Source organism: Mucilaginibacter sp. OK098 (assembly GCF_900142915.1).
In the GTDB taxonomy this organism is placed as follows: domain Bacteria; phylum Bacteroidota; class Bacteroidia; order Sphingobacteriales; family Sphingobacteriaceae; genus Mucilaginibacter.
On the sequence record NZ_FRCM01000005.1, the window covers coordinates 1 to 461,373 of the forward strand.

The 461,373-nt window shown below is 41.0% G+C and carries 383 protein-coding genes, 2 tRNA genes, 3 rRNA genes and 1 riboswitch (1 of these 389 only partly in view); of the genes, 206 read left to right on the forward strand and 182 right to left on the reverse strand.

Annotated features, from left to right (window positions below; genetic code table 11):
- Positions 1-595 precede the first annotated feature (595 nt).
- From BUE31_RS16745 to BUE31_RS16770, 7 genes are all read left to right on the forward strand, one after another.
- Positions 596-2,117: ribosomal RNA gene (locus BUE31_RS16745) — 16S ribosomal RNA — on the forward strand.
- A gap of 319 nt (positions 2,118-2,436) precedes the next feature.
- Positions 2,437-2,511 (forward strand) — tRNA-Ile (locus BUE31_RS16750).
- 128 nt (positions 2,512-2,639) lie between these two features.
- Positions 2,640-2,713 (forward strand) — tRNA-Ala (locus BUE31_RS16755).
- A gap of 258 nt (positions 2,714-2,971) precedes the next feature.
- Positions 2,972-5,852: ribosomal RNA gene (locus BUE31_RS16760) — 23S ribosomal RNA — on the forward strand.
- Positions 5,853-6,140: 288 nt separating this feature from the next.
- Positions 6,141-6,252: ribosomal RNA gene (gene rrf / locus BUE31_RS16765) — 5S ribosomal RNA — on the forward strand.
- The 16S, 23S and 5S rRNA genes sit together here with 2 tRNA genes alongside, the layout of an rRNA operon.
- A 190-nt stretch (positions 6,253-6,442) precedes the next feature.
- A complete protein-coding gene (locus BUE31_RS30740; RefSeq protein ID WP_143167163.1) occupies positions 6,443-6,619 on the forward strand; it encodes a lmo0937 family membrane protein in 177 nt (58 codons plus the stop codon).
- Positions 6,620-6,795: 176 nt separating this feature from the next.
- Positions 6,796-7,161, forward strand: a complete 366-nt coding sequence (locus BUE31_RS16770; protein ID WP_073404997.1) for a transmembrane 220 family protein — start codon at positions 6,796-6,798, stop codon at positions 7,159-7,161.
- 80 nt (positions 7,162-7,241) lie between these two features.
- On the opposite strand, the gene BUE31_RS16775 is transcribed toward BUE31_RS16770, so the two are convergent.
- The 5 genes from BUE31_RS16775 to BUE31_RS16795 form a co-directional block, all read right to left on the reverse strand.
- Complete coding sequence (locus BUE31_RS16775) at positions 7,242-7,625, reverse strand: hypothetical protein (RefSeq protein ID WP_073404998.1); 384 nt, start codon at positions 7,623-7,625, stop codon at positions 7,242-7,244.
- Between the two features lie 207 nt (positions 7,626-7,832).
- Complete coding sequence (locus tag BUE31_RS16780) at positions 7,833-9,395, reverse strand: hypothetical protein (protein ID WP_073404999.1); 1,563 nt, start codon at positions 9,393-9,395, stop codon at positions 7,833-7,835.
- On the reverse strand, positions 9,392-11,230 hold the full coding sequence (locus BUE31_RS16785; RefSeq protein ID WP_073405000.1) for a glycosyltransferase: 1,839 nt from the start codon (positions 11,228-11,230) through the stop codon (positions 9,392-9,394). Before BUE31_RS16785 ends, BUE31_RS16780 begins: the two co-directional genes overlap by 4 nt.
- A gap of 103 nt (positions 11,231-11,333) precedes the next feature.
- Positions 11,334-13,415, reverse strand: a complete 2,082-nt coding sequence (locus BUE31_RS16790) for a cellulose biosynthesis cyclic di-GMP-binding regulatory protein BcsB (protein WP_073405001.1) — start codon at positions 13,413-13,415, stop codon at positions 11,334-11,336.
- A 13-nt stretch (positions 13,416-13,428) separates the two neighbouring features.
- Complete coding sequence (locus BUE31_RS16795; protein WP_073405002.1) at positions 13,429-14,775, reverse strand: sensor histidine kinase; 1,347 nt, start codon at positions 14,773-14,775, stop codon at positions 13,429-13,431.
- Between the two features lie 156 nt (positions 14,776-14,931).
- On the opposite strand from BUE31_RS16795, the gene BUE31_RS16800 reads away from it, so the two are divergent.
- Positions 14,932-16,017, forward strand: coding sequence for a glycoside hydrolase family 5 protein (locus BUE31_RS16800; protein ID WP_159440707.1), 1,086 nt, complete (start codon positions 14,932-14,934; stop codon positions 16,015-16,017).
- 49 nt (positions 16,018-16,066) lie between these two features.
- Positions 16,067-17,047 carry an acyl-ACP desaturase gene (locus BUE31_RS16805; protein WP_073405004.1) on the forward strand — a complete coding sequence of 327 codons (981 nt, stop codon included), beginning with the start codon at positions 16,067-16,069 and terminating at the stop codon, positions 17,045-17,047.
- Between the two features lie 70 nt (positions 17,048-17,117).
- Here the strand turns inward: BUE31_RS16805 and BUE31_RS16810 are convergent, their stop codons facing one another.
- Both BUE31_RS16810 and BUE31_RS16815 read right to left on the reverse strand, forming a co-directional pair.
- A complete protein-coding gene (locus tag BUE31_RS16810) occupies positions 17,118-18,734 on the reverse strand; it encodes a mechanosensitive ion channel family protein (RefSeq protein WP_073405005.1) in 1,617 nt (538 codons plus the stop codon).
- Positions 18,735-18,763: 29 nt separating this feature from the next.
- A complete protein-coding gene (locus tag BUE31_RS16815) occupies positions 18,764-19,090 on the reverse strand; it encodes a hypothetical protein (RefSeq protein ID WP_073405006.1) in 327 nt (108 codons plus the stop codon).
- A 145-nt stretch (positions 19,091-19,235) separates the two neighbouring features.
- On the opposite strand from BUE31_RS16815, the gene BUE31_RS16820 reads away from it, so the two are divergent.
- The gene (locus BUE31_RS16820; protein WP_073405007.1) at positions 19,236-20,258 is read left to right on the forward strand and encodes an aldo/keto reductase; all 1,023 of its coding nucleotides are present in this window, start codon (positions 19,236-19,238) and stop codon (positions 20,256-20,258) included.
- A 548-nt stretch (positions 20,259-20,806) separates the two neighbouring features.
- Here BUE31_RS16820 and BUE31_RS16825 read toward each other — a convergent pair.
- Together BUE31_RS16825 and BUE31_RS16830 are read right to left on the reverse strand one after the other, a co-directional pair.
- Positions 20,807-23,347 (reverse strand): ATP-dependent Clp protease ATP-binding subunit, encoded by a 2,541-nt coding sequence (locus tag BUE31_RS16825; protein ID WP_073405008.1) that lies wholly within the window; start codon positions 23,345-23,347, stop codon positions 20,807-20,809.
- A gap of 426 nt (positions 23,348-23,773) precedes the next feature.
- On the reverse strand, positions 23,774-24,052 hold the full coding sequence (locus BUE31_RS16830; RefSeq protein ID WP_073405009.1) for a hypothetical protein: 279 nt from the start codon (positions 24,050-24,052) through the stop codon (positions 23,774-23,776).
- A 366-nt stretch (positions 24,053-24,418) separates the two neighbouring features.
- Here BUE31_RS16830 and ettA point away from each other — a divergent pair, with 366 nt between their 5' ends.
- Together ettA and tnpA are read left to right on the forward strand one after the other, a co-directional pair.
- On the forward strand, positions 24,419-26,101 hold the full coding sequence (gene ettA, locus BUE31_RS16835; RefSeq protein WP_073405010.1) for an energy-dependent translational throttle protein EttA: 1,683 nt from the start codon (positions 24,419-24,421) through the stop codon (positions 26,099-26,101).
- 124 nt (positions 26,102-26,225) lie between these two features.
- On the forward strand, positions 26,226-26,687 hold the full coding sequence (tnpA, locus tag BUE31_RS16840) for an IS200/IS605 family transposase (protein WP_073405011.1): 462 nt from the start codon (positions 26,226-26,228) through the stop codon (positions 26,685-26,687).
- 723 nt (positions 26,688-27,410) lie between these two features.
- Here tnpA and BUE31_RS16845 read toward each other — a convergent pair.
- Positions 27,411-29,459, reverse strand: coding sequence for a M13 family metallopeptidase (locus BUE31_RS16845; protein ID WP_073405012.1), 2,049 nt, complete (start codon positions 29,457-29,459; stop codon positions 27,411-27,413).
- A gap of 338 nt (positions 29,460-29,797) precedes the next feature.
- On the opposite strand from BUE31_RS16845, the gene BUE31_RS16850 reads away from it, so the two are divergent.
- The 5 genes from BUE31_RS16850 (at position 29,798) to BUE31_RS16870 (ending at position 32,879) form a co-directional block, all read left to right on the forward strand.
- Positions 29,798-30,271: a ribonuclease H-like YkuK family protein gene (locus BUE31_RS16850; protein WP_073405013.1), complete on the forward strand. Its 474-nt coding sequence runs from the start codon at positions 29,798-29,800 to the stop codon at positions 30,269-30,271.
- Between the two features lie 167 nt (positions 30,272-30,438).
- Complete coding sequence (locus BUE31_RS16855) at positions 30,439-31,278, forward strand: sulfurtransferase (protein ID WP_073405014.1); 840 nt, start codon at positions 30,439-30,441, stop codon at positions 31,276-31,278.
- A gap of 99 nt (positions 31,279-31,377) precedes the next feature.
- Positions 31,378-31,848, forward strand: a complete 471-nt coding sequence (locus BUE31_RS16860) for a GNAT family N-acetyltransferase (RefSeq protein WP_073405015.1) — start codon at positions 31,378-31,380, stop codon at positions 31,846-31,848.
- 25 nt (positions 31,849-31,873) lie between these two features.
- Positions 31,874-32,389, forward strand: coding sequence for a TlpA family protein disulfide reductase (locus BUE31_RS16865; RefSeq protein WP_073405533.1), 516 nt, complete (start codon positions 31,874-31,876; stop codon positions 32,387-32,389).
- Between the two features lie 19 nt (positions 32,390-32,408).
- Positions 32,409-32,879 carry an SRPBCC family protein gene (locus BUE31_RS16870; RefSeq protein ID WP_073405016.1) on the forward strand — a complete coding sequence of 157 codons (471 nt, stop codon included), beginning with the start codon at positions 32,409-32,411 and terminating at the stop codon, positions 32,877-32,879.
- Between the two features lie 83 nt (positions 32,880-32,962).
- Here the strand turns inward: BUE31_RS16870 and BUE31_RS16875 are convergent, their stop codons facing one another.
- The 9 genes from BUE31_RS16875 to BUE31_RS16915 all read right to left on the reverse strand — a co-directional run bounded on the left by BUE31_RS16875 (position 32,963) and on the right by BUE31_RS16915 (position 41,849).
- A complete protein-coding gene (locus BUE31_RS16875; RefSeq protein ID WP_073405017.1) occupies positions 32,963-33,823 on the reverse strand; it encodes a hypothetical protein in 861 nt (286 codons plus the stop codon).
- Between the two features lie 15 nt (positions 33,824-33,838).
- Complete coding sequence (locus BUE31_RS16880; protein WP_073405018.1) at positions 33,839-35,152, reverse strand: acetylxylan esterase; 1,314 nt, start codon at positions 35,150-35,152, stop codon at positions 33,839-33,841.
- Between the two features lie 244 nt (positions 35,153-35,396).
- Positions 35,397-36,728 carry an acetylxylan esterase gene (locus BUE31_RS16885; RefSeq protein ID WP_073405019.1) on the reverse strand — a complete coding sequence of 444 codons (1,332 nt, stop codon included), beginning with the start codon at positions 36,726-36,728 and terminating at the stop codon, positions 35,397-35,399.
- A gap of 2 nt (positions 36,729-36,730) precedes the next feature.
- Complete coding sequence (locus tag BUE31_RS16890; RefSeq protein ID WP_073405020.1) at positions 36,731-37,573, reverse strand: hypothetical protein; 843 nt, start codon at positions 37,571-37,573, stop codon at positions 36,731-36,733.
- Positions 37,574-37,604: 31 nt separating this feature from the next.
- Positions 37,605-38,825 carry an acyltransferase family protein gene (locus BUE31_RS16895; RefSeq protein WP_073405021.1) on the reverse strand — a complete coding sequence of 407 codons (1,221 nt, stop codon included), beginning with the start codon at positions 38,823-38,825 and terminating at the stop codon, positions 37,605-37,607.
- Between the two features lie 210 nt (positions 38,826-39,035).
- The gene (locus tag BUE31_RS16900) at positions 39,036-39,674 is read right to left on the reverse strand and encodes a response regulator transcription factor (protein WP_073405022.1); all 639 of its coding nucleotides are present in this window, start codon (positions 39,672-39,674) and stop codon (positions 39,036-39,038) included.
- Between the two features lies 1 nt (position 39,675).
- Positions 39,676-40,467, reverse strand: coding sequence for a sensor histidine kinase (locus BUE31_RS16905; protein WP_073405023.1), 792 nt, complete (start codon positions 40,465-40,467; stop codon positions 39,676-39,678).
- Entirely contained in the window at positions 40,428-41,078 is a 651-nt protein-coding gene (locus BUE31_RS16910) for a hypothetical protein (protein WP_073405024.1), read from the reverse strand. Before BUE31_RS16910 ends, BUE31_RS16905 begins: the two co-directional genes overlap by 40 nt.
- A gap of 153 nt (positions 41,079-41,231) precedes the next feature.
- Positions 41,232-41,849: a hypothetical protein gene (locus BUE31_RS16915; RefSeq protein WP_073405025.1), complete on the reverse strand. Its 618-nt coding sequence runs from the start codon at positions 41,847-41,849 to the stop codon at positions 41,232-41,234.
- Between the two features lie 203 nt (positions 41,850-42,052).
- Between BUE31_RS16915 and BUE31_RS16920 the strand changes: the two genes are divergently transcribed.
- The 4 genes from BUE31_RS16920 (at position 42,053) to BUE31_RS16935 (ending at position 44,796) form a co-directional block, all read left to right on the forward strand.
- Positions 42,053-42,523, forward strand: coding sequence for a hypothetical protein (locus BUE31_RS16920; RefSeq protein WP_073405026.1), 471 nt, complete (start codon positions 42,053-42,055; stop codon positions 42,521-42,523).
- 30 nt (positions 42,524-42,553) lie between these two features.
- Entirely contained in the window at positions 42,554-43,009 is a 456-nt protein-coding gene (locus tag BUE31_RS16925; protein WP_073405027.1) for a CHAP domain-containing protein, read from the forward strand.
- An 84-nt stretch (positions 43,010-43,093) separates the two neighbouring features.
- The gene (locus BUE31_RS16930) at positions 43,094-43,378 is read left to right on the forward strand and encodes a hypothetical protein (protein ID WP_073405028.1); all 285 of its coding nucleotides are present in this window, start codon (positions 43,094-43,096) and stop codon (positions 43,376-43,378) included.
- Between the two features lie 11 nt (positions 43,379-43,389).
- Positions 43,390-44,796 (forward strand): hypothetical protein, encoded by a 1,407-nt coding sequence (locus BUE31_RS16935; protein WP_073405029.1) that lies wholly within the window; start codon positions 43,390-43,392, stop codon positions 44,794-44,796.
- 100 nt (positions 44,797-44,896) lie between these two features.
- Here the strand turns inward: BUE31_RS16935 and BUE31_RS16940 are convergent, their stop codons facing one another.
- Positions 44,897-46,816 carry a beta-N-acetylhexosaminidase gene (locus BUE31_RS16940; protein WP_073405030.1) on the reverse strand — a complete coding sequence of 640 codons (1,920 nt, stop codon included), beginning with the start codon at positions 46,814-46,816 and terminating at the stop codon, positions 44,897-44,899.
- Positions 46,817-47,047: 231 nt separating this feature from the next.
- Here BUE31_RS16940 and BUE31_RS16945 point away from each other — a divergent pair, with 231 nt between their 5' ends.
- From BUE31_RS16945 to BUE31_RS16955, 3 genes are all read left to right on the forward strand, one after another.
- Positions 47,048-48,616: a carboxylesterase/lipase family protein gene (locus BUE31_RS16945; protein ID WP_073405031.1), complete on the forward strand. Its 1,569-nt coding sequence runs from the start codon at positions 47,048-47,050 to the stop codon at positions 48,614-48,616.
- A 225-nt stretch (positions 48,617-48,841) separates the two neighbouring features.
- Positions 48,842-50,236: a Gfo/Idh/MocA family protein gene (locus tag BUE31_RS16950; RefSeq protein WP_073405032.1), complete on the forward strand. Its 1,395-nt coding sequence runs from the start codon at positions 48,842-48,844 to the stop codon at positions 50,234-50,236.
- A gap of 422 nt (positions 50,237-50,658) precedes the next feature.
- The gene (locus tag BUE31_RS16955; RefSeq protein ID WP_143167164.1) at positions 50,659-54,396 is read left to right on the forward strand and encodes a S8 family serine peptidase; all 3,738 of its coding nucleotides are present in this window, start codon (positions 50,659-50,661) and stop codon (positions 54,394-54,396) included.
- A 94-nt stretch (positions 54,397-54,490) separates the two neighbouring features.
- Here BUE31_RS16955 and BUE31_RS16960 read toward each other — a convergent pair whose 3' ends face one another.
- Positions 54,491-54,985, reverse strand: coding sequence for a hypothetical protein (locus BUE31_RS16960; RefSeq protein WP_073405034.1), 495 nt, complete (start codon positions 54,983-54,985; stop codon positions 54,491-54,493).
- 309 nt (positions 54,986-55,294) lie between these two features.
- On the opposite strand from BUE31_RS16960, the gene ggt reads away from it, so the two are divergent.
- The 3 genes from ggt (at position 55,295) to BUE31_RS16975 (ending at position 59,718) form a co-directional block, all read left to right on the forward strand.
- Positions 55,295-57,004 (forward strand): gamma-glutamyltransferase, encoded by a 1,710-nt coding sequence (ggt, locus tag BUE31_RS16965; RefSeq protein ID WP_073405035.1) that lies wholly within the window; start codon positions 55,295-55,297, stop codon positions 57,002-57,004.
- A gap of 108 nt (positions 57,005-57,112) precedes the next feature.
- Positions 57,113-57,550, forward strand: coding sequence for a MarR family winged helix-turn-helix transcriptional regulator (locus BUE31_RS16970; protein WP_410504007.1), 438 nt, complete (start codon positions 57,113-57,115; stop codon positions 57,548-57,550).
- A gap of 11 nt (positions 57,551-57,561) precedes the next feature.
- A complete protein-coding gene (locus BUE31_RS16975; RefSeq protein WP_083620051.1) occupies positions 57,562-59,718 on the forward strand; it encodes a glycoside hydrolase family 31 protein in 2,157 nt (718 codons plus the stop codon).
- On the opposite strand, the gene BUE31_RS16980 is transcribed toward BUE31_RS16975, so the two are convergent.
- Genes BUE31_RS16980 through BUE31_RS16990 form a run of 3 tightly spaced genes read right to left on the reverse strand, consistent with a single transcriptional unit; the run spans position 59,713 to position 62,523 of the window.
- On the reverse strand, positions 59,713-60,675 hold the full coding sequence (locus tag BUE31_RS16980) for a hypothetical protein (protein ID WP_073405037.1): 963 nt from the start codon (positions 60,673-60,675) through the stop codon (positions 59,713-59,715). The two genes, BUE31_RS16975 and BUE31_RS16980, sit on opposite strands and share 6 nt — an antisense overlap.
- Before the next feature lie 44 nt (positions 60,676-60,719).
- A complete protein-coding gene (locus BUE31_RS16985) occupies positions 60,720-61,517 on the reverse strand; it encodes a hypothetical protein (protein ID WP_073405038.1) in 798 nt (265 codons plus the stop codon).
- A gap of 10 nt (positions 61,518-61,527) precedes the next feature.
- Positions 61,528-62,523: a hypothetical protein gene (locus tag BUE31_RS16990; RefSeq protein WP_073405039.1), complete on the reverse strand. Its 996-nt coding sequence runs from the start codon at positions 62,521-62,523 to the stop codon at positions 61,528-61,530.
- Between the two features lie 404 nt (positions 62,524-62,927).
- Between BUE31_RS16990 and BUE31_RS16995 the strand changes: the two genes are divergently transcribed.
- Together BUE31_RS16995 and BUE31_RS17000 are read left to right on the forward strand one after the other, a co-directional pair.
- A complete protein-coding gene (locus BUE31_RS16995; protein WP_159440708.1) occupies positions 62,928-63,365 on the forward strand; it encodes an FKBP-type peptidyl-prolyl cis-trans isomerase in 438 nt (145 codons plus the stop codon).
- A gap of 73 nt (positions 63,366-63,438) precedes the next feature.
- The gene (locus tag BUE31_RS17000) at positions 63,439-64,380 is read left to right on the forward strand and encodes an FKBP-type peptidyl-prolyl cis-trans isomerase (RefSeq protein WP_073405041.1); all 942 of its coding nucleotides are present in this window, start codon (positions 63,439-63,441) and stop codon (positions 64,378-64,380) included.
- Here the strand turns inward: BUE31_RS17000 and BUE31_RS17005 are convergent, their stop codons facing one another.
- From BUE31_RS17005 to BUE31_RS17040, 8 genes are all read right to left on the reverse strand, one after another.
- Complete coding sequence (locus BUE31_RS17005; protein WP_073405042.1) at positions 64,381-65,694, reverse strand: cryptochrome/photolyase family protein; 1,314 nt, start codon at positions 65,692-65,694, stop codon at positions 64,381-64,383.
- Positions 65,687-66,595 (reverse strand): TIGR01777 family oxidoreductase, encoded by a 909-nt coding sequence (locus BUE31_RS17010; RefSeq protein ID WP_073405043.1) that lies wholly within the window; start codon positions 66,593-66,595, stop codon positions 65,687-65,689. Before BUE31_RS17010 ends, BUE31_RS17005 begins: the two co-directional genes overlap by 8 nt.
- A gap of 103 nt (positions 66,596-66,698) precedes the next feature.
- Positions 66,699-67,010 carry a Dabb family protein gene (locus tag BUE31_RS17015; protein ID WP_073405044.1) on the reverse strand — a complete coding sequence of 104 codons (312 nt, stop codon included), beginning with the start codon at positions 67,008-67,010 and terminating at the stop codon, positions 66,699-66,701.
- A gap of 84 nt (positions 67,011-67,094) precedes the next feature.
- The gene (locus tag BUE31_RS17020) at positions 67,095-68,423 is read right to left on the reverse strand and encodes an ABC1 kinase family protein (protein ID WP_073405045.1); all 1,329 of its coding nucleotides are present in this window, start codon (positions 68,421-68,423) and stop codon (positions 67,095-67,097) included.
- Positions 68,416-69,198: an HAD family hydrolase gene (locus BUE31_RS17025; protein ID WP_083620054.1), complete on the reverse strand. Its 783-nt coding sequence runs from the start codon at positions 69,196-69,198 to the stop codon at positions 68,416-68,418. The genes BUE31_RS17020 and BUE31_RS17025 overlap by 8 nt, the downstream gene beginning before the upstream one ends.
- Positions 69,185-69,847: a TetR family transcriptional regulator C-terminal domain-containing protein gene (locus BUE31_RS17030; protein ID WP_073405046.1), complete on the reverse strand. Its 663-nt coding sequence runs from the start codon at positions 69,845-69,847 to the stop codon at positions 69,185-69,187. The genes BUE31_RS17025 and BUE31_RS17030 overlap by 14 nt, the downstream gene beginning before the upstream one ends.
- Positions 69,848-70,030: 183 nt before the next feature.
- Entirely contained in the window at positions 70,031-70,495 is a 465-nt protein-coding gene (locus BUE31_RS17035) for an RES family NAD+ phosphorylase (RefSeq protein ID WP_073405047.1), read from the reverse strand.
- A 6-nt stretch (positions 70,496-70,501) separates the two neighbouring features.
- Positions 70,502-70,966 (reverse strand): type II RES/Xre toxin-antitoxin system antitoxin, encoded by a 465-nt coding sequence (locus tag BUE31_RS17040; RefSeq protein WP_073405048.1) that lies wholly within the window; start codon positions 70,964-70,966, stop codon positions 70,502-70,504.
- A gap of 243 nt (positions 70,967-71,209) precedes the next feature.
- Here BUE31_RS17040 and BUE31_RS17045 point away from each other — a divergent pair, with 243 nt between their 5' ends.
- The 5 genes from BUE31_RS17045 to BUE31_RS17065 all read left to right on the forward strand — a co-directional run bounded on the left by BUE31_RS17045 (position 71,210) and on the right by BUE31_RS17065 (position 80,251).
- Positions 71,210-72,523, forward strand: coding sequence for a DASH family cryptochrome (locus BUE31_RS17045; protein WP_073405049.1), 1,314 nt, complete (start codon positions 71,210-71,212; stop codon positions 72,521-72,523).
- 285 nt (positions 72,524-72,808) lie between these two features.
- On the forward strand, positions 72,809-75,616 hold the full coding sequence (locus BUE31_RS17050; RefSeq protein WP_073405050.1) for a 2-oxoglutarate dehydrogenase E1 component: 2,808 nt from the start codon (positions 72,809-72,811) through the stop codon (positions 75,614-75,616).
- A gap of 92 nt (positions 75,617-75,708) precedes the next feature.
- Positions 75,709-77,313, forward strand: coding sequence for a 2-oxoglutarate dehydrogenase complex dihydrolipoyllysine-residue succinyltransferase (gene odhB / locus BUE31_RS17055; RefSeq protein WP_073405051.1), 1,605 nt, complete (start codon positions 75,709-75,711; stop codon positions 77,311-77,313).
- A gap of 183 nt (positions 77,314-77,496) precedes the next feature.
- A complete protein-coding gene (locus BUE31_RS17060) occupies positions 77,497-79,215 on the forward strand; it encodes an ArnT family glycosyltransferase (RefSeq protein ID WP_073405052.1) in 1,719 nt (572 codons plus the stop codon).
- A 10-nt stretch (positions 79,216-79,225) separates the two neighbouring features.
- Complete coding sequence (locus tag BUE31_RS17065; RefSeq protein WP_073405053.1) at positions 79,226-80,251, forward strand: hypothetical protein; 1,026 nt, start codon at positions 79,226-79,228, stop codon at positions 80,249-80,251.
- Between the two features lie 67 nt (positions 80,252-80,318).
- On the opposite strand, the gene BUE31_RS17070 is transcribed toward BUE31_RS17065, so the two are convergent.
- From BUE31_RS17070 to BUE31_RS17085, 4 genes are all read right to left on the reverse strand, one after another.
- Positions 80,319-81,779 carry an apolipoprotein N-acyltransferase gene (locus BUE31_RS17070; protein WP_073405054.1) on the reverse strand — a complete coding sequence of 487 codons (1,461 nt, stop codon included), beginning with the start codon at positions 81,777-81,779 and terminating at the stop codon, positions 80,319-80,321.
- A gap of 225 nt (positions 81,780-82,004) precedes the next feature.
- Entirely contained in the window at positions 82,005-82,958 is a 954-nt protein-coding gene (locus BUE31_RS17075; RefSeq protein WP_073405055.1) for a tRNA modification radical SAM protein MnmL/YtqA, read from the reverse strand.
- Positions 82,959-83,119: 161 nt separating this feature from the next.
- Positions 83,120-83,362 (reverse strand): type II toxin-antitoxin system HicA family toxin, encoded by a 243-nt coding sequence (locus BUE31_RS17080; RefSeq protein WP_073405056.1) that lies wholly within the window; start codon positions 83,360-83,362, stop codon positions 83,120-83,122.
- Positions 83,359-83,568, reverse strand: coding sequence for a 2-oxoisovalerate dehydrogenase (locus BUE31_RS17085; RefSeq protein WP_073405057.1), 210 nt, complete (start codon positions 83,566-83,568; stop codon positions 83,359-83,361). The genes BUE31_RS17080 and BUE31_RS17085 overlap by 4 nt, the downstream gene beginning before the upstream one ends.
- A gap of 242 nt (positions 83,569-83,810) precedes the next feature.
- Between BUE31_RS17085 and BUE31_RS17090 the strand changes: the two genes are divergently transcribed.
- From BUE31_RS17090 to BUE31_RS17105, 4 genes are all read left to right on the forward strand, one after another.
- On the forward strand, positions 83,811-84,296 hold the full coding sequence (locus BUE31_RS17090) for a VOC family protein (RefSeq protein ID WP_234997851.1): 486 nt from the start codon (positions 83,811-83,813) through the stop codon (positions 84,294-84,296).
- Between the two features lie 169 nt (positions 84,297-84,465).
- Positions 84,466-87,888, forward strand: coding sequence for a methylmalonyl-CoA mutase family protein (locus tag BUE31_RS17095; RefSeq protein ID WP_073405058.1), 3,423 nt, complete (start codon positions 84,466-84,468; stop codon positions 87,886-87,888).
- A gap of 74 nt (positions 87,889-87,962) precedes the next feature.
- Complete coding sequence (locus BUE31_RS17100) at positions 87,963-88,547, forward strand: zeta toxin family protein (protein WP_073405059.1); 585 nt, start codon at positions 87,963-87,965, stop codon at positions 88,545-88,547.
- On the forward strand, positions 88,531-88,713 hold the full coding sequence (locus BUE31_RS17105; RefSeq protein WP_073405060.1) for a hypothetical protein: 183 nt from the start codon (positions 88,531-88,533) through the stop codon (positions 88,711-88,713). Before BUE31_RS17100 ends, BUE31_RS17105 begins: the two co-directional genes overlap by 17 nt.
- Positions 88,714-88,768: 55 nt before the next feature.
- On the opposite strand, the gene BUE31_RS17110 is transcribed toward BUE31_RS17105, so the two are convergent.
- Complete coding sequence (locus tag BUE31_RS17110) at positions 88,769-90,544, reverse strand: DUF885 domain-containing protein (RefSeq protein WP_083620056.1); 1,776 nt, start codon at positions 90,542-90,544, stop codon at positions 88,769-88,771.
- Between the two features lie 156 nt (positions 90,545-90,700).
- On the opposite strand from BUE31_RS17110, the gene BUE31_RS17115 reads away from it, so the two are divergent.
- On the forward strand, positions 90,701-91,510 hold the full coding sequence (locus BUE31_RS17115) for a M15 family metallopeptidase (RefSeq protein ID WP_073405061.1): 810 nt from the start codon (positions 90,701-90,703) through the stop codon (positions 91,508-91,510).
- A 3-nt stretch (positions 91,511-91,513) separates the two neighbouring features.
- On the forward strand, positions 91,514-92,269 hold the full coding sequence (locus BUE31_RS17120; RefSeq protein WP_073405062.1) for a DUF4846 domain-containing protein: 756 nt from the start codon (positions 91,514-91,516) through the stop codon (positions 92,267-92,269).
- A gap of 98 nt (positions 92,270-92,367) precedes the next feature.
- Here the strand turns inward: BUE31_RS17120 and BUE31_RS17125 are convergent, their stop codons facing one another.
- The 3 genes from BUE31_RS17125 to BUE31_RS17135 form a co-directional block, all read right to left on the reverse strand.
- Positions 92,368-92,943, reverse strand: coding sequence for a thioredoxin family protein (locus tag BUE31_RS17125; RefSeq protein WP_073405063.1), 576 nt, complete (start codon positions 92,941-92,943; stop codon positions 92,368-92,370).
- An 86-nt stretch (positions 92,944-93,029) separates the two neighbouring features.
- The gene (locus BUE31_RS17130) at positions 93,030-93,746 is read right to left on the reverse strand and encodes a hypothetical protein (RefSeq protein WP_073405064.1); all 717 of its coding nucleotides are present in this window, start codon (positions 93,744-93,746) and stop codon (positions 93,030-93,032) included.
- Between the two features lie 3 nt (positions 93,747-93,749).
- Complete coding sequence (locus BUE31_RS17135) at positions 93,750-94,037, reverse strand: hypothetical protein (RefSeq protein WP_073405065.1); 288 nt, start codon at positions 94,035-94,037, stop codon at positions 93,750-93,752.
- 200 nt (positions 94,038-94,237) lie between these two features.
- Between BUE31_RS17135 and mraZ the strand changes: the two genes are divergently transcribed.
- From mraZ to BUE31_RS17220, 17 genes are all read left to right on the forward strand, one after another.
- Entirely contained in the window at positions 94,238-94,702 is a 465-nt protein-coding gene (mraZ, locus tag BUE31_RS17140) for a division/cell wall cluster transcriptional repressor MraZ (protein ID WP_073405066.1), read from the forward strand.
- Positions 94,699-95,601, forward strand: a complete 903-nt coding sequence (gene rsmH, locus BUE31_RS17145; protein WP_073405067.1) for a 16S rRNA (cytosine(1402)-N(4))-methyltransferase RsmH — start codon at positions 94,699-94,701, stop codon at positions 95,599-95,601. The genes mraZ and rsmH overlap by 4 nt, the downstream gene beginning before the upstream one ends.
- The gene (locus BUE31_RS17150; RefSeq protein ID WP_073405068.1) at positions 95,598-96,011 is read left to right on the forward strand and encodes an FtsL-like putative cell division protein; all 414 of its coding nucleotides are present in this window, start codon (positions 95,598-95,600) and stop codon (positions 96,009-96,011) included. Before rsmH ends, BUE31_RS17150 begins: the two co-directional genes overlap by 4 nt.
- A complete protein-coding gene (locus tag BUE31_RS17155; protein ID WP_073405069.1) occupies positions 96,001-98,115 on the forward strand; it encodes a penicillin-binding protein in 2,115 nt (704 codons plus the stop codon). Before BUE31_RS17150 ends, BUE31_RS17155 begins: the two co-directional genes overlap by 11 nt.
- Entirely contained in the window at positions 98,112-99,572 is a 1,461-nt protein-coding gene (locus BUE31_RS17160) for a UDP-N-acetylmuramoyl-L-alanyl-D-glutamate--2,6-diaminopimelate ligase (protein WP_073405070.1), read from the forward strand. The genes BUE31_RS17155 and BUE31_RS17160 overlap by 4 nt, the downstream gene beginning before the upstream one ends.
- 100 nt (positions 99,573-99,672) lie before the next feature.
- Positions 99,673-100,017 (forward strand): four helix bundle protein, encoded by a 345-nt coding sequence (locus tag BUE31_RS17165; protein WP_073405071.1) that lies wholly within the window; start codon positions 99,673-99,675, stop codon positions 100,015-100,017.
- 281 nt (positions 100,018-100,298) lie between these two features.
- Positions 100,299-101,540: a phospho-N-acetylmuramoyl-pentapeptide-transferase gene (gene mraY, locus BUE31_RS17170; RefSeq protein WP_073405072.1), complete on the forward strand. Its 1,242-nt coding sequence runs from the start codon at positions 100,299-100,301 to the stop codon at positions 101,538-101,540.
- 124 nt (positions 101,541-101,664) lie between these two features.
- Positions 101,665-103,008, forward strand: a complete 1,344-nt coding sequence (murD, locus tag BUE31_RS17175; protein WP_073405073.1) for a UDP-N-acetylmuramoyl-L-alanine--D-glutamate ligase — start codon at positions 101,665-101,667, stop codon at positions 103,006-103,008.
- A 118-nt stretch (positions 103,009-103,126) separates the two neighbouring features.
- Positions 103,127-104,281, forward strand: coding sequence for an FtsW/RodA/SpoVE family cell cycle protein (locus BUE31_RS17180; RefSeq protein ID WP_073405074.1), 1,155 nt, complete (start codon positions 103,127-103,129; stop codon positions 104,279-104,281).
- 146 nt (positions 104,282-104,427) lie between these two features.
- Entirely contained in the window at positions 104,428-105,531 is a 1,104-nt protein-coding gene (gene murG / locus BUE31_RS17185) for an undecaprenyldiphospho-muramoylpentapeptide beta-N-acetylglucosaminyltransferase (protein WP_073405075.1), read from the forward strand.
- 56 nt (positions 105,532-105,587) lie between these two features.
- Positions 105,588-106,943 (forward strand): UDP-N-acetylmuramate--L-alanine ligase, encoded by a 1,356-nt coding sequence (gene murC, locus BUE31_RS17190; protein ID WP_073405538.1) that lies wholly within the window; start codon positions 105,588-105,590, stop codon positions 106,941-106,943.
- Positions 106,936-107,796, forward strand: a complete 861-nt coding sequence (locus BUE31_RS17195) for a cell division protein FtsQ/DivIB (protein ID WP_073405076.1) — start codon at positions 106,936-106,938, stop codon at positions 107,794-107,796. The genes murC and BUE31_RS17195 overlap by 8 nt, the downstream gene beginning before the upstream one ends.
- A 1-nt stretch (position 107,797) precedes the next feature.
- The gene (ftsA, locus tag BUE31_RS17200) at positions 107,798-109,144 is read left to right on the forward strand and encodes a cell division protein FtsA (RefSeq protein ID WP_073405077.1); all 1,347 of its coding nucleotides are present in this window, start codon (positions 107,798-107,800) and stop codon (positions 109,142-109,144) included.
- 159 nt (positions 109,145-109,303) lie between these two features.
- Complete coding sequence (ftsZ, locus tag BUE31_RS17205) at positions 109,304-110,914, forward strand: cell division protein FtsZ (protein ID WP_073405078.1); 1,611 nt, start codon at positions 109,304-109,306, stop codon at positions 110,912-110,914.
- A gap of 325 nt (positions 110,915-111,239) precedes the next feature.
- Entirely contained in the window at positions 111,240-112,484 is a 1,245-nt protein-coding gene (locus BUE31_RS17210) for an aminotransferase class I/II-fold pyridoxal phosphate-dependent enzyme (protein ID WP_073405079.1), read from the forward strand.
- 279 nt (positions 112,485-112,763) lie between these two features.
- On the forward strand, positions 112,764-114,179 hold the full coding sequence (locus tag BUE31_RS17215) for a glycoside hydrolase family 125 protein (protein ID WP_073405080.1): 1,416 nt from the start codon (positions 112,764-112,766) through the stop codon (positions 114,177-114,179).
- A 338-nt stretch (positions 114,180-114,517) separates the two neighbouring features.
- Positions 114,518-114,694, forward strand: a complete 177-nt coding sequence (locus tag BUE31_RS17220) for a histone H1 (RefSeq protein ID WP_073405081.1) — start codon at positions 114,518-114,520, stop codon at positions 114,692-114,694.
- Between the two features lie 114 nt (positions 114,695-114,808).
- On the opposite strand, the gene dapA is transcribed toward BUE31_RS17220, so the two are convergent.
- The 4 genes from dapA to ligA all read right to left on the reverse strand — a co-directional run bounded on the left by dapA (position 114,809) and on the right by ligA (position 121,969).
- Positions 114,809-115,690 carry a 4-hydroxy-tetrahydrodipicolinate synthase gene (gene dapA, locus BUE31_RS17225; protein WP_073405082.1) on the reverse strand — a complete coding sequence of 294 codons (882 nt, stop codon included), beginning with the start codon at positions 115,688-115,690 and terminating at the stop codon, positions 114,809-114,811.
- Positions 115,691-115,801: 111 nt separating this feature from the next.
- Complete coding sequence (chrA, locus tag BUE31_RS17230; RefSeq protein WP_073405083.1) at positions 115,802-116,923, reverse strand: chromate efflux transporter; 1,122 nt, start codon at positions 116,921-116,923, stop codon at positions 115,802-115,804.
- A gap of 150 nt (positions 116,924-117,073) precedes the next feature.
- Positions 117,074-119,527, reverse strand: coding sequence for a DUF5686 and carboxypeptidase regulatory-like domain-containing protein (locus BUE31_RS17235; RefSeq protein WP_073405084.1), 2,454 nt, complete (start codon positions 119,525-119,527; stop codon positions 117,074-117,076).
- A gap of 426 nt (positions 119,528-119,953) precedes the next feature.
- The gene (ligA, locus tag BUE31_RS17240; RefSeq protein ID WP_073405085.1) at positions 119,954-121,969 is read right to left on the reverse strand and encodes an NAD-dependent DNA ligase LigA; all 2,016 of its coding nucleotides are present in this window, start codon (positions 121,967-121,969) and stop codon (positions 119,954-119,956) included.
- A 139-nt stretch (positions 121,970-122,108) separates the two neighbouring features.
- Here ligA and BUE31_RS17245 point away from each other — a divergent pair, with 139 nt between their 5' ends.
- On the forward strand, positions 122,109-122,414 hold the full coding sequence (locus tag BUE31_RS17245) for a YXWGXW repeat-containing protein (RefSeq protein ID WP_073405086.1): 306 nt from the start codon (positions 122,109-122,111) through the stop codon (positions 122,412-122,414).
- Positions 122,415-122,558: 144 nt separating this feature from the next.
- Here BUE31_RS17245 and BUE31_RS17250 read toward each other — a convergent pair whose 3' ends face one another.
- Together BUE31_RS17250 and BUE31_RS17255 are read right to left on the reverse strand one after the other, a co-directional pair.
- Positions 122,559-123,479: a DUF6263 family protein gene (locus BUE31_RS17250; RefSeq protein ID WP_073405087.1), complete on the reverse strand. Its 921-nt coding sequence runs from the start codon at positions 123,477-123,479 to the stop codon at positions 122,559-122,561.
- A gap of 869 nt (positions 123,480-124,348) precedes the next feature.
- Positions 124,349-126,133 carry a DUF885 domain-containing protein gene (locus BUE31_RS17255; protein WP_234997852.1) on the reverse strand — a complete coding sequence of 595 codons (1,785 nt, stop codon included), beginning with the start codon at positions 126,131-126,133 and terminating at the stop codon, positions 124,349-124,351.
- A 22-nt stretch (positions 126,134-126,155) separates the two neighbouring features.
- Here BUE31_RS17255 and BUE31_RS17260 point away from each other — a divergent pair, with 22 nt between their 5' ends.
- On the forward strand, positions 126,156-126,785 hold the full coding sequence (locus tag BUE31_RS17260; RefSeq protein WP_234997853.1) for a DinB family protein: 630 nt from the start codon (positions 126,156-126,158) through the stop codon (positions 126,783-126,785).
- Positions 126,786-126,823: 38 nt separating this feature from the next.
- Here BUE31_RS17260 and BUE31_RS17265 read toward each other — a convergent pair whose 3' ends face one another.
- Positions 126,824-128,113, reverse strand: coding sequence for a serine aminopeptidase domain-containing protein (locus tag BUE31_RS17265; protein WP_083620059.1), 1,290 nt, complete (start codon positions 128,111-128,113; stop codon positions 126,824-126,826).
- 695 nt (positions 128,114-128,808) lie between these two features.
- On the opposite strand from BUE31_RS17265, the gene BUE31_RS17275 reads away from it, so the two are divergent.
- Positions 128,809-129,186, forward strand: coding sequence for a hypothetical protein (locus BUE31_RS17275; protein WP_073405089.1), 378 nt, complete (start codon positions 128,809-128,811; stop codon positions 129,184-129,186).
- A gap of 64 nt (positions 129,187-129,250) precedes the next feature.
- On the opposite strand, the gene BUE31_RS17280 is transcribed toward BUE31_RS17275, so the two are convergent.
- Together BUE31_RS17280 and BUE31_RS17285 are read right to left on the reverse strand one after the other, a co-directional pair.
- Positions 129,251-129,634: a DUF3037 domain-containing protein gene (locus tag BUE31_RS17280; RefSeq protein WP_073405090.1), complete on the reverse strand. Its 384-nt coding sequence runs from the start codon at positions 129,632-129,634 to the stop codon at positions 129,251-129,253.
- Positions 129,612-130,409: a HipA family kinase gene (locus BUE31_RS17285; RefSeq protein WP_073405091.1), complete on the reverse strand. Its 798-nt coding sequence runs from the start codon at positions 130,407-130,409 to the stop codon at positions 129,612-129,614. Before BUE31_RS17285 ends, BUE31_RS17280 begins: the two co-directional genes overlap by 23 nt.
- A gap of 359 nt (positions 130,410-130,768) precedes the next feature.
- On the opposite strand from BUE31_RS17285, the gene BUE31_RS17290 reads away from it, so the two are divergent.
- Positions 130,769-133,216 (forward strand): TonB-dependent receptor domain-containing protein, encoded by a 2,448-nt coding sequence (locus tag BUE31_RS17290; RefSeq protein WP_073405092.1) that lies wholly within the window; start codon positions 130,769-130,771, stop codon positions 133,214-133,216.
- Positions 133,217-133,235: 19 nt separating this feature from the next.
- On the opposite strand, the gene BUE31_RS17295 is transcribed toward BUE31_RS17290, so the two are convergent.
- Positions 133,236-133,616, reverse strand: coding sequence for a DUF1634 domain-containing protein (locus BUE31_RS17295; RefSeq protein ID WP_073405093.1), 381 nt, complete (start codon positions 133,614-133,616; stop codon positions 133,236-133,238).
- Between the two features lie 115 nt (positions 133,617-133,731).
- The gene (locus BUE31_RS17300; protein WP_073405094.1) at positions 133,732-134,568 is read right to left on the reverse strand and encodes a sulfite exporter TauE/SafE family protein; all 837 of its coding nucleotides are present in this window, start codon (positions 134,566-134,568) and stop codon (positions 133,732-133,734) included.
- 554 nt (positions 134,569-135,122) lie between these two features.
- Between BUE31_RS17300 and BUE31_RS17305 the strand changes: the two genes are divergently transcribed.
- The 3 genes from BUE31_RS17305 (at position 135,123) to BUE31_RS17315 (ending at position 139,903) form a co-directional block, all read left to right on the forward strand.
- The gene (locus BUE31_RS17305; protein WP_073405095.1) at positions 135,123-136,961 is read left to right on the forward strand and encodes a UbiD family decarboxylase; all 1,839 of its coding nucleotides are present in this window, start codon (positions 135,123-135,125) and stop codon (positions 136,959-136,961) included.
- A 206-nt stretch (positions 136,962-137,167) separates the two neighbouring features.
- Positions 137,168-139,129, forward strand: a complete 1,962-nt coding sequence (locus BUE31_RS17310; protein ID WP_073405096.1) for a gliding motility-associated C-terminal domain-containing protein — start codon at positions 137,168-137,170, stop codon at positions 139,127-139,129.
- Between the two features lie 72 nt (positions 139,130-139,201).
- Complete coding sequence (locus BUE31_RS17315) at positions 139,202-139,903, forward strand: hypothetical protein (protein WP_073405097.1); 702 nt, start codon at positions 139,202-139,204, stop codon at positions 139,901-139,903.
- Between the two features lie 124 nt (positions 139,904-140,027).
- On the opposite strand, the gene dacB is transcribed toward BUE31_RS17315, so the two are convergent.
- Both dacB and BUE31_RS17325 read right to left on the reverse strand, forming a co-directional pair.
- Positions 140,028-141,446 carry a D-alanyl-D-alanine carboxypeptidase/D-alanyl-D-alanine endopeptidase gene (gene dacB, locus BUE31_RS17320; protein WP_073405098.1) on the reverse strand — a complete coding sequence of 473 codons (1,419 nt, stop codon included), beginning with the start codon at positions 141,444-141,446 and terminating at the stop codon, positions 140,028-140,030.
- Positions 141,418-142,866: an APC family permease gene (locus BUE31_RS17325; protein ID WP_073405099.1), complete on the reverse strand. Its 1,449-nt coding sequence runs from the start codon at positions 142,864-142,866 to the stop codon at positions 141,418-141,420. Before BUE31_RS17325 ends, dacB begins: the two co-directional genes overlap by 29 nt.
- A gap of 145 nt (positions 142,867-143,011) precedes the next feature.
- On the opposite strand from BUE31_RS17325, the gene BUE31_RS17330 reads away from it, so the two are divergent.
- Both BUE31_RS17330 and BUE31_RS17340 read left to right on the forward strand, forming a co-directional pair.
- Positions 143,012-145,240 carry a sodium-translocating pyrophosphatase gene (locus BUE31_RS17330; protein ID WP_073405100.1) on the forward strand — a complete coding sequence of 743 codons (2,229 nt, stop codon included), beginning with the start codon at positions 143,012-143,014 and terminating at the stop codon, positions 145,238-145,240.
- 474 nt (positions 145,241-145,714) lie between these two features.
- Positions 145,715-145,939 carry a hypothetical protein gene (locus tag BUE31_RS17340; RefSeq protein WP_073405102.1) on the forward strand — a complete coding sequence of 75 codons (225 nt, stop codon included), beginning with the start codon at positions 145,715-145,717 and terminating at the stop codon, positions 145,937-145,939.
- Positions 145,940-146,003: 64 nt separating this feature from the next.
- Here the strand turns inward: BUE31_RS17340 and BUE31_RS31695 are convergent, their stop codons facing one another.
- Complete coding sequence (locus BUE31_RS31695) at positions 146,004-146,261, reverse strand: type II toxin-antitoxin system RelE family toxin (protein WP_073405103.1); 258 nt, start codon at positions 146,259-146,261, stop codon at positions 146,004-146,006.
- Between the two features lie 2 nt (positions 146,262-146,263).
- Positions 146,264-146,458: a hypothetical protein gene (locus BUE31_RS17350; protein WP_073405104.1), complete on the reverse strand. Its 195-nt coding sequence runs from the start codon at positions 146,456-146,458 to the stop codon at positions 146,264-146,266.
- A 254-nt stretch (positions 146,459-146,712) separates the two neighbouring features.
- On the opposite strand from BUE31_RS17350, the gene BUE31_RS17355 reads away from it, so the two are divergent.
- The 3 genes from BUE31_RS17355 to BUE31_RS17365 all read left to right on the forward strand — a co-directional run bounded on the left by BUE31_RS17355 (position 146,713) and on the right by BUE31_RS17365 (position 150,125).
- Positions 146,713-148,236, forward strand: coding sequence for an amino acid permease (locus BUE31_RS17355; RefSeq protein ID WP_073405105.1), 1,524 nt, complete (start codon positions 146,713-146,715; stop codon positions 148,234-148,236).
- Between the two features lie 143 nt (positions 148,237-148,379).
- The gene (locus BUE31_RS17360) at positions 148,380-149,543 is read left to right on the forward strand and encodes an MFS transporter (RefSeq protein ID WP_073405106.1); all 1,164 of its coding nucleotides are present in this window, start codon (positions 148,380-148,382) and stop codon (positions 149,541-149,543) included.
- A 12-nt stretch (positions 149,544-149,555) separates the two neighbouring features.
- Positions 149,556-150,125 carry a MarC family protein gene (locus BUE31_RS17365; protein WP_073405107.1) on the forward strand — a complete coding sequence of 190 codons (570 nt, stop codon included), beginning with the start codon at positions 149,556-149,558 and terminating at the stop codon, positions 150,123-150,125.
- A gap of 29 nt (positions 150,126-150,154) precedes the next feature.
- Here BUE31_RS17365 and BUE31_RS17370 read toward each other — a convergent pair whose 3' ends face one another.
- The 4 genes from BUE31_RS17370 to guaA form a co-directional block, all read right to left on the reverse strand.
- Positions 150,155-152,590, reverse strand: a complete 2,436-nt coding sequence (locus BUE31_RS17370; protein WP_073405108.1) for an AsmA family protein — start codon at positions 152,588-152,590, stop codon at positions 150,155-150,157.
- Positions 152,591-152,674: 84 nt separating this feature from the next.
- Positions 152,675-153,838 (reverse strand): RsmB/NOP family class I SAM-dependent RNA methyltransferase, encoded by a 1,164-nt coding sequence (locus tag BUE31_RS17375; RefSeq protein WP_073405109.1) that lies wholly within the window; start codon positions 153,836-153,838, stop codon positions 152,675-152,677.
- Positions 153,835-155,082: an ABC transporter substrate-binding protein gene (locus BUE31_RS17380; RefSeq protein WP_073405110.1), complete on the reverse strand. Its 1,248-nt coding sequence runs from the start codon at positions 155,080-155,082 to the stop codon at positions 153,835-153,837. Before BUE31_RS17380 ends, BUE31_RS17375 begins: the two co-directional genes overlap by 4 nt.
- Complete coding sequence (guaA, locus tag BUE31_RS17385; RefSeq protein ID WP_073405111.1) at positions 155,039-156,568, reverse strand: glutamine-hydrolyzing GMP synthase; 1,530 nt, start codon at positions 156,566-156,568, stop codon at positions 155,039-155,041. The genes BUE31_RS17380 and guaA overlap by 44 nt, the downstream gene beginning before the upstream one ends.
- Before the next feature lie 112 nt (positions 156,569-156,680).
- Between guaA and BUE31_RS17390 the strand changes: the two genes are divergently transcribed.
- The 5 genes from BUE31_RS17390 (at position 156,681) to BUE31_RS17410 (ending at position 159,962) form a co-directional block, all read left to right on the forward strand.
- The gene (locus BUE31_RS17390; RefSeq protein WP_073405112.1) at positions 156,681-157,436 is read left to right on the forward strand and encodes a nucleotidyltransferase domain-containing protein; all 756 of its coding nucleotides are present in this window, start codon (positions 156,681-156,683) and stop codon (positions 157,434-157,436) included.
- Positions 157,433-158,497 carry a DNA polymerase beta superfamily protein gene (locus BUE31_RS17395; protein WP_073405113.1) on the forward strand — a complete coding sequence of 355 codons (1,065 nt, stop codon included), beginning with the start codon at positions 157,433-157,435 and terminating at the stop codon, positions 158,495-158,497. Before BUE31_RS17390 ends, BUE31_RS17395 begins: the two co-directional genes overlap by 4 nt.
- Before the next feature lie 23 nt (positions 158,498-158,520).
- Positions 158,521-158,916 (forward strand): helix-turn-helix domain-containing protein, encoded by a 396-nt coding sequence (locus tag BUE31_RS17400; RefSeq protein WP_073405114.1) that lies wholly within the window; start codon positions 158,521-158,523, stop codon positions 158,914-158,916.
- A gap of 81 nt (positions 158,917-158,997) precedes the next feature.
- Positions 158,998-159,381: a VOC family protein gene (locus BUE31_RS17405; RefSeq protein WP_073405115.1), complete on the forward strand. Its 384-nt coding sequence runs from the start codon at positions 158,998-159,000 to the stop codon at positions 159,379-159,381.
- A gap of 44 nt (positions 159,382-159,425) precedes the next feature.
- Positions 159,426-159,962, forward strand: a complete 537-nt coding sequence (locus BUE31_RS17410; RefSeq protein ID WP_073405116.1) for a GNAT family N-acetyltransferase — start codon at positions 159,426-159,428, stop codon at positions 159,960-159,962.
- Positions 159,963-160,004: 42 nt separating this feature from the next.
- On the opposite strand, the gene BUE31_RS17415 is transcribed toward BUE31_RS17410, so the two are convergent.
- On the reverse strand, positions 160,005-160,190 hold the full coding sequence (locus tag BUE31_RS17415; RefSeq protein WP_073405117.1) for a hypothetical protein: 186 nt from the start codon (positions 160,188-160,190) through the stop codon (positions 160,005-160,007).
- A 142-nt stretch (positions 160,191-160,332) separates the two neighbouring features.
- Positions 160,333-160,947: a porin family protein gene (locus tag BUE31_RS17420; RefSeq protein WP_073405118.1), complete on the reverse strand. Its 615-nt coding sequence runs from the start codon at positions 160,945-160,947 to the stop codon at positions 160,333-160,335.
- A 175-nt stretch (positions 160,948-161,122) separates the two neighbouring features.
- On the opposite strand from BUE31_RS17420, the gene BUE31_RS17425 reads away from it, so the two are divergent.
- Positions 161,123-161,716, forward strand: a complete 594-nt coding sequence (locus BUE31_RS17425) for a tetratricopeptide repeat protein (RefSeq protein ID WP_073405119.1) — start codon at positions 161,123-161,125, stop codon at positions 161,714-161,716.
- Between the two features lie 134 nt (positions 161,717-161,850).
- On the opposite strand, the gene BUE31_RS17430 is transcribed toward BUE31_RS17425, so the two are convergent.
- Positions 161,851-162,960, reverse strand: coding sequence for an AI-2E family transporter (locus tag BUE31_RS17430; protein ID WP_073405120.1), 1,110 nt, complete (start codon positions 162,958-162,960; stop codon positions 161,851-161,853).
- A gap of 201 nt (positions 162,961-163,161) precedes the next feature.
- Here BUE31_RS17430 and BUE31_RS31330 point away from each other — a divergent pair, with 201 nt between their 5' ends.
- Positions 163,162-163,335, forward strand: a complete 174-nt coding sequence (locus tag BUE31_RS31330; protein ID WP_200801945.1) for a DUF6496 domain-containing protein — start codon at positions 163,162-163,164, stop codon at positions 163,333-163,335.
- A gap of 140 nt (positions 163,336-163,475) precedes the next feature.
- Here BUE31_RS31330 and BUE31_RS17435 read toward each other — a convergent pair whose 3' ends face one another.
- The 9 genes from BUE31_RS17435 to BUE31_RS17475 form a co-directional block, all read right to left on the reverse strand.
- Positions 163,476-164,453: a Gfo/Idh/MocA family protein gene (locus tag BUE31_RS17435; RefSeq protein ID WP_073405121.1), complete on the reverse strand. Its 978-nt coding sequence runs from the start codon at positions 164,451-164,453 to the stop codon at positions 163,476-163,478.
- A gap of 101 nt (positions 164,454-164,554) precedes the next feature.
- Positions 164,555-165,544, reverse strand: coding sequence for an L-glyceraldehyde 3-phosphate reductase (gene mgrA / locus BUE31_RS17440; protein WP_073405122.1), 990 nt, complete (start codon positions 165,542-165,544; stop codon positions 164,555-164,557).
- Positions 165,545-165,737: 193 nt separating this feature from the next.
- A complete protein-coding gene (locus tag BUE31_RS17445; RefSeq protein WP_073405123.1) occupies positions 165,738-167,054 on the reverse strand; it encodes a bifunctional folylpolyglutamate synthase/dihydrofolate synthase in 1,317 nt (438 codons plus the stop codon).
- 128 nt (positions 167,055-167,182) lie between these two features.
- Positions 167,183-167,989, reverse strand: coding sequence for a hypothetical protein (locus BUE31_RS17450; RefSeq protein WP_073405124.1), 807 nt, complete (start codon positions 167,987-167,989; stop codon positions 167,183-167,185).
- A gap of 85 nt (positions 167,990-168,074) precedes the next feature.
- Entirely contained in the window at positions 168,075-168,473 is a 399-nt protein-coding gene (locus BUE31_RS17455; protein ID WP_073405125.1) for an ExbD/TolR family protein, read from the reverse strand.
- Positions 168,470-169,183 (reverse strand): MotA/TolQ/ExbB proton channel family protein, encoded by a 714-nt coding sequence (locus tag BUE31_RS17460; RefSeq protein WP_073405126.1) that lies wholly within the window; start codon positions 169,181-169,183, stop codon positions 168,470-168,472. The genes BUE31_RS17455 and BUE31_RS17460 overlap by 4 nt, the downstream gene beginning before the upstream one ends.
- Before the next feature lie 3 nt (positions 169,184-169,186).
- Complete coding sequence (locus tag BUE31_RS17465) at positions 169,187-170,248, reverse strand: HU domain-containing protein (protein WP_073405127.1); 1,062 nt, start codon at positions 170,246-170,248, stop codon at positions 169,187-169,189.
- Between the two features lie 40 nt (positions 170,249-170,288).
- Positions 170,289-172,124, reverse strand: a complete 1,836-nt coding sequence (locus BUE31_RS17470) for a porin family protein (RefSeq protein WP_083620064.1) — start codon at positions 172,122-172,124, stop codon at positions 170,289-170,291.
- Positions 172,125-172,138: 14 nt separating this feature from the next.
- Positions 172,139-175,243, reverse strand: coding sequence for a tetratricopeptide repeat protein (locus BUE31_RS17475; RefSeq protein WP_073405128.1), 3,105 nt, complete (start codon positions 175,241-175,243; stop codon positions 172,139-172,141).
- 262 nt (positions 175,244-175,505) lie between these two features.
- On the opposite strand from BUE31_RS17475, the gene BUE31_RS17480 reads away from it, so the two are divergent.
- The gene (locus tag BUE31_RS17480; RefSeq protein WP_073405129.1) at positions 175,506-176,600 is read left to right on the forward strand and encodes a DUF922 domain-containing protein; all 1,095 of its coding nucleotides are present in this window, start codon (positions 175,506-175,508) and stop codon (positions 176,598-176,600) included.
- Between the two features lie 174 nt (positions 176,601-176,774).
- Here the strand turns inward: BUE31_RS17480 and BUE31_RS17485 are convergent, their stop codons facing one another.
- The 5 genes from BUE31_RS17485 to BUE31_RS17505 all read right to left on the reverse strand — a co-directional run bounded on the left by BUE31_RS17485 (position 176,775) and on the right by BUE31_RS17505 (position 181,208).
- Complete coding sequence (locus tag BUE31_RS17485; protein WP_073405130.1) at positions 176,775-177,137, reverse strand: response regulator; 363 nt, start codon at positions 177,135-177,137, stop codon at positions 176,775-176,777.
- Between the two features lie 986 nt (positions 177,138-178,123).
- Positions 178,124-178,480 carry a response regulator gene (locus tag BUE31_RS17490; RefSeq protein WP_073405131.1) on the reverse strand — a complete coding sequence of 119 codons (357 nt, stop codon included), beginning with the start codon at positions 178,478-178,480 and terminating at the stop codon, positions 178,124-178,126.
- A gap of 135 nt (positions 178,481-178,615) precedes the next feature.
- The gene (locus BUE31_RS17495; RefSeq protein ID WP_073405132.1) at positions 178,616-179,833 is read right to left on the reverse strand and encodes a BamA/TamA family outer membrane protein; all 1,218 of its coding nucleotides are present in this window, start codon (positions 179,831-179,833) and stop codon (positions 178,616-178,618) included.
- Positions 179,834-179,945: 112 nt separating this feature from the next.
- Entirely contained in the window at positions 179,946-180,272 is a 327-nt protein-coding gene (locus BUE31_RS30565; RefSeq protein WP_083620067.1) for a YMGG-like glycine zipper-containing protein, read from the reverse strand.
- 126 nt (positions 180,273-180,398) lie between these two features.
- Positions 180,399-181,208, reverse strand: a complete 810-nt coding sequence (locus tag BUE31_RS17505) for an alpha/beta fold hydrolase (protein ID WP_073405133.1) — start codon at positions 181,206-181,208, stop codon at positions 180,399-180,401.
- Between the two features lie 124 nt (positions 181,209-181,332).
- Between BUE31_RS17505 and BUE31_RS17510 the strand changes: the two genes are divergently transcribed.
- Positions 181,333-182,463 (forward strand): acyltransferase family protein, encoded by a 1,131-nt coding sequence (locus BUE31_RS17510; RefSeq protein WP_073405134.1) that lies wholly within the window; start codon positions 181,333-181,335, stop codon positions 182,461-182,463.
- Between the two features lie 4 nt (positions 182,464-182,467).
- Complete coding sequence (locus tag BUE31_RS17515) at positions 182,468-182,815, forward strand: MmcQ/YjbR family DNA-binding protein (protein ID WP_073405136.1); 348 nt, start codon at positions 182,468-182,470, stop codon at positions 182,813-182,815.
- A gap of 59 nt (positions 182,816-182,874) precedes the next feature.
- Here the strand turns inward: BUE31_RS17515 and BUE31_RS17520 are convergent, their stop codons facing one another.
- On the reverse strand, positions 182,875-183,783 hold the full coding sequence (locus BUE31_RS17520) for a serine hydrolase (RefSeq protein ID WP_073405137.1): 909 nt from the start codon (positions 183,781-183,783) through the stop codon (positions 182,875-182,877).
- Positions 183,784-184,047: 264 nt separating this feature from the next.
- On the opposite strand from BUE31_RS17520, the gene BUE31_RS17525 reads away from it, so the two are divergent.
- The 3 genes from BUE31_RS17525 to BUE31_RS17535 all read left to right on the forward strand — a co-directional run bounded on the left by BUE31_RS17525 (position 184,048) and on the right by BUE31_RS17535 (position 191,541).
- Positions 184,048-186,477 (forward strand): ABC transporter permease, encoded by a 2,430-nt coding sequence (locus BUE31_RS17525; RefSeq protein WP_073405139.1) that lies wholly within the window; start codon positions 184,048-184,050, stop codon positions 186,475-186,477.
- A gap of 104 nt (positions 186,478-186,581) precedes the next feature.
- Positions 186,582-189,011 carry an ABC transporter permease gene (locus BUE31_RS17530; RefSeq protein WP_073405140.1) on the forward strand — a complete coding sequence of 810 codons (2,430 nt, stop codon included), beginning with the start codon at positions 186,582-186,584 and terminating at the stop codon, positions 189,009-189,011.
- Between the two features lie 166 nt (positions 189,012-189,177).
- Positions 189,178-191,541: an ABC transporter permease gene (locus BUE31_RS17535; RefSeq protein WP_073405141.1), complete on the forward strand. Its 2,364-nt coding sequence runs from the start codon at positions 189,178-189,180 to the stop codon at positions 191,539-191,541.
- Positions 191,542-191,674: 133 nt separating this feature from the next.
- Here BUE31_RS17535 and BUE31_RS31335 read toward each other — a convergent pair whose 3' ends face one another.
- Positions 191,675-192,460, reverse strand: a complete 786-nt coding sequence (locus BUE31_RS31335) for a hypothetical protein (RefSeq protein WP_073405142.1) — start codon at positions 192,458-192,460, stop codon at positions 191,675-191,677.
- 120 nt (positions 192,461-192,580) lie between these two features.
- Positions 192,581-193,357 (reverse strand): hypothetical protein, encoded by a 777-nt coding sequence (locus BUE31_RS17545; RefSeq protein ID WP_143167166.1) that lies wholly within the window; start codon positions 193,355-193,357, stop codon positions 192,581-192,583.
- Positions 193,358-193,580: 223 nt separating this feature from the next.
- On the opposite strand from BUE31_RS17545, the gene BUE31_RS17550 reads away from it, so the two are divergent.
- The 4 genes from BUE31_RS17550 to BUE31_RS17565 all read left to right on the forward strand — a co-directional run bounded on the left by BUE31_RS17550 (position 193,581) and on the right by BUE31_RS17565 (position 198,536).
- Complete coding sequence (locus tag BUE31_RS17550) at positions 193,581-194,351, forward strand: Type 1 glutamine amidotransferase-like domain-containing protein (RefSeq protein WP_200801946.1); 771 nt, start codon at positions 193,581-193,583, stop codon at positions 194,349-194,351.
- 132 nt (positions 194,352-194,483) lie between these two features.
- Positions 194,484-195,659 (forward strand): tetraacyldisaccharide 4'-kinase, encoded by a 1,176-nt coding sequence (locus BUE31_RS31115; protein ID WP_073405144.1) that lies wholly within the window; start codon positions 194,484-194,486, stop codon positions 195,657-195,659.
- On the forward strand, positions 195,622-196,437 hold the full coding sequence (locus tag BUE31_RS17560) for a purine-nucleoside phosphorylase (RefSeq protein WP_073405146.1): 816 nt from the start codon (positions 195,622-195,624) through the stop codon (positions 196,435-196,437). The genes BUE31_RS31115 and BUE31_RS17560 overlap by 38 nt, the downstream gene beginning before the upstream one ends.
- The gene (locus tag BUE31_RS17565) at positions 196,437-198,536 is read left to right on the forward strand and encodes a putative porin (RefSeq protein ID WP_073405147.1); all 2,100 of its coding nucleotides are present in this window, start codon (positions 196,437-196,439) and stop codon (positions 198,534-198,536) included. The genes BUE31_RS17560 and BUE31_RS17565 overlap by 1 nt, the downstream gene beginning before the upstream one ends.
- A 138-nt stretch (positions 198,537-198,674) precedes the next feature.
- Here the strand turns inward: BUE31_RS17565 and BUE31_RS17570 are convergent, their stop codons facing one another.
- On the reverse strand, positions 198,675-199,856 hold the full coding sequence (locus BUE31_RS17570; RefSeq protein WP_073405543.1) for an asparagine synthetase B: 1,182 nt from the start codon (positions 199,854-199,856) through the stop codon (positions 198,675-198,677).
- A gap of 236 nt (positions 199,857-200,092) precedes the next feature.
- Here BUE31_RS17570 and BUE31_RS17575 point away from each other — a divergent pair, with 236 nt between their 5' ends.
- The 3 genes from BUE31_RS17575 to BUE31_RS17585 all read left to right on the forward strand — a co-directional run bounded on the left by BUE31_RS17575 (position 200,093) and on the right by BUE31_RS17585 (position 201,589).
- On the forward strand, positions 200,093-200,416 hold the full coding sequence (locus tag BUE31_RS17575; protein WP_073405148.1) for an EF-Tu C-terminal domain-related protein: 324 nt from the start codon (positions 200,093-200,095) through the stop codon (positions 200,414-200,416).
- Positions 200,417-200,517: 101 nt separating this feature from the next.
- On the forward strand, positions 200,518-200,955 hold the full coding sequence (locus BUE31_RS17580; protein WP_073405149.1) for a peptidylprolyl isomerase: 438 nt from the start codon (positions 200,518-200,520) through the stop codon (positions 200,953-200,955).
- Positions 200,956-201,067: 112 nt separating this feature from the next.
- Positions 201,068-201,589, forward strand: a complete 522-nt coding sequence (locus BUE31_RS17585; protein ID WP_073405150.1) for a DUF5606 family protein — start codon at positions 201,068-201,070, stop codon at positions 201,587-201,589.
- Positions 201,590-201,660: 71 nt separating this feature from the next.
- Here the strand turns inward: BUE31_RS17585 and BUE31_RS17590 are convergent, their stop codons facing one another.
- The 4 genes from BUE31_RS17590 to rlmH form a co-directional block, all read right to left on the reverse strand.
- Positions 201,661-201,945 (reverse strand): hypothetical protein, encoded by a 285-nt coding sequence (locus BUE31_RS17590; RefSeq protein WP_073405151.1) that lies wholly within the window; start codon positions 201,943-201,945, stop codon positions 201,661-201,663.
- A 42-nt stretch (positions 201,946-201,987) separates the two neighbouring features.
- Positions 201,988-202,908, reverse strand: coding sequence for a cation diffusion facilitator family transporter (locus tag BUE31_RS17595; protein WP_073405152.1), 921 nt, complete (start codon positions 202,906-202,908; stop codon positions 201,988-201,990).
- Positions 202,909-203,007: 99 nt separating this feature from the next.
- Positions 203,008-203,934, reverse strand: a complete 927-nt coding sequence (locus BUE31_RS17600; RefSeq protein ID WP_073405153.1) for an aspartyl/asparaginyl beta-hydroxylase domain-containing protein — start codon at positions 203,932-203,934, stop codon at positions 203,008-203,010.
- Between the two features lie 116 nt (positions 203,935-204,050).
- A complete protein-coding gene (gene rlmH, locus BUE31_RS17605) occupies positions 204,051-204,524 on the reverse strand; it encodes a 23S rRNA (pseudouridine(1915)-N(3))-methyltransferase RlmH (RefSeq protein ID WP_073405154.1) in 474 nt (157 codons plus the stop codon).
- A 167-nt stretch (positions 204,525-204,691) separates the two neighbouring features.
- On the opposite strand from rlmH, the gene BUE31_RS17610 reads away from it, so the two are divergent.
- The gene (locus tag BUE31_RS17610; protein ID WP_073405155.1) at positions 204,692-206,500 is read left to right on the forward strand and encodes a MutS-related protein; all 1,809 of its coding nucleotides are present in this window, start codon (positions 204,692-204,694) and stop codon (positions 206,498-206,500) included.
- 454 nt (positions 206,501-206,954) lie between these two features.
- Here BUE31_RS17610 and BUE31_RS17615 read toward each other — a convergent pair whose 3' ends face one another.
- The 3 genes from BUE31_RS17615 to BUE31_RS17635 all read right to left on the reverse strand — a co-directional run bounded on the left by BUE31_RS17615 (position 206,955) and on the right by BUE31_RS17635 (position 213,952).
- Complete coding sequence (locus BUE31_RS17615; RefSeq protein ID WP_073405156.1) at positions 206,955-209,444, reverse strand: TonB-dependent receptor; 2,490 nt, start codon at positions 209,442-209,444, stop codon at positions 206,955-206,957.
- 350 nt (positions 209,445-209,794) lie between these two features.
- Complete coding sequence (locus BUE31_RS30570) at positions 209,795-213,178, reverse strand: leucine--tRNA ligase (RefSeq protein WP_083620070.1); 3,384 nt, start codon at positions 213,176-213,178, stop codon at positions 209,795-209,797.
- A gap of 324 nt (positions 213,179-213,502) precedes the next feature.
- Complete coding sequence (locus BUE31_RS17635; RefSeq protein WP_073405157.1) at positions 213,503-213,952, reverse strand: protein tyrosine phosphatase family protein; 450 nt, start codon at positions 213,950-213,952, stop codon at positions 213,503-213,505.
- Positions 213,953-214,242: 290 nt separating this feature from the next.
- On the opposite strand from BUE31_RS17635, the gene BUE31_RS17640 reads away from it, so the two are divergent.
- From BUE31_RS17640 to dctA, 5 genes are all read left to right on the forward strand, one after another.
- Entirely contained in the window at positions 214,243-215,025 is a 783-nt protein-coding gene (locus tag BUE31_RS17640; protein ID WP_143167167.1) for a hypothetical protein, read from the forward strand.
- A 297-nt stretch (positions 215,026-215,322) separates the two neighbouring features.
- The gene (locus BUE31_RS17650) at positions 215,323-216,099 is read left to right on the forward strand and encodes a hypothetical protein (protein WP_143167168.1); all 777 of its coding nucleotides are present in this window, start codon (positions 215,323-215,325) and stop codon (positions 216,097-216,099) included.
- A 444-nt stretch (positions 216,100-216,543) separates the two neighbouring features.
- Entirely contained in the window at positions 216,544-217,350 is an 807-nt protein-coding gene (locus BUE31_RS17655) for a hypothetical protein (RefSeq protein ID WP_073405161.1), read from the forward strand.
- 168 nt (positions 217,351-217,518) lie between these two features.
- Positions 217,519-218,304 carry a hypothetical protein gene (locus BUE31_RS17660; protein ID WP_073405162.1) on the forward strand — a complete coding sequence of 262 codons (786 nt, stop codon included), beginning with the start codon at positions 217,519-217,521 and terminating at the stop codon, positions 218,302-218,304.
- Positions 218,305-218,698: 394 nt separating this feature from the next.
- Positions 218,699-219,925, forward strand: coding sequence for a C4-dicarboxylate transporter DctA (gene dctA / locus BUE31_RS17665; RefSeq protein WP_073405163.1), 1,227 nt, complete (start codon positions 218,699-218,701; stop codon positions 219,923-219,925).
- Positions 219,926-220,008: 83 nt separating this feature from the next.
- Here dctA and BUE31_RS17670 read toward each other — a convergent pair whose 3' ends face one another.
- Complete coding sequence (locus BUE31_RS17670; protein ID WP_073405164.1) at positions 220,009-221,013, reverse strand: hypothetical protein; 1,005 nt, start codon at positions 221,011-221,013, stop codon at positions 220,009-220,011.
- A gap of 202 nt (positions 221,014-221,215) precedes the next feature.
- Here BUE31_RS17670 and sucD point away from each other — a divergent pair, with 202 nt between their 5' ends.
- From sucD to BUE31_RS17700, 6 genes are all read left to right on the forward strand, one after another.
- Entirely contained in the window at positions 221,216-222,094 is an 879-nt protein-coding gene (gene sucD, locus BUE31_RS17675; protein ID WP_073405165.1) for a succinate--CoA ligase subunit alpha, read from the forward strand.
- 410 nt (positions 222,095-222,504) lie between these two features.
- Positions 222,505-222,870, forward strand: coding sequence for a methionine-R-sulfoxide reductase (locus tag BUE31_RS17680; protein ID WP_073405166.1), 366 nt, complete (start codon positions 222,505-222,507; stop codon positions 222,868-222,870).
- 444 nt (positions 222,871-223,314) lie between these two features.
- A complete protein-coding gene (locus tag BUE31_RS17685) occupies positions 223,315-224,286 on the forward strand; it encodes a ribonucleoside-diphosphate reductase small subunit (protein WP_073405167.1) in 972 nt (323 codons plus the stop codon).
- A gap of 170 nt (positions 224,287-224,456) precedes the next feature.
- On the forward strand, positions 224,457-226,829 hold the full coding sequence (locus BUE31_RS17690) for a ribonucleoside-diphosphate reductase subunit alpha (RefSeq protein WP_073405168.1): 2,373 nt from the start codon (positions 224,457-224,459) through the stop codon (positions 226,827-226,829).
- Positions 226,830-226,943: 114 nt separating this feature from the next.
- Positions 226,944-227,153 carry a cysteine-rich CWC family protein gene (locus tag BUE31_RS17695; protein WP_073405169.1) on the forward strand — a complete coding sequence of 70 codons (210 nt, stop codon included), beginning with the start codon at positions 226,944-226,946 and terminating at the stop codon, positions 227,151-227,153.
- A gap of 375 nt (positions 227,154-227,528) precedes the next feature.
- On the forward strand, positions 227,529-227,936 hold the full coding sequence (locus BUE31_RS17700) for a hypothetical protein (protein WP_073405170.1): 408 nt from the start codon (positions 227,529-227,531) through the stop codon (positions 227,934-227,936).
- Positions 227,937-228,062: 126 nt separating this feature from the next.
- Here the strand turns inward: BUE31_RS17700 and BUE31_RS17705 are convergent, their stop codons facing one another.
- The 4 genes from BUE31_RS17705 to BUE31_RS17720 all read right to left on the reverse strand — a co-directional run bounded on the left by BUE31_RS17705 (position 228,063) and on the right by BUE31_RS17720 (position 232,335).
- Positions 228,063-228,449: an acyl-CoA thioesterase gene (locus tag BUE31_RS17705; RefSeq protein ID WP_073405544.1), complete on the reverse strand. Its 387-nt coding sequence runs from the start codon at positions 228,447-228,449 to the stop codon at positions 228,063-228,065.
- Between the two features lie 50 nt (positions 228,450-228,499).
- Positions 228,500-230,806 (reverse strand): 5-methyltetrahydropteroyltriglutamate--homocysteine S-methyltransferase, encoded by a 2,307-nt coding sequence (gene metE, locus BUE31_RS17710; protein ID WP_073405545.1) that lies wholly within the window; start codon positions 230,804-230,806, stop codon positions 228,500-228,502.
- Positions 230,807-230,968: 162 nt separating this feature from the next.
- A riboswitch (cobalamin riboswitch) is annotated at positions 230,969-231,170 on the reverse strand.
- A gap of 68 nt (positions 231,171-231,238) precedes the next feature.
- The gene (locus tag BUE31_RS17715; RefSeq protein WP_073405171.1) at positions 231,239-231,862 is read right to left on the reverse strand and encodes a hypothetical protein; all 624 of its coding nucleotides are present in this window, start codon (positions 231,860-231,862) and stop codon (positions 231,239-231,241) included.
- A gap of 95 nt (positions 231,863-231,957) precedes the next feature.
- Positions 231,958-232,335 (reverse strand): VOC family protein, encoded by a 378-nt coding sequence (locus tag BUE31_RS17720; RefSeq protein ID WP_073405172.1) that lies wholly within the window; start codon positions 232,333-232,335, stop codon positions 231,958-231,960.
- A gap of 240 nt (positions 232,336-232,575) precedes the next feature.
- Here BUE31_RS17720 and fabG point away from each other — a divergent pair, with 240 nt between their 5' ends.
- The 3 genes from fabG to BUE31_RS17735 all read left to right on the forward strand — a co-directional run bounded on the left by fabG (position 232,576) and on the right by BUE31_RS17735 (position 236,198).
- Entirely contained in the window at positions 232,576-233,319 is a 744-nt protein-coding gene (fabG, locus tag BUE31_RS17725; RefSeq protein WP_073405173.1) for a 3-oxoacyl-[acyl-carrier-protein] reductase, read from the forward strand.
- A 108-nt stretch (positions 233,320-233,427) separates the two neighbouring features.
- Entirely contained in the window at positions 233,428-235,593 is a 2,166-nt protein-coding gene (locus BUE31_RS17730) for a hypothetical protein (RefSeq protein ID WP_073405174.1), read from the forward strand.
- Positions 235,593-236,198: a trimeric intracellular cation channel family protein gene (locus tag BUE31_RS17735; RefSeq protein WP_073405175.1), complete on the forward strand. Its 606-nt coding sequence runs from the start codon at positions 235,593-235,595 to the stop codon at positions 236,196-236,198. The genes BUE31_RS17730 and BUE31_RS17735 overlap by 1 nt, the downstream gene beginning before the upstream one ends.
- A 151-nt stretch (positions 236,199-236,349) precedes the next feature.
- Here BUE31_RS17735 and BUE31_RS17740 read toward each other — a convergent pair whose 3' ends face one another.
- The 3 genes from BUE31_RS17740 to lspA all read right to left on the reverse strand — a co-directional run bounded on the left by BUE31_RS17740 (position 236,350) and on the right by lspA (position 238,899).
- On the reverse strand, positions 236,350-236,694 hold the full coding sequence (locus BUE31_RS17740) for an FtsB family cell division protein (RefSeq protein WP_234997855.1): 345 nt from the start codon (positions 236,692-236,694) through the stop codon (positions 236,350-236,352).
- A gap of 166 nt (positions 236,695-236,860) precedes the next feature.
- Positions 236,861-238,198 (reverse strand): DEAD/DEAH box helicase, encoded by a 1,338-nt coding sequence (locus tag BUE31_RS17745; RefSeq protein WP_073405177.1) that lies wholly within the window; start codon positions 238,196-238,198, stop codon positions 236,861-236,863.
- 185 nt (positions 238,199-238,383) lie between these two features.
- A complete protein-coding gene (gene lspA / locus BUE31_RS17750) occupies positions 238,384-238,899 on the reverse strand; it encodes a signal peptidase II (RefSeq protein WP_073405178.1) in 516 nt (171 codons plus the stop codon).
- Positions 238,900-239,157: 258 nt separating this feature from the next.
- On the opposite strand from lspA, the gene BUE31_RS17755 reads away from it, so the two are divergent.
- A complete protein-coding gene (locus tag BUE31_RS17755; RefSeq protein WP_073405179.1) occupies positions 239,158-241,308 on the forward strand; it encodes a S9 family peptidase in 2,151 nt (716 codons plus the stop codon).
- 81 nt (positions 241,309-241,389) lie between these two features.
- On the opposite strand, the gene BUE31_RS17760 is transcribed toward BUE31_RS17755, so the two are convergent.
- From BUE31_RS17760 to BUE31_RS17780, 5 genes are all read right to left on the reverse strand, one after another.
- Positions 241,390-241,932 (reverse strand): YbhB/YbcL family Raf kinase inhibitor-like protein, encoded by a 543-nt coding sequence (locus BUE31_RS17760; protein ID WP_073405180.1) that lies wholly within the window; start codon positions 241,930-241,932, stop codon positions 241,390-241,392.
- 85 nt (positions 241,933-242,017) lie between these two features.
- Positions 242,018-242,875: a helix-turn-helix domain-containing protein gene (locus BUE31_RS17765; RefSeq protein WP_073405181.1), complete on the reverse strand. Its 858-nt coding sequence runs from the start codon at positions 242,873-242,875 to the stop codon at positions 242,018-242,020.
- A gap of 161 nt (positions 242,876-243,036) precedes the next feature.
- The gene (gene eno, locus BUE31_RS17770) at positions 243,037-244,332 is read right to left on the reverse strand and encodes a phosphopyruvate hydratase (RefSeq protein WP_073405182.1); all 1,296 of its coding nucleotides are present in this window, start codon (positions 244,330-244,332) and stop codon (positions 243,037-243,039) included.
- Positions 244,333-244,672: 340 nt separating this feature from the next.
- The gene (locus tag BUE31_RS17775) at positions 244,673-245,764 is read right to left on the reverse strand and encodes an ABC transporter permease (RefSeq protein ID WP_073405183.1); all 1,092 of its coding nucleotides are present in this window, start codon (positions 245,762-245,764) and stop codon (positions 244,673-244,675) included.
- A gap of 95 nt (positions 245,765-245,859) precedes the next feature.
- A complete protein-coding gene (locus BUE31_RS17780) occupies positions 245,860-246,624 on the reverse strand; it encodes an ABC transporter ATP-binding protein (RefSeq protein ID WP_073405184.1) in 765 nt (254 codons plus the stop codon).
- A gap of 419 nt (positions 246,625-247,043) precedes the next feature.
- On the opposite strand from BUE31_RS17780, the gene BUE31_RS17785 reads away from it, so the two are divergent.
- On the forward strand, positions 247,044-247,592 hold the full coding sequence (locus BUE31_RS17785) for a hypothetical protein (protein WP_073405185.1): 549 nt from the start codon (positions 247,044-247,046) through the stop codon (positions 247,590-247,592).
- A 117-nt stretch (positions 247,593-247,709) separates the two neighbouring features.
- Here the strand turns inward: BUE31_RS17785 and BUE31_RS17790 are convergent, their stop codons facing one another.
- From BUE31_RS17790 to carA, 3 genes are all read right to left on the reverse strand, one after another.
- Entirely contained in the window at positions 247,710-248,033 is a 324-nt protein-coding gene (locus BUE31_RS17790; RefSeq protein ID WP_073405186.1) for a DUF6686 family protein, read from the reverse strand.
- Between the two features lie 130 nt (positions 248,034-248,163).
- Positions 248,164-249,084, reverse strand: coding sequence for a DUF6607 family protein (locus BUE31_RS17795; RefSeq protein WP_073405187.1), 921 nt, complete (start codon positions 249,082-249,084; stop codon positions 248,164-248,166).
- A gap of 210 nt (positions 249,085-249,294) precedes the next feature.
- Positions 249,295-250,395: a glutamine-hydrolyzing carbamoyl-phosphate synthase small subunit gene (gene carA / locus BUE31_RS17800; RefSeq protein WP_073405188.1), complete on the reverse strand. Its 1,101-nt coding sequence runs from the start codon at positions 250,393-250,395 to the stop codon at positions 249,295-249,297.
- 296 nt (positions 250,396-250,691) lie between these two features.
- Here carA and panB point away from each other — a divergent pair, with 296 nt between their 5' ends.
- The 4 genes from panB to BUE31_RS17820 all read left to right on the forward strand — a co-directional run bounded on the left by panB (position 250,692) and on the right by BUE31_RS17820 (position 253,438).
- Entirely contained in the window at positions 250,692-251,507 is an 816-nt protein-coding gene (gene panB, locus BUE31_RS17805; protein WP_073405189.1) for a 3-methyl-2-oxobutanoate hydroxymethyltransferase, read from the forward strand.
- 104 nt (positions 251,508-251,611) lie between these two features.
- The gene (locus BUE31_RS17810; protein WP_073405190.1) at positions 251,612-252,337 is read left to right on the forward strand and encodes an RluA family pseudouridine synthase; all 726 of its coding nucleotides are present in this window, start codon (positions 251,612-251,614) and stop codon (positions 252,335-252,337) included.
- A 66-nt stretch (positions 252,338-252,403) separates the two neighbouring features.
- Positions 252,404-252,988, forward strand: coding sequence for a Crp/Fnr family transcriptional regulator (locus BUE31_RS17815; RefSeq protein WP_073405191.1), 585 nt, complete (start codon positions 252,404-252,406; stop codon positions 252,986-252,988).
- 78 nt (positions 252,989-253,066) lie between these two features.
- Positions 253,067-253,438, forward strand: coding sequence for a DoxX family protein (locus BUE31_RS17820; RefSeq protein WP_073405192.1), 372 nt, complete (start codon positions 253,067-253,069; stop codon positions 253,436-253,438).
- Positions 253,439-253,593: 155 nt separating this feature from the next.
- Here the strand turns inward: BUE31_RS17820 and BUE31_RS17825 are convergent, their stop codons facing one another.
- A complete protein-coding gene (locus tag BUE31_RS17825) occupies positions 253,594-254,556 on the reverse strand; it encodes a TolB family protein (RefSeq protein WP_073405193.1) in 963 nt (320 codons plus the stop codon).
- A 122-nt stretch (positions 254,557-254,678) separates the two neighbouring features.
- The gene (gene yiaK, locus BUE31_RS17830) at positions 254,679-255,668 is read right to left on the reverse strand and encodes a 3-dehydro-L-gulonate 2-dehydrogenase (RefSeq protein WP_073405194.1); all 990 of its coding nucleotides are present in this window, start codon (positions 255,666-255,668) and stop codon (positions 254,679-254,681) included.
- Positions 255,669-255,886: 218 nt separating this feature from the next.
- Between yiaK and BUE31_RS17835 the strand changes: the two genes are divergently transcribed.
- Complete coding sequence (locus BUE31_RS17835; RefSeq protein WP_073405195.1) at positions 255,887-256,381, forward strand: hypothetical protein; 495 nt, start codon at positions 255,887-255,889, stop codon at positions 256,379-256,381.
- A 213-nt stretch (positions 256,382-256,594) separates the two neighbouring features.
- Positions 256,595-257,173 (forward strand): phosphoribosylglycinamide formyltransferase, encoded by a 579-nt coding sequence (purN, locus tag BUE31_RS17840; protein WP_073405196.1) that lies wholly within the window; start codon positions 256,595-256,597, stop codon positions 257,171-257,173.
- A 79-nt stretch (positions 257,174-257,252) separates the two neighbouring features.
- Here the strand turns inward: purN and BUE31_RS17845 are convergent, their stop codons facing one another.
- The 3 genes from BUE31_RS17845 to BUE31_RS17855 all read right to left on the reverse strand — a co-directional run bounded on the left by BUE31_RS17845 (position 257,253) and on the right by BUE31_RS17855 (position 259,081).
- Complete coding sequence (locus BUE31_RS17845; protein WP_073405197.1) at positions 257,253-258,086, reverse strand: class I SAM-dependent methyltransferase; 834 nt, start codon at positions 258,084-258,086, stop codon at positions 257,253-257,255.
- A gap of 1 nt (position 258,087) precedes the next feature.
- A complete protein-coding gene (locus BUE31_RS17850; RefSeq protein WP_073405198.1) occupies positions 258,088-258,456 on the reverse strand; it encodes a glyoxalase superfamily protein in 369 nt (122 codons plus the stop codon).
- A gap of 76 nt (positions 258,457-258,532) precedes the next feature.
- Positions 258,533-259,081, reverse strand: coding sequence for a Crp/Fnr family transcriptional regulator (locus tag BUE31_RS17855; RefSeq protein WP_073405199.1), 549 nt, complete (start codon positions 259,079-259,081; stop codon positions 258,533-258,535).
- Between the two features lie 195 nt (positions 259,082-259,276).
- On the opposite strand from BUE31_RS17855, the gene purH reads away from it, so the two are divergent.
- From purH to rodA, 7 genes are all read left to right on the forward strand, one after another.
- Positions 259,277-260,803: a bifunctional phosphoribosylaminoimidazolecarboxamide formyltransferase/IMP cyclohydrolase gene (gene purH / locus BUE31_RS17860; RefSeq protein ID WP_073405200.1), complete on the forward strand. Its 1,527-nt coding sequence runs from the start codon at positions 259,277-259,279 to the stop codon at positions 260,801-260,803.
- 171 nt (positions 260,804-260,974) lie between these two features.
- Entirely contained in the window at positions 260,975-261,997 is a 1,023-nt protein-coding gene (locus BUE31_RS17865; RefSeq protein ID WP_073405201.1) for a rod shape-determining protein, read from the forward strand.
- Between the two features lie 93 nt (positions 261,998-262,090).
- Positions 262,091-262,462: a four helix bundle protein gene (locus BUE31_RS17870; protein ID WP_073405202.1), complete on the forward strand. Its 372-nt coding sequence runs from the start codon at positions 262,091-262,093 to the stop codon at positions 262,460-262,462.
- Positions 262,463-262,506: 44 nt separating this feature from the next.
- Positions 262,507-263,340 carry a rod shape-determining protein MreC gene (mreC, locus tag BUE31_RS17875; protein ID WP_073405203.1) on the forward strand — a complete coding sequence of 278 codons (834 nt, stop codon included), beginning with the start codon at positions 262,507-262,509 and terminating at the stop codon, positions 263,338-263,340.
- Positions 263,333-263,851, forward strand: coding sequence for a rod shape-determining protein MreD (locus BUE31_RS17880; RefSeq protein ID WP_073405204.1), 519 nt, complete (start codon positions 263,333-263,335; stop codon positions 263,849-263,851). The genes mreC and BUE31_RS17880 overlap by 8 nt, the downstream gene beginning before the upstream one ends.
- Entirely contained in the window at positions 263,848-265,854 is a 2,007-nt protein-coding gene (gene mrdA, locus BUE31_RS17885; RefSeq protein ID WP_073405205.1) for a penicillin-binding protein 2, read from the forward strand. The genes BUE31_RS17880 and mrdA overlap by 4 nt, the downstream gene beginning before the upstream one ends.
- Positions 265,847-267,109 (forward strand): rod shape-determining protein RodA, encoded by a 1,263-nt coding sequence (rodA, locus tag BUE31_RS17890; RefSeq protein WP_073405546.1) that lies wholly within the window; start codon positions 265,847-265,849, stop codon positions 267,107-267,109. Before mrdA ends, rodA begins: the two co-directional genes overlap by 8 nt.
- A gap of 55 nt (positions 267,110-267,164) precedes the next feature.
- Here rodA and BUE31_RS17895 read toward each other — a convergent pair whose 3' ends face one another.
- Positions 267,165-268,223, reverse strand: a complete 1,059-nt coding sequence (locus BUE31_RS17895) for a hypothetical protein (RefSeq protein ID WP_073405206.1) — start codon at positions 268,221-268,223, stop codon at positions 267,165-267,167.
- Between the two features lie 185 nt (positions 268,224-268,408).
- On the opposite strand from BUE31_RS17895, the gene BUE31_RS17900 reads away from it, so the two are divergent.
- The 4 genes from BUE31_RS17900 (at position 268,409) to BUE31_RS31700 (ending at position 272,224) form a co-directional block, all read left to right on the forward strand.
- Positions 268,409-268,990 carry a thymidine kinase gene (locus BUE31_RS17900; RefSeq protein ID WP_073405207.1) on the forward strand — a complete coding sequence of 194 codons (582 nt, stop codon included), beginning with the start codon at positions 268,409-268,411 and terminating at the stop codon, positions 268,988-268,990.
- 160 nt (positions 268,991-269,150) lie between these two features.
- Positions 269,151-269,519: a response regulator gene (locus BUE31_RS17905; protein WP_073405208.1), complete on the forward strand. Its 369-nt coding sequence runs from the start codon at positions 269,151-269,153 to the stop codon at positions 269,517-269,519.
- A gap of 242 nt (positions 269,520-269,761) precedes the next feature.
- Positions 269,762-271,678 (forward strand): alpha-amylase family glycosyl hydrolase, encoded by a 1,917-nt coding sequence (locus BUE31_RS17910; RefSeq protein ID WP_083620072.1) that lies wholly within the window; start codon positions 269,762-269,764, stop codon positions 271,676-271,678.
- A gap of 183 nt (positions 271,679-271,861) precedes the next feature.
- Positions 271,862-272,224: an endonuclease domain-containing protein gene (locus tag BUE31_RS31700; protein WP_073405209.1), complete on the forward strand. Its 363-nt coding sequence runs from the start codon at positions 271,862-271,864 to the stop codon at positions 272,222-272,224.
- A 106-nt stretch (positions 272,225-272,330) separates the two neighbouring features.
- Here BUE31_RS31700 and BUE31_RS30750 read toward each other — a convergent pair whose 3' ends face one another.
- On the reverse strand, positions 272,331-272,510 hold the full coding sequence (locus tag BUE31_RS30750) for a hypothetical protein (RefSeq protein WP_143167170.1): 180 nt from the start codon (positions 272,508-272,510) through the stop codon (positions 272,331-272,333).
- Positions 272,511-272,750: 240 nt separating this feature from the next.
- Between BUE31_RS30750 and BUE31_RS17920 the strand changes: the two genes are divergently transcribed.
- Both BUE31_RS17920 and BUE31_RS17925 read left to right on the forward strand, forming a co-directional pair.
- On the forward strand, positions 272,751-274,559 hold the full coding sequence (locus tag BUE31_RS17920) for a DUF885 family protein (RefSeq protein WP_073405210.1): 1,809 nt from the start codon (positions 272,751-272,753) through the stop codon (positions 274,557-274,559).
- A 303-nt stretch (positions 274,560-274,862) separates the two neighbouring features.
- Positions 274,863-275,729 (forward strand): glycoside hydrolase family 16 protein, encoded by an 867-nt coding sequence (locus tag BUE31_RS17925; protein ID WP_073405211.1) that lies wholly within the window; start codon positions 274,863-274,865, stop codon positions 275,727-275,729.
- Positions 275,730-276,094: 365 nt separating this feature from the next.
- On the opposite strand, the gene BUE31_RS17930 is transcribed toward BUE31_RS17925, so the two are convergent.
- Positions 276,095-276,760, reverse strand: coding sequence for a Pr6Pr family membrane protein (locus BUE31_RS17930; protein WP_073405212.1), 666 nt, complete (start codon positions 276,758-276,760; stop codon positions 276,095-276,097).
- Positions 276,761-276,913: 153 nt separating this feature from the next.
- Between BUE31_RS17930 and BUE31_RS17935 the strand changes: the two genes are divergently transcribed.
- The 8 genes from BUE31_RS17935 to BUE31_RS17970 all read left to right on the forward strand — a co-directional run bounded on the left by BUE31_RS17935 (position 276,914) and on the right by BUE31_RS17970 (position 288,210).
- Positions 276,914-280,492, forward strand: a complete 3,579-nt coding sequence (locus BUE31_RS17935) for an NHL domain-containing protein (protein WP_073405213.1) — start codon at positions 276,914-276,916, stop codon at positions 280,490-280,492.
- A 120-nt stretch (positions 280,493-280,612) separates the two neighbouring features.
- The gene (locus BUE31_RS17940) at positions 280,613-280,846 is read left to right on the forward strand and encodes a hypothetical protein (protein ID WP_073405214.1); all 234 of its coding nucleotides are present in this window, start codon (positions 280,613-280,615) and stop codon (positions 280,844-280,846) included.
- A 106-nt stretch (positions 280,847-280,952) separates the two neighbouring features.
- Positions 280,953-281,447, forward strand: coding sequence for a VOC family protein (locus BUE31_RS17945; RefSeq protein ID WP_083620075.1), 495 nt, complete (start codon positions 280,953-280,955; stop codon positions 281,445-281,447).
- A gap of 27 nt (positions 281,448-281,474) precedes the next feature.
- The gene (locus BUE31_RS17950) at positions 281,475-283,307 is read left to right on the forward strand and encodes an ATP-binding protein (RefSeq protein ID WP_073405215.1); all 1,833 of its coding nucleotides are present in this window, start codon (positions 281,475-281,477) and stop codon (positions 283,305-283,307) included.
- Between the two features lie 182 nt (positions 283,308-283,489).
- Positions 283,490-284,377, forward strand: coding sequence for an AraC family transcriptional regulator (locus tag BUE31_RS17955; RefSeq protein WP_073405216.1), 888 nt, complete (start codon positions 283,490-283,492; stop codon positions 284,375-284,377).
- Positions 284,370-284,774: a DUF983 domain-containing protein gene (locus BUE31_RS17960; protein WP_083620077.1), complete on the forward strand. Its 405-nt coding sequence runs from the start codon at positions 284,370-284,372 to the stop codon at positions 284,772-284,774. The genes BUE31_RS17955 and BUE31_RS17960 overlap by 8 nt, the downstream gene beginning before the upstream one ends.
- 272 nt (positions 284,775-285,046) lie before the next feature.
- Entirely contained in the window at positions 285,047-285,376 is a 330-nt protein-coding gene (locus BUE31_RS17965; RefSeq protein WP_073405217.1) for a hypothetical protein, read from the forward strand.
- Between the two features lie 437 nt (positions 285,377-285,813).
- Positions 285,814-288,210, forward strand: a complete 2,397-nt coding sequence (locus BUE31_RS17970; protein ID WP_073405218.1) for a glycoside hydrolase family 127 protein — start codon at positions 285,814-285,816, stop codon at positions 288,208-288,210.
- Positions 288,211-288,424: 214 nt separating this feature from the next.
- On the opposite strand, the gene BUE31_RS17975 is transcribed toward BUE31_RS17970, so the two are convergent.
- Together BUE31_RS17975 and BUE31_RS17980 are read right to left on the reverse strand one after the other, a co-directional pair.
- Positions 288,425-289,423: a DUF6371 domain-containing protein gene (locus BUE31_RS17975; protein ID WP_073405219.1), complete on the reverse strand. Its 999-nt coding sequence runs from the start codon at positions 289,421-289,423 to the stop codon at positions 288,425-288,427.
- Positions 289,424-289,537: 114 nt separating this feature from the next.
- A complete protein-coding gene (locus BUE31_RS17980) occupies positions 289,538-290,611 on the reverse strand; it encodes an AAA family ATPase (protein ID WP_073405220.1) in 1,074 nt (357 codons plus the stop codon).
- A gap of 309 nt (positions 290,612-290,920) precedes the next feature.
- On the opposite strand from BUE31_RS17980, the gene BUE31_RS17985 reads away from it, so the two are divergent.
- The 4 genes from BUE31_RS17985 (at position 290,921) to BUE31_RS17995 (ending at position 293,855) form a co-directional block, all read left to right on the forward strand.
- A complete protein-coding gene (locus tag BUE31_RS17985) occupies positions 290,921-291,970 on the forward strand; it encodes a DUF262 domain-containing protein (protein WP_073405221.1) in 1,050 nt (349 codons plus the stop codon).
- Complete coding sequence (locus BUE31_RS17990; RefSeq protein ID WP_073405222.1) at positions 291,970-292,593, forward strand: hypothetical protein; 624 nt, start codon at positions 291,970-291,972, stop codon at positions 292,591-292,593. Before BUE31_RS17985 ends, BUE31_RS17990 begins: the two co-directional genes overlap by 1 nt.
- The gene (locus BUE31_RS31580) at positions 292,586-292,720 is read left to right on the forward strand and encodes a hypothetical protein (protein ID WP_255376671.1); all 135 of its coding nucleotides are present in this window, start codon (positions 292,586-292,588) and stop codon (positions 292,718-292,720) included. The genes BUE31_RS17990 and BUE31_RS31580 overlap by 8 nt, the downstream gene beginning before the upstream one ends.
- Positions 292,721-293,159: 439 nt before the next feature.
- A complete protein-coding gene (locus BUE31_RS17995) occupies positions 293,160-293,855 on the forward strand; it encodes a hypothetical protein (protein ID WP_073405223.1) in 696 nt (231 codons plus the stop codon).
- Between the two features lie 324 nt (positions 293,856-294,179).
- On the opposite strand, the gene BUE31_RS18000 is transcribed toward BUE31_RS17995, so the two are convergent.
- The gene (locus tag BUE31_RS18000; RefSeq protein ID WP_073405224.1) at positions 294,180-294,554 is read right to left on the reverse strand and encodes a chorismate mutase; all 375 of its coding nucleotides are present in this window, start codon (positions 294,552-294,554) and stop codon (positions 294,180-294,182) included.
- Between the two features lie 463 nt (positions 294,555-295,017).
- Between BUE31_RS18000 and BUE31_RS18010 the strand changes: the two genes are divergently transcribed.
- The 4 genes from BUE31_RS18010 to BUE31_RS31120 all read left to right on the forward strand — a co-directional run bounded on the left by BUE31_RS18010 (position 295,018) and on the right by BUE31_RS31120 (position 298,506).
- On the forward strand, positions 295,018-295,422 hold the full coding sequence (locus BUE31_RS18010) for a BlaI/MecI/CopY family transcriptional regulator (RefSeq protein WP_073405226.1): 405 nt from the start codon (positions 295,018-295,020) through the stop codon (positions 295,420-295,422).
- A gap of 6 nt (positions 295,423-295,428) precedes the next feature.
- Positions 295,429-297,039, forward strand: a complete 1,611-nt coding sequence (locus tag BUE31_RS18015) for a M56 family metallopeptidase (RefSeq protein WP_073405227.1) — start codon at positions 295,429-295,431, stop codon at positions 297,037-297,039.
- A 205-nt stretch (positions 297,040-297,244) separates the two neighbouring features.
- Complete coding sequence (locus tag BUE31_RS18020; RefSeq protein ID WP_073405228.1) at positions 297,245-298,123, forward strand: hypothetical protein; 879 nt, start codon at positions 297,245-297,247, stop codon at positions 298,121-298,123.
- Between the two features lie 230 nt (positions 298,124-298,353).
- On the forward strand, positions 298,354-298,506 hold the full coding sequence (locus BUE31_RS31120; RefSeq protein ID WP_159440710.1) for a hypothetical protein: 153 nt from the start codon (positions 298,354-298,356) through the stop codon (positions 298,504-298,506).
- 605 nt (positions 298,507-299,111) lie between these two features.
- Here BUE31_RS31120 and BUE31_RS18025 read toward each other — a convergent pair.
- Positions 299,112-300,950 carry an ABC transporter ATP-binding protein gene (locus BUE31_RS18025; protein ID WP_073405229.1) on the reverse strand — a complete coding sequence of 613 codons (1,839 nt, stop codon included), beginning with the start codon at positions 300,948-300,950 and terminating at the stop codon, positions 299,112-299,114.
- A gap of 160 nt (positions 300,951-301,110) precedes the next feature.
- Here BUE31_RS18025 and BUE31_RS18030 point away from each other — a divergent pair, with 160 nt between their 5' ends.
- The 5 genes from BUE31_RS18030 (at position 301,111) to BUE31_RS18050 (ending at position 305,239) form a co-directional block, all read left to right on the forward strand.
- A complete protein-coding gene (locus BUE31_RS18030) occupies positions 301,111-301,428 on the forward strand; it encodes a DUF3784 domain-containing protein (RefSeq protein WP_073405230.1) in 318 nt (105 codons plus the stop codon).
- A 168-nt stretch (positions 301,429-301,596) separates the two neighbouring features.
- A complete protein-coding gene (locus BUE31_RS18035; RefSeq protein ID WP_073405231.1) occupies positions 301,597-302,241 on the forward strand; it encodes an HAD family hydrolase in 645 nt (214 codons plus the stop codon).
- A 220-nt stretch (positions 302,242-302,461) separates the two neighbouring features.
- The gene (locus BUE31_RS18040; protein ID WP_073405232.1) at positions 302,462-303,559 is read left to right on the forward strand and encodes a Gfo/Idh/MocA family protein; all 1,098 of its coding nucleotides are present in this window, start codon (positions 302,462-302,464) and stop codon (positions 303,557-303,559) included.
- Between the two features lie 170 nt (positions 303,560-303,729).
- Positions 303,730-305,016 carry a DUF2851 family protein gene (locus tag BUE31_RS18045; RefSeq protein ID WP_073405233.1) on the forward strand — a complete coding sequence of 429 codons (1,287 nt, stop codon included), beginning with the start codon at positions 303,730-303,732 and terminating at the stop codon, positions 305,014-305,016.
- Position 305,017: 1 nt separating this feature from the next.
- A complete protein-coding gene (locus BUE31_RS18050; protein ID WP_073405234.1) occupies positions 305,018-305,239 on the forward strand; it encodes a PspC domain-containing protein in 222 nt (73 codons plus the stop codon).
- Between the two features lie 65 nt (positions 305,240-305,304).
- On the opposite strand, the gene BUE31_RS18055 is transcribed toward BUE31_RS18050, so the two are convergent.
- From BUE31_RS18055 to BUE31_RS18095, 9 genes are all read right to left on the reverse strand, one after another.
- Complete coding sequence (locus BUE31_RS18055; RefSeq protein ID WP_073405235.1) at positions 305,305-305,712, reverse strand: putative toxin-antitoxin system toxin component, PIN family; 408 nt, start codon at positions 305,710-305,712, stop codon at positions 305,305-305,307.
- A gap of 3 nt (positions 305,713-305,715) precedes the next feature.
- Entirely contained in the window at positions 305,716-305,928 is a 213-nt protein-coding gene (locus BUE31_RS18060; RefSeq protein ID WP_073405236.1) for a hypothetical protein, read from the reverse strand.
- Positions 305,929-306,088: 160 nt separating this feature from the next.
- On the reverse strand, positions 306,089-306,448 hold the full coding sequence (locus tag BUE31_RS18065) for a DUF1493 family protein (protein WP_073405237.1): 360 nt from the start codon (positions 306,446-306,448) through the stop codon (positions 306,089-306,091).
- 584 nt (positions 306,449-307,032) lie between these two features.
- Complete coding sequence (locus BUE31_RS18070) at positions 307,033-307,542, reverse strand: GNAT family N-acetyltransferase (protein ID WP_073405238.1); 510 nt, start codon at positions 307,540-307,542, stop codon at positions 307,033-307,035.
- A gap of 199 nt (positions 307,543-307,741) precedes the next feature.
- On the reverse strand, positions 307,742-309,241 hold the full coding sequence (locus BUE31_RS18075; protein ID WP_073405239.1) for a tyrosinase family protein: 1,500 nt from the start codon (positions 309,239-309,241) through the stop codon (positions 307,742-307,744).
- Between the two features lie 159 nt (positions 309,242-309,400).
- A complete protein-coding gene (locus BUE31_RS18080) occupies positions 309,401-310,234 on the reverse strand; it encodes an HvfC/BufC N-terminal domain-containing protein (RefSeq protein WP_073405240.1) in 834 nt (277 codons plus the stop codon).
- A gap of 135 nt (positions 310,235-310,369) precedes the next feature.
- Positions 310,370-311,314: an MNIO family bufferin maturase gene (locus BUE31_RS18085; RefSeq protein ID WP_073405241.1), complete on the reverse strand. Its 945-nt coding sequence runs from the start codon at positions 311,312-311,314 to the stop codon at positions 310,370-310,372.
- Positions 311,315-311,395: 81 nt separating this feature from the next.
- Positions 311,396-311,986 (reverse strand): hypothetical protein, encoded by a 591-nt coding sequence (locus tag BUE31_RS18090; protein WP_073405242.1) that lies wholly within the window; start codon positions 311,984-311,986, stop codon positions 311,396-311,398.
- 51 nt (positions 311,987-312,037) lie between these two features.
- Entirely contained in the window at positions 312,038-313,408 is a 1,371-nt protein-coding gene (locus tag BUE31_RS18095) for a ferritin-like domain-containing protein (protein WP_073405243.1), read from the reverse strand.
- Positions 313,409-313,662: 254 nt separating this feature from the next.
- Between BUE31_RS18095 and BUE31_RS18100 the strand changes: the two genes are divergently transcribed.
- A complete protein-coding gene (locus BUE31_RS18100; RefSeq protein WP_073405244.1) occupies positions 313,663-314,556 on the forward strand; it encodes a DUF3078 domain-containing protein in 894 nt (297 codons plus the stop codon).
- A 133-nt stretch (positions 314,557-314,689) separates the two neighbouring features.
- On the opposite strand, the gene BUE31_RS18105 is transcribed toward BUE31_RS18100, so the two are convergent.
- Both BUE31_RS18105 and BUE31_RS18110 read right to left on the reverse strand, forming a co-directional pair.
- The gene (locus tag BUE31_RS18105) at positions 314,690-316,372 is read right to left on the reverse strand and encodes a MutS-related protein (protein WP_073405245.1); all 1,683 of its coding nucleotides are present in this window, start codon (positions 316,370-316,372) and stop codon (positions 314,690-314,692) included.
- Positions 316,373-316,628: 256 nt separating this feature from the next.
- The gene (locus tag BUE31_RS18110) at positions 316,629-317,399 is read right to left on the reverse strand and encodes an enoyl-CoA hydratase/isomerase family protein (protein WP_073405246.1); all 771 of its coding nucleotides are present in this window, start codon (positions 317,397-317,399) and stop codon (positions 316,629-316,631) included.
- Positions 317,400-317,501: 102 nt separating this feature from the next.
- On the opposite strand from BUE31_RS18110, the gene BUE31_RS18115 reads away from it, so the two are divergent.
- Complete coding sequence (locus BUE31_RS18115; RefSeq protein ID WP_073405247.1) at positions 317,502-318,134, forward strand: LysE family translocator; 633 nt, start codon at positions 317,502-317,504, stop codon at positions 318,132-318,134.
- A gap of 8 nt (positions 318,135-318,142) precedes the next feature.
- On the forward strand, positions 318,143-318,451 hold the full coding sequence (locus tag BUE31_RS18120; protein ID WP_073405248.1) for an MmcQ/YjbR family DNA-binding protein: 309 nt from the start codon (positions 318,143-318,145) through the stop codon (positions 318,449-318,451).
- A 143-nt stretch (positions 318,452-318,594) separates the two neighbouring features.
- On the opposite strand, the gene BUE31_RS18125 is transcribed toward BUE31_RS18120, so the two are convergent.
- Genes BUE31_RS18125 through BUE31_RS18135 form a run of 3 tightly spaced genes read right to left on the reverse strand, consistent with a single transcriptional unit; the run spans position 318,595 to position 321,603 of the window.
- Positions 318,595-319,290 carry a LytR/AlgR family response regulator transcription factor gene (locus BUE31_RS18125; protein ID WP_073405249.1) on the reverse strand — a complete coding sequence of 232 codons (696 nt, stop codon included), beginning with the start codon at positions 319,288-319,290 and terminating at the stop codon, positions 318,595-318,597.
- Positions 319,283-320,329 (reverse strand): sensor histidine kinase, encoded by a 1,047-nt coding sequence (locus BUE31_RS18130; RefSeq protein ID WP_073405250.1) that lies wholly within the window; start codon positions 320,327-320,329, stop codon positions 319,283-319,285. The genes BUE31_RS18125 and BUE31_RS18130 overlap by 8 nt, the downstream gene beginning before the upstream one ends.
- 56 nt (positions 320,330-320,385) lie before the next feature.
- Positions 320,386-321,603 carry an acyltransferase family protein gene (locus BUE31_RS18135; protein WP_073405251.1) on the reverse strand — a complete coding sequence of 406 codons (1,218 nt, stop codon included), beginning with the start codon at positions 321,601-321,603 and terminating at the stop codon, positions 320,386-320,388.
- A gap of 432 nt (positions 321,604-322,035) precedes the next feature.
- Here BUE31_RS18135 and BUE31_RS18140 point away from each other — a divergent pair, with 432 nt between their 5' ends.
- Both BUE31_RS18140 and BUE31_RS18145 read left to right on the forward strand, forming a co-directional pair.
- The gene (locus BUE31_RS18140; protein WP_073405252.1) at positions 322,036-323,031 is read left to right on the forward strand and encodes a serine hydrolase domain-containing protein; all 996 of its coding nucleotides are present in this window, start codon (positions 322,036-322,038) and stop codon (positions 323,029-323,031) included.
- On the forward strand, positions 323,031-323,687 hold the full coding sequence (locus BUE31_RS18145; RefSeq protein ID WP_073405253.1) for a DUF2306 domain-containing protein: 657 nt from the start codon (positions 323,031-323,033) through the stop codon (positions 323,685-323,687). Before BUE31_RS18140 ends, BUE31_RS18145 begins: the two co-directional genes overlap by 1 nt.
- Before the next feature lie 167 nt (positions 323,688-323,854).
- On the opposite strand, the gene BUE31_RS18150 is transcribed toward BUE31_RS18145, so the two are convergent.
- Together BUE31_RS18150 and BUE31_RS18155 are read right to left on the reverse strand one after the other, a co-directional pair.
- Positions 323,855-324,130, reverse strand: a complete 276-nt coding sequence (locus BUE31_RS18150; protein ID WP_073405254.1) for a chaperone modulator CbpM — start codon at positions 324,128-324,130, stop codon at positions 323,855-323,857.
- Positions 324,131-324,190: 60 nt separating this feature from the next.
- Positions 324,191-325,111 carry a DnaJ C-terminal domain-containing protein gene (locus tag BUE31_RS18155; RefSeq protein ID WP_073405255.1) on the reverse strand — a complete coding sequence of 307 codons (921 nt, stop codon included), beginning with the start codon at positions 325,109-325,111 and terminating at the stop codon, positions 324,191-324,193.
- Positions 325,112-325,239: 128 nt separating this feature from the next.
- Between BUE31_RS18155 and BUE31_RS18160 the strand changes: the two genes are divergently transcribed.
- The gene (locus tag BUE31_RS18160; RefSeq protein ID WP_073405256.1) at positions 325,240-325,575 is read left to right on the forward strand and encodes a cupin domain-containing protein; all 336 of its coding nucleotides are present in this window, start codon (positions 325,240-325,242) and stop codon (positions 325,573-325,575) included.
- A 29-nt stretch (positions 325,576-325,604) separates the two neighbouring features.
- The gene (locus BUE31_RS18165) at positions 325,605-326,261 is read left to right on the forward strand and encodes a CPBP family intramembrane glutamic endopeptidase (RefSeq protein WP_073405257.1); all 657 of its coding nucleotides are present in this window, start codon (positions 325,605-325,607) and stop codon (positions 326,259-326,261) included.
- A gap of 107 nt (positions 326,262-326,368) precedes the next feature.
- On the opposite strand, the gene BUE31_RS18170 is transcribed toward BUE31_RS18165, so the two are convergent.
- Entirely contained in the window at positions 326,369-327,661 is a 1,293-nt protein-coding gene (locus BUE31_RS18170; RefSeq protein WP_073405258.1) for an NRAMP family divalent metal transporter, read from the reverse strand.
- 131 nt (positions 327,662-327,792) lie between these two features.
- Between BUE31_RS18170 and BUE31_RS18175 the strand changes: the two genes are divergently transcribed.
- Complete coding sequence (locus BUE31_RS18175) at positions 327,793-329,277, forward strand: ATP-binding protein (protein WP_073405259.1); 1,485 nt, start codon at positions 327,793-327,795, stop codon at positions 329,275-329,277.
- Between the two features lie 43 nt (positions 329,278-329,320).
- Here BUE31_RS18175 and BUE31_RS18180 read toward each other — a convergent pair whose 3' ends face one another.
- The 6 genes from BUE31_RS18180 to BUE31_RS18205 all read right to left on the reverse strand — a co-directional run bounded on the left by BUE31_RS18180 (position 329,321) and on the right by BUE31_RS18205 (position 336,047).
- Positions 329,321-329,818, reverse strand: a complete 498-nt coding sequence (locus BUE31_RS18180; RefSeq protein ID WP_073405260.1) for a DinB family protein — start codon at positions 329,816-329,818, stop codon at positions 329,321-329,323.
- Between the two features lie 243 nt (positions 329,819-330,061).
- Positions 330,062-330,694: an HAD family hydrolase gene (locus tag BUE31_RS18185; RefSeq protein ID WP_073405261.1), complete on the reverse strand. Its 633-nt coding sequence runs from the start codon at positions 330,692-330,694 to the stop codon at positions 330,062-330,064.
- A 12-nt stretch (positions 330,695-330,706) separates the two neighbouring features.
- A complete protein-coding gene (locus BUE31_RS18190; RefSeq protein WP_073405262.1) occupies positions 330,707-331,168 on the reverse strand; it encodes a GNAT family N-acetyltransferase in 462 nt (153 codons plus the stop codon).
- 15 nt (positions 331,169-331,183) lie between these two features.
- The gene (locus BUE31_RS18195) at positions 331,184-331,534 is read right to left on the reverse strand and encodes a DUF1801 domain-containing protein (protein ID WP_073405263.1); all 351 of its coding nucleotides are present in this window, start codon (positions 331,532-331,534) and stop codon (positions 331,184-331,186) included.
- A gap of 1 nt (position 331,535) precedes the next feature.
- Positions 331,536-332,750 (reverse strand): ROK family transcriptional regulator, encoded by a 1,215-nt coding sequence (locus BUE31_RS18200; RefSeq protein ID WP_073405264.1) that lies wholly within the window; start codon positions 332,748-332,750, stop codon positions 331,536-331,538.
- Positions 332,751-333,647: 897 nt separating this feature from the next.
- Positions 333,648-336,047 (reverse strand): glycoside hydrolase family 3 N-terminal domain-containing protein, encoded by a 2,400-nt coding sequence (locus BUE31_RS18205; RefSeq protein ID WP_073405265.1) that lies wholly within the window; start codon positions 336,045-336,047, stop codon positions 333,648-333,650.
- A gap of 237 nt (positions 336,048-336,284) precedes the next feature.
- Here BUE31_RS18205 and BUE31_RS18210 point away from each other — a divergent pair, with 237 nt between their 5' ends.
- On the forward strand, positions 336,285-336,737 hold the full coding sequence (locus BUE31_RS18210) for a DUF2147 domain-containing protein (protein ID WP_073405266.1): 453 nt from the start codon (positions 336,285-336,287) through the stop codon (positions 336,735-336,737).
- A gap of 68 nt (positions 336,738-336,805) precedes the next feature.
- Here the strand turns inward: BUE31_RS18210 and BUE31_RS18215 are convergent, their stop codons facing one another.
- Entirely contained in the window at positions 336,806-337,774 is a 969-nt protein-coding gene (locus BUE31_RS18215) for a GlxA family transcriptional regulator (protein ID WP_073405267.1), read from the reverse strand.
- Positions 337,775-337,896: 122 nt separating this feature from the next.
- On the opposite strand from BUE31_RS18215, the gene BUE31_RS18220 reads away from it, so the two are divergent.
- Both BUE31_RS18220 and BUE31_RS18225 read left to right on the forward strand, forming a co-directional pair.
- Positions 337,897-338,679 carry an alpha/beta fold hydrolase gene (locus BUE31_RS18220; protein ID WP_073405268.1) on the forward strand — a complete coding sequence of 261 codons (783 nt, stop codon included), beginning with the start codon at positions 337,897-337,899 and terminating at the stop codon, positions 338,677-338,679.
- 14 nt (positions 338,680-338,693) lie between these two features.
- Positions 338,694-339,155 carry an SRPBCC domain-containing protein gene (locus BUE31_RS18225; protein ID WP_073405269.1) on the forward strand — a complete coding sequence of 154 codons (462 nt, stop codon included), beginning with the start codon at positions 338,694-338,696 and terminating at the stop codon, positions 339,153-339,155.
- A 94-nt stretch (positions 339,156-339,249) separates the two neighbouring features.
- Here BUE31_RS18225 and BUE31_RS18230 read toward each other — a convergent pair whose 3' ends face one another.
- Positions 339,250-339,825, reverse strand: coding sequence for a YceI family protein (locus BUE31_RS18230; RefSeq protein ID WP_073405550.1), 576 nt, complete (start codon positions 339,823-339,825; stop codon positions 339,250-339,252).
- A gap of 408 nt (positions 339,826-340,233) precedes the next feature.
- Here BUE31_RS18230 and BUE31_RS18235 point away from each other — a divergent pair, with 408 nt between their 5' ends.
- Positions 340,234-340,497, forward strand: a complete 264-nt coding sequence (locus BUE31_RS18235; RefSeq protein WP_073405270.1) for a hypothetical protein — start codon at positions 340,234-340,236, stop codon at positions 340,495-340,497.
- 175 nt (positions 340,498-340,672) lie between these two features.
- Here the strand turns inward: BUE31_RS18235 and BUE31_RS18240 are convergent, their stop codons facing one another.
- The gene (locus tag BUE31_RS18240; RefSeq protein ID WP_073405271.1) at positions 340,673-341,488 is read right to left on the reverse strand and encodes an alpha/beta fold hydrolase; all 816 of its coding nucleotides are present in this window, start codon (positions 341,486-341,488) and stop codon (positions 340,673-340,675) included.
- Positions 341,485-342,117, reverse strand: a complete 633-nt coding sequence (locus BUE31_RS18245) for a hypothetical protein (RefSeq protein WP_234997856.1) — start codon at positions 342,115-342,117, stop codon at positions 341,485-341,487. Before BUE31_RS18245 ends, BUE31_RS18240 begins: the two co-directional genes overlap by 4 nt.
- Before the next feature lie 138 nt (positions 342,118-342,255).
- Here BUE31_RS18245 and BUE31_RS18250 point away from each other — a divergent pair, with 138 nt between their 5' ends.
- Positions 342,256-342,687, forward strand: a complete 432-nt coding sequence (locus BUE31_RS18250) for a putative quinol monooxygenase (RefSeq protein ID WP_073405273.1) — start codon at positions 342,256-342,258, stop codon at positions 342,685-342,687.
- Positions 342,688-342,825: 138 nt separating this feature from the next.
- Complete coding sequence (locus BUE31_RS18255; RefSeq protein ID WP_073405274.1) at positions 342,826-344,121, forward strand: MFS transporter; 1,296 nt, start codon at positions 342,826-342,828, stop codon at positions 344,119-344,121.
- 101 nt (positions 344,122-344,222) lie between these two features.
- Here the strand turns inward: BUE31_RS18255 and BUE31_RS18260 are convergent, their stop codons facing one another.
- Positions 344,223-344,894: a basic secretory protein-like protein gene (locus BUE31_RS18260; protein ID WP_073405275.1), complete on the reverse strand. Its 672-nt coding sequence runs from the start codon at positions 344,892-344,894 to the stop codon at positions 344,223-344,225.
- A 161-nt stretch (positions 344,895-345,055) separates the two neighbouring features.
- Between BUE31_RS18260 and BUE31_RS18265 the strand changes: the two genes are divergently transcribed.
- The 4 genes from BUE31_RS18265 (at position 345,056) to BUE31_RS18280 (ending at position 348,700) form a co-directional block, all read left to right on the forward strand.
- Positions 345,056-346,120: a M20 family metallo-hydrolase gene (locus tag BUE31_RS18265; RefSeq protein WP_073405276.1), complete on the forward strand. Its 1,065-nt coding sequence runs from the start codon at positions 345,056-345,058 to the stop codon at positions 346,118-346,120.
- Between the two features lie 212 nt (positions 346,121-346,332).
- Positions 346,333-347,667 (forward strand): argininosuccinate lyase, encoded by a 1,335-nt coding sequence (gene argH / locus BUE31_RS18270; RefSeq protein WP_073405277.1) that lies wholly within the window; start codon positions 346,333-346,335, stop codon positions 347,665-347,667.
- 58 nt (positions 347,668-347,725) lie between these two features.
- Positions 347,726-347,923 carry a YwbE family protein gene (locus BUE31_RS18275; RefSeq protein WP_073405278.1) on the forward strand — a complete coding sequence of 66 codons (198 nt, stop codon included), beginning with the start codon at positions 347,726-347,728 and terminating at the stop codon, positions 347,921-347,923.
- A gap of 84 nt (positions 347,924-348,007) precedes the next feature.
- Positions 348,008-348,700 carry a DUF1345 domain-containing protein gene (locus BUE31_RS18280; protein WP_073405279.1) on the forward strand — a complete coding sequence of 231 codons (693 nt, stop codon included), beginning with the start codon at positions 348,008-348,010 and terminating at the stop codon, positions 348,698-348,700.
- Between the two features lie 82 nt (positions 348,701-348,782).
- On the opposite strand, the gene BUE31_RS18285 is transcribed toward BUE31_RS18280, so the two are convergent.
- The 3 genes from BUE31_RS18285 to BUE31_RS18295 form a co-directional block, all read right to left on the reverse strand.
- Entirely contained in the window at positions 348,783-349,706 is a 924-nt protein-coding gene (locus BUE31_RS18285) for a DUF72 domain-containing protein (RefSeq protein ID WP_073405280.1), read from the reverse strand.
- A gap of 93 nt (positions 349,707-349,799) precedes the next feature.
- Positions 349,800-350,519 (reverse strand): hypothetical protein, encoded by a 720-nt coding sequence (locus tag BUE31_RS18290; RefSeq protein ID WP_073405281.1) that lies wholly within the window; start codon positions 350,517-350,519, stop codon positions 349,800-349,802.
- A gap of 137 nt (positions 350,520-350,656) precedes the next feature.
- On the reverse strand, positions 350,657-352,279 hold the full coding sequence (locus BUE31_RS18295) for an amidase (protein ID WP_073405282.1): 1,623 nt from the start codon (positions 352,277-352,279) through the stop codon (positions 350,657-350,659).
- 282 nt (positions 352,280-352,561) lie between these two features.
- Between BUE31_RS18295 and BUE31_RS18300 the strand changes: the two genes are divergently transcribed.
- The 10 genes from BUE31_RS18300 to BUE31_RS18345 all read left to right on the forward strand — a co-directional run bounded on the left by BUE31_RS18300 (position 352,562) and on the right by BUE31_RS18345 (position 366,632).
- A complete protein-coding gene (locus BUE31_RS18300) occupies positions 352,562-352,837 on the forward strand; it encodes an autorepressor SdpR family transcription factor (protein WP_073405283.1) in 276 nt (91 codons plus the stop codon).
- Positions 352,834-353,496 (forward strand): SdpI family protein, encoded by a 663-nt coding sequence (locus BUE31_RS18305; protein WP_073405284.1) that lies wholly within the window; start codon positions 352,834-352,836, stop codon positions 353,494-353,496. The genes BUE31_RS18300 and BUE31_RS18305 overlap by 4 nt, the downstream gene beginning before the upstream one ends.
- The gene (locus tag BUE31_RS18310; protein ID WP_073405285.1) at positions 353,496-354,929 is read left to right on the forward strand and encodes an alpha/beta hydrolase family protein; all 1,434 of its coding nucleotides are present in this window, start codon (positions 353,496-353,498) and stop codon (positions 354,927-354,929) included. Before BUE31_RS18305 ends, BUE31_RS18310 begins: the two co-directional genes overlap by 1 nt.
- 133 nt (positions 354,930-355,062) lie before the next feature.
- Positions 355,063-355,953 carry a class A beta-lactamase, subclass A2 gene (bla, locus tag BUE31_RS18315; RefSeq protein ID WP_073405286.1) on the forward strand — a complete coding sequence of 297 codons (891 nt, stop codon included), beginning with the start codon at positions 355,063-355,065 and terminating at the stop codon, positions 355,951-355,953.
- A 200-nt stretch (positions 355,954-356,153) separates the two neighbouring features.
- Positions 356,154-357,125, forward strand: a complete 972-nt coding sequence (locus BUE31_RS18320; protein WP_083620083.1) for a glycoside hydrolase family 5 protein — start codon at positions 356,154-356,156, stop codon at positions 357,123-357,125.
- A gap of 154 nt (positions 357,126-357,279) precedes the next feature.
- Positions 357,280-359,124: a CocE/NonD family hydrolase gene (locus tag BUE31_RS18325; protein WP_073405288.1), complete on the forward strand. Its 1,845-nt coding sequence runs from the start codon at positions 357,280-357,282 to the stop codon at positions 359,122-359,124.
- A 68-nt stretch (positions 359,125-359,192) separates the two neighbouring features.
- Complete coding sequence (locus BUE31_RS18330; RefSeq protein ID WP_073405289.1) at positions 359,193-361,073, forward strand: CocE/NonD family hydrolase; 1,881 nt, start codon at positions 359,193-359,195, stop codon at positions 361,071-361,073.
- Between the two features lie 410 nt (positions 361,074-361,483).
- Positions 361,484-362,740 (forward strand): IS110 family RNA-guided transposase, encoded by a 1,257-nt coding sequence (locus tag BUE31_RS18335; RefSeq protein ID WP_143167171.1) that lies wholly within the window; start codon positions 361,484-361,486, stop codon positions 362,738-362,740.
- A 293-nt stretch (positions 362,741-363,033) separates the two neighbouring features.
- The gene (locus tag BUE31_RS18340) at positions 363,034-365,469 is read left to right on the forward strand and encodes a TonB-dependent receptor (RefSeq protein ID WP_073405290.1); all 2,436 of its coding nucleotides are present in this window, start codon (positions 363,034-363,036) and stop codon (positions 365,467-365,469) included.
- A gap of 2 nt (positions 365,470-365,471) precedes the next feature.
- The gene (locus tag BUE31_RS18345) at positions 365,472-366,632 is read left to right on the forward strand and encodes a PepSY-associated TM helix domain-containing protein (protein WP_073405291.1); all 1,161 of its coding nucleotides are present in this window, start codon (positions 365,472-365,474) and stop codon (positions 366,630-366,632) included.
- A gap of 86 nt (positions 366,633-366,718) precedes the next feature.
- Here BUE31_RS18345 and BUE31_RS18350 read toward each other — a convergent pair whose 3' ends face one another.
- Complete coding sequence (locus tag BUE31_RS18350) at positions 366,719-368,233, reverse strand: GDSL-type esterase/lipase family protein (protein ID WP_073405292.1); 1,515 nt, start codon at positions 368,231-368,233, stop codon at positions 366,719-366,721.
- A gap of 236 nt (positions 368,234-368,469) precedes the next feature.
- Between BUE31_RS18350 and BUE31_RS18355 the strand changes: the two genes are divergently transcribed.
- Positions 368,470-368,892, forward strand: coding sequence for a hypothetical protein (locus BUE31_RS18355; RefSeq protein ID WP_234997857.1), 423 nt, complete (start codon positions 368,470-368,472; stop codon positions 368,890-368,892).
- 3 nt (positions 368,893-368,895) lie between these two features.
- On the opposite strand, the gene BUE31_RS18360 is transcribed toward BUE31_RS18355, so the two are convergent.
- On the reverse strand, positions 368,896-369,657 hold the full coding sequence (locus tag BUE31_RS18360; RefSeq protein ID WP_073405294.1) for an MBL fold metallo-hydrolase: 762 nt from the start codon (positions 369,655-369,657) through the stop codon (positions 368,896-368,898).
- Complete coding sequence (locus BUE31_RS18365) at positions 369,654-369,926, reverse strand: hypothetical protein (protein ID WP_073405295.1); 273 nt, start codon at positions 369,924-369,926, stop codon at positions 369,654-369,656. Before BUE31_RS18365 ends, BUE31_RS18360 begins: the two co-directional genes overlap by 4 nt.
- Positions 369,927-370,110: 184 nt before the next feature.
- On the opposite strand from BUE31_RS18365, the gene BUE31_RS18370 reads away from it, so the two are divergent.
- Together BUE31_RS18370 and BUE31_RS18375 are read left to right on the forward strand one after the other, a co-directional pair.
- Positions 370,111-371,247 carry an acyltransferase family protein gene (locus BUE31_RS18370; RefSeq protein WP_073405296.1) on the forward strand — a complete coding sequence of 379 codons (1,137 nt, stop codon included), beginning with the start codon at positions 370,111-370,113 and terminating at the stop codon, positions 371,245-371,247.
- A 196-nt stretch (positions 371,248-371,443) separates the two neighbouring features.
- Entirely contained in the window at positions 371,444-372,508 is a 1,065-nt protein-coding gene (locus BUE31_RS18375) for a polysaccharide deacetylase family protein (RefSeq protein WP_073405551.1), read from the forward strand.
- Between the two features lie 156 nt (positions 372,509-372,664).
- Here BUE31_RS18375 and BUE31_RS18380 read toward each other — a convergent pair whose 3' ends face one another.
- Positions 372,665-373,345: an outer membrane lipoprotein periplasmic chaperone LolA1 gene (locus tag BUE31_RS18380; RefSeq protein WP_073405297.1), complete on the reverse strand. Its 681-nt coding sequence runs from the start codon at positions 373,343-373,345 to the stop codon at positions 372,665-372,667.
- A gap of 137 nt (positions 373,346-373,482) precedes the next feature.
- Positions 373,483-376,050 carry an FtsK/SpoIIIE family DNA translocase gene (locus tag BUE31_RS18385; protein WP_073405298.1) on the reverse strand — a complete coding sequence of 856 codons (2,568 nt, stop codon included), beginning with the start codon at positions 376,048-376,050 and terminating at the stop codon, positions 373,483-373,485.
- Between the two features lie 335 nt (positions 376,051-376,385).
- On the opposite strand from BUE31_RS18385, the gene BUE31_RS18390 reads away from it, so the two are divergent.
- From BUE31_RS18390 to BUE31_RS18400, 3 genes are all read left to right on the forward strand, one after another.
- Positions 376,386-377,696 carry an MBOAT family O-acyltransferase gene (locus BUE31_RS18390; protein ID WP_234997858.1) on the forward strand — a complete coding sequence of 437 codons (1,311 nt, stop codon included), beginning with the start codon at positions 376,386-376,388 and terminating at the stop codon, positions 377,694-377,696.
- The gene (locus tag BUE31_RS18395; RefSeq protein ID WP_073405300.1) at positions 377,696-378,667 is read left to right on the forward strand and encodes a DUF1574 family protein; all 972 of its coding nucleotides are present in this window, start codon (positions 377,696-377,698) and stop codon (positions 378,665-378,667) included. The genes BUE31_RS18390 and BUE31_RS18395 overlap by 1 nt, the downstream gene beginning before the upstream one ends.
- A gap of 200 nt (positions 378,668-378,867) precedes the next feature.
- Positions 378,868-379,515, forward strand: coding sequence for an ankyrin repeat domain-containing protein (locus BUE31_RS18400; RefSeq protein ID WP_073405301.1), 648 nt, complete (start codon positions 378,868-378,870; stop codon positions 379,513-379,515).
- Between the two features lie 661 nt (positions 379,516-380,176).
- On the opposite strand, the gene BUE31_RS18405 is transcribed toward BUE31_RS18400, so the two are convergent.
- Positions 380,177-380,872, reverse strand: coding sequence for an outer membrane beta-barrel protein (locus tag BUE31_RS18405; protein ID WP_073405302.1), 696 nt, complete (start codon positions 380,870-380,872; stop codon positions 380,177-380,179).
- A gap of 258 nt (positions 380,873-381,130) precedes the next feature.
- Here BUE31_RS18405 and BUE31_RS18410 point away from each other — a divergent pair, with 258 nt between their 5' ends.
- On the forward strand, positions 381,131-382,978 hold the full coding sequence (locus tag BUE31_RS18410; protein ID WP_073405552.1) for a M1 family metallopeptidase: 1,848 nt from the start codon (positions 381,131-381,133) through the stop codon (positions 382,976-382,978).
- Positions 382,979-383,005: 27 nt separating this feature from the next.
- Here BUE31_RS18410 and BUE31_RS18415 read toward each other — a convergent pair whose 3' ends face one another.
- The 5 genes from BUE31_RS18415 to BUE31_RS18435 are packed head-to-tail and all read right to left on the reverse strand — an operon-like array spanning position 383,006 to position 387,614.
- Positions 383,006-383,191 carry a hypothetical protein gene (locus tag BUE31_RS18415; RefSeq protein ID WP_073405303.1) on the reverse strand — a complete coding sequence of 62 codons (186 nt, stop codon included), beginning with the start codon at positions 383,189-383,191 and terminating at the stop codon, positions 383,006-383,008.
- A gap of 31 nt (positions 383,192-383,222) precedes the next feature.
- Positions 383,223-384,053 (reverse strand): aminotransferase class IV, encoded by an 831-nt coding sequence (locus BUE31_RS18420; protein WP_073405304.1) that lies wholly within the window; start codon positions 384,051-384,053, stop codon positions 383,223-383,225.
- A 12-nt stretch (positions 384,054-384,065) separates the two neighbouring features.
- Positions 384,066-385,238: a D-alanine--D-alanine ligase family protein gene (locus tag BUE31_RS18425; protein ID WP_073405305.1), complete on the reverse strand. Its 1,173-nt coding sequence runs from the start codon at positions 385,236-385,238 to the stop codon at positions 384,066-384,068.
- 22 nt (positions 385,239-385,260) lie between these two features.
- Complete coding sequence (locus tag BUE31_RS18430; protein WP_083620086.1) at positions 385,261-386,838, reverse strand: UDP-N-acetylmuramoyl-tripeptide--D-alanyl-D-alanine ligase; 1,578 nt, start codon at positions 386,836-386,838, stop codon at positions 385,261-385,263.
- A complete protein-coding gene (locus tag BUE31_RS18435; RefSeq protein ID WP_073405306.1) occupies positions 386,838-387,614 on the reverse strand; it encodes an alpha/beta fold hydrolase in 777 nt (258 codons plus the stop codon). Before BUE31_RS18435 ends, BUE31_RS18430 begins: the two co-directional genes overlap by 1 nt.
- Positions 387,615-387,761: 147 nt before the next feature.
- Between BUE31_RS18435 and BUE31_RS18440 the strand changes: the two genes are divergently transcribed.
- Positions 387,762-388,115 (forward strand): nuclear transport factor 2 family protein, encoded by a 354-nt coding sequence (locus BUE31_RS18440; RefSeq protein WP_073405307.1) that lies wholly within the window; start codon positions 387,762-387,764, stop codon positions 388,113-388,115.
- A 3-nt stretch (positions 388,116-388,118) separates the two neighbouring features.
- On the opposite strand, the gene BUE31_RS18445 is transcribed toward BUE31_RS18440, so the two are convergent.
- Positions 388,119-389,603: a MocR-like pyridoxine biosynthesis transcription factor PdxR gene (locus tag BUE31_RS18445; protein ID WP_073405308.1), complete on the reverse strand. Its 1,485-nt coding sequence runs from the start codon at positions 389,601-389,603 to the stop codon at positions 388,119-388,121.
- An 82-nt stretch (positions 389,604-389,685) separates the two neighbouring features.
- Here BUE31_RS18445 and BUE31_RS18450 point away from each other — a divergent pair, with 82 nt between their 5' ends.
- Entirely contained in the window at positions 389,686-390,135 is a 450-nt protein-coding gene (locus tag BUE31_RS18450; RefSeq protein ID WP_073405309.1) for a DoxX family protein, read from the forward strand.
- A gap of 4 nt (positions 390,136-390,139) precedes the next feature.
- Positions 390,140-391,147: an EamA family transporter gene (locus BUE31_RS18455; RefSeq protein ID WP_073405310.1), complete on the forward strand. Its 1,008-nt coding sequence runs from the start codon at positions 390,140-390,142 to the stop codon at positions 391,145-391,147.
- Between the two features lie 66 nt (positions 391,148-391,213).
- On the opposite strand, the gene BUE31_RS18460 is transcribed toward BUE31_RS18455, so the two are convergent.
- From BUE31_RS18460 to BUE31_RS18480, 5 genes are all read right to left on the reverse strand, one after another.
- Complete coding sequence (locus BUE31_RS18460; RefSeq protein WP_073405311.1) at positions 391,214-391,708, reverse strand: hypothetical protein; 495 nt, start codon at positions 391,706-391,708, stop codon at positions 391,214-391,216.
- A 125-nt stretch (positions 391,709-391,833) separates the two neighbouring features.
- A complete protein-coding gene (gene araA / locus BUE31_RS18465; RefSeq protein ID WP_073405312.1) occupies positions 391,834-393,324 on the reverse strand; it encodes an L-arabinose isomerase in 1,491 nt (496 codons plus the stop codon).
- Positions 393,325-393,387: 63 nt separating this feature from the next.
- The gene (locus BUE31_RS18470; RefSeq protein ID WP_073405313.1) at positions 393,388-394,089 is read right to left on the reverse strand and encodes an L-ribulose-5-phosphate 4-epimerase; all 702 of its coding nucleotides are present in this window, start codon (positions 394,087-394,089) and stop codon (positions 393,388-393,390) included.
- A 58-nt stretch (positions 394,090-394,147) separates the two neighbouring features.
- Complete coding sequence (locus tag BUE31_RS18475; protein WP_073405314.1) at positions 394,148-395,812, reverse strand: ribulokinase; 1,665 nt, start codon at positions 395,810-395,812, stop codon at positions 394,148-394,150.
- Positions 395,813-395,912: 100 nt separating this feature from the next.
- Positions 395,913-396,620, reverse strand: a complete 708-nt coding sequence (locus BUE31_RS18480) for an NUDIX hydrolase (protein WP_073405315.1) — start codon at positions 396,618-396,620, stop codon at positions 395,913-395,915.
- Positions 396,621-396,900: 280 nt separating this feature from the next.
- On the opposite strand from BUE31_RS18480, the gene BUE31_RS18485 reads away from it, so the two are divergent.
- On the forward strand, positions 396,901-398,463 hold the full coding sequence (locus BUE31_RS18485) for a GH39 family glycosyl hydrolase (RefSeq protein ID WP_200801949.1): 1,563 nt from the start codon (positions 396,901-396,903) through the stop codon (positions 398,461-398,463).
- A gap of 15 nt (positions 398,464-398,478) precedes the next feature.
- Here the strand turns inward: BUE31_RS18485 and BUE31_RS18490 are convergent, their stop codons facing one another.
- Complete coding sequence (locus tag BUE31_RS18490) at positions 398,479-399,612, reverse strand: glycerate kinase (protein ID WP_073405316.1); 1,134 nt, start codon at positions 399,610-399,612, stop codon at positions 398,479-398,481.
- Positions 399,613-399,616: 4 nt separating this feature from the next.
- Complete coding sequence (locus BUE31_RS18495) at positions 399,617-400,945, reverse strand: GntP family permease (protein ID WP_073405317.1); 1,329 nt, start codon at positions 400,943-400,945, stop codon at positions 399,617-399,619.
- 228 nt (positions 400,946-401,173) lie between these two features.
- Here BUE31_RS18495 and BUE31_RS18500 point away from each other — a divergent pair, with 228 nt between their 5' ends.
- From BUE31_RS18500 to BUE31_RS18545, 10 genes are all read left to right on the forward strand, one after another.
- Entirely contained in the window at positions 401,174-405,334 is a 4,161-nt protein-coding gene (locus BUE31_RS18500; RefSeq protein WP_083620091.1) for a hybrid sensor histidine kinase/response regulator transcription factor, read from the forward strand.
- A gap of 425 nt (positions 405,335-405,759) precedes the next feature.
- Entirely contained in the window at positions 405,760-409,101 is a 3,342-nt protein-coding gene (locus tag BUE31_RS18505) for a SusC/RagA family TonB-linked outer membrane protein (protein ID WP_083620094.1), read from the forward strand.
- 10 nt (positions 409,102-409,111) lie between these two features.
- The gene (locus tag BUE31_RS18510; protein WP_073405318.1) at positions 409,112-410,974 is read left to right on the forward strand and encodes a RagB/SusD family nutrient uptake outer membrane protein; all 1,863 of its coding nucleotides are present in this window, start codon (positions 409,112-409,114) and stop codon (positions 410,972-410,974) included.
- A 95-nt stretch (positions 410,975-411,069) separates the two neighbouring features.
- Entirely contained in the window at positions 411,070-414,405 is a 3,336-nt protein-coding gene (locus tag BUE31_RS18515; protein WP_200801950.1) for a VCBS repeat-containing protein, read from the forward strand.
- Positions 414,406-414,414: 9 nt separating this feature from the next.
- Positions 414,415-415,749, forward strand: coding sequence for a vanadium-dependent haloperoxidase (locus BUE31_RS18520; protein ID WP_073405319.1), 1,335 nt, complete (start codon positions 414,415-414,417; stop codon positions 415,747-415,749).
- 98 nt (positions 415,750-415,847) lie between these two features.
- Positions 415,848-419,030, forward strand: coding sequence for a glycoside hydrolase family 2 TIM barrel-domain containing protein (locus BUE31_RS18525; protein WP_073405320.1), 3,183 nt, complete (start codon positions 415,848-415,850; stop codon positions 419,028-419,030).
- A gap of 108 nt (positions 419,031-419,138) precedes the next feature.
- On the forward strand, positions 419,139-420,023 hold the full coding sequence (locus BUE31_RS18530; RefSeq protein ID WP_073405321.1) for an alpha/beta hydrolase: 885 nt from the start codon (positions 419,139-419,141) through the stop codon (positions 420,021-420,023).
- 24 nt (positions 420,024-420,047) lie between these two features.
- Complete coding sequence (locus BUE31_RS18535) at positions 420,048-421,844, forward strand: glycoside hydrolase family 2 protein (protein ID WP_073405322.1); 1,797 nt, start codon at positions 420,048-420,050, stop codon at positions 421,842-421,844.
- A gap of 100 nt (positions 421,845-421,944) precedes the next feature.
- Positions 421,945-424,776 (forward strand): sugar-binding domain-containing protein, encoded by a 2,832-nt coding sequence (locus BUE31_RS18540; protein ID WP_073405323.1) that lies wholly within the window; start codon positions 421,945-421,947, stop codon positions 424,774-424,776.
- Positions 424,777-424,954: 178 nt separating this feature from the next.
- Positions 424,955-425,680, forward strand: a complete 726-nt coding sequence (locus BUE31_RS18545; RefSeq protein ID WP_073405324.1) for a hypothetical protein — start codon at positions 424,955-424,957, stop codon at positions 425,678-425,680.
- 52 nt (positions 425,681-425,732) lie between these two features.
- Here BUE31_RS18545 and BUE31_RS18550 read toward each other — a convergent pair whose 3' ends face one another.
- The 5 genes from BUE31_RS18550 to BUE31_RS18570 form a co-directional block, all read right to left on the reverse strand.
- Positions 425,733-426,578, reverse strand: coding sequence for a 3-keto-disaccharide hydrolase (locus BUE31_RS18550; protein ID WP_073405325.1), 846 nt, complete (start codon positions 426,576-426,578; stop codon positions 425,733-425,735).
- A 676-nt stretch (positions 426,579-427,254) separates the two neighbouring features.
- Positions 427,255-427,887, reverse strand: coding sequence for a hypothetical protein (locus BUE31_RS18555; protein WP_234997859.1), 633 nt, complete (start codon positions 427,885-427,887; stop codon positions 427,255-427,257).
- 164 nt (positions 427,888-428,051) lie between these two features.
- Positions 428,052-428,561, reverse strand: a complete 510-nt coding sequence (locus BUE31_RS18560) for a hypothetical protein (protein WP_200801951.1) — start codon at positions 428,559-428,561, stop codon at positions 428,052-428,054.
- 41 nt (positions 428,562-428,602) lie between these two features.
- Entirely contained in the window at positions 428,603-429,232 is a 630-nt protein-coding gene (locus BUE31_RS18565; protein WP_234997860.1) for a hypothetical protein, read from the reverse strand.
- Between the two features lie 50 nt (positions 429,233-429,282).
- Positions 429,283-429,876, reverse strand: a complete 594-nt coding sequence (locus tag BUE31_RS18570; protein WP_073405560.1) for a hypothetical protein — start codon at positions 429,874-429,876, stop codon at positions 429,283-429,285.
- A gap of 142 nt (positions 429,877-430,018) precedes the next feature.
- Between BUE31_RS18570 and BUE31_RS18575 the strand changes: the two genes are divergently transcribed.
- On the forward strand, positions 430,019-431,503 hold the full coding sequence (locus BUE31_RS18575) for a MocR-like pyridoxine biosynthesis transcription factor PdxR (RefSeq protein ID WP_073405326.1): 1,485 nt from the start codon (positions 430,019-430,021) through the stop codon (positions 431,501-431,503).
- 247 nt (positions 431,504-431,750) lie between these two features.
- Positions 431,751-433,031, forward strand: a complete 1,281-nt coding sequence (locus BUE31_RS18580; RefSeq protein WP_234997861.1) for a BamA/TamA family outer membrane protein — start codon at positions 431,751-431,753, stop codon at positions 433,029-433,031.
- A 65-nt stretch (positions 433,032-433,096) separates the two neighbouring features.
- Here the strand turns inward: BUE31_RS18580 and BUE31_RS18585 are convergent, their stop codons facing one another.
- From BUE31_RS18585 to BUE31_RS18600, 3 genes are all read right to left on the reverse strand, one after another.
- Complete coding sequence (locus tag BUE31_RS18585) at positions 433,097-433,681, reverse strand: RNA polymerase sigma factor (protein ID WP_073405328.1); 585 nt, start codon at positions 433,679-433,681, stop codon at positions 433,097-433,099.
- Positions 433,682-434,079: 398 nt separating this feature from the next.
- The gene (locus BUE31_RS18595) at positions 434,080-434,412 is read right to left on the reverse strand and encodes a hypothetical protein (protein ID WP_073405330.1); all 333 of its coding nucleotides are present in this window, start codon (positions 434,410-434,412) and stop codon (positions 434,080-434,082) included.
- Positions 434,402-434,671, reverse strand: a complete 270-nt coding sequence (locus BUE31_RS18600; RefSeq protein ID WP_143167172.1) for a hypothetical protein — start codon at positions 434,669-434,671, stop codon at positions 434,402-434,404. The genes BUE31_RS18595 and BUE31_RS18600 overlap by 11 nt, the downstream gene beginning before the upstream one ends.
- Positions 434,672-434,865: 194 nt before the next feature.
- On the opposite strand from BUE31_RS18600, the gene BUE31_RS18605 reads away from it, so the two are divergent.
- From BUE31_RS18605 to BUE31_RS18630, 6 genes are all read left to right on the forward strand, one after another.
- The gene (locus tag BUE31_RS18605) at positions 434,866-436,011 is read left to right on the forward strand and encodes a FecR family protein (RefSeq protein WP_073405332.1); all 1,146 of its coding nucleotides are present in this window, start codon (positions 434,866-434,868) and stop codon (positions 436,009-436,011) included.
- Between the two features lie 194 nt (positions 436,012-436,205).
- Positions 436,206-439,517: a SusC/RagA family TonB-linked outer membrane protein gene (locus BUE31_RS18610; protein WP_073405561.1), complete on the forward strand. Its 3,312-nt coding sequence runs from the start codon at positions 436,206-436,208 to the stop codon at positions 439,515-439,517.
- A 23-nt stretch (positions 439,518-439,540) separates the two neighbouring features.
- Positions 439,541-441,145: a SusD/RagB family nutrient-binding outer membrane lipoprotein gene (locus BUE31_RS18615; RefSeq protein WP_073405333.1), complete on the forward strand. Its 1,605-nt coding sequence runs from the start codon at positions 439,541-439,543 to the stop codon at positions 441,143-441,145.
- A 505-nt stretch (positions 441,146-441,650) separates the two neighbouring features.
- Positions 441,651-442,952: an EndoS/ChiA family endoglycosidase gene (locus tag BUE31_RS18620; RefSeq protein WP_143167173.1), complete on the forward strand. Its 1,302-nt coding sequence runs from the start codon at positions 441,651-441,653 to the stop codon at positions 442,950-442,952.
- 161 nt (positions 442,953-443,113) lie between these two features.
- On the forward strand, positions 443,114-444,070 hold the full coding sequence (locus tag BUE31_RS18625) for an endo-beta-N-acetylglucosaminidase H (protein WP_073405335.1): 957 nt from the start codon (positions 443,114-443,116) through the stop codon (positions 444,068-444,070).
- Positions 444,071-444,428: 358 nt separating this feature from the next.
- Positions 444,429-445,232 (forward strand): tetratricopeptide repeat protein, encoded by an 804-nt coding sequence (locus tag BUE31_RS18630; protein ID WP_234997872.1) that lies wholly within the window; start codon positions 444,429-444,431, stop codon positions 445,230-445,232.
- A gap of 197 nt (positions 445,233-445,429) precedes the next feature.
- On the opposite strand, the gene BUE31_RS18635 is transcribed toward BUE31_RS18630, so the two are convergent.
- Positions 445,430-446,557 (reverse strand): acyltransferase family protein, encoded by a 1,128-nt coding sequence (locus tag BUE31_RS18635; protein ID WP_073405337.1) that lies wholly within the window; start codon positions 446,555-446,557, stop codon positions 445,430-445,432.
- 205 nt (positions 446,558-446,762) lie between these two features.
- Between BUE31_RS18635 and BUE31_RS18640 the strand changes: the two genes are divergently transcribed.
- From BUE31_RS18640 to BUE31_RS18650, 3 genes are read left to right on the forward strand one after another with little or no spacing between them, the layout of a single operon-like run.
- Complete coding sequence (locus BUE31_RS18640) at positions 446,763-447,089, forward strand: ArsR/SmtB family transcription factor (RefSeq protein WP_073405338.1); 327 nt, start codon at positions 446,763-446,765, stop codon at positions 447,087-447,089.
- On the forward strand, positions 447,086-447,562 hold the full coding sequence (locus tag BUE31_RS18645) for an SRPBCC family protein (RefSeq protein WP_073405339.1): 477 nt from the start codon (positions 447,086-447,088) through the stop codon (positions 447,560-447,562). The genes BUE31_RS18640 and BUE31_RS18645 overlap by 4 nt, the downstream gene beginning before the upstream one ends.
- A 50-nt stretch (positions 447,563-447,612) precedes the next feature.
- Positions 447,613-448,515 carry an alpha/beta fold hydrolase gene (locus BUE31_RS18650; protein WP_073405562.1) on the forward strand — a complete coding sequence of 301 codons (903 nt, stop codon included), beginning with the start codon at positions 447,613-447,615 and terminating at the stop codon, positions 448,513-448,515.
- Positions 448,516-448,684: 169 nt separating this feature from the next.
- On the opposite strand, the gene BUE31_RS18655 is transcribed toward BUE31_RS18650, so the two are convergent.
- The 8 genes from BUE31_RS18655 to BUE31_RS18695 form a co-directional block, all read right to left on the reverse strand.
- Positions 448,685-449,329, reverse strand: coding sequence for an NADAR family protein (locus BUE31_RS18655; RefSeq protein WP_073405340.1), 645 nt, complete (start codon positions 449,327-449,329; stop codon positions 448,685-448,687).
- Between the two features lie 102 nt (positions 449,330-449,431).
- Positions 449,432-449,836 carry a hypothetical protein gene (locus BUE31_RS18660; RefSeq protein ID WP_073405341.1) on the reverse strand — a complete coding sequence of 135 codons (405 nt, stop codon included), beginning with the start codon at positions 449,834-449,836 and terminating at the stop codon, positions 449,432-449,434.
- Between the two features lie 83 nt (positions 449,837-449,919).
- A complete protein-coding gene (locus tag BUE31_RS18665; RefSeq protein WP_143167174.1) occupies positions 449,920-450,240 on the reverse strand; it encodes a hypothetical protein in 321 nt (106 codons plus the stop codon).
- A gap of 17 nt (positions 450,241-450,257) precedes the next feature.
- On the reverse strand, positions 450,258-454,823 hold the full coding sequence (locus tag BUE31_RS18670; protein WP_083620097.1) for a DUF6443 domain-containing protein: 4,566 nt from the start codon (positions 454,821-454,823) through the stop codon (positions 450,258-450,260).
- Positions 454,824-454,862: 39 nt separating this feature from the next.
- Positions 454,863-457,904, reverse strand: coding sequence for an RHS repeat domain-containing protein (locus tag BUE31_RS18675; protein WP_143167175.1), 3,042 nt, complete (start codon positions 457,902-457,904; stop codon positions 454,863-454,865).
- Positions 457,905-458,561: 657 nt separating this feature from the next.
- Positions 458,562-459,089 (reverse strand): DinB family protein, encoded by a 528-nt coding sequence (locus BUE31_RS18685; protein WP_073405346.1) that lies wholly within the window; start codon positions 459,087-459,089, stop codon positions 458,562-458,564.
- 113 nt (positions 459,090-459,202) lie between these two features.
- Positions 459,203-460,924, reverse strand: a complete 1,722-nt coding sequence (locus BUE31_RS18690; protein WP_073405347.1) for an amidohydrolase family protein — start codon at positions 460,922-460,924, stop codon at positions 459,203-459,205.
- Positions 460,925-461,108: 184 nt separating this feature from the next.
- Positions 461,109-461,373: the 3' portion of a DinB family protein gene (locus BUE31_RS18695; protein WP_073405348.1), read on the reverse strand. It continues 251 nt past the right edge of the window; 265 of the gene's 516 nt are visible here — the last part of the coding sequence; the start codon falls outside the window, past its right edge — the gene reads right to left on this strand; the stop codon is at positions 461,109-461,111.

Sequence of the window (461,373 nt, forward strand, 5' to 3'; positions counted from 1 at the left end):
GCTAAAAAATAAGTTAAAAAAAGGCTTGACAGGAAGAAAAAAAAGTCACATCTTTGCAGCCCGCAAACGAGGGAGATAAAAGAGAGGGGAAGCGGGGAAAAGAGGCAAACAAAAAATAAAAAAAATAAAGTTTGCAAGTTTAAAAAAGGTTCATACCTTTGCAGTCCCAAAAGAAAGGGGCGAAAAAACGAAAGGAAGCCGGAAACGGAAGAGCGTCGGAAGCTGAGAAAAGAGGGGAGCGATTCCGGAAAAGAAAGCTAAAAAAAAGGAAAGAAATTTCCGAAACAAAAAGGGAGAAGGAAGCGATTTCCGGATCAATAAAAAATGAAAGTTAGACGGCGTAACAACCAGAAAAACATATAGCCTGACTGAGACAGAAAGGCGTAAAAGTTCTTATAAGATACTGGATAATCATGTAGCGTAACGGTAGATCACTGTTACGAAACAAAGAGAGAAAAGGGATACTGTATAAAGATACAACAGTGAACGGATCGGAATAGAAGAGAGAAGCGATTCAAACGACGAACTCCACCGGGCACGAAATTTTACAGATTCTATTATTAATAATAGGGTCAGTGAACAAACAAAACATTTTACAATGGAGAGTTTGATCCTGGCTCAGGATGAACGCTAGCGGCAGGCCTAATACATGCAAGTCGGACGGGATTGGAGAGCTTGCTTTCCATGAGAGTGGCGCACGGGTGCGTAACACGTATGTAACCTACCCTTATCAGGGGGATAGCCTCTCGAAAGAGAGATTAAGCCCGCATAATATGAAGACACAGCATTGTGATTTCATCAAATATTTATAGGATAAGGATGGGCATGCGGAACATTAGCTAGTTGGTAAGGTAATGGCTTACCAAGGCTACGATGTTTAGGGGATCTGAGAGGATGACCCCCCACACTGGTACTGAGACACGGACCAGACTCCTACGGGAGGCAGCAGTAAGGAATATTGGTCAATGGGCGCAAGCCTGAACCAGCCATGCCGCGTGCAGGAAGACGGCCCTACGGGTTGTAAACTGCTTTTGTACCGGAATAAACCACAGTTCGTGAATTGTGCTGAATGTACGGTAAGAATAAGGATCGGCTAACTCCGTGCCAGCAGCCGCGGTAATACGGAGGATCCAAGCGTTATCCGGATTTATTGGGTTTAAAGGGTGCGTAGGCGGCCTGTTAAGTCAGGGGTGAAAGACGGTAGCTCAACTATCGCAGTGCCCTTGATACTGATGGGCTTGAATGTACTAGAGGTAGGCGGAATGTGACAAGTAGCGGTGAAATGCATAGATATGTCACAGAACACCAATTGCGAAGGCAGCTTACTATGGTATGATTGACGCTGAGGCACGAAAGCGTGGGGATCAAACAGGATTAGATACCCTGGTAGTCCACGCCCTAAACGATGAATACTCGATGTTAGCGATATACAGTTAGCGTCAAAGCGAAAGCGTTAAGTATTCCACCTGGGGAGTACGCCCGCAAGGGTGAAACTCAAAGGAATTGACGGGGGCCCGCACAAGCGGAGGAGCATGTGGTTTAATTCGATGATACGCGAGGAACCTTACCCGGGCTTGAAAGTTAGTGAATGATACAGAGACGTATCAGTCCTTCGGGACACGAAACTAGGTGCTGCATGGCTGTCGTCAGCTCGTGCCGTGAGGTGTTGGGTTAAGTCCCGCAACGAGCGCAACCCCTATGTTTAGTTGCCAGCACGTTAAGGTGGGGACTCTAAACAGACTGCCTATGCAAATAGAGAGGAAGGAGGGGACGACGTCAAGTCATCATGGCCCTTACGTCCGGGGCTACACACGTGCTACAATGGGCAGTACAGAGGGCAGCTACCTGGCAACAGGATGCCAATCTCAAAAAGCTGTTCACAGTTCGGATCGGGGTCTGCAACTCGACCCCGTGAAGTTGGATTCGCTAGTAATCGCAGATCAGCAATGCTGCGGTGAATACGTTCCCGGGCCTTGTACACACCGCCCGTCAAGCCATGGAAGCTGGAAGTGCCTGAAGTGCGTAACCGCAAGGAGCGTCCTAGGGTAAAGTCGGTAACTGGGGCTAAGTCGTAACAAGGTAGCCGTACCGGAAGGTGTGGCTGGAATACCTCCTTTCTGGAGCAGTATCCACAAATCTCTCTCTTATAAGCGTAATAGCGAAAGCTGTTTAGCTACATGACCAGGTTCTTATATATTAGTTGATTAGGTTGATTAAGTTGAATGGTTGATTGGGTTGAGAAACTAAATCAATCGCTAATTCACTACATCAGTCCTTCACTAATTAAAACGAAACAAAAGGAAAACCCAAAAGATGAAGCCATTAGTAAGGTGACAGTCAAGTGGGCGGCGAGATTGTAAGAAATTACGGTTTACGATTTACGAGAAAACGATTGTTAAATCCGAAATCGAAAATCTGAAATCCGAAATAACAAACAGTCCTGTAGCTCAGCTTGGTTAGAGCACTACACTGATAATGTAGGGGTCAGCAGTTCAAATCTGCTCGGGACTACGGCGCAGCAAAGCTGCGAGGCGTTAGGGAAATAGAGATCAGAGGTTAGAGATCAGCGATTAGGAGGAAACAACTAATCACTAGTTAACTAATCACTAATTAACTAGTCACTAATTAACTCATCCAAAGGGGGATTAGCTCAGCTGGCTAGAGCACCTGCCTTGCACGCAGGGGGTCAACGGTTCGAATCCGTTATTCTCCACGAACCCACCATTTGCCTACCAAGGCATGGATAATGAAAAAGGCGATCCGCAATGGAAGACCGGGGTAAAAGTTCTTTGACATATTGGAAGAAGTAAATTAAAAGAGAAAACAACAGAAGAGGACTGTTGAGGCTTCAAAAGTTTACAAAGATTAAAGGTAAAGAGGTAGCAATACTAATGAACCAATGAACGAGTGAGCTAATGAACGCAACAAGAATCAAAAAAGCATACATACCGAGCAAAAGGCGGTATAGTAGAAGAAAGTAAGAAAGGGTACACGGGGGATGCCTTGGCTCTCAGAGGCGATGAAGGACGTGATAAGCTGCGATAAGCTGCGGGGATCAGCAAATATGAATTGATCCGCAGATTTCCGAATGGGGAAACCTAACTATTTGAAGAATAGTTGCATAAATGCGCGAACCTGCTGAACTGAAACATCTAAGTAAGCAGAGGAAGAGAAAACAACAGTGATTTCCTGAGTAGTGGCGAGCGAAAGGGAAGAAGCCCAAACCGGCTATGTTACGGCATAACCGGGGTTATAGGACCACAACATGAACATTAAATAAAACCGGAACGGGGTGGGAAACCCGGCCATAGAGCATGAGAGCTGCGTACGGGTAATAGATAATGGAATAGTGGTATCCTGAGTACCGCGAGGTCGGAGACGCCTTGTGGGAATTTGCCGGCACCATCCGGTAAGGCTAAATACTCCTGAGAGACCGATAGTGAACCAGTACCGTGAGGGAAAGGTGAAAAGAACCCCGAACAGGGGAGTGAAATAGAACCTGAAACCGTGTACTTACAAGCGGTCGGAGCGGACTTGATCCGTGACGGCGTGCCTTTTGCATAATGAGCCTACGAGTTACTCTTTCCTGGCAAGGTTAAGTGTTTAAGACACGGATCCGAAGCGAAAGCGAGTCTGAATAGGGCGTATAGTCAGGGGAGGTAGACGCGAAACCTTGTGATCTACCCATGGACAGGTTGAAGGTGCCGTAACAGGTACTGGAGGACCGAACCGATAAACGTTGAAAAGTTTCCGGATGATCTGTGGGTAGGGGTGAAAGGCTAATCAAACTGGGAAATAGCTCGTACTCCCCGAAATGTTTTTAGGAACAGCCTGGCGGTTGAGTTATTAAGAGGTAGAGCTACTAATTGGGTGCGGGGGAGTCAAATCCTACCAAATCCAGATAAACTCCGAATGCTTAATAATATACGCTGGAGTGAGGCTCTGGGTGCTAAGGTCCAGGGCCGAGAGGGAAAGAACCCAGACCATCAGCTAAGGTCCCTAAATTACCACTAAGTTGAACTAACGAGGTCCGATTGCACAGACAGCTAGGATGTTGGCTTGGAAGCAGCCATTCATTTAAAGAGTGCGTAACAGCTCACTAGTCGAGCGATCGGGCATGGATAATAAACGGGCATCAAGTGGTATACCGAAGCTATGGATTATGCAGCAATGTATACTGGTAGGGGAGCATTCTAAATTCCGGTGAAGCAGGAAGGTAACTGACTGTGGAGGGCTTAGAAAAGCAAATGTAGGCATAAGTAACGATAAGGCGGGAGAGAAACCCGCCCACCGAAAGACTAAGGTTTCCTGATCAACGCTAATCGGATCAGGGTTAGTCGGGGCCTAAGGTGAAGCCGAAGGGCGTAGCCGATGGACAACTGGTTAATATTCCAGTACTTTTTATAACTGCGATGCGGTGACGGAGTAGTGACACTGACGCGAACTGACGGAATAGTTCGTTAAAGGCCGTAGGTATATGGACTGTAGTAAAGTACGCAGACCATGCTGAAAGCTGATAGTACGCAGAACCTTCGGGGGATGTGATAGTTCAGGTAATCAGACTTCCAAGAAAACCCGCTAAGCTTCAGGTTATAAAAACCCGTACCGTAAACCGACACAGGTAGTCGAGGAGAGAATCCTAAGGTGCTCGAGTGAATCATGGCTAAGGAACTCGGCAAAATGGCCCTGTAACTTCGGGAGAAGGGGCGCTGGTAGCAATATCAGCCGCAGTGAAAAGGCCCAGGCGACTGTTTAACAAAAACACATGGCTATGCAAAATCGAAAGATGACGTATATGGCCTGACACCTGCCCGGTGCCGGAAGGTTAAGAGGGGATGTTAGGGTTAAACCGAAGCATTGAATCGAAGCCCCGGTAAACGGCGGCCGTAACTATAACGGTCCTAAGGTAGCGAAATTCCTTGTCGGGTAAGTTCCGACCTGCACGAATGGTGTAACGATCTGGGCGCTGTCTCAGCCATGAGCTCGGTGAAATTGTGGTATCGGTGAAGACGCCGGTTACCCGCAACGGGACGGAAAGACCCCATGCACCTTCACTACAACTTAACATTGAAATCGGCTACAGGATGTGTAGGATAGGTGGGAGACTGTGATCATGCTTCGCTAGGAGTATGTTAGTCAACGTTGAAATACCACCCTTTCTGTATCTGGTGTCTAACTCCGTAATGCGGAGGACATTGTTTGGCGGGTAGTTTGACTGGGGTGGTCGCCTCCAAAAAGGTAACGGAGGCTTTCAAAGGTAAGCTCAATACGCTTGGTAACCGTATGAGGAGTGCAATAGCATAAGCTTGCTTGACTGTGAGGCAGACAAGCCGAGCAGGGTCGAAAGACGGATATAGTGATCCGGTGGTTCTGCATGGAAGGGCCATCGCTCAAAGGATAAAAGGTACGCTGGGGATAACAGGCTGATCTCCCCCAAGAGCTCATATCGACGGGGAGGTTTGGCACCTCGATGTCGGCTCGTCACATCCTGGGGCTGGAGAAGGTCCCAAGGGTTGAGCTGTTCGCTCATTAAAGTGGCACGCGAGCTGGGTTCAGAACGTCGCGAGACAGTTCGGTCCCTATCTGTTGTGGGCGCAGGAAGTTTGAGTGGGGCTGACCTTAGTACGAGAGGACCGGGTTGGACGAACCACTGGTGAATCTGTTATGGCGCCAGCTGTATTGCAGAGTAGCTACGTTCGGAATAGATAAGCGCTGAAAGCATCTAAGTGCGAAACTAGCCACAAGATGAGACTTCCATTGAGGGTCGTAGCAGACTACTACGTTGATAGGTTACAGGTATAAAGGTGGTGACATCATAGCCAAGTAATACTAATCGCCCGAAGCTTTCTCATAGCAGGTAATTATGGTTCATTAGTCACTGGTTCATTAGTTCATTGGTAGCAATACCGGTAAACGAAGAATAAGTACTAATGAACCGAACACTAAAACTGTTGTTTTCTCAATTTATTTGCTTCTTTCAATTATGTTTAAGTTTGTGGTCATTAGTCACTTGTCATTAGTCATTGGACTAAGCAAGCAGACAATAAGATCAGGAACAAAAAAAAGATATTAAGTTAGCGGTTATAGCCATCAGTCAAATCAAATGACTAATGACACAATGACCAATGACTAAAAGAAATTCAGGTGCCTATATCGGCGGTGTCCACCTCTTCCCATTCCGAACAGAGAAGTTAAGCCCGCCAGAGCCGATGGTACTGCAGTAAAATGTGGGAGAGTAGGTCGGTGCCAAATCTTATCAAGTCCCTTTCATCTAACGATGAAGGGGTTTCTTGTTTTATAACCTTTTTACTTTGCCCCCGAAACAGCCTCTCTCACCCCGGGCTTTACACAACTTTCAACTAATCTCTAATCTCCGGTCTCTTATATCTAACCTTTAATCTCAATATATGAAACAATTGCAACTGCCTGAGGTTCAATTATAATGAGAAGTTTAATTTATATTATAGTAGTTATCCTGGTGATCAGCTGGCTACTCGGGGGCTTTGCCTTTCATGTTGGTGGAGATGCTATTCATATAATAGTTGTAATAGCAGTTATCCTATTATTATTAAATGTGTTTAACGGTGGCGGCAGATCAGAAAGAGGCCGCTGGTATTAACATAAAATACTGCATGCAGTAATAGCCTTGGTTCATCAGTACCAGGGCTTTTTGTGTTTTTGGAGGCTTGATAATTGGTGAATCATAGTTTATATATTGCCTGGCTTTTCATCAGGGTAGAGATAAATTGAACACTTTTCAACAAATTCTTTAAATTGGCATCCAATATTTTCATCATGATCCTAATCATATTAAACATCCTTTTCTGCATCGCCTTCCTGGCGTTTGCTTATGTAAACCTGAATGATATTGATGCACCTTTGTGGGTAACTATTTACATGGTTGCGGCAATTTGCTGTGGCTTGGCGGTCTTTAAAATGTATTATCCAACGGTTTATCTTATCGCTATTGCCTTTTACCTTATATATGCTGTAATTTTATTTTTTGCTAAAGATGGCGTAAGCGATTGGATAATGAAATATAAAAGGCCAAGCATTGTAGAAACCATGCAGGCAGAAAAGCCTTATATTGAGAAAACACGGGAGTTTTTTGGATTATTGATCATCACCGGTGCTTTGGCAATTGATTATTTTGCCCGGTAAACGGGTGAATCATCTATAAACAAAAAGATTTGTCAACTTTTAAAATTGACAAATCTAATCCTGGTATAGGGTCTACTAAATTATCCCTGTTCAGCATCTCTCTGAGCCTGCTTTTGTTTATGCTTTTCTTTTCGCATCTTTTCCCAGGCAGCAAATTTCTGGTTCTGGCTATCATTTAAAACTGCGATTACCTGCTTCTTTGCTTCCAGCTTAATGCTTTTTGCGCTTAGCTGATTAGCTTTTTTGTTACTCGAAGGATTACTTTTCAAGCTATCCATACGCGTAACCTCCGTAAGAAATACAGTATGTACCTGTGTAGCCTGATCCTGGCTCAGGTTAAGGCGTTTTTGTAATGCCTTTGTTAGGTGTGCTGCACGTTGTTCCGGTGACTTTTTAGTGATTTGTGCACCTGCCATTAAACTTAATCCGGTTATAAAGGATACTAATAAAATTAACTTTTTCATATTGGGGTTTTTAATAAATAACTGGGAGTATGACTGAAAAGCTTCTATTAGGTTTAATTGTAGAGATTAGAGACGAGAGATTAGGTGAGAGCTGGAAAAGTTTGGGAGAGATTATAAAAATCAAAGTCCTGTTGCCAGGATAGCAACAGGACTTTGATTTTTGGATTTTTCAACCTAATCTAACTTAGTCCACTAATCAACCAGGCATCATTCAAAAACCTTGTATAAGATCCAGTTATTAGTTTCATATACTCTCTTGAGCTTTAAGGCACTGTTAGCCTTTTTTACAACCGGAACATACTTGTTATTTAATTGTGTAAAGCCAGTAACTTCATTTTTTTCGGTTGCCAGTAATATATAATCGTCGTACTTATCGGGTGCTTCTATAGCACTTAAAAATGCGCCCTGGTAAGGCAACGTTAGTTTATGAATGTTATTTGAAAAAGCAACAATCGGGAATGCAATGGCATCGTCAACCAAAACGTGGGTATCTTCAGGCAGATTATTTATATATTTTGCCAGCTCGCGGTTTTCATCCTGGTGGGTATCGGCAGCGCGGTTAAATAAAACTGTAATAAAGTTTTGCTCCTCAGTTATCGATGAGTTTTTAAGGAAAATATAGCCGGTATAAAGTTGTATCAGTGTTAAAACGCCAACAATGGTTTTTAACAGTGTTTGATTTTTAATGATTTGCGCCTTATAAAAAATACACAGTAAGGCCAGTACAAGGAATATAAGGTAATATTCATGCACCAAAAATACCTTCTCGTATTTTATATGTAAAAACTCAATAAAAGCAAAAGGCGTTAAGAGCGTTAAAATTTGATAGGTGCTGTTTTTAAATAAATAAATGGCCACCAGCATAAGCGGACAAAAAAGTAAAACCCTTGCTGATATTAATATGGATGTTTCAGGGATCTGGTAAACCGTACTGGTTGATAGTTGGTCAAAGCTAAGTTTATCTGCCAGCACCGTCCAGGTTGCGTAGGGGCTTTCACTAAAGTAATTTAAATCCTGGGCATGCGTTAAGTTCAGCAACTTGTAGCATACAATACATGCAAGTGGTAAAACAAATAGGATGATATAAAGGGCGAAAGTTTTATTGATCAGCTTACGGCGCAACGATGGATTATTAAAGCTGATAAACAGCCTGAAAATAGATTCCTGCTCACCCAGGTTTAAACTTTTTATAGTGATCGATAATACAAGCGGGATAAAGAATAAAGTAAGCCAGATGAACTTGTAATCGCAAAATATAAGCAATACAAGGCTGATACTGGCAATAGATACGTGGAATGTAGTGTTTGACCGGTAAAACTTTAGCAGGTTAAAAAAGAACATGAAAAAGAAAACCAGCACTAATGCTATTGACTTTCCGGAGCATGCCGTATATAAGATGCCTGGATGGAATAGAAAAATAACTAATAATACAAGCAGGTAAAAATCATCTTTAGCCCTTTTTAACAATGCGCCGCCTATCATAAAGAATAATATGGCAGTGCATATGGCCGAGGCTATTATAGGAGCAATTGCCGCTGTTGCTGACGAAAAAGAAAAGAGAAAGGATGTATAAAAAGGGATAATAGGAGCGGTTAAGCCCATTACCTTTAACCTGTTACCTGAACCGTTGAGCACGATCTTGGTTTTCTCAATATAAAACATTGCCTCCTGGCTAAAATAACCTAAATGGTTTAAATAAATACCACATACCAGGTAGTAAATCGCCAGTAATATGGTGATAAGTAACAGATATTTAGATTGATTTCTCATTTAACAACGTTTGTTGGACTGTTAACTTTACTAAGTCCGTGTTCTGTTTTTTCCCAGTAAAAAGGCTTAACAATTAATTGGTATAAACCTTTAAAGGCCGCAATGGAATGCATTAGCCAATAAACCGGGTTTGCAATTGAAAAAAGGATAAGCTCATAAAAGCGCCTCTTAAATACGGCCATCATGTTAATGTAGATCATTAATATGTTACCCACCATCAGGTTAAATATCGACATAAACAAAATCCAGTCGGGAAATAATGTTCTGATGGTTGAAAGGTCAAATACAACGTAGCTTATAAATATAGCAAGCAAAAACGGATACACCAGGAAGGTAAGCGGGGTTGCGCCGATAAAAAAGTTAAACCCTAAAAAGCCTTTCCATCCTAACTTTTTCCATAACGCAACCGGGTTCCGCATGTGCACCAGGTAGGTTTGCATATAGCCTTTTATCCACCTTGAACGCTGGCGGATCCAGTTAATAGGCTCATTATTTGCCTCTTCATAGGTAGTAGAGTTTACTACAGCTATTTTATAGCCCTTAGCATAAGCTCTTAAACCCAAATCGGCATCCTCAGTAACATTAAACGGATCCCAGGCGCCTAACTCAATCAGGCTATCCAGCTTAAAGTGATTACTTGTACCACCTAGTGGAATGGGAATATCCAGGGTATCCAATCCGGGAAGCATGTAATCAAACCAGTATGAATACTCCAGCGTGAACATCCTTGTAAGGAAATTCTCATTGCGGTTAAAGTAATTTAATGCGCTTTGGATACATATATAATTTGAAGGCAGTTTGCCAAACATCGATACAACTTTTTTTAGCTGATCGGTATCAGGAATATCTTCGGCATCATAAATAGTTAAATATTTGCCACGTGCAAAATGAAGCCCGTAGTTACATGCCTTTGGTTTTGTTTTAGGCATGTGGAACGGCACCACAACCACCTCAAATATGGCAGGGAAATCAAGGTTCCTAACCGCGTTTAAGGTTTTATCATCATCCTCTTCAATCAGCAATTTGATGTCAAGCTTTTCGCGGGGGTAATCAAGTGCCTGTAAATTCCAGATCAGCTTTTTAATCAGCTTATCTTCTTTATATACGGGCAGCAGGATAGTATAGATAGGCAGATCATCCTCAACAATTTCGCGCAGATCCTCCCGCGTTACCGCCTGGTGTAATTCAAATCGCGAACCCATCAACGCCAAAAAAAGCTTAAATAATATAGCGACCAGGAAAAACGAGCTGATAAGGATGTTGATAATGATTGAAGTATTTTTGAAACTAACAACCAGCCCGATAGTTACGAGACCCAGCAAGATGAATAGGAATGCCAGCTGACCTGTGGAAAATGTAATAAAGGCAGAACTGTTCGGGTCGCGGTTTAAAAGCTCAAATACTGCAGACTTTACATATTTATCGCCAATAAGCTTATGGCTTAGCCAGGTAATATCCAGGTCGGATGCCAGGATTATTTCGGGTTCGCAATCATAAGTAAACCTGATAAAATCAATAAAAAGCTGGTTCGAAGGATCCGCCATTACGGTTATAACCCTGCCATTTTCAATACGTAAAGGCAGCGCTACATGCTGATCAGAAAACTTTAATTCTATTTTGCTTAATACCTCTGCGTCAAAAGAAAGCTCCCTTATAGGCTGAAATACATAACCTGCATTTGTTAAAGAGCGGTCGTAGTTTTTGCGGGAGATATAGCCATAGTTGAGGGCTATTTTAATAAATGACTGGCCGGTTTGGGCTGATAAATTATTAATCTTTTCCCGATCTTGCTGAGATATAAAACCATCATTAACCAAAAGTTCAGGAATTGACATATTATTTAGTTTCAGTAAAATGTTAAAACAATTTATTAAGTAACCTTATCTGTTGTTACAGGCTAAGGTTACTCATATAATCAATCGATGTGACTAACAAAAATTAGTCGTTATATAATTCCTGTGACCTTTGAACTCTTGAACGAACAAATAGGAACGATAGCAGAATTAATACTAATATACCAAGCAATATATACAGGTTGTAATTTTCCCAGAACTTGGTTATAGCACTCTTTGTATCAACATACTCAAGGTTTTCGCTTGTTTTATTAATGTTAAACAGGTATTTATTTGAGTTAACATCAGTTACGCAAACGTTGCTTGATAGCGTTGAAAGCTGCTCAGTGATTGATCTTGAGGCAGCCAAGAATGCATCAGAAATATGCGAACCGGTTGCTGTAAGCACCAGGGTAGCATTGTTGCTTCGCCCATAAAATATTTGAGCAAGCCCGTTTGAAGTTGTATCAGATAAAGAATATACAACCTTATTGTTATCAGTATTGTACAACCTGAAGTTTTGATTAAACTTAATAGGCGCATCAGGGAACTGATTTAATAAAGGATCTTCCTTATTTAAAAGGGCAATAATATTGTATTTTTTCAGATCGCCGGCCGGTATATCGCTTGAGTATGAAAACTCAGGGAAGTTATTAGCATTGATGTTGTTATTTAACTCGTAAATAATTTCGCCAATTGCACCTGCTGCATATTTAGCATAATCCTTTGATACAACTATACGTGTTGTACCGGTGTTAAATGCTTCAGGATATTGATAAAAGCTCAGATCGTTTGAGATGAACGGGTTTTTTGATTCAAGATATGATTTGTCAACATCAACCTCTCCAAAGAAATTGATAAAGCTGTTCTTACACAAACCATTGGTAGGGAAAAACCTGAACTCAGATTCCAGCGTGTTATATTTATGGTGTTGGTAGCGGTTAATAGTTACCGAAGTATTCAATTTACCTGAGGCATCAAGCTTTTCGCTGCTGATCAGCAACCCGTTAAGGTAGATGTTGAAATAGCCTCTGTCGCCAGGGCTTAAGCCGCTGTAATTACCAATAAACCTGATCTCAACTTCTTTAGGTGTAAAGTTAAAATCGCTGTTTTTAAAGGTAAAGGCGCTTTTTAATGACCCAATGCCTGAAAGGAAATCGCTTGTTCCGCCAATTTGTTTCAGTGATAACTTTGAACGGTTCTCATCTACATTTTTAAAGTATGAATTTTGAGCCTGGTCAATTAAAAGGTAATCGCCAAAGGTTGAATTTAAAATATTGATATTACCTAAGGCAGTAATAGCTTTTTCATAACCTGCATCATCACCACCGCTTACAAACAATATTTCGGAAGGTACAGATTCTGTTGAAACAGATTTGTGCGCTACCATAACACCTCTTTCGCTAACCATCTGGGTTACGGTGTCAGTTGCGGTTGACATTGATTTGGCCAGGTAAAAGATCCCCTCGTTTGATTGAGGCGATACCTTTATTAGCGAGCGTTTATCTTCAGGTAATATTGATAAGCTACCTACTTGTATATAGTTCTTTATGCTATCAGGCACTTGCCCTGCTTCAAAGACCATTATTTTTTTATTTGAAGTTTTTTTAAGCCTTGCATATGCCCATGCTACTGCCTTCAAATCGTGCAGGCTTGGTTCGGCGGGATAAACAATAGCTCTCTTTGAATCAAAGCAATTGCTTATGTTAACATCGTTTAACCCGGTTTTGTTATTTCTAACCAATGATAAGTAGGAATAGTCCTTTACCTTAAGCCACATGGCAGGGTTGTCAAGATCCTTACAAATGTCATCGCTAATTGTCAGCAATGTTTTAATCTGGATCTTCAGGAACTTATCCGTCGAAAGATCTTCCCGGCTCAGGTTAAGCGAAATCTTTTGTATGGAATCTTTTGCAAGACGTGCGCTATAAACGGGCCTGTCATTGATAATTATATTTATAAAAGAGTGATCTTTTAATAAAGCCTGCGACGGCTCAAAATATAATACCAGTTTGCTTCCGTTCATTTCCACCAAAGGCGAAATCTTAACGTAAAAAGAACTTGCGCCACTCATGCCATAAATGGCGTCATCATTATGTCCTAATGATTTGAAGGACACAACACTCTGGGCCAATGATGCCTTACTTAAAAGAAATACAAGGGCTAATAAGGTTAAAAATTTGTTCATTGGTTTGTCAATATTAATTTATTACGTAAAATTCAACTTTAAAATAATTTCCATGATCATCGCTGCGATACGATAGATCACCACCCATTTCCTGGGTCATCAATTTTGCTATAGAAAGGCCTAATCCAAGGCGGCTTTCAGTATGTTCTGATGCTTCGCTTAAAGCATTTAATTTGTTAAACATCACTGCCAGTTCATCCTGGCCAATTGGAATACCTTCGTCTATTACTTCAAAAACAAATTTCTGGCGTTGTAAGCTGGTTACAACCCTGATGTTATTATTTGTTTGGGAAAATTTTATAGAATTTGACAATAAGTTTTGAAATACCTGGCCAACAAAAACACGATCGAGGTTTACATTTATCGGCGATTTCTGGATATTATCAACCAAATGAATGTTTTTCATCTGCGCTGTTTCTATTAAACCTTTAAATATATGCTGAACCTCTGCGTTGATATCAAAAACTTCCAGTTTAAACCTCATCTCAGGCGACTCGATCTCTTTCACATCCATTAGTTTATTTAACAGGTATTGCATTTTTTCAGATGCTTCTGAAATATAACCTGTAAGTTCAACCTGGTCTGAGCTTAACCGATAACTCTCATCTTTCAGCATATTGTTACTCATAATGATAGAACCCGTAAGGTTTTTAAGATCATGACCTGCTATATTTATAAAGTTATTTTTTTGATTGTCAAGCTTGCGAAGCTGCTCATACTGCGCATCAATGATATTATTTTTTTCAGCGATATCGTGATTTTGCTCCTTAAGCTGCTCGTTTGATTTCCCGATCAATAATTGCGAACGCACATCGCGCTCTATTATCTTATAGCGTGCACCCGGAACAAAACATGAAATTAATGCAATTACAAAGAAAAATTGCCCGCCGTTATTAATAACAAGATCTAAAGTGTAATTACTGAACAGGGTAAAGAATATGGCAAGCAATACCATTGCAAGTAGCGCCTGTATAACAGAGTTAATAGGCTCCCAAAATACCATCAGGTTAAAGAAAAGGAAGATGGCGCCGTAAAGTAAATAATAAACATTTAGTTGTTGAATATCAACTATATTGCATAATAAGGCCGAAGTAACAGATATTAATAATAGTGATATATGTAATAATAATCTATAATTATAGTTCTTACGTTGAAATAAACTGTACAGGGCCAGTATAACAAGGTCGGTAATAATACGAACAATGAAGAACTGAAGCCATATACTATTAGCAAAGATAAAATCAACGATGCTGAACAGAGGGTAAATAAATAATATCATCCATATGATATTATTTGTCTGATACCAGGCCTTCCTTGATATTTCTTTTAAAAGTTCTTCTTTTGTTAATTGAACAAACATTCTTAGTTTTCTTAAATTATGATAAGATTCTTGTTATCTATAAATTTAATTCATATAAAGTAAATCAAAATATTTAGATCGTTAGTAAACATGTTTTGCACATATAAACATATTGTACCCATTCATGCCAACTTTATAAAAAACATATTTATACTTATGTTAATTATAGCTGTGTCAGCCAATATAGCAAAAAGCAATCCAACCACTCCAATTTCCCGGTTAATAGCCTTTAAACGGGCAAAAAGCCTGGATAATGGCATTAGTATATCATGGTATGAACAAACCTGGAACAAGGATATTTTAGCTAAAAACCCCTTGAAAACCACTGATTTCGAACTTTTAAAACAACTTGGCTTTAAAAGTCTCAGGCTCCCTATTGCTTTTGCATATTTTGAATCTGAGCATATTCCGGTTGAGCAATTATTTACCCACATTGATAATTTTGTTAAGCAGTGCAGCCAATACGGGTTTAAGGTAATAATAGATTATCACAATGGTAATTTTAATGATACTAACTATAATGCCGAAACGCCAAAGCTTATTGACCTGTGGACAAAGCTGGCAAAAAGGTACATTCATGTTAGCCATGATAATCTTTTTTTTGAGCTTTACAACGAGCCTCCCCATATGGATCCTCAAATTTGGAAGGATGCTGCGTACAATATTGTTAATGCTATAAGGAAAATTGATAAAGAACGGACATTAATTATAGGTGCCTCAAATTATAACAGCATCTATGAATTGAGCCGATTTGTACGGCTTGCCGATGAAAATGTTGTGTATACATTCCATTTTTATGAACCTTTTTTGTTTACTCACCAGGGTGCAGCGTGGATTGGCGACCAGGAATCAACCATTGGGGTGCCATTTCCATACAATGCGGAAAAGTTTCCTGAACTAAATTTAAAGGCAAAAAACACTGATGGGGAGAAAAATTATAATAAATATAAGCTGGATGGTAATGAACAATCTGTTAAGGATAAATTGCGGATAGTAAAAAACTGGTCTGACAAATATTATGTGCCCATACTTTGCGGCGAATATGGCGTTTATAACAAATATGCCGATGTTGAAAGCAGGTGCCGGTATGTAAAAACGGTACGCCAGGCATTAAAAGCCTTAAAGATACCAGGTATGATGTGGGATTATAATGGTAATTTTTCCATTTTTACCGGCGAGCCATCAATTGATAACCTACCCGGTTGCATGAAGGATGCTATTAGCTATAACCCGCAAAAATGATAAGCTTATTATGGTTATAAATAGCTAACTTTGCGCTATAATATTTATTATGAGATTTTTTGAAGAAAAGCGACGCGAAGTGATGAAGCACATCGAAAAATTCATGCTTGAAAAAAAGGATGAATATTTGAAGCCCGTCGATACCATCTGGCAACCATCTGATTTTTTGCCCGATTCCTCGCGCGATACTTTTTTCAGTGAAATTAAAGAGCTACAAGAAAGCGCCCAGGGTTTATCATATGATTTGATAGCTGTGCTGGTTGGTGATACTATTACCGAAGAAGCTTTGCCAACTTATGAATCATGGTTAACCATGGTTGAGGGCGTATCGCGCAATGAGGATGGTGGCTGGATGCAATGGACCAGGCATTGGACCGGCGAAGAAAACCGTCATGGCGATCTGCTTAATAAATATCTATATCTTTCCGGCCGTGTAAATATGCGGATGATGGAGGTATCAACCCAATATTTAATCTCCGATGGTTTTGATATCGGTACCGGACACGATCCTTACCGTAACTTTATATACACCTCTTTCCAGGAATTAGCTACTAATGTTTCGCACCGCCGTGTTGCCTCGCAGGCAAAAAAAGACGGTGATACCTTACTATCAAAAATGTGTGGTGTTATAGCCAGTGACGAAGCCCGCCATGCTAAAGCATACAAATATTTTATTGAAAAGATCTTTGAAGTTGACCCTAACGAAGCCATGGTTGCTTTTGAGGACATGATGCGGAAAAAGATAGTAATGCCGGCTCACTTTTTACGTGAGGTTGGTTTAAAAATAGGCCAAACCTTTGGACATTTTACCGATGCGGCACAACGCCTGGGTGTTTACACCGCTATTGACTACGTTGACATTTTAAAAGAACTGATAGAAGACTGGCATATTGAAAGCATGGTTGACCTGAACGAGACCGGCGAGAAAGCCCGCGATTATATCATGAACCTGCCCAACCGTTTATTGCGGGTTGCCGACAGGATGAAAAATCCGGGACTTGAATATAAGTTCAGCTGGATAAACGGGTAGATTGAGGTTAAAGGCGAAAGGTAAAAGCTGAAAGGTAGCTGCATTTTTATATCGGCACTAATGGGGTTGCTTATTCCTCCTTTTCTACTTTGAAACCTGGCTTTTGATAATCTTTTGGTTTATAATCATCGGGGATCTGGATGGTGTTTCCGTCTCGTAATGCGGTGTAATGCGGTGACATGATCTCCACGCCGGCCTCGTTAAACTTATCTTGTATATTTTGATGAAGGTTTGAGTATATAACTGCCATTTTATGCGATAACGAGGTATATGCATTTACCTGGTAAGTAACGTTAAAATCATTCAGATCAGTTTGTAAAACAAAAGGCTTGGGCTCGGCTAGTATCCCATCGGTAGCCAGGGCAGCATCAATCATCAAACCATGTATAATATGCCACGGAGCATCATACCCTATAGTTATGCTGGTATGCAATATCAATCCCAAATTCTTTGATGATGTGGTGTAATTAACCACAGCCCCACCCAATATTGTAGAATTTGGAACAGTTATATCTTCATTTTTTATGGTGCGGATGCGGGTTATCAATAAGTTTTTCTCTACTACATCGCCCGTAATTTCCCCAACCTTTACCCGGTCGCCAATTTTAAATGGTCGCATATAAGTAAGTACTAACCCCGCAACCATATTTGAAATGGCCGAAGATGAACCAAAAGAAAAAAGCACGCCCAAAAAAACGGTTACTCCCTGGAAGATCTTTGAATCTGAACCTGGCAAATAGGGGAAGATCACCACGAACATAAAGGCATAAAGTAAAACCCTTATGATGTTATAAGTGGGTATTGCCCATTCCGGGTAAAAGCCTTTGATAGTAAATGACCCATTTGCAATTTCATCGGCAATAAATTTTATCAGCTTAACAATATAACGGGTCACCAAAAAAATAACTGCTATAGTTAATAAATTGGGGATATAATGAAAAATGCTCAGCAGTATAGCCTTTACCGGGTTTATTACATAACCAAGCAGCTCAGTGGCAATAGGCTTTGTCCACGGGAAAATCAAAAATGCTACAGGCAACGCCAGGTATATCAGCAGTATTATAACCAGTAAGCGTAAAACACGCATTGCGCTTGTGATGAATGGCAAAACCTTGTTTGCATAGCCTACCGGGGCGCCCTGCTCGCCTAATTTGGCTATCCTGCTTTCCCATGCTTTCAACAGTTTTGCGTTTAACCACCTGAATGCCTTTTTAACCAGCCATATCAGCAGCAGCAATGCAAATAAAACGGCAATAGCTTCAAGTATGCTGATTATAACATCTTTAACACTGTTGTTTTTAAATACGTTGCCCAGTCGTTTTTTTAAAATATTAAGATAATTTGCAGCAAGCTGAGGCCTGTCCAGCTCAGAGAATTTAGCGTCAGCACTATTAACAGCCATTATTAATTGCGATTTATAGCTGATTATGGATATTACCGAATCGCTTTTTAATACCAGCGAATCCGGATTAAAATCAAACCGCGATATAATATCGCTTAGGCGCTTGCTTACAATTTGGGCCCGCTCTTTAGGCTGAAATAAGCCCTGGCCGGTGTAAAATTTAAAAAGGGTATCCTGGTTCACAATTACAGGTTCGCCTGAATTGAGAGCAGGTTTTTGCGCTTTTGCAATAAATACCGAAAGCAATAAAAATAAAATAAGGTAAGGATGGCGTAGCATAGGCATGTTTTTCTGTTTAAAGCTACTAAAAAATGTTATCCTTCTAAAACCAGCGTTATTTTGCCATCTTTTGCCAGTTCTTCAAAAAGTGCGTTTAATATTGATTCGAGGGTAAGGGAATTTACATCATCAACATAATGCTCTGAACGGGTTATAAGCAGTCCCGTCCCTTTTATTTCAATGCGGAACAAAAAGCCTTCATAAATTTCAGGCTCCGAAATTTCGACTGCACCATCTTTATTTTCAATTATAAAGCTGATATCGCTTTGTTTTTGCTGTTGGAACAACGGATTTAACTTTTGCTGCAGTAATGTTAGCAGTTGATCTGTTGTAATGGTTTTATGGAGATCTAAGATTTTCATAGGAGATGTGTTACTTAAATAATTACAAGCACCGGCTAATATTGTTTCGATATTGTAATATCAGCTTATAATTCTCCGGCTTTTTGCTTTAAGCCTTCTGCTTTCCGATCAAATACCGGATATTTACTTATCAAACATCAACTTTATGAAATATAAATTATTGGGCCGGTCAGGCCTTAAAGTTTCGGAATTATGCCTGGGCACCATGGGTTTTGGCACTGAAGGCGGCTGGGGCGCGGATAAGGAAACAAGTTTTGCTATTATGGATGCTTTTGCCGAAGCCGGCGGCAATTTTTTAGATACTGCCAATGTTTATAAGCTGGGAACCAGTGAAAAAATAATAGGCGAATACATCAGCAACCACGACCGCGATTACTTTGTATTGGCCACCAAATATTCCTTAAAGGATAATTTAACCAACCCTAATGCATCAGGCAATAACCGCAAAAATATGATGCGGAGTGTTGAGGAAAGCCTTAAGCGATTAAAAACTGATTTTATTGATGTGCTTTACCTGCATATTTGGGATGATATAACCCCAATTGATGAGGTATTACGGGCAATGGATGATTTAATTAAACAGGGTAAAGTAAATTATGCCGCTATAAGCGATACGCCTGCATGGGTTGTTGCCAAAGGCAATACCCTTGCCCAGCTGATGGGTTGGAGCCAGTTTGTAGCCCTGCAGGTTGAATACAGCCTGCTTGCCCGTACACCCGAACGTGAGCTGATCCCTATGGCTAAACATTTCGGCATTACTGTTACCCCCTGGGCGCCATTGGGCGGCGGGGCTTTAACGGGCAAATACCTTAGAGGCGAGGATGGCAGAATAAAGGCAGAAAGCGTACGCCGGAATGACAGGAGCACCGATATTACAAAGGCTGTAGTTGCCATTGCAGATGAACTGGGCATCTCGGCTAGTAACGTTGCTTTAAAGTGGACCACTCAGCAAGGCTTTTCATCTATCCCTATTGTAGGTGCAACAAAAATAAGCCAGCTTGAAGATAACCTTAAAACTGTTGACGCTGAATTAAGCAAAGCCCACTTGCAAAAGCTGGATGAAGTAAGCGCTATCCAATTGGGTTTCCCCGGCGATTTTTTCAGGGAAGAGGCAGTTAAGACAAATACCTTCGGTGGATTTTACGATAAGGTAGAAAAGCGTGTTTAATTAAAAAGTGCCTTATTTACCCGAAAACCCTTGTTTTAGAGCCTGAGCTTTTAAACAAGGGTTTTTTTGTCCGGGTGATAAGGTTTAGGGACTTCATAAAATTAATACTAAAACAGCCATAAGCAACACCGTATTTTCACCCAATTTTATTGGGTGTTTTCCGCAAAGTTTTTGCGTATAATCCGCAATCGTTAACTGTTAATATAGTTTTGTTGAGCAGTAATTAATTATTGATCAATAAGTACTTCAGAGCTATAAGGAATAAATTCTATGGATTTCGTATAAAACTAAAAATGCCCGTTATGTTTTAGCATAACGGGCACGTTTTAAAGTATCAGGAATTTATTTATTTCTGCTCTTCTTCCTGTTTCCGCAGGGTCTCTCAGAGAGGACCCTGCGTTGTGTTTGCAGAAACTTACGATATAGGAGAATGCCGTATACCTAGCAAGCGGCACAGGGTCCCTTTCAGGAGACCCTGCGGGGACAAAACATAAAAAGCCCTGTTGATCTCTCGTTCAACAGGGCTTTAAGTATTCATAAAGTTTTATTTACTTCTGCTCTTCTTCCTCAGGCTTTTTGTTTTCACCTTCGGCTTTGCGGGCTACTATTTTAATTTCACCGGATTCTTTGTCATAATCTATTTCCATGGTGTCGCCTTCGGCCAACTCACCTTTTAAGATCTCTTCGGCAATCGGGTCTTCCAGGTATTTCTGGATGGCACGTTTTAACGGGCGTGCACCAAATTGTGCATCATATCCTTTGTCGGCAATAAACTCTTTAGCGCCTAGGGTAAGCTCAATTTTGTAACCCAAAATGTTAACCCTGTTAAACAGGAAGCCTAATTCAATATCAATGATCTTGAAGATCTCGTCTTTACCTAATGAGTTAAATACAATTACATCATCAATACGGTTCAGAAACTCGGGAGCAAAGGCACGTTTAAGCGCGTTTTCAATTACCCCTCTTGAATGTGAATCGGCCTGGACGGTTTTGGCACTGGTAGTAAAACCAACACCTTGTCCAAAATCCTTCAACTGGCGTGCGCCAATGTTCGAAGTCATGATAATAATGGTGTTCCTGAAATCAACCTTACGACCTAATGAGTCGGTTAGCTGGCCTTCATCAAGCACTTGTAACAGTATATTAAATACATCAGGGTGTGCTTTTTCAATTTCATCAAGCAATACCACTGCGTAAGGCTTGCGGCGTACCTTTTCGGTAAGCTGTCCGCCTTCTTCATAACCCACATAGCCCGGAGGCGCTCCAACCAAACGCGATACGGCGAATTTCTCCATGTATTCGCTCATGTCAATCTGGATCAGTGCATCCTCGGTATCAAACATAAAACGGGCGAGCTCTTTGGCAAGCTCTGTTTTACCAACACCGGTAGGGCCCAGGAATATAAACGAGCCTATTGGTTTTTTAGGGTCTTTTAACCCAGCACGGGTACGTTGTATAGCACGGGTTAACTTTTTAATAGCATCTTCCTGGCCAATAATTTTACTGGCAACGGTATCGGCCATATTCAACAGCTTAAGGCTGTCGGCCTGTCCAACACGCTGAACCGGGATTCCGGTCATCATAGATACTACTTCGGCAACATTATCTTCGGTAACTGTATAACGTTTTGATTTTGTTTCAGCTTCCCAAATGGCCTTAGCCTGCTCCAATTCTTCAAGCAAATGCTTTTCAGTATCGCGCAGCTTGGCAGCTTCTTCGTATTTCTGACTGCGTACAACCTTGTTTTTCTCAACCTTTATCAGCTCGATCTTTTGCTCAATATCCAGAATGTTTTGCGGCACATGGATATTGGTTAAGTGAACGCGCGATCCTGATTCATCCAAAGCATCAATAGCCTTGTCCGGTAAAAAACGATCGGTTATATACCTGGTAGTTAAATTCACACAGGCGTTTATAGCTTCAGGTGTATAAGTAACGCCATGGTGCTCTTCGTATTTTTCTTTGATCCTGTTCAGAATCTCGATGGTTTCATCAGGAGTAGCCGGTTCAACCATTACCTTTTGGAAACGGCGATCCAGAGCGCCATCTTTTTCAATGTACTGGCGGTATTCATCTAAAGTTGTTGCGCCAATGCACTGGATCTCGCCACGTGCCAAAGCCGGTTTAAACATATTTGATGCATCAAGCGAGCCTGATGCGCCACCTGCGCCAACTATGGTATGGATCTCATCGATAAATAAAATAACGTCGGGCGATTTTTCCAGCTCGTTCATTACCGCTTTCATGCGTTCTTCAAACTGGCCGCGGTATTTTGTACCGGCAACAAGCGAAGCAAGATCTAAAGTAACTACGCGTTTGTTAAACAAAACACGCGATACTTTGCGCTGCACAATGCGTAATGCCAAACCTTCGGCAATGGCTGATTTACCAACACCGGGTTCACCAATTAATATTGGGTTATTCTTTTTACGGCGCGAAAGGATCTGCGATACCCTTTCAATTTCTTTTTCGCGGCCTACAATCGGGTCCAGCTTGCCATCTTCGGCAGCTTTGGTTAAATCGCGGCCAAAGTTGTCAAGTACAGGCGTCTTTGATTTAATGTCTGATACTTTTTTAGGCTGACTGAATGACTCTTCTTCTTTAAAATCGTCATCCCCTCCGGTTGGTGATCCGGGCATCTCGTCGGTTACATCGTTTTTATGCGATTCTACCTCGCTTTTAAAAATTTCGTAATTCACGTTAAACTGCATTAAAATTTGTGATGCGATATTGTCCTCATCGCGAAGTATGGAAAGCAGTAAATGCTCGGTTCCTATTACATCGCTTTTAAAAATTTTAGCTTCCAGGTAGGTGATCTTTAATACTTTTTCTGCCTGTTTGGTTAACGGGATACTGCCAATATGTACGTTTGTTCCAATAGTCCCTTTCACAGCATCCTCAACAGAACGCCTTAATTTAGCTGTATCAACAGTTAATTCCTTTAATAATTTAATTGCAACACCATCCCCATCCCTTATCAATCCCAGCAAAAGGTGCTCCGTACCAATATAATCATGCCCCAGGCGCAAGGCCTCTTCTCTGCTATATTGTATAACGTCTTTAACCCGTGGCGAAAATTTAGCTTCCATATATATCCTTCCGATTTATGAACGTCCTAATGTATTAAATTGTTTCAATAATCAGTCCGTGTTGTTTTACACATATCAACAATATTATTGCCAAGTTTTTAAGTTATACCTAAAGCAGACACTACTGTGATAATCCATTTACAAAACTTAAATTTTGTTTAGCAATTTTATAAATAAAACACACAACCACAATAGATTTTATAAAAAAAACGTGGATTTATATGTTTTTGATATAATTATGATGAAATAGTTTAATAATATATACGCTTGTCACCCCAATAAGGTGACAGTGGCAGTAAAATAAAGTAATTATATGACATTAAGGCATGGGGGGTAGAGATTAGAGACCGGAGATTAGAGATTAGGAAAAGTTAGTGGTTGATTAGGTGAGTGGTTGATTAGGTTTGATTGGTTTGATTGGTTCGGTTAGAAAGGTCTTATCGTTACACTTTCATGCAATAAAATGGCAACGGGGTTGCCGCCAATGCTATCGGCCCGGATGCCGGTTATTTTCTCCGGCGAGTTTGCGAATGCGTCGCCATTTTTAATTATTATGGTTGATTTTTTTAAAACAACGGTATCTGTGTTATTTTGAGCAGCCTCTTTTGTGGAATTTTTTCCTGAATTGGGACGACACGATATGATGATACCTGGCGCGGGGATAACACCAACAACGGCAGAAATCTTCAGAGTAGCTATTGACAACAATGGCAAAAAATCGGAACACGCTGATTATAAATTAATTACATCGAAGTATTCAAAAATGTAAATTTTGTATCCATTGATTATCAATTACTTACATTTTTAAGTAAAATCAAATATTTGATAATCAGCATGTTTCACAGCGTTCCACGCCGCTCCGCGGAAAAATGGAACGCTTTGCCGGCTGGATTATTGACCAGGCTGTTTGCTCAAAGTCAAGCTTCCATATTTGGTTTACACGGTAGCAGTCAACTTAATCAACAATAAATAACCTATTCAACTTAATCAAGTTTTACTAATTTAGCCACTTGATTACCGTGATTAACTAATCACTAAATCACCCATTTACTAAATCACCAATTAAAAGATATGGCAGACGAGAAGATAATTTTTTCGATGGCAGGTGTAAGCAAAGTTTACCCGCCGCAAAAAACAGTATTAAAAAACATTTACCTGTCGTTTTTCTATGGCGCCAAAATAGGGGTTATCGGTTTAAACGGCTCTGGTAAATCGTCCCTGTTAAAAATTATAGCCGGGATAGATAAAACAAATATTGGCGAAGTGGTTTTTTCGCCGGGATATACCGTAGGCTACCTGAGCCAGGAACCTGAGCTTGACCCAAATAAAACGGTAAAAGAAGTAGTTGAAGAAGGAGTAGCTGAAACCACCGCCTTATTAAAGGAATACGAAGACATCAACGAGAAATTCGGACTGGAAGAGTATTATGGCGATGCCGATAAAATGGATAAGCTGATGAGCCGCCAGGGCGAGCTGCAGGATAAAATTGATGCGGTGAATGCATGGGAGCTTGATGTTAAGCTGGAACGTGCAATGGATGCACTGCGCTGTCCTGATCCGGATGCTAAAATTTCCGTTTTATCAGGTGGTGAACGCCGCCGCGTGGCTTTGTGCCGCCTGTTATTGCAGGAGCCGGATGTGTTATTGCTTGATGAGCCTACCAATCACCTGGATGCGGAATCGATAGACTGGCTGGAGCAGCATTTAAAACAATACAAAGGAACCGTTATAGCCGTAACCCACGACCGCTACTTTTTGGATAACGTGGCCGGATGGATCCTGGAATTGGACAGGGGAGAGGGAATCCCGTGGAAAGGAAATTATTCTTCATGGCTTGATCAGAAGGCTAAACGCCTTGCACAGGAAGATAAAACGGAAAGCAAACGCCAGAAAGCTTTGGAACGCGAATTGGAATGGGTGCGAATGGGACCGAAAGGCCGCCATACCAAATCAAAAGCGCGTTTATCAAACTATGACAAATTAGCATCGGAAGAGACAAAAGACAGGGAAGAAAAACTGGAATTGTTTATTCCGCCGGGCCCGCGTTTGGGGAATATAGTGATTGAGGCCAATGGAGTAAGTAAATCATACGGAGATAAATTATTATTTGATAACCTGAGCTTTTCTTTGCCTCCCGCCGGTATAGTGGGGATTATTGGCCCCAATGGCGCCGGTAAAACTACGCTGTTCCGCCTGATAACAGGGCAGGATCAGCCGGATGCAGGTACCTTCCGAGTTGGTGAAACCGTTGCCCTTGGCTATGTAGATCAGTTGCACGATGATCTTGACCCTAATAAATCTGTTTGGGAAAATGTAACCGGTGGGCTGGAAACTATTATGGTGGGTAACCGCCCGCTTAACTCGCGTGCTTATGTGTCGCGCTTTAACTTTAACGGAGCTGATCAGCAGAAAAAAGTAGGTGTTTTATCAGGTGGCGAGCGGAATCGTGTGCACCTTTCTATCACCCTGAAAAAAGGCTCGAATGTTTTATTGCTGGATGAGCCTACCAATGATATTGACGTAAATACTTTACGTGCATTAGAAGAGGCACTTGAAAACTTTGGCGGCTGCGCAGTAGTGATCAGTCACGATAGGTGGTTTTTAGACAGGATCTGTACGCACATCCTTGCTTTTGAAGGCAACAGCCAGGTCTACTTTTTTGAAGGGAATTATTCTGATTATGAAGAGAACCGCAAGAAACGTTTGGGTGATGTTGCGCCGAAAAGGATCAAGTATAAGAAGCTGACAGTGTAAGTTGACCTTACAGATTTACGAAGTTTTTAAAACTTCGTAAATCTTTGTAAATGCCACTCATATCCGGGTGGCTTTTTGTTTTTATAGATCATGGTATTATATTGCATCAACCTAACATATAATCATGGCAAATACCTATACCCAAATTCATATTCAATGTGTAATGGCGGTAAAATACCGGAATTCCCTTATACAACCACATTGGAAAGATCAGCTCCAAAAATACATTACCGGCATCACGCAAAATTATGGGCATAAAATGCTGGCCATAAATAATATGCCAGATCATTTGCATATGTTCTTCGGATTCAGGCCGAATCAGTCTCTTTCGGATTTAATGCGGATTGTAAAGAGCGAATCAACAAAATGGATCAATGATAAGCAATTTACTCCGGCCATTTTCAACTGGCAGGAGGGGTATGGTGCATTTTCTTATTCGCGTTCACAGGTAACGAAGGTTACCGAATATGTGTTGAACCAGGAAGAGCATCATCGTAAAAAAACATTTTTAGAGGAATACCAACAATTTTTAGAGCAGTTTGAGGTGGAATATGATGAACGTTATATTTTTAAATTGCCAGAGTAGAGGCGTGATGACTGAGCATTTTGTATAGGTTTCGCACCTACGGAGCGCAAAAAACTCATTCTTTTTTTTCTACCAATATTGGGCTCCTAAAGGAGCCGCTAGTATTGGCTATGATTTGAGAATGAAATTGGATAGTTAAGCGTATTTAACTTACTTAGAGACGCCATAGGAGCCGCTTGCATTGACTATAATTTGAGAATGAAATTGGATAGTTAAGCGTATTTAACTTGCTTAGAGACACCATAGGAGCCGCTTGCATTGGCTATAATTTGAGAATGAAATTGGATAGCTAAGCCTATTTAAACTTGCTTAGAGACACCATAGGTGTCAAATATTGGTAGAAAAACGTAGCGAAAAAGATAGTTCGTGCCGTAGGTACGAAACCTATGCGTTATGCATTTTGGTATTAAAATATCAAACAATTGCGTTTAGGCATATCGTACAGGTGTTGCCCCCACAGAAAAAAATATTTCGCTATTTTTTTCTACCAATATTGGGCTCCTAAAGGAGCTGCTTGCATGGTGGCAATTTAAGAAATGAATAATTAACAATTCCGCTCTTCAACCATCTTATGGCCCCAGTGGGGCCTAATATTGGTAGAAAACAATGAAAAGATTCTTCGTACCATAGGTACGATACCTATACGCTATGCACAACGAGAATATTATCAAACAAAAAATGCCACCCGAAAAACCGGATGGCATTTTTATCAATTAAAATATCTTACCAAACCTTCACCCTATCCTTTTCATCCCTGTACATTTTATCACCCGGCTTAATACCGAATGCGTTATAAAATGCCGGCATGTTTGATAACGGTCCATTTACCCTGTACATTTCGGGTGAGTGCGGATCAAGACTTATTCGCATCCGCATGGTTTCATCCCTGCTTTTAACCCGCCATACCTGGGCATATGAAAGGAAAAAACGCTGATCGGGCGTAAAGCCATCAATCTTTTTATCGCTTTTGCCTTCTGGGGTGTTTTTAAATGCCTGATAAGCAATTGCAAGGCCGCCAATATCCGCAAGGTTTTCGCCCTGTGTCAGGCTGCCATTAACATGCAGGTTGTTTAAAACGGTAAACTGGTTATACTGGTCAATCATTACCTGCGCTTTACTTTTAAATTTGGCGGCGTCTTCTTTGGTCCACCAGTCTTTAAGGTTGCCATCCTTATCGTACTGTCTGCCCTGATCATCAAAGCCGTGGGTCATTTCGTGACCTATAACTGCACCTATAGCGCCGTAGTTAACAGCATCATCTGCATCCTTATCAAAAAACGGGAACTGCAAGATCCCGGCCGGGAATACAATTTCATTAAAGCTTGGGTTATAATAGGCATTTACGGTTGGCGGTGTCATTCCCCATCTTGTTTTATCAACGGGTTTGCCAATTTTATCCATCATCTCCTTATAGTCATGCTTGTATATCGATTGCATATTACTATAGTAAGCGTCCTTGCTGATCTCCACATCGTCATACTTTTTCCACTTATCCGGGTAACCAATTTTTTTGGTAAAAGCCGCTAGTTTTTCAAGGGCATGTTTTTTGGTTTCAGCGCTCATCCAGTCTAGTTTTTCTATCCTGTCTTTATAAACTGCTATCAGGTTATTTACCAAAGCTAGCATGCGCGATTTAGCATCCGGTGTAAAATATTTCTCAACATAAAGCTGCCCCAACAATTCACCAAGGCCACCATCAACATTATCGGTAATAGTTTTCCAACGATCCCTTGGTTGTTTTTGCCCATTAAGGATTCTACCATTAAAGTCGAAATTGGCAGCCCTGAAACTTTTGCTCAGGTAAGTTGAAGCGTTATCTAATGCAGTAAAGGTCAATTTATCTTTCCAAACTTCAATGGGCTGAGTTTTAAGCAAGCTGTCCAAAGCTTTTAAATAAGCAGGCTGCCCTACTAACACTGTATCAGCCTTTAAGCCTAAATGGCTAAATAATTCTTTCAGGTCGATATCAAGTACTTGTTTTTGCAGATCGGTTACAGTGAATTTGTTATAGTTTCTAACCGGGTCGCGCAGTTCGGTAGGGGTAAGGTGTGATTTGGCAATTTGTGTTTCCAGCTGTAATATTGCCGCTGCCTTTTTACTTGCTGTTGCCGCATCAGTACCCGTTAAAGTGAATAATTTGGTAATGTATTTTAAATATTCGGCCCTTATTTTAACTGTTGCTGAGTCTGTATTAAAATAATAGTCCCTGTTTGGCAAATTCAGACCGGCCTGGTCAAAATGGGCAATGTTTTGAGTACTTATCCTGTCATCAGAGGATACATAGAAGCCCAGCAGAAATCCACTTCCGTCCTTGTAACCATCTGCTGCCAGGTATAGCAGGTCTTTATAGTTTTTAACGGCATTTATTTTTGCCAGCAAAGGTTTAACCGGCTCATAACCTAATTTTTCAATGGCAACGGTGTCCATCCCGCTGGTATAAAGATCAGCTACTTTTTGCCCGGGGCTGCCTTTAGCATTGTCTTGTTTGGCAGCATCTTCTAAAATTGAATGAAGATTTTTTTCATTATCATCACCTAAAGTATAAAAAGAACCCCAGCCGGTTTCAGATGGCGGGATCTGTGTTTTTTTCATCCAGGTGCCACTGGCATATAAAAAGAAATTGTCGCCCGGCTTTGCGGTAGTGTCCATTCCTGTTTTATCAAAAAACACGGTGCGTTTTGGTACATCTGACGAAGCGTCTTTTTGATGCTGTTTACAACCCACCGCAATAACTGCCGGTACGGCAAACAAAAGGTATTTTACAAATTTCATTGGTTTAGTTTTGTTATTTTATCAATAAATGTATCAGTAAATATTTAATTTTTATAATAATGATAATGTAAATGGCCTGTAGCTATGAAATTATTATTTCAGCGAATGCATTTTGATTGCATTTATTTCACTTTGTTACACTATCCCCATAAAAGAATTATTTTTTTGACTTGCTGTATCGATTTTCAGTTACAGGCACGTTAAAAAACGCAACCTGTTAATATTCAGCTAAATGTTAACAAATAAATCACATTGTATTGACGTTTATATGGAACGTTATCACTTATTTTTATAGACCGTAAAAAGGTCAGCTAAAATTTAACCCTAAAAATAAATTTATGACCTGGAGAAAATTTAGCGGCGAGATCATTAATTCGCCCATTTTAGAAGAAGTAGAAAAGGCCATTGAACGGGAAGCTGCCCTTGGCAACAAGCTGAAAGTTTGTATCGGTACCGATTCGCAGGTAAAAGGAGCTGTCACTGATTTTGCAACTGTAATTGTTTTTTTGCGTGAGCAGAGGGGAGGATTTATGTTTATCCACCAGGAACGCACCTCGCAAAAAATGAGCATTAAGGAAAGAATGCTTTCTGAAGTGCAGAAATCAATTGATATTGCCTACAAGCTTTGCGACCTGCTGGACCTGTATGATGTTGACCTGGAAGTGCATGCCGACATTAATACCAACCCAATGTTTAAATCAAACCAGGCTTTGCACGAGGCTATGGGCTACATTTTAAGCATGGGCTTTGTATTTAAAGCCAAGCCCGAAGCATTTGCCAGTTCATACTGCGCAAATAAAATGGTTCAGTAAAATTGCGGAAAAGAGTTGCGGTGTATCTATATTTGATATTTATATGGAAGAAGAGCCAGGAACCAAGAAGTCAAGAATCAAGAGAGGAAGGTGAATAAGCCGATTTTCTTCTTAACTCTTGACTTCCTGATTCTTGCTTCTAAATTCTGCTAACTAAATATCAAGCTATGTCGCCACTAATTGAAATCAACGATCCGGCTTTTGCCGGCGCTAATACTATTCTTATCGATTCCCGCGGAGGGCAGGACTCCTATCAGCGTTACCTCGCCGGGCATTTAAAAAATGCCATATATGCTGATCTGGACAAACATTTAGCGGCTAAAGTTACTGACGCCTCAATAGGGGGGAGACATCCATTGCCTGCTGTTAAAGACTTTGCTAAACTATTGGGCGAATGGGGCATTACATCCGAAAGCCGTGTTATTATTTATGACGATAAGTCGGGTGCGTTTAGTGCTGCCAGGCTATGGTGGATGCTAAGATCATTGGGCCATATGCAGGTACAGGTATTAAATGGCGGATTACAGGCTGCTAATAGAGCCGGCGTGGTTTTAAGCACTGAAGCTTATACACCAAATTCTGTAAAACCCTACCACACACATGGCGATTATGCCGGAACGGTTGATATTGAGGAAGCTGGTACAGCTGCACAGGATAAAAGCAGAATAGTAATTGATGTACGTGAAACGCCGCGTTATCTTGGCCAAACAGAGCCGATAGATCTTATTGCAGGCCATATCCCGGGTGCGGCAAACCTGCCTTATATTTTAAACCTTGATGCAGAGGGCAAATACCTGCCTGCTGAAATTTTACGGAGCATGTATATAGATGCTATTGGTGATGTAAAGCATGATGATGTAATTGTGCATTGCGGTTCGGGTGTAACTGCTTGCCATACACTTTTGGGCATGGCTTATGCCGGGATTACTGAGCCCAAACTGTATGTTGGCTCATGGAGTGAGTGGTCAAGAAGGGACTTGCCAATGGCTACAAGCGAGAGGTATTAATTAAATTAGTGAATTGCTGAATTAGTGATTTAGTGAATATTGGAATTATTCGCTTATCAAATCACTAATTCGCTAATTCACTCCTTCACTAATTAAAACATGGAACAAATTACAACAAGGAAGGCACGGTTAAGTGACCTAAATATATTATTGAGCTTTGAGCAGGCTATTATTGCAGCAGAACGCCCTTTTGATCTGACATTAAAAGAAGGCGAAATTCACTACTACGATATTGCAGAAATGATTGCCGCACCAAATGTGGAGGTTATTGTAGCAGAAATAAATGGTGAGTTAATAGGTTCTGCATACGCACGGATAGCAGACTCGAAGATCTACCTGAAACATCCTAAACACGCCTATTTGGGTTTTATGTATGTGAAACCGGAACATAGGGGAAAGGGTATAAATAATAGAATTATTGAGGTGCTTAAGCAATGGGTTATTTCCCGGGGCGTAACCGAAATGCGACTGGAAGTTTATAATGAAAATTTGTCCGCAATTAAAGCTTACGAAAAAGCCGGTTTTACCCCAAATTTGCTCGAAATGCGGATAGGGCTTGATAAATTATAAATCTTTTTTAAATTGTATGCATCATATGAAAAAGCTGTTTCCTGTTCTCATTCTTTTTTTGGCCCCGATTTTTTGCATGGCCCAGACTGTTCCCGACTCAACTACCCTTAATAAGACCGGCGACAAAGCGCCTGGTTTTGAATTTAGTCTTTCAAAAGATAAAAAAGGCAATTTAAGTGACTATCATGGCAAAATCGTGATGATCAATTTCTTTGCCACATGGTGTCCGCCCTGCCGCGAGGAGCTACCGAGGGTACAAAAAGAGATTTGGGAAAAATATAAGGAAAACCCGAAATTTGCGCTGTTTGCTTTCGACCGTGAGGAGGGATGGGATAAAACGCTCCCTTTTAAAGAGCAAAATAATTATACATTTCTAATGATGCCGGATGAAGGCCGTAAGATCTTTAAACTATATGCAACACAGTATATCCCGCGTAATGTGCTGATTGATGAAGATGGTAAGATTATTTACCAGTCTGTGGGTTATAGTGAAGAAGACTTTAAAAAACTGCTTGATCTATTAGCTGAAAAGTTAAAATAGATTGTTCATACATTGACTTGTGAAAACATACCTGGTAAAAACAGAACAAGCCATCCCGATCAGCTTAGCGGAAGCCTGGGATTTCTTCTCATCGCCATTAAACCTGGCCAAAATAACGCCGAAGGAAATGAGCATCGTTGTAACTTCCAATCAAACAACTGAAACAAAAATATATCCTGGTATGATCATTACTTATAAGATCTCGCCTTTGTTAGGTATAAAAATGAACTGGATGACCGAGATAACCCATGTAAAGGAAGGTGAATATTTTGCAGACGAACAGCGTTTTGGTCCTTACGCCTTATGGCACCATCAGCATCATTTTAAAGCTATCAAGGGTGGAGTGTTAATGAACGATATTTTAAATTATGCTATACCCTATGGTTTTATAGGCCAGCTAAGTAACGCTCTTTTTGTAAGGAAAGAAATTAAAGAGATCTTTGAATATAGAGAGAAAGCAATCAGGGAGATGTTCGGGGAGTTAGGTTAAAGCTGAAAGGTAAAAGGCGAAAGGTAAATGGTTTTTGAAGCTACCTTTCAGCTTTAACCTTTTACCTTTCGCCTCTCGTCAAACTACCTATAATCCAGCCTGTAAATAAAGGCAAGGGATACTGAAGTACCTATACCTGTGTTACGGCCAGTTAAGAAGCGGCCACCGCTTAAAAACAATGAAGTTTCCCGGGTAAATGAATGGCCGAAACCTATTGAAGCCTGCAGGAATGAAAAGTCTTTATTTGTTTCGGGGATTACCGAGAATCTTTTATCATTACTTTGTGAATAGATCCCGCTTACCGTTGCGGATACCTGGTTTTCATAATCACTATCAAGTGAAAGTCCGAATGTGGCGTTATACCTGTTTTGAATAGGGCCGTTTGTGCCAAAATACTGGCGTACTCCATCGGCAGCATTAAAGTAAGTACTTAAACTTCCCAATTTGCCGGTTCCTGAAAATGCAAGCTTTAGTTCCGCACCTTCCTGGCCATAACCTAAGCTGGCATTATTTGAATATAAGGGTGTAATTGCTGTGCCCTGGATAGAAAAATAGTAAATAAAATCAATATTGGCCAGGTAATATCTTAAGCCTGTTTCCATATCGGCAAGGCCCGAGCTGTTGGTACTTGTCGGAGCCGTATTTTGAGTATACATGTTATATACATACGGAACAGATGCTACGGCGGCAAAGCGCCTGCTAATGCCATATTCTGCATATAAAGTAACGCCTACAGATGAGAAACGTCCGTTATTAGCAAAGTTCTTTTTTGCCCCGGTTGAGTCCCACTGAGAGTTAGCAAAAAAGTAACTGACAGAAGGAGCAATTAATAAACGGCCCGGTCTTACAGGGAAACCACCATCGGCATAGCTTACACTATAAGTGGTTGTAAAAAATATTAATGTTGATAATAAAAGTCTTGTAAAAGTTTTCAAAAGGCTCATGATAAATGGTTAATGTTAAAACAATGCAAAAGTATCCCGCATCCAGCGCCCTTCATATACCACGTACTTCTTACCAATCTCGTGCGCCAAATCCCTGAATATGATCAGGTGTTTATCTGACGGGATAACATTGTAAAGCGTCTGTACCGTATTTGGAGGTGCAATATTGTCAACCATGCCCATGCCGACTAATGTGCGGCATTTTATACCCGATGCAAAATTTTTAGCATCAAAGTAGTCCATATTATTTAACACCTTATCAAAAGTTAATCCCGGCCTTGTATTAACATATTTGCGTATATCAATAAAAGGCCAGTCAACCTCGTCAACCAAATTGCGTACATCACTAAGTATAGGATTCGCAGCTGAACAAAAGCTTATACGTTTATCAACGCTAGAAGTTGCAACGGCAAGAAAACCACCCAAACTACCCCCAACAGCAATAATATTATCATGCCTTAGCTCGGGCCGGGTGAAAATAAAATCAACAGCACGTACGCAATCCATAATAGCGCCCCGTAAAACATATTTGTTTTTATCCTCAATGCCCAGCGTAATGTATGTTTCCTTTCGCACATTAATAACATCACGGCTGTTTCCCTGGCCGCGGATGTTTAATGACAGTAAGGCAATATCAGGATCGAGGCCATACAGGGGTTTTAAATCAACCTGGTAGCCCGGCAACGCCAGCATCACCACAAATTTCTTGTTCTTGTTTTTTGTTATAGGCTCTGTTAACCACCCGCGGATAGTTAAACCACCTATAGATTTCATCTCAACTAAAAACACCCTGCGGTTATCTTTGCTTGAGTCGGGCATTTCTGTAACCTTATATTCAGGTTTCACCTTACCAAGTTCTGCCTTTGCGTTATTCCAAAATGTTTCAAAATCGGCAGGTTTACCATATTGCGAACGGATCTCCTCAGGCTTTATACCAAAGGCTTTACGGGTAGTATCGTCATAATCAGTTGTGTTGATCATGAAATTTATTTTGTAGAAACCTGCTTTTAATCCGGCTATTTCAAAGTCATAGCTTGCCGAACCCTTGCTGCCGAGTTTTACACGCACAGAATCGGACTTCATTAATTTACCTGCTTCGGTAGTCACTACGTATTTAAGCCTGCCTGCCTGTGGGTTTTTATAAGTGCTTTTAACATCAAACGTATATGATGCAGTTGAACTGAAGACCCCGTCTTTACTGTTGGTGGTTACAACGGTATTTACAGAGCCGTCACTTTCTTCATTTTGTGCAAATACCTGCTGAGCTCCCGCCATAATGAGCAGGGTGAAAGCTATTGCCAGGAATTGATTTGTAAATCTTACCATCATATTAACTCATAAATTTAGCAGGGGCGTTTTAAGTCCCGTCTAACTGTTTTAAAATCAGTATAACCCGATTTTAACTTTTTGCCTGCCTTGTAAGGCTATTACCGTGCCGAAATTCCCCATCCCCGTTTTCCTGTAGCTAATATAGTTATTATACAGCTTTTTAGATTAAAAACGCCTCTTTCGGCTGTTGATTGTTCATGTATTAGTTAAATAAGTGGGTAAACAATTCAACAGTTATCCCTGCCTATGGTATCCTGAATTTTTCGCGGAGCCACAGGTTTTGAAACATAAAATAATTAAAATTTACCTCATGTGTGGAGTTTGGTACACACACAAATTCCTTATTGGTGCTGCTGATATGGTTGTACAGGGCCATGCTGCAACGCGGCGGGCAAAACTGATCAAGCAAGCCTATTCCCATCAGCACAGGGCACTTTACCATCTGTGCAAAATTTTGCGGATCGTAATAATCCCATGTGCTGTAAAACTTATCCCATGTAAAACCGGCATGCTGGCTTTGATATTTCCTGAACACTTTAAACGGAAAAACCTGCCTCTCGTAAGATTCCGAGATTGAATAATTATCATGAATATCGGCATACAGCGGCACTTGTATAGTTAATAATTTTACCCTTTTATCAAGTGCTGCGGTTATTAATGCTAATGAACCACCCTGGCTACCGCCTTCAACAAAAATTTTGCTGGTATCGATACCCAGGTTAGGGTGTGAATATAAAAAGTCGAGCCCACGCAGACAATCCATATATACACCCCGGTAAATGTATTTATCTTTATTCTCAATATTCACTACCGAATAATTATCGGTACCAATATTTATTATATCCTGGCTGTTGCCGTTACCGCGTACATTAAGATCAAATGCAATAAAGTCATCATTATCCATATTGGGCTTAAGTGTAACCACGTAGCCTGGTACACGGTAATGCACCGGGAAATTTTTCCCATCCCGCGGAATAACCAGCCAGCCACGGATCACCAGGTTACCGTATGAGTGCATCTCAACCGCATAAACTTTCTTTTCGTCGGTCGACAGATCTTTGCGTTCGAGCACCCTATAGCTTGGAACCACCTTGGCTAATTGTTCGCGGCTTTGTTTCCAAAAGGCATCAAAATCTGCCGGTTTATATAATTGCGAAGTGATTTGTTCGGGGTTTACCCCAAAAACACGTCTAACGGTATCATCATAATCGGGCAGGTTCACCATAAAATTTATCCGGTAAAAACCGGTGCTTCTTGGCGGAACCTTTATTATCAGCTCTTTATCAGCTTTCCCTTTAATACTTAAAGGAAAAGAACTAAGAGCTATCTTTTTCCCTTCATCGGTAGTGATAAGATAGGAGATTGTTCCTTTCTGAAACTCGTTGGTATTATTACGGATCTGTAGTTTGTATTTAACCTCTTCGTAATCTTTAAAAAGGGCATTTTTATTTTGAGGAACAGCTTTCAATACTATATCGCCGGTTTCTTCAGTTTCTTCTTCCTGTGCTGCAACTTTTAATGAAAATGCAGATAGCATGATGAACGATAGAATAATTAAATAGCTGATCCTTTTCATAATTATAATTTAATAACCGCTAAAACCGAACTACCGTAACCCACACCCGTATTTACACCAAAGGGTACATAAAAACCACCCACAAACATGGAGAACTTGCGCGTAAAGGTATGCCCAAAGTTTAACTGGGGTTTAAAAAATGAATAATCGTGTGCTGCAAAAATGTTACTATTAAAAGTCTTATTGGAGCTAAACGACCTGAAAAGCAATATATCAAGACTTAACTGGTTGTGCTTTGTTATTGGGTAACCTACGGTTCCTGTAAAGCTTATTTGGTCGGGGCCCTGTGAGTCATAATATTTTCGGTAAGCAAACTCAGCATTAAAATATCCCTTGCTGGCAACGTCCTTAGGCAGGTTACCGCAATACATCAGCTTAACTTCGGTACCATAGTTTCCCAAGCCAAGTGGCGAAATTCCGTTACTGCTTTTATACAGAGGCACTATGCCTGATACACCAATAGAAAGAAACCGGATGTAATTAAAGTTTACCAGGTTATAACTAAGGCCAACGGTCATATCGCCAAGGCCCGCGTCAATTAATGTATTGCCGGGGGCGATTACATTTTGCTGATATAAGTAGGGGATGATTGCTATAAAATCAAGCCGGCGGGATATTCCATAGCCTATATAAAGGTTTGCCGAGTATGAGGTAAAACCTGTGCCGGGCGCTCCCTTAATTACATTGTCTTTATCGTCAAACCTATCCTTTTGGTGATAATATGAAAACGTAGGGACAATAACATTGCGGTATTTGCCAATGGGAAAGCCTGCAAATGTTTTTAATGGGGGCATTAAAACAAAAAACAAACAAGTGAAAAGGAAAAACGTAATTATTTTTTTCATTAGATCTTAAATCCGTTTGCCAAATACATCCTTAATCTTCAATCCCTTTTGGGCGTGGTTTATACTTTATTAAAAAGTCTGATTTACGGATGTAATGATTTAGCGGCTCCTCAATTAGTTTAAATAAACATATAGAAACGGCGTTTAATACGATAAAAATGATCAGAAGGTTTAAACTATCGTACTGAAAGGGCGAAATCCAGTCTTTTTGCCATTTATCATAAAGGGTAAAAATGTAATCGTTAAGATGATTGATATTATTACGCAGGATATTGTACATCCAGCCTAAATGGATCAAATAGAAGATGTACGAGCTTTTGCCAAGCAACTCCACAAAGGGAGTAGCCAGCAGCTTTTTAAAGATGGTTTCTTCCGTTAGGATGCCATAAAAGAAAAAAGCAACCATTACACATAAAAAGTAATTATTGGTGATGATGCCTATTGGCGTTTCCATGCCTGCTATCCATGGAGCAATGGGTTGTTGAAGCGCCATTACAAATACGCAAACAAATATCAGCACAAAGCCGCCATAGGTAAAGCTGATCTTATTGGTGCGGGTAAAGCCATTTTTTAGCACATATCGCGCCAGCTGCACGCCTACAAAAAACTCAAAGCACCTGCCGAAGAATGTAAATACCAGCACGAAAGTAAAATTGCCAAAAAAGCCGTGCCAGTTTATATCCCTGAAAATAAACACCATTACTATAGCAAACAGCGTAATAATTACCGGCTGAATATAAAATTTGTTATATTTTTTGGCGATGAAAAAGATGATCGGCGCCGAAAAGTAAAAACATTCCTCCACCGTTAAGCTCCAGCCCTGCGCTATGCCGCTATCCCAATACTGGTAAAAAAAACCGCGCACAAAGGTTATGTTCATTATCATTAACCCGATAGGGTTTGATGAGCCTTTGGTAATGGCTTGATCCTTGGTAATAAAGTAATAAACAAAAGCTGCCACGGTTAACAAAAAATACATGGGATAAATACGGGCCACCCTGTTTTTTAAATATTGCTTAAACCAATCAGTAGTTAAATGGAAGCTGTGGTAATAGCGGAAAGTGATCAGGAAGCCTGATAAAACAAAGAAAATACTTACTCCAATGTGGAATTCGCCCAAAAAGCGCTGGATAATATGTGGGAAACCGCCATCAAAAACGTCGGCAAAGTGGGAGATAAACACCAGGTACGCTGCCATTGCGCGTACGCCTGTTAATGCCGGGATATAATTTTGTAATGACTTTTGTGACAAACCGCTTTAAATGTTGTTGATTTTTCTAAGATACCTCTATTTTGAGGCGTATACGCAAAAAGTTAATCTAAGGGTGTGGAAAAGTTTAATTTGGTGATGAATTTTATGTAGAGGCGCAATACTTTGCGGCTCTTAATTATATATTAAAATGGCATTTCGCTTTTATTTGCATATGGGAGACGCAAAGTATTGCGTCTCTACAAACATCATTTAAAATTTGAATATTTCATTTTGGATAGCGTACAGAACAAGGCCTGTACGGGTTTTTAAGTTTAGTTTCAGGAAAAGTGACTCGCGGTAATTATCAACCGTTCGGGGGCTTACAAACAGCTGTTCAGCAATTTCTTTATAAGTTAGCTCAGAGCAGCAGAGCCTTAAAAATTCAAATTCTTTTTTCGAAAAATCAGGCGCCCCATCGTCAGCAACCTTACGGATCAGCTTGCCAGAAACCATTTCGTTTATAAAGGAGCCTTTTTCATTTATTGTTTTTATTGCTTCTAAAAGTTCTCTTGGTTTTGATTCTTTTAACACATAGCCACTTGCCCCGCTTTTTATCATGCGGATAACCGCTTTATCATCCTCAAACATGCTGAGTGCTAAAACCTTTATTTGCGGGTATTTTTCTTTAACCCATTTTGTGGCGAGGTAGCCATCCATTACAGGCATATTAATATCCATTAAAATTACCTGTGGCAAAGGGTGTTTTGCCAGCATGTGTTGCATTTGCTCGCCATTCCCAGCCTCAAAAACAACCTTTAATTCGTCAAATTCGCCCATAAGCGATGCCACGCCATTCCTGAACAGGGTATGGTCATCAACTATGGCTATTAATATTTTTTCTGTTTGCATATTATGGATATGGTATAAAAACAGTTATCGTAGTACCTTCATCCGGATTTGATAGAACGGTTGCTTCACCTCCTATAATCCCGGCTCTTTTTTGAATATTCTGCAGGCCCATGCCGCATTGTTCTGTAGGTAAATTCTCTGAATCAAAGCCTATTCCGTTATCACTAACCTGGAGCTGCAACACGGCTTCCTCGTAATCTAATTTTATACTTATCTCTTTGGCCTTTGCATGTTTAATAATATTATTCAAAATCTCCTGAAGGATACGGAACAGGATCAGATCTTTATCAGGACTGTTAACCGCAGGCATTTCGCCGTCATTAGTATAACTCACCTTGTACTGCCCTGATTTTTCGATCCAGTTTATTTCATGACCAATAGCCTCCGATAAGCCCATAACGATCAATTGATCACCCTGTAACAATTTCCCAAGCAACCGCATCTCTTTAATAGACCTGACCGTTAGATCAATTGCCGCATCAATCTTCTGTCTCGCCTTTGGCGCATTATCCAGTTCAATTGAATTAAGCGTTAACGAGGTAAGGCTCAACAACTGGCCAATATTATCATGCAGATCAGCGCCAATTGTTTGCATGGTTTGTTCCTGCACCTCGAGCTGGGTTTTGGTTATTTCCGCATCGAAGGTTAATTGCATGAGGGCTTTTTCTTCTATGTGGCGCTTTTTGCGGTGGTTGTAGACAATAACAAGCAAAATAAATCCCAAAGCCACTATCAAAAAAATAGTGATCGTTATTATAACTGCAGTAAAGAAGTCTTTTTGTTGTACAGACATATAATTGATGCTACCCAAAAACTATAAAAAATCAAATTAATAATATCGTTAAGTAAATAACTTAGCGGCACCTGTATAGTAATCATTAGTTTATCCAGTTGATCAGCATAAATTACAAGTCCGATGCTTGTTGTGTAAAAAAGAAAATAGCCTGAAATAAAAAGAAAAGCAGGGTCTGTTAATAAATTCACATATTCTTCTTTGTGAAAAAGAGTGAAATAGTAATAAATGCATAAACATATAATAATAACTGAACCTAAAAGGCCGGCAATTTTGAAAAACTCTGAATTATTCCCCTTCAAGATCCAGCTAAGCAGGTAGGCCGAAAAGAAAAGACCCAGACAAAGCTGCATAATGATTTTTTCTCTTTTTAAAAAAACAACTTTTGACACAATCCAAATTCCAAATGTAAATTCAATAGGCATATCTAAATTATAGAGCCAATTATTGTCGGATTTATATACATAACGACAAACACTCTCTAACGCAACAACAGAAAATAAGTAAAGCTTAACAGTAATTCCAAATGTTGAATCAGAACTTTTTAAATATAGAAGTGCAGAAATAAAACAAACCCATTCTGCATATAAGTAATATGGGAAGATAAGCATCAGGTTTAAATATCCTGATGAAGATAAACATCCGAATGATATTTAGCAAGCAAATTAAATATATCTATATTTCCTGTTTTTAGTTTGAAATTAGTAGCGTAATGGACCAGTTTTTCTGGTCCATTACGCTACAATGACCGGTGGTTGATGATATTAAGGCAAAATATCTTCCTGAAAGTAATCATCAGGATCTTTTACGCCCACACAATTAGGGGGACAAATAGAACCGCGGTCTAGCCCTTCGCCGGCGCCTAAAATTGTGACAGAAGTACCCGGCTTTAATTGATCTTTCCATGTTTTTGAAGCAACATCAAGTTGCGTGTTACAAATAATAGCCGTGTCCATCCCTAAATAAGGATTGGGAATTATAGCACTCGGCGGGCAAGTTAATAAGTCCACATGGTTTCCCAGGTATATTTTAAACCCGAAAAATTGTAAGCCATTCATCTGAGCATCAATTGTTTTTGTAGAATCAATAACCTCATTATCAATAAAAAGCTGGATAACTTCCTTAAGGCTAAAATGAATAAATTTTAGACAGTTGGGGTCCGTATTGTGATTTGCCCGATATTTTTGAGCCATTGCTTTAATGGTGTCCCGGTTTACTATCAAACCGTTAATGAAATCAGAGGGTGCAGGCTGCGCTAATACATCTAATGCTTCGGCGGACGTTAGATGGGAAGTTCTTTTTTTATTAGTAGATCCTAATAAAGAACCATTGCTCGATTCAACATCTGCGAATTGAGAATCAGGGGTTAGTTTAACTGGCATAGTTTTAAGATTTAAGTTATGATAAATTTAATAAATTAATTTGTTATTTAATAATCCAAAAGTCTATACTAACTATCACACCCACAACGTATTCCAACCCTTTTTAATACCGTAAAATCACCCTGTTAAAAAAGGCCTTTTTACGGTAATGCCTTTTTGTTTTCCTGCTGAGATTTGGAGTATCATAACTAAATCTTAAAATCATGAAAAAGGAATGCTTATTAATTATTGCGGCTTTCGTTAGCCCATTCAGTCTGCTTGCTGCGCCAGCGCCCACAGCGGCTCACCCTGACAACACTGAAACATGGATCTCTTTTCTGCCTGTTATCTTCTTTCTCTTAATTTTAATTGTTACCGCAATTAAGCTAAGAAAGGTAGATGACCAATCATCAGGTTTACTGGCAGAAAAGGATAAACAGGCGGTGCAAGTGGCGGGAGCAAATACTGACAATCCATCCCCTCCGCAAAGTACAAGCCGCTTAATCGCCCTTCTCACAGGGCTTGTTGCCCTTGTAATCGGCGTTTGCCTTACTACTTTTTTTATGTACCGCTATTTCACCGATTCCGCAAAACCTGTCGACCTCTCAAATCTCACAACAGTTATCTATGGCCTGGGCATAGGCGTATTGCCTTACGGGTTTAATAAAGCCTCTGCTGCTATAAAATCACAATAGAGTTCATTAATTATTAAAAAAATAAAAATTATGTCACGCCAAACAATAATTAATGTCGCTGCCGCCGAGGTCGGGACAAAGGAATACCCTGCGGAGTCAAACTGCACAAAGTACGGCGAATGGTTCGGCCTCAATGGAGCCAAGTGGTGCGCCATATTTGTTAGCTGGGTGTATGCAAAAGCGCTACACCCACTCGGGTATATCGATATGCCCAAAGGGTATGCCGGCTGCCAGGCAGGGTACGAACACTGGAAAAAACTGGATCTTTTGACGGATACTCCGCAAATGGGAGATATAGTGTTGTACGATTGGGATAACGACGACCATTGCGACCATACCGGCATCTTCTTCCAATGGACTGTAGAAGGCCAAACCTTTGAAAGCTACGAAGGAAATACTTCTGTCGGGAATAACAGTAATGGCGGCGAAGTGATGCTGCGGACTAGGAACATGGGTTCGGTAAAAGCTTTTGCTTCGGTGTTATAAAAGCAACAGTCATATCTTAAATAACCATACCGGTATAGCCGAAAACGGATTTAGAGTAGGTAAAAACAACTAAACTTTATAAAAATGGGACAAGTATCATTTCAAACAGCCATGTCCGGGGGACGTGGCGATCTTCAAATCACTTTTGACAATGCACCTAATGTGTTGTTGACGTTCAATGAAAAAACTATAAATCCACAGATTGTAACGTTACCGTATGGGGTTAATAATTACACCGTCACTGGAAATGCGGCGCCAGGGGGAAACATTCATCTGATAATAAGAGGCGATGTATTACCAATTACCGCACAGGATTTTGGACCAGGACTCATTTTATCACAATCATTTCCTGCATTTGTAACCGTCTAATTTGAATCATCATGAAAAAAATCATTTATCTATGCAGTATCACGTTACTGTTGAATAATACCTTCCTTTTGGCGCAAAGCCAAACTTTCAATCTTGTGAGCGCTGAAGCGGATATAAATAAAGGTAAGACAGGAAACAAAGAAGATCTTTTAACCAAATACTTGCAAATAGCTGCAAATAATCTTACCAGCAATAACAAGAACCTTACATTAAAGCTAAATTGGTTTGCTTTAAACAATATGGATTCAGCAAAAAAGTATGATGATGCAAATTACCTTAGATCAAGATGGCAGCGTAATGGACAATTCATTTTTGCAGGCGGAATGGATAAAGACAGTAAATTCAATTCAATACAAGCGGGATTTAATTATAATTTATTAAATTTAAGAGATACTACAGAATTTCATTATTTTAATTATTATGGAAAAGCATTAAAAGAAATTGGAATAATAAAAGGCAAGGAAATGAAAAATTTCATTTCCCCGATTACAGCTAGTCTAAAAGTTCAATTGGATAAAATCATTAAAGATCAATATCAAAAAAAAGAAAATGATCAGTTGAAAGCTGAAATTTATTCTGCCATAAAAAGCTTTCCTAACCATCCTACAATTGACGAGTTGATTAAAGTAGCCCAGAAGAACTTAAATACCTGTATAGCAGAATCAGATGCTATGGGCATTTCGAATTTATCCGCCAACTTATCTGATTTTACAGCTAATTTGATGTTGGATAAGGCACTCAATATGTATACACTTTCATTTGGCAAGCAGTCTATTGCATTTGATTTCTTTGTGGATGCCGAACTTATCAAAAAAATAGTAACGGCGATTGATACAGACATACAAAACGATCAATTACTGCAAAACGAATATAAAGCAGTCAGTCTTACTGATGCGGATAAAAAAATCCAGAAACAATATCGAGATTTAGTGGACTATGTTACTCGTCAACCTATTCTTACTTTTGGCTATAATTATACATACGGAACCGGTTCCGTTAAGCCTAGCCATGTACTTGGCCTTCAGGGTTTATGGGGACTGAATAAAATCGGCTCAAAAAAAACTAATGAGTTGTCAATTTCATTAAGCGACACCATTACCAATATTCAATCGGCGCAAATCACTTCGGTTAACAGAAATATTGGAGCATTTCAGGCAGGGATTAATACGGTGCTCCTTATGAACAACAAAATCTCTTTAATGGAATTAAATATGGCTGTTGAAAATGATCTGTTATTCACAAAAGCTTTGGCTGGAGAAAGTAAAAATAAATTTTCCTTTAATTCTACTTTCCGTGTAAGATTACCTAATTCCCCGTGGCTAAAGTTTACTGTAAAGTATGACGTTAAAAAGGCTAATTTTTTAGGCTTTCTTGATTTTACTTATAATATTGACAGCACAAATTCACCGAAAAGTTAGAAATGGACTATCTTTAAAATTCAAAAGTCCTGAACATTTGGTTTAAAGGGGATCTCCCATTAACTAAATATTCAGGACTAATCTCCCTCAGTCACTAAACCTATTGCTGCCCACCCTTCCCCAATCTTCTCTTCAACTCTGCCACCGGCATAGTAATCATCCGTCCAACCGGCTCCTTCCCACGGTAAGTAATCACCCTTAATTGAGTAGCATCTTTTGGTACTTCAATAGCGCTGGTATATTTTGGATAAAACCTGTCGGGATAAGAATTGTCAAAGCTATAATAGATATCCAGGTCGGGGATCTCGTTGGTAAACTCAACGGTTAATTTATTATCCGCGGTCATTTTTGGCTTAAAGTCGGGATCATAAACGCTTGGCGCATATTTTACTTCAGCTTCGTTAAAACGGGCGAAATGCTTTTCAACCTTTGGGTAAAAGGTGTTCCAGTCCTTCTTTGCCTTTGGCGACCACACAGATTCAGCTATAGCAAAGCCGCGTGGCCAGGTCATATACTCCACCTGCCTGAAGTTGAATACCTGCTCTGTCCATAAATTTGCTTGTCCGCCCAGTATTAATTTAGAATCAGCACTATCTGGCACAGGCTCAAACTCGTACGATTTATTTAAACGCAGGGTAGCATATACATGCGGTTCCATCACACGGTCGCTTTGCATATAGTCAAGATAAGCAAATGTAGTTGGACTCATCACCACCTCATGGCCAAGCTTTGAAGCAGTAATACCGCCCTGGATGCCGCGCCAGCTCATTACTGCCGCTTTAGGACCCAGACCGCCTTCAATTATCTCGTCCCAGCCCATAAATTTTTTGCCTTTCGATTCTACAATTTTTTCCAAACGCTTCTCAAAATAGCTTTGCACCTCTTCCATGGTCTTCAAATTTTCTTTTTGCATCAGCGCTTTAACCTCAGCGCTTTGTTCCCAGAAACTTTTAGCACACTCATCGCCTCCCAAATGGATATAACCAAACGGGAAAAGCTGGGCAACCTCTGTCATTACCTTATCTAAAAATTCGTATGTTTTTTCGCTTGCCGGGTTAAGGGTATTATCAACCAAAGCTTTAATTCCGCCTGCGCCAAAATCCATCATATGCTCGCCTGAGCGCACCTGGTATTTATCAGCACCGGGTGTGGCTGATAGTTCAGGGTAAGCTACCACAGCAGCAAGGCTGTGCCCTGGTACATCTACTTCTGGTAAAATATTCAGGAAATGATCTTTACCATATTGTACCAGTTCCCTTATGTCGTCCTGTGTATAAAAACCACCATAAGTACGGGGCTCATCAGGAGTAGGAGCGCTAAAGTTGCCAAATTCTCCAACTTTTTTAACGTTATAAGCGCCAACAGTAGTTAAACGCGGAAGACTTTTGATTTCGATGCGCCAGCCTTCATCATCAGTTAGGTGCATATGCAAAAGGTTAAACTTATAGCGCACCATCTGGTCAATATATTGCTTAACCTCTTCTTTCGTAAAGAAGTGCCTTGATACATCAAACATCAAACCTCTCCAGGCAAACCTTGGGTAGTCGGTAATATCAACACATGGGGCTGTCCATTTTATATGGTGCACTTCGGCACTTTCAATTTCTTTAGGGAATAGCTGCATCAGGGTTTGTACCCCATAAAATAGACCTGCAGGCTCATTGGCTCTTATAACTATACCTTTAGCGCCCACCCATAGCAGGTAACCTTCTTTATCCAAAACAGTATCAGCCTTTGTATTTAGCAACAGCTTAATGGTGGCGGGTGTTGCAAATTTGCTTTTTACAGTAACAAATGCACCTGTTGCACCGCTAAGTTTCTTTCTTAAGTAATCGGTTACAGGTGTCATCTCTTTACTTAAGGATGCCTGGATGGTTATATTTTTTGGTAAAATAAATTGACCCGGTTTTGTAATAGTTTTTACCGGTTCGGGGATAATTGCCAGCGTACTTTTGGTAGTTTGGCTAAACGATAAAAAAGAAACAAAACAACAGCAGAATGCTAAGGATAGTTTTTTCATGTTTAATAAAGGGTTTACTGGAAGGGATATCTGCCTGCAAATTATACTTTTTAAATAATATTAAAAAGAATTAGTTGGAATTAGTTAATTAAGTTGATTGAGTTAGATTGGGTTGACTAAGTTGAATTGTGCTTGATATGAAAAAAAACTAACTTAATCAACCACTCACTCAATCAACCTAATCAACTAAATAGTATATTGCGTCAACAAGACACATTATAAACCATTTTCATGAAAAAGCTTTACTCTTTGGCCGTCCTCGTCCTATTGGCGGGTGTGTCCGTTTTACTTTATTCTTTTAGTTTTAAAAATAATGATGCCGGGTTAACAGGTATTATTAATGTTGATGGAGGTATGATAACCGGTGTTAAAAGCATAACCGGTAATGTAGTATCGTTCAAGGGGGTTCCATTTGCTGCGCCGCCTGTTGGCCAATTGCGCTGGAAAGCACCACATCCCGTTGAACACTGGGCCGGCGTAAAAAAATGTGATGCTTTTGGTCCGAGCCCTATGCAGGCAAAACCGGTTCCTTTTGGTGTTTATACCAGGGAGTTTTTAATCCCCGAACAGCCAATAAGCGAGGATTGCCTGTACCTTAATGTTTGGGCAAAAAATAGCGCTGCGCCTAAAAAGCCCGTTTTTGTATGGATCTATGGTGGTGGTTTTGCCAGCGGTGGTGCAGCGGTACCAATTTATGATGGCGAAGCCATGGCAAAAAAAGGGATAATATTTGTGTCGATAAATTACAGGGTTGGTGTTTTTGGTTTCCTGGCTCATCCCGAATTGACCAAAGAATCGCCGGATAAAGCTTCGGGTAATTATGCCTTGCTTGATCAGATAGCGGCATTAAAATGGATTAAAAGGAATATTGCAAATTTTGGCGGCAATCCTGGCAATGTAACTATTGGAGGGCAATCGGCAGGGTCAATGAGTGTTAATTGTTTGGTGGCAGCGCCTGTCGCAAAGGGCTTGTTTAATAAGGCAATTGCCGAAAGTGGCTCTATGATCGTATCAAACCCAATGATAAAATCACTTACGCTTAAGGATGCTGAACAACAGGGTATAAAGCTTGCCTCGGTTACACATGCAAATAATATTGATGAGCTAAGGAAAGTCCTGGCGGCAGACTTAATGAAAATCCCCGGTGGATATTCGCCAATTGTTGACGGTTACGTTTTACCTGAACCCGTTTCGCAGATTTTTGCCGAAGGAAAAGAGAATAATATCCCCCTGCTTACCGGTTGGAATGCAGATGAGGGCTTTGTGTTTAGCTTTAAAAAGAAAGAGGCTTTTCAACAGGAGGCAAAAGAAAAATATGGAAAAGATGCCGGTGAATTTTTAAAATATTTTCCGGCAAACACAGATGAGGAAGCGGCACATTCCCAAACAAAACTAAGCCGGGACATGATATTTGCTATCTCCGGTTATAAGTGGGCCGGATTGCAAGCCCAAAGGGCTAAAGCGCCTGTTTACGTATATTATTTTCAGCATAAGCTGCCTGCTACCCCTGATTTTGAAAAGTACGGCGCTTTCCATACAGGCGAGGTGGCTTATGCAACGGATAATTTAAAGTTCCTTAACCGCCCATGGAAACCGGCGGATAAGATATTAGCCAGCCAGATGTCGGCCTATTGGGTTAATTTTATTACCAATGGAGATCCTAACGGTAAAAATCTGCCAACCTGGCCAAAATATAATAAAAACATGAGTAAGGTTATTGTATTTGATAATATTGCCTTACAGAGAAGATTACCTGACAAGGAGGAATTGGAGTTTATGTTATCGAAGGTAGAGAAGTGAGGTGTAGTTGAGTAAGTTGATTGGGTTGGATTAAGTTGATTAGGTTATTGCAAGGGTGCCCCAATTTAAAATCAGCTGTTCGGCTTCCTGGCTAAATAAAACTCAATCAACTTAATCCAACTCAATAAACTAATTCCCTATATTGCATTAATCAATTATAAGCCGTTTTTGCCCCTTTAAAGCCGGAAAATCATTAGCCAATTATTACCCTTAACCTAAAAAATTATGTCGTCTGACCGCAGAAAATTTATTAAACAATTGGGCAGCACCATTGTGCTTACCTCTGCTTCGCTTTCAGGTTTTGCAGCTGTGGAAGATCATGAAAGAAGGATTTTACAAGCCGAAAAACGATACAGTTCAAATGATAGGATCAGGATTGCCACCATTGGAATGGGAATAATGGGCTTTAATGACACAAAGGCTGCCCTTACCTGCCCCGGCGTTGAGCTGGTTGCCGTGTGCGATCTGTACCAGGGGAGGCTGCAACGTGCTAAAGAAGTATATGGCGCAAATATATTTACTACCGTTGATTACCACGAGATCCTTGATCGCAAAGACGTAGATGCCGTAATTATTGCAACCAGCGATAACTGGCACAGTACTATTGCTATTGCTGCAATGAAAAAGGGCAAAGCAGTTTATAGTGAAAAACCTATGGTGCATTATTTAGGCGAGGGGCTTAATGAAATAAAAGCCCAGCAGGAAACTAAAGCAGTTTTCCAGGTTGGGAGCCAGCGTGTAAGTAGTATTGCATTTCAAAAAGCAAAAGAGTTATACCAGGCTGGCGCCATAGGCCAGATAAATTCGATAGAAGCTTCGTTTAACAGGCAAAATGCCCTCGGTGCATGGCAATATACTATTCCGCTTGATGCTGGTCCGCAAACTGTTGACTGGAGCAGGTTCCAGGCTAACGATAAAACAAAACTGCCTTATGAAAGTAACAGGTTTTTCAGGTGGCGTAATTACCGCGAATATGGCACAGGCGTAGCAGGCGACCTCTTTGTGCACCTGTTAACGGGGATCCATTTCATAACTAACTCCAAAGGCCCTGATAAGATCTATGCCATTGGTGGTACCTATTATTGGAAAGACGGAAGAAATGTACCCGATGTTATGACCGCTGTTATTGAGTATCCCGCAACTAAAGAGCATCCCGCTTTTCAGGCAAACCTGAGGGTGAATTTTATAAGTGGCGAGGGCGAGCGGTCATCTACCAAGATCATTGGGTCTGAAGGAGTGATCAATCTTGATGATGACCAGGGTTTTACCATTCATAAAAGTAAAATGCCTTTAGCCCCCGGTATAGGTGGCTGGGATTCGCTGGATACTTTTCCTGAGGCTATGCAAAAAACCTTGCTGAGTAACTATAACGCAAAATATTCAACAGCCGACCAGCAGGCAGTCAGCATTCCGGGAGTAAGCTATCATTCGCCCGATGGATATAATTCATCCAACGATCACTTTGCCAACTTTATGGACGCCATCCGTACAGGTAAACCGGTAGTTGAAGATGCCATATTTGGTTTCAGAGCAGCAGCACCGGCGTTAGCTTGTAATGAAAGCTACTTCAATAACAAGGTGATCCATTGGGATGCAGAGAATATGAAGGTGGTTAGTTAGGGAGAAATTAGTGATTAGAACAGATAGCTACAATCATCGGCCTTTAATAACTAAAGCATTATTTAAAATCAAAAATCAATAATTTATCAAATCGCCATAACTTTAGCAATAACAATGCTAAGCAGGAATTTAATACCAATATATTGTAGAATAAATGAAAGCGATTGCCAATAGTTATTTATTTTTCTTTTTAGTAGCAGTGATTGAGTAATAGTTATTAAAATATTGCGTAATGGTTCCCCTGGAAGGAATCCTTCAAAAGATAAAAGAAAAAAATTCCACAAAGTGCTATTCTAAACTTCCCGATTTGGGAATATTGAGGTTAAGGACATTCGGCTGAAAACAAATTTTATATTGTGTTTTAAATACAGCAAGTAGTTTTACCTGTATATTTAGTGCTTAAACAGGTATCCAAAAAATATATGAATAAATTATACGCAGCAGTTATTTTTTCTTTTTTCTTGCTGTGCTTCGCCGATAAAACCTTTGGTCAGCAAATCCCTGTTAATGATGTTAAGAAAAAGGAACTGACCGACCTGTCTGCCCGTTCAAACAATACATTTTTAATAAACCATAATAATGCATTAGCACTTGCAAAAAAAAATGAGTGGACAGTAAAAAGGAAAACAAAAAAAGGTGGCCTCATTTCTTTGCAGGGGGTTAACAGCCTGGGGTTTCCAATTTATCTTAAAACTGACAATAATACTACTGCTGCTGCAACAACCGGTACCAATACCGTGCAGCCTGGTGGTTCGCTAGGTTTAAACTTATCCGGATCAAGCACCGCCATTAATAATAAGTTAGCTATCTGGGATGGTGGTTCGGTTTATAAAGCCCACCAGGAATTTGCCGGCAAAACCATTACCCTGCATGATTCAACAGGAGTAATTGATCACGCTACCCATGTATCTGGTACCATGATAGCAAAAGGTGTTTATGCTCCTGCCAAAGGTATGGCTTTCAATGCTACTACTTTACAGTCGTATGATTTTGATAATGATGTAGCAGAAATGAGTGCGGCAGCATCAGGATTGCTGCTATCAAACCACTCATACGGCGATGCGGCAGGGTGGTATTTTAATGATTCGGAAAATCATTGGGAGTGGTATGGGTTACCGGGTGACAGCGTTGATTATAATTTTGGCTTTTATGGCAGCCGTACGCAGGATTGGGATAAAATAGCCTATAATGCACCTTACTATTTAATAGTGGAGTCGGCAGGAAATAGCCGTGCGGATACCGGCCCGGCTGTTGGTGAAGATTATTATGGTTATGCAAGCATAACTAATCAAACCCTGGTTGATAAAGGCAAAAGGCCTGTTGGCATAAGCAGTAATGATGGATATGATATTATTGCTACAACCGGTAATGCTAAAAATATTTTAACTGTAGGCGCTGTAAATCCATTGCCAAACGGCCCCGCCACCAGCAATGGTATAAGCATAGCCTATTTTAGCGGCTATGGCCCAACAGATGACGGCCGGATCAAACCGGATATAGTAGGCGATGGCGTTGATGTGTTATCAACAGGCAGCGGCAGTAAAACCTCTTATATTACGCTATCGGGAACTTCTATGTCTGCACCCAATGTAACAGGGTCATTATACTTATTGCAGGAATACTATACGGAAAAAAACAACGGTAAATTTATGCGTGCGGCTACACTTAAAGGGCTGGCCTGTCATACCGCTTTTGATGCCGGCAATGTGGGCCCCGACTATATTTACGGATGGGGACTGCTGGATATGCGCAGGGCTGCACAAGCCATAACAGATAATAATGGCAAAAGCCTGATAAAAGAAGCTTCATTACAACAAGCGCAAAAACAAACTTATAATGTTATAGCATCCGGCAATGGGCCTTTGGCTGTAACTATTTCATGGACGGACCCGGCAGGCGCTGCTACCAAAGACGGAACAATAAACAGCCGTACACCAAAATTGGTAAACGACCTTGACATTAGGGTAAGTGATGGTACCACAACTTTTAACCCGTGGGTATTAGACCCGTTGAATCCATCAGTAGCAGCAAAAACAGGCGATAATATTTTAGATAATATTGAACAGGTTTATATACCTGGTGCTGTTGCTGGTAAAACTTACACTATAACAGTATCAAATAAAGGCACCTTACTGGCCGGGGCACAGGATTATTCGCTCATAGCAACAGGGGTAGGCGGCAGCACCTATTGCGCATCAAACCCGGTATCAAATGCCGACTCGCGCGTTAATAACGTAACATTGGCAAATCTTAACTACACGGCACCAGCAGGCTGCAGCAGCTATTCAGACCATACCAACCTTACCATGCAGTTGGAGCAGGGAAAAACATACCCTTTAAGCATTACTTTAGGCACCTGTGGCGCAAACTTTAACAAAGCAGCTAAAGTTTACATAGATTGGAACGGTAATGGTGTTTTTGATGCCAATGAACTGGTGGCAACGTCGGGCATTATTAATGCAACAGGTACATATACAAGCAACATAAGCGTACCCGCAACAGTAGTGCCGGGTAATTTTAGCATAATGCGTGTGGTACTTACTGAAACCACCGATACATCGGTAATAAAACCCTGCGGTACTTATGCCAAAGGCGAAACACAGGATTACCGGGTGCAGTTTTTGCAAACAGGTATTGATGCAGGGGTAATTGCTATTGTTAGTCCTGATGCTACAGGCTCGTGCTCGGCTGCTACACAAATTACGGTGAGGCTTAAAAACTTTGGCGGGCTGGCCATAAGCAATATCCCGGTTGTTGTTACTATTACAGCGCCCGATAATTCAATTACTACTTTAAATCAAACTTATACCGGCACGCTGCAGCCCCTGGAGCAGGAAGATTTTATACTGAACACTTCATTTAATGCGATTGCCGGATCAACCTATAAAATTGTAGCCGCCAGCAACCTGGCTAATGATCCGGTTAGCGCCAACAACCAAACATCTGAAACGGTAACTATCAGCTTGCCACCAGTGGCAGCAGATCTTGTTGCTTATTATTGCGAAGATAGCAAACAGTACCAGGTATCCGGCTCGGGAGATGGCGAGTTGCTATGGTATCAAAACAATACAGATGCTATTCCTGTTGCCTATGGTTCTCCGGCAACAATTTCTCAAGCACCCATAAACAATACGTATTATGCAGGGCTTAATGATTTTACGGGAAGTATTGGCCCTATCACAAAAAATGTATTTACAGGTGGTGGGTATAACCAGTTTTCACCATATGTTAGTGTAACTACAAAAATCCCTGTAATTATTGAAAGCGCCCGCCTGTACATAGGTAACTCAGGTAAAATAACTTTTAATGTTGCAGATGCAAGTGGTCGTACCGTATCAAGCAGTACCATTAATGCAGTTGCCACACGCACTACACCGTTGCCGGGTAATCAGCCCGATGATGCTAATGACCAGGGCGCAGTTTATAACCTTAACTTATTGTTGCCTGCTGCCGGAGATTATACCATTAATATATCATATGATAACACGGCAACCATATACCGTAACAACACAGGTGTAACCGGCTATCCGTTTACAATAGGGAATATATTCAGTATTACCGGTAATAACGCCACATCAGGGACTGATACGGCTGCTTATAAAAGCTACTATTATTATTTTTACGATGTTAAGGTAAAAAGCGCCGGATGCCCGTCAACGGTAAGGCAGGCGGTAATGGTTTCCAAGCCTGTAATAACCCAAAACGGCACTGTTTTAAGTTCAAGTGTTGCAGCAAATAATCAATGGTATTTAAACGGGAAAGCTATTGCGGGGGCAACCAATGCAACATACACGCCGGCACAAAGCGGTAACTACCAGGTTGGGCTTATATTAGATGGCGGCTGTATTGCATTGTCTGATAATTATGTTTACATCATAACAACCAACAATGCAGGGAGTAAAACCGATATAGGTTTGGTAGTATTCCCGGTACCGGCAAGCAGCCAGTTAAATATTCTTTTTGCGGCTAAAAACAGCGATAACGTCACAATTTCACTTATAAACGCCGCCGGACAAATAGTTTATAACACTAAACAAACAATTGCAGCAGGCAATTTCAGCACCATAGCTGATGTTACAAGGCTGCCACCCGGAAGCTATATTTTAAAGATCCAGCTGGGGCAAAAGGCGTATAATACGAAGGTTATTATTTTGAGGTAGGGGGAGTCGGAAAGTCAGTAAAGTCCGGAAGTCCGAAAGAAGCAATGGTTATTAGTTCTTTCTTTCGGACTTTTCCGACTTCCGGACTTTCGGACTAAAATGTGTACTTTATCCCCAGCCCCGGGGCAATATCAAAAAATGGACCTGTTGCCAGCTCAGCCCGTGGATTAAGATCAAGGCTAACGGCAATTGGCGATTGCGGGATCACATACTCCAGGCCTAAAACACCATCAACACCAAGCAAAATGTGGCTATGGTTATAGTATTCGTCATCGCCATTAAACCTGCGGTAAAGACCACTTCCAATGGCGCCAATATGCGCGCCGGCGCCATAGTAAAATTTTAGTTCCTTAACACCAAAAGCTACCTGGTGCACTTCATATAAACCGGTAAACACCACGCCATGTGATCTGAACCCTATCAATCCTTCCAGGGCTATGTCATCAGTGGTGAAATATTTACCGGAGATGCCGTTTTCATAACCACCGAATTTCAGGCCGGCGGCGGTTTTATAATCCTGTGCGTTTGAGCGCTTGCTGATGAGTAAAAATGATGCTAAAATAAATAAGCAGCTAAGTAGTTTTTTCATTCGATAAAATGGTTATTCAAGGTTAATGAAGTTATTATCTAATAATATTTTCATATATGTAAAAGCAAATAAACGGCAGATTTAATATTTTATTGGTGTTTTGCCAGTGTGATCAGCATCATAAGCTAACAACCGGCTGACTTTCAAGGGGAAAAAAATAGGTTGATTGGGTGAGTGGTTGATTGGGTTAAACGAGGGAAACTCAATCAACTTAGTCAACTCAATCAGCCATTCAACTTTTAATTAAACCCGCATCTTCATTTTTTAAATCTAAATATGATAAATTAGTCCGATTAATTCTTTTGATACATGAACTACCTATTCGGCATAAAAAAAACAACTTTACTGTTACTTACAATTACTTTTTTCCAGCATGCGTTTGCACAGAACCAACCTGCAAAAAATATTGATGGGCTATACCGTAACGGGATGGTGGTTTGTGCCACCCCTAATGCTGCAAAGGTTGGGCTGGAGATCTTAAAAAAAGGCGGCAATGCAGTTGATGCGGCTGTTGCGGTTCAATTTGCACTTGCGGTAACCTACCCCGAAGCAGGTAACATAGGCGGTGGTGGTTTTATGGTTTACCGAAATGCCGAAGGGGAAAGCAATACGCTTGATTTTAGAGAGAAAGCCCCGGCAGCAGCCAGCGCCAATATGTACCTTGACAGTGCAGGGAATGTAATCCCCGATATGAGCCTTGTAACTCACCAGGCATCCGGTGTGCCCGGCTCGGTTGATGGTATGGTTGAGGCGCACAAAAAATACGGAAGACTAAAATGGGAAGAACTGGTACAGCCCGCAATTGACCTTGCGCATAACGGGTTTGCAATAAGCAAAAAACTTGCCGGTTCCCTTAACTGGGGCAGCGCCCAATTTAAAAAGCTTAATCCGGGGAAAACCTATTTGTTAAAAGCTGCCGAATGGAAAGAAGGCGACCTGCTGGTTCAGGAAGATCTTGCAAAAACACTCACATTGATTCGCGATAAGGGGCGGGATGGTTTTTATGCCGGTAAAGTTGCTGATGAAATTGCTGAGGAAATGAAAAACGGCAAAGGCCTTATATCAAAAGCCGATCTTAAAAATTATCATTCCATTTGGCGTAAAGCGCTTACCGGGATGTATAAAGAATATAAAATTATTACCATGCCGCCACCATCAAGCGGAGGAATAGCATTGTTGCAATTGCTGCATTCGGTTGAAAACTATCCTTTACACAGGTGGGGCTATAATAAGGATTCAACCGTACAATTAATTGTTGAAGCTGAGCGCAGGGTATATGCTGATCGTTCAAAATACCTGGGAGATCCTGATTTTTATAAGGTGCCTGTAGACAGCTTGCTGAAACCTGCTTATATTGATAGCCGCATGAAAAGTTTTAACTGGAATGCTGCTACGCCAAGCAGCGCTATTCAGCCGGGGGCATTTGCAGGGTATGAAAGTGATCAAACTACGCATTATTCTATTGTTGATGGCCAGGGTAACTCCGTTGCTATAACTACGACGCTAAACGGATCATTCGGGTCAAAGATCTTTGTTGGTGGTGCAGGCTTTTTGCTGAATAATGAGATGGACGATTTTAGCGCCAAGCCTGGTGTGCCAAATATGTTCGGGCTTGTTGGCGGTAAGGCAAACAGCATCCAGCCCGGTAAAAGGATGCTGTCGTCAATGACGCCTACTATTATTGAACGGGATGGTAGGTTGTTGATGGTTGTTGGAACACCGGGCGGATCAACTATTATAACATCCGTATTTCAAACTATTTTAAATGTAATTGAGTTTGACCAGGGTATGCAGCAAGCGGTAGATTCCAAACGTTTCCATCACCAATGGCTGCCTGACCAGGTGAATATAGAAAAAGATGCATTTGATAGTGCCACTATAGAGAAATTACAGCAAAAAGGCTATAAAATAATAACCGGCGGAGTTGGCGGCAGGGTTGACGCAATTTTAATAACAAAAGATGGCTACTACTATGGCGGCGCCGACCCGAGAGGAGATGACAGTAAGATGGGTTATTAGTTCATAGCTGATGGTTCATAGTTCATAGTAAAAAGTGCAAATTGCAGCTACCATGAACTATGAACCATGAACTATGAACCAACTATGAACTAAAATATGAACCAAAACATAAAACACCAGGAAACTATCGACTATTTTTTGAAGATAGTTTGGCAAACTGTTGCTAACCGGTATAACCAGTTGGTTGCTGAATTTGGCATAACGCAATCAATTGGATATTTGCTTATAAATATTGACGAGAAGGAAGGCACCACCGTCTCGCAGGTGGCAGCTTTGCTTGGATTAAAGTCTACCAGTTTGTCGAGGATGTTGCGCCAGCTGGAAAAATCAGGGTTGATCTACAGGGAATCAAACGAGGGCGACAAGCGTTCGGTTAAAATTTATCTGACAGAACTGGGCAGGGAAAAACGCCACCAGGCCCGTGTAATAGGAAAAAAATTTAACAATTACCTTAATGACAACATTAGTGAAAGCGACAGGGAATACCTGGTGAAGATGTTAAAAAAAGTAAACCAGCTTACGCTGAATTTTAAGCCGGAGGAGTAATCATTTTAATAATGAAAAAAAATATCCTTTCAGGCCTTTTCTATTCTGTTTTAATGTTATTGTGTTTTTGTACCGCTTATGGGCAGCGGCAATTAGTAATTAATGAGCCAGCACCCGGTGTAAAAAAGATCAGCACTGGTAAATTGGATCAGTTTACTCCTTACGGATTTTGTGATGAAGCGCCAATGAAAGCTGCAATGCAGCAACTGCCTGGTGCAAAGCTTCCTTTTAATATTAATGACATAAAAATAAGAATCACAAACAGGGGTGTGCTGGTTGAGATCCCTTTAGCAGATACCGAACAGCTGTACGGATTTGGCTTGCAAATAGGCTCTTTTAACCAGCGTGGTTTGCGTAAAAAGCCCATCGTGAATGATAACCCGTTAAATGATGTGGGTTATACCCATGCGCCCATGCCTTTTTATGTTTCAAATAAAGGTTATGGCATCCTGGTTAACACAGCAAGATATACCACGTTTTATTGTGGTACTACAGAAAAGTTAAATAATAAACAAAAAATCGTTAATCAGAATAAAAATGGAAACTCTGTTGCCGAGTTGTATAAAAATGATGACAAACCGGGCAGCAACGTAGCTGTAGATGTACCAGGCGCGGAAGGGATAGAAGTGTATATTTTTGAGGGCCCTGAGCTGCTTAATGTTTTACAACGTTATAACTTATTCTCAGGCGGAGGGGCATTGCCTGCCATTTGGGGACTTGGTGTTAAATACCGGGTTAAAGCTGATTTTAGCCAGCAGCAAGTAATGCAAATGGCGTCGTACTTTAGAACTAACAACATTCCCGTTGATGTGCTTGGACTTGAGCCTAAATGGCAAACAGCGGCTTATTCCTGTTCATATGTGTGGAACAAAGAGTTATTTCCTTCACCGGCCTTATTGATTGACAGCATGAAAAGCCATGGTTTTCATCTCAATTTATGGGAGCATGCTTTTGTATCACCTAAATCGCCTTTATATGAGCCGCTAAAAAACAAAGCAGGCGATTATTTGGTATGGAATGGCCTGGTACCTGATTTTGCAGACCCGGCCGCATCAAAAATATTTGGTGATTACCATAAAGAAACTTTTATTAAACAAGGGATCTCCGGTTTTAAAATGGATGAGTGCGACAATTCTAATTTAACTACTGGCAATTCTACCTGGAGCTTTCCTGAATATAGTTTTTTCCCATCTGGCATAAATGGCGAACAAATGCACCAGGTTTTTGGAATTGTTTATCAAAAGGCCATTTACAAGATCTATAAGGAACTCAACACCCGTACTTTTTTGGATGTAAGGGCATCCAATGCTTTTGCTTCCTCATATCCGGCAGCTTTATACAGCGATACTTATAATCATGATGAGTATATCCGCATGATTGTTAATTCAGGATTTTCAGGACTGATCTGGTCTCCTGAAGTAAGGGAATCAAATTCTGTTAACGACCTGATGCGCCGTAGTCAGACTGCGGTACTATCTGCGCAAACCTTGTACAATTCATGGTACTTGCAAAATCCGCCATGGCTGCAAATAAACAGGGAGAAAAATAACAGGAACGAACTAATGCCTGATGCCAAACAAGTGGAAGCAAACGTGCGCACTTTGCTTAACTTCAGGATGAGCCTGGTGCCTTATCTTTACAATGCCTTTGCCGATTATCATTTTAAAGGGATTCCTCCATTCAGGGCGCTGGTAGTTGATTATCCACGGGATAAAAATACCTATAACATATCTGATGAATATCTTATAGGCCAGGGAATTCTTGCCGCCCCATTAACTGAAAAGGCCGATGAAAGAAAAGTTTATCTGCCTGCCGGGATCTGGTATAATTTTAATACAAATCAAAAATATGAGGGCGGAAAGGAATATATCATAAAAACCAGTGTAACAGAATTGCCCATTTTTATTAAAGCAGGTACTATTTTACCACTGGCCCAGCCTGTTGAATATATTGCGCCTGATACCCGGTTTCAAATCACTTGTATGGTATATGGAGCCAATCCTGTAAATACCACACTTTTTGAAGATGATGGCACCACTTTCAATTACCAAAAAGGCAATTTCAATACAGTAAATTTATCATGCACCAACAAAAAGGGTAATGTTAAACGGACTGGAAATTTTAAACACTCAAGGTACCAGATAATTGACTGGAAGTTTGTTTTATAATTTTTTATTGGCGTTTTTTATTAGTAATTGTACCTGTTGTTTTAGCGCTGTAATTTCTTCCTGTTGTGATTTATTGGACAAATGCTCTTCTTTCATCTCTTTATCTTTTTCAATCAAATACAAAGTCAGTTCTTCCACTTTTTTCATCAACAATTGATTCATTTCGCCAAGGTTAAGGCCATCTTTAGTGATCTGTTGCGCTGATGGTATTCCGGGCAAGTGCTGGTTTTGATCGATATAGGTTTTTACTTCGGATAAAGGTTTTAACGAATAATCCTTTTTAAAGACATAATCCGGCCAATTAGTAAGATCTACATTTACTTGTTTTGAATGGATGTTTCCATTTACTGCGAACTGGTATCCATGGGTGTCTGATGTGCCAATTCCTAAAACACCAGTGACATATACTCCTGCAGCTACATGGGTTTCTATCATAGTTGGATTAAAGTTCTGGATATTACTGAGCACACTCTGATTCACAGGCAGCCCATTCACCAGATAAGAAACACATTTCATATTTTCGCCTGTAGAAGATGTTGCACCACTAAACTTAAATCCCCAATTATGATATGCAACCGAATAAGGAATATCAACTGCCAGGTACATATTTCCATTATATAAACATGTTTTTAAACTCCATGAAACGTTGTCATCGTAAGAATTAATCGTAGCTGATGTGCTCAGGTATGCGGAAGAAGTATTGATATTGACCACATTAATTCTGTTACCAGCACTTGCGGTACCGCGCATAGCAGTAATTGTTCCTATCGCATAGTTATGATCTATAGGCGTGGCTCCGTTATACATTTGGTGCAATAAAATTAATGAATGGGTATAATCGCCATACCCATTACCTCCTATATCAATAATCTTATAATCGCCGGCAAGGGTAGTTACCTGTGCTTTTGCATTTAAAAATAAAACGAGTATAAAAATGCTTAGTAATATCTTCTTCATAATTAATTTATAGATGGTTGTTAATAGAATGTTTAATGGAAAAGTTATTTTTTATTTATGATTTTGGTTATGGTGCTTAATTGTTGCTTCAGCTGGTTAATTTCGTTCTGTTGATTTTTATTCTGTTTGTTCTCCTCAATCAAATACAAAGTCAGCTCTTCCACTTTTTTCATCAACAATTGATTCATTTCGCCAAGGTTAAGGCCATCTTTAGCGATCTGCTGCGCTGATGGTATTTCAGGCAAGTGTTGGTTTTGATCGATATAGGTTTTTACTTCGGATAAGGGTTTTAACGAATAATCCTTTTTAAAGACATAATCCGGCCAATTAGTAAGATCTACATTTACTTGTTTTGAATGGATGTTTCCATTTACTGCAAGTTGATATCCGTGGGTATCTGATGTGCCTATTCCTACCATGCCAGTGTTCATTATTCGCATGCGTTCTGTTCCCTGGGTTCCGAATACGATGTTTTCCTGCATATCCGGAACGGTTGAATATCCTGATAAATCGATAAAGGTTTTGACGCCTGCAGTAGTGCCACCACCTGCTGAAAGCCGCAAAAAACCATCATCATACAATAAGTTTCCACCTCTGTACCCAGCAATTTCACCTGTAATTCTGGAAGTGCTTATTGCTGGCCGCACCATCGTGTTTGCTGTGGAACCAGGAACCAATATTGCTCCATTTACATCTAATTTCCCGTTTGGCGATGTTGTACCAATACCTACATTATTGCTGATCGTAGTAGGATAAAGATTGCTGCCGGTGAGTGTCCACTGTGCATTGCAGGTAATTGAAAATGCTAAAAACGTGATGGTTGTAATTATGAAGTTTTTCATTTTTATATAGCTATTGTTTTTTATGATTCAGGATATCGAGGCTTTTTATCAATTCATTAATTTGTCTTTGTTGTGATTGATTTGTCTTCTGTTGATCTGTCAACTTTGTATTTTGTTTTATCAACTGTTTATTCTGCTCAATCAAATACAGCGTAAGCTCCTCAACCTTTTTCAATAGCGTAATATTCATTTCACCCAGGTTAATGCCGTTCTTTTCCATTTCGGCAGCGGCAGGTACATCTGGCAGATGGTGGTTCTTATCTGTATAGGTTTTTATTTCTGACAATGTGGGCAATTTATAATCACTCTCAAAAACATAATCGGGCGTGGGAATACTTGTATTAACTAATACTGACGTGGAATGAATAGTACCGTTTACGGTTAATTTTTGATCAGGCGAAGTGGTACCCATACCGATATTACCGTCTGCCCTTACATAAAAAAGAGAATTACCAGATCCTCCAGCAGATGTAGTTCCGCCTCTTACGTCCAATACATAATAAGGCGCGGCAGTCTGTTCCGAAGATACTGAAATGCCATAATACTGACCATGTAATAGCGAAGTTGCGCTACTTGTGTTATTCCGTGCGTTAACTGAAAGTTTATATGCAGGATTAATATCTCCAATACCAACATTCCCACTACCAGAAATAGTCATTTTTACATCCGCAAGAGTAGCATCCCCTTCCCCTGCAGATTGATTCACGGCAAAGTTCAAACTACCGAAGCCATAGGTAGTGCCATAGGGCTCAAATAACATTCCTCCTTTACCACGCCCTTTCAGGCCACCTGCGCCAAGTAATACCCCGGTATAATCACCGTATGCTTCTGCTGTTCCTGAAATTCTTAATATAGTAGTTGATGTATTAGCGGAGTTGTAAACATCAAGTAATGTATTAGGGCTTGTTGTTCCAATACCCACATTACCGCTTGACGGGAAAGTGTTTTGAGAAAAACAATTAAAAAAAGCTGTGGCTATAACTAACGTTAATAGAATTTTTTTCATGTGATTTTGTCTAAGTGTTATTGCGACTAAGTTATATATTCCGCAATAAATACTATATTATAAGATTGATAATAATTTCAACTCAATTGTTGTCGAGGCTGCCCGATCAACTATTCATTCCAACTTACACGTTTCTAACAAAATCACCGTTATTAGTTGCGAAAACCCAACTTAAAACGTATGGTTTTCAATAGCTTTTCACTAATTAATTGTTAAAAAATGTTAAGCTGCTGTTTTTGAATTATAAAAGAATAAATTTGCCGATTGAAACATAGGGTGGCGGTTTGTGTGCATGCCTGTTGGAATAAAGGCAAATAAACTGAATGAATGATAGGATGAACAGGATACTGTTATTTTTTTTGCTTTTGTGTGCTTGTTTTGCGGGATGTAAAAAAACAAACGATGTGCCGGCTCAGATTAGAGCACAGCAGGCGGTTGATGAAAAAATAATAAGCGCTTATTTAAAAAGCAACAGCATCACCGCAACAGTTGTGGATTCGGCAGGGGTTTCAACGGGGATATATTATGTAATTGATACGCCTGGAACAGGGAACGATCTATATACAAGCTCAACGCAAATTACGGTTGGCTATAAAGCAACATTGTTAACCACGGGAAAAGAAATTGTGTCAACTGATGAATATCACCCCTCGTATATACTGGGGCAAACTCTTAGGGGCTGGCAGCTTGGGATTCCGGGCTCGAAGGTAAAAAAGGGTGGTACGGTAACACTGTATTTGCCCTCGCACTACGCTTACGGGCCTTTTGCACAGTCAATACTGGGGTTGCCGGCAAATGCAATACTTATTTTTAATATAACAGTTTATAATATAACCAACTAATATAAAAAAGACCGGCGCATTAAATTTATATGCGATGAGTGCTGTATTGAGCAGCAAAAACAACAGATAACAAATGAAACAAAAAATTTTTACCCTTCTTTTAATTTCTGCTATTGGTTTAGTATCGTGCCGGAAAGATAAAATTGAGCAGAATATTAATCAATATGATGACAGCCAGATCCAGAATTATATAAGCGCAAACGGAATAACAGGGATGCAAAAAGACGCATCACCATTAGACAGTCCGGGTATATACTATAAAATAATTATGCCTGGTGACGTGGCCTCCACTCCTTTGGATTATCCTGATCAGGTATCCTTTGTATTTACACTGCGATCACTTGATGGTAAATATACGGCAATAGACACTATCCAAAACCATCATGAGGATTTCCTGGGCCATTTAACAAATGATGCATTACCTTATGGCTTACAGATAGCTTTAAGAAATATAGTTAAATACAAGGGTGCAAGCGCACGCCTGATCATACCTTCGCACCTGGCTTATGGTGTAAGTGGTTATGGTACTGGCAGCTCGCAAAATGCAAATTCAAAAATAGCCGGCAACCAAAGCCTTGATTATTATGTGCATGTAATTGAGAATTATCCAAAGTACGATAAACAAGTAATTAAGAATAATTTTGATATTTCAACCTATAGCTATGTACAAAATCCTTTGGATTCAACAGATTATTACTATTATAAGATATTAACGCCAGGTAGTGGTACCAGCGTAATTACTTCTGCCAGCTCATTTACAGCAACCTATACAGGATCATTACTTAATGGAACTGTTTTTGACGGTTCTTATAACGGGGCAAATATTTCTCCATCCTTAATTGTTACTTCATTGGTGCCTGGCGTACAGGAGGCGCTGCAAAATAATGTTAGGGTAGGAACTAAAATTTCAATGATTATACCTTCTAGTCGAGGTTATGGTAACACTACATCAGGTAGTATCCCTATTAATAGCGTACTAAGGTTTACATTTTTAATTGTAAGTGTAACGCCATAATTATTTAGACAGGGCTTCTTTAAATGCCCTTAAGCAACGATCACGTGCAAAAGCATGATCAATAATGGGTTTTGGATATTTGCTGAAGTCAGCATATTCCGGAACCCATTTTTTTATGTATTTTAATTCGGGGTCGAATTTTTTAAGTTGCGAATCCGGGTTGAAAATGCGGAAGTAAGGCGCGGCATCAGTACCCGAGCCGGCAGACCATTGCCAGCCGCCAACGTTACTGGCCATTTCATAATCAAGGAGCTTGCGGGCAAAATAGCGCTCGCCCCAGCGCCAGTCTATCAGCAGGTCTTTGCTTAAAAAGCTGGCTACTACCATACGCACCCGGTTGTGCATATAACCTGTTGCATTTAACTCGCGCATGCCGGCATCAACAAACGGGTAGCCCGTTTCACCCTTGCACCAGGCTTCAAATTGTTTTTCGTTATTGTTCCATTTAATCCGGTCATACTCCGGTCTAAAGGCATGATCAGCAGTTTTTGGGAAATGATATAATATCATCACATAAAACTCTCGCCATATCAACTCATTCAACCATGTTTTTTCTTTAAAAGTATTAGCTGTGCGGGCCAGTTCGCGGATGCTTACGGTACCAAATCTTAAATGCAGGCCAATATGCGTTGTGCCTTTAATAGCAGGAAAATCTCTTTTTGCTGTATATTCAGGAATTAGCGATTCGTAACTTATAGTTGGAAATTTCCTGTCGCTTTTTTCAAAGCCTATTTCTTTTAAAGAAGGAAGTGGAAACGCTTTGGTTTTATAAAAGTTTGTAAAATATTTTTTATTGGGATATGTCTTTAAATAGAACGGCGTAAGCTTTTGATACCACTTGCGCATGTAGGGGGTATAAACTGTATAAGGCTTGCCATCGTCCTTAATAACTTCGTCACATTCAAAAATTACCTGGTCCTTATAGGTATTAAAAGAGATCTTATGCTTTTTCAGAAGTTCAGCTATTGCCTCATCACGTAATTTAGCATAGGGTTCATAATCATGATTGGCGTAAACTGCGGTGATATTATGCTCTTTTATCAGCTTATCCCATGCATTTTCCGGCTTATCGTGTAATACCAATAAGCTGCTGCCATGTTGCTGAAGCTCTTTGTCCAGCGCTTCAACTGTTTGGTAAATAAAAGTTACCCGGGCATCATCCTTATCTTCCAGCTGATCAAGGATCTCTTTATCAAAAATAAAGACAGGCAGTACCGGGGGGGCACTTTTTAAGGCGTGATATAAGCCTGCGTTATCATCAAGCCGCAAATCTCTCCTGAACCAAAATATGGATATCGGCTGCTGCTTATCCATAAATTTCTTTTAACGCTGATGTGATATCCGGGTATTGGAATTTATACCCGGCATCTTTAATTTTTTGTGCCGATACTTTTGTGCTGCCTAATACCAGGGTGCTCATTTCGCCAAGTAAAAGCCTTAATAAAAATGCGGGTACATTAGGTACCCACAAAGGTTTATGAAGTTGTTTGGCAATAGCCTGTATAAGCTGTTTATTGGTTACGGGGTTAGGGGCAACCATATTATAAACACCCGTAAAGTTTTCATTTTCTATTGCAAACAAATACATTTCAACAACATCCCGCCAGTGGATCCAGGGAATCCACTGTTTTCCGCTCCCCATTGGGGAGCCAACATAAAGCTTTACAGGTAGCGCCATTTGTTTTAGGGCACCGCCGTTGTTAAGCACAACCCCGGTGCGGAACTTAACTATCCGCAAATTTAATTTTTTGCCTTCATCAACCGCCTTCTCCCATTCAATGCAGCACCTGGCCATAAAATCGCTGTTAGGAGGGCTGTCTTCCGCCAGCAACTCATCGCCTCTATCACTGTAGTAGCCAATTGCAGAAGCTGATATCATAGAATTAACTTTATGCTTTTTTGTGCCGAGCAGCTGATAAATCAGGCCAATGGATTTCGTACGGCTATCTATAATTTCTTTTTTTCGTTCATCGGTCCAGTGTTTATCAGCAATACCGGCTCCTGCCAAATGGATAATTATATCAACGCCATCAATACAATGCTCGTCTATTTCACCTTTATTAACATCCCACAAAAAAGTCTTTACCTGCTGATCGTTACCCGGCTTACGGCTTAAATGACTTACCTGGTAGCCCTTTGCCAGCAATTGCTTAGTTATGGTGATGCCGATAAGTCCGGTGCCGCCGGTTAGGAGGACGCTTTTTTGTTGGTTCATAGTTGATTAGAGTCCATAGTCGATAGTTCAAGGCCCCTTGATAGAAACTTACGAAGTTTTCAAAACTTCGTAAGTTTTAACTTTTTGGACCATCAGCTACTAACTAAATATTTACACTGTCTGACACAACAACTTTACTGCAAAGCGGTTTGGCGTAGTTGTCGGCAAATAATACGTGAGTAGGGTCAACCTGGTAGGCTTCCTGCGCTTCGGCACTGTCAAATAAGATCAGCAGGGATACATCATAGGAGCGGTCTACTACCGAACGAAATGTTTCGGCCGGTACGCCAATATGAATCTCGCGAATATGCGGAATAGGGAGAAGCGTATGTAAGCCATCGAGTAATTTCTGTTTATCGGCTTTATCCTTAAGCCATAAATGTACGTGGTGAACGAAGGTGTTTTTTAGAAGCATGAATATTAGTTTTAATCGCCTAAAAATGGGGATAATGATTTAAAGATTTGTCAACTTTTTAAAAGTTGACAAATTTGACCCAGTTTAAGCAAACTGCTCCACCACATGTGGCTTAAATGTATCTGTCCTAACTTGAGCCTTTAGCTCATGCAATATGTTGTACAGGCCGAAATTGGTGCGGTTTACATAAATAAAGTGCTTTACACCGCGGGCTTGTTTAAACTCGGGCATTTTTGAAACTTTTTCGCCAAAGCCATACAACTCATCAAAAAATGCTGTTTGGCCAAAATCGAAATGATCGGTTATATAGGGTTTGGCAAACAGGCCTATCATTTGGCGATACATGCTGTAATAAAATTCAATTTGCGCCGGGGTATCATTCGGATGGATCATTTCCAGCTGCCGGAATGCTTTGATAGTTTCTTCTTTATTATCCATCAGCCCGGTTGAGGTAAGGGAGAAAAAAGGATAATAAAAATCTTCGGGCATTTCTTTTATACAGCCAAAGTCAATAACACCCAGTTTGTTTTCGCTGGTTATCATAAAATTTCCCGGATGTGGGTCGGCATGTACGGCGCGGAGCTCGTGCTGCTGAAAATTATAAAAATTCCAAAGGGCCTGCCCAATTGTATTGCGTAATTGCTGCGATGGGTTGGTTTGCAAAAACTCGCGCAGGTGCTTGCCTTCCAGCCAATCCATTGTTATGATGCGCTTGCTTGATAACTCGGGGTAATACTTTGGAAAAACGACATTATCAAGACCGGCACAAGCAGTAGAAAACTCAATAGAACGGCGTACTTCAAGCTCATAATCGGTTTCTTCCAATAGGCGTTCTTCAACCTCGCGCATGTAAATATCCAATTCTTTTTCACTCATGCCCAGCATGCGGAAGGCAAAAGGTTTTACCAGCTTAAGGTCGGATGAGATAGAATCACCTACGCCCGGATACTGGATCTTTACCGCCAGCTTTTTGCCATTCAGCTCCGCCTGGTGAACCTGGCCTATTGATGCAGCGTTTGATGACCGGACGTTGAATTTATCGTAGATCTTATCCGGTGTTTTACCAAAATACTTTTTGAATGTTTGTACGATCAGTGGTCCCGAAAGGGGAGGGGCATTATACTGCGATTGCGAGAACTTATCAGTATAAGCTTGCGGCAGCAGGTTTTTATCCATGCTCAGCATTTGCGCCACCTTAAGGGCACTGCCCTTTAATTCGCTTAATGATTCATAAATATCTGAAGCATTATCCTCATTCAACTCTGATTTGTCCATTTCAGGATTGAATAGCTTTTTTGAATAATGCTTTATATAATTACCACCAATTTTAAATCCGGTTTTTACAAATTTGGCCGAGCGTTGTACTTTGCTGGTGGGGATACTGTTTTGCTCTTTTGGCGTATTATCATTCATCTTTATTTTTCTTAAACAAGGCGGCAAGCTTTTGTGCAGTTAGCTCCGAGTAATCATTAATAACCAGGTCAACCGGATATAGATCTTCTGCTTTATGCCCGGTAGTAATCGCGACAACTTTCATGCCTGCACTGTTCGCTGCCTTAATTCCAGCCAGCGAATCTTCAAACACAACACAATTTGACGGTGTCATGTTTAATAGTTCGGCTGCTTTTAAAAAGATCTGCGGGTTTGGTTTGGGCTTGCTCACCATTGACGAATTTACGATCTCGTCAAAATCATTGCGGATAGGGATCTTGTTTAATATAAAATCAATATCCTCAACCGTTGCCGATGTGGCCATGGCCATTTTTATACCATCGTTTTTCAGCTCTGTTAAAAAGGTCTCCAGTCCGTTTATCGCGACTAAATAAGGCGCGTATTCTTTACGGTAAAATTCCTCTTTTTCTTTGAGCAGTTCTTTTAAACCGCTTTCATCACGATCATCGAAAAGACGTTTCAGGGTATCCATAATTGGCACACCGCTTATTTCGGTATAATAAGTTTGTTTGCTTAATTCGCCTTTGCCATATTTTTTAAATAGGGCAACCCATGATTTATAATGATAGGGGGTATTATCTATTAACGTGCCGTCCATATCAAATATGGCGGCGAATGTAGCCAGGCTTTTAGCCCCCTCTAAATCTCCCCCGGTAGAGGAGACTTTAGCTTCGATCGTTTTTATAGCCTTCCCTATCGGGGATGGTTGGGTAAGGGTAGTATTAGTTGCTGCCAAATCCCATTTTTGCTTTAAGACCGCCGTTTTTAGCTAAAAACTTACCATACTCAAAAAGGTTATCTATTGGCGACCGCTGGAAAAGGTCAAAAGTAACATTGATGCCTCTTTCAATGGCTTCATCAGTTTTTTCAAACCCGGTTGAATTATCGTTTATCCAGAAGTTTAATACAAAAACAAGCTGAACCCAAAGGGCGTCTTTGTAACGGTTGCTAAAAAACTTACGTTCCGACAATTCATTCGATTCCAGGCCTTCAACTATCAGGTCATTGCAAAAGCTCTCAAAAATATCCTTAATCCCTGTAAAGGTTTGCGGGGTTGAAAATGATTTCTGTTGTTTCTTAACGCTATAAACTACAAAGCTGCGGCTACTTTTAAGCAATTCAAAAAAGCTGTAGAAAAAAGATAAAGCCTTTTCGCGGGCCGAATACTGGCTCCAAACTTCCTGGGTTTTTATTTCGGCAATGGTTTTTACGGCAAAGCCGGTCCATATATTTTGCTCAATAGCGTTAAATGAACCAAAGAACTGATAAAATTCTTCTTCGGCCATTTTATTCTTTTTGGCGAAAATATAAACTGATTTCGGCTGCTGGCCCTCGGTCAACACAAAATCTATATATGCTTTCTGGATGCTTTCAATAGTAGCCATAGTAGATGTGATTATTTAAATTACGTTATAAAATTATAACATTACTTTTAAGTAAATGTCATACCTATCTATAAATAAACGATTAGATATTTGGGATAGTACAAATGTGTGTTATTACTTACCAGATCAATCTGTTATCTAAAACGATTAGATATTTGGGATAGTACAAATGTGTGTTATTACTTACCGGATCAATCTGTTATCTACAGGGATTGTTTGAACAGACGTAATAATTATTTTATCATGATACCCGGGGAACAATGGATTTAAAAGAAAATTATAGTCAGAAGAATTTATTGCAGAACGGACTTTTATAGCCAGAAATTGTTTGTTAAACATCAATTTATCACCTAGTAGCTTATTTTCAAAATTTTCAGGTAGCTGCCATTTAGCGGAGTATTTGGAATCAGGTAATTGGTAGATCAGTTTATCACTGTTTTTAATTTCTATTGAAGTAATGTATAAATTCGACGGGATATCCGCTTCGTTAAAGTGCACCAGGCTTTCAAGATAGGCCAGGGAACTATTCTCGCTGGTGTAGAGCATATAGGTGCCTTTGCTGTTCCATCTGCCGCCAAACTTAAATGAACCAAAGCCTGAGAGGTCTTCTGCACGCTCAAGCGTTTTTGCAATTCTGTAAACTATCATTGCTGATCAGGAATAAACACCGTATTCAATCCTGCCTAAAATGTCATCTACCATTTTTAGCCCGGTAGGAATATAAAAAAGGTCAATGGGCTTGATGTTATTTAACGCCCTGTTAGGATAATTGAGCCAGCTTTTTACCTTATCTTCATTTTCAAATACCGAAAAAGCATGTTCAACAACTTTGGTAATCTCTATAATGTGCGATGACGTGCGTTTGTCAAGCCTGTCGGTGCTCTTTTTGCGTTCGAGTGTTTTAACCGAAGCATCCAATATGTTTTCTGAAAATGACTTCTTTGAGATACCAAGGTGGCCGATAAGGGCATCCAGTGAAGCTTTCGTAATCCCCTCATTACTTAAAGCTATCAGGTCAAAGTCAGACTGAATAGACATGGAAAGAATGCTTTTTCCGCCAAGTAAATTAACAAAACTTAGCCCCCTGGTTTTTGCCGGAATCTTTTCTATAACTTTCATTTGCGACAATTTTACCAAATGTAAGGATATAAAGTCGCTAATAAAATTATTTATTAGATAAATAAAAAAAATGATGAGGTAATAATTACCACATATAACTTATATTTAATGCTGGTATGCTTTAAACAGCAGTAAAAGACATTTAAATGTTGAGAAGATGTCAAATATTAGCTACAATTATTTGTAACTAATAAATAAATTGCAAATTTGTAGGCTGCAATTAAGTTAATCCCCTGTTTAACTATGAGTGAAAAAACGATATTGGTGTGGTTTAGGAATGATTTACGGGTCCATGATAATGAAATATTATTAGAAGCGATCCGTAAAGCCGATAAAGTATTGCCAGTATATTGTTTTGATCCGTTTTATTTTAAACAAAATCTTTCAGGTAATTCTAAAACCGGAAATATAAGGGCCCGGTTCCTTGTAGAATCTGTAGCCAATCTGCGAAAGAATTTGCGGGGTATTGGCGGGGAGTTACTTATCCGCATTGGCAATCCAGCCGAAATACTGCCACAGCTTGCTGAAGAGTACCAGGTAAACGAGGTATACCACCACAGGGAGGTTGCCCACGAGGAAACCGAAATATCCGAACAGGTGGAGACCGCCTTATGGAAAATTAAACTGAATTTAAAGCATTTTATAGGCCATACATTATATCACAAAGAGGATTTGCCTTTCCCAATAAAAGACATCCCGGATAGCTTTGCCGTTTTTAAGAAAAAGGTGGAACGCGATAGTAATGTGCGCCAGTGTGTAGCAACCCCTGAAAGTATTACAATCCCTGCAATTACAGGTGCCGGGGAAATTCCTACGCTGCAAATGCTGGGTCTGGATGAACCTTTTGGTGACCCGCGTGCAACGGATCGCTTTACAGGTGGCGAAGATGAAGCATTGAGCCAGCTGGAAAAGTTTTTTATAAACAACAGTCACACAATCATCGGTAAAAAAAATAACGTCATTAATTTATCAAAGTTGTCACCATGGGTTGCTTTAGGCTGCATCTCATTACGGCAGGTTTACTGGGAAATCATAAAGCAGCAGCAATTAAATAATACGCATTACCCGGGCATGCTGCTTGACCTGTTATGGCGGGATTATTTCAGGTTTATGTTTAAAAAGCATGGCCAAAAATTTATTGCGGTAAAAGATCAGCCTGAAGATGTTGCTGAAGATGTAATTAGCGGGAACACACTTTTTGAAAGCTGGGAAAATGGCGAAACAGGTGTGCCGCTTGTTGATGCCATTATGCACGAATTGAATGCCACAGGCTACATCAGCAATTACAGCAGGCAAATCACAGCCGGGTTTTTAGTAAACGAACTTAAGGTTGACTGGAAAAGGGGAGCCGCCTATTTTGAAGAAAAGCTGATTGATTATTCGCCGGCAAGTAACTGGGGTAACTGGGCATTTATAGCCGGCGTTAATGATGCCCGCGAAAGCCGCTACACTATAGCCGCTTTGCAAATAACCGAACAACCTGCGAAAAGCGATTATATAGATACCTGGTTGCCTGCATTAAAAGGTGATGACTACCAGGCATATGCTATAAAATAAGTTGGTTTAAATTGTAATAATTACCACAACTTTGCGTCATATAGTTATCATGAATCAGTTCGAACAATTTACCGTTATTATTGGTGCGCTCGCCATTCTTTTTGAGGGGATCTCTTACGTGCGCGATTTTCTGCATAAACTGTTGCACAAATAAATTTCCCGCTCCTTATCCTCATTTTTAAATAATATCGTTTAATGTTAATAAGTGGCTAAGTTTTATAAATAAATTATAAAGTTTATAAACCGATATGCTTACTTTTGTACCGTTTTAAAGATTGGTTTCTCATGGATCGCCTCAATTATATAAACAGCGGGAACGCTGCATACATTAATTCCCTTTACGAAGCATACAAACAAGACCCGGAATCTGTTGATTTTGGATGGCAAAAATTTTTTGAAGGATTTGATTTCGGAAAAGATACGCCTGCGCCTGTTGCTGCTGTAAATACTGAAACGCCCGAGCATTTCTTAAAAGAAATTAACGTGCTGAACATGATAGATGGCTACCGTACGCGCGGCCATTTGTTTACTAAAACCAACCCTGTACGTGAAAGGCGTAAGTACTTCCCGGGCAAAGAACTGGAAACATTTGGCTTAAGTGAGGCCGACCTGGATACCGTTTTTAATTCAGGTGTTGAGGTTGGTTTGGGCGCCGCCAAACTACGGGATATCCGCCAGCTTTTGGAGGATACCTATTGCCAGTCGATAGGTGCCGAATACAGGTATATCCGGAACCCTATAAAGCTTAAATGGTTTGAAGACCGGATGGAGAGCAAGCGCAACACGCCATCATTCACAGTTGATGAAAAGAAGCTGATGCTTGATAAGCTGAACGAAGCGGTTGTTTTTGAAAATTTCCTTGGCACAAAATTCTTGGGGCAAAAACGATTTTCGCTTGAGGGCGCCGAGGCGTTGATCCCGGCATTAGATTCAGTTATTCAAAATGGATCAGAGCTTGGCATCCAGGAATTCATTATAGGCATGGCGCATCGCGGAAGGCTGAATGTGCTTACCAATATTATGGAAAAACCCTACAAGGAGGTTTTTTTAGAGTTTGAAGGTAAAAATTTCGATGAGGATACCCCATTCGGTGGCGATGTTAAATATCACCTGGGTTACTCAACAGATGTGGTTACTAAAGGTGGTAAAAAGGTACACTTGAGCCTTTGCCCCAATCCATCGCACCTGGAAGCGGTTGATCCCGTTGTTGAAGGCTTAACCCGCTCAAAAATCGACTTTAAATATAATGGCGATGATACAAAAATAGCACCTATACTAATTCATGGTGATGCTTCGGTAGCAGGTCAGGGTATCGTTTACGAAGTTTTACAAATGGAAAAGCTGGATGGATACCGCACAGGCGGAACCATCCATGTAGTTATAAATAACCAGATTGGTTTTACCACCAATTTCAAAGATGCACGCTCAAGTACTTATTGTACTGATGTGGCTAAAACAGTTTTATCGCCGGTTTTTCATGTTAACGGCGATGATGTTGAAGCTTTGGCATATGTGGTAAATCTTGCAATGGAGTACCGCCAGGTATTTCACGAAGATGTGTTTATTGATATTTTATGCTATCGCAGGTACGGCCATAATGAGGCTGATGAGCCAAAATTCACCCAGCCATTGTTATACAAAGCAATAGAAGCGCATCCGAACCCGCTTGAGATCTATAAACAAAAGCTGCAGGCCGAAGGTAGTATAGATGCCAACCTGGCGTTGGAAATGGAAAAGAAATTCCGTGCCGAACTGCAAACCAAACTGGATGAATCAAAAGCCGAAGACCGGTTTACCGAAACAATACAAATGTTTGAAGGTGCCTGGCATGGCCTGCACCTGGCAACTCCAAAAGAATCTTTTACACTTATTGAAACATCTGTTCCTGAAAAGGAATTACTAGAGATTGGTGAAAAATTAACCATCTTACCAAAAGATAAAGCGTTTTTCAAAAAAATTGAAAAGCTTTTTGAAGAGCGCAATAAAATGGTAACCAGTACCCACGTTTTTGACTGGGCAATGGGCGAGCTATTAGCTTACGGCACCTTATTAAAAGATGGGCACCCGGTTAGGTTAAGCGGCGAGGATGTTAAACGCGGTACTTTCTCACACCGGCATGCAGTTTTAACACTAGCAGAGTCGGAAGACGAGTATACACCGCTGGATACCATTCAAACAGAAGCAAAATTCAGCATATTTAACTCGTTATTATCTGAATATGGTGTTCTAGGTTTTGAGTACGGGTACGCTTTAGCTAACCCCAATGCCTTAACTATATGGGAAGCACAGTTTGGCGACTTTTTTAACGGCGCACAGATTATTGTAGACCAGTACATAGCAAGTGCGGAAACCAAATGGCAGCGTGGCAACGGGCTAGTGATGTTACTGCCACATGGCTACGAAGGCCAGGGTCCGGAGCATTCATCTGCACGAATTGAGCGTTTTATGGAACTTTGTGCCGATAGCAATATCCAGGTGGCCAATTGTACCACACCTGCAAACTTTTTCCATATCCTGAGAAGACAGATGCTGAGGGAGTTCCGTAAGCCGCTGATTATATTTACACCTAAGAGTTTATTGCGCAGCCCTAAGTGCGTATCAAAGCTGGAGGAGTTTACCAATGGCAAGTTCCACGAGTTGATAGACGATACCTATGCGGATGCTAAAAAGGTAAAACGGGTGTTACTTTGTTCAGGAAAGATCTATTATGATTTGCTTGAAAAACAACTGGCCGATAAGCGTAAGGACGTAGCTATTGTTCGTATTGAACAATTATATCCAACGCCTGTTGTGCAGATCCTTAAGATAAAGGGCAAATATAATAAGGCCACTGAATTTATTTGGGTACAGGAAGAGCCGGAGAACATGGGGGCATGGCCATACATTTGCCGCAAGTTCCATAACGATAAAGTAATAAACCTGAATGTAATTTCAAGGCATGAAGGCAGCAGTACCGCTACCGGTTTTGCTAAACAACATGCCGCACAACAATTACACATTGTTTCAAAAGCATTTGAAGCACCTGCCGGAAAGCAGGTGAAAGCCGCAGTGAAAGAGACTGCCGAAAAAATGGCAAATGTTGGAGCGGATTAATTTGTGGTAGGGACTTAACACTTTCGTCCGGATAAAAATGCAATACCAGAGACGCAAAATATTGCGTCTCTACAAAATACAAAAATTCTACTATGAGTTTAACTATCAAAGTTCCGCCGGTTGGCGAATCAATTACTGAAGTAACTTTATCAAGCTGGCTAAAAAAAGATGGCGATGCGGTAAAGATGGATGAGGTAATTGCCGAATTAGAATCGGACAAAGCCACTTTTGAGCTTACTGCCGAAAAAGCCGGTATTTTAAAAACTGTAGCCAAAGAGGGTGATACTTTACCTATTGGCGCTGTTGTTGCCACTATTGAAGAAGGCGGGGCTGTTGCACAGGAAAGTGCACCGGCCGCACAACCCCAGCCGGAAGTTGTTGCTAACGCACCTGCCCCGGCACCTGTTGCAGCTACTCCGGTGGCAGCAACATCTGCACCAGCATCAGGGGGCTCATTACAAGTGAAAGTACCACCCGTTGGTGAATCAATTACCGAAGTAACCCTTTCACGCTGGATAAAGAAAGATGGCGATGCAGTTGCGATGGACGAAGCTATTGCCGAACTGGAATCAGATAAAGCTACATTTGAACTAACTGCTGAAAAAGCAGGGGTATTAAAAACCATAGCCAAAGAAGGAGATGTATTGCCTATAGGCGCAGTTGTTTGTACCATTGAAGGTGTGGGTGCATCAGCTCCTGCTGCTGCGCCGGTAGAAGCATCTCCTGCTGCAGCTGTTTCGGCAACTAACGGAAAGGCTACAACTTATGCATCAGGCACACCATCGCCTGCTGCTGCAAAGATCCTTGCCGAAAAAGGTGTTAATGCTGGTTCAGTAAGCGGCACCGGTGTGGCAGGGAGGATAACAAAAGAAGATGCCCTGTTAGCCGAGAAGGTTTCAGAAAATCCGCAAGCTCCCAGGGACATGCAAGGCTCAGCGCCTGCAATTGCTAAACCTGCCGTGGCTGCTCCAAAAGCTGAACCAGTTGCTACGGGTGCGAGATCAGACCGTCGCGAAAAGATGTCGTCATTGCGTAAAACAGTTGCCAAACGTTTGGTAGCCGTTAAAAATGAAACTGCGATGCTAACCACCTTTAACGAGGTTGATATGTCGCCGATAATGGAGATTCGCAGCAAATACAAAGATAAATTTAAAGAGAAACATGGTGTGGGCTTAGGCTTTATGTCCTTCTTCACCAAAGCTGTTTGCGAGGCATTGAAAGATTGGCCTGCTGTAGGCGCACGGATTGAAGGCGAAGAAGTGGTTTACAGTAACTTTGCTGATATTTCAATTGCTGTGTCGGCCCCTAAGGGTTTGGTGGTTCCGGTTATCCGTAATGCAGAAAGCATGAGCCTTGCCGAAATTGAAAAGGCTGTAGCTGCACTGGCTGTTAAGGCCCGCGAAAACAAGCTGACCTTAGAGGAAATGACTGGTGGTACTTTCACTATCACCAATGGCGGTGTATTTGGCTCTATGATGTCAACACCGATATTGAATTCACCACAGTCAGCCATATTAGGTATGCACAACATTATTGAACGCCCTGTTGCTGTAAACGGACAAGTAGTTATTCGCCCGATGATGTATTTGGCACTATCATATGATCACCGCATCATCGATGGCCGCGAATCGGTAAGCTTCCTTGTAAGGGTAAAACAATTACTGGAAGACCCTGCTAGGTTGTTGTTGGGAGTGTAAAGTCCATCACATAAAATATTGAAACCCGGTTTAGGCCGGGTTTTTTGTTTTAAACTAAGATTTTTAAGATTTGTGAGATTTTAGGAGGTTCTTGCTTTGATCTTTAAATCCTTCTGATCCTACCAATCTTACTTTTAAACGCTTTTATTATACCTTTACAGCATCAATCGATGTGATTTAGAAATGCCGGATAATACAGTAAATAAGTCTCTTCAATCCAACAAGCTCATCTGGTATTTCCTATTAGGCTGGACTTTATTGAACATTATCCAGGCCTGCACTTTAGAACTGCAGGGTGATGAGGCTTATTACTGGATGTATTCGCGCTATTTGGATTGGGGGTATTTTGATCACCCGCCAATGGTGGCCCTGTTCATTCGCATTGGTGACAGTATTATGCATAATGAACTTGGTTTACGTTTACTCACGGTACTGGCCAGCTCTGCATCTGTTTACCTGTTATGGCTTACCTTAAAGCAATATGCGGTTGATGCTTTGGCTTTTATCCTGGTTACATCGGGGTTGTTCATCTTTCACATTTATGGGTTCACGACAACGCCCGATTCGCCGCTTTTCTTTTTTACTGTATTGTTTTATTATTTATACCAGCAATATATTCAAAATAATAAATGGGGACTGGCTGCACTTTTGGGGATAACTATTGCCTGCCTGTTATACAGCAAATACAATGGCATACTGGTGGTTGGTTTTACTTTACTGGCTAATTTAAAATTATTAAAACGCGGTACGTTTTGGGGGATAGTTGTAATTGCGGTTGCCTTGTATGTGCCGCATATTATCTGGCAGGCTAGCCACGGATACCCATCTATAAATTATCATTTATATGAGCGCTCGGCTGATAAGTATAGTTTTTTAAATACCTTTTCCTATTTGCCGGGGCAACTGTTAATGGCCGGTCCGCTTATTGGATGGTTTTTGTTTTACAAGGCGTACACCATCAAAATAAAAGATGCTTTTATTCGCTGCCTGCTGGTTAATTGTTTGGGAACACTGTTGTTCTTTTTTATCAGCAGCGCAAAAGGCGAAGTGCAACCTCAATGGACATTTATCCTGTTTGCACCGCTGGTAATGCTGGTGCCGATCCATTTTAAACAGCAGGGCGGCTGGCCTAAATGGCTGTTGCCTTTGGCTGTGGTTAACGTAAGCATTATTATTATTGTGCGGGTAATTGTTATCAGCGGCGTTGGCTTTGCAAAAACTTACGGGCATTTAAAAAGCTACTATGGTTTTAAAGAGTGGGCGTACCTGGTAAAACAAAAAGCAGGCGATAATTATGTGGTGATGAGCGAAGGATTTCAAAACCCATCTAAATATAATTACTATACCAATAGCCTTAGATGCTTTGCTTATGATGACCGTTTTTACCGCGTCACCCAGTTTGATATCTGGCCAATGGAAGATAGCATCCAGCACAAACGCGTATATTATTTATCGGGGAAGCCTATAAAAGATCTTACAAAAGACACCATAAAAATTGAAGCCGGTAAGTGGTATGGGAATTGGGTTGACGATGTACGTACTTACCAGAAAATAATTATTGCAACCGACTCGCTCAAAATAACTACCCATCCGGGGGAAATAACAAATTTTGATTTGACCATAACCAATCCTTATACTCATGCTATTAGCTTTAGTGATACAGGATACACACATCCTGTTAAGTTGGAATACTGTTTTTTTAAAGAAAATGCCCTCGTTGACGTAAAGGAAGCAAAAGACACTTATAAAAAAATAAGTTTACAACCGGGTGAAAGTATCCATTATACTTTTCCTGTAACTTCGCCGTTGGAGAAAGGAAATTTCAGCCTGCTTTTTTCCTTGCGAACCGAACCATTTATCGGCAGCAAAAACAGCCGGGTAATAAAAATAACTGTTAAATAACATCCCCTATATGATAAAAAAGGTCCACCTCATCATCCTGATTTCTTTAATAACCAGTACGGCGGCTCTTGCTCAAAGCCTTGATATCCATTTTAATGGACTTGGTTTTTTGGATAACCGCGAGTACAAAGACTTTGTTGCACGTTCACGTACCTATTCAGGGACCCGCACGGCATTTGATCTGGGGCTTAACCTGGATAGCCTTAACCATTTTATTGTTGGTGTTGATGCGATTCACGAGTTTGGTGCCAAGCCTTATTTTTTAAAGGTAAACCCGATAGCCTATTATAAGTACGAAAGTTCCAAATGGCTTTTTGATGCCGGGGAATTTCCGCGCGAAGGATTGATCAGCAATTATCCGCGCGCTTTACTGAATGATACCCTGCGTTATTACCGGCCCAATGTTGAAGGTTTGCTGGCGCGATATCATAATGAACACTTTACCGAAACAGGCTGGATTGACTGGGTAAGCCGCCAAACACAAACCGACCGGGAGCAGTTTTTATTCGGGTTTGAGGGTAAGTGGAAACCATCATTGTTTGGTCCGTTTTATATCTCACATTATGTGCTGATGATGCATGATGCCGGAGCTGAAGTGCTTTTACCTGATGATCATATAGGCGATGACGGTGCAGCCCAGGTTAGGTTAGGCCTTGATTTTAGCCGTAAGCAAACTACGTTTGATTCATTGTCATTTGAAGCCGGGGCAATGGCGTCATTCCAGCGGAGGCGTGGTCTTGGCGGGGCAAAAACCCCTATAGGTTTTGTTTCAAGCGCTTATTTAAGCTATCATCGTTTTGCCGCATTTGACGAATTCTATGCAGGCCAGGGTTCTGAAATTACTTATGGTGATGCCTTTTACGAAAAGAAGTTTTATAACCGTTTGGACTTGATGTTCACACCTTTCCTGTTCGACCATATAAAAGGCCAGTTTATTTTCAGCATTCACCGCACGCCAGGCTTTACCAGCAACCAGGAAGCATTCAGGATCACTTATGATTTGGGAAGAAAGGTGATTGCAAGATTTAAAGATTGACCAGGATTAAGCGGATTTTAGAGATTAAAAACGATGAAGCTTTAATTCAATAAATCTGTAAAATCCCTTAATCCCGGTTCTGGTACAAGGACGCTAACAAAATAAATCCAACTGCCGCCAGCAGGCAAACCACCCCCAGCCAGTTACCAAAGCGGGTATAAAAAGTATTTATTTGCTGCGTGGATACATCACCCACAAGAATGGCCTGCTTATCATTTGCGCAACTTGCCTCGCTGGTTACTCTGCCAAATTGGTCATTTATGGTTAACCTTCCGCGTCTTGCCGCGCGGACTTGCGAAAAGCCATTTTCAACGCTTCTTAATATCGCCATACGGCAGTGCAGCCAATCATCAACTACAAAATCCCAGGCGGGTACATACAGGATTCCCGGTTTATTATCGCTGTATTGTTTAATATAATCCTGGAAATCCAAATCTTTACAAACAGCTAAGCCCGACTGCACCCCATTCAGCTTAAATATGCCGGGAGTTGTACCAGGGGTAAACTGTCTTTCGAGGCCAACGACAAGATGCGCCTTGTTATAATCAAGAATTACATTGCCGTCAGCATCAATAACCAGCGCCGAGTTACGTTCAATTGCGTTTTTTTGATTGGTGTAACCTGTTATAATATAAACATGGTTTTGCTTTGCAGCATCGCTCAAAATACGCGTTATAGTATCGGCCCAGGGCCTGCTCATCCCTATTACGCGTTCCGGGAACAGCACTACCTGTGCACCTTGAGCAGTAAGAGGCTTAACCAGGGCCGCATAGGCTATTGCTACTTGTTTTTCTTTTTCGAAATTGGGATGGTCCGAGTTGGTGTGCAGGCTTTCGTCAACAACAGCCAGACCGGCTTTGATGTGGCTTTTCGGGGTAAAATTATTAATCCTAATGACGCCGTATAAAAACGCAGCAGCCACTAATATTATAGTAACTCCGCCTATATAACGCACCTTTATTTTCCCGGTACGGTAATACCAGGCCAGGGTAATTGCTGACGGGATAAATGTAAGCATGAACGTGATGCCCAAAATGCCCGCGATAGCGGCTACCTGTATAAACGGTACGCAGTTTAATTGGGTGTAAGCTATGCTGGCAGCAGTTCCATCTGCCGAAAATTTTATTACAGCATATTCAAACACGGTGAAAAATACGGGGAATGCAAATATAGTATACCATGCATTTAACTTTAAAATACACCAGCGACATATAAGGATGATAAGAGCAAAAACGAGGGGCAGCAACAAGGTAAATATAATTGCAGGCACTAATGTTGCCACGGTCAATAAATAGCTGAACCAGCTAAGCCTGCCGATTAAATATGCTGCAAACGAAATAATAAATGCCTGCCGTGCAGATGTTTTTAGCGAAAGCAGTAAAACGGGCACTGGGGCCAACCACATCAAATACCAAAAGTCGCCATTAAGGCCATTCGAAATATACCACGCCAAACCGGAGAGGATGATCCCCGCTATTGTCCATGTTTTTGATATTGATGCTGTATTCGTCGGTTTGTCCATTGCCATAATAAAACTGTATTAAAAAGTTTTACGAAGTTAACGGGTGGATTGGCTATAAAAGTTGACAATTGTCAATAAATCACCTGATTGACGGGTAGTAGAGATTTACAGGATTTTAACGGGTGCGGAGACTTCTAATCCAAAAGGTGTTGGGAAGAAAAACAAAAAACAAATCCTGGAAACGCCCGTGATTTGTACTGTCGCCAATAATCGTGCTGATTCATTAAATCCTTAAATCGTGTTTAATGCCGATCCCTGCACAACGCCTCTTGATAGGATTCTTTGATCAATATAATACTGGATCTCCGATTTTTTTAGTCCCCAGTTTGGCGCTATCAGTAATTCACGATCGCTAAGGCCAAAGAGGCGCTGGATCACAATATCAGGGCGAACAAGAGGCAATAGCTCACAAAGGAAATCAGCATATTCATCAATGCTGAAAACTTTAAACGGTTCCCGTTTATATTTTACGCCCATAACCGAACCTTCAACAATATGCAGGTGATGGAACTTTACAAATTTTATTTGCGGGAAGCGGTTGATCTCGTCAGCATAGCGCAGCATCATCTCGTGTGTTTCCCATGGGAAACCGAATATCGTATGCACGCAAACGTCAAGCTTACTGTTCTCCACCAGCTTTAACGCTTTAATCAGTTCTTCATGGTTACAGCCGCGGTTGATCTGTGCGAGAGTGTCATCGTAAATTGATTCCATCCCCATTTCAAGATCTACGTCAAAACGATCAGTATAGCTTTCCAACAGGGCTATCTTTTCGGCATCAATACAATCCGGGCGGGTACCCACAGAAAGGCCCACAATATCTTCAGTACCGTAGCTCAATGCCTCATCATACATCATTTTTAAATAATGCGCCGGGGCGTATGTATTGGTATTGGGCTGAAAGTAAATAATAAATTTATCGGCTTTATTGCCAGTGCGGGCGCGCTCCATTCCCTGGATCACCTGCTCGCGAACGGTAGGGGCATTGCGCGATACGGAAGGGGTAAATGAATCTACATTACAATAAGTACAGCCGCCGTAGCCTTTTGAGCCATCGCGGTTGGGGCAGGTAAAGCCACCATCAACAATCACCTTAAACACCCGGTGCCCCTTGTACTTTTCTTTAAGCCATGGACCATAGTTGTTATATCCCTTTTCCCAAACTGCTGTTGCTGTTGATTCCACTGATTTTATTATGATTTCACTGATTATAAAATGATTTCACTGATTGGTGTGATTCATTTATTTGATGGCAAAGATACGGTTTTTTGATTTGGGGATTTGGACGTTAGATTTTGAGAAGAAAAAACTAATGCGTGAAATAAAAGAGAATTGAAGATAGATATTTAAGAAAATAGCTCTTTAAAAATGTCTTCCTTGCTTATTTCTAAATGCTCAGCTACTTGTCTTAGTATAGCGTTTAATGTTCCTGTCTTTATAGGATCATGATTTGGTATAGCTAAGTGATGCTCTCCATTGTTTTGAGTAGTTACTTTGATATGGCTGCCTTTTTGAGAAGCAACCTCATATCCATATACTTTGAGCAACTTTATAAGTTCTTTAGCTGCTAAGCTCCGGGGGCTTTTCATAATGCCATTATCTCATCTTTTACAAAATGAAGATGGGCAAATGTTGGAGCATCGTTAGTGTTTTCATAATAACACTCAATACCACTTTTAATACTTTTCTTTAAATCATCCATGCTATCACCTTCGGCAAATATTCCCACTCCAACGGCTTCCGCGTAATAACCACCTTCTTCAGCCTCATGTACTAAAAAAATAAGTTCCTTCATATTTCAAATTTAGTTAAAAAGATTAATGTTTTAAACTATCCCATTTCAAAAAACGATTATCGTTTAATTATGAAATATTAGCGGATAGCGAAACAATTTTGAGTTAAAAGTATAACACTCATGTTTAAAAAACCATACCCTAAACCTGCTGTTGTCATAATTACCCCCTTTAATTGTCTTCATTACCCATTGTTACGAATAACACTGACAGGGTAACTTTGATTAATCAAATAAATAAAATTATGGCAACTACTATGGAAACATCCGCACAGCGCATTACCCCATTTTTATGGTTTAACAGTAATGTTGAAGAAGGGTTAAATTTTTATACCTCGGTTTTTAAAGACAGCCGGATCGGCAACGTAAGCCATCTTGATGCGGGAGGCAACGGCAAGGTTACGGTTGCCAGTTTTATCCTCAACGGTGTTGAGTTTATGATACTTGATGGCGGCCCGGCTTTCACTTTTAATGAGTCGATTTCGTTTTATGTAAAATGTGAAACGCAGGACGAGGTTGACTACTATTGGGAAGAACTTTCAAAAGGTGGTGTAAAGAGCCAATGCGGTTGGCTTAAAGATAAATTCGGCGTATCGTGGCAGATAGTGCCCAATGCAATTGAGCGCTTAATGTACGATGCTGACCCGGCAAAATCTAAACGGGTGATGGAAGCTATGATGAAAATGAGCAAGATGATTATTGCTGATTTGGAGAAGGCCTATAATGGGTAGTTCAAGCCTAAAGACTTGAGTCCAAAGCCTTAAGTCAAGTGCAACTAATCTGCTTTTGACATAGGACTTTAGACATGGGACCTAAAAAGCCGGGCCTAAAATATTATGCACGCATAGTTTTTTGATGCTTTATTTATACTAATTTTGCATAACACTAATTATAGCCTGCATGGAAAGCATTGCTCCTTACAAATCCAGGTACAAGATCCGTTTTGTAACTGCTGCCTCGTTATTCGACGGGCATGATGCCACCATTAATATTATGCGCCGCATTTTGCAATCATCAGGTGCGGAGGTGATCCATTTAGGGCATAACCGTTCGGTTGATGAGGTGGTTAACTGTGCCATCCAGGAGGATGTACAGGGTATTGCCTTAACCAGCTACCAGGGTGGGCATGTGGAATATTTTAAATATATGTACGATCTGCTGAAGGAACGTGGCGCAGGCCATATCAAAATCTTTGGCGGCGGCGGCGGTGTTTTTTTGCCGGATGAAATAGCCGAATTGCAGGCTTATGGCATAACAAAGATCTATTCACCCGATGATGGCCGCACCATGGGCTTGCAGGGGATGATCAATGATATGCTGGAAAAAACGGATTTCCAGAACAAAATAAAACTGAACGGCGAGCTTAAACATCTGCCGGAAAAAGATATAAAATCAATTGCTACCGCGATAAGCATTGTAGAGAATTATCCTAAAGAGGCCGATACATTTTTAAGCGAGGTGCATAAAATAATCAGTACCAGTAAAACACCTGTTTTGGGTATTACGGGTACTGGTGGTTCGGGTAAATCATCATTGGTTGATGAAATAGTGCGCAGGTTTTTGATGGAGACTGATAAAACAATGGCTATTATTTCTGTTGATCCATCCAAACGTAAAACTGGCGGCGCTCTGCTTGGCGACAGGATCAGGATGAATGCCATTAATAACTCGCGCATCTATATGCGTTCGCTGGCAACCCGGCAGGCTAATCTTGCGCTCTCTAAGCACGTACAGGAAAGCATTGACATTTGCAAAGCTGCAGGCTATGATCTGATCATTGTTGAAACATCAGGCATCGGTCAGTCGGATACGATGATCACAGATTATTGCGACCTGTCACTTTATGTAATGACCCCGGAATTTGGTGCAGCTACCCAACTGGAAAAAATTGACATGCTTGATTTTGCCGACCTTGTTGCTTTAAACAAGTTCGATAAACGGGGCGCGCTTGACGCCATCCGCGATGTGCGCAAGCAATACAAGCGTAATCATATGCTGTTCCAGGCCAAGGATGATGAGATCCCGGTTTATGGCACCATGGCATCGCAATTTAATGACCCGGGAATGAATACCCTGTTTATTGCGTTGATGAAGGCCATTAAAACAAAAACAGGAGTTGACCTTATCGGGACCCATGCAGCCGTTGAGCACGAAGGTGAATCAGAAAAGATCTATATCATTCCACCTGACAGGAACCGCTACCTGGCCGAAATTGCTGAAAGCAGTAATGCCTATAAGGAATGGGTGAATGAGCAGTGTAAGATTGCGCAGCAGTTGTTCCAATTAGATGGGGTAATAAAATTATTAAACGTAGAGACGCAATACTTTGCGTCTCCGAATAAAAAAAACGGATCAGAAAATCAATCAGAGACGCAAAGTATTGCGTCTCTACAGGATATTAAAACCCACCTGGAAGAACAATTGCATGGTGATTGCAAACGCCTGTTAAGGGAATGGCCCGAAACCGTTGCAAAATACAAAGCTGAAAACTTTATTTATAAAGTAAGGGATAAAGAAATTAAACAGCCGCTTTATTATACCTCGCTTTCGCAATTGCAGATCCCTAAGATCTCGCTGCCTAAGTATGAGGCATGGGGCGATATTTTACGCTGGTTGCTCACCGAAAACTTACCCGGCGAGTTTCCTTATGCTGCCGGCGTTTTTCCTTTAAAGAGGGAAGGAGAAGACCCTACCAGGATGTTTGCCGGAGAAGGTGGCCCGGAGCGGACGAATAAGCGCTTTCATTATGTATCGCTTGGTCAGCCTGCTCATCGTTTATCCACAGCATTTGATTCGGTTACCCTTTATGGCGAAGATCCGCATATTCGCCCTGACATCTACGGTAAAATAGGTAACTCGGGCGTGAGTATTGCCACACTTGATGATGCTAAAAAGCTGTATTCAGGTTTTGATCTTTGCAGCCCATCTACTTCCGTGTCCATGACTATAAATGGTCCGGCGCCAATGTTGCTTGGCTTTTTTATGAATGCGGCTATTGACCAACAATGCGAAAAGTATATAAAAGAGCATAAACTGAAGCATTTGGTTGAAGCTAAGTATAAGGAAGTTTATGATGACAAAGGATTAGCAAGGCCGGAATATGTGGGAGGCTTGCCAAAAGGAAATGATGGCTTAGGTTTATCCATTCTCGGCCTTACCGGCGACCAAATCCTTCCTCCAGACGTTTATGCAAAAATAAAGGCTTATGCCATTGCTACGGTGCGCGGTACGGTGCAGGCAGATATATTAAAAGAAGACCAGGCGCAAAACACCTGTATTTTCTCAACCGAGTTTGCGCTGCGGATGATGGGCGATATTCAGCAATATTTTATTGATGAGAAGGTAAGGAACTTTTATTCTGTTTCCATTTCCGGCTATCACATCGCCGAGGCTGGGGCTAACCCTGTTACACAACTTGCATTTACCTTGTCAAACGGGTTTACCTATGTAGAGTATTACCTGAGCAGGGGAATGCATATTGATGATTTTGCGCCAAACCTGTCGTTCTTTTTCAGCAATGGGATTGATCCGGAATATTCTGTGATAGGAAGGGTAGCACGAAGAATTTGGGCAAAGGCAATTAAAAATAAATATAAGGGCAATGACAGGTCGCAAAAGCTGAAATATCATATCCAAACCAGCGGCAGATCATTACATGCGCAGGAGATTGATTTTAACGATATCCGCACAACGCTGCAGGCTTTGTATGCTATTTATGATAATTGCAACTCGCTGCATACCAATGCCTATGATGAGGCCATAACCACACCTACGGAAGAATCAGTACGGAGAGCAATGGCTATCCAGTTGATCATTAACCGTGAACTTGGCCTCGCCAAAAATGAAAACCCCATCCAGGGCGCTTTTATAATTGAAGAACTTACCGACCTTGTAGAAGAAGCTGTATTAGCCGAATTTAAGGCTATAAACGAACGCGGCGGTGTGCTTGGAGCCATGGAAACCATGTACCAGCGCAGCAAGATCCAGGAAGAATCGCTTTATTACGAAACCCTTAAACATACGGGAGAATATCCTATTGTTGGGGTAAACACCTTCCTTAATAAAAAAGGATCACCTACCATTGTACCATCAGAAGTGATCCGCGCCACCGAAGAGGAAAAGCAATTCCAGATTGAAGCGTTGCGTGAGTTTCAGCACCGGAATGAAGCTATAATCCCGCAATTATTAAAAGACATGCAGCACAAAGCAATAGCTGGCGAAAATATCTTTGAAAGCCTGATGGAAGCTTGTAAGTATTGCTCATTAGGGCAGATCTCGCATGCGCTTTATGAGGTGGGTGGGCAGTACAGGAGGAATATGTAGGGGGGAGTGATTAGAGGGTTGAGGTTAGAGATTAGGTGGGATTTTTGTATCTTTAGGCAATAGCTGTCTTTTAGATGCCAAATTTATACATAATAGCAGGATGCAATGGCGCCGGGAAAACAACGGCGAGTTATAGTGTGTTGCCTAATATGCTAAACTGTAGGGAATTTGTAAACGCAGATGGCATAGCGGCTGGATTATCCCCATTTAATCCCGACAAAGTAGCTATTGAAGCCGGCAGGATAATGTTAAACAGAATTGATGCGTTGTTAGATGACGGTGTAGATTTTGCAATAGAAACTACTTTATCCTCAAAAAGCTACGTATCCCTAATAAAAGATGCCCGGGCTATCGGTTATAAAGTAATACTGGTGTTTTTTTGGCTGGGCTCCTCGCAGGAAGCAAAACAGCGGGTTGCTACCAGGGTAAGTAAAGGAGGACATCACATTCCTGACAACGTGGTTGATCGCAGGTATTACAAAGGGCTTTATAATCTACATCATCTCTACATTCCGATTTGTGATTTTTGGATGATTTTCAATAATACCCAGGGAAACCCTGAATTTATTGGCGAGGGGGAATTTAGCCAATTAAAAATGGTCTATAATCGCGATATTTGGGAAACAATAAAACTTCAGAGTAATGAAAATAAAGCCTGAAAATGTTGAACTCCGTAATAAGATATTAAAAGGTGTAGATATGGCTTTTAGAGAGTTGGTTATATCCAGCGCTGAAAAAAACCAAAGCCTGGTAATAGCCGACAAAGACGGCAACATCCAACATGTTCCTGCTAAGGAGTTATTAAAAAAGCTTTCAGAAAAATAAATCTCTGAAAGCTTTTTGTTTTGATCCTGATTCTTGTCTCTTAATTTCTTGAATCTTACTTTCCCTTTCCTACAAAATCACCCATCACAGCCTCTCTGATCAATGCCGGTGGCAAAATACCTTGTGATAAAATAAAATCGTGGAAAGCCTGCGCATTAAATTTATCGCCTAGTGCTTTTTCAGTATCCTTACGCAAGGCAATCATTTTGGTGAAGCCATAAAAATAGCTGTTGGCCTGGCCGGGGGCATTCAAAGTATAACGTTCAACTTCCTGCTTAGCAAAGGCGTGTGACTGTACCACATCTGTCATCAGCAGGTTTAATGCTTTTTCCTGGGTCATCGTGCCTGCTTGTAGTTCAGGGTCTAAAAAGGCACGGGCGGCGCGCAGCAGGCGATAATCCAATGATACCAGCTGGCCTTCAATCGGGAAAAACGGACGGCTTATGTATTCAGAATACAATCCCCAGCCTTCTACGTTAGTCGAGTTAAATGCATAAAGCGCACGTGCCTGCGAAACACCTTCTTCAACCATTTTGTCAAATTGTAATTCATGACCAGGACGGGCTTCATGAGCGATGATAGTCCACGAGGCGGCATCGAAGGTGAAATCATCATATTTATCCACCTTTTCGCCCGGAGCAGGCGGCATGTTTAACGGCAGCACAAAAACACCCCGCTGACCGGTATTATTTAAGAACGGCGGCGGTACCATATGCGGTGCAGGACTTTGTGCCGTTTCTGCCTCACTTGCCAGCCTGATAATTGCAGGGCGGTTTGGCAGGGTAACCAAATGCTGTTCGCGGATAATGCCTTCAATGTCGGCCAAATGCCTTTTGTAAAGCGGCATGATCGAGTCGCCGATGATCTGGTTCTTCTTCAGGTATTTTATTACTTCGCGGTAATCGCTTGACGGCAGGTTATACTTTTTAGCGATCTGCTCAGCCAGCGGCTTCATCTGGTTTTGGATATCAATAAAAGCGGCATGGGCTATTTTAGCCAGATTTGCCGGGGGGATGTCAATACCATAACCTTCTAAAGCAAGTTTATACTCCTCTGCCGGCAAGCGGAAATCGGTACGGGCTTTTGGCAGCACAGTGGCTTTTACCCATACATCGTAATCTTCCAGCTGTTTTTTTATGGCAGAATAAGCCTTTTCATAACCGGTTACATTATACTTTTTAAACAGCTCTTCAATCCCGCTAACCATGCTGGCGTTGCGTGAAAGCTCAACCTCCATAGCCTGTTTGGATGGATAGATCATTCCTGGCTTGTTCAATTGTTTAAGCGTTCGTTCTTTATAAATAGCGCTTGTTGGGGCATATCCTTTTTGCAAGCCTGCATATTTTACCAGGCGGATAACTGCAGCAGGGCGGCGCTCTGCCGGGGTTTGATCATCAAGCAATGACTGCAAACCGCCAAAAACTGTGGCAGTAGGGTTAAGGAATGAAACTTCTTTATTTTGGTTAAAATCCTGGTTCCTGAAACCCAGCTCCGATTGATTGATCAGGATATCAAGGTCCTGCTTTATTTTCAGATCAGTTTCCTGCAGTTTAGCCGCCTTTAATTGCGCAACAGCTTGCTCTCTTTCCTTTCGTTGAGCTAAATCATTTGCCAGCGTTGGTACCGATATCAATGTGTCATAAAAAGCCAGGCCTTGCGATGAGCCAAACTCGGGAGAATATTTTTCATCAAGGTCAATAAGGATCTTGGTATAAGTATTTGATTTGGCGATCCATGCTTTACTGTCAGATTGCGCTTTGATGGTGAAGGGCTGTAAAGCAAACGCTCCTATTACCAATCCGTATATCGTTTTATTTTTCAGGGTGATCATTTTATAAATTTATGGTACTATAAAAATATATTTTAAGATTGGTATAAGGTGAAAAACTTCAATGAAATGGGTGGATTTTTCAATGAAGATGACGAATAACATCATGTTTTGATAATTGAGCTATGATTTAAAGAAAAATTGTACATTCATGCTTTAATGAGAGTAACGATTATTGTTTTATTAAGCTGGTTGGGTTGCAGCTTGGGCCACCATGGTATCAAAAGTGATTTTACCCAATTGAGGTCAAATAATTCAACAGACTCTATCCCTCAATTAGCCAAAAAACTTATTAATTCCTACAAAGATCTTGTTATCGGTTTCTCAAACAACCACATCATTTTAAAGGATGGCAGTAAGTTGTTATGGGATGATGGGATAAAAAATAAATCATCGAAATTACTGTTAGAAAAGCCTGACCTTAAAGATATTTTTGATCAGAAATATACAGTTGGCCAGCTTAAATCCACACCTGCTACAAACTTTGATCCGGGCCGGATCAGGAATGAACCTTTCTTTCTGAAAATGTATGGAGCTACTGAAAAAGAGGTAAGGAAAAACTTAACGGAAATAACCTGGTGCCTTAAGCTGGTTGGTCAGAAAATTACGGTAACCCGGATCAATGGTATCGACAAAAAACTAACACAGATCTCGAAAGAACTTGATGAGCATCCTGAACTAAAGAAATATCTTACCAATATAGGAGGCACGTTTACCTGGCGAAATATAAGCGGTACCAACCGGCACAGTATGCACAGCTTTGGGATGACGATTGATATAAACACCACTTATTCAGATTACTGGCAATGGGCCTGCAAATGCACCAATGAAAATGCGGTTATACCGTACAAAAATAGGATCCCACAAACCATAGTTGATATATTTGAAAAACATGGATTTATTTGGGGTGGCAAGTGGTATCATTACGATACCATGCATTTTGAATACAGGCCTGAATTAATTGATTAAAAGATGAAAAGTAGCTTAATGTTTATCCTCTTGCTTTTTAACGGTTTTTCAGCGCCCGATAATGTGATTACCCGTTTTAAAATTCCGGAAGGTTATCATCAGTGTACTGCCAAACCGGGGAGCTTTGCTGCATTTCTGCAAAACTTACCACTTAAACCTGCGGGTACACAAACCAAAACCTATAAAGGCGATGTTGCCCGTACAGATGTGTATACTGCTGCCGTTGTGGATCTGAGCATAGGCAACCAGGACCTGCAGCAATGTGCCGATGCTGTGATGCGCCTACGTGGCGAATATCTATATCAGCAGAAAGACTATAAGGCTATCAGCTTTAATTTTGTAAGCGGTTTTAAGTGCGATTATGTGCATTATGCAAACGGATACCGGTATAGTAATGACAGATGGGTGTTAAAAGCGAAAAAGGATTATAGTTATCCTTCATTTATGCGCTATATGACGCTGGTGTTTTCGTATGCAGGAACCTTATCATTAGAAAAGGAGCTTAAGCCGGTAACTAACGCTGATGAATTAAAAGCAGGCGATATTTTTATTCATGGCGGCTCGCCGGGGCATTGTTTTATCGTAATGGAAGTGGTGGAAAATGATAAGCATCAAAAGCAGTTTTTGCTTGCTCAAAGCTTTATGCCCGCTCAAAATATCCAGGTACTGCAATATGGTTCGCCGTGGTTTAGTATGGATAAGCACAGTGGTATAGCCTATGGCGAGCTGATCGCTAAGAATTATTTGCGGAGGTTTTAGTAGGAGTTTGAACCATGATTCGCCTGATTTTGGGATTGCCAGGATTGAAGCTAAGCATCTTACGAATCAAAAAATCAGGCGAATCATGGTTCAAATTCTTAGTTAGTCCCCTTTGCCGGGGTTGGCGGTGGTTGATTTAAAAGGAAACGCTTATGAATAGTTGCAATATCTTCTGCTTGTAAATTCGATGTTTTTCTCAAAATTCCATCAAAAAATGCAACTTCTTTGTCGCTGGCAGGGCAACCTACATTATCTTCTGGAGTGGCTGTAGTTGCACCATCTTTGGGCATTAGTGAATTGGCAAGCACATTGCCTTGGGGATCAAGAACTAACCAGAATGGTAATCCTGATTTCTCGCCGCCAAACTTTTTCATCACATCCATACCTCCCGGGTTTTCAAGATTAGCTTTTGCTGGCTGCTCCATTACATCCAAATGGGCGATCACATAATTATCATCGAACATTTTTTTACAGATCGGATCGTTCAACGAGGCATCCATTTTTTTGCACCAGCCGCACCACGAGGCATGGAATATCAATATTACCTTTTTATTTTCTTTAGTTGCCTGCGCGTAAGCATTGTTAAGCACGGTTTCTGATGATGGAAGCGTAGCCTGGGCAAATGCTGAGCCAGTAAGCAGCAATGCAAGGCACAATAGTTTTATTGATTTCATAGTGGTTTACTTAAATGTTTAGTTTTTAAAATTACTAAATTGAAACGGAATATTCCTATTTCCTTTCCCTAAGCATCCACCATAACTTAATTCGCTTTTTCGCCTGTTGCTGCCCAAAATACAAGGTAGCCCGGCTTTTTCTTTTGAATGTTTATGCTTTTGAGTTTTTTGGTTGGATCCGGATGAACGGTTAGCAGATCGATGTTATGATGATCTTTTTCTGTCATGTTATTTCTATTGCCCCATTTGGCAAGGTCATGAGCGAGGTAGCATAGCTCAGGTTTACGATGGTCAGTCGGTAGGTCATCATAATAATCAGGCAATACCAGGTCTTCAAATGTGGTGCTATCATCAGCATATAAAAATTCTACTTTTAAATAAGATGGACCTTCAGCGCTTGTTAAAGCAAAATACAAGGACCTGTATTTGTTTTGCGGAATATAAAATTCAACACCACCCTCACCACTAATATTGCAGGTTTGGTTATGCAGGCTGTCGGTATTAGAATAATGCAGTTGAATTTCGGGGTGTGAATCATTTGCCGCAAACAAGGCATCATCAGGTAATGCATGCGGTTGTTTATTACCATTAAATAATGCTGCTGATAATGTTAAATACCCATCGCCGGATCCACCGCCATCAATGCCTTTGGTCCAGGTTGTTAGCTTGTTATTGGTTAAAGTAGTTACCGGCCTGGCATTTAAAATTTTACCGATGTCAAATTGTACAATTTTATTATTTTGATCAGAGGTGAATGCCCTGGTAACCAAAAGTATACAAAAAATAACAGCCGTTATTTTCATTTTTTAAATACCGTTTTTAGCATATTCCAGGCAATTCATAAAATCTCCCATTGTTATTTTTCCCACGAAACTATCTTTTACCACCACACCAATCCCATCGGTCATTTTATTGAGTTGCAGGCGTCCCTTAAATAAATGATTATCACCTGATTGGATAAATCTGCCGATGTTTTTTAATGTGGATTTACGGCAAACATTTTCCACGCCATTGTTATAAACCACTAAACGGACGTTTTTGTCATGGTTTTCAATGCTAAATGAGTGTGCATTATCAAGTTTCAAAATATTCATAGTAAATAGTCTAACTAGCTCAAAGCTAAGTAGAAAGAAATAAAATATGTAAGCCTTTTAAGGCAAAAGAAAAGAAATTTCGGTATAAAAAATAATCCACATTGTTAATACACAAGTGTTAATAACTTTAGTGGGGTAAAGTGGTAAGAAGTGGTAAAAGAAATCTAATTTTACATTACAATTAATGCCACAGTTTCAATATGTCCTATTTAACCGGCGAGTTTGAGTGTAAATTAGATAACAAAGGGCGAATGATGATCCCTGCGGGCCTCAAGAAAAAGCTTCCAGAAGCTGACACTGAGTGCCTTGTGATCAATCGCGGCTTTGAAAAATATCTTGTGATTTACACTAAACAAGAATGGGACAAAAAACTTGATGAACTGAACAAACTTAATCAATACGAGAAGAAAAACATAGAATTCATAAGATATTTTACCCGCGGCGCAACAGAATTGAATGTTGATGCAGCAGGAAGGGTTAATTTGCCGCAAGGCTTATTGGATTATGCAGGGATAGGAAGCGATGTGGTTTTAACCTGCCAGTTAACAAAAATTGAGATGTGGGATAAGGCGGCGTATAATAAAATGATAGATAGTGAACCGGATAATTTTGCAACGCTGGCTGAAGAAGTGATGGGCGATAAAAGAAGGGAGGGTAGCGTATGAGCACATACCATACTCCCGTAATGCTTAATGAGTGTATTGAAGGCCTGAACATTAACCCATCGGGAACTTACGTTGATGTAACCTTTGGCGGTGGCGGTCACTCCCGTGAGATCTTAAAGCATTTAAATAAAGACGGTAAGCTGCTGGCGTTTGACCAGGACGCCGATGCTAAACAAAATTTGATTGATGATGAACGTTTTACCTTTATCGATCAGAATTTCCGTTATCTGAAAAACTTTTGCCGTTTGCACGATGCTATGCCGGTTGACGGCATATTAGCCGACCTTGGTGTTTCATCTTACCAATTTGACCAGGCTGAGCGCGGGTTTTCGATCCGCTTTGATGCGGAGTTGGATATGCGCATGAACCAGCAGGATCCGTTAAGCGCTAAAGAGGTAGTAAATAATTATTCGGAAGCTGAGCTGCACCGCATTTTCGGCATTTACGGCGAAATTCAGAATGCAAAGTCGCTGGCTAATACAATAGTAACTGCGCGGTTAAACGCACCCATTGTAACGGTGGCTGATTTGAAAAATGCCATTATAAACCGCATCCCCAAAGGAAAAGAAAATAAATACCTGGCGCAGGTTTTCCAGGCTTTACGCATTGAGGTAAACCAGGAGCTGGAGGCATTGAAGGATTTTTTGATCCAAACGGCATCGGTACTGGTTTCGGGCGGGCGGCTGGTGGTTATGTCATACCATTCGCTGGAGGACAGGCTGGTAAAAAACTTCATCGCAAAAGGAAAGTTTAGCGGCGAGGTAGAGAAGGATTTTTACGGTAATGATAACAAACCGTTTAATGCGGTAAGTCGCGGGGCTATCACCGCAACAGAAGAAGAGATTAAAAATAATAACAGGGCTCGGAGCGCTAAGTTAAGAATAGCGGTAAAGAAATGACAAACAGGCTGCGTACACAGATTGAAGAAGAGGAAGCAGAGCAACAAAAGCTTATTGTTGAGGAAAAACAGGATGCTGAGTTTCCGGATAACTTTATTACGCAATTTTTTACCAAAGGCTTTTGGAACGCCGAGTCGGCCACAAAGGCGTTGCCATTTGTATTGTTCATTGCTTTTTTAGGGATGATATACATTGCCAATATGCACATGGCCGAAAGGAGTATCCGTGATATTAATAAAATAAGCAAAGAAGTAAAAGAACTTAGCTGGGACTATAAAACTACCAAGGCCGACCTTGCTTTTAAAAGCACGCTTACCGAGGTTGCTAAACGTGTAGATACGCTTGGGATTAAAGAATCGCTGCAGCCACCACAAAAAATAACAGATGCGGAGGTGAAAAATGAGCATTAGAACCAATATATTAATGCGGGTTTACCTGGCTTTCGGGTTGATCCTTCTTTTTGCTGCAGCTGTAGTGATCCAGCTTTTTCGGGTACAGTTTGTACAGGGTAAAAAGTGGAAGGCTATGGCTACAACGCTTTCAACCCGTTATCAAACGGTTGAGGCAGCGCGCGGAAATATTTTTGCGGTTGACATGAGCTTGCTGGCAACATCAGTACCTGAATACGAATTGCACATGGATATGCTTGCACCGGGTATTGCTGACGACCAAAGTTTTAATGAGAATGTAGATTCACTGGCTATTAAGTTTTCACAACTATATGGCGATAAATCAGCAAAGGAATACTCACGGATGCTGCGCGATGCCCGTAAAGAAGGTTCGCGGTATGAGCTCATCAGGCGGAAGGTTACACACAGGGAATTAACGCTGATCCGCAAGTTTCCTATTTATAGAATGGGTAAATACAAAGGCGGATTGATAGTTATTGAACAAAACAGGCGTGTATTGCCTTTTCGCTCATTGGCTGCGCGTACCATTGGTTACAAAAACGATAACGTAAAAAATGCGGTAGGGCTTGAAGGAGCCTATGCCAGCTATATTAATGGCGAAAGCGGTAAACGTTTAATGCAGCGTATGGCCGGCGGTACCTGGATGCCGGTTAATAACGGTGATGATGAAGTAGAGCCTAAAGAGGGCGCGGATATTATTTCGACAATTGATGTCAACTTTCAGGATGTTGCCCAGGATGTGTTAAAAGCTCAACTGGAGGCCACAGAGGCCGATCATGGTTGCGTGGTGTTGATGGAAGTTGCCACAGGCGAGATAAGGGCCATTGCAAACTTTACCCGGAACAAAGAAGGCAAATACGAGGAAAAGCTAAACTATGCCATAAGCAATGCGGCCGACCCTGGTTCAACCTTCAAGCTGGCTACTTATATGACGCTGTTTGATCAGCATAAAATTGATACCAATTCTACCATAAACGCAGAAGGCGGTAAATATAAAATTCCTAAAGGGCCAACCATCAGCGATGTGGAGGATTACAATTTTGTGATCACTGCAAAAACGGCTTTTGAACAATCGTCAAATGTTGCGGCAGCTAAATTTGTTTATAATGCCTATAACAATAACCCTAAAGAGTTTACTGATAAGCTATACAGCTACCATTTAAACGAGCCGCTTGGCTTACAAATCGCCGGAGAAGGGATCCCGGTGGTTAAAAACCCAAAAAGCCGCAGCTGGAACAAATATTATACCCTACCCGAAATGGCCTACGGGTACGAAATGAAAATTACCCCACTGCAGATGCTTACGCTTTATAATGCAGTAGCTAATAATGGTAAAATGATTGCCCCTATCCTGGTAAAAGAAATTCGCAGGCTTGGAAATACGGTTGAACAGTTCCAGGCAAGAGTAATTAATGAAAAAGTATGCTCGGATGCTACGCTTGGGAAAATGAGGAGCCTTTTAGAAGGTGTAATTACTGAAGGCAATGGCAAAACCCTGTTTAAAAATTCATTGTACTCGGTTGCGGGTAAAACCGGAACAGCGCAAATTGCAAACGGGGCATCAGGTTATGGTCTTAAAAAAACTTACCAGGCTTCTTTCTGCGGATATTTTCCGGCTAAAAACCCTAAATATTCTATGATTGTGGTTGTCAATCACCCAACAGTGGGCTCATACCTGGCAGCGAAGGTTGCCGGCCCGGTTTTCAAAAAAATTGCCGACAGGGTTTATGCCAGTGATCAGGGTATGAACCAGGCTGTACCGATGCATTATGTAGGGAACACCAATTTGCCGCAAATAAAAAAAGGAAATGTAAAAGCGTTAAAGCAGGTATATACCAAATTAGGTGTTAAGCCGCTATACGCAACTAACAATGCAGCCGGTAACGGTGTTGATACCAGTAATGGTATTGCTTTTGAAGATGCGAGCTATAAAAGTGGCGTAGTCCCACAGGTAAAAGGAATGGGATTGAGCGACGCCTTATATGCGCTGGGAAATGCAGGCTACAAAGTTGTGGCCCGCGGGAGCGGCATGGTGGCTAATCAATCGGCATCAGCGGGGAGTATAATTCCAAAAGGATCAAAAATAATAATTGAATTGCAATGAGATATTTGAGCGATATAATAGAAGGACTTGCATTCACTGAACTACAGGGCAGTGCCGATATTGAGATAACTGCCATAGTTTTTGATTCGCGGAAGGTTGTTCCGGGATGTATGTTTGTGGCTGTAAAGGGGACTGTAGTTGATGGACATGATTATATTTTGCAGGCCATTAAAGATGGTGCTGTAGCTGTTATATGTGAAGAATTGCCTGCCCGTGTTACAGGCGAGGTTGATTTTTTAATGGTAGCCAACTCAGCTGTTGCCCTGGGAATTGTATCAGCTAATTTTTACGAAAATCCATCGTCAAAATTAAAGCTGGTAGGTATAACCGGTACCAATGGCAAAACTACCATAGCTACATTGCTTTATAAATTATTCCGCGACCTGGGTTATAAATGCGGCTTAATATCTACAGTTGAAAACCAGGTAAATGGCGAGGTGATCCCGGCAACACACACTACTCCTGATCCTGTTGAACTGAACAGTCTGTTAAATGATATGGTTGAGCAAGGTTGCGATTACTGCTTTATGGAAGTCAGCTCGCACGCTATTGCCCAGCATCGCATTGGAGCACTCAAGTTTACAGGGGCCATATTCTCAAACCTAACACATGACCATTTAGATTATCATAAAACATTTGAGAAATATCTGAAAGCCAAAAAGACATTTTTTGATGACTTACCCTCAAATGCCTTTGCGTTGACCAATATTGATGATAAGAACGGCAATGTAATGCTGCAAAATACAAAGGCCCATAAAAAAACTTACGGACTTAAAAGTATGGCAGATTATAAAGCCCGGATCCTTGAAAACCAGTTTGAAGGTTTGCTTTTGCAGATTGACAGCGAAGAGGTTTGGTTTAAAATGGTGGGCACTTTTAATGCGTATAATTTATTAGCTGTTTATGCTGCAGCAATGCTGCTTGAGCAGGACAAAACTAAAATATTAACCAGCCTGAGCAAATTAACAGGCGCAAAAGGTCGTTTTGATTATATAGTTGCTCCAAATAAAGTTATAGGGATTGTTGATTATGCGCACTCGCCGGATGCTATTCAGAACATATTAAGCACGGTTCATGATATCCGCAAAAATAATGAAAAGGTAATAACGGTAATCGGCTGTGGTGGCGACAGGGATAAAACCAAACGCCCGATTATGGCGAAAGCAGCATGTGAGTGGAGTGATAGGGTGATCCTTACCTCTGATAACCCCCGCTCGGAAGATCCGGCGCAGATCATAAAAGACATGGAAGAAGGTGTTGACCCTGCCTTTAAGAGATACACATTAAGTATTGTTGACAGACGCGAAGCTATAAAAACTGCCTGCATGCTGGCTAGACCGGGAGATATTGTAGTTGTTGCCGGTAAGGGCCACGAGAAGTACCAGGAAATACATGGAGTAAAGAATCACTTTGACGATATGGAAGAGCTGAGTGCAATTTTTAAAGAAATGAATTGATGTGCGAATGTGCGGATATGCAGATGTGCGGATGAGGAATTGATGCGTAGGTGGGGAAAGGATGTAAGAATAATGGATTGTAACTAATAACCAATATACAATGAGCGAGAAACCAAACCTGATAGTTGATTTAACATTCAGTTTTTCATTGAAAATAATTGCTTTCACTGAAATTCTTGAATCGAAGAAGAAATTCAATATGGCTAATCAACTCTTTAGAAGTGGTACTTCAATAGGTGCGAACGTAAGTGAAGCACAGGGTGCAGAAAGTAAAAATGATTTTAAACATAAATGTAAAATAGCATATAAGGAAGCAGGAGAAACAGAGTATTGGCTAAAACTATGCAAGTTTGCTGAAAACTATCCTTTTGAACAAGATATGCTGGACGATATACAATCAATAATAAGAATACTAGGAAAAATAATAGCAACAACAAATAATTAGATATAAAGATGCGTGGATGTGCAAATGTGCAGATGATTTAGAAAAATGGTTAAAAACTAAAAGTAATTTATAAACAAAATAAGAGTGATTAAAGAATTTGGACATGCAGGTATCTGCACATCCGCACATCAATAATCCGCACATTAACTATGTGCATATGTGCGAATGAATAAAAAATTAACAGACAAAGGAACCATTTACAAACAAAATAAGAGTGATTAAAGAATTTGGACATGCAGGCATCCGCACATCCGCACATCTGAAATCCGCACATTAAAAATATGCTTTACTACTTATTCACCTGGCTTAATAAAAATTACACAATTCCCGGTTCGGGGGTGTTTCAATACATCACGTTCCGTATGGCGATGGCTGTAATTACATCGTTGGTGGTAACCACGGTATTTGGGCGCAGGCTTATTGATTATCTGCGGTTTAAACAAGTGGGTGAAACTGTAAGAAACCTGGGTTTAGAAGGCCAGATGCAAAAAGCCGGTACCCCTACTATGGGCGGGATCATTATCATATTAGGTATCCTGATCCCTACGCTGCTGTTTGCCAAGTTGGGCAACATCTACATTATTATGATGCTGGTTACCACACTTTGGTTGGGTGCAATAGGTTTTTTGGATGATTACATCAAAGTATTTAAAAAGAACAAAGAAGGGTTAGCTGGAAAATTTAAGATAATAGGCCAGGTTGGGTTAGCACTGTTCATTGGGTTTACCATGTATTCAAATCCGGATATCGTGATCCGACAGGAAGTAAAATTGCCGGTAAAATATGATGCCCCTGTTGATTTTCACATGCGCGGCAATACGCCGGTTTATACACAGGATATCCGGTCGACAAAAACAACCATGCCTTTTTATAAAAACAATGAGTTTGATTATGGCAAGGTGCTTAAATTCATTGGTGCTGATTCTGATCATTACTCGCTGCTGGTGTTTATGTTCTCGGTAATTATAATCATCACATTTATATCAAACGGGGCCAATATAACAGATGGAATTGACGGCCTGGCAACTGGGACATCCGCTATAATTGGTATCACGCTGGCTATCCTGGCTTATGTATCGGGTAATACAGTAATTGCCGAATACCTGAATATTATGTACATCCCAAACTCGGGTGAACTAGTGATTTTTGCCGGAGCTTTTGTTGGGGCCTGCGTGGGTTTCCTTTGGTACAACTCATACCCGGCCCAGGTATTTATGGGCGATACCGGCAGTTTGGCAATAGGTGGTATAATAGCAGTGTTTGCCATTATGATCCGCAAGGAGTTACTGGTGCCATTATTATGCGGAGTTTTTGTAATAGAAAACTTGTCGGTAATTATCCAGGTAAGCTGGTTTAAATATACCAGGATAAGATTTGGCGAGGGAAGAAGGGTGTTTTTAATGTCGCCCCTGCACCACCATTACCAGAAAAAAGGATTTCATGAAGCCAAGATCGTAACCCGGTTTTGGATCATCGGCATCCTGCTGGCTATAGTGACGGTAATAACGTTGAAGCTCCGCTAGTGATTAGAGGCTGGAGGTTAGAGATTAGGAAGTCCGGAAAGTCGGAAAGGCCGGAAGTCCGAAAGAGAAAAATAAAAACCGGTGAAATCGAATAGAATCGGAGAAATCAAATAAATAACAATCAGTGGAATCAAAAAAACTCATAGCAATTCTTGGTGCCGGCGAAAGCGGGGTGGGTGCGGCATACCTGGCTCAGCAGCAGGGTTATGATGTTTTTGTGTCTGACTTTGGGGCGATTACAGCTGATTATAAACAACAACTACAGGACTGGAAGATCCTTTTTGAAGAAAATCAGCATACAGAGGCTGAGATTCTGAAGGCAGATGAAGTAATTAAAAGCCCGGGAATTCCGGACAAGGCGCCGATCATAAAAAGAATAAAGGAAAAAGAGATTCCGGTTATATCAGAAATAGAATTTGCGGGTCGGTATACCAACGCAAAGATAATAGGGATCACAGGGTCGAACGGGAAAACTACCACCAGTAGCTTAACTTATCATATCCTTAAAAATGCCGGGTTAAATGTTGGGTTAGCCGGTAACATAGGTAAAAGTTTTGCTTACCAGGTGGCTACCGAAAAGTTTGATCTGTATGTGCTTGAGCTTAGCAGCTTTATGCTTGACGATATGTTCAGCTTTAAGGTGGATATAGCGGTACTATTAAATATAACGCCCGATCATTTAGACCGGTATGATTATAAACTGGAAAACTATGCAGCATCAAAGTTTCGCATCTCTCAAAATCAAACAGCCGGTGATTATTTCATTTACTGTGCCGATGATCCGGAAACCCTTAAGGGAATGACCGGGCGAAGCTTTGCAGCGCAGCAGCTGCCGTTTTCTATTGAAAAAAAGATTGAATACGGGGCATATCTCGAACAAGACAATATTGTCATTAACACTCACCAACAACATTTTCAGATGTCAATAAACGAACTGGCCCTACAGGGTAAACACAATATTTACAACTCTATGGCATCAGGTATAGTAGCGAAAGTGCTGGAACTGCGGAACCCTTCAATGAGGGAAAGTATGGGAAACTTTAAAAGCATCGAGCATAGACTTGAGTCGGTTGGTAAAATATCAGGCATTAGCTTTATCAATGATTCAAAGGCTACTAATGTTAACTCAACATGGTATGCACTTGAAAGCATGACCAGCGATGTGATACTGATACTTGGCGGAGTTGATAAAGGCAACGATTACAGCATGCTTAAAGACCTGGTTAAGCAAAAAGTAAAAGCAATAGTTTGCCTTGGTAAGGATAACAGGCGTATTCACGAAGCCTTTGAAGATGTGGTGGAAATAATAGTAAATACCTACTCGGCACAGGAAGCCGCAACGGTATCCTATCACCTGGCAACAAAAGGTGATACGGTATTACTTTCACCTGCATGCGCCAGCTTTGATCTTTTTAAGAATTACGAGGACCGGGGCAGGCAGTTTAAACAAGCGGTGAAGGAACTATAGATGTGCGGATGCGTAGATATGCAGATGTGCGGATAAATGAATTTGAAGATTGGTTGATTTGAAAATTTGAAGATAAATCAGTGTAATCAAGATTAATCGGTGGAATCAAAAAAATAATATGCATAAAATACTCAGTAATACAAAAGGAGACCGCTGGATCTGGCTTATCGTCATATTGCTGTCGGTTATTTCGTTGCTGGCTGTTTACAGCGCCATTGGGTCGCTTGCTTATAAAAGAGGAGTGGGTACAGAGTCTATACTGATAAAGCACCTTGCTATGATAGTTGGTGGCATAGCGTTGATGTATTTGTCGCATAAAATCGACTATCGTTATTATCGGGGTATCTCAAAGCTACTGATGATCATAACCATACCGTTGTTACTGTATACGCTGGTTTTTGGGCATCATGTAAACGAGGCTAGTCGCTGGATACCTATCCCGGGCACGGGCCTTAGTTTCCAGACCTCGGATTTGGCTAAGCTTGCATTGATAACCTACCTGGCACGTACGCTATCAATTAAACAGGAAAATATTAAAGATGTAAAGCAATCCTTTATTCCCATTATGGGAGCTGTTTGCGTGGTATTTGCACTTATAGCCTGGGCCAACCTTTCAACAGCATTAATGTTGTTTGGGGTTAGCGTTTTGTTGCTGATAATGGGGCGTATAAGTGTAAAGCAAATTGCGGTAGTATGTTTGGGCGGGCTTGTAGTTTTATCAGGCATTGTGTTTTTAGGGCCACGCCGCCACATGTACATTACCCGTATAGAAACCTATATGCACCCGGAAAAGGCTGATCCTGATAAGGCGCAGCAATCTAACCATGCAAAAATAGCAATTGCCACCGGTGGCATATTTGGAAAAGGTATTGGTAACAGTGATGAAATAAATAGCTTACCCGAAGCATACTCCGATGAAATTTACGCCATCATAGTTGAGGAGTATGGCCTTGTAGGGGGCGTTGTTTTGATAGGCATTTACCTGTTCCTGTTGTTCAGGTGTATAAAAATTGCAACCAGGGCACCAAAAGCATTTGGTACGCTGCTGGCGGCAGGGCTTAGCTTTAGTTTAACAATACAAGCATTTGCTAATATGGCAGTTGCTGTTGGTTTAGGCCCTGTAACCGGGATCCCGCTGCCATTTGTAAGTATGGGGGGGACTTCCATATTATTTACCAGCTTGGCATTTGGTATTATATTATCTGTTAGCAGGGATATTGACGAACCTAAAAAAGTTATAGTAGGGGAAATAAAGGAAGTAGCGATGGCGTAGGGGGGAAGATGTGCGGATGCGTGGATATGCAGATGTGCGGATGAATAAAAAAAGTCTATGGTCTATAGTCCATGGACCATGGACAAAAAGAATCGGTGAGATCATAAAATAATCAGTGTAATCACAGAAATATAAAATAAGAGTCGGTGAAATCAGGTAAAAAAATTATCATTAGTGGAGGTGGTACCGGGGGGCATATTTTCCCGGCTATTGCTATTGCTAATGCTTTAAAAAGTCTTGACCCGGCAACCGAAATTTTGTTTGTTGGCGCTAAGGGACGGATGGAGATGGAGAAGGTGCCGGCTGCGGGGTATAAAATAATTGGTTTGGAGATCCAGGGCATTCAGCGTAAATCCATCTGGAAAAACGTAATGTTCCCGGTAAAGCTGATGCTGAGTGTAAGGAAGTCGCTTGAAATTATTAAAGAATTTAAACCAGATGCAGTAGTAGGCGTGGGTGGTTATGCTTCAGGGCCGTTATTGTATGCAGCCTCGTTAAAGAACATCCCGTATTTAATACAGGAGCAAAACTCATACGCAGGCATCACTAATAAATGGCTCGGTAAAAAGGCGAAAAAGATCTGTGTTGCTTTTGATGGCATGGATAAGTTTTTCCCTTTCGACCGTATTATTAAAACAGGCAACCCAATCCGTAAGGAGTCGGTTAATATTGCGGGTAAGCAAATGCAGGCGCTTGAGCTTTATAAGCTATCGGCATTTAAAAAAACAATATTGGTAATAGGAGGCAGCCTGGGTGCACGCACTTTAAATAACAGCATACTGGCCGGGCTTGATAAATTAATAGCTGCCGACGTGCAGGTAATATGGCAAACCGGCAAGTTTTATTATAAAGGGATAATTGAAAAGTTGGGTGAAGATTATCATCCTGATGTACGCATCCTTGAATTTTTGAACCGGATGGACCTTGCTTATGCAGCTGCCGATATAATTATTTCAAGAGCAGGCGCAGGTACTATTGCCGAATTGTATATGGTTAAAAAACCGGTGATACTGGTGCCTTCGCCGAACGTGGCTGAGGATCATCAAACAAAAAACGCACTGGCGCTGGTACAGGAACATGCGGCAGTTTTTATTGCCGACAGGGATGCAGAAGCAAAGCTGGTTGATAAAGCCATTGAGCTTTTGAATGATAAAAAATTACAACGTAAAATGAGTGATAATATTGGCAAAATGGCTATGCCAAATGCTGATGAGGTAATTGCTAAAGAAGTGATTAAATTATGTCAATAGTCATTAGGCCTGCAAAGCCGACAATGACTAATGACCAATGACCAATGACAAATAATATGGAGTTAAGTAGCATAAAACGGGTTTATTTGGTGGGGATTGGCGGGATCGGCATGAGCGGATTAGCGCGGTATTTTCATCATTTGGGTTGTGTTGTTTGCGGCTATGATAAAACGGCTACTGATCTGACCAATGATCTGCACAATGAAGGCATCCGGGTTATTTTCGATGACCGTATAGATTGGATCCCGTATAGCTTTCAAACGCCTGATGAGGGTACGCTGATAATTTATACACCAGCAATCCCTAAGGAATCAGCCATTTTGAACTTTTTTAGAGATAACGGCTTTGGGCTTTATAAACGGTCGCAGGTATTGGGCATCATTAGCCAGGGAATGTTTACGGTTGCTGTTGCGGGTACGCATGGTAAAACTACTACATCAACAATGGTTGCCCATATTTTAAAAGATTCGGGTAAAGATTGCTCTGCCTTTTTGGGTGGCTTATCAACCAATTATCAAAGCAACGTGCTGTATGGTAAAAACAACATTGTAGTTGTTGAGGCTGATGAGTATGATCGTTCATTCCTCACGTTGCATCCGGATGTTGCAATTATAACCTCTATGGATGCAGATCATTTGGACATTTATGGAGATCATGCACATTTAACAGAATCGTTCAAACTGTTTGCATCGCAAATAAAACCGGGTGGTACACTGATCCACAAAAAGGGATTGGACCTGGATACCGGCTTTACTTATGCGGTTGATGCGGAGGCCGATGCAACAGCATCAAACATAAAAATAGAGAACGGCGATTTTTACTTTGATTTTAAAAACAGCAACACCAGCATTGCCAATATCAGGATGGGGATTGCCGGAACACATAATATTGAAAATGCAGTTGCTGCAATTGAAGCGTGCCTGATCCTTGAAGTGTCGCCGGAAGCTATTAAGAGTGCTTTGGGCTCATTTAAAGGAGTAAAACGCCGGTTTGAATATATCGTTAAAAATGATCGGCAAATTTATATCGATGATTATGCACATCATCCTGAAGAATTAAAGGCAGCCATCAAATCGGTTAAAAAACTGTATCCTGATAAAAAGCTAACTACCATTTTTCAGCCGCATTTATTTACCCGTACACGTGATTTTGCAGATGGCTTTGCCGAAGCGCTTGACCTGTCTGACGAGCTCATCATCATGGATATTTACCCTGCGCGTGAATTACCGATTGAGGGAGTAACTGCCGATATGATATTGGAGCGGATGAAACTGAAGAACAAGCGACGGATTAGCAAGCAGGAAGTTTTGGATGTTATAAAAGAAGAAAAACCTGAGCTGCTGCTAACAGTTGGCGCTGGTGATATAGATACATTGGTTCAACCCTTAAAACAAATTTTGAAGGATGTTTAAGAAACGGATCTGGAAGCCATTGCTGATAAGCCTTGCCTGGATAATAAGTTTCGGGGGCTTAATTGTATTGATGAGTTTTATTGATACCAAAAAGAGCGAGGTTTTGTGTAAGGATGTAAAGATCTACATACCGGGGAACCAGTATTTTATTGACAGGGAAGAAGTAGATAATATTTTGCAGGTAAACAGCCATGCGCTTATTGGTCGCCGTATGGAGGATATTAATATAAACGGGCTTGAAAATAAATTAAAGGCTAACCCATTTATTGAATTTGCAAAGGTTTATACAGACATGGATGGGATTATTAATGTTGAGATAAGCCAGCGCCAACCTATTTTAAGGGTAATGAACCGTTTTGATCAGGATTTTTATGTTGATCAGCACGGGTTAAAAATTCCTTTATCGGCAAATTTTACAGCAAGGGTAATAGTGGCTAACGGGTACATAGACGAAGCATTTGCCAACCATGTGGATAGTTTGCACACCAGGCTGGCGGCAGATCTTTTTAAAACAGCGGACTTTATAAGAAAGGACTCGCTTTGGGATGCGCAGATAGCACAGATCTATGTAAATAAAGATCATGAAATTGAACTGATCCCGCGTGTAGGCAACAACCGGATCTTGTTAGGTAATGCCGACTCATTGGATAATAAGTTTCATAACCTGCTTGTTTTTTACAAAAAGGCATTGCCACTGGTTGGCTGGGATGCCTACAAAGTGATAAATGTAAAATATGCTAACCAGGTGGTTGGTATCAGGAGCGGAAATATAAAAGCAGATTCATTAAAGGCAAAGCTTGCCGTTAATGACACAACAAAATTGAATAGGGATACAACAATAAATACGAATTAATATGGACAAAACTTCAACTCAGGAAAAAAGCTCACCAATAGTAGTGGGATTGGACATAGGAACTACTAAGATCTGTGCCATTGTTGGGCGCAGGAGCAAAAATGGCAAAATAGAAGTATTGGGTATAGGCAAAGCTGAATCTGCCGGGGTAACACGTGGCATGGTTTCAAATATTGATAAAACGGTACAGGGAATAACCATTGCCGTTGATGTTGCAGGTACGCAATCAAATGTGGAAATAAAGGTGGTAAATGTGGGTATTGCGGGCCAGCATATTAAAAGTTTACAGCACAGGGGCCTAATAACCCGTCGCGATATGTCAAACGAGATCTCCCGTAAGGATATTGATAAGCTGGTTGAGGATATGTACAACCTGGTGATGCCTCCGGGCGAGGAGATCATCCACGTTTTACCACAGGAATTTACCGTTGATAATGAGCCGGGAATTAAGGATCCTATCGGTATGGCAGGGGTAAGGCTTGAGGCTAACTTTCATATTATATCAGGCCAGGTTACGGCTATAAAAAATATAGTTAAATGCGTAAATAAAGCCGGCTTGCAAAGTGAGGAACTTACATTGGAGCCTTTGGCCTCGTCAGAATCAGTATTGAGCGATGAGGAAAAAGAGGCTGGTGTAGTGTTGGTTGATATTGGCGGTGGCACAACTGATGTGGCCATTTTTCACGAAGGGATTATACGCCATACCGCAGTTATCCCGTTTGGAGGTAATAGCGTAACCGAAGATATCCGCGAAGGTTGTTCCGTAATGCGTAACATAGCCGAGCAGTTAAAGGTGCGTTTCGGATCGGCATTGGCTGATGAAAATAAGGAAAACGAGATTGTTTGTGTTCCCGGTCTGCGTGGTCGCGAGCCTAAAGAGATCTCAGTAAAAAACCTTGCGTTTGTGATCCAGGCTCGGATGGAAGAGATTGTGGAGCATGTGTATTATGAGATAAAATCATCTGGTTACGAGAAAAAACTGATAGCGGGCATTGTTATTACCGGTGGCGGTGCGCAATTAAAACACCTGGCGCAATTGGTTGAATTTGTTACCGGTTTGGATTGCCGCGTAGGTTACCCAAATGAGCATTTGGCAAAAAACGAGCAACTGCCTAAAAATGTTTATGAAGAGCTGCAAAGCCCGACTTTTGCAACCGGTATTGGCCTGCTGATAAAGGGTATTCAGAAAATGGAATACAACGATTATGTGCCAGCAGCCGAGGATGTGAAAAAGGTAGAAAAAGTAAGATATACTGAGGACAGGAAGTTTGGATTATTAGGTAAATTATTAGAAAGCGGGAAACGTTTTATAAAGGATGACATTAATGATGAGGACTTTTTAAAGTAGAAAACGGTTAATTGTTTTGAACTTTTGACAGTAACTTTCCACAATGGTCCGATCTTTCCACATATTGACAAATGTGGATAAGTGTTGTGGAAAAAACCATAATATTACATTAGATAAAACTATTTATTCGTCAATCACATATAACTGAAACTTAGGATTATGCATTTTGAGATGTTAAAAGAAAAGTCGTCCATCATTAAAGTAATTGGTGTTGGCGGCGGCGGGGGTAATGCGGTAAACCACATGTACAGACAAGGTATTACCGGTGTTGACTTTATTATTTGCAATACTGACGCACAGGCATTGGAGTTAAGTCCAATCCCCAATAAAGTACAATTAGGTGCAAGCCTTACCGAAGGAATGGGCGCTGGCTCAATACCCGAAGTTGGTAAAAATTCGGCAATTGAAAATATTGATGATATAAAACAAATGCTGGGTTCCAATACCAAAATGCTGTTTATAACAGCAGGTATGGGTGGCGGTACCGGCACAGGCGCAAGCCCAATTATAGCCAAGGCAGCCCGCGAACTAGATATATTAACCGTTGGCATTATAACTACTCCGTTTGCATTTGAAGGCAAACGCCGTAAGCTGCAAGCCGATGCCGGTATGGAAGAGCTTAAAAAGTACGTTGATTCGTTTTTAGTGATCAGTAATGACAGGCTTCGCCAGATCTTTGGGAACCTTACCCTGGGTTCGGCATTTGCACAGGCTGATAATATTTTAACCACTGCTGCAAAAGGTATTGCTGAAATTATAACACTGCCCGGTTATATAAACGTTGACTTTAAAGATGTGCGCACTGTAATGAAAGACAGTGGCGTATCAATAATGGGCAGTTCATCTGCCGATGGGGAGAACCGTGCTTTAAAAGCAGTTGAAGGCGCTTTATCATCACCATTGTTAAAAGATAATGAAATTGAAGGTGCAAGATATATTCTGTTGAATATCAGTTCTGGCAGTAAGGAAGTGACTATGGATGAAGTGAGTGTGATTACTGATTACATACAGGAAGAAGCCGGCTTAGCTGCAGACCTGATATGGGGTAATTGCATCGACGAAAATTTAGGTGATAAAATATCGGTTACTATAATTGCCACCGGTTTTCAAACTAAAGACGAGCGCGAAAAAGAGCAGAGCAGCAAAAAAATTGTTTCGATGCTGGTGCCGGAGATTGAGCAGAAAGCTAAACCGGTAAACGAATTTATTACTGCCGTTAAGCCTGACGCGGTTACCGAGCCTTACATGAAAATGAAGGACGAGCCAAAACAAACCAAACAAACTGGCTTGTTTGATCTGTTTGCCAACCGCGCCGAAGAGCCTGCGGTTGTAAAATACGATCTGTCGGCAGAAGAAGAGCCGGTATCAGAAACAGAAACATCTGATGTGCCTGAAATGACATTTAAGATTGCCGAACCTGCTACCAACTTTATGCAGGCGCCGCCTAAAGAGGAAAAACTACCTGAGCCTGAGAAAGAGCCTGAAATTGTTGTTGGCGCTGATGATAATAAAACAAATGAGTCGATAGAGGAGCAACTGCGTAAATCGCGCGAGCGGATCATGAGGCTTAAAGACCTGAGCATGAAATTACGCAGCGGCAATATCCAGGAGATGGAGAGCATCCCTGCCTACAAACGCAAGGAAATTGCCCTTCAGCAGACCCCTGCGTCTGACGAAAGCCATGTTTCCCGGTTCTCATTATTGCCTGATAACGAAGGAAATACCGAGATCAGGAATAACAATTCTTTCCTGCATGATAATGTGGATTGAGGTTAGTTGATTAGAGGTTAGAGACAGGAGATTAGTTTTTAGTCCGGAAGACAAATTCCTAATTGTATCTATATAAAAGGCCTTGCAAATTTGTAGGGCTTTTGTTTTGTAAATAACCCGGGGAGCTATTCCGTGAAACTAGCTTCACATTCCCAACCCTTTAACACCGCTGCTTAGAACTAATCTCTAATCAACCAGCCTCTAATCTCTAAACACCAATCTCTAATCACTAACATTATAGCCTATTATAAAAAGTAATAATGATTGTTTCTGCGCGTTTAAACGGCTATATTTGTATTTTTAAAAAACAATAAAACTTAGCGGTTTGGATATATTTAACAAAATATCAAAAAGCATGGGCGGCCCGCTTGGGCAGCACCAAAAATGGTCGCATGGTTATTTTTCCTATCCCAAGCTGGAAGGCGAAATCGGTCCACACATGCAGTTCAACGGAAAAGAGCATTTAGTATGGAGTTTGAACAATTACCTGGGCTTAGCCAATCATCCAGAGGTTAGGGAAGCTGATGCAAAAGCAGCTGCCGACTATGGTATGGCTTACCCTATGGGTGCGCGCATGATGTCGGGCAATTCAATCCACCATGAGGAGCTAGAAGCGGCTTTGGGTGCTTTTGTAGGTAAAGAAGATGCTTTTTTATTGAACTATGGCTACCAGGGCATGGTATCAATTATAGATACTTTGGTTGACCGGAACGATGTTATTGTATATGATGCCGAATCGCACGCTTGTATTATTGATGGTTTAAGGATGCATATGGGTAAGCGTTATGTTTACCAGCATAACGATTTGGAAAGCTGTGAAAAACAACTGGAACGGGCTACCAAGCTTTCTGAGCAAACCGGTGGCGGGATCTTACTGATAACCGAAGGTGTTTTTGGAATGTCGGGCGCACAAGGTAAGCTTAAAGAGATCATCGATCTTAAAAAGAAATATGATTTCCGCATCCTGGTTGATGATGCGCATGGTTTTGGTACCATGGGCAAAACAGGCGCAGGCACCCACGAAGAACAGGATTGTATTGATGGCGTGGATGTTTACTTTGGTACTTTTGCAAAATCAATGGCCGGCATTGGCGCTTTTGTGGCTGCTAATAAAGAGATAGTTGATTACCTGCGCTATAACATGCGCTCGCAGATCTATGCCAAAGCATTGCCTATGCCAATGGTAATCGGACTGAAAAAACGATTTGAACTGTTAAAATCACAACCGCAGTTGCGTGAAAAACTTTGGGAAGTTGCAAATACCCTTCAAAAAGGATTAAGGGAACGAGGTTTTAACCTGGGTGTTACCAATACCATGGTTACCCCGGTAATACTGGAAGGCGACTTATACGAAGCAACTGCTCTGACACGCGACCTGCGCGAGAACTACGGTATATTTTGCTCCATAGTAATATATCCTGTGATTCCTAAAGGATTGATCCTGCTGAGGCTGATCCCAACAGCAGCGCATAGCCTGGAAGACGTTGAACGCACGCTGAGCGCTTACAGCGAAATGGCTGAGAAATTAAAAGCCGGCTTTTATAAAGAGAATAAGTTGGTGGTGGCGTAAAGAATTAGCTGGTCTTATTATTATATTTATGAGCCTTTCGGATTCCGGAAGGCTTTTTTATTTCCGTTTCCGCAGAATCTCTCTGAGAGGAACCTGCGATGGATGAAGCTTATAAGTAGCAATTAGCCGCCTGCCGGTTTCATGGCAATTATTTTGCAGATCACAAACATTGCGCAGGGTACTCTATGAGAGGCCTTGCGTGGACACATTTAAATATTAATTAGCCTTTCGGATTCCGAAAGGCTTTTTTATTTTTACCATTCACCAATTGAAACCAACATGCTATCGCGAAGAAACTTTATAAAAATAAACGGTGTAACTACCGCCGGTATTGGATTAGGCCTTAAACCTACCTGGTTTGCAACCGCAGCTTTTGAAAGCAAACGCCCCAAGCTAAGCGAACGCAAGTTTACCAGTAAGGCTGTTGAGGCTACTATTAAGAATGTAAAGGCCGCTATTAAAGACCCTGAGCTGGCATGGCTGTTTGAAAATTGCTACCCAAATACTTTAGATACTACGGTGAACTATTCGGAAAAAGATGGTCGCCCTGATACTTTTGTGATCACGGGTGATATTAATGCCATGTGGATGCGCGATTCATCAGCACAGGTTTGGCCGTATTTGCCGCTGATAAAGAATGATCCCGAGTTAAAAAATCTGATAAAAGGTGTATTAAACCGCCAGGCTAACTGTGTTTTAATTGATCCTTATGCCAATGCTTTTAATGCGGGCCCAACCGGCAGCGAATGGGATAGTGATCGTACAGATATGAAGCCCGAGCTTCACGAACGCAAATGGGAGATAGATTCACTTTGCTACCCGGTAAGGCTGGCTTTCAATTACTGGAAAATAAGCGGCGACAGTAGCTTTTTTGATGCAAACTGGCAAAAGGCGGGTAAAGCAATTGTAGCCACTTTTAAAGAGCAGCAACGCAAAAACGGAAAAGGGCCTTATCATTTCCAAAGAAAAACCGAAGTATCAACAGACACAGCCCCATTGAGCGGCTACGGCAACCCTGTAAAGCCTGTTGGGTTGATCTGTTCCATCTTCCGCCCGAGCGACGATGCTACTATTTATCCTTTCCTGGTGCCATCCAATTACTTTGCCGTGGTAAGCCTGTATCAAATGGCAGAGATGTATGAACACATAGGCAATGATAAGGCCACCGCAGCAGATTGCAAGGCGTTAGCCGCCGAGGTAGCCCATGCACTGCAAAAGTATGCTACCGCACAGCACCCGGTATATGGTAAAGTACTGGCTTATGAGGTTGACGGCTTCGGTAATCAGCTGTTTATGGATGATAGCAATGTGCCAAGTCTGCTGGCATTACCATACCTGAATGCAATATCAGAAAATGATCCGCTTTATCAGAATACCCGCAGGATGGTTTTAAGCACCGCCAATCCGTACTTTTTTAAGGGCAAGGCTGCGGAAGGTATTGGTGGGCCTCACGTTGGGTTGAATTATATTTGGCCAATGAGCATTATTATACGCGCATTAACTTCAACAGATAAAGTTGAGATTGCAAAATGCATTAAATGGCTTAAAAACACCCATGCAGGCACCGGTTTTATGCACGAATCATTTAATAAGGATGATGCAGCAGATTTTACCCGAAAATGGTTTGCCTGGGCAAATACTTTATTTGGAGAATTAATAATTAAAGTACATAAATATTATCCTGATATATTGTAAAACAGTTTCACTAAAAAGTTAGTTGTAATATTTTTGAAGCGTAAGAATTGAAATATTGAGCAGGAATTTGAGTAAATGTTTCCTAGTTTTCAATAATTGTGAAGTTTATATTAAAATACTGTAAAACTAAGGCTTGTAAAATATATATGTGATACTTATTGAATATGTATTTTATAGTATTATATATTTTTTCAATAAGGGGTTTGAGGTTAAAATGTTGAAAAAAACCACTTTAAAGGCATTATTTTTCTTTCCTAAAAGTTTTTAATTAAGAAAAAACATTTTAGATTAGCTTTATAAAACAATAAACCTCATATTAAAAAAAAGGAGTAACTGAAATGAAAAAATTTACTGAAGTAAAAGAACTAGTAGCATCTTTGGAAGCAGATGCTGACAAATTTTACAACAAAGGTAACAGCGCCGCTGGAACCCGTGTAAGAAAAGGCATGCAAGACCTCAAAAATTTAGCACAGGCAATTCGCCTTGAAGTGCAGGGGGCAAAAAACCAAGCTTAAGTAATAGAAAATCATATTCTTTACTTTATCATTAAAAAACCCGTTCCGACACATTCGGATACGGGTTTTTATTTGATTAAACCACCCTGTTATTGCATTGACAGGGAGAGGTTTTTATTTCGTTATCTTCTTTGTCTCTTCAATTATTTTATCAGCAGTAGTGCCGCTAACCTGGACTAGCGGCAGTCGCACAGTATCTCCGCAGATGCCTAGATATTTAAGTGCAGTTTTTACGCCTGCAGGGCTACCTTCAACAAACATTAAACGTGTAAAATCAATTAACTGCGAATGCCCTTTTTGTGCTGATTTAAAATCGCCTGCAAGGCAGGTCCTGATCATGTCAGACATTTGCCTTGGTAATGCATTCCCAACAACAGATATCACACCCACACCGCCTAATGCTATCATCGGTAAGCTAATAGGGTCATCGCCTGATATCAGCAGGAACCCTTCCGGTTTATCACGCGCAATCTGGTTAAGCTGGTCAAAATTGCCTGACGCTTCCTTGATTGCTATGATGTTTTTAAAATCATTGGCTAGTCTTATGGTCGTTTCAGCACTTATGTTGCTGCCGGTACGGCCGGGTACGTTATATAAAATAACAGGTAACGGCGTAACTTCTGCAATCGCCTTATAGTGCTGATAAATACCTTCCTGGGTTGGTTTATTATAATGCGGGCTTGCTGATAATATGGCATCATATCCATCAATGTTAAAGGCTTTAATTTGCTCAACAACCTCCAGCGTATTGTTACCGCCAATGCCTGCAACAAGGTTAACACGGCCATTAACAGCCTTTGAAGTAAATTCCCAAACCTTCTTTCGTTCATCGCTGCTTAGGGTAGCGCTTTCACCGGTAGTTCCCAGTGAGGCTATGTATTCTACCCCTCCTTCAATTAAATAGTTGATGAGCTTTCCTAAAGCATCGTAGTCAACCTGTCCGTCTGTCTGAAAAGGAGTAATGATTGCTACTCCGGTTCCGTGAAATTTATTCATATTAGTTATTAAAGGGTGCTAATATAAGAATTGTTGATGGTTGATAGTTCATGGTTCATGGATTTTGTAAGGATGGGAAGCGTAAAGTTAAATTTGCTTTTAACAAAAAGATCAAACCAGCAATAAAAGATAGCCTGCTATTGAGCCTCCCAGTACAATGAAGGCACTATTAATTTTTTTGAATTTTAAAAGAATAAAAATGCTGAAAATAGCTATCAGAAGTGTCCGCCAATTATTAAAGCCATCTTTTCCCAATTGATAACAGACCGTGAGGATGAGCGCTATTGATGCTACATTTACAGCATTTAAAAATGCGGCAAATATTTTGGAGCTGCGCATTTTGCGAACTAACGGATTAAGTAAAGCCACAAAAATGAATGATGGAAGGAAGATTCCGATAGTTGAAATAATGGCTCCGCTAATTCCATTTATTTGAAAACCGATAAAGGTAACTGACGAGAAAACCGGCCCGGGAGTAAACTGACCTACAGCAATGGCATCAATTAACTGTTGTCTGGTTATAATTCCCTTTGCTACCAGTTCGGAATCAAGGAAAGCAAAAAGTACGTATCCACTGCCATAAAGTATTGCACCTATCTTTAAAAATGATAAAAATAAACTAATATTAATTCGACTGAAAAAGCTTGCGCCTGCAGGCAAAAAAAGCGGTATTAAAGTTAGTGTCGGATAGGTTCGCTTTTGCCTGATAGCTGCCAGGCCCATTGCTACAAATCCTGCTCCGAATAATACAAGAATCTCTGAACATCCAAGCCAGCTTAATAATAAAGCCGCAATTCCAATAATACCCAATTCAACAGTTTGCAATGATTTTTTGGCAAGCGGATATATTGCTGCCAGGATCACCGCTATAATTGCCGGTTTAATACCATAAATAAAAGGTTGAATTTGCGGGAGCTGCCCATAGCTTTTATACAACCACGCTAAACAGCCGGTTATCAATACCGCTGGCATAATAAAACAAAAGCCTGCAATCATCAGCCCTTTCCATCCTCCGCGTTCATGCCCGATATGAATAGCCATTTCGGTGCTGTTGGGGCCAGGTATAAGATTGGTAGCACCAATAAGGTCAAGAAAATGCTGCTCTGTTAACCAGCCTCTTTTAACAACAACTTCCTGGTGCATCATGGCTATATGCGCAGCCGGGCCTCCGAAAGCCGTTGTCCCCAATTTTAGAAACAACAATGCAATTTCCCTGAGCCGTGTTTCTTTCATATCAGCAAATATCGAATGTTAAGGTTTAGTTATCATTAAATATCATGATATTTAAATTCTTAGTATCGACTCCAAATAGGTGGTCTGTGAGGACACAAACCACGGGTTGCCTGGCAGGTTTCCGGCTATGAGCCATCAACTATGAACCAATCAAAAGCTCACCCCAATCCTGATGGCTGAATTTGTATTGCTGCCGCTGTTAAATGATTTACCATACATAAGTCTGAAGCCAAGGTATTGCACGCCAACACCCAGCTCAGTATAGTTTTTAAGGGTAGGGGTTGACAGGTAGTTTATATCAACGATCTCCTGTAGTTTCAGCTTCCTTAACAATGGGATCTTATTAAGGAAAAAGCCTGAGAAATTTTGTTCAAGATGCCCTTCAATATATTTGGTATAAGTACTGTAGGTATAATAATTCAGTAATAAAAAGCTATTGATCCCGGTACCTGAAAACAAGATCTGGTTGCCCGTGAATTGCTTATAATCCGGGTAAAAAATGCTATTGTTATTTAAAAACTTACCTGCACCTACAAAGAAAGAAGTTTGGCCAAATACACCCGCATTAATATTTGATTTGGAGATATCGGCAGCCAGCAAATCGTAATCAACATCAGAACCCAATACGCCTTTTATTCCCTTTGTATAGGTTAGGCCAATTGTTGGATATTTTGATGGAAGATACCGTCTCCCGGTAGGATAGGTTTCATATTTGTCGCTGAAATCATATGTGGTGCGCAATGTGACTTTGAATGATTGGTTATCTGCAAAAAGCGGACTGTCAAAGGTTGGCGTAAATGGATTATTCGAGGTATAATCTCTGTTGCCCGGATTAAAAAAGCTGTAGTTTGACGAATTTGCCAACGATTTTCTGTCTGCCCATTCAGCATAACCGCTTGCCATCCAGCCACCGGTTATGCGTTTGCTTGCAGATACGGATACATATTGTTTTTGATAAAGCTTTTCATAGTTCTGCCGCTCAAACAAACTGTAAACCGAATTAATTAATGGCGAAACAGGGGTGTGATTATTAAGGTCGACTATTTCAGAACCTGCATTAAAGCCCAGGTTGTAGGAACCTGCCGGTACACCGGCGTAGATGCTACCTGTTAATTTATGGTTTGAAAAGCCATAACCTGCTTTTGCGCCAACAACCAAATATTTATTGGTTGTACTGTCAATCTGTTTGCTGAATGACGCTCCATAATTAAGATTAAAGCCCTGTACTGTGTTAAATCTTATAGAAGGAAAAATAGCATCAAGGTTATAATACTCATGGTCATAACGGTTAACATGGCGGTAGCTTTGATACGTAAGGTTAAGCAAGCTGAATTTATTGTTCACTTTATCGAGTGAATCTAGGTATTGTTTTGATTCGCGCTTTTTAGCCAGTACCGCCTTTTTCGTATAATCTGTTTTTTCTTCTTCAGTTAACGGAACCGGCCTCTCGTTTGCCCAATAGGCCGAGTCTTTTTTGTTGCTCTCTTTAGTAACCCGCATTACCTCTTTAAATTCTTTTTTATCAAACTTAGGGTTCAGGTCATAATCCTTATAAACCGAAATAAAATATCCGCCAACCTTAAAGCTCAATAAGCCGCCGGTAAACTCAAATTTAACCGATGAAGGCATCCAGGCCTGTTGGTTAACCTGGATAAACTGTTCGCTTACCTTTAGGGTATCTACAAAGTTTATATTCTGTTTTTTGGTGATAAAAAAGTCAAGGCCATAAATACGCCAGCTGTTTTCCAAAATGTAAATATATCCCTGGAAACAGGCATCGTAGCCGCGTTTAGGGATAACTTTTATCTTATCAACAGTTTCTCCGTTTTCTGTTGTAAAGCCTATGTATTTATAATTGTAATAAAACATGGCATTATCAGCAATTGGCGATACCAATGGGCGCAGGCTCAAACCGCCCCAGTTTTGGATGTTCTCGTAAAAATTTACCTGGATATCAGATGCTCTGTTATAGCTGAATGCCTGGTTGCTGCCTGATACTTTTGATGAGATCAGCTCCTCGTGCACCTTATCAGGCTTCATAAAGCTGTATTTTGATTCAGACTCTGAAAGGTAAACAATCCCCCTGCGGTTTGAGTCGAGGCCCATTTCGCGGGTAGCTTTCTGCACATCAAATCCCAGGAATTTTTTAGGGGCTGCCAATAGCTTTTGCAAGCCTTTTATGTAAACCTCGCAGGTATACGCATCAACCTCGTTAAGATGGCTTTTTCGTTTCTTTATAGCCTTACGGATTATGGCATAGGCTGGATCTTCGCCGCCTGCCTTAACAACCACATCACTTAACTGGTAAGTTTCGGTTTGTAAAACAATATTAACAGATTGATTTTTGTTAAGCTCAATTTTGCGGTTTTGCTGCTGGTAGCCCACCGCTTTATACTGTACATCATACGTGCCGGGCTTTAATTGCAGGCCGTACTCACCTTCGCTGTTTGCTGATGTGCCTTTAGTGGTATTTTTTATGTAGATGCTTGCAAACGGAATTGCTTTATTGTGTTCGTCAGTGATTTTACCGCTAATGGTAAATGACTGTGAAAATGCACTTAAACTAATAATAATAAGGAGGGTGAAAGGTACGGTAAATTTCATCTAGATGATTTTATGCTAAGGTCAAATAATTTTATTGAACCCAAACAGGCGTTTTTGTTAATTAGTGTTAAAGATGCTTTGATGATGAAAAGCCACTTGTGTTACACTTACCGGCATAAAAAACAAACAATATCAAGTTAGGAGCAAGGATTAAAATAGATTGGGAAAAATGAAAAATTTGATAGTATGAGGGTACTGTGAAATGTCTGTTAAAATAAAAGCCTCCTCACACTCGCTGCTTGGAGGCTTTAACCTAAACCTTATCACAATAGGCAGGCAGGAAGCCCGCCATATGAAGCTGCTAATATAAAGTTTTATGTGATATGAGTGAAATTTTTCGCGTTAAATTGACACAATAACCTGTAAAATGTTTATATAGATCAAAACACTAACTAAAGGTTAAATTAACCTAAAAGTGATTTACGCTTAATCTATCATTCCAAGTAATTCGGCATCACTAATAATGGGGATATTTAGTTTTTGGGCCTTCTCTAATTTAGCCGGGCCCATATTATCACCTGCTACCAGGTAATTCAATTTAGCCGAAATGCTGCTAACTATTTTACCGCCATTTTGCTCAATAATGTCCTTCAGCTCATCTCTCGAAAACTTTTCAAAAACGCCCGATATAATAAAGGATTGACCGCTAAGCTTTTCACTGGCAAGATTTACCTCTTTTTCTACGGTCACAAATTGCAGCCCGTAGTCTTTTAATTTTTGGATCTCATCCTTATGGCTTTGATCGCTAAAGTATTCAATAAGGCTTAATGCAATACGTTCGCCAATTTCTTCCGCAGTTATTAATTCATCAAAAGTGGCGGCCGCAATATTATCTATATTTTTAAAATGAGCGGCAAGTTTTTTGGCCACTGTTTCACCCACATAGCGAATCCCGAGGCCAAACAGCACTTTCTCAAAAGGCATCTCTTTTGATTTTTCAATACCCTCCAGCATGTTATTGATAGATTTTTCGCCAAAGCGCCCCATCTTCTTTAACTCTTCGCTATGTACACTAAGTCCGTAAATATCACTTATGTGGCTTATAAATTTATTTTGATAAAGTGTTTCAATTGTTTCATCGCCCAGCCCGTCAATATTCATCGCTTTGCGGCTTATAAAGTGCTGCATTTTGCCAACTATCTGTGGATGGCAACCCTCATCATTTGGGCAATAGGAGGCTGCCTCGCCTTCCTTGCGAATCAGCAGCGTGCCACAAACCGGGCAATGAGTAATGTAGTGGACCTGTTTTGCCGATGGATCGCGCTTGTCCAAATTTACGCTGATGATCTTAGGGATGATCTCGCCGCCTTTTTCTACAAACACCCAATCGTGTTCGTGTAGCTTTAATCGTTTTTCAATTTCATCGGCATTGTGCAGCGTCGCCCGTTTAACGGTAGTGCCGGCAAGCAGTACAGGCTTTAAATTTGCAACAGGTGTAACTGCCCCCGTACGCCCAACCTGGTAGGTTACTGTTAATAATTCGGTTTGCACCTGCTCCGCCTTGTATTTATAGGCAATTGCCCAGCGCGGTGATTTTGCCGTAAAGCCAAGCTCCTGCTGCTGGGCGTAGCTGTTTACCTTTATTACTATACCATCAATATCATAGCTCAGATCAACGCGCTTTTTATCCCAGTAACTAATAAAGTTAAAAACATCTTCAATGGTGCTGCACAGCTTGCTATGCTCGTTGGTATGAAAACCCCAGTTTTTTGCCGCCTGCAAGCTTTCCCAATGGGTTTTAAACAATAGTTTTTCGGTATAAAGAAAATACAGGAAACAATCCAGCGGACGGCGCGCTACCTCGGCCGAGTCCTGCATTTTTATAGTGCCTGATGCAAAATTACGTGGGTTGGCGTAAGTCATTTCGCCATTTTCAAGCCTTTCGTTATTTAAGCGCTCAAAGGCTTTCAGGTGCATAAACACCTCACCGCGGATCTCAAACAGATCGGGGTAATCGCCGCTTTTCAAACGTTTGGGAATGGTGTTAATAGTGCGCACGTTAGTGGTAACATCATCGCCTTGGATGCCATCCCCACGGGTAACAGCGCGTACAAGTATGCCATTTTCATAAGTAAGGCTCATAGACAAGCCGTCAAACTTTAACTCACATACATACTCAAAATTATCGCCAATGGCTTTGCGGATGCGCTGATCAAAATCAAGCAGTTCCTGCTCGTTATAGGTATTGCCTAATGAGAGCATTGGCCAGCGGTGCCTAACGGTAACAAAATCTTTTGTGATATCTCCGCCAACCTTTTGCGTAGGCGAATCAGGGTCGGCAAATTCAGGGAACTGCTTTTCAATCGCGTTCAGTTCTTCCAGTTTTTTATCGAAATCAAAATCGGCAATAGTAGGCATTGCCAGCACATAATAATTGTAGTTGTGCTGTTTCAATTCAGATGAAAGAGATTCAATTCGGGTTTTTGCTTCAGCCGGTGACATATAAGCGAAGATAAGTTTTGATTTCGGAATTCGGAATTTCGATTTCGGAATTATTTGAATGTGCTAACTGAAAAAGGAAAAAAAATTAAACCCTCGGGGCTTTACACCGTCATACCAAAAAAACAAAACATATTTTACCATGAAAAATTACGGAAAAATATTAATGCTGGCATCAGTCATATCATTGTTTGCAGTAGCAAGCAGCAGTGCTCAAGTTATTGTAAGGGCCCGTTTAGGTCGTCCGAGGACTGCTGTTGTGGTTCGCCCGGTACGTCCTACACCACGCCATGTTTGGGTTTCGGAAGAATGGGTACCATCAGGAGGAACTTATGTATATCGCCAGGGTTACTGGGCCGAGCCGCCACGTCCGCGTGCAGTTTGGGTAGCCGGCAGGTGGAGGCACCATCACCATGGTTATGCATGGGTTGGTGGTTATTGGAGATAAGCCCCCAGCCCTGAAGGGGAGCAAAAAAGAATAGCCCGGATTATAAGATCCCCGGCTATTCTTTTCTGTGGTTATAGCTTTTCTATTTCTTTAGCTACTTTCTATTTCTTGATTCTGGCATCTTGACTCTTATTTCTGTTTTTATTACTTGCCCGTCGTATTCACATCTGTATTAAACGTCATCGGTATCGTCATCCCACCAGGAACCTGTGGGTTATCAAGGATCTGCATATCGCCCATCATTGCCTGTTTTAATTTCACTTCACTGATCCACCCGGTAGCCTTATCAACTCTTATGTCGGATATTAATGAGCCATTAAGGTTGTATTTTATGGGTAAACCATTTATATGGGCGGGTTCGGTATTTTTATCGGTAACCATACTCCCTTCTCCATGAATAAGGTAAGTGCCCTCAATTATATCAGCCAACTGGTAAGTTATAGTAACCGTGGCTTTTGCAGGGCTTTCAAGCTGCGTTTTAACTGTCCATTTATCTTCTTTCGCAACCGGTATATCCGGAAAAATGGCGGTACCCATTTCTATGCTCCCTTTAAAAGCATTTGGCCCGAAAGACTGCATAAACTGAGCTTTAACCTGTTCTTTTTTAGTGCTGTCAATCTGCGGAAAGCTTTTTATTGCCTCCGACACCATTTTATCAATGTTTTGAACCGATTTTATTTTGCCTGTTTTTGTCATTTCCAGGTTAAAGGGCTTGTTCATCATGGCGGCGATAATTGAAGATGGCACATCCTGGGGATCATTCTTTTTTGAATCCAGGTCGAGGGTGTTGCCTCCCATATCCATTTTCATGCTGAGCGACTGATAACTTACTTCCATGTTGTATACAGTATCGGCTATGCTGATCACTTTAAAAGCCATTCTGAAATTAAACGCAAGATTAACAGTATTTTGCTGACCGCTCATTGTTTGCACAATTGCGGAGGTTGCATTAGTGGTAAGATAATAAGTATTACCCTTTGTAAGATTTAATGCAGGCTTGAATTTTTGCGCATTACAATAACTTACACCAATAAAAAACAGCAGCGTATGTAAAAGATATTTCATAGCGCTAAGATAATAAAGAATGGGCTTAGCCTTATAAAACGATGATTTTAAACAGGAGGGAGGACATTAAAGCAGGATGGCTTTAAATAAAACAAGAATAGCCAGGCTCTCAACCCCGGCTACTCTCAAATTAGCATTATCATTAAATTTTCACTCCTGTTTTTATACGCAGTTGAATGAAGTTAAGTTTCATATAAAATAAAAAAAACTCCCGCCAACTCTGCAGGAGTTTATATTGTGGCATTTTACCACTACAAACAAAATCTAATTCCCTATTAGTATAGGGTTTTATTTTTTATCATATTGATACTTGTTCTTATTATAAAAAACACCGGGACCGCTTGTATGGCTATTCCGATAATTGCGAGAGTGCTCATGGTAGTGCTAATTTGAGAGTGAACGGAAAATATATAATAATTTACAGATAAATAAATGCAAAAATCATACCTGTATGCATAAAAGTGCCCCCTTGTAACTGGTTGGAATATTTATTTTTTCTGAGAAAAATAGCTATTGGGGAAAATGAGAAATATGTGTAAAAAAATACCCGTATTGGGGAAATTTATACATAGTGAATTGCGAAATAAAATCGTGCCGTTTTATACTGTTATAAACATTTGTGAGTAAATGTTCGCTTTTCTATCTATTTAGCCTGCAATGTAATTAAAAATTAATTATTTATTATAAATTAAATACGATAACCAGGTTTTAACTATTGTGGTGTAACACTTCATATTAAGCAATTGTGATGCCATTCACTAGTTTACAGTTTTCAGCAGACAGTTTGCAAGATACCACATGTAATTAATTATTTTAACTAAAATTACCGCTGCCAGCGAAGGCTGCTTACTGCCAACCACTTGACCTGGCTACTTTCCACTAATATTGCCGGTTACAGGACCCTTGGCTAACATTGATTCCTTAATATATTTTACCGGGGCGCTGCCATAGCTTAAAAACCTCTCATTAAATTCTTTTAACTTATACTTATCGCCCAGTTTCTTTTTATAGGCTTCGCGCAGGTCTATTATTTCTTTATAGCCCGTAAAATAGCTATCAAGCTGTACGCTGCTAACACTTACCCGTTTCCATTTTCCTTCAGCTTCTGCCTGTTGCTGAAAAGCTTCACGTGTTAGCAGTTTTAAAGCATCAGGCCGTGTCATAGTCTGTGAGTGTACGCCATAATCTAAAATAGTATTACATACCGAGCGCAGGTGCCATTTATACCACATCAGCCTCATCTCTGGTTCATCGCCTCCAAAACCATTGTCCAGCATCATTTCTTCGCTGTAAACTGCCCATCCCTCAACCATGGCTCCATTGCTAAATACCGACTTAATAAGGCTTGGTGATTTATTGGCGTACACCATTTGCACATAGTGGCCGGGTATAGCTTCATGGATACACAGGATCTGTAAAGTGTAATTGTTATACTCGCGTAAATAGCTTTCGGCCTTATCAGCAGGCCAATTGGACAGGCTGCCTACGTTAAAATAAGAATTGCCTTCTTTATCATACGGGCCGGGAGAGCTCATTGAAGCACCCGCAACACCCGCCATATACCCGGGTTCTTTACGTACTACCAGCGGCTTTGAAGGATCGAGCGTAACCAGGTCCTTTGATTTTACAAAAGCAGTAAGCTTGGGGATTTGTCTTTCAATTGCCGGCTGGAATTCACCCTGCTCAGCATGTTTTGATGATAGGGTATCTATTAACTGTGCAATCAACTCCAACGAATCGGCAGGCATAGCTTTGGTGCCAAAATATTTAGGCCAGAGCTTTTTGCTGATCTTTGTCATTTCGCGATGCAGATATTTTTTACGCTCAACCGCTGCGTTAAAGATCTGCTGTGCAGTTAATTCCGACTGGATCTCATACTTGAATTTAGATTCATAAAGATCTTTACCTAACCTGAAACTACGTGGTTTGTCGTTCTTTAAAGCCTTTAGCCATGCCGCATAGGCTTTAATGGCATCTGCAGACAGGTGTGCGCGGTCTATCATCTGTTTTTGCTCAGCCTGCGGAATGGATGATTTTTTTAGCGAATCGGCAAAGTCTTTTTCAAATACGCCAACTCCGCCCAGGTGCTGGTCGGCAGCGAGGCTTGTTAGCTCGGCAACAGGGTTTTTTATCTCTTTTTCTGCCGCTTTATAATAAGCCGGGATGTTGGCCATTTTTTGGTAAAAGCTGCGCAGCCGTTTAGTTAGCGGTGCGTAATGTTCATTAAGTATATAGGCAAATGTGCTGATAACATTGTATTGCGATGGATCCCACTGATAGGCTTTTAATTGCTGCAGCTTCCATTCTATTAACTCCATCTGGTTTTGCATCACGTGATAATCCATCCGGTTGGCATCTGATAGGGTATTTACGTCAAACCTGCTTAATGAATCTATCTGTACCTTGGCATAGGTGAGCATCTTATCCCTGTTTTTATCATCGGGCACAAACAGTAAGCTATCGTATTTATGGTAGCCAACAGATGTTGCCCAATCAGGATTTAGTTTCCATAAGCCCTCCAAAAAAGAGTTTTCATAAACAGCAAATGCATCATTGTCCTTGCCTTGCAGGGAACTTATGGACGAGCCGTCTTTTTTACACCCGATAAGAACCGAGTAAATAAGACAGGCCATAAATAATAGTTTTTTTATCACCGGGGTATCTGTTTAATATTTGATGGATAAACTTAAAACTTTTAGCCGGAATAAATCAAAAGAATATACAGAAGTGTATATAAGTTTTACAAAAAAGGCTGCGCTGGATATTACTGATAAATTTTTCTCAACCAATTTTAACAATATTTGTTGCATCATAAAATTAAACCCAATGGATAATCAGCATAAAACGTTAGTAAGTGAATTAACCAAACTGCTGCTTGGTGGCAGCGCACATACCTCATTTCAGGAAGCTATAAAAGGATTAAACCCTAAATTACGTGGTGTAAAGCCAGATAATATGCCTTACAGTATTTGGCAGCTGGTTGATCATATCCGGATAGCGCAATGGGATATGTTGCAATTTAGCAAAGATGCTGACCACAAATCGCCCAAATGGCCTGATGAATACTGGCCAACGGAAAGCGAACCTGTAGATGATGATGCCTGGAAGGGATCAATTGAACAAATAGACAGCGATTTGGACGAATTTATTGAATTGCTGGAGCATAGTGATATTTACCAGCCCCTGGAACATGGTGATGGCCAAAGTATTTTACGCGAAGCCCTGCAACTGGCAGATCATAACTCATACCACATAGGTGAGATCATAGCTATAAGAAGGGTGCTGGGTGATTGGAAAAGTTCTTAATAATCAACGTCCTGTAATGGACAATGATTAATAATTTTCTACCTCACCTTATTTATAAACTCCACAATTGCGGGTATAAGTTCGGGTTTAAGAGGAAGGTCGGGTTTGCTGTAAGTAGCAATGTTTTGTTCCTCATCTGCCGGCGCTTCCTTTAAAATATGGTTCATGTTTTTTATTTCAAGGAGCACGGCATCTGACTTTGCTTTTTTAAACTTTTGCCCGCTTTCGGTAGCAACAACCTTGTCAGTAGTACCCTGGATAATTAATATTGGTACTTTTATTCTTTTTATCCCTTTAATAGGCTCATACCTGCATAACGACATTATGAAATTCTGAATGCTTGGGCGGGCAATATAATATAAGGCCGGGTCAATATTTGGTGTGGTTTTACCTTTTTTTAGGCTATCCATAAACGCTTTAAATTCATCTTGTTGAAACAACGGCTTTGATTTGAATTGGTCTGTAAGTATTTTATCGGCCTTTTCTGCATTCCATTCGGCGCTTATAAAGCCTTTAACCGGCGAATCATTTACAGCTAATGCCGCAACCAATGCACCTTCGCCATGCCCAAAGAATATGATCTTTGAAAACCGGGGATCATCATTTAGCATATTGGTAAGGCCCATGGCATCATCGCTATAATCTTCAACCCTCAATTCTGCCTCTTTGCCTTTGGTCATACTTTCACCAACAAGGCGCTTATCATAACGTACGGAAGCTATCCCATTTTTGCCCAGATCATTCGCCAGTAATTTATAGGTATTTGCCGATACGCCTGTTTTTACATTGTTGCCATCCCTGTCGGTAGGGCCTGCATCAGCTATAATTAACACAACAGGAATTTTTCCAGATGGATTTTTAGGGATAACCAATGAACCGGATATGGTACCCGTTAATGTTTTTAATAATATAGGTGTTTCATCAAGCGAAGGATCAAGCGTTACACCAGGCGCAGCTTTATCTGCTATATATGGACTTAACAACAGTCCGGTTAATTTATTTTGCGCATTTAAAGCCAGGTTTAATAAAAAAGTACTGTTTTGAAAAATAGCCTTGTATACGGCAAGCGATTGTGTGATCCTTACAAAATCAGTTTTTATAAGGTTGCCATATTGCGATTTTAGCTGAACCGTGGTTGGTTTAAAATTATCAATCGGTAAAGCCGTTTTCATTTCTGCGCTAAACATGCTGTAAATACTATCAGGCTGATCGTGATTATAGTATTGAGTAAATTTAGTTATAGCGGCAATGTAATTGGCGGGTTCGGCCTGGGCAATAGCTTTTACCGTTAATATCAGGGCAGCAACAAAAAATATAATTTTCTTCATTTAAGTATGGTCAGAAAGAGAAATTTGCAATCCCGAAATTAGTAAAAATCAGACAGCTTTTATTTATTTCAGTCAAATTAGCGGGTATAAAATAGGAAGGGTTTGCCTGGCCTGCTACTGCTTTAACACCACTTAAAGTTAATGCCAGTGGCTTGTCTATGAAAAAAACGTGTTTTGGTCATGTCTAAAAAGAGGTAAAAAACGGGCAAAGTGCGTTTTGGTCATGTCCAAAACTACCCTAAAACGGGCAAAAGGCATTTAGGTCGTGTCTGAAAAAGGCAAAAAACGGGCAAAAGGCCTTTTGGTCATTTTTGTAATTTAATATTAAGTAGCTGTATATCAATTAGATATATAAATTTTAGATCGAAAAAAAGAATTATTTGTCAAAAAAAACGATTTGGTGAGGAAGAAATATTTTCGGCAAGTGCTATTCTTCGTAGGTTATGTTCTTATGGATTACCTCTTGACCAAATATACGAAATTTGGGGTTGATAAACAAGGAAGATAGATAAGGATGTTGCGTTCAATAAGTGTAGTATAGCCCCTTTTTTCATTTGATTCTGATACACCATCAGAACACAAACCCAGGCCCCCGAAGGTGTAATAATTATCGCGGGTTCAACACAATTTGAAACCGAGCATCGGAATTGCAAAAACAACCCAAACTTTTTTACCCATTTTGTATTTGTATCATCATGGAATTGAGCACGCAAACTGCATGGTTGTTTTTATTAGCTATTCCCATAGCCTGTATTGCATGGACGGTTACCCACGAAGAAGTTTTCAGGGAGCCACGGGAGTATTGCTTGGCCCGTAGCCAAAAGGGTAAAACCATTGCCTCGCGTAAGTTCTTTTACCTGTTTACCTGCGAGTATTGTTTTAGCCACTATGTAACCATCATAATGCTCTTTGTAACCAACTATAAATTGTTGTTTACTGACTGGCGCGGCTATTTAATAGCCGGGTTTGCATTGGTGTTTATAGCTAATGTATACATGAGCTTGTTTGCCCTGGTACGCATTGATTTAAAAAAAGTGCGTTTGGAAGCTGAGAATGAGGAGAAGAAGGAATAATAAACCAAAAGCTTCTGCTTAAGTTGAAAGCTTAAGCAATGCCACACAAGAGACAGTTTTAATTTCACAACACCAACTGATCAAACAACCTGTTCAGCGTAATTAATGCATCTTCACTCATACCCGGGTGCACCTTTGATGTTTGCAGCACAGTGCTGCGGGTAGCGGTTAGCCAGCGGAAGCGTGAGGCAACATCAAGCTTGCCAATTGGTCCGGCTGCCTTATCACCCCGGCAGATCCGCTCAAAGGAACATAAGTGCTCCATTAGCTCATCAATATCAAGGCCTGGATAAAGAGCCCGAAGGCGTGCCTCATCCAACTGGTATATTGTTTGCAGAAACTTTTGTTTGGCACAATACAATATCACGCCTATATTCAAAAATTCCTCACGCTCTACCCTGGGTACTACGCGGATAACGGCATATTCAAATAAGTATTTCGGCTGCATTTTGTGCTTCTTTTACAAAAATTTCTGAATGTGCTATCCTTATCATTAAAAATTGGATGTACGCTTCTCTGTATTGGTCTGGTGTTTCAAATGATGATTCATTTGTAAGCCATTCATCAGGTATCAGGCCAACAATTGCCCGGATGAGTTCTTCTGTCAGTATAGAATGAAATTTGGCATCCGCCTCATCCAGTTGTGTAGCCCTTGGTAGCAATACATGGTCCTTTACCTGTAAAAATGGTTTTTTTGCCGCTTCTTCCCAATTATTCCAGGAATGATGAAAATACAATGCTGCCCCATGGTCAATAAGCCATAGTTCTTTGTGCCACATCAGCATATTGGTATTGCGTGGGGTGCGGTCTACATTGGTGAGCAGGCAATCAAGCCAAACTATTTGCGATGCCAGCTTGGCATCAACAATGGTGGTTGTCGGATCAAAAGTAATGGCGCCCGAAAGATAATGCAACGCAAGGTTAAGTCCAACGCTGGCTTTTAGCAGATCCTGGATCTCTTCATCGGGCTCGGTACGGCCAAAGGCTTCATCAAGGTTTGCAAATACAATTTCCGGTATTTTTAACCCACAGGCCTTTGCAATTTCGCCACCTATCAATTCGGCTATCAGTGCTCTTGTACCCTGCCCGGCGCCCCTGAACTTAAGTACATATAAAAAACCGTCGTCAGCCTCGGCAATTGCCGGTAGTGAACCGCCTTCGCGCAGAGGTGTAACATAACGCTGCACATTAACAGTACGCAGCTGGGGTTTATTGTAATTCATAAACAGGTATTTTCATAATATGCTGATGGCCGGCTGTAAATTTACAGGAATAAAGAAAGTAATCAAATTGTGTAAAATATTAGGTAATGATGAATGTTCAGAAATTAAAGTATTGAGCAATAGTAGGTTAAACTGACGGAAAATATAATGTAATTAAATTAGATCCAATTTATTTAAGCTTCCGGTTAACTTTTAGTGAATAATTAGCCCATTGAAATTTTTTAATAGGTGATTTTGGGTAACTTTTATAACCCGAGTTTCGTTAAACTACACTTTTTAATCAAGTTAATTTTTATTACTTGATTGTATCAAACTTAATTTAAAGGTAAATTTATACTAAATCTTTACACTATCTGTTAATGAAGGTTATACTTGGGTGCCTGCTATCAGCGTTCTTTTCTGCTTTATTTAATAATGTGCATGCGCAAGTAGTTCTCTCGTCTATACAAGGTAAAGTAGTAACAGAAAACCACACCCCACTCGAATCTTCAACCATAATTTTATTAAAGGCACGTGATTCGTCAATAATAAGCTCAACCATTATTGGTAAAAATGGAAAGTATAAATTTGAAGAAGTTATGCCGGATGACTACCTGTTGTTGGCAACGTCAATCGGATATAATAAAAAATATGCCGGCCCTTACCATTTGGAAGAAGATCAAACGCTTAGGGTAGCAGAAATTATACTTAAGCCCTTGGCAAACCAGCTAAAGGAAGTTATCATAACAAGTACCCGGCCCGAAATTGAAGTAAGGCCCGGAAAGATCACAATAAATATCCCCAACAGCTTAACAGCCGAGGGTAGCTCGGCATTTGAAATATTGAGGCAATCGCCGGGTGTGCGTGTTGATAATGGTAATAACGTAAATATCATCGGAAGGCAAAATGCCCTGATTACTATCGATGGTAAAACAACTAACTTATCGGGCGAAGATCTGGCTGCTTACCTGCGAAGCCTGCAGTCAAGCATGATAGAAAAAATTGAGCTGATTACCAGCGGATCAGCTAAATATGATGCATCCAGCGGGGGGATAGTAAATATCGTATTGAAAAAAGGGAATAATATAGGAGCTAACGGTACGGTTACTGCTACAGCCGGTTATGGCAAGTACTATAAAAGTAATGTTGGCATAACCTTTAACGACCGGATGGCTAAGTTCAACATCTTCGGGAGTTATAACTTTGCGGTCGATAAGAAATTTCACAACTTTATAACCGACAGGGTAATTAATTTCAATAATATTATCAGCGATTATCGTGTCGACTATAAAAGCACACAAAAGAGTGAAAACAATGCCTTTAATTTAGGGGCAGATTATTTTATAACCCCTACCCAAACCGTTGGATTTTTAGTTAATGGCTTTTCAAGCCAGGATGATTTTATAAAAGATAATAGTTTAAACATCAGTAACCATGGTGTACTGGATTCAATGATTACAGCCGAATCAAAACTTGGCCGGCACATTAGCAAGATCAATTATAATTTAAACTATAACAGTAAGCTTGATCAGGCGGGCAGCACGCTATCTGCCGATTTAAACTATACTACCTTTAGCCGCAGTTCGGGCGAATATATTACCAATAGTTTTTACAATGCGGATTGGAGCCCTTACAGGGATCCTGAGTTATTGGAAAACTTATCACCTTCAAAAATTAAGATCTGGCTTTCAAAACTCGATTTCAGCACACCCCTTTCAAAAACATCTATTTTGGAGGCTGGTGTTAAATACAGCCATGCATCCAGCAATAATATTTTGACTTTTGGACCTGAAATTAACGGTGAATATGTGCCAAACCCTGATTTGAGTAATCATTTCTTTTACACCGAAAACATAAATGCGGCCTATGTAAATTATCAAAATAAATTTGATAAGCTTTATTTAACTATGGGTTTGCGCGGCGAGCAAACCAGCGCTAATGGTAACTCGGTAACTATGAATGCACAGATAAACCGTAATTATTTCAGCTTGTTTCCGCAGGCGCTATTGGTTTATAAAAAGAACAGCAAGAATGAATTTTCATTAAGTTACAACCGGGGCATTACAAGGCCTGCTTACGAAGACATTAACCCATTTTTATATTACGTTGATCCGTATGATTACAGGGCCGGCAATCCAAATTTAAAACCCGAATATTCAAATTCAATTGAACTGTCACATACCTATAATAAGATCATCGTAACCAGCTTATATGCCTCTATCATAAGCAATGCTTATGAATTTGGATTTTATGAGCAAAATGACAGTACCAAAGTAAGTGTAAAAACACAAACTAATTTGGGAACAATTTATAATTATGGGATTAGATTTTCAACTCCTGTTGTAATTAACAGCTGGTGGAGCGCTTACTATCGCATTGATGCATCCTATCAGCGGTATGTTGCTTATCCGCAAAACGGAACCCTTAATAAAGGCGCACAGGATATTATTTTTAACAGTATTCAAAATTTTAAGATCAGCGAAACCGTAAGCGCCGTACTTTCGGGTGAATATGAATCGCCTAATTTTTATGGCATTAGTCAAAACAAGGCCCGGTATTGGGTAAATGCCGGCATTGGCACACAATTGTTTAATAAACGCGGAAGCTTGCGGTTAAATGTTACTGATATATTTAATACGCAGCAGGATAGAGGCAGTATCAATTATCAGAATCTTAATTTTATAGTAACTGATAAAAAGGAAAGCCAGGTAGCAAGATTAACATTTACCTACCACTTTGGGAAAGCTTCGGTAAAAGCGGTAGCAGCCCACCGTACCGGGAACGAAGAGGAGCAAAAACGGATTGGCTCGGGCGGCGGTGGAAATTAAGATGGATACCTCCGCGTGATTATCCTGCATGCCCGCTCATCATGCTGGCAAAAATAATAAGCAACACCACTATGCTGATGCCCACATACAGGTAATCCTTCTCCAGCACAAAACCTATGGTTGAAAATATCACCCTCAAAATGGGTGTGGCAATTAATAGGATTATGCCCAGCTGGATAATTGCCTGCCCTTTAAAGTTAAGCGCAGCGTTTACAAGGCTGCCCGGGCTTTGAAGAAAAGGAGGGATGCCTTTGAACTTCCTATAATCAGGAATAGAATGTCCATGCCTGTACATAAAAAAGATGCCCCCTAAAAAAACAATACTCATAGATACGATCATGCCGCCCCGCAGCACCTGCCCTATAAGTGATTGTATGTCTGTGTCTTTAAATTTGCTCATTTTTATTTTTAGTTTATGGTTCAGAGCAGTTCATAGTTGATGGTTCATGGTAGCTGCGTTTTCTTGATTCCTGATTCTTGCCGTCTTGCTTCTTTCTATCAACCATGAACCGCAATTATATCTTCCCTGTTACCCCGTTATAGATCATCTGCCCCGCTAGAAAGGATACTACAATGGCAAAAACCCACCGTAGCCATCCTGATGACTTTGTGCGAACCAATATTTTCGACCCTGTAAAGGCGCCAAACAATACCCCGATAACAACCGGCATAACCAAGCCCGGGCTGATATAGCCCCGCTGCAAATAAACAACCGCGCTTGCTGATGCAGTAACACCTATCATAAAGTTGCTTGTGGTAGTTGATACCTTAAAAGGGATGCGCATAATGGTATCCATAGCTATCACCTTTAATGCGCCAGAGCCAATACCCAGTAGCCCCGAAATGGTGCCGGCAAAAATCATCATAACAAAACCACCGCCTACTTTGCGTACACTATATTCAACAGTGCCACCAGCGGTAGGATAGCTGCTGTTAAGCTTTAGTTTTTCGGCCAGGTAGCTTTTTTCAACTACTATTTGTTCCGCCTTTTTACGCAGCGAAAGCAATGCCGACATAAGCAGGATAACTCCAAATAATATGGCTATGTAATGTGTTGGGATATAAACGGCAAGTATAGCACCGCACATGGCCCCGGCTGTGGTTGCTATCTCTAAAAACATGCCGAGCCGCATATTGGTTATCCCCTCCTTAACATAAGCAGCAGCCGAACCGGACGAGGTAGCAATAACCGATACCAGCGATGCCCCGATAGCATAATGAATATCAACATTCAACAATAAAGTAAGCAGCGGGATAATTACAACGCCCCCGCCAAGCCCTGTTAATGAACCCAATAAACCAGCAAAATAGGAACCAATAAGTATAATAAGCGTGAAAAATATTACTGACATGCTATAAATAAAATAGGGTGCCGCTAAAGTAATAATAACTTTTTTTAAGCACTTACTTTAATGTTTGTCTATAGATTTAGTGGTATTGATGATGTGCGGATTATGGATGTGCGAATGTGCGGATGAGAAAATTTGAAAAGGTGTTGATTTGAATTTGAAGAAGAAATAATATGATGTGCGGATGTGTGGATTACCGATGTGCGGATGAAGGATTTGAAGATGTGTTGATTTGGTAATTTGAAGAAGAAATAATATGATGTGCGGATGTGCGGATTACCGATGTGCGGATGAGGGGATTTGCAAATGTGTTGATTTGGTAATTTGAAGATGAAACAGTAGGAGATATAAACTTGAGATCAACCCTTACAATATGTATAAAAACTCCTCCGTAAGGGCGAATTGCATTCACCCCGGATCGCCACGTCAAACAAGGAAGGTCCTAACCGCCAACCGCCCCATTGGGGCGTAATATTGGTAGAAAAAAGATTACAACATATTTGGCGCTCCGGAGGTGCGTAACCAACCACGGCATTTTGTACATTTGCCCAGCAAATATGAGTTACCCAAGTTTACAGGCCTGTGTTGCCGATCTTGAAAAGCATGGCCGGTTGATCCGGATAAAGGAAGAGGTGGACCCTTATCTGCAAATGGCCGCAATTCATTTGCGTGTATTTGAAAATGAGGGCCCGGCTATCCTTTTTGAAAATGTTAAAGGCAGCAAGTTTCCGGCTGTATCAAACCTGTTCGGAACGCTTGACAGATCGAAGTTTATTTTCAGGGACACGCTTGATAAGATCAAAACGCTGGTCGACCTAAAGTCCGACCCTCTAAAAGCAATAAAACATCCGTTTAAATATGCCAATGTGGGGCTTACCGCATTATCGGCGTTGCCAATGAAAACAGGCCGCGGCGCACCTGTAAACTTTGCAAAATGCCATATCAGTGATTTACCGCAAATAGTTAACTGGCCAAAGGACGGAGGTCCGTTTGTAACCATGCCGCAGGTGTATACCGAGGATGCCGATAAACCAGGTATTATGAACGCCAACCTGGGGATGTACCGCATCCAGATGGGGGGGAATGATTATATCATGAATGAAGAGATCGGTTTGCACTACCAGTTGCATAGGGGCATTGGTGTTCATCAAGCCAAAGCTAATGCAAAAGGGCAACCTTTAAAGGTGAGCATATTTGTAGGAGGGCCGCCATCGCATCCGGTTGCTGCGGTAATGCCGCTGCCTGAGGGATTATCTGAAATGACCTTTGCCGGTGCATTGGGTAACCGCCGTTTTCGTTATTTTTATGATGCGGAAGGTTTTTGCATTTCCGCCGATGCTGACTTTGTAATTACCGGCACCGTTATGCCGCATGACAACAAACCTGAAGGTCCTTTTGGCGATCATTTGGGATATTATAGCTTAAAACACCCTTTCCCGCTTTTAAAGGTTCACAACGTTTATCATCGCAAGGATGCTATTTGGTCATTCACAGTAGTTGGCCGGCCGCCGCAAGAAGATACCAGTTTTGGTGCGCTTATCCATGAAATTACGGGCTCTGCTATCCCGAAAGAGATCCCCGGTCTGCACGCTGTAAACGCGGTAGATGCTGCCGGGGTACACCCTTTATTGTTTGCTATAGGCAGCGAGCGTTATACCCCTTATAGCAATGAAAGAAGGCCGCAGGAGATCTTAACCATTGCCAACCATATATTGGGAAAAGGTCAGCTAAGTCTGGCTAAATACTTATTCATAGCTGCACAGGAAGATGATCCAGCTTTAAGTGTGAATGATATTGGCGGCTTTTTAAAGCATATCCTGCAAAGGATAGACCTGACCCGCGACCTGCATTTTTACACAAACACTACCATTGACACCCTTGACTATAGCGGCAGCGGATTAAATGCAGGCAGTAAAGTAGCAGTAGCAGCTGCAGGTGAAATTAAAAGAGAGCTTTGGAATGAAGTGCCTTCAAGTTTTACATTGCCCCGCCCTTTTGAAAAATATAAAATGGTGATGCCTGGCGTATTGGCCGTTGAAGTGCCCAAAAACATCAGGAGCAGCGATATGCCTTTAATGCTTGAAATTTTGGATGAGCATTTGCAGGATGCCGAACTTGATGGTTTACCCCTGATGGTATTTTGTGACGATGCCGGATTTACAGCTCAAAACATTAATAATTTTGTTTGGGTTACTTTTACCCGCAGTAACCCATCCCACGATATTTATGGCATTAAAAGTTTTACAGAACATAAGCATTGGGGCTGCAATGGCCCGCTGATCATTGATGCACGCATTAAGCCACACCATGCACCAGTACTGGAAAAAGACCCGGAAGTAGAGAAGTTAGTGGATAGGATGGGAGAAAAAGGAGCCGCTTTATATGGAATAATTTAAGTGCCGAAATGCAAGAGCTCGAATACATGTCCTGTCTGGCACTTACATACTTTTGCATTTCACCGGTCGTATTAAAATACGATAGGTGAAAAATCATGGATAGGATATTATAACGGCGCTATACTTGGTAATTTAATACGGCGGTTTAACCAACTTGTCAAAAATATTATCTTAATTTAACACGTTAAATCTTATCACCCGATATAGTGTTCACGCAAATATTTAAACACAGTAAGTCAAAGGGAAAGCTACTCCTTTTTATCCTGTTTCTTTTTTTTTATACAAAAACCTATTCCCAGCAATTTTATGCTGCTACAAGTGCCGGTCAGTTACAGCTGGTAACCCTTACCGCTAATGGTTTGGTGTCTGAAACAGTCCCGGGATGTTATAGCTATTTCTCGATTGCCATATTCACCAATAAAATTTATTTCTCTGATGCATATGGACACCTGTTTTCAGGTAATTTAACCGGGAGTCCCGTTTCAGTTACCAATTGCCAATTAATATCAACTGGTGTGTACGCAAACTCTATGACTGTTGATAAGCAGGGTGTTATATATTATGCAATATATAATCAACTATATATGATTGACCCTAACAGCCCGTCTCCTGTCCCGGTATTTTTAGGGTCGATGCCGTATTCTGCCACCGGCGATCTGGCCTTTTTTCAGAATGAATTATATATGGCATCAGACCGCGGGATTGTACAGGTTAAGTTAAAAGCCCCCTCCAATAGCACGCTTTATATTCCCTACACAGGTCAGACGATTTATGGCCTTACCAATGTTGCTGTGAATGGAAAAGATATCCTTTTTGCATTGAGTTTATCTGGTAATAGTACCAATCTGATTGAGCTGGACATGCAAAATAAAATAGTAAAAGGAAACGCAGGCTCCTTACCATATATTGTCTATGATGCGGGAAGCGTAACCGAAGCGGGAGAGGTTCCGTCGATCGAGATAACCGATACCCGCATTACACAAGAATGCGATATTTTTAACAAGGCCCGGGTAGAAATTATAACTAAGCAGCACACCGGCAAATACACATTTACCCTTGGCAATGGGCAAACTAATTTAACCGGCATCTTCGATAACCTCGCGCCGGGCGTTCACCCGTTAACCATCACCTCCGACGGAGAAGAATTTCCAAAACACACCTCCTTCACCGTCCCCGACTTCACGCTCACTGCCCCTTTTATTACGCCCTCGCTTAAAAATCCGATATGTGATATATTGGGCGAAATTAAGCTGGATGCCGGCGTCAATAATTCAACTTACACTATAAAATATAATGGTAATTTGTTTTCCTTCGATCACACCTTTAGCGGCTTAACCGCAGGCGCCTATCATTTTATTATTCTAAATGCCCAGGGTTGCATCGTCAACGAGAAAGACTACACTTTGCAACAGGATGTTTGCCCGCCAATAACAGTAAACGATGTACAGGTTGCGCGTGAATGCGACGTGTTCGGCAAGGCCAAAGTAACAGTAACTACTCAGCCACACCCTGATAACTATACTTACACGCTTAACAATATAAGCAATGCAACCGGGATATTCGATCTTGTTCCGCCAGGTGCATATAACCTTGTAATCATATCATCGGGCGGTGACAGGGTTGAGCGCCCCGTGATTGTACCCGACTATGCTCTCGACATACCCAACATAACCTATGCCGTAAAAAATGCCGATTGCACCCTGTTCGGCGAAATAAAATTTATGATATACGGCGATACCAAAGGCGCAACGTCGATAAGATACGGATCGCAGGTGTATCCAATTGATCAGGCTATCAAAACTTTGCCACCCGGTGCAAACTCTTTCAGCGTATTTAATCAGCAGGGCTGCGTAATTGATATAATTAACGTAGATGTGGCGCTAGACCCATGCAAGCCCATTGTTTTCCCGAATGCATTTACTCCTAACGGCGATGGTATAAACGATATTTTCAGATCAAACCAGGACGCCAATCCCCTTAAGTTTCAGTTGTTGATATACAACCGATGGGGCGCACTTATTTTCAAATCACAAAGCATTTTCAAAGGCTGGGATGGAAGCTTTAACGGAAAGCCGTTGCCATTTGGCGTATTTTACTGGATGGCAAGCTATACTATGATTGATGGGAAAGATGTCGCCCAAAGTGGTTATGTAACCCTCATAAAGTAAAGCCTGTTTATAAAAAGTGACCCCACTCAATAAAATTGTTTATATTTTTGCCCCTCAAGCAATTTTAAGAACATGTTTATAAAGAGAATAATTATCGGTTGTTTATTATTGAGTTTTTTCGCCTGCAAAAAACCGCAGGACGTACCTCATTACACCGTATCAAAAGTTTTTAAAACAGATACCGCCACAACCGTAAATGTGCATATTGCTAGCCGCATGACCACAGCGCAATTAGTGCTGATTGCCGGCAAACTGAAAAAAGACAGCGCTCAAATCCAAAACTTACATATCAGCTTCCTTTTACCGGGCAATACCGAAACCAGCGCTGGTGAAAATAGCTATTACGCGGCTGCTAAATTTGTAAATAAAAACCAGGTAGCATCATATGATACCTTGAAAGATGATGAAGGCAATGTAGTAAGACTAAAAATATTTGGTTTATCGGAAACCCAGGCTAAGCACCTGTTATCGCTACAACCAAAAGAGATTGCCAACAAAAATGTAATGGGGCGTTTTATTGATGATTATAATCATACGGTTATTATTCCATTTGATGATCCCCTTGATGAAAAGAAGGAAGTATACGTTATTGAGCTTGATTCGGCTTCAAAAGTAGTATCGGCCACCGTACCTGTAAAAGTTAAAGAAGGCAATATTGAAAAATGGCTGGTTACCCAGCATGGTGATTACATGACTTTAAAGGATAGCGTACTTACCCAATACGCCGCTGATGGTTTGGGCGTGCCGTTTAACAGCATAAAATCGGGAATTTAATGATTTTGAAGAGGCGCGATGCTTTGCGTCTTTATGAAATATGTTAAACAGATTGCATGGTCTTTCTTGTCTATTGGCAAAGACGCGCAGCATCGCGTCTCTTCAAAATTCCTCCTTTAGGGGGTCAAGGGACCTTCAATTCATCCAGCATCCTAAACATCTTCTCCTTAATCCCTTTACTGCTTCCGCTAAAATTATTCACCATAATTGAAAAGCAAAGCTCGCGGCCTTTATAAGTGTGGTACCCGGCATAAGTAAGCACGTTTAATATGCTGCCACTCTTCATTCGCATATCATTATAAGTGGGCAAACTATCGTAAAAATCAGGAAACCAGGTTTCTTTTTTTGCTGATTGCAGGATGGTTGCCAATGTTAGCGTAGTCACCCTATCGCCCGGCGAGAGGCCACTGCCATCAACAATATTTAAGGAATTTGGGTCGATGCCACGGGCTTTCCAAAAGGATTGTTCAACCTCAACACCATTCATAGTTGATGGTTGTTTTCCGGCTTTCCAGGCAATGGTTTTTAGCAATTGTTCCGCATACAGGTTAATGCTTTTATGATTGAGCCAGTAAACGATCTGGCTTAAACGCGGCGATAGGAGGGTTGTAAAATTTGTTACTATCTGCGGTGTTGTTAATCCTTTTGCGGTTAAAGTATTGGTTGATTCAGGTTCATTACTTACAGAAATTCCCAATCGCTTTAACGTATCCATCAGCCTGAAAGCAGCGTCATAAGCAGGATCAGGCAGAGCGGCTGAGATGCTTTTTTTAGTTTGATCCTGTGCATAAGTGCCCCGCAGGTACATTGTTTTGCCGTTAACAGGCAAAAAAGCATAAGCGTTATCACCCGTGCCAGATGGTGCATTAACCAGTTCGCTTTTGAAGTTGAGGTACGGCATTTCCGGAACCTCACGCAATATACCGACAGCACTATCAACCCTGCCGGTTCGTAGTTTTATATCAAACTGGTTTTCGCGCCAGCAAAGTCCGGATGTACCGGCACCATAATAGTTGCCTACATCCATCCAGATCCATCCTTCAGGTATAGATTGTGAACCGAACACAGAATCATCGCCAATAACCCGTCCGTTAATTTTTTTGATCCCGGCTTTTTGAAGCGCATCAACCATTAAACTAAGTATATGGCCTTCATGCGTGTTTTCATAACGCCAGCTGCCCAGGGTTGGGTCGCCTGCGCCTTTAATAATAATATCGCCGTTTAATGTACCATCAGCGCCAATTGTACCGCTATAGCCAAATTGAGTTTGGTATTGAAAATCCTTCCCCAATAAATTAAAGGCCGTAATGGTAGTTATGGTTTTTAAGGTTGATGCCGTAGCCAGGCCCATATTGGGGTTTGCGGTAAAAACCTTTTCGCCCGTTTTAGCATCCAACACCGTGAGTGATACTGAAGCATACCTGCACTGGCTATCAGCCTGCAACCGGTTAAATGCCGATTGCAGCTTTTGATCAAGCGGTTGGGCAAAGGTATGCCCGGTTATAAAAAGAAAACTAATCAGCCAGCTCTTGTGTATCCTCATCTGTCGAATTTCTCTGTGCGATATAATAAATAGGGATGCCTATTAAAACAATGATCAACCCTGGCCATGTAAAGGCTGGTTTGTAAATGATCAGTAAAATACAAAACGCAATGCCCATTAAAATATAAATAGCCGGTAAAACCGGGTATCCAAATGCCTTGTATGGTCTTTCAGCGTTCGGCCGGGTGATCCTTAATTTATAAATACCTATTATAGTAAGCACATAAAATATAACCACCACAAACGAGATCATATCCAGCAGATCGCCATATTTACCACTCATACAAAGTATGGAAGCCACAATTGCCTGGATCCATAAACCAAATTCAGGAACGGCAAATTTATTGAGGGTACCGGTCTTCTTAAAAAACAAGCCATCTTTCGCCATGGTATAATAAACTCTTGCTCCGGCCATAATCAATCCGTTATTACAGCCAAAGGTCGAGATCATGATCATTACAGCTATAACATACGTTCCTACGTTTCCAAAAATAACATGCGATGCCGCAACAGCAACACGGTCCTTATCTGCAGTGGCAATATCATGTAATGACAATACACCTGTGTACATCACATTTGCCGACACATAAATAATGGTTACTATCAGTGTGCCCAAAAACAAGCTAAGCCCGATATTGCGCTTCGGGTTGTTCATTTCACCCGCAATAAAAGTTACATTATTCCAGCTGTCGCTGCTAAATATCGAACCCACCATTGACGCTGCTATAGCTCCCAGGGCCGCCGCAATAGTTAAGGTTCCAATGCTGCCATCGGCATTCAGCTTGTGCATATCCCAGGCGTGACTCCAGTTGGCGTGCCATACATCGCCCTTAAAGGCCAGGAAACCAAATCCAATCAGCCCAAATAAACTCAACAGTTTGGTAATGGTAAATATGTTTTGAATTATCTTGCCGCTTTGTACGCCTTTGGTATTGATAAAGGTAAGCAGCATAATAACAACAATAGAAACACATTGCGCCGCGCTGATTGTAAAGTGCCAGCTACCAATCATTGTGCTGAATAGTATATTATCCTCACTAACCGCAGGTATTAAATAAGCCGTAAACTTTGAAAACGCAACACCCACAGCAGCAATGGTTCCGGTTTGGATCACCGCGAAAAAGCTCCAGCCGTATAAAAAGGCGATCAGCTTATTATATGATTCCTTAAGATAAACATATTGTCCGCCTGCCTTTGGGAACATGGCGCTCAGCTCGCCGTAGCTTACAGCAGCGGTAAGCGTCATAAAGCCGGTTATCAGCCAAACGGCTATAAGCCAGCCTGCTGAGCCCACATTACGGGTAATATCAGCGCTTACTATAAATATTCCTGAACCTATCATTGAGCCTGCCACCAGCATTGTGCCATCCAGCAAACCTAATTCATGCTTTAATTTTGGTTGTGTTGATTTTGTCGTCATCAATAGTTTTAGTTTAAAGTTCTAAACTATTCAAAAAACTTTATAATTCTCACGCTATTGTAAAGAAATTAATTTGCTATTTTGCGCAACCAATTATATTTGACCCTGAATTATAAAACCAGAATACTTATAACAAAATTTAAATATGGATCTATTGAACAATTACTTAATTTATTTAATTCCTGTCTTAGGGCTCGTTGGGATTATCGCTATGGCAATAAAGGCCTCATGGGTTACCAAACAAGACGCCGGAGACGGCGATATGGTAACCTTAGCAGGTTATATTGCTGATGGCGCAATGGCGTTTTTACGTGCTGAATGGAAAGTGTTAAGCTACTTTGTGGTAGTGGCAGGTTTATTATTAGCATGGTCTGGCACAACCGTAGCAACTTCAAGCCCGGTTATTGCCATATCATTTGTATGTGGTGCATTTCTTTCGGCATTTGCCGGCTTTTTGGGGATGCGCATTGCTACCAAAGCAAACGTGCGTACTACGCAAGCTGCGCGTACAAGCCTTGCCAAAGCCTTAAAAGTATCATTTACAGGTGGTACGGTAATGGGTTTAGGCGTTGCCGGACTGGCAATTATAGGCTTGGGATCGCTATTCATTGTATTTTATCAATATTATGTAGTGCATGTTACAGGCAGTAGTGTTAACGGCGAAGCAATGGCAAAAGCGCTTGACGTTTTAGCCGGATTTTCATTAGGTGCTGAGTCTATCGCTCTTTTTGCACGTGTAGGCGGCGGGATCTATACCAAAGCTGCCGACGTTGGCGCCGACCTTGTAGGTAAAGTTGAAGCAGGCATTCCTGAAGATGATGTGCGTAACCCTGCAACTATTGCCGATAACGTAGGCGATAACGTAGGTGACGTTGCAGGTATGGGTGCAGATTTGTTCGGATCGTATGTTGCAACTATGCTTGCCACAATGGTATTGGGCCGCGAAATTGTATCGCATGATGCCTTTGGAGGTATTGCCCCTATATTGTTACCAATGGTAATTGCCGGTTTAGGTTTAATATTCTCAATTGTAGGCGCTGCCTTTGTTAAAATAAAAAATGAAACCGATAGTGTACAAAAGGCGTTGAACCTGGGTAACTGGATGTCGATAGTATTAACGGCAATTGCAACTTATTTTGTGGTGCAGTGGATGTTACCAAATGACAGCTTCCACATGGTACGTGATGAAGATGCAGCCGGGGGGATTAAAGCCGGGGCATTGATATTTACCAAAAACGGTGTTTTTATGTCGATTGTTGTGGGCCTGGTAGTAGGCACATTAATGTCGATAATTACAGAATATTATACTGCAATGGGTAAACGCCCGGTATTAAGCATTATCCGCCAGTCGTCAACAGGGCATGCAACCAATATTATTGGCGGCTTGGCTGTTGGTATGGAATCAACCGTATTGCCAATTTTAGTTTTAGCGTCAGGAATTTATGGTTCTTACCATTTTGCAGGTTTATATGGCGTGGCTATTGCCGCAGCAGGTATGATGGCAACAACTGCTATGCAGCTGGCTATTGATGCCTTCGGCCCTATTGCCGATAACGCTGGCGGGATTGCTGAAATGAGCCGCCTACCTGAAGAAGTACGTCACCGTACTGACAACCTTGATGCCGTGGGTAACACTACAGCGGCAACAGGTAAGGGTTTTGCCATTGCATCAGCAGCATTAACCTCGCTGGCTTTATTTGCAGCCTTTGTTGGTGTTGCAGGTATTGAGCATATTGATATTTACAAGGCCGACGTTTTAGCCGGTTTATTTGTAGGCGGGATGATCCCTTTCATCTTCTCGGCATTGTGTATTTCGGCAGTAGGCCGTGCAGCAATGGCGATGGTAGAGGAAGTAAGGCGCCAGTTCCGCGAGATCCCCGGCATTATGGAATACAAGGCAAAGCCTGAGTATGAAAAATGTGTGGCTATCTCAACAAAAGCCTCCATCCGCGAAATGGTTGCACCAGGTTTGATTGCTTTGATCACTCCGATCATCATCGGCTTTGCGTTTGGTCCGGAAGTTTTGGGCGGATTGCTTGCAGGTGTTACCGTATCAGGCGTACTGATGGGAATTTTCCAGAGCAACGCTGGTGGCGCCTGGGATAATGCCAAAAAATCATTCGAAAAAGGTTGTATGATCAACGGCGAGATGCATTACAAAAAATCAGAACCACACAAGGCATCTGTAACAGGCGATACCGTAGGGGATCCGTTTAAAGATACTTCAGGCCCGTCAATGAACATTTTGATCAAATTGATGTCTATCGTGTCATTGGTAATTGCGCCACACCTGAATAATGGCCAACGCCTTCAAAAAGACCAGCCGCAAAAGGCGATAATAACACATGTTATTAAGGTGGATAAGAAAGCATAAAGAAAAAGGGACGCTGAAAGGTGTCCCTTTTTTGTTACGAATGATATTTATTTAGATATTCACTCTAAACCTTGCTGATATGCTGGCATTTCAAGATTCACCCCAAAGAAATTTTAATATTTCTAAATTTTGCTACAAAGTAACATTCTACTTATTTATATGGCTAATAGCTTTTACCCAATTAAGTAAGTTAATGCAGGTAAATGCAATTGTGTCAGCTTTACTTGTCGTGTTGCCGGTTTTAGCCATATGTGTGTTAATTCCTTGCGGATTATTTTTTTTGATAAAAAGTTTTGTAATGAAGGAGCCTTTTCACAGATATCGGATACTTTATTTGATAGGACACTTGTTTTTTTTGCTAATAATGATTGGGATGATCGTCGCTTTTTCGAGCGATATTGCCAGGTATAATATAAAGTAATTTGGTTATTCGTTACTGGTGGAACGAATAACTATAGTTTGTAAATTTGATATATGATAGTTACCGTAAATTTGCAAACTGAAGAGCAGGAAAAGATTTTAATGGAATTTACGGATAGAATGAATTTTGATTATCAAAGTGATGATGATAATAAATTCAGTCTAACAGAATCTCAAAAGCAGGAAGTTATTCGTCGTGATAACGATTTTATCAACAGCCAAACTACTGCCAGAGATTGGAATGATATAAAACGCGATTTAAAAAATGTATATCGCTAACCTAATGAATTTTTATCAAGTCAATCCTGAAATCTTATAGATCATGGTTCAAACAATATAAGCGCTAATTGTATATATCCTTTCTATGTCCAAGCGCTACAACTTCAATTAAAAGCTCACCATCAAATATTTCGTAGATAATTCTATAATCGCCGACCCTTATCCTGCAACCATCTCTGCCTTTTAATCTCTTGTATCCGGCGGGCCGGGGATTTTCGGCAAGTTTGTATATTGCTTCTATTAAGCGTTTAACAATATTATCCTGTAACTTATTTAGTTGCTTTTGTGCCAGGCTGGAAATTGTGATTCTGTAAAGGGGCATTACTAGGGAAGCCGTTGTTTTACAAATTCATCAAAAGAGATGGGTGGCTCCTTGCTGGCCTTTGCCTCATCATACAATCGTATGTCGTCCAGCTCGTCCAGCTCTTCCAATATCTGCTCATATTCAGCAAGCGGAATCACAACTGACACTTTATTGCCGTCAGTATCAGTGATATATTGAGGGTGAATTACATTCATTTTGATTTTTTTACTAATGTAAATTTAAGATTTTTTATATTAAAGCGAAAATAGGTTATATCATGTCTTAATTGTGGGCATCACTATAACCCCTTTGCTTGCCATTTAAATTTTAAATGGTTCTTTTTCAAACTTTTATTCCGGAATTTTCTCCTCTTCCGTTGTTACATTCGGCATTTTATGTTTTCAATAAATTTAAGTACGTTTGGGGAAACTGATTACAAGTAGTTAAAACTGATCTTATTATTTAAAAAATGAAGTTATTCGTAAAAAAATCTCTGGCACAATTAATGGCCACGCCGGAAGAAGGAGCCTCAACGCTGAAACGGACGCTTGGCGCAGGCAATTTGATTGCGCTGGGTATTGGAGCTATTATTGGCGCAGGCCTTTTTGTTAGAACGGCTGCCGCCGCAGGCGCTCATGCCGGGCCTGCCGTAACACTTTCTTTTATTATTGCAGCGGTTGGTTGTGCTTTTGCAGGCTTATGCTATGCCGAATTTGCATCCATCATCCCAATAGCAGGTAGCGCATATACTTATGCGTATGCTACAATGGGCGAAATTGTTGCCTGGATAATTGGATGGGCGTTAGTACTGGAATACGCCCTGGGCGCAGCAACGGTGTCAATAAGCTGGAGCGAATATGCCAATAATCTCCTCGGGCATCGAATACCGTTTGAATGGTGCCACTCGCCCATGGAGTCCGCCATTATAAACGGTGTTAGCCATACAGGCGTTATCAATTTGCCCGCATTATTAATACTGCTTTTATTATCATTATTATTGATAAAAGGTACACAGGAATCTGCTACAGTTAATACAGTTATCGTAGTTATAAAGGTTACTATCGTGCTGGTATTTATTGCTATAGGCTGGCAGTTTATTAACCCTGCACACCATACACCATATCTTATCCCTGCAAATGCACCGGATGCAACATTACCTGACGGTACAAAATATTCTTATCTGCCATTTTTTAATCATGGCTGGGGCGGTGTACTCACCGGCGCAGGTATAGTATTCTTTGCCTTTATCGGGTTTGACGCTGTTTCTACAGCTGCCCAGGAAGCAAAAAATCCAAAAAGGGATATGCCAATAGGTATTTTAGGATCATTGGTTGTTTGTACTATTTTGTATATCCTGTTTTCGTGGGTACTAACCGGTGTAGCGCCATACCAGGATTTTATGCACGCTGGTAAAGAGGCTTCAGTAGCTTATGCAATCAGCCAATACATGCATCATTATGAATGGCTGTCAACCCTGGTAACCGTTGCTATCCTGATGGGTTTTTCATCGGTGATCCTGGTAATGTTGTTAGGGCAATCAAGGGTATTTTATACCATGTCGACAGACGGCTTACTGCCAAAGGTGTTTTCTGATCTTCACCCAAAATTCCGCACGCCTTATAAGAGCAATATGATATTGTTTGTTTTTGTAGGCTTATTTGCTGCGTTTTTACCTTCAAGCGTTGCTGGTGATCTTACTTCTATCGGTACATTGTTTGCTTTTGTGCTGGTATGTATCGGGGTAATGCTGCTTAGGAGAACCAACCCTGAATTGGTAAGGCCATTCAAAACACCACTTGTTCCTCTTGTTCCTATCCTGGGGATCCTTATTTGTTCGGCTATGATAATCAGCTTGCCGCTCGAAACACAATTAAGCGCTTTGGCATGGATGATAATAGGTTTAATTATCTATTTTACCTATAGCAGGGGAAACAGCAAACTTGGAAATGTTTCCGATGTATTGCCTACAGCTTCAGATTTTGAAAAAAAATAATTTGAGTTAACCGGAAGACCTTTAAGTGTTATGCTTAAAGGCCTATCGGTTGAATAATTTGACCATAATATTGAAAAGGTTCTGATTTATCGGAACCTTTTTTGTTACCTTGAAATTTTAAAGCAATCCCGGTACCCCAATTAATGAAAACCGATAAAAACCTCTGGATCTTAGTATTTGTATGCATTATTAATTCCCTTGGTTTTGGCATTATTGTACCGGTGCTATATACTTATGGCAAAACCTTTGGACTCACCGGTACAACTCTGGGTATACTAACAGCCTCATTTTCTATCGCCCAGTTTTTTGCTACCCCGGTATTGGGCTCACTTTCTGATAAATGGGGACGCAAGCCATTACTGGTGATCAGCCTGGCCGGTACCTGCGTTTCTTTTTTAATGTTTGCCGAGGCCCGCAGCCTGCTTATTCTTTTTGCTGCGCGAATTTTGGACGGATTAACTGGCGGCAATGTATCGGTAGCACAGGCAATGGTGGCTGATACAGCAACACCGCAAAACAGGGCAAAAAGGTTTGGGATCCTGGGATCGTCATTAGCATTTGGATTTGTGATAGGGCCATTTGTGGGCGGTGTATTTACTAACCTTAGCCCGCAAGCGCCTTTCTTTTTTGCCGCGGGCATCTCATTAATAGGTACGCTCTGCGCCATTTTTTTATTGAAAGAAACCAATCATACCAATAAAAAAACAAGGGCAAATCATAACGGTAAGTTCAAATTTATAACCCTGGTAACAACTTTAAAACGGCAAACGGTTGGCACGGCTGTTTTTATCGGCTTTCTACTGACTATGGCACAGTTCACCATGATCATAGGGTTCCAAACTTTTAGCGTTGATATTTTAAAGATCACCCCAACACAGATCGGGCTCTTTTTAGCCGGGTTTGGAATTTGCGGCATCATTATGCAATTGTGCGTGCCGCTGTTTACAAAGCTGTTTCCTTCTAAATCGGTTATCTTACTATTTTCAAGTATTTTGTGTTTTGGAGCAATGCTGCTATCGGGTTTTACTTCGGAATTTATGCCTTATGCTATTTGCATGTGTATTTATGGCCTGTTTAATGGCCTGCGAAATCCTATGCTGAACGCCATAATTGCCGACAATGTGGATAAATCCGAGCAAGGAAAAATATTAGGCATAAATCAGTCATATGCATCCATAGGGCAAACCCTTGGCCCGTTAACCGCAGGGTTGGTTACAGTTATTTCCATTCATAGTGTTTTCTTCTTATCTTCATTCTACATTTTAGTTGCATTTTTGCTAAGTTTCCGTTTAAAGAGAAAAGAATAAAACCCTAAAGCCATGCATCCACTAGTTCTCAGAGAGGTTATATCCGTAACCATGATCCTGTTCGCGATCATTGATATCCTTGGTGCAATCCCTGTAATTATTGAATTACGCCAGCGTGTTGGACATATTGAATCAGAAAAAGCCAGTATTGCAGTACTTGTGTTAATGGTTGGGTTTTTATTTGGGGGCGATGAGCTGCTAACTATAATCGGCCTTGACGTTTCCTCTTTCGCTATTGCCGGTTCTCTCGTGATCTTTATTATAGCAATGGAAATGATATTAGGGATCAAATTATTTAAAGAAGAGATGTCAACAACGGCATCAATAGTACCGCTGGCTTTCCCGTTAATAGCCGGCGCCGGAACTATGACAACCTTGTTATCACTAAAATCACAATATCAAACACAAAATATTTTGGTTGGTATAGTACTCAACACACTGTTTGTTTACCTGGTGTTAAAGAATGTAAAATGGCTGGAGAAACTGCTCGGTGAAACAGGTGTAAATATTCTGCGAAAAGCATTTGGAGTAATATTATTAGCTATCGCGATAAAATTGTTTAGGAGTAATACACATTTGTAGTTTGGAGATATGTTTACCCACACGATGGGTTATAATGATATCAATTTGTGATCCTTATTCCAGCTTATCTTAAGCTTCCCGGTTTCATCATCTTTTGCGCGGATGTGAAGGACAACTCCTTTGTTCCGTCTTTTGGCAAGCTTTACGCTATCGGTAATGCCGGCGTCATTCTTCGGATTGCGCAATGGTACGTCCATGGTAATATCCGTTCCTGTTTTTAGCCCATAAGTACCGGCTATGTCGGCATTCAACACGCTGGAGTTGAGCTGCATCGGGTTGATGATGATCTTTTCACCATGAATATCAAATTTGGCATCCAGGCTTGGGATGGTTATTTCTTTAAGGTTGCGGAAAGGAAAGGCAAACTTGCCGACATTAATTAGCGGCTTATAATTGAGCAGGGCAGCGTTACGTAAATTTATATTCGCCGTTCCATAAACAGATCCCGGAACCAGCTGACCGGCATTACTGATCCTTCCGTTTACCTGTGTTCCGGCAGAAAGGTAACCCTTGAGGTTTTGATAGGTAATGGCGCTGAGCCCAAAATTATCAAAAGCCAAAAAGAATTCACGAACATTCACATTGCTTACAGTAGTGTTCAGGTTAAAACGGTTTTCCTTATTATCCTGGTAAATGTTGCCTCTCATTTTAAGTATACCTCCGGCATGTTTAACGCTTACATTGCTCAGTTGTACTCCCTCTTCTGAAAGATGCACATCGGCAATTGCATCAGTAGCCAGGAAAGATTTGAAATGAACATTAGCCGCCCGAACATGAATGGATGCCTGGGCCTTATCTAAAACGGTACCCAGCTGATCTGCTATGTTGCCGCTGTTCTTCCTGCTTTTGGTTGTGGCTTCAGTCCGTTGGCGGGTGTTCAGGAATCCAATAAATTCATTAAGATACAGTTGAGGACTGGTGATCTGCCAGTCGAGCACAATTTTTTCCGGGGCATCGTAATAAAGGTTGAGAAAATTATTGACCCTGCCTTTCATAAGCACCACACTGCGGCCGCTTTGCAGGCGGATATGATCAAGCAGCAGGTTTTTCCTGGTGATATGAAGGGAAACAGAAGTGTTTTTAAAAGTAAGGTTCCGGGGTACATAGTTGATGTCGGCATTTTTCAGGTTGATCGTACCCGTTACAATTGGCTTATTTATCCGGTAATCAACAATGTCTGCTATATAATGTAAAGCCATATCAGCAGATCCTTTGCTGAATTTTGCCACGCTGTTGCCCAACAGGTAATTAAGATCGGCAGCAGGAAAGTTGGATCTGAAGTTTCCGGTGGCTAAAGGTTTATCCAGGTTGCTGATGCTGCCGGTATCAATAGCAAAAGGTAAATGGTTATAGCTGCCGGTAAAATTGAACAGCCGGATCACCGAATTTGCATCAGTGAACCCTTTACCTTTAAAATGATTGTTAGTGAAAACACCTTTAAAATTACAATCATTAATAATACTGCCGGGAAGGGAAAGCCTGTTATCTTTTGCATTGGCAGTGATATACAGAAATGGGTCGCCTCCACCAAAGCTGCCCGAAATAATTGCTGTTACAGCAATGGGCTTATCCAGGTTAAACAGGTCCAGTTTTTTAGTTATGTTAGGTGCAAGCAGGGAAGAAGCATGCCGCCATAAAAGTTGATCGGCAGTAATATTAAAGGTAAAATCAGCCGGCTTTTTGTCCGTCATAAAACGTGCAATTATGCTAAAGGCGTCACCCCCAATGCTGAAATCGCTGGAGGAAACGTTAATATCTCCTGATTTGTTGTTGTACCCGCCGGTTAATTTTCCTTCAACCAGTTTGTCTTTTATAAAGCTGCCGTGTACGGTACTAAAAGCCATGCTTTTGGCCGTCACTTTCAAATCAATGCTGGCATTCCAGCCGGTATCCGGGTAATTCATTTTTCCGTCCAGCTTTTCAACTGCAAATTCGAACAGTTTTTTAGCTTTCCGGTTATTAACTGTAAAGCTCACTTGTTCCAGGCTGAACTTGTCAATTTGTGGATTCGATCTCTTGCTGCTTTTGCTGGTATCTTTTGAATCTCTCTTTTTGAAAACCGAAGTATTGCTATATCCTGAGCTATCTGTGTACAAATCAATAGCGGCATTACTAATGGTAATGTGATTTATGCTGATATTACCTTTGAGCAGGATAGCGGTATTTACCGATACATCAAAATTTTTGGCACTCAGTAAAGTGTGATGGTGCCTGAGCCACTGCTTATCGCGCAGGGTAACATTTTCAAGCCTGACAGAAAGGGCAGGGAAGTTCTCAAAAAAAGAAGTCTCAACACCACCTACTACTAATTTGCCATCCAGGTTTTTATTTAGTTCATCGGTTACAAGGGCTATAACCTTTTCTTTGTGGGAAGAGATATAAAAGGACAGGCCTGCCAATACTGCAACAAAGAACAGGATCAGTGCACCCAATATTTTTAAGGAGATTTTTAACCAGCCTTGCATTTTGTGAATTTAAGATAAAAGGCATAAGTTGAAAGAATTGTTTTCGGGTGATATTAATAAACTTAAATAAATCCGGATGCCGGACTAAGATGCTATCAATCTCGCCACAAACATTGTATCCGCTTTTCCTTCATATCCCTTCAATACTTTGCTATCTTCCAGTTTCAGCCCCAACTCCTTTACAATAAAACTCACCACATCCTCATTCTCTGCCTTAAATGCGGAGCAGGTGATATAAATAAGCGGTTTGCCGGGCTTTAGATATTTAACCACATTGCGTACAATGCTTTGCTGTAATTTCTGAAAAAACTCTATCCGGTAGGTATCAAACTGGCTGATCATCTCAGGCGTTCTTCCCCAGGTGCCTGAACCGCTGCAGGGAGCATCAAGGATAATGCCATCGAAAGCATAATCATGCAGTATCAGGTCGTTGTTTTGGGTCAGATCGAGCAGTTTTTTTTGGTATTTGGTAAGGCCGGCCTGCTGAAAACGTTCATCCAAATTTGCTAATATAGATTCGCGGATGTCTGATACCACCAGCTTTAAGTTTGGCTCAAGCTCATGAAGTAATAATGATTTACCGCCCGATGCTGCACACGCATCCCACCAGGCATCCCATTTATCAGGCTTAAAAAACTGTGCTGTTTGCTGTGAGGACAGGTCCTGCACCTCAAACCAATGCTGGTTAGGGAATACAGCCTCAAGGCGGGTTCCATTGGGCAAGGAGATGCAACTGTTGCCTTCATCCTTAAAAATGATCCCGGCTGCTGTGAGGGCTATTTTTACCTGTTGTTCATATCCCTTGTGTACACGGATAAACAGATCAGGCTGGATAAAAAATGATCGTAAGAAAGCCTCTTTATCAATCCCTGCGGAAAGCTGGCCTGTCCATGGGAATACATCATCAAGCTTAAAATCAGGATGGGTGGTTTTTACCATGCCAAGCTTCTCATCCACAGTAAAACCTATGCAGGCCGCCCATTCAGGTTTAAAATGCTGGAGAAAGGAATTAAGCTGTGTATTGCATAAAAACTCGGCTACAAACAGGCGTTCGTCAGCAGGGATATTTGGGAGTGCCCTGCCTAAACGGAAATAGTTATACATCAACCGGCTGGCAATGCGCCTGTCGGTCGAGCCCATTTGTTTGTTTTGACGGTAAAAGCCGGGTAAAAATTTACTTAGTGGCGTTTCTGCCGGATACTCATCCAAAATACGCTGAAACGTTTTAAGCTGGTTTATTGCCTTCATTCTACCTTTTTCAACTCAAAATTACTGTATTTATAAATATTTATGTGCGTATTTATCCAGCCAAGGCCTGCTTTTTTCTGAAAATGAAAATTATTGTGCAATCCTTCATAGTCCGTACCAGATAAATTTTTGAGATCACCGGTGGCAAGCATCTGCCCTAAATATAAACCTTCATCAAAGCCTTTTATAGCATAAGCAGTGGGTTCGGTATGGAACTCTCTCCTGTAATCAGTTATAAAGGTAACCGTGTTTGCCGCTTTATAATCTATATGGTCTGACGATGTAATATGCGTATTGATGCGCTGCAGCAGGTCGGCCTTTAAAAAGGATAAATTTATCCAGTTGGGGTGTCCAAAAACAGTAACCCGGTAACTCTTGCTCAAGGTATCCAATGCCCGCAGGGTTACGTTCAAAAAATGCTGATTAGTTGCCGGTATTATAAAAACATTTTCGCTTGTTGACGATAGTTGGGGTATAAGTGAGCTTAGCTGACCATGAATAACCGTTAAATAAACAACTTGTGTGCGCTTTTTGCTTAAGCTGTCAATAGCCTTTTTAAACGGGGTGATGTAATCATTTTCCTCGCTATAGCCCGATTTAAGAATAAATACCTTTTTTGCTTTTATTTTATCATTAATATATTTGGCAGCTCCCCATGCATGGTATTCAAGCGGGGGGATCATGGTAACTAACCCCTGGTTTTTAATGGTAGCGGGGGATGCCGGTGATAATGGCGAAACTATGGGCTGGCTGGTATTAGGATAAGCACCTGTAAAAGCTTTTATATCATCCGGGAATACCGGGCCTATAATCAAATCGCTGCTGCGTACCGCCGGATTTAAGCCAAGGCTGTGTGCCTGCGCCTTTTCACCTTTTGAGTCAAAAACCTGCAGCTTATAGTTGTACCCCAGCCCGGTAAGCGAATCAAGGGCCAGTTTAAAGCCGCGGTAATAATCAAGCGCTATATCAGCCTCTTTTAAAGTAACCGAAGTATATGGCGAGCCGGGCCGTAAATGATCAAGACCAAAAGGCAGTAACAAAGCAATGTTTGATACTTTTGATGTTGCCGGTTTAACTGCATTTTGCGGCTGGGTTTTATCCGCGGGTTTGGCTTCGTTTTTTTTAGGCTGTACAGCTACGGGGCGCACTTTTGGTGAACACGCCGCAGCTATAAGGCCGATAATTAAAAACGTTAACCACTTATTCCCACTCAATTGTGGCCGGTGGTTTTGAACTGATATCATATACTACCCGGTTAATACCCTTTACATTGTTAATGATCTCGTTACTGATCTTTGCCAGCAGGTCATACGGCAGGTGACACCAATCGGCAGTCATTCCGTCTAATGATTCCACAGCACGCAGACAGATCACGTTCTCGTAAGTACGCTCATCGCCCATAACACCTACCGATTGCACCGGTAAAAATATGGAGCCGGCTTGCCAAACTTTATCATAAACACCGCCGGCCTTCAAATTGTTGATATAAATCGCATCGGCTTCCTGTAAAATAGCAACTTTTTCGGGTGTAACCTCACCTAAGATCCTGATGGCCAGACCAGGACCCGGAAAAGGGTGGCGGCCTAAAATATTCGGATCAATGCCTAAAGCCTTGCCAACACGCCTTACTTCATCTTTAAATAAGGTATTAAGCGGTTCAACCACCTTCAGTTTCATAAAATCAGGTAGTCCGCCAACGTTATGGTGAGATTTGATGGTAGCTGAAGGGCCTTTAACCGAAACCGACTCAATAACATCGGGATAGATGGTTCCCTGGCCAAGCCATTTAACATCTTGTACCTCGTGCGCGGCATCATCAAAAACCTCGATGAAAACACGGCCGATGGCTTTACGTTTTTTCTCCGGATCGGTTAAGCCAGTCAGTGCGTCATAAAAACGCTGCTTGGCATCAATCCCTTTTATATTTAAACCCATGTGCTGGTACGAATCAAGTACCGATTGGTACTCATCTTTGCGCAGCAGGCCGTTATCAACAAATATACAATGCAGGTTTTTGCCGATGGCATGGTGCAGCAATACCGCTGCAACCGATGAATCGACCCCGCCTGAAAGACCAAGCACAACTTTATCATCGCCCAATTTTTCTTTAAGGGCAGCTATGGTAGTTTCTACAAACGAATCAGGTGTCCAGTCTTGTTTGCAACCGCAAATATCTACCAAAAAGTTATGCAGCAATTGCTTGCCGTCAGTACTGTGGGTAACTTCCGGGTGAAATTGGATGCCGTAAGTTTGGGTGCCGGTAACCTGGTATGCTGCTACCTTTACGGTATCTGTGCTGGCAATTATTTCAAAGTTCTTGCCAATAGTAGCAATCGTATCCGCATGCGACATCCAAACCTGTGAATCCGGCTGGATCATCCTGAACAACAGGTTGCCTGCATTAATATATTGCAGATTGGCACGGCCGTATTCGCGGGTGCTTGAGGGTAGTACTTCGCCACCATGAAAATGCGCCATATATTGCGCCCCGTAGCAAACGCCTAAAATAGGCAGTGTGCCATGGAATTTTTCAAAATCAAAAGTCGGTGGATTTTCCTGTCTAACAGAATAAGGGCTACCTGAAAGGATTATACCTTTTACACTACTGTCAACTTCGGGAAAATGATTGAATGGGTGGATCTCGCAGTAAATATTGAGCTCCCTGACACGGCGCGCAATGAGTTGGGTGAACTGCGAGCCAAAGTCAAGAATGAGGATTTTTTCTTGCATGGGCAAAGATAGGATTTAGACGTGAGATTTGAGATAGGAGATTTGAGAAATTTCGGATTTGGGGATTTTGATTTCGGAATTTGTAATGTTGAAAGTAGTAAATTGCGCTAATATGCTGGATACAATAAAAGAGAAACTTACTGAACTGGAAAAAGATAATAAAATAAAAATTCTATACGCTTGTGAATCTGGGAGCAGGGCATGGGGTTTTCCCTCCCCCGATAGTGATTTTGATGTGCGGTTTATTTATGCCAGAACCACGCGTGATTATTTAAATATCCATGAGATAAAAGATGTGGTTGACCTGCCCGTAAACGAAGTATTGGATATTGGCGGTTGGGATATTAAAAAAGCTTTAAAACTATTTCTTAAGTCAAACGGGCCTTTGTATGAGTGGTTACAATCACCTATTATTTATAAAGATGATGTTGGTTTTGGCGATGAATTAAGAGGCTTGATGCCGAAATACCTTTCATTAAGAGCCGCTGGAAATCACTACTTGTCAATGGCCTTCAATACAGTAAATAATGATTTAAAAGATGATGACGTTAAAATAAAACGTTACTTCTACGCATTAAGATCGGCGTTATCCTGTAAATGGATCACTGAGAAACAAACGGTACCACCTATGGAATTTGGAAAACTTCGTTTATTGGTTGATGATAAAGATTTTCAGTCTTCAATAAATGAGTTGTTAAAAGTAAAAAGCGTAAGCAACGAGAAAACGCTGGTAAAACATAGTCCCACTTTGGATAAATGGCTTAATGAGGCTTTATCAAATTGCAAAGAATTATTGGGTGAGATGCCGGCAAATCATCAACCTGCTGATGAATTAAATGAAATTTTCAGGAAATTTATTTTATCATGACTCATAGGCAATTGTTAAAGCAAAAAGCATTTGTTCTTTTAGATTGTATAAGCGGTAGCCGGGCTTATAACTTAAATTTGCCCGGTTCAGATATTGATAAAAAAGGCGTCTTTATTTTGCCTCAAAAAGAATTGTATGGTTTTGATTTTCAGCAGCAGGTTGCTAATGAAACTAATGATGAGGTATATTTCGAGATCAGTCGTTTTCTTGATCTTTTAATAAAAAACAACCCCAACATCCTTGAATTACTAAACACTCCAGCCGATTGCATATTGTTTCGACATCCTTTAATGGATTTGATAAAACCGGCTGATTATTTATCGAAATTATGCTTTGAAACTTTTGCCGGCTATGCCCAAACACAAATAAAAAAAGCAAAAGGGTTAAACAAAAAGATAAATAAACCAATTGAAAAGTTAAAAAAGTCGGTTCTTGACTTTTGTTACGTTATTTATAAGAATGGAAGCATCCCTTTATGCTTGTGGCTAACTGAGAATAACTTATATCAACAGGAATGTGGTTTGGTAAGTGTTGATCACTTCAGGAATGTTTATCTCTTATATCACCAAAAACAAATTAGATATGATAAAAATCTTAAAGGAATCATCTCCGGCCCGGATGCAGATGATGTTCAATTAAGCTCAATACCTAAGGACACAGAACCCCTGGCAACCATGAACTTTAATAAGGATGGCTATTCTATTTATTGCAGGGAGTATAAAGAATATAAAGAATGGGAGGAGAAACGAAATCAGGTGCGTTATGAAAGCACCCTGTCACATGGAAAAAGCTATGATGCAAAAAACATGATGCATACCTTTAGGTTACTTAATATGGCAGAAGAAATTGCTTTGTATAAACAAGTAAATGTTCGTAGGGAAGACCGTGATTTTTTATTAGAAATCAGAAGCGGAATGTATGAGTTTGATACATTAATGCAAATGGTTGAGGAAAAGATGGAGAAAATAAAAGCCTTATATGAAAAATCAACGTTGCCAGAACAACCTGACTTTAAAAAAGCAGAAAATATTTTGATACAAATAAGAGAGGGATTTTATTAATCTTATAAATAGGAATATCCCCAATGACTTTTTACCACCAACAAGTCCAATACCTTCAACAAAATCTTTACCCTAAAGATTACCTGCTTACGCAAATCATTCGATCCAAAAAATTTATTGATAATAATTATGCAAACAACATCAATCTTGATGATATAGCCGATAAGGCATTTTTTTCAAAATTTCATTTCATCAGGCTGTTTAAAAGGTATTATGGGGTAACGCCGCACCAGTATTTAATAAGGGTAAGGGTAGCCGGGGCTAAAAAGTTATTGCAATCCGGTATGTCAATTTCCGATGTTTGTTACGAGATCGGTTTTGAAAGTGTGCCATCCTTTACCAAATTGTTTAAAACTATTACCGGTACAACGCCTTTAGCTTGTCAGCTAAAATCAGCAATAAAAAGCAATTTTGAATAAGAACGGTTCATTGTAATTATTGAAATTTGTAACAGAATAATGAACAACAGTAAATCGGGTAAAAACCAAAAGATATAAAAAATGAAGATAAAACTTACCAGTGTAATGGTGAACGACCAGGAGAAGGCGTTGAAATTTTATACAGAAATATTAGGCTTTGTTAAAAAGACCGAGATCCCGATGGGAGAGCACAAATGGTTAACCGTGGTATCGAAAGAGGAACAGGATGGTGTTGAATTGGTGCTTGAGCCTCTTGGATTTGCCCCGGCAAAAATATACCAGCGGGAATTGTTTAATGCGGGCATCCCCGCTACTGCTTTTAATGTGGATGATATTAATAAGGAATATGAAAGGCTTACCAGCTTAGGAGTTACTTTCAGCATGAAGCCGACCCAAATGGGCCCTGTAACGCTTGCTGTATTTGATGATACGTGCGGAAATAATTTGCAGATCTTTCAGGTGTAAATTTTAGATTTGAAAACTTTTAAAAAGTTTTCAAATCTAAAAAAATGCCAGTAACCACCCGTCTTGCCACGTTTGAAGACATCCCGCAACTCAATGAATTGATAGCCCTTTCAGTTCGTGGACTGAGCACGGAATATTATACTCCAAATCAAATTGAAAGCGCCATTAAATATATTTTTGGTGTGGATACGCAGCTGATAATTGACGGCACTTATTACATAGCCGAGACCGATAGTATTATAGTCGGTTGCGGCGGATGGAGCAAACGCAATACGCTTTACGGTGGTGATCAGCATAAAGAAATTGAAGATCCTTTGTTAGATCCTGGACATGACGCTGCAAGGATCAGGGCCTTTTTTGTACACCCGGATTATGCAAGGCAGGGGATTGGTAAGCAGATCATTAACGTTTGCGAGTCAGCAGCAGTAAGTGCGGGCTTTAGTAGCTTTGAATTGGGAGCTACCTTGCCTGGTGTTCCGTTATATACGATTATGGGTTATACGGCTATTGAAAGAATAGATGCACCTTTGCCGGATGGCGAAGTTTTGGGGATTGTGAAGATGAGGAAAGGATCTTTTTGATGGTCGACTAGTTCTATAACATCATATAAAATAATTTTGGTATCAACGAAAATCTCTTTCCCACTCATTCCTTAGTTCTTTTTGAATAATAAGCGGATCTTCTTTTAAATTCATGATTCCATTATACTTTTTTGCATTAAAGCCGCCTATAGATTTTTCTTTATAAAGAATCTTCTCTATAGCCTCAATATCTTTTTTAGTGGCGCCTTTTTTTAATACCAGTACCATAATTCATTTTTTATTCAAACAAATTTAATGAAAATATAGGGTGATTGCTACTCGTAAATTTATGTTAAAAAAAATCAGGGCCTTTCCTTAGCGCCCTGATTATATCTAATAGGAAATAATAAAAAGCAATTCTTATTCCAGCTTAAAAGTTAAACCCAATATTTATGTTGGATACACTGTTTCTCAACGCGGAACCATTGTTGTTTTTTACCATATCTGTTGCACCGCCCTGGCCATTAAGTTCAATAAAGAATTTGGCTTTTTCAGAAATCGGGAACTTGATGCCTATTCCTAAATCAAGGCCGACATCTGCAGTGTTAAATACATCTTTTAAATTAGTATTTGTTGCGGTTTCCGTAGCATTAAGTAATATGCCAACATAAGGGCCAAAGTTTAAATACCAGTTCCGGGTTCTCCCAAAATGCCAGTTTGCCATTACCGGGATGGTGATATAGTTCAATTTATAATCAGTAGTTACTGCACCATTGTTGCCGCCATTGTCAATATAGCCATCGTTCCAGCCTTTTTGATCGTAAGCAACTTTAATTTTGATGCTCCACCTGTCAGAAAAATAATAATCGGCAGAAACACCAACGTTGAACCCGCTTCTATAAGAGGTATTAGTGTATTGGCTGGTAGTAACAGTTGCAGCGTTATAGCCTACATTAACACCAAATTCGGTAGTGCCGGCTGTTTGCGCAGATGCGTTTGTATAAATACCCAATACAACCAAAAGTGTAGTAAAGATTTTTTGCATAATTGTGATTTTTTAAGTTGTGCAAATGTAACCACTTCTTTGATATATGAAGGCTGCAAACAAACTATGGCATAAATCCCCCCGCCAAGGGGTATTTTCAAAAAATATTTTGCACAAATAGAATAGCCAGGTATATGTTACGTTTAGGTATTATATTTGGATCTGAACATCGGCTATGCTAAAAAAAACATTTTTATTGGTATTTATTGTTTTAATAGGTTTTGCAGCACAGGCGCAATCCGCCGATTCTGTTTACAATCAATATTTAGATTTTAATCTAGCCCGTTTCCAGGGTGAGAATGACAGGCTAATGGGGCTCGGCGAAAACCTGTTGCCGGTTGCTGATAAATTGCCCGAAAAGGCGAGGATAAACTTCTATTTTGCTATCGCCAAAATTTATGATGATAATGAGCAACCCCAAAAAGCGCTTATTTATTACGACAAGGTGGCAGCGGCGGTTCCGGATTATTATGTGGTGCATAGGGGACTGGGCTACATATTTCTTGGGCAGGCAAAGGAGATCAGGAATAAATTATACGCATCCAATGATCCGGCTGTTACAAAGAAGCTAACCGAAGATTATAACTTGGCGGCAAGAAAAGCATTGCCACATTTGGAAAAAGCCCAGGCCTGCGATCCAAGTGATGAAACACTTGATGAAATAAAATCGCTCTATATAAACATGAAAGATACCGTAGGGCTGAATACCCTTGATAGCCGGTTAAAAGAACTAAGCAAGCATTGTATTGATATTTTGGAGGATAAGTAAGGGAGTCGGAAAAGTCCGAAAGTCCGGAAGTCGGAAAGTCCGGAAGAAGAATAGAAAATAGTCCGAAAGTCGAAAAAGATCGAAGAAAAGAGCAAAAAACCATACTGAGCTTTCTTTCGGACTTCTTCCCCTCCTCAAGTTTTATCTGCCTCAGCAGGCTTCATTTTTTTCATGGTAGATTTCTTTTCTTCCTGACCGCCGCCTAACAGGTAACCCCAGGGTTTAAGGCTTTCAACACGGTCGAAAATTATTTTGAGGATCGCCATGATCGGGATCGACAAAAACATACCCGAAAGCCCCCAGATCATTTCTCCAAGAATTATCCCCAAAAAAGTGATCAGTGCGTTCAGTTTAACTTTTGAGCCTACAATAGTAGGGAGTAAAAAATTAGAGTCAATTGCATGGATAGCCAATACGCTGCCGGCTACATAAGCGGCAGAGTTTACACTCCCAGTAGCAAAGGTTATTAAAGTACTTAATAATAGTGCGGTAAAAATGCCCAGGTAAGGGATCAGGTTAAACAAGGCGACTATAATACCCAGCAATACTGAATACTTAGCGCCAATCATCCAGAATGCGGTGCAGGCCAAACATGCCACTACAAACATCTCCAATAATAGCCCAAGAATGTATTGCCTTAATATGCTTTGGATATTTTGGACAATATCACGCACTATTGCTTCATATTCATTAGTGAATACCCAAATTATAAAATTTATCAGGATGCGCCTGTAAAGCAATATAAAAAAGGTAAAGATGAGGATAAACACATAAAAAAGCATTAAGGACGATAGCGCCCCGAAGGTAGTACCCAACACATCAGTGCCTGATGCTATTATTTTTTTAGTAGTGCTGTTCACATAGCTCATTTGCTTTGTTGCATTTATGTGGAAAGCTCCCTGGATCCAGTCTGACAGATCATTTAACGATTGCCTAACCTGGCTTTGAAGCTGTGGCCAATCGCTTGCCAGGTTTGAGATCTGCGAACCCACCAGGTACAACACGAAACTTATAGCTGCGATAAGCAAAATGATTGATATCAGTGATGCTAATGACCGGGGTAGCCGTAACTTTTTTTCAAAGAAATTGGCTATAGGCAAAAGCAGGATGGCAAACAAAAATCCAAATATCAAGGGGTCAAGCACCTCTTTACCCTGGATTATTATATAACCCAGCGACAGCAGGCCTATAAGAACCAGCGATAGTCTTTCATAAAATGGATGTGCGGATATTTTTGCAGGCATACGGCAGGGGATTATTATTTTGTGATATGAACACAATTTTAATTTATTAGTTTGAATATAAGAATAAATGAACGATAAATTTTTTTATTGAAAAATTGGTAGAGACACAATACTTTGTGTCTCTGTTTATGCCATTAAGGAAATGTATTTTGGCAAACGTTTTGCTTTATAAATAAATCATTTACCTAAATAAATAATGTTATGGCAAAGTATTCGGAAAAAGCAGGAGAGAAAGTTGAGAAAACTATGCACGAAATGAAGGAAGGCAAGCTTAAAAGCGGCAGCGGAGAAAAGGTTACCAGTAAAAAGCAAGCCATTGCAATAGGTTTATCAGAAGCCCGAAAAGAAGGGGCGAAGGTGCCGAAGAAGAAATAATAAGTTCTATTCAAAATAATTGTCATTGCGAGCGTAGCGCGGCAATCGCGAACTATGCAATTACGCTTTGCAGGTCAGCACACCATTCCACTGTTCTGTAAAGTTCGCGATTGCTTCGTACCTCGCAATGACAAAAAGTGCTATTTCCCCGTAAATGAATCCATAATATCCATCAGTGTTATAGCTTCTTCAATTGAGCAGGGATTTGGCCCTTCATCGTTAAAGTAGGCTACAATCTTTTCTATCATGGGTTGTTGCATATGCTCGGGATGGGTAAAGGTTAGCGTTTGCTCGTCTTCATCCGTTTTCCAGCTGATGAAATTGCCAAAGAACGGGAAAGTTATTTTTCCTTTTGTACCGACGATTTCGCAGGAATCTATTTTTTGGTTCTCAGCAACGTTAAAGCACCATGAGCCATTTACAACTACTTTGTTTTTGAATAGTATCTGGCCGCTAACATTATCGTCAGCAGGTGTAACGCCCGACTGGTTCAACGAAAAACCACCATACTTTTCGGGCTCTCCAAAATAAAGCAGCATCAGATCAAGCTGGTGCGGGGCCAGGTCATGAAAGTAACCACCGCCTGACAGTTCAGGATGAACACGCCAGTTATTTGCTGTATCAGTAGCTGTTTCAGGCCTCCGGCTTTGCCACATCCTTATTTGTACTGTACGCACATCACCAATCAGCCCGTTTTCCAGCAGTTGTTTCACCTTTAAAAACATTGGGATGCCGCGGCGATAATGGGCAACGGTTAATTTTTGGTTTGGATGCTGTTTAACCGCTTCGGCAATCTGCCGGGCCTCGGCAGCATTGCGTGTAACCGGCTTTTCCACATAAACATTAAACCCTTTGTTAAGTGCGGTAATGGCATAATCCATGTGTGAAGCCGGAGGAGTAGCAATGTAAACGGCGTTGATGCCTTTGTTATCCATCAACTCATCTGCGTCGCTATACCATGTACCAACGCCATGACGTTGGGCATAGTCTGCCGCTTTTTCTGCATCGCGGCGCATTACCGCAACCAGGCTGCTATTTGCCACTTTATTAAAAGCCGGGCCGCTCTTTTTTTCGGTCACATTACCGCAACCTATTATTCCCCAGTTTATGTTTGACATGTATATCTATTAAAAGAGTCAGGACAACAAGAGTCATGAATCAAGATAAAAGTTTTTAATTTCTTACCCGGTCTTGATTCTTGTCGTCTTGATTCTTGTATCTATTTTAATATTTCTTCAATCCTTGTCAGTTCTTCTTTCGAAAACTCAATGTTATCCAAACATTTTAATGAGTCGGCCAATTGCTCGGGGCGGCTTGCGCCAATTAAAACGGAAGTTACCCTTGCATCTTTTAATAGCCAGGCTAATGCCATTTGAGCCAATGTTTGTCCGCGTTGCAATGCGATATCGTTTAACCTTTTTATCTGGTTGATGCGTTCTTCAGTTACCTGGCTTTCCTGCAAAAAACCGGTTGATTTTGCCGCTCTTGAATCTGCGGGAATGCCGTGCAGGTATTTGTTGGTTAATAAACCCTGTGCTAATGGTGAAAAAGGGATACAGCCAACACCGTCTTTTTCCAGCACGTCTAATAAACCACCTTCGGCCCAACGTTCAAACATGGAATATTTTGGCTGATGGATTAAACAAGGTGTACCCAGTCTTTTTAAAATGGCAATCGCTTTATCAGCTTCTTCGGCGGAATAATTTGAGATACCGGCATATAATGCCTTTCCCTGGTGCACTATCAGATCCAGCGCTCCCATGGTTTCTTCCAATGGTGTCTCCGGATCAGGGCGATGGTGATAAAATATATCCACATATTCAAGCCCCATTCGCTGTAAGCTTTGGTCAAGGCTCGATACCAGGTATTTTTTTGAGCCCCAGTCGCCGTAAGGGCCATCCCACATGGTGTAGCCGGCTTTGCTGCTGATGATCATCTCATCACGATAGCCGCGAAAGTCTTCTTTTAAAATACGCCCGAAGTTTTCCTCAGCCGATCCCGGAGGCGGACCGTAATTATTGGCAAGGTCAAAATGAGTAATACCACTGTCAAAAGCAAGATGTAAAATTTTGCGATAGTTCTCTGTAACATCCACATGGCCGAAATTGTGCCACAGGCCCAGCGAAACCGCCGGGAGCTTGATGCCGCTTTTTCCACAGCGGCGGTATTGCATTTTTTCGTATCGGTTTTCTGCGGGTACGTATGTCATAAAAGTTGGTTGAGTTGATTTTAGCGAAGGTAAAAATAGAATTTTTTGTTTGAATCAGAATTTTTCGCTTATTGTTTGTTTCTAAAGGTGCTCAAGATGACTGAGTCGTTTACAGGATTTTAAAATTAACAGAATCTCATTTATGTAAGTTATATTTTACAATAGATATTAAGGCGCATCCTGAAACGCTGATTCACACCACCTCTGCCACCACAAAAGTACTACCCCCTACAAAAACCAAATCACTTTCCCCGGCAGCCTGTTGCGCTGCTTCTAACGCCGCCTTTACCGATGAGTGGGCGGCGCCATGTAAACCAAAGCCTTCTGCTTTAAGCCATAAGCTTTGCGCGTCGAGTCCCCTTGGGATATCGGGCTTGCAAAAGTAGTAGCGGGCATTGGTTGGCAAAATGGTTAAAATTTTACTGATGTCTTTATCATTTACCACGCCTAAAACAAAGTGAAGCTTGTTGTAGGCAACAGCTGCAATATTCTGCAAAACTTCCTGCATGCCTTCGGGATTGTGGCCTGTATCGCAAATGGTTAAAGGGTGTCTGCTTAAAACCTCCCAGCGGCCATGTAAGCCGGTTAAAGTTTTTACCTGGCTTAGCGCCGATGTTAAATGTGCATCAGTAATAATAAACCCCTGCAAACGCAGCTCTTCCACAGCGCAAAGTACTGTTTTTATATTTTTAAGCTGATAGGAGCCGGTTAGGTCGAGTCGGAGATTAGAGATTAGAGGTTGGAGATTAGAGGTTAGGGAATTTCTTTCGACTTCTACCTCCAAAAATTCATTTATGTCCTTGTCTAACCGCTGATCTCTAACCACTGATCTCCATACCTCCGAAGCAAAAATTATTTTTGCTTCGGAGGTATTAGCTTTATCTATAAAAATAGCTGCAACTTCTTCCTGGTGTTCACCAACTATTACCGGAACACCAGGCTTTATGATCCCTGCTTTTTCGGCAGCAATAAGCTGTAGGGTATCGCCTAAAATATTCATATGATCCCAACCTATGTTGGTGATAACCGAGAGGAGCGGAGTAATAATATTGGTTGAGTCTAACCTTCCGCCAAGACCAACCTCAATAATGGCAATATCAACTTTTTCTTTGGCGAAAATATCAAACGCAAGGGCAACGGTCATCTCAAAAAAAGAAGGTTGGATCTCATCAAAATCGCTTCTATGAGTTTCAACAAAATCAATAACCACCCGTTCGCTTATCATTTGCCCGTTTATGCGGATGCGCTCCCTGAAATCTTTTAAATGAGGCGAAGTATACAACCCGGTTTTATAACCTGCTGTTTGCAGTATGGCTGCCAGCATGTGCGAGGTTGAGCCTTTGCCATTTGTACCACCCACATGCACACTTTTAAATTTATGCTGTGGATTATCCACTTTATCCATTAATGCAATGGTATTGGTAAGATCTGCTTTATAGGCTGATGCGCCATCGCGGGTAAAAAGCGGCAGTTGGCTGTAGAGGTATTGGATAGTCTGAGAGTAGTTCATGGTTCATGGTTGATAGTTCATAGCATCAACCGGCAGGCAAAGGTATATATTGTAGTTGATGGTTGATGGCAATAAACGAAAAACGTCAACAGCGTAGCTACTATGAACTATGAACCATCAACTATGAACTAGTCAACCTTAAACCTAAAAGTATATTGTCCTTTTTGAGTGCCCGAGGCGGGGGTTGATGAAGTGAACTTGGTGTTTTTTATGGAGTTTATGCAGCTTTCAATCAAACTCAGATCGGCCCTGGTCTTAGCCCTGTTAGCCTGGGCCGAAATTACATTGCCGCTTTGATCCACAACAAAATCAATAACCACAATGCCCGGAACACGATGAATATTTTGCGGATCGGGTGCACTCACAAAGCTCCAGTTTGGCATTTTTAAACCATTTCCTGATCCCCCGGGGCCATAATCATCACTTAATGTTGAGCCATTTTTACTTCCCTGGTTACCCGGAGTAGTGGTAGTGCCATCACCTTCGCCGGCACCTTTATTTGTAGCGCCTTTATATAAAGCGTTTTGATTAAGTTGCGGTTTGGCTACCGGTTTAGCGGGTTGTGTGGCCACGGTTTTGCTCTGCTTTTTTGAGTTTGCGGCAACATTAGGTGCGTCCTCTGCATCCTGGGTTACCACTTTTTTATCGCTGTTGTCCTCCTGTGTCTTTTGTTCCGTAGGTGGGGCGTTATTTACCTTGGTTGGCTTTGTTTTATTTGCTTTTTCGGCAACTGAAGGCTCTTCGGTGCTTGACTGGTTGGTACCCATCCCCTCATCAACAGTGCCGTAATTTACCAATATTCCACCAGTCCCATCAGGGGGAGCGGGTGGGTTTACGAAAACAATAAAGTAACACAAAGCAATCACAACAGCCAATATAATGCCTGTAGCTAAAAACGCTTTTGGGTAATTATTTTCTTCTTCTATTGTAGTCATTGGTCATTAAATCATTAGTCATTGGTGAGTGGGCGACAATTCATATAACTTATCCACTCACTACTCTCCATTCACCACTCACTAACTACTTCGGTTCCGTTGCCAAAACCATTTTAATATTTAGTTTTTGCGATACATCCATTACGGCTACCACATCCTGTATGGCAACTGTTTTATCAACATACAAAACTATGGTTAGTTCTGTTGCCATTTTTTTATAGCCTGCTAAAACAGTCGGCAAGTCATTAACAGCAACAACCTTTTTATCCACGGTGTATTGCAAATCCTTGCTTATTGAAACGTTGATTGTTTTTTTAGAAACAGACTGCCCTGATGATGATTTAGGCAGCAACAGTTTTACCACATTGGGGTTGGTAACCGTTGACGCTATAAGGAAAAACAGGAGCAGGAAAAACATGATGTCGTTCATGGCCGATGTATGCACTTCGGCCGAAACTCCCCTGTGTCTTTTTCTTAAATTCATTTGCTCGGTTCTTCTAACAGGTCAATAAATTCAATGGCATCGGTTTCGAGCCTTAATATTACCTTATCAACCATCATATTTAAAATATGATAACATACATAAGCTACAATGCCCACAAACAAACCGGCTGCTGATGTTACCATTTTTACATAAAGTCCACCTGATATAACGCCCATACTGATGTTATCCGTCTTCGATATGTCGTAAAAAATTTTGATAACCCCGGCAATGGTTCCCAAAAAGCCAAACATGGGGGCAATCCCGGCAACTATTCCTAAAATACCAATATTCTTTTCCAATTTTGATACTTCAAGCTTGCCAACGTTTTCAATAGCGCCTTCAATATCCTTAATTGGGCGGCCTATTCTTAATAAACCTTTTTGCAACATGCGGCCAAGCGGCGTATTGCTGTTACGGCAAATGGCTATCGCCGATTCAAGGTTACCTGAAACAATGCTTGATCGTACCTGCATCATCAGGTTAGATTCGTTTGTTGAAGCTTTGCGGATAGTAAAGTATCTTTCAAAAAATATCACCAGGCCTAAAACCGCCAAAATCCCGATCGGGATCATCACCCATCCGCCTTTTATCAACAGATCGCCAAAGCGCAGATCTTCCTGTGGAAGAGCAGCCAATTGCTGGCCTGCATGTTTGGCGGTATCTATAAGCTTGTGTGCGGTATCTGTTGCCTGTATAAATAATAATGTCATCCTTTAAGGGTTTATTGCTAGTATATATGATTTTTTATTGATCTTCCCGGCTTTTTCCAGAACCTTCATTGCTCCATCTGCATCAATTTCCGTTGGGAATGTCCCCACAGAAATTTTTAAACGGGGCCCGGGTGCATCGGTAACTATTTTTGCGTCAACACCCCTGGCCTTTAAACGTTGAACTTCGGTGTTGGCATAATTTATCTGTCTGAAATTGCTGACGATTATTTCATAGCGGGTATGCTTAGTAGTATCTGCAGCAGTTGTAACAACCGGGTTGGTAGCAGGCGGAACTGTTTTTATGGCAGTATCTTTAACTGGGGCGGGTATAGCTTTTTTAACAGAATCGGCTTTTACCTCACGTCTGTAAACGGGTACAACGGTGTCTTTTTTACCTGTTATACGGTTATATGTTGCGCCCAGCTTATCAAATGCTCCGGGGTAAAACTTATACACTCCAAATATTGCCAATGCAATCACACTTACCGCAATTAATATAATAAGCCAGATATTTATCGGTTTTTTACGCTCGGTTTCTTCTTCAAAATATTGGTCATTCTCATTGGCCTGCGCCGGCATGGGCTTAGTAATTAACACAGGAGCCGGGCCAGGGTCGGTAAATGACGGTTTTGAATACTGATCGTTTAGCGATTGCCCCTGTTTATAAATGTTTATCGGTGGATAACCATAAAATGCAGGGTCATCAGCTATTTTATCGTTTGGCTTAAAAACAAGTTGGTCCTTATCAGTATAAAATAAGCCAAGGTCGGCAAAAAGGTATTTTCCTGTTGATGCTTCCTCTCTTAATTTGCTAACGAATTTTTCGGCAAAGTATTTGGATGATGCCAGCGATATATTTTTTTTATCGGCAACATATTGAGTAAAAGTATCATCATCATCTTTAGGCTGTGGCACAAATTTTACCTTATGGTGGGGCGGATAAAACCTGGCTTCGTTATCATTATAATACCCGTTTACACGTTCGCGCACAAAGTAGCCAAGGCCAGGTACGCTTACTTCCTCGTACTGTCCTAATAATTCGCTTAAATAGTCGGCTAAATTCATTTCGCTAAAAGTACGGTTTATTATAAAATATCAAAAAAGCTTAAAAACTATATCCAACGCCGCCAAATATATTAAATCCGTAATCAGGATAGTATACCCATGTTTGGCTGGTACTGTTTAAAATATTATTCACATGTACAAAAACCGAAAATCTGCTGGTTGCCTTATAATCAACCGCACCGCTCAAATCTGCAAATGATGCAATTGATGCCTGGCCGGTTGTTGTGGCCGATGTTTGAATCAGATGCGGATCCAGTGCCGAGCCACGGATCAGCAAGGTGCCTGATACGGTGATCTTATCATTAATATTAAATACGGTGCCACCTTTAAACAAAAATTTAGGCAGGTTCCAGGGTTCGCTCACAGTTGCCATCTGGTAATCTTTAAATTCAACCCTGCCAAAAATGTCTACATCTTCCGAGATCTTGTAATCCAATTCACCTGTAAACCCGCTTACACGCGATTTGCCTTCATCATAAATAACCTTAAACCTGTTGTATCCTTTTGAAAAATCAAAATCGTTCACAAACAGCGGCATATTTTTAACCTCGTTACGGAAAATGGTGGCTTTAAAACCAAGGCCGGGTGCAATGGTGCCTTTTACCCCTGCAGCAATATCAAGCTGGTCGATAGAGTTTCTTAAGTCAATGTTTTGGCCGAGGAAAGGGTTGATCATCGCAAAATCACGCATAGATGATTTGTTCACATCTCCTTTGGCCTCAACAAATATGCGTACATATTTGGGGATAACCTGGAGCTCGGCCCTTGCAGCCGGAAAAATATAAAAGGCGGATTTGTAACCAAACTGGTCAACAATATTTACACCTGCATCAATTTTATAATTATCACCCTGGAATTTTATGTAAGGATTAAGCCTGATGAGGCTATTGTTATGATCATAAAGGCTATCCTTTTGCGTGCTCAGGTCAAGCGAGGCAGCCAGGCCTGCATAAAATTGCTTTATAGTTTGATTGAGGAAGCCTGAAAGCACCAGGTTATTTTCCCTTGCCTTAAACGCATTGCTAAATGCATATCCCTTTAACTTTAGGGCATAGGTAAAGTCATTTTCAACATCCTTATAGTTTTTTGCAAGCTCGCCTTCGGCACCTATGGTGCTGAAATGTTGCTTATTAACCTGTAAAATAGCAGGCGCATTATACTTATCAAATCCATAAAAATAATTGCTGTTGTAATTATAGGTAATGCGGCCGCTTATGTTATTCTCTTCACCAACGCTTTTACCAAATACGCCAACCTCTTCTTTAGCCGAATTTTGTTTGTACATAGTGCCGTTTTGTGCAAAATGTTTAAGCCATCCGCCAACTTGCAAAGCCTCGTCGCGGCCATTGGCAAAATAAGCTTCGCCATAGGTGGTTTTTAAACTTCCCAACCCGGCTTTTACATAGTTATTTGTTGGCACCGAGTCTTGCTCAGCGGGCCTTTTCATGGCATCAAGGGGCTTAATGCTGGTGTTAAGCTCCAGTCTTTTATCAATGGGGATGTATATTAAAGGTGCTTTAAACGGCGTTTTATCCTCCAGGTCGGGGTTACGACGGATCTTTACCGCATCAGCCAATACGGGCTTGTAAGCCGTGGTAACCACAATTTCCTGCGATAAATTACCTTCGAGCGCATCATTGCCTTTGCCTCCTTTTTTGGTAGTATCAACCGTAGCCTTAGTAGCGGCATCACCCAGGCCTGAAGCAATTTTTTGTGCAGGCGTTGTAGGTTTGGCAGCTTTTTTCACAGCCGGTTTGGTCTTTGCAACTGTTTTTGCTGCCGGTTTTTTAGCCTTGTGCTTTGTTTGTGCGTGTGCAGGAACAAAGTATAAAGCTATTATTAAGGTAAGCAGCGTGTATATATATTTAAATTTCATTGCTTGTCTCATTTTTATTCTTTGTTATCCTGTTTCTTTTCCTCTGGTTTCTTTTCCTCTGGTTTCTTTTCGTCTGGTTTCTGATCAGCTTTTCCACCCGAGAGCTGATCCAGCTTTTGTTTAGCCGTTGGCAATATGTCATCATCGCCTTTGTAGTTATCAATAACACTTTGCAGCGTTGCCTTAGCCTGGAAATTGTCTTTTAGCGCTTCATAATTATCGGCGAGTAAAATAAAGGTTTTGGTTACCCAGTAATCATAATTAGGAAGGTCCTTTACCAACTCGAAGCAGGTTTTTTGCGATGCCTTATACTTTCCTTTTTCAAACTCAATTTCGGCAATATTGTATTTTGCTTCGGCTGCTGCAACAGTTTTGGTATTGGTAAGTGTATAGTTAAACTCAGTTATTGCTTTGGTAGTATCCCCTTTTTGCAGGTAGGCCTGACCAGCGTAAAGGCCTGTTTTAAATTTATCCTCCTGGGCGGTTTTTTCATTGCCGCGTATCAGCTTAACATAGTTTAGCGCATCGTCAGGCATTTCCATCTGCGCATAGCAAACCAATAGGTTATTTATGGCCCAGGTGTAATCAGCTTTATACTCCGAGTTCGTTTCCAGCTTTTTAAGATAAGGGATAGCCTCGTTATATTTCTTCTGATTCATGTACAGTTTTGCCATGCTTATTAACGACTGCTCTGTATAAGGGCTAGTCCAGTCGTTCAATATTACATTATAGTCAACAACAGCCTCATCAAGCCTCTTCAGGTTTACCAGGCTTTGTGCCCGGATAAATCTTGCCTGTTTTTCATAGATCGGCTTGTTTTTAAATTTATCATAATAAGCATTTACAGCCCCAACCGTTCCCTGCCAGTCGCCCTTTACGTACAAGTTGTTAGCCGCAGTTATCATGATGCTTTCCTGGTCAGCCGCTGTATAATTAGCGATAGGTGTTGTTGCTGCATAATTGATAAAGGTTTGTGCATCGCCTTTATCCGTATAGATCTTCTCAACCTGTTTAAGTGCCAGCTTGGCCTCATCGGTTGATGAATAATCCTTTATAACCGTTTTAAACGACTCCACCGCCAGCGAATCATTACCCGCATTGTAATCAATAAGCCCGATAGTTACTATCGCACGCGACACGTAGCTGCTGGTTGGATATTTTTTTACCATTGCCTGCAGATCGCTTTTCGCCTTGTCGCCTTCATTCTTTAAAAAGTAGGTATAAGCAATTTCAAACGATGCATCATCAGCGTAATCAGAATTGGGGTAGGTGTTAAGCAAATCAGTAAGTGTACTAATCTTTGTATCCGGGGCATTCTGTAAACCCTGGATCATACCGCGCTGAAACAAGGCGTAATCCTGACCGGGGCTATGCTTTTCAATTATCCGGTTATAATATTCAAGTGCCCGGCCATAGTTTTTCATTACAAAATAGCTGTCGCCCAGGCGGGTCACAGCATCATTTGTTGTATTGGGGTCTTTTTCTTCACCTTGCAAAAACTTTTGAAAATAAGTAGCTGCCTTTTTATACTGCTCATCGCCAAAGGCAGCATAGGCCAATGCATAGTTAGCATAATTGTATACACCGGTTTCGCTGGCTCCGTCAAAAGCAAGGAATTTTTCAAAATTATCAACCGATTCACCATACTTCCTTACCTCGTACATGGCCTCGGCCATCCAGTAAGTGGTCATCACTTCAATTTTATTGTCAACCGGGTTTTTTAATGAACGCAGAAAAATGCCAATAGCATTTTCAAAGGCACGTTCGTTATAAAACTCAAGACCTCGGTAATAGGTGACTTTTTGGTAAGCAGCCTGTGCGCTGGCAGATTTATTGGGGATAGGCTCCAGTATTTCAACAGCCTCTTTATAGTTATGTGAGTTAAGCAGCTCTTCGCCCAGCAATGTTTTAACTTCGTTATTGCGGGTTGAGTTAGGATAGTTTTTTAAATATAGCCTGGTAGCATCAAGCGCCTGGGTGTTAAAATCAAGCTCGTATGATAGTTTAGCATATTCGTACAGCGCGTCCTCCTGCAATTGTTTATCAAAATTAAGTCTTGATGCCGCAAAAAAGGCGCTGCGTGCACTTTGCTTATTATTCATTTTTAGGAAAACATTCCCTAAAGTATAATTACCGTTCTGACTAAAAACGTCATTTTGCTGTTGCAATTTTTCAAGCTCGCTTGCCGCTTTTCCAAAATTGCCTACCTTAAAATAGGTGTAGCCCATCTGGTAACTGTCCTGCGTATTTTGGGTATGGCCCTGGTCTTCATCTTCGAAACGCCCGTAATACCTGGCTGCATTATCATAATCGGCCTTAGCAAAATATGATGCTGCAATTATGCGCAGCATTTCAGTTTCGTGCTGCTGATGGGTGTTTTTGATGATCGGCACTGCATAGCTAAGCACATCGTCATAACGCTTATCTAAAAAATAGACGGCTGTTATATAATAGGGATAGCTGTTCTCATATTTTTTTGAGTTTTTAAGCCGTTCAAAATTCACCAGCGCTAAATGATAATCTTTATTCAAATAGGCTATATAAGCAAAGTAATAAACAGCATCGTCAGTAAATGGTGAATGCGTGTTTTTTACTTCACTAAAAAGTTGCTGAGCACTTTTATAATCGTTGGTAGCAAAATAGGCATAGCCTTTACGGAATTTGTACTCTGTATTTTGCCTTCCGCTTAATTCATCCGCCTGCACTTTGTCAAACCAGCGCAAGGCATCGGTATATTTTTCCTGCCTTGAATATGATCGTCCTATCTGGAAGTAAGCCAGTTTTGTTAATGGATTTTCGGGATGTTCTTTTATAAAACGCAGGAACATGCTTTCTGCATCATCGTTCCCCAACTCAAGGGCGCATAACGCCTCGTAATATTGCGAGTTTTCTTTTATTAAAGATAATTCAGATTCAAACTTAGGCTGTGTGCTTGTTTTAACTCTTGAAGTTTCAACCAGCCGAAATTGTTCGGCCGCCGCAACATACTTACCTTTACCAAACAGTTCAGTAGCCGCATGATAGGTACGGTAAACATCAAACGATTGGTTTTGCTGGGCGCGTGTCGTTAAAACAAAAAATATAGGTACAAGAAAAGAGATGTATTTAAGTTTTATCATAAGGAGCAAACTAACGATTTGCGAAAATAGCGAAACCCCAAAAGGTATTCCACAATAGTAATTCACACTGTGTGGAGAACATTGTTTTTTAAACGGATAGAAAATATTGCATGGTATAGGTGTGGAAAACTTTGTGGGATGTTAAGAAACACCTTTGTTATTTTGAGCAGATCAAAAAAATTATAAAGACTTTTTTGAGATTTATGTAATTTGTATTTAAGCTGGGTGTAATACCCTGACCGGCACCACGTTATTGTTAACAATGATTAAATCTATATTATTATTTATCATCGTTATATTTTCAAGCTTTCAATCTTCGCCACAACAAATTGATAGTATTGTTTTGGTTGATGAGCGGTTGCCGGTAACACCTAAAGAGTTTTATATAGCTAAAGTAATTGATCAGCGTACAGACAAAAATCCGGTTGCATTACTTTTTCCGACCAAAAATGTAAAAGGTGTACAACCCAAAACCTACCCCGTTGACTTGCAAGGGGGAGCTTTGCCTGCTATAAAGCAGTTTATTAGCAATAACGTGCCGCGAAATACTAAATTACGCCCGTTAATTATCAGCCTGAAAAAGATAAGTGTAAGAGAAACAATCCTGGCAGGGAACATGATTGAAGGGCGTATAAATGTAATGTTTTCTTTCGCCCTTGATATGGGAGAGGATGAGATGCAATACCTTGGAGATTATAATGGCAATGCGGTTTATAACAGAAATGCCGGACAGAACCGCGACATAGAACCAACATTGCGCCATGTATTTTTAAATGGCTTGTTATATATAAACACCTGGGTGAACCAACAGGCAGAAACCAATATTAAGTTAGCCCGCAGCGTTAAAGTTACATTTACAGATTACAGTGAAAAGCCCGAAGGCGACAGTATTTACTATACCGTTAAACGGCCTTTAGCCTGGGCTGATTTTCAGTCGAAAATACCAAACAGTAAATATGAGGCAGAGGTGTTTCCAACCCTGGGCTATGATGAACATGTCGAAATTATTAAAGGAATAATTAACCTGCGTATTGCTGTTAAAGCCTGTTTACCAAAAAGTGCAAGCTGGGCAAAGGAAGGCAGCAAAAATGATTATACTTTAAATCACGAACAGCGGCACTTTGATATTGTAAAAATAGCTGCGGAACACTTTAAGCAGAAGATTAAAGCGAGAAGCTTGTCGACAAATAATTATGACGGCCCAATAAATGAAGAATACCTGGATGCTTACCGCGAAATGAATAGCCTGCAAAAGCAATATGATGATGAAACCCATCACGGTACCAATACGACAGAACAGCAAAAGTGGAATGAAAAGATAGATAAGGAACTGATAGAGTTGGGCATTAGTCATTAGTCATTAGTCATTAGTCATTAGGCATTAGGCATTAGTCATTAGTCATTAGGCAGTAGTCATTAGGCAGTAGGCAGTAGGCAGTAGGCAGTAGGCAGTTTTTGTAATGGACTTACAATATAAGGGTTTTTATTTAGTTTTTTGCTGCCAACTGTAAACTAACAACTGCAAACTTCCCTACGCGGCTAATTGCCCTTTTATGGCCGAAAGCAGATCGTCAATATCAAATGGTTTTGCAATAAAAGCATCTGGAGCGCCTTTTTGATTCATTGATCCGGCAACATTATGGCTGGCTGATATTAATATAACGGGTATGTCATGAGTTTCAACTTTGGCTTTAACAGCTTTGCAAAGATCACGGCCATCCATATTGCCCAGCATTATATCAAGCAAAATTAAATCAGGCATATTCGCCTTGATCTTCTCAAAAAGAAAATGTCCGTCAGAAAGTGTCTCTACCTCGTACCCCGAATCTTCAAGAATATATTGTAATATATCCAATATATCCTTGTCGTCATCCACCGCTAATATCCTACGCATCTCAAATTTATTAGTAAACAGTTTAAATCATATTAAGCATTAATATTTCATGTCTGTTAAATATTTATTAACAGTAAATACAATGTTAATTGTATTAAGTACAATTACTATACCATCTTTTTCATATTCAGATCTGAATTTTATTAACATTATAAAGGCTTATGAGCAATCGTCTATAAAAGACCTTTATTTATTGCATACAACTGTTTATAACTAAGTAATTTAATATATATCTAATAGGTTAATATATAGTTGTTTAATGATATAGTTTGGTGTTTATGTTCACATTTCTAAACTTTTGTTCAAAAAAAGGACATATTTAAAAGAATGTTGTTGAAACAATAATAAAAAAAAGAAGAAATAAGCTGCGGTACACTAATTGAAAAGCTATACCGCGATAGGTTCCTTTTTTACAGACACATATGCGGATTTTTTGCATTTAGCACAGAAGAGTTTTTTTAAGGGGAAAAAATAAGACAACCTTTTCATAAACCAACTCCTGTGTACCTGGAAATGAAAAGGGGCGCCACATTTCGGACAATCATAATTTTCCGGCCTGAATTTTTTTTTAGCCAAAACTTTAAATCTTAAATACCGATTAAAAATAAAATTTTTTTCGGATATTTTTTAAATTATTTAACCAGGTATGGCTGATGAAAGCATCTCAAAAAATGGATCATTATCTGATTAAAAAATAGCGTTTGCTTTTGCAGGAATAACAGAAGTAGCTTTTTAAGGGAAGCCAAAATAAAAAGGTTTTAACCAGGGTGCTTCTGCCAATTCTATCGGTTAGAATTGCTTTACATTTTGGGCAATGGTGGGCTCTCTTTTCGCTACGAACAGGCTTACTATAGTTATTTGACGATACCATATTGAAGTATTGTTAGGGGTATTATTTAGTTAGTAAGCAACAAAAACGTTACAGGCTAAACAATACATTTTAAAAAATAATAGTATGTAATATTAGAAATAAAGAGTGTTTTTAATTATAATAAACTGTTAACTTTTTCTACCAGTTCAGTTAAGTCAAACGGTTTGTTGATAATTGCATCACAGCCATAAGCTAACAGCTCGCTGTTATTATTTATATAAGCTGAATAGATAATTACAGGGGTGTTTTTAAAGCGTGGGTGCGATTTAATTTGCATGCATAATTCGCCGCCGTTTACACCGGCAACACGATAATCCAATATAACCAGGTCGGGTACAAATGTTTCAGCTAAAGAAATAACTGTATCGCTTCGCGAGGTGCTTTGTACATCAAAATCTGCGTATGTTAGTGTTTCATGCACTATATCCAGGATGTCCTGGTTATCATCCAATACTAAAATACGTTTTGCCATGCAACGTCAAAATTAAAAACAAAAAAGTATGGACGTTTATAAAAAACTAAAGATAGGGCTAAAAACTTACTTGAGTAAATGTAAGCTAATTTTGTATTAATAATTAATATATTACTATAATATTAAAATTTTTACTTAAAAAGCTTCTCCCAACCCAATTATCAGGCCATTATAACCTTTGCTGAAACCATAATCAATGGCAACATTAGTATCAGACCTTTTATTGAATTTTATACGCAGGCCCCCGCCGGCAGCAGGGTTGATATAGGCAAAACGATGTGTATTCGGTTCGCTGGCGCTATTAAAGTTTGTAAATATCACAAAACCAAACAGCCCGTTTTCAGTAAGATCACGGCGATATTCCGCCTCAAAATATAGCAAATTTTCTCCCCTATAACGATTTTGCTCAATCCCGCGTCCTGATCGCTGATAGGGGTCATTTCCTATGCCGGGTAAGCTTAGAAAAGGGGTACCGTCTGAAATAGTAGTCCAGTAATAACTCCACATAGCAAGCACATTTTTCTTTTTACCGCTTTTACCTAAAGCTATGTATTTACGAAAATCGAGATATAATGATTGTGCGTTATTGTCGCTTCCCATAAACCCCGCATTGTGCCTGTAAATAAAGCTGGCATATATTCCCGGAATAGGATTAATGGAATTTTGCCTTGTATCATATACAGCATTTAAGGTAAGCCCCGACGAAAAGGAATTTCCTTCAGTTGTACCATATTGATATCCTGTAAAATCTTTTAAGGTAGTGTACGGGTTGCTATTATTAGTGTTAACACTAAAGTAATAATCAAGGTTATAACCTACTCCTACATAAAAATAAGGTTTTATCCGCTTAAGTACGCTTTGGTAAAAGCGGATATAATTAAAATTCACCAAAATTTTATCAGCTTCTGCTCGTTTGCCGCCCAGCCCCCAGGTATATTGCGGGTAAACTAGAAAGCGGGTATCGCCCTGTACATTGTACGTATTATCAGGCGACCATATACTTGAATGTAACGGCAGGCCATACCTGCCTTTAAAGTTAAAGTAGGGTGCAAAAGTTACGCTTGATAAGTAGGTGGTTTTGCGGTTGCCCAGGTAAAAGCCGGCTGTTGTTGAAGTTACCAGGACCGCGCTACCACCGGGTACTGATGTTGAAATTGGTAGAATTGAAAAATATATTTGTTTTTTGTCTGGATTGTACGGCCTCTTTTTCAACTTTAAAATTCCTGAGCCAATATCAATAAGATCTCTTTGGCCGGTAGTATCAACTTTGACGTTAGCGGTATCAGTTGGTGTTTGCGCCAGTAGCAAGCAAGGCGATAAATAGCAAACTATTAATAATATTAGTTTATTCATTGTTCTTTAAAGAAAAAATTTGGTTTTTTGTTTAGGTATCAATAGGACGCAATATTTACAATGCTAAAATGTACTAAAATATATACGTTTTAGCATTGTTAGCTAACCATAATTAGTGCTGTGCTGTTGCATAAGTATGGTGGTGGTAATGATGCTTGTGGTGTGCACGCCAGTAAGCACGCCTGCGTTTTTCATCGCGTCTCCTGGCTTCGTTGCCAATAACATATCCGCCACCGGCGCCTATAGCACCGCCAATAAGAGCGCCTTTTACACCATGTCCAATTAAGCCACCGGCTACAGCGCCCCCTGCACCACCTATTATTGCTCCTTTACCTTGCTGGCTTATTTTTTTATGTGGTTGATCCTGCGCCTGAACAAAATGTGATGTGCTAATTAGCAATGCGATTACCACGGTTGAATATATGATTAACTTTTTCATGGGTATATATTTGCCGTGTTAATGCAAATAATAAGCCATATAGGCAGAGGCAGGAATATTAGAAATAAGAGGCAAGAGAAAAATGATAGTATTTTATGGTTAATCATGATTTCTTGTCTCTCAACCTTATTTCAAAAAGCTGGTTACCGCTTCAGAAAATTCAGTGTTCCTGATAGCGGTATTATGATTTCCAGGAACATAGTTTAGACCTGAGTGGGTTATAAGCTTATTTAAACCAATTTCTGAACCGTTTTCTTTGTCATCGCTGCCGCGAATAATTAATACAGGCTTACGCACGGCAGCCAGCTCTTTTTTGCTGGTTGATGGCTGCCATTTTTGTTGATAGGCGAGTGCCAGCTCATCAAAATGCTGCGAACGGATATATTTAACCATATCGTCAACATCATGTAGCGTAGTATCCCCCATTAAAGCCTTATAGGCGTGGATCCTGCGGGGCCACTCCGGATTGGTATAAGCATCACCCATGCCGCCCATTACCACTTTGTGCAGGCGTTTATCCAAAACTAAAAGCCGCGAAGCAATGATAGAACCGCGCGAGTAACCTACAGCATCGTAATTTTTTAATTTAAGATAGGTGATAAGGCCCATAATATCTTTTGCCTCGGCATCATTTGAATAGCCTGCATCGGTATGCGGTTTGTCTGATCGCCCGTTACCCCGCTGATCAATCAGGATAACCTTATATCCTGCACTCAACAGATCATTATAAACGGCGCAGTTTTTCCAGCCCTGCCCGGTGCCCGAAAAACCATGAATCAATATAACCGGGTAACCATCACCTTTTACTTCATAATAGATCTTTGTACTATCGAATGAAGTATAATAATTACCTTCAGCAGCAGATTGAGCAAATAACCGGGTGCTGAATAGCAGCAATGCATTAACTATGATTAATATAACGATGTGTTTTTTCATTTCTCTTTAAAGGTATTGGTTTTCTAATTTATATTTACATAGTAACAAAGCCAAATACTACGGGGTTATTAAACAACCAAACCTGCAACGCGGGTGTAGGGTTATTAGTATGCAATTTTAACAGATGGAAAAAATAATCCCCGGTGTCCCAAATCTTCAAAGGTACAGGCAATTAGACAGCTTACGGGGAATAGCCGCTTTAACAGTTTTTTTTGGCCACTTTTTAGGTGTAAAAGCAACTATATTATCATACCCGAAAATTTATTCTACTCCTTTAGTTATACTATTTAATGGCAATGCGGCAGTGATGTTTTTTTTCTTTTTGAGTGGCATGGTGCTCAGCCTTCCTTATATTGATGGCGAAAGGCCGCTAAAGCTCACCAGGTTTTATTTAAAGCGTATTTTCAGGATCTACCCGGCACTGATCTTTGCGATCATCTTTTCGGTAATATTAAAACAATTTGTATTTGACAGGGGCGGGATGGTTCCTTTTTCGGGGTGGCTCCAAAGCTTTTGGACCTGGCAATGGAACAGGGAAAGTTTTCATGAGCTACTAAAAACCGCCCTGCTGATAGGCCCTCAATTTAAAAAGTCCTTTATTGATCCGCCGATCTGGTCGTTAATAATCGAAATGAACATATCCCTGTTCCTTCCGTTTTTTATAAGAGTAGTTGCAAAAGAAAACTTGTCTTGTAACTTGCTATTTCTCATTCTGGCAACCACTTGTTCCTGTCGGGGGGATTACTGGCCCTTACCAATATTTCACCTCGGGATACTATTTGCCAGGTACAGGCATCAAATTGTTGCTAAAGTAAGTTGTTGGCCGTGGTTTTATATTGGGATACTTTTATTACTGGCTTTATTTTTTTATAACAACACGTTAGAATTTTTGCAGCCTATACTTCGCTGGCCATGGCCCTACAAATTTGTCTGGAGCAATTATATAATCGCAATCGGGGCGGCTTTCATAATCACAATTGTACTGGCCCGCCAAAAAACTGCGAAATTTCTTGAGCATCGCATCTTTACTTTTTTAGGCGATATTTCTTATAGTTTCTACCTGATACACTTGCCGTTGCTGCTTACAATGGCATCTTTGTTCTCCTACCATAATTCGTTTAGCATGGTATATATATTTTTATCAACCCTGGTACTGGCAATTGCAATAAGCTATCTGATGTTTATTTTTATTGAAATACCTTTGCGGGCCTTTGGCGTAAAGCTGATAAAGAAATATAAAGTATTCAACAGGTAAAAACATGACCATAGAAGACATTCAAACCCTCTGCGCCCAGTTTGCCGGGGTAACCGAAGATATAAAGCTTGGCTCGCACCTGTGTTTTAATGTGGGCGGTAAATCATTTCTGTTCACCTCGCCAGATAGTGTGCCGGTTTCAGCATCATTTAAAGTACTGGCCGAGGATTTTGAGGAGATCATTTGCAAAGAAGGCTTTTCACCGCAGGAATATGTTGCCCGCTACAAATGGGTACATATTGACGATATCAGCAGATTGACCCGGCAGGAATGGGAGTTCTATTTAAAACAATCGTACAGGTTGATTGCAGATAAATTACCAGCGAAGGTTAGAAAAGTCATTGGTCATTGAGTCATTAGGTTAGGCTAAATTTATCTTTCGGACTTTACTGACTTTCCCGACTCCCCTAATCACTCATTAAGCATATACTTATCAACCCCTTCAGCAGGTTTCCATTTGCTCTCCGGTTCAAAATAATGCCAGAGCAGGGCTGATACTTTTTTAATCAGCAGGTAGGCTTCGTTATCCGGTTTCCAGCGCTGATCTTTATTATTACTGGTGATGATAGAGAATACGTAATCGCCATGCGGAGCATTTACCATTATGGTTTCTGATTTTGATTCATCCAGCGCGCCCTGTTTTGATGCAGTTTGGATATAAGGCGGGATCTGCGAGATAGCTTTATCGTCCCAAAAAATGCGCCCCATATTGCGGTACATACGCTCACTGGCACCCGGACTAACCGCTTTCCCATCGCGGATGAGGGTAAATAAGCGGCACATTTCATAAGGTGTTGTAACGCCCCAGCCATATTTAGCGCGGATAGCCTCACGACCCGGAACGTGGGAGTTTACCCGCATTACCTTAAAACCATTTTTATCGAGCCAGTTATTAATATAATCGCCGCCAACCAGCTTTTGCAGCCATACACTTGCGGTGTTATCGCTCATAGTTATCATTAGCAGCGCCACTTTGCTAACCTCAATGGTATCGCCATCTTTAAACGAGCCTAAAATATCTTCGCCCTTATATAATAACGAATCGCGGTAAACCAGCTTTTGGTTGTATTGCATTTCGCCCTTTTCAATTTTATCCATCAGGCCGCATTGAATGCTTACTTTTATCATGCTGGCAGTAGGGAAAAGTGTGTCGGCGTTTATAGCGGCTATTTTATCAGTTTTTAAATTATGTACGTAGATACCCACCCGGCCATTAAATCCCTTAACTGCGTCCTGTAGTTTGGCGGTAAGCTTTGCTTCCGTTTGGGCAAATGTGGCCGTGGCGATAATAAGCAATAATAACAAAAGCCTGTATTTCATATGGAGAGGGTTTATTTATCTAAGATATAAACTAAGATTTATAAGATTTCAGGATGTTAGGATTTTTATCAAAACAAATACAAACATAACCGAACATTCACTGTATCAAAACCGGACAAAATTAATCAATTAATTAAACGTAACTTATTGATAATTAATTTAATACATATTTGGCATTTTCTTAGACTAAAATCTGTTTTTGGGAATTGCATTATACCTGCAACCACCAATGACTAATGAAACAATGACTAATGACCAACCATCATGTTAAAAAGCTATCTTAAAACAGCCTTCCGCTTTCTGCTGAAAAACAAAACATTCAGCTTCATCAATATTTTCGGACTGGCTGCAGGCACGCTGTGTTGCCTGTACATTTTATTATATGTGCAGGATCAGTATAGCTATGATAAGCAGCATAAAAATGCAAGCGACATTTATCGCATTACTACTGATTTGGCACTGACTGGCGATAAACATCACAGTGGCGCATCTTCTCCTCCAATTTCACCTGCCATGAAACGCGATTTCCCTGAAGTGCTAAATTACACAAGGGCAATAAAGACCGACATGTTAGGCGCCAAGCAGCATTTGCTGCGCTATAAAGAGCAGTCGTTTTATGAAACGGGGGCATTTTACGTGGACTCGACTTTTTTCAGCATCCTTAATTACAACTTTGTTGAGGGACATGCTAACCATGCCCTGGATGACCCCTATAATATTGTGATCTCAAAATCAACAGCTCAAAAGATCTTCGGACATGAAAGCGCCCTGGGCAAGCTGGTAAACATTAATGATGCTTATGACAAGCATGACTATAAAATAACCGGTGTTATTGACCAAAGCCTTGGGCGGTCGCACCTGGAAGGCAATATGTTTATTTCGATGAAAAGCGGTAATATGGGTAAGTCATTTGCCAGTAATAGCGAGTGGGCGGGTAACAACTTCCTGTTTGCTTATGTGAAACTGCGCCAGGGTACCGACCCTAAATCTCTCGAAAAAAAGCTGCCTGCCTTTCTGAATAAATATGCCGGCCAGGAAATGCAAAAGCTGGGCATGCAAAAACAATTGCACTTACAGGCAATAACTTCAATTCATACCACTGGCGGGTATGAAATTGAAACAAGCCAAACTGCTGATCCATCGTTCCTGTTTATCCTGATTTTGATAGCGGTATTGATACAGGTTATAGCCTGCATTAACTTCATGAACCTTTCAACAGCAAGAGCCTCAAAAAGGGCGAAGGAAGTTGGTGTGCGCAAGGTGATAGGCGCCGGGAAGTATGATCTGATCAGGCAGTTTTTAGGCGAATCGTTCCTGTTGTCATTTATAGGTGTAATTATCGCATTGCCATTACTATGGGCTGTACTGCCTTACCTGAATAATATTACACAGGCCGATATCCGCGTTGCCTTTTTTGCCGATTACAGGCTTTGGCTGATGCTGGGGAGCCTGGTACTGGTTACCGGTTTGGTTGCAGGCAGTTACCCGGCGTTTTATCTTTCGGCTTTCGAAGCAATAAAGGTTATAAAAGGTAATTTTAGCAATAAAATATCGGCAACAGGCATCCGGCGGTCGCTGGTAGTATTCCAATTTGTATTGTCTATCGTGCTGATAACGGGCATCATCATTATTTACAGCCAGCTCAATTATATTAAGGCAAAGGACCTTGGGTTTGATGCAAATCAAAAGCTGGTGTTTAACTTTTATACCAACGATGCCCAAATGCAAATGCCCGCGCTTGCTAATGACCTGAAACAAATTGCTGACGTTAAAAATGTTACCAGCGCCGATAATTACCTGAGCCAGTTTGTAATGCATGATCATGGTGTTTACCCCGAAGGCGGCAACATGGCAACAGCTATTGATGCACAAAACATTGCCTGCGACCAATATTTTATAAAAACAAACGGCATTAAGCTTTTAACCGGCAGAGACTTTATGCTGGGCGACTCCGGCAAAGTGCTCATCAACCAAACGCTTGCAAAAAGACTTAACCTGAATGAGCGAACTGCCGTGGGCGCAAAACTCTATTCACAATTTGGCAATAATCCCGTATCGTATGTTACTGTTGCCGGGGTGATGAAGGATTTTAATTACAATTCACTGCATGCCGATGTGCGTCCGTTTATGCTGGTTTATGACAAAGACCCAATGAACCTTACTTGCATGGTGGTATCAACCAGCAGCAAGGATTACAAAACCTTGATAAGCAAAATAGGAGGGATCTGGAAAAAGGATATGCCGGCAGTGCCTTTTGAATATTCGTTTCTTGATAGCGAGGTACAAAAGCAATATGAAAAAGAAATTGTGCTGTCGCAGATCATCAATTCATTCACCCTGGTGGCTATCCTGATCTCATGCCTTGGCCTGTTTGGTTTGGCAGCGTTTAGCGCCGAGCAGCGGAGTAAGGAAATAGGCATCCGCAAAGTGCTGGGTTCAAGTGTAACCGGGATCGTTCAGCTGTTATCAAAAGATTTTTTAATACTGGTTATCGTGTCGTTTGTTATTGCAACGCCGATAGCCTGGTACGGCATGAGCAAGTGGCTGCAGGCATTTGCCTACCGCATCCCATTAAGCTGGTGGATGTTTGCCCTGGCCGGTTTGTTGGCCATGTTTATAGCACTGTTTACCGTAAGCTTCCAGGCCATAAAAGCTGCCCTGATGAACCCGGTGAAAAGCCTTAAGACGGAATAAGTTAATTAGAGGTTAGAGATCAGAGATTAGTTGAACTTGCTATAGAATGGGTATGACCACGCGGTACCAATGAACTAATGAACCATTGAACTAATGAACCAACCATGATAAAGAACTATCTCAAAATCGCTTTGCGGCAGTTGAATAAGCAAAAAATGTATGGGGCCATAAAGATTGGTGGCTTTGCATTAAGCATTGCCGCCTGTATTTTAATAGGCCTGTATATTAAAAACGAGCTTAGTTATGATCAAAGTTACCCTGATGCCAGCCGTATTTACCGGGTTGTAGGTAATTTCAACGATAATGGGACACTCCAGAAATGGGTTTCTTTTCCTGCGCCATTGGGTAATGTTTTAAAAACGGATTTTCCTGAGGTAGAGCTATCCGGTAGGTTAATGGCTAATCCTCTTTTTTATGGCGCCGGTAGTAATGAGATAAGACGCCCGGATATGGTTGAAAATAGCCATGAAGAAGGTTTTACCTATCTTGATCAGCAGGTACTGAATATGTATAAAACACCAATGATATACGGTGACAGAACTCACGCACTTGCCGAACCAAATACAATGGTAATATCAAAGCGGAAAGCAGATAAATATTTCCCTAATCAGAACCCTGTTGGTAAGGTTATGATCCTTAACAACGATAAAACCAAACAATACACAATTGGTGGTGTAATGCAAAATCCTTCTGCTACCTCGCACCTGCAATATGATTTTTTGCTTACGCTTAGCGGACTTGAATTTTTTAAAGGTGAACAAAGTAACTGGGGTGATAATAATTATACCAACTATATTTTAATCCGGCCCGGAACAAATATTCCTCAATTTGAAAAAAAGCTCACCTCTGTGATTCTAAATAACTATTATCTGCCTGATATGCGGAAAAATGGAGATAAAAATGCGGAAACACTTCTAAAAAAAGCTTCCCTTCACTTGCAGTCAATCAGCGATATTCATTTAAGATCTTATGATATTCAGGACGGTTTAACCCATGGTGATATCCGTTTTATCTGGTTGTTTGGGGCAATTGCAGGGTTTATTTTGACTATTGCTTGTATTAACTTTATTAATCTGTCAACTGCCAAATCAGCAAACCGGGCTAAAGAAGTTGGGCTGCGCAAGGTGGTTGGTTCAACACGGTTCGGCCTCATCAATCAGTTTCTTGCCGAATCAATGCTGTATAGCGTGCTTTCATTTATGGTAGGATTATTTATTGCCAGCGCAATACTGCCATATTTTAATGTGCTGGCATCAAAAACATTAACCATGCCATGGCAATCATTTTCATTTATACTGATCATCCTGGCAAGTACATTGATAGTTGGGGTGCTGGCAGGCATCTACCCGGCTTTTTATCTTTCGTCGTTTAAACCTGCAAGCGTACTAAAAGGCTCAATCAGCAACGGAAGCAAAAATTCAATACTACGTAATGGCCTGGTGGTTTTTCAGTTTAGCACGTCAATTATACTTATCATCAGCACCTTTGTTATTTACAACCAGATGCAGTACATCCTTAATAAGGACATCGGTTACAATAAAGACCAGGTACTGATGCTGCAGGGTACTAATACACTTGGCGATAATGGAGTGAAAACACTCAAAGAAGACCTGCTTAAATTATCATCAATAAAAAGTGTTTCCGTTAGTGATTACCTTCCGGTTGCCGGCACAAAAAGGAACGGAAACACCCTGTTTAATGCCGGGAAATCAAAAGTTGAATCGGGCATAGACACACAATTTTGGCTTGTAGACGATAGTTACTTTAAAACATTCGGCATAAAACTGCTGACAGGCTCAAATTTTTCGGCCAATGTGCAAAACCAGGGTGTTATCATCAACCAAACCATGGCAAGGCAGCTTAACCTTAAAGACCCGGTTGGTAAATTAATTACACATGGAACCGATGAAATAAGGATAATTGGAGTGATCCGGGATTTTAATTTCGAATCGCTGCGTGATCCCATTAAAGCGCTTTGCCTTTCGTATGGCATTAGTAATTCGATTGTCTCGGTAAAAATAAGCGGTGGAAACATACGAAGCACCATTGCCGAAATAACCTCGCTCTGGAAAAATATATCGCCATCGCAGCCTTTACGCTATACATTTATGGATGAGCGCTTTGCCAGCATGTATGACGATGTGCAGCGAATGGGTCGCATATTTACCAGTTTTGCCGTGTTGGCAATAATTATTGCCTGCCTTGGCCTGTTTGCTTTAGCCGCTTTTATGGCCGAACAACGGAGCAAAGAAATTGGGATCCGTAAGGTATTGGGTGCAAGTGTGCAAAGTATTACCAGGTTGCTTTCTTTTGATTTTGTAAAGCTGGTAGTATTGTCAATAATAATTGCCTCGCCAATTGCCTGGTGGGCGATGACCAAATGGCTGCAGGATTTTACTTATCGTGCACCAATTAGCTGGTGGATCTTTGCATGTGCAGGGATAGTTGCGATAGGGATTGCCTTAATAACCGTAAGCTTTCAATCAATAAAAGCAGCAATTGCTAACCCGATCAGGGCTTTAAGAAGTGAGTAATCATTGGTCATTTCACTACGCTGTCATTAGTCATTAGTGAAATTGTTAATTAACTGATGATGCCACAGTCCGAAGGACTGTCAATGACCAATGACCAATGACCAATGACCAATGACCAATGACCAATGACCAATGACCAATGACCAATGACCAATGACCAAATAAAATGATAAAGAATTATTTAAAAATAGCCTGGCGCAACATTCTGAATAACAAGGTTTACAGCGCACTTAACATTGTAGGTTTAGGCGCCGGTATGGCGGTTGCTTTGCTGATCGCTTTATGGGTTAATTACCAGTATTCGTTTGATAAATTTGTTCCCGATAATGGGCGGCTTTACCAGGTATTGCGGAACTTCAATAGTAATGGCGACACGCTCACCTTTAGCTCAACCTCATTAATGTTAGCGGGTGCGCTGCGTAATATTCCTGAAATTGAGCATGTAGCTGAATGTGACGGATCAGCGCCTCATGGCCTGATGGTTGGAGATAACAAATTGTTTCCGATCGGCTTACAGGTAGGAGGGGATTTTTTAACGATGTTCAGGTATTCAACAGTTGAAGGAAACGCCGCTACCGCGTTAAAAGATCCTTTTTCTATTATTCTCACCGAATCAACCGCTAAAGCACTATTTGGGAATACCAATGCATTAAATAAAATAGTGCGGGTTGATAATCATGATAATTTAAGGGTTACAGCTGTATTAAAAGACATGCCCGCTAACTCGAGTATGAAGTTTGATTATTTGATCCCGTTCAGCTATATGGAACTTACCCAAAAATGGGTAAAGCCACTCCGTACAAGCAGCTTTGGCGATAATGCATTTATAATATATGCAGAATTGAAGCCGGGTATTTCCTACGCACAGGTAGCACCTAAAATAAAAAATATCGAAAAAGGCGAAACTGGCAATGTAAATGCCATGAACTCCAATGTAATTATGCAACCATTGCTTGACTGGCATTTGTATGATTATAAAAATGGGCAAGCTACTGAAGGATTTATTCAATATGTACGCATCTTCAGTATAACCGGCGTATTGGTATTGTTGATAGCTTGTATAAACTTTATAAACCTCTCCACAGCCCGCTCTGAGAAAAGAGCCAGGGAAGTAGGGGTAAGAAAAGCCATCGGATCGCAACGGAAAGATCTTATTTTCCAGTTTCTTACGGAGTCGACGGTTATAACCTTTATTTCCTTTTTGTTTTCCCTGTTGTTTGTTCAATTGGCATTACCTGCATTTAATTCGCTTACGGGAACTACTTTAGGGATTCCTTATACTAACCTCTCATTTTGGCTTATCATGCTGATTGGTGTGCTTATTACGGCGTTGTTAGCGGGCAGCAGGCCGGCATTTTATCTGTCGTCATTTAACCCGGTGACTGTTTTAAAGGGTAGCATCAAAGTCGGCAAGTCGGCTTCCATTTCCCGTAAAGTATTGGTGGTTACCCAATTCAGCTGCTCTATCGTTCTTATCATCAGTACGGTGGTTATCTACAAGCAAATTCAATATGCTAAAGACCGTCCTACTGGTTATCAGGTTAACCGGTTGATGACCTCAAATATGAATGACGATCTGATCCGTAATTATCGGGCGCTTAAAAATGATTTAATGCAAAGTGGCATAGTTACATCGGTTACGTCGGCATCAAGCTCTGCAACCGGGGTAGGCGGGCATATGAACCTTGATCAGTGGCCGGGTAAATATGCAGGTGAAACAGTAGAAATGGGCGTTATTGCAAACACCGGCGAATATTTTAAAACGCTTGGTATGCAAATTAAAGCGGGGCGTGATTTTATAAACGCAAAATCAGACACCGGTAATGTGGTTTTAAATGAAGCCGCGGTAAAGCGCCTTCGCTTAAAAGAGCCTATCAACCAAATCCTGAAAAAGAACGGAAAACAATATAGGATAATTGGCGTGGTAAAAGACGCTTTGATGAATTCGCCATTTATTGCTGCTGACCCAACTATGTTTGAGTACGGAGATGGCGATTATATGATGTATCGCTTAGCACCAAACATTAACACACACCAGGCAATCGAAAAACTCTCAAAGATCGTTAACCGGTACAGTCCGGCGTATCCTTATCAGTATAGTTTTGTTGACCAGGATTATAACCATAAATTCAGCGAAGAAGTGCTTGTTGGCAAGCTTTCCGGTGTATTTGCTTGCCTGGCTATATTCATATCATGCCTTGGTTTGTTTGGCCTGGCCGCTTTTGTTGCTGAACAACGTACCAAAGAGATTGGTGTACGAAAAGTTTTGGGTGCAACCGTAACCCAGGTTTGGATGTTGTTGTCAAAGGATTTTGTGTTGCTGGTGATCATCAGCTGTATAATAGCATCACCTGTAGCCCTGTATTTTTTACAAAAATGGCTAATGAAGTATGATTACCGCATAACCATTGGCCCGGGCGTATTTATTATTTCGGCAGTGGTGGCAATAATTATTACACTGCTAACCATAAGCACGCAGGCAATTAGGGCAGGGCTTGCGAACCCGGTGAAAAGCTTGAAAAATGAGTAGGAGGAAAGTCATTGGTCATTTAGCTACGCTGTCATTGGTCATTAGTGAAATTGTTAACTGATGATGCCAAAGTCCGAAGGACTGTTTATGACCAATGACCAATGACCAATGACCAATGACCAATGACCAATGACTACCACAAAAACAGCGGCACCAGCCATATCGGCGATATATAATACGGATCGTAATAGGGTTGATAGTATTCTACTGTTTCTTCCTCAACAACGGTAGTAGTGGTGGTAGTGCCGCCGCCGCCGTAATTTGAATTATTGTTATTTTGTTTTTGTTCTTCCTCCATCAGCCTGATCATCAGCTCCGATCCCTGGTTTATCATATCAACCATGGCATCTTCACCAACCTCATCGGGTTTTATGGCGGTATTGCAAATTTCTTCTATTTCGCGCCATGCATCTTCGGAAACAAGCTCGTTTTGCCAGCCAGCAGATGCCGTATCAAAGCGGTTTTCGTTGATGAACGACATAAATACAATTTCGGCCGGGTCTGTCTTTTTAAACATGGCAACGGCAATACGCAGGTCGTCAAACCGTTCATCGTTTGTGTAATCAAACCAGGCATCATCTGTATCAAAATCAAAATACCTGTCGAAAGCAAACTCACCTTTTTCAAGATCTACAAAAGAGAAAACGTCATAAACCTTCAAATATTCGGTGTAGCGCTTCATAAAGGTATCAAATATACCCCGGCCTTTTGAGCTAACCTGGTAGGTTGAGTCCCGGGTAATTACATAACCTTTTGCAACAAGGTCGGTAAATAAGGGCTGCAGCACGCTATCATCGCCATAAGCATTGCTGCTGAACTGGTGGGTGCCATTTATCATTTCATTTAAAACGATGATGGCCTTAAATGTCTTTTTATTATCGTTTGATAAAACAGTATTTTTTCTTAATTCAATTGCCATAACTATAGTTTATAACGGATGTAAAAAAATCCGCGACTTTAAAAATCTTTCAGTTAAATAAGAGCAGGAACAATATTATGTGCCTGCTTAACGAAATTTGAGTGCTTTGCCTGGTTAATATTACCTCCTGCGGCCAAATCCGCCGCGGCTGCGACCAAAGCCTGACCTGCTGCTTGAGCTTCTGCTTCCAAATCCACCGCTCCTCACAGGCTGTGAGCTGCGTGTACCGAATGACCTTTGCGACCTTGAAGGATTGCTTAAGCTGCTCCGGGTACTTGTTCTTGATGACATAGCCGACGAAGTAGTTGGCCTGAAAGTGGTATAAGTTCGGGTACGGGTATAGTAAGATGGATAATAACCATAATGATACATCGGCATATAATAGCTATGCGGACGCAGTAGATAGCTCATCAATAAAAAATCAGTAAATGTGAATGATGAGTGATAATAGTTATTGTAACCCGCATAACTAGGGTTGCCCTGGATATTTAAATCGGCGGTATTGCTATTGTTGTCAGGGCTAACATTAATACTGGCAACCGTTACCGATTCTGAAGTGCTTACATCATCTATAACCTTCAGTTTATTATTGTCGCTTTCCTGAACTTTCAGGTAATCAATATTGCCATCCTTATCCAAATCAAGGTTGTTGATCTGGTTGGCAGGATTGTTAATTGCCTTTTCCAGCGTTTGCGGATCGGTACTGGTTTTAACAAACTGGGCCAGCTTGTTTACGTCAAAGCCGGCGGTAGTATTGTTTTCAATAGTTACATTGTTTTGCTGTGGTGGGTTTTGGTTACATGCCGAAGCAAGCAACACTAAACCTGTAAGCGCTATAAAGATCTTTTTCATGATGTTTTTTGAGGGTTTGCCGGCAATCGCAGCTTTATTGATCATTGTTTTTGCCGGTTGGCTTTTTGTTTTTATGATATTTAGATACAGGGATTGGCCCGGATGTTACAAACAAATTTAAGAATTATTTGGGGGAAGTCAGTAAAGTCCGAAAAGTCAGTAAAGTCCGGAAGTTATAAGGATCAATATTTTTAAATAAACCACGGTTTTGTTATAATTGCTGTCCGGTAATACCAAGCCGGTAATTATAAACTATAAAATGTTAAAATTGAGAAAGATATACCTGGCTATTTTATTATTTGTCTGCTGCTTTTCGGGCATGGCCCAGCAGGCTTCAAAAAGCGAAGTAACCCGCACAATTTTTGCTTATGGCGGAAATTTTAACAAACAATTTATGCGGTATGTTATGGCTTTAACCAAAAAAGAAAACCCAAGGATCTGTTTTCTACCTACTGCCACCGGCGATAACGCCAATGTTATACTGGCTTGGTATAATGCCTGCGAAGAGCTTAACATGCGCCCGTATGTGCAAAGAGTATATGTAGCCTCCTATACAGAAAAAAAGACTTTTGAAGAGAACCTGCTAAGCATGGACGCCATAGTTGTTGGCGGTGGAAATACGCTAAATATGATGGCTATCTGGAAAGCGCAGGGGATTGATACCGTATTAAGAAAAGCATATAATAAAGGAATTATACTGGCAGGTGGCAGTGCAGGCTCGCTGTGCTGGTTCCAGGGCGGCACTACCGATTCAAGGCCGAAGGATCTGTCTATCGTGCAGGGTTTGGGCTTTATCCAAACCAGCCACTGTCCGCATTATCATAGCGAGCCTTTGCGTAAGCCACTTTACTTTGAAAATATTTTAAAAAGCAGGTTAAGCCCCGGATACGCCATTGATGACCTGGCCGGAATTGTGTTTGAAAATGAAAAATATATAAAGTCAGTTGCCTGCGATGAAAAGAGCAATACTTATTATGTATCCGTAATTGATGGTAAGGTTGATGAAAAGTTGTTGCCAGTAGTGAAAGTTTTGAAGTAAGGTTAAAGGCGAAAGGTAAAGGGCGAAGGGTTTCACCGGGGAAACTCACGAAGTTTTCAAAACTGCGTAAGTTTTTTCTAATCCCCTCTAATCGTTAAAATCCATTAATCCCGGTTATCTTTGCAACAAACTATGAAATACCTGCGCTGGCTTTTATTGCCCTTTTCAATAATCTATGGATTTGTTATCATTATGCGTAACTGGTTTTATGATGCCGGTCTGTTTAAAAGCTACCGGTTTACAAAGCCTGTCATATCCGTTGGGAATCTTGAAGTTGGCGGCGCAGGCAAAAGCCCCATGACGGAATATTTGATCAGATTATTGAAACCGGATTATAAACTGGCAACTTTAAGCCGGGGATACGGAAGGGAAACAAAAGGTTTTTTAGAAGAGAGTCATGAATCAAGAATCAAGAATCAAGAACCAAGGGGCGAGAGCCAAGAGTCAAGAGTCAAGAATCAAGAAGAAGTGAATAACTACTCACCACTCACTACTCACCACTCTCTACTCTCTAAACAAATAGGCGATGAACCTGCCCAGTTCAAACAAAAGTTCCCGGATATAACAGTTGCCGTATGTGAGGACAGGGTGGAAGGACTAAAACAATTGCTTCCTTTTCACGATTTAATATTGATGGACGATGCTTACCAGCACCGCGCCGTTGAGCCTGGTTTAAGCATTTTATTGTTTGATTATAATCGCATTAACGAACCTCATTTTTTATTACCTGCCGGTAACATGCGCGAGCCAATGAGCGGGCGCTGGCGGGCACAGATCATTATTATATCTAAATGCCCTGCAACGCTTACTGATCAAGAAAAAACCGCGCTGGCCTATAAAATTGAGCCTTTGCCATACCAGCAATTGTTTTTTACTTCAATTGCCTATCAACCACTGCATGATTTGGAGGGAAACCCGGCTAATGTATTGATAGATAAGGATACCACCGTATTTTTATTAACAGGTATAGCTAACCCGCAACCGCTGCTACAATATTTAAACGGGAGCACATCGAACGTGATTCATCATAATTATCCCGATCATCACCCGTTTAGCTTAAAAAATATCACTAAACTTGCCGGTGAATTCGCAGCTCATCCATCACAAAAAAAAATAATTGTTACAACAGAAAAGGATGCGCAGCGTTTAGATGAATCCTGGTTAATTACCGGGCAACCTGCTGATGAAAAGCTTCCCGTTTTTGTGATCCCGATAAGCGTTGAATTTTTAAACGGCAGCGGCAATCAGTTTGATAAAATTGTTATTGACTATGTTAGAGAGCATACAGAAAACCACAGCATACATTAAAAGCCGCATAGGCGATTTTGAACCCGAAGTGGGTATAATATTAGGCACCGGACTTGGCGCCCTGGTTAATGAAATTGAAGTTGAAAAACAGCTGATGTATTCCAATATTCCAGATTTTCCAATTTCAACGCTGGAGTTCCACTCCGGTAAACTGATCTTTGGCACACTTAACGGGGTAAAGGTTGTAGCTATGCAGGGCAGGCTGCATTATTACGAAGGCTATAACATGCAGCAGATCACCTTCCCGGTAAGGGTTTTAAAAATGCTTGGGATAAAAACGCTGTTTGTATCAAACGCCAGCGGTTCATTAAACCCTGCTATTAAAAAAGGCGACCTGATGGTGATAGCTGACCATATTAACTTACAGCCGCATAACCCGCTTACCGGCCGGAATGAAGAAGAGCTTGGTCCGCGTTTTCCGGATATGAGCGAGCCTTACAAGCGCGAATTGATTGTTAAAGCATTAGATATTGCCAAGGCAAACAATATTACCTGCCACAAGGGAGTTTATGTTGGGGTTACGGGCCCTAACCTCGAAACAAAAGCGGAGTATAACTACTTGCGGATAATAGGAGGTGACATAGTTGGAATGAGCACCGTGCCCGAAGTGATTGTGGCCCGTCACATGGATTTAACAGTATTTGCAATATCAGTAATAACTGATGAAGGTTTCCAGGAAGTATTAAAGCCAGTATCTCTTGAAGAAATATTGGCAGTGGCCCACGAAGCGGAACCAAAAATGACATTGATACTTAAAGAATTGATAGCCGGTTTTTAATGCCTAATAAATTAAAATATATCCTTTTGCTGTTTATCTGCGTTTGTTCGCAGGTAGCTTTTGCGCAAATTCAACGCGGAAATAATAACCAGGACGACCCGCAGCGGCGGATAAATTTACGCGATACCGGCACAACATCCGGCAAAAAGCTCACAGATGATCAGATGCTTGATTCATTGCGGAAAAAGCAGGACAGGAAAAAAGACAGTGTTGTTTTTAATTCGAAATTTATAAGGATAACCAATGAAAGGCTTTTACGCGACAGCACACAACTTCGGCCATTGGATACCGGCTTGTATAATTACGAAAATTATAGTCCGTTATTGCAGCCGCGCAGTCCTAAAATAAGCCTTGGCAATACAGGGTTGCCTGCAAGAAGCCTGCTGTTTGAGCCGTCGCATACTATTGGGTTTGAACCCGGCCTGCATGAGCTTGACCCTTACATGCTCAGGCCCGAAAATATAAGCTATTACCGTGCAAGGGTTGCATATACGCAGCTCTACTTGGTTGGGTATACAGGGGTTAAAGAGCAGATCTTTAAAATAACGCACGCTCAAAATATTAATCCGCAACTAAACGTTGGCTTTAACTTAAATTTTACCGGGTCAAGAGGATATTATAGCAATAATAATGTTTTAGCGCAAAATGTAAGTGATGTTAATGCGGCTGTATTTACCTGGTACGAATCAAAAAGTAAACGATATAATTTGCTTGGAAATTTGATATACAATAACATAAAAGCCCCGGTTACCGGCTCCATATTAAATGATTCTATTTTTGTGACCGGATCATTGGACAAAAGCTCACAGCCTGTACGCTTACCGGCTTCATATGAAAACTGGAAAGGGGCGTCGTTTTATTTAAAGCAGTTTTACTATATAGGCAGGATTGACAGTGCCAGCAATGGAAAAGGCAAAGCTAATATATTACCTACGCAGCGTGTTTCCTATACATTAAAATATGAAGCTACCAAGTATGAGTATTTGCAGAATGGCAGTGATACTTATAATGTGTTTCCAGATTACTATTATAGCTCAAACCGATCGAGAGACTCGCTGTCCGTGACTCATCTTCAAAATGATTTCTCTTATAGCTTTTACCTGCGGAGCAGGGGTGAAAAGGTAAATAAAAATGAGTTAAAACTGGATCTTGGCCTTACGCAGGATATTTACAGCTACGGGCAGTATGTGAGCGATACCACTTTAAATCAATATGGGGTTAGGGTTGTATTGCCGGCAAAAGTGCAAAACAATTCGTTCCAGGATCTGACCGTTAAAGGCCGGATGAGTTATAAATTGAGCGACAGGGCGGCTCTTGAAGCTAACGTACAGCAGATTGTGCAGGGACGTGATTTCGGCGACTTTTTGTATGATGCAAAGCTTACCCTTGCCGGTAATGACAAGGCAGGTAAAATAATTTTGGAAGGCTACTCGCAAAGCAGCACGGCTCCGTTGGTATATACCAGCTGGATCTCCAATCACTTTATCTTTCATAATAAATTCAGCAATCAAAAAACCAATAGCGTATCCTTTAACTACATCAATAGCCCGCTAAAGCTCGACTTTAAGGCCGAATACTTTTTAATAACCGACTATTTATACTTTACAGCCCAGGATAATGGAATTGATGCCCACCCCGCACAACTCGGAGGATCAATTAATATGATAAAATTAAGCTTTGGCAAAAGTATAGCCTGGCGAAGGTGGCATTTTGACGATTACTTTGTTTATCAGAAAACCGATTACCAGTCGACACTGCGTACACCGCAATTTTATAACTACGCCAGCATTTATTATAAGGCACTTTTCTTTAATGTGCTATATTCAAACATCGGGATGGATGTGCGTTATAATTCAACCTATGTTGCCCCGTCGTATGCACCAGGCCTTGGCCAGTTTTATAATGGCCCAAATGTTACCTTCTCATCGTACCCGGTAGCAACCATATTTTTAAAAGCCACCCTGCAACGCACCAACCTGTTTATAATGTATGATTATGCCAACCAGGGTCTTTTCAGCAAAGGTTATTATACCGTAAACCGTTACCCGCAACAGGATGCAGCGCTTAAGATAGGAGTTTCGTGGTCGTTTTATAATTGAGGTTAGTTGATTAGAGGTAAGAGACCAAAGATTAGTTGGACAAAGATCAGAGGCTGAAGATTGTCAAAAATCTAAGCATCATGCGTTGTTACTTCATTGTTTTTCCTAACCTCTAATTAACTAGTCTCTAGCCTCTAATCACGTCTTCTGTTTCTTCTTTTTGGCAGCCGGGAACAGCACATTATTTAAAATGAGACGGTATCCCGGTGAATTTGGGTGCAGTTTCAAATCGGTTGGCGGATCGCCTACAATGTGTTGGTAATCTTCGGGGTCGTGGCCGCCATAAAAGGTCCATTGGCCTTTGCCATATTCACCGTGGATATAGCGGGCTTCGTTATTACTTTTCATTTCGCCCATAATAGTTACGCCCGGTTTAAGCAGGTTTTTATTATAGGCAGTTGTTAGGCCCATAAACCCTTTTATCACTTTATCATGGTTTTGGGTTAGCATGCTTGGCACCACATCCCATTTGGCCGAGAAATCAAACAAGGTAAAAAAGTCCCTCGAACGCTCAACCTGGCGGGTAGCTGTTACGTCAATATTGCTAAACTGGTGCGACAATGGGTTCATATCCAGCGTAAAGTTCTTGAAGGCAAATGTCTGGCTAAAATCTAATTTTGATTGCGCACCCGGGTCGGCAGCATCACCGTCAAACATCTGCTCGCATATGTCGGTATTGGCGGCAGCCAGCGCTATATCAAAAGTATCAGTGCCCGAGCACATGGCAAACAGGAAGCCCCCGCCTGCACAAAAGTCGCGGATATGTTCAACAACAGCCAGCTTCATTTGCGATACCTTTTTAAAACCTAATTTATGCGCCGTAGCTTCCTGGATCCTTATATCGTCGTTATACCACTGCTCATACCTGAAAGCGCCGTAAAACTTACTGTATTGGCCGGTAAAGTCCTCGTGGTGCAGGTGCAGCCAATCATATTTAGGCAGATCGCCTTTTATCACTTCCTCATCATACAAAACATCGTAAGGGATTTCGGCATATTTTAATACTAAGGTAACCGCATCATCCCAGGGTAGCTTGTTTTTGGGGGAGTAAACAGCCATTTTTGGCGCCTTCTCCAACTTAACCACATCCATATTTACTGAAGGGTCACTAACTTCAGCCAGGATCTGGTTCACCTTTGCATCTGCTAAAACCTCATAGCTAACACCACGGATCTTACATTCATCCTCAACCTTTTTATCATACTTCATCATAAAACTGCCGCCGCGGTAATTAAGCAGCCAGTCAATCTCCTCGCCGTTCTTTAGCGTCCAAAAAGCAATACCGTATGATTTAAGGTGATCTTTTTGCTCGTCATCCATAGGGATCAATATGGAGGCAGCCCTGTTTATTAGAGGTGAAAGCAAAAAGCAGAAAGCTAAAAGCAAGAACTTAGGTGAAAGGCGAAATGTAAAAGGTAAGCGGTTTTGTCTTTGCATTTTATTGATCACTTTTCTGTATGGTTACGGGATAGCTATTTACCAAATGTAACGAATAATTGAATAAGCTATTATGTTATAAAGATCATTACAAATCTAATTTCTATATTTAGTAACTAATGAATAAGCGCCCGGATTTTATTGCAGAATTACAATATCTTACAACTGAACAAGGTGGAAGGAAAACTCCGGCATTTTCAGGATATAGGCCTCCGGTAAAGTTTACATTTAGTGAGATGCAGACCAGCGGTCAACAAAAGTTTCTTAATAATGATATTGTATATCCTGGTGAAAGCATAATAGCTGAAATTAGCCTTATAACTTCAGATTTTCTTAAAGGAATGTTAAATGTTGGGTTTGATTTTGACTTTAGAGAGGGATCAAGAATTATAGGTACAGGAAAGATTCTTGAAGTTTTAAATATGGAACTTTTAGCCAAATAACATTCCTACCTTTCGCCTTTCACCTTTAAGCTTTTACCTCTTTAAAAACCTTTTGCCTTTCACCGCCTTTTATTACCTTTGCCTACTATTTTAGAAAAAAAATGAGCAAAGCAATAATCAAAACCGAAAAAGGCGACATGACCGTTGAGTTTTATGACAAGGATGCACCTAACACGGTAGCAAACTTTCTTGGTCTGGCAAAGTCGGGCTTTTATGACAACGTAACATTTCACAGGGTGATCCCTAATTTCGTGATCCAGGGTGGCGATCCAACCGGCACAGGTGCAGGTGGTTCAGGTAAACAGATTGACTGCGAGCTGACTGGCGAAAATCAATATCATGATCGTGGTGTGTTATCAATGGCACATGCAGGCCGTAACACCGGCAGCTCACAATTTTTTATCTGCCATAGCCGCGATAATACCGCGCATTTAGACAGGAACCACACCGTATTTGGTAAAGTGGTTGAAAACGTTGACGTAGTTGACGCTATCCGCCAGGGCGATAAAATTTTAGGAATTGATGTTATTGAAGGATAGTTGAAAAGGTTGTAGTTGTTGTAAAAGTTGTAGTTGTTTTGGTGGTTAAATCCTTTACAACATTTACAACCCTTACAATATTTACAACCCAACACATTACAACTTATAAAAAATGAATTTACAGGGAATTGTAGCCGTATCAGGCAAGCCGGGATTATGGAGAGCATTGGCTCAAAATAAAACGGGTTATATTTTAGAGAGCCTCGACGCGCAAAAAACCAAGCTGGTTGCAAACTTGTCCACCGCTAAACTGGCGGCGTTGCATGAGATCACCATTTTTGGTTTGGATGATGATATTAAGCTGATAGACGTTTTTGAACGGATGAAAACATCTTCGGGTGTTCCGGATAACAAGGCTGACGGTAAAAAGCTGCGGGATTTTTTCAGGGAAATATCTCCAGATCATGATGAAGAGAAAGTTTATGCTTCGGATATGAAAAAGATCATCAACTGGTACCAGATACTAAAGGATCTTCCGCTATTTAGCGAACAAGACCCTGCTACAGCTGCCCCGGTTGCCGAAGGAGTGCCTGTTGCTGAAGAAGTTGCAAAACCGGTTGAAGCTACGGCTAAAGCAGAAGAAGCTGCACCTGCAAAACCAAAAGCTAAGAAAACCGCCGCTAAAAAAGCATAATAAAGTTACTCGTAGAGACGCGATGCTTCGCGTCTTTATGGAAAAAGCCGGAGAATATTTCTCCGGCTTTTTTAATGATTCAAGATATGATATCCTCCAGGATACCATATTCCTCTAAAATTTGGAGGAATAACTAAATTTGGTAAAATATGGTTTGCATCTAAAGTTGAAACATCAATATTCTCAATTACATTTTTAATAATTGGCATAATATTTCCTTTAAACATGTATTGATTTAGCAAGTTAATAGCATCATTATAATTATATGCCGTTACACCGCATCTCGTGTAAGCTTGTGGGAATAAATCATCATTTTTTTTAAATTCAAACCAATAACGGGTGAGGTTTAATTGCATTGTTCAAATATGATGGCTAAGACGCGAAGCATCGCGTCTCTACTAGCAATCCACGTGTTTACATTCCTCTTCTGAAAATTCAGGTTCAAAAGTGGCATGGATAATGTCCATATGTTCCAGGCGGTGCCTTAGGTCTTTCTTTATTGTATTAAAAGTTGGCATATATTCGGGGTCGACAACCAAGTGGGCTGTAAGTGCATTTTCAGTAGTGCTTAAGGCCCATACGTGCATGTGATGTACATCGGTAATACCTTTGCACTTTAGCAGCTCCGCTTTTATTTTTTCGAGATCCATTTCTTTTGGAACCCCGTCCATCTCTAGTCGCAAACTGTCTTTAAGCAGGCTCCAGGTGCCTCTTAAAATAACTACGGCTATAATTAATGATACAACGCTATCAATCCAGTAAAGATTAGTGAAATAGATAATTATGCCGGATATAACCACACCGAATGATACTACGGCATCAACCGCCATGTGCATGTAAGCGCCTTTAACGTTCAGGTCTTTGTCTTTATCCTTTACAAAAAGCCATGCGGTAAAAGCATTAATGCCTATGCCAATAAAGGCTACCCAAGCCATAGTACCGCCGGCAACCACTTCGGTATGCATAAAGCGCATTATAGCTTCGTAAATAATAAAGCCTACTGCTACAAATAATATAACGGCATTAAAAAATGATACAATAATGGTTGATCGCTTATAGCCATAAGTATATTGGCTGGTTGCATTTACCTTGGTGAGCTTAAAAGCCAGGAGTGCAAGGGCAAGGCTTGCCACATCGCTAAGGTTGTGGCCTGCATCAGTTAGTAATGATAAGGAATGCGTAGCCAGGCCCGCTATTACCTCAATAACTACAAATGCTGAATTTAATATGATACCCCAAATAAAGGCGGCGTTAAGGTGATCAAGCTTTGGGGCATGATCATGATGGTGATGATGTGAATGATCGTGACCTGCTGACATGCTGCAAAAATAGGAAATTAGTCCGGAAGTCGGAAAGACCGGAAGTCCGAAAGAAAGAATAATATGTAGAGACGCAATACTTTGCGTCTAAAATCATTTTCAAAAAAATATCAAGTACAGGATGCCCAGCATCAACAAATACTTAACTGCATAATACAAGGTGCGGTTATAGGCTTTTATCCATTTACCAAGCCTTCTGATTGAATAAACATACCTGAAAGCTTTGTTGATGTTCCCGGTTTTGTCTTCGCCCATATTTGGAGACACTGCGGCTGCCATAATAAACCAGCCGAAGAACTTGTTCCAGCCACGTGCAAACATAGTTTTTACCGGGCGCTGAATATCGCAAAACAGGATGATCCGGTCTATATCAGTCTTGTTTTCGGCGTAGTGGATGTAGGTTTCATCAAAAATAACATCTTCGCCATCTTTCCACGCATAGCTTTGACCGTCAACAACAATATGACACTGGTCGGAGTTTGGGGTTATTAATCCAAGGTGATAACGCAATGAACCGGCGTAAGGGTCGCGGTGCATCAATAATTCGCTGCCTGCAGGCAGTACGGCAAACATAGCTGCCTTTACCTGCGGGATACTTTTGATCAGCTCAATGGTTTGCGGACAATATTTTTTCGCTGAGGGATGAAAATCATCATACCATTTTAAATAAAAACGTTTCCAGCCACGGCGAAAGAATGAGTTAAAACCCATGTCGTTATACTTATCCGATCCTTTTATCAACTCTTCCCGTTCTAGTTGCAAAGCTTCGTCACGGATAATTTGCCAGTTATCTTTAAGAAGCGATAATTCCGGGAAATTTGACGATTTAATATAAGGCTTATTCTCAACGCCCGAAAAGGCATACATCGGCATGTTGATAGGAGCCATAAAAGTTGAATGGTCTGTTAACTGCCTGAAAAACTTAAACCTAACCTTGCCCCGGTAGTGAACAATTACAGTTGATATTATTAAAATATAAAATAATATGAACTTAAAAGAAAGAAGCTCGGTAATTACTGTATGCATGCGTGACGCTTTTTTTATCAAAAATAGGGCTCTGACCTACACAGAGGGCATATTTAACAAAAAATAACACATTTTTACAGTTTGCTGACTATTTTTAATAATTAGTCAGGGCAGTGTCATTGATGATGATACGGCTCACCTTTAATTATGGTATAGGCGCGATATAGCTGTTCGGTAAAAAATAATCGCACCATTTGATGAGAAAACGTCATAGCTGATAATGATAGTTTATCATTAGCCCTGGCATAAACCGAGGCATCAAAACCATAAGGACCGCCTACTATAAAAACCAGGTTAGCGACGGATGCTATAGCCTTTTTATCAATATAAGCGGCAAACTGCTGCGAGCTTAGTTCCATGCCTTTTTCATCAAGCATGATAACATGATCAGTTGGGGTTATTTTTTTGAGGATCAGCTCGGCTTCTTTTGTCTTTTGCTGTTCCTGGGTTAGGGCTTTGGTGTTTTTAAGCTCATCAATTTCAATAATAACCAGTTTGGTGTAATGCTTTAAGCGCTTTACATATTTTTCAATGCCTTCCTTCAAATAAGCATCTTCGGTTTTGCCAACGGTTAGGAAAGTGATTTTCATTTTGGTTAGTTGTTGAAACGTTGTAAAGTTAAGATATTGTTGAACTGTTGTAACGTTGTGAAGTTGGAATGTTATAAATTGCGCCCGATTTTAGGGGTAATTTATATCAGCTTTAAAAAATTAGACTAGAACTTTACAACCTTAAAACATTTCAACTTTACAACAAAATGAACATAACAACCGATTACCAGCAACGGTCAGACCTTGCACAACAGGAAGCCGATAAATATAAAGAACTCGCTAACACCCACTCTTTGTACAGGTTAGGGGTATTTGGCCTGTTTATAGTTGCTGTATGCGTGGCTGTTAGCCTGGATGAGATAGTTATTATAGCCTTTTCATTAATAGTTTTAATAATTTGGTTTAGCTGGCTCATTAAAAAACAAAATGAGTATGAAACCTTAAAAAACTACTTCATAGATCTTAAAAAAGTTACTGATAATGAAATAGCCTCAATAAAAAGCTATACCAACATGTATGACAATGGTGCTATGTTTAGTAACGATGCGCACTACTACACAGCTGATATCGACATATATGGTAATTATTCCCTGTTTCAGCTTATCAACAGGGCGGCAACTTTCCCCGGTATGGTTAAACTGGCTGAATGGCTGCACAAACCTGCAGCTAAGGATGTGATTTTGTTACGCCAGCAGGCAGTAGCTGAGATTGCCGGTAAAAACAATTGGAAACTGGATGCACAGGCCCACCTGTTATTTTCATTAAAGCAACAAAAAGAGCAGATTAAAAACCTATTAGCCTATTTAAAAATACCTGTTAAGATCAATGGCGAAAAATGGCTGAGCGTTTACTGCAAGCTTGCTCCATATATTTTATTGGCTAATGTAATAACGGGTATATTTTACACAAAGGCGTTTTATTTTTTACCTATTTTAGGGCTATTTAATTACAGGCAGTCGTCTTCACGATCAGAGATAGTTGAGAAGACTGACTTGATAGCAGGCAGAATAGGGGCTACGCTCAAGCATTTTGTGTCGGCTTTTAAGAGCATTGAAAGTGAAGAATGGGAATCGGCCTATTTAAGGGAAGTATCTGCTCAAATAAAAAACATAAACGGAGATGCCATATCAGGCAGGATCGCGCAGCTTTCAACGCTGATCAATAAGCTCAACTCCCGGCTAAACCTGGTGGTTGATATTATTGTGAATGTGCTCTTTGTGTGGAACATCCGCCAGATCATCAGCATAGAAAAATGGAAGCGTAACAACCAGGAAAGTTTGGAAACAGCGTTTGACGTATTGGCTGAATTTGAGGCTGTAATAAGCCTTGCAAGCCTCCGGATCAATTACCCTGAATGGGTATTTCCGGAAATAGCTGATGGTGCTGGTTATACTTTGTCGGCAAAAAACCTTGCACATCCGCTTATTAATATTGATAAACGCGTAGCTAATGATTATGAGCTGAATGATGCTTTTAAAGTAGATATCATCACTGGCTCGAACATGGCAGGTAAAAGTACTTTTTTACGCACTATAGGCATTAATACGGTGCTGGCCCTGTGCGGTGCGCCTGTTTGCGCATCAGAAATGCAGGTTTCGGTTATTACCATAATAACTTATATGCGCATTAAAGATTCGCTGAACGAAAGTACATCAACCTTTAAAGCTGAGCTTGATCGTTTGCAAATGCTGCTTAAAGCCGTTGAATCTGAGAATAAAGTTTTCTTTTTGATAGATGAAATGCTGCGTGGCACCAACTCGGTTGATAAATACCTGGGATCAAAAGCGGTGATTGAACAGCTGATTAAGAAAAAAGGGGTGGGCATGGTAGCCACCCACGATCTGCAGATTGCCGAGCTTGAAAAATCACACCCCGATTATGTGCGCAATTTTTATTTCGACATCCAGGTAGTAAACGGCGAAATGCTGTTCGACTATAAGATAAAAGATGGCGAATGCAAAACCTTTAATGCTTCCTTGCTGCTGAAGCAGATAGGGATTGACGTTGAAGCTTAGGGGGGTGGGAGAGGAGCAAGAAATCAAGAGTCAGGAATCAAGACAGGAAGATAAAAACAATAGAACTTAACATAACCAGATCTTCGGGCCAATTGTTCCCCACAAACATCGCAGGGTTCTCTGTGAGAGTCTGCGGAGACAAAGTTTGTGTATCCACGCCGGCAAAGCGTTCCATTTTTACACGGAACACCTGGAACGCTGTGAAACATGCTGATTATCAAATACTTAGTTATTTATCAAAGATTAAATTAGTGCAAGTGTCTGATAGTCAGAATGTTTCACTAATCTTTATGTCGATAACTTAATGACATTGCGCTTAGGGGGAGAGAAGCAAGATTATAAGAGTCAGGAATCAAGGCAGAAACAAACTAATTATCAAACAAAAAGAGCCAGGATTTAATTCCCGGCTCTTTTTATATCTTGAATCCTGACTCTTACAGTCTTGACTCTTTTCCTATCGGCCGCCGCCTACGCCGCCGCCTCCCTGATCACCTTGTTTAAGGTCATCATTGTTAACACCTTTTTTAGGTGCATTAGGGTTGCTGAATGTAAGCTTACCAAAGCTATAGCTAAATGTTAAACCGTATGAGCGAAACGGCAACTGGAAGTTACTATACTGCCTGTAGCCGGGGCTCTTTAAATTTGTAGTGAAGTTTTTGTTCTCATGAAATGGTTCGATAACGTTAACCCCAAGGGCCAGCCGCTTTTGCATAAACTGTTTTTTAGCGCCTATGCCAAATATGCTGAAGTTAGATTGGGTTCCCTGTAAGGTACGGCGTGCCGAGCTGCCGAACGCAAATGTTTCTGCCACATAATCTTTTGGCAAAGTAAGACTTGCCCTTAAAAACCCGCCATATTGTATGTAAGTGCCGTTTTGTGATTTATCATTGCTAAACAAACCTGTAGGGTCGGGTTTATAAGTATAGGCATTAACATTCATAATAATTGTTAATGCTTTGATAGGGTTAACAGTTCCGAAGATACTGCCGCCAAATGAATTATTGACACCGATATTTTGAAACCTGGTTAACGATATAGTTGTAGAGTCGGGTCCATATGGCTGGTAAGGTGAACCTATCCCTTCAATAAGGCCGGCGGTATGTTTGTAATAAGCCGACACATTTAAAATGGAAGTACCAATATAGGAGTTATAGCCCAACTCAATAGTTTGCGAAACTTCCGGGCTTAACTGTGGGTTACCTACAGTCCAGGCCTGTGAATTGCTTTTATTAACAAATGGGTTTAAATATTGCAGGCTGGGGCGTGTAATACGCTTGCTGTACGACAATTTGATAGTCTGAGTAGTAGTAAGCTGCTTTTGAACTGTTAAGCTTGGCACTACTGTAAGATAGCTTTGGTTAAATGGCTGCACCTCTTGTGTTTGAGCAATAGGATCGCCGTGGATGCTGGTGTTTTCAAGTCTTAAGCCTGCCAATACCGACCATTTTTTGGGCAAGGTGATGGTGAAAACAGAATAGCCTGCAGCAACATTCTGATTGTATTTATAAACGTTTGAAAGTAAATTATCAAAGTAGAAATCCTGGCCGGTATTATCATACTGGTAATAGTTGGATGTACTGTTTATTCTCCTGAAAATTGTTTTGCCGCCGGCTTCTAACTTGAACACTTTGTTTATTGGCAAAGTATAATCGGCCTGAAGTGTAAATTCGTTGTTCAAACCGGCAATATTGTTTTTTACATTTGGATTTACATCAGTGTAAATATTGGTATAGTTTGTGGTACCAGTGCCATGACTCCATTGGGTCGAGAGATCAAGTTCTTCTCCTTCTTTTTTAAACTTGTGGGTATAGTCAAAATTCCAGTCGAAGTTGCTAAACTCGTTATGTCCATCCGAGTTTGCATCATATGAAAAAGGTCCCTTGAATGAATTTCCGCTGGTATGCGTATTACTATTTGTATTAAAGTTAAAATCGAGCAACTTAAACGTGGTATTAATACTGTTATAAGCATTAAACTCATAGTTTGCCCCTATCGAGCTGTTGCTGGCATGCCTTGTAACCCTGCTTGTTCCATGTGATGTAGAAGTAGTTGTACCAAGCTCCAATTGCTGGTCAATTGTTGACGTTTGAGGCCATGTTAAGTTGCCGCCAAGGTTTGCAGTAAGGCTGAAACGATTTTTGTTGTAACCAAGATTAAAGTTTCCGTTGTTTTGCCTGGTGCCTACGCCACCGCTTACAGAACCGCTAATACCTGAAACATTCTTTTGTTTGGTTATGATATTAATTATACCGGCTGAGCCCTCCGCATCGTACTTTGCTGACGGGGAAGTGATCACCTCAATACTCTTGATCTGGTCGGCAGGGATCGCTTTTAATACATCAGACAGACTGGTTGATGTAGCGCCTGAAGGCTTGCCATTTATAAGCACACGGATATTCTGATCGCCTCGTATAGATACGTTTCCGTTAAGATCAACTGTTACCAAAGGAACTTTGCCCAATACATCCGTTGCGTTGCCACCTGCCGCAGTTATATCCTTTTCGGCGTTGTAAACAATCTTATCAATTCTGTTTTCGATCAGGGCCGCCTGGCCGGTAACGGTAACTTCTTTCAACAGCTTTGCGCCGGGAGAAATAATAATAATCCCTAAACCATTATCAGGTTTTGAAGCTGTGGTTGTTACGGGATCAATAGTTTTACTGGGGTAGCCGATAAAAGAAATAACTAGTTTGTAATTGCCTGGCTTTACATTATCCAGCTTAAAGTTTCCTTTTTCGTCGGTTATTACACCGGTGATAGGGGCTTTGCCGCCGCTTCTGTATAAACCTACAGAGGCATAATCCAGTGGTTTTTTTGTTAGAGAATCAATAGCTGTGCCTGATATTTTTCCCACCGTGGTTGAGCCCCCGCCGCCCAAACCTATCTGGGCTTGAGCTGTAACAAAGGAGCATAGTATTACTATAATTATGTAAAAACGTTTCATTTATTGATGATTTTGGTAATTGGAGGCTAAAATAGATGAAATGTTACACGCTAAAGGCGATTATTTTGCAACCACCTATAACTGTAACAAATTAGTTGCAATTAGTAGTTAATGTATTGTGTATTAGATACACACGAAAACGATAAAACCGTCATGCTGAATTCGGAAGTTTGTTAAAATCCAATAAGCAAATGACAATAGTTGGGTGTCATGCTGAGCCCCGTCGAAGCATGCGGGCAAAGGCCTCTGCACCTGCTTAGCAAGCAGATAGGCCACTGCGCTCATGCTTCGAGTGCCTCAGTATGACGTCCCATTGCATGTTCAATATAAACTACCTATTTCATTCAGGGTTACAGCACAATATTTACAATCCTGCCTTTAACAACAATTATCTTTTTAGGGGTTTTGTTATCAAGGTATTTTTGTACATCGGCACTGGCTAAAACCATAGCTTCAATATCCTTAGGTTCAAGGCTTAATGGCATATTCAGGTTCAGCTTAGTTTTGCCGTTTATCGAGATCGGGTAAGCAAAATCATCCTCAACCAGGTAAGCGCTGTTGAATTTAGGGAAAGCGGTGTATGAAAGCGTTCCGGCTTCATTACCTAACAATGTCCATAACTCTTCGCAAATATGCGGCGCATAAGGTGATAAGATAACCACCAGGTCCTGCAAAATAGCTTTGTTATTACATTTTAGATCGGTAAGCTCATTAACGGCTATCATAAAGCTGGACACGGAAGTATTGAACGAAAAACGCTCCACATCTTCCTCAACCTTACGGATTATTTTATGCAATGATTTCAGCTCGGCTTTTGACGGCTCATTGGTTGATACACTAAATTCCCAGGCGTCATTGTGGAATAACCTCCAGAACTTACGCAGAAATTTAAACACACCTTCAATGCCATTGGTGTTCCACGGTTTACTTTGCTCTAGCGGACCTAAAAACATCTCGTACATGCGAAGGGTATCTGCGCCGTAACGCTCAATCAAATCATCTGGGTTAACCACGTTGAACTTTGATTTTGACATTTTTTCGACTTCAACACCGCAGATATATTTGCCGTTCTCTAAAATAAATTCAGCATCGGCATATTCAGGTCGCCACTCTTTAAATTTATTAATGTTTAATACCTCATTATCTACAATATTTACATCGACATGTAATGGTGATGTTTTATACTGTTTGATCAATCCGTGTGATATAAGGGTATTGGTGCTGCGCCCTTCCTCATCGATCAAACGATAAACAAAATTGCTGCGCCCCTGGATCATCCCCTGGTTAATTAGCTTTTTAAAAGGCTCTTCTTCAATTACAAGGTTTAGATCCTTCAAAAACTTATTCCAGAAACGGCTGTATAACAAGTGGCCGGTAGCATGCTCGCTGCCACCTATGTAAAGGTCAACATCCTTCCAGTATGTAATAGCTTCCTGTGATGCAAATTCCTTATCATTATTGGCGTCCATGTAGCGATACCAGTACCAACTGCTGCCGGCCCAGCCGGGCATGGTGGAGAGTTCGTATTCGTAGGCTGCATCCGCAGAAGCCCCCTCTAAATCTCCCCCGGTAGGGGAGACTTGAACTTCGCTCTTTGTGAATGTGTCAGAGAGTTTACTTAAGTCTCTATCTGCTAATGAATCTAATTTATCCTTTATTTGCTCAATTACTTTTTGTGAGTTATTTAATACTTCATCGTTAGTAAATCTGATCACAGTAAACCCAAAGTGATTAAGTGCTTCAGTCCTTATATTATCAGCTTCTTTATTTAATTTATGGTGATGACCATCCAATTCAATAACCAAGCCTTTCTGCAGTGAAACAAAATCAGCAATGTATGCATCAATTGCATGCTGTCTTCTTATTTTATGCCCTGTTTGATTGTTACGTAATAACTGCCACAAAACATCTTCGGCCTCAGTTGGATTTTTTCTGTTGTCGCTGCTAAAATCTTTCAGTTGCTCATATAAAGCAGAATCAGCCGCCTCACGATAAATCCCGGTTAAATGAGCCGTATCCTCGTTACTATCCGCGCGTGCAGCTAAAGTCTCCCCTCCCGGGGGAGATTTAGAGGGGGCTACAGAAGAGGCCCCTGGTTTGTATTTCCATCCTTCAGCCCTTGCCAACGGCGGTTCACCACTTTCAGTCGGTAAATATTTATCGACCTCCGGCAATACCAAAGGCAAGTCTTTTTCTTCAATTAAATGAGGCAGGTCGTCCTTAAAATAAACAGGCACGGGTTCGCCCCAGTAACGTTGGCGGCCAAATATGGCGTCGCGCATCCTGAAGTTTACTTTTGCTTTGCCTGCGCCAATTTCTTCCAGTTTGGCAACAACGGCAGCAGTGGCCTCTTTATAAGTTAATCCATTTATAAAACCCGAATTAACATAATGCCCTTCCTTGGTTGGGTCGGCCTCGGTTTCTATTTTCTGTATGTCGATGATCTGGATTATCGGCAGGTTATAATGCTTTGCAAACAAATAATCGCGCTGATCGCCTGATGGTACGGCCATAACCGCACCTGTACCATATCCAGCCAAAACATAATCGGCAATCCAGATCTGTACCTTTTCGCCGCTTACCGGGTTTATGGCAAAGCTACCTGTAAACGCACCTGATACGGTTTTGGCATCAGCCATCCGCTCCAGTTCCGATTTCTTTTTTGCCTGTGCAATGTATGCTTCAATATCTCCTTTTTGCTCAGGTGTAGTTAATGATGCCACCAACTCATGTTCAGGAGCCAACACTAAAAATGTAGTACCGAAGATGGTATCGGCACGGGTGGTGAAAACCTCTATGACTTTGGATGTAGGTTCGTTGTCGTATGGGGCATTTAAATTCCGAAATGGAAAATCCGAAATCCGAAATCTAACCAAAGCACCCACACTTTTCCCAATCCAGTTCCTTTGCATTTCTTTTAAAGGTTCGGGCCAGTCTATAGTGTCTAAACCTTTCAATAACCTGTCGGCATAGGCGGTAATGCGCATGCTCCACTGCATCATCTTCTTTTGCTCAACAGGGTAGCCTCCGCGCTCGCTAAAGCCGTCTTTCACCTCGTCATTAGCCAATACGGTACCAAGGGCGGCACACCAGTTTACAGTGCTTTCGCGCAGGTAGGTAAGGCGGTATTTTAACAGTTCGGCCTGCTGTTCCTGGTTGCTCATCACTTTCCAGGCATCAGCAGTAAAACTTAAGATCTCTTCATCACATACGGCATTTATACCGGCCGATCCGTTTTGCTCAAAGTGTTTAACCAGCTTGGCAATACTTTCAGCTTTATCAGCATCTTTATTATACCAGCTGTTAAAAAGCTGCATAAAGATCCACTGGGTCCATTTATAATAATCGGGCGAGCTGGTGCGTACCTCACGGCTCCAGTCGAACGAGAAACCTATCTGGTCTAGCTGACGGCGATAGGTGGCAATGTTATCCTCTGTAGTTACAACGGGATGCTGTCCGGTTTGAATGGCGTATTGCTCGGCCGGTAAGCCAAAGCTATCATATCCCATTGGGTGCAGCACGTTAAAACCTTTAAGCCTTTTATAGCGTGCAAAAATATCAGAAGCAATATAGCCCAGCGGATGGCCTACATGCAGCCCGGCACCTGATGGGTAGGGGAACATATCCAGCACATAATACTTGGGTTTGGTGGTTTTATCCTCGGCTTTGAAGGTCTGATTATCAGCCCAAAACTTTTGCCACTTTTTTTCTATATCCTTAAATTGATAGTCCATTTTATTATTTACGCGTATGAGGCTGCGAAATTAAGAAAATCCCTATTAGTTTGGTAGTTATTGGTTGATTAAGTTGTTGAGATGAGTTGATTAAGTTGGATTAGGTTGATTGAGTTAGACTAAGTTGGATCCTGTTGATTGAGTTAGACCAAGTTGGAGGGAGGAGTTAATTAAGTTAGATTAGGTTGGGAAAATATTATTAAAAGAGCCGGATTTTACACCAGTTCTTCTCTTTGTTTACAAGTTTTAGAATATTCGCCTTTAGGGTAGGAATAAATATAAAATGATATTTTACAAATACCCCTAATGACTATTGACAAATGACTATTGACTTTTCAAATGCTCCAGGCTTTCATCAATAAATTGTTGCCAAACTGCGTCGGGCTGCCACACCTCTTCAATAAATAATTGCATTTGCGTTTCATTTAATTTTTCTGCCGCAAAAAGATACAGGCCTGTAAAAGCAGATGCCCTGTAATTTGCCGCACAGTGCACCAGTGTTTTTTGGCTGCTATACTGGCGCATCAATTCAATAAAATCAGTTAGCTCACTTAGTTGCGGGTTATCAAACGCTACAGGAATATTGCAGTATTTCATATCCAATGCTTTTACCGATGCAGTTTCATCAGGCAGTGCGAATTTGTTATTATGGGGTGCTAAGTTTATTATTACCCGGTATTGTTCTGTTGCCAGCTGTTTCAATTGTTCTTCGGTAGGTTGCCCTGAACATGTTATTATATCAGATACTTTATGAAAATTGAAGATCGCTGTCATATTACAAATTTAACGCTGCTAACTTATATTATTTATAAATATTATATGCTGTTGATAACAAAATTTAAACGATTATTACAATTTATAATACGCAGCAACACCAGCACCAATCTTTGCTGAACGGCCGGCAGTCTGCTTGTTTGCTCATAGGTAAATGGTTAATTATCTGATGGTTAAAAGTTGTACTTATTAGGTATAGAATAACTTTTTTCAGAGATAATTTATAAATCTTGTTTGTAATTGATTATTTTTATTTCGATAAATTATTGTAAACCAAATCTGGAACTGATATGAAACTAAATTTACGTACCGCAATACCATTGCTAATGGTACTTGTATTATTTTACTCGGCTTGTAAAAAAACCGAGAATAAGCCTGCCAGTACAGCCCCTGCAAGTGATGCAATAGGCGCAGCAATAGCAAAAAATCTTGTGCAGTCATTGTCAGGTTCTTATGGTGGTGCGAGTATTAAAGATGGGGTTAATCAATCAGCATCTATTACAGCCGCTTCACCAAAGCTTAAAATTCAATCCACAATACATTGCGGCTTTTTTATTGACAATGGCCTGGACGTTAACTTTAACCAGGGCGACTCCATTAAAACACATACAACAGGTAGTGTTAATTACTTCTTCCTTTGCGATAGCGCTAGTAAAAATACCACTGGTTATAACCTTTTAGATTCATTAAGTTCAACAGGTAAAGGCCCAGGCTATGATTTTGCTTTCCTGCTTGTTCAGGATTATAAAGTACGCGGTTTAAATTTAGCCAATTCAAACTTTATGTTAAATGGCAGGTTAAAATCATGGGTTGATTTTGACTACAAGCTTAAACCTAAAAGTTCAATTTCAGTACATAACGTTTTCCATTTTACCGACCTTGAAATTCATGCTGCCGACAACTTTGATATTGTAGGTGGTGATGCCACTTTCGAGTCAAAAGGATTAACCACTACAAGTTCATGGGATTACAGCGGGAGTATCCATTTCTTAGGTAATCATAAAGCTAAGCTAACTTTCTTAAGCAAAGTTTATTTGATCGACCTGCTTACAGGTACAGTAACACCAGTTTAATACAGCATAATAATAAAATATTAAGAACTCTCTTCAGGAATACTGAAGGGAGCTTTTTTGTTGATAGCCTATCACTTTATCAAATGTTATTGAACATCTGTTCGTCTGTTTGGGAAAGCTCCGGCCTTATGGACAAACGGACACTTTTAACTGTAATTTATTATTACCTGGGCACAAATTACCCACCGGTTAATTGTTGTAATTATTTGTTCTATAAATTACTTTCCAGGTTGTTTGGCATAAGTGGTATGCTTATTGCAAATCCATCAGTATAAATCAAAACCAAACAATATCAATATGAAACTAAATTTACGCAGCGCATTACCATTGTTAATGGGGATCGCAATTTTTTACTCAGCTTGTAAAAAAACCGATAACAAGCCTGCTTCAAGCGCAACTACCGATGTTGCAAGTACAGCAATCGCAAAAAACCTTGTACAGTCATTAAGCGGCGCATTCGGCGGCGCAAGCATTAAGGATGGGATTAAAATATCGCCTAATGTTACATCATCTACCTCAAAACTAAAAACGCAAAGCACTGACGTTCAATGCGGTTTTTATAGCGATAGTAGCTTAAACCTGGATTATAAACAAGGGGATACAGTAAGATCACATACTACAGGCAGCATAAAATATTTCTTTATCTGCAATAATGGCAACTCAATAGGATATGATCTTCTTGATTCAATTTCTACTTCAGGAAAAGGCCCGGGCTATACATTTGCTTATGCTGTTGCTCAAAATTATCACGTTCGGGGCTTAAACAGCAATAATTCAAATTTCTCGTTAGATGGTACACTAAAATCATATGTTGATAATGAGTATACTGTATATGTAAATAGTTCAGCATCAGTTCATAATATTTATACATTCAGCAATCTGTATGTTCATGCCGATGATAATTTTGATATTACAAGCGGTACCGCAACTTTTGAATCAAAAGGAAAAACTCACAGCGGCGCATGGGATTATAGTGGTACTATTACCTTCCTGGGCAATCACAAAGCTAAGCTTACTTTCTTAAGTAAAGTATACTGGGTTGATTTAATAACAGGGGTAGTAACACCTGTTTAATATAGCCTATAAAAACAAATAAATGAGCCCTTTTCATAATGCCGGAGGGGGCTTTTTTATTTTCAATACCACAATCAAAGGGGGTAAATGTTATCACAAACCACGAAACGGGGAAATTATACATGGAAATTAATTCCACGAAATGTACTTTAACGGGAATTGATTTGTTAAATAAATTCCCCAAGGGTAATTTATAGTTCAGCTTTAGATAATTTAAAAGCATTAATTATCTCGTGGTTAATTACTATGGCTTTAAGAAGAAAAAAAAGTTCTTTTTATATCCTGAAAGGAGCTTTTTTATTTCCGGTTTAACTAATATAAAAATGATATTTCCCCCTGGTTGTTTATTTGCCAATAATTGGATAAACTTATTTTATTCCAACACGTTTAAATGCGAATCCGGACTACCGAATAATTAATAAAAAACAAAATCTTAATCTTATCATGAAATTAAAAATTAAAGGAATGCTTGTGCTGTTAGCAGGCGCTACACTATTTTATGCCGCTTGTAAAAAAGGAGAGAAATTACCAGCTCCGGTTATTAAACCTGTTACAGATTCAGCAACTTTAAGTATGGAAGCGATAACCAGCCAGGTTGCTTTGAACTTTACCCAATCATTTAGTGGAACCTACGGTGGTATTAATATTAATGATGGTATAGGCCTGCCAGACTTTGCCACTGTAAAAAAAGTAAAACCAATAATTACCAATGCTAACCAACTTTGTAGTTTTTTGCCTGATACTGCAGTTTCATTAAGCATTACAAAAGGCGATACCCTAAAGGCTCAAACCGATGGTTTTTTCAAATTTTATATCACCTGCGACAGTGCAAAAGCTAAAGGCTATTCAGTTTTTGATTCTTTAGCTACCACAGGCAAAGGGGCTAAAAATTCTTTTACTTATAATGTGAGCCAATACTATGTGGTGAAAAGTTTAAACGCAGCAAATACCCTGCTTTCGGTTAATGGCAACTCAAAATCATTTGTTGATTTGGTTAGCAATAATGCCAGCCACAAACCAATCTCGGTACATTCATATTATACCTTAACAGCGCTAACATTTGACTTATCAAAAAAAGGAGATATTATAAGCGGTGTGGCAACTTTCCAATCCATCGGCACCAATAGTAATGGGGGATGGTACTATACCGGCACAATTACATTCCTGGGCAATCATAAGGCTAATGTTCTTATTAACAACAAAGTATTTAATGTTGATCTGCTTACAGGGGCTGCAACTGTAGCCAACTAATTTGTTTAAAACCCCTTATCAAACGCTTTCTTTATTAATATCTGAAGAAAGCTTTTTTTGTTAAACAATATTAAGGGCTATTACGTATAAGGGGAATTATTAATAACCTGTTACGGTTTAATCTTTTGGTTATTTATATTATTTTTGTTACATCATTAAAACCATATCATGAATTTTAAAACCAGACTTTCTCTTATTCTGCTTGCCTGTATAGCAGTTATTTATACGGCCTGTAAAAAATCAAGTATCGATGCTTCGGGTCCGGCATTAACACCTACAGAGGTAAGCAGCCAGGTTGCACTTGACATTAGCCAAAATTTATTTGGTTCATACAGTGGCATTGACTTTGGCGGCGGCCTTAATACCCCTTCTGGTTTTGCAGTAAAGCACCATACTAATGGTCGTTTATTATATTCTTTAAGTAACCCTCTTTGCGGTTTAGTAGTTGATACAACTTTAAACGAAACAGTTAACGTAGGCGCCGATAGCTCAGTTTCAGTTTCAGGCACTATTAAATTTAGCTTTAACTGTACAGGCGATAATTTAACAGGCTTTAACACAACTGATAATTTAGCTATTAAAGTGTCGACACCTGCCTTAGCATTATCTTCAAATATCCTTGAAAATCTGACACTGCAACTTTTAAACCCAAGTGATGATAATTCCGGCTTTTCCCTTAAGGGTACGTTAAGTTCAATCAGCACTTATAGTTTTAAAACAGGTACAAAAAAGAGCGGTACACGTAATTTTAGCTACACGCTTAACTCACTGATTTTTGATGCTAACAGTGATGACGTTGTTAGCGGATCAGCCAGCTTTATTACAAAAGGCTCGGGGCCTAAAGGCACCTGGGCATATAGCGGAACTATTACTTTCTTAGGTAATCATAAGGCCACCATAACTATTAACGGTAAAAGCTATAATGTAAACCTGCAAACAGGTGTTGTAAGCTAAAAAATATCGTATTAAAAATATTAAAGCTCCCTTCATGATGTTGAAGGGAGCTTTTTTTGTTGGTGCATATCGGGCGCAGAATTGACTCACCCGGCGACGCTTCGCTGGCCGACCTCTCTTCGCCTGCGGCGGAAAAGAGGTAAGGAAAAGTAAAAATAAAATTCTTCAGCCCTCTTTACCGCTTGCGGAAGAGAGGGCTGGTCGAGCGAAGCAATGACCGGGTGAGTAAGCTCTGCGCGCGATAGTAACGCCAATGCCTTATTGAAATAAGAGTAGCTCATGCTAAAATCAGTCCACTTGTTTTTAGACCCGTGCTTACTGAAAAACAGACACCCCTTTAATAAAGAATTTTGCATAATTACCATAACATAATGAATATTCGTATACTTGGTTAATGAAGAAACTTCTCCTCAACTTAAATTTCCAGGTAATTGTTGGCATTTTGCTGGGTGTTGTCGCAGGCCTTTACTTTAAATCATTCGGGCCAACTGCGCAAATGATCAGCAAGATGTTTATCAGCCTGATCACAATGCTGATAGGGCCTATCATATTTTTCACCATTGTGCTGGGGATTGCCGGTATGAGCGATATGAAAAAGGTGGGCAGGGTAGGTGGCAAAGCTTTATTATATTTTGAGATAGTAAGCACTTTTGCGCTGATAATTGGAGTTATAGTAGCCAATATTATAAGGCCCGGCGATGGCTTTGTAAACCATGCAATAAAAGATACCTCTAAACTGGCAGTATACCAAAAGGCTGCTGCCGAAATGCATTGGGGCGATTTTATTTCGCATATTATCCCTTCAAATGCATTTGACGCTTTTGCCAAAGGCGATATTTTACAGATCCTGTTCTTTGCCATATTATTTGGTTTTGGTTTAAGCTTTATGGGCGAGAGCGGCCAGCCCGTTATCAGCCTGTTTGATAAGCTGGCAAAAGTGTTTTTCAATATCATGAAAATCGTGATGCGGGTGGCGCCAATTGGTGCTTTCGGCGGAATGGCCTATACCATCAGCACTTACGGCATTCAAACGCTTAAGCCGCTGGCTTCCCTTATGGGTTCGGTTTATTTAACCATGTTCCTGTTTATTTTTGTAGTGCTAAATATCATTTGCCGCATTTATAAGTTCAGCCTGGGGCAGTATTTGAAATTTATAAGAGAAGAGATCCTTATTGTGCTGGGCACCTCATCGTCCGAGTCGGTATTGCCGCTGATGATGGAGAAGATGGAAAAGTTTGGCTGCTCAAGGTCGGTTGTGGGGCTTGTTATCCCAGCGGGTTATTCTTTTAACCTGGATGGTACTACTATCTATTTATCCATGTCGGTTATTTTCCTGGCGCAGGTATTTCATATTCCATTGTCGTGGGAGCAGCAGGTAACAATCATAGGCATCCTCATGATTACTTCAAAAGGTGCAGCGGGGGTAACCGGTAGTGGCTTTATTATATTAACGTCAACCCTGGCAGCCATAAAAATTATCCCTGCAGAAGGTGTCGCTATCTTATTGGGTGTTGACAGGTTTATGTCGGAAGCACGGGCCATCACCAATATGATCGGGAATGGGGTTGCTACTATTGTTATTGCGAAGAGTGAGGGAGAGTTTAGCCCCCCGGCCCCCTAAAGGGGGTGCTTAGCGCAGAAGGCTTTATAAAAACAGCGAAAGAATTTTGATTCTTTCGCTGTTTAGTTTTCGCCGATGAATGTTTACAGGTTACACGGTGTTTTCAATTTCTTTGTATAATCGGTGTTAAGCGGCTCATTGGTTTGTGCAAGGCGTTGTGCGCCTACATTAGCAGGGCAGGCAATGCCATTGGGCGCATCATATACAAGGTCGGGCTTGCTGCTGATCAATTCCTTCGGCACATAGATCTGCACGGTTGTAACAGAGTAAGAGTGCGGGAAAAAGCGGATATAATAACCATCCGGATGCAGCGACCAGATGCCAGATGGTACTTCAGGATCTGGCTTTGGTGCTAAGCCGGCAATCATTGCATACTTCTCCATTTCTTCATAAGATGAATTGCCCGAAGCTGCTAGTCGCCTGATATTATTTTCAGCTTCAAAAACACTTTGCACCGCAGGCGGCAGCTGGTCTTTGGCTTTGTCCATTACGCTGGCTGGTAATACGCCAAGGGCTCCGCCTTCCAGCATCAATAGTTCTGTTGGAGACAACAGCCTGGTAGCGGTAAGTTTAATATCGTTACCAAAATCGGCAAATTTGGTGCGGGCAATTATGGCCCATAATAAGATCTGGATGCTGTGCTGGTTTACCTCTGAGTGTGTTTCACCATGTTTTAATATCAGTATAACCACATCGCGTTTGGGTCCCAGCACAGGTGCAAGCATATAACCATCACCGCTGCTTGGTCCGCGGGTACCGGCATGCAGGCAATAGCTTTTGTTGGTCATTTCATAAAAACCGGCACAAAGCTTAAAGCCCCCGTTAGGCGCTTTGGGTAACTGGTATAATGGCTGAGCCTCTTGTCCTTCCATAAATGAAGGTGGTTTTGAACCTGTTTTGTTTACATCTTTAAAACTGGTGGTAATGGCCTGGGGTTGTTTCAGGATTTTATTTAATCCGCCTCCCGAAGCCATTTCGGTTCCTTTATCCAGTAATTTTTTGCCAAAGCCGCCCAATTGCGCCTGGCTAGCTGTAGTGTAAAATAACAGGGCTATAAGCCATGCAATGGTTTTGTTGGTGTTTTTCATAAGTATTAGGTATGTAGTGTGCCGCGAAAATAGTAAAATGATATAAATACCATGTTCAATGTTGAAAAACTTTGGTTTTTACTGACGTTCAGGTGCACTTCTGTTACTTTAATCTCCATGTAAAAAAGTTCCCTTTTAGGTAATTACAGGGTTTGACATTCGCGCAAAAACTTTAGCTTTGCCGTACAAATAAAAAAATCCAATGAGTGTACTCGTAAATAAAGATTCCAAAGTAATAGTTCAGGGTTTTACAGGTAAAGAAGGCAGTTTCCACGCTTCGCAAATGATTGAGTACGGAACGCAGGTTGTTGGTGGTGTTACCCCTGGTAAAGGCGGTCAGCAACATCTGGACAGACCGGTATTTAATACTGTAGCTGATGCAGTGGCAGAAACAGGCGCCAATGTATCAATCATATTTGTACCCCCTGCATTTGCAGCCGATTCAATAATGGAGGCAGCTGAAGCCGGTATAAAAGTTATTGTTTGTATCACCGAAGGCATCCCTACAAAGGATATGATAGTGGTGAAGGAATATATTAAAGGTAGGGATACGCGCCTTATTGGCCCTAACTGCCCGGGTATTATTACTGCCGATGAAGCGAAGATTGGTATTATGCCAGGCTTTATCTTCAAAAAAGGCCATGTTGGTGTGGTTTCAAAATCAGGGACTTTAACTTACGAGGCAGTTGACCAGGTTGTAAAGGCTGGTTTAGGCATCACTACAGCCATAGGCATTGGCGGCGACCCGATCATAGGTACAACAACCAAAGAAGCTGTTGAGCTGTTAATGAATGACCCCGACACGCACGGCATTATTATGATAGGCGAGATTGGCGGCGGCATGGAAGCAGAAGCAGCACTATGGATCAAAGCAAACGGCACCAAACCTGTGGTAGGCTTTATTGCGGGCCAAACAGCGCCTCCGGGCCGCAGAATGGGTCACGCAGGTGCAATTGTTGGCGGTGCCGATGATACAGCAGCAGCAAAAATGAAAATTATGCGCGAATGCGGCATCCGCGTGGTGGAATCACCTGCTGAGATTGGCGCTGCATTGGCAGAAGAATTAGCAAAGAAAGGTTAAAGCTAAAAGGCGAAGGCTGAAAGGTTTTAAGCGAAAATATAATTTAAGATCCTGGTCAAATGGCCGGGATTTTTTTGTGGGATTTCTCCATCATGTCATTGCGAGGTACGAAGCAATCGCATGCTTTACAGAGCGAACAGAAAGGTGTGGAACTTGCATAGTTCGCGATTGCTTCGTACCTCGCAATGACAAAAATTTCAATGGTGTTGAGAGTCCCTTTTTTACAGTCAAACCAATGTCAATTCAACCCATCAAAACCAATTAAGCCGGTAATTTATCGTATATTTATATAAGAAGTCCGAAAGTCAGTAAAGACCGGAAGTCTGGAAGAAAGAGGGTTGCAATTGATTAAAATCGACTCAAAATCAGTGAAATCAATCCCATAATCGGTGAAATCATAAAACAAAAAAATGGAATACAACAAATTAACGCCCGAAGAAGAATATATCATATTACATAAAGGAACTGAACGCCCGTTTACAGGCGCTTTACTTGATAATAAAGCACAAGGCTTATACGTATGCAAAAGGTGCGATACACCGCTATATACATCCGAATCAAAATTTGAATCACACTGCGGCTGGCCCAGCTTTGACGATGAAATTCCCGGCGCTGTAAAACGCGTACCTGATGCCGATGGACGACGTGTTGAAATTGTATGTGCTAATTGCGGCGCACACCTTGGCCACGTATTTGAAGGCGAATATTTAACTCCTAAAAATACCCGTCATTGCGTAAATTCTGTGTCAATGAAATTTGTGCCGAACGCGGATTAAGCAATTAACAAGTGTTAAGAATACGGGTACTGAATATTTTTTTAAACACCCGATTTTAACACCTTTCATGCGGGGCATTTGACCCAGTGTTAATGTTAGCTTATGTTTTGTTTATAACTTACAGGTGATGTTAAAAACTTAAACTATCATCATAAAATAGCATACCCTATATTTGATCATAAGTTATTCAACACTATCTATTATTGCCGGTGTTTCTAAGCGGTAATAAAAAACAAAAATCATGTTAAGGCATGGTTTAACGTACAAATGTTAAAGTAGTTTGGCAGGGATCAGTGAGGTTGCTATTTAAGTAGTTAGGCGTGATAAACAATCATTTATCACAAAACGGTAAACTAACGCTATGGTATTGTTATCTACTAACGGCTCGTATTGAAAAACTTAAAAAGGGATAATAAAAGCAGTTGATATAAAACAAAGGAGTGCATGGAACAGGAAACAGAATTATTGCTAAAAGAGAACAAAGACCGCTTTGTTATTCTCCCTATTAAGTATCCCGAAATTTGGGAAATGTATAAGAAATGTGAAGCGAGTTTTTGGACTGCGGAGGAGATAGATCTTAGTGATGATATGAAGCACTGGGAGAACATGAATGACGGCGAACGGTTTTTCGTATCACATGTACTGGCATTTTTTGCGGCAAGCGACGGGATAGTGAATGAGAACCTTGCCGTTAATTTTATGAGCGAGGTACAATTGCCTGAAGCGCGCTGCTTTTACGGTTTCCAGATAATGATGGAGAACATCCACTCTGAAACTTATGCGCTGCTAATTGACACATATATCAAGGATCCTGCTGAAAAAGATCGTTTGTTCCACGCCATCGATACCATACCATGTGTGGGTAAAAAAGCAGAGTGGGCCTTGCGCTGGATCAACAACGGATCATTTGCCGAGCGTTTAATAGCTTTTGCGGCTGTTGAAGGCATTTTCTTCTCAGGCAGCTTCTGCTCTATCTTCTGGTTAAAGAAACGCGGTTTAATGCCGGGCTTAACCTTTAGCAATGAGCTGATCTCGCGGGATGAGGGCATGCACTGCGAATTTGCCTGCCTGCTCTATAAAATGCTGGACAACAAACTTTCGAAAGAAGCGGCAACGGCCATTATTACCGATGCGGTTGAAATAGAAAAAGAATTTATTACCGATGCCCTGCCGGTTAACCTGATTGGCATGAATGCCAAAATGATGAGCCAGTATATTGAATTTGTGGCCGACAGGTGGTTGGGCGAGCTGGGGTACGATAAAGTTTACGGCGCATCAAATCCATTTGATTTTATGGAGATGATCTCGCTGCAGGGTAAAACAAATTTCTTTGAAAAAAGGGTAGGAGACTACCAAAAGAGCGGTGTGCTAAACTCACAAGAAAGCAAGTCGTTTTCTTTGGACGAGGACTTTTAGGAGATACAAGTCAAAATCATGATAATCTTTTAATCCTAAGAATCATGGTTCAAATAAAAGATCACAATTAAAAAGTTAATGGATCAGCCTAATCCATTAAGCGAATAAATCAGCGGTTAATTAATTAAAACAGTAACTCTGCTACAGGGCAGAGAGTTAAGGGGGTCAACATGTTTGTAATAAAAAGAGACGGAAAAAAAGAATCGGTAAAATTTGACAAGATTACGGCACGTATTGAAAAGTTGTGTTATGGGTTTCAATTGGTTGACCCGATTGATGTGGCGAAAAAAGTTATCGAGGGCTTGTTTGATGGGGTAACCACATCTGAGCTGGATAACCTGGCTGCAGAAACTGCGGCATCACTAACCACCAAGCATCCTGATTATGCATTGCTGGCTTCGCGGATTGCGGTATCAAACCTGCACAAAAACACGATCAAGTCGTTTTCAGAAACTATGCGTTTGCTGCATACTTATATCGACCCTAAAACCGGTAAGGATGCTTCACTTTTAGCCGATGATGTATGGGAAGTAATTGAAAAAAATGCTGAGCTTTTAGATAGCAGCATTATTTACGACCGCGACTTCGGCTTTGATTATTTTGGTTTTAAAACGCTTGAAAAATCATACCTGTTAAAGCTTGATGGTAAAATAGCTGAACGCCCGCAACATCTGTTTATGCGTGTATCTGTAGGCATCCACAAAGAAGATGTGGAGAGCGCTATCAAAACATATCACTTAATGAGCGAGCGCTGGTTCACTCATGCTACCCCAACCCTGTTTAATGCCGGTACGCCAAAACCTCAAATGTCGTCATGTTTCCTGTTAACAATGCAGGATGATAGCATCGACGGAATTTATGATACTTTAAAACAAACTGCCAAGATCTCACAAAGTGCGGGTGGCATAGGTCTGAGCATCCACAATGTAAGGGCTACAGGCTCATACATCAGCGGTACTAACGGTACCAGCAATGGTATTATCCCTATGTTACGTGTATTTAATGATACAGCCCGTTATGTTGACCAGGGTGGTGGCAAGCGTAAAGGAGCATTCGCTATTTACCTTGAGCCATGGCATGCAGATGTGTTTGAATTTTTAGATCTCCGCAAAAACCACGGTAAAGAAGAAATGCGTGCCCGCGATTTGTTTTATGCCCTTTGGGTATCTGACTTGTTCATGCAGCGTGTGGAAGCTAATGAAGACTGGAGCTTATTCTGCCCTCACGAAGCACCGGGCTTAGCTGATTGCTGGGGTAAGGATTTTGAGAAACTATACAAAAAATACGAAAAAGAAGGCCGTGCCCGTAAAGTAGTAAAGGCACAGGAACTTTGGTTTGCCATATTGGATGCCCAGGTAGAAACCGGTACTCCTTACCTGTTATATAAGGATGCTGCTAACGGAAAATCAAACCAGCAGAACCTTGGTACTATAAAAAGCTCAAACCTTTGTACTGAAATTATTGAGTACACATCAAAAGACGAAGTAGCTGTTTGTAACCTTGCTTCACTGGCATTGCCACGTTTTGTTAAGGAAGGTGTTTTTGATCATGATAAATTATATGAAGTAACCTACCAGGCTACTTTAAACCTTAACAAGATCATCGACGGTAATTACTACCCGATTAAAGAAGCAGAGTACTCAAATTTACGTCACCGCCCAATCGGTTTAGGTGTACAGGGTTTGGCCGATGCGTTCATCATGCTGCGTTTACCTTTCGAAAGCGAAGCTGCTAAGAAATTGAACAAAGAGATTTTCGAAACCATCTACTTTGCTTCAATGACTGCTTCGAAAGACCTGGCTATTAAAGATGGTCCTTATGAAACATTCAAAGGCTCTCCATTATCAAAAGGTCAATTCCAGTTTGATTTATGGAAAGTAAAACCTGAGAGCGGTCGTTGGGATTGGGAAAACCTTAGGTTAGATGTGATGAATCATGGCGTACGTAACTCGTTATTAGTTGCGCCGATGCCTACAGCTTCAACATCACAGATCCTGGGTAATAACGAATGTTTTGAACCATATACTTCAAACATATACACCCGCAGGGTATTGAGCGGCGAGTTTGTTATTGTAAACAAACACTTACTACGCGATTTGGTGAACCTTGGCTTGTGGACCGGCGGCATGAAAGATAAGATCATCACCGCAAACGGATCTATCCAGGATATTGCAGAGATCCCAACCGAGATCAAGGAACTGTACAAAACTGTTTGGGAAATAAAGATGCGTACCATTATTGATATGGCTGCCGACAGGGGCGCTTATATCTGCCAGTCGCAATCATTAAATCTGTTTATTAACTCACCAAATGCTTCCAAGCTTACTTCAATGCACTTTTACGCATGGAAAAAAGGCCTTAAAACGGGTATGTATTACCTGCGCACACAGGCAGCATCGCAAGCGGTTAAATTTACAGTTGAAAACCAGGGCGGCAAAAACATGGATGCTGTTATACCAGATGTAGTTGCTGATGTAACTAACGATGTACCTGCAGGCCCATCATGCTCAATGGAAGAAGGCTGCGTTACTTGTTCGGCATAAACTTATGTAGAGACACGATACTTCGCGTCTCTGTTGAGGCCTTTTTGAAATGATAAATTATTATTACAGTTTAGAGACGCAAAGTATTGCGTCTCTACTTATTTTAGGCCAGTTATGATTAAGCACGAGATCATCCCATGCGAACGTTGCGGAAGCAGCATTGAATGTAAGGCAAACGCTTACACCAAATGCCAGTGCAGCGTGGTGCAGCTTAATTTGAACGAGGTGCAGTACATCGCTGAAAACTATGAAGGCTGTATGTGTGCTAATTGTCTGCTGGAGTTGCAGCAGGAGTACAAGGTAATGACAGGCTTATCTAAATAAAGAAATTCTTCTTTAATTTCATAAATCATTACTCAGTCATTAAATAATTAATGATTGTTTAAAATTTAATGTAATAATTTCTTTATTGTTAATAAATAAGTTTTATATTTATTTTTGATAAAAGGGGATATCAACTATCCGTCAATTATTAACCTAACACCTTAAACAAAATGAAACATTGTCATCAACCTTATAATAGGGATAGTCTTCGCAGTTATTTATTCATTTACATCGATCCACGCTACCCCAAAAATATCTGTATTTCGTCTTCCTTATTAACCAATTTCAGAAGAAGATATTCTCTTTATGAAATTTAACCTAGCCTATATCAACAGCAATCCATAAACCATTTATTAATCATTTAACCTTAAAAAAATGAAAAAGAATTTAATCTACACCCTTTTGGCAGGGCTTATTCTGGTGGTTGTATATTCATTTACGGCTATAAAACCAAGCCACAAAGCACACAAGGCAAAAGCCAAAGCTAAACAACAGTTTACCTGCAATGCGGTTGTTACCGGGGTAACAGGTGTTTATAATGGCCCTTACTCTATTACCATCACCTGGACTTATACAGGCACTCCCGATCATTTTACTTACGGTGGCAACTTTTTTTGTGCTACCGGCTCATCTTACGGCACAACTTCCACAACTTCCAATTCAGCAACAATATCACTTCCCAGTGGTTCTGGGTGTGAATATAGCGGAATTAACGGGAGAATTATTCCCATCTGTGCTGATGGTACAGAAGGAACCGCTAAGGTGTTTAGCGTTACTCACTAGTTTTTAGTTTCAACCGCTGTGATATAGTGATTTGATACATAAAGAGTAATTTCATAAATGAAGTTACTCTTTGTGTTTTGGCTATATTAACCTATGATGTTATCACTAACAAGAACAAATTGGGTATCAGTCAACAACTTTTACAGGCTTCTTGTCTTTATCTATTGCCACAAAAGTAAATGTACCGGTAATGGCTTTCTCTCTTTCAAAAGAGTACATTTCTTCCACATAAATTTCTACCAGTACCTTCAGGCTGGTGTTACCAATGTGCTGCACTTTACCTACCAGTTCAATAATAGTACCTGCAGGGATGGGGCGGTTAAAATCAATCCTGTCTGACGATACAGTTACCATTGTTTTCCTGGTAAACCTTGTTGCCGTAATAAAAGCAACTTCGTCCATCATATGCATTGCGGTACCGCCAAAAAGGGTATCGTAATGATTGGTGGTATTTGGGAATACCGCTTTGAAAATTCTTGTTTCGGCTGATTTTGTTCTTTGTTCCAGGTCCATTATAATAATATAAAAGCCGTTCAGCATAGACCGAACGGCTTTATTTGATTTTAATTAACAGGTTGTTTGCTAAATATTTCTCTTGCAGCTTTTGCTGCCTGCACCATATTTTTAAGCGCGGCCTGTGTTTCGGGCCATTTGCGGGTTTTTAGGCCGCAATCCGGGTTTACCCAAATGTTTCCCACCGGCAGTAAAACCGCTGCTTTTTCAAGTAAGCTAACCATTTCATCAACAGACGGGATCCTTGGTGAGTGAATATCATAAACGCCGGGGCCTATTTCCGCCGGGTATTTGAAATCAGAAAACGCTTCAAGCAATTCCATTTGTGAGCGTGAAGTTTCAATAGTGATCACATCCGCATCCATCATAGCGATATGTTCAATGATGTCATTAAACTCGCTGTAGCACATGTGCGTGTGGATCTGAGTTTCATCCTGGACCCCGCTTGCCGAAATGCGGAAAGCCTTTACGGCCCAATCAAGGTAAGCAGCACGGTCGGCTTTGCGTAAAGGCAAGCCTTCACGGATGGCAGGCTCATCAATCTGGATAACTTTAATACCGGCTTTTTCCAGTGCAACCACTTCATCCCTTATGGCCAAAGCTATTTGGAAAGTGGTTTCTGACCGCGGCTGATCATCCCGCACAAACGACCATTGGAGGATAGTTACCGGGCCGGTTAACATACCCTTCATCAGCTTATGCGTATTTGCCTGTGCAAAGCTGCTCCAGCGTACAGTCATATCTTTTGGCCGGCTTACGTCGCCATAAATAACCGGTGGCTTTACGCAACGGCTGCCATAGCTTTGCACCCAGCCATTTTTGGTAAATAAAAAGCCGTCCAGCTGTTCGCCAAAATATTCAACCATGTCATTGCGCTCAAACTCGCCATGCACCAAAACATCTATCCCGATCTCTTCCTGCCAGCGGATGGCATCAATAGTTGCCTTCTCAATTTCGGTATCGTATTGTGCGGGCGTAAGTTCCCCTTTTTTTAGTCGGGCCCTTAACTGGCGGATCTCGTCTGTTTGCGGGAATGAGCCAATAGTAGTAGTTGGAAATAAAGGCAAGTGAAAGTTTCCCTGTTGTGTTTTTTGCCGGGAAGGAAACTTGCTGGTCCTGGTTGCATCATCATCTGTAATGGCTTCAGCTCTATCTTTGATTACCTGTTTATGAATTAATTTAGAAATATTACGGGTAGAGATTGCCTCAATATTGGCTTTTAGCAGTTCATTGTTACCTTCAATAATTTCACTCAATTCATTCACCTCGTTTAATTTTTGTTTGGCAAAGGCCATCCAGTTTTTTATTTCGGGGTTGATGCCGGTCTCCAGGTCAAGGTCGAACGGGGTGTGCAATAACGAGCAGCCTGGCGCTATCAGCAGCCTGTCTTTACCAACAACTGCAATTGCCTTTTTGATATGTGCCAGTGAACGGATGTAGTCATTTTTCCAAATGTTGCGCCCGTCAACCACACCAAGCGATAAGCTTAATGTTTCCGGCATCAGGGTTAACACTTCATCCAATTGTTTCGGCGCCCTTACCAGGTCAACATGTAAAGCAGATACCGGCAGGTTAACAGCAAGAGATGTATTTTCATTGAGGCCTTCAAAATAGGTAGTAAGCAGGGTCTTCAGATCAGAGCATTGCTTTTTGATCTCGTTATAAGCATAAACAAATGCATCCTTTTCCTTTTGCGACAGATCCATTGCAAGGAACGGCTCGTCTAATTGCACCCAAACAGCACCCTGGCTTTGTAATCTTTTTAAGATCCAGACATAAACAGGAACAAGCTTTTTTATCAGGTCGATCTTATCAAAACCGGGTTCTTTTTCCTTACCTAATAAAAGATAAGACACCGGGCCAATTAATACAGGTTTTGGAATGGTGCCGGTAACTTGCTTAGCCAGGTTAAATTCATCAAAAATCTTTTCAGAAAACAGCCTGAACTGCTGGTTTGCGGTAAATTCGGGAACGATGTAATGGTAATTGGTATCAAACCATTTGGTCATTTCCATAGCGGTAATGTCAAGGCCATCTTTTTGATAACCCCTTGCCATTGCAAAATAAAGATCGATCTCTTTATTCTTTGCATTTTCGGTTAAAACGGCATTGTACCGTTGTGGAATAACGCCAAGCATCAGGGAAGTATCTAAAACCTGGTCGTAAAAGCTGAAATCGTTACAGGGGATGAGGTCGATACCCGCTTCCTGCTGCAATTTCCAGTTTTGTTCACGGATCTTCCTGGCTACAGCGAAGAGTTCTTCGCGGCCTGTTTTGCCTGACCAGTATTGTTCACTGGCCTTTTTGAGTTCACGGTGGGCGCCTACACGCGGGTACCCGAGATTGTTTTTGAGCATACGCATAAAACTTTTTTGGTTAAACATTAATTTTAGTTAATGCTCCTTACGGTTTTCGGTATGCTTTCGGAGGAAATGGTAATAAAAGATAAAGACATTGCACAGGCATACAAATGCCCGTAAAAATGCTTTATTCTCTGACTACTGCTTCAAAACGCGAAAGCATTGTCTTAAACAGGGGGCAAGTATCCTGGCTTGTAACATTGTTGCCGTCCTTCTCGCCCCGTTTTGGCGGGACAATGGACATTGGTTAAAGGCAACAACCTTTTGTGTTACTTACAGTTGCGCGACAGCCCGTGATTTACACACGGTTCCTTTTTCATCCCGGATTAGAAACCCGGGAACCTCACTGTTGAAATAAAGTAAAGAACTTGAAGCAAATATAGGGAATAGAGTTGGGAAAGTCTGATGATTTTCAACAAGGAGTACAGATCAATTCGCCCGCCACCCCCCGGGAATTTTCTTGTAGTAAAATACCCTTTCCCGTCCGGTACCACACCAGTCATAGTTCTCTAACCATTCCCTAATTACCAGGATGTTTGTGTTAGCATTATATTGCGGATACGAAATACACATATATCCATAGCCAAATTTTTTATGCCAGGCCTTAACATTGGCTACGTCAAATGTTATATCCGCAACTTTCTTACCTGCCGTTGGCGTATCAGCAATAACCCTGGTATTTAAAAATATTTTGCTGTTAAATACGAGCGATTTATCAATCGCAGGCAATGGTGGCGGAGTAGTATTAGCCTTAATACTAGTATCCCCCGAGTATTTTGCCTCCAGGGCACGCTTTATATCGTTAAACCGTTTCTTAAAGTCGATACCATTTATTGGATAAATGTACAATTGTCGTTTGGTTGGCATGGTATCCAGCCGGGGCAAATAATATTTGTTTATAAAGTTATAAGCCTCGGTAGGATTAAGTGGTTTGAAATCAGCTTTCTTTTTTAATATTTGGAGCGTATCGCTTAAACTTCTGCCATTTATCTTCGTAGGCGCATGACAGCCGATAAAAAATACACCAATAATTAGAAGCGAGAGCCTGCGCATATGGTAAAGTTAATTAAACTTATCACCTTTATAAAACAGGTGCAGCTTTTTGCAACTGTTGTATGATTTTTCTATCTGAAACCTGGGCGATAATTTCACGCCGCTTCATTTACCTGGCTTCCAATCTCAATCATAATGGTTTGAAAGTGAAAATAAAAACCAAAGGTCTTTCTTATTTTTTGTGGTTGCTGCTCAAGGTTTACCCCGCCGGCTTTTAGCTTGTTAAACAAAGCAATTACTTCGTCCTTATTATCAAGAAAAAAACCAATGTGGAAGGCATCGGGGTAAGCGTTATTGCCTTTCTCATTCAGGCGTTCGTTCATCAGCACCAAAACAAAACCATTGGTGCCGGATAACACGGATAAGGTATCGTTAGGTTTGCTGTCCTCACATTTAAAATCAAAGTAAGTTTCAAAAAAAGTACGTGCAGCAGGTACATCCTGTACACTAAGGTTGAGATGATTTAAGTTCATGGTTGTATAATTTTATATTTAATGTTGGATACGGGAGTTAATAAAATGTTATAAATATAAATGAATATTCATTTATTTATAAATTTATTGTGTTTTATACTTATGGAGTGGTCTTCAACAAATCGCGACGCCATTTTGATTTACAAACCCAAAACTTTTTATCTTCCGGACTTTCCTGACTTTTCCGACTTTCGGACTAAATAAGTATCTTCGCCCCTCGTAACTCATTTTCTATACTTCATGAAATTATTAGAAGGAAAAACCGCGCTTATCACAGGGGCATCAAAAGGGATAGGGCGTAAAATTGCCGAAAAGTTTGCAGAGCATGGCGCTAATGTGGCTTTCACTTATTTATCATCTGTTGAAAAAGGAGAGGCTCTTGAGCAGGAGCTGCAAAGCTTTGGCACACAGGTAAAAGGTTATCGCTCTGACGCATCAAAATTTGATGAAGCAGAAAAACTGATCAATGATATTATTGCCGATTTTGGCACTTTGCATATAGTGGTTAACAACGCAGGCATAACCAAAGACGGTTTGCTAATGCGCATGACCGAAGCCCAATGGGATGAGGTTATGGATGTAAACCTAAAATCGATATTTAACGTTACCAAAGCGGCATCAAAAATAATGATGAAGAACCGTAACGGCGTGTTCATTAACATAAGCTCGGTTGTTGGTGTACAGGGGAATGCAGGCCAGGCTAACTATGCGGCTTCAAAAGCAGGCATCATAGGCTTTTCAAAATCAATAGCAAAAGAACTTGGCTCGCGTAATATTCGTACCAACGTAGTAGCCCCCGGCTTTATAAAAACTGAAATGACCGAAGTGCTTGATCCAAAAGTAGTAGAAGGCTGGGCACAGGCCATCCCACTTAAACGCGGCGGCGAAACCGAAGATGTAGCCAATTGCTGCGTTTTCCTGGCATCAGATATGGCAACATACATCACCGGGCAGGTTATTCCTGTTGACGGAGGAATGTTGTAGTTGATTTCGGATTTCGGGATTTCGATTTCGGATTGGATAATATTTTAATTTTCAAATCAACACATTTTCAATTCTTCAAATTAAAAACAGCATATTTGGCTTACAGATATGCTGTTTTTATTTTCAATCACTTGGGGAACGGTTTCGGGATGGTGGGTGCCTGCCTGCCTGGTATTGGGTTTGCTGTATGCGTGGATATTTTACCGGCAGCCGGTAAATCTGTCTAATAAATTCAGGTATGGGTTATTTGCTGTTCGCGCTATAGCAGTAACTGTTATAGCCTTATTATTAGTTTCGCCGCTGGTGAAATCAGTAAGTTATAATCCCCAAAAGCCTTTGGTTTTAGTTTTGCAGGATAACTCGCAATCAATCAAAATGTTTCAAACCCCACCCAAACCCTCCCCGGAAGGGAGGGCTTTAAAAAAGAGCGAAGCTAAAGTCTCCCCAACCGGGGGAGATTTAGAGGGGGCTCAAATGGCAAATGCTGTGATTGACCAGCTTGCCGCGTTAAAACAACAATTAGGCGATACGTATAATGTGCAAGAGTTCAATTTTGATAAAGACCTGGCCAATGGCTTAAGCAAAAATTTTAATGGCAAACAAACCAACTTGTCAAATGCGCTGCACCAGCTGAATGATCGTTTTGTAAACCAAAATATTGGCGCATTGGTAATTGCTACCGATGGTTTGTATAACCAGGGAAGCGATCCACAATACGAAGCAAAGAACTTTAAGAACAGCATTTATACCATAGCCCTTGGCGATACCGTTGCCAAACGCGACCTGCTTATAGCCAATATCAACTATAATAAAACCGCCTTTTTAGGAAATGATTTTGAAGTAGAGATATTGACAGAAGCTTATCAAAGTAAAGGGGAGAATATCCGTTTAAACATTACTGAAGATGGTAGGCAAGTTAGTTCGCAAAACATCTCGGTAACATCAAACAGTTTTCAGAAGCAGGTTACGGTAAAGCTTAATGCTGATAAAAAAGGATTGCGCAGGTTTAATATCAGCATAACACCTGTTAAAAATGAGATCTCGACCCAAAATAACTCCGAAACTATTTATGTGGACGTGCTGGATGCAAAACAAAAGGTATTACTGCTTTATGAAGCCCCGCATCCGGATATCAGCGTGATCCGCCAGGCTGTAGAGAATAACCGGAATTACGAGGTAAAAGTAAGTTTGGTAGCCGATATTGCGACAGTTAAGCCTGCAGATTATAACCTGGTGATACTTTACCAGCTCTCAGCGGTCAGCAATGGCGCAATTCAAAATATTTTAAAAAGTAAGGTTCCGCTTTGGTACTTGGTGGGTGCGCAAACGGATCTGAATAATTTTAACAGCAACCAAAAAGTTGTCCGGATTAGTTCGGGCAGGCTGGAGATGCAGGAGGTATTTGCACAGCCGGCAACAGATTTCACAGCATTTACCCTATCAGATTCTTCACGGAAAAAGATAATCAGCTTTCCGCCGTTACTTGCACCTTATGGAAGCTACGGCTCCCCACCGGCAGGCGGTGTGCTTTTAAAACAGCGGATCGGTGCTGTTGAAACTACCTATCCATTATTATCTTTTGGCGATGATGCCGGGAGGCGTGTAGGCGTATTAAATGGCGAGGGCTTATGGCGCTGGCAGCTGGCAGAATACCAGGCTTATGGCAACCATCATGCAGTTGAGGAACTGTTTAGCCAGGGTGTACAATACCTTACTGCTAATGCAAACCGGCAGCGGTTTATAGTTTACACAGCAAAGCATGTGTTTGATGAGGGCGAAAATGTACTCATCAATGCCGAGCTTTACAACGATGCCCTTGAGCTGGTAAATACGCCCGATGTAAAGATGGAGCTGAAGAGCGAAGCTGGGAAAAACTACAGTTTCCTGTTTAGCCGTAACGATAAAAGCTACCAGCTAGATGCAGGCACCTTGCCTGTAGGTGAGTACAGCTATACAGCTACCACAAAAAATGGCGCCAAACAATTTACGGCAACCGGGCAATTAACTGTAAAATCATTAAATCTGGAATCGCGCCAGAGCGCTGCCAATCATCAGCTGTTAAACACCATCGCCAAACAAAGCGGCGGACAAATGTTGCAGCCCTCGCAAATTAATCAGCTTGCCAATCTTATCCGTAAGAATGAGAATATTAAAACTGTAGTGTACGAGGATAAGCATTACAATGATATTATTGATGTGAAATGGGTGTTTGCGGTGATATTGATCTTGCTGAGTTTGGAATGGTTTATCCGTAAGCGTGAGGGGGAAATATAATGATCAACATTTCTTCAATCATTGAAATTTCGGGTACGGTAGCTTTTGCTATTTCGGGTGCATTTTCTGCAATGCAAAAACGCATGGATATTTTCGGCGTGATCATTATGGGGTTTGTTACAGCAATCGGCGGAGGAACCATAAGAGATATACTGATAGGCGACACACCCGTTAGCTGGATGCGTGATTACAAATTGCCACTAATTATATTAGGCACTGTTATAGCTGCCATACTTTTTAAAAAGTATATCAAAACCTTTAAAGTGACCTTGTTTTTGTTTGATGCACTTGGTTTAGGGTTATTTACCATTATTGGAATTCAGAAAGGAGTTAGCATTGGACTTAATCCTGGTATTTGTATTGCTTTAGGCACTATAACGGGTTGCTTTGGGGGCGTTGTGCGCGATATATTATTGAACCACATTCCGCTGATATTTCATAGGGAGATCTACGCCACTGCATGTATCTTCGGCGGAATGTTATATTTCCTGTTGGTCGGTTACCTGGATATCAATATCGTAAAAGTAATAGCGATAACTGTAATTTGCAGCGTTAGGATAATAGCTGTGAAATTTAAGCTGACGCTGCCTAAATTGTACGTATAAAGGCGTTATCGTACAGCATGGACTTGTTACCTGATGGTTTTTCCACCAATATTTGGCCTCTACCGGGCCGAATTATAAAGTTTAAAAGGAAAACTATGAATACAGGATTTTTGATAGCAAGGAAACTAGTCTGCAGCTCTAATAACTAACTCTATTCCTCTTTTTTCTCCTTAACTATCACAAAAACGTCCTCATTATCTTTTTTCATCAGGTACTTTTCGCGGGCGAATTTTTCGAGTTTCTGAGGGTTTGAGGTGAGCTCATCAAGGTCTTTGGCAACTTTTTCGGTTTCTTTCTGGTAAAAGTCGCGTTCAAGTTTAAGCTTGTTCACTTCCTGGTGGTATTGATATTGCGAGAACAGGTCGTTCTTATCAAAAAATATCATCCATACCAAAAATGCAAAAGAAATCAAAAAGTATTTGTTTCTGAACAGGTTGATTAGCCGGCGAAGTCCCATATCACTAAAATTTGACCTAAAGCTATCTAAAATACGCATCGAATACAAGTTTGGTTATGAACTTTTCAACAGTTGTGTAGTTGATTGAGTTGATTAGGTTGGATTGAGTTGATTAAGTTTTTGGCGTCTTCGCAGGTACTCTCGTAGAGGAACCTGCGTTATTAACCTAATCAACCACTTACTTAATCAACCCAATCAACCTAAATTAATCCCTTCTTCCGCCGCGATCACGGTTGCCGCCACGGCTTGCGCCGCTCATGCCGCTGCCGGCTGCTGTTTTACCTGCTGCTCCGCGGCCACGGTCTGCTCTTCCAAAGGCGCGGCCTCTTTTTTGTCCGCCACTGCCCTGGCCACCGCCCGAACCTTTCTTTTTACCTTCGGCATGTTTTGCAACGATGCTTTGCGGGCTCATAGGGTAAGGGTGTCCTTCCTCAACCGGAATCTCTTTCGAGATCAGTTTATGAATATCCTTTAAAAATTCAATTTCTTCCTCATCACAAAACGAAAGCGCTATCCCGCTTGCCCCGGCACGGCCCGTACGGCCTATCCGGTGTACATAAGTTTCAGGGATGTTTGGCAATTCGTAGTTGATAACGTGGGTAAGCTCATCAATATCAATGCCACGAGCTGCAATATCAGTAGCTATTAATACGCGGGTGGTACGGTTTTTAAAGTTTGTTAAAGCACGCTGACGGGCATTTTGTGATTTGTTACCGTGGATAGCCTCGGCTGTAATGCCCACACGGATAAGATCTTTTACCACTTTATCTGCGCCATGCTTGGTACGCGTAAATACAAGGGCTGTTTTAATTTCCTTGTCCTTTAATATATGGGCAAGCAATGCTCTTTTATCATTTTTTTCAACATAGTAAAGGGCCTGCTGTATGGTATCGGCAGTTGATGAAACCGGGGTAACTTCAACTTTTTCAGGCTTGTTTAATATCGTATCTGCAAGCTGCTGGATCTCTTTTGGCATGGTGGCCGAGAAGAACAGCGTTTGTCTTTTAGCTGGAACTTTAGCGATGATCTTTTTAACATCGTGTACAAAACCCATATCCAGCATGCGGTCTGCTTCATCCAGTACCAGCATTTTTATATGCTCCAGGTTTACATAACGCTGGTTCATCAGGTCCAACAAACGACCTGGAGTAGCAACCAAAATATCAACGCCCCTGCGTAAAGCATCAGTTTGAGGGTTCTGATTAACACCGCCGAATATAACCAGGTGCTTAAGGCCGGTATGCTTGCCATAAGCGGCAAAACTTTCGTCAATCTGGATTGCCAGCTCGCGGGTTGGGGTTAGTATAAGGGCCTTAATTGTTTTTTGCTCTTTGTGCTGCAGCCTGTCCTGGTATAGTAATTGTAAAATAGGAATGGCAAAGGCCGCCGTTTTACCGGTTCCGGTTTGTGCGCAGCCAAGCAGGTCTTTATGTTGTAATAAAATAGGGATGGCTTGTTCCTGTATGGGGGTGGGGGTTGTATAACCCTCGGTTTTTAAAGCCCGTAAAATAGGCTCAATTAAATTTAAATCTTGAAATAACATGTAATGTTTTTAATATATGTGCTAACGCGATTGCATAAGCGGATCTGAAGAGTCGTCTGATAAATCAAAACCGTAAGCTAACGGGTAATGCCGCAAAGATACGCTTTTAAACTAAGATTTGTAGGATTTGAAGATTATAGGAGTTTTGGGTGACGATTTGAGATTTGACAACTTTTTAAAAGTTGTCAAATCTGTTCTGGTTGCTCTTTCACTTTATCCTTCTTCTTAAAAATAGCATGCAATAGAAGGATGATCATCCCCAGCATGATGGATACATCGGCCACGTTAAAGATCCCGGTTTGGAAAAAGCCAAAATTGATGTGCATAAAATCAGTAACTGAGCCATATCTTATCCTGTCGTAAATATTACCGAAACCGCCGCCAACAATAAGGATGATGCTAAATAAGGTTGTACGGGTAAGTTCCCGGGTTAACATAAAAACCAGTCCGGCAGCAACAGCCAGCAGGGGAAGCAGGTTTAGCAGGATCATTTTTAACGGACCGGAAAGCGTATTGCCAAGGCTCAAAAAAGCGCCGGTGTTTTCAACCTTTATTATGGTGAAATGATTGTTCAGGAAAGTAACCTGATCATAATAATGCAGCTTCTTCCTTACAATAGATTTTGAAACCTGGTCGCAGCCAATGTTGATGCTGAGCAACAGCAGGATAAGGATAATTCTTAAAAAACCTTTTACCTTCATAACAGAAACGAGATTAAGCGGATTTTGTGGATTTAAAATGGATGTAAATTTAAGATTTAAAAAGATTAATAGTTAAACGATGAGTGCTAGTATTGATGCAAAGAACAAACACTCATTCGCTCTTCATTTTAATTCTTTTATTTTTAACGAAAAGCAGGCTTCCTATAATTCGTGAAATTCGAATAAATTCGGGAGAATTCGTGGATCTTCAATAACAAATCCTCAAATTCATTATCTTTAAGCAGCAAACTTATCAGTATGAAAAAAACCTTACTCTTTCTGTTCTTAACCCTTAATATTTTTCTGTTGCAGGCACAAAATGGTACTCAGCCTGTTACTGTTACGGATCTGACTAAGATCGTCCAGTTGGGTACCGCATCGTTTTCGCATAACGGCAAGTGGATAGTGTTTGTGAGCAAATCAATATTGCCGGATGAAGACAAAAAAAATGAATATATGTATCGCACACAAATCTGGCTGGTTTCCGCTGACGGCAGTGAGGCCCCGCGTGCGTTAACTTCCGGAACGGTGAACAGTAGCCAGCCGGTATGGTCTGCAAATGATGAGCAAATTGCATTCGTAAGATCGGTAAAAGATAAATCGCAGATCTTCCTGCTTTCGCTTAATGGAGGCGAAGCAGTACCTGTTACATCTGATAAATATGGAGCAAGTTCTCCTCAATTTTCACCTGATGGCAGCAAAATCTTATATTCTGTTAGTCTGTCTTATACCGAATTGTTAAAGGATTCAATATTGAACTCAGCGCACAGTGTACCCAACTGGCCGATGGAAAAACCTGGTTTTAAGACAAACCCGCCTCAATCAAAAGCCAAACAAAATGCCAATGGCAGCCTGGATGAGATCCGCGCTTATTTAACACAAAACGCTGCTGATAATAAAGTTAAAGTTTTTAACAAGCTTAGTTTTGAGGGAGAGGCCAATACCGAGCCTGAATTTGACTTTAACCATTACTATATTACCGATATTAAGCCAGGTTCAAAAGCGATTCCGTTAACCTATGGTTTTCACAGTTATAGCGGAGCGGTATTTACGCCCGACAGTAAAACCATTATTTTATCTGCGGATGCCGATAGCCTGGCAAACCCGGACCGTTCGCATGTAAGTATTATTTATACTATACCGGCTACAGGCGGCGCATTAACACCTTTAATAAAAGAAGCGGAAATGCAATTGAGTAATGGCCAGGTTTCACCGGATGGCAGGTACCTGGTTTACCAAATGAGTAAAGAGATGGCCATTGACATTTCGCAATTACTGGTTTATGATTTTAAAGATCCGGAGAAAAAGATCAGGATCCCCGTCGACCGGCTTGTTACCGGGACCATATGGTCGGCAGATAGCAAATATTTGTATTTTACGGCACAGTCAAACGGTGGCGTACCGGTTTATAAAGCAAGCATAACCAATCCTGCGCCGGTTATGCTAAGCACCTTTGATGAAGGGCTGAGCAATTTGGGTGTCAGTAAAAAACAGTTGGTCTACGTGAAAACTGAGGTGGCCGATCCATTTGAGCTTTATGTAAGCGATTTAGACAGGAAGACAGAAAAACGGTTGACTTCTTTTAACGCAGACTGGATAAAGGATAAAAAACTGAGTTTTCCTGAAAAGAAATATTATACCAACAGCAAGGGTTTGAAGGTAGAATATTGGGTGATGAAGCCAACAAATTTTGATCCGAATAAAAAATACCCGGTAATGCTGCAAATCCATGGCGGGCCAACTGCCATGTGGGGGCCTGGTGAAAGCACCATGTGGCACGAGTTTCAATATTTTTGCGCTAAAGGCTATGGGGTAGTTTATTCAAACCCGCGTGGTTCCGGGGGCTACGGGATTGATTTTACCAAAGCAAATTACCAGGACTGGGGCGATGGACCAACCGAAGACGTACTTGCCGCTCTTGACGGCGCTTTAGCGGAAGGTTGGGGCGATAGCAAGCAAACAGTAGCAACAGGAGGTTCCTACGCCGGCTATTTAACCGGGTGGCTTGCCGGGCACACCAAACGCTTTGCCGCCATATCATCACAGCGTGGTGTATACGACCTCACCACATTTTTTGGTGAAGCAAATGCATGGACACTGGTGCCTATATATTTCGGCGGGTACCCATGGGAGGAAAATACCAGGGCTGTTTTAGCTAAAGAGTCGCCTTTTACCTATGTAAATAACATTACAACCCCATACCTGATCATCCACGGCGAAACTGATTTGCGGACAGGGATTGTTCAGGGAGAGATGATGTACAAGGCATTAAAAGTATTGAATCGCCCTGTTGAATATGTACAACATCCCGGCGGAACCCATGAACTGGTACGATCAGGCAACGTAAGGCAACGGATAGACCAGATGCTGCGCATCTATGAGTTTTTTGAACGGTATATATCACATTGATAACCAACAAGAAAAGCCGGCGCTTAGCCGGCTCTAAATTGTCTGTATTTGGATGTGCCGAAGCTTTTAATCAACCAATGTTTATCGGTTACAATAAACAATTAGTGAAGCTTTGGCTAATGCGTTTTGATTAAGCATAAAACCTGTTAAAGCACCTGATGATGTTGCAGTAGTACCTAACTTATTTGTTTTAAGTGCATAAACGGTAATAATATATCGGTGTGCCGCATCATGCTCAGGTGGGCAAGGGCCAAGGTATCCGCTAAATCCTGCATCGTTATTGCTTTGTAAGCTACCGGCCGGGGCTATACTTGTTTTTGCATCTCCTGCGCTTTGTTTTAACTCGTTAACTGTAGGGGGTATATTCACTACCACCCAATGCCAGAACCCGCTCCCTGTAGGTGCGTCCGGATCATACATTGTTATTGCAAAGCTTTTTGTATCTGCCGGGGCATTGGCCCAGCTTAATTGCGGCGAATTGTTTCCTCCGTTGCAGCCAAAGGCGTTAGCTGTAAATTCATTGGTGAATTGCCCGCCAAGGCTGTTGCTTTTTAATGTAAAGGTTTGTGAAAATGCAGAATGGGTAATTAATACGCTGATAAAAAAACTGAATAAAGATTTCATAATAATAACTGATTTATTTTTTCAAAATTGAAGTTATTACCGGTGTAATTCTATTGCAATCGGGTCAAATTATAGTTCGTTAAGGTCAGCTTTGCACTTTTGCAAATGCTGCAGGCGTAACGCCAAACTTTTTCTTAAAAGCATTATTGAAGTTCGACAAATTCTCGTATCCGTAAGCAACAAAAAGTTCAGAGGCCTGTTTGCCTTTTCTCAGATCATAACTTGCTGTTTCCAGCTTTTTGTCTCTTATATATTTTTGAGGAGAAATGCCATAGGTTTTCTCAAAATCGCGCTTAAAAGACGACAAGCTGCGGTTAGCCAAGAAAGAGAGTTCCGTTAATGTTAAATTATTAAAAAGATTATTCTCAACTATTCTTTTTAGGGATAATTGTTGTTCATCCTTATTGGCCATAAACATAGCGATCATTTGCTGTGGGCAAAGTTCATACACCAGCAGCAGCAGTTCTTCCAGTTTATGTAATGCAACTGCATAAGAAAATTGTTGCTGCTGCCTGATCATTTCTTCCAGGGATCTTACATATTCATATAAATATGCCGTTCGTGTAAAAAAAATATACTCGGGTTTCGGTTCAGCAAAATTCTTGTTCGCCGGGGTTTTTATATGTCTATCCAGGAAATTGACGACAACTTTAGCCGGGAAAAATATAACCAGGCTAATGTATTCCTTATCATTACAACCATGTTCGGCAATAATGGAATTTCCTGCCGGGATCAGTATTGCCTGCCCGGGTTTTACTATCGCATTTTCAACAGAACGATAAATTTTCTTTTGTCCGTTAAGTACAAAACTAATAGCGTAATCATTAAAGGTTACGCGGTGTTTTTCATTATTACTCCGTTCGGTATAATAAACATATGAAATATCGCCGGTTGTAATTTGCTGATGACACAGTACAGACTCAGGAACAGAAAAATTTATCATAGTAACATTAAGTAAATACAAACATATAAAACGTGGATAAAGAAAGTCACCGGGAGATGCCTTTAATTAATAATAGAAGGCAAGGTCAAATAAAAATAAAACAAAAGAAGCTGCCCTTTTTGGAGACAGCTTCTTTTATTTCTAAAGTTGAATTCAATCAACTATTTCTTAAAATACTTAAAGTTCTTTCCGATAAACTTAGCGTTTTCGCCTAATTCTTCTTCAATACGTAATAACTGGTTGTATTTAGCGATCCTGTCTGAACGTGAAGCCGAACCGGTTTTGATCTGGCCGCAGTTTAATGCTACTGCAAGGTCAGCAATGGTTGCATCTTCAGTTTCGCCTGAACGGTGGCTCATTACCGAAGTGTAGCCATTGGTTTGCGCTAAAGTTACCGCGTTAATGGTTTCGGTTAAGGTACCAATCTGGTTAACTTTTACCAGGATAGAGTTTGCTGTATCCTCATTGATGCCTCTTTGTAAACGTTTTACGTTGGTTACAAATAAATCATCACCTACCAGCTGAACTTTACTGCCAATTCTGTCGGTTAATATTTTCCAGCCTTCCCAGTCATCCTCGGCCATACCATCTTCTATAGAGATAACTGGATATTTTTCTGTTAATGAAGTTAAGTATTCCGCTTGCTCAGCGCTGGTACGGATAGCACCTTTTTCGCCTTCAAATTTTGTATAATCGTATTTACCGTTTACGTAAAATTCAGATGCAGCACAATCAAACGCCAGGCAAATCTGCTCACCGGCTTTGTATCCTGCTTTTTCAATGGCTTTCAAAATGGTTTCAACGCCATCTTCGGTACTGTCAAAGGTTGGTGCAAAACCACCTTCATCACCTACAGCAGTTGAAAGTCCCCTGTCATGCAGGATCTTTTTTAAGTTATGGAATACTTCGGTACCCCACCTTAGGGCTTCCGAGAAAGAAGAAGCGCCAACCGGCATGATCATAAACTCCTGGAAAGCGATAGGCGCATCAGAGTGAGAGCCACCGTTAACGATGTTCATCATCGGGATAGGCAGCGTGTTAGCATTTACACCACCAATGTAGCGGTATAAAGGCTGGCGGCTTTCCTGCGCAGCCGCTTTAGCAACTGCTAAAGAAACGCCAAGGATGGCATTAGCGCCTAATTTACCTTTATTTTCGGTGCCGTCAAGCTCTATCATTAAGGCATCAATGCCATTTTGATCGAATACATCAGCACCCTGTAATTCTTTTGCAATTATATCATTTACGTTGGCAACGGCTTTCAAAACGCCTTTACCCATATATACTGCCTTATCGTTATCGCGAAGCTCAACAGCCTCGTGAACACCGGTTGAAGCACCAGACGGTACAGCAGCACGACCTAAAGCGCCATTTTCGGTTAAAACATCAACTTCAATAGTAGGGTTACCGCGCGAATCAAGGATCTGGCGGGCATGGACATCAATTATTAAGCTCATTTGATTGGAATTTGTGAATAAAAACAACTTAGTGTACGTTTTACACTAATGCAATATAGTTTTCAAATATACAATTTCAATCAAATAAGTGTCAAGATTATTAAATGATTTCACCGATTATTAAATGATTTCACTGATTGGTAACAGGAAATTAACGTTGATTAGGGGATTCGATGTTGTTTTGAACCATGATTTGTAGGATTAAAGGATCAGCCCGATTTTTTAATTAATTGAACCTGGTTATACTTCATTTAGTAATCCCATAATCCCTAAATCATGTGAATCATGGTTGAGACAAAAATCCGCACATCCGCACATCAGAAATCCGCACATCCAAGACTTACTCCCACTTAAACGTCTTAACCGCTACTGCATAGATCAAAATAAACCATACGCCTAATATTAACAGCTGATGGGTTACCTCGTTTAAGCCCGCGCCTTCAAATGCCACTTTGCGCATGGCATCATTTAAATAGGTTAGGGGTAACACCTTACTTATTGCCTGCAACCAGTTTGGAAATGCCGTGGTGGCGAAGAATGTGCCCGATAACAAAAACTGCGGCATGGTAATGATATTGGAAATAGGAGGTACGGCGCTTTCATTTTTGGCAATCCCCGATATGGCGAAACCGAAACCCATAAATATAATAAGCCCTAAAGCCGCAAGCACCAGCATATTAATAACGGTTACTATTCCATGTATGAGCGTGAACCCAAAAGCATAATGACCAACCATTATAATGAATAGCGCGCCCAGTAATGAAAATACTAAACGGGCTAAAGCCTCGCCTAAAACAATGCTGTATTTTTTAACCGGGGTGGCAAAAAAGCGTTTAATAACCAATGTTAATCTTAAGCTTAAAAATACAAATGCAGTACCAAAAACACCACTGCTTAACAACGAAAAGCCTAGCATCCCTGGTAATATAAAATCAATGTATTTGTATTCGCGGCCTTTAACGGTGGTTTCCTTTATTTCTGCAACGGGCTGGGGGATGGTGTTGCCTCTGCTGTTGATCTGAAAGAAGATACTTTGCAGCAATGATTTTAAAATGCCCCCTTTTTGCTGCGACGCCTCGGTGTATTGTACATGAAGGGTATAGGGCGGCATGGCATTGTTTTTCTGCACATCTATAATAGCATCAATATTGCCTTTCGCCAGGCTTTTGGCCATCTCATCAGCACTTTGGTCGGTTATTAAATGTACCACCTTTGCACCTTTTAAAGCCAGGTAAACCGGACTAAGCGTATCGGTAGTTTTGGCGACACCCACATCAACCGTAACACCACTACCACCAATATTGGCGAACACCACAATAAATATTAAAGGGAAAGCTAAACTAAACACCACTGCCGATGGGCTGCGGATAATGGAACGGAAACTAGCCCTGGCAATAGCTAGGGTTGCATTAAAATTACTGTATTTTTTCATTAGTCAATAGTCATTGGTAATTTGTCATTAGTGTTTTACTGCAAACTGCCTACCGGCAACTGCAAACTTTTGCTCCCCCTTTAGGGGGCCGGGGGCTAACCCTCGCGCCATTCCTTCCCGGTCATGTTTATAAAAACATCTTCCAGGTTGGCCAGCTTAACTTGTTTTTTACGCTCAAAGCCTGATGCTACAAGCTCATCAATAAAATGGTTGGGTGTATCAATGCCGATGATATGGCCGCCATCAACAAAGGCAACACGGTCGCACAGCTCCTCGGCTTCATCCATATAATGGGTGGTAATTACTACTGTTGTTCCGGCATCACGGATCTCACGGATCAGATCCCACAAATTACGGCGGGCCTGCGGATCGAGGCCGGTAGTGGGTTCATCTAAAAAGATAATTCTTGGGTTATTTATTAGTGTGGTAGCTATTGAGAAGCGCTGCTTTTGTCCGCCGGAAAGGTCCTTATATTTAGCTTTTGCCTTATCGGTTAAAGCCACCTTTTCAAGCATTTCCATGGGAGATTTATTTATTCCGTACAACCCACAAAAAAGCTTGATCAGCTCAGACAGGTTTAAATTCGGATAATAACCGGCAGACTGCAGCTGAACACCAATTACCTGTTTAATATCATTAGCATCAGTCTCAATATTAAAACCATCAACAGTGATCTCGCCGCTGGTTTTATCTCTAAGGGTTTCAATTATCTCGAGCGTAGTGGTTTTACCGGCGCCGTTTGGGCCAAGTAAACCAAAGATCTCGCCCTCGTAAACTTCAAAGCTTATACCTTTTACAGCGTTAAAATCGCCGTAGTTTTTTACCAGGTTTTTTACTGTAATAATGGGTTTTTCTGCCATGCTGTAAAAATGCAACGGATTAATGAATTATCAATGAGTTTTTGAGTAAAATATAACCCCCTCCCGGTTTAGAGAGGGGGTTGGGTGAGGTTATCTGCCCGCGCCCTTATTAACTAATTAAATGACCAATAGAATGCATTACAGATACTAAATGTTCGGCAGCTTTTACTGCCAGGTGGATAAGTTGAATTGCGACTAACGTTTTCATAACAAGGATTGATTTATGGCTCAAATTTGCTAACAGAACAGCTTTTTGCATAGTAATATTAGGCGAAGTGCGGCAAAATGTCGGTGAATTGTTGCCGCCGGTCGATGAATATGGGGCAAAATTTGGGTGGGATTTAAAACTATCGGTAGAATATCTATATCTTTAGTACACGATATTTTTCAACCTGTAATTACCTTAAAATAAGCTCTTCATGAAAACTCTTTTAATTCTTTTTGCTTGCGCGATAGTTTTATCATCCTGCCACGTTTCTGTTAAGAAAACCATCGGGGATGATTCAACGGCCAACAAAACGTACACGGTTCCCGATGACAGCGCCATTACCAAAGCGGTACATGATGCTTATGCAGCCATTAGTTTTAAAGAAGGAGAGAAGCCAAGATATAATGAAATTCAAAACTATTTTATTCCTGAAGCGCAATTGATCAATTTTCGTACAGATACTCCGCAAATAGTAGATATTAAACATTTTATTGATCCTTTATATAAAACCTTTGTTGAACAGAACCATATCCATTTGTTTTATGAGGAGGAGGTTTTTGGCAGGACCGAACAATTTGGCAGGGTTGCACACCGGATAAGTACCTATGTAACCTATTTAAACACGAGGGATAAAGCTGAAGAACGAGGCGTGAACAGCTTTCAACTGATAAAAACCAAAGAAGGCTGGAAGGTTTCGAGTATTATTTGGGATGTGGAAAAGCCAACTTTAAAGGTGCCGGAATACTATTTGAAGAAATGATGTAGAGACGCGATGCTTCGCGTCTTAAACTTTGCATTTCAAAAAGTGTATTCCCGAATAAACAGTTTAATAATTAGCAGGCGGGAGACGCGATGCATCGCGTCTCTACATTATTTTCTATTCACCCTCCATCAAACTATAAACCTCCTGCATATAAATGGCTTCTTCCATTGCCGCATGGAAGTTTTCCCATTGTTCGGTGGTAAAGGTTAGCTGCAAGTCATTTACCGGTGTTCGCATTACTATGCGTTCCTGCCCGTCAGGAAAAGGGAATGAATGTGAGGTAAATTCAAGCTCTTCGGCAAAGTTTTTGAATTCTATAAATTGGCCGGTCGAAAAACTCATGATGAAATTATTATGCCATATAAAAATACAACGGCATTCTGCACATCGGCTGATCACTGATTCTCCAACCTGGCTTAATACTTTGGTGTCGCACATAACTGTATAATTAAATCCGGTAAAAACTTACGAAGTTTCTAAAACTTCGTAAGTTTAATCGTGTTTGTGCCTGCCCTGTACAATGTCTTTTTTCATAGGAACATTTTAAACAGGGCAGGACTTTGGATCTTTAACCTTTTATCAGGTAGTCTGCTATTATCTTTCGGGTTTCTTTTTTGTTTCTTGCCGAATCCCATTTTTCTCTTGCCGACTGATCTGCCAGGTCAAACAATTTTTCATAAAGCTGTTTGCCATTTATCTTACCCTGCAGTTTGATCACTGCCTGCTGACTGTAAATTTCATCCCATACCTGGCGTACGGCAGTCCAGTACGGCTGTTGTTTTTTCCACCAATTTTGTGCGAAAGTAAATTTGGTGGTATCTGCGCGGGTAAATTCTTCGTAGCCTTTTTCCTGTACCAAAACCCGGTCGGTATTATCTGTTCTTATAACTTTTTTATTATCCTGCTCAAACATCCAGCCGGTAGAGGTAAGGTAGATGCGGTTTCCGCGTTGTAATACGTTATAATCACCGCGTTTGGTAAACTCCCTGCGCGGCAGCGGCGAATCGCAGTCGCTTTGCCATTGGTGCTTCCCGTCAACGTGCACCCAGGTGCCAATGCTTTCATAGCGGGGGCCATCATCAACCTGGAAAACTTTTTGCACCCAGCGGCCTTTTACATCTGCATCGCTTAGTTTGGTGTTTGTCCAGGTGTTGTCTTTATTAAATTTTAATAGCTGCGGTTCTTCATAAACCCAATCCTCGCGCCAGTGCTTAATAACTGAGCTATCACCGGTTAATAATATATGCTGGATCACTATCTTATTTTTTGAATCCTGTTCAACAACTGCCATTTCATAGCCGCTTGCATGGTAATGCGGATAAAATTTGTAACCGGTATCCGGCGTAAATGTTTCAGCATAATCAAATGTTACCTTATAAAAACCACCCAGGGAAAGGATAGCTTTCCGGTCTTCATCAAACTTGCTTTGGGCTTTTAACGTTTGCTGAAAACTTATCAGCAGGATTATTAGATAAATAGCTTTTTTCATCAGACCTGTTTTTTGAGTTGCTGCAAATAGTTGAACAGGAGCAAAGTAAAACCTTATTTAGAATAAATCCAAATAAAAATAAAAAAGATTTATTATGAGGTAGTTGAAAATATCCGGAAACAGAAAAGCCTTACAAATTGCTTTTGTAAGGCTTTTAGAACTGGATCAAACTTACGAAGTTTTCAAAACTTCGTAAGTTTTCGAAAATGCTTATTTCATCAACTCAATAAAATCATCAAACAAATACCTGCTGTCATGCGGGCCGGGAGACGATTCGGGGTGATATTGCACCGAGAAGGCTTTTTTACCTTTTACTCGGATGCCTTCTATTGATTGATCGTTAAGGTTTACGTGAGTGATCTCCACCTTGTCTGATGCTCTTACAGCCTCAGGCACTACACCAAAGCCATGATTTTGTGAGGTAACCTCGCAGTGGTTAATGATTATATTTTTTACCGGGTGATTTAAACCGCGGTGACCGTTAAACATTTTTATAGTTGGGATGCCGTTTGCCAAAGCCAGCAACTGGTGACCAAGGCAAATGCCGAACATTGGTTTGTTTGAGTTTAAAATACCTTTCACCGTTTCAACAGCGTATGGCATTGCCGACGGATCGCCAGGGCCGTTGGATACAAAATAACCAGTAGGGTTAAAGTCTTTTTCCATCTCTTCAAACGTGGTTTTTGCCGGGAATACTTTGGCATAAACATCCCTGTCGTCAAAATTGCGCAGGATGTTTTTCTTTACACCAAGGTCGAGCACGGCAACGCGGTAAGCGGCATTTTCATCGCCAAAAGTATAAGTTTCAGTAGTGCAAACTTTCGATGATAATTCAAGCCCATCCATTGACGGCACTTCGGCAAGCTTTAATTTCAGCTCTTCAATGTCAAGCACCTCTGATGAGATAATGGCATTCATCGCACCTTTATCGCGGATATGCCTAACCAGCTGGCGGGTGTCGATATCAGAGATCCCAACTATGTTCTGCTCCTGGAAATAATCCTGGATAGATTCATTGGCCTGCTTGCGGCTGTAAGCAATGTTGTAATTTTTACAAACAAGGCCCGCAATCTGGATCTGTCCCGATTCAACTTCATTATCAGCAATACCATAATTACCAATATGCGCATTGGTAGTAACCATGATCTGCCCGAAGTAGGATGGGTCAGTAAAAATTTCCTGGTAGCCGGTCATCCCTGTATTAAAGCAGATCTCGCCGGTGGTAGTTCCCATTTTGCCGGCAGCTTTACCATAAAAAACGGTTCCGTCAGCCAGTAATAATACCGCAGGTAATTTGGTGAAATAAGTCATTGATCAAAAAAATTGAATGGTTAAAAAGCCGGTTTGCCTGGTGCAGCGCTCCGTGAAAACAGCCCGAAATATTGAAGTGAGTTACTTCTGGATTCACGCGGCAAAGATAGGGGTTTATTTCGGATTTCGGAAGTTCGATTTCGGAATTTTTTGAATGTGAAACTCTGGCGGCCAATTTCGGAATGATTATAAAAACGATTTGTCAAATTCTATTAAAGCTACCGATAAAATAATTCCGAAATCGAACATCCAAATTCCGAAATATCTCTTATACCTTTGCACATTAAACCATAACCATGTCTATACATAAAGAGGTTAAAAGAATTACCACGCATATTCTGCAGGAAATGAAAAACCGTGGCGAGAAAATTGCCATGCTTACGGCCTATGATTTTTCAATGGCTGCCATTGTTGATGAAGCCGGGATGGATATTATACTGGTAGGAGATTCCGCATCAAACGTAATGGCCGGGCATGAAACCACGCTGCCTATAACCCTTGACCAGATGATCTATCATGCATCTTCAGTTGTCAGGGCTGCAAAAAGGGCGCTGGTTATTGTCGATCTGCCTTTTGGTTCGTACCAGGGAAATTCAAAAGAGGCCCTTAATTCGGCTATCCGGATCATGAAGGAATCAGGTGCGCATGGTGTAAAAATTGAAGGCGGCATTGAAATAGCTGAATCGGTAAGCCGCATCCTTACTGCCGGCATCCCGGTTATGGGGCATTTGGGTTTAACACCGCAGTCTATTTATAAATTCGGTACTTATACTGTAAGGGCCAAAGAGGAAGCTGAGGCACAAAAGTTAAGGGACGATGCTGTAAAGCTACAGGAACTGGGCTGTTTTGGGATAGTGCTTGAAAAAATCCCTGCTGCATTAGCTAAACAGGTGAGCGAGAGCTTAAGTATTCCGACAATTGGTATAGGCGCAGGGCAGAGTTGTGACGGGCAAGTATTGGTGATCCACGATATGCTGGGGATCAACAAAGGCTTTTCGCCCCGGTTTTTACGCAAATATGCCGATTTGCATAAGGTGATGAACGACGCGATCCAAAATTATGTTAGTGATATAAAAACTAAAAGCTTCCCGAACGAGAAGGAAGAATATTGATTAGTTGGTGGCAGATGGTTGGTGCAGTTCATGGTTCATAGTTGATGGTTCATGGCAGCTGCAAAGACCTTTTTACTATGAACTATGAACCATAAACTAATTCCATGTCCAAAGTCAACATCAAATACGTCAACCACGAGATTACCGATAGTGATATCCTTTATGAGGATAATCATTTAATTGCGGTTAATAAACGCGCGGGGGATATTGTGCAGGTGGATGATACGGGTGATGAATCGCTGGATGATAAGGTAAAGAAATACATCGCCACAAAATATAATAAGCCCAACGGCGCTTTTTTAGGCGTGGTGCACCGGCTTGACAGGCCTGTGAGCGGCGTTATCCTGTTTGCAAAAACCAGCAAGGCTTTGGAGCGGATAAACGCCATGTTTAAAGGCCGTGAAATGCATAAAACCTATTATGCGGTTGTGCGTAACAGGCCGCAGCCAGAGGCCGGTAACCTGGTACACTGGCTGGTAAAAAATCCGCAGAAAAATGTTACCAAAGCACATGACCGGGAAGTGATTGGCAGTCAGCGGGCCGAACTAAACTATAAATTAGTAGCGGAGCTTAATGGTTATTATTTAATTGAAGTAGACCCGATAACTGGCCGGCCGCACCAGATCAGGGTACAGCTTTCAACGCTTGATTGCCCCATTGTTGGTGATAATAAGTATGGATACCCGAGGGGGAGCCTTCGCAAAAGTATTTGCCTGCATGCCCGTAAGCTGGAATTTATCCATCCTATAAAAAAAGAAGCTATCCGTATTATAGCCCCCGTACCCCATGATGGTTTTTGGGAGCGGTTTGAGGGCATGATGGTGGGGTAAGGCCTGGTTAATTTCAGGACTGGTAAATAAATTTTTAATTGTCTTGATTGTATCCATAGTGATTGAATGACGGAAGAACTTGACGAAATAAAAAATGTATTACTGAAACTTACGGGGATAGCCGGCAAGGACTTGTCAGTACTGGATAAATTATGTACGCTCAAACATTATAGTAAAAACGATTTTTTCCTCCGTTCAGGTACAACCCCGGTATATTCCGGATTTATTGTAAAAGGGGTATTCAGAGAATATTATACTGATAATAATGGCCGGGAGTTCAACAAAGCTTTTGGTTTTAAAGGTGACTTTACCGGTTCGTATTACGACCTCGCCCTGGGTAATCCTTCAACAGCCAGCATCCAGGCACTCACTGAAAGTTCGGTTTTAGTAATCCGTTATACTGAATACCAAAAGCTTCTGGCTACAGATTCTTTTTGGCTCAAGGTAGCTTATACATTAGCACATAATCTGCTGTTGAAAAAATTTGAGAAAGAATTTCAATTGCTTACACTCTCTGCTGCAGGACGTTACAATTTGCTTAAAAAACAGCATCCTGATCTGGAGCAATTAGTCCCGGCTTATCATATTGCCTCCTATTTAGGCATAACCCCAATTTCTTTAAGCCGCATCAGGGCACAAAAAAAGAATTGATTTCTTATCATATGATAAGAGATTTTGCTTTGTTATTCCTGAATTTTAGCCTGTTAAACTAAAATAAATAAAAAATTTATGACAGTACTAAAAACAACAGGAACATGGACGCTCACTATATTAATCGCACTTTTTTTTCTATTTGTGAGTTATAAAAAATTGACAGGAAATGAAATAACAGCCGGACATTTCCAGGAGTGGGGATATGCAAATTGGCTGCTCACTTTTATTGGTTGCCTGGAATTAACCGGGGCTATTCTTCTCTTATTTCCATTAACGGCAACAAGCGGTGCATTGTTGCTTTGTCTTATCATGGTAGGGGCGTCATACACTTTACTTAGCCATGAAGTATGGCGAACTTTGATAGTTACCTCCACCTGTCTTGTTCTCCTTATCCTTCTTGGTTATTTACGATGGAATCAAAGCTGGATGCTTCTGTTTTTAAAATGAACAGTTAAACACTAAAAAATCGTATTGCCTGGAAGGCAATTAAAAATTTGTCAATCCCTATGAGTTGACAAATTTCTATAGATAGTATTGAAGGTTCCTTTGGTTTGTCAATATAACCTCAAAGCTTTCTGTGGTATTAATAAACTTGCTTTAAGTTATAGCCCATGCTCTTTTAACACTTTACTAATATCCACCTGCCAGGTATATTGATCTGTATCAACAGTTATTCCCGCAGCATTGTGCTGGTTACTGAAGTAAAGCGTTTTTAAATCAGGCGACAACCGGGCTTCAACCCCAAACACTTTATCAGAAATTGCATGCCTCAGGTCAAGCGGCTCGCTCCAGCCAGCTGCTGTGCGGAAAACAATAAAAAGATCAGCCGTATGCGGCAAAGCAGGAGGACGTCCTGAAGAAAAGATCAAAAATGATTCATCAGGGGCAACAGCCGGATCAACATCACCATATTTGTCAACACTGAATGATGGGCGAACAGGAGTTTCAAACTTTCCGTTTTTAAATTGTGAGCGGCGGATATGGAACCGGCCTGATGTGTCCGGCAGCATAAAATAAACACTGCCATCGGCAGTAACAGCCGGGCTAAATATGGAACTGTTTTGGTTGATGGTTTTGGGCAATAACTCAGGGACGCCCCAGCCTTTTTTAGTCAGCTCAACTTTCCATAGGTTACCACCCCTGCCGGGATATGTTTGCCCACCCCAATTGCCTTCCAGCGTAGGCCCGCCCGCAATTTTGGGACGGCTTGATGCAAAAACCAAGTATTTGCCGTTTGGAGAAAATGCTGGCTCCAGGTTATGAAAATTGCCAGAGAAAGGCGCCACCACTGGCTCCGACCATTTGCCATTCTTGAAATAAGATGCCATAATGGTAATATCCTTTTTATCTGCCGACTGCCCAAAATAAACCGATTTACCATCAGGCGAAAAAGCCGGGGCTGCAGTACGGTTGGTAACACCCGGAATTACACCCGGTGTAAATAGTGTTGCATCGGTTTTGCCTGTGTCGGTTATGTTATAGGTTGATAACCCTGTAGCATGTGCATTAATTATATTAAGAAAGACAATAAATGTTGCACAAAGAAATGTTCTGATCTTTTTCATCGGGTAATAGTTAATTTGAAAGTTTTCTCAAACTAACTACCGGATATTTTCTGACTAGGAAAACTTATTTAAATAAGGTGGGGTTTATTTTTAATGGATGGGGATGATTGTTCAATTTAATATCACAGCCCTAACACCTTCTCCCAAATCCTTTCATCCACCAAAATACCCTCTTTCAAACTTTTCTCTCTTGTTTTTAATGTGTTTTCACCCGGGTAAGAGATGGAGCCACCTTCATGCTCAGGCCTGCTGGTTTTGGTATAGCTGATGATCTCTTCAATAACCTGTTCTGTATAAGTATTGCTTTCGGGCTTTATACAGATAAACACTTGTGCCACACCCGATTCTTTTTCACTTTGGGTGATCTTTGCTGTTGAGTTGCCCTGACTCAGCACAGTTGCTAAAAGATCGAGTACTAGTGAAAGACCCGAGCCTTTCCAGAAACCTACCGGTAATAAGCGTTTTGATTCCAGTATTTCTCCGGCATCGGTACTTAAGTTCCCTTCATCATCATAGCCACCGGGTAATGGCAGCTTTTCATTGTTGTTTTTATATTGATTTAACTTACCAACAGAATATTGGGAGATGGCCATATCCAGCACTACATGTCCGCCTTTCCGGGGAACAGCAATAACTAAAGGGTTGTTACCTAAACGTGGATCGATACCGCCCCAGGGAGGCAGGTTGGCTATGGTATTGGTAAAGCAAATGCCAATAAGCCCGGCTTCGGCGGCCTGCCAGCCATAAGCACCGGCCCGCATCCAGTGGTTGGTGTTTTTAATAGCCACACAGCCAATGCCATTTTCCTTTGCAAGTTCCATTGCGCGATCCATGCAAAAACGGGCATTTAATATGCCTGCACCCAAATTACCGTTCCACTGTTCCAATGATCCAAATGCACCTTCTTTTGTTGGTTCGGCATCCGGTTTCACCAAACCATCCTTTACGAACTCAATAAATACCGGGAACCGGTTTAATCCGTGTGTATAAACACCATCACGGCTGTTCTCCGCAAAAATAGTTGCACATAGGTTTGCCTTTTCCTCAGTAAAGTTTAAAGAAAGTAATACCCGTTTAAATTCGGATTGCAGTTTGTTAAATGGAATGCGCATTGGGGAGTTGAATAAGTTGATTGTGTTGAATATGTTGATTAAGTTAAAAAATTTAAAGAATCAATCATACAAACTTAATCCAACACAATCAACTTAATCTAACCTAATCAACTACAATTAAATCTGTTCAATTAATAATAATCCATGCCTAATACAGTTATACTAACTCCCGTGCTATTAATACAGCCGGAATTTTTATTTTTGCGGATATATTCCTGATGAAAAAAAGATATTTGTTGCTCTTATTGGTTTTAATTACAGGGTTTATAGTTAACTCCTGCAAAAAAACAGGCCAAAACCCTATAGAAACACTTTTTACAGGCGGCTACTGGCAGCTGGCATCCATAGAGATAACCCAATATACAGGCAATACGCAGATCTCTGATACTACTATAAATGAGACATGTTCGCAGGTTTTTACTTTTAAAACAGACTTTACCTGTACCTATGCAAATTTTAACTGCCAAACGCAGCCGTTAGCTGCCGGGAAATGGTCGCTTTCACCCAACAAACTTTTTTTAATTGCCGACATGGTTTGCGATAGTACAACCACCTTAGCCGTTAAACCATTTATAAATGCACAGATAATAAACCTGGGGCTGTATTCCATGGTGCTTAACACCGGTGATATTGCACCAAATTATTCCTTAACAAGGCCAAGAAAAATTGTTAAGTATGGATTTATAAGGCAAAAATCCGTAAGTACAAATTAGCGTTACTTCATAAATTTCCTTATAGGCAATTCAAATAATTAAAAATTTAAAAAGGGCTTAATTCCTATTTGAACGAACAATTATTGTGGTTAAAACGTTATCTTTGAGGTGTTGTAACTGCTGTGTCTGTAACAGAAATATTACCTTCGCCGATATTTAGGGGAAGTAAATTGTACAAACAGCAACATTACCATTAAAAAGCATATTATTTTAATGAAAAAAAGAATTGCCATTTTTGCTTCAGGATCGGGATCAAATGCTCAGAAAATTATGGAGCATTTTAAACGCAATGCCGAGGCCGAAGTTGTATTAGTGCTAACCAACAACCCCCAGGCTTACGTATTACAGCGATCTGACAATTTTGAGATCCCCTCGCACATTTTTACCCGGCATGAATTTTACGATTCTGACGATGTTATCAAACTATTAAAAAACCTGCAGGTTGATTTGATAGTGCTTGCCGGGTTTTTATGGTTGGTACCGGTGTCATTATTAAATGCGTTCCCCAATAAAATAATAAATCTGCACCCTGCTTTGCTGCCTAAGCATGGCGGTAAAGGTATGTACGGCGATCACGTACATAAAGCGGTGCTTGCCGCCAAAGACGAAGAATCAGGCATAACCATCCATTTTGTAAGCGACCAGTTTGACGAAGGCGAGATCATTCACCAGTCTAAATTTAAAATTGAGCCGGATGATAACCTGGAGGTTGTAAAGTTTAAAGGCCAGCAATTAGAGCATCAGCATCTTCCAAGAGTAATAGAGAGTTTGCTGAAGAAGATGAAAAGCTGAGGTTAGTGATTAGAGGCTGGAGATTAGAGATTAGGTGAAAGTTGAGCCTTTTTTCAACAAGAGACAACTGGGTTGCCGATCATATCACCGCCCTTACAATACTCATCCTTGCAGGTAATGGCAAGCGCACTTTAGTTCCCTCAAAATATAATTTTTCCGTTTCCTCTGTAGTTAAAAACGAAGCTTTACTAAATCCGCAATCCTTCAATTGTTTTAGTAGCTCTTCTGGTTCAAAATATGTTATCCATGGCTCGCCGGCGGCGGCAGATCTTTCTGCGGCTGTGGTTGCCCAGGCGTTGTCCCTGTTTTGCGAGGCGGTAAAAACAAATTCGCTTCCTGCCGGCAATCCACCCAAAAAACGGAAGATCTTATCGGCAGTGTCCCGGGTAAGGTAAATTAAAACACCAAGGCAAGCTGTGAAAACCGGCTCATCCAAATTTAGTTTACTTGCCCTGAATACATTAAACAGATCATCTGCTTCAAAATCTGTTGTAACAAACGAAAGGTTTTCCGGTAGCGTGATCCCTGCGTTGTTTAAGCGCTCAAGCTTATCTGCCTGGCTTGCCGGGTGATCAGCTTCGATAATGTTTATATTATGCGCCCAGTCTGGTTGACGATAAGCAAAAGTCTCTAACCCCGCTCCCAGGAAGAGGAGTTGTCTAACGCCATTTTGGTACGCTTCAGCTAAGCAGTCTTCTGTATAACGGCTCCTCAATAAAACATGCGTACGCAGCGCCATTGAAGCGCCTGAGAAAAAATGGTAATTAAAATCCCTTATATACTCTTCTGTCTCGGGGCCGAGCAGCTTTAAAATAACCGGATCTGTTAAAAGTTTATCGTCACCATCAACCAATTGATGAGCGGCTTTAAGCATAGCTGCGCCTACTGCCGTTGCACTTCCTGTTTCTTTCATTTTAAATAGATTGTTGAATTATTACACAAACGTTGCTTTTATCAAGTAGTCCGAACTCCTTTAAACCCCACGACTGTAATTTTACCGCTGGTAAGTTAGGATGAAACAGTTTTACATTTTTTCCTGTTAATTCAGTATGTAGCGTTTCAATATCATCTGTATCGAGCCTTATTTCGGGCCTGTCCTTTTTTGCATATTCATCATCTTCATGCAAAAACAGGGTTACGCCATCGCGGTCTACAATATAAAAAGGGTGTTCGCCGCCGGGCTCACTGTATTTAATCGTAAAGCCCAGGCAATCAATAAATAAATCGAGTCTAACTTTAATGTCAGAATAAAAGATCTTTGGGATTACTTTGTTCAGTTTCATTTTTGTTGTTTTTAATGATTGCTCAAAGTTCAATCCAAAAAATGAAATTCCGCTTTACAATTGTTAAGAAATGAAATCAGGCTCTGTTCCTGATCCTGCTTAGGGAAACGGGCGTAATGCCCAAATAAGAAGCAATATGCTGAAGGGGCACACGCCGGATAATTTCGGGGTTATTACGCAGCAGGTTATCATAGCGCTGTTTTGGCGTGTCCCTGAGATAAGAAAAGAAATGCCGCATAAATTCCGATTGTTTATCACCGGCTTTTTCAACCATGTAATTATACAGCGTAAAATCCTCTTTTATCGTCGCCATGTCGTTTTGACCAAGCCACCTTAAAGTTGTTGGCTCAATAGTTTCAATACTAAATGGGCTGGGAGAATTGTGCCGAAAGCTGTCAGATGAGTAAACAACATCACCTTCAAAAAAGAATTGAAAACTGATCTCTTTGCCATCATGAGAAAACCAGTTGCGTACACATCCCTTTTCAACCAGGTAAATTTTACGGCAAATATCACCCTCGTTTAAAAGTACCTGTCGTGCACCAGCCTCCTCATGTTTCCAGAGGTGTCCATATTTTTTCCAGGCGGACTTTATTTCGGGCGACGGAACAAATGGTTGGGCCATTTTTTAATATTTTGGTTTTTATATAAGATTGCTGAGAAAAAAATTGTTTATGTCTTTAAACTTACGAAGTTTTCAAAACTTCGTAAGTTTTTTGGTGTAAAAACCTATTGATAAAAAAGTTAAAAAAAACTAACCTTCGATCCGCATTCTCTAATCTCTAATTCCTACCTTTGCGGCTCAAAAAACATCCTGTAAATGAGCGAGTCAGTACAAATAAAGAATGCTTTAATTTCTGTTTACTACAAAGATAATTTAGAGCCAATAATTCATGAATTAAACCGCCTTGGCGTTAACATATATTCAACCGGCGGAACGGAAACTTTTATCCGCAATTTAGGCGTTAATGTAATACCTGTTGAGGATCTTACCTCATATCCGTCTATACTGGGCGGTCGTGTTAAAACGTTGCATCCTAAAGTATTCGGCGGTATTTTAGCCCGCAGAAATTTTGAAGGCGATGAGCAGCAACTGGCACAATTTGAAATACCCGAGATTGATTTAGTGATAGTTGATTTGTACCCGTTTGAAGAAACTGTAAAATCAAATGCGGAAGAAGATGAGATCATTGAAAAGATAGATATCGGCGGCATTTCTTTGATCCGTGCGGCAGCAAAAAACTTTAAGGATGTGGTAATAGTTGCATCAAAAGCAGACTACCCTGTGCTTGAAGATTTATTGAAAACTCAAAACGGTGCAACCACCATTGATCAGCGTCGTTCATTTGCCCACAAAGCATTTAATATTTCATCAAATTACGATACTGCTATTTTTAAATATTTTAACCAGGAAGACCCGCTTCCGGTATTTAAAGAAAGCATTCAAACCAGCCAGGTATTGCGCTATGGTGAGAACCCGCACCAGAAAGGTGTTTTTTACGGCGACCTGGACGCAATGTTCACCAAACTGAATGGCAAAGAGCTATCATACAACAACCTTGTTGATGTGGATGCTGCTGTTGCTTTGATTGATGAGTTTACCGAGCCTACCATTGCTATTTTAAAGCATACCAATGCATGTGGTATTGCGTCGCGCAATAACATTAAAGAGGCCTGGGTTGATGCTCTGGCATGCGACCCGGTATCTGCTTTTGGCGGTGTTATAATTGCCAATGACGAAATTGATGCGGCAACTGCCACCGAAATAGACAAGATATTTTACGAGGTGCTGATAGCCCCGGCTTATACCGATGAAGCTGTTGAAATACTAAAAGGCAAAAAGAACCGTATAATACTCATCCGCCAGGTAGTTGCGTTACCCACCAAGCTTTTTAAAACATTGCTTAATGGCGTAATTGAGCAAGATAAAGATGCGGTAATTGAGGGCCCGGAACAAATGACAGCAGTTACAAAAAGACAACCAACCGAACACGAAAAACACGACCTGTTTTTTGCTAATAAGGTAGTAAAACATACCAAATCAAACACCATTGTGTTTGCAAAAAACGGCCAGCTAATGGCAAGCGGCGTAGGGCAAACTTCAAGGGTTGATTCTTTAAGGCAAGCGGTTATTAAGGCTGAGGGTTTTGGTTTTGATTTGAAAGGGGCGGTTATGGCATCTGATGCTTTTTTTCCTTTTCCGGATTGTGTTGAGCTGGCTGCTGAGGCCGGAATTGTTGCTGTTTTGCAGCCCGGAGGCTCAATAAATGACAAGCTTTCCGTTGAAATGTGCGACCAGAAAAACATTTCGATGGTTACTACCGGCGTACGCCATTTTAAACATTAATAATAAAAAGAACTGACACGAATTGCACTAATTAAATGCGAATTGCACGAATTAAATAATATTAGCTAACTAACTCAGCGGTATAGATTAATTCGTTTTAATTAGCTTACATTCGTACAATTCGTGCTACTAAATATTTAATTTTGACGCTTATTTTTTAAATAATACCAAATGGGTCTATTTAATTTTTTTACACAAGAGATTGCTATTGATTTAGGTACCGCAAATACCCTCATAATACATAATGATAAAGTTGTAGTTGATGAACCATCAATTGTGGCTTTTGACCGTACAACCAACAAAGTAATTGCCATTGGTCGCCAGGCTATGCAGATGGAAGGCAAAACGCACGATAATATCCGTACCGTAAGGCCATTGAAAGATGGTGTAATTGCCGACTTTAATGCTGCTGAACACATGATTCGCGGGATGATAAAAATGATAAACCAGGGTAAAGGCTGGTTCTTCCCATCGTTACGAATGGTTATCTGTATCCCATCAGGTATTACCGAGGTTGAAAAACGTGCCGTACGTGACTCTGCGGAGATTGCAGGCGCTAAAGAAGTTTACCTGATCCATGAGCCAATGGCTGCCGCTGTAGGTATTGGGATTGACGTGGAAGAGCCGATGGGCAACATGATCATTGATATTGGCGGTGGCACTACTGAAATTGCAGTTATTGCCTTGTCAGGTATCGTTTGTGATCAGTCTATCCGCGTTGCGGGTGATAACTTCGACTCTGATATTGTACAATACATCCGTCGCCAGCATAACATCATGATTGGTGATCGTACCGCTGAGAAGATAAAAATTGAAGTTGGCGCTGCATTGCCTGAGCTTGCCGATCCGCCAACTGATTTTGCAGTACAAGGCCGCGACCTAATGACCGGCGTGCCAAAGCAGATCATGGTATCTTACTCTGAAATTGCGCATTGCCTGGATAAATCAATTTCTAAAATTGAAGAGGCGATCCTGAAGGCATTGGAGATCACCCCACCGGAGCTTTCGGCAGATATTTACCAAACCGGCATTTATTTAACCGGTGGCGGCGCTTTGCTGCGCGGCCTTGACAAACGTATCGCTGCAAAAACCAAACTGCCGGTTCACGTAGCCGAAGATCCATTGCGTGCCGTAGTACGCGGAACAGGTACCGCCCTTAAAAATATTGGTAATTTTAAATTTTTAATGCAATAGTGGTTAGAGATTAGTTAATTGGAGATTAGAGATTAGTTCTTTATGGTTGGATAAGCTTATGCTAAAATCAAGTAATTTTTAGGAGATTTAAACATGAACTCTTTTACTGATCTCGAAGTATGGAAAAAAGCAAGGGTATTGCGCAACAATATATCGGATCTGACTAAATCATTCTCTGCAGAAGAAAAATATCGATTAATCGATCAAGTAATTCGGTCTTCCAGGTCCATAGGAAATAACATAGCTGAAGGGCATGGAAGATTTCATTATGCTAATGCTGCAAAGTTTTTTATTAATGCACGCGGCTCCGCTGCGGAAGCTATTGATCATTTGATTATCGCCCTCGACAACAAATTCATCGATGAAAAAATATTTGAAACATTTAAGAACGATTGTGAAGAATGTATGAAAATGATAAATGGTTATATCAATTTTTTAAGAAAGCAAGCGGATGTTAAAGTCTGATCCATTAACTAATCTCTAATCTCCAATTAACTAATCTCTAACAAATGCGCAATCTCCTGATATTTATCACTAAGTATAACGCATTCTTTTTGTTCATTATTTTTGAAGTTTCTGCGCTGCTCATCTACATAAAATACAACTCTTTTCAAAAAGCTAGTTTTATTAATTCATCAAATGAAGTTACCGGGAACTTGTATGTCCGCATCAGTGAGTTTAAAAGCTACTTATCATTAAAGGATAATAATGATAGTCTTGCCAGGGAGAATGCCCGGCTGCGTAATCAGCTTAAATCATCTTTATATGCTGATACTTTAAATAAACATAAGGTTACTGATACCGTTTACAAGCAGCAGTATGAGTATATTGTAGCGCGGGTTATCAATAATTCAACCAACAGGGCAAATAACTATCTCACCATAAACCGGGGCAGTAAACAGGGAGTTTCTATAGGGATGGGGGTGATAAGTAATTCGGGGCTTGTAGGGAAAGTGGTTCTGGTATCTGACCATTTTTCGGTGATTCAGTCGCTACTGCATAAGGCTTCACAATTTAGTGCTATGCTGGCCAATAATAAGGAGATCGGTTCCATGCAATGGGGAGACAATCTTGATCCGCATATGGGTTTACTAAAGGATGTATCAAATAACGCAGTGCCAAAGGTTGGCGAAAAGGTGGTAACCTCCGGTTATTCGTTATTTCCGGTAGGTATCCCAATCGGTACCATCAGCAGCCTGAAAACTAAGGGTGGCGGCGTTTCCTTAAATATGGATGTAGCGCTTGCTGTTGATTTTACCAAGCTGCAATATGTGTATGTAATTGTCAATAAATTTGCCGCCGAGCAAACGGGACTGGAGGCTCAGCAAAAAAAGGATGAGTAAGAGCATTATAATCAATTTTCTGAGGTTTATCGTATTGGTGTTTATCCAGGTTTTTTTGTTGAAGAACATCAACGTCTACAATCTTTCCACACCTTATTTGTATATCCTGTTTATACTGTTGCTTCCTTTTGAGGTGCCGAACATTTTGCTTTTTGCGCTGGCGTTCATCCTGGGCATTACTATTGACGCATTTTATGATACACCTGGCCTGCATGCAGCAGCTTGTATTGTGCTTGCCTTTGTACGGATTTTATTCATCAGCATAACTGTTCAAAAGGATGGTTTTGATAACGAGCCCGAACCTACATTAAGCATAATGGGTTTCAGGTGGTTCTTAACCTATTCTATTGTGCTCACCCTTGTTCATCACTTTTTCCTCTTCAACCTCGAAGCTTTTAGCCTTTCACAAATTGAATTTACAATAAGCCGCATTTTATTGAGTTCATTATTTACCGTGTTTTTAATGTTAATTTCGGGTTTATTATTTTTCAAGAGGAAAGAGCGTAAATGAACAGTTTTTTTGAGCGGCGCTACATTATAGCCGGAATTTTTATAACCATAATTATTATACTGCTGGCCCGGCTGTTCTATATCCAGATCGTTGACCCTAAATATGCCATTTACGCAGGTAAAAATGTTTTAAGGCAAACCATAGTATATCCGGCCCGCGGCCCTATCTTAGATCGTAACGGGAAGATCCTTGTGCAAAATGAGCCATTTTACGATATCATGATAGCACCCCGGGAGGTTAAGCCATTTGATACCGTAGAATTTTGCAAGCTTTTGGGAATTGACAGGGATGGTTTTAATAAACGCTGGATAAAAGCATGGAAATACTCACCTGTGCTTAAATCAGTTTTTGAAAAACAACTTACGGCGCAAACCTATGCTTCGGTATCTGAACGGCTTTCTGAATTTCCCGGCTTTTCAGCTATAACCAGGTACCTGCGAAACTACCCTGATTCGGTTGCAGCGCAATTCCTGGGGTATATCGGCGAGGTACAGGATAATGATATTAAACGTTCAAACGGTTATTATCACCCCGGCGACTTTATTGGCGTAACGGGCGTTGAAAAATCATACGAGAACGTGTTGCGTGGTCAGCGGGGCGTTAATAACCAAATGGTTGATTCGCGCGGTACACTGAAAGGGAAATTTGCCAACGGACTGTACGATACTGCAGCAGTACCAGGCCAGCGTTTAACCTCATCATTGGAGTTGAACATCCAAAAGCTTGGCGAAAGGCTGATGCAAAATAAGGTGGGCAGTATTGTTGCTATTGAGCCATCAACCGGCGAAATACTTTGCTATGTAAGCAGCCCTACCTACAACCCAAACCTGATGGTTGGCCGTGAACGCGGAAACAATGCCGCAAAAATGTACGCCGATGTTTATAACCCGTTTTTTATAAGGCCAGTACAAGCTAAATATCCGCCGGGCTCATCTTTTAAACCACTAAGTGCGTTGATTGCCTTACAGGAAGGGATCATTACGCCTCAAACTACATATTATTGCCCGGGTTATTACCAGGCAGGTAACAGGAGGGTGAAATGTAATAACGGGGAGGCACACGGTTTGGTGAACATGAGCAGCGCAGTGGCGGAATCATGTAACGGGTATTTTTCAATGGTTTTTCAAAAGATCATTGATCATAATGGTATCAAACAAACAGAAGCAAGTTATACCAACTGGCGCAATAATGTGAAGAAATTTGGGTTAGGTAACCGGCTTGACCTTGACGTGCCCGGTGAGAGCAGGGGCAACGTACCCACCCCGTTATATTACGATAATATTTATAGAAAAGGAGGATGGCGCTCAAGCACCATCATTCCGCTTGCTATTGGCCAGGGCGAACTGCTCGCCACACCTTTGCAAATGGCCAACCTGGAGTGCACCATTGCAAATCACGGCTATTACTACAAGCCGCATTTGGTAAAGGCTATTGGGGTGCAAAATGTTATCAAGAAAGAATACACCGTAAGAAATTATGTAGGGATAGATTCAGGGTATTTTGAACCGGTTATAAACGGGATGCAGGCGGTGGTTGAACATGGTACGGGTAATCATTCAAAAATCCCCGGCATTATCATGTGCGGAAAAACAGGGACCGCGCAAAACCCTGGTGGCGAGGCGCACTCGGTATTCGTAGCATTTGCGCCAAGGGAAAATCCTAAAATTGCCATTGCTGTGGTAGTTGAGAACTCAGGTGAAGGCGCCCACTGGGCAGCTCCTATAGCCAGCTTTATAGTTGAAAAATATTTAAAGGGAAGCATCTCTCAGCGTGAATCGGGGATAACTGTTGAGTATTTTGCCAATGCCAACCGGCTGCCTGATTCAGCGCTTTATTATAGCCGTTTCAGAAAAAAGGTACTGCCAAAAGATACCGCTAAAAAACTAAAGGCAGATTCATTGAAGAAACCTGTCAAAGGCTTAAAAGGTGCATCCCGTCAAAACAAAAAAGATTCGTCAACCAGGCTTTTAGCCGTTTTACCGAAGGGGAAAGATGATAAATAACCAGCGCAGCTTCTTTTTTAATGTTGATTGGGTTACAGTATTTATATTCCTGGCCCTTTGCACCATTGGCTGGTTTAATATTCATGCCGCAGTGTTTGATGAGCGCTACCCCAGCATTATTGATGCGCATACCAATTATGGCAAGCAGTTTACATTTATTGTAGTTTCGGTAATAGTTGGTGGGGTTATATTACTGCTGGAAAGTCGGTTTATTACAGCATTGGCGCCGGCATTTTACATAATAACATTACTATTGCTGGCCATTGTTTTGGTGGTGGGAAGAAATGTAGGCGGTAACCAGGCCTGGATAAATATTGGCGGCGGCTTTAGGCTACAGCCTTCGGAGTTTGCGAAATTCTCCACTTGTTTATTGCTGGCCCGTTATTTAAGCGGTCCCAATATCCGCGTTACCGAGCCAAAAGCATTCGCCATAGCGGCGGCAATTATTGGCCTGCCAATGTTCCTGATAATGATGCAACCCGATATGGGTTCTACCCTGGTGTTTTTATCAATGGTCTTTGTGTTGTACCGTGAGGGGCTTTCGCCTTACTTTTTGATAATAGGAGCGTTGTTCATAGCCTTGTTTGTAACTTCAATTTTGTTTCCGCCACTTTTGGTGATAGGGGTTATTGTTGTGATAACGCTGGCCGTTATTGGTTTATTAAGGCGTAATAAAAAGGTGGTTTACACCATGCTTACCGGCCTGGCGATTTGTGTTGTATTTGTGTTTAGCGTTAAATTTATATACAACAACGTTTTAAAGCCGCATCAAAAGGTAAGAATTGATATTATATTAGGCATCAAGAGCGATTTGAGAGGAAAGGGTTATAACCTTAATCAATCAAAAATTGCTATTGGTTCCGGTAAAATGTGGGGGAAGGGTTATTTAAAAGGCACACAAACCAAGTATTCATTTGTACCCGAGCAAAGTACCGATTTTATCTTTTGTACCGTAGGTGAGGAGTGGGGTTTTGCCGGCTCATTAACTGTGATAGGGCTTTATTTATTCCTGGTGCTGCGCCTTATCCTGATAGCCGAACGACAGCGATCGCCATTCTCCCGAATTTATGGCTATGGGGTAGCTTCGGTTATATTCTTTCACGTAATGATCAATATCGGGATGACCATTGGGCTGGTCCCCGTAATAGGCATCCCCTTGCCATTTATCAGTTACGGTGGGTCATCGTTACTAAGCTTTACAATATTGTTGTTTGTACTCCTTAAACTTGATTCAAACAGGATGGGGATTGTTTAGCTGAAAGCTAAAAGACCAAAGCATAAAGCTTTTACCTTTCAGCTTTATGCTTTAATCAAGCGTATCTTCTCTTCAACAACGCATAAAACTTATCGGCAGTAGCCTGTTTACCTTCCCAATTATTTTTGGTTACGTAATTGGTTTTTAGAAAGCGCTGGGCTTCTTCAAACGTATTGAAGCGGTTCAGTATCTCTATAGCTTCGCTGTAGGCAAGGTTATAACCATTAAACAGGTCTTTTACATAAAGCAGCTTATCGTTCAAAGTTATAGCCAGCTTAATATCACTGATGGGCTTTATACTTAACTGATCACTCTTTGAGGCGGCTTTATCCCCCTGCTGCGAGGACATCTTTTGATTCCGGGTAACAACCTCCGCTTCTTCCTCTTTAACAGGCGCTGTACTTGTTGGTTCTTCTTCAGTTTTACCGCTACCTGGCTGTGCTTCCCCTGGCTTTACTTCTTCAATAGTTGTTTCTTCTGCTTTCTCCGCCTTTGGCAAGGTATCAGCTTCTTCAGCTATTACAGGTATTTCAGCTTCCTCTTTTTTAGCGTTATCTTCCTTTTTTTCTTCAACCGCCACTTCTCCATCTTCATCATCCTCCCAGGTTTCGGCTTCATCCAAAACTAATTCATGCCTTATGGTTTCAGGTTCCTCCCGTATAAATGAATAGGTATCTTCAGGTACTTGCGAAGTAAAATCAAACTGTGGTGTAATATGTTCCTCTGGCTGTTTTGTCTCATTTGCAGGTTTTTCTTCCTGTGTTTCCGGTTCGGGCTGCTTGTTTGTAACTTCAACCTCAACAGGTTTTACGGTGACCCTGGATGGTTTTAGCCCCCTTAAATCAACACCGGGTTTCATTTGCTGAACAACCGGCTCAAAGAATTTTTGCTGGTAAGTAGTTTCCGTTTTTTCAATAACGGGTCGTCTAGGTTTATTTTGCAGGTTCAGCTTGCTTAATACTTCAATATGATCTGTTAAAAAATGGGCGTTGGCAACAAAAAGTTCAAGTTCCAGGTCATTCAAATTATCTGATACTGTTTCCAGGTATTCATATTGTTCACTCAGCTCCTGTATAATGCCACCTATCTTTTTAAATACTTCCTTTTGCTTCATGGATCAATGTTGGGAAAATGCCAATCAAAAATAAGATTAAATTCTGATATTTGGGGCGTTAAGCAGAAAGACTAAAGCTAAAAGCAGAAAGATCTAAGCAAAATACCAAAGTAAAAAGTAAGTGCTTTGAGCTTTTTGCTTTCGGCTTTTAGCATCATCCACAAATTATTAAAATCAGCGATTAAGTGTTTATTGAAGATGTGTTTAAGCGAAGAAATGAATTGGGCGGAAGTATCGAGGTGGTTTGCGGCTCCATGTTTTCGGGTAAAACGGAGGAACTGATCCGCCGCCTTAACCGGGCCAAAATAGCCAGGTTAAAGGTAGAGATCTTTAGTCCGAAGGCAGATACCCGGTATGAGGAGAATGCGCTTGTTTCGCACAGCTCAATCTCCATTCCTTCAACCCCGGTAGAGAATGCATCATCCATTTTATTGCTGGGCAGCGATGTGCATGTGATAGGCATTGATGAAGCCCAGTTTTTTGATGCGGAATTGCCTGATGTATGTAACATACTTGCCAACAAGGGGGTGCGGGTAATTGTTGCCGGTTTGGATATGGATTTTAAAGGCCGCCCTTTTGGCCCGATGCCCGCCATAATGGCCATGGCAGAATCAGTGACAAAGCTGCATGCCGTATGCGTTAGATGCGGTAGTCCTGCCTTATATTCATACCGGTTGGTGCCCGATGAAAACAAGATAATGCTGGGCGAAAAAGAAAGCTATGAGCCCAGGTGCCGGATTTGCTATAATGATCCGGAGCTTAAATAGCTGTTCTGTATCGCCCGGGAGTGATACAGGTGATACAAGAAAAAGTTTATCCTTACACCGTTACACGTTACAGAATATCCCCCAAAAAAATAAAATCATCAACCTAAAACAAAACCTATCCTCCTGATTGTTATATAGTAACAAAGGAGCTTGAAAGGTTATGGCCAAAAAGGTAATGGTTATTGAAGATGATAAAGACATTAGGGATACCATTGTTTATATACTGGAAGAGCAGGAGTATGAAGTGATCTCATCAGGCGACTCCAAAATTCTGAGGAATGTAAATGATCATAAGCCCGACCTGATCCTGATGGATAACTGGTTAACCGAATGGAAAAGCGATGCCTCCGGACAACAACTGAGCAAGGAACTAAAAACAAACCCCAAAACAAAGCATATCCCGGTCATCATTATTTCGGCGGTGAGCAATATAAAACAGATTGCCGAAGACGGACTTGCCGACTCGTACCTTAAAAAACCATTTGATATGGATGCGCTGGTAGACATGGTGAAGAAGTTTGTTTCTTGAAGAGGTTGTTGTTGTTGAAAGGTTTTAAGGGTTGTAGTTGTTGTAAAAGTTGTAATTGTTGAAAACCAATATAAATTAATCACTACGCCCCTTGACTTCTATAATACTTATAACCTGGTTAAGTTGTAATTATTGAAAACTGATATAAATTAACTACTACAACCTTTGCGACTTTTGTAACCTTTACAACTTTTTTAATAAAAAAACTTACCTTTAAGCACCAATTTTAACAGAAAAGATAAATGAAAATCAGGAATTTGTACTTATTGCTTGCCTGCCTTTTGCTGGCAGGTGCTATTTCATGCTCAAAAACACCTTCAACTGGCAAAGGTTCCGGGAACGTTCCCGATCCTAATCCGACAGCAAAGGATGTACCGGCAGGAGCCGGTGATGGGGTTACTTTTATTAACGGTGGTAAGTCGGCCATTTTTAATTTGTATGCGCCTAATAAAAAGTCAGTGACCCTAATCGGCGATTTCAACAATTGGACAACCACGGATACTAAATATGCCATGACCAACTCTATCGATGGCAGCCGCTGGTGGATCCAGGTAGATAACCTTGACCCTAATACTGAATATGCTTACCAGTATTACGTTGATAATTCGTTTAAGATAGGTGACCCTTATTGCGAAAAGGTGCTTGACCCGGATAATGACAAATATATTGATGCATCCATTTATCCAAACCTGAAAGCATATCCGATAGGTAAAACTACCGGGATTGTAAGCGTAATGCAGCCTGTTCAACCGGCATACAGCTGGACAACTACCACCTTTACCCGTCCTGATCCTAAAAACATGGTGGTATATGAACTGCTTGTACGCGATTTTGTAAAAACCCACAGCTATAAAACTATAAAAGATACCCTGAATTATATTGCCCGCCTTGGTGTTAACGCCATTGAGCTGATGCCGGTAAGTGAGTTTGAAGGCAACGATTCATGGGGATATAACCCCAATTATTACTTTGCGCCTGATAAATATTACGGTACAAAAAACGACCTGAAAGCGCTTATTGACGCCTGCCACTCCAAAGGCATTGCCGTAATACAGGATATTGTGCTTAACCACTCGTTTGGTTCATCGCCAATGGTACAGTTGTATTCGAGCGGGGGAGTACCGGCAAATAATCCATGGTATAACACAACGCCTACACACCCTTACAATGTGGGCTACCAGTTTAACCACGAAAGCGCGGTAACCAAATACTTTGTTAAAAATGTGCTGAAATTCTGGATGACTGAATATAAAATTGATGGGTTCCGTTTTGACCTTGCCAAAGGCTTTACCCAAACCAACAGCGGTAGCGATGTTGCCGCCTGGGGTAATTATGATGCCAGCCGGGTTGCCATCTGGAAGGATTATAATAACTATATAAAAAGCATCGACCCCAAATTTTACGTAATACTGGAATACTTTGCAGGTAACCAGGAAGAAAATGAACTTGCTAATGAAGGCATGATGACCTGGACAAACCTGAGCACCCCGGCAGAGCAGGCTTTAATGAGCTATAACGATGCCGGCGGATCATGGGATATCTCGGGCTTGTTTTATGATGGTTACGGTTTTACAAACCCATATGCATTGGTGGCATATTTTGAAAGTCATGATGAAGAACGCCTTCAATTTAAAAATGGCATGTATGGCAATGTGAACGGCAGCTACAGTGTTAAAGATCTGGCAACAGGTTTAGCGCGTGATGAAATGGGCGCAGCCTTTATGTTCTCATCGCCTGGCCCTAAAATGCTTTGGCAATTTGGTGAGCGCGGCTATGACATCAGCATAAATGATGGCGGGCGTCTTGGCGATAAGGACCCTCATTGGGAATATATGAACGATGCCAATCGCAGGCATTTATTTAAAGTTTATTCACAGATGATTAAGTGGAAAATAAACAACCCGGTATTTACCAGCACCACTTTTAAATACAGCTTAAACGGCGCAGTAAAAACCATCCAGATGACGGACGCATCAAACACTATTGAAGTGGTGGGGAACTTTGGCGTGGCTACAAATACGGCTGCCATAACTTTCCCGGCAACGGGTACTTGGACAGACAACTTTACCGGCGCCACCATTAATGTAACTTCGTTAGCTTATAATATGACACTTGCACCGGGTGAGTACCATTTATACAGCAAAACAGCGCTGCATTAATAAAAAACTAAACAATGGGAGTTTACAGCCGGGTGCTTATTCAATTGAGTAACATCCGGCTTTTTGTTACCCGGTGGTGATATCGCGCGCAGAGTTTACTCACCCGGTCGACGCTTCGCTGGACCTCCCTCTCCTCGCTGGTGCGTAAAGAGGGAAAAAAAGAAATATTTTTTACCTTACGACATGCCAACTATAATTGAAGTATGCCGTGAATTAAGGCAACGGGAAACTCCTGCTGAAAAAGTTTTATGGTACAATCTCAGGAACAGGAAACTATTCAAGCATAAATTTTTAAGGCAATACCCAATTTACGTCGAATCGGCATTTGGTAAAAAGTTATATTATATTCTGGATTTTTATTGTCATAAAGTCCGGCTCGTAATTGAAGCCGATGGGCCAATTCATCAATTTAAAAGAGAATACGACAAAAATCGGGAAGAAGTGTTAATTGCATTGGGTTTGCGAATACTCAGGTTTGATAATCTACAAATACTTAACGAAACACAAAAAGTATTAAATACTATAAAAGAGAATTTAGTTGTTTGAAAAAGTATTTTCCTTTCCCTCTTTACCGCTTGCGGAAGAGAGGGAAGTTCCAGCGAAGCGTCGACCGGGTGAGTAAACTATGGAAGCGACGTTAACGCTAATGCAATTATTTGGCCTTCCATTTTGCCAATTCAGTTTTAACCTTTTGAATGGTATGAAATGGACCATCCTCCGCTTTTTTTATCATTTCTTCAAATTCCTTTTGAGACATGGCGTCCCCCGGAATTGCATAATTGATTTTTTCTGACTTGACTTTACCCATATTCAAATTTACATTTTTTTTCAAAAATAATTCCCTCTTCCTTTTTTAAAATGAAGAAGATTCTTCATTCCTAATGATTTCTTCCTGCTAATCATACTTCCCACCATGGACTATTGACCATCAACCATGGACCATGCCTCCTCCTTGCTAAAATCCCGCTACAACCTGCCAATTTATAGTTACTAAACTTCTCTTAACCCGCCTATTTTTATCGTGCGTTAAATTGTCCTATCTTTCACCTGTAAAACTTAATCCTGTAGCCAAATGTTCTGTAAAAAACTGTCCGCAAGTTTCAAAGGTTTATTAAAGCCCGTTATCATCTGTTTTCTTTTTTTGGGTTCGATTGACAAGCTGTCAGCACAAGCAATCCCGGCAAAATCACCTTTGTATGAACAAGCCAGTGAAGTATCAGGATTAATCATTCAATACGGACAGGATATGAATGCCATCCGCGATTTTTATTCGCCCTATACCGCTATTGACGGCTACGAAAATCAATCGGTACAAACCTCGCCCGAAGAACGGAAGCGTTTAACAGAGATTGGCAACGATTATCTTGAAAAACTAAAGCAAACCGATTTTGAAAGCATGAGCATTTACGGCAAGGTAGATTATACCCTGCTAAAAAAACAGATCACCTTTGACCTTGGCGCTATAAAGCTTGATGAGGACGAATACAATAAAATAACCACCTACATTCCTTTTGCAGATGAGATTTACCAGCTTGAAAAGAAACGCCGCCGTGGGATCTCCATGGACGGACAGGAAGTTGCCCTGCAGCTTAACAATATTTTAAAGGCGGTAAAAGCATCGCAAACATCGTTTGATGCAGTTAAGTCATTAGATATGCCTCTTGCCCGGAAGGGGAAAGCGGCTGTGCTTGGTTTAAAAAGTCGCCTTAAAAGCTTTTATGATTTTTACATAGGTTATGACCCTGCCTTTACCTGGTGGGCGCCAAAGCCCTATCAAAAGCTTGATACTGCGCTAAACAAATACGCCACCCTGATAATGGATAAAGGCAAAATAAATACCACCCAAAAGCCAGATAGCAGCGGCATAAAAGGGGTACCCGTTGGGCATGATGAATTGCTGCGCCAGCTAAAGGCCGAAATGATCCCTTACTCGCCCGAAGAGCTGATAAAGCTGGCCAACAAAGAGTTTGCTTTTTGCGATAAGGAAATGCTGAAGGCAAGCAACGAAATGGGCTTTGGCGATGACTGGCACAAGGCCCTGGAGAAAGTGAAGAACAGCTATGTACCCGCAGGCAAACAACCCGAAGAGATCCTGAAACTATATAACGATGCGCTTACTTTTATAAAAGGACATGATCTGATATCCATACCACCGCTTGCCGAAGAAACCTGGGGAATGACGATGATGACACCTGAGCGGCAGCTGGTTAACCCTTTCTTTTTGGGTGGCAGCGAAATCATCATCAGCTACCCAACCAATACGATGGACGAGGCTGATAAGCTGATGAGCATGCGGGGTAACAATCCTTACTTCTCCCGCGGTACCGTGCAACATGAGCTATTGCCAGGCCATAACCTGCAATACTTTATGAACAGTCGCTATAAACCGTACCGTAATATGTTTTATACCCCATTTTGGATTGAAGGGTGGAGTTTATACTGGGAATTGCTGCTATATGATCAGGGCTTTGCCAAAACACCTGAGGAGCGTATAGGGATGCTGTTTTGGCGCATGCACCGCTGCGCACGCATCATCTTCTCACTAAACTACCACCTCGGCAACTGGACACCGCAGCAATGTATAGACTTCCTTGTTGACCGTGTAGGCCATGAACGCGCCAATGCCGAGGGTGAAGTACGGCGGTCGTTTACAGGTGGGTATAGTCCGCTTTACCAGGTGGCCTACTTAACTGGTGGCCTGCAGCTAATGAGCCTTAAACGTGAGCTGGTTGACGGCGGCAAAATGACCTATAAACAATTTCATGATGCTGTAATGAAAGAAAACGCCATGCCTATTGAAATGGTGCGCGCCACCTTAACAAACCAGGCATTAACCCGTGATTTTACAACACAGTGGAAGTTTTATGATTTTGGTAAATAGAGATTAGAGACTGGAGGTTAGAGATTAGGTTTTGTTTGGCGGTAAGTTGTCTGAACCATGATTTACTTGATTTAAGGATTGGCTTGATGAATTGCCACCAGATAAGATCAGGTAATCCTTAAATCAAGTGAATCATGGTTCAAAATGATATTATCATATTGGGCAATACAGTAATACAGAACAACTGAAGCGCCGCCGAAGCATCGTTGTAGAGAACAAAGCAACCTCAACCTTTAATCTCAAAAAACCGCGTTGAAATAGTTTTAACAAATAATCCTATTTTTATCCAACTAATTAAACCACATGAAACGCTTACATCTTACAGCCTTAGTTGCTGTATTTACTATTACTGCTGCTGCAGCACAGCAAAATCAGCCAAAAAAAGCTGATACAGTTTTCTTTGAAGATTTTAATCAAAAAGCCCTCGACCGTACAAAATGGAATGTTGAGGTTACGGGCAATACCGTTAATGATGAGCAACAAGCTTATGTAGATTCGGCCTCGACCATTTATTTATTAAACAACGCAGGTTCAGATGGGGCAAAGAATGTCATGGTGCTTAAAGCTGTTTATCATCCGGGTTATATAAGTAATAAAAATAAAAAGTATGATTTCCTTTCGGGCCGGATAAACACGCAGCATAAAATGGAGTTTACTTATGGTACTGCATCTGCCCGCATGAAAATGGCCGCCGGAGCAGGTTTATGGCCTGCATTTTGGGCTTTAGGTAACGGCAAATGGCCCGATTGTGGCGAAATTGATATGATGGAAACCGTTGGCGACAGCAGCTGGACAAGCAATGCTTTACATGGTCCGGGTTATTTTGGTAATACCCCTTTAGCTTACCGGGCCTTTTTTCCGGCAGGTACCGATGTTACCCAATGGCATGTGTACTCGGTTGATTGGACGCACGATAGCCTGGTATTTAAAGTGGATGGCAAGGTAACTTACAATGTAACCCGCGCCATGGTTGAAAAGTATGGCCGCTGGGCTTATGACAACCCTAAGTTCATCATCCTGAATTTTGCTGTGGGCGGTGGTTACCCCGCTGGTGTAAACAAAGTAAAAGCACCGTATTTTGGGATCTCGGATACTACAGTTAACAAGATAAAGGCCGGTCAGGCAAAAGTGGTTGTAGACTGGGTTCTGGTTACCAAAACAGCTAACTAAAACTTACTGCTGATATAAATAACAAAGCCTCCTGAAATTACTGGAGGCTTTGTTGTTATTTAATATTAATAATTACGATAGTGGTGATCATTATCGTCGTGACCATGGTCATGATCTCCTTCATGATGCTCGTGACGCTGACGGTACTCTACCGAACAGCTTGTGAGGGTAGCTGATGCCAGAATAAGCAACGCAATAACCCTTAAAATGTACTTTTTCATAATAAAAAATTTATAGATAGATATACTTGTAAGGCAATTACAATGCCAAAGGGCTTAACATGATAATGTAACGGTTTATTGTTAGCAAGAATTGGGTAAGCCTGCGATAATTTTGTTATATATAATTAAGGTATTATTGGATATTTATTTTTCAGATCTGCTCATCAAACGGGCAATTAAAACATACAGTGCGCCCAAGCCCCAAATTACAGGCAAAAGTATAAGCGCGTTAAGCATAACCTGTGCATAACCTGATTTTTCCGCATTTAGGAAAGGGTATGGGTAATCTCCGGAAATGGCCCCACGGATAAGCACGTATATAAAATAAATAAGAGGGAACCATAACCATGGCAAAACATCCCTGTATTTTAGGCCGGCCTTGGGTACAAAGGCAAACCAGTATATTATAAATAATATAGGGTTAACCACATGCAGCAGTTCATTGGCCAGTTTAAAAAGGCCCTCCATGTGCCATAGATTACGCAATACAATATTATAAATAAGCGCTACAATGGTAATATAAAGTGCGATGCTGGTTAATACCGTCCTCTTTAAGAAAAAATGCCCCAATGCCGATGTTGGCGCTATTAATATTATGGTTAAACAAACAACCATCAGCAGGTTACTTAATATGGTATAGTAGCTGTATAACTGCACAAGTGTACTGCAAAGAGAGCGGCCGGCTGCCAGGTATGCGGGTATGGAAATACTGAATTGAAGAACAAGAGCAAACCAGGTAACTATTATAACTAAGGCGGTATATGCCCACTTTATTTTTGAGGCTTGTTGAAGATCAGCTGTGTTTTCCATTAATAATGTTTAGTGTAATAAAATTACAGAAAAACATTATATTTAAGTGCCGTTAAAAAACATATTTTAGTAAGGACATTTGATTTTAAACCTCTTTGATTTTTCCTAATTAGTTATGCCACAGTTTTGCGGTATTTAGATATAATAGTGTGTATGCCCCGCAATAAACTTGTAGTTATAATTTATGTATTCATCTTATGCTTTTTAAATGTTAATATATCTTTTGCACAGGCGCCAAATATTAGTTATCCTGCACATCCTGTTTATACTATTAATTCACCTATTCCTACTTTAATCCCTAATAATTCGGGGGGAGCAGTGCCTGCTACCATTTATGGAGAGGTGAGTACATTTGCAGGCGGCCGTGCCCCGGTTACCTATGATAGTCAGGGTACGGATGCTGGTTTCAACTTGCCATCGGGCATTGTGGCTGCTAATAATGGCATTGTTTACGTTACTGATTTTGGCAGCGGGGCAATCAGAAAAATCACACCTAACGCATTGGTAACTACTATAGCACATGTTAATTCCGCATCAGGCATAGTAGCAGATAACCAGGAAAATTTGTTTATAACCGATTTTCAGGATAATAAAATATTTAAAATAAACACTGCCGGCATTACATCTGTTTTTGCAGGAACCGGTGCTTCAGGCGCTGTTAACGGGCCGGCTAATATAGCAACATTTCATAATCCGGGAGGGATCGCTATTGATGCATCAGGCAACCTTTATGTGGCTGATCAACAAAATAATATGATCAGGGAAATAACCTCCGCTGGCGTTGTATCAACCTTTGCAGGGAGCGGTGCGGCCGGGATACAAAACGGCCCTGCTTTATCTGCAAAGTTTAATAGTCCTGATGGCGTAGCGGTTGACGGTCTTGGAAATGTATATGTGGCCGATACTAAAAATAGTTTGATCAGGAAAATAACCCCTGTAGGCGTAGTATCCATAGTTGTCGGAACAGGATCACCCGGCATGGCTGATGGCGCATCAGGTTCAGCGAGCTTTAATTATCCAACTTCAGTAATTGTTGACGCTCAACAAAATTTATATATAGCTGATTACAAGAATAATAAAATCAGGAAAATAGCTCCTGACGGCATTGTTTCAACAATTGCAGGTAATAACACACCTGGCAGCATTAATGGGATAGGTACAGCGGCGAGTTTTAACTATCCATTGGGACTGACTATTAACTCAGCAGGAGAGGTGTATATTACTGATGAAGTTAATTATTTAATAAGAAAATTATTGTTAACAGGCTACACCATTGATAAACCTTTGCCCCCTGGTTTAATTTTTGACCCTGAGACCGGTAAGATCAGCGGAACTCCAACTGAACTATCTCCTGCAACTGATTATACGGTTACTGCTTATAATGCAGACGGCACCAGCAGTACCATAGTAAATATCGAAGTAAAGGATAGCAGTGTTCCTCAAAACCCTGGTGTACAACCACCCAAAATAACATATCACACACCAAATACTTATACCATAAACACTGCTATTAGTACATTAAGCCCTAATCAGCTTGGTGGTGCTGTTCCTGCCGGCGTGTATGGAGATGTAACCACCTTTGCCGGCCTGGGCAGCCCCGGCACCAATACAGGTTTTAATGGGCCTGCGGGCGTTGTTACGGATAATGCCGGCAACTTATATGTATCTGACGCAAACCTTAACCTTATAAGGAAAGTAACTCCTGATGGCACGGTAACTACTTTGGCAGGTGGTGGTAATGGAGTGCCCGGCAACGCAGATGGAATAGGAACGCTGGCACGATTCAACAATCCGGGCCAGTTGGCTATTGATGCCGCGGGGAATATATATGTTGCAGATTCAGGCAATAACCTGATCAGGAAAATTACGCCCGATGCCACGGTAACTACTTATGCCGGTACCGGGCAGCAGGGATCAGATAACGGCCCGAGAAACCAGGCAAGCTTTTATCAGCCAACAGGCATAGTGATTGATGCTTCGGGTAATATTTTTGTCAGCGATCTAAGCGCGAGTCTGATCCGTAAAATTACACCCGCAGGTACAGTATCTGTTTTCGCAGGGGGATTTTTTTCCCCTGTGTTAGTTAATGGAAATGGCGCAAACGCATCTTTTTTTGGCCCATGGACCCTGGCAATAGATGCTGCCGGTAATTTGTATGTTGCTGATCACGGCAATGCTGCGGTCAGGAAAATAACGCCGGCAGCTGATGTTAGCACCTTTGCCGGCACAGGTCAGTCCGGCTCATCAAACGGTAACGGACAGGCCCTTTCAGCAAGTTTTACCAGACTTTTGTCGGTAGCGGTTGATGCTTCAGGCAACATTTATACAGGCGATGCCTATTCAATACGTAAAATAACGCCATCAGGTGCTATTTCAACCTTTGCCGGATCATTAAGCGGCTCAGGACTTGTTAACGGACCAAAAGAGAATGCTAAGTTTTATTCGATATTCGGGTTGACTTTTGATAAAGCAGGCAATTTATTTATTGCAGATAAAGCCAACAATGTTGTTAGAAAAATAGCATTGAGCGGTTATACTATTGATAAAGCTTTACCGGCCGGTTTAGTATTTGATGCTGCTACGGGCAATATAAGCGGAACTCCAACAGCGCTTTCACCAGCTACTGATTATACGGTTACGGCCTATAATGCCGGTGGAAGCAGCAGCACTATAGTAACTATTAAAGTAATTGCCTCACAAACTATAACCTTTGCTCCAATCCCTGATAAAACAGTTTGCGATATTGATTTTGATCCGGGAGCTACCGGTGGTTCACCAATAACCTATACCAGCAGTAACATGGCCGTTGCCACTATAGTGCAGGGAAAAGTACACATAACCGGCCCCGGAACAACAATTATAACCGCGTCAGATGGTACATTAACATCCCCCCAAACATTAACCGTAATTGCCGGGGTAACACCGTCGGTTACCATATCCCCCGTTACTTTTGATGAATGTTCAGGCATTGCTGTAACTTATACTGCAACACTCGTAAACGGTGGGCCTGCCCCACATTACCAGTGGAAAGTAAACGGCCAGAACAGCGGACCTGACAATGTTGAGTTTATTAGCAGTAATTTAAATAATAATGATAAAATAACATGTGTACTAACCAGCAGTGTTGCTTGTACAAGCAGCCCAACAGCAACCTCAAATGAGGCGATATTTACGCTCGATCCACCGGTTTCAACCGCTGTTTCTATCACATCTTCATTAAACGGCCCCGTTTGCGCAGGTACCGAAATTGTATTTAAAGCAACTCCTGATACACCTGATTCTAAACCTGGCTACCAATGGCAGGTTAACGGGAATAATGCAGGTACTAACAGTTCAATATTCAGCAGTAAAACCCTGGCCGACGGAGATATAGTTACCTGCATTTTAACCAGCACAGGTAAATGTTTAATTAACCCAGGCACATCTTCAAATGCCATAATAGTTAAACTTAGCGCCATAAGTCAGTGTGTTATAGTTATCCCTAATACGTTTACACCAAATGGCGATGGTATTAATGACTTTTGGAACATTACGGCATTACATGGTTATCCTAATTGCAGCATAACGGTTTTCACCCGCTACGGATCGGTAATTTATAAATCAACCGGGTACGTGAATGCCTGGGATGGCACCTGCAACGGAAGCGCCTTGCCGGTTGGTACTTATTATTATATACTTGATGTTAAAAACGGCAAAAAACCGCTTTCGGGCTATGTAACAATTTTGCGATAAATGGTTTTAATTCAATGTTATCCGGGCTATTTTAAGCATTGTAACTATTAATTAAAAAAATACATTGTAAAACATATTTTTTCAGCAACTTCTTTACATAGGTACTCGTAATAAGAATGTATGAAAGGATATGTGAATATACCGGGGTCAATTTATTGTAAGTTGTGTAAGGAGTGCGGCTCTCGCCCGGTGATAGCCCGGGTAGCAGATATTGGCTATGTTGTTAAGTGTTCAAATAGTGACGATCATTACCAAACCATGCCTGGTTTAATTGATATTGAGGACTGGAACCGCCATAATACCATAACATCTGCCTCTATAGATTTTAATATGCCTCAAAGACTCGCCTGGTAATTACCGCCTTTTTTGCTCTTAGCTGATGGGTTTTGATAAATTACATGCTATACGCTGTTTAAGTGACATTTATTTTTTATGTTTATTACCTTAAATTAACCTAAAAATGAGCACTCCCTTAAAATCGTCTTTTTCAAAACTAACCCGTATCAATTTCTGGATCATATTTTTTGCATTTGCTTTGCCGCAACTGTGTAATGCCCAAAGTAAAAGCAATCCCAATCAGCCTGTTTTTAATCATGCCGCCTTGTGTGCCAAAAACCTTAAAAAAACAGCAGATTTTTACCGCAATGTTATTCAACTGCAGGAAATACACCATCCCTTTAATGATACCGTACACGTTTGGCTAAAAATAGGCGAGGGACTTGCCCTGCATATTATACAGGGAGAATGCCCGACAACTGTACATGATATCGGAATTCATTTATGTTTCAGCGTTCCAAATTTGGATGCTTTTATACATCACCTGGATGAAATGAACATACCTTACGGTAACTGGACAGGGCAACCTAAAAAAATACAATTGAGGGCCGACGGTGTAAAACAGATCTATCTGCAGGACCCGGACGGCTTTTGGGTCGAAATAAACGACTCTAAATAATATTACAAGTTTTACAGCAATATATTGATGGGGGTGATAAAAAAGATAAAGCAATTTGTTGGGTTGGATGATCCTTCTGTAACACTTGAAAATAAGCTCTTTAATTCGGTATGCTTGTTTTTAACTGTTACCATGATAGCGGGCATTATAAGCAATTTCCTATTAGGTTTCTCGCTCTATTTAATACTAATTGAGCTGCTGATATGCGGAATGTGCGCGCTTATGTTTTACAGAAGCAGGTATGTACGCTATACTGAAAACATGGCGCTGGGCTTTGTTACTACCGGTATTATTTTATTGATACCCGGTTGGTTTCTTAATGGTGGCATTGAAGGCTCAAGCACCCAAATAGGCGTTTTTATGATTGTATTGATAATGATGCTGCTTAAACGCCAGTATCATTTTTATTATATAGGTGTTTTAATGGCGGTGTTTTATGGCTGCTATCTGTTAGAAAAACAGTTTCCCCAGTGGGTGGTACAACCCCAAAGCACCGGCCAGAAAGAAGCCGACCTTATATCATCTGCAATAAGCAACGTTTTAATGGCCGGCCTGCTGATAAGCTTCCTGAAAAGGAGCCATGAAAAAGATAAGAGTTCATTACTTGCAAAAAGCGAGGAGCTGCAATCATCACAAACAGCCTTATCAACAGCTAAAGACAGGGCCGAAGATGCAACGGTAGCCAAGTCGAACTTTTTGGCGAACATGAGCCACGAGATCCGCACGCCGTTAAACGGCATTATTGGCACCGCACAATTGCTGTCATTATCAGATTTGAACGATGGGCAGCGTGAGTTGCTCCAAACCCTGCAGTCGAGCAGTAATTTGCTCATCAACATTATCAGCGATATTCTTGATCTTTCAAAAATTGAAGCCGATAAGCTCACGCTTCATCCAAGGCCGGTTGATATCCGCAATTGTATAAAAACGGTACTTGAGATAAGCTACCCTGGCATATCGGTTCCGGGAAAAACCATTTCGTTAAATTATAATATTGATAACAACCTTGCCGCGTACCTTAAAATGGATGAAAGCAGGATCCAGCAGATATTGGTGAACTTAATTGGTAACGCGATTAAATTTACTGATGAAGGATCGGTATCGCTCAACATAACTGCCGTTAACCTTACCAGCGATGTGCAGGAAGTAACTTTTAGCGTTAAAGACACCGGCATAGGCATTAGCGAAGAAGCATTGTCACAATTGTTTAAACCATTTACACAGGTAAATACCACAGCTTTACGTAAGTACGGCGGCACTGGGCTGGGCTTATCCATCTGTAAAAAGCTGGTTGAAATGATGAATGGCAGGATCTGGGCCGAAAGCAGGGAGAACGAAGGTTCGGTTTTTAGCTTTAGCCTTCCTTTAAAAATTGTATCGATTGATATGCCCCAGGTTGAACCCGTTAATAAGCAGGCGGCTTATCAATACCGTCCGCTCAATATTTTGCTTGCCGAAGACAACAAGATGAACCAGCTGATTGCCCGTAAAACCTTCCAGAAGATAGGGCATGAAATTGATATTGCCGACAATGGCCGCATAGCCATTGACATGTTTGAGAAAAAACACTACGACCTTATTTTTATGGACATCCAGATGCCCGAAATGGATGGATTACAAGCAGCAAGCTACCTGTTAAGCAAATACCCGGAAACTTGTCCCCCCATTATTGCCATGACGGCCAATGTACTAAGCGAGGACGAGGAAAAATGCAAGCTTGCCGGTATGCTCGATTTTATAAGCAAACCTTTTACCATTGAGCGACTGGAAGATGTTATTTACAAATGGGCTTTTGAAGAGAAGCAAGAGTTGAGAAGCAAGAATCAAGAAGTCAAGAATCAAGAGCTTAGCAGTAAATAACTGGATATAGCGTTTTCAATGCTGCCGGCTAAGTCATTTAATCCTGGTTCATATTGTCTTTATTCTTAATTTCTTGCGTCTTGATTCTTGCTTCCTGACTTCTTGCATCTTTCCTTAATTAGTACCACAAAACTTGTAAATAATACCATTATTAATGGTGATATTGTACTTAGTTTTGGATCATGTTACAAAGCACACCGGTTTATGATATTTGCACCTTGTCTGATTTTAGGCAGGATGATATATTGGTAAGCCGTTTTGCGCCCTATCTTAATCATCATAAAAACCTGCATGCAGCCCACAGGCATACCTTTTACCATGTGGTATTTTTTACTGATGGGGCAGGCAGCCATACCATTGATTTTGAAAACTTTGTTGTAAAGCCAAATCAAATTTATTTTATGATCCCCGGCCAGGTACATTCCTGGAGCTTTGAAGGTTTTACAGACGGATACATCATTAACTTTTCCGATTCCTTTTTTCAGTCGTTTTTATTGAATGCCTCTTATTTGGAAAAATTCCCCTTTTTTAGTGGTGATGTTAACGATGCTGTAATTAATTTACCCCAAGACCTTCATCCGCAAATAAAAAACCTGTTTGAAGAAATAATTAAAGAGTGGGAAAGTTCGCCCATGCAAACCACCGACCTGATGCGGGTTTTAATGCTGCAGGTATTTATTTTAATTAACCGCTTTAGTGCAGGTGGGGTCAACAAAGGGCCGGCATCATACAATCAAACCCTATTAAAAAACTTTCAGAAGCTTATTGAGGTACATTATAAAAACCTTAAGCTGCCGAAAGATTATGCAGGGTTGCTATACATCACCCCAAATCATTTAAACGCTATTTGTAAAGACCTGCTGGGTTTACAGGCCGGTGAGCTGATCAGGAACCGCACAATGCTGGAAGCCAAGCGGATGCTTACCAACCAGCAATTAACTATTACCGAAATTGCATTTGAGCTTAATTTTAGTGATAACTCCTATTTTACCAAGTTTTTTAAAAAGACCGAAGGAGTTACCCCCGAAGAATTCAGAAAAAATATATTAAATCAAAATCATCATGGATAACCAGGAAAAAGGCTTGCCAATGTGGCCGGCAGTAGTACACGGCAAATGTCCGCGTTGCCGCAGGGGGGATATGTTTGCAACCCCAATGTACGGCTTTAAATTGCAGGTAATGAATAAAACCTGTCCGCATTGCGGGATGGTTTATGAACGCGAGCCGGGTTATTTTTATGTGGCAATGCTGGTTAGCTACGCCATGTTTGTTGCCGAAATGGTAACTATGGCTGTTGCCATCCATGTTTTAACAGGCAGCAGTAACCCCTGGTTGTATGTGATTATCATATTATCGGTAGGTGTTGTCTTGTCGCCATTTAATTTCAGGTATTCAAGAATAATACTGTTGCACTGGCTTACGCCGGGTTTGCACTACCAACCGGAACTGAGTGGCGATGGGAAATAAGATGCAAGAAATCAAGAGGACAAGAATCAAGATAAAAAGAATGTGCGAATGTGCAGATATGCGGATGTGCAGATGAAAAAGGTATGAGGATATGTAGGCTATTAAGTCTTTTTACTTGGTTCCTCTTGACTTGTAGCCTGCTTCTTGCTTCTTGTCCTCTTGATTCTTGACTCTTGCAATCTTGCTTCTTTCCTCCGTTTTAACATCAATTAACATAACTTTCATTCCAATTTCATATTTGGCGCGTACCTTGCCTCAATAAATTATTGACGATGAACAGAGCGCCCATAACAAACTGGATCCACTTTAACAATATACTTTATATTGGCGATGAAGCGAAGGCTTGCTTAAGGATAATTGAAAAATTCAATAGCTGCCTGCTTGAAATAGAACGAACCTATGCTACGTGGTTCTATCGCCGCAGCGCCGAAAATAAGCCAGCCCATCATGATAAGCTGCAATATCATATCCATTATCATTTTGAAGGCGGGATAGCGGTTTTTAAGTTTAAGAGTAAGGATACGCTCCCCGTTATTATCCGTAACGAATGCTTCAGGGCCTGTAAAAATTTGGCCGCTGATCAGCTTTATTACCTTTCCTGAGAGGGTTTTACGCCAATGCATGGCGCATAGTTGACTCACCCGACGACGCTACGCTGGCCGACCTCTCTTCGCCTGCGGCGGAAAGAGGTAAATAAAAATAAAAACATTTCCTCAGCCCTCTTTACGCGCAGCGAAGAGAGGGCAGGTCGAGCGAAGCAATGACCGGGTGAGTAAACTCTGCGCGCGATGTTAACGCAATTGCAAACCGACACACCATTATTACCCTTCCCTTTTGCCAATTCACCATTAATTACCATTCCCGCCATGGACTATTGACCATCGACTATGGACTTCCACCCCCATGCTAAAATACGGCTACAACTTGCCAATTTATTGTTAATAAAGCTTAAACAGGCTGCTTATTTTTATCCTGCGTTAAATTATCTTAATTTTCGTTTTATTAATATTAAACCATCTTGCGCATGCCGTGTAAATTCATGTTAAATAAAATAGCTTCAGTTATATTTTTGTGTTCGATATGCTGCGCAGGTGAGGTATCGGCACAGCAAAAGGACTACCCTATTCAGCCCGTTCCGTTTACGCAGGTACATGTTAACGATGGTTTTTGGGAGCCCAAAATGGAGGTTAATGCAAACGTTACCATCCCCTATGTGCTGGCGCAATGCAAGGCCAATGGCCGGGTTGATAATTTCCTTCGCGCAGCAAAACTACTGGATGGCGATAAGCTGAGCGAGTTCCCTTTTGACGATACAGATATTTATAAGGTGATTGAAGGCGCGTCATATGCCATGCAGGTAAAAAGCAACCCTAAGCTTGATAAATATATTGATACCCTGATAGGCATTATTGGCGCAGCACAGGAGAAAGATGGCTACCTGTACACCTTCCGCACGGTAAATGCTAAAAAACCGCACGAGTGGATCGGCGCCAAACGTTGGCAGAATGAAGAGATCCTGAGTCATGAATTGTATGATGCCGGGCACCTGTACGAAGCTGCTGTGGCGCATTACCAGGCTACCGGCAAACGCACTTTATTAAATATCGCCATAAAAAATGCCGACCTGCTTACCCGTACTTTTGGGTATGGAAAGATAGAAGAATACCCCGGTCACCAGATTGTGGAGATAGGTTTGGCTAAGCTATACCGCGTTACGGGCAACAAAAAATACCTTGATCTGGCTAAGTTCTTTCTTGATGTACGCGGCCCTAAAGGTGAAGCCTATAACCAGGCAGATAAAAGAGTAGTTGACCAGCATGAAGCCGAAGGGCATGCCGTACGCGCCGCCTACATGTACACCGGCATGGCCGATGTTGCGGCTCTAACCGGCAACCAGCAATACCTGCACGCTATTGACGATATCTGGAATGATGTGGTGGATAAAAAACTGTACATAACAGGGGGCATAGGTGCAACCAATGCAGGCGAGGCTTTTGGCGATGCTTACCAGCTTCCCAATATGTCTGCTTATGCCGAAACCTGTGCTGCCATTGCCAACGTGTATTGGAACAGTCGTATGTTTTTGCTGCATGGTGATGCCAAGTATATTGATATTTTAGAACGCACTTTATATAACGGACTGCTCTCGGGCGTATCGCTAAGCGGCAACCGTTTCTTTTATCCCAATGTGTTATCGTCTATGAGTCAGAACCAGCGCAGTGCATGGTTTAGCTGCGCCTGCTGTATTAGTAACATGACGCGCTTTTTACCTTCCGTACCCGGCTATGTTTATGCGGATGATAAAAACGACCTGTATGTGAACCTTTTTATGAGCAACAGCAGCGATATTATGCTTACCACCGGCAAGGTGAACATCGTCCAAACTACTGATTACCCATGGAAAGGCAAGGTTGATCTTACCCTTAATCCCGCAAAAAGCAGCGCCTTTACTTTAAGAGTGCGCATCCCGGGCTGGGCATTGGCAAAACCTGTTCCGGGTGGACTGTACACCTTTATGGATCAAAACCCCGCCCCGGTTACCATCAGCATAAATGGCAAAGCGCTTGCCTATCAAACTGAAAAAGGCTATGCCGTAATTACCCGCAAATGGAAAAAAGGCGATGTAGTTACCATGAACCTGCCAATGGAAACCGAAAAGGTGATCGCCAATAAATTGGTTAAGGCTGATGTTAACCGCTTTGCTTTTCAGCGCGGCCCCATTGTATATTGCCTGGAAGGCCCGGATAACCGCGACAGCACCGTGCAAAACATCACCGTAAATAAAATGGCCGTTAGCAATGCCTTATACAAGTCCGAAATGCTAAATGGTGTGGAAATAATTACCGCCCAGGGCAAAAGCAGCAAACGCCAGCTAAATACCGACCAGCTGCTTGAAACCGACCAAAGTGTTACCGCCATCCCGTATTATGCCTGGGCAAACCGCGGCCCGAGTGAAATGACCGTTTGGATCCCTTACGAAGCATCGGCCTCCATGCCAAAACCTGCGCCAACCATTGCCAGCACCAGCAAGGTATCAGGCTCCATAAAAAACAAAAGGATGCTGAAGGCGCTGAACGATCAGTACGATCCGCAGGACTCCAAAGACGCCAGTATGCCTTACCTGCACTGGTGGCCAAAGCAAAACACAGCAGAATATGTTCAGTATGATTTTGACCAGCCGCATACCGTTTCCGAATCAAAAGTTTACTGGTTTGACGATGGTCCATGGGGCGGTTGCCGTATCCCGGCATCCTACAAACTCTTTTACAAAAAAGGGGAGGAATGGGTGCCAGTAAAGGCTACAACGCCTTATGTAATTAGTAAGGATGCCTACAACGTTTTGAATTTTGAACCTGTTGAAACTACCGCGCTTAAAATGGAGGTGCAATTGCCGGTGGATAATTCAGCAGGGATACATGAGTGGAGTGTGAAGTAATGAGGTGATTAGTTCCAACTTGTCATTGCGAGCGATAGCGTGGCAACCGCGAACTTTACAGGGCGAATAGATAGGTGTACAACCTGCAAAGCGGTCTTGCATAGTTCGCGATTGCTTCGTTCCTCGCAATGACAAGGGGAGTGATTTTACTTGTACTGTATCGCCAATCCATCCAATACAACGATACAGGCGATACACGCGATACAGCAGATCTTCATAAATAATCGGCAATGTCCCAGCCTTCGGTTTTTTGTTGGTGAGTGGCATTGTCTTCCAGCAGGCGCATCACCTTAAAATTTACCGACGGCAATGCTGCCGAGAGCTGAGTCGCCTTTGTTACCCATAGCTCGTAAGCATTAACATCGGGCATCAAAATAACAGTACGTCCCTCAAGGCACTTACACTTGTCCACATTGAGGCCCTGCAAGCTGCCCGCCGCCAGCCACAACAGTTCCGGATAATAAATGGATGCAATGATAGCCGTCTTCTCGCTTTCACAAATTGCCACCGCTTTTGCAGGCTGGTATTGTAATAAATGTTCACCGAAAAGGCATTGTTTTAAGTTGTAGTCCGAAAGTCCGGAAGACCGAAAGTCCGAAAGACGCTGCACTGCCGGGTTTTTGTCTTCCGGACTTTGCTGACTTTCCCGACTTCCGGACTTGCGCAGCAACTTGTGCGCCCATGCAATGTGGTTAAACGGCTGCTTTACCCGCTTGCCGGTTTCGGGGTTGTAGAGCATTATTTTGCCGGTTCGTACCTTGTCGGCACTGTCAACCTGCCAGAAGATGCAGGCTCCGGGCCAGTGCTTTGAGGTGCCTACCAGGTAAAGCTGTGCCTGTGTGTAAGCTACCTCCCGACCAAACCTTGCCGCAAGGTATCGCACAAAATTATTAATCTCATAATGCTTTACCGTTTGCCCGATCATCCGTTTAGGTATGTAGGACGGTTCGAAATCCCGGTAGGTGAGGGGTCGATAGTCCCTGGTCGATGGTCCATGGTTGGGAGGTTTTCCATTCTTTTGAAAATACTCCGACGGCTTATAATGGTAGCCACAATTCACCTCGCGGCTGCACCGGCCAACATCATCGGCAATGGGCTCCTCTGTTGTGGTATCAATATAACGGCTGAATACTTTGTGCCTAAGGCATTGCGGACAGGTGTACCGGCTCCACATGCCTTTGTAAGGTTGCAGGGTGTAACGGGGAGGGTTCATAGTTCATGGTTGATAGTTCATGGTAAAGAAGTTTTAAAGGCAAGGGGCTGTGCGATTCCCTCCCCTGGGAGGGTAGGGAGGGGTTCTGCATGCGCCGGGTATCCGCCATGTTCATCAACCATTCCCCTCCTTCAGCAACCGCTCCGCCTTTGTATGCGTTATCCCCATTTCGGCTGCTATCTCCCTGAAGCTTTTGCCCTGTAGTTTAAGTTCGGCAGCTTGGGTTCTTAACGCTTCGCGATCCTCATTATCTGGCTGGCGCAGGTGTTCCCATTCGCGGCCATAGCCCATAAATTCGTATTGCAGAAAGTTGTAGGGCTTGCTGATGTTAAACAGGCACACATTGTCGGCGCCATACACCTCTTCGGTATTGCGCTGCTTTACCTGTTTAACATAGCGGATGCTCTTGTCCTTTGCGCTCTCGCCAATGGCAAATGCGCTGTCGCAAAAGTTCATGAGCATTTTGCTGCCTTGCAGGTCGTTGCGGGTAATGGGGCGTGCGGCATCGCGTTTGGGTGTGTGTGCCAGCGCCAGTATACTAAGGCCGAACTTGCTTTTAAGCGCCTTAAGCTGCTTCATTAGCGGCAGGGCATCTTTGGCACGTTCGGTTTCGCTGCGCAGATAGGTTAGGTTGTCGATAATAAGTACCGTGGCGCCGCTGCTAACAACCAGGTTTTCTATCTGGTGGTTCAAAAAATCCTCGAAACAGGGAAACTCCTTCGGTACGGTGTGCATAGGGTCAAGCTCGGCACGCAGAAAATCGCTGCTGAAACCATAGTGATACTTGTAATCAGACGAATACCTGGCTTCAAATTGCTTATCGGCCAGCTCAAAATCAAAGTAAAGGATACTCTGCTGACCGGCCTCCAGCCTGAACGGACCTATTTGCTCATCCCTGCTGATGCTATCGCCCACCTGCACGGCAAGGATAGATTTGCCCAGGTTACTATCGGCAAACAGGATACACAGCTCGCCCTGGAACCAAAACTCGCCGAAAAGCATTTTGGGGATAGGGCGTTTACTGGCGCGCTCCATCCAGTCGGTGGCGCTGCGGAGGCGGAATAATTGATTACCATGGTCAGGCTGGGCTGCGTCGGGTTGCAGCAGGCGGGTTATCTCCTGGCCGATAACATCTGGGTTGATGCCCTGTTGCCCGCCGGTTGACGGGACGTTTTGCGGATGTGACATAAATAAAGAGGTTTTAAAGAAATTTATTATTGTGTTTAGTATGCTGATTAGCATAGTTTATTGAATGGTTTTCGGTTTGTACTGTATCGCGTGTATCGTCTGTATCGTTACATGGAAACGATACAGCGATACAGAATGGCTATATTGTTTTATGTTGATGGATGAGCAGGCGGTAAAACCAAGCTTAACTGTTGCAGAAAAGCAACAGGGGTAAAGGTATGGATTATTTCTGGATTAGTAAAGAAATTTTAAAGAAAATTAAATGATAAAAAAGATGTACGTTTGGGTATATATCTAGTATACTTATATATGAAAAATTTTGACAGTAGAACTTATAGCGTAAATGATTTTTTAGAGTGGTTTGATAATAAACAACTAGAATTGAATCCGAAATTTCAAAGACGCTCTGTTTGGACTGATATCGCACGTTCTTATTTGATGGATACTATTGTAAGGGGCAAACCAATACCTAAGGTTTTTATAAGGCAAAAATTAAATATTCAAACTAGACAATCGGTTAGAGAGGTTGTAGATGGTCAACAGAGACTAAAAACTATTCTTTCCTTTCTTAAAGATGGTTTTAAGATAAATAAAAAACATCACCCATTATATGGGGGATTATACTTTTCACAACTAAATACTGTAGACGACGGTATACAAACCAATATTTTAAATTACGAAATTTCGACTGATTTACTAGTTAATATGCCCGATTCTGAAGTGTTGGATATCTTTAGCCGGTTAAATTCTTATTCAGTAACGTTAAATGAGCAAGAAAAAATTAACGCTAATCACTTTGGTCCATTCAAAACCTTGGCAGATCGTATTGCACACACGTTTAATCAATTCTGGATTGAAAATAAAATCTTAAAAGAGCCTGAGATTTTGAGAATGGGAGATGTGACTTTAGTCGCGGATCTATTGATAGCAATGATTGAAGGAATAAAAAGTAAAAAACAAATCAAAAATTTTTACGATCAATATGAGAAAGATTTTGATTATGATGTTGAAATACTAGAAACCAATTTCGCAAACACTTTAATAGCAATTGGCGATATATTTAATGGTGAATTAAAAACTTCAGAACTGCGCCGTATTCATTTATTTTACAGTTTATTTACTACAATTTATCATTGCAAATATGGAATACCTAATTTAAACACACATAGACCCAGTGATGATATAACATATGCAAAAATCGCAAGTAGACTAGATAGTATAAACTCATTGTTTGAGTCTGATCATTATATTTTATTGCCTGAAGAAGTCAGATTTTTAGAAGATAGTAGGCGGGCGACTACTGATACAAATGTACGTGTAAGACGAACTGATTATATGCTTAATTTGATAGTTAGTTAATGTCTCTATTAGATTGTTTAAATAATTATCGTAACTCAATTGCGGAAGCCAATAGTTTTTTAGCAATGGCTTTTCAAAAAGACTCTACAGGTAGTTATTTACTTCAGGCAAATCAACGGAACTTTATTACTGATTCATCTTTTCTTAAAATGTTTATCGCATGGGAGACATTTATAGAAAGTGCATTTCTAAATTATATGCTTGGTGAGTTGTCAATCAATGGTAACAGCATAATTCGATATGTTCAACCATTGGATTATGCACACGCTAACAAGATTCTGATCGGCACTCAAAAATATGTAGATTGGTCAAATCCTGAAATAATAAAAAGATTGAGCAATCTTTATTTTAAGCCCAGCAATATTATTGATACTTATATAAGCTCTGCAATGACTGACTTATTTGATTTAAAAACTATAAGGAATGCTGCAGCACATCTTACCTCAACTACTCAAACTCAAATAGTATCGCTAGGAAATAGATTGTTAAATATTAATAATCCAACCCTTACAGTATCTGATTTGATTTTATCTTTTGACCCAATGGTTTCTACTTCGGTTACTGTATTAACTTCTTATTTAACAAAGCTTGATATACTAGCGGAGGGAATTGCAAATGGATAAAATTAAGCGCATCCTTAAAGTAATCAATATTGATCCCGAGTTAATTAGTGTAGTTTATATCTCCCGCATTGTATCGCCTGTATCACCACCAACCAACAATACAGACGATACACGCAATACAGTTTGAACCATGATTTTCCTGATTAAATGATGGCCATGATGCTGTCCGTCTGCAAATCATCAGGCAAATCAATAAATCCTTTAATCATGGTTCAAAAACTACTGTATCGCTTGTATCGTTGTGGTGAAACGATACAGTGTTACAGGCGATACATCACCATCACGTCATTGCGAGGCTGGTTGCTCGCAACCTGATTCGAAGCAATCTCTACGCCATCCATGCATCGGAGTAAAAGCTATGTGGTTACTAATCATGCGGCTGTAAGGTCCTATTAGCATAAAGGTTTGTTGATTGTCCTCTGCAGAGGTTGCTTCGTTCCTCGCAATGACGCGCGGAGAACTATTTTGTATCACCAACTAACAATACAAGCAATCCAACAATTCCACCCCTCCCCAAATACTTAATCCCCAATCCGCACGTTATCAACAAAATAAACCTAATCAATATGATCAACCTAAGAAAAAATCACGCAACCCGGCTGTACAGGTATGTATTGCTGCTGCCCTTTATTGTATTAAGCCTGTGTTTTATCAGTCCTGCCAAGGCCGGTACGGTGGCAATTAAAACAACAGTTGCCGATACCACCCCCATGAAAGCCTTTGAAGGCATTTACCAGCTTAAGAGCAACCAGCATGGTTATATACAAATTTCTGTTGCCAATAAAACCCTGCTTGCCAAAGTTATTGACGGTAAAAAGCAATTTGTGTTAACCCGCAAAGGCGATCTTACCTTTGAAACAATGGACAATGACGGCGATGAAACCATCCCAATTACCTTCACCAAAAGCGATGCCGGCGAAATTACCGGGGCTGCCGTGGGAGATAAAGACCAGCTTACCAGAGTTAAAAATTATACGCCCGCAAAGGAGCTTAAACTAACCGCCGCTCAGCTAAAGGCCTACGAAGGCAAGTATGAGTTTGAGGAAAGAAAGGGTACTTTTTTAACCATAACCGCCACCGCCGATGGCCTGGTGCTTAAACAGCTTTGGGATAACCAGGAGATAAGCTTTAAAGCCGTTGCCGATAACGAGTTTTTAAATAATGACTCCATGTTTCCGCTAAAATTCACTATGGATGCAGGCGGCAATGCCATTAAGGTGCTGGCCTTTAACAGGGATAGCTGGGATAAAGTGAAGGAGTAATGCCGAACCGGGATTTTAGGATTTAAAGGATTAGATGATCTTATTTGGTGGCAATCGCATACTTTACATGCGGGTGCAAGGTTCTCTATGAGAGACCCTCAATGCTATTAAGTTAAGGACACCTTAAACATTTAGCCCCCTCTAAATCTCCCCCGGCAGGGGAGACTTTAGCTTCGCCCGCGTTTGTTTTTTTTCAAGTCCTCCCTACCGGGGAGGATTTAGGTGGGGCATTTGGACGAAGTTATGTGGTTAGTATAGCCAACATTCTCTTAACTTAATAGCATTGAAGAGCCCCCACAGGTACAGGAAGAGAGATTTATGCAATTATTCGTTATGCATAACCGCAGGATCATTTTCCAGCTTTAGGCTTTCTGTATGGATGGCGTTCATTAGTTCCTCAATAAACTCGGGCGAGAGGCCTTCTTTTTTGCCGGTCTCTTTAGCCTTATCAACCACCTGTTTAAACCGGGCCGCCTGCAGGGGGGCAATATGGTTTTTGGCTTTGTAGGTACCAATCTCCCTTACAATTCTTTCCCGTTCGCCAATGGTTTTTATCAGCTGGTTATCAAGCGAATCAATTTTAGCCCTGGCCGCATCAAATTCAGCTTTGGTATTTATGGGTTTTGATTGGGCATGAGCTGCGCTGTAACCAAGCAGCGTGGCGACTGTTATTAATAAAATGATTTTAATGCTTTTCATATGCTTTAGTTTGATGATGGCTAAAATCAGGATAATATTTTAAAATTTAATAAAATTTGAGGAATGTATGAACCGATGATCGTTCGCATTCGCAGCAGGGCGTTGCCCAGCGCTGGCATATTAGACCCCTTCAGGGCCCGAGAATTTAAAGATCTAAATTAGACTCGCAAAGCCCTGAAAGGGCTAAATCCATCAGCGCAGCAGGGCGTTGCCCAGCGCTGGCATATTAGACCCTTTCAGGGTCCGAGAATTTAGAAATACGCAAAGCCCTGAAGGGGCTAAATCCATCAGCGCAGGGCATCGCCCTGCTGCTAAATTAGAAATGGGCAAAGCCCTGAAAGGGCTAAATCCATCAGCGCTGGGCAACGCCTTGCTGCTGCGATAAAACACCGAAAATGAAAAAATCTTTCAAAAAAATAACATAATACTTGCAACGTACGTTTTTAATACATACCTTTGATTCATGACATTGTTTAAAAAGGATATGGCCACAGAAATAGTACCCACAAAAACCGAAATGGATGTGTTGCAGGTACTATGGCATTACGGACCTTCAACCGTTCGTTTTGTGCACGATAAGCTGAATGAGCAAAAAGAAATTGTACAATACACGTCAACTTTAAAGCTGATGCAGGTGATGAAAGAAAAAGGGATGCTTGAGCGCGATGAAACCAATATGAAGCATATTTACAGCGCAGCGGTTGCCGAAGATAAAGTAAAAGGCAATATGCTGGGTCGCTTTGTTGATTCGATGTACAATGGTTCGCCAAGCAATTTGATGATGGCCCTGCTTGATAATGATAAAACATCGGGCGATGAATTGCAGAAAATAAAAGAGATGTTAAGCAAAATGGATAACGTTAAATAATTTACGATGCACTTACTTTTAATAAGCACCACAATAAACAAAATGATCACAGCTTTTAGCTGGATGCTGATCCATTCATTATGGCAGGGATTGTTTTTGGCCATTGTTACCGGTGCGGCATTGGTGCTTGCTAAAAGGGCAAGTTCGGCATACAGGTATAACCTGGCGCTTATTTTATTTATGTTGTTTATTGCAGTCTGCGGCTTAACTTTTGTTTATGAGTGGCAAAGCGCAGCAGCTGCCACCGTTTTAACGCCCTTTACCGGTAATATTGGCGTTAACGCATCATCATTGTTCTTTAACGTGCACAGTGTTAAGCAGCTTGTTAAAACGTTTACCGATTATTTTTCAGCAAATGCGCCATTCATTATATTGATCTGGTTTATGGTTTTTCTGTTCAAAAGCGTAAAAATGATCTCGTGCCTGGCTTATAATCAGCGCATCCGTAATTACCAGGTTTACCAGCCATCGGAATTTTGGGTGAACAAGGTTAACCTGTTCTCTGAAAAACTGAAGATCACCAAAGCTGTAAAATTGCTGCAATCGGGTTATATTAAAGTACCTGTGGTGGTGGGCCATTTAAAGCCTGTTATTTTAATGCCTGTAGGCTTGCTGGCCGGGTTACCTATGGAGCAGGTTGAAGCTATTTTATTGCATGAGCTTGCCCATATAAAACGCAACGATTACTTCATTAACTTTTTACAAAACGTTGCTGAAGCGGTGTTTTTCTTTAACCCGGGTTTATTATGGATCTCGTCTCTTTTAAAAGAAGAGCGCGAGAATTGCTGCGATGATATTGCCTTGCAGCAAACCAATAATAAGATAGAGCTTGTAAAGGCGCTTGTGAGCTTTAAAGAGCATGAGCTTTACGGCTCGGCTTATGCCACGGCGTTTCCGGGCAAAAAGAACTACCTGATGCGCAGGGTAGTGCGGATCATGCATAATAAAAATAAGACCTTCGGACGGAGTGAAAAGATATTTTTTATAACAAGTATTTTATTATTCGGCCTGATAGTAACAACTGCCGCCGTTGCCCGGATAAAAGAATATACAAAAGCATCGTTTAAAGAAGCTGCTCCTATCAGCAAAACAACTGTTGAGCCGACCATGACTGTTATAACAGCAATAGCTGCAAAAAAAGTAAGGTTAAACAAAAGACATGGTGGTCTACCGCTCAGATCAAAAATGATAAACGGCATAGCTGGCATAAATAAGGCTGAAGCTATTGAAGTCGCGGAAAATGTAAAAATTAACCGGGTTGAACCAGCAGAAGCCGCTAGCATTAAGCAGCCGGAAATTATAAAACAACAGGCCGATAACGGCAGCACACAGGCAGAGAAGGACAGGAGAAACGCAGAACAGGCCCGGATTCAGTCGGAACGGGATAGGAAAGAAGCGGAGCAAAGCAGGATGCAGGCCATGAAAGACCAGGAACAGGCCAGGCAGGATAGGATTCAGGCAGAAAAAGACCGGGCACAGGCAGATCTGGATAGGGCACAAGCGGTGAAAGACCGTGCGCAGGCAGATAAAGACCGCGCACAAGCTGTAAAAGACCGTGCACAGGCCGAGCTTGACAGGCAACAATTTGCCAAGAACAAGGCTAGTGTAAGCGGATAAAAGATGGGGATATAATTTAAATTCTTTACAATAATTACAACCTTTTAAACTAAATAAACGGCTAAAAGAATAATACAGATGGCGCACCTGTATTAGAGGTAAGGCTCTATTTATATATCAACAAAACAGGCAATTTTTTAAAATGACCGCAAAAGCGGAATGAAATGCTATTGCCCAATTTTTAACCTTAAAATCAAAAAAGAAAATGAAAACTAAATTTTTTAAATATAGTGTGCTGGTAATAGCCGCTATGGCATGGGGTGTTTCGGTAAAGGCACAGGAAGTTAGCACGGATACCTATTCTAATTACGATACCCAAAAAGATTCGCATGGTAATTCCATTGAGCGTGTACACACCTATACCAATGGTAAAGAATACAGCTTTAAGCTTATTAATGGTAAGGTATCAAACTTATATGTTGATGATGTAAAGATCCCGCCTGAAGAGTATGCAAAATACAGTGTGGAGATTAATAAGATTAAAGAACAAATAAGATTAGACAGGATCCAGGCTGAAAAGGACCGTGCACAGGCAAAGCTTGACCGTGCCCAGGCAGATAAAGACCGTGCCCAGGCTGAAAGGGACAGAGGGCAGGCCGAAAAAGACAGACAACAAGCTGAAAGAGATAGAACGGAAGCAGTTTCGAGCAGAGGACAGGCAGAAAAAGACCGTGCCCAAGCCGAAAAAGACCAGGTGCAAGCAGGAAAAGACCGCGAACAGGCAGGCAGGGACAGGGAACAAGCTGTAAAAGATCGTGCCCAGGCTGAGCTTGACCGTGCGCAGGCTGTAAAAGACCGTGCCCAGGCAGAGGTTGATCGCAAACAGGCCGAAGAAGACCGGAAACTAATGGCACAAATGATAAACGACTTGATAAATGATAAGATTATCCCAGATGAAGAAAGCCTGCGTGAGGTAACATTGAATGCTGACGAGATGACCGTAAATGGCAAAAAGCAATCGGAAGAGGTATTTAAAAAATATAAAACAAGGTATAACCGCTTTGCCAATTATAATTTTTCGTACGGTAATAGTCCCGGCATTCACACCTACAGGGGCATTCATATGAGCAGCCCAAGGCAATAAAACAGCCCTCAGCTGCATATTTTAGCTATAATAAAAAGTATAATAAAGGGGATTTCGGTTTAAATAGCCGCTTTCCCCTTATTTATTTATAGGTGTTTTTAATCCTTTTAGCAATTTTTTCATCAAACATGTAACCTTATCAAATTACAGCCCGTAGAAGAGGACATAATTTGATAAATTATATTACTGATAAATTAATTGATTACTAAAAGATTAAATCAACCCAAATCATGGAACACAAATTAAACACCCTAAAAACTGATTTACAGAACGTTTTTGTTGAAGGAAATGCTAACCCTATTCAAATGGCAAGAGTATTTATTATCCTGGCTATTCCATTAATAACCATCTTTATAGTAGGTGCACGTCACATTATCTACTAACAACAAACAAAATTATTTAATACTGTTTTTGTAATACCAACAGCGTTAACAAAGGTTTATATGTGTGGAAATGCCTGGTGCATAATTAACAAAGCCAGGTAACATATAACAACAAAATTAACACCGCGTATTTTTAAAAAAGATAAAATGTGATGGTTTTATAGCGCGAGGCTATGGTTAAAATTATGATGGATAGGGTATAAAAAGCAAAACAGCTGTTACATCGCGTAACAACTGCCTGCTCCCTAACTAAACTAACTAACCGTTTGTTTAACAACTATTTGCCGGTTCATTACCGTACAAATTGTAATTCTTAAAGGCTATAAGAATTATATATCAGTTATAATATATTACCCTCATCATTGGCTGACGGTGGAGTAATGAATTATTAAACAAAGGCAAAAATTCATTCTAAAACCTGTTTGCTCGTTTGCAATATGTACAAACCAATTTTACAGGTATTGAAAACAATTTGTCGCTTTCAATGATTCAAAAGTAGGCAGAGAATAATAAAACCTTATGAGGATTATTACGGGATTTGCATACGTAGTTTTACGTAATTTTACCCCCGTAAGCGATAAATGTTTAATGTTGCTTTGCGATATTTACCTGTAGCCCATAGCTTGCAGGTTAAACAACTCGGCATAACGGCCATTTTTTTGGATAAGTTCCTGGTGGCTGCCGATTTCAATGAGTTCGCCTTTTTCGAGCACCAGGATCCTGTCGGCCATTCTTACCGTGCTAAAGCGATGGGAAATAAGCACTGCCGACCTGCCTTTGGTAAGTTCGGCAAATCGTTCAAAAACGGCATATTCAGCACGGGCATCGAGAGCCGATGTTGGCTCGTCCAGTATTAATAGTTGTGCATTACGCATATAGGCGCGTGCAAGCGCTACTTTTTGCCATTCGCCGCCGGATAGTTCAACACCCTGTGCAAAGCGTTTACCTAATTGCTGATCGTAAGCATCAGGCAGCTTAGCAGCAAGGGTATCTGCAAGGCTTTGCTTTGCCGAAGCTTCAATTAAAGGCCGGTTATCCATCTGGCTAATGTTGCCAACCGCAATGTTTTGAGCAAAGGTCATCTGGTAGCGCAAATAATCCTGGAAAATGATTCCAACGTTCATCCGCAGATCAGTAAGGTCATAATCGCGCAGATCATTCCCATCTAATAGTATTCTTCCTTCTGTTGGGTCATAAAGCCTTGCAAGCAGCTTTACCAATGTGGTTTTGCCTGCACCGTTTTCACCAACAAGAGCCAGCTTTTCGCCCGGATGCAGGGTAAAGCTTAAATGGCGGTTTGCCCATCGGTCGGAATTTGCATATTTAAAACCCACATTTTCAAATACAAAACCCTGCTGAATAACTTTTGGAAATGGCAGGGGATTAGCCGCCGGTTTTATTTTAGGTTTGATATCGAAAAATTCAAAAAAATCGCGCAGGTAAATTGCACCCTGCGATACGGAAGTAAAGCGGCTTAAAATACCCTCCAACAAACTGCGCAATTGGCGGAACGACCCTGCGAGGAAAGCCAGCATACCAATGGTAACGCTGCCATCAACTGCTTTTATAATAATAACCACGTAAGCGGCGTAATAACCCATGCTGCCCATCATCGCAAAAAAAGTACCCCACAACGAGCGTTTTATTGACAGGCGTTTATTATCCAGGTAAAACTTACCGGATAGCTGCCTGAAACGGTCAATAATAAAACCCGACAGATCAAAGATCTTTACCTCTTTAGCCGTTTCATCACTGGCGCCCAGGTAGCGGATATAATCCAGCTCGCGGCGTTCGGGTGTTTGTCCGCGGGTAAGGGCATAGCTTTGATCGTTAAAGTACGATTCGCCTAAAAATGCCGGGATAATAGCTATCAGCAATAAAATAATAAGCCAGGGGTTAAAAGCCATTAGTCCGGCAGCCAAGAACCCCATAGTTATCAGGTCCTGCACTTGTGTCATTACCTGCGATAGCAGCATGGTGCGCCCAATGGTTTGCTGCCGTGCCCGTTCAAGCTTATCATAAAATACCGAATCTTCAAACTGGTCGAGATCAAGGATGGCGGCATGTTCCATTATTTTTACCGAAGTATGATTGCTGAAAAGATCGCCAAGCAGGGCATCAACCAGGATGGTAGCGCGGCTAAGGCCATCTGTTAAAATGGCCAGCGCAAATTCAAGCCCAACCAATTGCCACAAATGACTGGTATTTGTATCGTGATGACGGCTTAGCGTAACAACATTATCAATAATAAGCTTACCTACATACAGCAAAGCCACCGGCATAGCCGAACGCAAAAGGCGAAGCAATGCGTTAATAATAGTAAATGTAGGGCTGGTTTGCCATACCAGTTTAAAAAATGCAGGCAGGTTGTTAAGGGCTGCCAGTCGTTCTTTTAAAGTTAGAGGCTCGGTGCGGGTATTTTTAGGGGGACGTGTTGGATTCAAATGCTATCCTTCTTTATTTTAATATATGTAAAACTAAGAAATTAATGGATGGTGGGTTGATAGCTGCTGTTTTGTGAAGGAGTAATGACAAAGAGATATTTTGAGAAGCCGCTTAAAACTATTGTTTATTTAAATATCTTGCTGCTCAAAAAAACATGCTATGAAACAACTGCTAGCTCTAATATTATTTACTATAACTGGCTTGCTTGTTTTATTATTAAGCTACCTCATTAAATATAAAAAGATGGCTTCGCTAATATCAGGGTATAATGAAGACCAGGTTATTGACAAAGATGGCTTTTGTAACTGGATAGGCGGTGTTTTTATTTGGTTCGGTTTCTATACAATTTTTACAGCATTCTTGCTTTGGCTGTTCCCGGTTTATGTAATGTATATAGTTATTGCTTTCGGCATAGCCGATATTGCCGCAGTGGCGATTGCTATAGTTGGTGGGAAGAAGTATAAAAAGAAGAGTTGATATTTCTGAACCGGGATTCAGCGGATTAAAGGATTTATAGGATGCCCGGCACCGTTATAATTACATCATGGCCATCCTGCAATTCCAAAGATCCCGGTTCAGACAAAAAAATCTTATAAATCCTTTAAATCCCAAAATCGTGTTATTTTTGCCGCTTAACAACAAAGCATGGGCTCTTCATTAAAAAATAAATTCGATAGCATAATATTTGACCTTGACGGTACCCTTTGGGACAGCACCAATAATGTGGCCCTGGCCTGGCAGGCAGCATTGAACGAGGTTGATTATATTGATGAACTGATGACACAGGAAAAGGTGCGTTCCATAACCGGGATGACCTATGATTCCATATTTGATAAGCTGTTCCCCAATTTAACTGCAGTGCAACGCGCCGAAGTTCAGTCGCTTTGCGGAAAACATGAGCTTGAAATACTGCATACCAAAGGTGGTGAGCTATACCCCGGCCTTGACGAAACTTTAAAATATCTTGAAGGCAATTACAAACTGTTTATTGTAAGCAACTGCCAAAACGGCTACATAGAGGTGTTTTTTAAGATAAGCCAGATGGAGCATTATTTTATGGGGCACCAGTGCTATGGTACCAAAGGAAACCCCAAAGCCGAAAATATTAAAGATATTGTAATTGATCATAACCTTAAGGCCCCGGTGTATATAGGCGATACCATGGGCGATTACGACTCAGCCACCAAAGCAGGCGTTCCGTTTATTTTTGCTGATTATGGTTTTGGTAAGGTTGATGAGGGGCAGGTAGCTACCATTAGTAATTTTAGTGAACTAACAGAATTGTTGTAATACCGCTGTACTCGTAGAGACGCGATGCTTCGCGTCTGCCGTTTTGCACATCTCCTCTGTATGTTTTTAGACGCGATGCATCGCGTCTCTACGACTCGCATCTTATATATTTTCAGGTATGTAAATATTGAATCTTTACGGTCATCCACAAAATTATTTAAAACCTGTTATCCCCTCCCAAAAATCATTATTTTTATGGTGATTTAAATCTTAATGGGTTATGGCATCATCAAACAAATTTTCGCGTCGTAATTTTATCCGTACGGGTTCAATAGGTATCGGGGCATTGGCTTTGGGGCCTGTGCTATCTTCATTTAAAGCGAAAAAGAAACTGGGAATTGCGTTGGTGGGCTTAGGTTCATACGCTGGTGGCCAGCTTGCCCCGGCCCTGCAGCATACTAAAGATTGCTATCTTGCCGGCATAGTAACCGGTACACCTTCAAAGGCGGTTGATTGGGCTAAGAAATATAATATCCCTCAAAAAGATATTTACAATTATCAAAACTTTCACGAAATAGCCAATAACCCGGATATTGATATTGTATATATTGTGCTGCCTGTGTTTATGCATAAGGAATATACCATAAAAGCTGCACAGGCGGGTAAGCATGTAATTTGTGAAAAACCAATGGCCTTAAATGCCAGGGATTGTGAAGAGATGATAGCCGCCTGTAAAAAAGCAAACAGGCTGCTTTCCATTGGCTACCGCTTACATTTTGAACCGCATAACATGGAGATTATGCGCCTTGGCCAGCAGCACGTAATGGGCGATATTAAACATATTGATACCGGCAATGGCTTTACTTATAACGGCGACCCTAACGCCTGGCGTTTAAAAAAAGCATTAGCAGGTGGCGGCGGGCTAATGGATATGGGTATTTACAGTATCCAGGGCACGCGATATACTTTGGGACAGGAACCTGTGGCAGTTAAAGCCACGCAGCAAAAGCTGCGCCCTGATTTTTTTAAGGAAGTAGATGAAACCGTGTTTTGGGAGCTTGAGTTTCCAGGCGGATTTAAAACCACCGGCAAGTCGAGTTATAATAATGATTGGAGCTACCTTAAAGTAGAGGCAGAACTGGGGAACTTTGAGCTTGGTCCGGCTTATGGATACGGCGGGGTAGAGGGCAGCGTGAACGGAAACCCGATGAAATACCCGCAAATTGTGCAGCAGGCGGCCCAAATGGATGATTTTGCCAAATGCGTAACCCTTAACAAACCCAGCCGCGTACCCGGCGAAGAAGGCTTAAAGGATATGAAAGTGGTTGATGCCATTTATAAAAGTTTGGATTCAGGGAAGTGGGAGAGGATTGGTTGAGGTTAGTGATCAGAGGTTAGAGACCAGAGATTAGTTGTTTTAGTTTGAAGAAAAATAATTATTATTGTTAATTAATCACTGTTCAATATCAATCAATATAAGAAAGCACAAGTCAAAATCGTTCCATTTTTAACTAATCTCTAACCTCCAGCCTCTAATCACTAACACCCATGCTATTCCCGGAAGATTTTTTGCATTATGTATGGAAGTTCAGGCTTTTTGAGCGGGCAGATCTCCAAACTACTGATGGCGAAGAACTGGAGATCTTTTCGGCAGGGATGCACAATTCAGATTCGGGGCCCGATTTTCAAAATGCAAGGATCAGGATAGGGGACACGGTTTGGGCAGGGAATGTGGAAGTACACATCTCATCGTCCGATTGGCAAAGGCACGGGCATACTACAGATGATTCATACAGCAACGTAATATTGCATGTGGTTTATAAAGATGATAAGCCACTGATATTGCCGAACGGCCGCCGCGTACCAACGCTTGAATTACAAAATCGCATTCCGGATGATCTGTATAACCGTTACCATAACCTGGTTTTTGGCAATCAAACCATTATTCCCTGCGAAGCAAATATTGGTTCGGTAGATGGCCTGACCATGCACAACTGGCTCACCCGGGTATTGGTTGAGCGGTTGGAGAAGCGGTCGGCCGCAGTAATTGACGCACTTAATATTAATCGCGGCGATTGGGAAGAAACCTTTTACCAGTTTTTGGCCGCAAACTTTGGATTTAAAACCAATGCGCTGCCCTTTGAGTTACTGGCAAAATCATTGCCGCAAATAACCCTGGCAAAACATAAAAATAATCCATTGCAAATTGAGGCTATGATATTTGGACAGGCCGGGTTTTTGAACGGAGACCTTAAAGATGAATACCCGCTCAAGCTTAAAAGCGAATATGAGTTTCTGCAAAAAAAGTACAAGCTAATCCCCATTGAAAACCATTTATGGAAGTTTATGCGGCTTCGCCCTCAAAACTTTCCGACAATAAGGCTGGTGCAATTTGCCGCGCTGGTAGTGCATTCCAACCATTTGTTTTCGAAGGTGCTGGAGATAAAAGATGTAAAGGCATTAAGAGGTTTATTTTCGGAAATAAAGGTTAACCCCTACTGGGAAGATCATTACCGCTTTGACGTGGAATCAGCCCCTTCCTCAAAAAATATGGGGCAGGCCTCAATTGATATATTGCTGTTAAATACTTTGGCATTATTTTTATTCAGTTATGGTAAGCACAACCAAATACAACACTATGTTAACCGTTGCTTAAAGCTATTGGAGCATTTACCAAACGAAAACAATAAAATTATAACAGATTTTGCTACCTTAGGGGTGAAAATAGATACCGCGTTTGAATCGCAGGCTTTGCTTGAACTGAAAAATAATTACTGTAATTATAAGAAATGCCTGCATTGCGGCGTTGGTAATAAGATACTAAAACTGGGCTGATATGTTGCAAAGGATCCTAACTTTTTTTGAACGATACTCTTTTGGGGTTTGTACTTACCTGGGCGAAAAATTTAATGTTTCCATTGGTAAGATCAGGCTGTTCTTTATATACTCCTCTTTCCTTGCCGTTGGCTTTCCGCTTATATTTTACATATTTGCCGGCATCGTGCTTGATATCCGCAAGTTTGTAAAAAGGGTGCATACCAGGGTTACGGATCTGTAAGGGAATTCGGATGTTCGATTTCGGATTTTTTTAGCAGTGCTCGGGAGGGCCGCACCATTTTGGATTTAAGATTGCAAAATTTCTAAAAACTGATTTATATCAATGGCCGTTATTGATGGGAAAGGAATATTTTTGAGTGCTTCAAAGTGCCTGTCTTCAGTAACTATATAATCAGCCTGACCTGCAATGGCACAATCACAATATTTATTATCCTCAACGTCTGATTCTATTAATTTCCATTGATAATGCGGATGGATATAATAAATATTAGGCAATTCGGATAGTAAAGTTAGTAATGTATTTGCAGTGGTAATACTGTATTTGTGTTGTATTATTTCCTCATATTCAAGCATTATCTCAGCGCTTATTGCAAGGTTGAATTTGCCTTTTACTAAGGATTGATAAATAAAGTGATATGGGGACCTGGATGTAAGACACATCACAAGAATATTGCAGTCTAATACAACTGTCATATATTATGCAGTTTTCCGGAAATGTTCTTGTTTCCATTTTTCAAAAATGGTATCAGCGTATCCTTTTTCATTAAAAGCTTTATCCGCTTCAAATATTACTTTATTGGCAAGGTAGGCAATAAGCAATGACTTAATCTCCTGAAGTTCTTCTTCAGGTTGATCATTCCTGAATAATTTCAGGATTTCCAATTGTGTAGAATTAAGCGCAACTGACATGTTAATATTTTTTATCAAAGTTAAAAAAATAAACCGATGAAAAAGCCATTACGGGGCACGCAGCAAACTCCCTAAATAAAGATCGCTGCAAGCTGACCGTTATTTGTTGGCCCATAGAAGTTTGCTTTGTACCCCGTAATGGTTTACCTGTATTGAAGGTTTATAATAACTTTCCCGTTATAACGGCATCCTGTAAATTGCTTACTCTGAACCGGGGTTTATAGATCCGGTTTGATAATCGTTTTACCCAGGTGGCTTTGTAACCAAACACGGTACGGATCACATTAACACTTGTTGAGCCCGTTGGATATCCGTATTTGTACCAGCTGAATTTTGATTGATCAACCCTGAATTTCTCGGCAAACTCTGCTAAAAACAGGTCTATCTCTATATCAACAATATCCAGATCCAGGTCAATGCTGGTATCAAGGCATAAAGCACCTGGATCAACCTTCCTGATTTTGTACCTGGTACAATAATCAACTATAAAATCCTTTAATTGAGGGTGTATATCTTCCATCTGAATTAATAGTTTCGGTATCATTTGAGTTATAAGACGACAACTTTTCAGGAAGGTTGCATTAAATCTGCCCTTTTTTAATTATGTATAAAATTTAGTTTAACAGAACAAGTAAAAAAGCCAGGTTATTGCAACTTTCAAAAGTTGTAATAAATATACGAATAGTTTCGTATATTATTGTGTAGTTATTATTATTTTTTTATAAACAGGTGAAATTCTGTGGATTTGACAGCGTTGGGGGTATGAATGCAGGTATTGCTTTGAACTATTTGTAAGAATAGCAGGCGAAGTTTCGTACCTGCGGCCAATGTCTTTAAGTTAAGCGATAACATAAATTTGGTTCTCCCCAAAAAGCTTAGTAGCCCCCTCTAAATCTCCCCGGTAGGGGAGACTTTAGCTTCGCCCGCGTTTTTTTTTCAAGTCCTCCCAACCGGGGAGGATTTAGGAGGGGCTAATGGACATTGTTATATGGTTTGTTATAGCCTGCGTTCTCATACTTAATGACGTCAACCTGCGGCACGGCCTGCTTTGTTTGTGTTTTTTCTACCAATATTTGGCCCCGATAGGGCCGGCATAATAAGAACTTAAATGCTTTTCTCCAGTACTACAAGCTCAATAGGTTGGCGTGCAACGCCAAACTTCTTTTCCACATGAAATGGTTGCATCTCGCCGGTAGCCTTATAACCACGACGCTCATACCAGCTTATTAACTCATGCCTTATGCTGATAACCGTCATGGTGAGGGTATTGATATTTGCCTGTTTTGCATGGGTTTCGGCAGCCAGCAGCAGATCGCGCCCGATACCTTTACCCTGTAATACCGGTGAAACACTGAACATACCGATATACAACTTTGGGGCACGCAGTTCTAAATAAACGCAGCCGTTTATGCTGCCGTTTTCATCGGTATTTTTAAGGATAGTTATAGATGGATCATCAAAATAGCCGTTAAGCGTTTCTTCATCAATCCGTAAACCATCAAGCAAATTGGCTTCGGTGGTCCAGCCTTGTTTTGAAGTTTCGCCACGGTAGGCGCTGTTCACTAAAACATTAAGTTCGGGTACATCTGTTTGGATAGCTTTGGTTACAGGCATAATTTTATTATGAAACCGCAAACCTAAACTTTTTGATTTTTACCGCAAATAATTTATGTAAATGAAATAATATTTGATCTCTGCGATCTTTGTAACTTCCTGGCGTCCTCCATGGTTATTTTTAACACGGAGGACGCTAAGAAAAATTAACAGGAGTTACAAAACGTTAAATGCGATCTGTTAAATTTGTTTTAAGAGTTTATTGCCTGAAAACTATAATGCTCTCCACTTTAATTTCTTCCTGTGGCAGGCCGCCAAATTTTAATACCTCAATATTAAATTCGGGCTTGGTTAATGCATCTGCCCGACCGGTAATTTCAAACGTAAAAGATTTTGTGGTCCGCGCGCCTGGCATGTTGGCCATGCCCTTCATGTGATGGCCAGCTCCAAAAAACGTCATAAACCCTTCAAAATAATCACCTTCAACACTTGGTGTAACTTTATCAGGTAAATTCAAGTAAACCTCATAGCTGCCTTTAGGCGGTTTAATAAATGATACCGTAACTTTCATAAATAAAGGTTTTTTGGTATCCTTTGCAGCCAGTAATGCTTTGCTAAGGTTATTTTGAACCTTAAATGTAGTAACACTTTTAGTTATGGTAACATTAGGCTTTTGCGATGAAATAACGCTCTGTGGCAATTGTGCTATCAGGTTAATAGTTTTTGACTCTTCCGGCAAACCGCTTTTTTCAGAGACCTTTGTATCATCATAATCATAACCCATATCGTAAATTATTTTTATAATTTCCTCGTGCGAATACACTACTTTTTTGCCGTTCTCATCAAAAAAGGTATAAACCCATGGTGCTGAATTAAGCTCATCAAGCGTTACCTTTTTACCATTTGGCGAGTTTGTCCATTGCTGCCATACCCTGTCAATATTAGCATGGTGTACCCAAAAAATAGGGTCGAACGCAGCGGTTGCAACATCCTGCATTAAGCCGCCGCCCTCATCAATTTTTTGTTTTATAGGGCTAAACATCGCTTTTCCGGTCGGGTCGTTTCCAAAGCCAATATAGTTGTGCATGGCGCCGTGCGGTGCTGCATCCATATTACTATTAAAACCTGCATAAGTTGTGTTTTTAAACAGTTTGGTAAGGCTTAGTTTAGTAACCGCTTTACCTCTTATAGGGTATCCGTTATTTATGCTGTCAAGCCGTGCTTTTTCATATAAACTGGCGGTTGTATCCCTAAACACAGCCGGCATTACACGGGCCTGGGCAATATTGGTAGTATCGGTATAACCCCAGTAAGGCAAGCTAAAATTTGGATCGCCGGATAATTTTCTGATAATTTTTTCGAAATGATAAATATAAAGACGGTGCCAAACCAAAAAATGGATCTCCTCTGCACCTGATGGCGTGTGCGTGCAGTTATCCCAGGCTTCTTTTAAGTCTTTTGGGGCGGTGGTATAACTTGAGCAAAACGGGTTTTTCAAAATGGTGTCAGGCACCCAATGCATTGCTCCCTGGTAATACCAGCTGCTGGTTGAATCGCAATCCATTTTGCGCATTATGGCAAGTGCTTTTTTCAGATCGTCCGCATCCTGTTGAACATCTTTAGAATAAAGGCTTTTCCTGATGTGCCTTGTACTGCCGCTACCTGCAGGTTTTGTTGCAGTGGTGCTATTGCTGTTGCTTTGACACGCACAAATAAAAAGAATTAATACAATACCCGTGAGTTTGATTGATTTGATCATGGTGATAATAATTTAGGTTTAAAAAATTTAAATAAGAGCCCTGCCCCTTTATCAAAATTATCGTTAGATAACAGAACTAAGTTAACATATAAAATGTTAACTATCAAAAATATATGAGTTAATTATATCTTTAAGCGCATCCCTGATATATACCTGGTTTTAAGGCCCTTTTATATTTTTGGCTATAAAAAATCCAGCCTCAATAAAACTCTTCTTCCATTCCGGCCAGATCTTATCCACTTCGGCCCGGGAAAAGTTGAAGGTTTTAACCAGGTCATTTTTAGCATTTTCAACGGTGTTACCCTGCTGCATGCTTTTTAAAAAATAGTATTGTGCGCCTCTTATGGTAAATAGTCCAAGTTTATAATTATGGCGGGTAACCGCACAATAGCTTTCTTCTGGGAATGGTAATTCCGGCTCTTTTCCCTGGCTATACTCCAGGTAATAATCACAAATGGGGTATTGATAATGAAACAGGTGCAATACAGGCGCCGGCACTAATAATTCGTCGGGGGTATTATTAGGTGTAACAGTACTGTTTTCGTTTGCCCGTTCATCAAATATTACCGACAGTGCATATTCAAAACCCGCCAGCTCTATCATAAAATCGGGCCAGGTTTCTTTTTCCTCCTGGCCGGCATCAGGCCGGGTCTCCTCTAAAAAAGCCGGGAATTTTTCACCGAGGGTGTTCAATGTATAGCTTTCGGATGGGTAAGTATCAAGGTACTGATCTGCAAACAGCTCAAACAATTCACTACCCAAAGCATAAGCCAAAGCGCTAAACTGGCTTTGCATGCAGGCTCTTAACCTGGCAATATAACTATAGCGGTAAATATCCATGTGCCTTACAGCACTTAGCCGTTTGGATGAATTAACAACCTGCTCAACCATCACTGGTACTTCAGCATTTCCATTTTCTAACGGCTCATGGTGCACCAGCATGCCTTGCATCCAGTTTTGTAATTGTTTTAAGGAAAAAGTGCTGTTCTCCATATGTTTTGATAACTAATTATACGCTTGTCATTGCGAGGTACGAAGCAATCGCGAACGCTGTATATTCGCCAGGCAAATAGGATATGTACAGTTCGCGGTTGCCGCGCTGCGCTCGCAATGACATACCTGTTTAAATTAATTAACTACAATATCATTTATCATGAAATTAACGGGATTTGACACCGCTTCTTCACTATATTCCTGTTTTTCAGGATTAAGTTCCATATCAAAAATACTACTCATATGCTGCTTTGCCTTTAACAGTTCAGCATGGTAGACTTCAAAATCCGGGATATTGCTGTCCCATTCTAAAAGGGTGGCTACACCACCGGTAAGGTGCCAGGCCAGGGTGAAAAGCTTCCAAACTTCTTGTACTACCTGCCTGTCGTGCGTATCAATAATATGTGTACCGCAATGCTGGTGGCCTGCTATATGCATTTGTACAATCCGGCTATGAGGCAATTGATGGATATAATGTACCGGGTCAAAATCATTATTAAAGGCGGATACATATACATTATTTACATCGAGCAGCAAACCACAGCCTGTTTCTTCTGTCATGTACCGCAAAAAGTCCCATTCGTTAATGGTTGATTGTTTGAAGGTTAAATAAGTGCTGGGGTTTTCAAAAACCAGCGGCCGGTGTAAAAAATCCTGTACTCTATTTATCCGGTTGCAGATATGTTTTAACGATTCTTCATTCAAAACTATAGGCAACAGGTCATGTGTGTTAAGGCTGTTAACCCCTGTCCAGCATAAATGATCACTTATCCAAAGGGGTTTTATTTCTTTGGCAAGCAGCTTTAATTTGGTAAGATATTCCTTGTTTAAAGGGTCGGTACTGCCTATTGAAAGTGATACCCCATGCATTACCACAGGGTATCTTTCGGCTAATTGTCTTAATATATGGTGTGGCCTGCCGCCGGAATCCATAAAGTTTTCCGAGATCACTTCAAACCAGTCCACCTCCGGGTTATGTTCAAGAATATAGTTAAAATGCTTACTCCTTAAACCCAATCCAAGCCCGGGGTTTGGCAGGCTTCTAATTACATCGCTATAGCTATCCCGTTGTTCAGTCATCCTATTTACCATCTAAAATACAGACCTTTTATCTGCACATCATTTTTCATCCGCACATTTGCACATCCACGCATCCGCACATTATTCTTTCTCCCCTTTGCAAAGTTTCTTTGCATGATCATCAGGATCATTAAACCCGAACGAACAAACCTTATCGCCGCTGTTACCACATGAATCATACGATCCTAATACAGAGATCAACCAGTTTTGAGGAGGTCCGCATTTAAAAGGTGAATCGCCATAGTTTCTTTTTGCTTTGTGCATCCTTTGCTCAAACAATTTGCGGGCTTGTAGCCATACGCTTTTACCCCTTTCCGGCCCCAGGGTCCTGAAACGCTCAGCCTGGATAGGTACGGCACAACTTCCCTGCCATGCGCATTCATTATTACCGGGATTTTTCTGCTGCTCAATATCACCATAAAGCCCGCAGCCTCCTTGTCCGCGGCAGTTGTTTAACGTTTGGCAATTGTGCTGTTCGGCAGTGGCGCAATAGCCGGTACCGGCACAGTTATTGGTTCCGTTGCGGTCATGCCCTTTGCACGCGTTTAAACCCATACAAACATGAAGTTCAACAGATGGGGCTGCACTTGCTGAAGCCTGTGGAGCAGGAGCCGGCGCAGGTGCCGAACCGCCGCATAAGGATAGGTTTGGTGTATATTTTATGATAGCCATAATGTGCTAAATTTTTTAATAATGATTAAATCTGTTTGCTTAAAATTCATCTCAATTATGCAATGGAACATCCGGCAGATCCTGGATCCTTTGCCCCAGGTAGCTGATAGTTGGATAAACGGCTACAGCGGCATTGAACAGGTCTATCATTTGAGATTTTGGGCTTGATAAAAGACCGAAAGGATAATCTTCAAAGGTTGGCGCTGCCGAATAAACATTTCCATCAGGTGCCGTGTAGGTAAGCTTCATTATGTCCCCGCAAATAGAATTCAGGATAAAGATCATGGATTTATGGATCCCAAACATAAAGATCTCCCACTGTGTATTTCCTGATTTCAGGTAGCAATCCTCAACCATTACAAATATGTAGGTATAAACCGCGTTAAGCAGGTCAGAAACCGGCGCTATATTGGCAGGATAGTGCTTTGTAAGCGGGTTTTTGGCTACGTTAACCACAAAATAATCATTGATGTCTTGAACCCCGATATCAAGACTTTTGAATTTAGCATTTAAGGTTTTGTAGGTACAGTAAATCTCAACAAACTTTGCAAAGTGCGACAATTCTTTTTTTGAAGGATCATCAAAATCACCGGGAACTACTGCGCTGCAATTAACCGAGTTATCAGGATTTAACCCCGGGGCTTTATTACCCTCGCCCTGCTCAACTATACAAGTTATTGCCTTGATTGCTGAAGCTTTATCTTTTATATAAACCAAATCACCGCTGTCATCCTGGTTAGTAAAATGTGGCTTATGTTCCTTATCGTAGTAAACTGTATCAATATTGTTCTGCGCATAATAGCCTTTACCCTCTATCAGCTGCGGTAAAAACGTCCGGTATTTCAGGTCGTTTTTATCAATACATTCTACAATCATTTCATAAAATTTTCCAATCGTGGTGTACTCAATTACCTGGAGTAGTTTTGGATCGTGCAGCGGGTCGGGGCTTTCAATTTTGAGGAAGGTCATCAGCTGTTCCTGTGAAAGCTTGGCTCTGTCAATATTAAAAGGAGGAACGTGACCAGGAAGGCAGGTTGGCCATACACTGGGCGATTTACCCACCAGTTCAGGCAACCCGGCAAGCGCCTGCTTAAGATTTGATGAAAGCGCCATGTGCAGCATTTCCTCTATCGCAACGCTCATGATCAAAGCCCCCGCTTTGTTTGAAAATACCATGAGTTCGGCAGATAGGTCTAAGGCAATTGCGCTTGCTTCTTTAGCTGTTTTACCTTTGGCTGTCAGCTTTTGCACAAGGGAGCCGCTTATAGCGTCCTGGTCCGGTGAGCGGTTAATGGAATAATAAGTGTAAAGATAAACAGGGATAGTTGCAATTTCAATCTCAATAGCTTGTTGAATAGCCTCGCCTAGATTTTCGGGAGTTACCGTATCTCCGCCTTTGGCGAAAAATTTGTTTTGTGACATTTATTTTAGGTTTATGAGCTAAAATTAGAACTAATTATTCACTAAATAAAATATAATTGTACATGTAAAAGAATAAGATGAGTAAGCTTTAAAATTGCTGTTTTACGTATAATATTTATCGTAAATGTTAATAATTTATCAATTACAGAAAGATTATTTCAGGTGAATGAAACAGGCCTAGAAAAATTTTCATTATGTATTTAAGAGTAATTTATAAATTTGTGACTTTATAAATTATTTAAAGCAGATCCCTTATGAAACAAACATTACTTATTGCGGCATTCTTATTTATATGCCTTGCCGGCTATTCGCAGGCGGCGCCGCCAAAAGACACTACAAAAGTATGGACCATCCACGGGCAAAACACACTATTGATAAACCAAAGCTCGTTTTCAAACTGGGCAGCCGGTGGTGTAAATTCTGTAGCAGCCAACATTGTGCTTGATTATGATTTTAATTATAAAAAAGGCGTATGGAGCTGGGATAACAAAGCTATTGCCGGCTACGGTATCAGCAAGCAGAACGGGACAGGTTGGCGGAAGAACGACGACCGTATTATTCTAAACAGCTTATTGGGCCGCCAGGCATCAAAATACTGGCTGTATACTTTTTATGCTAACTTTCAAACCCAGTTTACAAAAGGTTATAACTATGATGCTACGGGTAACAGAACTTTACTATCAGCACCGTTTGCACCTGCTTACCTAACATTCGGACCGGGCTTTGCTTATAAGAGGTCTGATAATTTCAGGATCAACCTTTCGCCTGCAGCTGCCCGCATCACTATTGTACAGAATGACTCGCTTTCATCAATCGGTTCATATGGGGTTACACCAGGTAAAAAGAGCCTTTTTGAATTCGGAGCATCGTTAGACGCTTATTACAAGGTAAACCTGGTTGAAAATATTTCATTCGAAAATATTTTGAAAGTGTACTCTAACTATCTTAAAAAACCGGGCGATATTTATGTGGATTACGCCGCTAATATTTTCATGAAAGTGAACAAACTTGTAACCGTAAATGCCGGCGTTGAGCTTATTAACGACCCCAAAGCACAAATACCCGAAATGAAAAATGGTGTGAATGAATACCATTCGCTTTTACAAACCAAGCAGATCTTTGGCGTGGGCTTAACCTATAAGTTTTAAGCAGGATTAGTATAACCTGATATATTATATTAAAAAAGCAACGCCGTTAAGCGTTGCTTTTTTTCTTTTATATGGTAGCGGTATTGGGAAGTAGAAAAGCGTTCTGCCTTTTTTATATAGTATAACCTAATTATTATAAAACATATTTCCTTCTCAATTCCTCACTTACAATATAAGCATCTTCAACAACCGTTTCAGGGTAGCCTATGGTTTCTAATATGGCAATGCCATTTTTGTTTTTAAGCACACCGGTCTTCATCTTGTAGTCAAATACAAGGCGGGTATCATTTACCGTTTCTTCAAACGAGTACACTGCATAGTCGTTATCAAGCAGTTCGGCCAGTTCAAGGTCATGGGTTGATACAAATACAAAGTTCTTGTTATCGGTTAAATAGGTCAATACTGATTTTGCCGCCGCAATACGTTCAATGGTATTGGTCCCCCTGAAGATCTCATCAATAATAATAAGGCTCTTAACTGGTTCATCCCCGCCGCTTTGATTAATGATATCAAGGATAGATAACGCTTCGGCCTGGAAATAGCTTTTGTGTTCGCCAAGGTCATCAGTAGTCCTGATGCTGGTTTGAAGCCTTAATAAAGGCGCTTTATAGCCGTTGGTGCAGGTGGTATAAATGGTTTGCGCCAATAGTGTATTGATGGCTATAGACCTGATGAAAGTGGTTTTTCCCGACATGTTAGACCCGGTGATCAGCACGCCTTCGTCTGTACGGGTATGAATAGAGTTTGGCACACAGTTATAAATAAGCGGATGATACATATCTGTAAGATCCATTTGCATATTTTCTGTATAAAAAACAGGTTTGCTGTAATGAGGAAGCCCTACTCTTACCGACTGGATAGCTATCAGCATATCAATTTCGGCAACGTATTTGTAAAGCACTTCAATATCACCACGGTATTTGTTTATCCGTTTAACCGATGTAATAAACATCAGCGGCTCAAGCAGGAAAAGCAGTTTTATAAATTTATAAACCGCATAGCTAAAATTATCAGGGTTATCTGCAATCTTACTTTCAAAGCTTACCAGGTTTAACGTGCGGTTTAAACCAGCTAACAGGTTTAAACTGATCCTAACCTGTTCGTCATTCTCAAGGGTAACCTTTTTTACTATGCGTTTAGCCACACCATGGAGTATCATTAGCTGAGGCAATGACCGGGTGTAGGATGATATTTTATTACGGGTGCCATAATGTAAAGCAACATTACCTATAAGCAATGCTATCAAAACCATAAAGCATACCAGGTTTGGCACTATAAATAAGGAAATGATCAACCCGATTATAGCTAAACCCGAGATCCGGATATAAAGGCTCATTAAAGGTACCAGCAAAAACTCATGTTCCCTTAAAAATAGCTCAGCTAAAAAATAAGCATCGGGGCTGTTAAGCTTTGCAAGTTCCAACTCAATCCTTTCCTGGTCAGGCCTTGGCATGTTCAGGGCATCTATCTTTTTATCAAATTTTAATAACGATTCGAAATCAGTATCAGGAGTGAATAGTTTTCTGTAAAGATATTGCTTACCGGGTTTAGAGTTTGTTCTGTCAATATAGTTAAAAACATTGTTCAGGTCAAGGTCATCGGCAATTGTGCCGGTTATTTTACCCGGGCCTTCATAGGCATTTAAATAGGCGGCAATTAATTTAAAGTTACGCCTGGCGTTTACAGGCCGGCCCCACTTGTTTTGAATTCTCTCTAAATTTCTTCTTGTGGTATTAAGCTTATCGAAATAATTGTATATGTAAAACCCAATCAGGATAGCGGCGAAAACTACAGCAGTAAATAACCAATAAAACATATAATAAAAATAACAGAATGTGTTAAAATAAACTCATAATAATCACAACGTAAATCTATTAAACCTTTAACAATAACCAATAGTTAACGATACAAATAAAAGTAAAATAATACTTACGTAACGAGGCGTTTATACGCACTTATTTTGGTAAAAGTTGTTACACACTGGTTGTTTTACCCGGCAAATATTTAAGGCAGCATTTGGTGTAACGTGAAAACGCCCCAATTAAATGAAAAACAGGTATTTAAATAAAATATTATCTTTTCAAAAAACCATGCAGTGCCTGCTGGGTAAATTCAGATAGTACCAGCTCGCCGCTTATGGCAGCACGTTCATGCAATAATTCATCCCAGTCGGAGGTGCCTTCCCATAAAATTTCTTTTAAGCCTTTTAGTGCTTCCGGGTGATAAGAAGCCAGCTTTTCGGCAAGGGTATCCAGTGCCGCATCAAGTGTGGCAATATCAGGGTAAACTTCGCTATACAGCCCTTTTTCCATAGCCCACTGTGCTGTTTGAAAATCAGTTGCCCTGATGGTTAGTTGTGAAAACGCAGGTAAACCAATTTTCCTGGTAACAGCCGGAGATATTACGAAAGGCCCTATCCCAATGGCCAGCTCACTTAGTTTAATGGATGCAGCTTCGGTAGCCAGGCAATAATCTGCCGCAGCGGCTAAGCCTACTCCTCCTCCAACCGCTTTTCCCTGTACCCGCGCAATTATAATTTTTGAGGATTTACGACAGGCATTAATAACCCTTGCAAAGCCTGAGAAAAAGATAGCGCCCGCTTCTTTGTCCTTTAGCTGCAACAGTTCATCAAAGCTTGCCCCGGCACAAAAAGTGCGGTCGCCGCCGCTTTTTAGTACAATAACGTGGGTTTTAGCATCATTACCGGCTGCTGTTATTTTCGCGGTTAATTCATCAAGTAAAGCTGCGGGTAATGAGTTTTGTGCAGGGTGATAAAAGCTGATAGTGGTGATACCATTTTGGCTGGTACTAAGGCTTACATTTCCGTTATCGGTTTCTTGCATTTTAATTGGTAATTAAGAGTGGTCAAATTTAAATTAAAACTCCGGTGAACATGTCATTAATTAAGAATAGCTTATTTTAGTGTTTTAAATTAACTTACGGGTATGTTTAATTTTCAAAATCTCAGCCTGTTTTTCATTACTTCCATGCTGTTAAATCTTACACCCGGTAATGATATGTTGTATGTGGCATCAAGAAGTATCTCGCAGGGTATAAAGGCAGGTATTATATCAGCCATCGGGATTTTTGCAGGTAGCTTTGTACATATTTTTGCGGCGGTACTGGGCTTGTCCCTTATAATTTCCAGATCAGCCTATCTATTTCAGCTAATTAAATTTGCGGGTGCAGCTTACTTAATTTATCTCGGTATAAAGGCCTTGCTCTCCAAACAGGCTATCGAAACAAAAAAAGAAAAAAACGGAAAGGCTAATTACCGGAGTCTGTTTAAACAAGGTGTTTTAACCAATGCCTTAAACCCCAAAGTGGCTATTTTCTTTTTGTCTTTTCTACCTCAATTTATTAATGCTTCGTCGCCGGTGTTTAAGCTGCAGCTATTTACATTAGGCTTATGGTTTGCTTTGCAGGGAACCCTGGTACTGATTATTGTTGCCTGCATATTGGGTAAAACAAAAGACTTTTTTAACAAGAACCCAAAAGTATGGATGATACAGGAAAAGATCACTGGTTTTATTCTGATTGGTTTGGGGGTTAAGATTGCTTTAACTTCAAAAAGATAAGGGGACTTATGGTTGATATAGAAACTGCACGACAGGTTGCATTGAGCTTAAAAGGAACTGTAGAGCAGGATCATTTTGGCATGCCATCCTTCCGGGTTAATAAACGCATATTTTCAACATTATGGGTAAAAGAGCACCGCATGATGGTGAAACTGTCACCTATTGATCAATCCGTATTTAATTCCTTTGATCCTGCCATATTTTACCCGGTTCCTAATAAATGGGGATTAAAAGGAGCCACCTTTATTGAGCTTGATAAAGTGCGAAGCGATATGCTGAATGATGCGTTAACGCTTGCGTGGGAGAAGGTGAAATAGATAAGGGTGAGAAGACGATGTGCGGATGTGCAAATATGCAGATGTGCGAATGAGAAGAGTTATTTATTCATCTGCACATTTGCACATCCGAAATCTGCACATTGACTTTTCATCCGCACATTTGCACATCCGAAATTCGCACATCATTTTATAATCTGCCCTAAAACAGCTTCACGCAAGTATTTACTTATGGGAACCTGGTGCTGTTTAATATGTAAAGTATTTCCTTCAATGGTATCCACCTTATTTATTGCTGCAATAAATGATTTATGGGTTTGGATAAATTGCCCTTGCGGTAACTTTTCAAACAGGGCCTTAATGGTGCTATGGGTAATTAGCTTTTTGTTTGACAGGTGAATGGCCACATAATTTTCCATCCCTTCAATAAACAAGATCTCGTCAAAGTTTATCTTTTCAAGCTTACCGTTTACTTTTATAAATATGTAGGGAACAGTAGTTGCAATGTTGGTTTCCCGTAACGCAAAGTAGTCGCGCGCTTTCATGGCTGCTTTTAAAAACCGTTCGTAGCTGATAGGTTTTAAAAGGTAGTCCATAATATCAAGTTCAAAGCCCTGCACTGCATATTGTTCAAACGCTGTGGTAAATATCACTTTGGGCGGCTTTGTCAGTGCTTTAATAAATTCAACTCCCGAAATATGGGGCATCTGGATATCCAAAAACAGCAGATCGACGGGTTGTTTTTGCAGCACATCGCTTAGCTGCAGGGCATCTTCACATACTCCTTTCAAATCAAGAAAGCCTATTTTCTCTATATAGCCCTGCAAACCCTTGCGTGCAAAAGGCTCATCGTCAGTTATTATACAGGTTATGTTATTCATATTGCAGCTTTAGTTCAGCAGTAAAATTATCATTATCAGCAGTTGTAAGCAAGGTATGCTTGCCGGGGTATAATAGGTCGAGTCTCCTCTTTAAATTTTCCAGGCCTATCCCGCTACTCTTACTAATGGGCTGCTTAAATTGAGGTATAGAATTTTCAACGCTAAAGGTTATCTCGTTATTTACCAGTTGTGCGGCTATCTGCAGTCTATAATCGCCTCCAACAAACTTAAATGCATTTTCAACCAGCGGTAAAAACAACAACGGGTAAACCTGCTGACTGTTTAAAGCCTTGTCAAACGTAACTTCCATTTTCAACTTATCGGTACTTCTTATTTTTTGCAGGTCGATAAAGCTTTGCAGGTATTCCAGCTCGTTTATTACCGGCACCTGCTGCTGCTGATCATAAAGCTGGTATCTTAACAGTTCTGAAAACTTTTCGATACTGTTTTTTGCACCGGCAAGATCATCGTCCATCTGGAAATAAATGGTGTTTAGCGCGTTAAATAAAAAATGGGGATGATATTGTGCCTTCAAAAATTTGAGCTCCGTTTCCAGGTGATCGTTTGTTACTTTTTCCAGCTGAACTTTATTATCAACGTAGGCCCTTAACCATGTACTGCTGCGTGCAATGCCGTAATAAACAATAGCATAAAGTGTGGGTATCATATTAATATCTGCTACATCGGCCCAGGAGATCCACCAGGGTTTCCAGTCGCCCAGGTGCAGGGTCATATCCATCGGCACGAATACCACATTGACCAATACCAGGTTAGCACCTACCAATATCACCAGTTCCCGCACTACGCCACTATAGCTTAGCTGTATGGGCCAGCGTTTATCATAATACTTAAAAAGCCGTTCAAACAGGTATATGGCTATATAGCCTACTGTTATTGTGCAGGTCATTTCAACGGCATTGATATAAAAACGCCGCTCCCAAAAATGCTCGCCAACATCGGTATCGTGTAACAGCCTGATGGTAAAATATACCAGCAGGCCGTACAATGCAGGGAATATGTATTTCTGAAAAGATTTCATATAGCTAAATTAAGAACTATTGTCATTCTGAACGATAGTGAAGAATAACAAAGGATTTACGCCGATAAGCCAATAGCAGGTTTCAAATCTTCATTCTCAACCTGCATCACCGGTTTAGGCTTATCCTTTGGCTTCATCCCAAACAAAAAGCGGGTGATGGCATACGGGCGCACAAGTAAGTGATAGACAAGTACAGTCACAAAGAAAGTGATGCCAACGGTATATATGTATTTTGACAGAATGCTTTCATTTTGCGTTTGCACGATATAATAGACTATCATTACGATCACCGTTTGATGCAGGATATAGAACGGATACACTGCCTGGTTCAGATAATTCAATATACTGTGTTTACGATTCAAATAATGCTTGCCATAACCCACCAGCGCTAATACCCATCCCCATGCAATTGTTGGGCGCAGTGCAATAAACAGGTAATTGAAAATGCTATTATGGAAGGGCCAGGCCTCATGAAAAGGCTCTATCTTATTCCAGCGCATGTATTCCCATACCATCAAACTCACAAACCCGATGCGTAAGGCAAAGCGGCGGTTTCGTTCCAGGCTATCCATCAGCTTTGGTTGCAAAATACAGATGAAACCGGCCAGCAGAAACAACAGCCAGTAAACAAGGTAGCAACCGTCATGAGCCAGGTCATTGGTTTCGGGTAGCTTTTCGCTTAGCAAGGCAAACCATATAATGCCCGGCAGCATCAATAGGTATATCCATTTACCTTTTGCCAATGCTGCAAGTTTTTCTTTAAACGTATCGCTTTTTGGTGAGATCAGCCACGCAAATATGGGTGCAAATATCAAATCGTAAATAAACAGGTAGGCAATGAACCAAAGGTGGTGCCAGCTAAAGCTGCCACCTTTTGGATATGGAACAAAGTTAAATACACTTGGGTACCAATCCCAAAAACTGCCTTTATAACCTTGCGTTAACCGTTCCATATAAATTTGCGGTGGAACAATGATGAACATGCCCACCAGCAATGGTATAAAAAGCCTGCGGAAACGTAAACCGATGAAACTTAAGGTAGATCGCCGCTGCATCATGTAATAGCTTACTGTACCCGAAATGAAAAAGAGCAGCGGCATGCGAAAAAGGTGCAAAAAATTATTCGATTCCATCAGCAGGTTGCTGGTTTCGTGGTTCTTGATATGCCAGCCATCCTCTGCTACATAAGGCATGGCCGAATGAAAAAATAATACACCCAGTATGGATATGATCCGTAACCAGTCGAGATAGGTTTGGCGTTGTGTGGTTTCCATTGTTTTGTTGTTTTTTATGTAAAGAAACCCTCTCAAGAATACTTACCAAAACTATTTTGACCACTGGACTGTTTTTGGTGACCACAGGAACTTTTCTTTTAATTTCCTCAGCAATCTTTGTGGTTAGAAATGATACCGCTTACTTTCCCCTCTTTGCGCAGCAGAGAGGGGTGACAAGCGAATCCGCTGGCCAGCGGACGGGGTGAGTCCACGCCGCCATGCATTAACGCCAATGCATTTGCGTTAATATCGCCCGCAGATTTACCCACCCGGTCAACGCTGCGCTGGACCACCCTCCCTTCGCTGCGCGGAAGGAGGGAAGAAGGTTTTTTAACTTAATGCCACTATACAAGGAGGCGTAGAGATTATATTTCATTTCTGATGCTTTGTAACATACATGAATAGGATCCGTCAAAATAAAAATTACGCATAATGAAAAAATACATACTTGCATTTTTAATAAGCTCGCTATTAATAAGTACAGGTTATTCGCAAATAAATATTGATACAGCTGCGATTATTAAAAACAATCGTCAACTGTATTCAATCGTTGTTTCTCAGAATGATAAGATTGTTTACAACCAGTATTTCAATGGTAAAAGCCAGCAGGACCTTTTCAACAACCAATCGCTTACCAAAAGCGTAATGTCATTACTGATAGGGATTGCCATTGATAAAGGTTATATAGGTTCTGTTGATGAAAAAATAGTAAAGTATTTTCCTGAACTGGCGCAGGATACAGATAAAAGAAAGCAGGATATCACCATAAGGCAGATCATGAACCAGGCATCAGGGCTTTGGCATGAAGACCTCATTAACCTTGGAAAATATTTTACCATTGCAGACCCCTCCGGCTATGTGCTAAAGGCGCCATTAGTATCAGAACCGGGTAAGGTGTTTCACTACAATAATGCAGGCACCCATATTCTATCGGTTATTTTAACCAAAAGTACTCACATGAGCACGCTTGAATTTGCTAATAGATACCTTTTCGGCCCGCTTGCAATTAGAAATGTGGAATGGGGTAAAATGAGAGACGGTTATTATGATGGATGCGGTTTGCTAAGTGTTCATTTAAGTACGGAGGACATGAACCGGATTGCATCATTATTGCTCCATAAAGGCCGTTTCAATAATAAAAGCGTGGTATCTGAAAAGTGGATAAACCAGGTACTTCACCCCACGATTTTTTACAATACCGACTGGGGTTTCAATGGTTCAACCTATGCATTATGCTTTTATCATTATAATTATAAAGACACACCAATAACCTATGGATTAGGGTGGGGCGGCCAATTTGTATTTGTTATCCCCGCTAAAAACGCAATTGTTAATGTTAATGAAAGCATTAACGATGCTACAGCTATAAGGGCGTCAAACCTTTTTCTTAATCACATCTTCCCTTTAATTTATCAGCAATTAAAATAATGAAACTAAAAACCTTACCCTGGATCCCTTTTGTGTTTTTTGCAATAGCTATAGGCCTTTATCCACTCATGTATTTTTTGGTAGATATGAACAACAATGGGCTTTTACATGGGAAACCTGCCGCAATAAAAAACAACCCGGTTTGGCACACCATATTTTACCTGCATATTTCATTTGGCGGTATTGCCCTGCTAACCGGGTGGTCGCAGTTTAGTAAAAAGCTGCGCAGCCGCTATTTAAAAACACACCGGTGGATAGGCAAAATATATGTAATTGCAGTTTTAATAAGCAGTAGTGCCGGTATGTATATTGCTTTGTTTGCTGACGGAGGCTTAATTTGTGTAATGGGTTTTGGTATTTTGGCCCTGCTTTGGTTTTATACCATAATAAAGGCTTATACAAGCATCCGCAGGTTGCAAATCCAGGAACACCAAAGATGGATGATCCTTAACTACGCCCTTACCTTTGGGGCGGTTACCCTGCGCATCTGGCTTCCCCTAATGCAAAATGCAATGCATATTGATTTCATTATAGCTTATCGCATTGTATCGTGGCTGTCATGGGTACCAAACCTTATAGTTGCCGCCCTTATTATCAATAAAAATAAATTGGTTAGGGTGAATGAAACCAGCACCACCGGCAGTTTAGTGGTATGAAGAGGGCAATTTTAAGATCAATCTAAGATTTGTCATTGCGAGCGCAGCGTGGCAATCGCATACTATACAGAGCGAACGAAAAGGTGTAGAACTTGAAAGGCCGATATGCATGCGTGCGATTGCCACGCTGCGCTCGCAATGACATGGTGGTGAGCAGCCGTTTTATTTCACCTCACCCTGTTCCTCAACATCCGCAATTCTTCCTGCATGTGTTCAACCCTGTCCAGTAAATGGATAATGGCTTCAATCCCGGCCACGTTTATGTCAAGCTCGTGATGCATCCTGATCATTTTTTCCAGCTTTTGCAGCTCGGTTTCGGGGATATAGGTGTCTTTTTTTATCACTTTTAGTTTCACCAGTCCCGCTTCTCCAAGCGAGTTTATAAAAGTATATTCCACATCATGATAGGTGCTGATTTCTTTGGTTGCTATTAAATTTACCATCGGTTTATTGGTTTAATGGTTCACTTGTTCATTAGATTATTGGTAAAAACCTTTCGCCTTTTACCTTTCGCCCTTAACCTCTTCACGAATCTCCTCGAATAACTTTTTCTGTTTTTCAGTAAGGTTTGTCGGGATCAGGATCTCATAGGTAATATAAAGATCGCCAAACTGGCCTTCTTTTTTGTAAACCGGCAAGCCTTTGCCCTTTAGCTTTACTTTGGTTCCGTTTTGGGTTTCGGGCTTTACTTTAATCTTCACCTTGCTATCCAGCGTATCAACCGTTACCTCGCCGCCAAGCACCGCAGTATATATATCAAGTTTTGCGCTGGCATACAGGTCGCTGCCATTTCGTTTAAACCTGGGGTCATCAGCAATAAGGAAAGTGATATACAGGTCACCTGCCGGGCCCCCATTAACACCCGCCCCGCCATGGCCCGCAATTTTTATAGTCTGGCCATTTTCAATGCCTGCAGGTATGGTAATGCGGATGTTTTTGCCATTTACGGTTAACGTTTGCTTATGCGTTTCGGCCGCTTCTTTTAAACCGAGGCGCAGCTCCGCATTAAAATCCTGCCCGCGATATTTGGCTTGTCTTCCTCCCCGCGTTCCGGCCCCGCCTGCGCCTCCAAACATGGATTGAAAAAAATCAGAAAAATCATCGCCGCCAAAACCTTCAAAACCAGAAGATGAGCTTCCGCCAAAACCGCCGCTCTGTCCCTTGCTTTGCTGCTGCCGGGCCTGCTCATATTCGGGCCCATGTTGCCAGTTTTCGCCATACTGATCGTACTTCTTTCGCTTTTCTGCATCGCTTAACACTTCATTGGCCTCGTTCAGTTGCTGGAATTTTTTGTGAGCCTCCGCATCGTTGGGGTTCAAATCAGGATGGTACTTGCGGGCAAGCTTCCGGTATGCGCTTTTAATATCTTTTTCCGATGCCTTTTTATCAACACCTAAAACCTTGTAATAATCAATAAATGCCATAGTAGATGGTTGTAAAACCGATAATAAAGATAAACCTTAATTTATGCTTCCGGGTTTTTAATTATTAAAGATAAATGTTTTTTAATTTTTAATATTGTTCTAACCTTACAATTGAAATATAAACAACCATGGACACATCCATTTTCCACCACTTTGATGATATTGAAACAAAAGAAATAGCGCCCGGCTTTTTCTCTAAACTAATTCATACCGAAACCAATACTGTCAATTTTATTGAAGTTAAAGCAGGTTGCTCGGTACCCCGGCACAGGCATATCCATGAGCAATGCTCCTTTGTAATTGAGGGCGAATTTGAATTAACGGTTAATGACATCCCGCAATTGCTTAATACCGGTTTGTTTGCCATAGTGCCTTCAAATGTTTGGCATAGTGGCAAAGCTATAACCAATTGCAGGCTGATAGACCTTTTTAGCCCGGTACGCGAGGATTATAAGAACCTGTAACTTTTTGTTCGCCTGATAGTCTGAATGTTATGATCACAGCAAAATGGAAAATAGCAGTATTGGATACGCTCATGATCCTGTTTTTAATGCTGTTTCCGCATTTTGGTGGCTTACCCATGTTTGTATATCCGTTTGTGGTTTTAACGCTGCTTTGGTTTTATCTTAAACTGTATCATCAGAATTTTAGCAGCATTGGGTTTCGTTTTTCTGATCTGTCAGTAAAAGCTTTCTTTATCGGTGGGGCTATAGGCTTAGCTTATGCTATGGTACAGTTTTGGGCTATCGGACCATTAATAGATAAGATCTTTCAATTTAAACCGGCCAACTACCACGATTTTGATTTTATTAAGCATAACGTAGTTAACTACCTATTGCTTTTGTTGCTGGCTGCTGTGCTGGTTATCCCGTACGAAGAAATAGTTTTCAGGGGCTTCATCCTTACTAAAATAAAGCAGATGGCAGGCACGTCAAAATGGACGTTTGCCATAAGCGGGTTCATTACCGCTGTTTTATTTGCATTGTATCATTACCAGGAAGGCCCTGCTTCGGTAATAAGCATTTTTATATTCGCTCTGTTCATTACCTGGCTTTATAAAGTTTTTAAAGGCAATTTGTGGTACCTGATCTTTTTTCACCTGCTGTATGATGTGTTTATGCTTACCGCAATAAGGCTTGGCTACTTATAAAAAATTCAACATGTGCTTATAGCTTCGGCCTATTGAGATATTAATTCCATTTATCAGCACAACTTTATTACTTTCAAGTATCTTTATTCAGGAAACTTATTAAATGCTTATTTTAAAATAGTATAAAACATTGCTATCGCCGCTGCACCCATAGCTCCAAAAGTTATCCAAAGGATAGTTTTGGAAAGCCAGCCGCTTTTAAATTCGCCCATTATTTTTTCATCCCCCGAAATTTTAACCACTAAAAATAAAAGCGGAACTGCTGCTACGCCATTTAATACGGCTGCATACACCAGGGCCTTTACAGGATCAATCCCGATGAAATTCAATATCAAACCCACAATGGTGGCTGCAATAATGATTGTGTAAAAGCCTTTGGCCTTGTTTAGCTTTAAATTTAAGCTCGCATTCCAGTTAAATGCTTCGGCAACGGAATAGGCCGCCGAACCTGAGAGCACCGGGATAGCCAGCATTCCCAGGCCTATAATCCCAATGGAAAAGATAAGCTTTGACAAAAAACCGGCATGCGGAAAACTATGCACCAGTGGCTCAATGGCCTTTGCAGCATCTGCAGCGGTTTTTACATCGTGTACACCGCTGTTATGTAGCACAGTAGCAGCTACTACTATAATGCTCCAGGTAGCGAACTCTGAAAAGATCATTCCAAAAGTATTATCAATCCGCATCCGTTTTACGCTGATGTTGCTGATGGTTGGCTTGCCTGAAGTTATTAAATGTTTTTCTTTGTCTTCTTCAACTTCCTGCGATGCTTCCCAAAAGAACATATAGGGCGATATTGTTGTACCTAATACGCCCGTTATGATAAAAAAGAAGGCAAAAGTAAATTCAAAATGAGGTACTATAGATGCCTTTAAAATTGTTGCCCATGGCTGATGAACAATAAACAGCGTTATAGGGTATGCCAGTAAGGTTATAGCCAGCCACTTTAAAATTTTTGAATAAACTTTATAATTGGTAAATACCTCAAGCAGTAATATAATAGTGGTAAATATTAATGTAAGCACAACAAAAGGAACCGGTACAAGCAACTGTGCAGCAGAGGCCATTGCCCCCAGGTCGGCGCCAATATTTATCACATTAGCAATAACAACAAGCATTACAACTGAATATAAAACCCCGCGGCTATACCGCTCCTTTACTATGGTAGTAATGCCTTTACCGGTAACCAAACCAATCCGTGCACAGGCTTCCTGCACGGCGGTCATTAAAGGGAGCATGTACAAGGCTGTCCATAGCTGGCCATAACCAAACTGGGCGCCTGTTTGTGAATAAGTGGCAATGCCTGATGGATCGTCATCAGCTGCGCCGGTTATAAGACCGGGCCCAAGGATGCGCCAAAATCCTTTAATTTTAGCAGCAGTCTCGGTTCGTTTTTTCATATAAAATAGTAATAAGGTGAAGATAGGCTGTTTATTTTGCTTATTATGAAACTTGTTATTAAATTAATTTTGGTTTACAGTATTACTGCTTAAATTCATGTTTTTATCAATAAACCGATTTCACTATACCCATGAGCGCCCGTATACCGCCTGATTTACCTGATGATATTTTCAAAATAGTGTTTGAAAAGTCGCCTGGTTCATTGTTGGTTAAGGGTGATGCGCCATGCTTTACTATTGTTGCCGCAAGTGATACTTACCTTGAAGTTACATCAAGCACCAGGGAAACCATTATTGGGAAAGGATTTTTTGAAGCTTTCCCTGAAGACAAAACACTTACTGATGATACAAATGCACGTGTTATTTTTAATAAAGTAGTTAAAACAGGGCAAAAAATAGATGTACCTGCTTATCGTTTTGATGTTTATAATCCCCAAACAAAAGCTGCCGAGATAAGGTACTGGTCGTGCAATAATACACCCATATTAAATGCTGATAAAAATGTTGCTTATATACTAAATACGGTTGTTGATATCACGAATGAAGTAAGGGCAAGGGAAGCTGTTGTTGAAAACGAAAACCGTTTGCGGATGGCAACCGAAGCCGCCTCAATGGCCACCTGGGACTTGGGCCTGCGTGATCTGACGTTTATCTGTTCGCCGCGAATGAATGAAATTTTTGGCCACGACTCAAATAAGCAACTTCCACTTGATGTACTGCGAATACAGGTAGATGCGGAGGATATGAAAAATATAGTTGTTCCGGCTTACAATGAAGCTTTACATACAGGTCATTATTTATACGAAGTAAGGATCTATTGGCCGGATGGTTCGCTTCGCTGGATAAAAACGCAGGGGATTGTTATTTATGATGAAAAAAAAGAACCCGCTAGAATGCTGGGAACTATAATAGATATTACTGACAGCAAGCGTGATGAAATAAGAAAAAATGACTTCATAGCCATGGCCAGCCACGAGCTTAAAACCCCGCTTACATCAATAAAAGCTTATTTGCAGATCATGTCAAAAAAGCTGGGTCCAGTAAGTGATAGCTTTATAAATAGTGTGTTACAAAAAGCCAATATCCAGGTAAACAAAATGGCCGATCTGATCCATGGTTTTTTAGACCTCTCAAAACTTGAATCGGGAAAGCTTCAGCTTAAAATGGCAACATTTGATATGAATAAGCTGATTAAAGATACCATACTTGAAACCAGCCTTTTAAGCCCCGGTCGTGCTATAAAGTTTGTTCAGAAAAAGGAGCTGACAGTATATGCCGATAGTGAAAAAATAAGCCAGGTAATCAGCAATTTTTTAAGTAATGCTTTCAAATACTCTGACAAGGAAACCCCGATAGTTGTAACAAGTGCTAAAAACAATGGCTGTGTATGTGTTTCTGTTACAGATAAGGGGATTGGTATTAAACCAAAAGATCAGGAAAAGCTATTCCAAAGATTTTATAGGGTTGAAAGCGAAAAAATGAAAAATATTTCGGGCTTTGGAATAGGGCTTTACCTTGCAAGCGAGATCATTCAGCGCCATAAAGGCACCATAGGTGTTGAAAGTGAAGAGGGCAGAGGGGCCACCTTTTATTTTATGTTGCCTGAAACCACGTAAAACTTACGAAGTTTTCGAAACTTCGTAAGTTTAAGAAGGTATTTCAAAACCCGGCATCGTCAGCGCTTGGTCCGTAGCTGCCCGGAATAGGTACATCTAACAAACGAAGAAATACGCCAAGCTGCGCACGGTGATGTACGATCTGGCAATAAGTCATACGGATAATTTCAACTTTTTGCGATACACTGTAAACCTGGTCGCCGTTGCGCAATGTCCAATTTTTAATCAGCTCATCTTCGTTGGTTTTTTCCAGTTCGGCTTTACCTTCTGCTAATGATTTTTCAAACAACGCCAACAATTCGGTAGTATTATTAATAACCGGCTGGGTGTAAGGGTTGTCGGCAAAATCAAGATGGTCTGTATTAATGGTCATACTAACCCATGAAGGCAGCTCGGCAATATGGCCGGCAAGTTTCCTGATGGTCATGCTTTTTACATGGGGCTGCCAGTCAAATTTATCATTTGGAACACGCTCAAGCATTTTACGGGTAGTTTGAGCTTCCTGCTCCATCTCTTTTAATAACATTGGGATAATTTCCATGATGATGTGTTTTAGTGTTATCTTTTTAATTGTTATACAAATAAAACACACGCTAATGACAGCCCTATGTCAGCAGGTTTTTATAAAGTTGAAGTTTTTTAATAGTGATAATCCGCTATGTCATTGCGAGGTACGAAGCAATCGCATACAATACAGAGCGAATAGAACGGTGTAGAACTTGCACTGGCGGTTGTGCACGGCGAGCGGTTGCCACGCTGCGCTCGCAATGACATATTATTTTAATCACAACCCCATAAAATATTCTGTCAGCGATGTAAAATCATCAAATTTTATATCATAGTTATCCGTATCGCCAAAGCCGTAACTTACAAATACAAATGGAACACCGGCTTTGCGGCTTTCTTCACCGTCGCCGGCAGTATCGCCAATATAAACAGGGTTTTTAAGGCCATGCTGCTCCATTAGTAACTTAATGTTATGATTTTTTGGCATAAAATTAACGCCATGGGCAAGCTCATCTGTAATATGTTCGTCTATGCCTGCCCAGTCAATAAACAAGCGGATGATCCCTTTGGCGCAGTTGCTTAAAATAAATATGGAGTATTTTTCCGCCAGCTGCGGCAGTCCTTCCTTTACGCCATCATATAAAATCCCACCCATTTGCGGCAGCAGTGTGCGGCGTCTTTCGTTAACAATGGCATATATAGCCTGGCGTTTCTCATCGTCAAAATCAGGCATAATATGGCCGATAACTTTCCTGCCCTCCATGCCCACCATCTTCGCCAGTACTTCGCGGGTAACAGTTATATCAATCTCCATTTCCCTGAAAATTACATTCCACGATTCAGCATAGGTGTCAACGGCATCCCAAAGGGTTCCGTCCATATCAAATATCAGGCTGTCGGGTTTTTGCATGGTTTTAGTTTATTAGAGTTGAATTTGATAAGTAAGGAAAGACTCACCCACTTCTGTTTTCACAAAGCCCATGGCCTCATACAAACTTTGGGCGGTGTAATTATCAATGGCGGTTTCCAGCTTAACACAGGTTGCACCATCATTCAGGGCAAAATCCATAGTAGTTTTTATTAAGGCTTCACCAATGCCCTGCTTGCGGAAATTTGCATCAACATACAGATCATTAAGCAGCCAGTTTTTTGTTGCCCTCACAGATGATAAGCGGGGGTATAGCTGTGTAAAACCGGCTGGAATTGCAGCGCCGTTAACATCAACCAGGGCCACAAAAATTACCGATTCATTATTTTGCAACCGGGCTTTTATATAGTTTTCGGCCAGCTCCATATCGGGTGCTTGTTTGTAAAATACCCGGTAGCTGTTAAAAAGTGAAGTTACAAGGTGATGGTCGGCGGCGGTTATTCTTTTAATTTGCATAGTTTAGCAGAGGTATTATTTACGATAAAGATCAAGCGCCATCCCCATGATCTCCTTAATTGTATCCAGCGGGAGATCCTGCTGCGGATCAAGCTGCATAATTTTCATTCTTGCCCGTTTCTCAATAATCAACAAGGGATGCTCAATTTTTTTACCTTCAACAATACCTATATAAGGGTTGTGCGTTTTTTTATGAACCCATAAATAACAAAACATTTTACCATTATAACAATAAAAAGGCATCCCGTATTTCCAGGCTTCGGTAATAGCTGCATTATAATTGAGGATATACTCCCTTAAAAACAGCAGGCAGCCTTTTACGGGTTCATCCTTGTTTAAAAAAAAGCTGTCAATTGCACGGAGCATATTAAATATTAACGGCCTGGTTCATTACTTCCTTATCAAAGTTTTCCATTACCAGTATGGCTGCGCCAATAAGCTCGGCATCAAAGCCCAGTTCAGATACCAGCAGCTCGGTGCCGCTTGAAAGGCGAGGGATACAATATTTATGCAATGCCTGCTGAATTGGCGCTAATAATATTTTGCCAACTTTTGCCCCTCTGCCGCTTAATACAATGGCTTGCGGGTTCATAATATGGATCAGGATAGCCAGGGCCTTTCCTATTTTGTAGCCTGAATCTGAGAACAACTCAATGGTAAACTGATCGCCGTTGTTAGCGGCCGTCATTATAGCATCGCTCATTTGTTTGCTTTGCGCGTCGCCGGCAAGCTTAAGGCTGGTAATCCGCCCTTGTTCAATACCGGCAATTGCCCTGGTTGATACAACCAGCATGGAGGCTTCGGCTTCTAAACAACCTCTTTTACCACAATCGCACAAGGCCCCGTCTTCTGAGATTGGAATATGGCTAAACTCTCCTGCAAAGCCGTTACGCCCCCTGAAAAGTTCGCCGTTAACTATCATCCCCAAACCAATACCCCAGCTAAGGTTTATTACCATCACCTCTTTTTGCCATTTGGCTATCCCGAATTTTTGCTCGGCAAGAGCTATCAGGCTCGAGTCGTTATCAATATAAGTTGGCAGGCCTGTTTCGTCTGAAATATGCTGGGACAGGCTTTTGTCTTCTGTTTTAAGATAGGTGTAATTTATTCCTTTAACGGGGTCAATAAAGCCGGGCATTCCTATTCCTATCCCGGTAATTTTATCTTTTAATACACCGCAATTGTTGAGGTACTGATTAATATGGTCAACCAAAGTAGGCAGCGCACAATCATTACCGACAAGCTTTAATTCAAACATTAACATGTCAGCAACCGGCTGATTACGCAGGTCAACCAACTGGATCCGGGTGCTCATCTGGTCCATAGCTATAGCCAGTATATACATGGCATCGGCATTAATGGCATACATTAGCGGACGGCGCCCCCCGCTTGACGGGGCATAGCCTTGCTCAACCACAAAGCCTTTTTCAATTAATTCATTAAGTGCTTTAGCTATAGATGGAATACTTTTATCAAATAACTCGCTCAGTTCGGCACATGACATTGCTTTATCAAAGTAAAGACATTTGGTTATCATGTGCTTCAGCTGCATGCCTTTCACACTTTTAGTTTTAAGTTCCATTCAATAATACAGGGTTATTAAGCTTATAGCCGCAATTGCAGCAGGTTTATTTTACACTCTAAAAGTATGAAAAATGCAGAAACATACAATGGGTTGTTAAGCGTAACAAAGATACTTAAATGAATTTTCTATGAAAAAAGCATTTAAGAGCCTTGAAAGAAAATATTATTCAATTCAAGTGGTTGTATTTGAGTGTATTGTGATAGTAATCGATTTTAAAAAGTAGCCTAACTTTTTAAAATGGTAAAGCAACAGGATTTTATGAAAGGAAAACGATATAATAATGGATTTTAACCTCGTTCTCCTCAAAAGCCTTGTAGCCCCCTCTAAATCTCCTCCGCTGGTTAGCGGAGAGACTTTAGCTTCGCTCGCGATTATTTTTTTAAAGTCCTCCCTACCGGGCTACCGTGTACCCACATCTTTTATTTCAATTAATTATCAAGAAAAGCTGCTCCGGTAGGAGCAAAATATTGGTAGAAAAATAGAAAATAATAAATTTTCGCTTCGTAGGTGCGAAACCTATTGGACTATTTTACCACGGATTTTCTTTAACCAACCAAAAGGCGGAATATGTGTTGTACCTACGGCACAAAAAATATTTTTTGACATTTTTCTACCAATATTGAACCCCTCTGGGGTTTTATAAAAAGATGTGGGTACACGGTAGCCTACCGGGGAGGATTATTCACGGTTGCTTATTTTTTATGGGCGTTCATGAGGGCTATGCCGTTTAGGTGGGGCTACTGGACATTGCCATGTGGTTAGTTATAACCAACATTCTCTTAACTTAATAGCATTGGAGAATCGGCGAGGGCGGAATCTCCAAATTTCCTCCATTCCGCAATCGGCATTCCGACTTCCGCATTCAAAAAATCCGCACATCCAAAATCCGCACATCTACTTCATTATCTCAAACTCCTTCTTCAACTTAAGATCTTCTGATGATTGCCCTATCATCACCATAAATTTGCCCGGCTCAACGGTCCAGTTCATGTTTTTATCAAGAATGGCAAGATCGTCAGGATGCAGGGTGAATTTTACGGTTTTCTTTTCGCCAGGATTGAGGTTGATGCGCTCAAAACCACGCAGGTCATATTCATAAACGGTAACGCTGCTGATCTCCTGTTTAAGATAAAGCTGCACCACGTCATCGCCTTTGCGTTGGCCGGTATTGGTAACATCAACAGTTACGGTTATATCGCCCTGCTGATTTTCTTTTTCGGGCGATACCTGCAAATTATCATAAGCAAATGTGGTATAGCTTAGGCCATAACCAAAAGGATATAAAGCACCGTTTACGCTGGTTTTTCCCCAACTGTTTGCGCCACCCTGTCCGGCTTGCGAGCCGGGTTTAAACGGAAAGTTAAATTCCAGCTGGCCAGTGGTTTTCGGGAAGGTGATGGATAACTTGCCACCGGGATTATTGTCGCCAAACAATGTTTCGGCAATAACCTTTCCGCTTTCGGGGCCGGGGAACCAGGCTTCCAGTATGGCGGGCACATATTTGTTTTCCCAGTTTACGGTAAGCGGCTGGCCGTTTATCATCACCATAACCACCGGTTTGCCTGTAGCCTGTAATGCCTGGATCAGCTTTAACTGCCTCCCTGGCAGGTTTAAACCTGTGCGCGAAAGGCTTTCACCCGCGCGCTCCACATCCTCGCCAACTACAGCAATTACCACATCCGCGTTTTTAGCTGCTGTAACGGCGGAGTCAATACCGGCCTGTTCCTGAGCGGTTAATGGAGTTTCAATAATTTCACTTTCGGGCCAGGTAGCATCAACTATATTACAGCCTTTTGTGTAGGTAACAGTAGCACCGGTGCCCACATAATTCTTTATTCCGTCTAGTACATTGGTTACCGGATTGTGCGATGGTCCGTAACGACTGGTAGCATAATTTTTTTCAGTAGCCAGCGGACCGGTTACCAATATGTTTTTAATGTTCGCCTTATTTAACGGTAATAAATTCCCCTGGTTTTTTAACAGCACCATTGCTTCGCGGTTCATCTGCAGGCCCATGGCTGATGATGCTTCGCTATGCACAATCTTATCAGCAGCTTTAGGGTCTTTTACATAAGGATCATCAAATAAGCCCAGCTTAAATTTAACCCGCAGCACATCACCAACCCGCGAATCAAGCGTTTTTATATTAATCTTACCCTCCTTATAAAGTTGGCGGAGGGGCATTATATAAGTTTGCGGCATGCTGAAGTTGGTACGCACGTTTAAGCCGGCCTCAAAAGCCTGGCGCACGGCTTCTTTAATATCGCCTGCAACATGGTGCTTGCTGTATAGATATTCAACAGCCTCGCTGTCAGAAACCACATAACCGTTAAAGCCAAATTTTTGGCGCAACAGCTCCGTTAAAAAATAATAGCTGCCGGTAATGGGCTCACCATTCCAGTCGTTGTAGCTGCTCATCACACCCAGCGGATGCGCTTCCTGGATCACCCGGCGAAAAGGGTAGAGGTAAAGCTGGTACATTTCCCTTGGCGCCACATGCGGGTCAGTACGCGCAGCGCCATCCCTGCCACCTTTGGGCATGCTGTAAACCGCAAAATGCTTTAAGGTTGATGCAACGCCTTCTTCCTGGATGCCAAGCGTCATCTGCTTACCCAGCTCAGCAATCAAAAATGGATTTTCGCCATAAGTTTCCACCACGCGGCCCCAGCGCTGGTCGCGGGCTACGTCTAAAATCGGGGCATAAACATTGGTATAGCCTAAAGCTTTAGCTTCTTTACCTACAGTTTGTCCTGCGTGGCGCACCAGCTCTTTGTCCCAGGTACTGCCAATAGCAATAGGAGCGGGCAGGGAAGTTGCCCTGTCGTGGTTTAACCCGTGGATGCCCTCGTTGGTAAAATCAACCGGGATGCCCATCCGGGTTTCCTCAACAAACCATTTTTGAATAGTATTTATAGCCGATGCATGTTTGCTGTAAGGGAAGGAGTATTGTGTAGGCGCATCATCGGTTTTTGAGGTTAAGTTGTTTAACTCTTCATCAATATTAGCTATTCCATCTTTCCAGACTTCATTCTTCCATGATGGGGTTGGCATTTCTTCCTTCAAAACCCTTTTGTAACCATATAAGGTAGCCAGCTGGCAGGTTTTTTCTTCAACGGTCATCTGGCTTAGCAAATCGTCAATCCGTTTATCAATAGTTTGGGATGGATCTTCAAATACATCCATTTTGCCGTTCTTGTTAAAATCAACCCAGCCTTTGTGATAGATGTTTTTTTCCTGGGCGGATACGAAAGAGCAGAATAGCAGGAGAGACAATAACAGTTGCAGTTTTTTCATAAGGACAGGACAATTGGTTGAGCCAAATATAGATGTTGTGTAGCAAATACACCGTTGAAATGGACTAAAAACTTTGTTACAAATCGCATAAATCAACTAAAACGATGTAGTAACTTTTTTTGATTTAAGTCTTTGATTTTCGTTTATCAAATTTAAATTGCGTTTATGCTTTAATTAAGTATGGCCGTACATTAATTGACATTAAAATCGTTTTATATAATAAACATCTTTCTTTAAATGCCATTTAAATATCTGTATATCTGTTTTGTACTTATCTTAAGCATAACTGCTGCCTCAAAAGGACAAGCTTTTAAACCTGCCGAAAGGATCTGCGGTAAATGGGAAACAACAGACAAAACGCTGAGAGTACAGATATTTATGGAAGGGAGAGAGTATAAGGTGAAATTAATATGGTTTAGCGATACTGATGGCAAACCCATGGCTTATTGGACCGACAGGCGTAATCCCAACCCGGCATTGCGCAGCCGTAAAATACTTGGTATGGATCTTTTGCGCAACCTGGAGTATCACCCGAATACTGACAGCTGGGAAAACGGGATGATCTATGATTCAAAACATGGCAAAGAATGGAATGCTGCCGCCTATATTGATAAAAAAGGACAGCTAAGGGTTAAAGGCTACTGGCACATTAAACTTATTGGCAAAACGATGACCTTTACAAGGATTTGAGTTGGTCTGGAAGTCCGAAAGTCCGGAAAGTCAGTAAAGTCCGAAAGAGGGAAGTAGGTCTGGCGCCATTAATTATTTTGGTATTTGTTTCTATACTCAATTGGAGATAACCCGGTGAGCTTTTTAAAAATTGAACGGAATGCTTTAACATCAGAATAACCAACCTCATACATCAGTTCCGTAACGGGTTTCCGGCCGGCTTCAAGCCCCTTCTTGGCAGCTTCAATTTTAACTCTTTGGATGTATTCAATAATGGTATTTGAAGTAGCCTTTTTAAACCTTCGTTCAAAATTCCTCCTGCTTAATGCCAACATCTTTATAAGCTGATCAATTGTTATTTTACCCTGGTAATTATTCTCAATAAATTCCTGTGCTTTTTTTATTGGCTCATCTTCATGATCTTTCTGCCCCGTAAAAATCATAAAAGACGATTGACTTTTGCGGTCAAAGTCTATTTCGAACATTTTCGAGAATAATATGGACATTGCCCTGCCGGCATACTTTTCAATCAAGCATAGTATAAGGTTCAGGTATGAATAATAACCTCCGCTTGTATAAATGCCTTGGTCATAAGTTATAATTTTATCATTAATAACCTTTACTTCCGGAAACATTGCCGTAAATTCATTTGTGGTAGCCCAGTGCACCGAGCAGTTTTTATCATTTAATAGCCCAGTTGAAGCCAGCATGAATGAGCCTGTACAAAGGCAGGCAATTTCGGTATTGTTTTTATATTGATCAATTATCCAGGGCGTAAAATCCTTGTTAGCTTCAATTGCCTTTTTAAATCCGTTGCATATCATCGGGATAATTACCAGGTCTGTTTTAACAATCTCATTCAGTGTAAAATCACATTGAACGTTATAAGTGCCGCTATTTATGCTGGTTTCTTTAGTAATGCCAACCAGGTTAACATCAAACAGGGGGTGGCCTCCATTTTCCATTATCACTTCATTCACCTTCGAAAACAGCTGCTTTGGAGCATCAATGCTGTTTATAATAGCCTCGTTTAATACTAATATTGATATGTGGATCATAATGTAAAATAAGGTATTCCGTTTGTCGTAATCAACCCCTTAAAATAGCCGCTTTTACACCCCTTTGGTTGTTTTTAATGTAAGTAGTTTTGCGTTGTAACTTAATTGATTAAAAGATACTTATGAATACGGTAATTTCAAAAGATGGCACAAAGATAGCTTACAATCAAAACGGAAGTGGCCCTGTGATTATTCTTGTAGATGGTGCTTTTTGCAGCAAGGATTTTGGCCCCATGACGGGTATTGTGCCATTGCTATCTAAAAATTTCACGGTTATTTCTTACGACCGCCGCGCACGCGGAGAAAGTGGTGATACAAAACCTTACGCTGTGGAGCGTGAAATTGAAGATATAAACGCGCTTATTAATGTATCCGGGGGCTCTGCCAGTTTATTTGGGATCTCTTCAGGAGCTATACTTTGCATCAAAGCTGTAGCATACGGACTAAATATTCACAAGCTTGCTATATTAGAGCCTCCTTTTGTAGGTAACAAGGATAACAAACGCCCTGCAGATGCTGTACAGCAACTTAACCAAATGATTGCAGTAGGAGAACAGGGAAGCGCAGTTAAATTTTATTTAAGAAAAGTAATAGGGCTTCCGGCAATAATAGTATTTATACTACGGCTTACCCCAAATTGGCCAAAAATGAAAGCTATTGCAAACTCACTGCCATATGATGCCGCCGTTTGCGGCGACTTTAATATGCCAAAAGAACAGGTGTCATGTATAACAATCCCGACTATCGCCATTGACAGTAAGCAAAGCCCGACTTTTTTAAGGGATGCCGTACAAGGTGTGGCATCGGCTTTAACAAACGGAAAGCGGGTATCATTGAAAGGTAAACCACATGATGTGCCGCCAAAGATTCTTGTGCCGGCATTAACAGATTTCTATAACAGTTAGATCAAAATCATATTATGAAACAGGAAAAAAGCCTGAGCGCCCAAAGGTCAATTATTATAAATGCATCAGCAGCAGCTATTTGGGATGTATTAACCAATCCTGAAAAAATAAAGCTTTACCTGTTTGGATCAAACGTTCATACAGATTGGAAAGTTGGCAGCCAGGTTATATCCACAAGAGACAGGATACACCCTCTTGCAGAACCAGGTGAACATCCTATTGTGGATAAAGGACAAATACTGGAAGTTGAAAAAGAAAAGTTATTGAAATATACCTATTACAACAGCCAGGAGGGCTACGATGATCTGCCGGAAAACTACTCAATAGTTACCTATACCATTGAAAAGGAAAACGAACATCAGTTTAAACTGACGTTTCTCCGTGAAAAGATCCCGATAGCGTTTGAACAAATGAACCAGGAAAGATTTTTGCCCGGGATGCTCGAAAATATGAAGAATATGGCCGAACAGAAGTAAAAAAACAGCGCCTGATATATCAGAGCGCTGTTTTTTATTTATCGATTAATTGACTAAGCCTGATTCAACCTAATCAACCACTCAATCAACCAAATTATTTAGCTTTTCCAAATTCGCCGTTAGCCTGAACAGTTACTTCGTCGCTTAAAGTAGATGCGCCAAAGCTGCTGCCAAAGTTAAAGTCAGAACGTTTAATTACACCGGTAACTTTAAAGCCTGCATCATCAGCCTTGCTCATTGGGTTGGTGATAGTACCACGGTACCACAGGTCGAAAGAAACCGGTTTGGTAACACCATGTAAAGTAAGGCTACCATTTAATTTGTAATGATTTGCAGAGGTTTTTGTTATACCTGTGCTTGTAAAAGTAAGGGCTGGGAATTTTGTAACGTCAAAAAATGCATCTGATTTCAGGTGGTTATCGCGTTGATCAACACCTGTATTTACTGATGCAGTATTGGCAGTCATTTGGAATTTAGCATCGCTGAAATCTGGTTTTGCAGCAACTATCGTAGCTGAAAAATCTTTGAATTCGCCATCAACGTCAGAAACTAATAAGTGAGTGATGGTGAATTGCAGCTTTGAATGCATTTTGTCTGAATTCCATGTGGTTTGTGCAAATACTGCCGTGTTTAATAAAGCAGCTGCGGCTAAAATGATTAATTTTTTCATGATTGTTTTTATTCGTTTTTTTAATGATTTAAATTTCTTTGTCACAAATGTAATACAAAGAATTACGCAGTCAACAAAAAAAGCATGTTTAAACATCTTTTTTACAATTTGGTGATTTGATGCTATGGCGAAGGCGCATTTAAGCTGGTAAATAAATAAGAATTCTTCTATTTTGTCATCCTGAACATAGTGAAGGATCTTATTCAATTGATAGGTATCCGCTATACTTGTCCTGTCATTTCCCCTTTAAATTCTGCAGGATTTTATATCCCAGCAAACGTTTTGCGTAAAAACCGTCAATTAACGGGTTGTTTACCCCGTTAAAACACCCTTTAAAATTGGGTTAAAATACCCCCCGTAATTATTTGTATCACATGGCTTTAGCGATTAGCTTTGTATCACTAAACCATGAGCGCAATAGAAGTAATCATAAAAGAACAGACCTACAGGATTATCCGCAACGATGCCGATAATTATACATTTAGTGTATTTAACTATGCAACCTGCCATATTATAACCAAAAACGATTTTGGAATATGGAAACGTGTGCAGCACCTTTTCGGCACCGAGATCATCCCGATAGATGAGATTGGTGATATAATAGACAATGAATACACACCATGGCCTGCAAACGAAGTACAGCCATCATTCAGAAAAAGAATGGAACACTAATTATATTAATTCGATGTGAACTTTTATTTAATGGATTTAGCCAGCCCCGCTTAAAAGCCTAAAAATTTAAATTATTGGTAAAGAATCCAATCCGTTGAGAGGGAGAGGACTTTATGTTTATATGTTGAGTGGAGCCCCTTTGCAAAAGAGAGGGGCTTTTTTTATGAGGTAAATATCAAAAAGAGTTCAGCATAAAAAAATCATCCACCTTTTTGTTGAAATCATCCGTGTGTTCAATTAACGTTCCATGCCCCGAGTTCGGCACCACCCACAGGAATCCTTTTTTTATACTTTGAAAAATCAGGTTAGTATGCTCAACCGGGATCAGGTCACGATCTCCGCAAATTATCAGCGCGGGGCAAGTAATAGCCTTTAAGGCAGATAGCGGAATATTAGGCTGCAGCCAGTCGAGCATGAAAACTTTCCAGTTGTTTTTCTCTATTGCTGTTGTCCTGGGTTTGTTTTTGTCTGAATTGTATTGATCCCGCATTGCTTTCCAGGTGGCAGGGGTTAACGCAGTTGAATCGGGCCACAAGTTAGCGCCTGTTGATGCAAATTTGATCACTTTATCCGGGTGGCGCATGGCCAATAATATGGCATTAATGCCGCCGTCGCTCCAGCCAAGCACATAGCTTTTATCAATATGCAGGGTATCAAGCAACGCCGAAAAATCATCAGCCATCATTTCAAAGCTTAACGAATCTTTACTGTCTGTTGATTTACCATGTGCGCGGCTATCCACAGCAATAACCTTATATTTTTTGGCGAAGTAGGGGATATTTTTCCTAAATGCCGAAATGCTGCCGCCGTTGCCATGGATCATGAGTAATGGTTTGCCCTCGCCATATACCTCGCAATACATTTTAATGCCACGGATGTTATAATATTTACCCGCCGATGGGTTATTACCATAAGGGACAGGCTTTTGCTGGCTGTAACAAAGAGATGTTGCAATTTGAAGCAGACAAATAAAAAATATTGATTTTTTCATGGTGTACCATATTTAATGATGATAATTATTGCAGGAATTATAATTGCAAGTGCTATACCTAATGGAACCCAAATAGGCTTCAGCCTGTAAAGCGTTTCTTTACCTATGTACCTGTTCCAGAAAAACGCATTCATAATATAACCGCCAATCATCCCTACAAAAATCCCTGTTGCGTTAGGTAAATTTAGCAGGCTGGCAAGTATAATTGTACACGCAGTATAACTCAGCCCAAACAGAACCACCAACAACGCCTTACCCATTTTTTCAATTTTAGCAACATTAATGGCCAGCATTACAGAGCCAAATAAAACGCTAAAAAGAATGGAGAAAACATAAATGGCGCGTTTAGAATAGAATGCCGGAGCGTCAGGATCTTCTACCTGGTTATCATTGTCGGTATATTTAAACAAATTAATATTTTCCTGCCCGCTTGCAGCAAGTTCCTTGCGGGCTTGCATATCTTCAGCAATAAGTGTCAGCTCTTCTTCAGAAAATTCAACGCCTCTTATTTTTAGCTCATCAACGGCTGCTTCTACAGTTTCAGGTAAATACTTTTCGCGGTTATCGATACAGTAATGAAGCTCTTCGTCCGATTTCATTGTCGCGCGAAACTTGAAATTATCATCCATTGTTTAAATTATGATCAGGGGTTTATGTGGGCTAAAATAATTAAAATTTTCAAGCATTAGTATTAATTGGAAATCTCCCCGGTTTGAGCTTTTACTGATGGATATGATTATATTTACCAAGGTAATGTTCCCAATAATATGAAAGCATTTAAAACAACTATTAAATTGCAATTAATCAGTAATAGCCGATTGATTTTGATTGTTGCTATAGGTATCCTCACGCTTTCTTTTAGTAAAAAAGCTATGGCACAGCAGAAGAATCAAATGGTTAGACTGGCAAAAATTCAAGTCGATCTATTGCAATTGAAAAAATATAACGCCGCGCTAAAAGAACAAATGGCTACTGCTGTTCGTGTGGAGCCAGGCGTATTAACCTATTACGCTGTCGCCGATAAAAGGGACCCCTCTCACATCACAATACTTGAAATATATGCTGACTCAGCCGCATACAAATTACATATACAAACACCTCATTTTAAGAAGTACAAAGAAACAGTTCAAGACATGGTTAAATCTCTGGAACTGGTGGATGTTAATCTAATTGGCTCTGCAAAGAAACCGAATCTGTAGTTTTATGCTTATCCCAGCCTGTATATAATTCCCCAATTTTTCATAAGTATTCTGTGGGGACATAGTCCTTAAATAAAAAATTATAGATTTATCGGTAAAATATAAATGTTACTACATCTATAAGTCACCCATAATTTTATGCAAAACAAAACCATACCACAAACAACAGGCGAAAGAATCCGATCCATAATAGGCGGCTCATTGGGTAACCTGGTTGAGTGGTATGACTGGTATGTTTATACAGCTTTTTCCTTGTATTTTTCGGGCGCTTTTTTTCCAAAGGAAAATCAAACCGTTCAGTTACTAAACACAGCAGGCATTTTTGCCATCGGCTTTTTAATGCGGCCCATAGGCGGCTGGGTAATGGGTACCTTTGCAGATAGAAAGGGCCGTAAAACCGCGCTTACCTTTTCGGTATTATTAATGAGCGTTGGTTCTTTGATCATAGCTATTACCCCGGGTTATAAGCAAATTGGTGTTGCAGCGCCATTATTATTGGTTTTGGCCCGAATTATACAAGGCCTGAGCGTAGGCGGCGAATACGGTACCAGCGCCACCTATTTGAGTGAAATGGCCACCAAAAAACACCGTGGCTTTTATTCCAGCTTTCAGTATGTAACGCTTATAATGGGGCAGCTCCTGGCCCTCGGTGTGCTGGTTTTATTGCAGCGTGCTTTTTTAACAGATAAAGAGCTTCACCAATGGGGCTGGCGAATCCCTTTTGCAATAGGCTCGGTACTGGCAGTAACGGTTATGTATTTAAGGCGCAGTTTGCAGGAGTCGGTCAATATTGATGACAAAGACATTAAGGCCCGGTCAAACAGGGGTACTATAAAGGCGTTAGCGGCACATCCAAAAGCAGTGTTAACCGTTATAGGTTTAACAGTTGGCGGCACGGTTGCTTTTTACACTTTTACTACCTATATGCAAAAGTTTTTGGTGAACACTTCCGGCTTTTCTAAAAACAGCGCTACACTTATTTCAACCCTTACCCTTGTTGTTTTTATGCTGCTGCAGCCGGCTTTTGGCTTGCTGTCTGATAAAATAGGCCGCAAACCCTTGCTGATTGGTTTCGGCATATTGGGCACGCTAACAACTGTACCTATATTAACGGCATTGGGGCACACCAAAGATGTTTGGATAGCTTTTGCCCTTATTATGTGTGCGCTTATTATTGTAAGCGGCTATACTTCAATAAATGCAGTAGTAAAGGCTGAGTTGTTTCCTGCCAACGTGCGTGCACTTGGAGTTGGGTTTCCTTATGCCATAGCTGTATCCTTATTCGGCGGAACCGCAGAATATATTGCATTGTGGTTTAAAAATGATCATCACCAGGAATGGTTTTACTGGTATGTTACCATTTGCATTGCCCTGTCGCTGATACTTTATATTACTATGAACGATACCCGGAAATACTCAAAAATTGAGGATTAATGTCTGAACCGGGATTAAACAGATTTAAGGATTAGCTGAATTGTGGGCAATTAATCTCAATCAGAAAAATCCCAAAATCCGCTTAATCCCGGTTCAGACTTTTAAATTGCCGGATTCTCCGCATAAGCTTTCCAAAGCTCATCAACCGTTTTGCCGGTTTGCTGTTTCCATGCGTTATCAGTATATGTGTGCTTCCGCATTTGGCTGTCAAGCTCTTTTACAATGCCCGGCTTTACTTTTTTCTCAATCCAAACCAAAAAGCGGGCAGTAATGCGGTAGGCATTATCATAGTTTTGGGTAGCCTTATATTCAGGTAAAGTCCATTTCGCGGCTGCATTGTTTACACCGAATTGATTACGGGCGTAATCAGCAATACCTTCGGTTAACCACCCCGGTCCAATGCTTTCACCATAATCCTGTACAATATGCATTACTTCATGCGTAACCACATCAATATCTTCGGGGCGTTTGTGTAACCAGTTTGAAGCAATGGTTACTTTACCATCAGCAGTAGCTGCTACGCCTTTGTAGCTGGTATCAACAACCATTTTAACATCTTTGAGTGTAGCAGGATTATACTCCTTTGCCAGTTCCGGGTAAACTATATAAAAGGTTTTTACCAGTCTAGTTAGTTCTGCTGTATCCAGCGTAGCATCATAATTGGTTAAGGTTAACTTATAGCCATTTTTGTTGTAAACTTTGGTGCTTATTTGAGCGTTAGCTGTTGCAATAAAGCAAAGTAAAAAGGCACCTGAAAAGAATATATTTTTCATTATTTGTGTTTTCGTTTTTCAGCCGCAATAATAGGGATTTATAAGGTTGTGCTGTGTAAAAATAGCATGACCGATACACACCTAATACAACATTCGAACTTTTAAACGTTCCAACCTTTCAACAATCTTCCCAAAATCACTAATTTTGCCCCTGCATTTTTATGACAGATACGAAAACATTATATGAACAAGCCGTTGGCTTGTTACAGCAACTTATAGCAATACCATCATTCAGCAAGGAAGAAAACTTTACTGCCGATTTGATTGAGAAATTTTTACAGGATAAAGGCGTTAAAACCCATCGTAAGCTAAATAACATCTGGGCCTGGAACAAGCATTTTGATGCGGCAAAACCAACCATCCTGCTTAATTCGCACCACGATACGGTAAAGCCAAACTCGGGTTATACCCGCGACCCGCATGATGCTAAAATTGAGGATGGCAAGCTTTACGGCCTTGGCAGCAATGACGCCGGGGGATGCCTGGTATCGCTAATCAACGTGTTCCTGTATTTTTACGAAAAAGAAAATCTGAAATATAACTTCTGCCTGGCAACTACTGCTGAGGAAGAAATTTCAGGCGTTAATGGTTTGGAGTTGATTATCCCTGAACTTGGTCAGCTGGATTTTGGCATAGTTGGCGAACCTACCCTGATGCAATTGGCCATTGCCGAACGCGGCCTGATGGTATTGGATTGTGTAGCCCACGGCAAAGCCGGCCACGCCGCCCGCGAAGAAGGGGATAATGCTATTTACAAAGCGTTAACCGATATTGAATGGTTCCGTACCTTCCGTTTCCCGAATGAATCAGAAGTTTTTGGGCCGATAAAAATGTCAGTTACTATCATCAACGCAGGATCGCAGCATAACGTGGTACCGGCAAGCTGCACCTTTACGGTTGACGTAAGGGTAACGGATGCCTATCGTAACGAAGAAGTGCTGGTGATCATCCGTCAGCATGTTAGCTGTGATGTTACCCCGCGTTCAATCCGCCTGAAACCTTCAAAAATTGATAGAGAACATCCGATAGTACAGGCAGGGATAGCATTAGGCAGAACAACTTACGGCTCACCAACAACATCTGATCAGTCGCTTTTGGATATCCCATCGCTAAAGGTTGGTCCCGGTGATTCTGCAAGGTCACATACAGCAGATGAGTTTGTTTATGTGGATGAGATAAGAGAGGGGATTGAGTTGTATATTAAGATGTTAAGCAGTATAGTTTAGCATATTTTTTGAACCATGATTCCCTTCGCCCTTGTTGGTGTTGTCACCAACAAGTTGGATTAAGTTTGTGCATTGCAGATAACCGCCATGCAGATTAAATAGCTACAAAATACATAACACTACACAGTTTGTTGGTGACAACACCAACAAAGGCGGGAAAGGCGGAAAATCCGCAATAACACCGAATAAAATATTTACAACATATTTGTACCATGAGCAAAATTTGGCAGAAATCAGTTACCGTAAACGAACTCGTAGAAAACTTCACCGTTGGCCGCGACCGTGAGTTTGACCTCCAAATGGCTGCCTTTGATGTGCTTGGCTCATTAGCGCATACTCAAATGCTGGAGAGCATTGGATTGATGAGCGCTGATGACCTGCAATCTGTACAAAAGGAGCTCAAAAAGATTTATAAAGATATTGCGAACGGCGATTTTACTATTCAGCCTGAGGTTGAAGATGTACACTCGCAGGTTGAAATGCTGCTTACCCAGCGCATTGGCGATGCCGGTAAAAAGATCCACAGTGGCCGTTCACGGAACGACCAGGTTTTGGTTGACCTGAAACTATATTTTAGGTACGAGCTGCAGCAGGTTGTTGAAGAAACCACCACATTGTTTCGCCAATTAATTGAGCTAAGCGAAAAACATAAAGACGTTTTATTGCCGGGTTATACCCACTTGCAGGTGGCTATGCCTTCGTCATTCGGTTTATGGTTTGGCGCTTATGCCGAAAGTTTGGCTGATGACCTGGAACTGGTGTTAGCCGCGTATAAGATCACCAATAAAAGTCCATTGGGTTCGGCTGCTGGCTATGGCTCATCTTTCCCGTTAAACCGTACATTAACCACAAAGCTTTTAGGCTTTGATAGTTTGAACTACAACGTGGTTTATGCACAAATGGGGCGCGGTAAAACAGAACGTATAATTGCACAAGCGTTATCATCCATAGCCGCCACGCTGGCAAAAATGGCGATGGATCAGGCTTTATATTTAAGTCAGAATTTTGCTTTTGTAAGTTACCCTGATACATTAACAACCGGCAGCAGCATTATGCCGCATAAAAAGAACCCTGATGTTTGGGAAATTATGCGCGGCAAATGCAACCGCCTGCAGGCATTACCAAATGATGTGGCTATGATGACCACCAACCTGCCTTCCGGTTATCACCGTGAGTTGCAGTTGTTAAAAGAACTGTTATTCCCTGCATTTGCCGATCTGAAGAATTGCCTCCACATGGCAACCTTTATGCTGCAAAATATCACCGTAAATAAAGACATATTAAATGATCCTAAATACGCTTACCTGTTCAGTGTGGAGGAAGTAAACCGCATGGTACTAAGCGGCACCCCATTCCGTGATGCTTATAAACAAGTTGGACTGGCAATTGAAAAAGGTGATTTTAAACCCGATAAACAGGTAAACCACACCCACGAGGGCAGCATAGGTAATTTAATGAACGAAGAAATAACGGCATCGTTTGATAAGCTGATCAGCAGCTTTGATTTTGCTAAAGTGGAGAAGGCGATTGAAAGTTTAGTTTCTTAATCAACAGAATCCTCTGAAATCAGTGTAATCATCCCACAATCGGTGTAATCACAAAAACATGAACGGACAAAACAGAAGCGATATTTATCCCGGCCTTGAAGTTGACATCATCCTCAAAAAAGATCAGCGCTCAGGCAAGTTAACCCGCGGGTTTGTAAAAGACCTGCTTACCAGCTCAGCTTATCATTCCCGCGGGATAAAGGTGCGTTTGGAAGACGGGCAGGTAGGCCGGGTTGCAGAAATTGTAGAAGATTAATTTCTTTCCTAAAACTTTCTATCTTAGTCTTTTATTAATCTTCCGGACTTTCGGTCTTTTCCGACTTTCGGACTAATTTATCATATGGCTAATCCCCTTAAACCAGACAGAAGACTTTTTTTTCGGTTAGATGCGCACTATCGTTTATTGATCTCATTAGCAGTTAGCGCTATCGTTTTTTTATTCAACCGCAATTCGCTTTCTACTCCAGCCCTGGTGCTGGTAACATGGATAGGCTGCGCATTAACAATAATTTTACTGGACTGGATCATTATATTTTCATCGCATCCAAAGGAGGTCAGGAAAATTGCAAAGCTGCAGGACTCGAGCCGCTCGTTCCTGTTCATATTTATAATAACTGCGTGTGTTGTGAGCCTGGGCGCTATTATATTTTTGCTGAAGTCGACAAAAGGCTTGCCCGAGGCCGGTAAAAATGAGCATATATTACTGGCAATAGGTGCGGTAATTATTTCGTGGTGGCTATTGCATACTATATTTACTTTGCGGTATGCCCATTTATATTATGATGTAAATACTGATATGGATGGAATTAAAAATAACGTAGGCGGACTTCAATTCCCCGGCAGCGATGAGCCCGATTACCTGGATTTTGTTTACTTTTCTTTTGTTGTAGGGATGACTTTCCAGGTGTCTGATGTAGAGATCGCCTCCCGTCGCATCCGGCGGCTCTGCCTTATGCATGCTATCTTGTCTTTTGCTTTCAATACAGCTATAGTGGCATTAAGCATAAATGTAATATCAGGAATGGTGGCATAAAGACACGATTTAGGGATTTAATGAATTAGCACGATTCAGAATTTTGGTTAATCCTGTAAATCTATTAAATCCTTTAATCGTGTTAATCGAATAACCCCGGCGCTTTATCCCTGTCTAAAAACTTTGGCCGCTCCAGGCTTAACCCCAATTCTTTATTAAACTGTTCAACCACATAATCGGCCAGTTCGGGCGAATAGCGTTCATCGTGCTGGTGCATAAAAAACCAAACCGACTGTAAACCCATTTGCTGCCATTGTTTAATCCGCTCAACCCATTCATCAACCCGGGCATAGTCAGTAGGGTGCAGGCTGTTACCCACAAAACGGATAAACGCATGAGGAGTGGGTAACTCCATATGCACCACATCCCTGCGGCCTGAAGCATCTGTTATTACCGCACCAATTTGTAGTTCATTCAGCAGGTTAAAAATGGCAGTGCGGTTACCTGCATCGGCAAACCATTCTTTGTGTCGCAGCTCCAAAAATACGGGTACGTCTTTTGGCAATTGTTCAAGGTATGCTTTTAAATCAGGCAGGCTTTTGGGCGTAAAATTATCGCCAACCTGCAAAAATAGTGGGCCAAGCTTGTCGCCGAAGGCCATAATCCCCTCATAATATTTGGTGGTGATCTCTTCCGCATTTTTTAACCTGCGGATATGACTGATGCTTTGCGAAAACTTGGGGCAAAACTTAAAGCCCGGGTTAACATCTGCCTTTTCCTTCCACTTGGTTATAGTTTCAGGCGGGTAAACATTATAGAAGGTGGCATTAAGCTCAATGCAATCAAAATGTTTTACATACTCATCCAAAAAATTGGCATCTTTTGTTTTTGGCGGATAGATCTTGCCTACCCATTCCTTACGCCCCCATTTGGCGCAGCCAACATGAACCTGTAAAGGCTGCTCGTTTTTTGCTGCGTTTAAAGTTTTTATAGTTAATTCAGGGTCAGCCGGCAGCGTAAAATCTACTTCAACTAATTCCTGGGGTGTTACTCGGCCAAATTCCATTTAGTTCATTGTTAATAGTTGATAGTTCATAGCCGGAAGCGACTGTTTTATCTTTAGGACTTCCGGACTTTCCCGACTTTCGGACTCAAAACATCACCAATTTCGTTCTTCCTCTTCTATCTCTTTTATTATCTTTCTGGTTTGGGTTATAGTGCCGTGATATTGGTCAATAATGTTCTGAATATAGCCGCTCCGGTTTACCAGGTTATAACTCTTCGGCCTTTGCATTAACTCCTGTATGTTAGTTCCATTTTTGCTGATCACAAGGTTATCATCAGTGTATTGGCTCAATTTGTTTTTAAAATCAGAGAATGACCTTGTTGACAATAAAAGCGATGCTATAGTTTGCTGGTACAGGTTAACAATTTCTACCTGTAAATTTTTATTTTCTATAACGTCCAGCTTTCCCGAAGCTTTCAATGCTTCATATCTGCTGTTTGATGGTACAAATTCAATTGTGTTATATAAATAATTTATAGCTTTTGAAGCACTGTCTGGATTAAGCTTTTTTCCGTTATAAGCCTGCTTTAAATAGGCAAAGCTTTTGTCCATCCTGGCATAATTATCCGAATCGTTATGCAATTGATCCAAGTCGTTCTTAAGGTCACCAACCAGGTTGGTAAGAAAGCTGTGCTCCAGTTTTTGTTCCTGCTGGTGTTCCCGGTAGCGTTCAACAAAAAGAGAAAGCGTAATGGCAAAAACAATTATTGCTATCTCTAAAATCGTATCGCCAATCTTGTGTTTTAATTCGCCGGGGTTTTTTACCACTTTTATTATTTCGCGGGTATGTTTTATTATTTCGTGTTCTGCCATAGCGGGGCTAAAAATAGTAATTTGTTGATTAAGTTGAGTGGTTCAATAGTTCATTTGTGTCATTGGTTCTTTAGTATTGTCTCTTTATCAAATAGGTTACTAATAAACTATTGAACCAATAAACTAATGAACAATATTTACGCCACTACTTCCCAAAACTTCGGCGCTTGTCTTTTTTTCGATGCCTGCTCATAAGCATAAGCTAACTTAATAATATCACCCTCTTTATAAGCTGTACTAATAAACGAAATGCCCACAGGTAATCCATAAGCATAACCCATTGGTACCGTAATATGCGGATAACCGGCCATGGCAGCAGGGCCCGAAAACGAGAAGCCATTGTCATAATCGCCATTAATAAGATCAATACAAATGGCAAAGCCATTGGTTGGTGCAACTATGGCATCAAGCTTGTTTTCTTTTAACAGGGTATCAATGGCTGTACGGGTAATACCCGTTGTTTTTTGTACGGCATCCAGGTATTCCTTTTCTTGCAAGCCGCCTTTTTTATCGGCCAGCTCAAGGGTTTCCTGTTTAAAGTAAGGCATGGCTTTAGCTTCGTTCTTCTTATTAAAAGCAATTACATCAGCCAGTGATTTTACCTTTGAATTGGCTTCGGCTAAATATTTATTTAAACCGTCTTTAAATTCATACAGCAGTACGGTAAATCCATTTTTACCCGCTTCTTTTATTTGTTTGTATAGCTCAACCTCAACAATGGTAGCGCCTTTGCTTTTTAAAATATAAATAGCCTGCTGAAATATAGCATCCATTGCCGGGTTAACTTTCAGCCCGTCCTTTTCAATGCCGATGCGCTTGCCTTTTAGTCCTTCGGCATCTAAAAACTTAGTATAGTCAGGCTCAATTTTGCCTTTACTTGTTAGTGTATAAATATCCTGCGGATCCTCACCAGCCAATGCGCCCAATAAAATGGCTGCATCCCTAACGGTGCGTGCCATTGGTCCGGCGGTGTCCTGTGTTTTTGAGATGGGAATAATGCCCGACCGGCTCCATAAACCTACCGTAGGTTTAATACCAACGAGACCATTTACCGATGATGGCGAAACAATAGAGCCATCAGTTTCGGTACCAATAGCTATGGCACATAAATTAGCCGATGCCGCGGAACCTGAACCCGCGCTTGACCCGCTGGGGTTTCTATCCAAAATATAAGGGCATTTGGTTTGCCCGCCGCGGCTGCTCCATGCACTGGTAGAATGTGTGCTCCTGAAGTTGGCCCATTCGCTTAAATTGGTTTTGCCAAGTATTACAGCGCCCGCCTTCCTTAATTTATGAACTATAAATGCATCCTGTTTGGCATAATTATCAGCAATAGCAAGCGCTCCGGCAGTGGTATGCATATTGTCGCCGGTATTAATATTATCTTTTATTAAAACCGGGATCCCGTGTAAAGGCCCGCGCACTTTCCCGGCGGCGCGTTCTTTATCCATCGCATCGGCCATGTTCAGCGCATCCTTATTTATCTCGATAACTGCATTAAGCTTTGGTCCGTTTTTATCAATCTCATCTATCCTTTTCAAATACATTTCGGTTATAGCGCGCGAAGTGTATTCCTTGCTTTTCATCTTTTGCTGCAAAACATCAATAGTTACCTCGTTTAAAGCAAAATCGTCAGTCTTTTGTACGGAGGTATCATCTTTATCTTTTTTTGAGGAGACTAAATTGCATGAGCTTGCAGCCAGGGTAGTTAAGGTTAACCCCGCCAATGAGCTGGTTTTAAGGAAATTTCTTCTTTGCATGAGAATAGTTCGATTGATAGTTACAAGTAACGAAATTTTAAAGGATTATTGAGAAGGTAACAGAAAAATCATTTAAATAAATGAATCATTCCTTCAGCGTATTGTACATGGTTATTTAACCACAAAGTTCACTGAGTAGGCACAGAGGAAACGGAGATTAAAAACTCCGTTTCCTCTGTGTGTTCTTGGCGGCCTCCGTGGTTAAATATTTACAGTAGAGTTAAAGAGGCTTTGAAATACCAAAAAGTATTTAGACATTTGTCTAAATATATAATTATAAACTTGAACGCTTTATTCAAAGCTCTTAACGATCCCACAAGGAGAGGGATCTTAGAACTGCTGAAGGAAAAAGATCTTACAGCCGGTGAGATAGCGGATCAGTTCAATATTTCAAAACCAAGCATTTCGCATCACCTCGACTTGTTAAGACAAGCAGGTTTGGTTGTATCTGTTAAAGAGGGTCAGTTTATTTATTACTCTTTAAACACAACAGTTATGGATGAAATGCTTAAATGGATCATAAACCTCCAATCACAAAAAAATAAGAAATCATTATGAAGAAGTTTACGCTTATTGATCTTGTAGCTCTCGTAATTGGCTTATTGCCATTTTGCTACCTGGCATATGTTTATTCATCATTACCCTTAATTGTGCCCCTTCACTTTGGTGCGGATGGCAAGCCAAATGGTTTTGGCCCCAAAGGTGAATTGGTTTTTCTGCAGGCTGTTTTAACGGGGATCTCTTTTTTAGTGTACCTGCTTATGAAATTCCTGCCGTCAATTGATCCCAAAAAACAAGTTAAAATTGGTGAACAAACATTCAGGAAACTTGGATTGGGGATAGTTGTTTTTATAGCAGCATTATGCTTATGTATCATATTCGCAGCCATAAACAAAAAGTTCATGATTGATAAACTAATGTTCCCATTGATAGGCTTGCTGTTTGTTTTCCTTGGTAATTTAATGTACAACATAAAACCTAATTATTTTGCAGGTGTGCGTACCCCATGGACGCTTGAAGACGAGGGCAACTGGCGCGCTACCCACCGTTTAGCAGGTAAGGTGTGGGTTATCGGTGGTATAATTATTACTGTTGCCATGCTGTTGCTGCCTTCACCGGCAAGTACTTTGGTGTTTACGCCGGGTATTATAGGTATGGCACTTATACCTGTTATTTATTCATACGTTTATTTCAAACAGCATCAACCTAAAAACTAATGAAGAAATTATTGATTTGTGTTTTTATACTTTGTATTGCATGCCAGTTAAAAGCCCAGGATCTAACAGGCAGTTGGCAGGGCTCGATAGCCGTTGGAAGTGTAAATCTCCGTTTGGTTTTTAATATTGATAAAAAAGGAGATGTCTATGCTTCTACTTTTGACAGCCCGGATCAAAAAGCATTTGGGATAGCCTGCAGCAAAACCACGGTTGTAAATGATAGCCTCTTTATTGAAATAGCTGTTATAGGGGGCAGCTACAAAGGTTTGTGGGATAGGAAAGATGGTATTACCGGTACTTATGCGCAAGGCGGAGGGAAAACAGTTTTAAATTTAAAACATATTACTGCTGCTGAAAAGGCTGACCTATCAAAAGATCCCGTAAGGCCACAAACTCCTAAGCCACCGTTTAATTATGTTAGTGAAGATGTTGAATATGATAATGCCGATAAAAGCCTGCATTACGGCGCAACCTTTACCCGGCCTAACGGAAGTGGGAAATATCCGGCTGTAATTATCATCAGTGGGAGTGGCACACAGGATAGGAATGGCTCCATGTTCGGACATAAATTATATTGGGTACTTGCTGATTATCTTACAAAAAACGGAATTGCTGTTTTAAGGGTTGATGACAGGGGGGCAGGTAAAAGCTCGCTGGGGAATAATATTAAGGATGTAACCAGTCTTGATTTTTCATATGATGTTGAAGCAAGCCTTAACTATCTGGAAACAAGAACAGATGTTAGTAAAAAGCACCTGGGTTTAATAGGCCATAGTGAAGGCGGCATAATAGCACCAATGGTGGCAGCCCGGCGAAAGGACGTTAACTTTATTGTTATGTGGGGAGCGCCAGAAGTTGGCGGCGTAAAAATACATACAGCACAAACGGCTTATATACTTAAAAAACGAGGGCTTGATAGTGTATCCATAAATGCATTTTCCAGCTTGAATGATCAGATATTAACATTGTTTGCTTCATCGGCAAACGTACAAGCATTAGATGATAATATAGTTCCCATTGTTGCTGCGTGGAAACACACACAAAACCCTGAAACGTTAAAAGCCTTACATGCAACAGATTTAACCGCACAAGCTTTGTTTGAACAAAATAATAGCTTATATAACATGCCCTGGATGCGCTACTTTATAACTTATAACCCTGAAAATGATCTTGTAAAAGTTAGATGTCCTGTATTAGCCATTAACGGTGGGAAGGATATGCAAGTGCTTGCACCAAGTAATTTAAGCTTAATAAAAGAAGTACTGACTAAAGGCGGTAACAAAGATTTTGAAGTAAAAGCCTTACCCGGTTTAAACCATTTGCTGCAAGCCGCTACAACTGGTGATATGTCGGAATACGAAAAGATAGATGAAACGATGTCGCCGGCAGCTATGAAGATTATTTCTGACTGGATTAAAATTCATACAAAATAAATGCGTTAATATTACATGTTGGGGAAAGAGTCAGGATAACAAGAATCAGGAAACAAATTTGTTTCCTGATTCTGATTTTTTTATCATTGCTATTTTCCTGACTCTTGTATCTTAATTCTTGACTCTCTATCGTATGAAAAAGTCTACCCTATCAGCATATCTAACGCTGATGTTTTTAATTCCAGTTTATGTAATGGCTCAGCAGAGCGTGCTGCGCCAGCAAATAAAGGACGTTATTAAACCGGCAAAAGGTATTGTAGGTGTATCCATTCTAGGTTTGGAAAGCCGGGATACCTTATCTGTTAATGGCGATGCCCGCCTGGTGATGCACAGTGTAATGAAATTCCCGATAGCGCTTACTGTTTTGCATTGGGTTGATTCGGGCAAGCTTACGCTGAGCCAACTGATCCATATTAAAAAGAAGGATTTGCCCAAAAACTACAGTCCGCTGCGCGATAAGTATCCTGATGGTAATGTTGATGTATCCGTTGGCGATCTGTTAAGCTATATGGTATCGTTAAGTGATAACGACGCCTGCGATATTTTATTAAAAGTGATTGACGGACCTAAAACCGTACAGGATTATATGCTCCATATCGGAATAAGAGGAATTGCGGTTAGGGCATCCGAGGCGGATATGGCATCGTCATGGGAGCTGCAATATACCAATTGGTGTAAGCCGTTTGAAATGACCATATTGCTTGATAAGTTTTATAAAGGCGAAATCCTTGCAAAACCCACCACTGAATTTTTGTATAAGATTTTAACCGAAACAACAACCGGTCCGCACCGCATAAAGGGCCTGCTGCCAGCGGGGACAGTTGTTGCCCATAAAACAGGTACCTCACCAACCAGCGCCGAAGGCTTATCGCCAGCCACCAATGATGTGGGGATAATTACGCTGCCCAATGGCAAACACCTGGCTATTTCCGTTTTTGTGTGTAATTCAACAGATGATGAAACAACCCGCGATGCGGTGATCGCCAAAATTTCTAAAGCTGCATTTGATTTTTATTCAAAATAATTAATATTCGTTTTCATTTCGTAGAGACGCGATATTTTGCGTCTCCTGCATGCAAATCATCTTCAAGAGAAATATTTCTGCCTAATAGGAGACGCAAAGTATTGCGTCTCTACGGAAATTATCATTTTCTAATCCATTTTTTACATCATGACCGGGATATAAAAAGATCCATCTAAATTGTTCATCAATAAAATATATTGATGAAAACTATTGCCACCACATTTTTACTTTCTGTTCTTTTTACTACCTCTCTTTTCGCCCAAACACCTGTAGCCCTAAATGGCGTTTTAACAGTTCAAAATGGAAAAATTATAAACAAAAACGGCACAGCGCCGCAACTGCGCGGCATCAGCTTTTCGTGGAGTTTATGGCAAGGCCGAAAATATTATAATCCTGCCGTAGTTGATTGGCTTGCCGGTGATTTTAAAGCTTCAATTGTTCGTGCGTCAATGGGCGTTCAGCCTGACCATGGCTATTTACAGGAGCCCGCTCTGCAAAAACAATTGATTGTAAATGTGATTGATCAGGCCATTAAAGATGGTATTTATGTTTTGATTGATTGGCATGATCATCATAGCAACCAGCATCTTCCGCAATCAAAGGAGTTTTTTGCGGAGATGGCGCAAAAATATAAGGGCGTTCCGAATGTGATCTATGAGATTTGGAACGAGCCGGAAGCCATCAGCTGGGATACCGTTAAAAATTATGCGGTGCAGGTAATTAGGGAGATCAGAAAATATGATCCGGATAATTTAATTGTAGTTGGCAGCCCGCACTGGGATCAGGATGTGGATATTGCGGCAGCAAACCCCATTACCGGGTTTAACAACATTGCCTATTCATTTCACTTTTATGCATCCGACCCAAATCACCAGGAAAAGCTGCGTGCCAAAGGTGATCTTGCTATAAAGAAGGGTCTCGCATTAATGATCACAGAGTGGGGTGTAGGTGAATCAAACGGCAACGGTAAGTTCAACATTGGCCAGGTAAAAGCCTGGATGGACTGGATGGAGGCCAACCATCTAAGCTGGACAAACTGGAACATCACTGATAAACAGGAGACCACAGCTCTGCTGCTCCCCGGTGCGCCTGATAATGGTGACTGGACAAATGAACAGCTCACCCCGGCTGGCATTTATATAAGAGAAAAACTACGGGAGTTGAATAAATAGCGGATAGATAATGTGCGGATATGCAAATGTGCGGATGAATAGCATTATTTGATTATTCCTGTCCCAGCTTATTCTGCACATTGTTATTCCATTCGCACATCATTTTTTCCGGAATTTTCCTCATATTTACTGTCTGACCTCTTAACTTATTGCCATGAAGAAATTATACCTTCTTGTATTTCTTTTTATTCCGTTTGTTACCATTGCTCAAAACGCAGATTCCGCCTGGTTTGTAAATAATTACATCAAAAAGGAAGTGAGCATCCCTGTGCGTGACGGCATTAAACTGTTTACATCCATTTATGCACCGAAAGATCAATCAGAAAAACATCCAATCCTTATCACCCGCACGCCCTATTCTTGCTCGCCGTACGGTAAGGAATACCGCCAATTTTGGCGGAGCTTTATGATGAAATATTTAAGAGAGGACTATGTTTTAGTGATCCAGGACATCCGTGGCAGGTGGATGAGCGAAGGCAGGTTTGAAGTAGTACGCCCTTTTAATCCCGATAAAAAAACAAATAAAGATATTGACGAAGCCAGCGATACTTATGATACAATTGACTGGCTGGTAAAAAACGTGGAGAATAACAACGGGAATGTAGGCGTAGCCGGAATTTCGTTCCCCGGCTTTTTTGCAACAGAGGCTGCACTGAGCGGGCATCCTGCACTTAAAGCCGTTAGTCCGCAGGCGCCGGTAACCGATAGGTTTTTTGGTGATGATGACCATCACAATGGTGTTTTATTTTTGATGGATGCCTTTGACTTTCATGTTGGTTATGGCTTTAGTCAGCCGCATCCGCAGCCAAGCACAAAACCAGCAAAAACATTTGATATTCCGGGCAACGACAATTACGCTTATTATTTAAAAATGGGTGCACTGCCCAATTTTACCAAAGTAACCGGCGACAGCCTGGAGTTTTGGGATAATATGATGAAACACCCGAACCTTGATGTCTGGTGGAAGGCGCGGGATACGCGGTCGGGTATCAAAAACGTTAAACCTGCTATGCTGGTTGTTGGCGGTTTGTTTGATGCGGAGGATGGTTATGGCGCATGGCATACCTATGATGCATTAGTTAAGCAAAGCCCGGCAACCACAAGCAAACTGGTAATCGGGCCCTGGTATCATGGTCAGTGGGCCAGCAAGGACGGCACCCATTTGGGCAACATTATGTTTTATAATAATACAGCCGAATGGTACCAAAATAATATAGAGATGCCATGGTTTAATTATTACCTGAAAGGCAAAGGTTCGCTTGATAGCATTAGCAAGGCAACCATATTTTTCTCAGGCGAAAACAAATGGCGGAGGTTTAAAGAATGGCCATCGCCCAATATCATCCCAACTCCGTTATACCTTGAGCAGGATGGGAAATTATCATTTGATAAAACCGGAAAAACCGGGTTTGATACGTATATCAGCGACCCGGCTAAACCGGTGCCTTATGCCGACCAGGTGCATTTTAACCGCACCCGAGAATACATGACGGACGATCAACGTTTTGCAGCCCGCCGCACAGATGTGCTGGTTTTTGAAACAGATACCTTAACCCATGATATTACATTAGGCGGCCCCTTAGTTGCCGACCTGATGGTGAGCATCTCAAAAACCGATGCGGATTTTGTAGTAAAACTTATCGATGTTTTACCTGAAGGAGCTCCAAGAAACCCGGTTACCCGGTACCCAATGGGTGGTTACCAGATGCTGGTTCGCGGTGATATTATGCGTGGCAGGTATCGCAACAGTTTTTCAAGCCCCGAGGCTTTTGTGCCCGGCAAACCAACACAGGTAAAATTCACATTGCCAGATGTGGCACACACCTTTAAAAAAGGCCACCGTATTATGGTGCAGGTGCAAAGCAGCTGGTTCCCGCTGGCAGATCGTAATCCGCAGCAGTTCATAGATATTTATCATGCTAAGGATTCAGATTTTGTAAAGGAAACCATTAATATTTTTCACGATCAGTCAAAGCTGATCCTGCCAGTTTTGAAATAAATATCTAAGATTTACGAAGTCTTTAAGACTTCGTAAATCTGTTATTCCACAATATTAAAATTGTAACGATGAAAAAATTATACTTCCTCCTGATCTTCTTTTTCCCAATAATCAGCTTTGCCCAAAATGCTGATTCAGTTTGGTTTGTAAACAACTACACCAAAAAGGAACTCACTATCCCCATGCGCGATGGTGTAAAATTGTTCATTTCGGCCTACCTGCCAAAAGATAATTCAGAAAAGCACCCGATATTAATGGAACGCACACCGTATTCATGTGCCCCGTACGGCAAAGACCAATACCGCCCGTTTTGGGTAAACCATCTCATCCAATATTGTAAAAAGGGATACATCATGGTGATTACCGATGTAAGAGGAAGATGGATGAGCGAAGGGCAATACATGGATGTGCGCCCGTTCAATTTCAACAAAAAAACCAATAAGGATATTGACGAAGCCAGCGATACCTATGATACGATAGACTGGATGGTGAAAAACCTTGAAAATAATAATGGTAAAGTAGGAGTATTCGGAATTTCTTACCCAGGCTTTTATTCAACTATGGCATCATTGAGCGGTCACCCGGCTTTAAAAGCTGTGAGTCCTGAGGCACCGGTAACAGATTGGTTTGTAGGCGATGATTTTCACCATAACGGGGCCTTTTTCCAGATGGATGCTTTTGCCTTTTATGCAGGCTTTGGCTTTGGTGCGCCACATCCAAAACCAACGACTGTGGCGGCCAAAACATTTGATTATCCCGATCATGACAGCTACTCATTTTACCTGAATGTGGGTGCATTACCAAATCTTACCAAACTGGCGGGCGATAGCCTGGTGTTCTGGAACCAGATGATGAACCACCCTAACCGCGATGATTTTTGGATGGCCCGGAACGCAAGGGTTGGGATTAAAAATGTTAAACCCGCAATGCTGGTTGTAGGCGGAATTTTTGATGCGGAGGATTGTTTTGGCGCATGGAACACTTACCAGGCCATTGACAAACAAAGCCCCGAAACAAACAATCGCCTGGTAATGGGCCCCTGGTATCATGAGCAATGGCGCAATAATGATGGCACACATTTAGGTAATGTGCAATGGGACAACAATACCAGTAAGTACTATGCAGATAATATCGAGATCCCGTTTTTTGAGTATTATTTGCGCGGACAAGGTTCGGTTGATAATATCAGCAAAGCCACTGTATTTTTTACCGGCGAGAACAAATGGCATCAGCTTAAACAGTGGCCTCCTGCCGAAGTGCAGCCAACCAACCTATACCTGGAACAAAAAGGCAAATTGTCGTTTGATGCCATAAGTACTTTAGCGCCATCGTTTGATAGCTATGTGAGCGACCCTTCAAAGCCTGTTCCCTACACCGAAGATGTGCACTTTAACCGCACCCGAAATTACATGACCGATGACCAGCGCTTTGCCTCGCGCCGCCCTGATGTGCTGGTATACGAAACAGGTGCTTTGGATAAAGACATTACTTTAGGCGGTCCCGTAGTTGCTGATCTGCTGGTAGGCATCTCAAATACCGACGCCGATTTTGTGGTAAAGCTGATAGATGTATTCCCTGACAGTGCCGGCTATAATGATGTTGATATTTATGCGGAAACTGACGCTACAAGCAAGGTACCTATGGGTGGCTACCAGATGCTGGTACGCGCCGAAATTATGCGCGGCAGGTATCGCATCAGCTATTCAAACCCAGAGGCTTTTGTGCCAAATAAACCAACCGAAGTAAAATATACTATGCCTGATGTTGCCCATACTTTTAAAAAAGGCCACAAAATTATGGTACAGGTACAAAGCAGTTGGTTCCCGCTGGTTGATCGTAACCCACAACAGTTTATTGATATCTATCATGCAAAAGATGAGGATTTTTTAAAGGAAACCATCAATATTTATCATAACCAATCGAAGATTATTTTGCCGGTTTTGAAGTAAATTTTAGCGTCAAGATTCCTCCATGTCATTGCGAGTAGCTATCAATGGGGTCGCTGAAAAAGATAAAGAATGACGTTGGTTTGTCTGGGATATAGCAGCTTTGTAAAAAACGAGGCAAGCTACATAACCCGACAATCCATTGGTGCCTTCCGAGCCCGACTGCGAGTTTGGGACTGCCACTCTTTGAAAAAGATATTATAGGGAACCATCCTTAAGGGCTGGTTCACCATGCTTTTAAGCTTAAACATCCATTAAGAGGGACAGAGCTTGCCAAGTTTTTATAAAAAAAAGAACGATGAGCAAAGCTATCAAAAACAAGAAGAAAAAAACATCTGGAAAAGATGCGGGTAAAAAGCTGGAACGTTTTGGGTTGATCCACCCCCCATTCAGCAGGGATTGATGTAGGGAGTATGCTGATGGTAGTATCCTATGCCGATCAGCAAGGTATTACCCACCTGCGGGAGTTCGACAGCTTCACCCAAAGCCTTTACCTTTTGGCAGAATTATTACAGGAGCATGGCGTTGAAAAGGTAGCAATGGAAGCCACGGGGCCTTATTGGCAGGCATTGTACGGTATACTGGAAAGCTATGGGATGGAAATGATATTGGTTAACCCCAGTCACTACAGGAATGTGGCCGGCCGGAAAACCGATATCAATGATGCGGGGTGGCTTCACCAGTTATTAGCTCATGGCCTGTTAAGAAACTCTCATATCGCTCCGGAACTAAACCGGGAGCTCAGGCATTATCTTCATGAAAGGGATATTTATAAAAAGCAAAAAAGCGATACCCTGAACCGGATTCAAAAAGCGCTTACGCTGATGAACGTTAAAACGCAGCACCTTATAAGTGATATAGAGGGTGTAGCAGGAATGAAACTGCTGGATGCGATCTGTTCCGGCATACATGAACCAGATCAGTTATTGAAAGTTATTTACTCCAAACAGTTAAAAGCCAGTCCTGAAGACCTGCTTAGTTCATTAAAAGGGAATTACCAGGAGCAATATATCAATGTACTTTCTCTGACATTGAAGACCTATAACTTTTTTAGGGATCAGATGCAGGCATATGAAACATATATTGAAAGGACACTCGGGAAGATGCTGGCCTATGATCCCACTCCAATAGAAAAGAAAAAGAGCCTGGTGAGAAAGAACCAATACAGCATCAACCTGAAAGGTTATCTGCAGGCAATTTTTGGAACAGATCTTACAGAAGTAGAAGGCCTGGATGAGATAAACCTGCTGATGATCCTTGCAGTAACCGGAACAAATATGAAGAAATGGCCCTCCTCCGGGCACTTTATAAGCTGGCTTAACCTTTCACCCCGACCCAAAATATCAGGAGGGAAAGTCATTGGCTATGAAAAGCGGTTCACCAATAATCCTGCGACCCAAGCCTTTCGGATGGCCGCAAACAGCTTATGGCAAAGCAAGGGGCCAATGGGACAACAATACCGGAGACTGGCAGCAACCAAAGGAGCAGCGAAAGCGATAAAAGCAGTAGCCAGAAAGATTGCCGTTATCTTTTACAACCTTGTGCTCAAAAAAGAAGCCTATGATCCAGCCAGAATACAGCCGGATATAGAGAAACAAACAGCAAGAGAAGTTGCCCGGCTGCAAAAAAAGTTAGCCAAATTGGGATATATCACGCAAAAGGCAGCCTGATTATGAGCAACTTCCAAATACGTCATTATAAGGTACGAAGCAATCGCATGCTATACAGAGCGAACAGAAAAGTGTAGATCTTGCGCTGGCGGTTGTGCACGGCGTGCGGTTGCCACGCTGCGCTCGCAATGACATGTTTTATATAGCTTTGAATCAAATGTTTAAAGCCAAATCCACCCTGTATTACTTCGTTACTAAGAATCATTCTAAATAAATCTCTAAAAAAGCTTTGTTTTTAAATTCGTCAGTTATACATTTGCCACATTATTTATAATTAGTCTAAATAAAAACAAATGAATAAACTTCACTTATCTTTAAAGCATTTACTCACCATTTCTCTCCTTCTTATTTTAACTTCTGTTGCATTTGGCCAGCAAAAGGGAATCATAACCGGCATTATCGTCACTCAAAAAAATGAGCCCGCCGAAAACGTTTCGATCAGCCTGAAAGGCACCAGTTACGGGATAGTAACAGATGAAGAAGGAAAATATACTTTCAAGGTCGCTGCCGGAGAATACATATTGGTAGTATCGCATGTTGGCCTTAAAAATCAGGAAGTACAGGTAACTGCTCAACCGGGCAAAACAACAACTATAGCTGCTATTACGGTTAATATTAATACCAATTCATTAGAGGAAGTAAGCATCAATGCTAACAGGACTAATAAGTTCAACCGTAAAAAAAGCAATGATGTTGCTAAAATGCCCTTAGAGAACCTGGAGAATCCACAGGTTTACACATCGGTAAGTAAGGAGCTTTTACGGGAGCAGGGAATTTTCTCTGCCGATGATGCCATTAAAAATTCGCCCGGGATTACCAAACTATGGTCGGCTACAGGCCGTGTAGGTGATGGTGGCGCTTACTTTTCATTAAGAGGCTTCCCGGTACAAACAACTATGAGAAATGGTATTTCCGGCAATGTTACAAACACCATTGATGCCGCCAATTTAGAAAAATTAGAAGTTATAAAAGGCCCTTCGGGTACGCTTTATGGTGGCAGCTTGATCTCCTATGGTGGTTTAATAAACCGGGTTACCAAAAAGCCTTTTGAAACACAAGGCGGAGAGATTACTTACTCTGCTGGCGGCTATAATATGAACCGGGTAAGCGTTGACTATAATACACCGCTTGATTCTTCAAAAAAAGCATTGTTCCGCATCAATTCTGCATATAACAACAGCAACACCTTCCAGGATAACGGTTTCAACAAAAGCTTTGTATTCGATCCAAGCTTTTCGTATAAAGCGAATGACCGCTTAACTTTATCTTTTGATGCGGAAATAAGCCACGGGAGCGGCACTACGCCGGTTATGTATTTCTTTAATACAACAGTTGCCGCTTTGGGTGTTAACCGCGCCAACCTGTTAAATTTAGATTACAGAAGAGCCTATCAAAGTAACGACCTGGTTCAGACATCGGATAATGCAAATTTTTTTGCGCAGGCCGACTACAAGATCTCCGAGAGCTGGAAATCACAAACAAACTTGAGTGCAACAAACAGCAGCGCGACTGGTTATGAGGCTTATTTTTACCTGATCCCCGGTAACAACGCTTTATCCCGCAATGTTTGGAGCGTTGATGGGAACAGCAATACCTTCCAGATTCAGCAAAACTTCATCGGCGATTTTAAGATCGGCGGTTTAAGAAACAGGTTAGTTGCAGGCCTCGACTTTTTGAGCCAGAGCGCAAATTCAAGATACCTGGATCCAAATTCAGGCTCTGATTCATTTGATGTGATCAATACTTTAGGCCCTATCCCCAAGTATAATAACTTTAACAAAGCCAAAGTCGATTCACTTTTTGCAAATGCACCGGTATCTGTAACCGCAAATCGTTACCATAACTATATATACAGCGCCTTTGCTTCTGACGTGCTGAACATAACCGATAACTTTTTGGCAATGGTAAGCTTAAGGGTTGATCACTTTACCACAAAGCCCATCAATAATGTGGTTACAGGTACTACTACACTTGGGTTCGATCAAACCACTGTATCACCTAAATTGGGATTGGTTTACCAACTGATAAAAGATAAGGTTTCAGTATTTGGCAATTATATGAACGGTTTCTCAAACCCGGGCTATAACCTGGCTTATGATGCAGCAACAAATTCAAACGTAAACAAGCTGTTTAAATCTGAACAGGCTAACCAGTTTGAAGGCGGCGTTAAGCTTGATCTTTTTGATGGCAAGCTAAGCACTACTGTTAGTTATTACGATATCAGCGTAAAAAACAAAATAAGGCCTGATGCCAATCATGCCAATGCAAGCATACAGGATGGCACTCAAAAAAGCAAAGGTATTGAGGCCGAAGTTATAGCTAACCCCTTTAGCGGTTTTAATATTATCGCCGGCTATTCGCACAATAACAGCCTGATGGAAAAATCATCAGCCTATGATAATGGTCGCAGACCGCAAACTGCCGGTCCGGTAAACTCAGCAAACTTTTGGGTAAGCTATGCTTTAACCCATGGCGAAGCTAAAGGACTTGGACTTGGCTTTGGAGGAAACTATGCAAGTGATAACCAGGTGATCAACAACTCTTATAACGGCGTGTTCACCTTACCTGCTTATACTGTTTTAAATACGGGTGTATTTTTTAACCGCGAGAAATACCGCCTGGCAATTAATGTAAACAACTTAACCAACAGGGAATACTGGGTAGGGTGGACCACCGTTAATCCGCAAATGCTAAGGCAGGTAATCGGCACCATAGCTTACAAGTTTTAAAGATGTCGAAATTTAAAAAGGCAATACTTTTTATGCATCGCTGGCTCGGTTTTATAACCGGGCTGGTGGTGTTTATTGTAAGCATTACCGGCTGTATCTTCTGTTTCCAGGATGAGATCCAGGATTCTATCCACAATTACCGGAAGGTTGAGGTACAAAACAAGCCTTACCTGGCGCCATCTGTTTTAAAACAAACCGCATTAAAACAGCACCCGGGTGCTGGGGTAAATTATATTTATTATTATGGTAAAGATCGCCCTGCGGCAGTAATAACCAATCACTCCACACAGGGTTTGCAATTTGTTTACATAAACCCGTATACAGGCATAATTACGCACACCGAGGATCCGCAGCGCAACTTTTTTATTATTGTAGAGTATATTCACCTCTATCTTTTATTGCCGGCAAAAATTGGAGCATTAATAGTTGGCATATCCGTTATCATTTTTGTTTTAATAATGATAACCGGTATAGTGCTCTGGTGGCCAAAACGCAAAAGCGACCGCAAACGCAGCTTTACCATAAAATGGAACGGTCGCTGGCGCAGAGTAAATTACGACCTGCATAACGTACTTGGTTTTTATGCAACAAGTATTACCATTATACTGGCTATAACAGGTTTATCCATTGCTTTTGACTGGATGCGGGATGGGATTTATGCTACGGCCAATTTAGGTAAAAGCTATGCCGCTGAAAAGATAATTCCCAAATCCGATTCACTATTAAAATCGGCCATAATAAACAAGCCGGTAATTGACCAGGCATTTCTTGTGGCCCAAAACAAATCGCCGCAGGCACAAATGTTTTTGATTTATTACGATGATGCGGTAGCCGGTACAGTAGGGGTAACGGCCTATGCCAAAACACTGCATTATTATAACAGCGATAGCTACACTTTTGATAAGTATACCGGAAAGCTGCTACAATTTTTGCCCCAGACAAAAAAAAGCCCCGGCATGAAAATGAATGAGATGAATTACGATATCCATGTAGGGCAGATCCTGGGCCTTACCGGCAAGATCATCGCTTTTTTAACAAGCCTCATCTGTGCTACCTTACCCATAACAGGTTTTATCATCTGGTGGGGAAAACGCAAAAAATCAAAGAAGAGTAAACCAAGGCAAGTAATGCACCGCAAGCTGGAAAAGCAGCTGGCGAGGTAAATACTTTCAAACTTATGAAGTTTTGAAAACTTCGTAAGTTTTATCGACACTTTTCTACCTAATCTCGGATCTCCAGCCTATAACCACTATCTCTCTTTCATCGCTTTTTCAATAGCTTTTTGCGCCAATGGTTCCATCATCTTATAGCCTTCAAGGGTTGGATGCACACCATCTTTTGCAAGGTTGGCCGGTAAGCCCTTTTCATTATCTACCATGGCTGAATAATAATCAAGGTATACAACATTATTTTTATCTGCATATGCCTTTAACATTTGATTAAGGCTGATCACTTTTTCGGTAGGGATAATTGATTGCCGCCATGGGAATCTATTAGCAGGCAATATGGATGAGATCACCACTTTAATACGGTTTGCCTTTGCCAGCTCAGCCATGGAAACAATGTTGCCAAAAGTATCCTCCGGCTTAGTAGGGCCATTGTTTTGGGCAATATCATTTATACCGGCAAGTATTACTACCACTTTAGGTTGCAAATTGATCACGTCCTCGCGAAAACGCACCAGCATTTGCCCGGTGGTTTGTCCGCTTATCCCACGGTTGATGTATGAATTACTTTTAAAAAATGTAGAATCATTATTGATCCAGAAATCAGTAATGGAATCGCCCATATATATAACACGGTTTTCGCCATTGGCGGGAGGCGGGGTCTTGCCGTTCTGATCAGCATATCTCCCAATGCCGGGCCAATCCTGCGGTTGAGGTTTTGGAGCAACTTTTGGCTTTAGCAATCCCTGCAGATCCAGCCAGTCGCCAAAGCGGTCAATCCAGGTATCGGTAGGGATATTTTGTTTACGTAAACCAAAACCATGACCGCCCTTTTCATAAATATGCAGTTCGGCCACATGCTTTGATGCCAGCCATTTTGAATAAAGGTCAGCGCTGTGCGAGGCCAGCCCCAGCTCATCATTAGTTGCGGCACAAATAAACATGGGTGGCGCATCCCCAGCAATGCTGCCCTGTAATGCAGGTGGCATATAGGCATATATTGGCGCCACAAAATCAGGGCGATTATCAGCAGTATAGTTAAATGCACTTGAAGCCGCAACGGTGCCACCCGCCGAAAATCCGATTATTCCTACTTTATTGGTGGATACGCCATAATCAGCAGCGTGAGCCCTAACATATTTAATTGCTTCCTTACCGTCGGCAACAGAAAAAGGAATAATTGCCTTAATTTTATCAACGAAGTCACTTTTCTTCATGTTTTCGGTCAGCTCTTGTCCGGGGTTATCAGTTAGGCTTTGTGCCAGCCTGTATTTCAAAATAAATGCGGCAACTCCTTTTTTATTGAGCCAGCGCGCCACCTCTACACCCTCGTCTTTCATTCCCAGGATATAAAAACCACCTCCGGGGCATACTATTACGGCTGTTCCCGTGGCTATTGCAGGGTCGGGCAAATAAGCAGTTAAAGTGGGGTGCGAAACATTGTAAACAATTGAATAAGGGGTGTTGACTTCCTTCTCATTATAGGCCCAGTTTTCAGACCCCGGAGCTGCTCCGTTATACAATTGAATTACTTTTTGCTGTGCCCCGGCACCAATTGCAAAGAGTATTATAAATGTTGTAAATAGTAGCTTATTCATAGTTGGTTATTTTAATTAAATGTAAAGTTTATCTGCTAAAAAAGAAATTTTTAGGGTTTGCGATATAAAAACCGGAAATTGTAAATAATAAATAAAAAAAAATTAAACCATTTAATCTTAACGTGGTCAAACTTTTTTACTGTACTGCAAAAAGTATAACAAAATACATAGATATGACCCCAACCTATGCAAAATGTTCTCCTGTTATGCTATATAACCATGTGATTCTTTTATTCATGTTTCCCGTTTTTTTGCAAGCATGCACAAGCAATAAAAAGATCTATAATAGTGACTGTGATGTTAATATCACCTTTAAAAAGATAGGGTTTACCCAACTGATAGACAGCATTGAAGATTATGATGAGCAATATGTTGAGGTATCGGGCACTTATAAGGAAGCAAAGGAACAATCGGCTTTGTATAATGACAGTCTATTTGTTGATCATTCAAACAAGCATGCTTTGTGGATAAATTTTAGCCAGGATTGTCCATTATATTTAAAAGGCACACGTACCGGTTTATTTGAGGCTAGTGACGGCGGATTTACCCCTATGAATAATAAAAAGATAACTATCCGGGGTAAGATCAATCTGCATAATACCGGTCATCTCGGCCTTTACAAAGGAGCTATCGACAGGGTTAGCTCTGTTGAATTGTAATAGTTAAATCTCCAGCTGTAAACCATCATAAGCAAGCTCAATTCCTCGTGGCAGCTCTTTGGCTATGTCATGGTGTTTGCCAAGGCGATGGCTGATATGTGTTAAATAAGTTTTTTCAGCACCTATTTCTTTAGCAAACGCCACGGCTTCATCCAATGTGAAATGTGAAATATGGTTTTCCTTTTGCAAGGCGTTGATCACTAATATTTTACTGCCTCTTATTTTTTCCTTCTCCTCATCCGATACTGTTTTTGCATCGGTAATGTAGGTGAAATCATTTACCCTGAAACCCTGCACCGGCAATTTATAGTGCAAAACCTCAACAGGGGTAAAGGTTATGTGCCCAATATCGAATGGCTCAGCACCAATGATGTGCAGGTTTAGCTGGGGGATGCCGGGATATTTAAATTCCTCAAAAATATAATAGAACTCGCGTTTAAGCGCTGCTTGCACCCGCAAGTCGGCATAAACATCAACAGGGCCTTTTTGCCGGTAGTTAAACGCACGGATATCATCAAGCCCGGCAATGTGATCTTTATGTTCATGGGTGAAAACAATGGCATCAAGGCGCTGCACATTAGCCCTCAGCATCTGTTGCCGAAAATCGGGACCCGAATCAACAACAATAACTTTACCTTTATCTTCAATTAGAATAGAAGTGCGTAAACGGGCATCCCGCGCATCAGCCGATGTGCAAACTTCACAGTTGCAGGCAATAACAGGTACGCCCTGCGAGGTCCCGGTTCCTAAAAAAGTTATTGTCACAGTTCCAGTTTCATTTGTTTAAGCTGCTGATGAAAAGCAATTTGTTTTTCATCCAGCAAATTATAATCCATTTCCAGATCCCGGGCCAGCTCGCTGATAGCAAGTATTTTACTTTCCAGGCCCGAAAATTTATTTACTACTATTATTTTGCTGTTTTGCAGCAAGCAGGCTCCTGTTTTGAAATTACCTTTCTCATACCGCACCCTATAGCCGGCAGTTCTAAGCAACAATTCCAGTTTTTCGAGCGTATGATTGGTTACAGTAAGCATCAGTTTCAAAAATAGGAAGAATAGATGTGAGAAATGGGATTTGAGATAAGAGATTTTTAATTAATTACAAAAAGGCACACATTATACTTTATAAATTTTTTTAAGAACTATCTCTCTTGATATTAATAATTATCTATATTGTACATTATTTCTCCTCATTAACCTTAAACGATTTTATTAAATTATGGACCAAAGCTCAAATCGCTTTCTTTCGCTCGATGTGTTTCGGGGGATGACAATTTGTTTTATGATAATTGTAAACACACCCGGCAGCGGCGCGGCGTCTTTTGCCCCGCTTGAACATGCTGCCTGGTTTGGCTTTACACCTACCGACCTGGTTTTTCCTTCTTTTTTATTTGCTGTAGGTAATGCCATGAGCTTTGCCATGAAAAAGTTTGCGGGTCAGAGTAATTCATCGGTTGTCTGGAAGATCGTAAAGCGAACTGCACTGATCTTTTTGTTTGGGTATTTAATGTCGTGGTTCCCGTTTGTGCAGCATACGGCAAGCGGCTGGGGATTATCGCCATTAAGCCATACCCGCATCCTGGGCGTTTTACAGCGGATTGCGCTGTGTTATATGTTTGCTTCGCTGATGATCCATTTTATAAAATCAACAACAACAATTGTTGTTATAAGTATATTGCTTTTATTCGGTTACTGGTTCCTGCTGCTTATTTTTGGCGATCATGCCAACCCCTATGGTATGCTAACCAACGCAGGCACATATCTTGATAAATTTGTATTGGGCGATAATCACCTCTATCACGGCGAAGGCGTAGCCTTTGATCCCGAAGGCTTCCTGAGCACCCTGCCATCTATTGTGAATGTTATCTGCGGATATTTTGCCGGCAGGTATATCCAGGAAAAAGGTAAACGTTATGAAACAATTGCAAAACTGATGATGTGGGGTGCGCTTTTCATTTTTATAGCACTCTGCTGGAACATGACATTCCCTATCTCCAAAAAACTATGGTCAAGTCCGTTTACACTGTTAACAGTTGGTCTTGATCTGATCATTATTTCAACATTGATCTATATAATTGAGATCCGCGAATGGAACAAGGCTAACTGGACAGCATTTTTTACCACCGTAGGTAAAAATCCATTGCCGGTTTATCTTTTTTCAGAACTTTTTATAGTGATCCTCTGGATGATAAAGATAACGCCCACCAGCGATGCCGTCAGCTGGATCAACAATGTGTTTTTCCAGGTAATAGCCCCGGGCGCAATTGGCTCGCTATTGTTCGCGATATTTTATATGCTGATCTGTTGGACATTTGGGAAGATATTGGATAAGAACAAGATCTATTTGAGGCTATAATTGGGTTGATTAAGTTGATTGGGTTGGATTGAGTTGATTTGGTTAAATGTGACTACTATATTGTCCCCGGGTCTCTTGGAGAGGGATCTGCGCCGCGTGCTAAGTATACGATTGACTATATACGTTGACATGGCTTTTTACAAACCCCAACGCAGGGTCCGCGATGCGAGACCCTGCTGAGACAAAACCTACAATCATGAAAAAACTAATCATCTTTTCGTTCCTCATCAGTTTTGCTATGGGTGTTAGTGCCCAGCAAACAAAAACTTTTGCCGAACGCCTGGGCTGGCCAAAAGGAGCCAGGGTGCTGATATTGCATGTGGACGATGCGGGCATGTCGCACGATTCAAACGAGGGTGCTGAAATGGCCTTGAGCAAAGGGGTATCTACATCAACAAGTGTAATGATGCCCTGCGCCTGGGTATCTGACTTTAAAAAATACCTTGATAAAAATCCAAACACTGATGCCGGCTTACACCTAACCCTAACCTCTGAGTGGGACAATTACCGCTGGGGACCGCTTGCGGGCAAAGAAGCTGTGCCGGGCCTAACCGATAAAGAAGGTTGTTTATATGCATCAGTAGCGGCCGTGTATTTCAGGGCTAAGCCTGAAGAGATAGATAAGGAGATCCGAGCTCAGCTTGACCGTGCTTTAAGCATGGGCTTTAAGCCAACGCACCTTGATTCGCACATGGGAACGTTGTTTGCAAAAGACGCATTTATGGAGAAATATTTAAAGCTGGGGATTGAAAAACAGATCCCCGTGATGTTTCCCGGCGGCGATGATATTTTTTATAGATCGGAAGCTAAGGCTGCGGCAATTGCGGATTTAAAAAAGCAGGGAAAATACATAGAAGGGATGGTTATTCCAGAAGCGACTGCATTAGGCAAGGCAAGAGAAGTAGGGGAGATGCTTTGGAAAAATGGCTTACCCGTGCTTGATGATCTTCACAATTCCAGCTATGACTGGAATATGCCCGACATTAATAAAAAGACCGATGCCCAGATCCAAAAATGGTACACCGATCATTATATTGAAAGTATCGGCAGGCTGAGCCCCGGCTTAACCATGGTGATTATGCACTGCACCAATCCATCACCAACATTTAAATATATTTCAGATACCGGCCAAAAACGCAAAGGTGACCTGCTGGCCATGACCGATCTGCGTTTACGCAAGTTTTTAAAGGACAAAGGATTTATTTTAACCACCTGGAGAGAAGTAATGGAGCGGAGGGTTAAGGTGGGGAACGCGGAATAATAATTTTTAATAATAACCATGTCATTGCGAGGTACGAAGCAATCGCGAACTATACAGGGCGAATTGAAAGGTGTAGAACCTGCCTGGTGGTTTTGCTTGCGTGCGGTTGCCATGCTGTCGCTCGCAATGACATAAGGGTTCAGAGGTTTTCGACCTCTACCGAAGGTCAACCACCTCAACGCCTTTATGCGCTTTGGGGTCAAAAGTGAAAACGTTATCAGCAACAGCTACATTAGGCACAAAAGTTTTTAGCGTGTAAGTGTATCTATTCCCATTCTTATCAAATATCAGTGCGCTGTAAATCTGTTTTTTAGCCTTATCAATTTCCAGTCGTACTTTAAAAAACGATTTTTTATCATCTTCGGGGGTAAGGTCTATTTCCTGGTAAATAGTACCGCCCATTTTCTTTTCGCCGGTGTATATGTATTTGTAACCATGCTCATAAATGGTAAATATTTTGGCCGGGTTAAGGCCCTCGCCGCTGTTATCTACATTGCTTACCTGCACTTCGTTATCTTTTTTTAGGTAGGTCCACTGTGTTTTACCATCGCTGATGATCTCCTGTGCAACATCCGGCTTCCCGGTTGTTTGAGGGCTATACAGCGTAACCTTAAACTTATTGCTTTTTGAACGGGCGATAAGGGTGCCGCTTTGGGTTTCTTTAACGCCGGCCTGCTGGTTGTCAAGCGTAAACACAAAGTCGGTTTTTACGGCATCGTACAGTCTGTATTTGGCACTTACCTTGCTTAAAATAGCTTTGGCATCAGCGTCTTTTTGTGCAAAGGAATAACTTACACTTAGGATGGTTAGTAGTGAAAATATAAGCAGTTTCTTCATTGTTGGTTTCATATTCCGGATAATTATCCGCTTTGTATTAGATAGTTATTTTAAAAAATGTTTCACCTATAACGGATAAACCTCTTTACAGGTACATCAAATTATATAGTATTAAGAGCAATGGTTTACACAAAGGTTTAATTATTGCTTTTTTGAAGTGATTCGAGGTGTCGTTCCAGGCTGTACTCATCAGGATATAAAACATCGCGGGCTTTGCTGCCTTCAAAAGGCCCCACTATACCGGCTGCTTCCAGCTGATCAATTATCCGGCCTGCGCGGTTGTAGCCCAGTTTCATTTTACGCTGGATGAGCGAGGTTGAGCCTTGCTGATGCAATACGATCAGGCGTGCCGCATCCTCAAACATTGGATCGCGGTTATCTGGATCAAATTCTTTGGCGCTGCTGCTTTCTCCTTCGCCAACATATTCCGGCAGTAACATGGCCGAGGCATAGCCACGCTGGTTTCCAATAAAGTCAGAGATGCGTTCAACTTCGTGCGTATCAACAAACGCGCATTGCAAGCGGATCAGGTCACTGCCGGTTGACAGCAGCATATCTCCGCGGCCGATCAATTGATCGGCACCGCCGCTATCCAATATGGTACGCGAATCTATTTTTGACAATACCCTGAAAGCCAACCTCGACGGGAAGTTGGCTTTTATGGTACCTGTAATAATATTTACAGAAGGCCTTTGTGTTGCAATTACCAGGTGAATACCTACCGCACGGGCCAACTGTGCGATACGTGCAATTGGTACTTCAACTTCTTTACCTGCCGTCATCATCAAATCGGCAAACTCATCAATTACCAGCACAATAAATGGCAGGTAACGGTGTTTTTCGGGGTCGCTTATTTTACGATGTACAAATTTCTCGTTATACTCTTTAAGGTTCCGCACCTGTGCATCCTTTAACAGGTCATACCGCTGGTCCATCTCTATACACAAAGAGTTTAGCGTATTAACCACCTTTTTTGTATCGGTAATAATGGCGTCAGCCTCATCAGGAAGCTTAGCCAAAAAGTGTCTTTCAATCTTTCGGAAAAGTGTTAGCTCCACCTTTTTAGGGTCAACCAATACAAATTTAAGCTCGGCGGGGTGCTTTTTATATAACAGCGAAACCAATATGGCATTAATACCAACCGACTTACCCTGCCCCGTGGCACCGGCAACAAGCAAGTGAGGCATCTTGGCCAAATCGGCAATAAATACTTCATTGCTGATGGTTTTACCCAGCGCAATCGGCAGGTCCATTGTAGTGTTCTGGAATTTTTCGGTAGATAATACCGAACGCATCGACACCATTTCGGGATGTTGATTCGGCACTTCAATACCTATAGTCCCCTTACCCGGCATTGGTGCAATAATACGGATGCCTAAGGCAGCCAGGCTTAGTGCAATATCATCCTCCAGGTTCTTGATCTTGGAGATCCGAACTCCCGGGGCCGGGATAATTTCGTACAAGGTTACTGTTGGCCCTATGGTCGCCTTTATTTTATCTATCTCGATATTATAATGGTTCAGCGTTTCAACGATCTTGTTTTTGTTGGCTTCTAATTCGTCTGAGTTAACGCTTATTTTGTTTGATCCGTAGTTTTCCAGCAGGTCAAGCGGCGGATATTTATACGATGCAAGCTCTAGTGTATGGTCATATTTACCAAATTGCTCAAGCAGGCTTTCAGCCTTTTTGTCATCGTCAGTTTTCTCAATATTTAAAACAGGGGTGGGCCTGGTAAGGCCAACAGTTAGCGGAATTTCATTCTCCTCTTCTGCCTCATCGCTTTTTGATGAGTCAGGCGTTAATATAACGGGTTCATGAAATACAGGGTTTTGTACAAATTCCTGTTGCTTAAGCGGTTCAGGATTTACGGTTTTCTCCGAACTATCCCTCTGCCTGTTTGCGCGGCCCGGCCATTCAACAGGTAACGAAATTTCCTCGTCTTCCAAATCAGCCGGTTCAGGCACAATATCGCCAACTGCACCTGTTGCTACAGTTTTCGGACTGCGTTTTGGGATCTTAAAGTCGATGTTGTAAGCTATCACCAATATAGCTAAGCCCAGAAATAGGAGTATGCCAGCCGTGCCTGCCTGCCCTATCTGCGCATCAAGCAAACGGTTTGTATAAAGACCGAACCCTCCCTCGAGGTAATTTGGCGTATCAGCTATAAATGCATGAAAAAAGCCTATCGTTACTGAAATAAACACTAAAAAGAAAAAGCTATATGCAAGAGCTTTACTTAGAGGAACCAGGCGTACCTTAAACAGCATGCGATATCCGCTTACAAAAAATAAGAATACAAATACAAACGATGCCAAGCCAAACCACTCGTAAATAAATTGATTGGATGTTAGCGCACCTAATTTGCCGGCCCAGTTATCAACAACAGGGCTAGTAACATGATTTTCCATTAGCTCCTGCGTGGTGCGGAACAGGTTGTGCCAGCCGCCATTTGCAGCCGAAACATAGCTTTGATCTTCCTGCCAGGTAAACAGGTATGATGTGAATGCCACAAGAAAGTATACCGACAGCAACAGTAAAAATAAACCGGCTATCTTTATTATTTTGCTGTTCAGCAAGTCGGACGAACCTAATCTATCCTCCCTCTGCTTTATAGGGCGCTCCCTTTCAACTTTTTGTGCTGGCTGGCGGGGCTGATTTTCTTGCTTGAAACTATTTGATTTAAACTGATTTCCTTTTACCGGCATCCTGATGTAACCCTGATATTGTGCAAATATAAAGTTAATAGATTAAACAACTTATTTAGCCGGATTTTTTAATTAAAAATCATTCATGGAATGAACCGGTTTAATATTAATTGTTTTAAAACCTTGTGTAACAAAAATGATAGGAAACGGTTTTAACTTTCCATCAGCTTTTTCGTACTAGGGGATTGTTTTTTATTTGAATACTCCACTAAGATAATATGCTATTCAATTCTATTGATTTTATATTTTTTTACATAATAGTAACTATCTTATACTTTGTAGTTCCGCACAAACTCAAATGGGTAATTCTGTTAGCAGCAAGCTGTTATTTTTATATGGCATTTGTGCCCATTTACATTCTTATACTGGGCTTCACTATTGTTATTGATTATTTTGCCGGGATCTATATAGAAAACGAGCACAATCCCAGGCGACGCAAGCTGTTGTTGACGGCAAGCCTGGTAGCTAACATTGGGATCCTGTTTGTTTTTAAATACTTTAACTTCCTGAATCTTAATGTTGATATCCTGCTTAATAAATTCAATTATCACAACCCTATTCCCTACTTAACCATACTGTTACCTATAGGCTTATCATTTCATACTTTCCAGGCAATGAGCTACACTATTGAGGTTTACCGGGGTAATCAAAAAGCCGAAAGGCACTTTGGGATCTATAGCTTATATGTAATGTTTTACCCTCAGCTGGTTGCAGGCCCCATTGAAAGGCCGCAAAATGTTTTACCGCAATTGCGTATCAGGCATAAGTTTAGCTATGATTTAATGCAATCAGGCTTGAAAATGATGCTGTGGGGATTTTTTAAAAAACTGGTGATTGCCGACAGGCTTTCCATTTTTGTAAACTCTGTGTATAACAATCCTGATATGCATAACGGAACTACTATTGCTATTGCATCGTTCTTCTTTGCCATTCAAATTTATTGCGACTTTTCGGGATATACAGATATAGCCATAGGTTGTGCCAGAACAATGGGTTTTGATTTGATGAGAAATTTCAATCGTCCGTATTTTGCTTCCAATATCCAGGATTTTTGGCGGAGGTGGCATATCTCGCTGTCAACCTGGTTTCGTGATTATGTTTATATTCCCTTAGGCGGCAGCAAAGTGTCAGGTAAGCGCAGGTACCTTAACCTGTTCATCGTTTTTTTATTGAGCGGGGTATGGCATGGCGCTAATTACACCTATATAGTTTGGGGGATGTTGCATGGTTTGTATTCAGTAGTATACGTCCTTATTAAACCTTATTTACGTAAAACCCCCGAAAATAAAATAGCCGGTGCTTTAATGCGCATGGGTAACATTGCACTAACAATTTCACTGGTAACTTTTGCCTGGATCTTTTTCAGAGCCGCCTCTCTTCATGATGCTTTTACCCTGATCCGTAATTTAAAAAGCTTTGGAGCCAGGCCATTTATAGGCGATGGGGTCAGCAATTTTGCGCAGTCTGTTTTAGCCATTGTGTTATTATTTATTTTAGAATATAAGATAGAATATTATCCTGAAAAGTTTAACTTTTTCAGCTCCCCAAATGTTATATTAAGGTGGGGTTCTTTGGCATTTACAATATTGTGGATAATTGTTTTTGGCGTATTTAACGGAGGCCAGTTCATATACTTTCAATTTTAATGAAAAACAACTTGGTAATTAGATTTTTGATAAGGCTGGCTGCATTTTCTCTTGTATTGATTGCAGTTGACCGATTAGTGGGTTTTGCATTAAAAAAAATATACTTTAACCAGCGTGTGGGTCAATTTAGCCAAACCACCTACGCTATTGATAGCGCAAGGCAGGATATCATGATTTTTGGAAGCTCAAGGGCTGTCCGGCATTATTCACCAACCATAATATCCGGGATATCAGGCTTAAGTTGTTATGATTCCGGCCGGGATGGACTCATGATACCTTATTCAACGGCTATAGAAGAAATTTCTTTGAGCAGGCATATCCCCAAACTTATATTATTAGACATATCCCCAAGGGAATTGGGCATTGATAAAACTAAATATGAAAAGCTTTCTATTTTATTGCCTTATTGCGAAGAACATCAACAATTTATAAAATATATTAAGGAGGTTAGCAGGTATGAGCCCGAAAAGCTTTTTTCTAAAACATATCCTTATAACTCTTCTGCTTTCATTTTGGCCAATAATAGTTTATTCTCGAAATCTGTTGAAAAAGACGATAACGGATATTTACCCCTGCGTGGAGCTATGACAAAGCCAGAAGTGGAAGATTACATTAAAAGGATGACCGTAAGATCAAAAAGGATCCGGCAAAATACAGAGCTGGCAGAAGCTAAAGCAGTTAATTATTTAAAACAGTTTTTAGATAATGCCGCTAAAAATAAAATTAAAACAATGGTGATCATTTCACCAACCATATTAAACAATGCGTTTTACCTGGATAATCAAACGTTAGAGAGGGACCTGATCGAAAAAATTGCGGGGGAATATCCTAATGTTACTTTTTTAGATTTCTCCACAGATCCGCGTTTTAATTATCACCCTGAAAAATTCGCAGATGTGTTTCATCTAAATAAACAGGGCTCAGAAGAGTTTTCCACAATTATAGCCCAACAAATTAAGGCAAACTTATAAGTAAAAGCTTTTATTTAAGATACATTTGCCAGGGTTGTTATTAATTAAAAGTAACAAACCCATAGTAAAAGGATTTCATTAGTAATTTTCATGTCTGATAAAGTCATAGTTATAGAATATCTTACTTAATATGAAAAAAAGCAGGTATTTATTATATTTACCCTTAATATTGATGCTTACCCATTGTTAATATAAAAATAATGAGTGTTGAAAAACTGGAACAGTACATTACCACAGCCGATTTGGGCAGCCTTGATGCCTTGCTGATGCAGAACCCTGCTCTTGCAAAAAGCCGTACAAGTCACCAGGTTTCACCACTTATGCTATCCTGTTATTATAAAAAACCGGAGGTCACGGCAATTATTTTAAAACACCTGGATGAAATAAACCTGTTTGAAGCTTCGGCTGCCGGCAGGTTTGATGTAGTGGCCAACCTGGTATATAATCACCCCGATGCCATTAATTTTTACGCCGAAGATGGCTTTACGCCGTTGGGACTGGCCTGTTATTTTGGGCATTACGAAATTGCACAATACCTGGTATTAAAAGGCGCAGATGTGAATATGCCCTCAAACAATGGTTTCAGCGTTTACCCCCTGCATTCAGCCGCTGCCGGCAACTTTACCCAGATAGCCAGGATGCTGATAGAAAATAATGCATTGATAAATGTAAAGCAACAGGCCGGGGCAACCGCACTACACTCTGCCGCTCAAAACGGTAACATTGATCTGTTGATACTGTTACTGGAACACGGTGCCGACGTAACTGCCCGTATGGAGGGCGGCAAGCTCCCCGCAGACCTTGCCCGTGAAAAAGGCTTTGCAGAAATAGCGGAAGCGTTGGATTAGGCAGTAGTCATTAGTCATTAGTCATTAGTCATTAGGCATTAGGCATTAGGCATTAGGCAGTTTTTGTAACTGGATTATTAATATACGGATTTTATTTGCTTTTAAAGGGATCTGCTTAATCGGATAAATCATCTACACATCAGTGATCCAAAATTGGTGTAATCTTCAAATAATCGGTGCAATCAAAAAAACAACAAAAAAATAGCCGGTAATTTCTCGCCGGCTACAAAACTTCATCCTTATAATTAACTATCTAAACTAAAACTTAAGCCCTGTAATTTATACGTTATTGGTTATATAAAAATTAATATTTATATTAGTTCCAATAAAAGGCTCCCGGCCTCGCGCCAGGAGTCTTTTTGATTTGATAAATTATTGATGAGCAGGGCGCTCAATGAATGTTGTTATACGGCAACAATTTTTCGAAAGTTTCAGTTTTTTTTATTTTTTTTAAGATTACCTGATTTATAGAGAAAAAAACTGTTTTGTACGACCTGAAATTGAATTTGGAATGTCATCCCGTCGACGTAGTCCGGGGTCTCATATGATAATTCACCTGTCATCAGGTCTTCAGGCGGATTTATTCGCCTGAAGATTATTGCAGATTAAAAATCTTCCCCCTAATTTCTCTAGTGTTTTCTCCAATCTCTAACACCTATACCTATTTACTGCCAAAAACGTAGAATACCCCCACCGTTAATCCATTATTAATAAGGCTAAGGTTCACACTGTTACCATTTTGCTTTTCACTACCGGTAGCATAATCATTTTTTTCAGAGTAGTGCTGGTATTCTAAATTAGCCAGTGTTGCAGTAACCCCAAGATGTGTTGAGGGATAGTATACAAGGTCGAGTTTTGCACCTGCTTCGTAGCCATTGGTAACATTGTTTGAGTTATTACCGGCATTGGGATCATCCCAGGTAGACTTTTGATCGTTTCTTGAATAGCCAACGTATGGCCCTGTTCTGACACCTATTTTATTGGCATATAAAAAATACTTGCGCAGATAAATGGTTCCTTCAAAGTTATTATTTGTTTGTTTATTGGGGCCGTTGGTATAAGGAGCTCCACCGGCATCGTTATTAATATTATTTGTTAACGCCTGGTAAGAGAGGCTTGCACCAAGGTCCAGTTTATCAGCAATAAAATAACTGTAGCTGGGGCCGATGTTAAATGTGGTAACTTTACTGCTTGTGTTTGTGTTGGATTGATCAGAAGTATTAAAAGTGTTAAATGAATACTTGTTATACCCGAACCCCAAATTAACACCCAGCGTTTGGTTCCCTTTTTCAGTTTGTGCGTTTGAATACTGGTAAGCGAATAAAAACGCGGCGATTAAAATCAAAATTTTTTTCATTGGTTTTGTTGTTTTAAGTTAAGTCACTGAAACGAACAAATTCAACTAATATTTTAGTTCAAAGCGTTGATATACGCTTTATTTTAATAAATTTTTCTTTGGATAATATAGGTTTGAAAGCAGCGTTTTATAAAGTTTCCTGTTTGAAAAACCGGGCCTCGCGTTATGCTGCATTTGTTTCGTTCATTTATTTGTTTCGCAAAAATTTTAAAAGCTGTTCATTTGCTTAAGCCTTATCAATTTGTTTTTTTATTGATTATGTTTATTGGGAAATATAGTACCGCACAAGAACTACCCGTTGCGCGCAGCGTCCGGAAAGCTTATTCTAAAGTAACACGGAGCAAAAGTGGCCTGCCTGGTAAATTATATTGGCAAAACACAGGCAACTACAATATCAACATCAATTTTAACCCTTCCACCAGGGAGATAAGCGGCGGTGTAACTATAGATTATATCAATAATAGCCCGGATACTTTAAAAACGTTGGTCTTTAAGCTTTATCCTAATTTATATAAGAACAACGCAATGCGCAATATGCCGGTGGCCTCCAGCGATTTAACCACTGGGGTTCACATCAGCTCAATGACTATTGATGGTAATGAATATGACAGTACCAGGCGTGCAATCAAGGGAACAAATATGTACCTGAAAGGAAGCCGTATTTTACCAGGGCAGAAGGCTCATATTGCTATAAACTATAGCTACACACTGAACAAAGGCTCCTTTATCAGGACGGGGCAAATTGATTCCGGGGCGTTTTTTATCGCCTACTTCTTCCCAAGGATTGCCGTTTATGATGATGTTGATGGCTGGAACGAGTACCCGTACATTGGCAAGGAGGAGTTTTATAACGACTATGGGAATTTTAAAGTCGCAATCACTTTGCCTGGTAAGTACGAAGTGTGGGCAACCGGAAACCTGGAAAACACGCAGGAAGTTTATAAGCCTAATATTGTGCAGCGTATTAACAATGCTGAATTGAGCGACAGCATCACTGACGTTATTACTACCGATGATCTTAATAAAGGGAACGTTACCCAAAGTAATCAAACAAATACCTGGCGGTTTGAGGCTGATGGAGTGACCGATTTTGCCTTTGCTGTAAGCGACCATTATGTGTGGCGCTCTTCAAGCATTATGGTCGACCCTTCAACAAAACGGCGTACCCGCGTTGATGCGGTGTTCAATCCGGTACATGATGCCTATTTGCCGGTAGCAGCATACGCCCGTAAAACTGTAGAACTGATCAGCTATCATTTTCCGGCGCTGCCGTTTCCATATTCGCATGAAACCATCTTTGACGGACTGGATGCCATGGAGTATCCGATGATGGTTAACAATCTGCCATTTAGTGACAAAAAAGAGGTGCTTGAATTTACTGCGCATGAGGTGTTTCATGCATTGTTCCCTTTTTACGTGGGGACTAATGAGACAAAGTTTTCTTTTATGGATGAAGGCTGGGCCACCATGACGGAGTTTCTTTTTCCTCCGCTTATTGATCCCGCTGTGCCATTTGATTATGATATCAGCGATGTAAACAATAGCGCCGGTACAGATGAGGATGTGCCTATAATGACACCTACGACACAGCTATATGGAAAGGCGCGATTTTCTGATAAAGACCTTAAACCTGCATTAGGCCTGCTGTATCTGAAGGAAATGCTGGGCGATAAATTGTTCCTTGAAGCGATGCGTTACTATATAGAAAACTGGAATGGGAAACATCCAACACCTTATGACTTTTTTAACTGTATGAACACCGGGAGCGGGACCAATTTGAATTGGTTTTGGAAAACCTGGTTTTTTGAAAAGAATGTTCCTGATCTGGTGATCAGCAAGGTTACTCACCGGCAACTTGATTATAATATCACTATTTCCAGTCCCGGAAGCTTGCCGGTTCCCATTCATCTTACAATTATTTACAGGGATGGCAGCAAACAATTGCTTAGCCGGAACATCGGCTGCTGGATGAATGGCAACAAATCTGTGAGCCTTCATTTGAGGGCTAAAAAACCTGTAACGCAATTAGTTTTAGGAGATGCTTTTGACGTAGATATTAATCCGGAAAATAACCTTTGGAATAATGGACACGGCCGTGGAAAATAATTATTTTAACTCCGGAATAAGCATTGCTTAGCTATTTGATTGCTTAACATACCACTGTTTTATAAACGCTATTAAAATTATCCCAATACCGGCGCCTTTTAAAAAGCCGTCGGCAAAATCTGGCAATACAAAAAATTGCTTTAATATAAAGCTTGCCGACAACAGAAGTAAGCCAAGCGGAATTATAAATTTAACGGGGATTAGTGGCTTCATTAATTTGGTATTTATGATGTGCTGCAATCATTTATTTCTCTGCGTAAGTCAGTTTAAACAAAAGCTCCCTGACTTGCCTGGTAACAGGCCCCGCTTTTCCATCGCCAATCATTCTTCCATCAATTGCAGTAACGGGATAGGCATATTGGGTGGTGCTGGTTATAAAAGCTTCTTTAATGCCGGAAAGGTCGTCAATACTAAAGTCTTCTTCGGTAATGGTATAACCGCTTATCTTAAATTTTAAAACTTTGCTGCGGGTTATGCCCTTTAAAATATTGTTTTTAGGGGTAATAATTTCTTTATCATATACCACAAAAAAGTTAGCGCGCGGGCATTCGGTAATAACCCCGGTATTGTGGTATAAAACGTCATCAGCGTTTTTTTCCTTCATAAATGGGTGTAATCTTACCGCCATCAGGTAATCAATGGTTTTTATATAGGGGAGTTGCCTTTGATGGTCATAAGTTACCAGGTTCATACCGGTATCTAGCTTATTTTCATCCTGCATATTTAACGGGTATTGCAATATAACCAGGTTCGGTTTGCCCATCCGGTAACCATCTTCCGAATAGCCGCCGGTAAGCAAAAGTTTTATTCCGGATGTTGCAATGCCGTTTTTTTCTACTAGCGCTTCAATCGCTTTTCTAAGCTGGACCCTGTCCATCACCACATCAAGGAACATTTCTTTAGCCGAGTTATAAAACCGGTTAAAATGGTCCTCAATAAATATGGGGCGGTTATCAATAACCTTCAGGTAATCAAAAATTCCATAGCCACGGTGCATTGAAAGATCGGAGACTCCTATTTTGGCGTCTTCTTCTAAAAACAGCTGGTTATTTATTGATACATATTTTGCAGCCATGGCATTTAAGTTTTATGATTTACCCGATTTTGATAAACCGGCACTCATGTTAAATATATTTTCGCCGTAGCTCACTACTAAATTGTCTCTTTCACGCTGGCGTTTAAGTGCAACATCAATAAGCGTTTTTAGTAATTGGCCGAAATTTTTATCAGTAGCTTCCCATAAGTAAAAAGACAATGAGCCCGGGATGGTGTTTATTTCATTAACATAAACTTTATTGTCCTTTTTATCAACCAAAAAGTCTATCCGCGAAACACCTGAACAGGATAGGATCCTGAAAGTTTCTTTTGCAAGATCCTGGATCAGTGTTGCTTGTTCCTTTGAAATATTAGCTGGGATCTGGCGTTTTGTGCTGGTCATCCCTTTTGATGAACTGCCTTTGGTAATGTATTTATCCTTATAACTTAGGATATCACCGGCACCTAAGGGCTCTTCACACACCGAAGCTGTTTGATTGGCTGAATCGCCTAATACCGAGCAGTTAATCTCTTTCAGGTCAACTACCATTCTTTCAACCAGGATCCGGTTACTGAAACTGCCGGCAAGTTCCACCGCATCTATCAGCTGCGCTTCATCAGCAGCTTTTGAAACACCAACGCTCGACCCTAAATTGGATGGTTTTACAATAACCGGGAAGCCTATCTTATTAATATTTTCTAATATAGCTTCCTTGTCCATGTGCCAGCTCCGGTCGGTAAACCAGGTATAGTCAACCACGGGCAGCTTGCTTTCTTTCAAAACCATCTTCATCATTATCTTATCCATGCCAATGGCTGATGATAAAACATCGCAGCCTACATATGGAATTCCTTTTAATTCAAGCAATCCTTGTAGCGAGCCGTCTTCACCGTTTGTGCCGTGGATAATAGGGAAAGCGATATCTATTTTACCAAGCGTCTTGCTTTTCCAGATGGATGACTGTACCGCATTAATAGTGAAATCGCCATAAGTAGGCGAAATGTAGATCTCGGTACACTGTGCTAAAAGTGTATCTGTATTTTTATAATTATCTACGTTTAACAACGCGTCGCCGGTAAACCATTTACCGGTTTTTGTAATGTAAATGGGGGTAATGTCGTAACTGTTTTTATCAAATGCGCTGATGGCCTGCTGTGCTGAAATTACTGAAATTTCATGCTCAACTGACCGTCCGCCAAATATAACGCCAATATTTATCTTCATTGTTCTGCTCTAATAATTTGATCTAAAGTTCGTAAGTATCGGGTAAATCGTTTTCGTATAATAATACATCGCCCGCTTTGGTCATGCTGTTTAAATGATTCACGGCATCTTTAAAGTTATGGGCCACATATATTTTATCATCAGGGTAACTTTTGTTTTTAAGCCCCTTCATAATAGGTAAAGTTATGTTTTTACCTACAAGTATAGCATAATCACAGGTATCGGCAATCTGTTCGCCTAATAAACTGTTGTAATATTCCTGTTTTTCGCCAAGCTCAATCATACCCGGGGTAATGATGATCTTCCGGGTTCCAGTAATAGCTTTTAAAACCTCTAAAGCCATTTTCGAACCAACCGGGTTTGAGTTAAAGGCATCATCAATAACGGTAACGCCATTAGGGTGTACTTTAACCTCCAGCCTGTGCTGCACAGGTTCCAATTTTTTTATGGCGAAGGCAATGCTGCTATCCGGAACCTCCAAATGCCGCGCCACGATATAACCGGCTAATATATTCGACAGGTTGTAACTGCCAACTAGCTTGGTATAAAAATTGGCCAGGTGCTTACCTTTATTGAAAATTGAGAATGCCGAGCCTTTAGCCGAGTAGGAGATATCTTTTATATAAAAATCCACCTTTTCGTTATCTGATGAATATAGCGCGGTTTCTCTGTCGTTCACAGGGCGGTTGGCAATATATTCATAGTCTGCATTTAATACCGCTAGGCCCCCGGAAGGTAAAGCATCTATCAGCTCGAACTTGGTTTTCTGAACGTTTTGAATAGTTTTAAAGCTTTCCAAATGTTGTTCGCCAACAGCAGTTAAGATCCCTATTTGCGGGTGTACCAAATCGCAGATCTCTTTGATATCATTGGGTTGCTTGGCGCCCATCTCCACAATAAAAACCTGGTGAGTAGCCTGTAACTGCTCCCTTACCGTTTTAATAACCCCCATAGTGGTATTATAGCTGCCTGGCGTCATTAAAACATTATATTTTTCGCTCAGCATCCGGTGCAAAAAATGCTTGGTACTGGTTTTTCCATAGCTGCCGGTAATGCCGATAATGATCAGGTCAGACCGTTGGGCAAGGATCTTTTTGGCATCGTTATAATACCAGTTGTTAATGGCCTTTTCAACCGGGGCAATTAAAATAGTTGCTATCGCGATAAAAATAAAGCTGAGCAGTAAAACAAGCCCGCTCACCCAAATTGTATAAAGCGTTTTACCTGTTGCTAAAAAGTACACTAAACCCGTTATAATGGATAACAGAAAAGTAAGCCCGAATAACCTTTGCGCTCTTTGTGTAAAAACAACCGGCTTTTTTTGTTTTCTGGTGAATAGTAAATAAGCTAAAAGCGCGTATAATATGATAATTGAAATGCTGCTAACAACAACGCTGGTAGTTAAAATCAGGATGCCGGTGATAATCAAAACAACAACTTCCAATACGCGGGTAGTGAGAACCAGGTTGGTTTTAAGCCATTTAAAGTACCGGTCGTTACGGTACGAGTTGAGCTGCATCATGTGCAGCTCGAACCTTAGCTTTGTAAACGCATAAACCAGTACTGTTGCCAGGGCAACTATAAAAAATATGTTATCCATCAATTGTTCTTCTTATCGGCCTGCAGAAAGTTATCCAATATAATTAAAAACTCGTGAAGCTTTTCAATAAAGCTAAAGTGCCCCACATTTTTCAACACTACCAAACCCGCATTGGGGATCAGTTTTTCCATGGTTTGGCCATCGCTAACCGGCGTAGCGGTATCATTTTCGCCCCAGATCAGCAGGGTGGGGGCCTTTATTAGTGGCATTACTCTTTTGAGGTCTTCGTTCACTGATTTTACCAGGATCTGCCGCATAATACCTGATGCATTGTTATAATCGGTAGATCCCGCTGTTTTCCGGTATCCTTCTATAATTTCCTGCGCCTTGCTTTTACCCACTAAAAACGGCAGGGTTTTACGCGCTGCTTTAAACGAATAAACTTTTATATAATATTCTAGTGAACGGCTTGGTTTTATTCCAGCGCTATCCAGTAATATCAGCTTTAAAACAGGGTTGCGTGACGAATAAAGTATCGAGATCCGCCCGCCGTATGAATGCCCGGCAAGGATAGGGTTGCTGATGTTTTTTACCCGGAAAAACTCCTCGATAAACTGCGTATATTCTTCAACGCCCCAAACTTCTTTTGGCTCTTCACTTTTGCCAAAACCCGGAAGATCGATAGCAATTACGTGAAAATTTGGTTCAAAATATTGCTGGATCTTTTCAAATACCTGCAGGCTTGAACCCCAGCCATGCAGTAAAACCATTGTTTTTCCTTCGCCGGTTTCTGTATAATTTATGTTAAGGCCCTTAACCAGTTGGGTGTACTCCATAAGTATGTTACGATGCTTGCAAAGATAATAAATAAGTGACACCAATAACAGGTGAAACAGGTTATGCAAAGTCAAAAGTGCAACAAAAAAGGTAGCTTTATGTGTTAAGAAACAATGATATTTATCTGCAATAAGTAAATTGAAAATATGAAATCGCTCAATAAACAAATAAGTCTTGAATTCTCCGGCGGCAATTTTGAATTTGCCTATCAGTATTTAGCCGACGATGTGTGCTTCAATATAGTAGGGAATGAAATAATCACTGGTAAAGATGCGGTTATTGAATTTTGTACCAAAACAGCCAAATACTTTTCAGAGGTTACCACTAAGTTTAACCTTGATAATGTAATAGCTGATACTGATTGTGTAGCTATAAACGGCACAGCCGAGTTTTACGCAGAGGGTAGGGTGAACTATATTTCATCGTGCGATATGTACAAGTTTAATGATGGGAGATTGAAGGAAATAACTTCTTATTGTATTTCTACAAAAAAAGAATAAACTTTAACTCAAAGCCTTTACCGCCCTTGCCAAAATTTCCACAGCCTGTTCCATCTCTTTCAGGTTTAGCGAAGCAAAACCCATCCGGATGCCATCGTTGGGATGGGCAGGATCATGAAAATAATCTGTCCCATTGCTGATCGTTAGGCCCATTGTTGCAGCTTTGGCAGCTACCTCTTGTGGTTTAAGTCCGTTTAAATATTCCACCCAAACAGCAAAACCCCCATCCGGAATTTTAAAGCTAATATATCCGTCTAGTTTTTCTTTCAGGAGCCGGCATAATAGATCGCGCCTTTCATGATAGGTTTTGTTTGCTTTTTTAAGGTGACGGCCAATATCTCCATTTTTTAAAAGGTTAGCCATTGCTTCTTCTAAAAGCTGCTCACCCTGCCTGTCAATCAGCCTGCGGAAACGGGTTGCCTGGGTAATGAGATTTTGCGGTGCAATCATAAAACCAATCCGGATACCCGGCGCTATGGTTTTTGAAAAAGAGCCAACGTAAATTACCGAGCCATAATGGTCAACGCTGGCCAGCGGTAATATGGGGCTGCTGGCGTAATGAAAATCATAATCGTAATCGTCTTCAACAATTGCGAATTTATATTTCCGGGCCAGCTCAAGCAGCTGCATGCGCCTGTCTGCGCTTAGCGTAACCGTTGTGGGGCTGTGGTGATGCGGAATTACATAAACCAGTTTTACTTTTTTCTTTTTACAGATGGCCTCTATTTCACTTACGTTTATACCGTGTTCATCAACAGGTACCAATGCTAACTTAGCACCCGCTTGTTCAAAAACTTCGTTGGGGCAGTTGTAACCCGGATCACCAGCAATAACCGTGTCGTTTTTTGTGAGCAGCGTCTTCGCAATAAGGTATAAAGCCATTTGCACGCCTTTGGTGATCAAAATATTTTCGGGTTTAACCTGCAAGCCACGCGTTTCGCCGAAAAAGCGGGCAAGCTCTGTTCTTAAATTTTCCGATCCCTGCTCAGGCCCGTACATCAGGTATTTTGAGGTAAAATGATACGTTGCAAAACGCCTGTATTCTCTTACCAGCAATTCAACCGGTGCAAGGCGGATATCCGGAAATCCATCATTAAATTCAAGATTGTGTTCAGGTTTTTTTAAAAAGGGACCGGATATGTATGTTTTATCATCGGGTACTTCAAAAAAAGCTTTTTCAGGATATGCATATGGCTGCATACCTGTGGTTATTTTTCGGGGAGACACGTCCGGAAGGTTTTTGGCTACAAAAATTCCTTTGCGCGGATAAACGTCAACCCAGCTTTGGGCATAAAGCTCATCATAGGCGGCAACAACTGTTTTACGGTGGACCTTTAGATCGGCCGCCAGCAAACGGCTGCTGGGCAGTGCTATAGATGGTTTTAAAACTCCCTGGCGAATATGACTGATTATGCCATTGGCGATTTGCAAATACACAGGCACCTGCGAGTTTTTGTCGATTGTTATAAGGCCTTTCGGAAATTGCATACTGGACTACCTTGTTTGTGTTTTCTGGACTATAAAGGTAGCCCAATTGATCTGTATATTTACATCAGCAAATAAAAAAACTATGCAACTTATTAAAAATTATGTGTTCCCATCAATATTTCTCAGAGCTGCTTTGGCCTGTAGTTACCTATGGGAAGTAGCCGACAGGCTGGGCATTTTGGGCGCACACGGTCGGCCACACGTTGGCTGGGGCGATTGGGCTCATTTTATGGAATACGCAAACCAAACAATGGCCTTTATGCCACATTCGCTGGTTCCGCTTTTTGCAGTAATAGCAACCATTTGCGAAGGCGGATTTGGACTAATGTTATTAACCGGTTTATTTACACGCATTGCCGCAATAGGCAGCTGTTTGCTAAGCCTTGGCTTCGGGTTGGCAATGGCAATCTCGTTCGGGATCGAATCGCCTTTGGGTTATTCAGTTTTTACAGTTTGCGCAGCCAGTCTGCTGCTTGCATCCTTGCCCGAATATAAATGGAGTATAGATTCATTATTAAACAAGAAAAATTAAGATTATGACAACAACTAATCAACAAAAAGCACCTGCACTATTGGTTATCATTGCATTTGCAACCGTTTATATCGTTTGGGGCTCAACTTACTTTTTTATCCAGATGGCCGTGCATGGCTTCCCGCCTATGCTGATGGGCGCCTTCCGTTTTACTACTGCCGGTTTGCTGTTATTGGGATGGAGCGCTTTTAAAGGGGATAGGATCTGGGTTAAAAAAGACATCATCAACTCGGGTGTAAGTGGTTTGCTTACCTTGTTTATAGCTACAGGAATAGTAATATGGGTTGAGAAAACTTTACCCAGCGCAATGGTAGCCATAATGGTATCGGCCAACCCAATATGGTTTGTGGTGCTTGATAAAGGTAACTGGCGCAATAACTTTAAAAACAAATCGATCATTACCGGGCTGGTAATTGGTTTTGCAGGGGTGATATTGCTATTTGGTGAGCAGTTAAGTAAAGCGCTTACCGGTAGTCATAACTCATCGACACTTTTAGGGGTATGTTTATTATTGGCAGGGCCAATTGCCTGGTCTGCCGGCTCATTATTTTCAAAAAAGAAAGGGAGCAACGGCCCCGCCCGCTTAAATACAGCATGGCAAATGGTAATAGCAGGACTTGCATTTATCCCTGCTGCCTTTGCCCATAATGAGTTTAGCAGCTTTACCTTTCAGCAGGTACCTTCATCAGCATGGATGGCATTAGTTTACCTGATCCTGTTTGGTTCTATCGGTGCATTCAGCGCTTATGTATGGCTGCTGCAGGTGCGTCCGGCTACCCAGGTAAGTACACACTCGTATGTAAACCCGGTTATCGCCGTATTATTAGGCGTGATGTTTGCAAGCGAGCATATTTCAGGATTTCAGATAGCAGGATTGATTATTATTCTTTTCAGCGTGCTGCTTATTAATCTTGATAAATACCGGAAAGCAAGTAAAGAAAAACAACAGGTAAAACCGGCTGCCAAAATTGTGGAAATACCTTTGAAGAGAGATGTGTTGGAAGCTTGTTAATGCCTTTTGTCAATTCGGGTAGTCCCTGAGACCTATCCGAATTAACATGGTTTATACCACTTATAATTAATGCCTTGCCTTATTACTCACCTGGTAATTCAACGTATAACCCACTGATTCATCAGTTTGGTCTCTGCCTGATGTAACGTTCAGCTTTAATGGCTTTTGTAAAAGCTTATTGTTATTCAGCTTAAATTTTAAGTTCAGTGTATCTTTCGTGCCTTCCTGCATAAAGCTCCAAACAGCATTTATGGTGTCTCCTTTAATGGTGCCTTCAAGTATACCTTTTCTGCAATCCTTTTGGTCGGGCATCCAGCTCATTTGGCCGGATACTTTATCACCTTTTATTATTAATTCAACGCTGGTACTATCCTGGTTGTCTTTACCTTCAGTTCTTAAAAAACAAAGGGAATTTGCAGCTGAAGGATTGGTAGCTTTAGTAGTCTTGCCGATACCAGCAGTGATAACGGAATCTTTATTTACAGGTTTACTATTTGTAGATGAACATGATGTTATTAATAACGATGCAATACAAAACAGATTGATATATTTAATAACCATATGACATTTAATAAATAGTAAAAATTAGGATAATTGGTTTTTGCAGAGTGCTTAAAAGCCTAAAGTACAAAAAAGGCCCGGTTAAAGCTACATTTAACAGGGCCTGTTTTTTTTAATACTGTATTCTATTTATAGCTCGCATCGTTCCAGCGCAATTCATTGCGTAACTGGTCCAGCTTGGTATCCTTGCCAATGCGGATAAATTCTAATCCTGCAATATCTGCAAAGTCCTGCAGATGTTCAGCAGTTAAATTCTGACTGTAAGCAGTATGGTGTGCCCCGCCGGCATAGATCCACGCAGCGCAGCCTGTTTTCATATCAGGGTATGGCTTCCACAATACCCTTGCAACAGGCAGGTTAGGCAAATCATTCTGCGGTTCTACGGCCTCTACCTCATTAATTAATAAACGGAAACGGTTGCCCATATCTATAATCGACGCGTTTAAGGCAGCGCCACCAGCAACATTAAATACCAGCCTTGCCGGATCGGCTTTGCCGCCGATCCCTAATGGGTGTACTTCTAATGCTGCTTTGCCATTCGCCAGGGATGCATCTATCTCCAGCATATGCGATCCTAAAACCAGTTCATTGTTTGGATCAAAATGATAAGTGTAATCTTCCATAAAAGCATTGCCCCCTTTTAAGCCACTGCCCATTACTTTAAATGCACGTACCAGAGCTGCCGTTTTCCAATCACCTTCGCCTGCAAAGCCATAACCTGCGGCCATTAAGCGTTGCGCGGCAATACCGGGCAGCTGGATCATGCCATGCAGATCCTCAAAAGTATCGGTAAAGCCTTTGAAGCCGCCATCTTCTAAAAACTTCTTTAACCCTAATTCTATTTTTGCAGCCTCGTAAACTGACGCATGTTTGGCGCCGCCTTTAAGCAAGTCGGCTGTCATAGTGTAAGTGGCCTCATATTCAGTAAGCAACTCATTAATGGCCTGCTCGCTTATTCCATCAATCACTTTTACCAGATCGCCAATGCCATAAGTATTTACTGAATAGCCAAATTTTAGTTCGGCTTCAACCTTATCGCCTTCGGTAACAGCTACATAGCGCATGTTATCGCCAATGCGGGCAAATTTAGCACCCTGCCAGTCGTGCCAGCCGGCTGCTGCCCTTGTCCATGCATTTATTTGTGCTAAAACTTCCGGATCCTGCCAGTGACCAACAACAACTTTACGGTTTTTGCGCATGCGCGATACGATGAAGCCAAACTCACGGTCGCCATGGGCGCTCTGGTTCAGGTTCATAAAATCCATATCTATTGAGCTCCATGGAATATCACGGTTAAACTGGGTATGCAGGTGTAATAATGGTTTTTGTAAGATGCTTAACCCACGGATCCACATTTTAGCAGGGGAGAAGGTATGCATCCAGGTAATTATACCGATACAATTTTCAGTAGTATTAGCTTCCTGTAAAGTAGCATAGATCTCCTCCGGGGTTTTAACAACCGGTTTATATACAATTCGTACGGGTGTTTGCGGGTCATTATCTAATCCTTTAGCAATCTGCTGAGAATGTTCGGCAACCAATTTTAATGTTTCTTCTCCATATAAGTGCTGGCTCCCGGTTATAAACCATACTTCAAATGCTTTTAAATTTATCATACTATAAATTACTGATTATCGATTTTCCTAATGACTAATGACTAATGACTAATGACACAATGACTAACTCTGTCCATAATAAGAATCCGGCCCATGCTTGCGTTCAAAATGTTTTTTAATGAGTGAGTCTTTTAAACGGGGGGCGTTATTATTTATCTGCTCGGTTAAATAAGCCATTTGTGCAACGGCTTCTAAAACTGCGCTGTTATAAACTGCTTTTTCGGCTGTTTTACCCCAGGTAAATGGGGCATGATTGCCTACCAGCACCATCTCTGTTTCTTTATAATCCAAGCCGCTCTGCTCAAAATGATTGATGATCTGGAACCCGGTTTGATACTCATAATCGCCATGGATCATTTCATCAGCCATAGGTGGCGCACAAGGAATGTCAACCGTTAAATGATCGGCATGGGTTGTGCCGAAGATTGGGATACAGCGTTGCGATTGTGCCCATGAAGTTGCATAAGTTGAATGGGTGTGTACGATGCCGTTAATATGCTCCCAATGCTTATAAAGAACAGCATGGGTTTTAGTATCAGATGATGGCCTCAAATCACCTTCAACTGTATTGCCGTCAAAATCAACAATCACCATATTATCGGGTGAAAGCTCATCATAGGGTACCCCGCTTGGTTTTATTGCAAAAACGCCAAGCTCTCTGTCAGCTGCGCTAACATTACCAAAAGTAAAAAGCACCAGTCCCAGTTTGGGCAGCTGCATATTTGCCTCGTACGCAATTTTTTTAATATGTTGATAAGCTTTCATTTTTAAACCTGTATAATTCGTTTAACTATCCATCTTCAGTTCATCTAATTCAAAAAAACTAGTGTAATTCAACAAATTTACCCAGGGCAATATATTGCTCATACCTGTACTGGTAAATTTCTTTGAATTGTTTATTAGGATAATATTCTGCATCAAAACCACGGCCCATAGCAGCCATAGCATCCTCAACCGTAGGGTAAATACCGGCTACCACGGCAGCAAACATAGCAGCACCCAGGGCGCAGGTATGTTCAAACTGGTGAATACGGATGGGCATTCCTAAAGTATCGGCCATCATTTGCATAATGTAGGGCGATTTTTTGGCAACGCCTCCAATTCCAATTAATCCCTTTACCGGAATGCCTTCCTTTACAAAACGGTCCACTATGCTTTTTGCGCCAAAGCATGTAGCTTCGGCCAGCGCCTTGAACACGCGTGGCGCATCGCTTCCCAAACCTAAACCGGTTATTGCCCCTTTAAGCGTTTGGTCGGCATCGGGTGTACGGCGGCCGTTAAACCAGTCAATGGCAAGCTCACTATTTTCTTCAACAGGTAAAAGGCTGGCTTGCCGGCTTAGTTCAGGGATTATTTTTCCTAAAAGCTCTTCTTTTAAAGCCTCAGCAGTTTTTGAATCAATAATTGACGATGACGAAAGACCATTCAATGGCCAGGCCAGCAGGTTTTTAAACCAGGCGTAAGTATCGCCAAATGCAGATTGCCCGGCCTCAAGGCCAATCATTCCAGGAATAACCGAGCCGTTAACCTGACCGCAAATGCCGCGAATAAGCTTACCTTCCATTTCAGCAGCGGGGGCAACCAGTATATCGCAGGTTGATGTACCCATTACTTTGCTCAGGTGGTACGGCTCAATCTGCCCGCCTACAGCCCCCATATGCGCATCAAAAGCGCCAACGCCAACTACTACATCTGTTGATAAGCCGAGCCTTTCTGCCCATTCTGCACTTAAGGTGCCTGCGGACACATCAGCTGTATAGGTATCTGTAAATAATCTTGAAGTAAATCCTTTTAAAAGCGGATCGAGCGAAGAAAAGAATTCATCAGGCGGCAGTCCACCAAACTCTTCTGCCCACAAAGCTTTGTGACCGGCCGAGCAACGGCCCCGTTTCATTTGTGCAGCATCATTACCACCTGTTAATAAAAACGGGATCCAGTCGCAATGTTCAACCCACGAGTAGCACGCTTTGGCTACCTGCTCATCTGCCCGTAATGTACGCAGCAGCTTGGCCCAAAACCATTCGGAAGAGTAAATCCCGCCAACATATTTCAGGTAATTAATATCAAATTTGGTGGCATGATCATTTATCTGGGCTGCCTCGTTTACCCCGGTATGATCTTTCCACAAAACAAACATCGCATGCGGGTTCTGTTCAAATCCCGGCGTTAATGCAAGCGGGTTCCCGGTTTTATCAACTGCCACCGGTGTTGATCCTGTGGTATCAACCGATAATCCTTTAACAGCTTGAGCAGCGTTGCCACCGGCCTTTCTTAAACAATCTTTTATAGTGGTTTCAAGCCCTTCAATATAATCAAGCGGGTGTTGCCTGAATTGGTTTTCGGCGGCATTACAGTATAATCCCTGCTGCCACCTCGGATAGTTAAATACCGAAGATGCTATTTCCTCACCATTAAGTGCATTGATCAATACTGAGCGAACAGAGTCGGATCCATAGTCCACGCCAATTACAAATTGGTCCTTAATCATAATAGGTTTATAATTTACGTGTCCAAATAACACTTATTTTTTGATAAAACGAAATTTTTAATAAAAACGATTAGAAATTATCAAAAATGTGTTTAAATACTTAAAGCAAAAGGGTATCGGGGTTTGGTATAAAGTTTAGAAACGCCTGGAATTTAGCATAATAGTTCTGCATATTTAACTGGTAATAATATGCGCCCCGTTTGGAACCGGCCTTATCTTTTTCTGCTAATTTTATTAATAAACCGGTAGCCAATACTCTTTTACTAAAGTTTCTCTTATCAATTGTGGTGTTAAAAACGCTTTCGTAAAGGGTTTGCAGCTGCGGGATAGTAAACCTGTTTGGTAAAAGCTCAAACAAAATAGGGTGCAGGGCAGCTTTATAGCGGATCCGTCTTTTTGCAGCTTCCACCATTTCCTGGTGATCAAAAATAAGTTTCGGAACCCGTTTTAACGGAAACCATTCGGCATGATAATCATTGCTTAACTGTGTTTCATATTTATGAATATCAATTAAAGCAAAATAAGCGGTTGACACGGTCCGCTCAATCGGGTCGCGGTCTGTATCTCCAAAAGTGTGCAGCTGTTCAAGGTAAACACCTTCCAGGCCGGTTAATTGTTTCAAGATTCTGTTTGATGCCTGGTTAAGGCTTTCATTCAGTTCTACAAAACCACCCATAAGGCTCCAGTTACCTTTTTCGGGTTGAAACCCTCTTTGGATCAAAAGTATCTTTAAAAGCTCGCCATCAAACCCAAAAATAATACAATCTACTGCTAATAAATGACGGACTTGTTTAGAATACTTGTGCATTTGTGAAAAAAGATTTATAAAAGCCCGACAAATGTAATTTATTGTTAATATATAAAAAAATAATGTTTATTAGTTAAAAAATTTATTTTTAAACTTTAAAAACTACTTATTTACGGGTAAATATACCCAATATTAGATATATTTTTAGTGTTTATTTGACAATTAATATATAACTTACCTAAATTTTGATTGCGGAGAATTAAATTATCCCGGAATTGAATTTATGGTTATTATATTTAATAATTATAAACTTTTATCAGCCTGCTAAAAACCAATTATAATGGGCCTTAAAAAATACATGCGGTGTTGTTACGCCATTTTATCAGCAAGTTTATTTATAAATAAAGAAGTAGCAGCCTGGCATTCAGCTTGCCTTAAAAAGCTTACCCTTATAGCTTTGTTATTTGGGGGCTGCCAGGTTTGCATGGCTCAAAACATGGCGCTTAATGTGCAATGGAACAACCATATAATGGGATCAAAATCAACGGCTACTTTACAGGTTGTTGGTAACCCAATGCTGCGAAAGGGTGCTGCTATGCATGATGGCTCTTTAAGCGCTTTAAAGGATCTGAATGCAGATTTTGTAAGATATGTGCCCTGGTTCCCTTACCCCAAACTGGCGGTTGCCGAGCTTGAACCACCTACCAATAAAAAAACATCGTGGGATTTCAGTTTGATAGACCCCATGACCATTGATTTTTTAGAGGCCACAAAAGGGCATTCCACTATCATGAATTTTAGCACCATCCCGCAATGGATGTTTAAAACCGTGCATCCGATATTATATCCTGCAGACCCCAACGAAGTTGGCTGGGGCTATGGTGGTGGTACGCAGCTTAGAGACACCACCATGAAAGAGCTGACCGATTACTACGTAAGGCTCATCAGCTGGTATACAAAAGGCGGCTTTACCGATGAATTGGGGCAATATCATAAATCAGGTTATCATTATGAATTTCCATACTGGGAGGTGTTAAACGAGCCTGACCTTGAGCATAATTTTACACCCGAGTTGTACACCAAAGTATATGATGCAATGATTATAGCAATTCATAAAGTATCGCCAAAAACAAAGTTTGTGGGCTTGGCTCTTGCTTATGAAAAACCGCATTGGTTTGAATATTTTTTAAATCCTAAAAATCATAAACCGGGAATACCGTTGGATTGGATCTCTTACCATTGTTATGCCAATGCCAATAACAAGCAAAAGTTTGACGCTTATGAATATACGCTGTTTGATAAGGCGGATAACTTTTTAAATACGGTTAGCTATATCGAAAACATCCGTAAAAGATTATCCCCTAATACAAAAACAGATATTGATGAGCTGGGAACATTTGTTAATGAAACCATGCGCGGGCAACCCATAACCCAGGAGTACTGGAACCTTTCGGCAGCGGTTTATGCTTACTTTTTTATTGAGCTTACAAAGCAGGGGATAGATGTGATAGGTGAATCACAACTGGTGGGCTTCCCAAGCCAATTTCCTGATGTAAGCATGATCAATTATACAAACAGCAAGCCTAACGCCCGCTTTTGGATCCTTAAATTGATAAAGGATAATATTAAAGCAGGCGATACATTGGTACAAACAGGTATTAATAGTAATGGGGATGGCGACCTGCATGCACAGGGCTTTTTAAGCGGCGGAAGTAAAAAGATGCTGGTTATTAATAAAAGGAACAAATCAATTATGTTAAAATTACCTGCGGGATTTGCCGGTGCAAAAATAAGCACTGTTGACGCAGCATCGGGCGATAACGCTGCAATTGTAAGCACAATTAAGGTTGATTCTATTGAAATGAAACCTTTTGCGGTAAGTTTAATAGTTATAGATAAATAAGATCTAATAAGATAGCTATTTAGATAAGGCAATTATATTACCCACAGCTGTTGCAGTGCGGATCAAATTCTCCTTTGTGTTAGCCAAAGCTGTTGCCATATCGGCAGGTTCATTGTTGATAGAAATCAGAACATCAAAATATTGCTGTAGCTCATCATCATGTTCAAGAGGAACTTTACCGGCAATCCCTATTACCAGGATCTTAGCGTTTTTTGCACGAAGAGCAACACCATAAGGACCTTTACCTTGCAGAGTTTGCCTGTCTATGCTCCCTTCGCCGGTAATAAGCAGGTCGCTGTGTACTAAAGCATCGTCAAAATTAGTGAGCGATAAAAAATATTCAATCCCGTTTACCAGCTTTGCGTTTAACCAGGTATGTAGTCCGGCAGTGGCGCCTCCGGCAGCTCCGCCATGTTTAATATGAGCCATGTTTTTCCCGGTTTGCGCGGCCGATATTTTTGAGAAGTTTTCCAGGAAAGCCTCCAATAGTTGCACATCCGCAGGTGATGCGCCCTTTTGAGGTCCAAAAACACTTGCCGCTCCTTCTGCTCCTAAAAGCTTATTATCTACATCACAGAGTATAACTATTTCGCAATCAAAAATCCGTTTATCAAGTGCAGCAGCATCAATCTTATCCATATTGATCAGATCTGTCGGCACAGCCTGTAAATTGTTGCCCGCTTTATCTAAAAAATCAATCCCGAGCGCACTTAATATCCCACAGCCACCATCAACTGTGGCAGAGCCGCCCATTGCTATAATAATACGGCTTACCCCTTCATCTAAAGCAAATTTGATCAGTTCGCCGGTTCCGAATGATGATGTCTTGAGCGGGTTTAACTCTTCTTTTTTTAACAGGCGCAAACCTGATGAATCAGCCATTTCAATTACAGCGGTTTTGCCACCGTCAATCAACCCAAATAAAGAACTGATCTTTCGCCCTAACGGATCACTAACTTCTTTATTGATCACAACACCGTTGCTGCTTTTAATGATGAGGCTGCCTGTGCCGTCGCCACCATCCGCAATAGGGAAACATGCTGTTGTACACTCAAGTTTGCTGAACGTTAAACCCTGCTGAATTGCCAATGCAACCTGTGCAGCATCAATACTATTCTTGAAAGCGTTTGGTGCAATAAGTATATGCATAAATCTATAAAAGCTTTGATAAAATATAAACCATTGTTAATGTTGTTAGCCCCATTAATATGGTTGCCGTTGAATAAACTTTCAGCATCGTTTTCATTTCGAGGCCTGAGAATTTGGCGATCACCCAAAAATAGGCATCATTTGCGTGCGATATCATCATAGAGCCACCGCCCATGGCAAGCACACAAAGCAGGCGGCCTGTTTCGGTATTTAAACCCAACGCAGGTAATAGCGGCAGCACAATGGAGGCCGCAGTAATAATAGCCACGGTTGATGAACCCTGCGCCGTTTTTAAAACAGACGTTAATAAAAAAGGAAAGAAGATCCCCATACTGCCCAACGCCAGCGACTGGCTAAAGTGTTCGCCTATTTTAGCGGCTGTTAAAATGGCGCCAAAAGCACCTCCCATACCAATTATCACCAATATGCCGCCGGCTTTTTCTGTAGCTTCCTGCAAAATTTTATTCAGATCACTTTTTTGCCAGGCACGTTTGCAGTTAAATGCCAGTAACACGCCTATCAGTAGTGCCATAACAGGATCGCCCAAAGAAAACAGGAACAATGCCCATCCGGGGTAAGTATTTGTACCTGTTGTTAAAAATGACCGCAGGCCAATTAAAATTATCGGTACAAAAACAGGCAGACAAGCTTTGATCAATGACGGGCCCTCACCGGTTTGGTTTACAGTAATAGTATCTTCAATAATTGGGTCAATATTTTTGCCGCCTGCATACCTGGCCCATAAATTGCCAACTATCATTGCAGGTATGGCTACCACAATCCCGGTTAGTATTAGTTTTCCAAAATCAACCCCTATGGTTACGGCTGCTGCCGAGCTCCCGGGGTGGGGTGGAACCAAACAATGAATAGCATATAAACCGGTAGCCAATGAAACAGACATGGTTGTTATTGAAATACCGGTACGTTTTGCCATTGAACGGTTTAACCCGCTAAGCACAATATACCCCGAATCGCAAAATATAGGCAATCCTACAATAAAACCCGTAATGCTCATGGCTAAAGGCGTGTGCCGGGCACCCAATTTTTTTAACAGGAATGAGGCCATCACTGTGGTGCTCCCGGTATATTCAAGTAACAGGCCTAAGGTTGTTCCTAAAACTATTATTAAACCTAATGATTTTAATATGCTGCCAAATCCATCCTTTATTACTGATATAACCCCGCCCAATGGAAGGCCAATACCTAAGCCAACTAATAAGCATGCCAGGAACAATGCGAAAAATGCAGGGAGCTTATATTTTGTGGTCAGTAATACAATGAGCGTAATACCGGCAATTAAAAGGATAAGAATGTAGGAAAGAGAATTGGCCATTACCTGCAAGATATTTATAAAGCAGGATATAGTCAAAATATTGCCCTTTAATATTTACATCCGCTCATTTTTAAATATTGATAAATGTAGAACCCAAAATCATAAATGAGTTGGTGCTAAATTTTTCACTTTAATAAATTGTCTTTGCAACACTTATATTACAATTTATTATTAGTTTTGAGATAGTAGCAGTATCATACTGTTATTTTAACCAACTATATATTGCCTATGAGAAGGGTATTTTTACTTATACTGTGTATAATATGTGGATCTGTTGTGTTCGCCCAGCAGTCATATAGCAGAAAAGTTTTAAAATATTCTTTTAAGAACGGGCTTTCATATGGATTTATTACCGATATAATCCAGGATGATAACGGGTTTATGTGGTTTGCCACCGAAGATGGCCTTAACAGGTTTGATGGCATAAATTTTAAGGTTTTCAAACATAATGTTGCTAACCCATATAGCCTTCCGAGCAATTATATTGAGCTGATATTTAAAGATGCCGGGGGCGATATATGGATCTCAACCCGCCGGGGTGTTTATCAATTTGATACTAATACCGAAAAGTTTTTAAAATTTAAGCCGGGCGCTAACGTGTTAGTAAGCAATGTAAGCAGCATGGCATCCGGCGAAAAAAATATAATATGGTTTTCAACCTATTCAGCCGGTATTTTCTCTTATAATAAGCTAACCCGGCAGTTTAAAAATTACAGGCCCAAAGGCTTGCCAGGGCTTCCATCAAATTTATTGACAAATATCCACCAGGATTCCAGGGGTTTATTATGGGTAGGTTCGGAAGGGAAAGTATCGGTTTATAGAGTACAAAATGGCGTTTTACAAAATGATATAAGCGGCGGGATACCTTTAAACCTTATCCCGCAAGGGCATGTAAATTCAATTGTTGAGGATCATTATTCAAATATTTGGATAGCCACAAGTAACGGACTTGCAGTTTATGAAAGATCGCAAAATAAAATTTATGCTTTTAACGGGCCTCAATACCAATTAAGGAGTAATATTTTTTCTGCCCTTTTAGAAGACAATAATAATTTACTTATTGGCTTGCAGGATGGCGGCTTGTATAAGCTGGACCTGGAAAAGGCTACAACATCGCATTTTAAGAATGTAAGTATTGATGCCGTAAAAAACGATGATAATTTTAATATAACAGAACGTAGTGTAAACAGGCTTTATTTAGATAAGGATAAAAATGTGTGGGCTGGTACCTATGGCGATGGGATATATTTATTAGGTAATGTTCCCGAGAAATTTAAAAAGTTCAATAATAAGCTGCCCGGACTTTATAGCTCGGGATATTTAAGATACTATGGTATGTGTATGGATGATGAAGGCTATTTATGGATGGGAAGCGACGGCGACGGTATTTATAAAAAGAAGCTAAATGGCGAAGTTGTTCAGCATTATTATGCAGATGGTGCAAACGCACCTTTAAAAAATGTAGCCATCCTAACCGCATGCAGGGCGCAAAACAACAACTTGTGGTTCGGGTCATATGCTCATGGTTTATTTAAGTACGATAAAAAGAGTAACCGCTTTAGCAACTATGTGCATAATGCCAAAGACTCCTCAAGCTTGTTAGACAACGATGTAAGGGCAATTTATGAAGATTCGGAAAATAATATATGGGTAGGGACTGATGCCGGCGGATTAAGTATTTTGCAAAAGGGAAAAAATACTTTCATAAACTATTCACTAAATAAGCACACCCTGGCTACTAACAAGGTAAGGGCAATTGCGGGCAATAAAAACGGGATGATTTTTATAGGAACTTACGGCGCTGGATTGTTATGTTATCATAAAGGCAGCAATAAGTTCATGAGCTGTTTTAACGAAGCCGAAATAGATAAATTTTTACCAAGCAAAGTGATTTATTCACTTAAATGTTACGGAAACAAATTGCTTATCGGTACCGAAAGTAATGGGCTGATTATTTATAATATAGATAACCATGAAATAAAGAGGTTTACTGAAAACGATGGATTGGCAAACAATACCGTAAACTCGATAGAGCAGGACGTAAAAGGGGATATATGGGTGAGCACTAACAAAGGCTTATCAAAAATTGAAAACGGATCGCAAAGCGTTTTAAATTACGATGTTTCTGATGGATTGCAAAGCGGTCACTTTAGCCCCGGCTCATCCATGTATAGTCCTAAGTATAACTTCATGTGTTTTGGGGGGACTGAAGGTTATAATATTTTTTTTCCGGATGAGATAAAAAGAAGCGAGTTTAAGCCTAAAGTTATTATTACCGGTTTGCAACTATTCAATAAGGATGTGGAAGTTGGAGAAAAAGATCATATTTTAAGTAAGATCATTAATAAATCAAATCAGATAGTACTGCAGCCTTCTCAGTCGGTATTTTCTGTTCAGTATGCGGCGCTAAATTACGCATATTCCGAAAAAAGTGAGTTTGCTTATCAGCTTAAAGGCCTTGATAAATCATGGAACTATGTAAAAACACAAAAATCGGCTACATATCGTTACCTGGAGCCTGGTGATTATGTATTTAAGGTTAAAGCATCCAACCAGGATGGTGTTTGGTTTACTGATTATGCATCAATCAATATCCGCATTTTACCCCCGTGGTATAAAACATGGTACGCCTTGTTATTTTATTGTCTCTTTATTATAACGCTGGTTTATTACTATATCCAATACAAAAGCAAACAATCAAAACTTAGATATGACATTAAGCTGGCCGCGGTTATGGCAGAGCAGGAGAAAGAGCTGAATGAAAAAAAGCTTTCATTTTTTACAAATATCTCGCATGAATACCGTACACCGCTCACTTTAATTATAAACCCGGTAAAAGAGCTTTTATCAGACAAAAATCAAACCACCGAAGACCTGAACAGCTTACAGGTAGTATACCGCAATGCAAGGCGTTTGTTAAGTCTTACAGATCAGCTATTGCTGTTCAGAAAGGCTGATAGCGGTGAAGATAAATTGAAAATAGTTAAGCTTAATGTAGTTGACCTCTGTAAGGAGATGTTTTTATACTTTAATTACCAGGCAAAAGTTAAAAATATTCATTTTCATTTTAATAGCGACAATGAAGAAATTGAGGTATACGCTGATCGTGAAAAAATGGAGATAGTGTTTTTTAATCTTATTTCAAATGCATTAAAATTTACTCCTGATAATGGTAATGTAAGCTGCAATATTAGTGAAGATGCAGGCAGTGTAACTATTCAAATTAAAGATTCAGGGTATGGGATTAGCAAAGAGGTTGGTGAAAAACTTTTTGACAGGTTCTTCCAGGTCCAAAATATAAACCAGTCGCCGGGTGGCGGGTTTGGGATTGGTCTTTATTTAGTTAAAACGTTTATTGAGAATCATAATGGCAGCATTAAATATGATAGCGAGGAAAGTAAAGGGAGTACCTTTAGTGTTACCTTATTAAAAGGTAAGAAGCATTTGGGTAATAGCTTAATTTTTGAAGATACCACAGGCGCATCGGTTTTTTTAGACGAGCTTATAGATAATGAGGTGTTGATAGCAGAAACAAGCAGCTTAAATCAAATACCGGCAGATGCATATAATGCTTTGATCAGCCTAAAAAAGGTGTTGCTTGTAATTGAGGATAACTACCAGGTAAGGCAATACATAGTACAAGTGTTTAAGGATGAATACGAAGTTTTTGAGGCTGATAATATTAATGACGGTTATGATATGATCTGTAAGCTTATGCCAAACCTGGTTATAAGTGATATAATGATGAATGGTTTAAGCGGAATTGACCTGTGTAGCCGTGTAAAGGAGGATGCGTCATTAAACCACATACCATTTATTTTGCTGACAGCCAATACCCTGCCCGAAATAAGGCTAAAGGGATTAGAATGCGGTGCTGATGATTATATAACAAAACCTTTTGAAAAGGAAGTGCTTGTAGCCCGGGTTAACGGATTAATAAAAAGCCATGAAAACCTGCATAAGTATTTTTACAATGCAATAACCCTAAAATCAAACAATTTTAAGATCTCGGGAGAGTACAAAGAATTTTTAGACAAGTGTATTGCTATAATTGAAGGCCATTTGGATGATGAGCAGTTCAGCATTAAAAACCTGTCTGACGAAATAGGGATGAGTCATTCCAATCTTTATAAAAAGATCAAAGCTATTTCCGGGGGGTCGGCAAATGAGTTTATAAGATATATCAGGCTCCGTAAAGCAGCCGAAATTATGCTGAATACTGATTGTACTGTAGCCGAGGCAGCCTATAAAGTAGGTATAAATAATGCCAAATATTTTAGGGAGCAGTTCAGTAAGCTATTTGGCATAAATCCATCGGAGTATATAAAGAAATATAGGGAGCAATTTAACCAGGTAAGTAAACATCTTGTTACAAAAACCAAACGGTGAAAATAATTTTTATTGCATATTCTATTCAAAAAGTCTTCGAAATTGATTTTATTATGAAATAGCCCCCCTATAATTACGATTTTACCCCCCTTTTTAATACGCTATTATAACCAGATTAGCATCACCAATAATACCTGTACCATTTACATTAATTAATTTACAAGTTGCCGCCCCAGTTTATTATTAACAGCTGGGTTAGCATAATTAGCAAATACAGCTATAAATGTAAATTGTACGGTTATAAATATAACTGACGGTACACATAATACTATAAACCGATAATTAACCAATTTATTACTAACCTAAAAAAGAAAGATCATGAGAAAAAAACACTGCCCGTAGCTATAATAAGTGATTGTATGGCAATTAAATAATTGCTGTGAATTAGAACCTAATTAATTGTTTGTTATCTAATAAAATCAACTATGCAACATAATTTACTTAAACAAGTACTCGCGTTATCAAAAATCTCAAAGATAATAGTGGGTCAAATCTCAATATTTTTATTACTTACTAGTTTTGCAAACGCAAAAAATAGCAGTAGTAATAATTTAATAACGGCCGGGGAAAATACGCCTGGTTTTAATAAAAGAAATGCCGCTCCAATAACTGTAAAAGGAAAAGTAATTGACAAAGTAACCGGCGAAACCCTGATTGGGGTATCAATAAAGGTTAAAAGTTCAAGTGTTGGTACGGTTACCGATGCGAATGGAAGTTTTACACTTTCATCTATCCCTGATAATTCAACCCTGGTAGTATCATACATAGGCTATGAAACATCAGAAGTTGCGTTAGATGGAAAAACATCCATAACCATAAGCTTACAGCCATCATCAAAAAACCTTGGTGAAGTTGTGGTTGTAGGCTACGGTGTACAAAAGAAAGCAACTGTTACAGGCTCTGTAGTGGGGGTTAAGGGCAATGACCTGATAAAGTCGCCGGCAACTAACCTTTCCAATTCAATAGCAGGGCGTATGGCTGGTGTTGTGGCTACTAACCCAGGTGGCGAACCAGGTTATGATGGCTCAACCATCCGGATCCGCGGTGTCAATACTTTGGGTAATAACGACCCGCTGGTGGTGATTGATGGGGTTCCGTCGCCCGCAGGTCAGAACTCTATTGACCGTATAAACCCCGCCGATGTTGAAAATATCTCCATCTTGAAAGATGCGTCGGCAGCTATTTATGGCGCCAGGGCAGCTAACGGTGTTATCCTGATTACCTCAAAGCGCGGTAAATTAGGCAAGCCTGAGATCTCTTATACTTATAACCACGGATGGGCGCAGCCAACTGTCATTCCTAAAATGGCTAATGCAACAGAGTATGCTACTTTGGATAATGAAATTGACTTATATAACCTGCCATCGCAATACTGGAGTGCTGCTTCTGCTGCGTTTAAAACAACGGGAAGCTTTACCAGGCCTGATAATGGTGCTACTTCTACAGCTTCATTTCAGCCCTCCGACTTTAAAAAATTTGCTGATGGATCTGACCCATGGGGGCACCCTAATACCGATTGGTTTAAGGCTACTTTAAAAACCTGGTCGCCCCAATCACGTCAAAATGTGCAATTATCAGGAGGTAGCGAAAATGTAAAATATTTAACCTCAATTGGCTATGAAAACCAGGATGGCGATTACAAAAATTCGGCTACCGGCTACAAGCAATATGATATTCGCATGAACCTTGATGCCAAGATCAATAAATATGTAAGCAGTTCGTTTAGCATAACCGGCCGCCAGGAAAATCGCTTTTTCCCTAACGGTGGGGGCGCGGATGCCATATTCAGGATGCTGATGCGTGGTTACCCGACCAGGCCGGCCTACTGGCCAAATGGATTGCCAGGACCCGATATTGAAAACGGCCAGCAACCGGTACTGATCACCACCGACCAAACCGGGTACAGTAAGGATACACGCTACTATCTTCAAAGCATTGGAAAAATTGAGATAACTGTACCGGGTATAGAAGGATTGAAATTTACCGGAAATGTGTCCCTGAATAAATATATGCAGCAACAAAAACAATGGCAAAAGCCATGGTATGTGTACAGCTGGGACAATATAACTTACCAGGCCGATGGTAAAACCCCGCTGCTTACAAAAGTAGCCCGCGGCCCGGCCCAGGCAAAGCTTTACCAGTATTCTGATGATGAGCAAAGCAGTATGCTGGAAGGTATAGCCAGCTATAGCCATAGTTTTGGCAGCCACAACATTTCAGTGCTTGCAGGTATAACCAAGGAGAAATCAAATGCCAGTTACTTTAACGCAAGCCGTCAATATTATCCTTCGGTAGCTATCGATCAACTATCGGCTGGCGGTAATGCAGGGATACTTGATGGCGGCGGCGCCTGGGACAGGGCCCGCTTAAATTACTTCGGCAGGGTTAATTATAACTATAAAGAGAAATACCTGCTTGAGTTTTTATGGCGTGTGGATGGTTCTTATATGTTCCCGCAAACACATCGTTTTGGTTTCTTCCCCGGGGTCTCGGCAGGATGGGTAATTTCTGAAGAAAATTTCTTCAAAGCCAACGTACCGTTTATTCAAAATTTAAAGCTGCGTGGTTCATGGGGCCAACTGGGTAACGACCAAATTGTTTACCCGAACACCACTAACCCGGCCGAATATCAATATCTTTCCTTATATAATATTGGTTCGTACATAATTGGCGGTGTGCCGGTTCAATCATTAGCCGAAAACGTAGCACAGAACCCGAACATTACCTGGGAAGTTGCCAATAATAGCGACGTAGCCTTAGAAGGAACAACGCTGAATGGCCATTTAGATTTTGTGCTGGAAGCGTTTTATAACAAACGTACCAATATATTATGGCGGCCCACGGCATCGGTTCCTGCCACTGCTATACCCGGCCCCCAACTGCCACCTGTAAATTACGGAAAGGTAACCAATAAAGGATGGGAGTTTTCATTTACCTACCATAACAGTGTTGGCCAGGTACGCTATAGCATTGGCGCTAATGGCGGATACTCCAAGAACAGGATTGATAAATGGGATGAAGCGCCTGGAGCACCGGCATGGCAACTGTCTACCGGCCATCCTATAGGAAGCCAGCTTTATTATGTATATGACGGCATATTTTCAACCCAGGCAGAAATTGATGCCAATAAAGTTGACTATAGCGGCGTTGGCGCCAGTGTACTTCGCCCGGGTGATATGAGGTATAAAGATATTGCGAATGATAAAGGACAAATGATACCGGACGGAAAAATTGATGCTAATGACCAGATTAGGAACGATAAAAGCACCACGCCTACTTTCCAGGGTGGTTTAAATTTTAGCGTACAATATAAAAACTTTGATTTAAGTGTTTTACTCCAGGGTGCTACCGGTGCGCAGCTTCTTTTTCAAACCGAGTCGGGAACAATAGGAAACTTCACGCAGTACAGCTACGATCACCGCTGGACAGTTGACAATCCAAGCACAGTGTACCCCCGCACAGTTGATAGAAATAACCAGTATTTTTCTGGAGGATACTACAATTCTCAAGGAGTCCTTGTGAATGGAAACACATACTGGTTGTTAAATATGAATTATGTGAGGCTTAAAAACGTTGAGCTTGGATACACCCTGCCATCTACAATTGGTAAAAAAATAGGGATGAGCAATTTACGCTTCTATGCAAACGGGCTTAACCTGGCAACGGTAGCGAAGCAGCATATATATGATCCCGAATCAACCAGTCAGGACGGACACTATTATCCACAACAAAGAATAATTAATTTGGGTGCAAGTGTAAAATTTTAATTTGAACGATATGAAAACATTTATAAGAAATATCTCAATAGTAACCATTGTATCGGGAGCGCTGCTTACTTCATGTAAGAAGGATTTTCTAAATACAACGCCATTAAACCAGCCGTCGGCAGCGCTTACCTGGGCAGATCCTAATCTTTCTGAGAGTTATGTAACCGAGTTGTACAACGGCCTGGGTTCTGGCGTGATGGCCCAGGAAAATCAGGATGTCCGGACGGATAATGCGCTTTATAATTTTGGAAAACAGCCAATGATGGAGGGGAATATAACCCCGTCTACTATTGGCGACACTTATGGGTCGTACGAGTGGAATTCGGTGTACGCCCGCATACGGTCGGCTAATATTGCTTTAGAGCAATTGGCTAAGAGCCCGATTGATAAAACGTTGGCCGACAGGCTAACAGGCGAAGCTTTGTTTATGCGTGCGTACTTTTACAATAACCTGTTGCGCTATTACGGTGGCGTTCCGCTTGTAAAATCGTCATATACGCTCAACTCGCCTGATCTTACGATTGCAAGAAGCAGTTACTCAGATTGTGTTGATTTTATAATAGCCGACCTCGACAAAGCCAGCACGCTGCTGCAAGGTAAAGCATTAGCACAAGGACGCGCTACAAGTGATGCCTGTTTGGCCCTAAAGGCCCGGGTGTTGGTATATGCTGCCAGCGATTTGCACGACATCCCGACTGCAAAGGGTAAATCAAGTCTTATATCTCAATTTGCTCATCCGGAGTTGTTGGGTTATGTAGATGGTGACCGCACCGCCCGCTGGCAAAAGGCGCAGGATGCAGCAAAAGCAGCACTGGCTTTAGGCAACTACGGTTATAAGCTTACTTTAGCATCTCCTGCATCTGCCGCAGATGGATTTACAAATTATCAAAATTCGTATTTATCAAGAAATGGCGGCGAAGCCGAATCTATATTCAGCCACTATTTGAATGCTGACAAATACGATGATGCTCAGTATTATTCGCGCAACAATGGTACTAACGGGTACCACAGCTGGACATCGAGCGAACCAACCCAAGATTTGGTGGATGACTACGAAACATTGGATGGTACTGGGAAAGCATCTAAATTCGACTGGAGTAACCCTGCTGAAGCCGCCGCTCCTTATGCAAACAGGGACCCACGCTTTTATGCTTCTATTCTGTATGACGGCGCCCCCTGGAAACCGCGCACAACTGATGGGGCAGGTATTGACCCTTACGGCGAGATCCAGTTTGGCACCTATCAAATAGGTAGCGCAAGCAGCCCGACGCCTTATTTTGGTTTGGACACCCGGAACGGGCCGCTGGAAAACTGGAACGGGACCCGTACCGGTTATGCTATCAGGAAGTTTATGGATCCTAACCCGGCTATTGTAGATCAGAATATGCCTTCATTAGTGCCATCGCCTATGCTAAGGTACACCGAGGTTGTGTTTAATTATGTAGAAACATGCCTGGCCTTAGGTCAGGAAGGCGAAGCCAGGACCTGGCTCAACAAAATTCGGTTCCGTTCCGGGATGCCTGCCATTACCGATGCCGGCGATGCTTTAGTACAACGTTACCGGAACGAACGTAATTTGGAATTGTTGTTTGAAGAACAACGGTTTTACGATACCCGCCGCTGGATGATTGCGCCGCAAACGCTTGGAAATAAAGTGAGAATTATGAAGATTACGGGTACGTTAAAGGCCGGCAAAACAGTGAGCACCTACAGGTATAATACCGATAACTACAATTATACCTACACTGTTCAGGAACTTGACCCGGGAGTTGAAAACCGTTCATGGAATGACAAAGTTTACTTCCCGCCAATTGCCAGGGATGAGATGAATAAAAATAATAAGTTAATTCAGAACCCGGGTTATACTAATTAAAGAGATTAAAATTCTATATCTTTAATGTGAAGAATGCCGGGTGTTAAATACCGGCATTCTTTAATTTTTAACCTGTTATTTAAGCTCAAAATTTGGTGAACATTTACAATAGAATATTTATTCAGCTGCTTTCTGCAGGTATCATAACATTAATGGGGTGCAGCCACAAGGCTGAAAATAAAGACGCTGACAGCAATAATGCCAACCCCTTATTTACCCTGTTAACACCCGAGCAAACCCATGTGGATTTTAGTAATACACTAACTGAAGGTTTGAATACAAATGTGTTGATGTATGAATACTTTTATAATGGCGGGGGGGTAGCTATAGGTGATTTGAACGGAGATGGTTTACAGGACCTGTATTTTACCGGCAACATGACCGATAATAAAATGTACCTTAATAAAGGCCATATGCAGTTTGCTGATATAACAGCTATTGCAGATGCGGCTGGCCGGCCAGGCCCATGGAAAACAGGGGTAACAATGGTTGATATAAACGGCGACGGCAAACTAGATATTTATGTTTGTTATTCAGGAAATGTTGGGCCTGCAAAACGCGAAAATCAATTGTTTATTAACCAGGGAAATGATAAAGACGGGATCCCTCATTTTACTGAGGAAGCACAGAAATATGGATTAGCCGACCAGGGATACAGTACCCAGGCTGTTTTTTTTGATTATGACAGGGATGGCGACCTGGATATGTTTTTACTGAATCACAGCCCCATCCAGCTGCCTATTTTGGATGAGGTGAATACTGTTGCAGCGCTGAAAAAATCAAACTCTCCAAACGGAGTCAGACTGTACAGGAATGATAATGGCGTTTTTAAAAATGTAACTGAACAAGCTGGAATAAGCAGTTCTGACCTTACTTATGGGCTTGGGGCTGCAATAGCTGATATTAATGGAGACGGCTGGCCCGATATTTATATTTCCAATGATTACAGTATACCCGACTTTATGTACATCAACAACGGGGATGGTACCTTCACTAATAAATTACAATCGTCATTAGGGCATACTTCGGAGTTTTCAATGGGCGATAATATATCGGATATCAACAATGATGGCTTACCCGATATTTTTACACTTGACATGCTTCCGGAAGGAAACCACAGGCAAAAATTATTGTTTGCGCCTGATAATTATGAAAAATTCGACTTAACCCTGCACACTGGGTTTTACTACCAATATATGCGCAACATGCTGCATATAAACAATGGCAACGGCACCTTTAGCGAGGTTGGTCAGCTATCAGGTATTTCAAATACCGACTGGAGCTGGGCCCCTTTGTTTGCCGATTATGATAACGACGGATGGAAAGACCTTTTTGTAACCAACGGTTATACCCGCGATTTTACAAATATGGACTTTATGAAATATATGGGTGACTACCTGAAGGACAGGAGGCTGATGCGTAAGGATATTTATAACCTGGTGCAGCAAATACCTTCATCGCAGGTAAGCAGTTACTTTTTTAAAAATAATGGTGATCTTACCTTTACCAACACCAGTGCATCATGGGGGATCTCGCAATCATCAAACAGCAATGGCGCGGCCTATGTTGATCTGGATAATGATGGTGATCTTGACCTGGTTGTTAACAATATTAACCAGCCTGCATTTATCTACCAAAACGAAGCAAACAAACAATTAAGTAACCATTACCTGCAGCTAAAGCTGGAAGGCGCCGGCAAAAACACGCAGGGAATAGGTGCAAAAGTTACTATCTACGTAAAAAATAAAATGCAATACCTTGAGCAAATGCCAAGCAGGGGCTTTCAGTCAAGCGTATCAGCAATATTGCATTTTGGGTTGGGGAAAGATAAGCAGGTAGATTCTTTACGCATAGTATGGCAACAAGGAAAGCAACAGGTAATAAAGAATGTAAAAGCCGACCAGCAATTAACCCTTAACGAGAAAAATGCGTCGGGCAGCTATCAGGCGCCTGTACCGATAAAAACTATTTTTACAGAAGTGCAATCTCCGGTAATCAATAAAAAGGGAAAAAATAAAACCAATGATTTTAAAAGACAGCCACTAATGGTGAACCCGCTGTCGTTTTCAGGCCCATGTATTATAAAAGGAGATGTTAACGGTGATGGTTTAGAAGACGTTTATGTTGGCGGTGAAGATGGTAAAGCAGGCAGCATATACCTGCAGCAAAAGGACCTGGCATTTGTTTTAAAACCTGAACCGGCGTTTGAAGCTGACAAAAAAAGCGATGATGCAGGTGCTGTCTTTTTTGATGCCAATGGTGATGGTAAACCCGATCTCTACGTATGCTCCGGTGGCTATGGCGACTTTACGCCTGATGATGCGCTGCTGCAGGACCGCCTCTATATTAATGATGGTAAGGGCAATTTTACCCGCGCTAAAAACAGCCTGCCAAAAATGCTGAGCAGCAAGGGCTGCGTAAAAGCGGCCGATATAAATGGCGACGGCTTCCCCGACCTGTTTGTTGGCGGCAGGGTAATTCCCGGCAGGTATCCCGAAATGCCTCAAAGCTATATCCTGATAAATGATGGCAAAGGACATTTTACTGATGAAACTGTAAAATACAATCCGCAGCTGCAGCATATAGGAATGGTGAGCGATGCGGCATGGGTTGATATGAACGGTGATAAAAAGCCCGACCTGGTGTTGGTTGGCGAATGGATGCCGGTTACTATCCTGATCAATTCAAACGGTAAACTGGTAAACAGCACCAATACTTATTTTGACAAGCCTCAGAGCGGCTGGTGGAACAAGATCCTGGTTGATGATTTTAACCACGATGGGCACCCCGATTTGATCATCGGGAACACCGGGCTAAATACACAGTGTAAAGTTTCAGACAAGGAGCCAGCCGAGATGTACTATAAGGATTTTGACGATAATGGATCTGTTGATCCGGTGTTCTGTTTTTATATCCAAGGCAAAAGCTATCCGTATGTAACCCGCGATGAGTTATTTGACCAGATAAGTATGATGCGTTCCCGTTTTGCTGATTATAAAAGCTATTCAGATGCATCTCTTAGCGATATATTCACTACGCTTGAGCTACAGGGAGCGGGGCATCTATCTGCCAATAACCTTTTAACAACCTGTTTTTTAAGCGATGCAAAAGGAAAACTGCACGCTTCGGCCTTACCGTTGCAGGTGCAATCCTCGCCGGTGTACACTATTACTGAACTGGATTATGACCACGATGGTAACCAGGACCTGCTGTTGTGTGGCAATATAAACCGGGCCAGGCTGCGCATGGGTAAATCTGACGCCAACTACGGCATGCTATTAAAAGGTGATGGTAAGGGGCATTTTCAATACATCCCGCAGCAGCTATCAGGTTTTAAACTTTGGGGCGATGTAAGGAGCGTGATAGAAATAAATAAAACCCTGTTATTCGGGATCAATCAAGTTGGGGTAAAAGCCTATAAAGAAAACTAAAATAAACAAATGAGATTTAAGGCATTTTTAACAATTATCCTGTTTGCTGTTGGCGTTTTATACAATAGTTGCAGCAGTAAAAAGCAGCCTGTATTAACAAGCGCCGATATTACCAAGGTAATAAACAGGGTAACGCTTGGAATGGTACATGACGTAACCAACCCACCGCTGGCTGCCCGTTTTTTTGCATACACATGCCTTGCCGGTTACGAAGTAGTGGCAGAGAATGACAAAAACATAAAAAGCATGCACGGTGTTTTAAACGAATATCCTGACATTAAAAAACCGGATTTTGCAAATGGTTATAATTACCAGCTAAGTGCCTTGGTTGCCATGATGGAAACTGCCGGTAAAATGCAACCTACAGGTAGTTCAATGATAAAATATGAGCAGGAACTGCTTGACTCATGCCGGAAAATTGGTTTTACTGATGAGGTAATTGATAGCTCCAAACATTACGGGCAAGCCATTAGTAAGAAAATACTGGCCTACGCAAAAAAGGATAAATATAACCGCATCAGTAATTACAAACGGTTTACACCAGCCGGTGCAGACAGCACCTGGGACCCAACACCCCCGGCATATATGGCCCCGGTTGAGCCCTATTTTAATACTGTGAGGCCGTTAATAATTAAATCGTCCACGCAGTTTCTGCCTGGTCCGCCTATCCCGTTTTCTACCGATAAAAATTCTGCCTTTTATAAGTTTTTGATCATGAATTACAAGGCAAGCGGAAACGCTTTAACCATGGAGCAGAAGACAATTGCAAATTTTTGGGATTGCAATCCCTTTGCTTTACAGGATAACGGGCACATGCTTATCGGCTTGAAAAAGATTTCGCCGGGAGCGCATTGGCTGGGCATTACGGGAATAGCTTGTGCACAGGCAAAAACGGGTTTTTCAAAGGCCATGGAAATTCATACCGTGGTGGCTGCAGGCTTGCTTGATGCCTTTATTTCCTGCTGGGAAGATAAATACCGTACTAACCGCATCCGCCCGGAGACGGCCATCCGCAGGTATATTGATATCAACTGGAAACCGTTGCTGCAAACACCACCGTTCCCTGAATATATCAGTGGGCACTCCATAGCCTCTGCCACATCTGCTGTGATCCTTACGCATTATTTTGGCGATAATTTTCAATATACTGATGATACTGAGGCGGGTTACGGTGTGCCTCCAAGGCATTTCACCTCATTTACGCAGGCTGCAAAAGAAGCTGCTATTTCCAGGTTTTGGGGTGGCATCCACTTTATGGACGCTATTGATAATGGCTTTACCCAGGGTGTAAAAATTGGCAACTGGGTAGTGGATAAAGTAAGCGCCCCCAAAAAAACATCATAAATAAGCCACTGCATGGTAGTGAACGATGTATCGCTATCATGCATTACGGCTGTAATAACTAAACTGTCAGACTAACAATAAAAACAATAAACAAAGTGATGTTTAAAAACCAAATTGCAAAAACCGTTCTTATTTTGATATTTGCCTTTAGTGGCAAGGCGGCTATTGCCCAAATGCGATCTGCAAGCTGGCTTACAAAAACCGACACGGCATTTATTCCCAAAGAAATTGAGGATCCTGAATGCATCGGCATAAATAAACTACCTGCCCATGCCACCTTAATGCCTTATGCAAATTTAACAGAGGCGTTAAAGGCAAACCGCCATGCATCAACCTACGCCAAAACGCTTAACGGCCTATGGAAGTTTAACTGGGTTGGCTGGCCGCAGCAACGCCCGGTTGATTTTTATAAAACAACTTACAATGTTGATAAATGGGCAAACATAAAAGTGCCATCCAACTGGCAGATTGAGGGTTATGGTACGCCTTACTACAGTAATTACAACTATATTTTTCAGAAGGATTTCCCCCGCGTAATGACAACGCCGCCGGTAAGTTTTACCGCTTATAAAGAAAGAAACCCGGTAGGCAGTTACAGGCGTAATTTTGAAGTGCCCGCAAACTGGAATGGCCGCCGCATTTTTGTAACCTTTGATGGGGTTGACGCCGGATTTTTTCTGTGGGTTAACGGTAAAAAAGTTGGTTACAGCGTTAACAGCCGCAATGCTGCCGATTTTGATATAACCAATTTTGTAAAACCCGGCAGCAACGTTATTGCTGTTGAGGTTTATCGTTTTACAACCGGCACCTACCTGGAAGATCAGGACATGTGGCGTTTGAGCGGGATCTTTAGAAATGTTACCTTATGGAGCTCGCCGCAGCAACACATCCGCGATTTTTTTGTAAAAACCAATTTTGATGGTGCATTCAATAATGCTACGTTAGAGGTTGTTGGTAAAGTGAAGAATTTCGGCAACGTAGCTACCAAACCGCGCCGTTTAGCTGTTGACCTTTATGACAACGACAAACTGGTTGATAACGCAAAAGGCTCGGTTGAAATTCCTGCATTAAAGCCAGGGGCCGAAGTAGCTTTAACCGTTCAAATCCCGGTAATCCATCCACGCAAATGGACAGCGGAAACACCGGCGCTTTATACTACTGTTATTTCTATAAAAGATAAAGATCAAACCATTGAAACTGTTTCAACCAGAACTGGTTTCCGCAAAGTTGAGATTAAAGGAAGAATATTCCTGGTAAATGGAGTGCCTGTAAAGCTTAAAGGAGTAAACCGCCATGAGAACTGGCCTGATGTTGGCCACGCCATTACTGAGGCGCAAATGATTAAGGATATCGTACTGATCAAACAAGCTAATTGTAACCATGTAAGAACCTGCCATTACTCTGATGACCCAAGGTGGTATGAGCTTTGCGATGAATATGGGATCTACCTGGTTGCGGAGGCAAACCTTGAATGCCACGGTGCCTGGGATGAGTTTAATGAAGACCCGCGCATAAAGGCTGCTATTATTGACCGTAATGTGGCGAACGTTGAGAATTTTAAAAATCATCCTTCAGTAATCATCTGGTCGTTAGGAAACGAGTGCGGCAGCGGCGGTTCAAATTTCAGGGCGGCGTTAAATATTATTAAAGGTATTGACCCTGACCGTCCAACGCATTACCAGGGCTTTGGGATAGGGGATCAAAATCCTGCCGATATGGATAGCGAAATGTATACATCGCTGGATCAGGTTGAAAAATATGCCACTGATGATAAGCTGACCAAGCCATTTTACCTTTGCGAATATGCCCACGCTATGTTTAATTCAATGGGCAGCGTTGCAGACTATAACGACCTGTTTGATAAATATCCAAATTTATTAGGTGGTTGTATCTGGGAGTGGCAGGACCAGGGTATCTACAATAAATTCGACCCTAAGCATCCTATTATAGCATTTGGTGGTGGCTTTGGTGAAACGCCGAACGATCATTACTTTATTCACAAAGGCGTTGTTTTTTCGGATCGCTCACTTAAACCGCACTTTCCGGAATTAAAGCATGCTTACCAATGGATCAGTATTAAACCTGCTGATTTATCAAAAGGGATAATAAATATTCATAACCGCTACCAGTTTATCAGCCTGGATGGTTTTGCAGCAAGTTGGAGCTTAACTGAAAATGGTTTGGAAATAAGTAAAGGCACTTTACCTGTTGGCCACATTACTCCGGGTAAATCAGAAGATGTAAAAGTACCTTACCAATTTACACCTAAACCGGGTGCGGAATACTTTTTAAGAGTTTCTTTCATAACAACAAAAGATGAGCTATGGGCTAAAAATGGCTACGAGATTGCTTCGCAGCAGCTTGCTTTACCGGTAGTTGGTGCGGTTGCGGCAGAAAGTGAAAAGAATGTTAGTGCACCGGTAAAAGCATCAAATGACGATAATAATATTTATGTGGACGGTAAAGATTTTAGCCTTGTTTTCAGTAAAACAAAAGGAACGTTCACCGAAATAAAGAGCCATAACAACAATATGCTTACCGGCCAGGGCGGCCCCATGCTACATTTATGGCGTGCGCCACACCGGAAAGATGATATGTGGGCAAATGAATCGTGGGATAAATACGGACTTAAGAAATTAGTATGGTCGGTAACCAAAACTTCATTTAAACAGAAGGATGATAATAACGTGGAGATTCGTGCAGAACTTGAGGGAAAGGGCGAAAACGGTTTTGTGGTAACCCATAAAGTGGACTATGAAATAAGCGGAGATGGAACAATAAAAGTGGGTAATGATGTTTCGTTCAATAACACAACCATCCCACTTGCAAGAATAGGGGTGCGTTTTATGTTGGATAAAGATTATAATCAGTTCAATTATTTTGGCAGAGGGCCAATGGAAAACTATTCAGACCGTAAGCTGGGTTTTGATGTTGGACAGTACCAAAGTACAGTTGCGCAGCAGCTAACCCCGTATGAAAAACCGATGGAAGCCGGTAACCATGAAGATGTGCGCTGGGCCAGGGTAAGCTCAAACACAGGGTCATCATTTACGGTAAAAAAAGATACGGCGCTTTTGCAGGTAGCCGCATTGCCGTACAGCGATGAAGAAATGGAAAATGTGGAGTATCGCATTGACCTGCCAAAAAGCAAGGCAACCGTAGTATGTATTGATGCACACACGCTTGGTGTTGGTTCATATTCATGCGGACCTATACCAATGGCATCGTGCATCCCGCTCTCTGAGCCGCAAAAGTTTAGTTACATTATAAATATAAAGTAACCGGCTTATTAATAGATAAGAAGTAAGGGTACAAAGAAACTTTCTTTGTACCCTTACTCTTTTAACCTGATTGCCGTATCTTGCTGCTACCATCTCCGATTTAACAATATGAAAAGGTTTATAATGATTATCGCATCTATTATAAGTATAACAGCAAAAGCACAGGTTCCTGTCGAAATAAGCCTATGGCCGCAAAGCAGGCTTATAGATACTGCTAACGGGCATAAATTAGTTGAACAGGATATATCCAAACCCGGCGAAGGCTTAGTTGAAGGCAGGAGCGTGATCCGCCTTGCTGATATTATCAACCCTACAATTAAAATCTTCACGCCAAAAAATGCAAACGGTACAGCAGTTATAGTTTGTCCGGGTGGTGGATACGGCATCCTGGCTTTGGACCTGGAAGGAACCGAACTATGTACCTGGTTTAATTCAATAGGTGTTACTGCTATATTATTGAAATACCGGGTTCCTGCTTTGCCGGGAAAGTTGAGGTATGAAGCCCCGCTGCAAGATGCGCAAAGGGCCCTTGGATTAGTACGGTTTAATGCGGCTAAGTGGGGCATAAAGCCGGACCATATTGGTATTATGGGCTTTTCAGCCGGCGGGCACCTTTCTGCATTGGTAAGCAATACTTATGACAAAAGAACCTACCCGCAGGTTGATGCTGCGGACGAAGTAAGCTGCCGTCCTGACTTTACTATATTAACTTATCCGGCTTACTTAATTGATGAAAAGGAAGAAGGCAAGCTTGCGCCGGAGATAAAGGTTACCGAAAAAACACCGCCCACATTTATCATGCAAACAGAAGATGACCCCATCAATGTTGAAAATGCCTTGTATTATTATCTTGCGCTCAAAAAAGTTAAAGTTCCGGCAGAGATGCATCTTTATCCAAAAGGTGGCCATGGTTATGGAATGAGAAATAAAACAGGTGGCACCTCGGTGTATCCGCAGCTTATTGAAAAGTGGCTTGCTGATAATAAGTTTTAACAAAAAGTATTTTAAAACCCGGTTATGAGATCAAAAAAACTGCTCGGCTTTCTCTTGTTTGTTATCATGTTTAAATTTGGTTATGCTCAAACCAGTATGATCAATGTGTATGGACGAAACAGTGAACTTTTAAATGGCAAATGGGAAACCATAATTGATCCGTTTGATGCCGGGATAGGCTGGCGGGCTGTTTACAAAGACATTACACCAACCGGCAAAAGTGATTTTGTAGAATATTCATTTATTAAAGAGAATACATTGAATGTTCCGGGAGATTATAACTCGCAATTACCGGAATTAACTTATTACGAAAGTTCGGTATGGTATAAAAAGACCTTTAATTACGCTCCTGGTAAAAATGAACGTTTGTTTATTCACTTTGGCGCTGTAAATTACATTGCTGATGTTTATTTCAACGGTAAAAAATTAGGCCGGCATGAGGGTGGTTTTACTCCTTTTCAATTTGAAATAACCGACCTTGTTAAAGAGAGTGGCAATGCGCTTATTGTAAGGGTAAATAACAGTCGGGTTAAAAACGGCATCCCCGGTTTTGGTTTCGATTGGTTTAATTATGGCGGGATCACAAGGGATGTGCATTTGATAAAAACCAAAAAAGTATTTATTGATGATTACAAAATTCAGCTCGATCCGGATGATAAGAGCCATATTATTGGTTATGCCAAATTGAACAGTGAGTTGGCTGGTCAGAAAATTTCAATCGAGATTCCTGAACTAAAGATCAGTGAAAAAATAGTTACGGATAATAAAGGATTCGCCACTATCAACCTAAAAAGAAAGATCCAGTTATGGACGCCGGAACAACCAAAGCTTTACAATGCAAGCCTCAACGTTGAAAATGACAGTATCAGCGACAGGATAGGCTTTCGCACAATTAAAGTAAACGGGACTCAAATATTACTGAATGGCAAACCTGTATTTTTAAGAGGTGTGAATATTCATGAAGAGGTCCCGCAGCGAAGATCAAGGGCATATTCGGATGCTGATGCGCAGGTTTTAATAAACTGGGCAAAAGAGCTGGGGTGTAATTTTGTAAGGCTTGTGCATTATCCGCACAATGAATACACCATTAAGCAGGCCGAAGAAAAAGGCTTGATGGTATGGGAAGAGATCCCGGTTTACCAGGGGATTGATTTTCCGGATTCGACAGTAAAAGGCAAAGCGGAATTGATGTTAAAGGAAGTTATAAACCGGGATAAAAACAGGTGTAACGTTATTTTGTGGAGCGTTGCCAATGAAACCGGGCCATCAAAAGATAGGGATAAAACCCTGGTTGCACTGGCAAAAGAGGCAAAGCTGTTAGACCCCACAAGATTAGTAACAGCCGCTTTTAACAACGTTAGTTATCATGACGGTAAAATGGAATTAAAAGATTCAGTAATGAAATATGTGGATGTAATTGGCATTAATGAATATATGGGTTGGTATACAGATTGGGCAAAAAATCCTGAAAAAGTTGAGTGGTCCTCTGATTTTAATAAACCCCTGATCATGTCTGAATTTGGCGGTGAATCAGTATACAATAACAAAATAGATACCGCGGTAAAAGCAAGCGCCTGGAGCGAAGATTATGTAGTGAATATTTATAACAACCAAATAAAGATGTTCAAAAATATTCCTTTTTTACAAGGCGTTTGTCCATGGGTGCTGGTTGATTTCAGGTCGCCTGTGAGGATGCAATCCACCTACCAGAAAGGATGGAACCGTAAGGGTTTGTTGTCAGAACAGGGCGATAAAAAGAAAGCGTGGTTTGTTATGAAGGCATATTATGACGAGCTTAAAAAAATGAACAGGATTCAGTAAGATAGTCCATTACTTCCGGTGAAATCTTCATTTTTTAATAGGTTGGTAATTATCAAATTTGATTAACCAATTTATTTCACCTTAATTCCGGCTATTCCACATGAAGAAGATCATTTATTTTATCCTTTCTGGTTTACTTACCTGCTGCAGCATTGCCGGCAGCGGACAGGTTATTCAAAACAGAAGAATTGATCTTTCAGGAAATTGGTCGTTCGGCATTGATTCCCTTGACACCGGTGTGAAAGATAAATGGTTTAATAATAAATTACCCGAAACCATTCATTTGCCGGGTTCTATGACCACCAATGGAAAAGGGGATGACATTACACTGCACACTCCATGGACAGGAGGTGTATGGAATGCGCAATGGTACAAAGATTCAAGCTACGCTAAATACAGGCAACCTGATAATATTAAAGTCTCGTTCTGGCTGCAGCCTGTAAAACATTATGTGGGCGCAGCCTGGTATCAAAAAGAAGTGGTTATTCCCAGGGAATGGTCTGGTCAGCATATAGAACTATTCCTTGAAAGGTGCCATTGGGAAACCACTTTGTGGATTGATGGTAAGGAAGCAGGGATGCAGAATGCATTAAGCGCACCTCACCTTTACGAGTTGGATAACTTGCTTAAACCCGGGAAACATGTATTCTCTATAAGAATTGATAACCGGATTAAAGATATTGACCCCGGAGCAGATGCGCACAGCGTAAGTGATAATACCCAAACCAACTGGAATGGTATTATTGGAGAGATGACACTTAACGCCAGGCCTGCTGTTTATCTTTCATCAGTTCAATTATTTCCGGATGTTGACAAGAAACTAGTTGTAGTAAAAGTAAAGATCAAGAGCCTTAATACAAATACAGGTTTGCTAAAACTGGCACTCAGCGCGGAGGGAAACAAGGGAAATGTGAATTTACCAACCCTGCATAAAACGGTTACGGCCGGCAAGGACTCAACAATAGTGTCGTTTACTTATCCAATGGGAACACGCCCGTTGTTATGGGATGAATTCAATCCCAACCTTTACCACATGAAGGTAACTTTAGTGGGAAAAAAAGGAACAGATAGCCAGAATGTTACTTTTGGCATGCGTAAATTTATAGCCAAAGGAAGACAGTTTACGATAAATAACCGCCCAATATTTCTTCGGGGCACACTTGAATGCGCTATTTTTCCTAAAACGGGTTTTCCACCGGTTGATAAAGCAGCCTGGGCAAGAATATTTCGCATCAGCAGGTCGTACGGACTAAATCATATGCGGTTTCATTCCTGGTGCCCACCCGAAGCTGCTTTTGAGGCAGCTGATGAAGCCGGATTTTATTTGTCGATAGAGTGCTCAGCCTGGGCAACGGTAGGGGACGGCAAGCCAATTGATAAATTTATTTACGCAGAAAGTAACCGGATAGTTAATGCTTTTGGCAACCATCCATCGTTTTGCATGATGCCTTATGGCAATGAACCGGGTGGCGATCATCACCTTGAATTTCTTACAGGCTTTGTTAAATACTGGAAGCAAAAAGATCCCAGGCGGTTATATACAACAGCTTCGGGCTGGCCCATTATCCCTGAAAATGATTATAACAGCACACCTGATCCTCGGATCCAGGCCTGGGGTGCCGGTGTAAAGAGTATTATAAATGCAGAACCGCCAAGTACAAATTACGACTGGTCATCCATTATCAATAAATGGCCGCAGCCAACGGTAAGCCATGAAATTGGGCAATGGTGTGTTTATCCGAATTTCAAAGAGATAAAAAAGTATGACGGCGTTCTTAAGCCTAAAAATTTCGAGATATTTTATGATCGCCTGAAAGAACATGACCTAACCAGCCTGGCCGACAGTTTCCTGATTGCATCGGGTAAATTGCAGGTGCTTTGTTATAAAGCGGATATTGAAGCGGCGCTTCGCACCAAGGGTTTCGGTGGGTTTCAGTTATTGGACCTGCATGATTTCCCCGGCCAGGGTACTGCGCTGGTTGGCGTTTTAGACCCTTTTTGGGATGATAAGGGTTATGTTACGGCAAAGGAATACAGCAGGTTTTGTAATGCAACTGTGCCGCTTGCCCGAATGACTAAACTGATCTATCAGAATAATGAAAAGCTGGAGGCCGCTGTTGAGATAGCCCATTATGGCAGCACTCCGTTAAAACACATTACCCCAACATGGCAATTGCAGGACGGTAAAGGTAAAATCTTATACAAAGGACAGTTAAAAACGACAGATATACCGATAGGCAACGGCTTTAAACTTGGCCAGATCAGCCAATCACTAACTGCTATCAATCGGCCCGCGAAACTATCGTTACAAATAAACGCGGGCGGGCATATTAACTCATGGGATATTTTTGTTTATCCTTCACACAACCCTGAAGCTGGTAAAAATATTTATGTTACCCAACAACTGGATGAAAAAGCTTTAGCCATATTAAATAGCGGTGGTAAGGTTTTATTAACTATAAAAAAGGGTGCGATAAAAGACGCTAAGGGTGGTAGTGTTGCGGTTGGATTTTCCAGCATTTTCTGGAACACCTCGTGGACTAACAACCAGCCCCCGCATACATTAGGGATCCTATGCAATCCCAAACATCCTGCATTGGCAGAGTTTCCAACTGATTATTATAGTAACTGGGAATGGCAGGATGCTATGAGCCATAGTAATGCAATCCGGCTTGACAGCCTTTCAAGTGACATTAAACCTATTGTAAGGATCATTGACGACTGGTTTACAGCGAGGCCATTGGGACTGATCTTTGAGTGCAAAGCAGGGAACGGAAGCTTAATGGTTTCGGGGATTGATTTGCTTACCAACCAGGAAAAACGACCTGAAGCTAAGCAGTTGTTATACAGCCTGGAAGCGTACATGAACACACCTGCTTTTAAGCCTGCCATACCTGTTAAAACAGAAAAGCTTGCAGCGATTTTTAAATAGTTATAACATAGCATTTATACAAAACTTGAAATCGGGACAGAGATAAGGAACATGCTTTTTTTAATCTTAAAGTCAACAATACACTGATTATGGGGTTATAGGGTTGCAGCAGCCGGGACGTTCAATAATATTTATTTAGTTTTGCCGGCTGAAAAGAAAGATCCTGTTACCGGTAAAAATGAAAAAATCCATCCTTTCCTTCCTGTTTTTAACGCTGTTAATAGTCAACAGCTATGCTCAAGATAAAAAAGTTGCTGTTGTTACATTTTATGCAGTTAAGCAAATGGGTTTAACTAACAGCAGCCAGAATGCTGTGACACCGGCGATTGCCCGGCTTAGTGAAGACCCTAAATTTGACCTGAAGCTTTTGCTGAAGAACTTTCACGACCAATTCTTTGAAAATTGTGCGAAGAGTTTTCCTTTTCAGTTTTTACCTGAAGACCAGGTTATCCATAATGATACTTATAAGGATTTCATTCCTGAAGATGCAGGATTTAACGACATTTTGAAAGGGAATGCTTATATCCCGGTTAACGGGTATAAAGTGATTTTGCCCTTAAAGGGGAATGCCAATGAAAAAAGCTTACTTGGGATGTTTGACCGATGTGATGGCGTGATGAAAGTGTACATTAATTTTGACATGGAATCAAGAGGTTTTGGAGGGATGGCTCTTGTAAAAGTTAATGCCTACGCCAATATTATATTATTTAACAGAAATGGCAAGAAGGTATTTTCAATAAAGGAAAAAGCTATGTCAAAAATATCGGGTGCGCAGATTGCGGGCATCCCCTTCCTGACACCCGAAAAAATACTACCGTTGTGTGAAAGTGCTTCAGATGAACTGATGATAGCACTGCAAAATGATCTGCCAAAAATGGTAAGAAAAGCGGATAGGAAGCTGTAGCTGTTTTTTAATAGATCCCGTCACTACATATCCGGTAAATAACAAACCAACCTTACTTAATAAGCTCCGCAGGCAGCCGGTTAATTGGCTGGATCTTTATTTGCCTGTAAAAGATCTCGGCACCTTCTGACTGGATTTGAATTTTTCCTTTGGTAAGAGGTGATTCCTGCCCGTTATCCATTTGTTTATTATGATATAACACCATCATTACTTTCCCATTAATAACATGTATACTGGTATCGCCATGGCAATACAGGTCTGCCGTGTTCCATTGGCCTGATGGGTTTTCAGAATCCGTACCTTTTATGCAGTGCCTTCCCTGTTTGCCGCCTTCTTTAAACGTGATAAGCGTTCCCTTTGGATCGTAAACATAATCGGTTTCTGATCTTTTAATTACGGGCATATCAGCCATGCCGCCCGCAACACCCCAATAATCACCACAATTACCTTCTTCTACCTGGAACTCCTGCGAACGCATCCATGCGCCATAATCTGCACCGTATTTTCCAACAGAATGATAAAGCAGACCGCTGTCTTTCTTTTTACCCTTCTTTTGTCCCCATGAAAGCTCACCCCATTTAAACTGTAATTGAAGGTGATAGTTTTCGTATTCCTTTTTTGTTGATATAGCCCCCCAGTTTTCGCCCGAAATGCGGATCACATTTCTCCCTCCATCTTTAACTATTGTAAAAATATGTCTTGGATCGTTATTCAAGCCTAAAGGTGTGCCGGTAATGGGTTTGCCACTATCATCAAGATCAGGCCCGATATAAGTATCCCAACCGGTAAGATCTTTCCCATTAAAGAGCTGTTTCCAGTTATCTTTTTTTCCGGTTGTTGTAAAACCGAATACAATTATGCAAAGTAACAGGGGCAGGATAAATTTGGCAGGTTTCATGGCAATAGGTTTATTTATCTAAGATAGGAGATCTGCCAGCGTATGTAGGGCTATTTTTTTAATTAGCACGAATGTAATTGGAAAATTACAAGGGTTCCTATGTTTAGTCCCCGCAGGGTCTCTCAGAGAGGACCCTGCGATGGATAGTGTTTTTTAGGTGGAAATAGCCACATGCTATTCCATTGCAATAAGTTTTAGTTGACCACAAACATCGCGCAGGTTCTCTCTGAGAGAAAAGGATACCCATATAATTTGGCCTCACCTAAATCCTCTCCAAAGGAGAGGACTTTAGCTTCGCTCTTATCCAGAACCTCCGTCTGGTCCCTTTCAGGAGAGATTGCTGGGACAAAGCGTTCCATTTTTCAGCGGAACGGGGTGGAACACTATGGAACATTCTGATTATCAGGATTTTTAACTTTTTCAAAAATGCAAGTTGCTGATAATCAATGATTGTGTAATTTGATGTTTTTGCTTTGTCGTTGTAATTTGTTTATAATCAGTATGTTCCATGTTTGTTCCATGCGTTCCATTGGGGTCTCGTCCGCTTTTGGGTTTACACTTGAGTAAAAATGGACCGCTTTGCTGGCGTGGATACACAAACTTAGTCCACGCAAACTTAATAGCATTGGAGAGAGCCTGCGAAGACAAGCAAGACAATAAAATAATAAAAGCCTTTTTATTTTATCCGATGCGCTATACTTGTTGAATTTACTTCCCAGGTAACGCCGTTATCAGGCGAAAATGCCTGGCTCCATAAATAGTTATCCTTGCTTATTTTTTCCCATCTGAACATTACGATCACAGGTTTGCCCTGAAAAGTATCTTTACAATAAAACTTGCCGATCTTTCCTTCGAAAGAACCTACAACTGGCGGGTCCATTGATCCGTAGTTACTGTCAGCCCAAAAAAGGCTCCATAATTTTGTTTCGGGGTTATACAATCTAACTGTAATGCCTTCAAATGGCTTATTATTATTAACCGGGTTGAATGCCGATTTGTAAATATCCATGTTACCTATCCCATTTAATATCATACTGTAATCGCCTGTTGCCTCAAAAGGGATCCATTCGGTACAATTGTTCAATCTTGTTTTAAGCCTTTTGTTAGTCATGGCCCATTTGCCAACTAAAAAATCAAAATCATTTTGCGACGAAGCTGTTGACGGGATGATCTCAAGATCTCCGGTTGAAGTGATCTTTGCGTTAACCATCATATGTTCTTTTAACGTTTGGGCACGGATGTGCGAAACCTGGAGTACAAATAAAATTAGTAAGGCAAGAATTTTCTGAGTATGCTGAATGTTTTTCATTTGTATTACGATTAATGTTTAATAATTGATTTTTATTATTTTACCCTGTGCGAGGTATTGGTTAGATTCATTTCCCAGGTAATACCGTTATCTGGTGAAAATGCCTGGCTCCATACGGGGTTATCTTTATCAGTTTTATCCCATTTAAACATTACAATTACCGGCTAGCCGTTGAAAGTATCTTTACAGTAAAACCTGCCGATATTTCCTTCGAACGAGCCCACAACAGGTGGGTCCATTGCACCAGCGTTACTGTCGGCCCAGTAAAGGCTCCATAACTTTGTTTCCGGATTGAACAGCCTTAGGGTTAAACCTTCATAAAGGGTTCCGTTAACCTGGTTGTAGGCAGTTTTAAAAAGATCCGTATTGCCGATCCCGTTTAGTATCGGGCCTGAATTTTCATCTGTCGATTCGTACTCTACCCATTCGGTGCAATTATTCAGCCTTGTTTTAAGTCGTTTATTGCGCATAGTCCATTTACCGGCTAAATAATCAAAATCATTTTTTGATGACGTTTTAGAAGGAGTGATCTCAAGCTCCCCGGTTGGGGTGATCTTCGCGTTTACCATCATCGGTTCTTTTGGAGAAACAGCCTGGGCACAGGTATAAAAAGCTTGCAGCGTAAATAAAATTAGTAAAGCAAGGGCTTTTAAAGTGTATTGAATATTTTTCATTTGTTTTATATTTATAGATTGGGCAATTTTTATTTTGCTCATCATAATTTTTCATAAGTCATATACCAGTTCCATTCCCAGGTTTTACCCTTGTCGGCAGAATAGGCCTGGCTCCACTTAAAATTCTTTTTATCGCTTGCATCCCAGCGGAGCAGCGCTATTATTTTTTTACCATTGTAAGTATCTTCAGCAAAAAAATCGCCGACGCCATTTTCAAACGAACCCACATTGGGTGTATCCATGGTGCCCACATTGCTGGCAGCCCAGTATATGCTCCAAAGTTTTGTTTTGGGGTTAAAAAGGCGAACGGTCAGGCCTTCAAAAGGTGGTTTTCCGTCAAATCCATCAAATGAGCCGGAATCAAAATTTGCAATGCTGTTTGAAAAAACTTTATGCATTTCAACTATTGCATCCAGCTTTACCCATTCTGTACAATTATTCAGTCTTGTTTTAAGCCGCCGGTTATGGATCTTCCATTTGCCAACAAAAAAGTCAAAGTCTTTTGGCGATGAAGTTTTTGAGGCTATCATTTCCAGCTTTCCTGTCGAAGTGATCCTTGTGTTTTTCATCATTGATTCTCTTGGTGAAAGAACCTGGGCCCGGAGATATGAAACCTGCAGCACTAATAAAATTAGAGCAATGGATTTTAAGAGGTATTGAATATTTTTCATTTGTTTTATGATTTTGTAAGCGATAATTTTTTCAGTTGATTTTGACTAATTTATTTTACCCTCGTATCGGTAGCAATCCAGTTTGCTTCCCAGGTTTTGCCGCCATCATCCGAAAAAGATTGCTCAAAATGACAGGTATCGGGCGTAAGTTCAGTGATAACAAAGCGCACAAGGATGGCCCTGCCATTAAGGGTTTCCTGGTCAAAAAACTCACCCCGCCCGTTTTTGAACCCGCCGATAGTAGGCTGGCTCATAGCACCGGTGCCGGCGCCAGAAAAATTAAGGCTCCATTGCCGGCTTTGTGGGTTGTATAAACGTACGCTCAAGCCTTCTATATGGCCGGCCGGGCCATCAACTTCAAGCTCAACCAGGTTGGCACGCCCACTCCAAACTTTACTCACTACAGTACTGCCGGTATATGCCACCCAGGTAGTGGAGCCGGTTAAAGGGTGCAGCAACCGTTTCAGATCAGTTTTCCAGGTACCGATTTCGAAGTCGAAATCATGCTCCCCGTTCCGTTCTGCGGCCGATTGTTTTGAAACAGCTTTTGATGTATCTTTTTGCTGCTTTACAAACGCATAGAGCACATTAGCACCCAGCAGGCATATAATACTTGTTAAAAGCAGCTTATACATTATTTTCATATAATTATAGTTTTGTTTTACTTTAAAACGCTGTGCAGATTTTATCCTGTTTATGTTTTTATGGCGATAAGAGAAGATCAAAATTAATTGTAAATTGGCCCTGCCAAAAGAGCCATTATAATAAATTAAACAGAGCCATTTGATGGGGAAAATTACACCTCAAATATTAGTCACCTTTATCCGGATAAATAAAAAACCGGGTAAAACTATTAATCATCAACTGTATGAACAGTTAAAGAATGGAATCTATGAGGGCATGCTGCGCCCTTTTGACAGGATGCCTTCCTCGCGCGAAATGAGCGTGGAGCTTAAAATTTCAAGGAATATTGTACTACAGGTTTTTGATCAGTTAAAGATGGAGGGCTTTTTTGAGTCGAAAACCGGATCAGGAACATTTGTCAGTAAAAACGTCGATAAATTCTCCTATCCTAAAAGTCAGCCTATACGCCCGGTGCAAAAACCGGAACATTACACCGCCAGGCCATACGGACTTAATAATGCTTTTAAAGGACATATTAGCGCTTTGGAACCCAGGCGCCCCTTCCAACAGTCAATCCCTCTTATTCCGGAGTTTCCCTTCCCTGCCTGGGCCCGCATCAGTGCAGGCGTAAATAAAAATATAAACCGGTTACATTTAGGCTACGATGATGCCCAGGGATATTTGCCTTTGCGGAAAGCACTGTGCGACCATCTGCGTATTTCAAGATCAATAAATTGCGACCCGGAAAATATGCTGATTGTGAATGGTACCAGGCAGGCCCTGCATTTAGCCGCTGAATTGTTATTGAATAAAGGAGATCAATGCTGGATGGAAGATCCGGGATATGCGGGAGCAACATCGGCTATTCAGCGGTTTGGCGGGCAGATCTGTCCTGTACCGGTAACAAGCGATGGCCTGGACCTGGATTTTGCCATGCATAATTATCCAAAATCAAAGCTTGCCTATGTAACTCCATCGCACCAATTCCCGATGGGCAATACAATGGCGCTTAACGACCGGATAAAGTTATTGAACTGGGCAAAGGATAACCAGATGTGGATCATAGAAGATGATTACGACAGCGAGTTCAGGTACGATAGCCGCCCTATCCCTGCGCTGCAAGGTATGGACACCAACGGAAATGTTATATATTCAGGTACATTAAGCAAGGTTTTATTGCCTGCCTTACGTTTAGGCTATATGGTTTTTCCTACCGAAGCCATGGCCAGACAGTTTGCTACCGCAAAATCTGTAATTGACGGGCAGGGCAATATAATTACCCAGGCTATTGTAAGCGAATTTATCAGCCAGGGGCATTTTAGCCGCCATGTAAGGCGAATGCGACTGTTATACAAAAAAGCCCAGGACGATTTAGTAAGTCTGATAAACCTGCATCTAAGAGACAGGCTAACACCTGTTCCGGTAGAAGCAGGCATGCACTTTATAGCCTGGCTGTCAACATCAATTAATGCCGGAATAATTGCAAATGAATGTTTTAAAGCAGGTGTAATTATTAACCCGCTTAGCAGCTCCGGGATTAAATTCAAGCATCCCAATGGATTGATTTTGGGGTTTGCAGGTTTTTCATTTGGGGAGATGGAGAAGGCTGTACTTATATTAAAACAGGTGCTGGATAAGCATTTATAGTGCTTTACTTATAAGTGCTATTTTCATTGTCATAGGCAAAAATTTTCAAAACTTTCGATCAAAAGCTTCTGTCGGATTAAAGCCTAAGTGGTTAAGCGTAAAACATTATAAGAATTTAATGGTTTAAAGTTTGATCTTAGTTTATTACAAAAACAAGTAATAAATATGAATTTAAATATTGGTAACCCTTAAAATGCATTATATACCTGGCCGTAAAAGGTTTTCTTTTTTATTAAAGATTTTATTATTGTTCCTATTTACAGGCATACATTATGGTGCTTACAGCCAGGTAACAACTGCTGCTGATTCTTTAAAAGCAGCGTCTTTACGAGCTGATTCTATAAGGGTTAAGCAGGCTGCTGCACTTTCAAAACAATTTGATTTTGGCGACCTGATCAGGGACATCCTGCATCCAAACAAGGTGCCCGATTCAACTCGTAAAAAACCATCGGGTATTACTATTGTACCCAATATAGCCTCAAATCCAACTATTGGCTCGCAATTAGGAATCAAGGCGGTAGCAGGCAGAAAACTTGGTAATGACCCAAATACGCTCTTGTCTGTGGCTGCAACATCAGCCTCAATTACTACCAAGGGGATCATTTATTTTTATGTTAATCACAATATCTATACCCCCGGCAATAAGTGGAATTTCCAGGGTAATTTTGTTGTTGCAAAAACGGTTACCCCTGATGAGGGGTTAGGCATAGGCCGTAACCCCGGGGGGAGTGAAACCGACCAGGTATTGGCGAATCCGGAGCGTAAGGCCCGTGCGCTCAATTCTATATATTTAAATCTCAGGGAAAAAGTATATAAAGAAATTCAAAAAAATCTTTATGTTGGGGTAGGGGCATCTTTTGACATCAGGACGAAAATTAAACAAAGGGATACATCAAATTTAACGCCTTACAATATCTATAGTGATGAGCACGGATTTAAACGGGGTGATTACAGGGCAGACGGCCTGCTCTTCAATCTACAATATACCACGCGTGATAATCAGAATCGCGCTTATAAAGGGATCTATGTGGATGCAGGCTTCCGCGTTAATTCAACATTGCTGGCAAGCTCAAAAAGTTCAGTACAATTTACCACCGATTTTAGGAAATATTTTAGTCTCTCTGCCGAAAACCCGGAACATGTTCTTGCATTTTGGAATTGGGGATCATACCTGATCAGTGGTAATGTGCCCTACCTGGAGTTACCGGGAACAAGTAAAGATGGAACCTTCAGGAGCGGAAGAGGATACACCTCAGGTTATTTTAAAGGCACGAAGTATAACTATTCGGAAGTTGAATACCGTTTCCCGATATTGGCTAACAAGTTTGTTAGTGGTGTTACTTTTGCCAACGCACAAACCGCAAATGATGAAGCCGGTACAAAAATATTTGAGCATTTTCAGTATGGATATGGTGCAGGCCTGCGTTTGCTGTTTAATAAGGCTACACGTACCAATTTGTGCCTTGATTATGCCTTTGGAAATTATAACTCCCACGGTTTCTTTTTGAATTTAAATGAAACTTTTTAGCATTAAACCCTTAAGAAAATTACTCTGCCCGGTTTGAATTCGATAATGCGTTAACACGAAATAGCTTATTTATTCAGGGTGCTCAGCAATAGCAAAACAGCTATATCTTTAAAATGTAAACGCAAAAATTTTAGCGCATGGGTTATTTGGTTTTCAACTGTTCGCTTTGAGATGCCAAAGTGTGCCGCTATTTCATCATTGGTCATCTGTTGGATCCTGCTTAGCAGAAAAATCTCGCGGCAACGTTTTGGGAGCTGGAGTAAATGATCATTAACTGAGCTTTCAAGATCAAGGGAGGCTAACTTTTCTTCGCCGGCATTAGCTTGTTGTATGCTTGTTTCATCGTCATAATTTTCAACATATATTAATGGTGATGCTTTCCGCGCTTTAAAACATTTATAAACATGGTACCGGGTTGAACTGGTTAAATAACCTTTGAGTGAAATGATCTCATATTCTTTTCGTTTTTGCCAGATGTTCAGGAAAATATCATGTACAATATCGGCGCTTAAAGCCGCATCCCGTAGATAATTATATGCACTGGTATACATAGCAGACCAATAACGCTCAAAAAGCATATCGAATGCTTTCCTGTCATCGCACTTTATTGCCTGCCAGAGTTGATGATCTGTAAACTCCTGTTTAATCACGCGTAATTAATTACCACAAAGACATATTTTTCGAATGTATTATTTTTTTAATTAATTCAGTTAAAAACATATTGTTTCATAATTTTTTTGAACATAAAACTGAGGTAAATAATTATCACCTGTAAAAAATAAGTAGTGTAAAAAAGTACTAAACCCGGGTAGGTTTTCGGACCACACCATCCACTTGAAAATAAGATATAATTAGTTTTTCGTGAACGCTGTTTGGCTTTGAAAAACACAATTGTGAGTCACATGAGGCGGTGAGACAAAAAAGCAGTACCGGGTAAGACAGGTTAAAAATCAGCGTTTCTTATAGCTTTGTAAAAATATTAAACTGGTAATCATGGTCATATCGGGTGGCACGGCAAATATTGATCAACGTCATGGCACCAATAATATTAGATCAACCCCTGGTCTTTCAATCGCTGTACAAGGGTACTGATATTAGCTGTATCATGTTCGCTTTTTAGGTAAATCTCAGTTAGCAAAACCGTTTCCTGATCCAAAATAATATAGGTGATTACTCTTGCGCCGCCAGATTTGCCTTTGTTGGTTCCCGAAATTGACATACGGATTTTATAGAAATTATTTCCCAGTTCGGTGCCCATCCTGGGATCGACGGCTAAATCAGCAACCAGTTTAGTTATATCGCTTTTTATTCCAATATGCTTTTTGGCAATTCTTTTTGCTTCTTTTGCAAATTCTGAAGCGATGACAACCTTATAGCTCATTTAAAAACTCACTTGCATCCTGGAGTTTGATTTTGCCTTCTTTGTACAATTTAATCTCCTCCGCAGATTTTCTCAGACGGTCATAAATCACTTGTTCGGATTTAGATAACGCCTTGCCAGCAGCATCAGGATGCTGATCTATATTGTAATCCAAACCAAAAGCGTCCAAAACAGCTTTAATGGCCTTTTCGGTCTTTTTGTTGTCAATATTTACAGTAAGCGTTGTCATCATAACAAAAATACAATATTCTTTAGACAAGAAAAATATAAATGGTAAAATCGCGTATTGTGCACCTCCGGGTCACCGGGTTATGCTGTAGCAGCACTGTCTCACCGGTAATGTGAAAATGTCCCATCGCTTTCAGTTATTTACAAATGCATAAAAAAAATAATTTTTATGTGTGTTGAGGAAAAGAATGTGCTCTATTACTATAACAACCAATTATAAATTTCATGACTCCAAAGGAATATATTTCATTATATGAAAAATGTAATGCCGGCAATTGTACTGTTGACGAAAAAAAACTATTGGAGGAATACCAGGATAATTTTGAGCTTACTGAAGGCGAATGGAATGCCGGCATGGGTACAAAAGAGGAGGTAAGATCAGCTATTTATAATAAACTGCAGAAAAACATAGGCGGTGCTCCGGTGAGAAAATTGGTCCCTGCCAGGTATTGGGTGGCAGCAGCCAGTGTGATTTTGGCACTATCAGTAAGCCTGTTATTATTTAGAGATAAGAAAGCCAGTGAAGTACGGACAAATAACCCAACAGCGTATATAAAGCACGATATTTTACCTGGCGGCAATAAGGCCATACTTACACTGGCAAACGGCAGCAAAATTATACTGGGAAATTCAGGGCGCATCACATTAACCAACCAAGGGCAGGCAACTATTAATAAGTTGAACAATGGCCAGTTGGTTTATAGCGTCAACAGTAAACAGGCCCAAAGCACCACATTATATAATACCGCAACCACGCCAAAAGGCGGTCAATATGAGGTAGTGCTTTCTGATGGCACAAAAGTGTGGCTTAACGCGGCATCTTCATTAAAATACCCGGTTGTGTTTTCAGGTAATGAGCGCCATGTTGAGTTAACAGGCGAAGCCTATTTTGAAGTGGCAAAAAATAAGAAAATGCCTTTTTCGGTAGCTGTAAAAGGGACCAGCATCCAGGTTTTAGGGACTCATTTTAATGTAATGGCCTATGATGACGATAGCAACATGATAACAACCTTACTTGAAGGTTCAGTAAAGCTGAGAAAAGAAGGCGCAGAAACATTGTTAAAACCCGGACAGCAGGCCGTACTTGCCGATGGACAAGCTAACTATCGGGTGTCAGAGGTAAATACCGATGAAGCAGTGGCCTGGAAAAATGGCTATTTTATATTTGATAACGAAAACATCCAGAGTATTATGAAAAGAGTTGCACGCTGGTATGATGTGGATGTGAAATATAACGGTGCAGTAAAAGATCAGGATTTTGGAGGAGCGGTTTCCCGTTTTTCAAATGTAACCGAGTTATTAAAAGTATTGGAGTTAACCGGAACTATTCACTTTAAGATAGAAGGGAGGGCTATCACAGTTATGCCTTAAAACCATAGCTAAAACCTAAAAAGCCAGGAGCGTTAGAGCGCCCCTGACTTAAGCACTGCCAGGCAGCGCCAGGTAAAATACATTAATTGCTTCAACAACCAATTGTAATTTAACCCTATAAACAAATGTATAAACTTTACACTGTATTTATATGCAGGTATATCCTTCGCATACAAAATAAATTTCTGCTCATTATGAAACTCACCTTGGTTTTATTGATATCGGGCATGTTACATGTGAGCGCCAGCACCTACGCTCAAAATATTAATTTATCCGTAAAGGAGGTGTCTTTAAAAAAGGTTTTTAAAGAATTAAGGCAGCAAAGCGGTTATAACTTTTTGTATAACTCAAAAATGCTGAATGAAACCGTCCCGGTTAGCTTATCAGTTAAAAACATGCCTATTAATGAAGTGCTTGATAAGTGTTTCAATAACCAGCCCGTAACGTACCTGATTGTTGATAATACGGTTATAGTTAAGAGAAAAACAACCGTATCAGCATCAGCCGCACGGCAAATTACTATTTCCGGTACCGTAAATGATATAAAGGGCGATCCTATCCCCGGTGTTAATGTAAAGCTAAAAGGCACACAACAAGGCACAGCTACCGATTTGCAGGGTAACTATAAGTTGAATGCGCCCAACGGTGACGGAACACTGGTATTCAGCTTTATTGGCTTTGAGACCAAAGAAGTAACTATAAATAATAACATGCACATTAACGTTACTTTAAAACAGCAGTCGGCCGCGCTTTCAGAAATTGTGGTTACTGCCCTTGGTGTAAGGCGTTCTGAAAAGTCGCTTACTTATTCAACGCAACAGGTTGACGGGGATGAGTTAACAAGAGTAAAAAGCGATAACCTGATGAATGCGCTGAACGGAAAAGTAGCAGGCTTATCCATTTCGCCAAGTGCTTCGGGTGTAGGAGGTTCTGTAAAAGTTATTTTAAGAGGTAACAGATCCGCCAATGGCAATAACCAGCCATTGTATGTTATTGACGGGGTGCCTATTACCAATGGCTCAAATGCCAATATGCAGCCTACCGGAACATTCGGTGGTAGCCCTGATGGTGGAGACGGCATCTCAAACCTTAACCCTGAAGATATAGCCAATATATCGGTACTTAAAGGCGCCGCTGCCGCAGCTTTGTATGGCAGCCAGGCGCAAAATGGGGTAATATTGATCACTACAAAAAAAGGAAGGGCCGGAAAAGCGCAGATCAGCTATTCTTCAACCTTTGCTGTGGATCATGTTGCATATGAACCGCAGTTTCAAAATAGCTACGGACAAACAAAAAGCGGTGCAATTGATAGCTGGGGAGCCGGTATTTCTGGCAGCCAGGATAATTTGAAGAACTTTTTTCAAAACGGCACCAACTGGACTAACGCAGTAAACCTTTCGGCCGGATCAGAAGTGGCGCAAACTTATTTTTCATATGCCAATACACATGCAAAAGGTGTGGAGCCTGGTAACGTGCTTGACCGTAATAACTTTAATTTAAGAGAAACTGCAAAGTTTTTCGACAATAAATTAACAGTTGATGCAAATATTAACTACATCAATCAAAAGATAAATAACTCGCCGAGTTTTGGCTTATACCTAAATCCATTAACCGGTTTATACCTGTTTCCAAGAGGATTAGATATCAATACTTATAAAAATAGCTACCTTTTTGATAACCAAACCGGATTTGCACGCCAAAACTGGTTCACCAATGATAATTTACAGCAAAACCCATGGTGGATAATAAACAGGGATCCAAACTTCGGAACCCGTAACCGCGTTTTATTAAACGGAAGTGTTAGATATGATGTGGCCAGTTGGTTGAGCATCCAGGTAAGGGGCAATGTCGACCGCACAAACGACAACTATGAACAAGACAGGTACTCGGGCACCAATTCATTATTTAACTCGAACGGGAATGGTTTTTTAAATTTAAGCGATCAAACCGTTGAACAAAAGTACGGGGACCTGATTGCAAACTTTACCGTTCCAATGCACTCGCCTTTTAAAATAAATGGTTTAGTGGGTGGTAGTATTACAGATAATATTACCCGCGGGCTTTCACTGAATGGTAACCTTTCGACCCCTGACTTTTTTACACCAGGTAATGTTATTGCTTCATTAGGCGGAACTACTTCCAACACAACCAGCAATACAGTAGGGATAGCGCCAAACCATAGCCAGCTGCAGGCGTTATTTGGCAATGCCAACTTTTCGTACCAGGATTGGCTGTATCTGACAGTTACCGGCAGAAATGATTGGTCGTCAAACCTGGCGTTTACACCCAATGTTTCTTATTTCTACCCTTCGGTGGGCTTGTCTGCCATACTTAACCAGGCTTTAAATTTACCTAAGGTTATAAACTATGCAAAAGTAAGAGGTACTTATGCAGAGGTTGGTAATACTATTCCTCCTTACCTTACTTCGGTGCAAAACACACAGAATGCTGCAGGGCAATTGGTTTTTAATACGGCAGCAGCTTTCAGAACACTGAAGCCTGAAAGAACAAAATCTATTGAATTAGGAACTGACCTTAGGTTTTTGGATAACAGGCTTAACTTTAGCTTTACGTATTATAAAACCAATACCCGCGATCAATATTTCCCGGTACAGCCAATTACAGCTTCGTTGTTTTCAACCGGCTATGTTAATGCAGGCAATGTGCAAAATAGCGGTATAGAATTCATATTGGGTTATGAGGTTGTGCGTGGTAAAGATTTTACCTGGAACACCGCCATAAACGGTGCTAAAAACACCAACAAAATTATTGATGTTGATAGCAAGGACGGGATAAACTCATTTGTTTTAACAGGGAATGGCAACAATAATTATGAGTCGCACCTGGCCGTTGGCGGATCGTATGGCGATATCTATGGTTATAGCCTAACCCGTGATTCACAGGGACGGATTGTGTTAAACGGAAGCGGAACTGCTGCAAACCCATACACACCACAGGCAAATAAAACATTTTCGCTTTTAGGGAATCCAAATCCAAAATTTCAATTAGGATGGAGTAACAGTTTTGATTATAAAAACTTCAGCCTGAGCTTCCTGATTGACGGAAAATTTGGCGGACAGGTATTGTCAATGACCCAGGCTATTCTGGATCAGAATGGTGTATCAAAAGTAACCGGCGATGCACGCAACGCGGGTGGTGTAAAAGTTAATGGTGTGGATAAAAGCGGAAACGTTGTAAGCACAGTAAATGCCCAGGCCTGGTACCAAACTATTGGCGGCAGAGATGGGATAACCGATCAATACATTTATAGCGCAACGGTTATACGGTTACGTGAAGCAGCTATTGGCTATACCATGCCGATATCAAATAGCGCTTTTAAAAGTGTTAAAGTTTCTGTAACAGGCAGAAACCTGGTTTATTTCCATAAGAAAGCACCTTTTGATCCTGAACTAACCATGTCAACAGGAAACGGGCTTTCGGGTGTTGATGTGTTTAACCAGCCGGCAACCCGCAACGTAGGTTTAAACTTAAATGTTTCGTTTTAATCACTGATCTCAATTTACTAGTCATGAAAATAAACTTAAAATATATAATAGCAGGCGGACAACGTAATTATAAAATTATGGCGTCAGCTTTAATTATACTTGGTGTAAGCAGTTGCACCAAAAACTTCGAGAAGTATAATACCAACCCCAATGCACTTTCCGTTAATCAAACCATAGCCATACTTCCAACGGCATTTGGCCCGTTGGAGCAGGCTATATACAGTAACTACCAGGTGGCTCAAAACTTAAGCGCCGATGCTTACTCTGGCTATATGATGTCTCCTGATCCTTTCAGGGGAGGCATTAATAACTTAAATTATGCTTTGGTTGATGGCTGGAACCAGGCAGGTTTTAATGATCAATATAACCTGGTTATGGGGCCGGTAAGTAAAATAGCAGCTACCGGAGCCAGGACAAAAGCGCCCGATCTTTGGGCAGTTGCCCTATTAATACGGGTTGAAGCGATGGACAGGGTTACAGACCGGTTTGGACCGATCCCCTATAGCAAAGCCGGAACCGCCATTACCAGCATTTCGTATGATGATCAAAAAACGGTTTATCAGCAATTTTTTAGCCAGATAGATACAGCGGCCAATAATTTGCAAGCTTATATTGCTGCCAACCCGGGCAAAAAGCCATTGGCCGGCAGCGACCTGATATTTAACGGCGATTATACAAAGTGGCTTAAGTTTGCCAATTCCCTTCGTTTACGTTTAGCTATGCGCATTGTAAAAGCAGACGCTGCAACTGCTCAGCAACAAGCCGAAAAAGCAATGAGCGCAGTAGGTGGGTTGTTAACAACTCCGGCAGATGATGCAGCCATAGCACAATCAGGCGGCAGATCAAACGATCTTTGGGTGGTAACTGATCCTTATGATGATAACCGGATGGGAGCGTCTTTTCAATCCTATTTAACAGGGTACAATGACCCCCGCTTACCCGTATATTGTAAACCGGCCACTGATGCGCTTTTTGCGGGCCAGTACATCGGCATCCGCATTGGAAGCAATATCCTGTCAAGGCCCGATTATGATACCTATGCAAGCTTAAACACCGCAACTACGTTTACGCAAACAGCGCCTCAATTAATAATGACCGCTGCCGAAATGTGGTTTTTAAAGGCTGAAGCTGCTTTACGCGGCTGGGCTGGTGCAGGCGATGCACAAACTAATTATGAAACCGGGATTGGTACCTCCATGCAGCAATGGGGTGTATCCGCAGGTAGCTATATCAGTAATACAGTAAGCAAACCTGGTGCTTATACCGATCCTAAAAACAATGTGAATAATTCACCAGCGCTTAGTTCAATCACCATAAAATGGGATCCGCTTGCGGGTAATGAGCAAAAGCTGGAACGCATTATTACCCAAAAATGGCTGGCTATATTTCCTGATGGACAGGAAGCTTGGGCAGATTACCGCAGAACAGGATATCCTAAATTATTTACCGTGGTAAATAATAACAGCAACAACACTATTGATACACAGATCCAGATCAGGAGACTCCCTTTCCCTACCAGCGAATACAATAATAACGGTGCGGCGGTTAAAAACGCGCTCACCTTATTGGGCGGTGCGGATAATGGCGGCACCCGGTTATGGTGGGATGTTAATAAAGCTAATTTTTAACAACCTAAACCAATCACTACAATAAGCGGCGTTTTTATAGACCCGCTTATTGTTAAATCAATTTAAAGGATGGATAAGAATTTTGGATGTCTCAATCCATTTGTTAAACAGGCAGGGATATAGCAACAGCTGAAACAAAACTTAAACAGCCAACTGTTGTACTATTATATGTTAAACCAGTACTATGCTAAAGTGCATAGGCAACATAAGAATAGATTTTAAGATGTCTGTATAGCACGCATTAACAATAACTCAGAATGAGAACTGGGTTGAGTTGATTGGTTTAGTTGATTAACCTTAAAGAGCCCTTTTTTTAAAGGGTTCTTTTAAAACCTTAGATAATAATATGAAACAACAATGAGATAGAAGCTTTAACCGCGCTGATCAAATACCAACCTTATCATTAAAACATCGCTTAAATAAAAACTAACGCCTATTGTAAAACCAACTGAGAAAACAGCATACAATTATAACACCAATTATAAACCGTAAAATCAAAAAAACAATGAGAAAAGCTTATTTTTTGCCACTAAGCAATATGTTATTGCTTGGTGGGGTGCTACTTTTAACAGCCCAATCATGTAAAAAGGATGTTGTTAATAACGGTAATCCGCAAAGTATAGGGAACTTTAAAAGTAACCTTGCCGCTGCAAATACCGATAGTATTTTGATCGCCTATAAAAAAACCAACCACGAAATTTCTGCCGGCTTTTACAGGTCATATGGATCTCCTACTGGCGGCGGTGCTGATATATCGGGGATGGCGGCTTTGCCGGACAGCCTTGATGTTGCCATTGCTTTTGGATTTGGGAGCGGTTCTTCTGCTAATGAACAAACGCAAATGAAGAATACCGTGATTCCTGCTTTACATGCTAAAGGAACTAAAGTAATTGTTACCGGTAATCTGGATATCGCCTCGGGTGTTCCGCATACTACGGCAGGATACCAAACAACGGCGAAAACGATAATGGATAGCATTGTTAATAAATATGGTTTTGATGGGTTTGATATTGATGTTGAAAGTAACCCTACAGGAACTACATTAACAGATATGACAGGGGTTTATACAGCGCTTTCAGCTTACCTGGGCCCAAAATCAGGAACTACAAAGCTGCTTACCTTTGATACCAACCAGGGCGGAAGCAATAGTCTTTTTCGGAATGTTTACACTATGGTTAGTTATGTATGGTTCCAGGCTTACGGCCAGGGAACATCCAATCTTCAATCTACCATAAATACTTTTACGCCATATATCAGTTCGACCCAATTTGTACCAGGGTTTTCATTTTATGAAGAAAATGGTTATCCAACTAATTATTGGGATGATGTTACCTACCCTGAAAATGGTACAGGCAATGCCTATAACATGGCAAGATGGGAACCAAGCAGTGGTAAAAAAGGCGGTGTGTTTGGCTATGCCATTGACCGCGACGCCCCACTTACTTCAATGCATGATAATACGAACCGGCCTGCAAATTACAGGGTAACTAACGACCTGATCAAAATTATGAATCCTGTTGGTGGCGGAACCGGAGGAGGCGGTGTGGTTTTTTATCAAAATGTGAGCGATGCAGGTACGGCAACATCAGCTATCCCCAAAGGCAGTTATACCTTAACGCAGCTACAAAGCTATGGTTTTGTGAAAAACTGGGCATCTTCTGTTATCATCCCGGCAGGTTGGAAGGTAATTATGTATACATCCAGCAGCTTTACAGGTACTTCATGGACACTTACATCCAGCAATTCAAACTTTACACTGCTTAGCCCCAGTGCTAATGATAAAGTAAACTCAGTTAAAATTCAATAGACATTATTTTATCTCTTAGGTACTGGTTATATAACCAGTACCTAAGGATTTGCTCAAATAAATTTTACAGATACCAAATTAAAACAACAGGCCTATGGATAAATAAAAAACAGCGTAACTAAATCAATAACCAATTTTTTAATAAACCAAAAAAATAAAAAATGAGAAAAAAAACTATGTTTCTAAAAAAGGCTGCAGTAGCTGCAGTTTGTTTTATGCTGATATTTATTTCAGCTTGTAAAAAAGATGCTATGAAAGCTCCTGATACTTCAACAACGCTGTCAACAGCTGATAAGCTGAAGACTGACGCAATTGGTGTTAGCGGGCCCAAAGCGGTTTGCTATGTTGAAGTAAACAATTATGATATCAGGGATGTGGGTAAATACAAATTATCAACCGGTCAGCAACTATTTGATATCGCTATAATTTTTGCAGCCAATATCAATTATAATACAACCACCCAAACAGCTGTTCTATCTTACAATACTCAAACACAGGCGGTGCTTACCAGTCATACTACTTATATCCAAACGCTGCAGGCTAAGGGGGTAAAAGTATTATTGTCTATTTTAGGTAACCACCAGGGGGCAGGGATCTGTAATTTTCCATCCCAGGCGGCCGCAACGGCGTTTGCCCAATTATTAAGCAATGCGGTTACCACTTATGGACTTGACGGGATTGATTTTGACGATGAATATGCTGATTATGGAACTAATGGAACCGGTCAGCCAAATTCAAGTTCATTTGTTTATTTAGTAACCGCACTTCGATCGTTAATGCCATCAAAAATCATTTCATTTTATGATTACGGACCGGCAGCTTCACGTTTATCCTTTAACGGCGTAACGGTAGGTTCAAAAGTAAACTATAGCTGGAATGCCATATATGGAACCTATTCTGTACCCAATGTACCAGGTTTGGCTAAAAGCAGCTTAGGGCCTGCAGCTATTGATATTCAAAGTACCAGTGCATCTACAGCTGCTTCTTTAGCTACGCAAACCGTAAATAATGCTTATGGCATTTATTTATGTTATAATTTATCTGACGCTGATACGCATACTTATTTAACCAGTGTGTCAAATGCGCTTTATGGAAAGAGCACAACTTATGCGCCATAAGCAATAAAAGCGTGAGCCACTTACAAACAACAGTACACGTTGTTTTATATTTTCATCTAATTGTTGTAAAGAACAGACTTACGGGCCTGTTCTTTATTATTATAACCCCCCCGGCGCATGCTATTTGCAAGTCAATAATCTGTGTTGGGAAAAGTTAAAATCAAACGCATGTTTTATCCCATCCGCTAAAATAAATACTTGATTTTCAATTTTTTTTACTTACTTAGAGTTAAATATGATCTATAAAGCAATATTATTTGCTTATAGCCCCCTAACTTACAAAACCTTTTATCGCAAATAGTTAACATCACACATCATTACCATGTTGCAGGGTCTTTATTTATACGAAATCATTTTGATGATTACCGGCGGGATTTTATTTCTTGCCTTGGTTTTTGCATTGATCTGGAATGTTATTAAAGGTAAAAGCATTGTTGCTTTGCTTCCTTTCTTTTTTCTGCCAATTGTGATGATCGGGTGGACGGCCATAAAATCCTTTAGTTATGACAATGGAAAAATAAATATCGAGAAGACGGCGAATGAGGTTGCTAAAAACCCCGCTGATACCACTTTGCGTGTGAAATTGGAAAAATCAATTGCTGCATTTGACACCACACGGGCAGCAAATGATCCTGTTGCACTCAATAATATTTCCAGCGCTTATTACGCTTTAGGAAAATACAACGAGGCAAGTATTTATAACCAAAAGGCATTGTCAATAAATCCTGGTTTGCCGCAGGCAATTAATTTAAAAGCCGGGATAGAAAAGCAAGTTGCCGTAAAAAACAGTTTCGAACATAGTATCCGGCAACTGAATAATAGTGTAGCGGCTGCAGATAGCAGCAAAGCTGCTTTAACCCCTGAGGCCACACAAAAAATTGTAGGGATTTTAAAAACAGTGAAACAGCCCGTTTATACAGATGAAAAATCAAGTTTGGTGATTGCCAAAGCACTTGCCTTGGTGAATAAAAACGAGCAATCTATGCAGGTGGTAAATAAAGTATTGGAGGCCAATCCGCAATCGCAGGAAAGCTTGCAGTTGAAGAAAAATATTGAAACCGGGAAGTTTAAAACTGTAGCAGTAGATTCAGCGCAAACCAAAAGCCTGGATAGTAAGAAATTTAATTTTATTATTAAAAAGGCCCCGCCTGTTAAACAATAAAATCCAATCCCTGTATACTCATTATGGCCTGGTTCCTGAATATGAATGTTTCGGATCTGCAGAAATTCATGGAGCAATTATATACACAAGAGCTTGTACAATTAAAATAAAACAAATCACTCAACTAATATCAATTAGTTGGGTGATTTTGTTTTCCGAAATTTAAATGCAGCTTTCACGCTAAGATTCACTTTGCTTTATGCCCGTTTCACCAGGAAGCGTTTTCTCAGCCATTCGCGAACGGGCTCATCATAAAGTTTAAGCGATGCATAGGCAATAATGATACTAACAACAAACAACAACACGCCAAACCAAATGCCATAACTCATCGGTACTTTATTTTTCGCCACCCAGCCGGTGTATAAGTAGATCAGCGGATAGTGGGTGATATAAAGTGGGTATGAAATGGCCCCAAAAAACTTGCACACTTTCATAGAAAGCTTTCCGGTTATATTTCCCCCGGCACCAATGGCAACAATCAGCGGGAAAACAACAATAATACTGAATGCTTCATACAAGCCATTCATCCAAAGGTGTTCGCTGCCGCCTATCCTTGGAATAGCCAGGACAATTGCGATTAGCAGGCTGCACACCGCAAAAGCGCCTTTAATATGGATCAGCTTGCCCATGCGGCAAAGCAATACCCCTGCAAAAAAAGGATAAAGCAAACGGGCAAAGCTAATATGAAGATGGAGTGCGTTAAGGCTCCACCCGCCAATAACATCGCCCTGCGGCCCCATTAGCAAATACTGGATAAGGAGCAAGGCAGATAATATTACAAATACGGCAAGTAGTTTTTTAGAGAATTTACGGATAAAAAGGGCGTAAAGAATATTGGCAATATATTCGAAAAATAACGACCAGGCGGGGCCGTCCAACGGGTTCATTTCCTGCCAACCGCGAATATCCATTGATAGTGGCAACGGGAGCATCGTAAAACCAACGACCATAACAAGCAGCATCTGCCAAACAGGTGTTGTACTGATGGTCGGGAATACCGGGGAGGCCTGGAAGTAAAAAAGAGCCGCCCCAATGATGGTACCCATAATAACCATGGGCTGCAAGCGAATGAGCCGTCGTTTATAAAAATCCCATTGGGTCATTTTCCCCCAACGATCATCATAAGCATAAGCCACAACAAAACCCGACAACAGGAAAAAGAAATCAACCGCTAAATAGCCATGATTGATGATCTGGTGGAAACGATCTCCCGAATAGGTTTCAAGAACATGAAAGGCAACTACAATAAGGGCGGCTACACCACGTAACCCGTCAAGGATCTGGTAATGACTTTTTGTTTCGAGATAGGCAGGCATTTTGGTCATAAATAGTCTAAATTGGATACAGGGATGGTTTTGTTAGTTTATAATTTGTCCGCTATGGCGAACGTGGTTTGAATCCACAAGATGCTTTAATTTTATTGGAAATGCAATGGGGGGAATCAGGAAAAGTCTTCGGTAAGAAAAAAATCTCAAAAAATTTGCGCAACCGAATGGTTGTGTTTATATTTGGCAACCATTTGGTTGTATTATGATAGAAAGAAGAGATGTTTTTCAGGCAATAGCAGACCCAACAAGAAGAATAATTATACAGAAACTGTTGCGGGGACCGCTAAATCTTGCCGGAATTGGAGAAGATTTTGGCATTAGCAGACAGGCGATTGCCAAACACATTAAAGTGCTTAATGAATGCGGGATGATCTCTGTAACCCAAAAAGGGCGGGAACAATTTTGTGAAGCCCGGCTTAGTCAGCTGGATGAGGTTGCTGATTGGGTTGCAGCGTCACGTAAGCTTTGGAGCCAGCGTTTTGAGAAATTGGACAAATTCCTTGAAGAAACAAAAAAACAAAATATATGAATTCGGACAACAAAGAACTCTTTATTAGCCATCTGTGTGATGCACCGCGGGAAATTGTATTCCGGGCATGGACAGATCCCCGGCAATTAATCAATTGGTACGCACCTGATGGATGTACCATTGAATTTAGGGCTATTGATGTTACACAAGGCGGCAACTTTCATTCCTGTATTCATGACCCTGTACATGGTGAGTGTTGGATCAAAGGCACCTATTTGGAAGTTGTGCCAAACCAAAAGCTTGTTTTCACTATGGTTATGTCGGATGAAAACGGTAACTCGGTTAGTTCAGTTAAAGCCGGGAAGTCCGAAGATTGGCCTGAAGAGCAAGTAACAACTGTCACCTTTGAATCTATTGGTGAGCAAACCAAAGTTTCCATCCATCAGACCGTTTCGGAAGAAGAAGCGAAGAAAACGGGTGCTTATCAAGGCTGGATCAAGATGCTTAACAGGCTTAATTTATTGCTGAATTGAAAAAGGATCAGCAATGGTTTCTTACAATATGCTCAATCAAAATTAATAAAATGAAAAAGACAATCGTATATGCTGTTTTAGCACTGCTGATATTACCATCGTTCAAAAACGTAAGCCGATCAGCAGGATATAGTAATCAAATTAAGGCGGCCGCAAAGGATACCCTGGTTCCCGGAAAAGGCTATTCTGAAGTCAACGGAATTAGAATGTATTATGAAATTTATGGACAAGGCAAGCCACTTGTTTTGATTCACGGTGGCGGCTCTACCATTCAAACAACATTTGGAAGGATTATCCCAATGCTCGCCAAACACAGGAGAATTATAGCTGTTGAGTTGCAAGCTCATGGAAGAACTGGTGACAGAGAAAAAGATCTGTCCTTTGAGCAGGACGCAGACGACATTGCGACACTTTTGCAGCATTTGAATATTGATAAAGCAGACTTTTTTGGTTTCAGTAACGGGGGAACAACTGCTATGCAGATAGCTATTCGTCACCCAGAAATAGTTGATAAAATCGTTTTGGGTTCTGCACTGTGCAAACGCAATGGAGTTCCTGCACAGTTTTGGGATTTTATGAAACAGGCAACTTTAGCCAATATGCCCGAACAGCTAAAAGAAGCTTATATAAAAGTTACCCCAAACCCTAAAGGCCTGCAAATAATGCATGATAAGGATGTAAAAAGGATGGTGAATTTTAAAGACATACCAGACGAGCAGATCGAATCTATTAAAGCATCAACCCTAATTATCATAGGCGACCAGGATCTTATAAAACCAGAGCACGCTATAGAAATGCACAGACAGATTGCCGGCTCAGAATTAGCTATAATTCCAGGCGTGCACGGTGAATATATCGGTGAAATAACAACACTAAAATCAGTTTCTAAAGAAGCGGTCTTTGTTATCCCAATGATTGAAAGTTTCCTTGATAAATCAAAAACAAAGGAATGACAAGCTGCATTAATTTGGGGGGAATGTAATGTGGGATTTAGGGAAAATTAGAGGACGTTTCATAAACCTTTTCAATTGGTAAATTTTGAATCGATTAGCTTAATGAATAGCTGAATACAAAGCAGTAAATGGAAAAGCCTCAAATCTTTCGACTTGAGGCTTTCAAATTTTAATTAATAGCATATGCGTTTTTCCATTCAAGTGGTTCAGGAAAATCAAACATATATGTTTCTATGCCATATTTACTTATGAAATTATACCATTTAGATAAATAATCTTCCCCTAACCCCATTCCCCAAAACAGATCAAGATTATCTGTCGAAGGAAAAGCAATCCAGGGCGGAAATATTAAATCCGGATTGTCCGAAATCTTTATCAATTCTTCCCTTATGCGCATTAATAGTATTCCAAGCATGTTTTTGCCACTTCCGTCACCAGCATCTGCCCAATAATTATCATTGATGGTATGCTCAATAATGGTTTTATCGCCAGTTTCCAAAAGGATTTTTTTTAACTCCGGGTGCTGCAAGAATTTTGCTTTTAGCCCTTTGTACATCACTTTGTTTTTTATTTCCTCCCATTCCTCCTTTAGTTTATTATTTCTGTTCCTTCCTTCTTTGGCTGCATCCATGGGAGAGTTTAGTAATTTAATCTTGTCCCGAACATTGAAATCATCAAATTTACTTGCCTGGAAGTAATGTTCTACTGTTGGCCAAATCTCACCTTCAAGCAATATTGGTGATGGCTTAAAGTTGGAGAATTCCCCATAAGGGTCATTTACTTTATAAAATTGAATAATTTCTGTATTTTGCATATACTTTATGAGTACTTATTCAAAATAATTAGGATAAACACGATATTGGGTTTTGGATATAAATTCTAACCGCCTTTTTTCATTTTCAAAATCAAATTCTTACTAATTGTTATTATTGTATCTTACAAATATTCCAACATTTCCACCTTTAGGATCTTCACTATACTGAACACTTCCCCATCTGTATACATGTTCGCCTCCTATGCTTTTGAGCCTATCTTTAATTATAGCCTTCTTTTTCTCGGTTATTTCATATTCAGGAAAGTCATTTTTTGCACCTAACCCAATACTTACATAAAGAATTTTTCCTTTGTGAAATGTAAACAATACTGCGGTTTCACCATTATCAAAAAATGGAATACGATAGGATATGTAATCTTCATTGTTTACCGCTAATATCACATAATGCTGCTTTTTCAAATTTTCAATATCAATGATTGAAAAGAATGTGGTTATTTCTAAATCATCAATAGTGACAGTACCGATAGCTTTGTCTGGTTGAATCATTTTAATGATATTGGATACAAAAGCTGTAAACTTGAATTATTAAGCACAAGTATTTTTTGAATACTTTTAAGTATAAAAGAGTTCTAAATTTTATTAATTGGTGAATCAATAACTTCCAAAACTTTAACATTCCCAATTACAATAGGAAATGTTCCTAGACAAAATTCATCTCCTCTCAAAACCGGTCTGTTTAGATAATTGGAAAGGAACATAATATTAACAATGGTTTCTTTATTTATAGCTATTGGAACCTCACTATAAGTTTCACTAGGTGTAGAATATCTCGCCTCCTTTTCCCATAAAGACATTCTGACTTTATTTTTGATAGGAAACCTAAAAAATTGCGCAGCGTTATCATTAAAAATCACTAAGGCCTTAATTTCAATACTTGGTATTTTTATCATAGTAAAACATTTTATTGTTAATGTAACCATTCCCACTTAATAACCGAATTAAATATTCCTAGATTTTGTGGTAAGACAGTGCCTCCTGGGAAATTATCAATGCTTGGTTGCCCATTAAAAAAAGGATCTGGTGGTTCATTAAATAAATAGTTAGGGTGTCCCGGTGTAATATAGGATGTAGGAATCGTAACTTTAATATCATACGGTTTAGCAAGAAAAGAGTTCTTCCACATAGTAAGACCTGAATCACCTATCCAAAATTGTTTTCCATCAAAAGAATTCGCAGAAGTAGAAAAACCGCCTAATGAATTTATAGAATTTCTCTCATTTGGCCCTAGGTTCCTGTATAAAGTTGACATCCCCTCTCCTAAAGTGCTTGTTGAACTTTCTGCAGAGCCGTTTACACTGCTAAACGCTCCCTCGCCCGTAAAAAACGCCGCAGTAGAAGCTAATCCTAAAACAGCTCCACCAACATTATCTTGTTTAGCGGCATTTGTAAAATCTATAATACCCCCAAACGGAGTTAGATGTAATAGAAAATTCCCTAGTCCACCACCGTGACCACTGGAACCACTACTATTAAGTGATGAATAAAAGTCTCCTCCATCTTCAGCGTCTGAACCATGGCCCCTGTATGGATTGTTCTTCTCCAAATCATGAGCCATATCATTCATCGCCTGCTTCAACATAATCGCTGGCGTAGGATCATACGATGTAAAGCCATGCTCATAATCATAAACATAGTCCTCTGGCTCTCGGAAATAAGAAAATTGAGAAGCTCGGCTAATATCAGAGGAAACTGCGTTGGCATATGCAGTAGAATAATCATAACTAAAATTGCCATCAGGATCTATGTTTCTCACCGGGTTATTGTACGCATAGCTATATGGACTCCATCGCCTGCTTTTATCGGCATCATTATCAATAGCATTCCACCTGGCGGTTGCTGGATTTAAATAGCGGGCACCATAATTGTATTCGTTCAGATCTGACGAATATTCCTTCCCATTAAACTTATATTGGTATTGTGGGTTTGCATCAAGATAAGCGATCTGTCTTCCGAATGCATAATAATCCGTTGTTTGAACAATATCGTTTGCTGCTGAGAATGAGCCGCTATTATCTTCATCTCCAAACATTGCCCGCACGTTGCCTAAATGATCTACTACCTGGTACTCCAGTAAATACCCGCCTGTAATAGGCCGTACCCGTCCCTCCTCCGTGTGTATAAAGTTTATGGTATTACCTACATATTCTATCCCATGTATATAGCTCCGGTCCTCGCTGACCGTTGTTCCCTGCTTGATTATCCTTTCAAATTCCTCGCCGCTGCTTGAATAGGCAAAGCTGATGGTTTTGCCCGATGTAAATGTAATTAGCGAGGGGAGATTAAGCTCATTGTAGATAATTTGCTGAACACCTGTCTTTGTATTTGCCGTTTCACTACCGCTGGACTGATAGCTAAATGTGCTTGCGTAGTTTTCTGTTCCTCCATTGTCGGCAACACTTAAAAGTAAATTCCCTCTTTGGGTGCCGCTTCCGTAGTTATATGCCAGTTTATTTAAAAAGGTGCTGGCCGTTGCATTTCGATTGAGTGAAAGTATGTTGCCCAGTTCATCGTAACTTATCACTTCGTTGTAGGTGTCATTTCCCGAAGGAGCTTTATAGTAAGATGCGGTTAGGCGGTTCAATCCATCATAGTTATATACATAGCCTTTAAGCTCCTGCACCATGGAGGTATTGGGTTTTGCCAGCGTTTGCCAGCTCATCGTGCTGATATTGCCATTAAACTGCGGGGTAGTACCGCTAAACGAAGTATTAGGCTGATCATAGTCAACCTGCTCTGCAAATAAGCTGGTACCTAAACTGTTCGGATCATTTATCTTTGTTAGCCACCCCCTGATATTATAGCTGTAGTTAATGGTCTGCAGATACGGATGGATAATGCTTGCCTTAAACGTAGCACCAGAACTAACAGAAAAATTTGATTGCAAGACAATACTGTTCGAAGCATAAACCATTTTAGTCCCGGAACTTATCGCATCTGCTGTTCCCAATGTGATGTTTGCCGCTGATGGCACGCCTGCTGGCTGCCCAGGGGCATGCAGGCTTTTCCGGTAGAGCTGTCCCAACTCGTTATAATCGTATTCCGCCAGGTTAATAAGCGGCCCGCTGTCGTACTGTTGCTGCAACAAGATCTTCCTCCCCGAATGGTCATAGCCGTAAAACGTGTTAATGGTCAACAGAAGCGCAGAAGAGAGATAATGCGTCCGGGTGCTCTTGACAAGCGAGTTGTCAAAGCTATACTGATTCTGAATAATATCATAGTTCCCTGAATTAGTGCCCCCTGTCTTGTAGGACTGGCCAACGGTTTTTACTGTTCTTCCATAAGTATCATAATGATTGATGCTCAATAAATAGGTAGTTGATGGTGCACCCAGCACATTGGTGATACTTCCGGTAGTTAACCCTTCAGGAGAATTAAGAATTGTATCTGCGGATGGAGCCGTAAAAACAGCTGTGTTTGGATTAATTGAGCTATTGCTTAAAAAGGAATAATTATCATAATAGCTGGCGGAAAGAACCTTTTTTGAGCTGCTAACGGTATTATCAGGATAACTTACGTCTGTATAGCCATAATTTGAAGTGGAATTACTAAAGCTTTCCCATAGCAGCGCACTTGAAAATGAATCTGCAGCACTTTGAAGCGTGCCTCGCAATGAAGCGGTCGTATAATCACCGGTCAATATAGCCCTTCCCCTGGAATCATACTTGGTAAATGTCCAAAGGCCCAAGCTAGTCTGGGTCGAAGTCTGGCTTAGAACAACTTGATCAAGTCGGTTATAAACATAGTACTCCCAGCCCTTTCCAGGAACTTTCTTCTCTGTCAGCCTGTTCCGCCCGTCATAATGGTATCCATAAAAGAAATTTGTAAATACGGCGTCAGTTTCGACGAAAGATGAAGGGAGGCTTACCGCTACGGGAACGGTTGGCAATGGAGGGATTACGTAACGTAGGTTTCCGGCATTATCATACACATAATAAGTGTTCAGATATGTCGATGGCCCGTTCTGCACTTTCTTACAAACCATCTTTCCACTGAAATCGGTGTATTGCGTGACCGAATTTCCGTTTTCATCAGTAACAATAGCCGAAAGGAGCATACCGGAATTATACGTTGAAGCATAAGCGCCATTGCCATTGGTATTTAAGATCCAGTAGACTACTTCATATGGGGCATTTGCGCCATAGCCATTTTGAACGCTGTGTCCGCCTCCCTGTATCCAGGTTGAGCCTGGATATCCTTTCTCAACAACCCGTTCCAGGGGAGAATTATCATAGCCGGACTGACTGGTAGAGTTAGTCGAAGTTGCGATATTCGGAGCGCCCGGAGTGGATGGATTATAATAAATTGCCTGATTGGTTAAAGGGTTTGTCACGTAGCTTCCATTATTTGTACCAGGAGCGGTATAGGGAAGATACGTTGTAACCGGTCTGCCTACCGGGTCATAAGCGGCGGGCTGTATCACATCGTTCATGCCGGGTGAGGCCGATTGCATAACCGTTTGAATTGGCCTTCCTTCCTGGTCTTCATAGGTAATTGTAACCTTCTTTTGCCCAATGGGGAGGGCAGCAAGTGAGGTCGCTGACACAATATTGGGCACCCTAACATCTGTTTCCTTCAAGTAACTATATCCGCTGCTTGCCGGAAGATCAACGCTTACCGGTAATAAGCTAGCCCCACTAGGGGGGCCACAATTTCCTATCGCCCTTACCCTGATAATTGCGGTCCCTGAAAAATCAGGATTCCAATTGAACGACGCAGTGGCTGTTCCTGTTCCGTTAAATGTTCCCGCTACAGCCGGTGATACTTCCCATAAATAGGAAACGGCATTTGCCGCCCCGCCAACAGTATACGTTGAACTGCCAGCAGCCCCTGCTACCCTGCTTAACGGGCCCGTAATAGAGCCAGGAGCTCCCACATTTGGCGCTGCATTAATGGTCGGACACGGGAGTGTTGCCGCTCCGCAGGTATTGCTTATTTGGACAGTATACGTCCCCACAACGGAGGCGGAATAGGTTGGAGATGTTGCACCGGGAATAGCGGGCCCGTTCAAGAACCATTGATAGTTATAAGACCCTGGTGCGGTTGGGTTAACGGTAAATGTAACGGGCGAGCCGCTGCAAACGTAGGAGCTGCTAGCCGTAACTGTTCCTCCGGGAGTAGGTACAAAAGTTACCCCCGCGCCAGAAATAACGGTAGGTGAGCAACTGCTTCCAAATTGCGAGGCGACAACCAGAAAAGTCCCTCCGCCACCGCTGCTACTGCTGGTAACTGTTCCAACAGTAATAGAGGAGCCTGTGCCATTTACGGGGGAGCCATAGTTAGACCCGTTTACCTGAAGCTGGTAGGTCACGCCTGATTGAGATCCTGAAAGGGTCATTGTTGCTGAACCACCGCAAATGTTGCCGCTTGGAGAAAGCGTATAATTGTTAAAGCATTGGGCTAAAGCAGAAACGCTGATTAAACATAGGAGGCAAATGCACAAACAGGAGTTGATTAATACTTTAAAGCGAATCATATAATGTGATGTGTTAAGATTTGTTGATAGGTTGAACCATTATTGCCCTTGAAAGTAATAGACATAATTTTTGATAATATTGCCTTTCATATCCCTTGTATTTATGAGCCTTTTATAATCGTCATACTCATACGAAACGGTTTGACCCTTGCTGTCTCCTGAACTGGTCATTCCAGCAAAGGGCTCGTAGGTGTATGTGGTTATCAGCGCATCCGAAGGATAAATACAAACATCATCGTAAGCGTCACCTCCTGATAAAGACATCGAGGTGCCGGTGTATATTTGGACACCGGAATACTTCCAAACGCCGCCATTTCTGTACCAGTAGCTGATAACATAGCTTTTACTATCCGGTATAGTCAACCCTGCCGTGTAAGTACTGCCTGAATAAAAATGGGTGCCAGTGTGCGCTGCTCCGGTTACTACATTGCTTAATGCACTTTCTTCAAAGCTGTCATAAAGGAATTCCGTGCTTTTTGCATTTTTTGCCTGTGCAATAAGGTAATTCTTCCCATAGCCATACAAATAAGAGCTTTGGCCATCTGCGGTATAGGGATTGTTGCTTTCTGTAAGATTGCCTTGCGTGTCATATTTCGTAAATAGTTGCACTTGTTCTAAATGCGGGTCAATAACTTCTGTTTCGCTGCTTGTCCCCGGAGTTACGCTATAACTCTGGTAACCACTTTTTAAGAGCGATTGACTTGCCGTAAGGCGGTATTGTGAGGATGGTTTAACCGTTCCACTGGGGGTTGCAGCATAACGGGTCAGGCTTACACCCAATAATGTTTCTTTGCCGGTGCCGTCAATTACAGAAGTGACTGTTTCAGTCGGTTGCGCAATGATATTGTTTAAAACCAGATAGGAGACTGGGCGGCTTGATGTAGCCGAACCTGGTATGCTGGTCAGCACGTCGAACGGATAACGGTAGGTCGTCTTTTCAGTGTTGCCGTTGCTTAGTGTCCGCATTTTTGAAGCGAGCATATTGTTCCCGGAATAGAGCGTATAAGTATAATTTTCTGATGAAGAAGAGGCCCCTGTAAGTGTACTGTTTATGTAAAAATTATTCGTAGTAGCTTTCGATGTAAGCAATAAGTCTCGCGTCCAAAAATCAGCCACACTATTGTAATAATAACCTACGATGCCATTTATGATCCTTTGAGCATAGGCTTTTATGCTTTTGACATCGCCAATCGGAGTGGAGAGCGTATAAGTATTAACCGCCTTTTTAACAACATTTTGATTAATATCAATATCTTCTTCTGACAAAACTTTGCCACGCGCAAAAGCGTAAGAAGTCTGCGGAAATTGGGGTGTTGTTTCAAAAGCTGAGCCATCATTTTCAGTATTGTTGTAAAATAGCTTTTTATTTACCACATCTGGATAATCGCTGAAATTGGTAAACTTATACCGTACTGAACTACCGTCGGCCTTTGAAACAGTTACATAAGAATAGCCTGTCTGCACACCTCCTAAATCAGCCAGGGAAGTAAGTGATTCAGAATAATAAAACGCATCACTTACAATGCAGTTTGCACTTCCGGCTATAAGTAAATAGTCTACACCCAGGGTGTAATTATTAGGAGATAGGTACAACTGGCCGCTTGAATACCCAGTAGCCGGATCGTTATAGCTATAATTTTCGGTTCCTGTGTTTACCCCGTTAATAAAATTGCTGATTTTCCTGATTCGCAGTCCGCCGGTGAGGGGGCTTGAACTTACACCGGCATAATCATTTTGTTCGTAAAGGAAATTAGTTACGCCACCGTACACGTTGGTTACTGAAGTAAGTATGTTGGCAGCTGTCTTTATAGGGTCTGGGGTCTTGTCTCCTCCGTTATAGCCCTCAATATTAGATGTTCCGGCATTGGAATTATAATATCCCCAGTAATCCGTTTGAATCGAATTACGGGCAGGCAGGTTTTGCGTTGTGTTATACCCAAAGCTATACAGCTTAAGACTGGTGCCATTTTGTACAGACAATTGCTGGATATTTGAAAGCGCTTGCCGGACCTGGGTTCCGTCACCGGAAGTAAAAGATGTATAATTAAGCTTAAATTTATATTCCATTAACCCGTTTTGTAGCGCGTCTATTTCTACGAGGTAAGGCGAATTTGAATTATAAAGAAAGTCGACTTCAAATATTGAGGACGTTATCTTGCTTAAATAAAGAGGAACCGGAATGGTTGTATCCGTATTCTCACTCCATGCAGATGAAGAATGATTTGTTGTTGAGCATTGCCCGGCTACGGAAATAGGAGGGACGTATACATTTAAATAGTTCGAAAATGTATGAGAGGGGAAACTTTGATATTGGAAGTTTATTACCTGGCCATCCGCTGTTACAATTTTACTGATATACCAGCTTGATATAAAATTATGTGTTGTGTTTTTGGAACGCCCATGCTGGGTGACATTACTTGTTTCTGTTGCCCCGTCTCCAAAATAATATTGGTTTCCGGCCATGTCACGGATGATCCAGTCTTCAAGTCCCCCTGCCATACGTCCGGTAGTTCGGTTAAAAGGGCTGTAATCAATACGCAGTCCGTAGGATGATTGCAGTACGGGGTTTCCGTTCTGATCCAACTCAAAAACTCCCGAAAAATTAAGAAATGAAAAGAAAAATTTATCCGGTTCTGCATCCCATGTTTGCGCCATAATATGGTTAAAATATGGCGTATCCAAAGTGGAATATGTTTTGTCGCCGATATGATTAGATCCGCAGTAGCCGTTTGGGTCTTCATCCGGAAGGCTTTGGACATACCGCGTGATAACCCCACCACCCTGAAATTGCCAGCCGATACCCACAACGCCATCCATGTCCTGTACCTTTAGTCCGGACGAAGAATAATTGACTCCTATAGGAATCTTAATTTTTGAAATTGTAGGGCTGTATATTGGAGCACTATAGGTTACCCGTCCCGAATAGTAGTTCACGTTATAACTTCCCAATAAACTGGAGGAACTAGTGGCATTAGGAGAAGGCGGTGAAGTGCTGTTAACGTTTGCAGGGGCGCTTTGAGAATAACAAGTGCAGGCTGTTCCTGTCAATAAGAGAAAAAGGATGAAAAGTAATCGCTTCATGGATATTGCGTATGATAAGTTTAGAAATAAGGGCAAAAGTCAATATTCAATACCCTCAATTATCCCTAAACACCTATCAATTTCAATAACCAAAAGCTCTATTAATTGCTTCCATAAATATAAAGGGTTTATTTTTTCTAAAGCAACTATTTTAATATAAATAGCATTGGATAACTAAATGTAATGGATTAGTACCTGCCTTTGCTTGGGACATGCCATGAAAATTACTTTCTGCTAATTACCACATCAAGCACCAACTGCAATTTTAATATTTCCGCTGCCTGAAGTTTGTAACTTCGGATGAGTATGCCAGTAGATTACATTTACAGTAAAATAAAAAAGGCCCGCGCTGGCGTCGGGTATGACGGGCTGCCAATAGCAATGGCTACGCGCATTGCAAGCCATTATTGGTTTCCCCCAACCCGCTGTGCTACCTCCTCTCGCGCAGCCTATGGCCGGCATAACAGAGGGATAAGTAGTTCTTACAAAAAGTACTGACACCAATTTGTCAGCACTTTTTACATTTTTTAGGGTAGCAAATAAGGCAAAAAGTGTATTATTAATGCAGAAATGAGCTTTTTAGTGCCCTTGACGAACCGCTTTCTGTTTCACCCTATTCACCTGTTCCACTGTGAACAGTGGCGTAAAACTATAATCTTAAAATAATTCTTCGTTTGGTGGTTTTATACCTTTTAAATGAAAGTAAACAGTTGTTTGCCCCCGGTGGTGTGTTTGATGTTCAAATATTTTGTTCAATAAAGTAGCTTTGGTCATAACATATTTATCAAAAACCTTTACGGTGTCCTGGAATTGTTCGGGCTTCATGTTTTTGATATTATTAATAACAAAATCATAACCGGCCATCACCATTTCGGTTGTAGCGGCTTTCGATTTGTCAACCGATTTCGCGGCAGCGCCTGGCGCGATCGGGCTTTTTAGTCCGCCGGCCAATGAGGCTAACTCATAATTTGCATCAGTAAAATGTAACATGTGTTCTGCAAAGGTTCGCATTTCGGGGGTAGGCTTAAAGGAGTAGCCGTCCTCAGGCATTGCGTCCAAATAATGCCTGGTGTATGTTTTGGCTCTTTCCCAATCCTTAATCATTTGGTCAGCATTTTGAGCTTTGGTAACGCTTGCAAGCGTTACTAACATTAGGAAGATAGAGAATCTCGTAATTTTTTTCATTGTACTTAGTCTTGATATGCGTTATTTCAATTTAAGTGCGCAAGGTATCTTCTAAATAATTTGGAAAATTGTACGAAATCGTCATCAGCAATAGCCATTGTTTTATCGGGTAGTTACTGTATAAAATAGACCTTTTTTATTTTATTGTTTTGGATGTGATATATGGCAATGGCTTCTAACTTATCCTTCCTGCCAGGAACACTCACCAATTCATGATCAACAATTATATTTCCTTTAACAAGCCGGTCAGTTATTTTGCAGTGCAATCCCTTTGCCCGCTCAAAAAAGGCCGAATAATCTTTGCGCATGCTTTCCTTCCCTTTACCTATCAGTTTGTCAGGATAAGCATATAACTCCACATCATCAGCATAGGGTTCTAAGAAGGCATCAATATTTCCGACGTTGTAAGCGTTTAGCTGGCGTTCTACCAGGGCCAGAGGGGTTTCTTTGAGTAAAGTATCCGGTAAAATAGCCTTGCCTTTATTGATAACCAGGTTTATTTTTTGCAGATTTTCCAGCTGATCAACCGGGTTTGCATTAAGTAAAACCAAATCAGCCTTTTTGCCTTTTTCTATACTGCCAAACTCATGTTCCTTACCTATTGCTTTGGCGCCATTAATAGTGGCCGACCGGATGATCTGCCAATTGCTTAAACCACTTTTTTGCATAGCTTTTAGTTCAGTGAATAACGAAGTGGCATGAAAAGTGCCTATATTACCCGCATCAGTACCGGCCGCAATAGTAACACCGGCATCAGCCATTTTTTTAAGATTTATCATCCTAATGGAATCTGTAGCTGCAGTGTGCATGCCGGCGCTTAATTTATAGCGATTGGTTAAAGCAGTATCGGCTAAATATTTTAAATCAATTATAGACCCAAGCTGCTCGGGATTTGAATGGACCAGGTCATAATAGGTGAATTTTTTTTGCTGCCCAAATGTGTCATAGTAGCCATCCTCAACAATGAGCGTTGGGCAAAGCACAACATGATGCTTTTTCAACAGATCAATAAACTCCCCGGATACAACTTCGTCCTCTACCTCATGTACCAGGTAATCGCATCCGCTTTCAACGGCAAGCTGCGCGGTTATTCTTTCGGTAGCATGTATGGCTACGCGCAGATGATTTTTATGTGCCTCGTCAATAATCTGCTTTACAACAGGCTGATACTTCCGGGCCACTTCCTCTTTGTTTTTCCCGATCACAATGTACCAGATCTTTATAAAGTCAGGGTGGTGCGGTAGTTGCTTTTCTAATAAAACCGTTGCATCTTCAGCATTGGTAAACAAATTGAATGGCTCATCGTTCTTTAGATTTTTATATACCTCCGGTTCATAGGTTGTTAGAAGCGGCCCTGCCATATAAACCTTCGGAGCATAGTCTTTATTAGCAAAACTATCCCGGAGTGTTAAATAATTAAATGTTGCGCCGGGATCAATAACTGTTGTGATGCCTGCCTGGGTATAACGGCGTAAAAAGTCCTCCATATGCTCACGGCTCCAGGCCATTTCTTTTTCATATGGCATGTATTTTTGCAGGGGAATGGCATCGGGCCTGGCATACAGACCGCCGCTTTGAAAAAAATGCACATGCGAATCTGTAAGTCCGGGTATTAGAAACTTCCCCGAACCGTCAATCACCTTCGCGTTTGCCGGAATTTTAGCTTTCGATGAATAAACTCCGGAAATAATGTCACCGGTGATCATTACGGTTTGCCCGGGTAATAACTTATTGTTATTTACATCTATAATAGTTACATCTTTAATATATGTTTGGCTAAACCCCTGGAGTGAATAAAGGATAGCCGTCAAAAAGAGTACAAATTTTGTTTTCATTGCAAGTATAATTATAGGTGAATGCGTCCGGGTTGCTTTGGTATTGTAAGGTAAAGGTTTATTTATTATTTAGATATGGTATTTTTTATTTTGTTACAATTCTACTTCTATTGCCGTTTGTAAATTGATCAGCAAAAACAATCCAATCATATAGCCGGGTAAGTGCCTTCCCTGTCAAAATTAATCACAACTCATCTTCGGCCCGCGAAACCCAACCTGGTGCATTATTTATTCCCTGGCGTAAAAGCAAATTCAATTGTGCCGCATGATGTTGAACGTGTCTCATATTATAAAGTAATATTTCCAGCACAGAATAATTCATATCTCCCAACTCCTCCACCCATCGCTCTTTTAATTTTTGCTCTGTTAAACCTGCAATTAATATATGGCACTTTTCACGACTTGCTTGCAGGTAGTCAAGTAATTCCGTTTTACTATAAATCCTGTCT

Excerpts from the sequence above, each read along its gene's own strand:
- BUE31_RS30740 (WP_143167163.1), top strand. The coding sequence starts at position 6,443 with ATGAGAAGTTTAATTTATATTATAGTAGTTATCCTGGTGATCAGCTGG.
- BUE31_RS16770 (WP_073404997.1), top strand. The coding sequence starts at position 6,796 with ATGATCCTAATCATATTAAACATCCTTTTCTGCATCGCCTTCCTGGCG.
- BUE31_RS16775 (WP_073404998.1), bottom strand. The coding sequence starts at position 7,625 with ATGAAAAAGTTAATTTTATTAGTATCCTTTATAACCGGATTAAGTTTA.
- BUE31_RS16780 (WP_073404999.1), bottom strand. The coding sequence starts at position 9,395 with ATGAGAAATCAATCTAAATATCTGTTACTTATCACCATATTACTGGCG.
- BUE31_RS16785 (WP_073405000.1), bottom strand. The coding sequence starts at position 11,230 with ATGTCAATTCCTGAACTTTTGGTTAATGATGGTTTTATATCTCAGCAA.
- BUE31_RS16790 (WP_073405001.1), bottom strand. The coding sequence starts at position 13,415 with ATGAACAAATTTTTAACCTTATTAGCCCTTGTATTTCTTTTAAGTAAG.
- BUE31_RS16795 (WP_073405002.1), bottom strand. The coding sequence starts at position 14,775 with ATGTTTGTTCAATTAACAAAAGAAGAACTTTTAAAAGAAATATCAAGG.
- BUE31_RS16800 (WP_159440707.1), top strand. The coding sequence starts at position 14,932 with ATGTTAATTATAGCTGTGTCAGCCAATATAGCAAAAAGCAATCCAACC.
- BUE31_RS16805 (WP_073405004.1), top strand. The coding sequence starts at position 16,067 with ATGAGATTTTTTGAAGAAAAGCGACGCGAAGTGATGAAGCACATCGAA.
- BUE31_RS16810 (WP_073405005.1), bottom strand. The coding sequence starts at position 18,734 with ATGCCTATGCTACGCCATCCTTACCTTATTTTATTTTTATTGCTTTCG.
- BUE31_RS16815 (WP_073405006.1), bottom strand. The coding sequence starts at position 19,090 with ATGAAAATCTTAGATCTCCATAAAACCATTACAACAGATCAACTGCTA.
- BUE31_RS16820 (WP_073405007.1), top strand. The coding sequence starts at position 19,236 with ATGAAATATAAATTATTGGGCCGGTCAGGCCTTAAAGTTTCGGAATTA.
- BUE31_RS16825 (WP_073405008.1), bottom strand. The coding sequence starts at position 23,347 with ATGGAAGCTAAATTTTCGCCACGGGTTAAAGACGTTATACAATATAGC.
- ettA (WP_073405010.1), top strand. The coding sequence starts at position 24,419 with ATGGCAGACGAGAAGATAATTTTTTCGATGGCAGGTGTAAGCAAAGTT.
- tnpA (WP_073405011.1), top strand. The coding sequence starts at position 26,226 with ATGGCAAATACCTATACCCAAATTCATATTCAATGTGTAATGGCGGTA.
- BUE31_RS16845 (WP_073405012.1), bottom strand. The coding sequence starts at position 29,459 with ATGAAATTTGTAAAATACCTTTTGTTTGCCGTACCGGCAGTTATTGCG.
- BUE31_RS16850 (WP_073405013.1), top strand. The coding sequence starts at position 29,798 with ATGACCTGGAGAAAATTTAGCGGCGAGATCATTAATTCGCCCATTTTA.
- BUE31_RS16855 (WP_073405014.1), top strand. The coding sequence starts at position 30,439 with ATGTCGCCACTAATTGAAATCAACGATCCGGCTTTTGCCGGCGCTAAT.
- BUE31_RS16860 (WP_073405015.1), top strand. The coding sequence starts at position 31,378 with ATGGAACAAATTACAACAAGGAAGGCACGGTTAAGTGACCTAAATATA.
- BUE31_RS16865 (WP_073405533.1), top strand. The coding sequence starts at position 31,874 with ATGAAAAAGCTGTTTCCTGTTCTCATTCTTTTTTTGGCCCCGATTTTT.
- BUE31_RS16875 (WP_073405017.1), bottom strand. The coding sequence starts at position 33,823 with ATGAGCCTTTTGAAAACTTTTACAAGACTTTTATTATCAACATTAATA.
- BUE31_RS16880 (WP_073405018.1), bottom strand. The coding sequence starts at position 35,152 with ATGATGGTAAGATTTACAAATCAATTCCTGGCAATAGCTTTCACCCTG.
- BUE31_RS16885 (WP_073405019.1), bottom strand. The coding sequence starts at position 36,728 with ATGAAAAGGATCAGCTATTTAATTATTCTATCGTTCATCATGCTATCT.
- BUE31_RS16890 (WP_073405020.1), bottom strand. The coding sequence starts at position 37,573 with ATGAAAAAAATAATTACGTTTTTCCTTTTCACTTGTTTGTTTTTTGTT.
- BUE31_RS16900 (WP_073405022.1), bottom strand. The coding sequence starts at position 39,674 with ATGCAAACAGAAAAAATATTAATAGCCATAGTTGATGACCATACCCTG.
- BUE31_RS16905 (WP_073405023.1), bottom strand. The coding sequence starts at position 40,467 with ATGTCTGTACAACAAAAAGACTTCTTTACTGCAGTTATAATAACGATC.
- BUE31_RS16910 (WP_073405024.1), bottom strand. The coding sequence starts at position 41,078 with ATGCTTATCTTCCCATATTACTTATATGCAGAATGGGTTTGTTTTATT.
- BUE31_RS16915 (WP_073405025.1), bottom strand. The coding sequence starts at position 41,849 with ATGCCAGTTAAACTAACCCCTGATTCTCAATTCGCAGATGTTGAATCG.
- BUE31_RS16920 (WP_073405026.1), top strand. The coding sequence starts at position 42,053 with ATGAAAAAGGAATGCTTATTAATTATTGCGGCTTTCGTTAGCCCATTC.
- BUE31_RS16925 (WP_073405027.1), top strand. The coding sequence starts at position 42,554 with ATGTCACGCCAAACAATAATTAATGTCGCTGCCGCCGAGGTCGGGACA.
- BUE31_RS16930 (WP_073405028.1), top strand. The coding sequence starts at position 43,094 with ATGGGACAAGTATCATTTCAAACAGCCATGTCCGGGGGACGTGGCGAT.
- BUE31_RS16935 (WP_073405029.1), top strand. The coding sequence starts at position 43,390 with ATGAAAAAAATCATTTATCTATGCAGTATCACGTTACTGTTGAATAAT.
- BUE31_RS16940 (WP_073405030.1), bottom strand. The coding sequence starts at position 46,816 with ATGAAAAAACTATCCTTAGCATTCTGCTGTTGTTTTGTTTCTTTTTTA.
- BUE31_RS16945 (WP_073405031.1), top strand. The coding sequence starts at position 47,048 with ATGAAAAAGCTTTACTCTTTGGCCGTCCTCGTCCTATTGGCGGGTGTG.
- BUE31_RS16950 (WP_073405032.1), top strand. The coding sequence starts at position 48,842 with ATGTCGTCTGACCGCAGAAAATTTATTAAACAATTGGGCAGCACCATT.
- BUE31_RS16955 (WP_143167164.1), top strand. The coding sequence starts at position 50,659 with ATGAATAAATTATACGCAGCAGTTATTTTTTCTTTTTTCTTGCTGTGC.
- BUE31_RS16960 (WP_073405034.1), bottom strand. The coding sequence starts at position 54,985 with ATGAAAAAACTACTTAGCTGCTTATTTATTTTAGCATCATTTTTACTC.
- ggt (WP_073405035.1), top strand. The coding sequence starts at position 55,295 with ATGAACTACCTATTCGGCATAAAAAAAACAACTTTACTGTTACTTACA.
- BUE31_RS16975 (WP_083620051.1), top strand. The coding sequence starts at position 57,562 with ATGAAAAAAAATATCCTTTCAGGCCTTTTCTATTCTGTTTTAATGTTA.
- BUE31_RS16980 (WP_073405037.1), bottom strand. The coding sequence starts at position 60,675 with ATGAAGAAGATATTACTAAGCATTTTTATACTCGTTTTATTTTTAAAT.
- BUE31_RS16985 (WP_073405038.1), bottom strand. The coding sequence starts at position 61,517 with ATGAAAAACTTCATAATTACAACCATCACGTTTTTAGCATTTTCAATT.
- BUE31_RS16990 (WP_073405039.1), bottom strand. The coding sequence starts at position 62,523 with ATGAAAAAAATTCTATTAACGTTAGTTATAGCCACAGCTTTTTTTAAT.
- BUE31_RS17000 (WP_073405041.1), top strand. The coding sequence starts at position 63,439 with ATGAAACAAAAAATTTTTACCCTTCTTTTAATTTCTGCTATTGGTTTA.
- BUE31_RS17005 (WP_073405042.1), bottom strand. The coding sequence starts at position 65,694 with ATGGATAAGCAGCAGCCGATATCCATATTTTGGTTCAGGAGAGATTTG.
- BUE31_RS17010 (WP_073405043.1), bottom strand. The coding sequence starts at position 66,595 with ATGAACCAACAAAAAAGCGTCCTCCTAACCGGCGGCACCGGACTTATC.
- BUE31_RS17015 (WP_073405044.1), bottom strand. The coding sequence starts at position 67,010 with ATGCTTCTAAAAAACACCTTCGTTCACCACGTACATTTATGGCTTAAG.
- BUE31_RS17020 (WP_073405045.1), bottom strand. The coding sequence starts at position 68,423 with ATGAATGATAATACGCCAAAAGAGCAAAACAGTATCCCCACCAGCAAA.
- BUE31_RS17030 (WP_073405046.1), bottom strand. The coding sequence starts at position 69,847 with ATGGCTACTATTGAAAGCATCCAGAAAGCATATATAGATTTTGTGTTG.
- BUE31_RS17035 (WP_073405047.1), bottom strand. The coding sequence starts at position 70,495 with ATGATAGTTTACAGAATTGCAAAAACGCTTGAGCGTGCAGAAGACCTC.
- BUE31_RS17040 (WP_073405048.1), bottom strand. The coding sequence starts at position 70,966 with ATGAAAGTTATAGAAAAGATTCCGGCAAAAACCAGGGGGCTAAGTTTT.
- BUE31_RS17045 (WP_073405049.1), top strand. The coding sequence starts at position 71,210 with ATGAGTGAAAAAACGATATTGGTGTGGTTTAGGAATGATTTACGGGTC.
- BUE31_RS17050 (WP_073405050.1), top strand. The coding sequence starts at position 72,809 with ATGGATCGCCTCAATTATATAAACAGCGGGAACGCTGCATACATTAAT.
- odhB (WP_073405051.1), top strand. The coding sequence starts at position 75,709 with ATGAGTTTAACTATCAAAGTTCCGCCGGTTGGCGAATCAATTACTGAA.
- BUE31_RS17060 (WP_073405052.1), top strand. The coding sequence starts at position 77,497 with ATGCCGGATAATACAGTAAATAAGTCTCTTCAATCCAACAAGCTCATC.
- BUE31_RS17065 (WP_073405053.1), top strand. The coding sequence starts at position 79,226 with ATGATAAAAAAGGTCCACCTCATCATCCTGATTTCTTTAATAACCAGT.
- BUE31_RS17070 (WP_073405054.1), bottom strand. The coding sequence starts at position 81,779 with ATGGCAATGGACAAACCGACGAATACAGCATCAATATCAAAAACATGG.
- BUE31_RS17080 (WP_073405056.1), bottom strand. The coding sequence starts at position 83,362 with ATGAAAAGCCCCCGGAGCTTAGCAGCTAAAGAACTTATAAAGTTGCTC.
- BUE31_RS17085 (WP_073405057.1), bottom strand. The coding sequence starts at position 83,568 with ATGAAGGAACTTATTTTTTTAGTACATGAGGCTGAAGAAGGTGGTTAT.
- BUE31_RS17090 (WP_234997851.1), top strand. The coding sequence starts at position 83,811 with ATGGCAACTACTATGGAAACATCCGCACAGCGCATTACCCCATTTTTA.
- BUE31_RS17095 (WP_073405058.1), top strand. The coding sequence starts at position 84,466 with ATGGAAAGCATTGCTCCTTACAAATCCAGGTACAAGATCCGTTTTGTA.
- BUE31_RS17100 (WP_073405059.1), top strand. The coding sequence starts at position 87,963 with ATGCCAAATTTATACATAATAGCAGGATGCAATGGCGCCGGGAAAACA.
- BUE31_RS17105 (WP_073405060.1), top strand. The coding sequence starts at position 88,531 with ATGAAAATAAAGCCTGAAAATGTTGAACTCCGTAATAAGATATTAAAA.
- BUE31_RS17110 (WP_083620056.1), bottom strand. The coding sequence starts at position 90,544 with ATGATCACCCTGAAAAATAAAACGATATACGGATTGGTAATAGGAGCG.
- BUE31_RS17115 (WP_073405061.1), top strand. The coding sequence starts at position 90,701 with ATGAGAGTAACGATTATTGTTTTATTAAGCTGGTTGGGTTGCAGCTTG.
- BUE31_RS17120 (WP_073405062.1), top strand. The coding sequence starts at position 91,514 with ATGAAAAGTAGCTTAATGTTTATCCTCTTGCTTTTTAACGGTTTTTCA.
- BUE31_RS17125 (WP_073405063.1), bottom strand. The coding sequence starts at position 92,943 with ATGAAATCAATAAAACTATTGTGCCTTGCATTGCTGCTTACTGGCTCA.
- BUE31_RS17130 (WP_073405064.1), bottom strand. The coding sequence starts at position 93,746 with ATGAAAATAACGGCTGTTATTTTTTGTATACTTTTGGTTACCAGGGCA.
- BUE31_RS17135 (WP_073405065.1), bottom strand. The coding sequence starts at position 94,037 with ATGAATATTTTGAAACTTGATAATGCACACTCATTTAGCATTGAAAAC.
- mraZ (WP_073405066.1), top strand. The coding sequence starts at position 94,238 with ATGTCCTATTTAACCGGCGAGTTTGAGTGTAAATTAGATAACAAAGGG.
- rsmH (WP_073405067.1), top strand. The coding sequence starts at position 94,699 with ATGAGCACATACCATACTCCCGTAATGCTTAATGAGTGTATTGAAGGC.
- BUE31_RS17150 (WP_073405068.1), top strand. The coding sequence starts at position 95,598 with ATGACAAACAGGCTGCGTACACAGATTGAAGAAGAGGAAGCAGAGCAA.
- BUE31_RS17155 (WP_073405069.1), top strand. The coding sequence starts at position 96,001 with ATGAGCATTAGAACCAATATATTAATGCGGGTTTACCTGGCTTTCGGG.
- BUE31_RS17160 (WP_073405070.1), top strand. The coding sequence starts at position 98,112 with ATGAGATATTTGAGCGATATAATAGAAGGACTTGCATTCACTGAACTA.
- BUE31_RS17165 (WP_073405071.1), top strand. The coding sequence starts at position 99,673 with ATGAGCGAGAAACCAAACCTGATAGTTGATTTAACATTCAGTTTTTCA.
- mraY (WP_073405072.1), top strand. The coding sequence starts at position 100,299 with ATGCTTTACTACTTATTCACCTGGCTTAATAAAAATTACACAATTCCC.
- BUE31_RS17180 (WP_073405074.1), top strand. The coding sequence starts at position 103,127 with ATGCATAAAATACTCAGTAATACAAAAGGAGACCGCTGGATCTGGCTT.
- murC (WP_073405538.1), top strand. The coding sequence starts at position 105,588 with ATGGAGTTAAGTAGCATAAAACGGGTTTATTTGGTGGGGATTGGCGGG.
- BUE31_RS17195 (WP_073405076.1), top strand. The coding sequence starts at position 106,936 with ATGTTTAAGAAACGGATCTGGAAGCCATTGCTGATAAGCCTTGCCTGG.
- ftsA (WP_073405077.1), top strand. The coding sequence starts at position 107,798 with ATGGACAAAACTTCAACTCAGGAAAAAAGCTCACCAATAGTAGTGGGA.
- ftsZ (WP_073405078.1), top strand. The coding sequence starts at position 109,304 with ATGCATTTTGAGATGTTAAAAGAAAAGTCGTCCATCATTAAAGTAATT.
- BUE31_RS17215 (WP_073405080.1), top strand. The coding sequence starts at position 112,764 with ATGCTATCGCGAAGAAACTTTATAAAAATAAACGGTGTAACTACCGCC.
- BUE31_RS17220 (WP_073405081.1), top strand. The coding sequence starts at position 114,518 with ATGAAAAAATTTACTGAAGTAAAAGAACTAGTAGCATCTTTGGAAGCA.
- dapA (WP_073405082.1), bottom strand. The coding sequence starts at position 115,690 with ATGAATAAATTTCACGGAACCGGAGTAGCAATCATTACTCCTTTTCAG.
- chrA (WP_073405083.1), bottom strand. The coding sequence starts at position 116,923 with ATGAAAGAAACACGGCTCAGGGAAATTGCATTGTTGTTTCTAAAATTG.
- BUE31_RS17235 (WP_073405084.1), bottom strand. The coding sequence starts at position 119,527 with ATGAAATTTACCGTACCTTTCACCCTCCTTATTATTATTAGTTTAAGT.
- ligA (WP_073405085.1), bottom strand. The coding sequence starts at position 121,969 with ATGTCACCGGCTGAAGCAAAAACCCGAATTGAATCTCTTTCATCTGAA.
- BUE31_RS17245 (WP_073405086.1), top strand. The coding sequence starts at position 122,109 with ATGAAAAATTACGGAAAAATATTAATGCTGGCATCAGTCATATCATTG.
- BUE31_RS17250 (WP_073405087.1), bottom strand. The coding sequence starts at position 123,479 with ATGAAATATCTTTTACATACGCTGCTGTTTTTTATTGGTGTAAGTTAT.
- BUE31_RS17260 (WP_234997853.1), top strand. The coding sequence starts at position 126,156 with ATGGATAAACTTAAAACTTTTAGCCGGAATAAATCAAAAGAATATACA.
- BUE31_RS17265 (WP_083620059.1), bottom strand. The coding sequence starts at position 128,113 with ATGAAGAAAATTATATTTTTTGTTGCTGCCCTGATATTAACGGTAAAA.
- BUE31_RS17275 (WP_073405089.1), top strand. The coding sequence starts at position 128,809 with ATGGAATTGAGCACGCAAACTGCATGGTTGTTTTTATTAGCTATTCCC.
- BUE31_RS17280 (WP_073405090.1), bottom strand. The coding sequence starts at position 129,634 with ATGCAGCCGAAATACTTATTTGAATATGCCGTTATCCGCGTAGTACCC.
- BUE31_RS17285 (WP_073405091.1), bottom strand. The coding sequence starts at position 130,409 with ATGAATTACAATAAACCCCAGCTGCGTACTGTTAATGTGCAGCGTTAT.
- BUE31_RS17290 (WP_073405092.1), top strand. The coding sequence starts at position 130,769 with ATGAAGGTTATACTTGGGTGCCTGCTATCAGCGTTCTTTTCTGCTTTA.
- BUE31_RS17295 (WP_073405093.1), bottom strand. The coding sequence starts at position 133,616 with ATGAGCAAATTTAAAGACACAGACATACAATCACTTATAGGGCAGGTG.
- BUE31_RS17300 (WP_073405094.1), bottom strand. The coding sequence starts at position 134,568 with ATGTCAGTAATATTTTTCACGCTTATTATACTTATTGGTTCCTATTTT.
- BUE31_RS17305 (WP_073405095.1), top strand. The coding sequence starts at position 135,123 with ATGAGTTACCCAAGTTTACAGGCCTGTGTTGCCGATCTTGAAAAGCAT.
- BUE31_RS17315 (WP_073405097.1), top strand. The coding sequence starts at position 139,202 with ATGTTTATAAAGAGAATAATTATCGGTTGTTTATTATTGAGTTTTTTC.
- dacB (WP_073405098.1), bottom strand. The coding sequence starts at position 141,446 with ATGAGGATACACAAGAGCTGGCTGATTAGTTTTCTTTTTATAACCGGG.
- BUE31_RS17325 (WP_073405099.1), bottom strand. The coding sequence starts at position 142,866 with ATGACGACAAAATCAACACAACCAAAATTAAAGCATGAATTAGGTTTG.
- BUE31_RS17330 (WP_073405100.1), top strand. The coding sequence starts at position 143,012 with ATGGATCTATTGAACAATTACTTAATTTATTTAATTCCTGTCTTAGGG.
- BUE31_RS17340 (WP_073405102.1), top strand. The coding sequence starts at position 145,715 with ATGATAGTTACCGTAAATTTGCAAACTGAAGAGCAGGAAAAGATTTTA.
- BUE31_RS31695 (WP_073405103.1), bottom strand. The coding sequence starts at position 146,261 with ATGCCCCTTTACAGAATCACAATTTCCAGCCTGGCACAAAAGCAACTA.
- BUE31_RS17350 (WP_073405104.1), bottom strand. The coding sequence starts at position 146,458 with ATGAATGTAATTCACCCTCAATATATCACTGATACTGACGGCAATAAA.
- BUE31_RS17355 (WP_073405105.1), top strand. The coding sequence starts at position 146,713 with ATGAAGTTATTCGTAAAAAAATCTCTGGCACAATTAATGGCCACGCCG.
- BUE31_RS17360 (WP_073405106.1), top strand. The coding sequence starts at position 148,380 with ATGAAAACCGATAAAAACCTCTGGATCTTAGTATTTGTATGCATTATT.
- BUE31_RS17365 (WP_073405107.1), top strand. The coding sequence starts at position 149,556 with ATGCATCCACTAGTTCTCAGAGAGGTTATATCCGTAACCATGATCCTG.
- BUE31_RS17370 (WP_073405108.1), bottom strand. The coding sequence starts at position 152,590 with ATGCAAGGCTGGTTAAAAATCTCCTTAAAAATATTGGGTGCACTGATC.
- BUE31_RS17375 (WP_073405109.1), bottom strand. The coding sequence starts at position 153,838 with ATGAAGGCAATAAACCAGCTTAAAACGTTTCAGCGTATTTTGGATGAG.
- BUE31_RS17380 (WP_073405110.1), bottom strand. The coding sequence starts at position 155,082 with ATGATATCAGTTCAAAACCACCGGCCACAATTGAGTGGGAATAAGTGG.
- guaA (WP_073405111.1), bottom strand. The coding sequence starts at position 156,568 with ATGCAAGAAAAAATCCTCATTCTTGACTTTGGCTCGCAGTTCACCCAA.
- BUE31_RS17390 (WP_073405112.1), top strand. The coding sequence starts at position 156,681 with ATGCTGGATACAATAAAAGAGAAACTTACTGAACTGGAAAAAGATAAT.
- BUE31_RS17395 (WP_073405113.1), top strand. The coding sequence starts at position 157,433 with ATGACTCATAGGCAATTGTTAAAGCAAAAAGCATTTGTTCTTTTAGAT.
- BUE31_RS17400 (WP_073405114.1), top strand. The coding sequence starts at position 158,521 with ATGACTTTTTACCACCAACAAGTCCAATACCTTCAACAAAATCTTTAC.
- BUE31_RS17405 (WP_073405115.1), top strand. The coding sequence starts at position 158,998 with ATGAAGATAAAACTTACCAGTGTAATGGTGAACGACCAGGAGAAGGCG.
- BUE31_RS17410 (WP_073405116.1), top strand. The coding sequence starts at position 159,426 with ATGCCAGTAACCACCCGTCTTGCCACGTTTGAAGACATCCCGCAACTC.
- BUE31_RS17415 (WP_073405117.1), bottom strand. The coding sequence starts at position 160,190 with ATGGTACTGGTATTAAAAAAAGGCGCCACTAAAAAAGATATTGAGGCT.
- BUE31_RS17420 (WP_073405118.1), bottom strand. The coding sequence starts at position 160,947 with ATGCAAAAAATCTTTACTACACTTTTGGTTGTATTGGGTATTTATACA.
- BUE31_RS17425 (WP_073405119.1), top strand. The coding sequence starts at position 161,123 with ATGCTAAAAAAAACATTTTTATTGGTATTTATTGTTTTAATAGGTTTT.
- BUE31_RS17430 (WP_073405120.1), bottom strand. The coding sequence starts at position 162,960 with ATGCCTGCAAAAATATCCGCACATCCATTTTATGAAAGACTATCGCTG.
- BUE31_RS31330 (WP_200801945.1), top strand. The coding sequence starts at position 163,162 with ATGGCAAAGTATTCGGAAAAAGCAGGAGAGAAAGTTGAGAAAACTATG.
- BUE31_RS17435 (WP_073405121.1), bottom strand. The coding sequence starts at position 164,453 with ATGTCAAACATAAACTGGGGAATAATAGGTTGCGGTAATGTGACCGAA.
- mgrA (WP_073405122.1), bottom strand. The coding sequence starts at position 165,544 with ATGACATACGTACCCGCAGAAAACCGATACGAAAAAATGCAATACCGC.
- BUE31_RS17445 (WP_073405123.1), bottom strand. The coding sequence starts at position 167,054 with ATGAACTACTCTCAGACTATCCAATACCTCTACAGCCAACTGCCGCTT.
- BUE31_RS17450 (WP_073405124.1), bottom strand. The coding sequence starts at position 167,989 with ATGACTACAATAGAAGAAGAAAATAATTACCCAAAAGCGTTTTTAGCT.
- BUE31_RS17455 (WP_073405125.1), bottom strand. The coding sequence starts at position 168,473 with ATGAATTTAAGAAAAAGACACAGGGGAGTTTCGGCCGAAGTGCATACA.
- BUE31_RS17460 (WP_073405126.1), bottom strand. The coding sequence starts at position 169,183 with ATGACATTATTATTTATACAGGCAACAGATACCGCACACAAGCTTATA.
- BUE31_RS17465 (WP_073405127.1), bottom strand. The coding sequence starts at position 170,248 with ATGAATTTAGCCGACTATTTAAGCGAATTATTAGGACAGTACGAGGAA.
- BUE31_RS17470 (WP_083620064.1), bottom strand. The coding sequence starts at position 172,124 with ATGAAATTTAAATATATATACACGCTGCTTACCTTAATAATAGCTTTA.
- BUE31_RS17475 (WP_073405128.1), bottom strand. The coding sequence starts at position 175,243 with ATGATAAAACTTAAATACATCTCTTTTCTTGTACCTATATTTTTTGTT.
- BUE31_RS17480 (WP_073405129.1), top strand. The coding sequence starts at position 175,506 with ATGATTAAATCTATATTATTATTTATCATCGTTATATTTTCAAGCTTT.
- BUE31_RS17485 (WP_073405130.1), bottom strand. The coding sequence starts at position 177,137 with ATGCGTAGGATATTAGCGGTGGATGACGACAAGGATATATTGGATATA.
- BUE31_RS17490 (WP_073405131.1), bottom strand. The coding sequence starts at position 178,480 with ATGGCAAAACGTATTTTAGTATTGGATGATAACCAGGACATCCTGGAT.
- BUE31_RS17495 (WP_073405132.1), bottom strand. The coding sequence starts at position 179,833 with ATGAATAAACTAATATTATTAATAGTTTGCTATTTATCGCCTTGCTTG.
- BUE31_RS30565 (WP_083620067.1), bottom strand. The coding sequence starts at position 180,272 with ATGAAAAAGTTAATCATATATTCAACCGTGGTAATCGCATTGCTAATT.
- BUE31_RS17505 (WP_073405133.1), bottom strand. The coding sequence starts at position 181,208 with ATGAAAAAACACATCGTTATATTAATCATAGTTAATGCATTGCTGCTA.
- BUE31_RS17510 (WP_073405134.1), top strand. The coding sequence starts at position 181,333 with ATGGAAAAAATAATCCCCGGTGTCCCAAATCTTCAAAGGTACAGGCAA.
- BUE31_RS17515 (WP_073405136.1), top strand. The coding sequence starts at position 182,468 with ATGACCATAGAAGACATTCAAACCCTCTGCGCCCAGTTTGCCGGGGTA.
- BUE31_RS17520 (WP_073405137.1), bottom strand. The coding sequence starts at position 183,783 with ATGAAATACAGGCTTTTGTTATTATTGCTTATTATCGCCACGGCCACA.
- BUE31_RS17525 (WP_073405139.1), top strand. The coding sequence starts at position 184,048 with ATGTTAAAAAGCTATCTTAAAACAGCCTTCCGCTTTCTGCTGAAAAAC.
- BUE31_RS17530 (WP_073405140.1), top strand. The coding sequence starts at position 186,582 with ATGATAAAGAACTATCTCAAAATCGCTTTGCGGCAGTTGAATAAGCAA.
- BUE31_RS17535 (WP_073405141.1), top strand. The coding sequence starts at position 189,178 with ATGATAAAGAATTATTTAAAAATAGCCTGGCGCAACATTCTGAATAAC.
- BUE31_RS31335 (WP_073405142.1), bottom strand. The coding sequence starts at position 192,460 with ATGGCAATTGAATTAAGAAAAAATACTGTTTTATCAAACGATAATAAA.
- BUE31_RS17545 (WP_143167166.1), bottom strand. The coding sequence starts at position 193,357 with ATGATCAATAAAGCTGCGATTGCCGGCAAACCCTCAAAAAACATCATG.
- BUE31_RS31115 (WP_073405144.1), top strand. The coding sequence starts at position 194,484 with ATGAAATACCTGCGCTGGCTTTTATTGCCCTTTTCAATAATCTATGGA.
- BUE31_RS17560 (WP_073405146.1), top strand. The coding sequence starts at position 195,622 with ATGTTAGAGAGCATACAGAAAACCACAGCATACATTAAAAGCCGCATA.
- BUE31_RS17565 (WP_073405147.1), top strand. The coding sequence starts at position 196,437 with ATGCCTAATAAATTAAAATATATCCTTTTGCTGTTTATCTGCGTTTGT.
- BUE31_RS17570 (WP_073405543.1), bottom strand. The coding sequence starts at position 199,856 with ATGGATGACGAGCAAAAAGATCACCTTAAATCATACGGTATTGCTTTT.
- BUE31_RS17575 (WP_073405148.1), top strand. The coding sequence starts at position 200,093 with ATGAATAAGCGCCCGGATTTTATTGCAGAATTACAATATCTTACAACT.
- BUE31_RS17580 (WP_073405149.1), top strand. The coding sequence starts at position 200,518 with ATGAGCAAAGCAATAATCAAAACCGAAAAAGGCGACATGACCGTTGAG.
- BUE31_RS17585 (WP_073405150.1), top strand. The coding sequence starts at position 201,068 with ATGAATTTACAGGGAATTGTAGCCGTATCAGGCAAGCCGGGATTATGG.
- BUE31_RS17590 (WP_073405151.1), bottom strand. The coding sequence starts at position 201,945 with ATGCAATTAAACCTCACCCGTTATTGGTTTGAATTTAAAAAAAATGAT.
- BUE31_RS17595 (WP_073405152.1), bottom strand. The coding sequence starts at position 202,908 with ATGTCAGCAGGTCACGATCATTCACATCATCACCATCATGATCATGCC.
- BUE31_RS17600 (WP_073405153.1), bottom strand. The coding sequence starts at position 203,934 with ATGCATACAGTAATTACCGAGCTTCTTTCTTTTAAGTTCATATTATTT.
- rlmH (WP_073405154.1), bottom strand. The coding sequence starts at position 204,524 with ATGAAAATCACTTTCCTAACCGTTGGCAAAACCGAAGATGCTTATTTG.
- BUE31_RS17610 (WP_073405155.1), top strand. The coding sequence starts at position 204,692 with ATGAACATAACAACCGATTACCAGCAACGGTCAGACCTTGCACAACAG.
- BUE31_RS17615 (WP_073405156.1), bottom strand. The coding sequence starts at position 209,444 with ATGAAACGTTTTTACATAATTATAGTAATACTATGCTCCTTTGTTACA.
- BUE31_RS30570 (WP_083620070.1), bottom strand. The coding sequence starts at position 213,178 with ATGGACTATCAATTTAAGGATATAGAAAAAAAGTGGCAAAAGTTTTGG.
- BUE31_RS17635 (WP_073405157.1), bottom strand. The coding sequence starts at position 213,952 with ATGACAGCGATCTTCAATTTTCATAAAGTATCTGATATAATAACATGT.
- BUE31_RS17640 (WP_143167167.1), top strand. The coding sequence starts at position 214,243 with ATGAAACTAAATTTACGTACCGCAATACCATTGCTAATGGTACTTGTA.
- BUE31_RS17650 (WP_143167168.1), top strand. The coding sequence starts at position 215,323 with ATGAAACTAAATTTACGCAGCGCATTACCATTGTTAATGGGGATCGCA.
- BUE31_RS17655 (WP_073405161.1), top strand. The coding sequence starts at position 216,544 with ATGAAATTAAAAATTAAAGGAATGCTTGTGCTGTTAGCAGGCGCTACA.
- BUE31_RS17660 (WP_073405162.1), top strand. The coding sequence starts at position 217,519 with ATGAATTTTAAAACCAGACTTTCTCTTATTCTGCTTGCCTGTATAGCA.
- dctA (WP_073405163.1), top strand. The coding sequence starts at position 218,699 with ATGAAGAAACTTCTCCTCAACTTAAATTTCCAGGTAATTGTTGGCATT.
- BUE31_RS17670 (WP_073405164.1), bottom strand. The coding sequence starts at position 221,013 with ATGAAAAACACCAACAAAACCATTGCATGGCTTATAGCCCTGTTATTT.
- sucD (WP_073405165.1), top strand. The coding sequence starts at position 221,216 with ATGAGTGTACTCGTAAATAAAGATTCCAAAGTAATAGTTCAGGGTTTT.
- BUE31_RS17680 (WP_073405166.1), top strand. The coding sequence starts at position 222,505 with ATGGAATACAACAAATTAACGCCCGAAGAAGAATATATCATATTACAT.
- BUE31_RS17685 (WP_073405167.1), top strand. The coding sequence starts at position 223,315 with ATGGAACAGGAAACAGAATTATTGCTAAAAGAGAACAAAGACCGCTTT.
- BUE31_RS17690 (WP_073405168.1), top strand. The coding sequence starts at position 224,457 with ATGTTTGTAATAAAAAGAGACGGAAAAAAAGAATCGGTAAAATTTGAC.
- BUE31_RS17695 (WP_073405169.1), top strand. The coding sequence starts at position 226,944 with ATGATTAAGCACGAGATCATCCCATGCGAACGTTGCGGAAGCAGCATT.
- BUE31_RS17700 (WP_073405170.1), top strand. The coding sequence starts at position 227,529 with ATGAAAAAGAATTTAATCTACACCCTTTTGGCAGGGCTTATTCTGGTG.
- BUE31_RS17705 (WP_073405544.1), bottom strand. The coding sequence starts at position 228,449 with ATGGACCTGGAACAAAGAACAAAATCAGCCGAAACAAGAATTTTCAAA.
- metE (WP_073405545.1), bottom strand. The coding sequence starts at position 230,806 with ATGCTCAAAAACAATCTCGGGTACCCGCGTGTAGGCGCCCACCGTGAA.
- BUE31_RS17715 (WP_073405171.1), bottom strand. The coding sequence starts at position 231,862 with ATGCGCAGGCTCTCGCTTCTAATTATTGGTGTATTTTTTATCGGCTGT.
- BUE31_RS17720 (WP_073405172.1), bottom strand. The coding sequence starts at position 232,335 with ATGAACTTAAATCATCTCAACCTTAGTGTACAGGATGTACCTGCTGCA.
- fabG (WP_073405173.1), top strand. The coding sequence starts at position 232,576 with ATGAAATTATTAGAAGGAAAAACCGCGCTTATCACAGGGGCATCAAAA.
- BUE31_RS17730 (WP_073405174.1), top strand. The coding sequence starts at position 233,428 with ATGCTGTTTTTATTTTCAATCACTTGGGGAACGGTTTCGGGATGGTGG.
- BUE31_RS17735 (WP_073405175.1), top strand. The coding sequence starts at position 235,593 with ATGATCAACATTTCTTCAATCATTGAAATTTCGGGTACGGTAGCTTTT.
- BUE31_RS17740 (WP_234997855.1), bottom strand. The coding sequence starts at position 236,694 with ATGCGTATTTTAGATAGCTTTAGGTCAAATTTTAGTGATATGGGACTT.
- BUE31_RS17745 (WP_073405177.1), bottom strand. The coding sequence starts at position 238,198 with ATGTTATTTCAAGATTTAAATTTAATTGAGCCTATTTTACGGGCTTTA.
- lspA (WP_073405178.1), bottom strand. The coding sequence starts at position 238,899 with ATGAAGGTAAAAGGTTTTTTAAGAATTATCCTTATCCTGCTGTTGCTC.
- BUE31_RS17755 (WP_073405179.1), top strand. The coding sequence starts at position 239,158 with ATGAAAAAAACCTTACTCTTTCTGTTCTTAACCCTTAATATTTTTCTG.
- BUE31_RS17760 (WP_073405180.1), bottom strand. The coding sequence starts at position 241,932 with ATGAAATCTTTATTCAGTTTTTTTATCAGCGTATTAATTACCCATTCT.
- BUE31_RS17765 (WP_073405181.1), bottom strand. The coding sequence starts at position 242,875 with ATGATAAATTTTTCTGTTCCTGAGTCTGTACTGTGTCATCAGCAAATT.
- eno (WP_073405182.1), bottom strand. The coding sequence starts at position 244,332 with ATGAGCTTAATAATTGATGTCCATGCCCGCCAGATCCTTGATTCGCGC.
- BUE31_RS17775 (WP_073405183.1), bottom strand. The coding sequence starts at position 245,764 with ATGAAAAAATACAGTAATTTTAATGCAACCCTAGCTATTGCCAGGGCT.
- BUE31_RS17780 (WP_073405184.1), bottom strand. The coding sequence starts at position 246,624 with ATGGCAGAAAAACCCATTATTACAGTAAAAAACCTGGTAAAAAACTAC.
- BUE31_RS17785 (WP_073405185.1), top strand. The coding sequence starts at position 247,044 with ATGAAAACTCTTTTAATTCTTTTTGCTTGCGCGATAGTTTTATCATCC.
- BUE31_RS17790 (WP_073405186.1), bottom strand. The coding sequence starts at position 248,033 with ATGTGCGACACCAAAGTATTAAGCCAGGTTGGAGAATCAGTGATCAGC.
- BUE31_RS17795 (WP_073405187.1), bottom strand. The coding sequence starts at position 249,084 with ATGAAAAAAGCTATTTATCTAATAATCCTGCTGATAAGTTTTCAGCAA.
- carA (WP_073405188.1), bottom strand. The coding sequence starts at position 250,395 with ATGACTTATTTCACCAAATTACCTGCGGTATTATTACTGGCTGACGGA.
- panB (WP_073405189.1), top strand. The coding sequence starts at position 250,692 with ATGTCTATACATAAAGAGGTTAAAAGAATTACCACGCATATTCTGCAG.
- BUE31_RS17810 (WP_073405190.1), top strand. The coding sequence starts at position 251,612 with ATGTCCAAAGTCAACATCAAATACGTCAACCACGAGATTACCGATAGT.
- BUE31_RS17815 (WP_073405191.1), top strand. The coding sequence starts at position 252,404 with ATGACGGAAGAACTTGACGAAATAAAAAATGTATTACTGAAACTTACG.
- BUE31_RS17820 (WP_073405192.1), top strand. The coding sequence starts at position 253,067 with ATGACAGTACTAAAAACAACAGGAACATGGACGCTCACTATATTAATC.
- BUE31_RS17825 (WP_073405193.1), bottom strand. The coding sequence starts at position 254,556 with ATGAAAAAGATCAGAACATTTCTTTGTGCAACATTTATTGTCTTTCTT.
- yiaK (WP_073405194.1), bottom strand. The coding sequence starts at position 255,668 with ATGCGCATTCCATTTAACAAACTGCAATCCGAATTTAAACGGGTATTA.
- BUE31_RS17835 (WP_073405195.1), top strand. The coding sequence starts at position 255,887 with ATGAAAAAAAGATATTTGTTGCTCTTATTGGTTTTAATTACAGGGTTT.
- purN (WP_073405196.1), top strand. The coding sequence starts at position 256,595 with ATGAAAAAAAGAATTGCCATTTTTGCTTCAGGATCGGGATCAAATGCT.
- BUE31_RS17845 (WP_073405197.1), bottom strand. The coding sequence starts at position 258,086 with ATGAAAGAAACAGGAAGTGCAACGGCAGTAGGCGCAGCTATGCTTAAA.
- BUE31_RS17850 (WP_073405198.1), bottom strand. The coding sequence starts at position 258,456 with ATGAAACTGAACAAAGTAATCCCAAAGATCTTTTATTCTGACATTAAA.
- BUE31_RS17855 (WP_073405199.1), bottom strand. The coding sequence starts at position 259,081 with ATGGCCCAACCATTTGTTCCGTCGCCCGAAATAAAGTCCGCCTGGAAA.
- purH (WP_073405200.1), top strand. The coding sequence starts at position 259,277 with ATGAGCGAGTCAGTACAAATAAAGAATGCTTTAATTTCTGTTTACTAC.
- BUE31_RS17865 (WP_073405201.1), top strand. The coding sequence starts at position 260,975 with ATGGGTCTATTTAATTTTTTTACACAAGAGATTGCTATTGATTTAGGT.
- BUE31_RS17870 (WP_073405202.1), top strand. The coding sequence starts at position 262,091 with ATGAACTCTTTTACTGATCTCGAAGTATGGAAAAAAGCAAGGGTATTG.
- mreC (WP_073405203.1), top strand. The coding sequence starts at position 262,507 with ATGCGCAATCTCCTGATATTTATCACTAAGTATAACGCATTCTTTTTG.
- BUE31_RS17880 (WP_073405204.1), top strand. The coding sequence starts at position 263,333 with ATGAGTAAGAGCATTATAATCAATTTTCTGAGGTTTATCGTATTGGTG.
- mrdA (WP_073405205.1), top strand. The coding sequence starts at position 263,848 with ATGAACAGTTTTTTTGAGCGGCGCTACATTATAGCCGGAATTTTTATA.
- BUE31_RS17895 (WP_073405206.1), bottom strand. The coding sequence starts at position 268,223 with ATGAAGCAAAAGGAAGTATTTAAAAAGATAGGTGGCATTATACAGGAG.
- BUE31_RS17905 (WP_073405208.1), top strand. The coding sequence starts at position 269,151 with ATGGCCAAAAAGGTAATGGTTATTGAAGATGATAAAGACATTAGGGAT.
- BUE31_RS17910 (WP_083620072.1), top strand. The coding sequence starts at position 269,762 with ATGAAAATCAGGAATTTGTACTTATTGCTTGCCTGCCTTTTGCTGGCA.
- BUE31_RS31700 (WP_073405209.1), top strand. The coding sequence starts at position 271,862 with ATGCCAACTATAATTGAAGTATGCCGTGAATTAAGGCAACGGGAAACT.
- BUE31_RS17920 (WP_073405210.1), top strand. The coding sequence starts at position 272,751 with ATGTTCTGTAAAAAACTGTCCGCAAGTTTCAAAGGTTTATTAAAGCCC.
- BUE31_RS17925 (WP_073405211.1), top strand. The coding sequence starts at position 274,863 with ATGAAACGCTTACATCTTACAGCCTTAGTTGCTGTATTTACTATTACT.
- BUE31_RS17930 (WP_073405212.1), bottom strand. The coding sequence starts at position 276,760 with ATGGAAAACACAGCTGATCTTCAACAAGCCTCAAAAATAAAGTGGGCA.
- BUE31_RS17935 (WP_073405213.1), top strand. The coding sequence starts at position 276,914 with ATGCCCCGCAATAAACTTGTAGTTATAATTTATGTATTCATCTTATGC.
- BUE31_RS17940 (WP_073405214.1), top strand. The coding sequence starts at position 280,613 with ATGAAAGGATATGTGAATATACCGGGGTCAATTTATTGTAAGTTGTGT.
- BUE31_RS17945 (WP_083620075.1), top strand. The coding sequence starts at position 280,953 with ATGAGCACTCCCTTAAAATCGTCTTTTTCAAAACTAACCCGTATCAAT.
- BUE31_RS17950 (WP_073405215.1), top strand. The coding sequence starts at position 281,475 with ATGGGGGTGATAAAAAAGATAAAGCAATTTGTTGGGTTGGATGATCCT.
- BUE31_RS17955 (WP_073405216.1), top strand. The coding sequence starts at position 283,490 with ATGTTACAAAGCACACCGGTTTATGATATTTGCACCTTGTCTGATTTT.
- BUE31_RS17960 (WP_083620077.1), top strand. The coding sequence starts at position 284,370 with ATGGATAACCAGGAAAAAGGCTTGCCAATGTGGCCGGCAGTAGTACAC.
- BUE31_RS17965 (WP_073405217.1), top strand. The coding sequence starts at position 285,047 with ATGAACAGAGCGCCCATAACAAACTGGATCCACTTTAACAATATACTT.
- BUE31_RS17970 (WP_073405218.1), top strand. The coding sequence starts at position 285,814 with ATGTTAAATAAAATAGCTTCAGTTATATTTTTGTGTTCGATATGCTGC.
- BUE31_RS17975 (WP_073405219.1), bottom strand. The coding sequence starts at position 289,423 with ATGAACCCTCCCCGTTACACCCTGCAACCTTACAAAGGCATGTGGAGC.
- BUE31_RS17980 (WP_073405220.1), bottom strand. The coding sequence starts at position 290,611 with ATGTCACATCCGCAAAACGTCCCGTCAACCGGCGGGCAACAGGGCATC.
- BUE31_RS17985 (WP_073405221.1), top strand. The coding sequence starts at position 290,921 with ATGAAAAATTTTGACAGTAGAACTTATAGCGTAAATGATTTTTTAGAG.
- BUE31_RS17990 (WP_073405222.1), top strand. The coding sequence starts at position 291,970 with ATGTCTCTATTAGATTGTTTAAATAATTATCGTAACTCAATTGCGGAA.
- BUE31_RS31580 (WP_255376671.1), top strand. The coding sequence starts at position 292,586 with ATGGATAAAATTAAGCGCATCCTTAAAGTAATCAATATTGATCCCGAG.
- BUE31_RS17995 (WP_073405223.1), top strand. The coding sequence starts at position 293,160 with ATGATCAACCTAAGAAAAAATCACGCAACCCGGCTGTACAGGTATGTA.
- BUE31_RS18000 (WP_073405224.1), bottom strand. The coding sequence starts at position 294,554 with ATGAAAAGCATTAAAATCATTTTATTAATAACAGTCGCCACGCTGCTT.
- BUE31_RS18010 (WP_073405226.1), top strand. The coding sequence starts at position 295,018 with ATGACATTGTTTAAAAAGGATATGGCCACAGAAATAGTACCCACAAAA.
- BUE31_RS18015 (WP_073405227.1), top strand. The coding sequence starts at position 295,429 with ATGCACTTACTTTTAATAAGCACCACAATAAACAAAATGATCACAGCT.
- BUE31_RS18020 (WP_073405228.1), top strand. The coding sequence starts at position 297,245 with ATGAAAACTAAATTTTTTAAATATAGTGTGCTGGTAATAGCCGCTATG.
- BUE31_RS31120 (WP_159440710.1), top strand. The coding sequence starts at position 298,354 with ATGGAACACAAATTAAACACCCTAAAAACTGATTTACAGAACGTTTTT.
- BUE31_RS18030 (WP_073405230.1), top strand. The coding sequence starts at position 301,111 with ATGAAACAACTGCTAGCTCTAATATTATTTACTATAACTGGCTTGCTT.
- BUE31_RS18035 (WP_073405231.1), top strand. The coding sequence starts at position 301,597 with ATGGGCTCTTCATTAAAAAATAAATTCGATAGCATAATATTTGACCTT.
- BUE31_RS18040 (WP_073405232.1), top strand. The coding sequence starts at position 302,462 with ATGGCATCATCAAACAAATTTTCGCGTCGTAATTTTATCCGTACGGGT.
- BUE31_RS18045 (WP_073405233.1), top strand. The coding sequence starts at position 303,730 with ATGCTATTCCCGGAAGATTTTTTGCATTATGTATGGAAGTTCAGGCTT.
- BUE31_RS18050 (WP_073405234.1), top strand. The coding sequence starts at position 305,018 with ATGTTGCAAAGGATCCTAACTTTTTTTGAACGATACTCTTTTGGGGTT.
- BUE31_RS18055 (WP_073405235.1), bottom strand. The coding sequence starts at position 305,712 with ATGACAGTTGTATTAGACTGCAATATTCTTGTGATGTGTCTTACATCC.
- BUE31_RS18060 (WP_073405236.1), bottom strand. The coding sequence starts at position 305,928 with ATGTCAGTTGCGCTTAATTCTACACAATTGGAAATCCTGAAATTATTC.
- BUE31_RS18065 (WP_073405237.1), bottom strand. The coding sequence starts at position 306,448 with ATGGAAGATATACACCCTCAATTAAAGGATTTTATAGTTGATTATTGT.
- BUE31_RS18070 (WP_073405238.1), bottom strand. The coding sequence starts at position 307,542 with ATGCCTGTAACCAAAGCTATCCAAACAGATGTACCCGAACTTAATGTT.
- BUE31_RS18075 (WP_073405239.1), bottom strand. The coding sequence starts at position 309,241 with ATGATCAAATCAATCAAACTCACGGGTATTGTATTAATTCTTTTTATT.
- BUE31_RS18080 (WP_073405240.1), bottom strand. The coding sequence starts at position 310,234 with ATGGAGAACAGCACTTTTTCCTTAAAACAATTACAAAACTGGATGCAA.
- BUE31_RS18085 (WP_073405241.1), bottom strand. The coding sequence starts at position 311,314 with ATGACTGAACAACGGGATAGCTATAGCGATGTAATTAGAAGCCTGCCA.
- BUE31_RS18090 (WP_073405242.1), bottom strand. The coding sequence starts at position 311,986 with ATGGCTATCATAAAATATACACCAAACCTATCCTTATGCGGCGGTTCG.
- BUE31_RS18095 (WP_073405243.1), bottom strand. The coding sequence starts at position 313,408 with ATGTCACAAAACAAATTTTTCGCCAAAGGCGGAGATACGGTAACTCCC.
- BUE31_RS18100 (WP_073405244.1), top strand. The coding sequence starts at position 313,663 with ATGAAACAAACATTACTTATTGCGGCATTCTTATTTATATGCCTTGCC.
- BUE31_RS18105 (WP_073405245.1), bottom strand. The coding sequence starts at position 316,372 with ATGTTTTATTGGTTATTTACTGCTGTAGTTTTCGCCGCTATCCTGATT.
- BUE31_RS18110 (WP_073405246.1), bottom strand. The coding sequence starts at position 317,399 with ATGCAAGAAACCGATAACGGAAATGTAAGCCTTAGTACCAGCCAAAAT.
- BUE31_RS18115 (WP_073405247.1), top strand. The coding sequence starts at position 317,502 with ATGTTTAATTTTCAAAATCTCAGCCTGTTTTTCATTACTTCCATGCTG.
- BUE31_RS18120 (WP_073405248.1), top strand. The coding sequence starts at position 318,143 with ATGGTTGATATAGAAACTGCACGACAGGTTGCATTGAGCTTAAAAGGA.
- BUE31_RS18125 (WP_073405249.1), bottom strand. The coding sequence starts at position 319,290 with ATGAATAACATAACCTGTATAATAACTGACGATGAGCCTTTTGCACGC.
- BUE31_RS18130 (WP_073405250.1), bottom strand. The coding sequence starts at position 320,329 with ATGAAATCTTTTCAGAAATACATATTCCCTGCATTGTACGGCCTGCTG.
- BUE31_RS18135 (WP_073405251.1), bottom strand. The coding sequence starts at position 321,603 with ATGGAAACCACACAACGCCAAACCTATCTCGACTGGTTACGGATCATA.
- BUE31_RS18140 (WP_073405252.1), top strand. The coding sequence starts at position 322,036 with ATGAAAAAATACATACTTGCATTTTTAATAAGCTCGCTATTAATAAGT.
- BUE31_RS18145 (WP_073405253.1), top strand. The coding sequence starts at position 323,031 with ATGAAACTAAAAACCTTACCCTGGATCCCTTTTGTGTTTTTTGCAATA.
- BUE31_RS18150 (WP_073405254.1), bottom strand. The coding sequence starts at position 324,130 with ATGGTAAATTTAATAGCAACCAAAGAAATCAGCACCTATCATGATGTG.
- BUE31_RS18155 (WP_073405255.1), bottom strand. The coding sequence starts at position 325,111 with ATGGCATTTATTGATTATTACAAGGTTTTAGGTGTTGATAAAAAGGCA.
- BUE31_RS18160 (WP_073405256.1), top strand. The coding sequence starts at position 325,240 with ATGGACACATCCATTTTCCACCACTTTGATGATATTGAAACAAAAGAA.
- BUE31_RS18165 (WP_073405257.1), top strand. The coding sequence starts at position 325,605 with ATGATCACAGCAAAATGGAAAATAGCAGTATTGGATACGCTCATGATC.
- BUE31_RS18170 (WP_073405258.1), bottom strand. The coding sequence starts at position 327,661 with ATGAAAAAACGAACCGAGACTGCTGCTAAAATTAAAGGATTTTGGCGC.
- BUE31_RS18175 (WP_073405259.1), top strand. The coding sequence starts at position 327,793 with ATGAGCGCCCGTATACCGCCTGATTTACCTGATGATATTTTCAAAATA.
- BUE31_RS18180 (WP_073405260.1), bottom strand. The coding sequence starts at position 329,818 with ATGGAAATTATCCCAATGTTATTAAAAGAGATGGAGCAGGAAGCTCAA.
- BUE31_RS18185 (WP_073405261.1), bottom strand. The coding sequence starts at position 330,694 with ATGCAAAAACCCGACAGCCTGATATTTGATATGGACGGAACCCTTTGG.
- BUE31_RS18190 (WP_073405262.1), bottom strand. The coding sequence starts at position 331,168 with ATGCAAATTAAAAGAATAACCGCCGCCGACCATCACCTTGTAACTTCA.
- BUE31_RS18195 (WP_073405263.1), bottom strand. The coding sequence starts at position 331,534 with ATGCTCCGTGCAATTGACAGCTTTTTTTTAAACAAGGATGAACCCGTA.
- BUE31_RS18200 (WP_073405264.1), bottom strand. The coding sequence starts at position 332,750 with ATGGAACTTAAAACTAAAAGTGTGAAAGGCATGCAGCTGAAGCACATG.
- BUE31_RS18205 (WP_073405265.1), bottom strand. The coding sequence starts at position 336,047 with ATGAAAAAACTGCAACTGTTATTGTCTCTCCTGCTATTCTGCTCTTTC.
- BUE31_RS18210 (WP_073405266.1), top strand. The coding sequence starts at position 336,285 with ATGCCATTTAAATATCTGTATATCTGTTTTGTACTTATCTTAAGCATA.
- BUE31_RS18215 (WP_073405267.1), bottom strand. The coding sequence starts at position 337,774 with ATGATCCACATATCAATATTAGTATTAAACGAGGCTATTATAAACAGC.
- BUE31_RS18220 (WP_073405268.1), top strand. The coding sequence starts at position 337,897 with ATGAATACGGTAATTTCAAAAGATGGCACAAAGATAGCTTACAATCAA.
- BUE31_RS18225 (WP_073405269.1), top strand. The coding sequence starts at position 338,694 with ATGAAACAGGAAAAAAGCCTGAGCGCCCAAAGGTCAATTATTATAAAT.
- BUE31_RS18230 (WP_073405550.1), bottom strand. The coding sequence starts at position 339,825 with ATGAAAAAATTAATCATTTTAGCCGCAGCTGCTTTATTAAACACGGCA.
- BUE31_RS18235 (WP_073405270.1), top strand. The coding sequence starts at position 340,234 with ATGAGCGCAATAGAAGTAATCATAAAAGAACAGACCTACAGGATTATC.
- BUE31_RS18240 (WP_073405271.1), bottom strand. The coding sequence starts at position 341,488 with ATGAAAAAATCAATATTTTTTATTTGTCTGCTTCAAATTGCAACATCT.
- BUE31_RS18245 (WP_234997856.1), bottom strand. The coding sequence starts at position 342,117 with ATGGATGATAATTTCAAGTTTCGCGCGACAATGAAATCGGACGAAGAG.
- BUE31_RS18250 (WP_073405273.1), top strand. The coding sequence starts at position 342,256 with ATGAAAGCATTTAAAACAACTATTAAATTGCAATTAATCAGTAATAGC.
- BUE31_RS18255 (WP_073405274.1), top strand. The coding sequence starts at position 342,826 with ATGCAAAACAAAACCATACCACAAACAACAGGCGAAAGAATCCGATCC.
- BUE31_RS18260 (WP_073405275.1), bottom strand. The coding sequence starts at position 344,894 with ATGAAAAATATATTCTTTTCAGGTGCCTTTTTACTTTGCTTTATTGCA.
- BUE31_RS18265 (WP_073405276.1), top strand. The coding sequence starts at position 345,056 with ATGACAGATACGAAAACATTATATGAACAAGCCGTTGGCTTGTTACAG.
- argH (WP_073405277.1), top strand. The coding sequence starts at position 346,333 with ATGAGCAAAATTTGGCAGAAATCAGTTACCGTAAACGAACTCGTAGAA.
- BUE31_RS18275 (WP_073405278.1), top strand. The coding sequence starts at position 347,726 with ATGAACGGACAAAACAGAAGCGATATTTATCCCGGCCTTGAAGTTGAC.
- BUE31_RS18280 (WP_073405279.1), top strand. The coding sequence starts at position 348,008 with ATGGCTAATCCCCTTAAACCAGACAGAAGACTTTTTTTTCGGTTAGAT.
- BUE31_RS18285 (WP_073405280.1), bottom strand. The coding sequence starts at position 349,706 with ATGGAATTTGGCCGAGTAACACCCCAGGAATTAGTTGAAGTAGATTTT.
- BUE31_RS18290 (WP_073405281.1), bottom strand. The coding sequence starts at position 350,519 with ATGGCAGAACACGAAATAATAAAACATACCCGCGAAATAATAAAAGTG.
- BUE31_RS18295 (WP_073405282.1), bottom strand. The coding sequence starts at position 352,279 with ATGCAAAGAAGAAATTTCCTTAAAACCAGCTCATTGGCGGGGTTAACC.
- BUE31_RS18305 (WP_073405284.1), top strand. The coding sequence starts at position 352,834 with ATGAAGAAGTTTACGCTTATTGATCTTGTAGCTCTCGTAATTGGCTTA.
- BUE31_RS18310 (WP_073405285.1), top strand. The coding sequence starts at position 353,496 with ATGAAGAAATTATTGATTTGTGTTTTTATACTTTGTATTGCATGCCAG.
- bla (WP_073405286.1), top strand. The coding sequence starts at position 355,063 with ATGAAAAAGTCTACCCTATCAGCATATCTAACGCTGATGTTTTTAATT.
- BUE31_RS18320 (WP_083620083.1), top strand. The coding sequence starts at position 356,154 with ATGAAAACTATTGCCACCACATTTTTACTTTCTGTTCTTTTTACTACC.
- BUE31_RS18325 (WP_073405288.1), top strand. The coding sequence starts at position 357,280 with ATGAAGAAATTATACCTTCTTGTATTTCTTTTTATTCCGTTTGTTACC.
- BUE31_RS18330 (WP_073405289.1), top strand. The coding sequence starts at position 359,193 with ATGAAAAAATTATACTTCCTCCTGATCTTCTTTTTCCCAATAATCAGC.
- BUE31_RS18335 (WP_143167171.1), top strand. The coding sequence starts at position 361,484 with ATGCTGATGGTAGTATCCTATGCCGATCAGCAAGGTATTACCCACCTG.
- BUE31_RS18340 (WP_073405290.1), top strand. The coding sequence starts at position 363,034 with ATGAATAAACTTCACTTATCTTTAAAGCATTTACTCACCATTTCTCTC.
- BUE31_RS18345 (WP_073405291.1), top strand. The coding sequence starts at position 365,472 with ATGTCGAAATTTAAAAAGGCAATACTTTTTATGCATCGCTGGCTCGGT.
- BUE31_RS18350 (WP_073405292.1), bottom strand. The coding sequence starts at position 368,233 with ATGAATAAGCTACTATTTACAACATTTATAATACTCTTTGCAATTGGT.
- BUE31_RS18355 (WP_234997857.1), top strand. The coding sequence starts at position 368,470 with ATGTTTCCCGTTTTTTTGCAAGCATGCACAAGCAATAAAAAGATCTAT.
- BUE31_RS18365 (WP_073405295.1), bottom strand. The coding sequence starts at position 369,926 with ATGCTTACTGTAACCAATCATACGCTCGAAAAACTGGAATTGTTGCTT.
- BUE31_RS18370 (WP_073405296.1), top strand. The coding sequence starts at position 370,111 with ATGGACCAAAGCTCAAATCGCTTTCTTTCGCTCGATGTGTTTCGGGGG.
- BUE31_RS18375 (WP_073405551.1), top strand. The coding sequence starts at position 371,444 with ATGAAAAAACTAATCATCTTTTCGTTCCTCATCAGTTTTGCTATGGGT.
- BUE31_RS18380 (WP_073405297.1), bottom strand. The coding sequence starts at position 373,345 with ATGAAGAAACTGCTTATATTTTCACTACTAACCATCCTAAGTGTAAGT.
- BUE31_RS18385 (WP_073405298.1), bottom strand. The coding sequence starts at position 376,050 with ATGCCGGTAAAAGGAAATCAGTTTAAATCAAATAGTTTCAAGCAAGAA.
- BUE31_RS18390 (WP_234997858.1), top strand. The coding sequence starts at position 376,386 with ATGGCATTTGTGCCCATTTACATTCTTATACTGGGCTTCACTATTGTT.
- BUE31_RS18395 (WP_073405300.1), top strand. The coding sequence starts at position 377,696 with ATGAAAAACAACTTGGTAATTAGATTTTTGATAAGGCTGGCTGCATTT.
- BUE31_RS18400 (WP_073405301.1), top strand. The coding sequence starts at position 378,868 with ATGAGTGTTGAAAAACTGGAACAGTACATTACCACAGCCGATTTGGGC.
- BUE31_RS18405 (WP_073405302.1), bottom strand. The coding sequence starts at position 380,872 with ATGAAAAAAATTTTGATTTTAATCGCCGCGTTTTTATTCGCTTACCAG.
- BUE31_RS18410 (WP_073405552.1), top strand. The coding sequence starts at position 381,131 with ATGTTTATTGGGAAATATAGTACCGCACAAGAACTACCCGTTGCGCGC.
- BUE31_RS18415 (WP_073405303.1), bottom strand. The coding sequence starts at position 383,191 with ATGAAGCCACTAATCCCCGTTAAATTTATAATTCCGCTTGGCTTACTT.
- BUE31_RS18420 (WP_073405304.1), bottom strand. The coding sequence starts at position 384,053 with ATGGCTGCAAAATATGTATCAATAAATAACCAGCTGTTTTTAGAAGAA.
- BUE31_RS18425 (WP_073405305.1), bottom strand. The coding sequence starts at position 385,238 with ATGAAGATAAATATTGGCGTTATATTTGGCGGACGGTCAGTTGAGCAT.
- BUE31_RS18430 (WP_083620086.1), bottom strand. The coding sequence starts at position 386,838 with ATGGATAACATATTTTTTATAGTTGCCCTGGCAACAGTACTGGTTTAT.
- BUE31_RS18435 (WP_073405306.1), bottom strand. The coding sequence starts at position 387,614 with ATGGAGTACACCCAACTGGTTAAGGGCCTTAACATAAATTATACAGAA.
- BUE31_RS18440 (WP_073405307.1), top strand. The coding sequence starts at position 387,762 with ATGAAATCGCTCAATAAACAAATAAGTCTTGAATTCTCCGGCGGCAAT.
- BUE31_RS18445 (WP_073405308.1), bottom strand. The coding sequence starts at position 389,603 with ATGCAATTTCCGAAAGGCCTTATAACAATCGACAAAAACTCGCAGGTG.
- BUE31_RS18450 (WP_073405309.1), top strand. The coding sequence starts at position 389,686 with ATGCAACTTATTAAAAATTATGTGTTCCCATCAATATTTCTCAGAGCT.
- BUE31_RS18455 (WP_073405310.1), top strand. The coding sequence starts at position 390,140 with ATGACAACAACTAATCAACAAAAAGCACCTGCACTATTGGTTATCATT.
- BUE31_RS18460 (WP_073405311.1), bottom strand. The coding sequence starts at position 391,708 with ATGGTTATTAAATATATCAATCTGTTTTGTATTGCATCGTTATTAATA.
- araA (WP_073405312.1), bottom strand. The coding sequence starts at position 393,324 with ATGATAAATTTAAAAGCATTTGAAGTATGGTTTATAACCGGGAGCCAG.
- BUE31_RS18470 (WP_073405313.1), bottom strand. The coding sequence starts at position 394,089 with ATGAAAGCTTATCAACATATTAAAAAAATTGCGTACGAGGCAAATATG.
- BUE31_RS18475 (WP_073405314.1), bottom strand. The coding sequence starts at position 395,812 with ATGATTAAGGACCAATTTGTAATTGGCGTGGACTATGGATCCGACTCT.
- BUE31_RS18480 (WP_073405315.1), bottom strand. The coding sequence starts at position 396,620 with ATGCACAAGTATTCTAAACAAGTCCGTCATTTATTAGCAGTAGATTGT.
- BUE31_RS18485 (WP_200801949.1), top strand. The coding sequence starts at position 396,901 with ATGGGCCTTAAAAAATACATGCGGTGTTGTTACGCCATTTTATCAGCA.
- BUE31_RS18490 (WP_073405316.1), bottom strand. The coding sequence starts at position 399,612 with ATGCATATACTTATTGCACCAAACGCTTTCAAGAATAGTATTGATGCT.
- BUE31_RS18495 (WP_073405317.1), bottom strand. The coding sequence starts at position 400,945 with ATGGCCAATTCTCTTTCCTACATTCTTATCCTTTTAATTGCCGGTATT.
- BUE31_RS18500 (WP_083620091.1), top strand. The coding sequence starts at position 401,174 with ATGAGAAGGGTATTTTTACTTATACTGTGTATAATATGTGGATCTGTT.
- BUE31_RS18505 (WP_083620094.1), top strand. The coding sequence starts at position 405,760 with ATGCAACATAATTTACTTAAACAAGTACTCGCGTTATCAAAAATCTCA.
- BUE31_RS18510 (WP_073405318.1), top strand. The coding sequence starts at position 409,112 with ATGAAAACATTTATAAGAAATATCTCAATAGTAACCATTGTATCGGGA.
- BUE31_RS18520 (WP_073405319.1), top strand. The coding sequence starts at position 414,415 with ATGAGATTTAAGGCATTTTTAACAATTATCCTGTTTGCTGTTGGCGTT.
- BUE31_RS18525 (WP_073405320.1), top strand. The coding sequence starts at position 415,848 with ATGTTTAAAAACCAAATTGCAAAAACCGTTCTTATTTTGATATTTGCC.
- BUE31_RS18530 (WP_073405321.1), top strand. The coding sequence starts at position 419,139 with ATGAAAAGGTTTATAATGATTATCGCATCTATTATAAGTATAACAGCA.
- BUE31_RS18535 (WP_073405322.1), top strand. The coding sequence starts at position 420,048 with ATGAGATCAAAAAAACTGCTCGGCTTTCTCTTGTTTGTTATCATGTTT.
- BUE31_RS18540 (WP_073405323.1), top strand. The coding sequence starts at position 421,945 with ATGAAGAAGATCATTTATTTTATCCTTTCTGGTTTACTTACCTGCTGC.
- BUE31_RS18545 (WP_073405324.1), top strand. The coding sequence starts at position 424,955 with ATGAAAAAATCCATCCTTTCCTTCCTGTTTTTAACGCTGTTAATAGTC.
- BUE31_RS18550 (WP_073405325.1), bottom strand. The coding sequence starts at position 426,578 with ATGAAACCTGCCAAATTTATCCTGCCCCTGTTACTTTGCATAATTGTA.
- BUE31_RS18555 (WP_234997859.1), bottom strand. The coding sequence starts at position 427,887 with ATGAAAAACATTCAGCATACTCAGAAAATTCTTGCCTTACTAATTTTA.
- BUE31_RS18560 (WP_200801951.1), bottom strand. The coding sequence starts at position 428,561 with ATGAAAAATATTCAATACACTTTAAAAGCCCTTGCTTTACTAATTTTA.
- BUE31_RS18565 (WP_234997860.1), bottom strand. The coding sequence starts at position 429,232 with ATGAAAAATATTCAATACCTCTTAAAATCCATTGCTCTAATTTTATTA.
- BUE31_RS18570 (WP_073405560.1), bottom strand. The coding sequence starts at position 429,876 with ATGAAAATAATGTATAAGCTGCTTTTAACAAGTATTATATGCCTGCTG.
- BUE31_RS18575 (WP_073405326.1), top strand. The coding sequence starts at position 430,019 with ATGGGGAAAATTACACCTCAAATATTAGTCACCTTTATCCGGATAAAT.
- BUE31_RS18595 (WP_073405330.1), bottom strand. The coding sequence starts at position 434,412 with ATGAGCTATAAGGTTGTCATCGCTTCAGAATTTGCAAAAGAAGCAAAA.
- BUE31_RS18605 (WP_073405332.1), top strand. The coding sequence starts at position 434,866 with ATGACTCCAAAGGAATATATTTCATTATATGAAAAATGTAATGCCGGC.
- BUE31_RS18610 (WP_073405561.1), top strand. The coding sequence starts at position 436,206 with ATGAAACTCACCTTGGTTTTATTGATATCGGGCATGTTACATGTGAGC.
- BUE31_RS18615 (WP_073405333.1), top strand. The coding sequence starts at position 439,541 with ATGAAAATAAACTTAAAATATATAATAGCAGGCGGACAACGTAATTAT.
- BUE31_RS18620 (WP_143167173.1), top strand. The coding sequence starts at position 441,651 with ATGAGAAAAGCTTATTTTTTGCCACTAAGCAATATGTTATTGCTTGGT.
- BUE31_RS18625 (WP_073405335.1), top strand. The coding sequence starts at position 443,114 with ATGAGAAAAAAAACTATGTTTCTAAAAAAGGCTGCAGTAGCTGCAGTT.
- BUE31_RS18630 (WP_234997872.1), top strand. The coding sequence starts at position 444,429 with ATGATTACCGGCGGGATTTTATTTCTTGCCTTGGTTTTTGCATTGATC.
- BUE31_RS18635 (WP_073405337.1), bottom strand. The coding sequence starts at position 446,557 with ATGACCAAAATGCCTGCCTATCTCGAAACAAAAAGTCATTACCAGATC.
- BUE31_RS18640 (WP_073405338.1), top strand. The coding sequence starts at position 446,763 with ATGATAGAAAGAAGAGATGTTTTTCAGGCAATAGCAGACCCAACAAGA.
- BUE31_RS18645 (WP_073405339.1), top strand. The coding sequence starts at position 447,086 with ATGAATTCGGACAACAAAGAACTCTTTATTAGCCATCTGTGTGATGCA.
- BUE31_RS18650 (WP_073405562.1), top strand. The coding sequence starts at position 447,613 with ATGAAAAAGACAATCGTATATGCTGTTTTAGCACTGCTGATATTACCA.
- BUE31_RS18655 (WP_073405340.1), bottom strand. The coding sequence starts at position 449,329 with ATGCAAAATACAGAAATTATTCAATTTTATAAAGTAAATGACCCTTAT.
- BUE31_RS18660 (WP_073405341.1), bottom strand. The coding sequence starts at position 449,836 with ATGATTCAACCAGACAAAGCTATCGGTACTGTCACTATTGATGATTTA.
- BUE31_RS18665 (WP_143167174.1), bottom strand. The coding sequence starts at position 450,240 with ATGATAAAAATACCAAGTATTGAAATTAAGGCCTTAGTGATTTTTAAT.
- BUE31_RS18670 (WP_083620097.1), bottom strand. The coding sequence starts at position 454,823 with ATGATTCGCTTTAAAGTATTAATCAACTCCTGTTTGTGCATTTGCCTC.
- BUE31_RS18675 (WP_143167175.1), bottom strand. The coding sequence starts at position 457,904 with ATGAAGCGATTACTTTTCATCCTTTTTCTCTTATTGACAGGAACAGCC.
- BUE31_RS18685 (WP_073405346.1), bottom strand. The coding sequence starts at position 459,089 with ATGAAAAAAATTACGAGATTCTCTATCTTCCTAATGTTAGTAACGCTT.
- BUE31_RS18690 (WP_073405347.1), bottom strand. The coding sequence starts at position 460,924 with ATGAAAACAAAATTTGTACTCTTTTTGACGGCTATCCTTTATTCACTC.